The sequence below is a fragment of the Streptomyces sp. NBC_01288 genome, from assembly GCF_035982055.1.
Lineage (GTDB): Bacteria > Actinomycetota > Actinomycetes > Streptomycetales > Streptomycetaceae > Streptomyces.
Genome location: NZ_CP108427.1, coordinates 3732791 through 4192075, shown reverse-complemented (window position 1 = coordinate 4192075; position 459285 = coordinate 3732791). Strand labels below are relative to the sequence as shown.

The following is a 459285-nucleotide window of genomic DNA, read 5'->3' as shown; positions in this document are numbered from 1 at the left end:
GGTTCCCTGGAGCAGTTTCCAGTGGGCGGCATACGGGCTTCGTCCCCGGCCATTGTCGTCCCCAGCTGCACGATCGCTTCAGTGATGCCATGTGTCAGCACCCATCCACTGAAGAAGAAGGCTGCGAAGTGCGTACGTACAGCCCCAAGCCCGGCGATGTGACTCGCCAGTGGCACGTCATCGACGCCCAGGACATCGTCCTCGGCCGTCTGGCTACCACTGCTGCGAACCTCCTCCGCGGCAAGCACAAGCCGACCTATGCCCCGCACATGGACATGGGCGACTTCGTCATCATCATCAACGCCGACAAGGTTCACCTGTCCGGCAACAAGAAGACCCAGAAGCTGGCGTACCGCCACTCCGGTTACCCGGGTGGTCTGCGCTCCGTCCGTTACGACGAGCTGCTGGCGAAGAACCCCGAGAAGGCCGTCGAGAAGGCCATCAAGGGCATGATCCCCAAGAACACCCTGGGTCGTCAGATGATCAGCAAGCTGAAGGTCTACTCGGGCGACCAGCACCCGCACGCTGCCCAGCAGCCGGTGCCGTTCGAGATCACCCAGGTCGCGCAGTAGTTCCGGCCACACACCCCCTAAGACAGAAAAGAATCTGAGGAGAACCGTGGCCGAGACCACCGTTGAGCAGCCGGTCGAAGAGACCGAGACCGAGCTCGTCGACATCGAGAGCTACACCACCGAGTCCGACGTCCCCGTCGAGGGTGAGTACACGTCGGAGTCGCTCGCCGGCCGCTTCGGCGACCCGCAGCCCGCCGCCGGCCTGGGCCGCCGCAAGAACGCCATCGCGCGCGTTCGCATCGTGCCCGGCACCGGCAAGTGGAAGGTCAACGGGCGCACGCTTGAGGACTACTTCCCGAACAAGGTCCACCAGCAGGAAGTCAACGAGCCCTTCAAGGTGCTCGAACTCGACGGCCGCTACGACGTCATCGCCCGCATCTCGGGTGGCGGCGTCTCCGGTCAGGCCGGTGCCCTGCGCCTCGGCGTGGCCCGCGCGCTGAACGAGGCCGACGTGGACAACAACCGCGCCGCGCTCAAGAAGGCCGGTTACCTCCGTCGCGACGACCGTGCGGTCGAGCGCAAGAAGGCCGGTCTCAAGAAGGCCCGCAAGGCCCCGCAGTACAGCAAGCGCTAAATCGCGCCTGCGGTCTGTACTCCGAACGCCCCGGCGGCACGCCACTCGTGCCGCCGGGGCGTTCGTTTATCACAGCCGGGGGCGTATAACGGCACAAGACGCTCAAAGGCTTGTGTGATCGGATGATCAGGCATCGTATGCCTGGAATCCAGGACTTCAGCTTTGCAGGACTTCAGTTTCGTAGGACCTCAGTTTCGTAGGACCTCAGCTTTGCAGGACTTCGGCCTTGCAGGACTTTCGCCTTCCTCAGGAGGACAAGTGGGACGACTCTTCGGCACGGACGGCGTGCGCGGTGTCGCCAACGTGGATCTGACGGCCGAGATGGCCCTCGGGCTCTCCGTCGCGGCGGCGCACGTACTGGCCGAGGCGGGCACCTTCGCGGGCCACCGGGCGACGGCCGTGGTCGGACGGGACCCGCGCGCGTCCGGGGAGTTCCTGGAGGCCGCGGTGGTCGCGGGCCTCGCCAGCTCGGGAGTGGACGTACTGCTCGTCGGTGTGCTGCCCACCCCCGCGGTGGCGTATCTCACCGGCGTGCTGGGCGCCGACCTCGGAGTGATGCTCTCCGCGAGCCACAACGCGATGCCCGACAACGGACTGAAGTTCCTCGCGCGCGGCGGGCACAAGCTCGACGACGAGCTGGAGGACCGGATCGAGAAGGTCTACGACGAGCACCGCACCGGCGCCCCCTGGGACCGCCCGACCGGCTCGGGCGTCGGCCGGGTCCGGCACTACAGCGAGGGCTTCGACCAGTACGTCGCCCACCTCATGGGCGTGCTCCCGAACCGGCTCGACGGGCTGAAGATCGTCCTCGACGAGGCGCACGGCGCCGCCGCGCGGGTCTCCCCGGAGGCGTTCTCGCGGGCCGGCGCCGAGGTCATCACGATCGGCACGGATCCCAACGGGCTGAACATCAACGACGGTTGCGGCTCGACCCACCTGGGGTTGCTCAAGGCCGCCGTCGTCGAGCACGGCGCCGACTTCGGCATCGCGCACGACGGTGACGCCGACCGCTGCCTGGCCGTGGACCACACCGGTGAAGAGGTCGACGGGGACCAGATCATGGCCGTGATCGCGCTGGCGATGCGGGAGCGTTCCGCACTGCGCTCCGACACCGTCGTCGCGACCGTCATGTCGAACCTGGGCTTCAAACTGGCCATGGAGCGTGAGGGCCTGACGCTCGTCCAGACCGCGGTCGGCGACCGCTACGTCCTGGAGGAGATGAAGGAGCACGGCTACGCGCTGGGCGGCGAGCAGTCCGGCCACGTCATCATCCTGGACCACGCGACCACCGGCGACGGCACGCTGACCGGCCTGATGCTGGCGGCCCGGGTCGCCGACACGGGCCGCACGCTCAAGGACCTCGCGTCCGTGATGACGCGGCTGCCGCAGGTGCTCATCAATGTGCCGGACGTGGACCGCACGCGGGTCGGCACGTCTGCCGACCTGGCGGCCGCGGTCGCCGAGGCGGAGCGTGAACTCGGTTCCACGGGGCGGGTGTTGCTGCGTCCGTCGGGTACCGAGCCGCTGGTGCGCGTGATGGTCGAGGCCGCCGACATCGACCAGGCTCGGTCGGTGGCGGGGCGGTTGGCGGATGCGGTGAAGTCGGCGCTGGGGTAGGTGGCTTGGGCGGGTGCCGTCGGGGTGACGTCCGGTTCAGTGGGTTGAGCTGGTGCCGTGAAGCCGGTGTCCGGGCGGGTGAGCTGAGCCGGTGCCGCTGAGGTGGCGACCGGTTGGGTGAGCTGAGCCGAGTCGATGTTGTGGAGTCGGTGCTCGGCTGGGTGAGTTGTGTCGGTGCCGTGGGATCGGTGCTCGGTCGGGTGAAGTGAGCGGACGTCGTCAAGTGGCCGTCCGGCTGGGTGGGTTGGCTGGGCGGATGCCGCCGAGGTGGTGTCCGGCTCAGTTGGTTGAGCGGGGGCCGTTGGGCCGGTGCTCGGTTGAGTCGGCTGGGCGGATGCCGTGAAGCCTGGCATCCAGTTCGGTGAGTTGAGTGGATGCCGCCGTGAAGTCGGCGCCTGGCTAGGTGAGTTGGGTGGTGCGCTCGCGCTGCCAGGTCCAGAAGGTTTTCTGGGCCAGCAGTGTGAGCGTGCCGGCCAGCACGATGCCGCCCAGGTTGGCCAGGAGTTGCCAAGTGGAGCCCCACGTCTGGGAGTAGTCGCGGTAGCTGAAGGCGACGGCGGCGTTCGCGGCGGCCGGGACGGTCGTCACCGAGATCGCCACGCCGATCAGGGCACCGGACTTGGCGGACGTCAGGGACAGGGTGCCCGCGATGCCGGCCAGGAAGGCCACGACGAAGGACATCCAGTCGGGCTTCCAGATGAAGGCGGTGTTGGGCCGCGCGGCCTCCACCATGGACTTCTCGAACAGCCCGAGGGTGTCCAGCAGCCAACTGAAGCCCACCGTAAGGACCATGGCCGCCGCGAACCCGGCGAGCAGCGCCCACAGCGACCGCCACACCAACTGCGGAGCCTTCCGCACCAGCGCCGTCGAGATCCCGGCGAGCGGCCCGAACTCCGGTCCTACGGCCATCGCGCCCACGATCAGGATCGCGTTGTCCAGCATCACACCGCAGGCCGCGAGCATGGTGGCGACGGTGAGGAACGCGACGTAGGTGACGGTGAGCGTCGACTCCTCGTGCGTCGCGTCGGCGAGGTGCTCCCACAGCACGGCGTCGGCACCCTCGCCGGGCGCCTCGTCCTCGGCCCGGTCGGCCCGCTCCGACAGCGACAGGTCGATGTTGTCGACGGCGATGGAGCCGGTCCGGTCCAGCTCCAACTCCCGTAGCGCGCCGATGAGTTCGTCACCGGCCTCGCGGGCGACATCGCACATGACGACGTCGCCGGTCGGGTTGCGGGCGGCGCCGGTCATGACGACGAGGTGTGCGGTGCCGACGGTCGTCTCGATGAGCCGGACCACGTCGTCGGTCTTGTCGGCGGGGGTGATGAGGCGCAGGTGCAGCATGACGCCTTTTTAACAGGCGGCGCGGGTGGGGCTGTACGGCTGCCGGGTTACAGCTTGCGCAGGCTGAGGCGTTGGACCTTGTGGTCGGTGCCCTTGCGGATGACGAGGGCGGCGCGGCCCCGGGTGGGGGCGATGTTCTCCACCAGGTTGGGCTTGTTGATGGTGCGCCAGAGCATGCGGGCGTAGTCGACGGCCTCGTCCTCGGAGACCTGGGTGTACTTGCGGAAGTACGAGTCCGGGTTCTGGAACGCGGTGGCGCGCAGCTTGCGGAACCGGTTCAGATACCAGCGCTCGATGTCCTCGGCGCTCGCGTCGACGTACACACTGAAGTCGAAGTAGTCGGCGAGCCCGACGCGGGTCCGGCCGTCCTTGCCCGGGAGCGCGGGCTGGAGCACGTTGAGCCCCTCGACGATGAGGATGTCGGGGCGGCGGACGGTGAGCCGCTGGTCAGGGACGATGTCGTAGATGAGGTGGGAGTAGACGGGCGCGGTGACCTCGTCCTTGCCCGCCTTGATGTCGGCGACGAAGCGGGTGAGCGCGCGACGGTCGTACGACTCGGGGAAGCCCTTGCGCGACATGAGCCCGCGCGCCTCCAGCTCCCGGGTGGGCAGCAGGAACCCGTCGGTGGTGACCAGCTCGACGCGGGGGTGCTCGGGCCAGCGGGAGAGCAGCGCCTGGAGGAGGCGCGCGACGGTCGACTTCCCTACGGCCACCGACCCCGCGACGCCTATGACGAACGGCGTGCCGGACTGGGAGCCCTGTTCGCCCAGGAAGGTGTTCAGCGCGTTTCTCAGGCCGTCCGTGGCGCCGACGTAGAGGTTGAGGAGTCTGGACAGCGGGAGGTAGATGTCACGCACCTCGTCGAGGTCGATGACATCGCCCAGGCCGCGCAGCTTCTCGACCTCCTCGGCGGTGAGCGGCAGCGGCGTCTTGTCGCGCAGCGCGCTCCACTCGGCTCGGGTGAGGTCGACGTAGGGAGTCGCCTCCGGCTTGTGCCGGTGGGCGCTCCGGGGCATCGGGGAGACCGGAGAGATCACAGTCCATTGTTAACGGAGTTTGAACGGGGTGGTGGGTGGGGTGCGTCACGTGGGGAGGGTCGGGGTGTTCGACGGCGTCCGGTACATGGTCCGCGCCGTAGCCGAACTGCTCGCCGAGGACCCGGTAACCGGCGTACCGGGTCATGGTGAGCGGTACGGACAGCACGTTGAGCAGGCGGAGGAACAGGCGGTAACCGAGGTCGGGGTCGGCGTAGGCGACGACCTCCCTCAGGGCGTCGACCGCGGCCGCGCCCGGGATGCCCAACCGGTGGGCGCTGACGGTGCGGGTCGCCAGATCCGGGGTCGCCTCGCCGATCGCCGCCAGCACCGGCTGGGTGAGCGCGGTCCGGACCGGTCCTACGGCGGGTGTGTAGGAGGGGGCGACGTCCCTCAGCCGCTCCTCGCTCACCTCCGCGACCAGCCTGAGCCAGTCCCGCCCGTCGATGCCGAGCTGGTCGATGTCGAGGCCCCGGCCCGACACGGTCAGCCAGAGGGTGCTGAGGGTGTCCGCGCTCAGCGGGGAGTTCAGGAGGCGGGAGGCGTCCTCGAACAGCATCGCCGCCGCTGTGCCCGGGGTCTCCGCGGAGTCGTCGGCCGCCGCGCCGCACGCCAGGCCCTCCCGTGCCGTGGGCTCCCCCCGGTAGCCGGAGAAGCGCTCCGCCAGTGCCGAGAAGCCGAAGTCTCCCGAGCGGTCGGGCCGGGTCGGGTCGATGGGCGGCCACTGGATGTCGAGGCCGTCGTAGACCAGTGGTCCTGGATAGTCGAGTTTCGTGTCGAGCTCCATGAGGCGGTCGTACTGCTCCTTCGCGACCGGTACGGTCCACGCCTTCAGGATGCGGAGGAGGAGGCGGAAACCGAGGTCCCCGTCGGCTTCCCTGGCGATGTCCTCCAGGGCCTCCGGAACCGTAGCCGGCAGAGAGGTGGCGACCCGTATCTCCGTGATGACGGCTTCGCGCACCTCTTCTTCCGCGAGTGCGGGGTGAGGGCGCTCGGGCCAGTACACCTGGCGCCTCTTCCGGCGCCGGGCCGGGTACAGGTCCGCGAGCCGGGTCAGCCAGGTCCGGAGGTCCATCCCGAAGTCCGCCGGGTCGAAGCGCTCGTGCGTGGCCGCCGGCCAGGCCGCGCGGAGTGTCCCGTCCGGCAGGCCGGAGTCCAGCAGACAGCGGATGTCCGTGCCGAGTTCCACGGCGCCTTCGCCCTCGCAGTCGGCGGCCATCTCCGCGGCGCACTCCAGTGCCCGTACGACGTCGGGCGCGGTGGCCGAGGCCGGCCTCCCGGTGAGCGCGCTGAGCCCGAAGTCGTCCTCGTAGAGCTCGAAGTACCGCTCGCGCTGTCTTGTCATGCAGGGTGCCCTGTCGCTGTCGCTGTCGCTGTCGCTGTCTCTGCGTCTGTTTCTGTCTGCCGGCCGTGGCTGTTCGTCCAGGGAAGGGTATGGGTTCCGTACTTCGCGGTCACGGCTGTCGATCATGGCCGTAATTTCCGAAATCGGGCACGAAGTGCCGTGTTCAGACGGGGTCCGGCGCCTAGGCTGCGGCGCATGTGCGGAATCGTGGGATACGTGGGGTCGCAGTCGGCGCTCGATGTGGTGATGGCCGGGCTGAAGCGGCTGGAGTACCGGGGGTACGACTCGTCGGGTGTCGCCGTGCTCGCGGACGGCGGGCTGGCGGCGGCCAAGAAGGCGGGGAAGCTCGTCAATCTGGAGAAGGAGCTGGTCGATCATCCGCTGCCGGCGGGGTCGACGGGCATCGGGCACACGCGCTGGGCCACGCACGGCGGGCCGACGGACGCGAACGCCCACCCGCATCTCGACAACGCGGGGCGGGTCGCGGTCGTCCACAACGGCATCATCGAGAACTTCGCCTGTCTGCGGGCCGAGTTGGCGGAGCGCGGGCACGATCTCGCCTCCGACACGGACACCGAGGTGGTCGCGCATCTGCTGGCCGAGGAGTTCTCGGGGTGCGCGGATCTGGCGGAGGCGATGCGGCAGGTGTGCCGGCGCCTGGAGGGCGCGTTCACGCTGGTCGCCGTGCACGCGGACGAGCCGGATGTGGTCGTGGGCGCGCGTCGTAATTCGCCGCTCGTGGTCGGGGTGGGGGAAGGGGAGGCCTTTCTCGCCTCCGACGTCGCCGCGTTCATCGCCCACACGCGCTCCGCGATCGAGCTGGGGCAGGACCAGGTCGTCGAGCTGCGCCGGGACGGGGTGACCGTCACCGGGTTCGACGGGGCTCCGGCCGAGGTGCGTTCGTACCACGTCGACTGGGACGCGTCCGCCGCGGAGAAGGGCGGCTACGACTACTTCATGCTCAAGGAGATCGCCGAGCAGCCGAAGGCGGTCGCCGACACGCTGCTGGGCCGCATCGACGCGTCCGGCCTGCTGTCTCTGGACGAAGTCCGCATCCCCGTCCATGAGTTGAGGGAGATCGACAAGGTCGTCATCGTCGCGTGCGGTACGGCCTTCCACGCCGGGATGATCGCCAAGTACGCCATCGAGCACTGGACGCGGATCCCGTGCGAGGTGGAGCTGGCGAGCGAGTTCCGGTACCGGGATCCGATCCTGGGCGCGCGGTCCCTGGTCATCGCCATCTCCCAGTCCGGGGAGACGATGGACACGCTGATGGCGCTACGGCACGCGAGGGAGCAGGGCTCGAAAGTCCTGGCCATCTGCAACACCAACGGGTCGACGATTCCCCGTGAGTCGGACGCGGTGCTGTACACGCATGCCGGGCCCGAGGTCGCCGTGGCGTCGACGAAGGCGTTCCTGACGCAGCTGGTGGCGTGTTATCTGGTCGCGCTGTATCTCGGCCAGGTCCGCGGCACCAAGTGGGGCGACGAGATCCAGGCCGTCATCCGGGACCTGTCGCAGATCTCCGGTGAGGTCGAGCGGGTGCTGGAAACGATGGAGCCTGTACGGGAGTTGGCGCGGTCGGTGGCGTCGAAGAACACCGTGCTGTTCCTGGGCCGGCATGTCGGTTATCCCGTTGCTCTCGAAGGCGCCCTGAAACTGAAGGAGTTGGCGTACATGCACGCCGAGGGCTTCGCGGCGGGGGAGTTGAAGCACGGGCCGATCGCGCTGATCGAGGAGGGGATGCCGGTGGTGGTGGTCGTGCCGTCGTCCCGTGGGCGGTCGGTTCTGCACGACAAGATCGTGTCCAACATCCAGGAGATCCGGGCGCGGGGTGCGATGACGATCGTGATCGCGGAGGAGGGGGACGAGACGGTCGTCCCGTACGCCGACCACTTGATCCGGATCCCGGCCACGCCCACGTTGCTGCAACCGCTGGTGGCGACCGTGCCGTTGCAGGTGTTCGCCTGTGAGCTGGCCACGGCTCGGGGGAACGAAGTGGATCAGCCCCGGAACCTGGCGAAGTCGGTGACGGTGGAGTAGGGCTCGCTCTTCAGGGCTTCCCTGAAGCTTCAGAGCTTCCCCGAAGAGGGTGAAGGCTCCGGTCGGGAACGTGAGGGTGGCCCTGGCCGGGGTCTTGGAGTCGCGGATGCGAGGGCATCGGCAAGGCTTACGGCCGGGCGGCCCAACATCCCTGTCAGCACGCGACGTTGACGTTGCGTCAGGCCGCCCACGAAGACCGCCGCGTCGGCTGCCTCGACCTCGACTGGCAGGGCCGGCGCGTGGTGTTGGGCCGTTCCCGCTCCCGTGCGACGAGCGGGACGCCGGTCGCCGGTCGCGCCTTCGGGCCTGATGCATGGGCTTCAGGCTGGTTGCGCTCCGCTGAAAGCGCGCTGAGGGCGTCGTGAAACCGGGTGGGCGCAGGCTCTGTTCCAGAAGGAAGCCGATGCGGAACTGACGAACACAGGAGCACATCACCATGGGTATCAACCTCACCGACCAGGACAAGCTCACCCTCCGTACCGCCGCGTACGGTGCCATCACCCTCATGGCCGCCGCCGGTGCCACCACCGGCTCGCCGCACCGGATCGCCACCCAGGGCAGCCTCGCCCTGGCCTCGGCGACCGGTCCGGTCGGGTACGTGCTCGCCGAGAACTCCAAGATCCCGAACCTGAACGGCAAGTCAGTGGCCGAGATCGCCGACCAGGTGCTGCCGGCCCTCACCACCGCCATGAGCCTGCTCAAGAAGCAGGACCCGGCCGAGGCCGACAACTTCCGCGGCACCGTCCTCGTCGCCCTCGAAGCGGCCGTCCGGCCCAAGAAGGGCGAGCCCGGCCCCGTCATGGTGGAGATGGTCCGCAAGATCACCGAAGCTCTCGACGCCGCCTGACCTTGCTGCACCGTGTTGTGCCCGGGTGCACCCGGGCACCCAGGACCCCCTCGGATTTTCAGCAGCCGGCCCCGTCCCGACGATGGCCCGAAACCCCGCCCCGGCGACGAGCCCCGACTGATGGGATGGGCTCGCGCCGTGCGGCATATGACGGGCCGCCGGGACGGGGACGGGGACGGAGACGGGGACGGGGGGAGCCGGGGTGCGGGACTGGGCTGGGCGTTGGCCGTTGGTGGGGCGTGGGGCGGAGTTGGAGTACTTCGCCGCCGCGCTGGAGGACCGGGGATGTCGTGGATTCGTCGTCGGCGGAGCGGCGGGCGTGGGCAAGTCGCGGCTGGCGGAGGAGTGTCTGGAGCGAGCGGCGACCGCGGGGTTCCGGGTGGGGCGGGCCACTGCCAGTGTCGCGGCGGGCGCCGTGCCGCTGGGGGCGATCGCCCATCTGCTGCCCGTCGGGGTCGACTTGACCGACCCCGTCGCCGGATTCGCCGCTGTCGCACGGGAGTTGGCCTCCGGGCCCGGGCGGCAGTGGGTGCTGTTCGTCGACGACATGCATCTGCTGGATGCCGCGTCGGCCGTACTGCTGCGGCAGTTGATGGACACCGGCGCGCTGCTGCTGATCGGCACCGTGCGCACCGGTGAGCCGTACGGGGAGGCCGTCGCCGCGCTGCGGGGCGTGGACTCGGTGTACCGGGTCGATCTGACCGTGCTGAGTCCCGAGCAGGTCGAAGTGTTGTTGCAGGCCGCGCTCGGGCGGCCCGTCGCCCGAAGAACCCTGCACGAGCTGTCGGCCGCCAGCGGTGGCAACGTGCTCTACCTGCGCGAACTCGTTCTCGGTGCCCTCGCCGCCGGGAACCTGACCGAGGACGGGGAGATCTGGCACCTGGTCGAGGACCGGTTGCCGGGTACCGCGCGGCTCACCGAGATGATCGGCGCACGGCTGGCCGCCGCCGACCCCGCGGGGCGCCCCGTGCTCGAACTCCTGGCGCTGTGCGAGCCGTTGCCCCTGGCGTACGCCGAAGCCCTCGCCCCGCCGCAGGTGACGGTGGCCCTGGAACAGGCGGGGCTGATCCGCGTCACGCAGGACCGACGGCGTACGACGGTGTCTCTGGCCCACCCCCTGTACGGCGAAGTGCTGCGCGCCGGGCTGCCGTTGCTGCGCCGCCGTGCCCTGCTCCTGGACCAGGCCGCCCGTGTCCAGGCGCGCGGCGCCCGTCGTCGCGGCGACCTGCTGCACATCGCGACCTGGCGGCTGGCCGCGACCGGCACCGCCGACCCGGCCCTCCTCACCCAGGCCGCCGTACTCGCCCGCCACGCCCACGACTTGCCCGGGACCGTCGCCCTGCTGGAAGCCGTGCCGGAGAGGCACCGGACCACCGCCACCGAACTGCGGCTCGGCGAGGCCCTGTTCGAGCTGGGCCGTTGGCACCGGGCCGAGACGACGCTCGCCGGGGCCGACGCCCTCGCCGCCGACGAGGAGGAAAGGCTCGCGGTCGCCCTCGTCCGGACGACGAACCTGTTGTGGAGCAACGCGCCCGTCGCCGAAGCACTCGCCGTCAACGACGCGGCCCGCGAACGGATCAGTAGCCCGGCCGACCGCCGCAAGCTCACCATCAACGAGGGATTCCTACGGATCGTCGGTGGCCGGCCCGCCGAGGGGCTGGCCCTGCTGGAGGATCTGGAGACCGACGTCGGCGCCGCCCCCGACGTCAACGCCTGGCTGCGCGGCGCCTGGATGAAGCCCGCCGCGCTGGCCCTGGTGGGCCGTACCGCCGAGGCCACCACCTGGGCCCGGCGCGCCCACGACGCGCACCGGCGGGTCGAGGAACGCGCCCTCGCCTCCCATCCCGCCTTCCAGCGCATCCCGCTCGTCCTCGCCCTCACCGAAGCCGGTGTCCCGGCCGCCGAGGTCTGCCGGGTGGGCGAGCCCGCCTACGCCGAACTCACCGCGGCCGGTTCCAGGGTGCGGATCTGGCTGGCGGTCCTCCTCGGCCGTACGCACTGGCTGGCCGGCCACCCCGCGACCGCCCGCCGCTGGTGGGCCGAGGCCGCCACCGTGTCCCGCTCCATCGACCACGCGATGGCCCTACGGCCGGTGCTCGGCGGGCTCGCCGCGTGTGCGGCCGTACTGGGGGATCTGGACGCGGCCGAGGCGACGCTCGCGGAGCATCGCGCGCTACCGCCCGTGGAACCGGGGCTGCTGTCCGCCGGGGAGGAACTCCTGGGCGAGGCCTGGCTGTTGGCCGCTCGGGGGCAGTTGGCACGGGCACGGTCCGTGCTCACCGCCGCGGCCGCCTCCGCCCGCCGCACCGGCCATGTCACCGGCGAGGCAATGCTGTTGACCGATGTCGCGCGGCTCGGCGGAGCCGAGGAGGTCGGCGGTCGGCTGGCCGAGCTCGCCTGGTGCTGCGACGGTGAACTCGCCCCCGCCCGGGCCCAGTTGGCGGCAGCGCTGGTCGCCGACGACCCGGACCGGCTGCTCCGGGCCGCCGACGCGTGCCAGGCCGTCGGCGCGGACCTGCTCGCCGCCGAGGCAGCGGCCGCCGCCGCGGCCGCCTGGCGCAGGGCGGACCGGTCCCGCCGCGCCGTCGCGGCCACCCGGCGCGCCGTCGCGGCCCGGGCCCGCTGCGAGGGCGCGCGTACTCCCCTGCTGGACACCGCCCAGGTCACCGCGCAACTCACGGCCCGTGAACGCGAGATCGCCCTGCTGGCCGCCGCCGGCAGCACCAGCAAGGACATGGCCCACACGCTGGCCCTGTCGGTACGCACCGTCGACAACCACCTCCAGCACGCCTACGCCAAGCTCGGCGTCACCACCCGACTCGAACTCGCCCGTGCTCTCGGGGTGGCTGAGTAACGGTTACTCATGCCCTGGCCCGGCGGCGCGGGCACGCTGTCCCACGGCGGCAGCGTTGTCGCCGGAACGCCCAGTTCTAGTCATCGGGGGACTACCCAATGGGCATGATCAGCACAACTGTGAGACTTCCGGGCCGTGTTGCCATCGCTCAGCCGCGGGCGGTGACCTACTGATGAGGCCGGCGCGAAGAACCGTCCTCACTGTCGTGGTGGCGGTGCTGTGCGCGTTGGTGAGTCCCGCGGTCGGTTGGGCGGACTCGGGCGGTGGGTCGCGTGCCGTGGTGGCGGCGTCGTCCGCCGTGGCGAAACGCCCGGCCTGGCAGGTGACGAGCGGGGTGCCGAGTCCGGGGCTTCCCGCACAACGGCGTGTGGCACCGTTGGCCTGTGACACGCACGCCGTGGGCAACTGGAGTTACACGGACCAGGCCGGTGCGCGGCACAACGGGATGAACATCCAGGTACAGGTGCGGGATCACCTCACCGGCGCGCTGGTCGCCGGGCTCACGAACTCCGCGGGCAACTTCGACATCTGTTTCGGCGCCGCGCAGTTCACGCAGCTGTACATCACGGTCAGGGCCGCGAACGCCGCGTGGCAGGTGCAGAACGGCACGGACGTCTACAACTGGAGTTCGCCGATCCGTGCCAATCCGGTGCCGGGCAGCACGGTGAACTTCGGCGGCACGGCCCCCGGCGACGCGGCGGGCAACCGAGCCGCCCACGTATTCGACGTGGGCAACGACGCGTGGCTGGGGATTCCGCATTCCAACGGCTGCTGGGATCCGAAGGACACCGTGTGTCGGCAGGTGCGGATCGACTGGGCGAACGACCGAACCAGCGGGATGGACCACTACGACCAGGTGGGCAACTTCGTGTCGCTGCTCTCCGCGACTCCGGACGCCCCGATGGAGGTCATGCACGAGATCGGCCATGCGCTGATGGACGACCTCTACAACGAGGCGTTTCCGTCGACCGTGGGTTGCCCCGCCATCCATCCGCCCAACAGGGCCACCACCGCCGTATGCGCATGGATCGAGGGATGGGCGACCTACTTCTCCCTGGCCATGAACCACACCTCGGTTTTTCTGTTCGGCAACGGCACGTCGATCGACTACGAGTTCGGTACCTGGGACGTCGACGGTCTCGACAACGGGGACGTGACGGAGCGGCGGGTCATCGGTGCACTGGTGGACCTCACCGACCCGGCCATCGCCAGCAGCGAGATCTGGGACGAGCACAATGACGTCTTCGGAATCATCTTCGCCACGCTCGCGCATCACGTCGACAACACGTTCGCGTCCTTCTGGAACAGTCGTGGTGCGGACGGGTTCGACGTGTCCGACTCCTCGCTGGGGTCGCTCTACCAGAACACGATCGACTACGGGTACCGCAGGCCATTGCTCGACGGCCGGGGCCAATCGCTCCCGCACTCCGCCCCGACGGACAATTTCGGGTTCAACACCGCGGTCGACGCGTGGTACGTGGTCGCGCTGCGGCCGTTGGGGCAGACCAACTACGACCTCAGGGTGTACGACGACCGGGCGCAGACCTCGCCGAACCTCCTCGCGAGCAGCGTTCTGGCCAAGCAGTCGGTCGATTTCGTCGCGATCGATTCGAACCTGCGGCCGGTGGGCGACTACTACCCACAGGTGGTCGAGGCCCAGGGGACCCATCAGTCCTACTACGTCGAGTACACGGCGGGCTTCCATACGTTGCAGCCGGCGTCCTCCAGCACGTTCCACCTCGACGACTCGCAGCCCGCCGCCGTGGAGGAAACGGTGCTGACCGCGGGTGTGCCGGTGACCATCAGCCTGACCGAGGCAAGCGCGATCTCGACCGCCAGCCTGTTCATCATGGGCGACGACCCGAGCACACCGTCGACGTTCGTCCAGGGCCGCGGCTCCGCGGTGGCGTCCGCTGTCGCGGACCCCATATTCGGCGGCCCGGTCTCCGTGACCTTCACACCGACACGGACCGGCCGCTACGGCGTCGTCGTCACGGGGGACAACGGCGGCGGCGACTACAAGCTGACACGCAGCTGAACCACAACCCGGGGGGATGGGGTGGCACGTGGCCTCGGCCACGTGCCACCCCCTTCGGCGTATCCGCGCCGTCATAGGGTGATCGGCATGAGCATCATCGGGGTTGGTATCGACGTGGCCGAGATCGCCCGGTTCGCGGCGTCCCTGGAACGTACGCCCGGTATGGCCCAACGCCTGTTCCTGGACAGCGAGTTGCTGCTGCCGAGCGGTGAACGCCGTGGGCCCGCCTCCCTCGCCGCCCGCTTCGCCGCGAAGGAGGCCCTCGCGAAGGCGCTGGGCGCGCCGGCCGGGCTCCACTGGACGGACGCCGAGGTGTATGTCGAGGACAGCGGGCAGCCCAGGCTCCGGGTGACAGGAACCGTCGCGGCGCGCGCGGCCGAGCTGGGGGTGCGGTCGTGGCATCTCTCGTTGAGCCATGACGCGGGGGTCGCCTCCGCCGTGGTCGTGGCCGAGGGCTGACGCCCCCCGGGTGCGGGTGCGGACGCGGTCGCATCCGGGGCAGACTCGAACGTATGCGTACTGCGTACAGCGTGGAGACGGTAAGGGCCGCCGAGCGACGGCTGATGGCGCGGGTTCCGGAGGGTGCGCTCATGCAGCGGGCCGCCGCTGGACTGGCCGTTGTCTGTGCTCAGTTGTCGGGGCGGGTCTACGGCAGTCGGGTCGTACTGCTGGTGGGGAGCGGGGACAACGGGGGCGATGCCCTGTACGCGGGGGCTCGGCTCGCGCGGCGGGGGGCCGGGGTGGTGGCCGTGCTGCTCGCGCCCGAGCGGGCTCATGCGGGTGGGCTCGCGGCGTTGCTGCGGGCGGGTGGGCGGACCGTCGCACCCGGTGATGCCGAGGAACTGCTCCTCCGTGCCGATCTTGTCCTTGACGGGATCGTCGGGATCGGAGGGCGGGGTGGGTTGCGGCCCGATGCCGCGCGGCTGGCGGGGCTTGCCTCGGAGGCTCGGGGGATTGTCGTCGCCGTCGATCTGCCCAGTGGGGTCGATGCGGACAGCGGTGAGGTGCGGGGGGCCGCCGTGCGGGCCGATGTCACCGTCACCTTTGGGACGCACAAGCCTGGGTTGTTGATCGATCCCGCGCGGGAGTACGCCGGCGCCGTGCGGCTTGTTGATATCGGGCTGGGGGGTGAACTGCCTGACGAGCCCGAGTTGGAGGCTCTGCAACATGCGGATGTGGCGCGGTTGTTGCCCGTGCCGGGGGCGGAGAGTGACAAGTACCGGCGGGGGGTCGTGGGGATCGCCGCCGGGTCCGGGCGGTATCCGGGGGCTGCCGTGCTCGCTGTTGCGGGGGCCTTGCGGGGTGGGGCGGGGGCCGTGCGGTATGTCGGGCCGGCTTCTGATGCGGTGATCGCTCGGTTTCCTGAGGTGTTGGTGTCGGAGGGTGGGCCGCTCAAGGCCGGGCGGGTGCAGGCCTGGGTGGTGGGGCCCGGGGGTGGTGATGACGCCTCGACTGTGACTGATGTGGTGACCGCTGATGTGCCTGTGCTCATTGATGCGGACGGGCTGCGGTTGGTCGATGCGGGTGCTGTGCGGGGGCGTCGGGCGCCGACGTTGATGACTCCTCATGCGGGCGAGGCGGCTGCGTTGCTGGGGGTTCCTCGGGGAGAGGTCGAGGGGGCTCGGCTGGAATCCGTGCGGGAGTTGGCCGGGCGGTATGGGGCGACCGTGTTGCTCAAGGGGTCGACCACGCTTGTCGCCGACTCGGGGGGTGGGGCTGTGCGGGTCAATTCGACGGGGACGGGGTGGCTGGCTACGGCGGGGAGCGGGGACGTGTTGTCGGGGCTCTGCGGGTCGTTGCTGGCGGCGGGGTTGTCGGCGTTCGACGCGGGGAGCGTGGGGGCGTATCTGCATGGGTTGGCGGGGAGGCTGGCTGCGGACGGGGCGCCGGTGGGGGCGCATGATGTGGCCGAGGCGGTTCGGGTTGCCTGGCGGGATGTGCGGGACTGATTTCTCTCGCCCCCGCCGCCCCTACCCGTCCCATCCCCAGAGGCTGCCGCCCCTTCCGCCCCGTCTGGGGGCTGCGCCCCCAGACCCCGCTTCGGCCTGAACGGCCTCGTCCTCAAACGCCGGACGGGCTGACAGTGAACGCTCGTCAATCCGGACGGGCTGGTAGTGAGCGCTCGGCAATAAGGGTGACCCCTCCGCGCGGCACCCGTCTCCCGTCGTACCGCCACGTTTCTCTGATCGCATGATCAGTACACGAATCGCGCACAGAAGTATCGCGGTGCTGCTCACCGCGGTGATCGCTCTCCCCGTCGGGGCCGGTAGTGCCTGGGCGGACGGGCCGGTGCCGCCGGCGGCGGGGCCGGGGGAGACCGAGTTGGTGCCGGGGGTGCCGCCGGGGCCGTATCAGCCGTGGCAGATCGATACGCCGGATCAGGCGCTTCCGCCGAAGGTGTACACGCCTACCGCCGAAGAAGACCGGGTCGAGCCGCGGGACGCTGCCGTGGGAACCTACGCGCTCGTCGAGTACGTGCCGATCGAGGACGCCGTCGCCAAGGTGAGCTGTAGCAAGCAGACCGGGCCGTACCAGCGGGGCGTCGAACGGTGGCTGAAGCTCAAGGTGGACGGGAAGCAGTCGGGCGGCGACTGCAAGGCCATCCGGGCCTTTCAGAAGAAGCAGGGCATCAAGCCCGCCATCGGGTTTGCCGGGCCTGTGACGTGGGCTCGTATGCAGCTCATCGGCGCCAAGAAGAATCCGAACGCCGCCCGGAAATGCCCCGTCCGCTCCTACCGCGTCGCCTGTGTCGATCTCGATCGGCAGCTCACCTGGGTGCAGAAGGGGAAGAAGGTCGTCTTCGGGCCTGTGCCCATGCGCAGTGGGCGGACCGGGCATGTGACCCGGGGCGGTTGGCACAAGATCTACTGGAAGCACAAGAACCACTGGTCGACGCTCTACAACAGCCCTATGCCGTATGCCCAGTTCTTCGACGGCGGCATCGCCTTCCACGCCGTCTACGGGAGCATCTACACCACCGTCGGCTCCTGGGGCTGCGTCAATCTGCGGCTGGCCGACGCACGCAAGCTCTGGGGTGTCCTCAAGAAGGGCGACCGTGTCTATGTGTGGGGGCACCGGCCCGCGAACTAGGGAACGAGGAGGGCTCAGAGGGGGTGTCAGTCCCCTCTGAGACACTGGGGGTGCCATGAATGAGACAGCGACACAGCCCACCGCACCGTTGCGCGCCCGCGCCGAGATCGATCTGGGCGCCCTGCGGGCCAATGTGCGGACCCTGCGCGCCCTCGCGCCGGGCGCGGCCCTCATGGCCGTGGTGAAGTCCGACGCCTACGGCCATGGGGCGGTGCCGTGTGCGCGTGCCGCTGTGGAAGCGGGAGCCGCCTGGCTCGGTACCGCCACGCCCGAGGAAGCGCTTGACCTGCGGGCTCGCGCCGGGCTGCCCGACGGCGTGCGGATCATGTGCTGGCTGTGGACCCCGGGCGGGCCCTGGCGGGAGGCCATCGAGGCCGACCTCGATGTGTCGGTGAGCGGGATGTGGGCCCTGGAGGAGGTCGTCGCGGCCGCTCGTGCTGTCGGGCTTCCCGCGCGCGTGCAGCTCAAGGCCGATACGGGGCTGGGTCGTAATGGGTGTCAGCCTGGCGATGACTGGGCCGAGCTCGTCGGGGGTGCTCTCCGCGCGGAGGCCGACGGGCTTCTCCGTATCACCGGGCTCTGGTCCCATCTCGCCTGCGCCGACGAACCGGGGCATCCCTCCATCGATGCCCAACTCGCCCTCTTCCGCGAGATGGTGGCGTACGCGGAGGAGCGTGGGGTGCGGGCTGAAGTGCGGCACATCGCCAACTCGCCTGCCACGCTCACCCGTTCCGACGCGCACTTCGATCTCGTCCGGACCGGCATCGCCGTCTACGGCATCTCGCCCAGCCCCGAGATGGGGTCCTCGGCCGACTTCGGGCTGCGGCCGGTGATGTCCCTGAAGGCGTCCGTCGCGCTCGTGAAGCAGGTGCCCGGTGGGCACGGGATCAGTTATGGACATCACTACGTCACCCCGGGCGTGACCACCCTCGGACTCATCCCCGTCGGGTACGCGGACGGCATCCCGCGGCACGCCTCCGGTACGGGTCCCGTGCTCGTCGGCGGGAAGTGGCGGACGGTCGCGGGACGGGTCGCCATGGACCAGTTCGTCGTGGACCTGGGCGGGGACGAGCTGGAGGCCGGGGCGGAGGCGATCCTGTTCGGTGCCGGTGACCATGGTGAGCCCACCGCCGAGGACTGGGCGCAGGCCGCCGGAACCATCGCGTACGAGATCGTGACCCGCATCGGAACACGCGTTCCCCGCGTCTACGTCAATGAGGTCGTCGGTGAGGGCGGTTCCGGGGGTGGCCCCAAGGTCGTCCCCGAGGTCATTCCCGGGTATGAGGGAGACGACGTAGCGCAGGGTCTTGACGTGAAGAGGAGCGGCACGTGAGCGAGAGCAGTGCGGAGGCGGTTGCCGCGGTCGCCTCCGCCGCCGCGGGGGCGGGCGGGAACTGGCGGAAGGTCACCGGAATCGCGGGCGCCGCGATAGGTGTGATCGCCGCCGGGGCCGCGGCCGGTGTCGCCATAGAGCGGATGACCGTCGGGCGTGGGATGCGCGAGCGGGCCCGGCTGGCGCTCGACTCCACCGGGCCGTACGGCTCGCTGCGCGGCACCCCGGGCACGGCACAGGCCGACGACGGCACCGAGCTGTACTACGAGGTCGACGACATCGAGCCGGAGGTCTCCGTCACGCCCAAGCGGCGACGGCTCTTCGGACGGAAGGCACCGGCCCCCGTCACCGTCGTCTTCAGTCACGGGTACTGCCTGAACCAGGACTCCTGGCACTTCCAGCGGGCCGCCCTGCGCGGGGTCGTGCGGACCGTCCACTGGGACCAGCGCAGCCACGGGCGTTCCGCGCGCGGGGTGGCGCAGCTGGAGGACGACATGCCGCTCACCATCGACCAGTTGGGGCGCGACCTGAAGGCCGTGATCGACGCGGCCGTGCCCGAGGGGCCGATCGTGCTCGTCGGGCACTCCATGGGCGGCATGACGGTGATGGCGCTCGCCGACCAGTACCCCGACCTGATCCGCGACCGGGTCGTCGCCACGGCCTTCGTTGGTACGTCCTCCGGGCGGCTCGGCGAGGTCAACTTCGGGCTGCCCGTCGCCGGGGTCAACGCCGTGCGGCGGGTGCTGCCCGGCGTGCTGAAGGCGCTCGGGCAGCAGGCCGCGCTGGTGGAGCGCGGGCGGCGGGCCACCGCCGATCTGTTCGCCGGGATCATCAAGCGGTACTCGTTCGCTTCGCGGGACGTCGATCCGGCGGTCGCGCGGTTCGCCGAGCGGATGATCGAGGGCACGCCCATCGATGTCGTAGCCGAGTTCTATCCGGCCTTCACCGATCACGACAAGACGGCCGCCCTCACCCACTTCAAGGACATGCCGGTGCTCGTGCTCGCCGGGATCGGCGATCTCGTCACACCCAGTGAGCACAGCGAGGCCATCGCCGACCTGCTGCCGGACGCCGAGCTGGTGCTCGTGCCGGACGCCGGGCACCTGGTCATGCTGGAGCACCCGGAGGTCGTCACCGACCGCCTCGCCGACCTGCTCACCCGCGCGGGTGCCGTGCCGGCAGGGGCTACCGTAAGCGGCTATGGAAGCACCAGCAGCACCGCACAACGCGGCTGAGCCCCTGTCCGTCTCCCTCACCGTCAACTCCCCCGAGCAGATGCGGGAGTTGGGGCTTCGCCTCGCCAAACTGCTGCGCGCGGGCGACCTCGTGATGCTCACGGGTGAGCTGGGCGCCGGCAAGACGACACTCACCCGGGGGCTGGGGGAGGGGCTCGGGGTGCGGGGGGCGGTCACCTCGCCGACCTTCGTGATCGCCCGTGTGCATCCCTCGCTCGGCGACGGGCCGCCGCTTGTCCACGTCGACGCGTATCGCCTGGGCGGCGGGCTCGACGACATGGAGGACCTCGACCTCGATGTGTCGTTGCCCGAGTCCGTGATCGTCGTGGAGTGGGGTGAGGGGAAGGTCGAGGAGTTGACCGACGACCGGTTGTCGCTCGTGATCCACCGGGCCGTCGGGGATACGACCGACGAGGTACGGCATGTGACCGTCACCGGGCTCGGTGCGCGGTGGGCCGCGGTTGAACTGGGCGTGCTCGGGGGCTGACCGGGGGGTGCGGGGGGTGTGGGTTCCGACAAGGTGTCGGCAAGATGTTGCGTTCCGGGTCTCGCGCGTGGTCACATGGTATCCAGTTCGTAGTTAGGTCTACCTAACTACGCCTGCCCCCGGCTCCCAGGAGGCGTCCGTGTCGGCTTCAGAGAACCAGTGCGAGTGGGCGCGGCCGTATGCGGTTGGCGGGGTGTCCATGCGGGAGTTGTTGGCGGCGGGGGCTGCGGCGAAGGTGATTTCCACGCCACCTCCGGCGCCGGAGCCGGTGGACGTGCCGGGCGAGCAGCGTCAGCGTAAAGCGGCGTAGTCGTTCGGCTGCCGGTCGGTGGGGGCTGGGCGCGCCCCGCGGCGGAGCCGCATATCGATACAGCCCCGCGCCCCTAGGGGGTTGCGCTGCCCCAGTTGAATTGCCTAGCGGATTACCACGATCGACTGCCCGATCGTCGCGAACTCCCACATGGCCGCGCCGTCCTCGGACGACTCGCGGATGCCGCCCGACTTGGTCGTGGGGTCGGGGGCGTCCGTCGCGCCGCTGACCGCCGCGCTGAAGCCGATGGCGACGTTGTCCGCGTTGGTGAAGCGGACCACGTGCTGGATGGGGGTGCCGTCGGTGCCGGTGATGGCGTTCGAGCGGGAGGTGACCGGATAGGTGCCCGTGGGCGGGTCCACCGTGCCGGGGGTGACCTTGAACGTGCGGTTGACCTTGTTGTTCTCGGCCACCAGCCACACCCGGTCGTCGTCCACCGAGTACACGACCCGCTCGCCCTTGCCGGACCCGGCGGGCAGCGCGGCGGGGTTCTTCTTGTCGCGCGGGGCCTTCGAGGTGGCGACCGCCGCGGGTGAGGCGCTCGCGCGGGCCTTGTCCGCCAGCCCGGGCGGGACGGTCGCCGATGCCTGATAGGCGAGGAAACCGACCGTGGCGACGGCCGCCACGGTGAGCCCGGCCACGATTCCCGAGCTGCTGCCGGCCATCGGCGCCCACCTCCGCGTCTCTACGTCTACGTCCTGTGACGGTGCCCCGTACGGACCCGTACGTCCCGTAAGTCCGGTGACCCTAGGTGACCGTAGCAGCCGGGGCCGGGCCGACCGGGGCGGCCGTGCTCGCGGCGCCGGAGCCGTAGGCTGTTTGCGTGCTCTTGCTCGCTCTGGATACCGCCACCCCCGCCGTCACCGTCGCCCTGCACGACGGCGAGGCCGTCATCGCCTCGTCGAGTCAGGTGGACGCGCGCCGCCACGGTGAGCTGCTGCTCCCGGCCGTCGACCACGTGCTCGCCGACGCGGGGCTCACGCTCGACGCCGTCACGGGAATCGTCGTGGGCATCGGCCCCGGCCCCTACACCGGGCTGCGCGTCGGCCTGATGACCGCCGACACCTTCGGGCTCGCCCTAGGCGTGCCCGTGCACGGTGTGTGCACGCTGGACGGCCTCGCCTACGCCGCCGACCTCGACGGCCCCTTCGTCGTCGCCACGGACGCGCGGCGCAAGGAGGTGTACTGGGCGCGCTACTCCGACTCTCGTACGAGGGTGACCGACCCGGCCGTGGACCGGCCCGCCGACATCGCCGACCAGGTGGCCGGACTGCCCGCCGTCGGCGCCGGTGCGCTGCTCTACCCGGACACCTTCCCGTCCGCCCACGAGCCGGAGCACGTGTCCGCCGCCGCGCTCGCCTCGCTGGCCGTGGAGAGACTCGCGGCGGGCGTCGAACTGCCCGCGCCCCGGCCGCTGTACCTGCGCCGTCCCGACGCCCAGGTGCCCAAGAACTACAAGGTGGTCACCCCCAAGTGACCGAATCCCTGAGCCCTCGGCTGCGCGAGATGCGCTGGTGGGACATCGATCCCGTGCTGGAACTGGAGAAGGACCTCTTCCCCGAGGACGCCTGGTCCCGGGGCATGTTCTGGTCCGAACTGGCCCATGCGCGGGGCGCCGAGGCGACCCGGCGGTACCTGGTGGCCGAGGTGGACGGTGCGGAGACCGAGAGCGGCGTGCGGGTCATCGGCTACGCGGGTCTCGCCACCGCCGGCACCGCGTCCGACAGCGACTCCGCCGTGGGGGCCGACATCCAGACCATCGCCGTCGCCCGCGACCACTGGGGCACCGGCCTCGGCTCCACCCTCCTGACCGAACTCCTCACCGCGGCAAGCGAGTTCGAGTGCGCCGAGGTCATGCTCGAATGCCGCGTCGACAACGTCCGCGCGCAGAAGCTGTACGAGCGCTTCGGCTTCGCCCCGATCGGTTTCCGGCGCGGTTACTACCAGCCGGGCAATGTCGACGCCCTGGTGATGCGCCTGACCACAGATCCCGACAGCAGCTCCGCTGCGGGGTCAACTTCCGTACAAGGAACCGAGATCCATGACTGACTCACGCGACGAGCCCCTCGTCCTGGGCATCGAGACCTCCTGCGACGAGACCGGCGTCGGCATCGTCCGCGGCACCACCCTGCTGGCGGACGCGGTCGCGTCCAGCGTCGACGAGCACGCCCGCTTCGGCGGGGTCGTACCGGAGGTGGCGTCCCGCGCCCACCTGGAGGCGATGGTCCCGACGATCCAGCGCGCGCTGAAGGACGCGGGCGTGAGCGCCCGTGACCTCGACGGCATCGCGGTCACTGCGGGCCCCGGCCTGGCCGGCGCCCTGCTGGTCGGCGTCTCGGCGGCCAAGGCGTACGCCTACGCGCTCGGCAAGCCGCTCTACGGCGTGAACCACCTCGCCTCCCACATCTGCGTGGACCAGCTGGAGCACGGCCCGTTGCCGGAACCGACGATGGCGCTGCTGGTGTCCGGCGGCCACTCCTCCCTGCTCCTCTCCTCGGACATCACCTCGGACGTACGGCCGCTGGGCGCGACGATCGACGACGCGGCGGGCGAGGCCTTCGACAAGATCGCCCGCGTCCTGAACCTCGGCTTCCCGGGCGGGCCGGTCATCGACCGGTACGCCAAGGAGGGCGACCCCACGGCGATCACGTTCCCGCGCGGCCTGACCGGCCCGCGCGACCCGGCGTACGACTTCTCCTTCTCCGGGCTGAAGACCTCGGTGGCCCGCTGGATCGAGGCGAAGAGGGCGGCGGGGGAGGACGTGCCGGTGCGCGATGTCTCGGCGTCCTTCCAGGAGGCCGTCGTCGACGTCCTCACCCGCAAGGCCGTACGCGCCTGCAAGGACGAGGGCGTCGACCACCTGATGATCGGCGGCGGCGTCGCCGCCAACTCCCGCCTGCGCGCGCTGGCGGCGGAACGCTGCGAGGCCGCCGGCATCCGCCTCCGCGTCCCGCGCCCGAAGCTGTGCACGGACAACGGGGCGATGGTCGCCGCACTGGGTGCGGAGATGGTCGCGCGGAACCGGGTCCCCTCGGACTGGGACCTGTCCGCGGACTCCTCCCTCCCGGTGACGGACCCGCATGTCCCCGGCCACTCCCATGATCACGACCACGTGCACGAGGTCAGCAAGGAGAACCTGTACTCGTGACGACGGTCGCGTTGATGTGGGAGGCCCGGGCGGTCCCGGGCCGGGGCGAGGAACTCCTCGCCTGGGCCCGGGAGCAGCGGCTTCCGGCCGAGCCCCTGCGCCGGGAGTTCCTGCGCGCGCCCCAGGACCGGGTGCTCGTCATCACGTGGTGGGACGCGGAGTACGATACGGAGTTGCCCGAACTGCCCGAGCCTGAGGGGGAGTTGGCCATGCGGGCGGTGCATCGCTGGCGGTTCGAGTCGGTGGGCGGGTAACAAGGGTTCCGCCCCCAGCGCCTCCGTCGCGCATCACCCAACAGGCCGTCGGGAGGCTCTTCTTGAAGCGTGTGGTCCTGTCCTTCGGTTTCGTGGCCCTGGCCATGACGGTCACGTCCCTCATCACCGAGCACACGCTGCCGCCGTTGTTGGAGGTCGTGACGTTCCTGGTCGTGGCGTTCGCGGCGCTCGGCGTGGGGACCCTGATACAGGCAGGCCGACGCAAGGCCGGCAGATAGCGCCTGAGGACGGCCGGCGGCGTCACTCACCGAGGCCGACCTCGCACCGCAGCCGCCGCTCCGCCCCCACCACCCGCACGGGACCCGTCAGCGTCAGCCGCGTCGTGTGCCGCACCTCCGCGCTGGAAACCCCCAACCTCAGCTCCAGTACGCCCGGTTCGACCACCCGGCGGCCCGAGCGGTCCGTGAACGCGGACAGGTCGGCGTGGAAGTGGAAGGTCACGCGCGTCGCCTCGCCGGGGGCCAACTCCAGTCGTTGGTAAGCGATCAGGCGGACATCCGGGCGGGTCACCGAGGCGACCGGGTCGTGGAGGTAGAGCTGGACGATCTCCGTGCCGGTGCGGTCGCCGGTGTTGCGGACGGTGAGGGGCAGGTCGTAGGAGCCGTCCGTGTCGATCTCCACCTCCCTCTTCAACTCCCTTTCCAACTCCCTTGATTCGGCGGGCTCCCACGCGAACGTCGTGTACGAGCGGCCGTGGCCGAAGGGGTACAGCGGGGTCGGGTCCAGGCTGCTGACCTCGTCGGCCAGGCCCAGCGGAGGCTGGAGGTACGTCCACGGCTGGCCGCCCGGTGCGTGCGGGACACTCACCGGGAGGCGGCCGGACGGGTTGACGCGGCCCGACAGCACTCCCGCCACTGCCGGGCCGCCTTCCTCCCCAGGGAAGAACGCCTGGACCACCGCGCCCAGTCGGCCGTGCCAGCGGCCCAGGGCGTAGGGGCGGCCGGTCAGCAGGACCAGGACGACCGGGACGCCCGTCGATACCAGTGCGTCCAGCAAGTCGGCTTGTATGCCGGGTAGTCGGAGGTCCCCCACATCGCAGCCCTCGCCCGACGTGCCCCGTCCGAACAGGCCCGCGCGGTCGCCGAGCACCGCCACGCACACGTCCGCCTCCGCCGTCCGCGCCACCGCCTCCTCGAAACCGGAGGTGTCCGGGCCGGAGACGTCACACCCCTCGGCGAACGTCACCTTGGAGTCCGGGAGTTCGGCCCGCAGCGAGTCCAGCACCGTGGGGATGTCGATGCCCATCGGCACCTCGGGGTGGTGCGTACCCACGTGGGACGGGAAGGAGTAGCACCCGAGCATGGCGAGAGCGTCCGCCGCCCGCGGGCCGACCACGGCGATGCGCGCGTCCGCCACCAGCGGCAGCAGACCGTCCGGGTTGTCCAGCAACACCACTGACTCTTCGGCCAGTTGGCGGGCCAGGGCGCGGTTCGCCGGTGAGTCCAGGTCGATCCGCCCGGTCGGCTCCGGGGACCAGTCCTCGTCCAAGAGCCCCAACTCGGCCTTCTGCAACAGCACTCGACGCGCCGCCCGGTCCACGAGCGCCTCCGGGATGCCCCCCGCCCGCACCGCCTCGACCAGCGGTTTCCCGTAGCACTTCAACGTCGGGAGTTCTACGTCGATGCCCGCCTCCAGCGCTGCCCGCGCCGCCTGGGCCGGGCTGCCGGCCACCCGGTGGAGCGTCTCCAGGAAGCCGATGCCGAAGTAGTCGGCGACCACCGTTCCCGTGAACCCCCAGTCCTCGCGCAGGAGTTGGGTCAGCAGCGCGGGGTCCGCCGACGCAGGGACGCCGTCGGTCTCGTTGTACGCGGCCATCACCGAGCGCGCCCCGCCCTCCCGCAGCGCCATCTCGAAGGGGGGAAGAGTGACGTCCGCGAACTCCCGTACCCCCGCCCGCACCGGCGCCAGATTCCGCGCCCCCACCGAGGACGCGTACCCGGCGAAGTGCTTCAGCGTCGCGACGACCCCGGCCGACTCCAGCCCCCGCACATACGCCGTACCGATGGTCCCCACCAGGTACGGGTCCTCGCCGATCGTCTCCTCCACCCGGCCCCAGCGCGGATCCCGTACGACGTCCAGGACCGGGGCGAGACCCTGGTGAACGCCGGCCGCGCGCAGGTCCGCGCCGATGTGCCGGGCCATCTCCTCGACCAGCCCCGGGTCGAAGCTCGCGCCCCACGCCAACGGCACCGGGTACGCCGTCGCACCCCACGCGGTGAACCCCGCCAGGCACTCCTCATGGGCGACCGCCGGGATGCCGAAACGCCCCGCCGCCGCGATCCGGCGCTGCGCGCGGGCCAGCGCCTGCGCGCCCAACTCCGGGTCCACCGGCGCCGTACCGAAGGAACGGGTGAGCTGGCCGAGACCCCGGGTGATCAGCTCGTCCCAGTCGTAGTCCGAGGTCATCTCCCGCTGGAGCGGGGCGACTCCGTCGCCGTCGGTGGCGGCGCCGACCCAGACGCCGTAGAGCTGGGCGGTCTTCTCCTCCAGGGTCATCCGGGCGAGCAGGTCGTCGACGCGGGCGGCGGCGGGCAGGGCGGGGTCGCGCCAGGGGGCGGTGGTCATGAAACTCCTGTCAGAGAAAGGGGGTTACTTTCCGCCCACGCCCATCAGGCCGCCGACCAGGGCGCGCCGGGCCACCAGGTAGACGGCGAAGATCGGGATGCCGGAGAGGACGACCGAGGCGAGCAGGGCGGGGATGTTCACGCCGAACTGGCTGACGTAGTTGAAGAGTCCGAGCGTGAGGACCCTCGGTCCGTCGGACTGGGTGAAGATCAGCGGGAAGAGGAAACCGTTCCAGGCCTGGAGCGCCGCGTAGATGACGACCGTGCTGATCCCGCCCTTGGTCATCGGGATGACCAGCTGGAACAGCATCCGCGTCGCCGACGCGCCGTCGAGCGCCATCGCCTCGTACAGGTCCTCCGAGATGTCCCGCAGCGTGCCGGTCAGGATCAGCGTGGAGACCGGCATCGCGAAGGCCGCCGTAGGGAGGATCACCGCCAACAGGCTGTCGTACAGGTCGAGTTTGGCGATCATCAGGTACAGGGGGACCACGACTGCCTGTGCCGGGATCGCGACTCCCATCAGGAACAGGCGGAAGGCCCCGGTCGACCAGACCGTCCTCGTGCGTACGGCCACGTAGGCGAGCGGCACGCACAGCACGAGCACGATGCCTACGACCGCAGCCGCGACCAGTGCCGTGTTCGCGAGGAAGTGGCCGAAGCCGTTGTGCAGAACGGTGTTGTAGTTGGCGAAGGTCGGATCGGTGGGCGGTTTCAGGGCGTTGTTGCCCAGCGCCTTGTCCTGGCGGGTGAGGGACGCCGAGATCATCGCGTAGATCGGGATGATGACGACCGCGAGCCAGAGGAGGGAGCCGAGGCCGGCGACGGGGTTGGGGCGCTTGGTCCAGTGCCGGCGTCGTCGAGTTCGCGCGGGTTCCACCGGTTCCTCCGCCGTCTTCACCGGACGCGGCAACGTGTCGTGTGACACTCCGTCACATCCCTTCGCGGGTACTGCGCATGGCGCCGAAGCCGGTGAGCCTGACCAGGACGAGGGACAGCGCGGTGGCGATGACGACCAGGAAGGTCGCGATCGCGCTCGCGTAGCCGAAGTCGTAGCTCTTGAAGCCGGCTTCGTACATCAGGTACGGCAGGATCGCCGTGTCCGTGCCGGGGCCGCCCTGGGTGAGGATCAGGACGGTCTCGAAGTAGGTGAGCGAGCCGACGATCATCAGCACGCTGGAGGTCGTCGCCGTGTTCCGGAGCTGAGGCAACGTGATCGAGAAGAACTGCCGGTAGCGCCCGGCGCCGTCAATTGCCGCCGCCTGATAGAGCACTTCGGGAATCTGCCGGGCCCCACCCTGATAGATCAACGTGTGGAAGGGGATGAACTGCCACCCCCCGACAAACACGATCGCGAGAAACGCACCGCTCGTCGACCCGAGCGTGTCCTGGTGGATCACGCCGAAGTTGGGGTCGAGGAGCGCGTAGAAGAGCAACGCGATGGCGGTGGAGGACAGCAGGAACGGCACGAAGAAGATCGCGGAGAGGATCGCCCGGTTGCGCTGCCGCCCGGCCGCCCAGACACCGAGGAGGAGAGACACGACGGTTTGGAAGGCCCAGCTCGTCACGGTCAACAGCACGGTGACGGTGAGGGATTGGGTCAGCCGATCGTCACGCAGCAACTTGTCCCAGTTGGCAAGCCCGACGGGCTTAGGGTCGCCCAGCCCGTTCCACGTGGTGAAGGAGAGATACACGGCGAGAACCATGGGCGCGACGGCGAAGAACACGAAGAACAAAACCCCGGGCACAGCCCAAACGGCATGGGGCGCAGCGCCCCCATAGGGGCGCGGGGAACTGCGCGACCAGCCACGACGCGCCGGCACCCGACGAACCACCCCACCCGCGGAGCGCTCGCTCACTTCAACCCCTTGAGCGCCGACACGAACTCCGCCGGCGAACTCTTCCCCACAAACAGCTTGTTGATCTCGGTGAGCATCGGCGTGGACACATCCGGATCCACCGCCTGGTCCCAGCTCAACGTGAACGCGGGTGCCTGCTGCACCATCTGGTACTGGAACTTCGCGAACTCCGGGTTGGGCGAGGAGTCCAGCAACTTCTCCGCGTTGGAGGTGGTCGGAATATCCCCGTTGGCGACCAGTTCCTTCGCGTACGCCTCCGACGCACAGTCACGGAGGAACGCGATCGCCGCATCCTTGTTACCCGTACGGGCGTTCACGGACCAGTAGTTGGTGGGGTTCCCGACCACGTTACGGATATCACCGGCGCCGCCCTCGTACTTCGGGAACGCGAACCACCCCAGGTTGTTCTTCGCGAAGTCGGGAAACTTCCCGAGTTGCGTCGAGTACTCCCACGACCCCATCAGATGCATCGCCGCCTTGCCCTTGGCGAACACCGCGGGCGCACCCCCGTTGACGTACGACACAGAGCTGAACCCCTTGCCGAACGCCCCGTCGTCGATGAGCTGCTTGACCGTCTCGGCGGCCTTGAGGACGGCCGGGTCGCCCCAACCGGACGCGTCACCGTTCTTGATCTTGTCGAAGACCTCGGGCCCGCCGATCCGGTCGACCAGGTACTCCAGCCACATCAACTCGGGCCAGATGTCGGCCCCGCCGAGCGCGAACGGCGTGATGTCCGCTGCCTTGAGCTTCTTGTTGATGTCGAGCAACTCGGCCCAGGTGGTGGGCGGTTGGAGCTTGTGCGCGGCGAAGACGGTCTTGTTGTAGAAGAGGATCACCGGCTGCATGCCGCGCATCGGTATGCCGTAGTTCTTGCCCTTGAGCGCACCCGCCGCGAGCACCGACGGCAGGAACCCGTCCTTGAGGACCGGGTCGCTCTTGATGGTGTCGGTGAGGTCGACGAGCTGGTTCGCCTCCTGGTACGCCTTGATCGAGCCGCCGCCCCAGTTGAAGAAGACGTCCGGCGCGTTCGGTGAGCCCATCGCGGTGCGCAGCTTGGCCGGGTAGTCGGTGCCAGGCACCTTCTCCAGCTTGATCTTGCCCTTGGCCTTCTTCGCCGCCGCCGACGCGTTGAACCGGGTGACGGCCTTGACCTGCACTTTCGCCGCGTCGTCGCCGTAGGTGAAGGCGGTGACCGTGCTGCTGTCGCCGGTGCTGTCACTGGAGCCGCAGGCCGTGAGCCCGGTGGTGAGCAGGGTGGTGGCACCGGCGCCGAGCACCCAGCGCCTGCTGAACGTACGCCCGCCGTTGGACGTGTTGGGCTCCATGGACAGCACCTCTCGTGCGAATGTTTCGAGCCGTTCTACGAATGTTCCGGGAACGTAAGGCGCGCTGGGGGGTTCGTCAAGAGGTCGCGCAGGGATACGATCGCCGCCATGACAGCCCCGGATTCCGCCGAAACCCAGACAGCGGGTCGGTCGACGCAGACCGCCACGCTCGCCGAGATCGCCCGCGAGGCCGGAGTGTCGGCTCCGACTGTTTCGAAGGTCCTCAACGGCCGCGCCGACGTCGCCCCCGCGACCCGCACCCGCGTCGAGGACCTGCTCCGCGTCTACGGCTACCGGCGCCGCCGCGCCGAGGCGACCCGCTCCCCGCTGATCGACCTGGTCTTCCACGAGCTGGAGAGCGCCTGGGCGATGGAGGTCATCCGGGGCGTGGAGAACGTGGCGCGGGACTCCGGGCTGAGCGTGGTGCTGAGCGAGAGCGCGGGGCGGCTGACACCCGGCCGGACCTGGGCCGATCAGGTCGCGGCCCGCCGCCCGCACGGCGTGATCCTCGTCCTCTCCGGGCTCGACGAGTCCCAGCGGGCGCTGCTCACCAGCCGTTCCATCCCGTTCGTGGTGATGGACCCGGCCGGTGACCCGGGCGCGGACGTGCCGTCGATCGGCGCGACGAACTGGCAGGGCGGACTCGCCGCCACCCGGCACCTGGTCGAACTCGGCCACACCCGGATCGGCGCGATCAGCGGACCGTCCCGGATGATGTGCAGCCGCGCTCGGGTGGACGGATACCGGGCCGCGCTGGAGACGGCCGGGCTGCCGGTCGACCCCTCGCTGATCACCACCGGCGACTTCCACCACGAGGCCGGCTACCGGCTGGGCCTTGAGCTGCTGCGCCGCCCGGACCGGCCCACCGCCGTCTTCGCCGGCAACGACCTCCAGGCCCTCGGTCTCTACGAGGCCGCGCGCGAACTCGGGTTGCGCATCCCGGAGGACCTGAGCGTGGTCGGCTTCGACGATCTGCCGGTGGCGCGCTGGGTCGGCCCGCCGCTGACGACCGTACGACAGCCCCTCACCGAGATGGCCGAGGCGGCGGCCAAGCTGGTGCTCGACCTCGGGCGCGAGCAGGAGACCTCGGCGGCACGGCGGGTGGAACTGGCGACGAGCCTGGTGGTGCGGAGCAGTACGGCACCGCCCACCACGTGACGCCGGTGGCCGGAAGGTGACGTATTGACGAGTGGGGTCGGCCGCCCCACACTCCTCCGAAGCCAATCGGTTGCACAACCGAAACTTTCGGAGGCACCCGCAATGAGATCTCTGAGAACCGGCTTGTCCCTGGCGGCCCTGTTCACCGGCGCCGTCATGCTCTTCGCGGCCCCCGCCGCACACGCCGCCGACACCCCGCTGCGCGACCTCGCCGCCGCGAAGGGCAAAGTCATCGGCACCGCGGTCACCGGCTCCAAGCTCACCGGCACGTACGGCGACATCGCGGGCGGTCAGTTCAGCTCGCTCACCCCCGGCAACGCCATGAAGTGGGAGACGGTCGAGCCGACGCGGGGCAGCTTCAACTGGTCGGAGGCGGACCAGATCGTCGCCTTCGCGCAGGCCCACAACCAGCAGGTGCGCGGCCACACCCTGGTCTGGCACAGTCAGAACCCGAGCTGGCTGACCAACGGCACCTGGACGTCGGCCCAGTTGAGCAGCCTGCTCCAGAACCACATCAGTACCGAAGTCGGCCGCTACAAGGGCGAGATCACCGCCTGGGACGTGGTGAACGAACCCTTCAACGAGGACGGCACCTACCGCTCGACCCTCTGGTACAACGGCCTCGGCGCCAACTACATCGCGCAGGCGCTGACTTGGGCCCACGCGGCGGACCCGGCGGCCAAGCTCTACATCAACGACTACAACGTCGAGGGCGTCAACGCGAAGTCCACCGCCCTCTACAACCTGGTCAAGTCCCTGAAGACGGCGGGCGTTCCGATCGACGGGGTCGGCCTCCAGGCCCACCTCATCCTCGGCCAGGTCCCGAGCACGCTCCAGCAGAACATCCAGCGCTTCGCCGACCTGGGCGTGGACGTGGCGATCACCGAGCTGGACGTACGGATGGCGCTTCCCGCGGACGCCACCAAACTCGCCCAGCAGAAGGCCGACTTCAAGAGCGTCATGGCCGCCTGCGTGGCGGTGACACGCTGCGTGAACGTCACCGTCTGGGGCTTCACCGACTCCGACTCCTGGGTCGACAGCACGTTCCCCGGCTACGGGGCGGCGACACCGTACGACGCCAACTATGCGCCGAAACCGGCGTACTACGGCCTCTCTGAGGCGCTCGGCGGTACGACCACGACCCCGCCGCCGACCGGTGCGTGCTCGGCGACGTACAGCGTGGGCAGTCAGTGGAACACCGGGTTCACCGGGCAGGTGACGATCGCCTGTTCCGGGGCCTCGCTGTCGTCCTGGAAGGCGACCTGGACGTACGGCGCGGGCCAGCAGATCACGCAGGCCTGGAACGCGACCTGTACCCAGTCGGGCACGGCGGTGAGTTGTGCGAACGCGAGCTACAACGGGACTGTCCCGGACGGCGGTTCGGTGACGTTCGGCTTCAACGCGTCGTGGAGCGGGAGCAATCCGGTGCCGGTGGTGACCCTGGGCTGAGGGAGGCGGGGGAGGCGCACGGGGGGCTTCGGGGGAGTGAAGCGGGGCTGAGAACCGTGAGATTTTCCGTAGAAAACCGTCTCGGGACGTCTCCCCTAACTTTCTCCTAATAATTCGGACTTACGTTCCTCACCGTGACGGACACAGAGAACGTTGACGAGGACAGACGCGTGGGCCGGCGATCGAGAGTGCTGAAGATCGCCGGCCTCACTCTGGCCGGCGCCCTCGTCCTGGGTGTCGCCACGGCCGGCTGGGCCTACTGGCACCTCAACAGCAACATCAAGAGCGTCGACATCGACAGCGCGCTCGGCACCGACCGCCCCGCGAAGGCGGTGACCACACCGTCCGCCGCGGCATCCGCGTCCGCCGTCCCCGTGCCGACCGGCTCCCTGAACATCCTGGTCCTCGGCTCCGACTCGCGCAGCGGCAAGGAGAACAAGGCACTCGGCGGCGGCGACAGCTCCGGCGCCCGCTCCGACACGGCGATGGTCGTGCACATCGACGCGGGCCGTAAGAAGGCCACGATCGTCAGCATCCCGCGCGACACGCTCGTCACCCGGCCGTCGTGCCCGCTGTCGTCGGGCGGTTCCACGTCGGTGGCGTACAACGCGATGTTCAACACCGCGTACTCGGTGGGCGGGCCGGTGTGCGCGGTCAAGACGGTCGAGTCGATCACCGGCGTCCGCATGGACCACTACATAGAGATCGACTTCGCGGGCTTCGCGAAGCTGGTCAACGCGCTCGGCGGCGTCACGGTCACCACGACGCAGGACATCGACGACGACGACAGCCACCTGCACCTCAAGAAGGGCACCCATCACCTCAACGGCAAGCAGGCCCTGGCCCTCGCCCGAACCCGGCACGGCATAGGCGACGGCAGCGACCTCGGCCGAATAGGCCTCCAACAGATGCTGGTGAAGGCCCTGTTGACCCAGATCTCCACCCACGACCTCCTCACCGACCCCACCAAGCTCTACGAGGTCACCGACGCGGTCACCGACAGCCTCACCACCGACACCGGCCTCGACTCCCTCAGCGAACTGATCAGCCTCGGCCAGAGCCTGAAGAGCCTGTCGGCGGACGCGGTGACCACCGTGACGATGCCGAACGTCACGGCACCGTCCGACCCGAACCGAGTGGTGGCGAAGGAGCCGGCGGCGAGCGATCTGTGGGAGTCGCTGCGCTGACCTGCGGAGACAGGTGGGCGGAAAAAATCTTCGAGGTTTTCCGGCGAGTGTGTCGATCCGCTCGCCCCTCGTTCGACGCATGGTTGAAAGGCCGGGAAGAGCCCGGTCGGACAACGTCAGAGAACGTCAGCGAAACACCCGAGGAGTCACCATGCCCCGCTACCTCTCCCTCGTGCAGATCGACGAGAAGACCACCCCCGCCGAGGGCCCCAGCCCCGAGCTGATGCAGCGCATGGGCGAGCTGATCGAGGAGATCACCAAGGCCGGCGTCATGCTCGACACCGCCGGCCTCACCCCGACCGCGCAGGGCGCCCGCGTGCACTGGGAGGGCGGCAAGATCTCCGTGACCGACGGCCCGTTCACGGAGTCCAAGGAGGTCGTCGGCGGCTACGCGCTCATGCAGTGCAAGGACATGGCCGAGGCGATCGAGTGGACGAAGCGGTTCCTCAAGGTGCACGAGGAGTTCTGGACCGTGACGTGCGAGGTGCGGGAGATCGCGGAGGGCTGAGCCTTCCTTGGCTTGAGGGCACCAGAGGTGTTCGATGGTGGGTTGTGGAACAGGAAGCACAACCCACCTCGCCCGCGACAGCTCCGGAAACCGCTCTGGAGACCGTCTTCCGCATCGAGTCCCCCCGCATCATCGCCGCCGTCGCCCGCCTGGTCCGCGACGTCGGCATCGCCGAGGAACTCGCGCAGGACGCGCTGGTCGCCGCCCTGGAGCAGTGGCCGAGGGACGGCGTGCCCGACAACCCGGGCGCCTGGCTCATGGCCACCGCCAGACACCGCGCCGTCGACCTGATCCGGCGCCGGGAGAACTACGCCCGCAAGCTCCAGGAGATCGGCCGCACCCTGGAGACGACGGCCCCGCCCGAGGAACCCGCGGCCCCCGACGACATCGACGACGACCTCCTGCGCCTGGTCTTCACCACCTGCCACCCGGTCCTGTCCCCGGAGGCCCGCACCGCCCTCACCCTGCGCCTCCTCGGCGGCCTGACCACCCCCGAGATCGCCCGCGCCTTCCTCGCCCCCGAGCCGACGATCGCCCAGCGCATCGTCCGCGCCAAACGCACCCTGGCCACCAAGAACGTCGCCTTCGAGGTCCCCTACGGCCCCGACCGAGAGGCCCGCCTGGGCTCGGTCCTGGACGTCATCTACCTGATCTTCAACGAGGGTTACGCGGCGACGGCGGGCGACGACTGGCTCCGCCCCAGCCTCTGCGAGGACGCGCTCCGCCTGGCCCGCCTCCTCGCCGGCCTGATGCCGAAGGAACCCGAAGTGCACGCCCTGGCCTCCCTGTTGGAGTTCCAGGCCTCCCGCGCGGCCGCCCGCACCGCCCCGAACGGCGACCCCGTCCTCCTCAAGGACCAGAACCGCCGCCGCTGGAACCGCCTCCTCATCGCCCGCGGCATCACCGCCCTCGGCCGCGCGGACGCCGTCTCCACGGGAGCCCCCGGCCCCTACGCCCTCCAGGCCGCCATCGCCGCCTGCCACGCCCACGCGTACACCTACGACGAGACCGACTGGCCGACGATCGCGACCCTGTACGCCCTCCTCGCCGCCCGATCCCCTTCGCCGGTGGTCGAGTTGAACCGCGCGGTGGCTGTCTCGATGGCCGAGGGCCCGGCTCCGGCGTTGGAGATCGTCGACACCCTCGCCTCCGAACCCGCCCTGCGCGACTACCACTTGCTGCCCAGTGTCCGTGGCGACCTGCTCCTCCGCCTCGGCCGTACGACGGAGGCGAAGGCGGAGTTCACACGAGCGGCTTCGCTGGCGCGCAACGAACGCGAACGCCAACTCCTGCTGCGCCGGGCGGCGGAGGCGTCCTAGACGGGGCGCCCGATCAACATCGCCGGCGCCCCCGCCACCCGAGTGAGGAACACGGTCACGGAGTTGGGCCCCTGAGGCTTCACCTTCCGCCGCAGCTCCTCCGGTTCGACGGCCGACCCCCGCTTCTTCACGGTGAGGACGCCCACCTCGCGCTCCCGCAGCAAGGCCTTCAACTTCTTGACACCGAAGGGGAGTTGATCGGTGATCTCGTAGGCGGAGGCATACGCGGTCGGCCGTAGCTCATCCGCTGTCACATACGCGATGGTCTCGTCGACGAGCCCGCCCTCGACCTCCTCCGCGACCTCGGCGACGAGGTGGGCGCGGATGACGGCGCCGTCGGGCTCGTACAAGTACCGCCCCACGGAACGGACTTCAGGGTCGGGCAGCCCGCGTCCGTGCAGAACTCGCGGACCGGGCAGGAGAGTTGCCCGTACCGCCCCCGGCCGCGCTCCCGCCCCGAACCACAGCACAGCCTCCTTCACGTCACCCCCGTCCGAGATCCACTCCGCCTCGGCCGCCGCCGGGATCGCCTCGTGCGGCACGCCGGGGGCGATCTTCAGCGCGGCGAGGGGGGCCGTCGTAGCCGCGCCGATGGCCCAGGACAACGGCGGCGAGTACGCCTCGGGATCGAAGATGCGGCCGCGGCCGCCCCGCCGTGCGGGGTCGACGAACACGGCGTCGTACGCGGACGTGTCGACGTCGGTGACATCCGCCTCGCGCACCTCGATCAGGTCGGCCAGCCCCAGGGCCTCCGCGTTGGCCCGCGCCACGGCCACCGTCAGCGGATCGCGGTCCACGGCCAGGACCCGTACCCCCGCCCGTGCCAGTGCGATCGCGTCGCCGCCGATTCCGCAGCAGAGGTCGGCGACGGAGGTCACGCCGAGGTCCAGGAGGCGGGTGGCGCGGTAGGTGGCGACGCTGGTCCGGGTGGACTGTTCGAAGCCGTTCGGGGTGAAGAACATCCGGTCGGCGTCCTCGGGCGTGAACTTCGCCGCTGCCGCGCGTTGGCGCAGCCGGGCCTGGCCGAGGGCCGCCGAGACGAGGTCGGCGGGGTGGTCGCGGCGCAGCCGGGTGGCGACGGCGAGTTCCTTGGCCGGGTCGGTGCCGCGGACCTCGTCGAGGAGGGCGCGGCCCTCGGGGGTGAGCAGGGCGGCGAAGGCGAGTACGGGGTCGTTCACCGGGACATTGTGGGCCAGTCGGTGGACGGTGTGCCTCCGGTGGCGGTGTGTTGGCGGTGTCGCCGCGGGATCGGGGCCGGGTCCTGAAAAGATCCGACCCCATGCGAGTAGTCGTACAAAATGACATCAATCGGGCGCGCGGGGACCGAGGAGATCGGGAAACCCGGGGCGACCGGGGTCGGATGACGGGAGGCGCCCGTGGCGCGCTCGCCGCCCTCGCGCTCGCCGCTCTCGTCTCCGGCTGCGGCCAGCCCGGCTCGGGCGCGGCCGTCCACCCGGCGCAGGGCGCGCAGCCGCTGCACGCGCCCCCGGCGCGCGCGCTGGACTCCTACGCGACCAAGTTGCGCGCCGCGTACGCCGCGCGGGTTGCCGCGGCCAAGCGCTGGGGGCTGGCGAAGGTGCCGCTCACGGCCCCGCCGGCCCCGGCGCACAAGCCGGAGATCACCGCGCGCAAGGGCTTCGAGGTGGACGACCAGGAGGAGTTGAACCTCCCGCCGGTGTTCACCACGATCCCGACCAAGCAGAAGATCGTCTTCCTCACCATCGACGACGGCGAGAACAAGGACCCCGCGTTCCTGCGGATGATGAGCGACCTGAAGATCCCGTACACGGCCTTCCTCAGCAACTACCTGGTGAAGGACGACTACGGCTACTTCCGGAAGATGCAGGCCCAGGGCCACACGATCAACAACCACACCCTCACGCACCCGTACCTGCCGGGCCTGTCCTACGCCGAGCAGAAGCGCGAGATCTGCGGCATGCAGGACATCATGAAGAAGCAGTTCGGCAAGGCCCCGACGGTCTTCCGGCCGCCGTACGGGAACTACAACCACGACACCCTCGTCGCCGCGAAGTCCTGCGGCATCAAGTACGCCCCGATCTGGGACGAGGAGGTGTTCGTCGACCACTGGGAGTACCGCGAGGACGACCGGTCCCTGCACCCCGGCGACATCGTCCTGACGCACTTCCGGGGCCGCGAGGACTGGAAGGGCACGATGGTCGACGACATGCGCCGCTTCCTGGGCAAGGTCACGGCCGAGGGCTACGCGGTGGCCCGCCTGGAGGACTACCTGTGAGGCGGGCGGGCCGTCTGCGGGTACCGGTGGCCGTCGCGTCGGCGGCCGCTCTGCTGTTCCTCACCGGTTGCGCCCAGTCCGTCGACCCCATCGAACGGCTCGGCAAGAAGGCCGCCCAACGCGTCCACCCGCACGGCCCGTCCCGCGAACAGCCGTACCGCCACTGGGGTTTGACGGCCCCCCTGGCCCCCGCCCCCAAACCGTCCCCCCACCCCGCCGCCCGCTCGGCGGGCCCGGGCCTCCCACCGGTCGTGGACCACGTCCGCACCCGTGACAAGGTCGTCTTCCTGACCTACGACCACGCCGCGAGCGCCCGCCGGGACCCGAGCTTCACCGACCTGGTCCGCGAACTGCGCCTCCCGGTCACGGAGTTCCGCACACCCCCGAAGCCCGCCCGCTTCACCGGCCTGCCCTACGCCACCCAGCGCACCGAGATCTGCGGCCACCGCCCCCACCCCGGCTCCCGCCTGCTCCGGCCCCCCGAGGGCACGTACGACACGACGACCCGCCGCGCCGCGGCCGACTGCGGCATCTCCGCCCTGGTCCTCTGGCGGGCCTCCACGACGACCGGCACCCTGACCTACGCCCGGGGCGACCACCGGCTCACCCCTGGAGACATCGTCCGGATCACCCCGACCGGCACGACGGCCCGCCTCCTCCGGGGCATCCAGGAGCGGGGTCTGACGGTGGGGCGCCTGGAGGACTACCTCTGAGCAGATGGAGCGAGGGCCGGCCAATCCGGCCAATCCAGCCCGTCCGGCGTTTGAGGACGAGGCCGAAGGCCGACAGGGGGGTTTGGGGGCACAGCCCCCAAGACGGCGACACCAGCACAGGCCCGCCAGACAGCTCAGGGTGACGGAGAAATTCCGCTCAAGCGCCGCGGGCATTGGCACTCCGCTTGACCGAGTGCTAATCGCGGTCATAGTCTCAGACCTGGCACTCCCCCCTGGAGAGTGCCAATAGCGACGGGCAGGTCCGGCACCCGCGACGACGGATCGACCTGGTCGCCACCTCAGACAGTTAACCCCGTGAGATCTCCGAAGGGGGAGGTCGGATCGTGACGACCGCCAGCTCCAAGGTTGCCATCAAGCCGCTTGAGGACCGCATTGTGGTCCAGGCGCTCGAAGCCGAGCAGACCACGGCCTCTGGCCTGGTCATTCCGGACACCGCGAAGGAGAAGCCCCAGGAGGGCGTCGTCCTCGCCGTTGGCCCGGGTCGCTTCGAGAACGGCGAGCGCCTGCCGCTCGACGTCCAGACCGGTGACATCGTGCTGTACAGCAAGTACGGCGGCACCGAAGTGAAGTACCAGGGTGAGGAATACCTCGTCCTCTCGGCCCGCGACGTGCTCGCGGTCATCGAGAAGTAGCTCACCCGGTACCGCCGGTACCACCCGGATGTACCGAGCTACACCCAGTTTTGCAGTGAGCTGCGCCCCTGGCCCCCGCGACCTTATGAAGCCGGGCGTCAGGGGCGCGGTTCGTTTCACCCACGTTTTCCGAGAGGGCTGAACCGCTCCCATGGCGAAGATCCTGAAGTTCGACGAGGACGCCCGTCGCGCCCTCGAGCGCGGCGTCAACAAGCTTGCCGACACGGTCAAGGTGACGATCGGCCCCAAGGGCCGCAACGTCGTCATCGACAAGAAGTTCGGCGCTCCCACCATCACCAACGACGGCGTCACCATCGCCCGCGAGGTCGAGCTCGACGACCCGTACGAGAACCTCGGTGCCCAGCTGGTGAAGGAGGTGGCGACCAAGACCAACGACATCGCGGGTGACGGCACCACCACCGCCACCGTGCTCGCCCAGGCGCTCGTCCGCGAGGGCCTGCGCAACGTCGCCGCGGGTGCCTCCCCGGCCGCCCTGAAGAAGGGCATCGACGCCGCCGTCAAGGCCGTCTCCGACGAGCTGCTCGCCACCGCGCGGCCGATCGAGGACAAGGCCGACATCGCCGCCGTGGCCGGTCTGTCCGCGCAGGACAGCCAGGTCGGCGAGCTCATCGCCGAGGCGATGGACAAGGTCGGCAAGGACGGTGTCATCACCGTCGAGGAGTCCAACACCTTCGGTCTGGAGCTGGACTTCACCGAGGGCATGGCCTTCGACAAGGGCTACCTGTCGCCGTACTTCGTGACGGACCAGGAGCGCATGGAAGCGGTCCTCGAAGACCCGTACATCCTGATCCACCAGGGCAAGATCAGCTCCATCCAGGACCTGCTGCCGCTGCTGGAGAAGGTCATCCAGGCCAACGCCTCCAAGCCGCTGCTGATCATCGCCGAGGACGTCGAGGGCGAGGCCCTGTCGACCCTGGTCGTGAACAAGATCCGCGGCACGTTCAACGCGGTCGCGGTCAAGGCCCCCGGCTTCGGCGACCGCCGCAAGGCGATGCTCGGCGACCTCGCCACCCTCACCGGCGGTCAGGTCATCGCCGAGGAGGTCGGCCTCAAGCTCGACCAGGTCGGCCTGGACGTGCTGGGCTCCGCCCGCCGCGTGACGGTCACCAAGGACGACACGACCGTCGTCGACGGTGCCGGCGACTCCTCCGAGGTCGCGGGCCGCGTCAACCAGATCAAGGCCGAGATCGAGAACACGGACTCCGACTGGGACCGCGAGAAGCTCCAGGAGCGCCTCGCGAAGCTGGCCGGCGGCGTGTGCGTGATCAAGGTCGGCGCCGCCACCGAGGTGGAGCTCAAGGAGAAGAAGCACCGTCTGGAGGACGCCATCTCCGCGACCCGCGCCGCGGTCGAGGAGGGCATCGTCTCCGGTGGTGGCTCCGCCCTGGTGCACGCCGCCAAGGTCCTTGAGGGCAACCTCGACAAGACCGGCGACGAGGCCACCGGTGTCGCGGTCGTCCGCCGCGCGGTCGTCGAGCCGCTGCGCTGGATCGCCGAGAACGCGGGCCTTGAGGGCTACGTCATCACCGCCAAGGTCGCCGACCTGGAGCCCGGCCAGGGCTTCAACGCCGCGACCGGCGAGTACGGCGACCTGGTCAAGGCCGGCGTCATCGACCCGGTCAAGGTCACCCGCTCCGCCCTGGAGAACGCCGCCTCCATCGCCTCCCTGCTCCTCACGACCGAGACCCTGGTCGTCGAGAAGAAGGAAGAAGAGGAGCCGGCCGGCGCTGGTCACAGCCACGGCCACTCCCACTGACGCGAGTCGGTGAACCCGTAGGACGTGTACGTCGAAGGCCCGGCGCCCCCTCAGGGGGAGCCGGGCCTTCGCGTTCCACCGGAACCTTCGTCACCGGGCCCGCCCCCACCGAGGCGGCCGCCGTCACTGCGGCCCGTACTTCCGCCCGGTCTTCGAGGTGACCCCGCCCAGCACCGCCTGCGGAGTGATCTTCACCAGGCCCATCAGCGCCTTGTAGCGCGGGTCCGGGATCGACAGCGTCTTGCCGCGTGCCAGATCCGAGAGCGCCGCCGCGACCAACTTGTCCGCGTCCAGCCACATCCAGTTCGGGATGTTGTCCGTGCCCATCCCGGCCCGCTCGTGGAACTCGGTCCGCACGAACCCGGGCGCCAGCGCCATCAGCCGTACGCCACTGCCGGCCAGGTCCTTGGCCGCGCCCTGCGTGAACTGCACGACCCACGCCTTCGAGGCGCCGTACGTCCCGCGCGGTACGAAGGCGGCGACCGACGCCACGTTGACGACCCCGCCGCGCCCGCGCTCCCGCATCGCCTCGGTCGCCGCGCTGGTCAGCCGCAGCACCGCCTCGCAGTGCACCTTGAGCATCTTCAGCTCGTCGGCCATCGATACGTCGAGGTAGCGGCCCTTGTTGCCGAAGCCCGCGTTGTTGACCAGCAGGTCGACGGGGTTCTTGCGGTCGGCGAGGCGGGCGGCCACCGTGTCGATGCCCTTGTCCGTGGCCAGGTCGGCGGTGAGCACCTCCGCCTCGATGCCGTGCCGGTCGTGCAGTTCGGTCGCCTGCTCCCCGAGCCGCTCGGTGTTCCGCGCCACCAGCACGAGGTTGTGCCCGTCCGCCGCGAGCCGCCGCGCGAACGCGGCACCGATCCCCGCGGTCGATCCCGTAATCAATGCCGTTGTCATGGCGCAAGATTAGTGACCCGGAGCAAGCCGGTCCGATCTCTGCACAGCCCCTCCAGATCCGTGACGAACACGTGTCGAACGCCGTGTCGAACGGGTCGCGGCACCAGGTCAGCCCGGGTGTTCCGCGACATATTTCCGGGCCTGCGCGAGGGATTCCGGATGCAGCGCCTCGCCCGCGGGAAGCAGCCGCGGCAGCAGCTCCCGCTCGGTCGTCACGGCCCGGAACTGCAGGGCCACCGTCACGTCGTGGTCGGGCCGGCGCACGATCTCGATCGCGTCCCCCGCCCGGATCTCACCGGGTTCGATCACCCGCAGATAGGCCCCCGGCGCACCCTTCACGGTGAACCGTTTCACCCACCCGCGTTCGCCCAGATGGTCCTGGAAGGTACGGCACGGGATCCGCCCGCAGGTGACCTCAAGGACCACCTCGGGACCGATCCGCCAGCGCTCACCGATCCGCGCCCCGGACACGTCGAGCCCCAGTGTCGTCAGGTTCTCCCCGAAGGAACCGCTGGCCAGCGGGCGCCCCAACTCCCGCTCCCAGTCGTCGAGATCCTCGCGCGCGACCGCGTACACCGCCTGGTCGTCGCCCCCGTGGTGGCGCCGGTGACACACCGCGTCCCCGGCGAGCCCGCTCCCGGCGACGCCCTTGGGCCCGGGCGCGCTCACCCGCACCGGCGCGTCGGTCGGCCGCTTGTCGATGCCGGTCACGCCCTCGGGCTGGTCCGTGTACGGCACGGCCGCGGCCCGGCCCAGATTCAGCGAGAGAAGCTTCATGACGGCACGGTAGACGAGAGCACCCCAAAGGTGCGGCGCATTATTCGCCGCCGTACCCAAGAAGCACTTATGCTCGGGGCGTGATCGAGGCCCGACATCTCCGCGTGCTGCGCGCCGTCGCCGCCACCGGCTCCTTCTCGGCGGCCGGGCGTGAACTGGGCTGCACCCAGCCGGCCGTCAGCCAGCAGATGAAGGCCCTGGAGACCTCGGTCGGCACTCCGCTGCTGATCCGCACCGGCCGCGAGATGCGGCTGACCCAGGCGGGCGAGGCTCTCGTCCGGCACGGCGCGGGCATCCTCGCCGGTCTGACGGCGGCCGAGGAGGAGGTCGCCGCGATCGCGGGCCTGCGCGCCGGCCGGGTCCGCCTGGTCTCCTTCCCCAGCGGCAGCTCGACGCTCGTCCCGACCGCACTGGCCGCCCTGCGCGCCGCGCACCCCGGCACTCGCGTCTCCCTGGAGGAGGCCGAGCCGCCGAACTCCGTCGACCTCCTCCGGGAGGGCGACTGCGACATCGCCCTCGCCTTCCGCTACGAGGCGGCGACGGGCGCGGAGGACTGGTCCGACCTGGTCGTACGACCCCTGCTCAGCGACCGCCTGGTCGCCCTGGTCCCGGAGAAACACCGGCACGCGCGTGTGCGGTCGCTCGCCATCGGCGAACTCGCCGACGACCCCTGGATCGCCGGCTGCCCGCGCTGCCGGGGCCAGTTGGTCGAGGTGTGCGAGGCCGCCGGCTTCACCCCGCGCATCGACTTCGCGACCGACGACTATCCGGCGGTCGTCGGCCTGGTGAGCGCGGGGCTGGGCGTCGCCGTCCTGCCCCAGCTCGCCATCGAGTCCGTACGGCCCCGGGGCGCGCGGACGGTGACGCTGGAACCGGCGGTGCGGCGGGAGATCGTCGCGCTGACCCTGCCCGACCTGGCGCGGGTGCCGGCGGTGGCGGCGACCCTCGACCAGCTGGCGCGCGCGGCCCGCGACAAACGGGCCCGCGAAAAATAGCGGGGCACGCGTGCGCGTACCCCTGGTGGAGAGCTGAGCGTGCCCTCTGGTGGAGGGCTGAGTGGGCCCTGGTGGAGGGCTAGTTGGAGAAACGTTCCTTCAGTTGTTCGAAGCCATGTCCCCGGCGGCCGAAGCCGACACCAGCCGGTTGCGGGCACGCCCCATGAGCTCTTCGCGCTCGTCCTCGGTCAGGCCGCCCCAGACGCCGTACGGCTCGCGCACCGCCAGCGCGTGCGCCGCGCACTGTGCGCGGACCGGGCACCTCATGCAGACCTCTTTGGCCGAGTTCTCACGAGCGCTTCGTGCCGCACCGCGCTCGCCCTCGGGATGAAAGAAGAGCGAGCTGTCGACCCCTCGGCAGGCAGCCAGGAGCTGCCAGTCCCACAGGTCCGCGTTCGGTCCGGGAAGGCGGGAGAAATCTGCCATTGCGTGACCCCTTGTAGCCGTTATGGGCGGATACGGTGTCCACGACCGTACAACTACGATCTAAGGAGATGAAAATATGACTCATTGCGAATCTAGCCTCAGACACCAGCAAAAGGGAAGAAATAGGGCTGAATGGGGCACCGGTTGTGGTGAAAGCTTGTGGGTCGGCCGCGCACCTCTCCACCGTGTCCGCACCCTCACGTAGAGTGCCGAAGATGGCACACGGCCCCGTAACTCTTTCGAGTGACCGTCGTTGAGAGTGCGAGGCGGTTGAAAACACAAGTGCTCGGGCAGGCGTCCGAGACGGTCGACCGCACAGGTGACGATTTCGTACCAGCCTGGAGGCTCAAGGTGACGCGCATCAGTTGCGGAGGGCGGCCATGACATCCGTCCTCGTCTGTGACGACTCCCCGCTTGCCCGAGAGGCGCTCCGCCGCGCGGTCGCGACCGTGCCCGGTGTCGAGCGCGTGACGACGGCGGCCAACGGCGAGGAAGTCCTCCGCCGCTGGGGTGCCGACCGCTCGGACCTCATCCTGATGGACGTACGCATGCCCGGACTCGGCGGTGTCGAGACCGTGCGGCGACTGCTGTCCGCCGACCCGGGCGCACGCATCATCATGCTCACCGTCGCCGAAGACCTGGACGGCGTGGCCCTCGCGGTCGCGGCCGGCGCCCGCGGCTATCTGCACAAGGACGCCTCGCGCGCCGAACTGCGGGCCACGGTCACCCAGGCCCTCGCCGACCCGACCTGGCGACTGGCCCCGCGCCGGCTGCGGTCCGCCGAGATGGGCGCCGCACCGACGCTCACCGCGCGCGAGATCCAGGTCCTCGAAGGGATGAGCCACGGCCGCTCCAACGCGGAGATCGGCCGTGAGCTGTTCCTCTCCGAGGACACCGTCAAAACACACGCACGGCGCCTCTTCAAGAAACTCGGCGCCTCCGACCGGGCACACGCCGTGGCGCTCGGTTTCCGGTGGGGTCTGGTCCGTTAGGACCAGGTCAGTGGGTCGTAGCGGGGATACGAGAATCCCCGCCCGCCACCGGGTGGGCGGGGACGGCGAAGGGGCCCGCCGGGCACCCGCTGCTCGTTTCGCCGCGGATGCCGCATCCTTGAGGTGTGGAGTTCCTCGGGGACGAGTCGGTCGAGCGGGAGGGGAGGGCGCAGGAGATGACTTCCGGCGCACCTGCTCATAACGCTTCGGTGCACAACAACGGACGCGGTGCCACGGACCCTTCGGCCGCAAGGCACCATGGACCGATGCGTGACGACGAGGCGGCCAGAGCCCCAGGGGCGATTGGTGGACTCGTCCTTCGCGCGGTCGACGGAGACGAGCAGGCGACCCACGATCTGCTCGCCCACGTCCACCCACTGGCCCTGCGCTACTGCCGCACCCGGCTGTCCCGACTCCCGGGCGACGCGCGGCACTTCGTGGAGGACCTCGCCCAGGAGGTCTGCGTCGCCGTCCTCCTCGCACTGCCCCGCTACAAGGACACCGGCCGTCCCTTCGAAGCCTTCGTCTTCGCCATCGCCGCCCACAAGGTCGCCGACCTCCAGCGCGCCGCGATGCGCCACCCCGGCTCCACGGCCGTCCCCTCCGACGAGATGCCGGAGCGCCCGGACGACTCCCTCGGCCCCGAAGAGCGCGCCTTGCTCAGCAGCGACGCCGAATGGGCCAAGAAACTCCTGGCCAACCTCCCGGACAACCAGCGCGAACTGCTCCTGCTGCGCATCGCCGTCGGCCTCACCGCCGAGGAGACCGGCCAGATGTTGGGAATGTCACCCGGCGCGGTCCGGGTCGCCCAGCACCGCGCGCTGAGCCGGCTGCGGGCCCTGGCCGAGCAGTAACTCCCGTACGGGCACTGCCCTCGACGGCGGAGCCCTGCGCCGCGACGCCTTCCGTGAACAGCCGGGCGACGGCGTACGTACGAACATACGAAGCCCGGAGCGGGCCGTAGCCGTGGAATCGTGGAATGAGGTGACCGCGCTTCCCGTTAGCATGGACATCCGCACCGATCAAGGCCATTTGGGGAAGGTGTCATGACTGCCAACGTCGACGGAGTGCCCGCCAAATTCGCGACACTAGGGCTGACCTACGACGACGTGCTGCTGCTGCCGGGCGCGTCCGACGTGCTCCCGAACGCGGTCGACACCTCGTCCCGCATCTCGCGCAACGTCCGGGTCAACATCCCGCTCCTCTCCGCGGCGATGGACAAGGTGACCGAGTCCCGGATGGCGATCGCGATGGCCCGCCAGGGCGGTGTCGGTGTCCTGCACCGCAACCTCTCGGTCGAGGACCAGGTCAACCAGGTCGACCTCGTGAAGCGTTCCGAGTCCGGCATGGTCACCGACCCGATCACCGTGCACCCGGACGCCACGCTCGGCGAGGCCGACGCGCTGTGTGCCAAGTTCCGCATCAGCGGCGTCCCGGTGACCGACGGCAACGGCAAGCTGCTGGGCATCGTCACCAACCGCGACATGGCCTTCGAGACCGACCGCTCCCGTCAGGTGCGCGAGGTCATGACCCCGATGCCCCTGGTCACCGGCAAGGTCGGCATCACCGGCGCCGACGCCATGCAGCTGCTGCGCCGCCACAAGATCGAGAAGCTGCCCCTCGTCGACGAGGCCGGCATCCTCAAGGGCCTCATCACGGTCAAGGACTTCGTCAAGGCCGAGCAGTACCCGAACGCCGCCAAGGACGCCGAGGGCCGCCTCATCGTCGGCGCCGCCGTCGGCGCCAGCCCCGAGGCCCTTGAGCGCGCCCAGGCCCTCGCCGAGGCCGGCGTGGACTTCCTGGTCGTCGACACCTCGCACGGCCACAACAGCAACGCCCTCAACTGGATGGCGAAGATCAAGTCGAGCGTCGGCGTCGACGTGATCGGCGGCAACGTCGCCACCCGCGACGGCGCCCAGGCCCTGGTCGACGCCGGTGTCGACGGCATCAAGGTCGGCGTGGGCCCCGGCTCGATCTGTACGACCCGCGTCGTCGCCGGCATCGGCGTCCCGCAGGTCACCGCGATCTACGAAGCCTCCCTCGCCGCCCGCGCGGCCGGCGTCCCGCTCATCGGCGACGGCGGCCTCCAGTACTCCGGCGACATCGGCAAGGCGCTCGCCGCCGGCGCCGACACGGTGATGCTCGGCAGCCTGCTCGCGGGCTGCGAGGAGTCCCCGGGCGAGCTCCAGTTCATCAACGGCAAGCAGTTCAAGTCGTACCGCGGCATGGGCTCGCTCGGCGCGATGCAGTCCCGCGGCCAGGGCCGGTCGTACTCGAAGGACCGCTACTTCCAGGCCGAGGTCGCCTCCGACGACAAGCTCGTGCCCGAGGGCATCGAGGGCCAGGTGCCCTACCGCGGCCCGCTGGCCAACGTGCTGCACCAGCTCGTCGGCGGTCTGCGCCAGACCATGGGCTACGTGGGCGCGGCCACCATCGAGGAGATGGAGACCAAGGGCCGCTTCGTCCGGATCACCTCGGCGGGCCTCAAGGAGAGCCACCCGCACGACATCCAGATGACGGTCGAGGCACCGAACTACAGCCGCAGCAAGTAGTCGGCAGGCTTCCTCAAGGGCGGCTCCGGACACACCGGGGCCGCCCTTGTCGTACCCGTCGGCGATACTGGAAGACGCTGAGACGCAAGAAGGAAAGGCCACACACGTGACTGAGATCGAGATCGGGCGCGGCAAGCGCGGCCGCCGGGCGTACGCCTTCGACGACATCGCCGTCGTCCCCAGCCGCCGTACGCGGGACCCGAAGGAGGTCTCGATCGCCTGGCAGATCGACGCCTACCGCTTCGAACTGCCCTTCCTGGCCGCCCCCATGGACTCGGTCGTCTCCCCGGCCACCGCGATCCGCATCGGCGAGCTCGGCGGCCTCGGCGTGCTGAACCTCGAAGGCCTCTGGACGCGCTACGAGGACCCGCAGCCGCTCCTCGACGAGATCACCGGGTTGGACGTGGACACCGCGACCCGCCGCCTCCAGGAGATCTACGCCGCTCCCATCAAGGAGGAGCTGATCGGGCAGCGCATCAAGGAGGTGCGCGACTCGGGCGTGGTCACCGCCGCCGCGCTCTCCCCGCAGCGCACGGCCCAGTTCTCCAAGGCCGTGGTCGACGCGGGCGTGGACATCTTCGTCATCCGCGGTACGACGGTCTCGGCGGAGCACGTGTCGGGCTCGCACGAGCCGCTGAACCTGAAGCAGTTCATCTACGAGCTGGACGTCCCGGTGATCGTCGGCGGCTGCGCCACGTACACGGCGGCCCTGCACCTGATGCGCACCGGCGCGGCGGGCGTCCTCGTCGGCTTCGGCGGCGGCGCGGCGCACACCACGCGCAACGTCCTGGGCATCCAGGTCCCGATGGCCACGGCGGTCGCCGACGTGGCCGCCGCCCGCCGCGACTACATGGACGAGTCCGGCGGCCGGTACGTGCACGTCATCGCCGACGGCGGCGTCGGCTGGTCCGGCGACCTCCCCAAGGCGATCGCCTGCGGCGCGGACGCGGTCATGATGGGTTCCCCGCTCGCCCGCGCCACGGACGCGCCGGGCAAGGGCCACCACTGGGGCATGGAAGCGGTCAACGAGGAACTCCCGCGCGGCAAGAAGGTCGACCTCGGCACGGTCGGCACGATCGAGGAGATCCTCGCCGGCCCGTCCCACATCCCCGACGGCTCGATGAACATCTTCGGGGCGCTGCGGCGGGCGATGGCGACGACCGGGTACAGCGAGCTGAAGGAGTTCCAGCGGGTCGAGGTCACGGTGGCGGACTCGCAGCACAAGCGGTAGGTGGTAGGCGGTTCTACGACGCCTCGAAGGGCCCGGACCTGGGTGGTCCGGGCCCTTTCGCGTGCCCAAGTGGGGCTGGTGGGGCGCGTGTTGGGACTGGGGGGCGCACGGTTGCGTTCGGGGTGATTGTGAGCCGTTTGGCCGTGTCGGGCGGCTAGTGTCCTTGATCGGCGGCCCAGTTCTTTTGGGTCGCCCCCTTCCACGGAAATCGTTCCGGACCCGGGCTCTCGGGGCCCGGCCCGAATTCCAGACGAACCGCCTACCGGGCTAATGGGCGGCCTCGTGGAAGGGGGCGCCCATGGGTCGCCACCGCAAGCCCACCCGCTGGGACCGGATCCGTCTTCGGATGGTGAAGCAACGGAGGAGGTGGATCTTGTGGATTCACGGCGGAAAGTGAGCGGCCACCCCTATATGAACTAGGGGTGGACACTCCGTTCACTTTTCAGGAGCTCACCGCAGGGCCTACTGCGGTGGGCTCCACCTGTTTCTCACGGTACCGGCGGCGCGCGCCGCACGCCACCAGCCCCCGACGCACACCCCGCCCCAAGCGCCCCCCTGCACACCCCGCGCGCCGGGGTCAGAGCGCCGCCTTCTTGGCGCCCGAGAACGCGGCGAACGCGGCGATGGCGAAGAAGACGAAGGTGAGCGGGTCGGCGTCGGCCTTCCAGGCGTCCTGGACCACGTCGAAGTGGTCGAAGAACACCTTGCTGAAGTTCACGCCGAGTTCGTCCGCGCCGATCATCGCTTCGCCGATCAGCTGGCCGAGATAGACCGCGCCCAGGGCCAGGACCGCGCTGAACACGGGAAGGACGGGGTTGCGCCCGCCGAGCTTGCCCGCAGCCAGGCCGATCACGAAGCCGACGCCGACCGCCGCCCAGCCGATCTCGTGCTTGGTGGTGCCGATGACGACGCCGTAGATGCCGGCGGCGACCAGGGCCGCGGCGACGGCGGTCAGCAGGCCGAGCACCATGGTGTTCCGTTGGGGCGCGGGCGTGGCGTACGGGGCCGGGGGCGCCGGCGGTACGGCGCCGGGCTGCTGGGCGTACGGGTTGCCGTCGACCGGCTGCGGCTGCGCGGGCGCCTGCGGCTGGGCCTCGGGCTGTGGCTGCGGAGGCGTGGCTGACTGGCTCATGACAGAAATCCCCCCACGGGATGTGAAGACAGGAAAGGTGAAGCGGAGTCGCCTGCACGCGGATATGCGACAACTGTGCGACGGGTGTGGGGAGATTAGCAGGTCGACGTGACCCTGTGACCAGTCGTTTTCGTGCTCAGAGCCGGTGTGCCGCGCCCGTCGGTGTGGCCCCGCGCGTGTCCAGCAGCAACTGCGCCTTCACCGACAGGCCTTGGAGGTCGTACGTCCGGTGCTGCTGGAGCAGGATCGTCAGGTCGGCGTCGGCCGCCGCCTCGTAGAGGGAGTCCGCGCGGGGGACCGGGCGGTCCAGGACGCTCCAGGACGGGATGTGGGGGTCGTGGTAGCTGACGGAGGCGCCGAGTTCCATCAGGCGGATCGCGATCTCCTGGGCGGGGGTGCCCTGTTGGTCGGCGAGGTCGGCCTTGTAGGTGACGCCGAGCAGCAGGACGCGGGCCCCGCGCGCGGACTTGCCGTGCTCGTTGAGGAGCGTGGCGGCGCGCTGGATGACGTAGCGGGGCATCTGGTTGTTGACCTGCTGGGCGAGTTCGACCATGCGCAGGGGGCGGGGGCCGTGGCCGGTGAGGTCCTGGGGGACGGCGTGGCCGCCGACGCCGGGGCCGGGGCGGAAGGCCTGGTAGCCGAACGGCTTGGTCTCCGCGCAGCGGATGACGTCCCAGAGGTCGACGCCCAAGTCGTGGCACAGGACGGCCATTTCGTTGACGAGGGCGATGTTGACGTGCCGGAAATTGGTCTCCAGTAGCTGCACGGTCTCCGCTTCGCGCAGGCCACGCGCGCGTACCACCTTGTCGGTGAGGCGACCGTAGAAGGCGGCGGCCGACTCGGTGCAGGCCGGGGTGAGGCCGCCGATCACCTTGGGGGTGTTGGCCGGGGTGAAGTCGCGGTTGCCGGGGTCGACGCGGCTGGGGGAGTAGGCGAGGTGGAAGTCGCGGCCCGCGCGGAGGCCCGATCCCTCTTCGAGGAGGGGGCGGAGGAAGTTCTCGGTGGTGCCGGGGTGCACCGACGACTCCAGGATCACCGTGGTGTGCGGCCGCAGGTGCGCGGCGAGGGCGCGGGCGGCCGTCTCCACCTGGCTGAGGTCGAGGTTGCCGTCCGCGTCCGGGGGAGTCGGCGCGCAGATCACGGCGGTGCGTACGCGGCCGAGCTCGGCGGGGTCGGTGGCCGGCCGGAAGCCCCCCGAGAGCATCCGGCGCAGTTCGGCGGGGCTGAGGGAACCGACCTCGGGGCCGGTCTTGAAGCCGGCCGTGGCGATTCCGGCGGCGACAGCGGCCTGGGCCAGGGGCAGGCCGAGAGGACCGAGTCCGATGACGGCGAGATCTGCGGGCATGGCGTGGGCCGTCCTTCCCAATAACCGAAGTGGGACAGATACCGAAGCGGGACAGATAACCGAAGTGGGACAGGTGCGCAAGCCCTGTGGACAGAACGAGCGAGCGCAATGTCAGACTAGGAGTAAATATGACCGTTATGCGGGATTGGACGGCTGTGTTTTTCGGCAGTCCTGTGATTGTTGTCCACAGGCTGGGGGCGAGTGGTGGCTGAAGTCGGGCAACCCGGTCAGAATTTGGGCAGGAGGGATACGAACCGGGCTTCGCCGAACGGGTGCGGCCGGCGCTACCGATAGCGGGAGGCAGCGGTGAGGACAGCGACACTGGGTCCGGCGCAGCGAGCCGAGGCACTGGCGGGAATGGCCGAGCGCGAACTGGATGTGCTCGTGGTGGGCGCGGGCGTGGTCGGCGCGGGCACCGCCCTGGACGCCGTGACACGCGGCCTGTCCACGGGACTGGTCGAGGCGCGCGACTGGGCGTCCGGCACATCGAGCAGGTCGAGCAAGCTCATCCACGGAGGTCTGCGCTATCTGGAGATGCTCGACTTCGCCCTCGTCCGCGAGGCCCTCAAGGAACGCGGACTGCTCCTGGAGCGCCTCGCCCCGCACCTGGTGAAGCCGGTGCCGTTCCTGTACCCGCTCCAGCACAAGGGCTGGGAGCGTCTCTACGCCGGCTCGGGCGTCGCGCTCTACGACGCGATGTCCATGGCCCGCGCGCATGGGCGGGGTCTGCCCACCCACCGTCACCTGAGCCGCCGTCACGCCCTGCGCGTGGCGCCCGCGTTGAAGAAGGACGCGCTGGTCGGCGCCCTTCAGTACTACGACGCGCAGATGGACGACGCCCGCTATGTGGCCACCCTGGTGCGCACGGCTTCCTCCTACGGCGCGAAAGTCGCCAACCGCGCGCGGGTGACCGGTTTCCTGCGCGAGGGCGAGCGCGTGGTCGGCGCCCGGGTGCAGGACGTCGAGGCGGGCGGCGAGTACGAGATCCGCGCCAAGCAGATCGTGAACGCCACGGGCGTGTGGACCGACGACACCCAGGCGATGGTCGGCGAGCGCGGCCAGTTCCACGTCAGGGCCTCCAAGGGCATCCACCTGGTCGTCCCCAAGGACCGCATCAACTCCACCAGCGGGCTGATCCTGCGCACCGAGAAGTCCGTGCTGTTCGTCATCCCCTGGGGCCGGCACTGGATCGTCGGCACCACCGACACCGACTGGGACCTCGACAAGGCCCACCCGGCCGCGTCCAGCGCCGACATCGACTACCTGCTGGAGCACGTGAACTCGGTGCTCGCGGTGCCGCTGACCAGAGACGACGTCCAGGGTGTGTACGCGGGGCTGCGCCCGCTGCTGGCCGGTGAGTCGGACGCCACCAGCAAGCTGTCGCGCGAGCACACCGTCGCGCATCCGGTGCCGGGGCTCGTCGTCGTGGCGGGCGGCAAGTACACGACGTACCGGGTGATGGCCAAGGACGCCGTGGACGAGGCGGTGCACGGGCTCGACATGCGGGTCGCCGAGTGCGTCACCGAGGACGTGCCGCTGCTCGGCGCTGAGGGGTACCGGGCGCTGTGGAACGCGCGGGCACGGATCGCCTCGAAGACCGGCATCCATGTGGTGCGGGTGGAGCACCTGCTGAACCGTTTCGGGTCGATGGCGGAGGAGGTCCTCGACCTCATCGCCAAGGACCCCGCGCTCGGCGAACCCCTCCAGTTCGCCGACGACTATCTGCGCGCCGAGGTCGTCTACGCCGCCTCGCACGAGGGCGCACGGCACCTGGACGACGTCCTCACCCGCCGCACCCGCATCTCGATCGAGACCTTCGACCGGGGCACGCGCAGCGCCCGTGAGGCGGCCGAGCTGATGGCACCGGTGCTCGGCTGGGACAAGGACCAGATCGAGCGCGAGGTCGAGCACTACGAGAAGCGGGTGGAGGCCGAGCGGGAGTCGCAACGCCAGCCCGACGACCTGACGGCGGACGCGGCGAGGTTGGGGGCGCCAGACATCGCGCCGCTGTAGCCGGGTCGCGGATCGGCCCGCTTCACTCGAACGAGTGTCGTGAACCGGGATCTTTGTCCGGAGCCCGGCCGTTCTACGAGGTGCGGGGGCAGAACTCGGCGGCGAGCAGGGCCGGTTCGAGACCGGGGTCGGCCATCTCGCTCGTGTTCACCCGGAAGGTGAGGACATGACGGCCGTCGACGGTGGCTGCGGTGCGCACGTAGCTGCCGGAGATCCGGCCGTTGTGCCCCCACACCGTGGTGCCGCACGGGAGCTTCACCGGAAACAGACCCATGCCGTACGAGCCGCGTGCGGTACGGGTGTCGAGCATCTCGCGCAGCCAACGCGGGGGCAGGAGTTCGCCGCCGAGCAGGGCCGAGTAGAAGCGGTCCAGGTCGGTGAGCGTGGTCACCAGCTCGCCCGCGGCCCCGGCCACCCGCGGGTCGAGATCGGTGACGTCGGAGCCGTCGGTCGCGTAGGCGCGGCCGTGCGGCGAGGGAAGAGTGGTGCGGGAGCCCGGGAAGGAGGTGCCCGTCAGACGCAGCGGAGCGATGATGCGGCGCTCGGCCTCGGTGGCGTACGAGTTGCCGGTGACCTTCTCGATCACCAGGCCGAGCAGCACGTAGTTGGTGTTCGAGTAGGAGAAGCGGCCGCGATCGGCCGGTGGGTGGGTGACTGCCATACGGACGGCCTGAGTTGGGGAGACGGGGACCGTGCCCCCGGTGACCGCGGTGAAGTCGTACAGACCGCTGGTGTGGGTGAGCAGGGAACGGAGGGTCAGCGCGCGCCCGTCGTTGCCCGCTCCGTGTACCAGACCGGGCAGGTGTCGCTCCACCGTGTCGGACAGGGACAACCGGTGTTCGGCCGCCAGTTGGAGGATCACGGTCGCGATGAAGGTCTTCGTGATGCTGCCGGCGCGGAAGTGGTCGGCACGGCTGATGCCTTTTCCCGCCTGTGTGTACTCCGTCGTGCCGAGTGCGTAGTCCGACTCGGCCCGCGCGTGGTCCGTCCCGGCCGGGGCGATGCCAACGCCCGTGCTGTCGTGGGCCAGTAGCGCCGCGGCGGGGGCTCTGCCCCGGATGACCAGCAGTCTGACCAGGGCGTTCGTGTCCGGTGCCGAGTGGGCCTGGGAGGCGGCCGCGGACAGACAGAGGAGAGCCAGGGACACCGGAAGGGCGAGGAGTGTCCGAGGAGTGGGCATCGTGGTCCTCCGTTCTCACCGGTCATCCTGCCCGGCTTGGCTGTGTGACCTGCGGCGGATAGGGGACCGGATGCGCCGTCGGTGCGCGGGGAGGGGCCCCCTGGGCGTTGGGCACTTGTTCGGTGGGGGACAATGGAGGCTCTGTCAGGGCGGGTTGCATGAGGGGACGCATGTCGGAGGCGGAGCGGGCGGGGACATCCCGTCAGGACAAGAGCGAACGTCTCCTCGCCGGGCGGTACCGGTTGGGAGCAGTGCTCGGCCGCGGAGGCATGGGCACGGTGTGGCGTGCCGAGGACGAGACCCTGGGCCGGACGGTCGCCGTCAAGGAGCTGCGGTTCCCGACCAGCATCGACGAGGACGAGAAACGCCGGCTGATCACGCGGACGTTGCGCGAGGCCAAGGCCATCGCGCGGATCCGCAACACCAGCGCGGTGACGGTCTACGACGTCGTCGACGAGGACGACCGGCCGTGGATCGTCATGGAGTTGGTCGAGGGCAAGTCGCTCGCCGAGGCCATCCGGGAGGACGGCCTGCTGGAGCCGCGGCGCGCCGCGGAGGTCGGGCTCGCGATACTCGACGTCCTGCGGTCCGCGCACCGCGAGGGCATCCTGCACCGCGACGTGAAGCCGTCGAACGTGCTGATCGCCGAGGACGGCCGGGTCGTGCTCACCGACTTCGGTATCGCGCAGGTCGAGGGCGACCCGTCGATCACCTCCACCGGCATGCTCGTCGGCGCGCCCTCCTACATCTCTCCGGAGCGGGCCCGCGGGCACAAGCCCGGTCCGGCGGCCGACCTGTGGTCGCTCGGCGGGTTGTTGTATGCGGCGGTCGAGGGCGCACCGCCGTACGACAAGGGTTCCGCGATCGCCACGCTCACCGCGGTGATGACGGAGCCGTTGGAGGAGCCGAAGAACGCCGGGCCGTTGAAGGACGTCATCTACGGCCTGCTGAACAAGGACCCGGCCCAGCGTCTCGACGACGCGGGTGCCCGGGCGATGCTCAACGCGGTGATCCACGCGCCCGAGCCGAAGGCTGAGCCGGAGCCGGCGGCGGACGCGACGAGGGTGGTGCCGTTGCCGGCGCAGCCGGGGCCCGCGGAGTCCGGTGGCAGGAAGACCGGCGCCAAGAAGAGCGGTGGCGGGAGCGGGAGTTCGGGTCCTTCGGCGGGGGCCGAGCGGTTGCGTGGGGCGCTGCGGTCCATGCGGAAGGCGGCGGGGGGTTCGGCGGGGGCCGGGGCTGCCGCGTCTTCGGCGGCTGCGGGTTCGGCTACGAGTTCTGGTGCGGCTGCGGGTTCTGCTACGGGTCCGGGTGCCGGGTCGGGTTCCGGTGGGGCTTCAACTCCCGTTGCCGGTAAGCCGGGTGGCTCGGGCGCGGGTGTTGGAGCTGGTGCGGCTGCCGCCGGGGCTGGTTCGGCCGGTGTTGCCGGTACTTCGGGCAGGAGTGGCTCCGGTGCTGCCGGGACCGCCGGCCCTGGTGGAGTGAAGAGCGGTGCTGCCGGCGGGAGTTCGAAGCCTGTTGTCGACGGGCCTCGGACGCCCGGGGTGCCTTCGGCTCGGTCGGCGGGTGCTTCTGGTCCGGCGACCCGTTCCGGGACGTCGGCCGGTGCGGGAACTGCGTCGGGTGCCGGCGCTTCGGCTGGTTCCGGGAGTGCGGCCGGTTCCGGTGCTGCGGCCGGCTCGGCGGCGCAGGCCGGTGCGGCGGACTCGGGGACGCGTGACTCGGCGGGTGCACGTGACTCGGCGGGTACCCGTGACCCCGGTACGCGTGATCCGGGTGTGCAGGCGTCCGGGCTGCGGGAGACGGGACTGGGGGACTCCGGTACCCGGGACCTGGGGGGCGCGACGCACGAGTCGAGTACTCGGTCGGCCACCTCGGGTTCGGGTGGGCGGAGTTCCGGGTGGCCCGTGATGACGCCGCCGGATCTGCCGCCGCGGCCGGTGCCGAGGGCGCCGATCACCGACGTGGTGCCGAAGCGGACGCTGGTGATCATCGCGGTCGTCATCGCGCTCGCGGTGATCAGTGTCGTGCTGGCGCTCACGCTCGGTGGCGATGACGACGACTCCAAGGGGTCGAAGCACACCGGCGGCGCCAAGGCGGACAGCAGTGTCAGCGCGAGCGCGAGTGCGAGCACCGACACCAAGAAGGACAGCGGCGACACCGGGAGCACGGGCGGTTCGAAGAGCGACTCCAAGGCGACGGCAACGGCCTCGGGGAGCACGGCGGGTTCGGGTACGAACGCGTCCGGCGGGAGCGGTGACGAGACGGACGGTTCCTCGGGCGGCGCCGCGGTCGTGAAGACGTACAAGGGGAGCCAGGGCTTCTCGATAGGCCTGCCCGCCGGGTGGTCGTACCAGTCGACCGACTCGGCCGGGGTCCGGCTGACCGGGCCCGATGGGCAGAAGCTGCTGATCGCCTGGACCAGTACGCCGAAGGGCGACGCGGTGGCGGACTGGAAGAACCAGGAGCAGTACATGACGCGCTCCGGGTACCACCGGATCCGAATAGAGAAGGTGGACTACCGGGGCTGGAACACGGCCGACTGGGAGTTCACCTATGAGGACGGCGGGACGAAGTACCGCACCATCGACCGCGGGTTCGTCGTCAACAGTCATCTCGGATATGCCCTCATGTACACCGCGAAAGACGCCAATTGGGGCAGCGAGCTCCGCAAGGACACCTGGACGACCCTGACGAAGACGTTCGAACCGAAGTCGTGAGGCGGGTGGGTCCGGGTTTGGCGCGCCAGATCCGTCAACCCCTCTTTGTGGGTTGCCTCCGGCACGTATCGTGAGTGGTTGCGGACCGTACGCATCCAGGTATTGAGGCGGAACGGGGCGCAAGGCGAACGGAATTGACCAACCGGGCGGCCGGGGGAGGCAACGTGGACGACTATGCGGGTCGGGTGCTCGCCGACCGCTACCGCCTGCCGCTGCCGCCCTCCGACGAGTACGAACTCACCGAGACCCGGGCCTTCGACACCTACAGCGGGCAGGAAGTCCTGGTCCGCCAGGTGCCGTTGCCGGAGGTCGTCGAGGCGGAGGTGCTCGGCGAGGACGGGCTGCCCGACGGGTTCACGGCGCGTGATCGCGGGGCGCGGCGGCCGGCCGCGGCGCGGACCGCGACGCGGCGGCCTTCCGATCCGGCGGTGCGGCGCGCGGTCGAGGCCGCGCAGGCCGCGGCGCGGATTCCCGACCATCCCCGGCTGGACCAGGTCTTCGACGTGTTCGCCGAGGGCGGTTCGCTGTGGATAGTGAGCGAACTGGTCTCCGCCCAGCCGTTGTCCGCACTGCTCGTCGAGAAGCCGTTGTCGCCGTACCGGGCGGCCGAGGTCGCCTCCGACGTGCTGATGGCGCTGCGGGTCCTGCACGCGCACGGCTGGGTCCACCGGAACATCACCGCCCGCACGGTGCTCGTCTGCGACGACGGCCGCGTCATGCTGACCGGCCTCGCGGTCGGCGCGGCGGAGGAGGCACTGTGCGGCTACGACCCGGTGCCGCCCCAGGACGGCGACGAGGACGGACGCGGGCAGCAAGGACAGCACGGCGGCGGTGCGGCGGTACCCGCGAGTCTCAGGGCTCAGGCCGGCGGCGCTGTACCGCGTGCGGGTTCTACGGCCCCGCGCGGTTCCGTATCTCCTTCCGGCTCGACGACTCCGCCCGGTCCCAGGGCTCCCGGCGGTTCTACGCTCCCTGCGGTCCCCGGTAACTCTCGTGGCGGTGGCGCGATCGGCTTCGGCGGCGCGGGCGGCGGAACCGCCACAGGTGCAACTGCCGCTGCCGTAGGCCCCGGCGCTGTGGACCCCGAGGCCGCCCGGCGGGCCGCGATCGAGGCGAGGGCCGCCGGAGGGCTGCCCGGAGTCGGTGCGGAGAGCGGTGGCGCAAGCGCGTCCTCCGCGGCGCTGGCCCGCAGGGAAGCGGAGGTCGGCGGTGACGCCAGGGCCGCGCGGGCCGGTGCGATCGCCGCGTACCGGGCAGGCGCGCGAGCCGCCGCCCGGGTCCAGGAGACCCAGCAGCCGGCGCTCCCCGGTGCCCGGCCCCCGGCCGAGGGCGAGCGCGGCACCGCCCAGGCCAACGGTTCGGCCCAACTGCCGTACTCCGGCGGCAACGGCGTGGAGCAGCACCCGCCCGGCACCACACCCCCGGGCCAGATAGCCGACCCCTACGGCGTCCGCAACACCGCCTGGCACGGTGCGACACCGCGGCCCGGCACCGGTGGACAGGCTCCGGCAGTACAGGGTGACCGGCCGTTCCCTCAGCAGGAGGGCGGCGGCACCGGTGCACTGTCCCCGGGCGGAACAGGCACGTTCCCCGGCGCGAACACCCCGGCCCCCGGCGGTACCCCCCGCCCTCACGGCGCGGACCCTTCTGCTTACGGCGCGAACACCCCGGCCCCTGGCGGCGCCCCCCGCCCTCATGGCGCGGACCCTTCTGCCTACGGCGCGGACCCCTCGGCCTACGGCGGAGGAGCCCGCCCCTACGGCCCGGGCACCCCGGCCCACGGCGCCGACCCTCACGGCGCGGACCCCGCCGCCCAGAGCCCCGACCCCTCCACCTACGGCGCCCTGACCCCCGCCACCGGTCACCCCGCCCCGCCCTCCACCGGCGCTCCCCGCCTCCCCGGCCTGGACGGACCCGTTCCTCCAGGTCAGGCCGCCGTCCCCGGCTCCGGCAACTCCCCTCGCCCTCCCGCCCGTTGGGACGAGCTGGCCGCCGCCGGTGTGCCCGCTCGCCGGGGCCCCGCCACCGCACTGGCCGCCGAGCGCGCGCGGCAGGTGCGGATGACGGTCGTGGGGCCGGTGACCGAGCGGTGGGCGCCCGAGCAGGCCGTACCGGTGCATGAGAACTGGCAGTTGGCCGCGCCGATCGGGCCCGCGACCGACCTGTGGGCGCTCGGGGCGTTGCTCTTCCGGGCCGTGCAAGGGCATGCGCCTTACCCGGAGGAGGCGACTGCCGAGCTGGTGCAACTCGTGTGTGCGGAGCCGCCTGCCTTCGCCGAGGAGTGCGGGCCGCTGAGGCCGGTCGTGGAGTCGCTGTTGCGGCAGGACCCGACCGAGCGGCTCGACTTCGAGGAACTGCGGGGCTGGCTGCGGTCGTTGGTGCGTTCGGCGCCCGAGCCCGAGGCCGGTACGTATGTCGTCGCCACCCCGCCGACCGATCCCCGGCGGCTGCCGATCGTGCGCAGGCGGGGCGAGTTGGTGCGCAGGCGGCGGGCCGGGCTGCCCGCGACCAGTCCGCACGGGCGGCACAAGCGGGCCAAGGAGGAGGTCGGCGGGTCGCCGCGCAGACTTGGCCGGACCCTGTTGATTCTCATCTTCCTGTTGCTGGCCGGCGCCGTCGCGTACGCCATGCTCTTCATGCCCAAGTCCGGGGAGAACTCCGGTGCAGGGGACGGGGATCGGACCGGGGCCGCAGGGGAGGTCAGTACCGCGCCCAGTCTGTCCTCGGCCGGGGCCGGCAGTCAGCCGCAGCCCGATCAGACCTCGCCCAGTGCCCACAACAGCCCCTCGAACTCCGCCAGTTCGACCGAGACGCAGACGGACCCGAACGTCGCCGACGGGTTCGTGCTGCGCAAGGACCCCGAAGGGTTCCGGGTCGCGGTGGCGAAGGGCTGGACCCGGACGCCCAAGAACGGGAGCGGTCAAGTCGTCTACTCCCACGGCGACTTCGAGCTGATCGTCGTAGCGGGGCGGGACAGTGCCACGACGGACGGCAGCGACCCGATGGTCTATCAGCGGGACAAGGAGGCCGAGTTGCAGCCGTACCGCAACTCCAGCTGGGCCACCGCGACCGGGCTGCGGACCATCACGGTGGGCGGAAAGACCATGGCCGAGGGGCAGTTCACCTGGACGGACAGTCAGGGCGGCGCCCTGTTCGTGCGCAACATGGCGTTCCTCATCAACGGCCGCTACCACATCGTGCAGGTACGCGGCCCGGAGGCTCAACGGGACGAAGTGACACGGCTGTACGAGCAGGCGTCGTCCACCTATCAGTACACCGGGTGACCTGCGGAGGCGGCGCGCCGAGGCCCGGCGGTTCCCGTTCGGGCGCAGAAGCGACAACCGTCACAGTGCGGTCTCCGTGGTACCCCGCTGGTTCCCTGGACGAGGCCCTGTCCTTACGCTGAGCCTGTCAAGAGCATTGCGGGGAAACGTGAATCAGATGCAGGGCCTGCTCCTCGCGGGGCGCTATCGGCTGGCCGAATCGATCGGCAGCGGCGGTATGGGCCGGGTGTGGCGGGCGCACGACGAGGTGTTGCACCGGGCCGTCGCCATCAAGGAGTTGACGGCCGCGCTCTATGTGTCCGAGAGCGACCAGCCGAGACTGCTGGCGCGCACCCGCGCCGAGGCGCGCGCCGCCGCGCGGATCAACCACTCCGCCGTCGTCACCGTGCACGACGTACTCGAACACGACGGCCGCCCATGGATCGTCATGGAGCTGGTCGAGGGCAACTCCCTTGCCGACGAGGTCAAGGAGAAGGGCCGGATCGAGCCTGCCGAGGCCGCGCGCATCGGTGTATGGGTGCTGCGCGCGCTGCGCGCCGCGCACGCCGCCGGTGTCCTGCACCGTGACGTCAAGCCCGGCAACGTGCTGCTCGGGCAGGACGGGCGGGTGCTGCTCACCGACTTCGGCATCGCGCAGATCGAGGGCGACAGCACCATCACGCGCACGGGAGAGGTCGTGGGCTCCGTCGACTACCTCGCCCCCGAGCGCGTCCGCGGCGCCGACCCCGGACCGTCCTCCGACCTGTGGGCGCTGGGCGCCACGCTCTTCACGGCCGTTGAGGGCCGTTCGCCGTTCCGCCGCACCTCGCCGCTGTCCACCATGCAGGCCGTCGTCGAGGAGGACGCCGGCGAACCGCGGTACGCCGGTGCGCTCGCGCCCGTCATCGCCGCGCTGCTGAACAAGGACCCCGCGCTACGGCCCGACGCGGACCAGACCGAGCAGATGCTCGCGGAGGCGGCCGAGGGGCGGCGCCCGCGCGCGGCGGAGGAGTGGCTGCCGACCCAGCGAGTGGGCTCCCGGCAGGGCGGGTTGGCGGAGGACTTCGGTTCGGGCTCGGGTGCGACGCCGTACCCGTCGGCGACCGGGGGCGCGGCGCCGTACGCGTCGGCGACCGGGGCCACGTACCAGCACACACCGCCCGTCTCCCTCGCGCCCCCCGGGGCGATCGCTCCGCCGAAGCGCCGCCGGCTGCGCTCGGTGGTCCTCGTGGTCGTCGCCGCCGCGCTCGTCGGCGGCGGTACGGCGCTGGGGCTTCAGAAGTGGCATCAGGACCAGGACCAGGGCGGCACCCCGGGCGCATCGGCCTCACAGAGCGCCACGCCGACCCCGCACAGTTCGGGTCCCGCCAACTGGCAGGTCTACCACGACCCTTGGGGCTTCGACATATCCCTCCCCAAGGGCTGGGCGCGGAAGGTCTACGGCGACTCCGGCGGCATCAAGCAGGTCGACTACACGCCCGACAACGGCAAGCACTTCGTCCGCATAGCGATCGACACCTCCCCGGACTTCCCCACCGCGAACGCCCACCAACTCGACCTGGAAGTTCAGCTCCAGCGGCTGGTCGACTACAACCGGGTGACCCTGGAGGCGAACACCTACCGCGACCGTCCCGGCTCCCTGTGGGACTACACCTGGACCGCGCAGCCGAAGGACACGCCCTACCCGGGACCCCGGCGCGCCATCGAGGAGACGTACATGTCCCGCGACGGCGTCGAGTTCGCGATCTACATGTCCGCGCCGGCCGCGGACTGGGCGACGACCAGCGCGCAGTTCAAGACGGTCCTACAGAGCTGGAGTCCCGACTCGGGCTGACCGCTTCCGGTTGCGTCATGATGGTGCGCATGGGGACCGAGGGGGACAACGCCCGGATGATCGCCGGGCGTTACCGACTGGAGAAGCGGCTCGGGCGCGGTGGCATGGGCGTCGTGTGGCGGGCGACCGACCAACTCCTGGGCCGGCAGGTCGCGGTGAAGGAGATCGCCCAGGACGACTCGCTCTCCGAGGAGGAGGCCCGCCAGCAGCGCGACCGCACTCTGCGCGAGGCGCGGGCGGTGGCGCAGCTGCGGCACCCGCACATCATCGTCGTGCACGATGTCGTCGAGCAGGACGAACGGCCGTACATCGTCATGGAGTTGATCGACGGCGGTTCGCTCGCCGAGCGGATCTCCGGCCGTGGCCCGGTCGACGCCGCCGAGGCCGCGCGGATCGGGATCGCCCTCCTCGGCGCGCTGCGCACGGCCCACGCGGCGGGCGTCCTGCACCGGGACATCAAACCGGCCAACGTCCTGTTGCAGACCGCAGCCGACGAGGCCGACTCCGAGCGGGTCGTGCTGACCGACTTCGGTATCGCGCAGGTCGCGGGCGCCACGACCCTCACCGAGAGCGGCGCGTTCGTCGGCTCGCCCGAGTACACCGCGCCGGAGCGGATGTCGGGCGTGCGGACCGGTCCCGCGTCCGACCTGTGGTCGCTGGGCGTGCTGCTGTGCACGGTGCTGAGCGGTGAATCGCCGTTCCACCGCGACTCGCTGGGCGGCATCCTGCACGCGGTCGTCATCGACGAGATCCGCCCGCCGGAGCAGGCCCGGCCGCTGCTGCCCGTCGTACGGGGACTGCTCGAACGCGATCCGGAACGGCGGCTGGAGGCGGCGGAGGCCGAGCGGCTGCTGCGGGCCTTTCTCGACACCGGTCGGACACCGAAGGCGACATCCGGCCAGACGGGTAAGCGGACACCCGGGTACACACCGACCCAACGGGACGTTCCACGACGGGAGTTGGTGCCACCGCCGTCGCCGTCGGCCCCCGAGCCGTCACCGACACCCGCCTCCACGGCCGAGCAGACCCCCCGGCGCACCACCCGCGGTGTGCTCGTCACCGCGCTGCTGGTCGCGGCGATGGCGGGGGCCGGGGTGTCGGCGGCGGCTCTCTTGATGCGAGGGGACGGAGACGGGGGCGTCGCCGCGCCGGTGAGTTCGGCGCCGTTGACCTCCACGAGTGCCGGTACACGGTCACCGTCGCCCACCCCCTCGGTGAGCACCGGGACGCCCAACACCCCCACCGCGCCCTCCGGTTACCGCGTCGCCCACGACCCCGACGGCTTCTCCCTCGCCGTACCGGAGGACTTCGTGCGCGTGCCGCAGGGCGAGCGCATCTTCTACATGTCGCCGGGGGAGACCTTCCGGCTCGGCATCAAGATGTCCGACCCCGAACAGGGCGGCCCGCTCGCGGTGATGAAGAGCGCGGCGGCCAAGGGAGCGGCCACGAACCCCGGTTACCACGACGGCAGGGTCACCGACACCACGCACTACGGACACCCCGCCGCGCTCTGGGAGTTCAGCTGGAACGGCTTCAGCACGGCGGAGGGACCCCGGCACACGTACGACATGTGCTGGGAGGAGAACGGCCGGATGTACGACGTGTGGGTGTCGGCGCCGGTCGGGAAGGTGCGGGAGGCGAAGGAGTACTTCGACGTCGCGCTGGACACCTTCGCCCGCACGTGAGGCTTCGCGTGAACCCGTAAGCACGTAACGGGAGATAAGCCGCGCCCTCGGTCACGGGTCTGTGACCGGAAAGCACCAGAGGTGGATACGGCGGCGGTTGGCGCGATATGGATGGACGCATGAGCAGCAACGGGGGAGCCAGACACGGAGCCGACGAGCCGACGAGTTTCGCCCTGCAACCGCCGAACCCGCGCATGGCCGTCCCGGCGCAGGTGCCGCACCCGAACAACCCGTACGCGACGCCGAGTTCATCGCCCGAGCCGACGCCGGACCCCGGCACCGGACGTCTCATAGCCGGGCGGTACCGGTTGCTCGGCAAGCTCGGGCACGGCGGTATGGGCACGGTGTGGCGGGCCAAGGACGAGACGGTGGACCGCGAGGTGGCCGTAAAAGAACCACGTGTCCCGGACCATCTTCCCGAACGCGAACGCGCCAACGCCTTCGAGCGGATGCGCCGCGAGGCGCGCGCGGCGGCACGGCTCGACCACCCGGCTGTCGTGAACGTGCATGATGTGGCCGTGGTCGACGGTCAGCCGTGGATCGTGATGGAGCTGGTGACCGGCCGCTCGCTGGGCGACGCGTTGCAGGAGGGCACCCTCGACGCACGCGACGCGGCCCGGATCGGCCTCCAGGTGCTGGGCGCGCTGGAGGCGGCACACGCGGCGGGCGTCCTGCACCGTGACGTCAAGCCGGACAACGTCCTGCTGGGCCGCCACGACCGGGTCGTCCTGACCGACTTCGGTATCGCGCAGATCGAGGGCGAGACGAACCTGACCGACACCGGCGGGTTCGTCGGCTCACCCGAATACATCGCGCCGGAACGGGTGTTGGGCCAGCGTCCCGGCCCCGCCTCCGACCTGTGGTCCCTCGGCGTGGTCCTGTACGCGGCGACGGAGGGCGTCTCCCCGTTCCGCCGCAGCAACACCCCCGCCACCCTCCAGTCGGTCCTCAACTCCGCGCCCGCTCCGCCGACTTCGGCCCCGGGTCCGCTCGCCGACCTCATCACCGCCCTCCTCGCCAAGGGCGCCGCGAGCCGCCCGAACGCGGCCCAGGTGCGCGCCGTACTGGAGTCGGTGGCCAACCCGCCGGCGCCGGTGCCCACGCAGGAGGTGCGGTACGTCGAACGCCCCGGAACCGGAAGCGGATTCCGCCCGGGCCGCAGGACGTGGTTCGGCCTCGTCGCGGCGGCGGTGACGGCGTATCTGCTGATCGCGAACCCGTTCGCCGGATCGCGGACACTCCCGCAGGGCTGGAAGAAGCACCACGAGACGGACGTGGCGGCGACGCTCGCGACCCCCGCCAAGTACGAGCCCGTCCTGCCCGACCGCCGGACGGACAAGGGCCACTGGATCACGTACACCGACCCGAGCGGGAGCATCTCGATCGGCCTGGCCCTCGTCAAGAAGTCCGAGGACACCCTCGGCGAGATCAAGGACTCGGCCGCGGCCCAGATGTACGACGACAACGGCGACTTCAAGCAGAGCGGCAGCTCCAGCCTCGACATGCCGGAGAACCCGGACACGGACACGAAGCCGACCGGCACCTACCGGGGCAGGCCCGCCGCCATGAACACGGTCACCTACAAGACCGACGACAGCCAGTACCCCCGCCCCCGGGAGGTGCAGATCTTCTACTACAAGACCACCTCCGGCAACATGTACCGACTCACCATCGGCTACCCGGGCGACGGCGATTTCACGGCCCGCGGCCGCGAGGTGGCCAAGGCGGCGATCGCGAACCTGGACGTCGACACGCTCTGAGCGAGGGTGCGACGGCGCGCAAATGCGTTGTCAGCGGCGGCAGTTAAGGTCATTCTCCTCTTTACCGGATCTTGGGAGGGGTTTGATCATGAGGACGTCCAACTGGAGACGCACCGGGGTGACCTGTGCCGCCGTGGCACTGACCGCGGCCGCCATGACCGGAGTCGCGACCGCGGCCGACGACACCGAGGCACCGCAGGCGCCGGTCGTCTCGTCGCAGGAGTATCCGGACGACTCGAACGAGCATGACGGGACCGGCAGTTACGGCACGTTCGTCATCGACTCGGCGTCCGACGACGTGGTGTCGTACCGCTATGAGTGGATGGGCGGCTCCCAGCAGACCCTCACGGCGGCCGAGCCCGGCGCCGCGGTCTCCCTCCGCTGGCTGCCGCAGACGCGCGGAGTCACGTATCTCTCCGCCCAGGCGCTCGACGCCGCAGGGAACGTCAGCGCCAGTACGACCTACTTCGTCCGGGTCAAGGCGGGCCGGGCGGCGGTCTCCCACTGGGACCCGCAGAGCAACTCAGGCTCAGGCACGGACACCGGCACCGGCGTCACCCTCGACGCACAGGGCCCCACCGGGACGGACATCACCTCCGCCGCCCGCTTCGACGGCACGGACGAGGCGTACGTGACGCTCGACTCCGCGGTGGACACGGCGAAGATCTTCTCGGTCGGCGCGTGGGTCCGGCCGGACGCGCTCGACAGCGACATGACCGCCGTGAGCCAGGCGGGCTTCTCCCTGGGCGCGGCGACGAACTCGACGACCGGCGCCCCCACTTGGTCCTTCGCACTGCCCACTGAGGGCGGCGGCACCGCACGCGTCACCGGCGGTTCGCCGGAAGTGGGCGAGTGGGCCCACCTCGTCGGCGTGTACGACGCCGAGCAGCACACGGCCCGGTTCTACGTCGACGGAGACCTCGTCGGCACCGCCGAGAACACGGTCGCGACCGGCGGCACGGGCACCCTGCGGCTCGGCGCGGGCAGCGACACCACCACCGCGCACTGGCACGGCCTCCTCACCCAAGTGAACGTCTGGGACCGGGTGTTCGTCCCGGACGAGATCACGGCCGCCGCCACCCGCACCCCGCAGCGCCAGGGCTACTGGGACCTGGAGACGGCGCCCGGCGGCAGGAGCCCCGAGTTCGCGGGCGGCGACCCGCTCACGCTGGTCGGCGACGCGTCGATCTACACGGGCACCGACGACTGCGACGTGAACCCCGACTGCACCCCGGCGCTGTACCCGATGGTGGGCTCCGGCAACCTGCTCCTGGACGGTGACGGCGACTACGCCACGACACCGGACGCGGTACGCCCGTCCGACGCGGGCTTCTCGGTGACGGCCCACGTGCGCCTCGACGAGGACACGGCCACGCACGACATGACGGTCCTGTCCCAACCCGGCGAGCACACCGACCTGTTCACCCTGCGCTACGTCGCCGCGTCCAGGTCCTGGGAGGCCGTGGTCGCCCACGCGGACAGCGCCGGCGCGCCGACCACGACGGTCAGCGCGCCCGTCGCGCCGTTCGGGTGGGGGCAGGACGAGTTCCTCGCGGTGGTCTACGACGAGCGGGCCGACCAGCTGCGGCTCTACGTGGACTACGACTACGCCGCGGACACGGCGAGTGTCACCGGCAAGGACACCTGGACGCCCACCGGCGACCTCCAGGTCGGCCGGAGCGTCACGGCGGACGGGGGCACGGACTACCTGGCCGGTGAGATCGACGAGGTCCACACCTACGCCGGAGTGCTGGACCAGACGCGGCTCGCGATGTTGAGAGCGGGCGGCACGGACGTCTGACCGGGCGCCGGAAGCGGGGAGGTGGCGGTGCGGTCGCAGCAGGAGAACACGACGGGGCAGGACGACCTGGCGCTCGCGAGCATGCGCGCGCTCGGTGACCGTGGTCTGCCGCAGGACGTGATCGACGTGCGCGCGGCCTGCCGCCACCACTCCGTGATCGAGCTGGAGCAGTCGGCACTCGGGGCCGACGGCCCGGACTTCGATCTCTTCGGCCTGCGCGACCGGCTGGAGAGTGTCGTGTGGGTGAGCGACGAGGAGTTCGCGGCGCACGGGCTCGACGCGGCGGAGACCGCGGAGTTGAGGCGCTGGGCCCTGGAGTGGGAGTCCGATCTCGGGCTGCGGCTCGCGGAGGAGTACGACGACGGCCCGGACGGCGAGAACGGGTAGCTACGAACTCCCCGCCGATACCCGGTACTTGCCGGGCGTCACCCCGAACTCCCGGCTGAACGCGTGCGACAGCGCATACGGGCTGCCGTACCCCGCATCCCGCGCCACCGCCGCCAACGAGGCGTCCGTGTCCCGCAGTCGCGTCGCCGCCAACGTCAGCCGCCACCACGTCAGATACGCCATCGGCGCCCGCCCCACCAGCGCGGTGAACCGGCGGGCCAGCGTCGCCCGGGACACGCCCGCCGCGGCGGCCAGCCGGTCGTTGGTCCAGGGGGCGGCGGGGTCCGAGTGCAGGGCCCGGAGCGCGGCCGTGGTCACCGGGTCGCTCAGCACGGACGGCCAACTGCCCGTCTCCGCCTCGGACATCCACGCCCGCACCATGTAGATGAGCAGCAGATCGAGCAGACTCGGCAGCGCCAGGCAGGCCCCCGGCCGTCGTTCGTCGAGTTCGTTCGCCAACAGGTCGACGGCAGACCGGAGTTCGGGATAACGGCCGACCCGGTTCGGCAGATGGACCACCTCCGGCAGCTCCGCCATCAGTGGATGCGTCCGGCTCCGGTCCAGCCGGTACTTCCCGCACAGCAACTCGACCTCGCGCCCGTCCCCGGCGTCCCCGTCCGGCCGCCGCATCTCCTCGAACGGCACCGCACGCGCCGTGTCCCCGGGCGAGTCCGCCAGCACGTGTCCCGCACCGTGCGGCAGCAGTACGACGTCCCCCGCGCCCAGCGTCACCGGTTCACCGCCCGTGTCGGGCACCAGCCAGCAGCCGCCCGCCAGCACGACATGGAACCCGGCACCCTCGTACGGCGCGAGCCGCGTGCACCAACCGCCGCTCACGCGCAGGCGGTTGGAGGAGGGCCGCCCGGTCCGTACGGCGGAGATCGCGTCGCTCACCACGTCCATGCGGCCAGGTTACGCGAAAGGGGCGCCGGTGAGCCGTATGCGTATCCGAACGAGCAATTCACGCATTGAGACACTCGCACTGCCCTTCCTAGGCTTGGTTCCATGACCGAGGACAACGCACAGACCCAACTGAACGACACACAGACCCAGCTGAACGACGCGCAGACCTTCCCCATCGGCGACGTCGAAGTGATCCGCGTCGTCGAGTGGGCGCGGCCCTACGCCCCCGCCCGCACCCTCGTCCCGGACCTGCCGCCCGGCGTCTGGCAGGAGCACCGCGAGACGCTCGCCCCCGACCACTGGGACCCCGAGACCGACCGCGCGGTCGTGGCGCTCCAGACCTGGGTGGTGCGCAGCGCCGGACGGACCGTGCTCGTGGACACCGGGGTCGGCAACGGGCGGGAACGGCCCGGCAATCCGCTGTTCCACATGAGCCAGGGCGACCTGCCGGGGCGGCTGGCGCGGGCCGGTGTGCGGCCGGAGGAGGTCGACGTCGTCGTCAACACGCACATCCACGGCGACCACGTCGGCTGGAACACCCATGACGTGGACGGGAGTTGGGTGCCACTGTTCCCCAACGCGCGCTACCTCCTCCCCGCCGCCGACGACTTCCACTTCGGGCCCGAGAACAACTACGGCGGTGCGGTACGGCCCGACGACCGCCTGACCTACGAGGACAGCGTCGCGCCCGTGCACCGCGCCGGGTTGGCGACCCTGTGGGACGGCACGTACCGCGTCGACGAGCAGCTGACGTTGGAGTCGGCGCCGGGGCACACGCCCGGTTCGTCCGTGCTCCGGGTCGCCTCCGGTGGTGAACGGGCCGTGTTCGTCGGGGACTTGCTGCACAGCCCCGTCCAGATTCCGCATCCGGAGTGCAGCAGCTGCTTCTGCCTCGATCCCCGGCAGGCCGCGGACAGCCGTCGGCGTGTGCTCGAACGGGCCGCTGACGAGCGGGAGTTGGTGATCCCGGCGCACTTCGGCGGTACCGGTGTCGCGGAGGTGCGGCGGGTGGGCGACACGCTGGTGCTCGGGAAGTAGGACGCGCGTCGACAAGGCCGTACCGGGCACGGTACTGATGGGGCATGAGCGAAGTCGGCGAACAGGTGCGCGACGGACGTCTGGTCGGCGGTCGCTACCGGCTGCTCGAACGGATCGGCTCCGGCGGCATGGGCACCGTATGGCGGGCCTTCGACGAACTCGTGGACCGCGAAGTCGCCGTCAAACAACCGCGGTTGCCCGGCGACCCGGAGGACGAGGAGTTCCAGCGCGCCGCCCACCGGCTCTACCGCGAGGCCCGCGCCGCCGCCCGGGTCGACCATCCCTCCGCCGTCGCCATCCACGATGTCGTCATCGAGGACGAACTCCCGTGGATCGTCATGGAGTTGGTGCGCGGCGAGTCCCTGCACGAACTGCTCAGACGCGGCCCCCTCACCCCCGCCGACGCCGCCCGCATCGGCCGCGCCGTCCTCGGCGCCCTGTGCGCCGCGCACGCCGTGGGGATCGTGCACCGGGACGTGAAACCGGCCAACGTCCTGCTCGGCCCGCACGACCGCGTCGTCCTCACCGACTTCGGCATCGCCCACATCCAGGGCGAGGAATCCCTCACCGCCAGCGGGGAGTTCGTGGGCTCGCTCGAATTCATCGCCCCCGAGCGCATGTCGGGCACCGGCGCGGGACCGGCCTCCGACCTCTGGTCCCTGGGTGTCCTCCTGTACGCGGCCGTCGAAGGGGCATCTCCCTTCCGGCGTACGACCGTTGAGTCCACCCTCGGCGCGATCCTCGCCGGCGAGCCACCCGAGCCGACCCGCGCGGGACCTCTCGGGCCGCTGCTCGTACGGATGTTGGCGCGGGACCCGGAGGAACGGCCCGGGGCGGAGGAGGTCGGCGCGGTACTGGACGCGGTGGCCGAGGGGAAGGACGTACCGGAGCCGACGGTCATCGCGGTCCCGCGCGATGCGGTGCGCGAGGCGGAGCCCAGGGAGGTGCCCGAGGCGGAGCCCGGGGAGGTGCCTGAGGGTGCCGCGTCCGTCCCCGAGGCCGTACCGGAACCGAGAACGGAGCCCACGTCCCGCCCCCGGCGCCCCAGGCCTCGCCGTGCCCTTCTCATCGCGGCCGGGGCGCTCCTGGCGGCGGGCCTGGTCTTCGGCACGGTCGTCGGCAACCTCATGGACACCGGCAGCTCCTGGACCGCGCACCGGGAGAAGGCGTCGTCCGCCGTCCTCTCCCTCCCGCCGCACTACAAGCGGCTCGACGCGCGGACGGCGGCCGGCGGCCGGATCGTCGTCTACGGCACCGGCACCCTCCGCGTCCGCCTCACCGAATGGGACGGGGCCACCGGCTCACCCCTCAACGAGGCCAAGACCCTGAGCGTCGGCACGTCCCGCCCCCAGTACACCCGGACCAGCTTCCGCGGGAACAAGGACGCCGTCCTCCTCGACACCACCTACCAACAGTCCGGCGTCCCCACCCGCATCATGGCCCTGATCATCCGCACCGCGGACGGCCGTATGTACGAACTGCGCGTGGACATGCCCAAGGGCACCCCGGACGAGAAGAAGGGCACCGCGCTCTTCAAGGGCGCCCGCGCCCGGCTCGCGCTCACGGAAAAGTGATCCGGCGGCGGTCCGGTGGCGATCCGATGGTGATCATCCCCGTACAACGCCCTGATCAGGGCGTTCGTTGCCAGTGATCGCTGGCGTGATGTGAGTACTGGGTGAATCCCGATTACCGACGGGTACCCAAACCTCCCCTCGCGGCATACCCTGCCGCACATGACGGACTCGCAGGCCCCGGAAAAGACCGGTACGGAAACGACGACCGGCACGAACCCCCTCGCGCCGGCCCCCACAGGCGCCCGTACCGCCGCCGATGTGGTCACCCCGGAGCTGGTCGCCCAGCTCACGAAGGGTGTGGTCGGCTCCGGCCGGACCGCCAACCACTCGCCGTTCACCGGTGAGAAGTTGGCGGATCTGCCCGAGTCCACCCCCGAGGACGTGGCGAAGGCCTTCGACGCGGCCCGCGCCGCGCAGGCCCTGTGGGCGCGGACGCCGGTACGGCAGCGCGCGGCCGTCCTGCTCCGCTTCCACGATCTCGTCCTCGCCCGCCAGGCCGAGGTCCTCGACCTGATCCAGCTGGAGACCGGCAAGGCGCGGCTGCACGCGCACGAGGAGGTGCAGGCCGTCGCGGTCGCGGCCCGCCACTACGGCCGCAAGGCCCCCGCCTACCTCAAGCCGAAGCGGCACACCGGCGCCGTCCCGACCCTCACCAAGGTCACCGAACTCCGGCACCCGCGCGGGGTAGTTGGGCAGATCGCCCCCTGGAACTACCCGTTCGAACTCTCCGTCGGCGACGCGCTCCCGGCCTTCGCCGCGGGCAACGCCGTCGTGATGAAGCCGGACACCGAGACCTGCCTCACCGCCCTGTGGGCCCGCGACCTCCTCATCGAGGCCGGCCTGCCCGCCGACGTCTTCCAGGTCGTCCTCGGCGAGGGCCCGGTCGTCGGCCCCGAGGTCGTCAAGCACGCCGACTACGTCTCCTTCACCGGCTCCACCCGCACAGGGCGCGAGGTCGCGCAGGCCGCCGCCGCCCGCCTCATCGGCGTCTCCCTCGAACTCGGCGGCAAGAACGCCATGGTGGTCCTGGAGGACGCCGACATCGAGAAGGCGGCGGCGGGCGCGGTCCGCGCCTGCTTCTCCTCCGCCGGCCAACTCTGCGTCTCCATCGAGCGGTTGTACGTCCACGAGTCGATCGCCGACACCTTCCTGGAGCGCTTCGCCGCCCGCACCAAGGCGATGCGCCTCGGCACGTCCCTCGCGTACGGCGCGGACATGGGATCGCTGGCAGGGGAACGCCAGTTGGAGTCGGTCACCCGCCACGTGGACGAGGCGGTCGCCAAGGGCGCGAAGGTGCTGGCCGGTGGCGTCGCCCGCCCGGACATCGGCCCGTACTTCTTCGAGCCCACCATCCTCGACGGCGTCGAGGCCCCCATGGCCGTCTGCGCCGAGGAGACCTTCGGCCCGGTCGTCTCCGTCTACCGCTTCAAAACGGAGGACGAGGTGGTGGCGGAGGTCAACTCCACCCCGTACGGCCTCAATTCCTCGGTCTGGACGAAGAGCGGCAGCCGGGGCCGCGCCATCGCCGCCCGCCTCAGCACCGGCACGGTCAACGTCAACGAGGGCTACGCCTCCGCCTACGGCAGCGTCCAGTCCCCGATGGGCGGCATGAAGGACTCCGGCCTCGGCCGCCGCCACGGCTCCGAGGGCATCCTCAAGTACACAGAGGCCCAGACGATCGCCCAGCAGCGGTTGTTGCCGATGGCGCCTTCACTGGGAATGACCGACGAGGCGTACGCGCAGTTCATGAGCCGCAGTCTCCGGGCAATGAAGGCATTCAGGCTCAGGTGAGTGTCTTTTAGGGGCGCGGGACTGTATCGATATGCGGCTCCGCCGCGTGGGCGCGCCCAGCCACACACGACCCGCAGCGAATCTCAATGAGGAGAACACGTTGTCGCAAGATGCCTACGACTATGACGTCCTCGTCGTCGGCTCCGGCTTCGGTGGTTCAGTAACCGCCCTCCGCCTGACCGAAAAGGGCTACAGCGTCGGCGTGTTGGAAGCAGGCCGCCGCTTCACCCCGTCGACGCTCCCCAAGAACTCCTGGGACCTCAAGAACTACCTCTGGGCCCCCAAGCTCAACATGTACGGCATCCAGCGCATCCACCTGCTGGGCAACGTCATGGTCCTCGCCGGCGCAGGCGTGGGCGGCGGCTCCCTCAACTACGCCAACACCCTCTACGTCCCCCCGAAGCCGTTCTTCGAGGACCCCCAGTGGCGCGAAATCACCGACTGGGAAGAGGAGTTGACCCCGTACTACGACCAGGCCCGCCGCATGCTCGGCGTACGCCTGAACCCGACGATGACCCCGTCGGACGTCCACCTGAAGGCCGCGGCCCAGCGAATGGGCGTGGGCGACACCTTCCACATGGCCCCCGTCGGCGTCTTCTTCGGCGACGGCAAGGACGCCGAGGGGACAGCGAAGGCGCGCCCCGGCGAACAGGCCGCCGACCCGTACTTCGGCGGCGCGGGCCCGGACCGCAAGGCCTGCACCGAGTGCGGCGAGTGCATGACGGGCTGCCGGCACGGCGCCAAGAACACCCTGAACGAGAACTACCTCTACCTCGCCGAGAAGGCGGGCGCGAAGGTCCACCCGATGACGACGGTCGTGTCGGTCACGGACGACTCGCAGGGCGGCTACGCGATAGCCACCCTGCCCACGGACGCGAGGAAGTCGTCGAAGGGCCACACCTTCAAGGCCCGCCAAGTCGTCCTCGCCGCCGGCACCTACGGCACTCAGACCCTCCTGCACCGCATGAAGGCGGGCGGTCAACTGCCGTACCTCTCCGAGAAGTTGGGTGAGCTGACCCGCACCAACTCGGAGGCGTTGGTCGGCGCCCAGACGAACAACCGCCGTTACCGCAAGGCGACCGGCACCCGGCAGGTCGACTTCACGCGCGGGGTCGCCATCACGTCCTCGATCCACCCCGACGAGAACACCCACATCGAACCGGTCCGCTACGGCAAGGGCTCCAACTCGATGGGCGGCCTCTCCATCCTCCAAGTCCCGTACGCGGAGGGCTCGTCGAGGGCACTGGGCTGGCTGGCGAACGCGGCGAAGCACCCTCTCCTGGTCCTGCGTTCGCTCTCCAACCGGCATTGGTCGGAGCGGACCATCATCGGCCTGGTGATGCAGTCGCTGGACAACTCCCTGACGACGTACCTGAAACCGGACGGCGTCGGCAAGGGGCTGTTGACGGCCCGTCAGGGACACGGCGCCCCCAACCCCAAGCAGATCAGGGCGGCTTCGGAGGGCGCGGCGGCGATCGCCGCCGAGATCAACGGCTTCGCGGGCTCCAACGTCGGCGAGTTGATGGGCACCCCGCTCACCGCCCACTTCCTCGGCGGCTGCCCCATCGGCGCCTCCCGCGAGACCGGCGTGATCGACCCGTACCACCGCCTCTACGGCCACGCCGGCATCTCGGTCGTCGACGGCTCGGCGGTCTCCGCGAACCTCGGCGTCAACCCGTCCCTCACCATCACGGCACAGGCCGAGCGCGCGATGTCGTACTGGCCCAACAGGGGCGAGCCGGACCGGCGCCCGGAGCAGGGGCTGTCGTACGAACGCCTGACGCCGGTGGAGCCGCGTCAACCCGCGGTCCCCGAGGGCGCGTTCGGCGCGCTGAAGCTGCCGTTCTTGGGGATACCGACGGTGCCGCCCAAGTCGTAGCCGATCAGCGGTACTTGAACGGTCGGCACAAGCAGAAGGACCTGCGCCCCCCTCCGAGCGCAGGTCCTTCTGCTTGTGCGGCGAGCCGCGTGTTACGCGCTCGCCCCGCTCTTGCGTCGACGCACCATGACCACCGCGGCGGCACCCGCGACGACGGCGGCGCCGCCGACGAGGCCGATCACCGGGAGCGCGGAACTGGAGCCGGTCTCGGCGAGGTTGCCGGTCGGGAGGTCGGAGACCTCGCCCTGCGGCTTCTTCACCGAGGTGTCCTTGTCACCGGTGCTCGGGGTGGCGGTGCCCGGGTCGGTGTTGGTGGAGCCGGCCTTCAGGACCTCGAAGTCGTACTGGGCCCAGCCCTCGGCGATGCAGTCCTGGCCCTTGACGTTGTCGAGGTAGGCGCCGGAGCCGAAGGAGTAGGCGTCGCCGGCCGGGGCCTTCGCGCTGATGCTGACGCGCAGGTCGACGGTCTCGCTCTTCCCGGACTTCAGGGCGTTGATGTAGAAGAAGTAGTCGCCGGCCCACTCGTCGTTGCCGATGCGGTCCCACTTGCCGGACTCGGGGTTCTTGAACTCCAGGTCCACGTACGGGCTCAGGAACTTCGACTCGTCGAGCTCGTAGTTCTCGACCTCTGCGTAGAAGGCGACGCCGTCGACCGTGGTCTTCGACTTGTTCGTGACGGTCAGCTTGAAGCTGTGGAAGCCGTCGCCCGCGACGATCTTGCCCGGCAGGCCCTTGATGTCCGCGGACACCTTGGCGTCGGAGAAGTCCTCGTCCAGGTCCTCGCAGAACGGCACGTCCGGGTCGGTCGGCTCCTCACTCGGCTCGGCCGAGGTGGACGGCGTGGCCGACGTGGAGGCGCTGTCGCTCGCCGAGGGCGAGGTCGAGCCGCTCGGCAGGGTGCTGCCGGACGGCGACGCGGAGTCGGAGCCGGACGGCGTCGGGGAGACCGAGTCGGACGGCGAAGCGGAGACGGACTCGCTCGCGCTGTCGCTCGGGGTCGGCGACGCCGAGTCCTCCGCGAACGCGGCGGGCGCGGAGAGCAGGGCGAGCGGAGCGATGACGGCCGTCGCGGCCGCCGCGGCCATGGCACGGCGCAGCTTCATGAAGTCCTCGGGAAGTCCGGTGTGCTGCGGCAGCGCAGCACGCTGGGCGGAGGGCTCCGCGTGTGGGGCGCGGGTGTGGCCCTTGGGTATGCAGGTGAGACCCGGGAAACCTGCGAACGGTTGTGCCCACTCTCACCGGATTCTTATGTGGGCTGTGTCACACCCAAGTTCTTCTTGTGAACAGGCTTTCGGAACGTCTAGAACTTGGGGACGTGTCTGACAAGCCTTCAGAGGAACCTTCCTCGACCCCGGAGATCCCCGACGATGTCTGGGAACAGTTCGCCCGCGACACGGAGCGCGACATCCGTGCCTCCGCCCCCAAGGAACCGTCCGCCCGCGCCCGTGAGGTGACCGAGCGGCTGAAGCAGGACGAGAGCAAGAAGAAGGGGAAGGCCAAGCGCCAGGAGCCCGAGGGGTGGCGGACCGGTCCAGCCTGGCAGGAGATGAACGGGCGGGCCCGGCGCAGGCGCCGCGCGTGGGCCGTGATCGGCGTGCCGCTCGCGATCGCCGTCGCCGTGGTCGCGATGAGGCCGTCGCTCATACCCGGCGACCCGTTCGGCAAGAGCGACGGCGGCAAGGACGGCCCGGACGCCGCCGCGGCCTCCCCGCTCGCGCCGGAAACGGCCGCCCCGACCGCCGCGCCCTCCGCCGTGGACCCCGAAACCCCCACCCTGGACCGGCCGTTCGCCGGTTCACCCGCGCTGAACTGGGCGGACGGCGCTGCCGGTATCGTCCTGCCGCAGGCGAAGGCCGTGGGTGTCTTCTCGAAGGGTCAGGTCCAACTCGCCCTGAAGCAGGCCGAGAAGCTCCTCGTCGACGCCAACCTCCGCCCGAAGACGATCGCCGGCGCCCGCCCGACCGCCGCGCTCGCGGTGCTGGACCCGAAACAACCCGGCCTGATCGCCGAGTTGAACACATCCCTGAGCACCCCGACCAAGGCCCACGACCCACTGATGATGTTCAGCCGCTTCGCCCCCAAGGACGTACGGCTCGTCGGTGACGTCGTGAAGACCCGCGGCCGGATCACGTTCAAGAAGGGCGAGCACTCCGGCGTCCTGATCCACGCCGACTACACCTTCGTCTACCCGGTCGTCCGCACCGACGGCTCCACCGAGGTCACCCGCACCATCGTCCGCCGCGTGCTCGACCTCCAACTCCTCGACCCCGCCCGCTACCAGGTCACCTCCGGCCGGCTCAGCGTCCTCACCTATAACGCGGACTTCGGCAACAGCGCCTGCGACGTCTACGACGGCTACTTCCACCCGGGCTTCTCCTCGCCCTCCTCGGCGGAACCCACGGGAGCCGCGCCGTCCGGCCCGACGACGGACCCGTACGACCGGAGCAAGGGGATCGGCGAGGGCGAGGGCGAGAACGAGACATGCGGGACGGTGAGCCGAACTTAGGGACAGGGAGCCCGACTTGACGCCGTTGCGGTGATGGGCGGTTGAGGGCAAGCGAAGGGCCCCGCGGGACGGAGCCGCGGGGCCCTTCTCCGTCAGCACCGACGTCAGGGCAGCGCCGGTGCCTGGGAGCGGCGCCGGGGGGTTGCGCCGCTTGTCTCAAGTGCCCTGGGTCGGCGCCCCGGCGCACACGGGGCGCGCGCTTGGTCTCGACCTTTGGCGGGGGTCCGGCAGAGGGACAGTGCACTGCAATGCGGTTGTCTGCATGGGGACTTGGGGCTCGGGGAAGCCTCAGGGTCCTCTACGCATCGTGCTGGATGGACGCGGCCTCCGCAACCGTTCGATCCGGCTTTGTGCATTTTTGCAGTTTCCGCCGGGCGGCCCCGGGCGTCCCCGGAGCCGACCGTTCTCTTGGGTGACCGGGCCGCTGTCCCCTGCCGTCCGGTCACGACCCTGGAGCGAGGTCCCACGACGCACGGCACGATCCGTACGTCTCATCGCCCCAGCCGAGCCACGCGTGGTTCTTTCGGGCCCGCCCCTGGCTGGCGCGGACACCACCCCCAACGAAACGGTTCGCCAGGCGGTCACGCGCCGTACGGGTGAGAGCGGCACCGAATTCAGATACGACCGGCCTCAGATACGACCCCGGGACAGTTCGAGCAACGTCATGGCCAGCGAGGTACCGGGCTTGCCGAGCGCCGCACTGTAGTGGCTGAGGATCTCGTTCTCCCGGGTAAGGCTCACCCGCCGCCCACCCGACGCGATCCGCGCCTCCTGGACGACGGCGGACACGGCGACCCGTTCCTGGATGAGACCGATGATCCGGTCGTCCAGGGCGTCGATGCGCTCCCGGGCATCGGCGATGGTCTGCTCGGGCGTGGTGGTGGTCATAAGGATCTCCTCGTCGCGGAACGGCCACCCCCGACCGACAACCCCCGGAAAACGACAGGCGCCCCGGGCCTTGTCGGCCCGGGGCGCCTGGAAAGTCGCTCGTCAGTAACTCAAGCAGCTCGACCATGGCAGCCGGCGGGCCGGTTGCCATAGGTAAAGAGGGAGGTCGGGTGCGTGAGCATGGGGCGAGTATGGCACAGGCCCGGGGCGGAGCCCTCGGGGACGACCAGGTGACCCACCCGAGCCTCGTCACACAGGCACGACCAGGTGCCCCACCCGAGCCCCGTTAGAATCGATGACCAGAACCCCGCCCAACCGCCGGAAGGCCCCCGTGTCAGCAGCGACCCCCGCCCCCGACACCGTCCTGGTCGTCGACTTCGGCGCGCAGTACGCCCAGCTCATCGCCCGCCGCGTCCGCGAGGCCCGGGTCTACAGCGAGATCGTGCCGAGCACCATGCCGGTCGCCGAGATGCTCGCCAAGAACCCGGCGGCGATCATCCTCTCCGGCGGCCCCTCGTCGGTGTACGCGGAGGGCGCCCCCCGCCTGGACCGCGAACTCTTCGACGCCGGCGTCCCCGTCTTCGGCATGTGCTACGGCTTCCAGCTGATGGCCACGACCCTCGGCGGCACCGTCGACAACACGGGCGCCCGCGAGTACGGCCGTACGGAACTGCACGTCTCCAAGTCGTCCTCCACCCTCTTCGAAGGCACCCCGGACGAGCAGTCGGTGTGGATGTCGCACGGCGACGCCTGCTCCGCCGCCCCCGAGGGCTTCACGGTCAGCGCGTCCACGGACGTCGTCCCGGTCGCCGCCTTCGAGAACGACGAGAAGAAGCTCTACGGCGTCCAGTACCACCCCGAGGTCATGCACTCCACGCACGGCCAGCAGGTCCTGGAGCACTTCCTGTACCGGGGCGCGGGCCTCACCCCGAACTGGACCACCGGCAACGTCATCGACGAGCAGGTCGCCGCGATCCGCGAGCAGGTCGGCGACAAGCGCGCGATCTGCGGTCTGTCCGGCGGTGTCGACTCCGCCGTGGCCGCCGCCCTCGTCCAGAAGGCGATCGGTTCCCAGCTGACCTGCGTGTACGTCGACCACGGTCTGATGCGCAAGGGCGAGACCGAGCAGGTCGAGAAGGACTTCGTGGCCGCGACCGGCGTACAGCTGAAGGTCGTGGACGCGGAGGAGCGCTTCCTCACCGCGCTCGCCGGGGTCTCCGACCCGGAGCAGAAGCGGAAGATCATCGGCCGCGAGTTCATCCGCGTCTTCGAGCAGGCGCAGGCCGAGATCATCGCGGACGAGGGCCCCGAGGTCGCGTTCCTGGTGCAGGGCACGCTCTACCCGGACGTCGTCGAGTCCGGCGGCGGCACCGGCACGGCCAACATCAAGTCCCACCACAACGTGGGCGGCCTCCCCGAAGACCTCGAATTCCAGCTCATCGAACCGCTCCGCAAGCTGTTCAAGGACGAGGTCCGGATGGTCGGCCAGGAGCTGGGCCTCCCGGACGAGATCGTCCAGCGCCAGCCCTTCCCGGGTCCCGGTCTCGGCATCCGCATCGTCGGCGAGGTCACCAAGGACCGCCTCGACCTCCTCCGTGAGGCCGACGCGATCGCCCGCGAGGAACTGACCGCGGCCGGCCTCGACCGCGACATCTGGCAGTGCCCGGTGGTCCTCCTCGCCGACGTCCGCAGCGTCGGCGTCCAGGGCGACGGCCGCACCTACGGCCACCCGATCGTCCTGCGCCCGGTCTCCTCCGAGGACGCGATGACCGCCGACTGGTCGCGTCTGCCGTACGACGTCCTCGCGAAGATCTCCACCCGCATCACGAACGAGGTCGCCGACGTCAACCGGGTCGTCCTCGACATCACGTCGAAGCCGCCGGGCACGATCGAGTGGGAGTAGGCCTTTCTTGAGGCTCAGGTCCGCTTGAGCGTGCGCACCGGTTTTCCGGGGTGCCAGACCTGAGTGACGAGATACGTCTCGTCCTCGACAAAGGTCCGCACGACCTCCGTCAGCTCGGTGCGGAAGAGGTGGAACGGCTCCGGCGGTTCCACCTCTTCCCTGTACGCCCCCTTCACCCCGGCATCCGTCACCTCCACCGCCCGCCCGCCGACCCGCACATCCCCGCCGCCCATCTCCGTACCCACCCCCGGATTGGCCTGGAGGGCGAACCGCGGATCGCGCCGCAGATCCAGCGCCTTGAGCGAGTCGGGCATCATCCCGAACCACAACTCCCCGTCCAGGAACCGCACTTCGATCCCGCTCGTCCGCGGCGACCCGTCCTTGCGCAGCGTCGCGAGGACGTGATGTGTGAGGGCCCCGAAGCGCTCCTCCACGGTCGCGGCGAGTTCGGGTTCCGCGGCGACGAATACCGCCCAGTTCGCAGTCATAGGACCACTGTCCCGCCGATACCCGACACCCACTGTCCGGATTCGCAAAGGACTGCGGGACGGACTCAGGACGGACTCGGTCGGGACTCGGTCGGGACTCGGGACGGCCCCAGAAAGCACTCGGAAGGCACCCGGCCCCGCTTGGTGCCGCATCTTTACAGAACACCACTGCCCTTTTCGCCTCACCGACGGTAACTTCCGCCGGTAACAGGAACCCAGTGCTGGAGGACCGATGCACGGGCCGACACCGCCCTCCCCCCTGCCCACCGACCGGCTGCGGTTCGCCATGCCGCCGATGCACGAGTCGGTCGAGGACGAACGCCGGCACCGCAAGGAACGGCTCGCGGGCGCCCTGCGCCTGTTCGGCCGGTACGGCTTCGAGGACGGGGTCTCGGGGCACATCACCGCCCGCGACCCCGAGTTCACCGACTGCTTCTGGGTCAACCCCTTCGGGATGCCCTTCCGGCACGTCACCGTGACCGATCTGGTGCTGGCCAACTCGGACGGCCAGGTGCTCCAGGGCCGCCACCATGTCAACCAGGCCGCGTTCACCGTGCACTCGCAGGTCCACGCCGCCCGCCCGGACGTCGTCGCGGTCGCCCACTGCCACTCCGTGCACGGCCGCGCGCTCTCCGCCCTCGGCGACTTCCTCGACCCGATCAGCCAGGAGAGCTGCGCCTTCTACGAGGACCACGCGCTCTACGACGCCTACAGCGGGGTCTCCGTCGACGCCGAGGAGGGCAAGCGGATCGCCGCAGGGCTCGGCTCGCGCAAGGCGCTCGTGCTGCGCAACCACGGACTGCTCACCGTGGGCGACTCGGTGGACGCGGCGGCCTGGTGGTTCCTGTCCATGGAACGCTCCTGCCAGGTCCAGCTCCTCGCGAAAGCGGCCGGCCGTCCTCTCCTCATCGACCACAAACTCGCCGTCGCCACCCGCGAACAGACCGGCGGTGACCTCGTCGCGTGGATCAACTACCAGCCCCTGTGGCAGGACATCAGCCGCTGCGAACCGGACCTCCTCAGCTGAGGCCCCTACCGGAAACCCCGCAGCACCGCCGCCTTGGTCATCGTGAACTCCTCGTCGGTGAGCACCCCTTCCCGGTGCAGCTCCCCCAACTCCCGCAGCCTGCGCAGGAGTACGTCGTGATGGTCGGCCGGCGGCGGGACGAGGGCCGCCCGTCGGGGCCGGTCCGCGAACTCGCCCTCGTCGCGTTCGTGTTCCCGGGCCGATGGATGCGGCAGCCGCGCGGTCACCGCCGTCGCGACCAGTGCCGTGAGCAGGTCCCGGCGGGTGCTGCCCCACAGATCGAGGGCGTACGGGTCCTTCTCCGGCGGCAGTTTGGAGAACACCGTCTCGCGGGTCACGAACCGCATGAACCCATCCTCGTAACCGCAGTTGGGCAGCCACTCCACCTGGACGAGGTCGCCCACGGCGACTATGCGCGGCCCGGTGGCCCGCTTGACGCGCTCCGAGGTGTCGGACCAGTCGATGCGCACCTGGGCGCCGTCGAACGACACCGTGCCGTCGGACGAGCGCACCGAGACCGGCACCGGCGGGCCCGGCAGGAGATACGCCTTGGTGGGGTCCTTGGGGATCTGGTCGAGGAGCAGCCCGTGCCGGATCTCCTCCGCCACGTACTCGGCCACCCCGGACCGGTCGATGTCCACGATCAGCCGGTACGGATCCGCCGCGTCCGGCAGCCGGCCGCCGGTCGCCTGGAGCAGCGGGTCGGCGCCCTCGCGCAGCCTCAGCCGCAGTCGGCCACGCTTGCGTTCGGGTTCGTAGACGACGCCCGCGACGGCTTCGAGGGGCACGGCGATCTCCCCGTACGTCTGCCGGAACAGTGGCACGGAGCGGTGAAGTCCCGGCGTGATACGGACCGTTGTGCCGTCGAAGGCCCAGGTCCCGTCGCGCTGGATGATCTCGGCCATAGGGAAATTCTCGCAGCCGGGTCAACACGGCGGCCGTCACTTCACCCGCGCTGACCAGACCTGCCGGACGCGGGCCGTGTCCCGTAGGGCACAATCCGCTGTTGTCGTGCGGGAGTTGCAAGGCGGTGGCCAAAGGCTTCGGAGCCGGCCGCCGAACGTGAGGGTCCGGGGTCGCGGGCCGAGGGGCATGGGGAAGGCAGGCGTCGGGCGTGGCGGTGCAGGAGGCGAGACAGGGCGGCGAGCACGTCGGTGCCCACGGAGGCGGCTGCACCTGCGGGGACTGCCCGCACGGAGCACGCGAGGGGCATCGGCGCGCGGTCGCCGCGTTCCTCGTCAAGCGGGACGGCTTCGCGGCCGGCGAGGGCCTGCCCGCGGCGGTGGCGCACTCGGTGTCCGCCTCCCGGCAGTGGGTCTCGGACGAACTGACCCAGTCAGCCGACGTCGTCGCCGAACGCGGCCGCGCCGAGGGCGGCGCCTGGCTGGCCCGCCTGTGGCACCGCACGGCCTTCGCGGTGTGGAGCGCCTTCGTCGTGCTGCTCCTGGTGCAGGCGCTCACCGCGATCGGCGCCGGCTGGACGGCGGCTCGCACGGCCGGACTGCTCGCCGCGCTCGTGGTCGCCGGTGCGCTGACGGCGGCCTCCTGGTTCCACCGAGCCCGTGGCGGTGCGCTGGCCCCGGTCATCGGTGAGGACAACCGGCTGTCGACCTCCCGTGCCGTGGCCGTCTCCTGGGTTCTGTTCGTGGCGTACGCGGTGCTGGTCCTGGCCGGCCGCCTCGCCGCCGCCTCCGACCACGCCGAACGCGACGCCCTCATCTCCGGCCTCGAACTCGCCCGCGGCGCCGGTGTGGTGACCGTCCTCGCCGTGGTCTGCGCGATCGCCGTGCTCGTCCGCCGGGTCGTCGGCCTGCGCGTGCTGGGCCAGCGGCTCCAGAAACTCCCCGCCGACCGCCCCCGCGCCGCCGACCTCCTCACCGACGACGCGGGCCGCGGCACCTTCGCCGACATCCAGTACGTCGCGATCAGCGCCGTGGCCCTCGTCTTCGTGGCCGTACGCCTGGCCCGCCGCCCCGACCAACTGCCCGACCTGCCCTGGGGATTGGCGGTCGTGGTGCTGATCTCGGCCGCGACATACCTGGCCGGCAAGTACGCGGAGGGCGGCCGCCCGGTCATCCTCTCCGTGGTGCGTTCCCGTGAGGCGGGCGACCTCGACGCCCCCATCCGCACCGGCGACGACATCGAGATCCGCGGCGCGGGCTTCGTACCCCCGGGCGCCCAGACCGCCGACCGGCTCTCCCGGATGGTCGTCCGGATCGGCCCGGTCAACGTCCACGTCCCGCTGGTCCCGGTCACCGGCGGCTTCTCCAACCCGACGGACACCCTCCTGACCGTCCCGGTCCCGGTCGACGTCGAACCCGGACGCGTGGAGGTACAGGTCGTGACCGCGGCGGGCGTGGAGACCAACGCCTGCGTCGTCGACGTCATGGACTGACGCCCTCGACGGGCCGCCCACCGAATGAGCCGTGCCAAGGTCGCGAAAACTGGTTGAAGAATCATTGAGCGGGTCCCCCTATTCGTACGTATGGTCTGTTGAGGGGTCACGGCACAGCAGGCGAGAGGCGGCCACGGGCGATGACTCACGGCACTCGAATGGATACGCAAACCCCATACCTAGACGGCGACCGGGGCTGGCGGGACACCGCCACCCGATACGCCCTGCTCCCATTGCGCGTCTTCCTCGGCGTCACCTTCATCTATGCAGGCCTGGACAAACTCACCGACAGTGCCTTCATGAAGTCCTCCGGCGCCGGTTCGATCGGCGAGACGATGCGCGCGGTCCGCGACTCGGCGGCGATCCCGGCCCTGGTGGACCTGTCCCTGAAGAACCCCGTCGGCTTCGGCTACGCCATCGCCTTCGGTGAACTCGCCGTCGGCATCGGCACGTTGATCGGCCTGCTGGCCCGCCTCGCCGCACTCGGCGGCGCGCTTATCTCGCTCAGCCTGTGGCTGACCATCAGCTGGGCCAACGACCCGTACTACTACGGCAACGACCTCGCCTACCTGATGGCCTGGCTGCCCCTAGTCCTCGCCGGCGCCTCGATGTTCTCCTTCGACGCGGTGATCCGCGGAAGGCGAAGGCAACGGACGGGCGGCTACCGGTAGCTCCCGAGGAGGGAGCCGCCGGCGGTGAATCCGCCGGGCTCCTTCCGGGCGGGCTGTCCGTACCGTTCGTAGACGATCTTCAGCCGGATATGTCCGGACCGGGGTCGGCCGTGTTCCTGCGGCCGGCCCCTCGGCGTCTGCGGACCGCGCCGTTGACGCCCGCCACCACACCGGCCAGGACCAGGCCGACCGTGACCAGCGGGATCACCGCGAACCACTCGGTCACCCACAGTCCGCCCGCGTCCCCGGCGTAGAGGACGCCCGCGGCGGCGAGGAAGAGACCGGCGACCAGCTTTCCGGGCTGGAACTCATGACGCAGCACGGCTGACCTCCGCCTGTCCGACGCCGACTTGGAGGTCCAGGTCCAGCGTGCCGATGCTCTTGACGCCCGTCGCCGGGGTCAGGGTGACCTGCTTGTGCTTGCCCGGCTCCACGTCCACGTCCTTCTTGTCGTCACCGGGCAACTGGATGTCCCCGACGCGTACGTCCACACTCAGCCGCACCGTCACGTTCGGCGGCACGATCACCTTCAGCTGCCCGACGCCCACCTCCGCGTCCGTCGCGACCGTCTGCCCCTTGGCCGGCCGCAGCCGGGTCAGGTCGAGCGTGCCCACACCGTTCCCGAGGTCGTACTTCTTCTGTACGTCCGCCACCGTCGCGGGCTGCCAGGTGAGGCGGTCCCAGTGCGTGGTGAGGTCCTTGGGCAGGGCCGCCGAGGCGGCGAGCAGGCCGGCCGTGACGATCGCGAGGAACACCGAGCCCGCCCCCGTACGCCCGAGGAACGCGCTGACCGCGATGCCCAGGCCGAAGACGACGAGCGCACAGGCCAGGCCCGCCTGGAGGCTGGTGCCGAGCGCCTGGTCGTCCCACTTCGCGGCGGTGCCGAGGGCCCCCGCGAGCAACGCGAGCAGGAACACCCAGCCGCCGATCCAGCGCGGGCCGCGCGTTTTCGGGGGCGCCGGGCGAGGGGCCCGCTGATCCGCGGGCCAGTGCGGGTAGGAGGGGGCGAGCCTGACGTCGATCACGTCCGCGATGTCACGGTCGCGGGAGTCGCCCGGGCCCCACAGATAACCGGTGCCACCGACGTGTGTGCCGTCCTTGACGATCGGATCACGCCACCAGGAGGGGTAGGTGGTGGCCACCGGCGGCGCCTGGGCCTCCGGCGGGGCGTCGGCGACGGCCTGCGCGGCGAGCGGGTCGGGGTCGGGGGCGCCGCGCTGCTGCGACCAGTACCCCGCGCCCGCCAGCAGGAGGGAGAGGACGACGGCGAAGGTGAGCACGCTGGCGTTGTTCAGCATCGACAGGAACACACCGCAGCCGACCAGCGCGAACAGCACGGCGGCCAGGGCCTGGCCGTCCACGCGGCCGGTGAAGAGCTTGCGGACCTCGTTCTCCTCCTCGTCGTCGTACGGGACGAAGAGCCATGCGAAGCCGTAGAAGATGAGGCCGATGCCGCCCGTCGCCGAGAGCACGGCGAGCGTGATCCGGAAGATCACCGGGTCCATGTCGCACTGCCGCCCGAGCCCCGCGCACACCCCCGCGAGCACCTTGGACCGCCGGTCCCGGCGGAACCGGTGCGGAGCCGCGGCCGCGGTGCCGCCGCCGGGCACGGCACCCGGCGCAGAGGCGGCACCCGCGCCGGGCACGGCGTCCTGCGGCCCGCCGCCCGCTTGCGGACGTGGGCCGGAGCCGGGTCCCTGACCCGTCGCGGCGCGCTCGTGATCTGTCATGCGTCCATGCTGCCCGCCGCGAGCCGCCGATGGCAGTCGGGACGACCCTGGCCGAACCCTGAAATCCGCCCTGACCCGGACCGGGGGAGTGTTCGAGGGCCTGTGGTGTGTGCGGGCGGGCTGCGCCGCGAGCTGTTCGCCGGGCGGGCGCGGTCGCCGCGGGCGGCCGGGTGCCCGCCGGGCTTCCTGTGCCACGGCGACTGACATCACGACCGGCACCACCACCGGCTCGTGTGCCGGTGGCGCTCGGGATCTCCGGCAGCCGTCGGCGACCCACGGATCGCGGCGGCGGATTGCCTGCCGGGCTCCCGTGCCATGGCGCCTGGCACCGCGGCTGGCTCGTGTGCCGGTGGCGCTCGGGATCTCCGGCAGCCGTCGGCGACCCACGGATCGCGGCGGCGGGTTGCCCGCCGGGCTCCCGTGCCACGGCGACCGGCACCGCGACCGGCCCGTGTGCCGGTGGTGCTCAGATCCCCCGCAGCCGCAGCCGCAGCCGCAGCCGCAGCCGCAGCCGCAGCCGCAGCCGCAGCCGCAGCCGCAGCCGCAGCCGCAGCCGCAGCCGCAGCCGCCGACGACCCACAGACCGCAGCGCCGGGTTGCCATCCGGGCTCGCGTGCCACGGCGACCGGCACCGCGGCTGGCTCGTGTGCCGGTGGTGCTCAGATCCCCCGCAGCCGCAGCCGCAGCCGCAGCCGCAGCCGCAGCCGCAGCCGCAGCCGCCGACGGCCCACAGACCGCAGCGCCGGGTTGCCATCCGGGCTCGCGTGCCACGGCGACCGGCACCGCGACCGGCCCGCGTGCTGGTGACGCCCAGATCCCCCGCAGCCGCAGCCGACCCATGGACCGAGGACGCCCGCCTCATCTTCCGGCAACCCGTCAGAACCCCCGCCGCACGCCGTTTTCGCGGACCGAGCGCGCCGGATTCGAAGATCAGGGGAGTCTCGGGGGTCGACCCTGATGCCTCGGGCGGCGGGGCGTGTGAACATCGGTGGCATGCCGGAAGCCGCAGCATTGCCCGTCGAGGACCCGCGGCCGCCGCGCAAGCTCTACCGCAGCAGTGACGGACGCTGGCTCGGTGGTGTGGCGCGGGGGCTCGCCGGGCATCTCGGGCTGCCGGTGATCTGGGTGCGGCTGGTGTTCGTGGGGCTGTTCCTCGCGGACGGACTCGGCGCGTTGCTGTACGCCTCGTTCTGGTTCTTCGTGCCGCTCGGCGTCGGCGGGGTCGCCGGCCAGCGGCCCCCGTCGCTCGTCTCCACCGAGACCTCGCCGGACGGCCGCCGCAGACTCGTCGCCCGCAAGCCGGACAAGGGCCAGATCGTCGCCCTGCTCCTCATGGTCGTCGTCGCGCTGGTCTTCGTCGGCAATGTGAACCTGGGCAATGGCGCCAAGGCCTATCTCTTCCCGACCGTCCTCGTCGGCGCGGGCGTCGCTCTCGTCTGGCGCCAGGCGGACAACGCCCGCCGCGCACGCTGGGCCGAGGTCGGCAGCCGCCGCCGTACGCTCAGCCTGCTGCGCGCGGGCGGCGGGGTCCTGCTCGTCACCGCCGGTGCCACCGCGATCTTCGTGCTCCAGGGCTCCGCCGACCATCTCGGCTCAGTCCTCCAGGCCGCTCTCGCGGTCCTCGTCGGTATCACGCTGCTCGCCGGCCCGTACCTCGTGCGGATGACCCAGGACCTCTCCGAGGAGCGTCTGATGCGCATCCGCGCCCAGGAGCGCGCCGAGGTCGCCGCCCATGTCCACGACTCCGTGCTGCACACCCTGACCCTGATCCAGCGCAACGCGGAGAGCCCCAACGAAGTGCGCCGCCTGGCCCGGGCCCAGGAGCGCGACCTGCGCGCCTGGCTCTACAAACCGGAGGGCACCGGCAAGGACGAGGCCGACGAACCCGACACCCTCGCCGAGGCGGTGCGCCGCAGCGCGGCCGAGGTCGAGGACAAGCACGGCGTCCCCATCGAGGTCGTCATCGTCGGCGACTGCCCGCTCGACGAGAGAATCGGCGCCCAGATGCAGGCCGCGCGCGAAGCGATGGTGAACGCGGCCAAGTACGGTGGCGAGGGCGGCGCCGTACAGGTCTACGCCGAGGTGGAGGGGAAGACGGTCTTCGTGTCCGTCCGTGACCGCGGACCGGGCTTCGATCTCGACTCGATACCCGCCGACCGCATGGGTGTCAGAGAATCGATCATCGGCCGTATGGAGCGCCACGGCGGTACGGCACGACTGCGCGCGGTGCCGGACGGCGGTACCGAGGTCGAGCTGGAGATGGAGAGGGTGGAGAAGACGTCATGAGCGACGCGACCGAGACGAACGAACCGGCGGAGCCGACCGGCGGGAGCGCGGGCGGGCGTCACGTGCGCGTGGTCCTCGTCGACGACCACCGCATGTTCCGTACGGGGGTACAGGCCGAGATCGGCCGCACCGAGGAGACCGGAGTCGAGGTGGTCGGCGAGGCCGCTGACGTCGACCAGGCGGTCACGGTCATCACCGCGACCCGCCCTGAGGTGGTCCTCCTCGACGTCCACCTCCCGGGCGGCGGCGGGGTCGAAGTCCTGCGCCGCTGCGCCCCGTTGATGAGCGACGCCGAACAGCCCGTCCGCTTCCTCGCCCTGTCCGTGTCGGACGCGGCGGAGGACGTGATCGGGGTGATCCGCGGCGGTGCGCGCGGCTACGTCACCAAGACGATCACCGGCACGGACCTCGTCAACTCCATCTTCCGGGTCCAGGAGGGCGACGCGGTCTTCTCGCCCCGCCTGGCCGGCTTCGTCCTCGACGCCTTCGCGTCGACCGACGCCCCGCCGGTCGACGAGGACCTCGACCGCCTCACCCAGCGCGAGCGCGAGGTGCTCCGCCTCATCGCGCGCGGCTACGCCTACAAGGAGATCGCCAAGCAGCTGTTCATCTCGGTGAAGACGGTCGAGTCCCATGTCTCGGCGGTACTGAGGAAGCTCCAGCTGTCCAACCGGCACGAGCTGACGCGCTGGGCGACGGCACGTCGACTGGTGTGACCCGTAAGGGAGTTCACCCGGGGCCCCTGAGGGATACCCCGGGGATTCACACCACCCGGGTCGCCCCCGCGAACGGCATCTCGTCGATCGGCGCCAGTCGCACCGGCGCCGTCGGGTTCGGGGCGTGGATCATCTGGCCGTCGCCGACGTAGATGCCGACGTGACTGATGCCCGAGTAGAAGAACACCAGGTCGCCGGGGCGCAGTTCGGACCGGGAGACCCGTTGGCCGGCGTTGATCTGGGCGTAGGTCGTGCGGGGCAGGGAGACCCCGGCGGAGCTGTACGCGGCCTGCACGAGGCCCGAGCAGTCGAAGGCGTTGGGGCCGGTCGCCCCCCAGACGTAGGGGCTGCCGAGCTTCTGGTAGGCGTAGGAAACGGCCGCTGCCGCACGGGAGTTGGGGGCGTCGGCCCTGGCGGCGGAGGAACCGGGCGCGGCCAGCGCGCCCCGGGCCGTGGTCGACGACCGTGACGCGCGGCCGGTACCACCCGCGTCGCCGACCTGCGCCCGCTGCTGCGGGGTCAGGCCGGACAGCAGCCGGCGTGCCTGGTCCAGCTTGCCGTTGATGGTTTTCTTCTGCTTCCCCAGCTCCGCCTGCCGCGACTTCAGCGAGGTCAGCTCGATGTGGGCGGCGCCGCGCAACTGCTCGATCTCCCGCAGCTGTTGCCGTACGAGCTCGACGGCCGCCGTCTGCCGATGGCCCATGCGGTCGGCGAACTCGGTGCCGTCCAGATACCGTTCGGGGTTGCTGGAGAGCATGAGCTGCACCGCGGGGTCGATCCCGCCGCCGCGGTACTGCGCGGCGGCGACATAACCCAGCGAGTCCCGGGCCGAGTTGAGCTTCTCCGTCTTGCGTGCCGCCTCGTCCCGCAGGGTGTTCAGCTGCTTCTCGGCCGCGTCCGCCTTCTCCTTCGCGCCGTCGTACTTCTCGGTCGCGACCTCCGCCTCCTGGTACAGCTTGTCCACCTTGGTCTTGACCTGCGTCGGTGTCAGCTGTGGCTCGGCGTGCGAGGTCCCGTCGAAGCCGGTCGCCGTCGCCGCGCCCGCGAGGGCGATCGTCGCCGCCGTACGGGCTGTATTGCCGCTGAGCGAGCGCTGTCGGGGCTTGCGGTGCGCTGCCACGTGGACTGCACGTCCTTTCGTACGACCGCCGGGGGAGCGGGCGATTGCGCGTCCGGCGGCGGCCCGCACAGGGGGAGCGGGCCGCCGCCGGACATTCTTCGGCGGTGGTGGCCGACTGCCGCCCCTGGTCCGGGCGGCGGTGGGGAGCCGGTCACCTGATGGAGGACGCTAAACCTGATGGTGACGGCCCGGTAACGCATGTGCACAACTGACATGAGGTGATCGGCGATTGACCGCAAGTGACGTTGATCGCGGTCCGGGGCCGCCGCCTTCGCGCGGAGCGCTGACCGAAGCGGCGGTTCCGACGCGGGGCGGGAGGGCGCGGTGCTATGGGCCGCATATATGCAACGGCCGGGGAGTGGTAGGGAGGGGCGGTGTCGGTCGGTCCCGGAGCCCCTGATTAGGCTCCGACCCCATGGACGTACTCATCCATCTCTTCGTCGGCCTGCACATCATCGGCATCGCCGCGCTGCTCGGCGGTTTCCTCACCCAGATGAAGGCGATGGGCCAGGGCACGGCCCGCTTCGTCCCCGGCATGCTGCACGGCGCGCTGACCATGCTGGTCACCGGCGCGATCCTGGTCGGCCTCAACCAGGCCGACGATCAGCACGTCAACAACATCAAGATCGGCATCAAGCTCGCGCTGCTGATCGTGATCCTCGGCCTCGTCTATGTGAAGCGGGACGAGGAGACGGTCGACAAGAGCCAGTTCGCGCTGGTGGGCGGGCTCACCATGGTGAACATCTTCATCGCGGTCCTGTGGACGTGACCCCCGACGTGGCGGCCAGGTAGAAGCGGACCGTCCCCGCGGCGACCACCAGCCAGGCCGCCACCGCGATCCACAGCACCACCTCCCCGGGCGTCCGCAGCCACGACACGTCCACGGCGGTCCCCACGGACAACATGGTCGCCGCCGTCATCCCCAGCGGGAACACCGTCGACCAGCGACGCACGTCGAAGCGCAGCCGCGGCCAGGCGATCTCGGCGCCCACCAGGACGACACACCAGGCCACGTCGAGCACCAGCAGGGCCACGGTCACGGCCCGCAGGACGCCCCGATCGTCGGAGTTCCACAGATACAGGCGCGCGCTGTCGGCGGCGATCAGCTTCGACCCCGCCAGCGCAGAGACGGCCAGCGCGCCGCCGACGATCCAGTGGTCCCCGACCCCGGTGATCACCTGCCGCCACTCGAAACGGGCCAGCGCGAACCCGTACAGGATCAGCCCGAACCAGAACAGCACCAGCGCCGTGTGCGCGAGCCAGGCCACCGACTCGGCCCCGGCGATCGTCGCCCCCAGCACGGCCAGCGACTGCGTGGCCACACACCCGAGGAAAACGGTTCCGGGCATCCGCCCCTGCCAGTTCCGTAGGACCCGCACGAGCAGCCAGGGCCACAGCACCGCGGCGAGCGCCAGCAGAGCCTCGGCCACCGTCTGCCAGCCGGCGATCGAGAACCGCGTCCCCAGTACGGCGGTCGCGGCCGTGGCGGTCAGCGCGCCGGGCGTCCCCGCCTCCGTGAGCCACCGCCGCCGGTCCCACAGCAGCCGTACGACGAAGTCCGCGGCCAGCCCCAGCCAGAAGGCGCAGGCCACCGCGAAGGCGATACGGGACAGCACCTCGTACCCCGTGACGTGCAGGCCGACCGACATGATCGCGGTAGCCATCACGACGGCTCCGGCCGCCGGCGGACGCTGTGCCCACCAGGCGCGGAAGCGGGAGATACCGGTATCGGGCATGGCCCGATGCTAGGGAGCGGCCCCAATGCCGACGACGGGCCACGCGCGCGTGGATGTCAAAAACACCTGCACGCGTGCGTGGCGCTCGAAAACACCCGCACGCGCGCGTGCGCACTCCGCTCAGGCAGGCCGCACCAGGCTGTGGACGGTCGCCGTGTCGTCGTAGTGGATCGACTCCTCGCGCACGTAGGCGCCGGGCTTCGGGGCGTGGATCATCGTGCCGTCGCCTACGTAGACGCCGACGTGGCTGCTGTCGTCGTGGAAGAAGACCAGGTCGCCGGGTTGCGCGTCGGCCAGGGAGACCGTCGTGCCGGCGTTCGCCTGGTCGGTGATGAGGCGCGGGAGGGTCACTTCGGCGGCCTTCCAGGCGGCCTGGACGAGGCCTGAGGAGTCGTACGAGCCGGGGCCTGCGGCGCCCCAGACGTACGGTTTGCCGACCTGGGCGCGGGCGAAGGCGATGGCCTTGGCGGCCTTGGTGGCGTAGAAGGAGCTGGCGGGCGAGGAGCCGGAAGGGGTGCTCCGCGTCGCCTCGGTCCGCTGGTTCCGCGCGGTCGGTCGCGCCAACAGCTCGCGCGCGGTGGAGAGCTTCTTCTGGACGGTGGCCTTGGCCGTCCTGAGGTCGCTCTGCGTGTCGTCGGGGGTCCGGAGGCTCTCGGTCGTCTCGTGCCGGACCGCGTTCTTCTGGCGGCTGGTCAGCCGGCTCATCAGCTGGGCCTGCTCGAAGTAGTCCTGCGGGGTGTCCGGGAGCAGGAACGCCGAGGCGTCCGGGGCGGAGGCCCCGGTGCGGTACTGCGCTGCGGTGAACGAACCCAGCCGCTGCCGCGCGGAGTTGAGCTTCCGCGCCGGCTTGGGCACGTCCTCCGGGCCGGTGTCGACGCGCCCGCGCTGCCTGGCCGCCCTCTCCCTGGTCGCGTTGTACGTCTCGGTCCCCGACTCCGCCTGCCGGTAGAGGTCGTCGACCTTCCGCTCGACCTCGTCGACGCTCCGGTCGCCGTCGTCGGCGGGGGCCCATATGCCTGCGATGCGCGAGCCCGCGGAACGCGGCTTGCGGTGCGACGACGCCAAAGGAGGCGACTCCTTCCAGATGGTGCCCTGCGGGCCGTTGCTGTCCTACGGGCCGTTGTTGCCTACGGTCCGTGCCCGAAAAGGGAGTTGGGCCGACGCACCCCAGGTCCGTGGGGTCGTACGGCCTGATCGAACGTTAACCAACTCGTGTGGTTTGTGTGAAGGTTGATGTTCGATATGCCTGATATGCGGTCGTGACCTTGGCCATGCGCGAGGCCGGTCATCGCTGATCGTGACGGACCGGTTCTGGTCCGTGAATTTCCCCGAGTTCCCGGGGTGGCAGTCGGTTGTCAGTGGGGCGCCCTAAACTCGGAAGGCGATGAGCAGCCTCTTTGACGACAGCTTCCTGGCGGATCTCCAGGGCCCTCGGGCCCACGAGGGAGAGCCCCCGCCCCCGCCCGAGGACGAGCACGGACCGGAGCCCATTCCGGACGACCTGTTCGGCGGGAAGTTCGACGTGCCCGCGAGCAGAGACGCCCACTACCGGGACGGCGCCCCACGCCCCGTGGCCGACCCGGCCGCACTCCTGGACGGGCTGAACGAGAACCAGCGCGCGGCCGTCGTCCACTCCGACACCCCGCTGCTCATCGTGGCCGGCGCCGGCTCAGGCAAGACCCGCGTGCTCACCCACCGCATCGCCTACCTCCTGGGCGAGCGCAACGTGCACCCCGGGCAGATCCTCGCGATCACCTTCACCAACAAGGCCGCGGGCGAGATGAAGGAGCGCGTCGAGCAGCTCGTCGGCCCGCGCGCCAACGCGATGTGGGTGATGACCTTCCACAGCGCGTGCGTCCGCATCCTGCGCCGCGAGTCGAAGAAGCTCGGCTTCACGTCCTCGTTCTCGATCTACGACGCCGCCGACTCCAAGCGGCTCATGGCCCTGGTCTGCCGCGACCTGGACCTCGACCCGAAGCGCTTCCCCCCGAAGTCCTTCAGCGCCAAGATCTCGAACCTGAAGAACGAGCTGATCGACGAGGAGGACTTCGCCGCCCAGGCCGCCGACGGTTTCGAGAAGACCGTCGCCCAGGCCTACGCGATGTACCAGTCGCGGCTGCGCGAGGCCAACGCCCTCGACTTCGACGACCTGATCATGACGACGGTCAACCTGCTGCGAGCCTTCCCGGACGTCGCCGAGCACTACCGCCGCCGCTTCCGGCACGTCATGGTCGACGAGTACCAGGACACCAACCACGCCCAGTACGCGCTCGTGCGCGAGCTGGTCGGCACCTCCGAGCACCCGGTCGACGTCCCGCCCAGTGAACACGACCTGCCGCCCGCCGAGTTGTGCGTCGTGGGCGACGCCGACCAGTCGATCTACGCCTTCCGGGGCGCGACGATCCGCAACATCCTCCAGTTCGAGGAGGACTACCCGAACGCGACGACGATCCTCCTGGAGCAGAACTACCGCTCCACACAGACGATCCTGAGCGCCGCCAACGCGGTCATCGAGCGCAACGAGTCCCGCCGCCCCAAGAACCTGTGGACCAACGCGGGCGCGGGCGCGCGGATCACCGGCTATGTCGCGGACACGGAGCACGACGAGGCGCAGTTCGTCGCCGAGGAGATAGACCGTCTCACCGACGCGGGCGACGCGAAGGCGGGAGACGTCGCCGTCTTCTACCGGACGAACGCGCAGTCCCGTGTCTTCGAGGAGATCTTCATCCGCGTCGGCCTGCCCTACAAGGTCGTCGGCGGTGTCCGCTTCTACGAGCGCAAGGAGGTCCGGGACGTCCTGGCCTACCTGCGTGTGCTGGCCAACCCGGAGGACGCGGTCCCGCTGCGCCGCATCCTCAACGTCCCCAAGCGCGGCATCGGCGAGCGCGCCGAGGCGATGATCGACGCCCTCTCGCAGCGCGAGAAGATCAGCTTCCCGCAGGCGTTGAGGCGCGTCGACGAGGCCTACGGCATGGCCGCGCGGTCGACGAACGCGGTCAAGAAGTTCAACACGCTGATGGAGGACCTCCGTACGATCGTCGACTCCGGCGCGGGCCCGGCGACGGTCCTGGAGGCGATCTTCGAACGCACCGGCTATCTCGCCGAGTTGCAGGCCTCCACCGACCCGCAGGACGAGACCCGCATCGAGAACCTCCAGGAACTGGCCGCCGTGGCCCTGGAGTTTGAGCAGGAGAACAGTTCAGGTGAGGGGGAGAGCGAGACGCCGGTCGGGCTCGCCGCCTTCCTGGAGCGGGTGGCGCTCGTCGCCGACTCCGACCAGATCCCCGACGAGGACGAGGACGGCTCCGGAGTCATCACGCTGATGACCCTGCACACCGCCAAGGGACTTGAGTTCCCGGTCGTCTTCCTCACCGGCATGGAGGACGGCGTCTTCCCGCACATGCGCGCCCTCGGCCAGGCCAAGGAGCTGGAGGAGGAGCGGCGCCTCGCGTACGTGGGCATCACGCGCGCGCGTGAACGCCTCTACCTGACCCGCTCGTCGCTGCGCAGCGCCTGGGGACAGCCGTCGTACAACCCGCCCTCCCGCTTCCTGGAGGAGATCCCGGCGGCGCACGTGGAATGGAAGCGGACCGGCGCGATGGCGGCTCCGCCGTCGACGGGTCCGGCCTCGGGCCTCGCGGCCTCGCTGTCCTCGTCCCGCTCGCGCTCGTCGGCGTCGGGCGCCTCGGGTTTCGCCACGCGCCGCACCTCGGAGAAGCCGGTCGTGGCGCTGGCCGTCGGGGACCGGGTCACGCACGACCAGTTCGGGCTCGGCACGGTGGTCGGCGTGAACGGCACGGGGGCGAACGCGGAGGCGACGGTCGACTTCGGGGAACCGAAGCCGAAGCGGCTGCTGCTGCGGTACGCGCCGGTGGAAAAGCTGTAGCCCGTAAGGGAGTTGGGGCGGCTTAGGTCGGGTCGAGCCCGTGGCTGCGGAGCCACGGGAGCGGGTCGATCGCCGCCCCGCCCGCCGGGCGCACCTCGAAGTGCAGGTGCGGGCCGGTGGAGTTGCCCGAGTTCCCGGAGTACGCGATCGGGTCGCCGGCCTTCACCGTCGTACCGGAGGCGACCCGGTAGGTGGAGAGGTGGCAGTACCAGGTCTGCGTGCCGTCCTTCTCTGTGAGGATCAGCATGTTGCCGTAGGCGCTGTTCCACTTCGTGGAGACGACGCCGTCGGTCGCGGCCATCACCGTCGTGCCGTACGAGACGGGGAAGTCGATGCCCGTGTGCACGGACATCCAGTTGACGCCGGCCTGGCCGAAGTAGGCGCTGAGGCCCCGCTGCGTCACCGGCAGCACGTACTTGGGGCGCAGCCGCTCCTTGCGGGCCGCCTCCGCAGCCGCCTTCTTCTTGTCGGCCTCCTGCTGGGCCTTGAGGTCGATACGTTCCTGCGTACGGCTGGCCCGGTCGGCGAAGTCGTCGGCACCGGCCGACAGGCTCTTGATCTGGGCGTCCAGCTTGTTGTTCGCGACGGACGGCTTGACCGAGGTCGCGTCCGAGGCGGAGGCCGTCGTGTCGCTGCCGCCGGTCAGCGTGCCGACGGACGCGGCGGCGATCCCGGCGACACCCATCACACACGCGGACGGCACGGCGATGGTCATCAGCGCGGACCGCTTCGGGGGCGTACGGCGCCGGGAACGGCTCCCGTTGCGGGCCGCGGCACGCGAGCCGGCCGGGGCCGGGCTCGGGGTGAACTCCTCCTGGTCGTCGAGGAGTTCGGGGTGGGTCTGGTGCCCGTCCTGCTGTTCCGGCTCGGCCTCGTCGGGGGCGGGCATCTCGCCGGTGGCGGTCAACTCGCCGGTCAACTCGCGGTCTTCCGGGGCGGGTTCGTCGTACGTGCCCTCGTGCGTCCCGTCGTACGACGCCTGTTCAAAGGTGGTGGTCGCGTCGGCGGCGGTGCCGTCGGCGTTCCACTGCGTGGCGTCGTACGTGCCGGTGTCGAAGGTCTGCGTGCCCCATTCCCACTGCTGGGTCTGGTCGGCGGGGGCGGCGGCATGCGCCGAAGTGTCCGACTGGAGCCAGGCGTTCGCGTCCCACTGGCCGCTGACGTCGGGGGCTCCGGTCTGCGGCGGGATGGCGGACAGCTGCTGGTAGTCGGCCGACCAGGCGGTGGTCTCGTAGGCGCCCGTGTCGTACGTGGCGTGGTGCTGGGCCGCGTACGGGTCGTAGTTCAGGGTGTGTTGGGCACCCGTGGACCAGGCCGAGGAGTCGTAGGCGCCGGTGGCGTGCGACCCGGTGTCATGGGCGTGGCCCTGGCCGTTGCCCGGCATGTCGCCGAAGAGCGGGTCGGTGGCGAAGCTCGCGGTGGCCTGCGCGCCCGGGTGGAAATCCGTGGCGGTGTGGTCGCCGTACGTGGTGAAGTCACCGTACTGGGCGTCCTGCCCGCCGTACGACGCGTAGTGCGCCGAGGTGGCATCGGAAGCCGGAGCCGGGGTGGTCATGGTCCCCGACGGGTGACGATCGTTCACCAACTTCTCTATTCGCCTCGACAACAGGGGCTGCCAGAGCAGTGCGGTGGACTGTACCCGGCAGTATGCGGGCACGACAATCTTCGTCAGGTTTCGCGTCAGCAGGAAACGGGCATTCGGCCGTGTTTCGGGGGACGGCGGGCACGGGTTTGGCCGTGGGTTCGAATAGCGTTCGATCTTCAGGAGGCTGTGCGCCCGCTGTCGGTGTCCGATCAGGCCACTGTCAGACCCCCGGTGCGGGTATTGGTGCGGGTCGCGGCCGGGGTTTCCGGCAGCGGGGTGTCGAGGGCCTGGCGGATGCCGGTCGCGACGGCCGGGTGGACCGGCAGGGCGAGGTGGCCGATGCCGCTGACCTGGACGTTCTCGGCGATCAGGTCGGGGTGGTCGACGCAGGCCGTCTCCAGTGGCTCCATCAGGTGGTCGAGGTCGCTCCAGAAACTGACGAAGTGCGTACGGCAGCCGGGCGCGGGCCGGGTCAGTTCCTCGATCACCGGCGAGCCGGGCCGCATCTGCCGGACGATCGGGTGGGCGTTGGCCAGCGGGACGACGGCCGTGCCGGAGTGCGGGGTGCCGAGCGTCACCAGCGTGCGGACCCGCAGATCGCCGCCGAGCCGCTGTACGTAGTACCGCGCGATCAGGCCACCGAGGCTGTGCCCGACGATGTCGACCTCCCGGCTGCCCGTGCGCTCGCAGATCTCCTCGATGTGCCGGCCGAGCAACTCGGCGGCGGTGCGGATGTCGCAGGTCAGCGGCGAGTAGTTGAGGGACTCGACCTGTCGGCGGCCGTGCTGGGCCAGGGAACGGCGCAGCAGCACGAAGACCGAGCGGTTGTCGATGAACCCGTGCAGCAGCACCACCGGCGGTTTCGCCTCGGTCGGCAACTGTGTCGCGTACTCCGGTGCGGGCGGCTCGGGGAGGGGTTCCCGGCGTTCCTGGGCGATGCCGGAGGGATAGAGGAGAAGGTGGCCCGCGAGGATCACGATCTCCAGGGCGGTCGCTTTCAGGAGGGTCATCGAGAGGCCCGCCAGCCTGCTGGGCAGGAGGCGCTGACATAGAGGGAGAAAGGGCGCTGCGACCCCGGTGACCTTCATGGCCGACCTCCTGTCGGCACACGGAACGACAGCTCCGTCCCCCGTGTGCCCTCGTGGGAGGCCACGGCGAGGGTCACCGACGGTGCGCGAGGGGTGAGCGCCGGGTGAGCGCGGCGCACGGCGTGACCGACGCCGTTGACGTACCGAGGAGCCTTGTCGGTCTGGCGACGAGGCTTCCCGCTGTCGTGCCGTACCTGCCCTGCGTGCCCTTCGTGCCTGCGCCGATGCGCCGTACCACCGCGCCGCGCGGCCTGCTGCGCGGCGGTACGGCGACCTCGTTGCGGCTCCCGGTGCGCTTGTTCCCGCTGGAACGCTGCGCGGCGAACGTGTCCCATCGTGTGATTTCCCCCTCGGTATCCGCCGCGAAACTGCCGGTTGCGGGATGCTGGAGATAACGTTCGTTCACTTCCCGCACTGAAGCGGGTACCGCGGTACCCGTGGGTAGGGATGAACGCAGTCGCTTCATGGAGGCAGTGATGGGTGTGGCAGCCGGTCCGATCCGCGTGGTGGTGGCCAAGCCGGGGCTCGACGGCCACGATCGCGGGGCAAAGGTGATCGCGCGGGCGCTGCGCGACGCCGGTATGGAGGTCATCTACACCGGCCTCCACCAGACCCCCGAGCAGATCGTCGACACCGCGATCCAGGAGGACGCCGACGCGATCGGCCTCTCCATCCTCTCCGGCGCCCACAACACCCTCTTCGCCGCGGTCATCGACCTCCTCCGCCGGCGCGAGGCGGAGGACATCCTCGTCTTCGGCGGCGGCATCATCCCCGAGGCGGACATCGCCCCCCTCAAGGAGAAGGGCGTCGCGGAGATCTTCACGCCCGGGGCGACGACGCAGGCGATCGTGGACTGGGTGCGGGAGAACGTGAGGCAGCCGGCGGGGGCGTAGGCCTGCGGCGGACGGGGCTTGGCTTCTTGGAACCGGTGACTCTTCGGCTTGGTCTTCGGCGAGTAGGGCTTCGCTTCTCGGCGCGGACCGGCATCATCCAGCCTGTCTGGGGTTCGCTTTTTCAGCGCAGGCCGACCTTCTCAGCCCGTCCGGCGTTTGAGGACGAGGCCGTTCAGGCCGAAGGGGGGTTTGGGGGCGCAGCCCCCATGCCTCTACGGCGCCCCCAACTCCTCCGCCATCGCCGCGCGCAACCGCAACGTAGTCACCAGCCGCTGGAACGCCTCCGCCCAATAACCCCCCGCCCCCGGCGCCGCATCCTCCGTCTCGTCCGGCACCGCCAGCAACCCGTCCAGCCGACTCGCCTCGGCCGGATCGAGACACCGCTCTGCCAGCCCCATCACCCCACTGAAACTCCACGGATAACTCCCCGCGTCCCGCGCGATGTTGAGCGCGTCCACGACAGCCCGCCCAAGCGGCGCAGCCCACGGCACCGCACACACACCGAGCAGCTGGAACGCCTCGGACAGCCCCTGCGACGCGATGAACCCGGCGACCCAGTCGGCCCGTTCACCCCCGCCCAGCGTGCTCAGCAGCTTGGCGCGCTCGGCCAGGGAGACGGCCCCCGGCCCGCCCGCCTCCGGTGCGGACGGCGTCCCCAGCAGCGCCCGGGACCAGTCGGCGTTCCGCTGCCGCACCGCCGCCCGGCACCACGCGGCGTGCAGCTCGCTCCGCCAGTCGTCCGCCACCGGGAGCGCCACGATCTCCTTGGGCGTACGTCCGCCGAGCCGCCGCTCCCAGGTCGCGAGCGGAGTCGCCTCCACCAACTGGCCGAGCCACCACGAGCGTTCACCGCGTCCCGCCGGAGCCTTGGCGACCACACCGTCCCGCTCCATGCCCGAGTCGCACTCGTGCGGTGCCTCGACCACCAAGCCCGGTTCCTCGCGCGTACGGTCCACGGCCACGCAGGCCGACGCCCGGATCGCCATCCGCGCGGCGAGCGCCGAGTCGGGGAGCGCCGACAGCAACTCCGCCGCCGTGGCACGGACGTTGCGGCTCCGGTCGGCCAACGCCTGCTCCAGGAACGGCTCGTCCTCGGCTGTAAGACCCATCCGCAGCGAGTCGAGGAACATCAGCCGGTCCTCCGCCCGCTCCGTCGCCCAGGTCGTGACCAGCAACTCGCGCGCGGAGGAGGGCCGTTGGGCGCGTATCGCCGCGAGCAGAGCCACCCGCTCGGCGAACAGGCCCTCCTGCCAGAGCAGTTGGACCTGGTCCGGGGCGTCCAGGTCCGGCAGGGCCGTGCCGCCGCCCGGTGTCGCGCGCAGGGCGAACCGCCAGTCCGGGTTCAGCCGGGCCAGCCACAACGCGCGCGGGCCCGCGAACTCCAGCGCCGCCGGCCGCAGATCCGTACGACCCCGGGCCGCGTCCAACAGCGCGGGCAAGGCCTGGACGGGCGCGGCGAAACCGCGCGCGTTGGCCGCCGTCAGCCACTGGGGCAGCAACTCCATGAGATCCGGCGAGGTGCCCCTACGGCCCCCACCGCCCGTACCCGGACGGTCGGTCAGCAGCATCGCCAGCCTGCGCGCCGCCGCGACGGGCAGCGCCGGACGCGTGTCGGGCGCGGCGGGCTCCGGACGTTGTGCCGCCCGGGCCGGACACAGTCCCGCCCGCCGCCGTACGGTCTCCACGGCCGCCGCGTCCAACAGCGCCACGGGTGCGTCCTGGCCCGGCGCGTGCCCCGGAGGCGTACGGCGGTCCGTGCCGAGCAGTGCGCTGGTGACGAGCTCTTCCCAGTCGGCCGCCGGGGGCGCCGGTGCGGGGGTGGTGTTCATGCGGTGCCTTCCGTCGAGTCGGTGAGTGGGCTCAGCACAGGGACACCGGCTCTCCCGCCCCCTCCGGCCAGGCCGTCAGCGGGGTGAAGCCGCGGTGGCCCAGTTCGCCGAAGACCTTCACCGGGGCGCCGCCGGAGAGGGCGACGAGTCGCCACAGGCCGGGGCGGGAACGGGCGGTGGACGTGAGGGGGAGCGCCGAGTCCGCATCGGTGTCCGCCAGTTGCCAGGAGTCGCCGTCCGGGGTGGGGACGACCCGGTCCAGCGTCACCGGGACCGAGTCCAGCCAGGGGTCGTGCCGTAGGGCCTCCCCGTAGTGGACGGCGGCCTGAGCTGTCGTCACCCCCTGCGGTCGGGCCGTCGTGGGCGAAGGTGCCGCGAACTGCTCACCCAGGGCGGCCCGGAGCTGTCCGGCACCCGGGAACGCGGACACCTCCGCGTCCAGGGCCAGCCCCATCGGCAGCGCCAACTCGGGGGCGCGGCCCGCGGCGCCGTAGGAGAGGAGGAGGGACGTGCGGCCCGAGTCCGTGCCGTACAGCCATATTCTTCGGGTCGTCAGTTTCGGGTCGGTCGTGTCGTACTGGGCGAGGACCAGCCACAGGTCGCGGAGCGGTGGGCCGTCCGGTGAGGCGGGCAGGCCGATGCGGGAACGGACCGTCGCCGCCAGGTCGTCGGGCAGGCGCTCGCGGCGCAGCCAGGCCTGGTCGAGGAGGTGGAGCAGCGCGCACTCCTCCAGCAGTCGCACCGGCCAGCCGGGACCCGAGGACGGGATCGCCCCCAACTCCCTTGCGCGTGCGGCCAGTCCGGGGGCCTGGGCGTCGACCATGCGGGCCGCGGTCTCCTCCCACAACCCGTACCCCGCCTGCTCCGCCGAGGCCAGGCCGGTGCGCAGCAGGTCCGTCAGCCGCTGCTCCAACTCGCCCGCGCCCGCGGTGATCCGCTCGGCCCGCCGCTCCGCCCGCCGCCGCGCCGCCTCCGGATCAGCGGCTGTCGGGGAACCGGACGCCCCCGCCGCACGCTTCTCCTCCGTCCGCTTCCGCCGCCCCGCCAGCCACTCCTCGGCCCAGCCCGGCGCCTGCCCCGACGGCACCGCGCCGTCCTCGCTCGCCCACAACAGCAGCAGCCCCAGCGCGTGCTTGCACGGGAACTTGCGGCTCGGACAACTGCACTTGTACGCCGGCCCCGCGGTGTCCGCGATGTCGACGACCGTCTGATACGGCTTGCTGCCACTGCCCTTGCACAGCCCCCACACCGTCCCCTCGTCAGAACTGCCCGCCTCGGACCACGGCCCCGCCGCCCCGAGCTTGCTTCCCGCTTTGCGTGACGCTGCGTCAGGCGCCAGTGCCAGCACCTGATCAGCCGTCCAGCGCACCCCCTGCTGAGTCATGTCATCGAAGGTAGATCCCAGCACTGACAATCGGTCCGCGAGCGGGTGGCGGGTGGGGTGGAGGGCGGCGACGGCGCGGGGGTCGGGGGCGCGTTTCCGCAGGTCGGATCGCGTTGTCAGTGGGGTCGTGCAAGGTGGACACCAGATCCGAACCGGCCGAGCTGGAGGGGGCCTCAGCCATGACTGTGTCTGTAGAAACCACGCCTGGGCAAGCGCACGAGAAGGCGTCGGACGAGGTGTTGCGGCCGCACGCCGAGGACGCCTTCGCCGACGAACTCGCCGCGCTGGCCGCGCAGGACGACCGGCCGCGTCCGGTCCGCTGGAAGATGTCGCCGTGGGCGGTCGCCACCTATCTGCTCGGCGGCACGCTGCCGGACGGCACGGTGATCACGCCGAAGTACGTCGGCCCGCGCCGCATCGTCGAGGTCGCCGTCACCACCCTCGCCACCGACCGCGCCCTGCTCCTGCTCGGCGTGCCCGGCACCGCCAAGACCTGGGTGTCCGAGCACCTCGCGGCGGCGGTCAGCGGCGACTCGACCCTGATCGTGCAGGGCACCGCGGGCACCCCGGAGGAGGCGATCCGCTACGGCTGGAACTACGCGCAGCTGCTCGCCAACGGCCCGAGCCGCGACGCCCTCGTGCCCAGCCCCGTCATGCGGGCCATGGCCGAGGGGATGACCGCGCGCGTCGAGGAGCTGACCCGTATTCCGGCCGACGTACAGGACTCGCTCATCACGATCCTGTCGGAAAAGACGCTGCCGATACCGGAGTTGGGGCAGGAGGTGCAGGCGGTCCGTGGCTTCAACCTGATCGCCACGGCCAACGACCGCGACCGCGGGGTCAACGACCTCTCCAGCGCGCTGCGCCGCCGTTTCAACACGGTGGTGCTGCCGTTGCCGGAGAGCGCGGACGCCGAGGTCGAGATCGTCGCCCGCCGCGTCGACCAGATCGGCCGCTCCCTCGACCTGCCCGCCGTGCCCGAGGGCGTCGACGAGATCCGCCGGGTGGTGACCGTCTTCCGCGAACTGCGCGACGGGATCACGGCGGACGGCCGGACGAAGCTCAAGTCGCCCAGCGGCACGCTGTCGACGGCCGAGGCGATCTCCGTCGTCACCAACGGGCTTGCTTTGGCAGCCCACTTCGGCGACGGACTGCTGCGGCCCAGCGATGTCGCCGCGGGCATCCTCGGCGCCGTCGTCCGCGACCCGGCGGCCGACCGGGTCATCTGGCAGGAGTACCTGGAGGCGGTCGTCCGTGAGCGCGACGGCTGGAAGGACTTCTACCGCGCCTGCCGTGAGGTGAGCGCGTGAGCGAATCCAGGGAGCAGGTCGACGACGGCTCCGCGTGGAGTCCGACCCGGAGGGGGAGGGGAGCGTAGTGACGGGTACTGAGGGGGGCCGGGGCGCCGGGCCGCTGTTGCTCGGGGTGCGGCATCACGGGCCCGGTTCGGCGCGGGCCGTGCGGGCGGCGTTGGACGCGGCCCAACCGCGGGTCGTCCTGATCGAAGGGCCGCCCGAGGCCGACGCGTTGATCCCGCTGGCCGCCGACGAGGACATGCGGCCGCCGGTCGCGCTCCTCGGCCACGCCGTGGACGAGCCGGGCCGCTCGGCCTTCTGGCCGCTGGCCGAGTTCTCCCCGGAATGGGTCGCGATCCGCTGGGCCCTGGACCACGAGGTCCCGGCCCGTTTCATCGACCTCCCGGCCACGCACACGCTGGCGTGGGGGAAGGACGACGCCGAGGGCGAGTTGACGGGAGAGGAGCAGCCGCCGGACCCGACTGCCGAGACCCCGACCGCCGGGACTCCGTCCGGCGAGTCCCCTTCCGACCCGGACCCTTCCGATCCGGACCCCTCTGTCCCGGACATCCGCGTCGATCCCCTCGCCGTCCTCGCCGAGGCCGCCGGCTACGACGATCCCGAGCGCTGGTGGGAGGACGTCGTCGAGCACCGGGGTGCGGGGGAGCGGGACGCGTTCGCGCCGTTCACCGCGCTGGAGGAGGCGATGGGGGCGCTGCGCGAGACGTACGGGTTCGGCGGGCACGAGCGGGATCTTGTGCGGGAGGCCTATATGCGGCTCCAAGTGCGGGCGGCACAGCGGGAGTTCGAGGACGACGTGGCCGTGGTGTGCGGGGCCTGGCATGTGCCCGCGCTGCGCCAGAAGACGGCCGTCGCCGCGGACCGTGCGCTGCTGAAGGGGCTGCCCAAGGTCAAGGTCGATCTGACCTGGGTGCCGTGGACGCACCGCAGGCTGTCGCGGGCCAGCGGTTATGGCGCGGGTATCGACTCGCCGGGCTGGTACGGCCATCTGTTCGGCGCCCCGGACCGGCCGGTCGAGCGGTGGATGACCAAGGTGGCGGGACTGTTCCGGGAGGAGGACCGGATCGTCTCCCCGGCCCATGTCATCGAGGCCGTACGGCTGGCGGAGACCCTCGCGGTGATGCGCGGCCGTCCGTTGCCGGGGCTCGGGGAAGCCACCGACGCGGTGCGCGCGGTGATGTGCGAGGGCTCGGACGTCCCGCTGGCGCTGGTGCACGACCGGCTCGTCGTCGGGGATGTGCTGGGCGAGGTACCGCCGGGGGCGCCCGCCGTGCCGTTGCAGCGCGACCTCGACCGGTCGCAGCGCAGGCTGCGGATCAAACCGGAGGCGCTGGAGCGGGAGTTGGAGCTCGACCTGCGCAAGGAGACCGACGCCGGGCGCAGCAGGCTGCTGCACCGACTGCGGCTGCTGGGTATCGAGTGGGGCGAGCCGGCCGCGTCGCGGGGGAGCACGGGGACGTTCCGGGAGACCTGGCGGCTGCGCTGGGAACCGGAGTTGGCGGTACGGGTCGCCGAGGCGGGGGTATGGGGGACCACCGTGCTCGCGGCGGCGACCGCGAAGGCGGAGGCGGACGCGGTCGGGGCGCAGAGCCTCGCCGACGTCACCGCACTCGCCGAGCACTGCCTGCTGGCCGAACTGCCGGACGCGCTCCCGGTGGTGATGAAGGTCCTCGCCGACCGCGCGGCCCTCGACACGGATGTCGGCCATCTCGCCCAGGCACTGCCCGCGTTGGTCCGTTCACTGCGCTACGGCGACGTGCGCGGCACCGACACCGGCGCGCTGACCGAGGTCGCGGCGGGCCTCGCCGAGCGCGTCTTCGTCGGGCTGCCTCCGGCCTGCGCGGCCCTCGACGCGGATGCCGCGGAGGAGATGCGGCGGCACGTGGACGCGGTGCACGGGGCGGTGGCGCTGTTGGGCGACGCCTCCGGAACCGGCCACGGTGACACCTCCGCACCTGGGCAGAGCGACGGACCTGGCCCCGGACCCGGGCACGGTGACCTGCGGGTCCGTTGGCGCGCGGTGCTGCGGACGCTCTCCGCGCGGGACACCATTCCCGGTGTCATTCGCGGGCGGGCCGTACGACTCCTCCTGGACGAAGGGGAGTTGGGGCCGGACGAGGCGGCCCGGTTGATGGGGCTCGTGCTCTCGCCGGGGACACCTCCGGCGGACGCGGCCGCGTGGATCGAGGGGTTCGTCGGTGGCGGGGGCGGGCTGCTCCTCGTCCACGACGAGCGGTTGCTCGGGCTGGTGGACGCGTGGCTGACCGGGGTGCCGGCGGAGGCGTTCACGGACGTACTGCCTTTGCTGAGGCGAACGTTCTCGTCGTACGAGCCCGGAGTGCGCCGAACACTCGGGGAGTTGGTGCGGCGCGGTCCGGGGAAGCAGGTGGGTACGGCGGCGACGGCGGCCGGGATACCCGGGTTCGGGACGGAGTTGGACGCCGGGCGCGCGGACGCGGTCGTGCCGGTGCTGCGGCTGCTGTTGGGGCTGGACGACGTACTGAACAACGGCGACAACGAGCTTGTGGGGGTGGCGGGATGACGAACGGCGACGGCAGGCAGGGCACGAGAAGGCCGGGCGAGAGAGTCCAACTGGCGCGTGCCGGCAGGGGCGTGGACCGCCCGGCGACGGCTGTACGGGTCGTACCGCTGTGGGAAGGGCTGCGTACGGGGGTGCGCGGATGACAGCCGAGGCCGTCGCCGTCAGCGGGGTCGCGGATCCCGGGCAGCCCGGCCAGGAGCGGTTGCGGCGGTGGCGGCTGGTGCTCGGGGGCGACGCGGCCGACGGCACCGGGTGCGAGCTGTCCGGGCAGGACGCCGCGATGGACGGGGCGCTCGCCGCGCTGTACGGCAGGCAGGACAAGGGGCGGGCGGCGAAGGACCGTTCGGCGGGGCTCGGGGCGTCGGCGCCGTCCGTCGCGCGCTGGCTCGGGGACATCCGGACGTACTTCCCGTCCTCCGTCGTCCAGGTCATGCAGCGCGACGCCATCGACCGGCTCGGGCTGTCCGCGCTGCTCCTCGAACCGGAGATGCTGGAGGCGGTCGAGGCCGACGTGCATCTCGTCGGCACGCTGCTCTCCCTCAACAAGGCGATGCCGGAGACCACGAAGGAGACGGCGCGGGCGGTGGTGCGCAAGGTCGTCCAGGACCTGGAGAAGCGGCTCGCCTCCCGTACCCGGGCCACCCTCACCGGCGCGCTCGACCGCAGCGCCCGTGTCAACCGGCCGCGCCACCACGACATCGACTGGAACCGCACGATCGCGGCCAACCTCAAGCACTACCTGCCCGAGTACCGGACGATCGTGCCGGAGCGGCTGATCGGATACGGGCGCGCGTCCCAGTCCGTGAAGAAGGAGGTCATCCTCTGCATCGACCAGTCCGGGTCGATGGCGGCGTCCGTCGTCTACGCCTCCGTGTTCGGGGCGGTGCTGGCGTCCATGCGGTCGATCAACACCCGGCTCGTCGTCTTCGACACGGCGGTCGTCGACCTCACCGACCAGCTCGACGACCCGGTGGACGTGCTCTTCGGAACACAGCTCGGCGGCGGTACGGACATCAACAGGGCGCTCGCGTACTGCCAGTCGCAGATCACCCGGCCCGCCGAGACGGTGGTCGTGCTGATCAGCGACCTCTACGAAGGCGGCATCCGCAACGAGATGCTGAAGCGGGTCGCGGCGATGAAGGCGTCGGGGGTGCAGTTCGTGACCCTGCTCGCGCTCTCCGACGAGGGCACGCCCGCCTACGACCGCGAACACGCCTCCGCGCTGGCCGCGTTGGGCGCGCCGGCCTTCGCCTGTACGCCCGACCTGTTCCCGGAGGTGATGGCGGCGGCGATCGAGAAGCGGCCGCTGCCGATACCGGACACCGCGTGACGAACTGGCTTGTGGGACAGGGGGGGTGCGCGTCCTGGGACGGACCGTGCAAGGATCGTCGCCTCATGAACCGGCCCGCCGCACTGCCCGGTGCCGCCCTGCGCGTGACGCGTACGGCGGTTGGGCGGCGTGTGTGTCAACGGGTGCTTCAAGTCGCCCTGCTGGTAGGCGGGTTGTTCGTGCTCGGCGTTGTCTTCGGGGGACAGGCGCAGGCGGCGGAGGGCGGTCCGGTCCCGGCGAAGCCGGTGAATCTGGGCAAGCCTGGGATTCCGGTGGTGGCTTCGGTCGTGAAGTCGGTTCCGGTTCTGGTTCTGGTTCCGGAGACCACGGCCCAGGTCGTACAGCCGGTCGCCGATGTCGTGAAGACGGTGACCGAGGTGTTGGCCAAGGCGCAGGTGCCGCCGCTTTCGTCGCTGCCGGCTCTGCCCTCGTTGCCCGCCGAGCCGACTCTTCCGGTGCGGACGCTTCCGGCACAGTCGACACCCGTGCCGGTCCCCGCCACCCCACAGCCCTCGCACGGCAGCGGAAGCAAAGTGGGCGTGGTCACGGCTCACAGGCACGCCTCGGAACCCGCGGCGGTCTCCACCCACGTGGCCGTAAGCGTCACGTACGGGCCGAGCGTCGGCGCCGTAGGCCGTGCAGTCGTCGTACGTCACGCCCCGTCCTCCTTCGCCGGACGCACCCCCACTCGGCACCAGGCGCCTGCCGGTGACCCCGACGGCGCGCAGCGCAATCAGTCGGGTGTGGACAACGGCGGCTCGCGGCACTGTGACGCGTGCGCCGTGACCTTGGGCTTCCGCGTGTCCGTGCGGATCGTGCCCGGTGTCGTCGCGGGCGCGGACGCGGCAGAGACCCGGGACAGGTACCGGGACGTTCCCGTTTTCCCAGGCTAGGCAGGCCCTTTCCGGCAGTTGACCTGCCCGGAATGTCGCCATGTCTCCATTTCTGGAACGCCTGAGGAACCGACGTACGCATGAGCAGCAATACGAGCACGAACAGCGACATCACCCCGGCCGAATTCCGACGACGCCTCGTCGATGCCGTGGTCTCCGTCCCGAGAGGGTCCCGGGTCAGGGCCGCCGCGGCCATCCAGGGTGCACGGGCCGCACGCAATGTCTGCGCCCGGACCGTTCGGCACCGGGAGTGACCGACTCCGTGAGGCAGTGACCCCGGACGGCCGAATGCCGTCGGTCTGTCCGGAGCGCGTCTCGCGGTATGGGGCCCCGCCGGGCCAACCCCAACCCGGCGGGGCCCCGCCCGAACCACCCACCACCCAACCCACCACGCGCCCGGACACCCACCCGAACGACCTGCCCGAACGTCCCGTCCGCGGCACTCCGTGTCACGAAAACCGGCATCATGTGACAGGTATCACCGCTCAGGTGTGACCCTCGATTTAGGGGCCCCCTGCAAGCAGCGATAACCTGCGAGACGGACATGCCGCGCGCTCGGTCACCGTGTGCGCCTCCCTTGTGACAGCGGACGTCACGTTGCCCTTCGCGGCACGCCCACGCATCCAACGAACCGCGAATATCACTGAGGACGGAAGCGCGTGGACCTGTTCGAGTATCAGGCGAGGGACCTCTTCGCCAAGCACGATGTACCGGTGCTGGCCGGTGAAGTCATCGACACGCCTGAGGCGGCCCGCGCAGCCACCGAGCGGCTCGGTGGCAAGTCCGTCGTCAAGGCCCAGGTGAAGGTCGGCGGCCGTGGCAAGGCCGGTGGCGTGAAGCTCGCCGCCACCCCGGACGAGGCCGTCGCGCGTGCGACGGACATCCTCGGCATGGACATCAAGGGCCACACGGTCCACAAGGTGATGATCGCCGAGACCGCGCCCGAGATCGTCGAGGAGTACTACGTCTCGTACCTCCTCGACCGCACCAACCGCACCTTCCTCGCCATGGCGTCCGTCCAGGGCGGCGTGGAGATCGAGGTCGTCGCGGAGGAGAACCCCGAGGCCCTCGCGAAGGTCCCGGTCGACGCCAACGAAGGTGTCTCGATCGAGAAGGCCCGTGAGATCGTCGCCCAGGCGAAGTTCCCGGCCGACGTCGCCGAGCAGGTCGCCGAGATCCTGGTGACCCTGTGGGACACCTTCATCAAGGAGGACGCTCTCCTCGTCGAGGTCAACCCCCTCGCCAAGGTCGCCTCCGGCAAGGTCATCGCCCTCGACGGCAAGGTGTCGCTGGACGAGAACGCCGAGTTCCGCCAGCCGGACCACGCGGCGCTTGAGGACAAGGACTCGGCGAACCCCCTTGAGGCGGCCGCCAAGGAGAAGAACCTCAACTACGTCAAGCTCGACGGCGAGGTCGGCATCATCGGCAACGGCGCGGGTCTCGTCATGAGCACCCTCGACGTCGTCGCGTACGCCGGTGAGAACCACGGTGGCGTGAAGCCGGCCAACTTCCTCGACATCGGCGGCGGCGCGTCCGCGGCCGTGATGGCGAACGGCCTGGAGATCATCCTCGGCGACCCGGACGTCAAGTCCGTGTTCGTCAACGTCTTCGGCGGCATCACCGCGTGCGACGAGGTCGCCAACGGCATCGTCCAGGCGCTTCAGCTGCTCGCGGACAAGGGCGAGGAAGTCACCAAGCCCCTCGTCGTCCGTCTCGACGGCAACAACGCCGAGCTGGGTCGCAAGATCCTCTCCGACGCCAACCACCCGCTGGTCCAGCGCGTGGACACCATGGACGGCGCGGCCGACAAGGCCGCCGAGCTCGCGGCTGCGAAGTAAGGGAAGAGGGACAGACACAGCCATGGCTATCTTCCTCACCAAGGACAGCAAGGTCATCGTCCAGGGCATGACCGGCTCCACGGGCATGAAGCACACCAAGCTCATGCTGGCCGACGGCACCAACATCGTCGGTGGCGTCAACCCCCGTAAGGCCGGCACGTCCGTCGACGTCGACGGCACCGAGATCCCGGTCTTCGGCACGGTCGCCGAGGCGATCGAGAAGACGGGCGCGAACGTGTCCGTCCTCTTCGTACCGCCGGCCTTCTCGAAGGCCGCGGTCGTCGAGGCGATCGACGCCGAGATTCCGCTCGCGGTCGTCATCACCGAGGGCATCGCCGTCCACGACTCGGCCGCGTTCTACGCGTACGCGGTCGCGAAGGGCAACAAGACGCGCATCATCGGTCCGAACTGCCCGGGTCTGATCACCCCCGGTCAGTCGAACGCCGGCATCATCCCGGGCGACATCACGAAGCCGGGCCGTATCGGCCTGGTCTCGAAGTCCGGCACGCTGACGTACCAGATGATGTACGAGCTGCGTGACCTCGGCTTCTCGTCGGCCGTCGGTATCGGTGGCGACCCGGTCATCGGTACGACGCACATCGACGCGCTCGCCGCGTTCGAGGCCGACCCCGACACCGACCTGATCGTGATGATCGGTGAGATCGGTGGCGACGCGGAGGAGCGGGCGGCGGACTTCATCGCGAAGAACGTGACGAAGCCGGTCGTCGGTTACGTCGCGGGCTTCACCGCGCCCGAGGGCAAGACGATGGGCCACGCCGGTGCCATCGTCTCCGGTTCCTCCGGTACGGCCGCCGCGAAGAAGGAGGCCCTTGAGGCCGCCGGCGTCAAGGTCGGCAAGACCCCGACCGAGACGGCGAAGCTGGCCCGCGAGATCCTGGCCGGCTGATTTACCTAGCTGAACGTTGATGGGCCCGTTCCCTGTGTGGGGGCGGGCCCATCGATGCGTTGTCGGTCGGCTGCGACCAGCCCCCACCGGGCTGCGGTCGACGAACTACCGACTCAGCGGTGCCAGCCTCTCCGGGCCGCTCGTCATCCCGTTCCGGAGGCGGTCCCGGAGAGCGACCTCCTCCTCGGACAAGGAACCCTGCACCACCCGCGCAGGCACCCCCTCCACCCGTTCCCCCAACGGTACCGGCGGCTCGTAACGCGTGGGCGCAACCCGCAGCGTGAACGTCGTCGCCCCGATGATCGCGACGGTGAACGCGATCGCCGCCCGGGTCCAGAACACGGCCCGGCGTTCGCCCACGAAACGAACCGTCGGCGGCTTGGCCGCGTGCAGCCGCCCGGTGGAGGCGAGTTCGGTCATCCGCCGGTGCAACTCGGCCGGGTCGGACAGATCCGGGAGCTGCACGACGAGCGCCTCGCGCGCGTGCAGCAGCCGGTTGGCCGCCGCCGGCGTACTCGCCTCCGTCTCCGCCGCGGTCTCCGCGAGACCGAGCCCGACCCCGTCGTAGAGGAGAAGCGTGCGGCGGTACGACGGCGGGAGCTTGAGGAGGGCGGTCAGCAGGGCGCGGTCGGCGGCGTCCGGGGGCGGGGGCTCCGGGTGGCGGTATCTGGGGCGGAACCGGTGCCAGGGGGAGAGGGCGTGCTCGTAGGCCACCGAGCGCACCCAGCCGGCCGGGTCGCGGTCGACCGCCACCTCGGGCCAGCGCTGCCAGGCGACCTGGAAGGCCCGCTCGACGGACTCCCGCGCCAGTTCGCGCCGCCCGGTCAGCAGATACGCCTGCCGTACGAGGGCGGGCGCGCAGAACGCGTAGAGCGCGTCGAAGGCCTGAGCGGGCGTCAGGGGTGCGCGGGGCGGTTCCTCGATCGGTACGGGGACGGGGGCGGGGACGAGGACGGGTTCGAGTACGGCGGTGTCGTCCACCACATCGACCTCCACCACCTCCACCTTCACCTCCGCCACCTCAACCTCAGCCGTCTCGACCGCCGGAGGCTCCGTCACGGTCTCTTCTTCACCCAGGCTGGTCAGCAATTTCGCGTACGCCTCCCGTTTCCGGCCACGTGGTGTCGTACGGCCGGTCTCCCACGAGCGCACCGTCTCGCGGCTGACGCCCACCCGCTCGGCGACCTGAGCCTGCGTCAGGGATCCCGCCTCGCGCAGGCGTCGGCGTTCCTTGGGCGGAGGGAGCGGGGTTGCAGGGCTCTGCGTCACCGGACGCCCCTTCGTACGAAAAAGTACATAAACGTATATTGAGCGACACTTCCGAGGTTCGCCTGTTACGACGAGAAAGCGCGTGTCGTTGGGAGCATGGCGGGCGTGATGCCGATGACCCACCGCCGAGCGCTGTTGTCGCCCCTGCTCACCCGGATGCGCGACCGATCCCCCGGACTGGCCGCCAGCCTCTTGGGTGGCGCGGTCGCGGCGGGGCTCGGGCTCGGCTCGTTCGCGGTGCTCGTGATGGTGCTGTGGATCAGTTCGCCGTACCCCGACAGCGGACCCGGCGGCGCCCTGCACATGGCCGCCGCCCTGTGGCTCCTCGCCCACGGCGTCGAACTGGTCCGCGCCGACACCCTCTCCGGAGTCCCCGCCCCCGTGGGCGTCACCCCGCTCCTCCTCCTCGCCCTGCCGTTGTGGCTGCTGCACCGGGCCGCCCGGCACGCGGTGCTGGGCGGGGAGACCGGCGAGGACGACGCCGAGGCCCCGCCCCTGATCGCCGCCCGCACCGCCTGGACCGGCGTCGCCCTCGGCTACCTCGCAGTGGGCACCGCAGCCGCCCTCTACGCGTCCGGCGGCGAACTCTCCCCCTCCTGGAGCTGGACCGCGGTCTGCCTGCCGCTGCTCGCCGCGGGCGCGGCCGGTTCCGGTGTGTGGACGGCGTACGGGCGCCCGCGCGAGCCCGTGCTGAGCGTGCTGATCCTGCTGCCGGCCGGGCTGCGACGGCTCGTCCTCGGCCCGGAGGCCCGTGAGTCGAGGGCTCGTATCGGCACCGCGGTACGCGCCGCGGGACTCGGCACGGCGGTCCTCGTCGGGGGCGGCGCGCTGCTGCTCGGGGCGTCGCTGATCTGGCACGGCGGTGCCGCCCGGATGTCCTTCCTCCAGCTGACGGAAGGGCTGTCGGGCCGGTTCGCCGTCCTGCTGCTCTGCCTCGCCCTGATCCCGAACGCGGCGGTGTGGTCCGCGTCCTACGGCCTCGGCCCCGGCTTCGCGCTCGGCGTCCACCACACGGTCGCGCCGCTCTCCTCGGCCCCGGCCCCCCTCCTCCCGCCGTTCCCGCTCCTCGCGGCGGTCCCGGACGCGGGCGCCGGAACCCCGCTGAACTGGCTCGCCGGGTTGGTGCCGGTGGCGGCCGGGGTGATGGTGGGGTGGTTCGTGGCACGGGTCGCGGTGAGCGGCACGGCTGGTCAACGGGCCGACGGCGCGGGCGAGTTGACGGAGGAGCGGAAGCGGAAGGCGGCCGGTGCCGGGCTCCGCCAACAGCCGCCGCACGTCCTCTCCGCGCGTGGTCCTTCCGCGCACACTCCCTCGGCACAGGCCCCCTGGGCGCAAGGCCGCACCGCCGCCACCGCCCTGCTCGCCGCCGCGCTCTGTGCCGTAGTCCTGGGTCTGCTCGCGGAGTTGTCCGGCGGGCCGCTCGGGAGTGCGGCACTCGCGCGGTTCGGGCCGGTGTGGTGGGAGACCGGGGGCGCCGCGCTGGCGTGGATCGCGGCGGTGGCGGTGCCTACGGCGCTCGGGTTGCGGGCGTGGCGGCTGCGGGAGCGCAGGGTGCCTGCGCCGACGACCGGGCAGTCGACGATCGGGAAGCCGCGCGAGGGCGAGAACGCTCCCACCGACATCCCCACTGCTATCCCCACCACCATTCCCACCCCCGTCACAGGCGACTCGGAACGCTGGTTCCGGAGGCCGTTCGCAGTCGTTCGGGGCTGGTGGTTCGCGCGCAAGCCGAAGAAGGCGGAGCAGCCGCTCCCGGTACCCGTACCGGCGCAGGCTCCCGTCGACCAGCCGTACATCGCCTACGACCACGACCCCACGTTCGACCCGTACGACTTCCTGCCCGTCGACGTGCCGTCGGAGCCGACGCCCACCCCCTGGTACGACGACGCCTCCCGCGAGGCCCGCTGGGCGGCCTTGCGGGAGGCGTCCACGCCACCTGAGCCCGAGCCGTCGGACCATGCGGACCAGCCGGAACCGCCCGATATGAAGGGGCCGAACTGACCGGTGCCGTCTGTCAGTTGGCGGTTCCCAGGAACCCCCGCAGCTCCTTGGGCAGCAACTGGTTGCAGGACTGCTTCGCCTCGTTCGTGAGGGCGTCGTTGGCGCAGGTGTAGTAGTCCTTGTAGGCCAGCTGCGCGACGAACATCGCGGCGACCAGGGCGATGGCGAGGGACGCGGTGACCAGGCCGCTGATCGCCGCCGTCGTCTGCGGGCGGGTCTGCGTCTCGGGCACCGCCGGGGTGTCCGGGTCGGGCGTGGGGGGCTTGGCGCGCAGGGCGCTGCCGCCCCAGTAGAGGGCGAGTGCGCCGAGCAGCAGGGCCACGTACGGCCAGCTGAAGAGGGCGAAGAAGAAGGCCCACATGCCGCTCAGCAGGGCGTAACGGGCGCGGCGCTGGGCCGGGTCCGTCGGGTCCCAGCGCATGCCGCCCTGGCCGGGGCCGCCGTTGCCCGGGCCCTCGGGGCCGCCCTGTCCGGTGGGCCCGCCGGGCCGGTCGCCGAAGTTGCCCGACGAACGCCCAGGCTGCCGGTCGCTCCACTGACTGCCCCACGGCGAGTGACCGCCGTCACCCTGCGGGGCGTCGCCGTCCTCGCCACTCTCGGGGCGCCGCGGCTGCCACGGCCGGTCCGGGGTGCCCTCGGGCGGCGGCGCGAAGGGATTGTCGTCCTGCCCCGCACCGCTCTTCCCGTCCGAGGGCGCGTCGGGCGGCGACGAGGGCCGCTCCCGGAGCAGCACCGACTGCGGCGGGAACGTGAGAAGTCGCAGACTGCGGTCCGGCATCAAATGAGCGTCTTCCCCTTGTGGATGTGCTTGGTGGATACGTCTCTCCGACACGAGCCGGCAGTACGTGAACGCCTCGCACGACAACGGCGTTCCCGGACCCGCTCTCCCCAGACGCTACCTTCCGGCCACGCCCCCGTCCCGTGGGGGCTGTCCGGTGTGCCGGTATCGTTGCTGACGGTCGGCCGCTTCGTAGACTTCCCCGTATCCCGGGGCGCGAAGCATTCGTATGAACGCACGAGCCGGCCGTGTTGAAGACGCTCCCCCGAGAAAGGGCCCCGCCGTGGCCGCCAAGCCCGTGGCCAAGCGCCTCGTCGTGCTGGTCTCCGGATCCGGTACGAACTTGCAGGCGCTCCTCGACGCCATCGAGACCGTCGGCAGCGAGGCGTACGGAGCCGAGATCGTGGCCGTCGGCGCGGACCGCGAGGGCATCGAGGGGCTCGCCCGCGCCGAGCGCGCCGGGCTGCCCACTTACGTGTGCAAGGTCAAGGACTTCGGGACGCGTGAGGAGTGGGACGCGGCCCTCGCCGAGGCCACCGCCGCGTACGAACCCGACCTGATCGTGTCGGCCGGGTTCATGAAGATCGTGGGCAAGGAGTTCCTGGCCCGTTTCGGCGGCCGGGTCGTGAACACGCACCCCGCCCTGCTGCCCAGTTTTCCGGGAGCCCACGGCGTACGGGACGCGCTCGCGTACGGCGCCCGGGTCACCGGCTGCACCGTCCACTTCGTCGACGACGGCGTCGACACCGGGCCGATCATCGCTCAGGGCGTGGTCGAGATCCTGGACGAGGACGACGAGAGCGCTCTGCACGAGCGCATCAAGGAAGTCGAGCGCACGCTGCTCGTCGATGTCGTGGGGCGGCTCGCCCGCAACGGCTATCGCATTGAGGGACGAAAGGTAGTTATCCAGTGACCGCCGAGAACATCGAGAGCGGCAAGCGGGCCATCCGTCGCGCGCTCGTCAGCGTCTACGACAAGACCGGCCTGGAGGAGCTGGCCCGCGGCCTGCACGAGGCGGGCGTGGAGCTCGTCTCCACGGGCTCCACCGCCGCCCGTATCGCCGCCGCCGGTGTCCCCGTCACCAAGGTCGAGGAGCTGACCGGCTTCCCCGAGTGCCTGGACGGCCGGGTCAAGACCCTGCACCCCAAGGTGCACGCCGGCATCCTCGCCGACCTGCGCCTGGAGAGCCACCGGCAGCAGCTCGACGAGCTGGGCGTGGCCCCCTTCGACCTCGTGGTCGTCAACCTCTACCCGTTCCGGGAGACCGTCGCCTCGGGCGCGTCCCCGGACGAGTGCGTCGAGCAGATCGACATCGGCGGCCCGTCGATGGTCCGCGCCGCCGCCAAGAACCACCCGTCGGTCGCGGTCGTCACCAGCCCCGCGCGCTACGCCGACGTCCTGAACGCCGTACAGAACGGCGGTTTCGACCTCTCCACCCGCAAGCGGCTCGCGGCGGAGGCCTTCCAGCACACGGCGTCGTACGACATCGCCGTCGCCGGCTGGTTCGCGAGCTCTTACGCGCCCGTGGACGACTCGCTGTTCCCGGACTTCCTGGGCGCCACCCTGGAGCGCAGGAGCACGCTCCGGTACGGCGAGAACCCGCACCAGCCCGCGGCCCTCTACGTCGACGGCACGGGCACGGGCCTCGCCGAGGCCGAGCAGCTGCACGGGAAAGAGATGTCGTTCAACAACTACACGGACACGGACGCCGCCCGCCGTGCCGCGTACGACCACGACGAGCCCTGTGTCGCGATCATCAAGCACGCCAACCCCTGCGGTATCGCGGTCGGTTCGGACGTCGCCGAGGCGCACCGCAAGGCGCACGCGTGTGACCCGCTGTCGGCGTTCGGCGGTGTGATCGCCGTCAACCGGCCGGTCAGCAAGGAGCTGGCGGAGCAGGTCGCCGAGATCTTCACCGAGGTCATCGTCGCGCCGGACTACGAGGACGGCGCCCTCGAAACCCTCGCCAGGAAGAAGAACATCCGGGTTCTGAAGACCCCGGCCGCACCCTCCCACCCGGCCGAGGTCAAGCCCATCGACGGTGGCGCCCTGCTCCAGGTCACCGACCGCCTCCAGGCCGACGGCGACAACCCGGTCAACTGGACGCTGGCGACGGGCGAGGCGCTCTCCGCGTCCGACCTCGCCGACCTCGCGTTCGCGTGGAAGGCCTGCCGCGCGGTGAAGTCCAACGCGATCCTGCTGGCCAAGGACGGTGCCTCGGTCGGCGTCGGCATGGGCCAGGTCAACCGCGTCGACTCCGCGAAGCTGGCCGTCGAGCGGGCGGGCGAGGAGCGGGCGCGGGGTTCGTTCGCGGCCTCGGACGCGTTCTTCCCGTTCCCGGACGGGCTGGAGATCCTGACCGCGGCCGGCGTCAAGGCCGTTGTCCAGCCGGGCGGTTCGGTCCGCGACGAGCTGGTGGTCGAGGCCGCGAAGAAGGCGGGCGTCACGATGTACTTCACGGGGACGCGGCACTTCTTCCACTGACGGGTCGCGCACGCGCCAGGAGTACGGGGCTCCCGCACAGGTCGACCTGTGCGGGAGCCCCGTCGGTCGTTCGGTGGATCAGGTGAGCCAGACCGAGCAGGAGGCGGACGTCACCCACCTGTGGGAGCGGATGTTGTTGTCCACGACGAAGCCGTTGCTGAAGTAGTTGTCGGTCAGGTTGTCCGCGAAGTACTCGTTCGGGGACAGGCAGGTGTAACCGCCGCCGTAGCCGGCCAGGTACCAGAACTGGACGACGTCGTTGCCGCCGGTGTAGCCGGCGTTCATGACGGACGACGCCCGGTCCCAGACACCGGCGAAGCCGCCGCCGGCCGCGTTCCAGTCGCTGTCGCTGCCGGCCGTCACTCCCAGGAGCGTGCCCTGGCAGTCCAGGCCGTCCCAGGCGTAGACGTCGCCGTTGCGGCCCGGCCACTTGTTGTTGCAGCCGGTGGCCTGGACGCCGGTGTCGGACGCCTGGGCGGCCGTGGCGGGCACGCCGAGCCCCAGGGCGGTCAGGCCGATGACGGCCGCCGCGATCGCGAGCTTGCGCATGGTGGATCCCCCTTGTTTCCGTTGTTTCCGTGTGGGTGGTACGGGTCTGCGGATGGATGTCGTGCGAGTCCGCGTCAGGCGCGTTGCGGCACGATCCGCACCGCGCGGTCGTACGCCTGCCGCTCAAGGCGCCGGTAGGTGTCGAGCGCCTCGCCGTAGCGGCCGGGCAGCCGGTCGACGTAGTACGTCTCCCGGGCCGTGGCCACGGTCTTCAGGGAGGTCGCGCGGGCGCACGTGGCGTCGGCGGCCGCGGTCCTCCGTTCGGTCGCGAACGCCTTGTCCGCGTCGTCGGTGCCCAGGCGGGCGGTGTTCTCCCGCACCGCGTCCCGGGCGGCCTGGGGGTCGGGATAGGACAGCCCGGCCCGTTTCACGCACCGCGACCAGGCGCTTACGGCGGTGGTCAACTGCCGGTCGCGGAGCAGGTTTTGGTCGTACAGGGCGGGCAGGCCGGTCGCGGTCTTCGAGGCGCGGAACCAGTCGGCCGGGTCGCCGTAGAGCGCCTTCTCGGCAACCTTCGTGCAGCCGCCGAGGCGGGTGCGGACCTCCTGGCCGCCGCCGGGCAGCCGGGCCGAGAGGACCTGGACGTCGCCGCCGCCGTCGAGTGCCTTGTCGAAGGCGGTCCGGCGCGTGGCGGACAGGCTCTGGCGGTAGGCCGCGATGGGGTTGTGCAGGCGCAGCCGGTCCTGTCGCGCCTCGATGCGGCCGCCGTAGCCGTACTCGCGGGCCCACCCCACGTCGTCCTGTACGTACCGCACCGGCAGGCTCTCGCGCAGGGTCAGCGTGCGGTCCTCCCAGTACGCGAACCCGTGGCTGTTCATGCACCGCCTGGTCAGGCGCTGTTGGGCGTCGCCGATCCGGAGTTCCTGCTGCCAGGTCAGCGGCCGCGGACCGGACTGGTCGGCCGCCGTGCCGGCCGGCCCCGGGGTGCCGGAGTCCGGGCCGTGACCGCATCCGGTCACGACGGCCCCCGTCACCGCCAGGGCCGCGCACAGCGAAGCGAACGCACGCTTCATGAAACGCCCCCGTTTCCCCCTGCCACCCCGTCCAGGGCGGCACTCACACCGTGGGGCACGCAGGCCGCGCGGGGTACCTGGGAACTCTGAGGGTCACGGTCCGCCGAGAGGCGTGTACTCCGTGAGGTAGTGCGCGACGCGGTCGGCGTAGGCGCGGTTCTTCGGGGGAACGCCGCCCGTGTCGTTCACTTTCTTGTACGACGTCCGGTAGGCGGCGGCGATCAGCACGCGGCGGTCTCCGGGCAGCGAGGCCTTCAGTCCGCTGTCGATGAAGCACAGGTAGCGGCCCATGGCCGGGATCGACTGGGCCGGGGTCAGGGGCGGGGCCGGGGTCGCGGAGGCCGGGGCGCCGTCGGCGCGGATCCACCAGCGCAGGACGGCCGGTGTCCAGCGGGCGATGCCGTACTCGCCGCCGCCCGGCACCGACGGGTCCGAGAGGTCCGGGTCGAAGTTGCTCTCCGTCTTCAGCATCGCCGCGACGAGGGCCGGGGTGACCTCCGGCAGGGCGCACTGGTGGGCGGAGTCGACGATCAGCTCGCGGTACCGGACCGGGACGCCCTTGTCGGTGCGGAGTTCGGCGGCACCGTACGCGGCGGGCGAGCCCGTGGCGTCCGGGGTCGTGGTCGTGCCCGATCCGGCCCAGGTGCTGATGCCGTAGCCGGCGGCGGCGACGGCCACCGTGGCGATCACCGAGCCGACGGTCACGGCGGTCCGGCGGCGCTGCGGCACCGGGCCGCGCGACAGCCGGGGCGAGGTGCCCGTGCCGGCCGCCGACTCGACGCGGCGCAGCAGGGCGGCCGTGGCGATGCGGTCGGCGTGGGTGCGGGTGAGGCAGTCGCGGACGATCTCCCGCCAGGCGTCGGGGAGTTCGGGGGAGAGCCGTAACTCGTCGGTGCCGGTGGCGTAGGAGGCCGCCGCGTCCCGGCGGGCCGCCGGGGTGGTGCCGGGGAGGGGGAAGGAGTCGGCGAGGACGAGGTGGGACAGGACGCCGAAGGCCCAGACGTCCGCGGAGGGGCGGATACGGCGGCCGCGTTCGTCGACCTCCGACCAGAGGACTTCGGGGGGTGTGTAGTCCGGGGTGGAGAACGCCGGGGTGTACGCGTGCGTGCCCTCCAGTTCCGCCGCCATGTTGAAGTCCGCCAGCCGTGCCGAACCGTCCTTCATCAGCAGGACGTTGGCCGGTTTCAGGTCACCGTGCACCCAGCCGGCGCGGTGCAGCTGGGCCAGCCCCTCGCAGATCTGCGCGAGGAGGACGGGTCCGGCGGCGGGGCGCGGGGTGCCGGACAGCAGGGACGCCAGCGATCTCTCCGCCTTCTCCAGGACGAGCACGGTGGCGCCGTCGAGGGCGGGGCGGGACGGGTCGTCGACGGTGAGGGTGTCGTACATCCGGATGAGCCGGGGTCTCTTCAGGCGCCGGTGCAACTCGACCTCGCGCTCGACGAGTTCGCGCAGATGGGCGAGTTGGCGCGGGGTGCCCGTGCCGGTCGGCAGGAACTTCAGGGCGGCGGTGCGGGGGAGTTCCTGGCCCTGGTCCGGGGGGAGGTTCTGGTCCCGGCCCTCGCCGGGTGCGTCGGCGGTGCGCCGGGCCTCGTAGACGCTGCCGAACGCGCCCGTGGCGATCGGTGCCCGCACCTCCCACACGCCGACGCGGTAGCCCCGGGGGACCTCGACGGCGTACGGCTCGGTCACCGGGCCGACCGGCCCGTCGGCGCGGCGGCGAGGACGAGCAGGTCGTCCTCCCGGACGAGGTCGAAGCGGAGAGCCAGCGACACCAGGGACTCCTTCTTGCCGTTGAGGCGCGGGCCCTGGTCCGCCTCGTCCGGGCCGGGCTTCAGGCGCAGCTTCACGGCCAGGTAGTCGATGTTCCACTGGACCGAAGTACGGGACGCGGCGGGCCAGTTGGGGCGCAGCCGGTCGACGACCTGGTCGACCGTGGGCAGCGGGGCGTGCGGTTCGCCGCGCAGGCGGGGTTCGCACAGGGCGGCGAGGACCGCGAAGTAGCGCTTGGTGCGGTCGACGGAGAACGCGGGCGCGGTGGTCCCGCCGACAGCGTTGTCGCCGCCGGCCTCCGCGTGCAGGTAGTCGTGGCGGGGCGCCCACACCTCGATGGGGAGCAGGTCACCGGCCGCGGGCAGCACGATCCGCGAGAACTCGAAGGGGACGGGTGCGTCCAGCCGCCCCGGTCCGACCTTGATGTGCTCGCCCGCGCCCTCCGGGTTCTCGACGACGTACGTCTGCTCCCGGCTGAGGTTGCTGAGCGTCCAGAACGCGCCCTGGGCGCCGATCTCACCCGCCCGGCGCGAGACGCCCTCGTGCGCGATCGGCAGGTCGGCGCCGCACCCGGCACGTCCGAAGGTGAGCCGCTCGCCGGGGGCGAGCCGGTGCTGGGTGCGGTTTCGCTCGTCCTCCGAGGTGGGCGGAGGTACCACGACGATGCTGTACAAGGTGCGTCTCCCCGTGCCCGACAGCTACCGGTGTCAGGGTAGGGCGACGTACCGGGCCGGTGTCCCCCTTGTGCGGCCGAGACCCGGGCGCTGGCGCTTATTGGCGCGAACTGTTCAGTGGGGCGGGGCGGGCTCCGGAGCTGAAGTCGGCCTCGGGCGGGGGGAGTTCGCACCACACCGTCTTGCCCTCGGGCCCCTGTTCCACGCCCCACCGCGTAGCGAGCGCGTCGAGCAGCACGAGCCCGCGGCCGTTCTCGTCGCCGGGCCCGGCCGCGCGTACGACGAGCCAGGCGTACGGTTCCGGGTCCGTGACGGCGACTCGGGTACGGCCGTCGGTGTGGGTCACTCTCAGGGTCACCGGGGTGCCCTCGCCGATGTGCCGGATCACGTTGGTCAGCAACTCGCTGACACAGAGCTGGACTTCGGGACACGGGACGCCGAGATGCGCGCGTACGGCACGGCGGGCCTCCGGCACCACCATGGGTACGGCGAGGAGTTCCAGGACGAGCGGAGTCACCGGCCGGCCGCCTTGAGGAGGGCGGCGGTGAGGGCCCTGGCGGTGTCGAGGTTGCAGTTCCCGAGTTCGACGAGCGGGGGGCCGTAGGTCTGGACGACGGAGGGGAGGTCGAGGCCGAGGGACGGCAGGATGATCCCGTTGGCTTTCAACGCGGCCTGGAGTTCGGCCACTTCGCTGTTGGCCTCGTGGGAGAAGTGGCTAGTCATGCCCCTACGCCTTTCTCTGCGCGCGTCGTGCGCTCCGTGACGAATCCCTCACACAATGGCGTCAAATCTCGTACCGTGACAGTGGTTTGGATTGCACACGGGAACTGGGAAATGACGGTGGTGATTCGTGCCGGTACGCAAAGAGCCCGACGCGTCGGCGGACGTTCCCTCTTTTTACGGCGCCGAGTTGCGCTTCAAGAGGGAAGAAGCGGGGCTCACGCTCAAGGAGTTGGTGGAGGGAAACTACCGGGGCATCTCGCTCCTGAGTCAGGTCGAGCGCGGTGAGCGGCGGATGCCGCTGGATCTGGCCCGGCACGTCGACAAGGTGCTGGAGACCGACGGTTTTTTCGAGCGGCGTTGTGAAGACGTACAGAAGGCGAAGCAGTCGGGGCACGCGGAGTACTTCGCGGATGCCGCGGCGATCGAGAGGCACGCGGCCTCGATCGAGGACTGGGGGCCGATGCTGCTTCCGGGGCTGTTGCAGACGGAGGCGTTCGCCCGGAAGGTCGTGACGATCGGTAGCCCCTGGCTGCGGCCCGAAGCCGTCGAGAAGCAGGTCAAGGCTCGCATGGACCGGGCCAAGGTCTGGCGAGCGGAGGACCGGCCGGAGATCTGGACGATCGTGCACGAGAGCCTGATCCGCAGGCCGCTGCTGCCGTCGGAGGAGATGGCCGTCCAGTTGGAGCACGTCGCACACGTGATCCGCTCCACGCGGGGCGTTCTGCAGATCCTCCTGGAAACGCTGGCGGCCCATCCGTTCATGATGGGCATGGTCAAGGTGATGACCTTCCCGGACGCACCGCCCGTGGTGTACACAGAGGGCCTCCACACCGGCCAACTGATCGACTGCCCGAGCCTGGTGACGGACTACCGCCGGTCGTACGACCTGCTCCGGGCCGTGGCCCTACCTCCGGAGACGTCCTTGGACATGGTCGAACAAGCGGCGGACGACCACCGGAACGGCAAGCTCAGGGCCTGACGTCCGCGACGACCTCCCCGGCCTCGTCCCCGTCCGGGACTCCAAGGTCCCCCATGGCCCCGCGCTCCTCATCCCCGCCCCCGCCTGGACCCCCTTCGTCGACGGGCTCAAGTAGCGGAGCTCAAACGCCCCGGGGCCGGGTCACCACCTGGTGACCCGGCCCCGGGGGCGAACACGCGAACAGGCGGACTACTGCGTGCGGATCACGATCGAACCGCAGACCTTGTCCGCGAACGTCTGACGCTTCGCGTCCCACGCCGGCCACAGCCAGCCGAGGTAGCACGCGAGGCTGTCGAGGAAGTGGGCGAGGCGGCGGACGAACGCCATGCCGACACCGAGCGGCTGGCCGTCGCTCTCGCGGACCAGGCGGATGCCCAGCGCCTGCTTGCCGACGGTCTGGCCGGTGCGGCCCTCGCGGATCAGCTGCCAGATGGCGAGGGCGACAAGAGCGAGGCCACCGATGGCCAGCAGCACCCCCTTGCCCTGGCTGACGATGACCAGGATGTACGGCACGATGAAGACGAGGATGTCGACCAGGGTGCCGAGGAAGCGCTGGCCCCAGTTCGCGTACGGCGGGGTCGCGCCGTAACCGGCCTGCTGGTAACCGGGGTACGCCGGCTGCTGCGGGTAGCCGTAGCCCTGCTGCGGCGGGACACCCTGGGGCGCGCCCTGCGGGTAGCCGTAGCCCGGCTGGCCCTGGGGCTGCTGCGGCTGGCCGTAGCCCTGCTGGGGGTTCTGCTGCGGCTGTCCGTAGGGGTTGTTCGGGTCGTAACTCATGACGGGTTTTCCTCCGTTGGCAATGCGGGGACGATGCGGATCGCGCGGAGGAATGTCACAAGATGAGCGGCTTGCCCCCCAACACCTACCGCAGTACTGCGGCGTTCATCGTTCTAGTCGAGGCTGGAATTTGTCCAGCGGCATTCCATAGGTGTTGTGTAAGTGCAACATCAGTGATCATGGCGATACACCCGGGGTGTACCCGGATTGGAACCCGGAGGGCGTCATCCGCGAGGATGGGTCCATGACCGCCCAGATTCTCGATGGCAAGGCCACCGCAGCCGCGATCAAGTCCGATCTGACCGCCCGCGTGGCGGCGCTGAAGGAGAAGGGCGTCACGCCCGGCCTCGGCACGATCCTGGTCGGGGACGACCCCGGCAGCCAGAAGTACGTCGCCGGCAAGCACCGGGACTGCGCCCAGGTGGGCATCGCGTCCATCCAGCGCCAGCTGCCCGCCACCGCCTCGCAGGAGGAGATCGAGGCGGTGGTGAAGGAGCTGAACGAGGACCCCACCTGCACCGGGTACATCGTCCAACTCCCGCTCCCCAAGGGCATCGACGAGAACCGCATCCTCGAACTCATGGACCCGGACAAGGACGCCGACGGCCTCCACCCGATGAACCTCGGCCGCCTCGTCCTCAACGAGCCCGCCCCGCTGCCCTGCACCCCGAACGGCGTCCTCACCCTCCTGCGCCGCTACGGCGTGGAGATCAAGGGCGCCGAGGTCGTGGTCGTCGGACGTGGTGTCACCATCGGCCGCCCGATGCCGCTCCTCCTGACCCGGCGCAGCGAGAACGCCACCGTGACCCAGTGCCACACGGGCACCCGCGACCTCTCCTCGCACCTCAAGCGCGCCGACATCATCGTCGCCGCCGCCGGTTCCGCCCACCTGATCCGCCCCGAGGACGTGAAGCCGGGCGCCGCCGTCCTCGACGTGGGCGTCTCCCGCAACGCCGACGGCAAGATCGTGGGGGACGTCCACCCGGGCGTCGCCGAGGTCGCCGGCTTCATCTCCCCGAACCCCGGCGGAGTCGGCCCGATGACCCGCGCCCAGCTGCTCGTCAACGTGGTCGAGGCGGCCGAGCGCAGTGTCGCCTGAAAGCTCTGGAAGCCCTGAGAACCCTGAAAACTCTGAAGGCCCTGCGAGCAAGGACCCCGGTCCCAGTAAGGGTGTGGACGCCGTGGAAGACACCGAGGTGACGGACCCCGCCACGAGCGCGGACGCCGTGGCCACCGTAGCTCCCGGGGACGACGACATCGAGGTCACGGACCCGGTCAGCGCGCCCGACGCCGACGGCAGGCCGCGCCGCGCCACCCGCCGCTTCCCCCTCTTCACCCGGGACACCGCCCGCCCCGAGGGCGGCGGCCGGGCCGCCCCGCGCGACGCCCCGGCCCCGGCCCGCCAGTGGCCGATCCTCGCCATCCTCGGCACGGTCGGCCTCGGCCTCCTCCTGACCGCCTTCGACGTCTTCCGCTACGGCATCCTGCTGATCGGCGCAGCGCTACTGGCCGGCGCCGTCCTGCGCTGGGTCATGCCGGACGTCGGCATGCTCGCCGTACGCTCCCGCTTCACCGACATCGTCACCTACGGCGTGCTCGGCCTCGCGATCGTCCTGCTGGCGCTGATGGCGCAGCCGAAGCCGTGGCTGACGCTCCCGTATCTGAAGGACACCCTGCACTACACCGTCAACAGCAACTAGCTCGCCGCTCCTGGAAGTTCGCGACACACGACGGCGGCCCGTCCTCTCCCCCGAGCAAGGACGCGCCGCCGTCTGCATTCACCGTGGCGCCCGGTGGGGGTCCCGCTCAATACCTGTCAGCGCGCTGTGGCAGGGAGGTGACCGTTTCGCTACGCGCTCCGCACCGCCCGGCGACGAGGGAACCGTTCCCCTTCCGGTGTCGTCATTTCGCTCGGAACGGGCAAGTGGGGCGGGCGCGGGCGATGGAGGTGCGATGGGCGGCTGGCAGCCGCTGCCGGACGAACTCCCGGCGGAGGTGCGGCACTTCGTGGAACAGCTGCGCCTCCTCAAGGACCGCACCGGGCTGAGCCTGGTGGCCCTCGGGGCGCGCACCGCGTACAGCAAGTCCTCCTGGCACCGGTATCTCAACGCCACCCAGCCCCCGCCCCGGCAGGCCGTTCTCGCCCTGTGCCGGGTGGCCGGCGCCGACCCCGAACGCATCGGCGTGCGCTGGGAGTTGGCGGTCCAGGCCTGGCCCCGCCCGGAGACGGTTCCGGTGCAGGGGGAGGGAGCCGGGCAGGCTGGGGACGAGTACCGGGACGACCCGACCCTGCCGTGGTGGGACACCCCGCCGGAGACGTCGGAGAACGGGCACGGGCAACCCGGTGGACGGCTGCTCCGGTATGCGTTGTTGCTGTTGCTTTTCATGCTTCTTACGGCTGTTGTGGGAGTGGCAGCCCTTGTGTCGATGTATTGACAAGTTTGCGGATGTGCAACGAACTCGACCAACAACCGCGTTAGCGTGGGCGATTCAGGGCAGAGGGGGGAAGCAATGCCTCGTTGGAGGGCCTTGCCGGATGAACTCGATCCGCAGGTCAGAGAGTTCGCGAGCCAGTTGCGCAGACTGGTGGACCGCAGCGGCCTGAGCATCGCGGCGGTGGCCGACCGCACGGGCTACAGCAAGACGTCCTGGGACCGCTACCTCAACGGCCGGCTCCTCGCACCGAAGGGCGCGATCATCGCCCTGGCCGAGGTCACCGGCACCAATCCCGTACATCTGACCACGATGTGGGAGCTCGCCGAGCGTTCTTGGAGTCGCTCGGAGATGCGGCACGACATGACCATGGAGGCGATCCGGGTCTCCCAGGCGCGCGCCGCGCTGGGGGAGTTCGGGGCGCCCCCGGCACCAGCGGCACCCGCGAAGGGCGGCAAGCCGGCCCGTAAGGGTGGCGGCGGTGCCACCGCGAGCCCGGGGATCGCGGGCCCGGCGGGAGTGTCCCCGACGGTGCCGCCGCAGCCGGCGGCGCCCGACAGTGACGTAGGGGAAGGTGCTTCGAAGGACGTGCGGGAAGGTCCCTCCAAGGTCGCCAACTCGTGGGGGATAGCCGGGTATTCGAGGCCGAGGCCGTCCGGTGCGGAGGCGGCTGCCGAGACGGCCGCCGTGAAGCCCGAGGTGCCCGAGACGCCGGTCCCGTACGGCGAACCCTCGCAGCCGTCCCGTCCCGCGCCGCCCAATGGGGTGGGTGGTGCCAAGCGGCGGGCACTGATGTTCGGCGCCGGGGTCCTCGGGGTGCTGGTCGTGATCGGGGCGGTGTTCCTCTTCACCAACAACGGCGGCGGCGGGGGCAAGAAGGCCGGTGCCGCGCACACCTCGGCCTCGGCGCCCGCCAGTACGAACGCCGATCTGCCGGCCGGAGTGAAGTGCGTGGGCGCGGGCTGCACCGGCAAGGACGCCGAGGCGATGGGCTGCACCACGGACGCGGGCGCGGTGACCACCGCCAAGACCGCGACCGTCGGGACGACCGTCGTCGAGGTCCGCTACAGCAAGACGTGCGGCGCCGCCTGGGGCCGGATCACCACAGGTGTCGCGGGGGACTCCGTGCAGGTCAGCGCGGGGACCGCCAAGGAGATCGACAGCATCACGGCGTCCGGCGACGCCATCGCCTACACCCCGATGGTGGCCGTGAAGGACGCCGGAGAGGCGAAGGCCTGCGTGACGCTGGCGTCGGGGCAGAAGGGGTGCACCATGTAGTCCGCGTGTGTGGGGATTCTGTGTACGTGCGGAATGCCCACCCGGTATCCGGGGCAGGCGGAAAATACCCCCACGGGATTCCGGACCCCCGGTTCCCCCCACGGCGGTCGTCCGGTGTTCCTCTCCCGAGCCGGACGGCCGCCGCATGTGTGCGTGGACCCTGTTTCTCCGGGGTTCTGTGGGGTGGGCCACACGGACCCGGGAGTCCGGGATCGCGGATGCGCGATAGCCTGACCGGTGGATCTCTTGATGCCAAGAGATCGATCATTTGTACGTCCCGCACCCCGGGGCAGTGCCGCCCCACCGCCAGCTGTCATAACGGAGAACGCCATGACCCGCACTCCCGTGAACGTCACCGTCACCGGCGCGGCCGGCCAGATCGGTTACGCCCTGCTCTTCCGCATCGCCTCCGGCCAGCTGCTCGGCGCGGACGTGCCGGTCAAGCTGCGTCTCCTGGAGATCACCCCGGCGCTCAAGGCCGCCGAGGGCACGGCGATGGAGCTCGACGACTCCGCCTTCCCGCTCCTCCAGGGCATCGACATCACGGACGACCCGAACGTCGCCTTCGCCGGCGCGAACGTCGCCCTCCTCGTCGGCGCCCGTCCCCGCACCAAGGGCATGGAGCGCGGCGACCTGCTCTCCGCGAACGGCGGCATCTTCAAGCCGCAGGGCAAGGCCATCAACGACAACGCGGCGGACGACATCAAGGTCCTCGTCGTCGGCAACCCGGCCAACACGAACGCGCTCATCGCGCAGGCCGCCGCCCCGGACGTACCGGCCGACCGCTTCACCGCGATGACCCGCCTCGACCACAACCGCGCGCTGACCCAGCTCGCGAAGAAGACGGGCACCACGGTCGCCGACATCAAGCGCCTGACCATCTGGGGCAACCACTCCGCCACCCAGTACCCCGACATCTTCCACGCCACGGTCGCCGGCAAGAACGCCGCCGAGACCGTGAACGACGAGAAGTGGCTGGCCGAGGACTTCATCCCGACCGTCGCCAAGCGCGGCGCCGCGATCATCGAGGCCCGCGGCGCGTCCTCGGCGGCCTCCGCCGCGAACGCCGCGATCGACCACGTCCACACCTGGGTCAACGGCACGGCGGACGGCGACTGGACCTCCATGGGCATCCCGTCGGACGGTTCCTACGGCGTCCCCGAGGGCCTCATCTCCTCCTTCCCGGTCACTACGAAGGACGGCGTCTACGAGATCGTCCAGGGCCTGGACATCAACGAGTTCTCCCGCGCCCGCATCGACGCGTCGGTGAAGGAGCTGGGGGAGGAGCGCGACGCGGTCCGCTCCCTCGGCCTCATCTAGTCGTCAGCGGGGAGTCACCCGCGGGGCCGTTCTCGACGGCTCTGTCACGGACTTGCGCGGGCCCTGTTCCGGTTACGGCCGGAGCGGGGCCCGTTTCCGTTTTCGTCGCTACGGTCTGAAGCAGTACGTGGTGGGGTGATTCGGGGGGTTCGTGATGGCTGGTTGGGATGGCTCCGGCTACGGGGGCTTCGGTGCCGAGCGCGGGCCGAGCGAGGAGCGGGGGCAGGCGGCCTGGTCGGTGTGGTCGACGGCGGAGACACAGACTTCGCTGACCCCGCCGGCGTGGGTGTCGCCGTCCGTTCCGACGCGGACTCCGGTTCCTGCGCCCGCTTCCGGCCGTCGTGCCTGGTGGTTGGTCCTCGCGGTGGCTCTCGCGGTAGTGGTGGGCGCGGGTGCCGGTGGCGGGGTCTGGTACGTCACCCACGATCGCGGCACGCACAAGCACGTGGAGATGAGCGCGGGCGCGGCCGGGTCCGGATCGTCGTACCGCACCGCCAAGGACCCCACCGGCTACACCGTTGACATCCCACGAGGCTGGACCCGCGCCCAACGGCAGGGCGCGAAGGCGCCGGTGGTCACTTACGACTCCCCGGACGGCACCCGCCGACTCCAGATCTTCCGGATCACCGAGAACTCCCCGGCCGAGTCCCTCGACCTCGCGGAGAACGACCCCGGCTACGGCTTCGTCCGCCAGCCCGGTTACCAGGTCATCGACCGTGCCACTGGCTCCAGTTGGGCCGAACTCACCTATCGCTACGACGACCGGGACAAGGGCGCCCGTCGGGTGATCGACCATCGCTTCGAGGCGGCGGACGGTTCGCTCTACGCGGTCCGGTCCAGTGGCCCCGAGTCCCTCGATCCCGCGCTGGTCCGCGCACCGCTCACCGCGGCGGTGGACTCCTTCTGCCCGGCGGGTGCGAACTGCCGTTAGGCGAGGGCGGGTTCCTACTCCATCCCCTTCTTCCCCGGCGCCCAGAACGGCTTCGTGAGGACGGAACGCCGGTCCCAGCCCAACTCCCGTACGAGCACCTGCCGGACCTGCTGCACGGTACGGGCCTCCCCGGCGACGTACGCGATGCCGCCCGGCTCGGGAGCGAGCTGTTGTACCGCGTCCGGGAGGGAAGTCCCGCCCCTGGTGAGCCAGTTGAGGCGCTCGGAGTGGGCCAGCGGCAGCCGGTCCCCGTCCGACTCCGTCTCCACGGCGCCGGAGATCCGCGCCCCCTCGGGCAGCGCGGCCAGCATCGCGCCGAAGGCGACCGAGGCCGTCTCCTCGCCGACGAAGACGTGGTGGGAGGCGTCGGGGCGGAGCGTGAAGGTGCCCTCGGGCTTCCGCAGGCGCACCTGCTCGCCGGTGCCGACGCTCTTCCCCCAGCGGGTCCCGGGTCCGTCCTCGGAGTGGTCCAGCACGCACAACTCGACGGCGCCGGACGGGTCGTAGTGCCACACGGAGTACGTGCGCAGGGTCAGGCCGGTGACCAGGACGCGGACCTGCTGGCCGGGGTGGACGTCGAGTCCGGCGAGGGCGTCGCTCTCGATGCGCAGGCGGCGCATGCGGGCGGTGATCGGTTCGGCCGCGGTGACGGTGGCTCGGAGGGTGACCAGGTCGAGGACGGGGTTCAGGAGGGCGGACGGCACAGAGGGCTCCTCAACTGGGCGGCGCGTGTGGGGAGTTGGCGATCAGGAGTGGCGGGCTGGACGCGATAGTACGCGTTCCTCGTCAGACACGATAGTGCGTGTGGTGGTCTTGCGGTCGCGATGGCCGATGATCACGAGTGCGGTGGCCGCGAGGACGATCAGGGCGACCGTGCGCAGGGCCGGGGCCATGCCGTGGGCGAGGTCGGGGTGGGCGGCGAGGATCGTGCCGGTGACCGCCACGCCCAGGGCCGCGCCGAGTTCGCGGGCCGAGGTGCCGAGACCGGAGCCGAGGCCCGTCCGGTGAGGCGGGAGCGAGGTGACGACGCCGACCGTGAGCGCGGGCATGGAGAGCCCGGTGCCCGCAGAGATCACGAGCAGCCAGCAGGCGTACGTCCAGTACGGGGTGCCCGCGTCGGCGGTGGACGCGCCCAGCAGGCCCAGGCCGATGAGGGCGAGACCGGTGCCGATGACCGGGCGGGGGCGGTGCGACCAGCGGACGGCGAGCTTCGGGACGAGGGCCATGCCGATCGTCAGCGGCACGATCGCGACGCCGGTGACGGCGGCGCCGTAGCCCTTGATTCCTTGCAGGTACTGGGAGTTGACGTAGAAGAGGGAGAACAGGCCGAAGAAGCCGGTGGCCGTGCCGAGGGTGGCCGCGCGGAGGGTGGGGGAGGCGAAGACGCGCGGGTCGAGGAGTGGGGTGCGGGAGCGCAGGGCGTGGACGGTGAACGTGGCGATCAGTGCGGCGCCCGCCGCGAAGGCCGTGATGATGCGCGGGGAGGTCCAGCCGTAGGTCGGGCCCTCGATGATGCCGAAGAGGACGGCGACCAGGCCGGTGGTCAGGAGGGCGGTGCCGGTGGGGTCGAGGTTGCTGTGCGCGGACCGTTCCGTGCGGGGTGTGGTGAGGGCGACCGCGAGGGCGAGCAGGGCGGCCAGCGGGACCATCGCCCCGAACAGGGCACGCCAGGACAGGAATTGACCGACCAGGCCGCCGCCGAGGTTGCCGGCGAGTCCGCCGAGGCCGAGCGCGAGGGTCCAACTGCCCATGGCGCGGGCCCTGTTCTCCGGGGCGGACAGGTGCACCAGGATCGACATCGTCGCGGGCGTGATGAGCGCCGCGCCCGCGCCGGACAGGCCGCGGCCCGCGATCAGCGTCGCCGGGTTCTGGGCGAGCGCGCTGGTGGCGGCGCCCGCCGCGAACAGGGCGAGACCGGCGAGCAGCGCGCCCTTGCGGCCGTGCCGGTCACCGAGTGCGCCGGCCGGGATGAGGAGTCCGGCGAAGACGATGACGTAGGCGTCGACCATCCACAGCAGTTCGCTGTGCGAGGGGTGCAGGGAGGACGAACTCAGCTGCGGGATGAGGAGGTTGATGGCGGCGACCATGCTCTGCGCGACGAGGACGCAGGCGCAGAGGGTCAACAAGGTGGACCGTTTCAGGACGTGTGAGGGCACGGCTCCTCCAGGGAGTCCGGTGTGGTGGTGGGTGCCCTGTCACCGTAGGCTCGGGAGTGACCTGCTTTCCAGTGCAGCCTTTGCAAGGGGCGAATGCGTGTGACGCAATCCGTGAGTTCTGTGAATTCCGGCGGTCCGGGGAGCCTGGACCTCAATCTGCTGGTCGCCCTCGACGTGCTGCTGGAGGAGCAGAGCGTGCAGGGTGCCGCGCACCGGCTGCATCTCTCCGAACCGGCGATGAGCCGCACCCTGGGCCGGATCCGAAAGGCGCTCGGTGATCCCGTACTGGTCCGCGCCGGGCGGAAGATGGTGCCCACGCCGCGCGCGCTCGCCGTACGGGCGGAGGTGAGCGCGGTGGTGGAGCGGGCCCGCGCGCTCTTCGCGCCCGGCCGGGACACCGATCTCAGGACCGTCAGCCGTACGCTCACGATCATCGGCCACGACTCGTTCCCCGCGCTCCACGGCGCCCGGCTGCTCGCCCGCGCCGCCGCCGAGGCGCCCGGCATCCGGGTCCGCTTCCTCGCCGAGAGTCATGTGGACACGCCGTTTCTGCGGCAGGGCACCGCCGACCTGGAGGTCGGTGTCGTCGACTCGACGGCGCCCGAGGTGCATGTCGAGATGCTGCACGAGGACCGGATGGTCGGTGTCGTGCGGGCCGGACACCCGTTGCTGGAAGGGGAGTTGACGCCCGAACGCTTCGCCGTCGAGGCCGACCACCTGATCGTCTCGCGGCGGGGCAAACTGCACGGCCCCGTCGACACCCGCCTCGCCGAACTGGGCCTGAAACGACGGGTGGTGGGCACGGTGGGCACCTTCCCCGCCTCGCTCTTCGTGGTGCGCGACACGGACCTGGTCGGCATGATCAGCCTCTGGAGCGTGTCCATCGCCCACTCCCTGGGCCTGGTCACCTTCGACGTACCGCTCCAACTCCCCGTCCTGGAGGTCGGCCTGGCCTGGCACCCACGCCACGACGCCGACCCGGCCCACGCCTGGCTGCGCGACTGCGTGAGGACGTTGCTGGCGGAGGAGATGTCAGCGGGCTCCGGTTAGCCCCTTGTCGAACCGGCTAGCCGCTTCTCGAACCGGCTAACCCCTTCTCGAACCAGCCAGCCGCTTCTCGAACCAGTGGTCCGCGTAGACATGGTCGACGTACGCCGGAATCTCCGCGTACCCGCACGCCCGGTACATCGCCTGCGCCTCCGTGAGCGCCGCGTGCGTGTCCAGTCGTACGACGGTGAAGTCGTGTTCTACGGCGGCCAGTTCGAGCTCCGCGAGGATGCGGCGGGCGAGGCCGAGGCGGCGGGCGTCGGGGTGCACCCAGACGTGCCGGATCTCGCCGACGCCCGGCTCCAGGGTGCGCAGCGCCCCGCAGGCCACGGGCCGCCCCTCCTCGTACGCGACGAAGAACGCGCCCGCGTCCCCGGTGACCTCCTCCGGCCGTACGAGATCCGTCTTGTCGAAGCCCTCCGGGAAACGGGCGTCGATGTCGGCGGCGTAGGCGTCGAGGCAGGAGCGGGCGTCCTCGGCGGCGCCGTCGACGAGGGCGACCGTGATCCCGGCGAGACGGAGGAGGCGTCGGGTGGTCGCCAACGCGTCGGTGAGTTCGGTGCGTTGGGGTGGGGTGAGGGTGGTGAGGAGGCCGGCGGCGAGTGCGTCGGCGCGGCGCTGCTGCTCCTCGACCTCGACGCGGCCGACGTCGGTCAGCTCGATCAGGCGCAGGCGGGTGTCGTGCGGGGGCACGGTCAGCCGGACCAGCCCCTCTGCCTCCAGCGACTTCGCCATCCGGCTCAAGTAGCCCGCGTCCAGGGCGAGTCGGCCGCGCAGTTCGCGCAGCGAGACGCCGTCCCCGATCTCGAAGAGCAGCCGGGCCTCGCCGAGGGGGCGGTCCTGGCCGAGGTAGTGGTCGTCGAGCGCGCCGATACGGCGGGTGAAGTAGCGGTTGAAGTGCCGGAAGGCCGCGACGTCCGCGGGCGACACCGGTTCCATGGCTGGTTTCCCAACGGGCCTCATATTTCTTTGACTTTAGTCAAAGGAGTCGATGGAGTCCATCGTGGCGCAGTGCGGGTCTATGCTGACTCTCTGTCAGTAACTGCTGAGGTGTGATGTTCAGCAGGCAAGTTCCGCGCATCGGGGGAGTCGCGTGAGTACCGCTTTCGTGCCGCAACAGCCACAACCACAGCCGCCTCCCACGCCGCCGCACGCCAGTGAGGCCACCCGGCTGCTGTGTGCGGGCACCTATCTGGACGCCGGGTACCGCGACCGAGTCATCGACGAACTGCACCTCAACGAGCAACGCATCGTGGCCCCTTCGCTCGGCTTCGACGCGGCCCGCGTCCTCGCGCACGCGCTGCGCGCCCGCCGCCAGGAGGTGCAGTGGGCCGGGGCGATCCTCGGTCTGTGGGTGGTGGGCTCGGTGCTCACCGGCTGGTTGCTGACCCTGTTCCTGTTCCCCAGCCTCTACCTCGCGATCGGCGGCTGGATCAGGGGCCGGGCGGCGCATCCGCCGCTGTACCGGCTGGTGGGCGCCTTCCTGTTCCGCTGGTGGGGCCGCCTCATGTTCGCGTTCCTGCTGTTCTTCACGGTGGTCCTGGCCTTCGGCGGCGGCTCGGACGACTCGTCGTCCTACGGTTCGACCTCCGGGTCCTACGGGTCGTACGACTCGTTCGGTTCCTCGGGCTCGTCCGGTCTCTACGGCGACGGCTCCTCCGGCGCCACCGATCTGCTGGTCCCCAGCACCGACGACTTCGACAGCCTGATCAAGCCCTGGCAGGCCTGGCTCACTCTCGCCCTGTTCGCGCTGATCGCGTTCTGCCTGGCGGCCCAACGCGGGCAGTTCGCCCGGGTGTTGGCCGCCGAACTGTCCCCGCAGCGCTTCCCGGACGCCGCGAGCGACCCCGCCGAGCGGGGCGAGGGCCAGCGCTTCCAGCGGCTCAGGAACCGGGTGCGGATCGAACAGCACGCGCCGCTGGTCATGTACCACGAGGCCCGCCCGTTCTGCGGGGCCGGAGTGCCGTACGAGACCTGGGTGCTCGCGGTCGAGATGCGGCCCGACCCCGAGAAGGAACAGCGGCCGATCAGCAACCGCACGGTCCTGGAGACGATCCGCCCCCTGCTCGCCCAACTCCGGCTGCCCGCCGACCACGCCGTCCACCTGGGGCGCGACCGGCTGCGCCGGCTGGAGATCGACGAGTGCGTGTTCCTGCCCGCGGAGGGGCTGTCGCGGCGCGAGGAGGCGCCGTACTACCCGCAGGCCTTCGAGGACCACCGGGCGCGCGCGGTCGAGGAGGGCGCCGAGAAGCGGCGGCACTTCCTGCGCATCCGCGTCGGCGGCTGGGAGGAGGAGCTGGTCGTCACGGTGTTCGTGCGCGTCCACACCCAGGGGCGCATGCTCACCCTGGAGATCGCCCCGCACGTCCTGCTGCCGATCCGCGAGGACTTCAAGAACGCGGACCGTACGGCCCACCGCTTCCGCCACAACAACGCGCTCGGCAAGGCCGCTTGGGCCGTCGCCCGGGTACCCCGCTCCGCGGTCGGCTCCGTCGTCGTCCTCGGTCGTGGCCTGAGCTACGCCTGGCGGCTGCTGACCGGCGGCTACGCGGGCGCGCTGCCCGACGGACCGGCCCTGTCCGTACGGGAGTTGGGCTCGGCGCCGGCCGGGTCCACGTTCCAGGAGATGGACGTCCAGCGGTATCTGCGCAACATGCAGGACCGGGTCGCCAACGGGGTGCGCGACGCGCTCGCCGAAGCCGGCTGTCTGACGGGCGAGTTCGTCAGCAAGGTCACGAACATCAGCAACAACACCGTGCACGCGCACAAGGTGGAGGGCAGCACGTTCGTGGTCGGCGATCACGGGTCCGCGTCCTCCACCCGCACGACGAACTCCACGAACTCCACGGCCTGATGAGCCGCGCGACCCTATGAACCCCGCGACCTGATGAATCTCACGACCTCATGAAGGGACCCTCGACCGATGGCAACGGATGAGCCGAACGTCAGCTTCGGAGACGTCTCCCACAGCACCTTCGCCGTCGGCAGCCACGCGCAGGCCGTCAGTCACCACGGCACGGCACCGCAGCGCGACGAGGCGGCCGAGGAACTCCTGAAGGCAGTACGGGAGTTGCGCGCCGATCTCACCCGGGTGCGCGGCACGGACCGGACGGCGGCGCTGGACGCGGCGCTCGCCGACACGGAGGACGAGATCACCCGCACCGGCGAGGCGGCCCCGACGCGCCGCGAACGCCTCCGGGAACTGCTCGCCGACTCGCAGGCCCTGCTCGGCGTGCTCGCGTCGGCGGGTGCCGTGGCCGGGTTGGTCGGGCTGTGAGTCGGGGCGGGAGAGGGACGCCATGAGCGGGGGACCGGGGCCGCGGTACTGGAACGAGGAGACCCAGCGGTGGGAGGACGGCGACGGTACGGGGACGGGCTCGGGGGAGGGCTTGGGCTCGGGGGCGGGCTTGGGCTCGGGTGCGGCGACGGGCTCGGGTTCCGGTGCGGCGACGGGCCTGGGCTCGGGTTCGGGGGACGTGGCGGGTGCCGGGGCCGTTGGCCCGGAGGCGCCGACAGCTTCGGTGACCCCGCCTCCGGCCCCGCCCTCGCCCTTGCCTCCGCCCTCGCTCCTGCCTCCGCCCCGACCGGACTCCATGCCGGAGTGGTGGGCGGCGGCGGACGCGCCGAGTGAGGCCCGTACGCCGCCCACCCTGCCGCCGGGGCCGGTGCCGGTGCCCTGGCCGGCCGAGGCGGGCACGTGGCACGGGCCGAGCGGCATGGGCGCGGGCAGCGACGCCGGAGCGGGAACCGGCGCCGGCGCCGACCCTGGGCCCGGCTTCTGGCCCTCGCCCGAGCCGCTGACCGGCGTCGGAGCGCCGGTCCCCGGGTGGCCTCGCCCCGGGTTCAGCCGCCGGCTCGTCTGGTCCGTGGTCGTCGGTGCCGCCGTGGTCGGTGTGGCCGTGAGCCTGGTGCTCACCCTCGTGGTCGAGTCGGGGGACGACGACGGCAAGGGCGGTCACACGGTCGCCGCGTCGTCGCCGACGCCCGGCACCTCGGAACCGACGGACGTGTCCCCGTCCCCTTCGACCGACACCGCGTCCCCTTCCGCCTCCACCCCGGAACTCCCCGCCGGCTACCAGTCGCACGAGGACCCCGAGGGCTTCCGGATCGCCTACCCGGACGGCTGGACCCGCTCCACGGTGGCGTCCTCGTACGGCATCGACGTGGTCAACTACCGCAGCGGGGACGGCGAACACCGGCTTCAGGTGTACCAGGTGGCAGAGCCCTCCCCGGCCGCGTCGTTCGAGCTCTACCTCTCCGACGAGACACCCAAGCCGGACGGCTTCCACAAGCTCGGCCTTCAGACCCTCGATGACGGCACCTTCACGGGTTCACGACTGGAGTACACGGCCGGCTCCCTCAAGGGCGAGCCCGACATCGGCACCTGGCATGTCTACGACGAACGCTTCGTCGCCTCCGACGGCACCATCTACGCCGTCGCCGCCTACGGCCCCGACGCGGACGGCCGCGAGGACGAGCTCCAGCTGCTCGCCACGGCGGTGACCTGGTTCTGCCCGCAGGCAGGGACCTGCGACGACGCCTCCGTTAACTGACCCGGGGCCGCACCGTCGCCTTCGTGGCCCGTGCCATCGGCGAGCCTACGTTTCGCCCCATATGTCCACATGTTCAGTGACGCGGCCCACTTTCGGCCATGGATTACGCATGCATACGGACGTCCCGGGCAGGCGCTCGCAGTCCCCGAGAGTGACAGTTAGGTGACGCTGGGGCGCTGAACAGGAACGGAAGGCAATACCGATCATGGCCGACAACACGGAACAGCAGGCGGGGAAGACCATTCACGCGGGCGGGGAGTGGCTCGAAGCGGTCTCCGGCGCCACCCGCGAGATCATCGACCCCGCGGACGCGCTGCCGTTCGCCGTGGTCGCGGAGGGCGACGAGAAGGACACGGACATAGCCGTGGCCGCCGCCCGTGCCGCCTTCGACGGCGGCCAGGGAGCCTGGCCGCTCACCCCCGTCACCGAGCGCGCCGCCCTGCTGCGCCGCGTCGCCGACCTCCTCGTGCGCGACCGCGAACAGCTCGGGCTGCTGGAGAGCCGGGACGCGGGCAAGACCGTAGAAGAAGGTCGTGTCGACATCGACTGTGTCGCCGACGCCTTCCGCTACTTCGCCGACCTCGTCGCGGGTGAGGCCCCCGGCCGGGTCGTCGACGCGGGCACGCCCGAGGTGCACAGCGTCGTCGTGCACGAGTCCGTCGGTGTCTGCGCGCTGATCACCCCCTGGAACTACCCGCTGCTCCAGGCGAGTTGGAAGATCGCGCCCGCCCTCGCGGCCGGCAACACCTTCGTCGTCAAGCCCAGCGAGATCACCCCGCTGACGACGGTCGCCCTGATCGACCTGCTCGTCGAGGCCGGTCTGCCCGCCGGTGTCGCCAACATCGTCACCGGCCCCGGCCACTCGGTCGGCGCCCGGCTCGCCGAGCACCCCGACGTCGACCTCGTCTCCTTCACCGGCGGCCTCATCAGCGGCACGAAGGTCGCCCAGGCCGCCGCCGTGACCGTCAAGAAGGTCGCCCTCGAACTCGGCGGCAAGAACCCCAATGTCGTCTTCGCCGACGCCTGCGCCACCGAGGAGGGCTTCGACACCGCCGTCGACCAGGCTCTCAACGCGGCCTTCATCCACAGCGGCCAGGTCTGCTCCGCGGGCGCCCGCCTCATCGTCGAGGAGTCCGTCCGCGAGCGCTTCGTCGCCGAACTCGCCCGCCGCGCCGAGAAGATCCGCCTCGGCCGCGGCACCGAGGACGGCGTCGAGTGCGGCCCCCTCGTCTCCGAACAGCAGCGCGCCAAGACCGAGTCGTACGTCGCCTCCGCCCTGGCCGAGGGCGCGGTGCTGCGCTCCGGCGGCAAGCGCCCCGAGCCCACCGCGACCCGGCCCGCCACCGGCTACTTCTACGAGCCGACCGTCCTCGACCAGTGCCACCGCGAGATGACCGTCGTACGCGAGGAGGTCTTCGGACCGGTCCTCACCGTCGAGACCTTCCGCACCGAGGACGAGGCGGTCGCGCTCGCCAACGACACCGAGTACGGCCTCGCGGGCGCCGTCTGGACCGCCGACGCGGGCCGCGCGCGCCGCGTCGCCGGACGGCTGCGGCACGGCACCGTCTGGATCAACGACTTCCACCCCTACCTCCCGCAGGCGGAGTGGGGCGGCTTCGGAAAGAGCGGTGTGGGCCGCGAACTCGGCCCCGCCGGACTCGCCGAGTACCGCGAGGCCAAGCACGTCTACCAGAACCTGGCGCCGAAGCCGGTGCGCTGGTTCGCGGGCTGATCCCCCGGTCCCGGCTCCCGGCTCCCGGCTGCCTCGCGGGCTGAGCCCCGCCTCGATCTTTTCCGACTGGAGTGAGTACCCCCATGCCCGAGAACGAGTACATGTACGACTATGTCGTCATCGGCGGCGGCACCGCAGGCTCCGTCATCGCCTCCCGCCTCACCGAGAACCCCGACGTCACCGTCGCCGTCATCGAAGGCGGCCCCAGCGACGTCGGCCGCGAGGACGTACTGACCCTGCGCCGCTGGATGGGCCTCCTCGGCGGCGACCTGGACTACGACTACCCGACCACCGAGCAGCCGCGCGGCAACTCCCACATCCGGCACAGCCGCGCCCGCGTGCTCGGCGGCTGCTCCTCGCACAACACCCTCATCGCCTTCAAGCCGCTGCCGTCCGACTGGGACGAGTGGGAGGCGGCCGGCGCCAAGGGCTGGGGCTCGATATCGATGGAGGCGTACTACGCCCGCCTCCTCAACAACATCGTCCCCGTCGACGAGAAGGACCGGAACGCCATCGCCCGCGACTTCGTCGAGGCGGCCCAGGAAGCACTCGACGTCCCGCGCGTCGAGGGCTTCAACAAGGCGCCGTTCACGGACGGCGTCGGCTTCTTCGACCTCGCATACCACCCGGAGAACAACAAGCGGTCCAGCGCGTCCGTCGCGTATCTCCACCCGGTGATGGACGAGCGCCCCAACCTCACCCTCTTCCTTGAGACCTGGGCGCACCGGCTGGAGCTGAACGGCACCCGCGCGGAAGGCGTGCACGTCCGCACCGAGGACGGCGAGGAACTCCTCGTCCGCGCCCGCCGCGAGGTCGTCCTGTGCGCCGGCGCCGTCGACTCCCCGCGGCTGCTCCTGCACTCGGGCATCGGCCCCCGCAAGGATCTCGAAGCGCTCGGCATCCCGGTCGCCGTAGACCTCCCGGGCGTCGGCGAGAACCTCCTCGACCACCCCGAGTCGGTGATCGTCTGGGAGACGAACGGGCCGATCCCGGAGAACTCCGCGATGGACTCCGACGCGGGCCTGTTCGTGCGCCGCGACCCCCAACTCCCGGGCCCGGACCTGATGTTCCACTTCTACCAGGTCCCCTTCACGGACAATCCCGAGCGCCTCGGCTACGAACGCCCGGAGTTCGGCGTCTCCATGACCCCGAACATCCCCAAGCCGAAGAGCCGCGGGCGCCTGTACCTGGAGAGCGCCGACCCGGCCGTCAAACCCGCCCTGGACTTCCGGTACTTCACCGACGAGGACGACTACGACGGCCGCACCCTCGTCGACGGCATCCGCATCGCCCGCGAGATCGCGAAGACCGAACCACTCGCCCGCTGGCTCAAGCGCGAGGTGTGCCCCGGCCCGGAGATCCTCGGCGACGCGGAACTGAGCGAGTACGCCCGCAAGGTCGCCCACACCGTCTACCACCCGGCCGGCACCTGCCGCATGGGCGACGACACCGACGAACTGGCCGTGGTCGACCCCGAGTTGAGGGTCCGCGGCCTGGACGGCATCCGCATCGCCGATGCCTCCGTCTTCCCGACCATGCCCGCCGTGAACCCGATGATCGGGGTGCTCATGGTCGGCGAGAGGGCTGTCGACCTGATCGGAGATGGTGCGTGATGAGTACCGCGACGACGAGTACCTCCAGTACCCCCAGCGTCTCCGGCAACCCCGTGTTCTCGGTGGACGGCCTCTGGAAGGTCTTCGGCCCGAAGGCCGACCAGGTCCCCGCCGACCCCGAACTCACCGCCCTCGACGCCGCCGACCTGCGCACCCGCACCGGCTGCACCGCCGCCGTCCGCGACGTCTCCTTCGACGTCCGCAAGGGCGAGGTCTTCGTGGTGATGGGCCTGTCCGGCTCCGGCAAGTCCACCCTGGTCCGCTGCCTCACCCGCCTCATCGAACCCACCGCCGGCACCATCGCCATCGACGGCGAGGACGTCCGCGCGATGGACAGGTCCCGGCTGCGCGAACTCCGCCGCCACCGCGCCGCGATGGTCTTCCAGCACTTCGGCCTCCTCCCGCACCGCACGGTCCTCGACAACGTCGCCTACGGCCTGGAGATCCAGGGCGTCGGCAAGGCCGAGCGCCGCCGCCGCGCCGCCGAGGTCGTCACCAAGGTCGGCCTGGAAGGCATGGAGCAGCGCCGCCCCGGCCAGCTCTCCGGCGGCCAGCGCCAACGCGTCGGCCTGGCCCGGGCGTTGGCGGTCGACCCCCAAGTCCTGCTGTTCGACGAGCCGTTCAGCGCGCTCGACCCGCTGATCCGGCGCGACATGCAGGAGGAGGTCGTCCGGCTGCACCAGGAAGAGGGCCGCACGATGGTCTTCATCACCCACGACCTGAACGAGGCGCTGAAACTCGGCGACCGCATCGCCCTGATGCGCGACGGCCGCATCGTCCAGCTCGGCACCCCCGAGGAGATCGTCGGCTCACCCGCCGACGACTACGTCCGCGAGTTCGTGCGCGACGTCCCGCGCGCGGACGTCATGACGGTCCGTACGGCGATGCGGCCCGGGGACTGCGGAGACCGGGAGCACCCCGGCGCCCTCGCGGCCGACGCGGTCGTCGCCGAGGCCATCAAGGTCGTGTCCCGCAGCGGAAAGCCCGCCTGCGTCGTCGAGGACGGCCACTGCCTGGGCGTGGTCGACCATGCCCGGCTGCTGGACGTCGTGGCCGGGGCGGAGCTCGCCGGCACCGGCAAGGAGGCGGTCTGATGGCAACGGCCACCGCACCCGCCCCCCGTCTCGCCCTCCCCGGCGTCCTCCGGCACCGGGCCGCGCACAAGCTCCTGCTGCTCGCGCTCGCCGCCGCGATCCTCGTACCGCTCGCCAACGCGCACTGGGCCAGCGGGAGTTGGCCGCACGACCTCACCGTCGACCTGTCCGGTCCGCTGGGCCGGGCCAACGACTGGATCATCGACAACCGCGACAGCTCCCCGGTGTTCCTCTACTTCTTCGGCTACATCAGCAACGCCGTCGTCCTCTCCGTACGCGCCGTCTACCTGGTGCTGCTCGCCGCGGGCTGGGCGGGCGTCACCGCGTTCGGCGCCCTCGTCGCCTGGCGGGTGGCGGGCGTACGGCTCGCGGTCGGAACCGGCGTCGCCTTCCTCGCCTGCGGACTGCTCGGCATGTGGGTCCCGACCATGCAGACCCTCGCGCTGATGGTGGTCGCGGTGCTCACCTCGGTCGTCGTGGGCGCCCTGCTCGGCCTGGCCGGCGGCCTCTCCGAGCGCACGGACCGCGCACTGCGCCCGGTCCTGGACACCATGCAGGTGCTCCCGGCCTTCGCCTACCTCCTCCCCGTCGTCCTGGTCTTCGGCATCGGCGTCCCCGCCGCCGTCCTCGCCACCGTCGTCTACGCCGCCCCGCCCATGGCCCGCCTCACCGCGCTCGGCCTGCGCAACGCCGACCCGGAGGTCCTGGAAGCCGTCGAGTCCCTGGGCGCCACCGGACGCCAACGCCTGTTGACGGCACGGCTCCCGCTGGCCCGCAAGCAACTCCTCCTCGGCCTCAACCAGACGATCATGATGGCCCTCTCCATGGCCGTCATCGCCTCCGTCATCGGCGCCGGAGGCCTCGGCGACCGCGTCTACCAGGCACTCGCCTCCGTGGACGTCGGCGCGGCCCTGGCCGCCGGCATCCCGATCGTGCTCCTGGCCGTCGTACTGGACCGAGTGACCGCGGCGGCGGGCGAACAGACCGACGAGTCCGCGGGCGAACCGGGGTCGACTCTCCGCCCGTGGCTGTACGCGCTCGGCGCCACCGTGGCCGTAGCGGTGGTGGCCCGGCTCGCCGGCGCCCTGGACTGGCCCTCCGGCTGGACCCTGAACATCGCCGAACCGGTGAACCGCGTCGTCGACTGGATGACCGCCCACCTCTACTCCGGCGTCCCCTACCTCGGCGGCACCGCCGACTGGGCCGGCCACTTCACCACCTGGGTCCTGGACCCCGTACGCGACGGCCTCCAGTGGCTGCCGTGGTGGTCGGTGCTGCTGATCGTCGCCGCCCTCGCCTGGGTGATCGGCACCTGGCGCACCGCGCTCACCGCCGTCCTCGCCATGGCCGCGATCGGCGTGCTCGGCGTGTGGAAGCCGTCCCTCGACACCCTGTCGCAGGTACTCGCAGCCGTGGCCGTCACCCTCGTCCTCGGCTTCGCGACCGGCATCGCCGCCGCCCGCAGCGACCGCTTCGAACGCGCCCTGCGCCCCGTCCTCGACGTCTGCCAGACGATGCCGCAGTTCGTGTACCTGATCCCGGTCGTCGCCCTCTTCGGCGTCGGCCGCGCCCCGGCCGTCGCGGCGGCGGTCGTCTACGCCCTCCCCGCCGTCGTCCGCATCACCACCCAGGGCCTGCGCCAGGTCGACCCGGCCGCCCTGGAATCGGCCCGCTCACTCGGCGCGACCAGCGCCCAGCAGCTGCGGCAGATCCAACTCCCGCTCGCCCGCCCGGCGTTGCTCCTCGCCGTCAACCAGGGTGTGGTCCTCGTCCTCGCCGTCGTCATCATCGGCGGCCTGGTCGGCGGCGGCGCGCTCGGCTACGACGCCGTGTTCGGCCTGGCACAGGGCGACCTGGCGACCGGACTGGTGGCGGGCGCCGCGATCGTCTGCCTCGGCCTGATGCTCGACCGAGTGACCCAGCCGACGGAACGCCGCACCAAGAAGGGAGCGTGACATGCGAGTTCGTACGGCTTACTCAGTGGCCGCGGTGACGTCCCTCGCCCTGCTCTCGGGCTGTGGCGCCGCCGACATGACCAAGCAGGCCTCGCCCTTCGCCAACGCGCAGGGCTCCAAGACCGTGACCCTCTCCGTCCAGTCCTGGGTGGGCGCACAGGCCAACGTGGCTGTCGCGCAGTACCTGTTGGAGCACAAGCTCGACTACCGCGTCGACACCGTCCAGGTCGACGAGGTCCCCGCGTGGGACGCGCTCAGCCAGGGCCGGGTCGACGCGATCCTGGAGGACTGGGGCCACCCCGACCAGGAGAAGCGCTACGTCGACGACAAGAAGACGATCACCCGCGCGGGCGGCCTCGGCGTCACCGGGCACATCGGCTGGTACGTCCCGACCTACCTGGTCAAGCAGCACCCGGACATCATCGACTGGAAGAACCTCAACAAGTACTCCTCGATGTTCCGCACCGCCGAGAGCGGCAGCAAGGGCCAGTTGATGGACGGCTCGCCCTCCTACGTCACCAACGACAAGGCCCTGGTGACGAACCTGAAGCTCAACTACCAAGTGGTGTTCGCCGGTTCGGAGGCCGCGCAGATCACCCAGATGAAGCAGTTCGCCAAGGAGAAGAAGCCCTTCCTCACCTACTGGTACGCACCCCAGTGGCTCTTCAAGAAGGTCCCCATGACGGAGGTGAAACTCCCCGCCTACAAGGAGGGTTGCGACGCCGACGCCACCAAGGTCGCCTGCGCCTACCCCCACACCCCGCTGGAGAAGTACCTCAACACGGACTTCGCCAAGAAGGGTGGCAAGGCGGCGGCCTTCCTGAAGAAGTTCAAGTGGACGACCGAGGACCAGAACGAGGTCTCCCTGATGATCGCCGACCAGAAACTCTCCCCGGCCGACGCCGCGAAGAAGTGGGTGGACAGCCACCCCTCCACCTGGAAGGCCTGGCTGTCCTGACCCCGGTCACCCCTTCAGCTCTACGGCCCGCTCCTTGAGCGCGAGTGCCGCCCAGCGCTGGAGCCCCGGCCCGAACGTGATGCGCGTGGCCCCGAGTTCACCCAGTTCGGTGGGCGAGGGGCTCTCGCCGTCCAGCCGCGCGAGCGCGTTCACCGGCCCCTGGATACCGGACCGCAGGAACGGCAGCACCTCGGCCGGAGCCATGATCGGATAGACACAGTCGGCCCCTGCCGCGACGTACAACGCGGCCCGCTCGATGGCCCGTTCGGGGTTGCCGTCACCGTGCAGGAAGGTGTCGACCCGCGCGTTGACGAACAACCGCTCCGCCGCCACCGCCCGCACCTCGGCCAGCCAATCAGCGTGCTGACGCGGATCCTTGAGCACCCCACCCTCGGAGTCCTCAAGGTTGCACCCCACCGCCCCCGCCTCCAGCAGCCGCTCCACCAGCTCCTTCGGCGCGAGCCCGTACCCGCTCTCGACATCCGCCGACACCGGCACGTCCACGGCCCGCACGATCCGCGCGACCGCCGCGAACATCTCGTCCGCCGGCACCGCCCCGTCCTCGCACCCGAGCGAGGCGGCGACCCCGGCACTGGGTGTGGCGAGCGCCGTGAACCCGGCCTCCACGAACACCCGCGCACTGACCGCGTCCCAGGGCCCGGGCAGCACCAGCGGATCACCGGGCAGCCGCCGCCGATGCAGACTCCGGAACAGCTCCACCTCGCTCACGGCCGACGCCCCCGCACCACTCGGTCCAACACCCGTGCGGGCGACGTCACTTGAACTGTCCCGCCTTGTAGTGCCCCGGCACCATCCGCGTGCTCACCCCGAACCGGTTCCACGCGTTGATCACCGTGATCGCGGCGATCAGCTGCGCCAGCTCGGCCTCCTCGAACTGCTCGGCCGCCCGCGCGTAGACCTCGTCCGGCACAAAGCCGTCCGTGATCACGGTGACCGCTTCGGTCAGCTCGATCGCCGCCAGCTCCTTCTCGGTGTAGAAGTGCCGCGACTCCTCCCACGCGCCGAGCTGGATGATCCGCTCCACGCTCTCGCCCGCCGCGAGCGCGTCCTTGGTGTGCATGTCGAGGCAGTACGCGCAGTGGTTGAGCTGCGAGGTGCGGATCTTCACCAGTTCCAGCAGCTTCGGGTCGAGGCCTCGCCGGGCGGCGATGTCGAGACGGACCATCGCCTTGTAGACCTCGGGCGCGTGCTGGGCCCAGTCCAGGCGGGGGCTGTGCTCGTGGGCGTAAGGAGTTTCCTGTGTCGTGGTCATGTCTCGACTCTAGAAGCCAGGCAGCCCAGGAGTATGGTCCATTTCCATGGCGAAATCATGGGCCACTTTCGGCGTCGACCTGCATCTCGATCCGACCGCCACCAGCACCGGCGTCCGCCGCGGCCTCACGGACGCGCTGCGCGACGCCGTCCGCACCGGCCGCCTCGCCCCCGGCACCCGACTGCCCTCCTCCCGCTCCCTCGCCGCCGACCTGGGCATCGCCCGCAACACGGTCGCCGACGCCTACGCCGACCTCGTCGCCGAGGGCTGGCTCACCGCCCGCCAGGGCTCCGGCACCCGCGTCGGCATGGGGGCACCTCCCACGCCCTTAAGGCAGTGGGGGAGTGCTGTCGTCCCGCCCACGCACCCCACCCCACCCCGCCGCCTCAGCAGCCGCCCCACCTACGACCTCGTCCCCGGCACCCCCGACCTCGCCGCCTTCCCCCGCACCGAGTGGCTCAAGGCCGCCCGCCGCGCCCTCACCAACGCCCCGTACCAGGCCCTCGGCTACGGCGACCCGCGCGGCCGCGTCGAACTCCGCACCGCCCTCGCCGCCTACCTCTCCCGCGCCCGCGGCGTACGCGCCGACCCCGAGCACATCCTGATCAGCGCGGGCATCTCCGGCGGCCTGCGCCTCCTCGGCGCCGTCCTGCGGGCCCGCGGCGCCCACACGATCGCGGTGGAGTCCTACGGCCTCGCCGTCCACTGGCAGATCCTGGACGAGGCCGGCCTGCGCACCCGCCCGCTCCCCTTCGACGAACTGGGCGCGAACCCAGGCCAGTTGACGGACGAACCGGGGGTCCTCCTGACCCCTGCCCACCAGTTCCCCATGGGCGTCCCCCTCCACCACGACCGCCGCTCCGCCGTCGTCGACTGGGCCCGACGCACCGGCGGCCTGGTCCTGGAGGACGACTACGACGGCGAGTTCCGCTACGACCGCCAGCCCATCGGCGCCCTACAGGGCCTCGACCCGAACCACGTCGTCTACCTCGGCACCGCCAGCAAGTCCCTCGCCCCCGGCCTCCGCCTCGCCTGGATGGTCCTGCCCCCCTCCCTCATGGAGGAGGTCGCGAAGGCCAAGGGCGGCACCGACACCTGCGGCGTCCTGGACCAGCTGACCCTCGCCGAGTTCATCACCTCCGGCGCCTACGACCGCCACGTTCGCGCCGCCCGCCTGCGCTACCGCCGCCGCCGCGACACCCTGGTCGAGGCCCTCGCCCAGCGCGCCCCCGACGTCCACGTCACCGGCATCGCGGCCGGCTTCCACGCCGTCCTCAGCCTCCCGCCCGGCACCGAACAGTCCGTGGTCCAAGCCGCCGCCTGGCAGGGCCTCGCCCTCCACGCCCTGTCCTTCTACCGCCACGAACACGCCCTCGTCGATCCGCTGGACGCCCTGGTCGTGGGCTACGGCACACCGCCGGACCATGCGTGGGCGGGGGCGGTGGAGGCGTTGTGCAGGGTGTTGCCGTGACCTAGGCCGCCGTTTTCGTGCGGCCTGGCCTACGCCGTTTCCACGGGAGCTTCGTCGGCTGCTTCCGCCGGCGCCTCACCAAAACGCGCCAACGCCAACGCCCCCGCCACCGCCACCAGGAACCCCAACACCGCCAGCCACTCCAACCCGTCCCGCGTACGGTCCCCGAGCCACACCACCCCCACCGCCGCCGGCCCGAGCGTCTCCCCGATCACCAACCCCGCCGTCGCCGTCGTCACAGACCCCCGCTGCAACGCTGTCGTCAGCAACAAGAACGCCGCACCCCCACCGACCAGCAGTGCGTACGTCGCCGGATTGCCGACCAGCGTCGAGGGCTTCAACGAGTCGATCAACCGAACCGCCACCTCGACCACCCCGAACCCGAAGCCCGCCCCCAGCCCCAGCGTCAACGCCCGCCCCCGCTCCGGCAGTCGCCCCCCGACCAGCCCGAGCAACAGCACCGCCACCGACGTCCCCAACATCGCCCACTTCAACGCCATGGACCCGGCCCGGTGCCCCTCCGCCCCGGACGCCAGCCCCAGCATCGCCAGCCCCGCGCACACCACGCCGACGGCCGCCCACTCCACCCCGCTGAGCCGAACTCCCAGCAGCCGGGCGGCCACCACGGCCGTCACCGCGAGGCTCGACGCCAGCGCCGCCCCGACCGCGTAGATGGGCAGCGACCGCAGCGCCACGATCTGGAACACGAACCCCAGACAGTCCAGCCCCAGCCCCGCCAGATACCGCCACTGACGCAGCGCCCGCAGCAACAGCGCCGCGTCCCCGCCCCCACCGGTCGTGGCCGCCCGCGCGGCGACCGCCTGCAACACCGTCGCCGTACCGAAGCAGACCGCCGCGCCGAGCGCGCACACCATTCCAAAGAGCACAAAGTGACTCTAGGGGAGGGGAGATCGCCACGGGCCTCCCGTGTGGGCCCTCTCACCGATCTCTGGAGATTCCCCGGACCGGCAACGGCCCTAGACCCCCAGCACCGCGCGGAGTTGGGCCAGCCCCCAGTCCAGATCCTCCCGGCTGATCATCAGCGGCGGCGCGATCCGGATCGTCGACCCGTGAGTGTCCTTCACGAGGACGCCCCGGTCCATCAACCTCTCCGAGATCTCCCGGCCCGTCCCGACCGCCGGCGTGATGTCGACCCCCGCCCACAGCCCCCGCCCACGCACCGCCGTCACCCGCCCGGTGTCCGTCAACTGCCGCAATTCCCGGTGCAGATGCTCCCCCAGCTCCGCGGCCCGCGCCTGGTACTCGCCCGACCGCAGCATCGCGATCACCTCCAGTGCCACCGCACACGCCAGCGGATTCCCGCCGAACGTCGACCCGTGCTCCCCGGGCCGGAACACGCCCAGCACCTCCGCACTCGACACCACCGCCGACACCGGCACCACCCCACCGCCCAGCGCCTTCCCGAGCACATACATGTCGGGCACCACCCCCTCGTGCTCACACGCGAACGTCCGCCCCGTCCGCCCGAGCCCCGACTGGATCTCGTCGGCGATGAGGAGCACGTTCCGCTCCCGCGTCAACTCCCGTACCCCCGCCAGATATCCGGCCGGCGGCACCAGCACCCCCGCCTCCCCCTGGATCGGCTCCAGCAACACGGCCACCGTGTTCTCACTGACCGCCGTCCGCATCGCGGTGAGATCCCCGTACGGCACGACCCCGAAGCCCGGCGTGTACGGCCCGAAGTCCGCCCGCGCCTCCGGGTCGGTCGAGAAGCTGACGATCGTCGTCGTACGGCCGTGGAAGTTGTTGCCCGCCACCACGATCTTCGCTCTTCCTTCGGGCACGCCCTTGACCCGGTACCCCCACTTCCGCGCGGTCTTCACCGCGGTCTCGACCGCTTCCGCGCCCGTGTTCATCGGCAGCACCAGCTCCATGCCGCACAGCTCCGCCAACTGCTCGCAGAACGCGGCGAACCGGTCGTGGTGGAACGCCCGCGACGTCAGCGTCACCCGCTCCAACTGCGCCTTCGCCGCCGCGATCAACCGCGGATTGCCGTGCCCGAAGTTCAGCGCCGAGTACCCGGCGAGCAGGTCCAGATACCGCCGCCCCCGCACGTCCGTCATCCACGCCCCGTCGGCGGTGGCGACGACCACCGGCAGCGGGTGGTAGTTGTGCGGGGTGTGCGCCTCGCCGGCGGCGACGAGGGCTTCCGTACTGTCTTCGCTACTGGCTTCCGTACTGGTCACGGCGTCTCCCGGGGGTGAGGGTGCCCCTTTCCTATCCTCGCCCGCATGGTGGACGCGGGAGCCGCACCGTCCGGCCCGCCCGGTAGGCTGACCGGCGGGCCGTGACTGGCGCGCTGGGATGGGACCGACCATCGGGGAGCGGCCCGAGCTGGAATGTGTGCCGTGCGCCTGGGCCGTACCGAGAACGCCGAACGCCACGTCCGGAGGTCCCCATGCCCGACAATTCCGCGCCCCTTTCCAACGAGTCCACCGCCTTCCGCGCCGCCCTCGACGTGATCCGTGCCGTCGAGCCCCGCGTCGCCGACGCCATCGGCCAGGAAGTCGCCGACCAGCGCGAGATGCTCAAGCTGATCGCCTCCGAGAACTACGCCTCCCCGGCCGCCCTCCTGGCCATGGGCAACTGGTTCAGCGACAAGTACGCCGAGGGCACCATCGGCCGCCGCTTCTACGCCGGCTGCCGCAACGTCGACACCGTCGAGTCCCTTGCCGCCGAGCACGCCCGCGAACTCTTCGGCGCCCGCCACGCCTACGTCCAGCCGCACTCCGGCATCGACGCCAACCTCGTCGCCTTCTGGTCGATCCTCGCCGACCGCGTCGAGGTCCCGGCCCTCGCGAAGGCGGGCGTCCGCCAGGTCAACGACCTCTCCGACGCCGACTGGGCCGAACTCCGCCAGGCCTTCGGCAACCAGCGCATGCTCGGCATGTCCCTGGACGCCGGCGGCCACCTCACCCACGGCTTCCGCCCCAACATCTCCGGCAAGATGTTCGACCAGCGCTCCTACGGCACCGACCCCGTCACCGGCCTCATCGACTACGAGGCCCTGCGCGCCTCCGCCCGTGAGTTCAAGCCGCTGATCATCGTCGGCGGCTACTCCGCCTACCCGCGCCTGGTGAACTTCCGCATCATGCGCGAGATCGCCGACGAGGTCGGGGCGACCCTGATGGTCGACATGGCGCACTTCGCCGGCCTGGTCGCGGGCAAGGTGCTGACCGGCGACTTCGACCCGGTCCCGCACGCCCAGATCGTCACCACCACCACCCACAAGTCGCTGCGCGGGCCGCGTGGCGGCATGGTCCTGTGCGACGACTCCCTCAAGGACCAGGTCGACCGCGGCTGCCCGATGGTCCTCGGCGGCCCGCTCCCGCACGTCATGGCCGCCAAGGCCGTCGCCCTCGCCGAGGCCCGGCAGCCCTCCTTCCAGGACTACGCCCAGCGCATCGTCGACAACTCCCGTGCGCTGGCGGACGGTCTGATGCGCCGGGGCGCCACCCTCGTCACCGGCGGCACCGACAACCACCTCAACCTGATCGACGTCGCCTCCTCCTACGGCCTCACCGGCCGCCAGGCCGAGGCCGCCCTCCTCGACTCGGGCATCGTCACCAACCGCAACGCCATCCCCGCCGACCCCAACGGCGCCTGGTACACCTCCGGCATCCGCATCGGCACGCCCGCCCTGACCACCCGTGGCCTGGGCACCGCCGAGATGGACGAGGTCGCCGGTCTCATCGACCGCGTCCTCACCACCACGGAGCCCGGCACCACCAGCAAGGGCGCGCCGTCCAAGGCCAAGCACATCCTCGACCCGAAGATCGCGGACGAGATCTCCCACCGCGCCACCGACCTCGTCGCCGGCTTCCCGCTGTACCCGGAGATCGACCTCGGCTGACAGCTGACACACGCTCTCTCTTGAGTTGTCAAAGATCGGCGACTCTCACAGATCGATGAGTTCCTGTCGAGGTTCCTCGCGCGGCGGTCCGGTCTCACGCCGGGCCGCCGCGCGGCGTATCAGCAGCGTGCCGCCGACTCCGACAGCCACCCCCGCGGCCGCCCACCAGACAGGTCCGGCAAGCCCTTCCGATCCAGCTCCGCCCCCAACTGCCGTGCTGCCGGTACCGGTTGAGCCGAGCACCCCCGCCCGCTCCATCTGCGCGAAGACCGCGCGCGGCGCCCGATGCCAGCGGATGTCGTCGTCCGCCACCTCCGGAGCCGGATCCGTCCGCACCCACGGTGTGCCGTCCGCGGCCACGAACAACTGGTCCTCCCGCTCCACCGCCACGTCACCACCCGGAGCCCGACTCGTCCGAGGCCACCCCCCGACCCCGGTCAGCCCCCACACCACGGTGATCCGCACCGCCGGATACCGGCCCGCCTCCCACTCCTGCGACACCCGCTCCGTCCCCGCGTACGTCGGCCGCAACAGCGTCCACAGGCGGGCGAACGACGACTCCCCGGAACGCCATGTCTCCGTCCGGCCCGAGTCACCGGCCACGACCAGCGCCAGATCCGGGATGTCCCGCAGCGGGTCCTGAGCTCGCGTCTGCGCCTGATTCACGACTCCGGTCCACATCTGATCCGTCCCGACAGCCTGAGCCTGAGCAGACCCGGCCAGAACCGTCAACACCGGCCCAGCCACGAGACACAGGCCCCGCAACCTCGCCCGCCCCGTCGCCCGTCCCCTCCCGCGTTCCATCCGTCCCCCCTCTCCATCTCTCCTCGTCCCCTCCGCCCCTCACACGTCCCGCAACTCCTGTCTGGGCCCCGGCTCCCGCCGTCTCGTCCGCCACCGGTCCAACGGCAGCCGCGCGACGAACGGCCGCAGAACCAGGGCCAGTACCGCTCCGGCCGCCGCACCCGGTATCGCCCACCACCAGTCGGTGCCGTGCCCCTTGTCCGGCAGGGAGACCTGCACCGTGGTGGTCCCCGTCCCCGTCCCCGTGTCGGTGTCAGGCGCGGCGGTGGCGGGCTCGGTCGACTGCCACGGCGCCGGGAAGATGCCGGAGTAGCCATCACCGGTGCCCTTGCCCATCACGCCCAACTTCTTCAAGAGGGCGCGCAGTTGGGCGGGCTGCCCCGCCCGGTGCCAATAGCCGTTCAGGTTCGTGTTCTCCGACGCGTCGGCCGCCGTGTGGATCCAGACCGCCTGCGGTCGGGACTCGACCGGAAAGACCCGGTCGATCCGCCAGGGTGATATGTCGTGCGCCAGCCAGGTGACGTTGATCTGCCGGGCGTGGGCCAGATCGGCCTCGGGCGGCTTGTCGCGGGTGCCCTTACCCTCCGGTCCGAGCAACTGCTGGAGTTTTCCGTACTGTTCGTCCGAGTAGTACAGCGCTTTGGCCTGCCCGCTTGCCGGCGAGGTCACGAGCACGCTCGTGGGTCCACCCGCCGCAGCGTCCGACGCACCCCACACCATCAGGGCCAGCGTCATCGCCAACGCCCCGCTCAGTGCAGTCAGTTCACGAACCCCGCCCGAACGCCTCCCGGGCCTGCCCGTGACCCTGACCCCGCCTGCCCCGCCCGTACTTCCGCCTCCGGACATCCGAACCCCCAACCAGCCGATCCCCGTACGGCCCGCCCGCGAGCCGCCTGTCACTTCTGGTACACCGCTCGACCCGCCGAGGTTCCCACTCCGCCCGCACTGCTTGAACTGCTCGCACCCCTCACACGACTTGCGCCACCCACACCCGTCGCTCAACGCGTCCTACCCCCGCCCGTCGAGCGACCGCGCGATCTCCAAGGCCCGCCGCTTCGATCCCACGCCCTCCAGACGGAACGTCAGATCCCCGCCCGGAACCCCCCTCACCGCATGGGTCCACAACAGCGTCGGCCTCGCCGTCCGCTCCTCCCGCGTATAGCGGTCCCCGTCCGCGTCCACCAGCCAGAAGCTCAGCAGATGCGGTCGCGCGAACCACAGCGCCGGGTCCTGTATGCCCTCCGGAGGGACGGTCCCGTCCAGCGACAGCCACTCCGGCGGCTCGCGCACCGTCTTGGCGAAACCGATGTCCAGCCGCGCCGGATACTCGTCGACCCGGACCGTGTGCCCGCCCTCCCGCCAGCACAGGCTCACCAGAAAGCGCCCCCGCGGCTCACCGGTCACCGTCACCGCGTCCGGCACACCCAGCGCGTCCGGCACCACCGGCTCGAACCCCGCGCGCCGACCGGCCTGCGCCAGCGTCACCGACCGCCCGCACCCCGGCACCTCGGCCCCGGCCGAGGGCACCGCCGACGGGTCGTACCGCACCTCGACTCCGCCGAAGCCGAACCAGTCGAAGACCGCCGCCCGCACCGGAGGCGTGAGCACGAGCACCGTCAGCACACCGCACAGGGCCGCCACCAGCGCCCGCCGCCGCAGCCGCATCCAGCGCCGGACCGCCTGCATCCGCGCCCGGACTCCGGTCGGCCCGGGCACAGGCACGGGGACCGGGATCTGCTCGGCCAGTATCTGCGCCAGCACCCGCTCGACCATCGTCTCGGACCCGGCGGCCTCGCCCTCGCCTCCACCACCGCCCCGCGCGTCCAGCGAGCGCCCCAACGCCCGCAGCTCCGCGGGCAACCGGGAGGCACCCGCGTGCCCATCGCGCCCCGCCCGCCGACGTCCGGAGCCCTCACCGGCACCGGCGCCCTCACCGTCGTACGACTCCCGTCCGTCACTCACACTCATCACCCCCTTCCCGAGGTCGGAAATCCGGCAGCAACCGCCCGAGTTTCCGCAACGCGCGGTTCAGCCGGGACTTCACCGTGCCGCGCGGCCAGCCCAGGGCCTGGGCCGTCTCCGGTTCGTCCATCTCCAGGAGATAGCGGTAGGTCACGACCAGGCGGTGCTCCTCGCTCAGCTGCTCCAGGGCGGTGAGCAGGGCCGCGCGGCGCTCCGTCTCCAGCGTGGCGACCGCAGGGTCCGCCGATTCCGGTATCAGCGGCTCGGCCTCCGCGAACGCCGCCTCCCGGCCGGCGAGCGTGCGCTGACGCGCCGCCGTACGCACTGTGTTCCTCGTCTCATTGGCGACGATCGACAGCAGCCACGGCTTGAACGCCGCGCCGTCCCGGAACCTGCCCAGCGCGCAGTACGCCTTGACGAAGGCCTGCTGCACCACGTCCTCCGCGTCCGCTCCCGCCCCGAGTGCCGCGGCCGCCCTGAGTGCGATGCCCGTGTGGGCCCGCACCAACTCCGCGTACGCCTCCGGCTCTCCGGCGCGTACGCGTGCGATCACCGCTGCCTCATCGACGATGCGGCCCCCCTCCCGCGTCTCCACACATTTGGTACACCGCCCGAGCCGGATCGGTTCCCACCCGTGTCGCATCTCTTCCGAACGGGTTCCGAACGAGTTCCGAACCCGGCTCCGGGCCTGTTTCTGACCGGCCCCCAAGACCTGAGAGAATGGTGAACATGGCCTCAGACCGACCCCGCGTGCTCTCCGGAATCCAGCCCACCGCAGGCTCGTTCCACCTCGGCAACTACCTCGGCGCCGTCCGCCAGTGGGTGGCCCTCCAGGAGTCCCACGACGCGTTCTACATGGTCGTCGACCTGCACGCGATCACGGTCCCGCAGGACCCGGCGGACCTGCGCGCCAACACCCGGCTCGCCACCGCACAGCTGCTGGCCGCCGGGCTCGACCCGGAGCGCTGCACGCTCTTCGTCCAGAGCCATGTCCCCGAGCACGCCCAGCTCGCCTGGGTCATGAACTGCCTGACCGGCTTCGGTGAGGCGGCCCGCATGACCCAGTTCAAGGACAAGTCCGCCAAGCAGGGAGCCGACCGTGCCAGCGTCGGCCTGTTCACGTACCCGATCCTCCAGGTCGCCGACATCCTGCTGTACCAGGCGCACGAGGTGCCGGTCGGCGAGGACCAGCGCCAGCACATCGAGCTGACCCGCGACCTCGCCGAGCGCTTCAACGGCCGCTTCGGCGAGACCTTCACGATCCCGAAGCCGTACATCCTCAAGGAGACGGCGAAGATCTACGACCTTCAGGACCCGTCGATCAAGATGAGCAAGTCGGCGTCGACTCCGAAGGGCCTCATCAACCTCCTCGACGACCCGAAGGCGACCGCCAAGAAGGTCAAGAGCGCGGTCACCGACACGGACACCGTGATCCGCTACGACGCGGAGCACAAGCCGGGCGTCAGCAACCTGCTCACCATCTACTCGACCCTCACCGGCACCGGAATCCCGGAACTGGAGCAGAGGTACGAGGGCAAGGGCTACGGTGCGCTCAAGACGGACCTGGCCGAGGTCATGGTCGAGTTCGTGACGCCCTTCAGGGAGCGCACCGAGCAATATCTGGACGACCCGGAGACGCTCGACTCGATCCTGGCCAAGGGCGCGGAGAAGGCGCGAGCCGTCGCGGCCGAGACCCTCGCCCAGACGTACGACCGGGTCGGCTTCCTGCCCGCCAAGCACTGAGGCGTGCGACCGCACCGTAGTACCGACTGACGTACCACTGGACAGAGCGCTGCACATCACTACGGTTGCGCCTGCCCACAACTCAGGTGTGGCCGTACAGTCGATAGCCGGGTGGCCGCGCGCGTGGCCGCCCCCGCTCACTATGAAGACCGCCATCAGGACCACCGACAGGACGACAGGAGACGACGTGGGGACCGTAACGATCGGTGTGTCGATCGCGGTCCCGGAGCCTCACGGCAGCCTGCTCCAGGAGCGGCGCGCGGGCTTCGGCGACGCCGCGGCTCACGGCATTCCCACGCACGTCACGCTGGTGCCGCCGACCGAGGTGGACGCCTCGCAACTGCCCGCGATCGAGGCACACCTGGTCGATGTCGCCGCCGCCGGGCGCCCGTTCCCGATGCGTCTGTCCGGCACCGGGACCTTCCGGCCGCTGTCCCCGGTCGTCTACGTCCAGGTCGTCGAGGGCGCTTCCGCCTGCACCTGGCTCCAGAAGCAGATCCGCGACGCCTCCGGGCCCGTGGCACGCGACCTGCACTTCCCGTACCACCCGCACGTCACCGTGGCGCACGGCATCGACGACGAGCTGATGGACCGCGCCTTCGAAGCGCTCGCCGACTACCGCGCGGAGTGGTCGTGCACCGCCTTCGCGCTCTACGAGCAGGGCCCCGACGGCGTCTGGCGCAAGCTCCGCGAGTTCGCCTTCGGAGGAGCCGTCGTACCGCCCCAGGCGGCCCACACCGAACGCGGCACGATCCCCAGCCACTAGGCCGGACACGACAGCCACTGGGCCGGACACGACCTGGGCGCGCGGGGTCAGACCGTCAGTCGCCGGAACAGCGCCCGCGGCGTGTGCCGCAGCGCCGACATCACCACGCGCAGCGTCCCGGGCACCCAGACGGCCTCCGAGCCTCGGCGCAGGCCCAGTTCGATGGCCGTGGCGACGGCTTCCGGAGTCGTCGCGAAGGGCGCCTTCTCCGGACCGGCCGTCTTCTTCGACCGTACGAACCCCGGGCGTACGACCATGACGTGCACGCCCGTGCCGTGCAGCGCGTCGCCCAGCCCCTGGGTGAACGTGTCCAGGCCGGCCTTGCTGGAGCCGTAGATGAAGTCCGCGCGGCGGGCCCGTTCGCCGGCGACCGAGGAGAGCACCACCAGGGAGCCGTGCTCCTGGGTCTGAAGCGCCCGCGCGCTGACCAGGCCGGCCGAGACGGCACCGATGTAGTTGGTCCGCGCGACCCGCACCGCGGCGGCCGGTTCGCGCTCGTCCCGCGCCTGGTCGCCGAGGATGCCGAAGGCGAGCAGGACCATGTCGACGTCGCCCTCCGCGAAGACCTTGCCGAGCACGGTCTCGTGGGAATCGGGGTCGAGTGCGTCGAAGGCGACGGTGTGGACGTCGGCCCCCAGGACACGCAGTTCCGAAGCGGCACTCTCCAGGGCGGGCGACGGACGGCCCGCCAGCCACACCGTGCGGGTGCGCCGCGCGATCATCCGGCGGGCGGTGGCCAACGCGATCTCTGAGGTACCGCCGAGGACAAGGAGGGACTGTGGAGGACGCATGCGGGTGACCGTATCGTCCCGCTATGGGCGTTCAGTTGTGCGGCATCGACCCCCTCCCTGAAATGGGCGATTAATCGGATGCCGCCGACGATGACGGCACGCGCGCGTGTTTGTGGGGTACCCGCACATCGGTCTCCCCGGAGGAGGGCAGAATCGGATCATGGACTGGCTGAAGAAGCTCCCCGTCATCGGGCCGCTGGTGGCGCGCGTGATGCTCACGCACGCGTGGCGGTCGTACGAGCGGCTGGACCGGGTGAAGTGGTCGCAGCTGGCCGCCGCGATGACGTTCATCAGCTTCATCGCGCTGTTCCCGCTGCTGACCGTGGCTGCCGCGATCGCCGCCGCCACTCTCAGCACCGACCAGCAGCACCAGCTTCAGGACAAGATCGCCGAGCAGGTCCCCGGCATCTCCGAGCAGCTCAACATCGGTTCCCTGGTGGACAACGCGGGCACCATCGGTCTCATCGCCGGTGCCGTCCTGCTGTTCACCGGCATCGGCTGGGTCGGCTCGATGCGGGAGTGCCTGCGCGCGGTGTGGGAGCTGCCCGACCGCGACGAGAACCCCCTGCTGCGCAAACTCATCGACACCGGAGTGCTGATCGGCCTGGGCGGCGCCGTCCTCGCCACGATCGCCATCTCCACGGTCGCCTCCGCCCTGGTCGACTGGATCAGCCGCGAACTGGGCCTGGTGCAGGGCGGCTGGGGCGGGATCCTGCTGCGCGTCGCCGCGTTCGGCGTCGCCGTGTTCGTCGACTTCCTGCTTCTGCTGTACGTCCTGACGCTGCTGCCCGGCGTCGAACCCCCGCGCCGCCGGCTCCTGGTGGCCGCGCTGATCGGCGCCGTCGGCTTCGAACTGCTGAAGCTGCTGCTCAGCGGCTACATCCAGGGCGTCGCCGCGAAGAGCATGTACGGCGCGTTCGGCGTCCCCGTGGCGCTGCTGCTGTGGATGAACTTCACCTCGAAGCTGGTCCTGTTCTGCGCCGCCTGGACGGCGACGCCGAGCAAGGGGGACCCCGAGGACGACGCGTACGACCCGGCCGACGAGACCGAGAACCCCAAGGTCAGGGACGACGGCGCCGGACCAGATCCGGCAGCGGCCAGCGCCGGTTGACGAGGAAGACCCCGGCCGCGAGCAGCACGAGCAGCCCGCCGGTGACCGCGAGCGCGATCCCGACCCCGCTCGAACTGTCCTCCTCCGCGGCCGACGCCGAGGCCGAACCGCCGGCGCTCGGCTTCGTGGACGTGTCGCCGCCCGCTTCCCCGGTGGCCGTCGCACCCGGCTGTGCGCTCGCCTGCGGGACGTTCTTGGGCGCGACCAGCTCACCCACCGGCTGCACCTTCCCGTCCGCCTGGAAGCCCCAGTCGAGGATTTTCGCGGCCTCCTTGTAGACCTCGTTGTGCTCGGCCTTCTCCGGGTTCATGACCGTCACCAGCAGCACCTTGCCGTTGCGCTCGGCGACGCCGGTGAAGGTCGCGCCCGCGTTGGTGGTGTTGCCGTTCTTGACGCCCGCGATGCCCGGGTACACCGAGACGTCCGAGTCGCCGCTCAGCAGCCGGTTGGTGTTCTGGATGTCGAAGGTCCCGCGGACCGACTTGCCCTTCTTCTTCGTCGTCTCGCCCGGGAACTTCGCGCTCACCGTCGAGCAGTACTCCCGGAAGTCCTTCTTCTGAAGCCCGGAGCGCGCGAACAGCGTCAGGTCGTACGCCGACGAGACCTGCCCCGGCTCGTCGTAGCCGTCCGGCGTCACCACGCGCGTGTCCAGCGCCTGGAGGTCCTGGGCGTGCGCGTTCATGTCGGAGACGGTCTTGGCGACGCCCCCGTTCATGTGGGACAGGACGTGCACCGCGTCGTTGCCGGAGCGCAGGAAGACACCGAGCCACAGATCGTGCACCGTGTAGCTCTCGCCCTCCTTTATCCCGACCAGGCTCGAACCGGTGCCCATGCCGGCCAGGTCGGACGCGACGACCTTGTGCTCGGTCGTCTTCGGGAACTTCGGCAGCACGGTGTCCGCGAACAGCATCTTCAGGGTGCTCGCCGGAGGCAGCCGCCAGTGCGCGTTGTGCGAGGCGAGCACCGCGCCCGACTCGGCGTCGCTCACGATCCACGACCGTGCGGTGACGTCCTTCGGCAGCACCGGGACCCCGGACGTCAGATTGACCTGCGTCCCCGCTTGGCCGAGCCGGGTGCCGCCCACCGACGACATGTTCGCCGGGGGAGTGGCCGCAGGAGTCGCCGACGAACCGGCCGACGAACTCGCCGACGAACTCGGAGTCGCGGTCGGGGTGGGCGTCGGACTCGGGGCCGCGAGGGCGACGGGCGCGGTGAGCGCGAGGGACGACAGGGCGGCGGAAAGCACCAGCAGGGGTCGCCTGATGGTCTGCAGTGGAGCGGGCACGGACGAGAACGTACATGCCGGGGGACCCGAAGTCCCGTCACCGGCCCCACCCCGGACACGGGCCCCCGGGGACGACGGCGATACTGGACTCATGAAGCTCAGCCGCCCCGTCTCCTGGTTCCTGCTCGCCTTCGGGGTGTGGAGCTGGGTCATCTGGGTCACTTTCGTCAAAAACCTCGTAGCGGACAGCAGCGGACTGGCCTTCGACGACGGCCACCCGACGGCGTACTTCTGGGTGCACCTGACCCTCGCCATCGTCTCCTTCGTATTGGGGACGGTCATCGGGGGCCTCGGGTTGCGTGGACTGCGCGCACTGCGCGAGACGTCATAGAGAAGTGGCCGTCGTCGTCATCGCTCTCGTCGCCCTGGTCGCGGTCGCCGTCCTCGGCGGCGGGCACTGGTACGTCTGGCGCCGCCTCGTCCGCGACACCACGCGCGCGTGGGGTCCCGCCCGCGTCACCGGCACGGCCGTGCTCGTCGCCGGCCCGGTCCTGATGATCGCGGCCCTGGCCGCCGAACGGGGCGGCGCGCCCTTCTGGCTCCAACAGGCCCTGGGCTGGCCCGGCTTCCTGTGGATGGCCCTCGCGATCTACCTCCTGCTGGCCGTCCTCGCGGGCGAGGTCCTACGGCCGCTGCTGCGCCGGCTCCTCGAACGGCGCGGGCGGCCCGGGACGGCCGTGGAGGAGCGTGAGGCCCCGGTCTCCGCCACAGCCCCGGAAGAAGCCTCTGAAACGGCCCCTGAAGAGCCGCAGGGCAGTGGTCCGCTCTCCGTCCCCTCCCGTCGGCTCTTCGTCTCCCGTGTCGTCGGAGGCGCGGCCGCCGCCGCGGCCGTCGGGACCGTCGGATACGGCACCTACGGTGTGCTGCGCGGGCCGAGCGTCAAGCGGGTCACCGTGCCGTTGGCCAAGCTGCCGCGGTCCGCGCACGGGTTCAGGATCGCGGTGGTCAGTGACATTCACCTGGGGCCGCTCCTGGGGCGCGGCTTCGCGCAGAAGGTCGTCGACACGATCAACGCGACGCAGCCCGACCTCATCGCGGTCGTCGGCGACCTGGTCGACGGGAGCGTCAAGAACCTGGGGCCCGCCGCGGCTCCCTTGGCTCAACTGCGGGCGCGGCACGGGTCGTTCTTCGTCACTGGCAATCACGAGTACTTCTCCGGCGCCCAACAGTGGCTGGAAGAGGTCCGCACGCTCGGGATCCACCCCCTGGAGAACGCCCGTACCGAACTGGCCGGGTTCGACCTCGCCGGGGTCAACGACCTCCAGGGCGAGAGCGAGGGACAGGGGCCCGACTTCGGGAAGGCGCTCGGCGACCGTGACACCACGCGCGCGTGCGTGCTGCTCGCGCATCAGCCCGTGCAGATCCACGAGGCCGTGAAGCACGACGTCGACCTCCAGCTCTCCGGGCACACCCACGGCGGCCAGTTGTGGCCCGGCAACTTCGTCGCCGCGGCGGCCAATCCGACGGTCGCGGGCCTGGAGCGGTACGGCGACATCGAGTTGTACGTCAGCAGGGGCGCGGGCGCCTGGGGACCGCCCACGCGCGTGGGGGCGCCTTCGGACATCACGGTCGTCGAACTGGCCTCGAAACAGGCTTAGTTGCCCATGCGGGCGCGCACTTGCGAACTGGCTGAGAACCGGCTGTGAAACAGGCGATTAACACCCGTCGGTAAGTTCTTTCTCATCTCGGCAGAACCCTCTTCCCCCGGATGAAACTCCTGTGGTTAGGTGATCCGCGCCACTAGGGGAGTGGCATGTGAGGGGCCCGGGAGGGCCCTTGGGAGGGCACACCGATGCGGTCGGTTCGCATACGGATTCTCGCGACGCTGCTGGTTCTGGCGGCCGTGGGAGTCGGGGGCTGGCAGTTGCTGCCCTCGGACGGGAGCAAGGACAAGACGATCACGGTCGGGACGACGGACGCTGTCACGTCCCTCGACCCGGCAGCCGCCTACGACGCCGGTTCCTGGGCGCTCTACAGCAACGTCTTCCAGTCGCTCATGACGTTCGACTCGGGCGGTACGACACCCGTGCCGGACGCGGCCAAGAGCTGCGCGTTCGTGGGCGGCGGGCTGACGACGTACCGCTGTGTGGTGCGCGACGGGCTCACCTTCCCGAGCGGGCGCGCGATGACCGCCGAGGACGTGAAGTTCTCCTTCGACCGGGTCAAGAAGATCAACTCCGATGTGGGTCCGTCGTCGCTGCTCTCCACGCTCGGCTCGGTCGACGCCTCCGGGATGAAGGTCACCTTCCATCTGTCGTCCCCGGACGCCACGTTCCCGTTCAAGGTGGCCACCGGCGCCGGTGCGATCGTCGACAGCACCAAGTACCCGAAGGGCGCCCCGCGCAACGGCTACCGGGTCGACGGCACCGGGCCGTACACCCTGTCCACGTATACGAAGGACAAGAAGGCGGTCCTTTCGCCGAACAGCCACTACAAGGGTGCCGTCAAGAACACCGGGAGCCCGATCGAGCTGCGCTACTACGCCGACTCGGACGCGCTTCAGAAGGCGTACCAGGCGAAGCAGGTCCAGGTCGCCACCCGTCAGTTGCCGCCGAAGATGCTCTCCGGGCTCTCGGCGAGCGACCCGAACCAGCGCGTGTCGGAGGCGGACAGCTCCGAGACCCGCAACCTGTACCTCAACACCCGTAAGGGCACGCCCCTGCACGACGTCCTCGTGCGGCGGGCCATGGCCTGGCTGATCAACCGCGAACAGCTGGCCGCCACGGTGTACGACGACACGGTCGACCCGCTGTACTCGCTGATCCCCACCGGCATCGTCGGCCACACGACGTCCTTCTTCGACGACTACCCCTCCCAGAACGTCGAAAAGGCGAAGGCACTCCTCGAAGAGGCCGACGTTTCCGTCCCGGTGCACTTCACCTACGGCTACGGCATCGGGCACGGCGCCGGCAAGGAGGAGGCCGCCGAGCTGAAGAAGCAGCTGGAGGCGGGTGGCCTCTTCAAGGTGGACGTCAAGGGCTACGAGTGGACCGACTTCCAGAAGCGCTGGGCGACCGGCAAGCTCGACGCGTACGCGGTGGGCTGGGTCGCCGACTACCCCGACCCGGACACCTTCGGCTCCCCGCTCGTCGGCTCCGGCTCCACCATGAACACCGGCTACAGCAACAAGATCGTCGACCAACTGATCCTCGGCAGCCAGAAGTTCGCCGACCGCAGCCGCGTCGACGACGACTTCCGCGACCTCCAGTCGGACGTGGCCGCGGACGTGCCGCTGATCCCGCTGTGGCAGCGCAAGGAGTACGTCGTGAGCAGCGAGGACGTCGGCGGCATCTCCTACCTCACGGACGGCACCGGCGTGTTCCGGCTGTGGGCGCTGGACTGGATCTGAGGCGATCCCGCGGCATCGGACGTGATGCCGCGGGGCTGACCTTTGTTCGATCTTTTGTCCGAGTGACGCCGGTGGGCCATCGCACGCAGCACCATGTGACGGAGGTGTGTGGGTGAGGAGCCGACGTGGTCAGACGCAACGCATTCCGGCTGCCCCGGCACCCGGCTTCGGTGGGTCTCGCCCGGCGCCGGGTCCGGGACCATCTGGCCGACTGGGGACACCGGAGTGACGATCCGGCGCTCCAGGACGCCGTACTGCTGGTGTCCGAGCTGGCGACCAACGTCGTACGCCACGGGCCGCTCCTGGAGCGGGAGTTCGAGGTGGCGGTGACGGCCCTCGCGGACGGCTCCTGCCTCATAGAGGTGTCGGACGAGGGCCGCCTGGAACCCCGTCTGCGGGTCGTGACGGCCCTGGAGGAGGCCGGCCGCGGTCTCCACCTCGTGGAGGGCATCGCGGCCGCCTGGGGCGTCTGGAGCCGCGGCCCACACGGCAAGACGGTCTGGGCCCTGGTCCAGGCCGACACCCCCTGACACCCCTGTTCTTCTACGACGGCACGGGCGTCCGCGTCGGCAGGGTCACCGTCACCGCGAGCCCCTCGCCCGGCGCCGTCCGCACCGCCACGTCGCCGCCGTGCGCCTTGACGACGCCCTGCACGATCGCCAGCCCCAGACCGCTGCCCGCGCCGCCGCCCGCCCGGAAGAAGCGGTCGAAGATGCGCGCCGCGTCGTCCTCGCAGAGCCCCGGACCCTGGTCCGCGACACACAGCCGTACGACCCCGTCCTCGCGCTCCACACCGAGCCGTACGGGCACGTCCGCCGGCGTGTGGGTGCGGACGTTGGTCACCAGGTTGCCGAGTATCTGGCGCAGCCCCGACTCGTCGGCGCGCACCAGGAGGGAGCCGTCGGCGCCGACCGTGACGGGCCGCTCCGGCTGCTGCACCCGCAGGTCCTCGGCGGCGTCGCGCACCAGGCGGCTCAGATCGACGCTGCGGAAGCGCAGTTCGGGCTGCTGGTCCAGGCGGGCCAGCATGAGGAGTTCGTCGACGAGACGGCCCATACGGTCCGCCTCCGCGTTCATCCGGTCCCAGGCCCGCTTGCGCTCGTCGGGCTCGGTCAGCATGCCCTTGTCGTACAGCTGGAGGTAGCCGCGTATCGCCGACAGCGGGGTGCGCAGCTCGTGCGAGGCGTCGGCGACGAAGCGGCGCAGCTGGGCCGCCGTACGCTCGCGCGTGCGGTACGCCGACTCCACCTGGTGGAGCATGGAGTTGAGGGCGACCCGCAGTTGCTCGACCTCCTGCGTCGGATGGTGGCTGGAGGGCACGCGCCGGGTCAGGTCGCCCTCGGCGATGGCCGTGGAGGTCTCGACCATGTCTTCCAGGGGCAGCATCCGCCGTCGCACACTCATCATGGTCAGCGCGGCGAGCAGTACGAGCAGCAGGCTGCCGAAGGCGAGGTCCAGCTTGAGGGCCTTGGCCATGCCGTGGTGCAAGCCGTCGGTGGAGGCGGCGATCAGGATGTACGTGCCGTCGGCGAGCCGGGTCCCGGTGGCGCGGTACGGGTCGCCGCGCAGCGTGATGTCGCGCGGTGTGCCGTTGGCGGTCAGCGTGGCCGGGTCGTGGAAGTCGGCGGCGAGTGCCCGCTGGGCGGCGGTCGGCTCGAAGCCGGCGACGGTGAGGACCCGGCCCTGTGCGCCGACCGCCGCGAACACGGTGTCCGGGTTCGGCGAGTCGCCCATCTGCTTCGGGATCAGGTGGTCGCCGATGCCGGCCAGCGTGCTCAGCGTGTTGAGCTGCTCCATGGTGAGCTGCGAACCGCTCAGCGAGTCACGGGACTTGGTCAGCTCGGCGTCGACCTGGGCGAGCAGGTAGTGCCGCATGCCCATCAGGCTGACGGCGGTGGCCATGACGATGCCGAGCGCGAGCAGTGCCACGTTCGCCAGGGTCAGCTTGGCGCGCAGGGAGTGGGCCCCGCGCTCGCAGTTCGGGAGGTGGAACTTCCTCATGCGAGCCCGTATCCGACGCCCCGCCGCGTGGTGATCACGGGCGGTCCCAGGGTCTCCAGCTTGCGCCGCAGATAGCTGATGTAGGTCTCGACGACGGTCGACTCCGGCGGGGTGTGCTCGTACTGCCAGACGTGGCGCAGGAGTTGCTCCTTGGGCACGACCCGGCCGCCGTTGCGCACCAGGAAGCGCAGCAGGGCGTACTCGGTGGGGGTCAGCTCGACCGAGTTGCCCGCGCGGTGCACCGAGTACGTCGTCTCGTCCAGCTCCAGGTCGCCGTAGCGCAGGGGCGGGCGCTGGGGGAGGACGTCGGCGGGGCGGGTGCGGCGCAGGACGGCGGTGATGCGGGCGACGACCACGTCGATGTCGAACGGCTTGGTGATGTAGTCGTCGCCGAAGCCGAGGGCGCCGACGATCTCGGCCGGCGCGTCCCGCGCGGTGAGGAAGACGACCGCCAGGTCCGGCCTGCGGGCGCGCAGTTCCTGCCCCAGGGCGCGGCCGTCGCCGTCCGGGAGCATCACGTCGAGCAGCGCGCAGTCCGGGCGGGTGCGCTCGGCGAGGGCGAGCGCCTCGCGCACGGTGCCCGCGACCATCACCTCGAAGCGGTGGTAGCGCAGCGCGATGGCGAGGACGTCCGCGATGCTCGGTTCGTCCTCGACCACCAGCACGGTTCCTGGAGCCGTCATGCCCCCAGTATCGGCCGGGGCACTGACAGTCGGGCCGGTTCGGTCTTTGGAGTTCCTTGAGAGTCATGGCCAGAACATGTCCACGCGTGCGTGCCGCCGCCAATTCTGTAGGCCAGGACCTGGGGGACCAACCGACCGATCGACCGAGTCAACTCGGTTTCGAATAAGGAGCGTTGAGCGTGGCGGCATTGGCACGGTGGTGCTATCGGCACCGGCTGGTGGTCCTGTTGCTGTGGGTGGGGGCGTTGTTCGGCCTGGGCCTGTCGGCCTCGACGGCCGGGACGGACTACGCGAACGTCTTCTCCCTCCCGGACACGGACTCCAAGAGCGCGTACGACCAGATGGCGAAGGCCTTCCCGAACACCTCGGGCGACACCGACACGGTGGTCTGGAAGGTCGACTCGGGTTCGGTGAAGGACCCGTCCGTACGGTCCCGGATCCAGCCCGCGCTCGACAAGATCGCCGGCATGAAGGGCGTCGGCGGGGTCACCGGCCCCTACTCGGGCGCCCGGGGCGCGGCGCAGATCAGCTCCGACGGGACGATCGCGTACGCGCAGATCACCTTCGCCGAGCAGGCGAACGCCGTCCCCAAGGACCTCGTCCAGAAGGTCGTCGACACCGCGCGGGACGCCGGACGCAAGGGCCTCCAGGTAGAGCTGGGCGGGCAGGCCGTCCAACGCGTGGAGGAACCCCCGGGCGGCATCGCCGAAGGCGTCGGCATCCTCGCGGCGGCGATCGTCCTGTTCCTGGCCTTCGGCTCGTTCTACGCGGCCCTGCTCCCGATCGGCATCGCCGTCTTCGGCGTCGGCACGGGCCTGTTCTCCACCCAGCTCCTGAGCCACACCACCGACATCCCCGACCTGGCCCCGCTGCTGGCCACCCTGATCGGCCTCGGCGTCGGCATCGACTACGCCCTGTTCATCGTCACCCGGCACCGACGCGGCGTCCAACGCGGCCTGGATCCCGAGGAGTCGGCGGTCATCGCCCTCAACACCTCGGGCCGGGCGGTGCTGTTCGCGGGCGGCACGGTGTGCATCGCGCTCGCCGGGATGCTGGTGACGAACCTGCGCTTCCTGGACGGCGTGGTCATCGGCACCTCGCTCACCGTGGTCCTGAGCGTGCTCGCGGCCACGACGCTGCTGCCCGCCCTGCTCGGCTTCCTGGGCGTGCGGGTGCTCAGCCGCAAGCAGCGCCGCAAGCTGGCCGCGACCGGTTCCGAGCCGGAGCGCACCGACAATCTCGCGGCCCGCTGGTCGGCCGCCGTGCAGAAGCGCCCGCGCCGGATCGCCGTGTTCGCCCTCGTCGTCATGGCCCTCCTCGCCTTCCCCATCCTGTCGTTGCGCCTCGGCGCCACCGACCAGGGCAACGACGACACGTCGACGACCACCAGGCAGGCGTACGACCTCCTTGCCGACGGTTTCGGTCCCGGCTTCAACGGCCCTCTCCAGGTGGTCACTTCGGGCGGCGACACCGCCACCCTGGTCGAGAACATCCGGGCGACGAAGGACGTGGCCCAGGTGGCCGCGCTGCCGCCCGCGCACGGTGTGACGGTGATCCAGGTCGTCCCGAAGACCTCACCGCAGTCCGTGCGGACGGACGACCTGATCGACACCCTGCGCGACAAGGTGATACCCGAGGCCGGCGTGACCGGCCACGTCGGCGGCGTGACAGCGATCTCCAAGGACTTCGCGACCGTCACGGGCGACCGCCTGCCGCTCTTCGTCGCGACGATCATCGGCCTGAGCTTCCTGCTCCTGCTGCTGGCCTTCCGCTCGCTCGTGGTGCCGCTGACGGCCGCCCTGATGAACCTCATCGCGGCGGCGGCCTCCTTCGGTGTCCTGGTGGCGATCTTCCAGTGGGGCTGGGGCCTGGACATGCTCGGCCTCGGCAAGGAGGGCCCGATCAACGCCTTCCTGCCGGTCATCATGCTGTCCCTGCTGTTCGGCCTCTCCATGGACTACCAGGTGTTCCTGGTGAGCCGTATGCACGAGGAGTGGGTCCACACCAAGGACAACGCCCGCGCGGTCCGCGTCGGCCTCGCGGAGACCAGCCGCGTCATCAACAGCGCGGCCCTGATCATGGTCTGCGTCTTCCTGGCCTTCGTCCTCAGCGGCAACTCCGGCGCGGCGACGGCGGGCGTCGGCCTGGCCGCCGCGGTCGCTCTGGACGCCTTCATCCTGCGTACGGCCCTGGTGCCGGCCGCGATGCACCTCCTGGGCAAGTCCAACTGGTGGCTGCCCGGCTGGCTGGACAAGGCGCTGCCGCACCTCGCGGTGGAGCCCGCCGAGGAGCCCGCACCGGCCGCCGTGGAGGGCCCGTCCTCGGCCGTCCACGGTTTCGTCCGTACGACCGAGGGTGAGCCCCTGGAGGGCGTGTCAGTGACGCTGCTGTCGGCCGGGGGACGCCAACTGGACCGCGTCGAGACCCTGGCGGACGGCTCGTACATCGTGTCGGTGCCGGGCCCGGGGACCTACCTCCTGGCGACGACGGCGACCTCGTACGGCTCGATCGCCCGCCACGTGGCGGTGACGGACGGTCCGCTGGTCCACGACGTCGAGCTCGCGGAGGGCGAGGTGGACGCCGTCAACTGACGCCGTCCACCGGCCTGATTGCTCAGGGGCGTTCGTCGTCGGCAGGCACGTCGGCGGGCGCCCCGCGCTTCTCCTGCTTCTTCTTGGCCTTCGCCGGGTCGGGCAGCGCGTGGGTCATGCCCGGCAGGAAGTCCGTGAACAGCTCGTGCACCTCCAGGACGAGCGGCCGCAGCACCCTGAAGCGCGCCAGGGACACCCCGCGCGCGGTGAGGCGGGCACCGCGCTCCGCGAGCCGGTAGCTCCGCTCGCGGCCCTCGGTCCGGTCGAACACCCAATAGAGCACGAGCCCCATCTGGGAGAGCCACATCAACTCCGGGAGCACGTCCCGCAGTTCCGGCGCGACCTTGGTCTTCGCGCCGAACAGCACCTCCTTGTGGACGTCGATGGCCTGCACGCGCGCGTGCTCGCTCTCCGCGGAGAACGGGCTGAGCGGGCTGTCCGGGTCGGCGGCGTTCTTGAAGAACTGCACCGCGAACTGGTGGTACGGCTTCGCGATGTCCAGCCACACCCGCAGCACGCCCGCGAGCCGCGACTCCAGATCGGTCTCCCGGTCCAGCACCTCGCGGACCGCGATCCGGTGCTCCTCGGCGAGCCGGTCGTAGAAGCCCTGGATCAGGTGCTCCTTGCCGGCGAAGTAGTAGTACGCGTTGCCGACCGAGACGCCCGCCTCCTTGGCGATCGCCCGCATCGTCGTCTTGTCGTAGCCGTGCTCCTGGAACAGCCGCATGGCCGTCTCCAGGATGAGCGCACGGGTCTGCTCGGACTTCGCGGACCTGGCGGGCGTACCGCCGTCCTCTTCGGGGCTGTCGTTCTTCGCTGGCACGGAAAGAGAGCCTATCCAGTGGGGCAGGAACCGTCGGCGCAGCCCGGCGCGGTGTACGACCACCCCTTGCGCGGGTCGTACGTCCACCCGTCCCGCTGCCGGTACACACCGCCGCCCCAGCGTCCGGAGCCCCACTGCGCCCCGCGCCACTTGGCGGCGGCGAGCACGGCGCCCTTGGCGATCCTGGCCCCGGCCGGGGTGCTCAACCGGTGGGCCAGCGGCCGGTGTTCGCGCAGCGCCCACAGGGTGACGATCCAGGCGGCGGCGCCCTGGTAGACCTGCCCGGAGTCGCCGACGACGGTGATCTCGTCGAGGGTGGCGCGATGGTCGAGCCCGGGAAAGCGCCGCCGGGCCTCTTCGGAGGACGCTGGTACCAGCTCCAGGGGCACCAGCTGCGACTGCCGTACGAGCCAGTCGCGCAGGAAGGCGCACAGGGAGCAGTCGGCGTCGTAGAGGACGGTGAGCCCGTGAACCGGGACGCGCTGGGCGTCCCGGTCCTGGGTCCCGCCGAGGACCGGGGCCACCCCCGTCACGCCCCGGCCGTCGGCGGAACCCAGCTCTGCGGCCCGACCGGCGGCACCTGCTCGTGCTCCAGCACACCGCGCCGGCGGATCTTGTTCAGCACGAACACGTTCCCCAGGTGCATCACCCCGAGCACCAGCAGCACCACGCCCACCTTCTTCGACAGGGCCTCGAAGATGCCCCGGGTGTCGTCGATGGTGCCGTCGCCGCTCAGGTACAGGGCGACGAACCCGAGGTTGACGAGATAGAAACCGACCACCAGGAGGTGGTTCACGGCCTCCGCGAGTTTTTCGTTCCCCCGTAGGACGTCGGCGAGGAAGATCCGCCCGTTGTGGCTGAGCGTGCGGGCCACCCAGACGGTGAGTCCGATGCTGACGATCAGATAGATGACGTAGGCGATGACCGTGCGGTCCATGCGCCTCCCCCTTCTTGAACACGTTCAAAAATGCTGACAGGAAGAACTGTAGGAGCATTTTTGAACGTGTTCAACTCGCTTGCGCTGGGACCTGTGTCACACGCGCCGCGCCAACTCGGGCCGCTTCGAGTAGTCCGTGAATCCGATGACGTTGCCCCAGGGATCGGCGATCTCGACGGTCCACCCGGTGGCCACGGAGAAGGGTGGGTCGAGGAGGGGGATGCCGGCGGCGGTGAGGTGCTGCGCCGCCTTCCGCGCGTCCGGGACCTCCAGCCACACGCGGGGCGAGGGCCATGGCGGCGGCCGGTGCCCCAGCCCTTCCTCGTGGCGCAGCAGCACCCCGGGTGTCTCGCCGCCGACCTTCAGGATCGCGATCCCGGCCTCGTCGAGGCGGAACCCGACGGTGAACCCGGCGCGCTCGTAGAAGGGGACGGCCTCGGTGAGGTCCCCTACGGGGAGGAGGAGGTTGTCGAAGCCGAGCAGTTCGTACGACTCTTCGTCTGACATTCCGTCAGATTAGGTCGATGATCGGCGCAGGCCCGGGATTGCCCGACGATCCTGAGCCGGTGGTGAGCCGGGCGGCGAGGTCAGTCGCTCTTGGGCTGCCCCGCCTTGAGGATCTCCGCGACGTCGAGGGTGACCTTGGCGCCGAGGGTGTCGGGGAGGGTGACGAGTTCGCCGGGGGCGTGGACGCGGTGGTTGGTGTATTCGCCTGTGGCCGGGTCCGTCAGGACGTGGAGGCGCTGGTGTTTGCGGTCGACGATGACGTAGACGGGCACAGCGGCACCGGCATAGGCGGCGACCTTGGTGCGCAGGTCGGTCTGGTAGTTGCTCGACGTCACTTCCAGGACGAGGCGGAACGGCGCCGGGTCGTAGCAGTTGTTCTCGACGTAGTGGTCTTCGATGTCGGTGTCGACGACGGCCAGGTCAGGGATGGCGTAATCCTCTGTCCCCGTGGGCAGCCACAGCCCGGTGCCCTGAAGCACCTTTGACTCGATCCCGTGCAGCCCGGCCGTAAGGAAGGGGACCGTGAGGTCGGTCAGCGCGCGGGCGTGAGGTACGTCCGGGGGCGGGCTCACGATGATCTGGCCTCCGATGATCTCGACGCGGTAGCCCGGGAGGCGATCCATGATCCGGTTCGCCTCCGCGATCAACGGACGGTCCTCATGCGGCCGCTCGACGGATGCTGCGGACATCGCGTGCCTCCTGCTGGGCTGGTGTCGAGAGCATCATCGTAGGCCGGGCATCCCTCAGGAGCCCTGAAAGAGGCGCTTCACCCGATCGTGGCCCCGCACGCCCGAAGGCCCCGTTCCCAGAACAGGAACGGGGCCCTCACAGCCGTACGGAAAACAACCTCAGAAGCGCCGCGTGATCAGTGCTCGCTTCACTTCCTGGATCGCCTTCGTGACCTCGATGCCTCGCGGGCACGCGTCCGTGCAGTTGAAGGTCGTGCGGCAACGCCACACGCCGTCGCGGTCGTTGAGGATCTCCAGGCGTTGTTCGCCCGCCTCGTCACGGCTGTCGAAGATGAAGCGGTGGGCGTTGACGATGGCGGCCGGGCCGAAGTACTGGCCGTCGTTCCAGAAGACCGGGCACGAGGACGTGCAGGCGGCGCAGAGGATGCACTTCGTGGTGTCGTCGAAGCGCTCGCGGTCCTCGGCCGTCTGGAGACGCTCGCGCGTCGGCTCGTTCGTGTCCTTGGTGATCAGGAACGGCATCACGTCGCGGTACGCCTGGAAGAACGGGTCCATGTCGACGACCAGGTCCTTCAGGACCGTCAGACCCTTGATCGGCTCGACCGTGATCGGCTTCTCGGGGTTGAGGTCCTTGATCAGGGTCTTGCAGGCGAGACGGTTCTTGCCGTTGATCCGCATCGCGTCCGAGCCGCAGATGCCGTGGGCGCAGGAACGGCGGAAGGTGAGGGTGCCGTCCAGCTCCCACTTGATCTTGTGGAGGCCGTCGAGGACGCGCTCCTTGGGGTCGATCTCCAGCTGGAAGTCTTCCCAGACCGCTTCCGCCGAGACCTCGGAGTTGAAGCGGCGGATGCGGAAGGTGACCGTGATGTACGGGGAGTCGGCGAAGCCGGGCTCGGGCTGGCCGGCCGCTTCCGCCTTGTCCAGAACAGGGGTAGCCATCAGTACTTACGCTCCATCGGCTGGTAGCGGGTCTGGACGACCGGCTTGTAGTCGAGACGGATGGACTCGGTGCCGTCGTCGCCGACCTCGCGGTACGCCATGGTGTGGCGCATGAAGTTGATGTCGTCGCGGTTGGGGTAGTCCTCGCGGTAGTGACCGCCGCGGGACTCCTTGCGGGCGAGGGCGGAGACCGCCATGACCTCGGCGAGGTCCAGGAGGTTGCCGAGCTCGATCGCTTCCAGCAGGTCCGTGTTGAAACGGCGGCCCTTGTCCTGGATCGAGACGTTGCGGTAGCGCTCGCGCAGCTCCGCGATCTTCTCGACCGCCGTCTTGATCGTCTGCTCGGTGCGGAACACCATGACGTTCGCGTCCATGGTCTCCTGCAGCTCGCGGCGGATGACCGCCACGCGCTCGGTGCCCGTGGAGTCGCGCAGGTGCTCGACCTGGTCGATGACCTGCTGTGCCGGGTCCTCGGGCAGCTCGACGTAGGACGCCTTCTGGCTGTACTCCGCCGCCGCGATGCCCGCCCGGCGCCCGAACACGTTGATGTCCAGGAGGGAGTTGGTGCCGAGGCGGTTCGCGCCGTGCACCGACACGCAGGCGACCTCGCCGGCCGCGTACAGGCCCGGGACGACCGTGGTGTTGTCGGTGAGGACCTCACCCTGGACGTTCGTCGGGATGCCGCCCATCGCGTAGTGCGCGGTGGGCTGGATCGGGATCGGGTCCGTGTACGGCTCGATACCGAGGTAGGTGCGCGCGAACTCCGTGATGTCGGGCAGCTTGGCGTCCAGCTGCTCCGGCGGGAGGTGCGTCAGGTCGAGGTACACGTGGTCGCCCTCGGGACCGCAGCCGCGGCCCTCCCGGATCTCCGTGTAGATGGAGCGGGAGACGACGTCACGGGACGCGAGGTCCTTCATGACCGGCGCGTACTTCTCCATGAAGCGCTCGCCGTCCTTGTTGCGGAGGATGCCGCCCTCACCGCGGGCGCCCTCCGTCAGCAGGATGCCCATGCGCCAGATGCCGGTCGGGTGGAACTGGAAGAACTCCATGTCCTCCAGCGGCAGCCCGCGCCGGTACACGGCCGCCTGGCCGTCGCCGGTCAGGGTGTGCGCGTTCGACGTCACCTTGAAGAACTTGCCGCAGCCGCCGGACGCGTAGATCACGGCCTTCGCCTGGAAGACGTGGATCTCGCCGGTCGCCAGCTCGTACGCGACGACGCCCACCGACGTCTTCACGCCGTCGACATCGGCGATCAGCTGGTCGAGGACGTAGAACTCGTTGAAGAACTCCACGCCCTCCTTCACGCAGTTCTGGTACAGCGTCTGGAGGATCATGTGGCCGGTGCGGTCGGCCGCGTAGCAGGACCGGCGGACGGGCGCTTCACCGTGATTACGGGAGTGGCCACCAAAACGCCGCTGGTCGATCGTGCCGTCCGGCGTGCGGTTGAACGGCAGGCCCATCTTCTCCAGGTCGAGGACCGAGTCGATGGCCTCCTTCGCCAGGATCTCGGCGGCGTCCTGGTCGACCAGGTAGTCGCCGCCCTTGATCGTGTCGAAGGTGTGCCACTCCCAGTTGTCCTCCTCCACGTTGGCGAGCGCGGCGGCCATACCGCCCTGCGCGGCGCCCGTGTGGGAGCGGGTGGGGTAGAGCTTCGTCAGTACCGCGGTGCGGCTGCGCTTCGTCGACTCGATCGCGGCGCGCATACCGGCGCCGCCGGCGCCGACGATGACGGTGTCGTATTTGTGGATCTTCATCAGAATTCCTCAGTCCCTCAGCCCGATGGCCTAGCGGATGTTCGGGTCGAAGGTGAAGATCACCAGCGTGCCCAGCAGGATGGTGAACACCGTGGCGGTGTAGAGCAGGCCCTTGAGCCACAGCCGGGTGTTCGCGCGCTCCGCGTAGTCGTTGATGACCGTGCGCAGGCCGTTGGCGCCGTGCAGCATCGCCAGCCAGAGCATCAGCAGGTCCCAGACCTGCCAGAACGGCGAGGCCCAGCGGCCCGCCACGAAGGCGAAGCCGATCTTGGAGACACCGCCGTCCAGCACGAGCTGGATCAGCAGGTGGCCGAGGACCAGGACGACCAGCACGACACCGGACAGGCGCATGAAGAGCCAGCCGTACATCTCGAAGTTGCCCCGGGTCGACTTCGGGGTCTTCTTGGTGCGCTTGCGGGGGGCCTCGATGAGGGGCGCCGGGTTGTCCACGTTGTAGAGGGACTCGCCCTCGACCGGGCCGATGCCGGAAGCGGTGGATTCGGTGGTGGCCATGGGTCAGCTCCCGAACAGTTCACGAGCGGCGTGGCCGAGTACGGGGTAGATCGCCCCGATCATCAGCACGACCCACAGGCCGACCACGGACCAGAGCATCTGCTTCTGGTAGCGCGGGCCCTTCGACCAGAAGTCGACGGCGATGACGCGCAGGCCGTTGAGGGCGTGGAACAGGATGGCGGCGACGAGGCCGTACTCCAGCAGGCCCACGATCGGCGTCTTGTAGGTGGCTACGACCTTGTCGTAGTCCTCGGGGGAGACACGCACGAGAGCGGTGTCCAGCACGTGTACGAACAGGAAGAAGAAGATGAGGACGCCGGTGACTCGATGAGCCACCCAGGACCACATTCCTTCCCGGCCGCGGTACAGCGTTCCAGCCGGCACGGAAGAACCCTCCGGGAGCGGGGATTTAGGGCCGCGCCGGCTTCTCTGTCGGTCGGGCCCGGCCGGGTACGGTCCTCCGGCCCTCAGCATCGTATCCAGCCGTTGACGTGGGTCTTACGGCGGGCCTGCTGGTGTGATCAAAATGGCACCCAAAGGGGTACGGACGGGCTAGTTTCGGGCGGCTAGTGGGGTGGGGGATTGTGTTGAATGCCGAGTGCGGGTCGGTTGTGGCTGGTCGCCCCCCGCGGCGGAGCCGCAAATGTCACAGCCCCGCGCCCCTGAGGGTACCCAGCAAACGTCCTCTTGCCAGGCGGCGGAGTTCCTCTGCCACCACTACCCGTTCCTCCTCGGGATCGTTCGTCAGGCGGGATCGGATGCCTGCCAGGACGTGGTCGAGGACCTCGTCCGGGGCAATGCCGTCCGGGCAGATGACGAACACGTGGCCGAAGCGGGCCTCGTATGCCGCGTGGGCCGCGTCCAGGGCCATGTGGGCCGCCTCGTACGTGTCGTCCGGGAGGACCGGAAGTGACTCGCCCGCCAGCGCCTCCGCCAGGTCGCCCGGCGTCAGGTCGTACGCCGCCTCGTCGAATGCGGCGAGTAGGGAGTCGAGGTCGGGGTAGGGGCGGTGGTCGGTGAGGCGGCGGGACCAGTGGAGGCTGTGGAGGCAGGTGAGGAGGGTGTGGCGGGCGTCGTCGGGGGACGCGGCGTTGAACCCCGCCAGCGAATTCGGGGACCTTGAGGTCCGGGACTGCTCGGGCAGCGCCGGTATGGCCACTCGGCCGGGGAGGTGGGGGAGGCGGTGCGCAGGCAGGGTGGATCCTCGCGTCACGGACGGTGCGGCAGGGGATGCGGTGCTGAAGAGTGAGAAGTGCGTCACCACGTTATCGGGAGTGGTCATGAGGTGTCCGACAGATGCCCGAATTTCACCCGGACGGGAGGGTTTCGGAACGCGTGGTGGACACCCGCGATCCACCCGGGGCCGTAGGTTGGCGCCGTGAGCCAGCACAGGCGCCGCTCGTCGGCGAAGCAGGTGAAGCCGTCGAAGCCGTCGAGGCAGCGGCGGGGGCTGATCGCGGTCGCCGCGGCCACGGTGGTGGTCGGCGGCGGGGTGGGCCTCGGTCTGTGGGCCGCGTCCGGCGACGAGGGTGGTTCCGGGGGTACGGCGGTCGGGTCCGCCGACGAGACCTCCGCCGCCTCGCGCGGCGCGGCCTCGCGTTCCGCGTCCCCGACGCCGAGCCCGACCCGCTCGTATCCGCTGTCGCAGACACCCCGCACCATTCCCGCCGTGCGTTCCCACACCCCCGCGCGCGGTCCCGGCTGGCGGCCGGCCAAGGGGAACCGGGTCGTCGTCGAGGACGCCGATCTCGTCGACGAGGGGCGGCTGATCGCCGGGGAGCTGGGGCTGACGTACGGCGGCGAGTCGAGTGACGTGCGCGCCGGGGACGTACGACTGGCGCTGAACGACGACGAGGGCGCGAACCCGGAGTCGTACGCGATGACCGTGCGCGGGGGGAGGGTCAATATCAGTGGACCTTCGGACGCCGGGGTGTTCTACGGCACCCGGACGCTCAAGCAGGAAGTGCACGGTGGCGGTACGGCGCCGGAGGGCGTCGTGCACGACCAACCGGCCAAGCCGCGGCGCGGGTTCATGCTCGACATCGCGCGCAAGCCGTTCACCGCGGCCTGGATCGAGGACCGGGTACGGGAGTTGGGCGACCTCAAGTTCAACGAACTCGGGCTGCACTTCTCCGACGACCAGGGCTTCCGGATCGAGTCCACCAGCCATCCCGAGATCGTGTCGAAGGACCACCTGACCAAGGCGCAGGTGAAGCAGATCGTCGACCTCGCTGCCGGCCGGCACATCACCGTCGTGCCCGAGATCGACTCCCCGGGACACCTGGGCGCTGTGCTCGCCGCGCATCCGGATCTACAGCTGCGGAACGTGTCGGGCGTCGCCACGCGCGGTGCGATCGACATCTCCAAGGACGCGTCCGCCGCGATCGTCGACGAACTCCTCGACGAGTACGCCGGGTTGTTCCCCGGCGACCAGTGGCACCTCGGCGGCGACGAGTACCAGGCGCTCACCGTCGCCAACCCCCAGGCGTCTTTCCCGCAGTTGGCGGCCGAGGCCACGAAGGCCTACGGCTCCGGCGGCACCGTCGCCGACCTCACCACCGGCTGGCTCAACGACCGCGCCGACACCGTCCGCAACCACGACCGGACGATGCGGGTGTGGAACGACGGCTTCCTCGCGAACACGTCCGTGCGGGCCGCCAAGGATCTCCAGGTCGCGTACTGGACGGGCAAGGAGATCGGCGCCCGGCAGCCCGTCGCGTACCTGAGCGCGGGGCGCAAGGTCCTCAACTACAACGACGAATACCTGTATTACGTCCTCGGTGAGCCGCAGACCTTCGTCTATCCGACGGGGCGGCGGATCTACGAACAGTGGACGCCGCGCGTGCTGCGCGGCACGACGGCGGTCCCCGCCAAGTACGACAGCCAGATCCTCGGCGGGTCCTTCGCGGTCTGGTGCGACCTCGCCAACTCCCAGACGCAGAACCAGGTCGCGGCCGGTATCCGTATGCCGCTGCGCGCCACGGTCCAGAAACTGTGGGACCCGGGGACGCCCGCGTTGACCTGGACGCAGTTCAAGTCGCTTGCGGACAAGGTGGGTTGAGCGGGGCGCTCGGCGTGGCTGGACGGGCAGGGGGCGGGGAACGTATGTTCCCCTCTCTTCTGTTCGCACTCGGGGGGTTTCACCATGTCCGTTCCCACGCCCAGACCGGTGTCCCGTCTCCGCTCGCCGGTCGGTCCGGGCCGGGCCGCCGCCGCGCTGCTCGGGCTCGTCATCGCCGCCGATCTGTTCGCCGTCTACGCCGGTCTCGCCCTGTACGACGTGACGGGCGACCTCATGAACGGCGCGACCGGCGGTGCGGTCCTGCGGCGGACCGACGCAGCGGTGTCGCTCGACTCGCCGGCCCTGAAAGTCCACTCGGGCTCGCTACTCGTGTGCGTCATCGTCTACGTGTCGTGGTTCGTGCTGGTGCGGGGGAACGCCGAGGTCTTTGATCCGGCCGAGCAGAGCATGAAGTCCTCGTGGGCGGTCGTCGGGTGGTTCGTCCCGGGGCTGAACCTCTGGTACCCGCGCCGGATCACCCTGGAGATCTGGGACGCCAGCAGCCCCGCGGGCACCCGCAGGTCGCATCTGCTGGTCAACGTCTGGTGGACGCTGTGGCTCCTCTCGCTCCTCGCCGACTGGATGGGCGACCTGCACTACGAGGAGAGGTTCGGGCCCGACGGGAACCACGCCGTCGTCGAATTGTCGCTGATCGCCAACGTGGTCGAGATCGCGGCCGCCGCGCTCGCGATCCTCGTCGTCCTGCGCCTGACCCGGATGCAGCACGAGAAGGCCCTGGCGAGGGCGGGCGTTCCGGTCGAGGCCTGAGGGATCCCGTTCAGTTGGCCGAAAACCTCTTCTTCCCTTTTTCCGCCTGCTCGGGGGTGTCCCGTGTGACACTCCCGGGGTGGGGCGCGCCGTCAGGGGAAATGCGGGCTCCATAGGGGAGGGGCCCCGCTGAGGGAGGTCTGGATGAGTCTGGTGGAACTGATCGCGCAGGCCGACGAACGCGCGCTGACTGCCAGTGGACTGGCTTGTTTGGATCGGTGCGTGCCGCTGCTGGGCGGCGACGACGAGGTGCTGCGTCCGCTGTGGACCAGCCTCGCCGACCCGGCCGTGGGGGAGACATGGGGCGAGTGCCTGGAGCGGGCCCGCGCCAAACTGCCCGCGCACTTCGAGGAAGCCGGAGAGGGAGCCGGTGAGGAATCCGGTGACGACCGCGCCGTGCGGCTCGCCCGGCAGATGCTCGCGACCGCACCGGCCGAACCGGTCGGCGCTCCGGTACGGGAGTGGGCCGATGCCTGCTCGGTCGCCTCGCTGCGGATCCACCGGCTCCTGGAGGTCATGGCCCCCGCCGACGACGCGGACGGCGCCGACGACATCGACTCCCGCCGGGAAGGTCGTACGGAGGGAATGTCACCCCTCGTCGCCGCCGAGCTGCGCCGGCAGATCACCGTCCTCGAACTCCTCGCCGGAACCGGCTCGGGCGGACTGCGCCAAGTGCTCGCGGTGTCGACGGAGGGGCGCCGGGTGCTGCGCGCGGTGGTCTCGCGCCGGGCGCGCGGGCGGAGTTGAGCGGGAGTCGGGAGCGAGGTCTGTGACCGTCGTGCGGCGGGGGTGGGTCGGTCCTGCGCCGGTCCGGGGAAATGCCCGGATCGGGGTGCCGGGAACCACCGTGACTAGGGTTTTCTCGGTGCGATGACACACGTGATGACAGCGCGGGAGCACAGGCCCTCCGCCGCCACCCGGCCCGTGCGGTGGGCGGCGGACGCGGTGGCGACGATGCGCGAGGGGGCCCGGGTCCGTCTCGACTACTCGGCGCAGAGCCTGTGGCGGGTCGACCGGATGATCGAGGAGATACGGCGGGACGGGGCGCCGTACGCCGCGATCGAGAGCGAGTTGCGCGGGTTCGGGGCGTACGCCGGTGAGGTGATCGCGCGACAGACCGGTGGCGAGTGGTGGGCATCCGGGGGTGAGTACTGGCTGCGTACTCCGGAGGGGCGGTTGTGGGACCCCATCGACGAGGCGCGGCGGTGTTTCGGCGGGCACGGGTCGCTGCGGCTGCTGTGCCGGGACGCGGTGAACGGCGCGCACCGGTAGGGGAGTTCGGCACCCGGAACGCAGCGGGGCCCGGTCGGCAAAATCGGCGCAATAAGAGACGCTGGCGTTCCCAAGGGCCGGGTGCGGGAGGACGATGAGGGCGATCGCCGGACCCGGGGAGGATCCATGGCCGAGAACCGTCGTTGGTGGGCGCTGGTCGTCATCGCGCTCGCGCAGTTGATGGTCGTCCTCGACATGACCATCGTCAACATCGCACTCCCGTCCGCCCAGACCGACCTCGGCATGTCGGACGGGAACCGGCAGTGGGTCATCACCGCCTACACCCTCGCGTTCGGCGGGCTGTTGCTGCTCGGTGGCCGGATCGCCGACCTCGCCGGGCGCAAGAACACGTTCATGATCGGGCTGATCGGCTTCGCCGCGGCGTCCGCGCTCGGCGGTGCCGCCGCCAACCAGGGCATGCTGTTCGGCGCCCGCGCGCTGCAAGGAGTCTTCGCCGCCCTGCTGGCCCCCTCCGCGCTGTCGCTCCTCACGACGACGTTCACCGACCCCAAGGACCGCAGCAAGGCCTTCGGAGTGTTCGGCGCGATTGTCGGCGCGGGCGCGGCAGTCGGGCTGTTGGCGGGCGGCTTCCTCACCCAGTACCTGGACTGGCGCTGGTGCCTCTACGTCAACGTCCCCATCGCGCTGGTCGCGTTCGCCGGCGCCTGGGTCCTGCTCAGCGACAGCTCCCGGCACCCGGACGCCCACCTCGACATCCCCGGCGCGCTCCTCGGCTCCATCGGCATGCTGACGCTGGTGTACGGCTTCTCCGAGGCGGAGTCGAGGAGTTGGGGCGACGGACTGGTCCTGACCCTGCTCGCCGCCGGGGTCGTCCTGCTCGGCGCCTTCGGGTTCTGGCAGACGCGGGCGAAGGTTCCACTGCTGCCGATGTCAGTGGTGAAGGACCGTCAGCGGGTCGGCGCGTTCCTGACCATCCTGTTCGTCACCATCGGCATGTTCGGCGTGTTCCTCTTCCTCACCTACTACATGCAGCGCGTCCTCGGATACTCGCCGGTCAAGACGGGCGTCGCCTATCTCCCCATCACCGTCGGCATGATCACCGGCTCGACGCAGATCGCGGCCCGGCTGCTGCACCGGGTCCCGCCGCGCACCCTGATGGTCCCGGGCCTGCTGTGCGCGGCGGGCGCGCTCGCGCTGATCGCGCAGGTCGGGGTGGAGCCCGCGTACGCCACGTACATCCTGCCCGGCATGCTGATGCTCGGCCTCGGCATGGGTACGGCGATGATGACCTCGGTGTCCCTGGCCACCGGAGGTGTCGCACCCCGCGACTCCGGCGCGGCCTCCGCCACCTTCAACACGGCCCAGCAGGTGGGCGGTTCGATCGGTACGGCCCTCCTCAACACCATCGCCGCCACCGTCACCACCCGCTACGCCACCGCCCACGCGGGCCCCGGCGTGAACCGGAAACTCCTTGAGGCGAAGGCCGCCGTGCACGGCTTCAACGTCGCCACCTGGTGGGCCATGGCCTCGATCCTGCTCGCCGCGCTCATCGCCGGCGTCCTGGTGAACGCGGACCGGGTGCCCACACCGGGCGCGGTGGCGAAGGAGACCCCGCAGCAGCCGGTGGAGACCTCCATCTAGGCCCACGCCTCCAACTGGTCCTACGAAGCCCGCACTTGACCCCGCTCGAAGTAGGCGACGAGTTCCGGATCGAGGGGCGGCACCTCGCGCGGGCTGCCGCCGTCCCGCAGTGACTCGGTGGCCCCGGACCCGGCGGCCACGGCCATCCGCGCGGCGACGGGCGAGGTGTCCGTGCGGCCGCCGTGCCGTACGAAGCGCAGGAACTCGTCGATCAACAGCGGGTCGGCGCCGCCGTGTTCGCCGTTCTGCCCGGTGTCCGGGACCCGGTGCTCGGCGTCGGCGTGCTCCCGGTATTCCGAACGGCGACTGTTCCACACCTTCACCACCGCGCCCGGACCGTCGCCGAAGTTCTCCAGTCTCCCCGCGTCGCCGATGACGGTGTAGTTGCGCCAGTAGTCGGGGGTGAAGTGGCACTGCTGGTAGGCGGCCAACACCCCGTTGTCCAGGCGCATGTTGACCAACGACACGTCCTCGACGTCGATGACCGGGTTGAGCGCCCGCTGGGTGTGCGGCGGCCAGTGTCCGTCCTCGGTGTACCAGTCGGCGGTCTTCGGCTCGCCGGGCGCACGCCGGTGCGGGAGGCCGCCGTAGACCAACAGGTCGCCGAACGCCTGGACTTGGCGGGTGTATCCGCCGGCCAGCCAGTGCACCACGTCGAGGTCGTGCGCGGCCTTCTGGAGCAACAGGCCTGTGCTGTAACGGCGTTCGGCGTGCCAGTCCTTGAAGTACCAGTCACCGCCGTAGCCGACGAAGTGCCGTACCCACACCGTCTTCACGGTGCCGATCGCACCGCCCTCGACGAGGTCGCGCAGCAGGCGGATCACCGGCATGTGGCGCATGTTGTGGCCGACGTAGAGGCGGGTGCCGGTCTCGTGGGCGGTGCGCAGGACGCGGTCGCAGCGTTCGACGGTGATGTCGAGCGGCTTCTCGACGAGGACCGGCCTGCCCGCGCGCAGCGCCTCGCAGGCGAGGTCGGCGTGGGTGTGGTCGGGGGTGAGGACGAGGACCGCGTCGACGTGAGGGGACGTGACGACTTCCCGATGGGCGGCGGTTGTCGAGACACCCGGGAAGTCCGCTGTCGCCTGTCGGCGGGCCGCCGGGTCGGGGTCCGCGAGGGCGGTGACGCGGGAGCCCGCGCCGGGGCGGTGGGCGACGCGGGCGAGGCTGCCGCGCAGGCCGTAGCCCAGGACACCGATACGGAGGTCGGACATGGGTCTCCTTCGTTCGCGGGGACGCCACGGGCGGACGTACACCGGGGCCAGAGGGACCGTGCCCCGCCGACGGGCCGGAGATGTGCCGGACGGGCCGCGGGCTGTGACGTTTCTGTGAGGGGCGGCGCTGATGGCGATGAGGGGTGCGGGGGATCGCTGCACGGGGGTGCGGGGGTGCGTCGCGCCGGCACGGACGGCGGGGAACCGCCGCCCCGATACGGATACTTCGCGCACTCGGTACGGACGAGGACAGTCCTTGGGCAAGACAGGCGAGCCCCGGCGCGGGCACGCGCACGACGGGGAACTGGGCGCGGCCGTCGCGCGGGCCCAGGAGGGCGACGACGGCGCTTTCGCGGTCGCGTACCGGATCGTGCAGCCCGGGCTGCTCGGGTATCTGCGCGGGCTCGTCGGCGACGACGCCGAGGACGTGGCGTCCGACGCGTGGCTGGAGATCGCCCGCGACCTGGGCCGGTTCCGGGGCGACGGGGCGGGCTTCCGCGGCTGGACGGCGACCATCGCCCGGCACCGGGCGCTCGACCATCTACGGCGGCTGAGGGTGCGTCCGAGACCGGCGACGCTCGAACAGGACGTACTCGAACTGCCCGGCCCGCACAGCACCCACGACCAGGCGCTGGAGTCCCTCTCCACGGAGTACGCGCTCGGGCTGGTCCGGGGGTTGCCGCAGGACCAGGCCGAGGCCGTGCTGCTGCGGGTGGTCGTGGGGCTCGACGGGCCCGCCGCCGCACGGGTGTTGGGCAAGCGGCCGGGTGCGGTGCGTACGGCTGCCTACCGGGGGTTGAGGCGGCTCGCGCGCGAACTGGGCGTGACGGACGGTGTGGGGGAGAGGGACGGAGACGGACATGGCTGACCACGACACGGGCCTGCCCGGCCTCCCTGACCCCTCCGGTCTCCCGGGCCTGCTGGGCGCGGCTCTCCGCGAGGGTGACGTGGACGGCGAGGCGGAGCGGCGGGCGGTGGCCGCGTTCAGGGCGGCGCGGGACGCGGGGGTTCAGGCGGCGCCGACGCGCAGCCAGGACGACTGGCGGCCGAGGGGCGGCGGGGCGCTGTAGGGATGTCGCGCCAGGAGCGGACAGGTCGCCGGCGGCCTGCGGGCCGAGGTCGGTACGGGGGCTCCAACCTGGCGTGTCGCACGGCCTGTTGACGCGCCGGCCGGAGGTGTCTGAGGCCCTGACCGGGATCGAACTCACCGCCTGGCGCGTCCTGCACGCGGACCGCAGGTCGGGGAAGGCCGCGCCCGAGGTTGCGCCGACCCCGGATCCACTTCAACGGGCCAGGGCCGCCCAGCCGTTGCCGGGTGGCCCTGATCCTGTGCTCTGCAAGTCCTGTCGACGCCCTGCCCCCTCGGGCAGGGGTGCGAGGTCAGGCCGGGCTGATGTTTTCGGCCTGGGGGCCCTTCTGGCCCTGGGTGACGTCGAACGTCACGACCTGGCCCTCCTGGAGCTCACGGAAGCCCGACGAGTTGATCGCGGAGTAGTGCGCGAAGACATCCGGGCCGCCGCCGTCCTGGGCGATGAAGCCGAAGCCCTTCTCCGCGTTGAACCACTTCACAGTTCCCGTAGCCATGTCTCATGCCTTCCAGTCGATGAACGCCTCCCACTCCCTGTGGACGGCGGAGGTGATCGCCCTGGTCCCTGCGGCACAGCACAGCAAAACGCCCACGCCAAGAGCGTGGGCTGTAGGGAATTCCGAACCACGACAGCTGACACAGACGCTACATGCCCACACCCCGCGTCACCAGGGAAAGCGATCACTCGGGACACCGGGACCGGGAGTGCGGTGCCCGCCGTTGCCGACGGGCTCAGCTGTCTCAGGCCGTGCTCGTCGGGTCCGCCGCTTCCGCGGTGCGGCGGTATTCGGCGTTGATGCGCTGGGCTTCTTCGAGCTGGTCTTCGAGGATGATGATGCGGCAGGCGGCCTCGACGGACGTGCCGTGGTCGACGAGTTCCCGGGCGCGGGCGGCGATGCGCAGCTGGTAGCGGGAGTAGCGGCGGTGTCCGCCTTCGGAGCGGAGCGGGGTGATGAGGCGGGCTTCGCCGATGGCGCGGAGGAAGCCCTGGGTGGTGCCGAGCAGTTCGGCGGCTCCGCCCATCGTGTAGGCGGGGTAGTCGTCGTCGTCGATACGGCTGAACGAGTCGTCTGCTGTCATTCGCACCTCTCTGTGGAACGCGTCGAGGGGCCTTGGTGCCGTACGGCACCAAGGCCCCGAAGGAACTGCTACACCATCTGCCGACCCTGACGAGGCGTCGGCCCTCTGTTTCCGCTGCCCTGACCTGAATGCCGTCGGGGCCGCTGGGATCGCGGTTGCTTGACCGGAGACCACCTCACTATCGATGTCCTGCGGTACCCGGGTTCAAGATGTCGGCCCGGGCGATCCTGATGGCGCTCGGCTCCTCCGTTCTTCCCTCTGGGGTCAACTGCTTACAAGTGGGGTACTGCGTACTGCCGGGTCCTGCTCATGGCGGCCCCTGATCACTGCGGGCCACCCGGTCCGGTCGTCAGTCCCGTCGCCGTCCTGCAACCGCTCTGGCTTCGGAACTCCACCACCGCACCGTCCTGCGAACTGCACCTGCGGGTACTGCTCCGCCCGGCAGTTCGTGTCTGCCGGGCCCTGCTGTTTCTCTGGGCTACGAGAGAACCATAATCACGCCCACGCTCCAATGTCTACTCCAACAAACATAGATTTCCGCGTGTTCGACAGCCAGGCAATCCGCCTCGAACAGCGGCGGGCGCAGGAGCGAGGGCTGTCCCCGCCTGATTGGCGAGCCACAGGCCGGGGCACAAGACCCGCCAGGCAGAACCGGACAACGATCCAGAGACCGGGGAGACCTGATGAGCACCATGAGCACCATGAGCGTCGACGTCGCGACCGTCGGCTCCGCGACCTCCGTCGCCGGCGCACGCGACAGCGCCCGGGCCTTCCTCGGAGGCCTCGACCGCCCGATCGCAGCCGAGGCCGCCGACACCGTGGTCCTGGTCGTCTCGGAACTCGTCACCAACGCCCTGCGTCACGGCGGCGGTACCTGCACCCTGAACCTGACCGCGTACCCGGACGGCGTCGAGGTGGCCGTGCACGACCGCAGCCCCCAGATGCCACGCATGCGTACCCCCGACCTGAACGGCGGCACGGGAGGCTTCGGCTGGCCCATGGTCGACCGCCTCGCCCAGACCACCGCCGTGACCCGTCGGGCGGCCGGCGGCAAGACCGTGAGCGCCCTCCTCGCCCGGTGACGCTGGGACCCGGAAACGGCACGGGTCACGGGAGTGAAGATCGCTCCACAGGGCACGTGAAGGGGGCAAGCGTGGCCGCTGGTACCGCTGGTAGGCGGACACCCATCACGTTCTGGCGCGGCACTCCGATTTCTGAAGTTGTGAAGAGACGTCACTGAATTCGACAACGCCGGTACGACTCCGCGGTTCGACTGCGGGAATGACAAAGAATCTCGATGAGGGAGCCGTTTTCATGAGTGACAACATCTGGGGCTACCAGCCGACCACCGGCCACATCACGGGCACCGACCTGATCGGCTACAAGGTCGAGGCCATCGACGGCGGCATCGGCAAGGTCGACAAGCACTCGGACGACGTCGCCTCCGCGTATCTCGTCGTCGACACCGGCGTGTGGATCTTCGGCCAGCACGTCCTGCTGCCCGCCGGAACCGTGAAGACGGTCGACCAGGCCGAGGGCAAGATCTACGTCGGCCTCACGCGGGACCAGATCAGGGAGTCCCCCGAGTTCGACAAGGACAAGCACGTCGGCGACGCCGGCTACCACGCGCAGGTCGCCGAGTACTACCAGACCCAGCGATGCGTCTGATGTCAGCATCAGCCCGGACGCGGGGCCGGCCGGAGACACTCCGGCCGGCCCCGCTCCGAAATCACCTGGCATGCATTCCGCGAACCCGGGTAGGCCGATCATTGTCGGCGGACAAGGAACCGGCGGCACGGAGTCCGGACAACGCGGGAGGGGCCTGACATGACGGTGACGAAGACGGCGGACGCACAGACCCGGGTACTGCCGGAGATCGCGGACCCCTCACAGGTCGCCCCCAAGGACGCCCGTCAGCTGACCCGGCTGTTCCTCGACCAGCTGGCCCTCCTCGAAGAGGGCACGCACGAGTACCAGTACGCGCGCGACACCCTCATCGAAATGAACATCACGCTCGTCCGGTACGCGGCTTCGCGGTTCCGCAGCCGCGGCCAGGACGAGATGGAGGACATCGTCCAGGTCGGCACGATCGGGCTGATCAAGGCCATCGACCGGTTCGAACTCACCCGCGAAGTCGAGTTCACCTCCTTCGCCGTCCCCTACATCACCGGCGAGATCAAGCGCTTCTTCCGCGACACCTCCTGGGCCGTCCACGTCCCCCGCCGCCTCCAGGAAGCCCGTGTCCAGCTCGCGAAAGCCAACGAAGAGCTCCGCAGCCGGCTCGGCCGTACGCCCACCACCAAGGAACTCTCCCAGCTGATGTGCCTCAGCGAGGAAGAGGTCAACGAGGCACGGCTCGCCTCCAACGGCTACAACTCCGCCTCCCTCGACGCCGCCATCAACTCCGGCGACGACGGCGAAGCCGCGCTGGCCGACTTCATCGGCCTCGACGACAACGCCCTCGAACTCGTCGAGGACTTCAACGCCCTGGCCCCCCTGATCGCCGAACTCGGCGACCGCGAACGGCGCATCATCCACATGCGGTTCGTCGACGAACTCACCCAGGCCCAGATCGGCGAACACCTCGGCGTCTCCCAGATGCACATCTCCCGCCTGCTCAACCGCACCCTCGCCAAGCTCCGCGCAGGCATGCTCACCACCAACTAGGCCGCGCGGATCCGCAACACACCGGCTGCTCCCCGTCTCCCTTGTGAGGTGGGGAGCAGCCGGTGTGCTGCGGCTCCGCTCGACTCCGACGCGTAGCAAACGGTGTCCACGGCTCACATGGGTGTGCCGGTGCCGGCGATCCCGACGGCGATGCACAGTCCCTCGTCGGTGATGTCCACCGCGCGTTCCTGACAAGGCGTCGGCGGCGCGGGCCACGGCACCGTCGACGTGTGACGGGGTGCCGCAACCGCAACCGCAACCGCGCCGTCGGGTCAGACGTCGCGCCAGCGTGCGTTGGCCCAGGAGAAGACCCCGAAGGCCATGAGGCCGACCGCTATCAGCGCCAGCAGCCAGGGTCCCGCAGGGGTGCCGGCGAAGGTACGCAGGGTGTCGTCCATGCCCTTGGCCTCGCCGGGCTTGTGCCGGACCGCCGCGGCGATGGCGAAGCCGCCCGCCGTGGCGAAGACGATGCCCCGGGCCGTACCGCCGAACACACCGAAGGAGACGACGACTTGACGCGTCGTCCGGGACATCTCCGCCGTCTTCAGATGCTTCTCGAACTTGCGCAGGAGCGCACGGACAGCGATCCACACGCCGGCAGCGGTCACCGCGGCACCGGCGATGCCGACGATCCACTGCCCGCCGGGCCAGTCCAGCGCCTTCGCCGTGACGTCCTGGGAGTTCTTGTCGGAACTGCCGCTGCCACTGCCCTTGTCCCCGCCCGCGTAGGAGAGCACGGAGTACGCGACGAAGCCGTAGAAGACGGAACGGCCCGCCGCCATCGCCCTCTTGCCCGGCTTGTCGCCGTCGGGGCCCGCCTGCCCGAAGGCGGCCTCGGACAGCCGCCACAGGGACATCCCGGCCAGCGCGATCCCCAGCAGCCACAACAGCACTGTGCCGAAGGGCTTCTGGGCGATCTCCGCGATCGCGCCACCCCGGTCGGCCTGCTTACCGCCGCCGAAGAAGGCGATCCGCAGGGAGAGGACGCCGATCAGTACGTAGATGACCCCGCGGGCCACGAAGCCCGTACGGGCCGCCGCCGCGACCGCCTTGCTGTTCGCCGCACGGCGGGCCTGTCCCTGCCCGCGTGCCGTTGCCGATCCAGTAGCCATGCCGTTCCGGATGCCCTCGAAGGACGAGGTCATCCGGGTTTTGTCCTCCGGCTCGATGTCCAGGAAGGTGCAGCCATGCCAAACACGCAGAACGCAGCCGCCGCAACGGCGGGAACCGTCAGGTCCGAGGAGCCTGGCGGCGCGGAGGACGTCGGGAGCGTCCTCGACGACCGGGCCCGGCGCACCAGACGCGGGCTGGAACGGCTCATAGGGATCGCGGCCACGGAAGGCAACGCGCTGCTCCCGTTGCGCAACGGGGACGAGATCTTCGGCGCCATGCTGGGCCGGATCCGTTCCGCCCACCACACCGTGGACATGATGACGTTCGTGTACTGGAAGGGCGAGATCGCCCGGCAGTTCGCCGACGCGCTCGCGGAACGGGCGCGCGAAGGAGTGCGGGTACGGCTACTGTTGGACGGCTTCGGGAGCCGGCTCATCGAGAAGGACCAGCTGGAGGCGATGGAGCGGGCGGGCGTGCAACTGGCCTGGTTCCGCAAGCCGTTGTACCTCTCCCCGCTGAAACAGAACCACCGCTGTCACCGCAAGGTCCTCGTCGTCGACGAGGAGACGGCCTTCACCGGCGGCGTCGGCATCGCCGAGGAATGGTGCGGCGCCGCGCGCACCCCGGACGAGTGGCGCGACACCCACGTCCAGGTGAGCGGACCCGCGGTGGCCGGACTGGCCGCCGCCTTCGCCCAGAACTGGGCCGAGTGCCATGACGAACTCTTCGACGACCGCGACCGGTTCACCGACCACACCCCGCAGGGCGATGCCGTGGTGCAGGTCGTCCGGGGCTCGGCCAGCTTCGGCTGTATTTTCCAGGCCGTCAGCTGCGGGAGTTGGAGCCCCTGGTGGAAAGCCCGGTCGTAGCCATATCCCCTTCCTGGCCGACTGGTTGAACGAGTCATGGGGAAGGGGAACGGTCCTCCGTGGATGGTCCCCCGGATGACCTGTGGGGGCGGATCGCGCCGTTACTGCCGGTCAGGCAGCGGCGTACCGTTTCGACCCCGACGAAATCCGTTGGCTCCGCGTCATCACCGTCGCGGGCGGCACCCCGCTCGACATCACCCTGAACGGTGGCAACCGCCACGACATCATCCAGCTGCTGCCCCTGCTCGACGCGATCCCGCGATCCCGTGGATCCGCCGAGTGCCCGGTCGCCCTCGCCACCGGCCGCGTCACGTCGGTCGCGAATGTCCTGCACCGTCGCAAGTCAGAGCCGTGCACCGCGGAGACGGCCGGGGCCGCCACCCCCCACAGGAGAGGCCCCGGCCGTCGCGCTGTACGGGCCGCGCGGCGGCCCGTACTTTTTACAGCGCCGGGAGTGCGTTTTCTGTCACACCGGGGGCCCGAACCAAGTAGTTGCGTCTTGTACGGACATGGACGAGGAACAGTTTCAGGTCGTAACGTGCCTTTCGCGCCGGAGTGCGGACGCGACCAACACCATTCGAGGGACCACGTGCTGGGGGACGACGCGGAGCTGACCGCCGCGGTGCTTGCGGCACAGGACGGGGACGAGACCGCGTTCCGGACTGTGTACCGCACGGTGCACCCACGGTTGCTCGGATACGTACGGACGCTGGTCGGCGATCCGGACGCCGAGGATGTCGCGTCCGAGGCCTGGCTCCAGATAGCCCGGGACCTGGACCGGTTCAGTGGGGACGCGGACCGGTTCCGGGGGTGGGCCGCCCGGATCGCCCGCAACCGCGCCCTGGACCACATACGGATGCGCGGCCGCCGCCCCGCGATAGGCGGCGACGAGACCGAACTCACCGGCCGCGCCGCCGAGTCCGACACCGCCGGCGAGGCCATCGAGGCCCTGGCCACCGACAACACCCTCTCCCTCATCGCCCAACTCCCGCAGGACCAGGCCGAGGCCGTCGTCCTGCGGGTGGTCATGGGCCTCGACGCCAAGACCGCCGCGGAGACCCTCGGCAAGCGGCCCGGCGCCGTCCGCACGGCCGCGCACCGCGGGCTGAAACGGCTGGCGGAGCTGCTCGGCGGCGACCCGGAATCGGCCGCGGCCCTCGACGCCCTGCCGCCCCAGCGAGACCCGCGCGACCGCGCGGTGACGTCCGCCACTGTGACGCATACGCGCGCGCGGACGCAGAAGGACATGTGATGGCCGACGAGCGCTCTGCTTTTCCGGGGGACACCCCTCGGACCCCCGGCCGATGGCTGGACCGTGAGACCGCCGAACTGCTGCTGCGCGGCGAGTCCCCGGAAGCCGTCGACCCGGCCGCCCGCGCCCAGGCCGAGCGGCTCGCCAGAACCCTCGGCGCGCTGTCCGTGGAACCCTCGCAGACCAAGGTCGAACTCCCGGGCGAGGAAGCCGCGTTGGCCGCCTTCAGGGCCGCGCGCACCGGCAACGATGTCGAGCGGTCCGTCCTCGGCCGGCGCGGCCGCGGTGCGTCCTCCGACGCCGGTCTCGTCCGGCTCGGACGGCCCGCCGCGACCGTCCCGGGGCCACGCTGGGGAAGACCCGTACGGGTCGGCCTGACCGCCGCGCTCGCCGTCGGCATGCTCGGCGGCGTCGCGGCCGCGGTCGGCACGGGAGCCCTGCCGACGCCGTTCCACGACGACCCGACACCCGCCTCCTCCATCTCCGCCGCCGTGACACCGCCCGACCGCACGCTCGTCTCGCCCTCGCCGAGCGGCACCGGCGGCCCGGGCACGCCCACGACGGGCGGCGGTTCCGACGACTCCTCCGGCGAGGCGGCCGGCAGCGGCACGAACCCCACGCCCTCCGCCGGTACCGGTGACGACAAGTCCTTCGGCTCCGGCGGCTGGTGGAAGGGCGTCACCTCGTCCTGCCGTGCCGTGCGCGACGGCAAGCCCCTGGCCCCCGGCCGCAAGCGGACCCTGGAGGGCGCGGCGGGCGGCACGTCCCATGTGTGGACGTACTGCAAGGGTCTCCTCCAGCACACCGGCACCGGAACCGACACGGACGACAAGAACGCCGGCGGCAAGGGTGGCGGCAACGGCAGTGGCAGCGGTAACAGCAACGGGCAGAACGCCGGCGGTCAGGGCGGCGACCAGAACGGTTCGGACGAGCAGGCCGGCGGTCAGGTCGGCGGCAGCGGCGGGAACATCGCCCCGGTCGCCCCGGGCGGCGGCAATGGCGGCAGCGGTGGCGGTAACGGCGGTGGCGGCGGTTACCAGAACAACGGCGCCTCCACCTCCGGCCCCACGGTCTTCACCCCGCTCGCCCGGCACCAGTCGCCGTCCACCCCGGTCCCGTCGCACACCACCGACACCCGGCAGACCCCGGCGCCGAGCCCGACGTACAGCGTGCTCTGACGTACGGCGTGCTCTGAACCGATCGCACGCCGCTGACCTGCGCTTTCGTGGCTCGTGGAAATTTCTTCGCGGCAGGTGTGACATTTCCGGCCGTCGTGGCGCAGTACTGAGTGAGCCGACTGGTCATCGGCCAACGCACAGAGCCGGGGTTCCCCCCGTACCTACGGCTCGTGCACACGGCGCGGGTGGGACACGTTCCCCCGGTCCCGCCCGCGCCTCATACACCTACTGGTAGACGACGACCTTGTCGCCGGTCCGTACCTGCGCGAAGAGACTCGCGATCGCCGCCTCGTCCCGTACGTTGACGCAGCCGTGCGAGCCGCCCGCGTAACCCCGCATCGAGAAGTCGTACGAGTAGTGCACCGCCTGGCCGCCGCTGAAGAACATCGCGTACGGCATGGGGGAGTGGTAGAGCGTGGACACCCAGTTCCGGGCCTTCCAGTAGACCTGGAACACACCGTCGCGGGTCGGGGTGTACTGCGCGCCGAACCGCACCGACATCGTCGACACCGTCCGCCCGTCGATCATCCAGCGCAGGGTCCGGCTCGTCTTGTCGATGCACAGCACCCGGCCGGTGAGACAGCGCGGGTCGGGGGCGCCGGCCGGCTGGCCGCCCATCAGGTACAGGTCCCACTTGCCCGGCTCGTGCGTCATCTTCAGCAGCCGCTGCCAGGTGACGCTGTCGGTCTCGCCCGTCCTCGGCAGCCCGCGCTTGCCCTGGAAACCCGCGACGGCCTGCTCGGTGAGGTCGTCGTAGGTCCCGGTCGGCCCGTCGAAGAGCCAGTCGACCTGCCGTAGCCGCGCCTGTAGTTCGCGCACGTCCCCGCCGCTGTCCCCGCGCGACCAGAGGACGTTCGCGGCGCGGCCGGTGCTCGGGGAGGCGGAGGATTTCCCGTCACCGCTGCCACCGGTGCCGCTACTGCCACTGCTGCCGGGAAGCTTGATGCGGACGGGCAGATGGTGCCCGCCGTCCGCGTCGGTGCCCTGCACCGTGCAGCCGCACACCGCCACCAGTGCCGACAGGGCCACCGCGGCGGCGATCGCTTTCGCCCTGCCCGTAGTACGCCTCCCCATACCCGTAGTACGCATCGCGGACCCCCGTCGTCTCACCGGCCTCGTACCTCGGACACGTACCCCCGGAAAAGGGGCCGCGAACGGCGTCCGGCGCATGCGACACTCGTTCTCATGCTCGGTGTCATAGACCTCCCCACCTACCTCGCCGGCCTGGTCCTGATCGTCCTGCTGCCCGGGCCCAACTCGCTGTACGTCCTCTCGGTCGCCGCCCGGCGCGGCACCCGGGCCGGGTACACGGCCGCCGCCGGTGTCTGGTGCGGGGACACCGTGCTGATGACGCTCTCCGCGGCCGGGGTCGCCTCGCTGTTGCAGGCCAACGCCGTGCTGTTCGGGATCGTGAAGTACGCGGGGGCCGGGTATCTGACCTGGCTGGCGTTCGGGATGCTGCGGGCCGCGTGGGCGATGTGGCGCAGCCGCAAGGAGCGGGCGGCGATGGAACCGGCGCCCGTCGCGGAGGCGGCGGAGGAGCGGCCGTACCGCCGTGCCTTCGTCGTGAGCCTCTTCAACCCGAAGGCGATCCTGTTCTTCGTCGCCTTCTTCGTGCAGTTCGTCGACCCGGGGTACGCCTATCCCGCCCTGTCGTTCGTCGTGCTCGGCGCCTTCGCGCAGCTGGCGAGCTTCCTGTACCTCAGTGCCCTGATCTTCAGCGGGACCCGGCTGGCGACGGCCTTCCGCCGCCGCAGGCGGCTCGCGGCGGGGGCCACCTCGGCGGCGGGGGCGCTGTTCCTGGGCTTCGCGCTGAAGCTGTCACTGGCCAGCTCGGTCTAACTGCCGTTCGGCAGGCCGAGGTTGAAGCGTTCTGCGTACTTGGCCAGGCCCTCGTCCGTGTCGCCCGCCCAGCCGACGTAGCCGTCGGGGCGGACCAGGAAGAGGCCCGTTCCGTACGTCTCGGCAGCCGGGCCCTCCACGACGCGTACGGCGTCGCTGTCACCGGTCGCCGCGCTCGCCGGTGCCTTCGTGCCCAGCGCGAGGAGGGTCCAGTGCGGGCCCCGGAAGGCGTCGAGGAGGCGTACGCCCGCGACGGTCCGGGTTGGGGCGCGGTCACCGGCGCGGATCCCTTCTCCCGCTGCCCGGGTCTCCGTCGTGAGGCTCGACTCCCGGTAGTCGATGCCCAGTTGGCGGGTCGCCTCGCCGCGGCGGACCTCGCCCCGGTGGACCTTGGTGGACAGGCCGAGCATCTCGGCGGCGTTGGGGAGCCGCTCCTCCTCGTAGGTGTCGAGCAGGCTCGCGGGCGCCTCGCCGCGCAGCACCGCGCCCAGCTTCCAGCCCAGGTTGTAGGCGTCCTGGACGCTGGTGTTGAGGCCCTGGCCGCCGGCCGGTGAGTGGACGTGCGCCGCGTCCCCGGCGAGGAAGACCCGGCCCTGCCGGAAGCGGTCGGCGAGGGCCGCCCGGGGGCGGAAGTCCGAGGCCCAGCGGAGTTCGGTCACGTCCTCGGGGGCGAGGTGGGTGCGGCCGGCCACGGTCTTGCGGATGCCGTCGAGCGAGAGGTCGACGTCGGTGCCCTCCGGGAACTGGGCGATGACCTGGAAGTCCTCGGTGCCGGCCAGCGGGAAGACCGCGAGGAAGCCGTCGTCGCCGCGCGGCGGGAAGACGTGCACGTTGTCGCGGTCCAGGCCGGTGATCCGGGTGTCCGCCACCAGCAGCGGGTTCGGATCGACCGTCTCGCCGGTCATGCCGATCCCCAGGGTCCGGCGTACGACCGAGCGACCGCCGTCGGCGGCCACGACGTACCGGGCGCGGACGGCCGTACCGGAGGCGAACTCGACGCTCACCCCCGTCTCGTCCTGGACGAAGCCGGTGACCTCGCGTCCGAAGGCCACCGTCCCGCCCAACTCCGTCAGCCGGGCGAGAAGGATCTCCTGGGTGCGCCACTGCGGCACCATCCACGTGGTGCCGTACGGGGTGTCGGGGTCCGTCTCGGACGGGTCGAACATCTGGTGCTCGCCGACCTTCCGGCCGTCCTGCCAGACCGCACCGACCGGGTAGGCGCCGCCCTGCGCGAGGATCGCGTCGATCACGCCGAGGTCGTCGAAGACCTCCATCGTGCGCGACTGGATGCCCTTGCCGCGCGAGCCGGGGAACAGCACGTCCGCCTTCTCCACGACCAGCGCGTCCACGCCACGCCGGGCGAGGTCGATGCCGAGGGTGAGGCCGGTCGGGCCCGCGCCGACGATCAGTACGTCCACCTGTTCCGCCATGATCCCAGTCTCCTTAACGCTGTTAAGTGGCTACGGCCATCAGGGTGCCCTTAACGCTGTTAAGCTGTCAAGCGTGAGTACGGAACGACGCACCCCCCTCGACCGCAAGCGCGTCGCGGACACGGCCCTGAAGCTGCTGAACGAGGTCGGCCTCGACGGGCTGTCCCTGCGTGCCATCGCCAAGGAGCTGGACGTCAAGGCGCCCGCGCTGTACTGGCACTTCAAGGACAAACAGGCGCTGCTCGACGAGATGGCGACGGAGATGTACCGGCGGATGGTGGCCGACGCCCGGCTCGCCCCCGAGGACACCTGGCAGGAGCGGCTGCTGAAGTCCAACCGAGGACTCCGCGACGCGCTGCTCGGCTATCGCGACGGCGCCAAGGTCTTCAGCGGCTCCCGTTTCACCGGCACGCTGCACGCCGTGGAGATGGAGAACACCCTGCGCCTGTTCACCGAGGCGGGCTTCACCCTCGCCCAGGCGGTCCGCGCGACCTCGACGTCGTACCTCTTCACGATCGGTTTCGTCAGCGAGGAACAGGGCGTCAAGCCGCTGCCGGACGAGCGCCGCGAGGGGTACGACGTAGACGAACGCGCCCGCCTGATGGCCGACTTCCCTCTGTCGGCCGCGGCGGGCGCGGAGATCTTCGAGGACTACGGCCGGCACTTCGAGGAGGGGCTGGCCGTAGTCGTGGCGGGGGTGGAGGTGTGGTCCGGGGTCAGGTGAGGGTCAGTTGTGGGTGCCGTACCAGACGTAGTAGGAGGAGGGAATCGTCGACTGGTTGTTGTCGGTGGCGTAGACCGCGTCCTTGACGGTGCTCGTCCTCAGGTATCCCTCGCCGGCCGAGCCGAGATCGTCGAAGAAGTGCCCGCTGTCGCCCTGGTACCACCACCACTGGCCGGTGGCGCCGTTGCAGGTGCTCATCCAGACGGCGTTGACGGTCGTCTTGTTGTCGGTCGTCAGACAGGTGCCGGTCTCACGGTTCCTGACCTGCGCGAAGGTGCCGGAAGCGCCGACGAAGTCCCACTGCTGGCGATTGCTCCCGACGCACGACGTGGCGAACGCCGTCCCGGTGTCCCCGGCCGTCAGGCAGGTCCCGAACCCGGCGTTCTGGAACTGCCAGTACGTGGGCGCGGCTTGGGCCGTGGCCGGGAACATCAGCCCGGCGCTCGCGGCGAGGGCGCCCACGGCGCCGACTGCGGCAAGACGGAGTTTCTTCACTGCAACCTCTTTCGGAGAGTTGGAAGTGGAGCGGTCGTCCTGATCAACAGCCTCCCCGGAAGGGGCAGTTGGGGCGTTGGCGCACAGAGCACACTCATGTGGCAATGCGTCCACAGGAACCGTGGGAGTGCTTGCGGAAGTCGCCCGGCGGAATCCCGTACGCGGCGCGGAAGGCGCGCGCGAAGTCGGTGGCGCGGGCGAAGCCCCAGCGGGCCGCGACGGCGTGCACGGGGGTGCCGGCCTGGGCCGGGTCGGCGAGGTCGAAGCGGGCGCGCTCCAGGCGCCTGCGGCGGATGAACGCGGCGACGGTCTCGCTCTCGTCCTCGAAGAGCCGGTGCAGATAGCTGAGCGAGATGCTGTGCGCGGCAGCGACGCTCTGCGGGGTCAACTCCGGTTCCTCCAGGCGCTGTTGGATGAACGCCATGATGAGCGGGGTCAGCGGCGCCCGGGGTCCCAGCGGCGGACAGGGGTCGGGTTCGGCGGCGCGGGCCAGCAGGGCGGCGACCAGGCTGCTCAGGACCGTGGCCAGCCGGGGTCCGTCGGCGGGGCGGTAGGTGCCGGTGTGTTCCATGACCTGGGTGAGGAAGCGGGCGAGCAGCGGGGCCATGAGGTCGCGGCCCGGGATGCGGTGGCCGAGCATCCGGTGGGCGTTGTCCCGGGGCAGCGGCAGCAGCGCCTCCGGGACGACGGCGCCGACGGCCCTGATCGGGCCGGTGCGGATCTCGTGCGGTCGTAGGCCGTCGTCGCAGTAGAAGTCGCCCGCGCGCAGGGGCGTTTCGCGTCGGCCGCAGGTGATGACCGCCTCCCCCTCAAGGAGGAGCGCGAGGCGATAGTGGTCCACGCCGGTCTTCCGGGTGGAGCGGGCGGCCCGGCGTAGTTCCAGCGGCTGGAAGGCCGCCGACCACACCGGCATCGCACCTAGTCTGACGAGTCGTCCGGTCATGAACTCCCCCTGGGTGTGCGGTCATTCGGTACGGGTCTCGCGGTACTCCCGCGGCGCTACGCCGTAGGCCGTGCGGAACGCCCGGGTGAAGGCGGAGTGGTCCCGGAAGCCCCAGCGGGCGGCGATGCGGTGCACCGGGGTCTCCCGCAGGCGCCGGTCGGCGAGGTCGCGGCGGGCCCGTTCCAGACGGCCGTGGCGGATCAGCGCGGTGACCGTGGTGTCGCGGGTCCGGAAGAGGCGGTGCAGATAGCTGACGGAGATGTGGTGGGCGGCGGCCACGGTGCGCGGGGTCAGCTCGGGGTCGGCGACGTGCTCCAGGACGTAGGACGCGATCCGCGCGGGCAGCTCGGGCTCGGGAGGTTCGGGCGGGCCGTCGAGGTGGTGGATGAGGGTCGCCGCCAGCAGGTCCAGGGCGACCGCGCTCACCCGGGTCTCGTCGGCCGCCGGGTAGGCGCACGTCTCGGCGGCCAGGTCGGTGAGGAAGTGGGTGAGCAGGGCGCCCAGTCCCTCCTGGGCGGGTAATCGGGTGCCGAGCAGGCGGTCGGCGCGGCGGGCCGGGAGCGGCAGCAGGGTCCAGGGGACGTGGACCCGCAGCAGGGTCGCGGGTTCCGGGCTCGTGATCCGCAGGCGGAGGGGGCGGGAGCTGTCGTAGAAGGTGAAGTCCTGGCCGTGCAGGAGGGCCTCGTGGCCCGCCTGGGAGACCGTGAGGGTGCCCCGTAGGGGGAAGACCACCGCGCACACGGCGGGGTCGGAGCGGTGGATCAGGCGGGTGGTGCGGCGGATGACGGCCGGGGAGCAGGTCAGCTCCAGGATGCGGACCGGGCCGAGGTCGCGGGTGCGGGCCGTGGCCCGGAACCGGTGCGGTGGCGTGCTCGTCACGCGCATCGGGGGGTCGCAGGTGTGCAGGAATGTGTCGAAGGCGGCCAGTCGGTCGGCCGGTGGCAGGTCCTCGCTCCGAAATACCGTTCTGATCACGTACCCCCCGGATCGATCAGTCGTTCCTTTCGAACGTTGGATCGTCGAGCGGGTGTTCGGGATGTGCTTTTGAGCGGCAATTTGTAAATGGAGGGCGGCCCGTAACTTCACGTTCACCTGCTGGCCCCGGCAGGGTTGATATCCGGGCTCGAACATCTCCTACGGTCACAAGAATCCGCCCCGGAGAGAGCCCAGGTGTACGCGTGACCAACCGCCCCCCGACACTGTCCGTGATCGTCCCTTGCTACAACATCGAGGCCTATGTCCCGGAAACGGTGACCAGCCTGATCAACAACGCGCGGGACGAGTTCGAGTTCCTGTTCGTCGAGGACCGCTCGACCAAGGACAAGACCTACGAGGCTCTCCTGGAGCTGACGAAGCGGCTCCCGAACAGCAGGGTGATCCGGCACGAGAAGAACGGCGGCCTGGCCACCGCCCGCAACACCGGGATCGACGAGGCCGCAGGCCGCTACCTCACGTTCCTCGACGGCGACGACTGGCTCGCGCCCGGCTATCTCGCCGACCTGGTCGACGTCATCCAGCGCTTCGACGTCGACTTCGTGCGCACCGACCACGTCACCGTCACCGGCGTCGAGCGCGCCATCCAGCGCTCCCCGGAGGGCCGCCGGCACACCCCGCTCGACCCGCGCAGCTCGATCCTCCCCGTCGACGACACGACGATGGTCGACTACCCGTACGCCTGGGCCGGCGTCTACCACCGCCGCCTCCTCGACCGCGGCCTGCTGCGCTTCCACGACGGCCTGCGCACCGCCGAGGACCGCCCCTGGATCTGGGAACTGCACCGCAAGGCCGAGTCCTACGTCGCCGCCAGCCTGCGCGGGGTCTTCTACCGCCGGGGCCTGGCCGGTTCGCTGACCCAGATCGGCGACGTCCGCCAGCTGGACTTCTTCCGCTCCTTCGACCTGGTCCTCGCCGAACTCGCCGACGACCCGGAAGCTGCGAAACTGAGGAAGAAGGCGCTGCGCAACTACTGCGTCGTCATCGCCCACCAGCTCCTGGACCGGGGCCGGTTCGAGCGCAGCGTGCACGCCAAACTGCGGCAGATGGCCGCCGAGGCGCTCGGCCGGATGACGGAGACCGAACTCAACGAAGCACTCGTCGGCATGGGCGAGGAACGCGTCCACACGCTGCGGCGCATCCGCGGCGGCATGAAGGGAGTCGCGGCATGAGCGGCACGACACAGATCTTCTTCTCGGCCACGCAGTACGCCGCCGCGACCGTCACCGCCGCGATCCGCGCCGGCTTCTTCGGCCCGCGCACGGCCCACCGCCGCATCCTGGTCGTCAGCAACACCGCCGCCGTGCCCGAGGTCGGCACCCCGCTGGACCGGATGCCCGGCTTCGAGAAGCTGCGCCCCGAGTTCGACGAGGTCCGCTCGTGGAACGAGTTCATCTCCCCCTTCCACCCGGCCGGTTGGTCCCCGCGCGCCCAGGACACCGCCCTGTGGGAGAAGGCCGTACGCCTCGCCTGGAACCTCGGTGACGAGGACGTGGAGATCGCCTGCGAGTCCATCCAGGCCAACCCCTCCCGCGCGGTCGCCGACATCTTCGCCGACAGCAAGGTGCACGTGTACGCGGACGGCCTGATGAGCTACGGCCCCACCCGCAACCGCATCCCGCACAACCTCAACAGCCGCATCGCGCGCGTCCTGCACCTCGACCTGATACCCGGACTGCGGCCGATGCTGCTCTCCGAGTACGGCGTCGAGCCGCAGCCCATCCCGAACGAGGCGATCGTCGACGTCCTCGCCCAGATCGGCGAGGAGGGCGCCTCGATCCTCGCCGACCGGCTGCCCGAGACGAACAGGCCGACGGCCGTGATGCTCGGCCAGTACCTCTCCGCCATCGACCTGATCACCCAGGACGAGGAGGAGCACCTGCACGTCCGCATGCTGCGCGCCGCCGCGAAGGCGGGCCACCAGGACGTCCTGTTCAAGCCCCACCCCAGCGCACCCGCCGTCTACAGCACGTCACTTGAGCAGACCGCCGACCAACTAGGCGTCCGCCTCACGGTGTTGCGCGAGCCGGTCCTCGCCGAGACCGTCTTCGCCCACCTCCGCCCGCAGTTGGTCATCGGCTGCTTCTCCACGGCCCTGATGACGGCCGCCGCCCTCTACGACATCCCCGTCGCCCGCGTCGGCACCGGACTGCTCCTCGAACGCATCACGCCGTACGAGAACAGCAACCGCATCCCGCTCACCGTGATCGACGCGATCCTGCCGGACGCGGAGCGGGACAAGGTCGGGCAGCCGCTCGAACTGGGCGCCCTGGCCGAGCAGTTGGCGCCGCTGGTGCGGGCCGTCGGCTACTGCATGCAGGCACTCAAGCACCACGGGATGCGCGACGAGGTGACCGCCTGGCTCGCCGTCCACCTCGACGAGTACCCGCAGTACTTCAAGCGGCGCCGCCTGACCAGCCTCCGCCTGCCCGGCGGCAGCGCGGTCCGCGCGGAGTCGCTGCGCCGCAACCCGACCGTACGGCGCGTGGTGCGCCGTATCCGGGCCGCGCAGGCCTGAACGGACAACAGGTGCCCCCCGGCCATGTCGGGGGGCACCTGAGGCGTTTCAGGGACGGGCTACTTCCCGAGCCTCGCCGCCAGCTGCTTCGACTGGAGCGACATCGTGCGCTTCAGCCGTGGCCCGAACGGCTTCTCGACGAAGCGGTGCATCAGATACGCCAGGCACAGCAGCCCCGGCACGGTCAGCGCCAGCGTCTCGTACGGGCCGAGCCCGAAGCCCCGGTGCAGGACGCGGATCGCGAACCAGCCCAGGTGCTCGTGGATCAGATAGAACGGGTACGTCAGCGCGCCCGCCAGCGTCAGCCAGCTCCAGTTCGCCCAGCTCGTCCAGCCCAGCGCCACCGCCGCGACCGCCGCGAAGGCGACGAGGACGATCGCCTGGATGACATGCGGGTTGCGGTGGAAGTCGCCGGTCATGCCCGGGTGCCACAGCGCCGTCACCGAGTAGCGCTGACCCAGCAGGAAGGACATCCCCACGATGCCCCACAGCAACAGGTCGCTGCCGTAGCGGTAGATCAGGTAGAAGGCGAGGCCGCCGATGAAGTACGGGGCGTGGTCGCGCATCACCAGCTCGGTCGTCAGCGGGTTGTCGGCGACCCGGGCGAAGCAGCCGGCCATCGTCCACAGGATGCAGAAGGTCACCACCCGGCGGTAGGTGACGCCCTTCCAGATCACGAACAGCGCGAAGAACAGGTAGAACCGCATCTCCACCCAGAGCGTCCAGTCCACGCCGATGACCCTCGGCACGCCCATCGGCTGCTGGAGCATCGTGAAGTTGACCAGGAACTCGTCCGAGCGCAGCGGCTTGACGACCACCGGCATCAGCACCGACGCGGTGCCCACCAGGATCAGGGCCACCCAGTACGCCGGGTACAGGCGGGCGATGCGGGAGCGGAAGAACTCGCCCATCGACTTGCCCCAGCTGCTCATGCAGATCACGAAGCCGCTGATGAGGAAGAAGAACTGCACCCCGAGCGAGCCGTAGGTCCCCGCCTCGGACAGGGTCGGGAACATCTTCCCGGGGGACTGGTGCCAGGAGGAGGCCACCTCACCGTTCTTGCCGGTGAAGTGGTATAGGCACACCATCAGCGCGGCCAGCAGCCGCAGCCCGTCCAGGGCCCGCAGCCGGTTCTCCCGGGGCGGGCGGGACGGGGCGACGGATGGCTGCTCCGGTTCCTGCCCAGGGTCCTGGCCCCGCAGGGTGGGTGCCAGGGCCTGGTCAACCGCGTTCATCCTGGGCCTTTCTCGCCGACGTCGAATGGCTGTTCCGCAGGGGAACGATGTGACGCTACGAACGTTCGACGGATGAAAGGCGATTCACCGGCGACACACAGGGGTCCCCCACATGTCGCCCGGATGAACAATTTGAATGGACGCTAACGGCCGGAGAAAGCACGGGCGCGACGTGCGATGCGCCGGACCGTCTGATTGCGCGGAATGAAGGACAGTTGTGCCGGTACGGCGCCGGGCAGTGCCAGCGCGGTCAGGCGGCGGCGTTTGAAGTAGCGCCAGGTGTGCGGGTTCAGGTGGGCCGAGAGATAGCGCTCGGCGTCCTCGCGCAGCCGCGGGTAGATCCTGGGCTGCATCGCGAAGCCGACCGCCTTGAGGAGTCCGGCCAGTTCGGCCACGCGCTCCGGCGACGGCATCCGCCACTCCGTCACCGCCTGCTTGTCGGCGAGGTCGGGCAGCACGTCGTCCACGATGGTCAGCGGCACCCGGTTGCTGTTCTGGTAGGGCGCGAGCCGGGCCAGCAGGGTGTCCGTGCCGACCCGTGCGACCGGGATGTCGTACAGGCCGGCCGCGGTGAACAGCGCGGTGGAGAAGCAGCCGACGACCAGGGCGGGGCGCATCCGCTGGAAGGCGACCTCGGCGAGCACCGGGCGGTCCAGCAGGGTGAGTTGGGCCCCCAGCTTGGTCGCCTCGTCCTCCAGGAGGCGCGACCAGCGGGAGGGTGCCACGGGGTGCGGTTTGAACACCAGCTCGCGGTGGCCGAGTGCCACCGCGCCGCGCACCATGCGCAGGTGCAGCTCCTCCTCCTGCTGGTCGGTGAGGATGCCGAGCGCGGCGAGGTACTGGCCGAGGAGCAGGGCGGGTTGGCCCGTCACGGCCGGCAACTCCTCCTCGGACTCGGCGAGTTCGCCAAGTACCTTGAGGAAGGCCTCCGTTGGTACCAGCTCGGGCGGGACGCCGAACTCGGTGAGGAGCAGCGGGGTGAGGCCCGGGACGAGATCGAGGTGCAGCAGCCGCTCGATGCGGGTGCCGACCAGCGGGTCGATCTTGTCGCGCGTGGGGCCGTAGCTTATGAGGCCGTCCGCGTAGACGTCGACCGGGGCGCCGGTGAACAGCTGGCACAGCGCGAGCGACGGATTGACCTGGACGGACTCCACGGCGAGCCGGATCTCGTCGTCGCCGAGCCGCCACAGCAGCCGTACGTACCGCTCCCACATCGGGACGTCGTCGCCCCGGGGGCTCCAACCGCTCGGGTGGAAGGGGGAGATGGTCTCGTTCCACGACAGCACGTCGTCGAAGCGGTCCCGGAGCCGGTCGAAGCCCGGCATGGTGTCGACCGACGGGGTGGTCTCCGGGTTCGCCGCGTTGTTGGTGATCAGCAGCAGCCTGCGGTCGGCCTCGCCGAGGAGCCCGGCGTCCAGGGCGGCGGCCAGCGTCGCGGCGCCGTACAGGGTCGACGCGCACAGGATCTGGGTGGTGCGGGGCATCAGGCGGCCACCGTCCGCGCCGAGGTGGGACGGCGGCGCAGACGCCGCAGCCGGCTCGCGCGCTGGGGGTCCATCGAGTCCATTACCTCCGCCAGAACATCCTGGGGCATGCGCTTCAGCGCGGCGGAACTCAGTGAACGCAGTTTTCGAGCCACGGCGGGTTCGAACCTCTCGATCGATCCGAGATGATGAGCCATGATCGCGCAATAGGTGCGCACCGCTTTCGGCAGCAGTTTATCGGCGTCGCGGTCAGCCGCCGTTTCCTCGATTACCTGGTCGAACGCACGAATGAAATCGAGCTGCCGGACGTCCCCGATCTGGGTCAGCGACGAGGCGACCCCGCGCCGGTAGAACACCCCGAGCAGCCCCACCGTGGCGAAGGACTCCGCCTCCCGGTGCAGCTTCCAGATCCACGGCCGGTCCTCGGCCGTGCGCAGCCCGTCGGTGAAGTGCAGCAGGCCCCGGTCGACGAGTCTGCGGTGGTAGATGCCCGCCCAGGCGTAGGCGTAGTCCACGGACGTGGAGCGGTCGGCGGGCAGGATCGCGTCCCGCGGGTTCAGCACCACACCACGCCGGCCCTGCGGGACCCGGGCGATCGAGCGGGCCTTCGCCGTGCACACCACGTGGTCGGTGCGCACGAAGTCGCAGCCGAGTTCCTCGATGGCGGCCAGCAGTCGCGGGAAGTAGTCCGGGGCGAGCCAGTCGTCGCCGTCCAGAAACGTCAGATACTCGCCACGTGCCGCGTCGATGCCGGTGTTGCGGGCGGTCGCCAGCCCTCCGTTCTTCTGGTGTCTGACATGCACGACGCCTGGCAACTCCCGCTCCGCGCGCGAGAGAATGTCAGGTGTCTCGTCGGTCGAACAGTCGTCGACGAAGATGAATTCGAAGTCCTCCCGTGTGTTCGCACGCAGGCTCTTCAGGGTGTCGGGCGCGTATTGCTGCACGTTGTAGAACGGCACGATGACGGAGAGCTTGACCACCCGCATGACGTTAGAGGGCGCTCCGGCATCGGTCTTTACCATTGGTTTGATGTCGGGTGAACGCCACGTGGCGAACCTGTGAACCAGGAATTTTTACACCCCCACCACGCCCTGATTCGCCATTCAGCGGTGTGCTGTTAACCGTTTGTTGCCTTCGGGTTGGGCCGATCAACGGAATGGCTTCCTAGCGTCTTCGGTGTGCCAGCAAGTGCAACGCAGACCCTGCGAGTCGCCGTTCTCGCGGATTCCGACACCCGGTGGAAATGGGGTTCGCTCACCGCGAACCGTATTGCTCCGCCGAATTCGGACATCTCTCTGGACGGGTACCTCCTGCGGGGTCGTGCCACCCCAACAGCCCGCCAGCTGAAGGAAGTCGGCGTCACCGCCGACTCCCTCCGCGAGGTGACCGCCGTCGAGTTCCTGCGTGCCATGGAGAGAGGCCCCGAAGACCAGTACGACATCCTCGTGCTCTCCCTCGTCGGCGGCGGGGTCCAGGCGATGCTGCACGGACTGGCCCGCGCCTGGCACGGACGCGCCAAGCGCCCTGTGGTCGTCACCGGTTACGTCGGTGTCGTCTACGAGAAGCTCACCGACGGCCTCCTGCTGCGGCACGGCGCGGACCTCGTCCTCGCCAACTCCCGCCAGGACGCGGACCGTTTCACGGCGGTCTACGACGGGGTCGGCGCCGACTCCTCGGCGGTGACCGAGGTGGCCCTGCCGTTCCTCGGCGGGGACGCCTACACCGGTGAACACGACCCGTACACGGTCGTCTTCGCGGTGCAGCCCTCGGTGCCCGACAACCGCCGGGACCGCGACTACCTGCTCAACAGGGCGATCCAGCACGCCCGTTTCCACCCGAACCGCGAGGTGCTGCTCAAGCTCCGCTCCAAGCCGGGCGAACACACCACGCACATCGAGGAGTTGCCCTACCAGAAGCTGGTCCAGGGCAAGGACCTCCCCGCCAACTTCAGCCTGGTGTACGGGCACATGGGCGACGTGCTCGACCGCACCGACCTCCTGGTGACCATCAGCTCGACCGCCGCCCTGGAGTCCCTGCACCGCCGTATCCCCACCGTCGTGCTGACCGACCTCGGCATCCGTGAGGGGCTCGGCAACCACCACTTCGTTGGCTCCGGGTGCCTCGCCTCCTGGGACCAGCTCGACGCCGGGTACAAGCCGGTGCCGGACGCCGAGTGGGTGGCCCGGCAGGGGGTCGCCGCCGAGGGGTCGTACGAGACGGCCTTCGACGCGGCCAGGGAGCGCATCGCCAAGCTGCTGGCCGGTGACGGGATGCCCGCGCTGACCCCGTACTACACGCCCGAGACCGCCCCCGGCTATCTGCCCGGCATCCTCGCCCGGCACCACCTCGGCCCGGACGGCACCCCGTTGCCCGGCGCCCCGGCCGCGGACAAGGCGCCCGGTCCCGTCCGGCAGATCGTCCGCCGGGCCGCGCGCGGCGCCTACCGCCACGGAGTGCAGCGCGTGGCGCCCGTCATCCGCCGGATGGGGGAGCTGTGAACGCCAGAGCCGCGAACGCCAAGACCTCCGCTCAAGGAGCACATCCCATGGGAGTAGAGCCCATGTCCAACTCGCAAGCAGGGCAAGGCGCTTCGGTGCGTCGGGTGCTCGCGGTGATCCCCGCGCGCGGCGGCTCCAAGGGCGTCCCCGCCAAGAACCTCGCCCCCGTCGGCGGAGTACCGCTGGTGGCCCGCGCTGTACGTGAGTGCCGGGCCAGCCGACTGGTGACGGACGTGGTCGTCTCCACCGACGACCAGGCCATCGCCGCCGCCGCCCGCCAGGCCGGCGCCGAGGTAGTACTGCGCCCCGCCGCGATCGCCGGTGACACCGCGACCTCCGAGGCCGCCGTCCTGCACGCCATGGACGCCCACGAGGCGCTGCACGGCTCCGCGGTCGACGTCGTCCTCCTCGTCCAGTGCACCAGCCCCTTCATCGTCCGCGAGGACGTCGACGGCATCGTGAACGCGATCGTCGTGAACGGCGCCGACACCGCGCACACCGTCGCCCCCTTCCACGGCTTCGTGTGGCGCGACGCCGACGACGAGGCCACGACGGTCGTCGAGCCGACCCGCACCGGTGAGGTCGGCGGCGCCACCAAGGTCGTCACCCCGCCTGTCACCAGCGGCGGTTACGGCGTCAACCACGACAAGTCGTTCCGCCCGCGCCGCCAGGACCGCCCCCAGGACTTCCTGGAGACCGGCGCGGTCTACGGCATGGACGCGGCCGGGTTCCGCAAGGTCGGCCACCGCTTCTTCGGCCGTACGGAGCTCGTCCGGACCGACCCCGCAAGGGTGTTGGAGATCGACGACCCCCATGAGCTGGCCAGGGCAAGGGCGTTGGCGCCCCTCTTCGACGCCGACCGCCCCGGTTCGCTCCCGACCGCCGACGACATCGACGCGGTCGTACTCGACTTCGACGGCACCCAGACCGACGACAGGGTGCTGATCGATTCCGACGGACGGGAGTTCGTCTCCGTGCACCGCGGAGACGGCCTCGGCATCGCGGCCCTGCGCAGGACCGGGCTCAAGATGCTGATCCTGTCCTCGGAGCAGAACCCGGTCGTCGCCGCCCGGGCCCGGAAGCTCCAACTCCCGGTCCTGCACGGCATCGACCGGAAGGACCTCGCACTCAAGCAGTGGTGCGAGGAGCAGGGCATCGCGCCGGAGCGCGTGCTCTACGTCGGCAACGACGTCAACGACCTCCCGTGCTTCGCCCTCGTGGGCTGGCCCGTGGCGGTCGCGAGCGCCCACGACGTCGTACGCGGCGCCGCACGCGCGGTCACCACCGTGCCCGGTGGCGACGGCGCAGTCCGAGAGATCGCCAGCTGGATCCTCGGCCCCTCTCTCGATTCCCTCACCAAGTAAGGAAACCCGCTGTCATGAGCAACAACTCCCGTCTGCGCCAGTTCGGTTCGAAGACCGCAGGCCCCGGCCACCCCGTCTACGTCGTCGGCGAGATCGGCATCAACCACAACGGTGAGCTGGAGAACGCCTTCAAGCTGATCGACGCCGCCGCCGAGGCCGGCTGCGACGCCGTCAAGTTCCAGAAGCGCACCCCGGAGATCTGCACCCCGCGCGACCAGTGGGACATCGAGCGCGACACCCCCTGGGGCCGCATGACCTACATCGACTACCGCCACCGCGTGGAGTTCGGCGAGGACGAGTACCGCCAGATCGACGACTACGCCAAGTCGAAGAACATCGACTGGTTCGCCTCCCCGTGGGACACCGAGGCCGTCGCCTTCCTGGAGAAGTTCGACGTCCCGGCCCACAAGGTCGCCTCCGCGTCCCTCACGGACGACGAGCTGCTCCGCTCCCTCCGCGCGACCGGCCGTACGGTCATCCTCTCCACCGGCATGTCGACGCCGAAGCAGATCCGCCACGCGGTCGAGGTCCTCGGCAGCGACAACATCCTGATGTGCCACGCCACTTCGACCTACCCGGCGGTGGCCGAGGAACTCAACCTCCGCGTCATCAACACCCTCCAGGCCGAGTACCCGAACGTCCCGATCGGCTACTCCGGTCACGAGACGGGCCTCCAGACCACCCTCGCCGCGGTCGCGCTCGGCGCCGCCTTCGTCGAGCGTCACATCACCCTTGACCGCGCCATGTGGGGCTCGGACCAGGCCGCCTCCGTCGAGCCGCAGGGCCTGACCCGCCTCGTCCGCGACATCCGCACCATCGAGGCCTCCCTCGGCGACGGCGTCAAGAAGGTCTACGAGTCGGAGCTCGGCCCGATGAAGAAGCTGCGTCGCGTCAACGGCGTGGTGGCTGAGGCGGAGATCGCCGCGGCCGCGGGCGAGCCGGTCGCGGTCTGAGTCCGAGCGGTCCGAGCAGTCCGAGTCCGCACCATCAAGCGCCAGCGCCAGCGTCACTTACGGTCACGGGACGGTCGTACGACAATGAGCCCCCACGCCGGCACCGCCGGCCTCACCCCCCACACTCTCGCGTTCGTGGAGAGTCCGGTACAGCTTCTGAACGTGCTGGAGTGGGCGCACCTGCGTGCGCCCAGGGCCGAGGAGGCATCCGGCGGGGGGCTCACCCTCGTGGTCCTGTCGCCGACCGACCCGATGACCCGCGGCCAGCTGCGCCGCATGGCCGACCTCGCCCGCGACGAGGGTCACACCGTGCGCTGGGAGGAGGCGCGGGGCGGACCCCTGGCCCCCTTCCAGACCATCGGCGGCCTCACCCGGCTCCTCCGCCGGGCGGACCGGATCGTCATGGGAGACCCGTTCTCCCGCTACGTACAACTCCTCCTGACCATCACCAAGGCACGCGAGCTGGTGGTGGTCGACGACGGCACCGCGACGATGGAGTTCGTCGCCCAGCTCGCCAGCGGCGAACGCCTGGTGCGCTGGCACCGCAAGGGCGGCCGCCCGGGCCCCCGCGACCTGATCTTCGCCCCGGTCTCCTCGGCGGCCCGCCGCCGCCTGACCCCCGGCGCCCGCCGCAAGGTGGAGATCTTCTCGTCGATGCCGATCGAGACGACCCCCGAGGGCGTCACGATCACGGCCAACGCCTTCGCCTGGACCCGCGCCACCTTCGGCCCGCCCCGCATCACCAAGGGCGCGGACCTGGTCGGCACGTCCCTGGTGGAAACCGGCGTGGTCGACAACGACCGCTACCTGGAGGCGGTGGCCACCCTCGCCAAGACCCACGGCGCCACCCGCTACTTCGCCCACCGCCGCGAAAGCACGGAGAAACTCCACCGGTTGGCGGTGGAGACAGACCTGGAGATCGTCCGCCCGGACCTCCCCCTGGAACTGATCGCCCGCCGCGGCCCCATCGGCCGTACGATCCTGAGCTTCCCGTCGACGGTGGTGCATACGTTGCCGCTGGCGCTGGTGGGCACGGAGGTGCGGGTCGCGGTGTGCGACATCGACCCCGCGTGGCTGACGGAGAACGCCTCGCCCAGGGCGCAGGGGTTCCTGTCGGGGGTCACGGGGACGGCTCGGGATGTGCATCGGTTGTCGGCGGTCACGGCGGCGTAGGGCGGTTGAGGAGGGAAGGCCCCTTTGCCACGGATACGTCGGCCCCGAGGGTCACCGCTCTCGGCGATAAGGGTCCGCGTACGGCTCCAAGGACTGGCGGACCTCGTTCCGGACGGGGTTCATGAGCGGGCCGGGGGCGTAGTGGCGGCCACGGGCCTTGCCGTGGGGGACGAGCCAGCCACGAGCGACGAGTTCGCGGATGTCGCGGATGGCTTGCTGATCGCTGAGGTCGGCGTCCTGCTGGTAGACGGTGCGACGGACCCTGGCATCGGAGAAAGCGGGCAGGAGGGCGTAGACGACGCGCTCGTCCAGACCGGTCGCTTCGACGGCCTCGACCAGATGGGTCCAGGCACGGGACATCACGTCGAAGCGCCGCTGAGCCTGCTGGGCCTGGCGGTGGTGAGCGGTCAGACAGAACCGGATCCAGGGGCGGGTGTCCCGTTCGGGGCTCCAGCGCGGACCGCCCACCTCCTCCAGGATCTGGTAGTAGGCGTAGGTGTTCTGGCCTCGGCCGAGCCACTCTTCGATCGAGGAGAACTCCGGTGGCATCAGCGCCTCGCGGGAGAAGACCAGGGTGGACAGGGCGCGGGACATACGTCCGTTGCCGTCCTTCCACGGATGGATCTTGACGAGGTTGAGGTGGGCCATGGAAGCGCGCACATGGACCGGTGCGTCGAGGTCCCCTTCGTTGAGCCACGCGATGAACTCCCGCATGAGCACGGGGACTTCCTCGTGTTCGGGCGCGGTATAGGTGGGTACCAGGGGATCGTCGGGGCTCGTGACGTAGACGGGGCCGTCGCGCCGGCGGCCGGGACGCTTGTCGAGGTGGTGACCCTGGAGCATGAAGTGCAGACCGTTGAGCAGCCCGGCGTCGTACCGGAAGTCGTCACCGGCGTCGGCGAGGGCCTGGATGTACGTCATGCCCCGCTGGTAGCCCTCAAGCTCTGCGCGGGTCCGTTCCCCGGTCTCCAGGGGTTCCTCGCCGGACATGAGGGCTTCCACGTCGTCGACTGTCGCGGCGTACCCCTCGATGGTGTTCGAGCCGGCGATCGCGCGGGCGGTGAGGTTGCGCCGCAGCTGCCGTGTCCAGCGGGGAGTGGCCCGAAGCAGATGTCGGAGGGCGCGGCGCATGGTCTCGATCTCGTCGAGGGCGCGCAGGTCGTCGTCGTCCAGGGAGGGGGTCACGTACAGCATGACACAATGACACTATGATTGTGTCATGCGGTCAAGCTCGACGCCGCAGCCTTGTGAGCCAGCGCGAAGGCCCGCCCCCACTTCTGCTGCCCCTGCGGCTCGATGCGGGCCTGCGCGTAAAGGCTCAGGCCCGCCTCCGTGAGGTGCGTGGTGATCTCGGCCGGGGTGCGGAAGTAGTAGTCGAGGGAGATGTCCTGGCCGTAGCGCTCGGTCATGTGGATGTGTTCGCCCTCCGAGGCCTGGAACGCGAGCAGGACGTAGCCGCCCGGCCGTAGGACCCGGTGGAACTCCGCGAGGACGCCGGGCAGGTCGGCGTCCGGGATGTGGATCGTGGAGTAGAGGGCGATCAGGCCGCCGAGGGTCGCGTCCGGTACGTCCAGGGACGTCATCGAGCCGACCTGGAACCGGAGTTGGGGATGCGCCTCGCGGGCCAGCGCCACCATGTGCGGCGAGATGTCGATGCCGAAGGCCTGGAGGCCGAGGGCGTTCAGGCGTGCGGTCACATAGCCGGGGCCGCTGCCGATATCGGCCACCTGCGCCTCGCCCGCCGCCGCCGTACGGACGAGTTCGGCGAAGGCGGTCAGCAGGCCCGTCTCGACGGGGCCCTCGCCCAGGCCGTCGGGGTGTTCGGCGCTGTACGCGGGGGCGATCGCGTCGTAGGAGGAGCGGGTGGCCTCTATGAAGTCCGCGGTCGGAGCCGCGTTCGGGTCGGTCACGTCGGCGGACCCTACCAAGGGACACGTTGCGTGGCCGTGGCCGTGTCCGTGATGCGGACGGGGCGCGCCGTGCTGGGGTGAGGCGTGGTATCCCAGAAGGAGCGAGGAGCTTACCCATCTCCACAAGCGGCTATGCGGTCGGCGGTCAGATTTTCTTCGACTAACGGGTTGAACTTTTGTTGATCGAGGGTCAGTTGACCACCCGGGCGCCCTACCCTTCAGAGGGTGAAGCAATTGATGTCACCAGAGTCCGAGGCAGAGTCCGAGGTCGAATCCGTCGGGAATGTGCTTTTGGGCACCCTGCCGGAGGACCTGCGTGCCGAACTCGTCGCGTTCCGGCGGGACTTGCACATGCACCCCGAGCTGGGCAACCAGGAGTTCCGGACCACCGCCGCGATCAAGGCGCGGCTTGAACTGGCCGGTCTCGAACCCCGGGTCCTCGCGATGGGCACCGGGCTCGTCTGTGACATCGGACCCCGCGACACCGCCGTACCCATGCTCGCGCTGCGCGCCGACATCGACGCCCTGCCCATCCCGGACACGAAGAGTGAGTGCGCGTACCGCTCCACCGTGCCCGACCGCGCCCACGCCTGCGGCCACGACATCCACGCCACCGTGGTGCTCGGCGCCGGTCTCGTGCTGGCCCGGCTGCACGAGCAGGGACTCCTGCCGCGTGCCGTACGGCTGCTCTTCCAGCCCGCCGAGGAGGTCCTGCCCGGCGGTGCCACCGACGCCATCGAGTGCGGGGTGCTGGACGGGGTCGGCCGGATCATCGCCGTGCACTGCGACCCCAAGGTCGACAGCGGGCGGATCGGACTGCGCATCGGCCCCATCACCTCCGCCTGCGACCGGCTGGAGGTCTCCCTGGACGGCCCCGGCGGCCACACCGCCCGGCCGCACCTCACCACCGACCTGGTGACCGCCGCCGCCCGCGTCGCCACCGACGTGCCCGCGATCGTCTCCCGCAGGATGGACGCGCGGAGCGGGGTCTCCGTGACGTGGGGGCGCATCGAGTCCGGCCACGCGCCCAACGTCATCCCGCAGCACGCCGAGCTGTCCGGCACCGTACGGTGTCTCGATCTCGACGCCTGGCGGCAGGCGCCCGACATCGTGCACGCGGCGATCGACGAGGTCGCCGGGCTGCACCGGGCCAAGTCCGCGATCACCTATGTGCGCGGGGTGCCGCCCGTCGTCAACGACGCGCTCGTCACCGAGCTGCTGCGGGACGCGATGACCGCGCGCCGCGGCCCGCTCTCCGTCGAGGACACCGAACAGAGCCTGGGCGGCGAGGACTTCTCCTGGTACCTGGAGCACGTGCCCGGCGCCATGGCCCGGCTCGGCGTCCGGACCCCGGGGGAGCGGACCGTGCGGGACCTCCACCAGGGCGACTTCGACGCCGACGAGTCCGCGATCACGGTCGGCGTGGAGCTGTTCACCGCCGCCGCGCTGATCGACGGCGCGATCTGAGCGGAACGCCTCGGCTCAGGTGGACGTAGGGGCGCCCGTTCGGTACCCCTACGTCCCCTTGTGTCACCCGGGTGTAACCACCGGCGGGTGAACGTAACGCGGCGGCGGCACGATCCGGTAACGGCACGGAGAAACACCGTTCCCCTCCTCGTCTACGCGCGTTACTGTGCGCGGAAATCGCCACAGAGGCGGCGGCTTGGGGAAGCGGTCCGGTGACGGTGCCGTGAGGACGAAGGAGTGCTTGCTGTGCGTCAGACAACTCGGAGGACGAAGTTCTCCCAAGCAGCGGTGGCCGTCACGGTCATCGCCCTCGCGGCCACCGCCTGCGGTAGCTCCAGCAAGGACGCCGACAAGGCGAGCGACACCTCGTCGTCCTCGTCCGGCAAGTACACCGGCAAGGGCATCGGCCTCGCCTACGACGTCGGCGGCAAGGGCGACCAGTCCTTCAACGACGCCGCGTACGCCGGTTTCCAGAAGGCCGAGAAGGAGTTCAAGATCTCCGGCCGCGACATCGAGCCGCAGGACAACGAGTCCGACGCGGACAAGGTGCAGCGCCTGGAGAGCCTGGCCACGGCCGGCTACAACCCGGTGATCGGTGTCGGCTTCGCCTACGCGCCGGCCGTCAAGGAGGCCGCGGCGAAGTTCCCGAACATCACCTTCGGCATCATCGACGACGAGCAGGACAAGGCCTCCAACGTGGCCGACCTGGTCTTCCACGAGGAGCAGTCCTCGTACCTGGCGGGCGTCGCCGCGGCCAAGGCGACCAAGAAGAACCACATCGGCTTCGTCGGCGGCGTGGACGTCCCCCTCATCCACAAGTTCGAAGCCGGCTTCGACCAGGGCGCCAAGTCCGTCAACCCGAGCATCAAGATCGAGTCGCAGTACCTGACGCAGACCGCGGCGCAGGGCGGCTTCTCCAGCCCCGACAAGGGCAAGGACGCGGCGAGCGGCCAGATCGACGCGGGCGCGGACGTCATCTACGCCGCCGCCGGTCTCTCCGGCCAGGGCGTCATCTCCGAGGCCTCGGCCAAGGGCATCTGGGCCATCGGCGTGGACTCCGACCAGTACGAGCAGGCGGCGCTCGCCAAGTACAAGGACGCCATCCTCGGCTCGGCGCTCAAGAACGTCGGCGGCGCGGTCTACGACCTGGTGAAGTCGGTCTACGAGGGCAAGCCCAAGACCGGCGTGGTCCGCTACGGCCTCGACAACGACGGCGTCGGCTTCTCCGACACCAACCCGAAGTACAAGGCCATGACCGCCGCCGTGGCGGCCGTGGACAAGGCCAAGCAGGACATCATCGACGGCAAGATCACCGTCAACACGAAGTAGGCCGCCGTTCTGTTACGGCCCGCAGGAACGCCGTAGAACTACGCCCTTAGTGCATCGTTGCAGCCAGGCGCCCCGAGGCCCGGGGCGCCGAACTCCCGCCTGCCGTGCGGCGTCTGGCACGCACGCTCGCCGCGTTGCCGGACCGCCCACGTGGCTCCGCCACGAGGACGCTCCGGCGCCTTGCGATCGCACGCACCAGACGCCGCACGGCCCGCCCTACGGGCGGACGACGGGAGTTCGGCGCCCCGGGCCTTGCCTCCCGCAAGGGGCGCCTGGCTGTCCGTACGCTGGCCACCATCTGTGGCCACAGCTCTATAACGGACCGGACAGATGGGGTTTTCCGTCTGGTCTACGCGCGTTACGCTGCGGCGGAACCAGCGCCTGGTTTGGGCGCTTGCACGAAGGAGTCTCGTTCCATGCGCCGGGTGTCCCGAATCGCGGTTGCAGGCGTTGCAACCGCAGCTCTTGCAGTAACCGTCTCCGCCTGCGGTAGCTCGTCCAGCGAGTCCAGCTCCAGCAGCAGCAGTTCCGGCACGTCCAAGGGTATTGGTCTTGCCTACGACGTCGGCGGCAAGGGTGACCAGTCCTTCAACGACGCCGCCTACGCGGGTCTGGTGAAGGCCGAGAAGGAGTTCGGCGTCAGCGGCCGTGACGTCGAGCCGCAGGACAACGAGTCCGACGCGGACAAGACGCAGCGCCTGGAGACCCTCGCCAGGTCCGGCTACAACCCGGTGATCGGTGTCGGCTTCGCCTACGCCCCCGCCGTCAAGGAAGCCGCCGCGAAGTTCCCGAAGATCACCTTCGGCATCATCGACGACGAGCAGATCAAGGCCTCCAACGTCGCCGACATGGTCTTCCACGAGGAGCAGTCCTCGTACCTGGCCGGCGTCACCGCCGCGCTGACCACGAAGTCGAACACGGTCGGCTTCGTCGGCGGCGTGGACGTCCCGCTGATCCACAAGTTCGCGGCGGGCTTCGAGCAGGGCGTCAAGGACACCAAGAAGGGTGTCACGGTCAAGACGCAGTACCTGACCCAGACCGCCGCGCAGGGTGGCTTCTCCAGCCCCGACAAGGGCGAGGCCGCCGCCGACGGTCAGATCGAGGCCGGTGCGGACGTGGTCTTCGCCGCCGCCGGTCTCTCCGGCCAGGGCGTCATCAAGTCCGCCGCCGCGCACAAGGTCTGGGCGATCGGTGTCGACTCCGACCAGTACAACCAGGCGGCGCTGGCCAAGTACAAGCCGTACATCCTCACCTCGGCCCTGAAGAACGTCGCGGGCGCGGTCTACGACCTCTCCAAGTCCGTCATCAAAGACAAGAAGCCCCTGAGCGGCGAGATCCGCGGCTCCCTGAGCAACGGCGCGGTCGGCCTGGCCGACTCGAACCCGACCTTCAAGAACAACGCCACCCTCCAGGCCGCCCTCGCGAAGGCCGAGGCGGGCATCAAGGACGGCTCCATCAAGGTCAAGACCTCCTGAACGGTCGGTTCTAGGCCAGTCACGACCATGGCCAAAAGAGCGCTGTAATGACAGCGTTACGGCCACGGAACGGGGTGTGGGGAGGATGTCTCTCCACGCGCCCCTGCCGTCGATCTCCCGCCTGCCGCCCTCCGGGCGGACGACGGGAGATCGACGGCAGGGACGCGCCCCGTTCGCGCGGCAGAATGCTCGGAACGGATCGGATGCCAGACAGAAGACGATCAGGTCCGGGCACTATTTAAAGCAGGGGCGCTACGCGCGTAGAGAGGCCCCTTTCCACGAGGAGAGTTCGCCATCGACGCGTCCAGCAACCCTCCACTCGGCGATCAGTCGACGATCGCGGTCGAGCTGGTGGGGATCACCAAGCGGTTCCCGGGTGTCGTCGCCAACAGCGACATCCGCTTCAGTGTCCGAAAAGGCACCGTGCACGCCCTCGTCGGCGAGAACGGCGCCGGCAAGTCGACCCTGATGAAGATCCTCTACGGCATGCAGAAGCCGGACGAGGGCACCATCGCCGTCGACGGCGAGCTCGTCACCTTCTCGTCCCCCGCCGACGCCATCGCCCGCGGCATCGGCATGGTCCACCAGCACTTCATGCTCGCCGACAACCTCACCGTCCTGGAGAACGTCGTCCTGGGCAGCGAGAAGCTGCACGGCATCGGCGGCGGCGCCCGCAAGAAGATCAAGGAGATCTCCGACCGCTACGGCCTGAACGTCCGCCCGGACGTCCTCGTCGAGAGCCTCGGTGTCGCCGAGCGCCAGCGCGTGGAGATCCTCAAGGTCCTCTACCGCGGTGCCCGCACCCTGATCCTGGACGAGCCCACCGCCGTCCTGGTGCCGCAGGAGGTCGACGCCCTCTTCAGCAACCTGCGCGAGCTGAAGTCCGAGGGCCTCGCGGTCATCTTCATCTCGCACAAGCTCGGCGAGGTCCTCTCCGTCGCCGACGAGATCACCGTCATCCGGCGCGGCACCACCGTCGGCACGGCCGTCCCCTCCGCGACGACCCCCCGCCAGCTCGCCGAGATGATGGTCGGCAGCGAACTTCCCACCCCCGAGACGGCGGAGTCCACGGTCACGGACACCCCCGTCATCGAGGTCAAGGGCCTCACCGTCTACGCCGCCGGCGGCGCCTCCCTCGGCGCCGAGTCCGAGCCCACCGCAGGCGGCCTGCTCGGCGACCTCGCCCCCGCGACCGGCACCGCCAAGCGCGTCCTGGACGACGTCACCTTCACCATCCACGCCGGTGAGGTCATGGGCATCGCCGGCGTCGAGGGCAACGGCCAGACCGAACTGATCGACGCGCTGATCGGCCTGAAGAACGCCGACTCCGGCACCATCGGCTTCCTCGGCGACGACATCACGCCCTGGGCCACCCGCAAGCGCCGCGAACAGGGCATCGGTTACATCCCCGAGGACCGCCACCGCCACGGCCTCCTCCTGGAAGCCCCGCTCTGGGAGAACCGCATCCTCGGCCACGTCACCGAGAAGCCCAACTCGCGCGGTCGCCGGGGCCTCTGGCTCGACATCAAGGGCGCGCAGGCCGACACCCGCCGGATCGTCGAGGAGTACGACGTCCGCACCCCCGGCATCGACGTCACCGCCGCCTCCCTCTCCGGCGGCAACCAGCAGAAGCTGATCGTCGGCCGCGAGATGAGCCACAAGCCGAAGTTCCTGATCGCCGCCCACCCCACCCGCGGGGTGGACGTCGGCGCGCAGGCCGCGATCTGGGACCAGATCCGCGAGGCCCGCCGCGAGGGCCTGGCCGTGCTGCTCATCTCCGCCGACCTGGACGAACTGATCGGCCTGTCGGACACCCTGCGCGTGATCTACGACGGCAGGCTGGTCGCCGATGCCGACCCGGCCACCGTCACACCGGAGGAGCTCGGCTCGGCCATGACCGGCGCCGCGACCGGTCACCTCGAACACGTCGAGGAAGCAGCGGACGGCGCGGACAGCACCGTAGAAAACGCGGACGACACCGCCGCCCCGGAGGACGAGGCCCGATGAAGAAGTTCGACAAGGAGCGCGTGCTCCTCGCCGTGGCCGGCCCGGTCATGGCGCTGGTCGCCGCGATCCTGCTGACCTCGGTCGTGCTGCTCGCCTCGGGCAAGAACCCGATCGAGCCGTACAACCTGATGCTCCAGCAGATCGGGTACTCCGACGTCCAGGTGCTGATCATCAACCAGGCGTCGATGTACTACATCGCCGCCCTGGCGGTCGCCCTCGGCTTCCGGATGAACCTGTTCAACATCGGCGTCGACGGCCAGTACCGCCTCGGCGCCGTGATGACCGCGGTCGTCGGCGCGCACGTAGCCCTGCCGGCCGTGCTCCAGGTGCCGCTGCTGCTCCTGGTCGCCGTCCTCACCGGCGCCTTCTGGGCCGGCATCGCGGGTGTCCTCAAGGTCACCCGCGGGGTCAGCGAGGTCGTCGCCACGATCATGCTGAACGCGATCGCGACCAGCCTGATCCTCTACCTCACGCAGACCAACACCTGGGGCGTGCAGGTCGGCAACAACATGACGACCGGCATCATGAAGAAGTCCGGCTGGATCCCGGGCATCGACCTGGGCTCGGACGTCGGCGAGATCTACGGCCTGGTCTTCCTCGCCGTGATCATGGGCGTCCTGTACTGGCTCGTCCTCAACCGCACCCGCTTCGGCTTCGACCTGCGCGCCACCGGCGAGTCCGAGTCCGCCGCCGCGGCCTCCGGCGTCGACGCCAAGCGCATGACGCTCACCGCGATGCTGATCTCCGGCGGTGTCGCCGGCCTCGCCGGACTGCCGCTGCTCCTCGGCGACAGCCACACCTACAGCCTCACCTTCCCCGAGGGCCTCGGCTTCACCGCCATCGGCATCGCCCTGCTGGGCCGCAACAACCCCGGCGGCATCGCGCTGGCCGCCCTCCTCTGGGCCTTCCTCGACAAGGCGTCCCCCGCCCTGGACTACGCGACCCCGGTCGCGTACCAGAAGGAGATCGCCACGATCATGCAGGGCCTGATCGTCTTCGCGGTCGTCATCTCGTACGAGGTCGTCCGCACCTGGGGCCTGCGCCGCCAGCAGAAGCGCGTCGGCGAGGAACTCGCCGCGGCCGCCCGCAACAACTCCGAGAAGAAGGAGGTGGCGGCCCGATGAGTACCGCGACCATCGCCAAGCCGCAGGCGCAGCAGCCCGGCAAGGGCGGCCGCCGTTTCTCGCTCCCCGTGCTCCTGCTGATCATCGCGGGCGCCCTGATCCTCACCTCGCTGGTCCGCGTGATCACCGGCGCGGACGGCATCACCTCCACCGGCCAGATGTCCACGGCCCTGCGCGCGGCGGTGCCGATCGGCCTCGCCGGTCTCGGCGGCCTGTGGGCCGAGCGCGCGGGCGTCGTCAACATCGGCCTCGAAGGCATGATGATCCTCGGCACCTGGTTCGGCGCCTGGGCGGGCTACCAGTGGGGCCCGTGGGTCGGCATCGTCTTCGGCATCATCGGCGGCTGCCTCGGCGCGCTGCTGCACGCCATCGCCACAGTGACGTTCAACGTCAACCACATCGTCTCCGGTGTCGCCATCAACATCCTGGCGCTGGGCACCACCCGCTACCTCTCGAAGTTCACCTTCGCCAACACCGAGCAGGGCTCCGCCAAGCAGTCCCCGCCGATCGACTCCCTCGGCACCTTCGACATCCCCGGCCTCTCCACCTGGCTGGACAAGCTCAACGAGAAGCACTGGTTCCTGCTCTCGGACATCGCGGGCCTCATCGGCGGTCTGATCACCGACCTCTCCCCGCTCACCGTCATCGCGGTGGCTCTGGTCCCGGCCACCTGGTGGGTCCTGTGGCGCACGGCCTTCGGCCTGCGCCTGCGCTCCTGCGGTGAGAACCCGGTGGCCGCCGAGTCCCTCGGCGTCAACGTCTACAAGTACAAGTACATCGCCGTGATCATCTCCGGTGGCTTCGCCGGCCTCGGCGGCGCCTTCCTGTCGATCGTCGCGTCCAACGTCTACCTCGACGGCCAGACCGGCGGCCGCGGCTACATCGGCCTCGCCTCGATGATCTTCGGCAACTGGATGCCGGGCGGACTCGCCCTCGGCGCGGGCCTGTTCGGCTACACCGACAGCCTCAACCTGCGCGGCGGCTCCACCAACGTCCACGCCCTGATCCTGCTGATCGGCTTCCTGCTGGTCGCCGGCTGCGCGTACATGGTCTGGAAGAAGCGCTACGTCCCCGCCGTCGTCACGGCTGTCATCGCGGCCCTGATGTTCGTCTGGTACGCCACCACCGACGACGTCCCGACCCAACTGGTCGGCGCCAGCCCCTACATCGTCACCCTGCTGGTGCTCTCGCTCTCCGCGCAGCACCTGCGGATGCCGAAGGCGGACGGCCTGCCGTACCGGAAGGGGCAGGGCAAGTGACCTCGCCCGCCGCCGAGTTGGCCGTCGACTGGGACGAACTGCGCACCGAGGCGCGGGAGGCGATGTCCCACGCGTACGCGCCGTACTCGGGCTATCCCGTAGGGGTCGCCGCCCGGGTCGACGACGGCCGCACGGTCTCCGGCTGCAACGTGGAGAACGCGTCGTACGGCCTCGGCCTGTGCGCCGAGTGCGGGCTGGTCTCCAACCTCCAGCGCACCGGCGGCGGCCGGCTGACGCACTTCACGTGCGTCGACGGCAAGGGCGACATCCTCGTCCCGTGCGGCCGCTGCCGTCAGCTGCTGTACGAGTTCGGCGGCCCCGGCCTGCTGGTGGAGACACCGGCGGGCATCCTGCCGCTCTCGGAGATGCTCCCGCAGGCCTTCGGGCCGGACCATCTCACCAGGTAACTCCCGTACGGCCCCGCCGAGTTGGTCCATTCCCCTCGGCGGGGCCGCACATTTTCTGAACGTTCGGAAGGAAAGCCAAGCCATGGCGCAAGTCTCGATGGACGCCATCTCCGTCATCCGCACCAAGCGGGACCGCGGTGAACTGAGCGACGAGCAGATCGACTGGGTCATCGACGCGTACACCCGCGGAGATGTGGCCGACTACCAGATGGCCGCCCTCAACATGGCGATCCTCCTCAACGGCATGAACCGCCGCGAGATCGCCACCTGGACCGCCGCGATGATCGCCTCCGGCGAGCGCATGGACTTCTCGTCCCTCTCCCGCCCGACGGCAGACAAGCACTCGACGGGCGGCGTCGGCGACAAGATCACGCTCCCCCTGGCCCCGCTGGTCGCGGCCTGCGGCGCGGCCGTCCCCCAGCTCTCCGGCCGAGGCCTCGGCCACACCGGCGGTACCCTCGACAAGCTGGAGTCGATCCCCGGCTGGCGCGCCCTGCTCTCCAACGAGGAGATGCTGTCGGTCCTGGAGACCACGGGCGCGGTGATCTGCGCGGCGGGCGACGGCCTGGCCCCGGCGGACAAGAAGCTGTACGCACTCCGGGACGTGACGGGCACGGTGGAGGCGATCCCCCTCATCGCCTCCTCGATCATGTCGAAGAAGATCGCCGAGGGCACGGGCTCCCTGGTCCTGGACGTGAAGGTCGGCACGGGCGCGTTCATGAAGACGATCGAGGACGCGCGTGAACTGGCGTCCACGATGGTGGGGTTGGGCACGGACCACGGCGTTCGGACGGTAGCGCTCCTGACGGACATGTCGACCCCGCTGGGTCTGACGGCCGGCAACGCCCTCGAAGTACGGGAATCCGTCGAGGTGTTGGCGGGCGGCGGTCCCTCGGACGTGGTCGAGCTGACCATCGCGCTGGCCCGGGAGATGCTCGACGCGGCCGGAGTGAAGGACGCCGACCCGGCTAAGGCCCTGGCCGACGGTTCCGCGATGGACGTCTGGCGCCGGATGATCGCGGCACAGGGCGGCGACCCGGACGCGGAGCTGCCGGTGGCGCGTGAGCAGCATGTGGTGACGGCTTCGACGTCGGGAGTCCTGACCCGCCTCGACGCCTACGACATCGGCATCGCCGCGTGGCGCCTCGGCGCGGGCCGCGCCCGCAAGGAGGACCCGGTGCAGGCGGGCGCGGGAGTGGAGATGCACGCCAAGCCGGGAGACGTGGTGACAGCGGGTCAGCCCCTGCTGACCCTGCACACGGACACGCCCGAGCGCTTCGAATACGCCCTGGAGGCGGTGAAGGGTTCCTACGACATCGGCGCGGCGGGGGCTACGTTCACGGCTTCGCCGGTGGTGCTGGAGCGCATCGCCTGATCGGTGATTGGCGGTTCGTCACGGTGGAGGGGCTGGGACTTCGAGGGTTCCGGCCCCTTTCGCTCTGCCTGGGGGGAAGGGGGTCGGGGCTTGCAAGTCCCAGTCCCCTTACGGCTTTTCAGGGGCGCGCGGAAGGGGCTGAGCTTTCGGATCCCGGTCCCTTCCGGTTTCTGGGGCGCGGGGGCGGGCTGGTCTTTGGGACTCCGGTCACCTGGTTCTTTTAGGGGCGCGGGGAACTGCGCGACCAGCCACAGCGCACCCGCGGACAAACAACAACCGCACCTACCCGAGCAGCGCGGCAATCCCCACCAACACCGGCACCGACAACACCGTCGACAGCAGGATCGAGTCCCGAGCCAACCCCTCACCCACCCGATACCGGCTCGCGTACGTGTACAGGTTCTGCGCGGCAGGCAGCGCCGAGGTCACCACCACGTCGAGCAACGCAGCCCCGTGAATGCCGAACACCCCCACCGCCAACGCCCACGCAATCACCGGCTGCCCCACGACCTTCAACCCGACCGACAACAACACCGGTTGACGATCCGCTCCCCGCCCCGGCATCTTGCTGCCCCGCAACGAAATCCCGAACCCGATCAGAACCGCCGGCACAGCCATGTTCCCGATCAGCGTGAGAGGTTCCATCACCGGGTCCGGCACATGAACCCGGCTCGCCGCAACCGCAACCCCCGCAAGCGACCCCACCGCAACCGGATTCCGCAGCGGCGTGAGCAGCCGTAGCCACAACGGCCCCTTCTCACCCGCCCCCGACAGATCGAGGACCGTCAACGCGAGCGGGCTCACCACCACGAGCTGGAACAACATCACCGGCGCCACCAGCGACGCATTGCCGAGGACGTACACCGAGATCGGAATCCCGAGGTTGCCGGAGTTGACGTAGCTCGAACACAGAGCCCCGATCGTCGTACGGCCGACACCCCAGCCCCGTACGACCCCCGCCACCACGAACACCCCCGCCACCGCCGCCGTGCTCAGCACCGTCACGAGCAGCCCGCTGGAGAAGATCACCGACAGGTCGGCCCGCGCGAGGGTCGTGAACAGCAGTGCCGGGGACGCGATGTTGAAGGCCAGCTTGGTCAGGACGTCCCGCCCGTGTTCGCCGAGGGAACCGCGCAGGCCGATCAGATAGCCGACCGCGATGACCACACCGATCACCGCGAACCCGGTCAGCACCCCCTGCACGACACCCCCTCGGCACCGACGCCGGCGCGCGGGAGGGCGTCGGGTATCCAGGGCGGGGCTGATCCGTGGGGCATACAGCAAATCTAGGCGGTCGCCCCCGATGAGTTACGACCGCCCACCCGGTCTACCGATCGTGGACGCCAAGACACCCGCTGTACTCGTGCCGGCCCGCCCCGTCACCCGTGACGAGGTGGCGGGGCTGTGCGCCGAGCTACGGGCACTGCTGGAGGCGACGGCCGGTACCGGAGCGGTCCTGGTCGAGATCGAGGTCGTGGGACCAGGACCGCCGGGGCTCAGTACCGTCGACCTCCTGGCCCGCCTCGCACTGACCGCCCGCCGGGCCGGTGGCCGGATCAGACTCCGCGACCCCGCCCCCGCCCTACGCGCCCTCCTCGACCTCGTCGGACTCCGCGTCGAGATGGAGGGGCAGGTCGAACAGCGGGAACCAGCGCTTCGTGTCCAGGAAGAAGTGGAACCCGGTGAGCCCGCCGTCTGAGATCTCCAGGATCTGGACCGCCCAGGGCGCGTAACCACCCGTCTCGGGGTCCGGCTTGTACTGGGCGAAGCCCGGCAGACCGTTCACCTGGACCGGGATCAGGCGTGAGCCCTCGCAGGCGGAACCGATCGTCGTCATGAAGCCCGTGATGTCGTCGTGGCCGGTGAGCCACAGGTCGAACGGCGGCATCGTCATGATGGCGTCCTCGTGCAGCAGCGCGGTGAGCGCGGCCATGTCGTAGCCCTCGAAGGCGGCGACGTACCGCTCAAGAAGCTTGCGCTGCTCCTCGTCCAGCGGGTCCGACACGGCGGCGTCGGCCGCTTTGTCGTCCCGCTCGGCGAGGGTCGCCCGGGCCCGCTGCAACGCGCTGTTGACCGACGCGACCGAGGTGTCGAGCAGCTCGGCCACCTCGTTCGCACGCCAGGCGAGCACCTCGCGCAGGATCAGCACCGCCCGTTGTTTGGGCGGGAGTTGCTGTAGGGCGGCCATGAACGCGAGCCGTACGGACTCCTTGGCCACGGCAGCCTCCGCGGGGTCTGCGACGGCCGGCAGCACGCGCGCGTCCGGCATCGGCTCCAGCCAGGTGTTGTCCGCGCGGGGCGACAGCGCGGCCTGCGCGAGGGGGGTGGAGTCGCTGAGATCGACGGGCCGTGCCCGCTTGTTGCCGGCGGACAGCATGTCCAGGCAGACGTTGGTCGCGATCCGGTACAACCAGGACCGCAGACTCGACCGCCCCTCGAACTTCTCGTAGTTCCGCCAGGCGCGGACCATCGTGTCCTGCACGGCGTCCTCGGCCTCGAAGGAGGAGCCGAGCATCCGATAGCAGTACCCGGTCAGCTCGACGCGGTGCTTCTCCAGCCTGACATCGAGGTCGTCCGTCGTAGTCACAACGCTGTCACTCATGGTCTCGTCCACCCACCCCTGTGGCCGTTCTTCCCTTACCCCGAAACGTAGCGCAGCCCACTGACAATGGCGCGAGGAGTGAACGAACGTGCAGGTCAACGCGATTACAGGTCACCCGGTATTGATGCGGGCGTCCCTGGGGGCTACGCCCCCAGACCCCCATCGGCCCCGAAAGGGCCTCGTCCTCAAACGCCGGACGGGCTGAATTTCCGCACCCTGTACTGGATTGCCGACCTGCGCTGGATCTCGCCGCCCGTACTGGGCGGCCGCCCTGCGCTGGCTGCCGACGCCTGTACCGGGTAGCCGCCGTGGGCTGGTACTGGTCGCCCGTATTGGGTCGCCGCCCGGCGTTGGATGTTGACGGCCTGCATCGGCCAGCCGACCGGCGCTGGATGTCGGTGCCTGCACTTGGTAGCCGCCGGGTGCTAGACCTCGGCGCCCGTCTGCAAGCTGGCCCGCGCTGGCCCTGGCTGCCCGTACTGGATCGCCGCCCTGCGCTGGATCTCGCTGCCCGCACTCGAACCCCGAACTGGAAAGCGCCCCGATACGACAGCCCCCAAGCCCCCGCCTCCCGCCCTCCCGGGCCAAGCCCCCACCCCCAGCCCTCCCGGGCCAAGCCCCGCCTCGGCCCCTCCAGGCCAGGCCGCTGTCTCCAGCCCTCTCGGGCCAAGCCCCCGCCCCCCAGCCCTCCAGGCCAGGCCCCGCCTCGGCCCCTCCAGGCCAGGCCGCCGTCTCCAGCCCTCTCGGGTCAGGCCCGCGCCCCCAGCCGCCGTGGGCCAAGCCCTCGCCTCCCGCCCTCTCCGACCGGGCCCCTGCTCCCAGCCGCCTCGGACCGGGCCCCTGCTCCCAGCCGCCTCGGACCGGGCCCCTGCTCCCAGCCGCCTCCGACCAGGCCCCTGCCCCCAGCCCCCTCGGGCCAGACACCGCCTCAGCCCCTCCAGGCCAGCCCCTTCAGTTCAGGCCCCGCCTCAACCACCCTCATGCAGCCGCCGCCCCAACCCCCCGCCGCTCCACCCGAGCCGCCCGCGACCCCAACACCGTGATCGTCACAACCCCGGCCACCGCCAGCACCCCGACCCCCACCGTCCCGGCCCAACCCCCCGCGTGGAACGCCATCGCGCCGACCGTGCTGCCGGTGCTGGAACCGATGTAGTAGGCGGACTGGTAAAGGGCCGACGCCTGCGCGCGCCCGGTCGTGGCCGTTTTGCTGACCGCCGAGGAGGCGACCGCGTGCCCCGCGAAGAAGCCGGCCGTGATGAGGACCAGGCCGAGCAGTACGAGGGGGAGTGAGTCGGCGAGGGAGACCAGCAGACCCGTCGCTGTCGTACCGCCCGCCAGGTACAAGGCACCCCGGCGCCCCAGCCGACCCACCAACCGGCCTGCCGTGGACGCCGATACCGTCCCCACCAGGTACACGAGGAAGATCGAGCCGATGAGGCCCTGGGGGAGGGAGAAGGGGGCCTCGGTGAGGCGGTAGCCGATGACCGTGTAGACGCCGCCGAAGACCGTCATGAACAGGGCGCCGATCGCGTACAGCCGGCACAGCAGCGGGTTCGCGAGGTGGTCGCGGACCGTGCGGGCCAGCACGCGCGGGCGCAACGAACCCGGCGTGAAGTGCTGAGGGGCGGGGAGCAGGAGGCGGAAGGCGACCGCGCAGCCGACCGCGATCACACCGATCACCGCCACCGCGACCCGCCAGCCCCACTCCTGCGCGACCCACCCGGTGATGACCCGGCCGCTCATCCCGCCGACACTGTTGCCCGCTACGAACAGGCCGATCGCCGTGACCAGCGCCTTCGGCCGGACCTCCTCCGCCAGATACGCCGTCGCCGACGCGGGCAGCCCGGCCAGCGCGGCCCCCTGGAGGAACCGCAACGCCACCAGCGCGCCCAGCGACGGCGCGAACGGCACCAGCACCCCGAGGCTCACCGCGACCACCAACGACGCCGTCATGACCGTACGACGTCCAAAACGTTCCGACAGCGCGCTCATCGGCAGGACGAACAACGCGAGCCCGCCCGTCGCCGCCGCCACCGTCCAGCTCGCCGCGCTCGCCGACACCGAGAAACCCGAGGAGATCAGCGGCAGCAGCGCTTGCGTGGAGTAGAGGAGCGCGAAGGTCGCCACGCCCGCGAGGAACAGCGCGAAGCTCATCCGGCGATAGCCGGGACCACCCGGCGTCAGCCGTGAGTCGGAGTCGGAGTCGGAGGTGGGGACAGGGCTCGCGGCGGCCACGATCGTGGACGCCCCGGTATCGGCGGAAGGCATGCTTCGAAGTTACGTAGACGCCCGCTGATCCGTCCAATGCACGGAAACGCCATAATCGTTCCCATGGTGCATCAGTACAGCTCACAGGCTCGCCTGTCACCGTCCGGTGACACAGAAGACATCGTCGCGCTGCTCGCGCCCCGCCTCGCGTACTTCGCCGGCGTGGCCCGCACCGAACACGTCACCCGGGCCGCGCAGGAGATGCGGGTCCCGCAGTCCACCCTGTCGCGGGCGATGGTCCGCCTCGAACAGGACCTGGGCGTCGACCTGTTCGCCCGCAGAGGCCGCACGGTGTCGTTGACCCCCGCCGGCCGCACCTTCCTCACCTCCGTCGAGCGTGCCCTCGCCGAGATCGAGAAGGCCGCCGACGAGGTCCGCGCCGACGCCGACCCCGCCACCGGCAAGGTCGCCTTCGGCTTCCTCCACACCCTCGGTTCCGAAACCGTCCCCGGCCTCATCCGCGCCTTCCGCGCCGACCACCCCCGCGTCCGCTTCAGCCTCGTCCAGAACTACGGCGAGGCCATGCTGGAACGGCTACGCGCCGGCGAACTGGACCTCTGCCTCCTGACCTCCCCGACCCTCGACGCCCCCGACGTCGTGGCCCACCGCCTCGACGTACAGAAACTCCGCCTCGTCGTCCCGGCCGACCACCGCCTGGCCACCCGCAAGCGCATCCGCCTCGCAGAAGCAGCGGACGAGACCTTCGTGACCCTGGAACCCGGCTACGGCCTCCGCAGCATCACCGACGCCGTCTGCAAGGAGGCCGGCTTCCGCCCGAAGATCGCCTTCGAGGGGGAGGAGGCCGAGACCCTACGGGGCCTGGTGGCGGCGGGCCTAGGGGTCGCCCTCCTGCCTCCACCAGCCGTACCCCGCCCAGGAGTTGCCGAGCTGACGGTCACAGCTCCGAGGGCGGTGAGGGAAATCGGCGTGGCGTGGTTGGACGGCCACCCAGACACCCCACCGGTGGCAGCTTTTAAGCAGTTCCTGTTGTCAAGAAGGGGCAACTTGCTACCGACGTAAGGCTGTTCCACCTAAGGGGCGCGGGGCTGTGTCAATTTGCGGCTCCGCCGCGCGGGCGCGACCAGCCACACACAACCCGCACACCGCAACGAAAGATCAGCCCCTGCGAAGCGACCGCCCAAACCCCGCAGCCAACGGCATCCGCAACCCCAACGGCGGCGGAGCCTGAAGCGCATCCTCAACAGGCCGAGAAACCGCCCGCCCGAACAACGCCCCCATCACGAAGTCCTGCGTCAGCGCATGCACTTCCTGCCGATGCTGATGCAACCCGTGCCCATCGGAATGCACTTCGAACCGACAGATGTCCCGGTTCGCCTTCTTCGCCCGAGCCGCCAACCGGAACGACAACTCGGGATCGGTCCGTTCGTCGTTCGTGCCGTGCACGATCAACACCCGCCGCCCCGCAAGCTGCTTCACCGGTTCGGGTGGCGCGGCGACATCCTGTTCCGGCAGCCAAGGAGCCAGCGCGACAACGGAGTTCACCGCCTCGTGCCCCGCGGAGCGCAACGCCGCGCGGGCGCCCATGTCGATCCCGGTGAGACACACGGGCACGTCCCCGTACCGCCGTACGACCTCCTCCACCGCCCACGCCGCGTCGTGCGCGAGAGACGCCTCGCTGCCGTTCCAGCCGCGACAGCGGTAGTGGACGACATGCGCGGCGAGCCCGTCACCGGTGCCCGCGCGGGCCAGTCGGCGGCCCAACGTCCGTACGGAGGCCGTCGCCAACATGGGTGAGGGTCTGCGGCTGGACACCTCCTCGCCGCCGGGGAGCAGCAGCACCACGCCGCTCACCGAGGTCGGTTCGGGACCGAGCGCTCTCCCCAGCCGGGCCGTCCTGACCGGCGTCGCTTGCTGTGCCATGACAGAACAGTGTCAGAAGCGAGCGTGTACGCCATCCTTCCGCGCGGTCACCGTTACGTATCGACGGATTCGTACAGCGGGCGATCTACGCGCGTAGGAGTTAGAGTGCGGAAATGACGAGCCAGAGCACCCCGAACACCCCGACGCCGGACCAGATCCGCCGGGCGCCGAAGGTTCTGCTGCACGACCACCTCGACGGCGGTCTCCGCCCGGGGACGATCGTCGAACTCGCGCGGGACGCCGGGTACACCGGACTCCCCGAGACCGACCCCGACAAGCTCGGCGTGTGGTTCGCCGAGGCCGCCGACTCCGGTTCGCTGGAGCGGTACTTGGAGACGTTCTCGCACACGGTCGCCGTGATGCAGACCCGGGACGCGCTGATCCGGGTGGCCCGCGAGTGCGCCGAGGATCTCGCCGAGGACGGGGTCGTCTACGCGGAGGTGCGGTACGCGCCCGAGCAGCACCTCGACGGCGGGCTCAGCCTCGAAGAGGTCGTCGAGGCCGTCAACGAGGGCTTCCGGCAAGGGGAGTCGCTCGCGCGGGAGAGCGGTCGGCGGATCCGGGTCGGGGCGCTGCTCACCGCGATGCGGCATGCGGCCCGTTCGCTGGAGATCGCCGAACTCGCCAACCGTTACCGCGACTTGGGCGTCGTCGGCTTCGACATCGCGGGCGCGGAGGCCGGGTTCCCGCCCACCCGGCACCTGGACGCCTTCGAGTATCTGAAGCGCGAGAACAACCACTTCACGATCCACGCCGGTGAGGCCTTCGGGCTGCCGTCGATCTGGCAGGCGTTGCAGTGGTGCGGCGCCGACCGGCTCGGGCACGGGGTGCGCATCATCGACGACATCCAGGTGAAGGAGGACGGTTCGGTCGAGCTGGGCCGCCTCGCGTCGTACGTGCGCGACAAGCGCATCCCGCTGGAGCTGTGCCCCAGCTCCAACCTCCAGACCGGCGCCGCCGACTCCTACGCCGAGCACCCCATCGGGCTGCTGCGCAAGCTGCATTTTCGCGCCACGGTCAATACGGACAACAGGTTGATGTCCCACACCAGCATGAGCAACGAATTCGAGCACCTTGTCGAGGCGTTCGGTTATTCGCTCGACGACATGCAGTGGTTCTCCGTCAATGCTATGAAGTCAGCATTCATTCCTTTCGATGAACGACTCGCCATGATCAATGACGTGATCAAGCCCGGATATGCCGAGCTGAAATCCGAATGGCTGTTCCGGCAGACCGCTTCCACCAGCGGTTCTACGGTTGAAGAGGGCTGAACGGGGCTGAGGGGTGGGACCGGAATGCGGGCGGGTGTTCACAATCCGTCCGCATTTCGATGTTTGCGGCGGGTGCCTTCGCGTGTTTACGGTCTTGGACCGCTCACATCTCCCGTCTTCCCATTCAAGGACGCATTCACCATGAAGCAGTCTGCTGCCAAGACCCTCGGTGTCGCCGCCCTCGGTGCCGCCTTCGCCGCCGTAGGCGCGGGTGCCGCGAGCGCGGCTCCGGCGCTTCCGGACGCCACCCAGGCGCTGGGCACCGTGACCCACACGCTGCCCGCGGAGAACGTCGCCAAGGCGCTGCCGGGTGCCGGCCAGGCCCTGAGCCAGGCGCAGCCCGCGCTCGCCGGTGGTCTGTCCGCCGTGCAGCCGGCCGCCGAGAAGGTGCTGTCCGACGGCCCGACCGCGCCCGTCGCCGGGCTGCTGGGCGGCCTGCCCCTGTCGCAGACGGGCCTGCCCACCCACGGCGTCCCGCTGAACGGCATCCCGCTGGGCTGAGCCCCCGCCCCCGAACGCGCCGATGGGGCGCACCCCGGACGAGGGTGCGCCCCATCGGCGTACGCGCGCCGGGGTCCTACCAGGCCTCGGTGCGCACCTTGTCCTCGGCCGGGAACAGGATCCACAGCGCGATGTAGAGCAGGAACTGCGGGCCGGGCAGCAGGCAGGAGACCAGGAAGATCACCCGCATCGTGGTCGCGGAGGTACCGAAGCGCCGCGCCAGCGCTGCGCACACTCCGCCGATCATGCGGCCTTGGGTGGGGCGGGCAATGGCGGTCATGGTTGGCTCCTTCGCGAGCGGCTGTCCGAGGCTCCCCGTGTGGTCGCCCCGTCTGCCTTCAACCGTACGGAGCCGCCGCCCGCCCGGCGTCGCTCTACGGTGCGATGCCGACCCTGGGAATCGTCGGGGTCCGTCCCTGAGCCGGTTCCTCCTGGAGGACGGTCAGGGGCGGCCGGCTCTCGGCCCTGCGGCGGAGCCAGGAGCGGGCCGCCGGGACGATCGCGGCGTGCGCGAGGGCCACGCCCACCGTGTTCATCAGCAGCGAGTCGATGTCGACGACCTGGCCGGGCACCCCGGTCTGGAGCAGCTCGATGCCCAGGGAGATCAGGGCGCCCGCCGCGACCGTACGGATGAAGGACGCGAGCGGGGAGACATGGAGCCTGCCGCTCACCATCGGGAGCAGGACACCCAGCGGGGCCAGCAGCGCGAGGCCCTCGCCGATCCGCTTCGACGCCTCCGGCCAGCCCATGCCGAGATCGGCCCGGATACTGGCCAGTGGGTGCAGATTCGGGGGCATCACCCAGGGGACGTCCCTTGGGCGCAGCGTGACCCAGGCGACGAGCACGAGATGTGCGACGAGGAGGACACCTCCCGCCACACGGATGCGAATCGCGGCGCTGCCGCCGATGGAGCCTTGACGCTGCACGCCCCACAAGACGCCCTCTCCGGCACGATCGGTTCCGGGTAGGCACCGAGCACCAGGGTGAGGCCTGCGCCACACGCCCCTTTTCGCGCCTCGTTCACCCCCGGGGCGCACGCGGCTTCAGCCGCCCGTCACCTCGCTGGACGGTGGCGCCTTGGTGCCCGGGTCGGAGCGGACGTCGTCCGTGCACTCGTAACGGCGCAGCGGCGAGCCGTCCGGGCCGCCGAGGATGACGGAGCCGTCGCCCTCGGCCGCGGCCGAGTCGGAGAACGTACAGACGATCTGGGCGAGCGCGTACGACGTCAGGTCGGCCGGTGAATTGCTCAGCCGCAGCGCGTCCTTGGGATCCTTGGCACGCGGCCCGCTCACCGTCATGCCGCCGCGCACGTCGGTCGTGTACCCGGCGTCCTTCTCGCCCGACGACGGCGACTCCGCGAGCTGGTCCAGCAGCCCCTGGGCGACGATGACGCGCCGCAGCACGTCCGCCGTGCCGTCCGGCACCTGTACGGCCCGGTCGACGGTCACCAGCGACGACCCGCACAGCAGGAACACCTGCACGGGCACCCCGCGCGCGGCCTGCGGCGACACGTCCGGCTCGGTGAGCGTGCACGGTACCCGGGACGGCGCCGCCCCGAAGTCGGTCGGCACCTCCGTGGCCCGGATCCCGCACCCGGCGAGCAGCAGGCCGAGCAGGGGCAGCGCGAGCAACGGCCGTACCGCCAGGGCGCGTTCCCGGGGCCGGGTCATCAACTGTCGTACGGTCATGACGCGTTCCCCTCGGAGCCGACCGAGCCGACCGGGCCGTCGCCCTCGCCCTTGTCGGTCTCCTCCGTGAGCGTGGAGGCGTCCCTGGGCAGCCGCAGGGTGAACACCGCGCCGCCGTCGGGGGAGTTGGCGGCGGTGATCCCGCCGCCGTGGAATCGGGCGTTCTCCAGGGCGATGGAGAGGCCCAGGCCGCTGCCCTCGGAGCGCGGCCGGGAAGCGCTCGCCTTGTAGAAGCGGTCGAAGACGTGCGGCAGGACGTCCTCGGGGATGCCGGGGCCGTGGTCCCGTACCGCGATGACGAGTTCGTCGTCCTCCAGCCGCACCGCCACCCTGACCGGCGAGCCGCCGTGCTTGAGGGCGTTGCCGATGAGGTTGGCGAGGATGACGTCGAGGCGGCGCGGGTCGAGCCGGGAGTGGATGCCGCGTTCGGCGTCCAGGTCCACGGCGTCCAGCCAGGCGCGGGCGTCGAGGCACGCGGTGATCTGGTCGGCGAGGTCGACGTCGTCGAGGACGAGCCGGGCGGTGCCCGCGTCGAAGCGGGTGACCTCCATCAGGTTCTCGACGAGGTCGCCGAGCCGCTTGGTCTCGCTGACGACGAGGCGTACGGCGGGCTCGATCATCGGGTCCACGCTGCCGGTCTCGGCGTCGAGTTCCTCTTCGAGCACCTCCACCACCGCCGTGATCGCGGTCAGCGGGGTGCGCAGTTCGTGGGACATGTCGGCGACGAACCGGCGCGAGGCGTCGTCCCGGGCGGCCATGTCGGCGACCCGCTTCTCCAGCGCCTCGGCGGTCTGGTTGAACGTCCGTGACAGTTCGGCGAGTTCATCGGTCCCGGAGACCCGCAGCCGGGTGTCGAGCTTGCCCTCGCCGAGCCGGCGCGCGGCGATGCCGAGCCGGTGCACGGGCTTGAGGACGGTCGTCGCGGCGGCCTGCGCGAGTAGCGCGGAACCGATCAGCGCGAGCCCGGTGGCGATACCCAGCGACCAGGCGAGGGAGTTGAGGTCCTTCGCCTCCGGCTCAAGGGACTTGAGCATGTAGCCGGTCGAGCCGCCGCCGATCATCCGGGTCCCGGCCACGAGATACGGCGTGCCGTGCTCGGTGACCCGCTGCCAGTACAGGTGGTACGGCTCCTTGTTGCCGTCGGACACCGACTGTTGCTTGTTCACCGCCGTCCGCAGCGACTTGGGCACGTCCTCCAGCGAAAAGCCGTTCAGGCCGCCCGAGTTGCCGTAGACCGTCTTGTCGTTGGCGTCCTCGCCGACGAGCAGGACGCTGAAGCGCTGGCTGCTGTTGGCCATCTGGCCCGCGGTGCGCATCAGTTCGTCCTGCGTGGGGTGCACCGGCAGCGCGCCGGCGCGGTTCTGCATCTCCTGGCGGAAGTCGCGCAGGACGGCGTCCTGGGCGCGGGTGAGGACGGCCTCGCGGTTGAGCCAGTACGCGATGCCGGACGCGGACACGGCGGCGGTCAGCGCGACCAGGCCGAAGACCACGACCAGCCTGAGGCGCAGGCTGGTGAACCGCAGCCGCCACAGAACTCCCTTACGACCCGGGCGCCAGCCGCGGATCCCCCCTGGTGCGTCGGTCACTGAGGCGAGTCCAGGCGGTAGCCGACGCCGCGCACGGTACGGATGAGGGTCGGGGACGACGGGATGTCCTCGACCTTGGCGCGCAGCCGCTGGACACAGGCGTCCACCAGGCGCGAGTCGCCGAGGTAGTCGTGCTCCCACACCAGGCGCAGCAACTGCTGCCGGGACAGGGCCTGTCCGGGCCGCCGGCTCAGCTCCAGCAGCAACCGCAGCTCGGTGGGCGTGAGTTGGAGGTCCTCGCCGTTCTTCGTGACGGTCATCGCGGCCCGGTCGATGACGAGCGAACCGAACGACGCCGCGTCGTTCGCCTCCCGCTCGCCGCGCCGCAGCACGGCCCGGATACGGGCGTCCAGCACGCGCCCCTGCACGGGTTTGACCACGTAGTCGTCGGCACCGGACTCCAGTCCGACGACGATGTCGATGTCGTCGCTGCGCGCGGTGAGCAGAATGATCGGCAGCGTGTCCGTGCGCCGGATACGGCGGCACACCTCGAAACCGTCGATGCCGGGCAGCATCACATCCAGCACGATCAGGTCCGGCCGCTGCTCACGCAACAGCTTCAGACCGTCCTCGCCGCTGGCAGCGGTGGCTACCCGGTGTCCCTGGCGCGTCAGCGAGAGCTCCAGGGCCGTCCGGATGGCGTCGTCGTCCTCGATCAGCAACAGGGAAGGCACGGGGCTCATTCTGGCCCATGTGGGGGTGGGGTTTCGACACCTGTACGTGTACGTAGCCCTTGTAGGTACGTGTGCGCACCCGTAGCGCCCTTTTCTGTGACCGGACTGTCCGTTTTCTGAGGGCGGCCGCAGAGACAGGGCCCTGTGACAGGTCTGTGACAGTCGGGGGACACGTCCATGAAGTGACCCCGGCAGGATTTTCGGCACAGGCAAGGAACCACGAGGAACCGAGCCGGAACATCCGAACACCGGGCAAGTCCACTACGGGGGGCGCGAGATGAACACGCTGCACAGCACCAGCAACAACGCAGTCATCACGCGTCTGCACGACGTCACCCGGGGTTCCGAGAAGTCCGGCGCTGTGAACGGGCGGGGGTGCGCTCGCAGCGTCGGGCGTCAGCACACCGGTTACATGACGGTGGTTGACGCGCACACGGGGGAAGCGCATGGGGGAAGCGCGTACAGGGAGGACACGGGGGAGCGGCACTCGCTGTCGGAGGCGGAGTTCACCGCCTACGTCCAGGAGCGCCGCGCCTCCCTGTACGCCACCGCGTACCACCTGACCGGCGATCGCTTCGAGGCCGAGGACCTGCTCCAGAGCGCGCTGTTCTCGACGTACAAGGCGTGGGACCGGATCAGCGACAAGGCCGCGGTCGGGGGCTACCTCCGCCGCACCATGACGAACCTGCACATCAGCGCGTGGCGCCGCCGCAAGCTGAACGAGTACCCGACCGAGGAACTGCCGGAGACGCCCGGCGACACGGACGCGATGCGCGGCACGGAACTGCGCGCGGTCCTGTGGCAGGCGCTGTCCCGGCTGCCGGAACTCCAGCGCACCATGCTGGTCCTCCGCTACTACGAGGGCCGCACGGACCCGGAGATCGCGGAGATCCTCGACATCAGTGTCGGCACGGTGAAGTCCAGCATCTGGCGGTCGCTCCGCCGTATGCGCGAGGACGAGGTCCTCAGCTTCGGCCGTGACGAGGAGGACGCCTTCGGGGAGCTTGTCGCCTGAGGGTTGGGGGGGAGTAGGTAACGGGGGAAGGTCCGGGGGGACCGCGGGGGATCGGTACCGGGGGGTGCCGACGGGGTCACGGGGACCATGGGGGGAACACGGGGGAAGTACCACGGGGGAACAGGGAGAGCGGGACTGGAGGGCCGGGGGGTCCGTCCAGTCCCGCTTTTTGCGCCTAAACCGGCGCCGCTCTCGCGGACCTGGTTGCTCGCCGTCGTGGTGCCTCAATTGATGGTTGCGGTCCTATGACGGAGAAGACGCCGGACTGATTCGCGCCGGGCGCCGGCCCACCGCCGCCGCGGCCAGCCGTCCCAGCGCCTCGTCCTTGTCGCAGGCGTACGCGCCGAGTCCGGTCTGCCGGGCCACGATCGAGCGCTCCAGCCGCATCAGCCGCCAGCCGCGGCGCAACAGGAACGGCACGGACTTACGGCCCTCCCTCAGATCCCGCAGGAAGCGGCGCCGGAAAGTGCGCATCGGACCGCGGCTCAGGCACAGCGCGTCCGCGAGGACGCCCAGCTCCTGGCACCGGGTGATGACCTCGGCGGCGAAGATGCCCTCCGCTATGAACAACGGGGTCCGGCCCACGTCGACCACCTCCGTGCCCGTGCGCGCGCTCAGCGAGATGTCGTAGACCGGTACGTCCGTACGGCCCGTGCGGCACAGCTCGACGATCGCGGCGACCGCCACGTCCGCGTCCCAGGAGTCCGGGTGGTCCCAGTCGATGTCCGAACTCCCCGCCACCTGCGGCAGCGTCGGGTCGTCGCCCTCTTTGTAGAAGTCGTCGAGCCGCAGCACGGGCAGGCCGGACCGGGCGGAGACGAGGGACTTGCCGGAACCCGAGGGGCCGCACAGCAGCACGACACGGGCCGGTGACGGGGAAATGATGCTCACGGGACACCAGTTTGACGCATTCCGTACGTCCTGCCGACCCCGCGGGTCGCCAGTGGAACGCGCATCACACGTCAACTACCCTTCGTGCTGACCTGATTACCCTGCGCACCAGAAGGTGGCACCAGCAATGGCACGACACACGTCCCCCCAGCATCCGACCGCCCAGCGCGCCCTGGTCGCCCTCGCGACCGCCGGAGTCGCCCTCGGTGCGGGGGCGGCGTCGGCCGCCGCGGACACCGCGCCGGTCGTCGACGTGATGCGGACGCGGCCCACGTCTCTGGGCAAGATCGACCCCGCGGCGGGGCTCGGTGCGCTCACCGGCACGGTCGGGTATGTCACCGGGCCTGTCGCCGGGCTCAAGCCCAACCCGCTTGCGGGGACGGGTGTCGACCCGCTCGACAACGGGGTTGCGACCCAGCTCGCGGACTTTCAACCGTTGGCCTCGCAGGCGTTGACGGGGCCGGTGGCCGAGGCTCAGTCGATCGGGAGTATGCCGGTGGTGGGGCAGGTGACGGGGCTGTTGGGGGGTTGAGGGATTGCGGGGGAGGGGTGGGGAGCTGCGGTCTCGTTGCCGGGTGACGGCCCGTTGTGGCTGGTCGCGCAGTTCCCCGCGCCCCTGGAAAAGCGGCCTGCGGCCGCTTGATACGACACGCCCCCCGGTTAGTACGAGGAGCCGCCTGCTCCCAGTGAACCTGTGGGGTGCCAGACCGTCTTTGTCTCCAGGAAGGCTGTCAGGCGGTCGATGCCGGGAGTCTCCGTGTAGTCCACAGGGTGTGGACGGAGAACTCGCTTGAGGTTGTCGGCCGCTGCGATCTCCAGGTCCTTCGCCAGTACGTCGTCTGCGCCCGCCAAGTCGATCGCGTTGACGTCCTGGTGGGCGGCGAGGGGGGCCGCGATCTCCGCCGTGTTGCCGGAGAGGATGTTGACGACTCCGCCGGGGAGGTCGGAGGTGGCCAGGACCTCGCCCAACGAGAGGGCGGGGAGCGGGGAGTTCTCGCTCGCGATGACGATGACCGTGTTGCCGGTCGCGATCACCGGGGCGATGACCGAGATCAGGCCGAGGAGCGATGATTCCTGGGGGGCCAGGACGGTGACCACGCCCGTCGGCTCGGGCGAGGAGAGGTTGAAGTACGGGCCCGCTACCGGGTTCGCGCCCCCGACCACCTGCGCGATCTTGTCCGTCCAGCCCGCGTACCAGACCCAGCGGTCGATCGCCGCGTCGACGACCGCGGCCGCCTTGGTCTTCGACAGGCCCTCCGCGTCCGCGACTTCACGCGCGAACTGGTCCTTGCGGGCCTCCAGCATCTCGGCGATGCGGTAGAGGATCTGGCCGCGGTTGTACGCCGTCGCGCCGGACCAGCCGCCGAACGCCTTGCGGGCCGCTACGACCGCGTCGCGGGCGTCCTTGCGGGAGGACCGGGGCGCGTTCGCCAGCCACTTGCCCTTTGAGTCGGTCACCTCGTACACCCGGCCGCTCTCGGAACGCGGGAACTTCCCGCCGACGTACAGCTTGTAGGTCTTGAAGACGGACAGTCGTGCGTCAGACATCGAGGTACGCCTCCAGGCCGTGGCGACCGCCCTCGCGGCCGTAGCCCGACTCCTTGTAGCCGCCGAACGGCGAGGTCGGGTCGAACTTGTTGAACGTGTTGGACCAGATGACACCCGCGCGCAGCTTGCTCGCGACCGCGAGGATGCGGGAGCCCTTCTCCGTCCAGATGCCCGCCGAGAGGCCGTACTGCGTGTTGTTGGCCTTCGCGACCGCCTCCTCGGGCGTACGGAAGGTCAGCACCGACAGCACCGGGCCGAAGATCTCGTCGCGGGCGACGGTGTGCGCCTGGGTGACGTTCGTGAAGAGCGTCGGGGCGAACCAGTAGCCGGAGGACGGGAGTTCACAGGACGGGGACCAGCGCTCGGCACCCTCCGCCTCGCCCTGTTCCACGAGGGTGGTGATGCGGGAGAGCTGCTCGGCGGAGTTGATCGCGCCGATATCCGTGTTCTTGTCGAGCGGGTCGCCGAGGCGGAGGGTGGAGAGCCTGCGCTTCAGGGAGTCCAACAGCTCGTCCTGGATGGACTCTTGGACGAGGAGGCGCGATCCCGCGCAGCAGATCTGGCCCTGGTTGAAGAAGATGCCCGTGACGATCCCCTCCACCGCCTGGTCGACGGGGGCGTCGTCGAAGACGATGTTCGCGCCCTTGCCGCCGAGTTCGAGGGTGACCTTCTTGGTCGTGCCGGCCACCTGGCGCGCGATCGCCTTGCCGACCGCCGTGGAACCGGTGAAGGCGACCTTGTTCACGTCCGGGTGCGCTACGAGCGCGGCGCCCGAATCGCCGTAGCCCGGAAGGATGTTGACGACACCCTTGGGGAGGCCGGCCTGGCGGCAGATGTCCGCGAAGAACAACGCCGAGAGGGGGGTGGTCTCCGCGGGCTTCAGGACGACCGTGTTGCCGGTCGCCAGTGCCGGGGCGATCTTCCACGCGAGCATCAGGAGCGGGAAGTTCCAGGGGATGACCTGGCCCGCGACGCCCAGGGGCTGCGGGTTCGCCCCGAAGCCGGCATGGTCCAACTTGTCGGCCCAGCCCGCGTAGTAGAAGAAGTGCGCAGCGACCAGGGGGAGGTCGGCGTCCCTCGTCTCCTTGATGGGCTTGCCGTTGTCCAGGGTTTCCAGGACGGCCAGTTCGCGGCTGCGCTCCTGGATGATCCGGGCGATGCGGAACAGGTACTTGGCGCGCTCGGAGCCGGGCAGCGCCGACCACTTCTCGAAGGCCTTGCGGGCGGCCCTCACCGCGCGGTCGACGTCCGCCTCGCCGGCCTGGGCGATCTCGGAGAGGACCTCTTCGGTGGAGGGGGAGACGGTCTTGAAGACCTTGCCGTCCGCCGATTCCGTGAACTCGCCGTCGATGAACAGGCCGTAGGAGGGCGCGATGTCGACGACCGAGCGGGACTCGGGGGCGGGTGCGTAGTCGAAAGTAGCCATGATGGTCAGTCCACCGTCACGTAGTCGGGGCCGGAGTAGCGGCCGGTGGCCAGCTTCTGACGCTGCATCAGCAGGTCGTTCAGGAGCGAGGACGCGCCGAAGCGGAACCAGTGGTTGTCCAGCCAGTCCTCGCCCGCCGTCTCGTTGACGATGACCAGGAACTTGATCGCGTCCTTGGAGGTGCGGATACCGCCCGCGGGCTTCACGCCGACCTGGATACCGGTCTGGGCGCGGAAGTCGCGGACCGCCTCCAGCATCAACAGGGTGTTCGCGGGCGTCGCGTTGACGGCGACCTTGCCCGTCGACGTCTTGATGAAGTCCGCGCCGGCCAGCATGCCGAGCCAGCTCGCACGGCGGATGTTGTCGTACGTCGAGAGTTCGCCGGTCTCGAAGATGACCTTCAGGCGGGCGGCGCCCGAGGCCTCCTTCACGGCGACGATCTCGTCGTACACCTTCATGTAGTTGCCCGCGAGGAACGCCCCGCGGTCGATGACCATGTCGATCTCGTCGGCGCCCGCGGCGACCGCGTCCCGCACGTCGGCCAGCTTCACGTCGAGCGCGGCGCGGCCGGCCGGGAAGGCGGTGGCGACGGAGGCGACCTTCACGGAGGAACCGGCGACGGCCTCCTTCGCGGTGGCCACCATGTCCGGATAGACACAGACGGCCGCGGTCGAGGGGCTCGTGCGGTCGGTCGGGTCGGGGCGGACCGCCTTGGCGCCGAGCGCCCGGACCTTGCCCGGGGTGTCCGCGCCTTCCAGCGTCGTCAGGTCGACCATCGAGATGGCGAGGTCGATGGCGTACGCCTTCGCGGTGGTCTTGATGGAACGGGTCCCGAGCGAGGCGGCACGCGCCTCCAGGCCGACCGCGTCGACGCCGGGCAGCCCGTGAAGGAAACGGCGCAGCGTGCTGTCGGAAGCCGTTACCTCGCCGAGTGCGTGTGCAGCAGCAGGTGCAGTGATGGGCATGGTCACCACACGAGCATATCTACGCGCGTAGCAGCTGTACACCCCGGGCAAGTGGTCCCACCCAAGGGGCGCGGGGCTGTATCTATGTGCGGCTCCGCCGCGTGGGCGCGACCAGCCACAGCGCACCCGCAGTCGCGAACGCACACAACCCGAACGGCGACCAGGCGCACCTCTGAGGCAGAATTCGCATCATGACGACCCCGCACCCCGAGCCCAAAGACCGGATCTACCGCTCACCCGCGGGCCTCATCGGCGGTGTCCTGCTGCTGGCCATCGCCTGCTGGCTCGGCATCGACGCCCTCGTGTCCGGCCACGGCCGCACCCCGTGGCTCGCGCTGGCCGGCCTGATCCTCGTCGTCCCGGCGATCGCCGCGTTCACGCTCCGCCCGGCCGTGTACGCGGGCCCGGACCGGCTGCGCGTCCGCAACCCGTTCCGGGTCGTCGTACTGCCGTGGGGCGAGATCGCCAGCCTGCGGTCCGGGTTCTCGAACGAGGTCGTCACGAAGGCGGGCGCCAAGTTCCAGCTGTGGTCGGTCCCGGTCTCGCTGCGCGGCCGCAAGAAGGCGGCACGGCGCGAGGCGAAGGCCGCGGCGGAGGCGGCGGGAGCGCGGCGCGGCGGCAGGTCCGGCGCCCTGGGCTTCGGCGGCGGCATCGGCGGGTTCGGCGGCGGCATGGGCGCGGGCAGCGGCATGCGGGGCGGCGCCGTGCAGGCCGGGCCCACGCGCGCGGAGTCCGACCAGATCATGGCCGACCTGCGCGAGCTGCTGGAGGCCAGGGAGCAGGCGGAGTCGGCGCAGGGCGAGGTCACCGTGCGGTGGGCGTACGAGGTGATCGGGCCGGTGGTCGCCGGTGCGGTACTCCTGGCGATCCTGCTGGCGACGGGCTGACCGGACGGGCACACCCCCCGCACACACCTCCCCACCCCTACCTCTCTGGGATGTCATGACCGCGAACGTCCGGGAGTCGTCGCCGCTGCCCACCACCGCGATACCCGACGGGTGCGTGGACTGGAACGGCGAGCACGCGCGCGTGTGGGCCGGTGCGGTCGTGCCGTGGTGGGTGCCGGTCCGGCCGCGGCGCTGGGCCCTCGAACTGGCCGTCTGGTGCGCCCTGTTCGCCGCCTTCGGCCTGCTGGCGACGACGGACCTGCCCCCGGATCTGGTCGCGCTGCTGCCGCTCCAGGTCGTCTGGTGGCTGTGGCGCCCCGAGGCCGTACGGTTCTCCGCCCCCGTGCTGATCGTGCTGGTGGCGGTCCGGGCGACCGGGCTGCCCTGGCCGGTCCTGGTCTGCGCCGCCCTGCTGGTCCTCGCCTCCGTGACGGCCACCGAACTACGGGCACGCGCGCGTACCCGCCAGCGGCAGCGCGCCCTGGCCGCGGCCGGCGGGGTCACGGCCGTGCCGCCGGACGCGGACGGACCGGTGCGGCGGGGCCGGCTTCTCCTCAGGTTCGGGGCGGGCATGGCCGTACCCGGAGTCGTACTGCTCGCCACCTCCGGCCTGTGGCACTCGGCGGGCGACCGCCAACTGGCCGTCGCGGAGGGCCTGTTCGTGGTGGGCCTGGCACTCACCCTGCTCCTCTCCGGAGCCCTCGGCCGACGCAGGGCGATCGTCCTGCGCGCGACCCCCGCACCCGTACTGCGCGTCCTCGTCGGCAAGGACGAGCACGAGGACGCCGTGATCTACGCGACGGACGACACGGAGGCGCTACGGCCGCTCTTCACGGTCGCGACGAGGGCAGCGGGCGACGACAAGGGGAAGGGCGACGACAAGGGCGACGAGCTGGAGCCGGAGGAGCTGGAGGAACTCCTCGACGCGCACGCGGCCGCCGCTCCCGCTCCCCTGCGCGAGGCCGTCCTGTACGGCACCCCCTACGACGGCGCCGAGATCCTGCTGATCGGTGCGGCGGAGGAGCCCGGCGAGCCTCCGGTGGCGGAGTGGTCGACCGGGCCCGTACGACCGTTGCCGGAGGGCGCGGCGCGGCGGCGGCTCGACCGGGCGAAGCGGGCGAAGGTCCGGGCGGCCCGGGACGAGGAACTGGCCGCGACTCTGCGCGCGGGGACCACCGTGGTGCCGGTACGGCGCTGGCGGGCGGGGCCGGTGGACTGGCTGGCGGGCTTCCTGACCGTGCAGTGGTGTCTGGGGTACTTCCTGCTGGGGATCGACGACAGCCTCTGGTTCCGGGGTCTGCTCCTCCTCCTCGGCCTGATGTGCGCCGTCCGCGTCCCCGTGAAACTGCGCTGGCGCATCACCGCCGACCACACCGGCATCTGGCTGAACCGGCTGCGCGCCCCGCGCCACATCCCCTGGGACGACCTCCGCGCGGCCCGCCGGGAGTCCTTCGAACTCCAGCTGCGCGTGCGCGACGGCGACGACTGGTCGATGGCCGCACCTCGCTGGCCCTGGCTGCAACGCCGACGCGGACTGACCCACCCCTACGACGCCCTCGCCGCCGAACTCTCCGCGATGATCGCCGACCCCGCCCTGCGCCCCACCGGCGAGAGCGAAGTGGGCGAGCGGGGACGCCGGTTGTGGCCGTTCGCCGTGCTTCTCGCGCTGGCCTGGACGGTGCTGCTCGTCACGCGCTGGCTGTCCTGACCGCAGCACGGGACGCGGACGGGGTGCCCCCGGACAGGGACACCCCGTGTGTTCCGCTACGGCTCAGATACCGGCCGCCGCCGACAGGTCCCGCTTGATCGTCGCGAGGGTCTCGGTCGCCTGCGCGCGGGCCGCTGGGAGATCGGCGTGCGTGGCGACGGGCACCACGACCTCCAGGTAGCACTTCAGTTTGGGCTCGGTGCCGCTGGGCCGGACGATGACCCGGGCGCCGTCGAGCGTGTAGCGCAGGCCGTCCGTGGGCGGGAGCTTCTCCGTGCCCTCGGTCAGGTCCTCGGCCTTGGTGACGGCCAGCCCCGCGAGCGCGGTCGGCGGCTGCTCGCGCAGCCGCCGCATGGCGTCCGCGATGACGGTCAAGTCCTCGACGCGGACGGAGAGTTGATCGGTGGCGTGCAGGCCGTGCTCGACGGCGAGATCGTCGAGGAGGTCGAGCAGATCGCGCCCCTCGGCCTTCAGCTCGGAGGCCAGCTCGGTGATGAGGAGGGCGGCCGTGATGCCGTCCTTGTCGCGCACGCCGTCCGGGTCCACGCAGTAACCGAGGGCTTCCTCATAGCCGTAGCGAAGGCCCTCCACCCGGGCGATCCACTTGAAGCCGGTGAGGGTCTCCTCGTAGGGCAGACCCGCCTTCTCGGCGATACGGCCGAGGAGGGACGAGGACACGATCGACTCGGCGAAGGTGCCCCGGGCGCCGCGTCGCACGAGGTGTGCGGCGAGGAGTGAACCGACCTCGTCGCCGCGCAGCATCCGCCACTTCCCGTCCGCCTTCACGGCTGCGGCGCAGCGGTCGGCGTCGGGGTCGTTGGCGATGATCAGGTCGGGGTCGCTGGCACGGGCCTGCGCGAAGGCGAGGTCCATCGCGCCGGGCTCCTCCGGGTTGGGGAACGCGACGGTCGGGAAGTCCGGGTCGGGCTCGGCCTGTTCGGCGACGAGCACGGGTTCCGGGAACCCGGCCCGGGCGAACGCGGCCAGCAGTACGTCCTTGCCGACGCCGTGCATCGCGGTGTAGACGGTGCGGGCGGTGCGGGGGGAGTCGGGGGCGAGGACGGCGTCGGTGCGGGCGAGGTAGGCGTCGAGGACGGCGTCGTCGAGGATCTCCCAGCCGGTGTCCGGACGGGCCACGTCGTGCAGTGAGCCGATCGCCTCGATCTCGGCGGCGATCTCCGCGTCGGCCGGGGGCACGATCTGGGAGCCGTCGCCGAGGTAGACCTTGTAACCGTTGTCCCGTGGCGGGTTGTGGCTGGCGGTGACCTCCACGCCCGCGATCGCGCCCAAGTGCCGTATGGCGAAGGCGAGTACGGGGGTGGGGAGGGGGCGGGGGAGTACGGCCGCCTTGAGTCCCGCGCCGACCATCACCGCGGCGGTGTCGCGGGCGAAGTCCGCCGACTTGTGGCGGGCGTCGTAGCCGATGACGACGGTTCCGGTGCCGTCGGTGTGGCCGGTCTTCCTGAGGTACGCGGCGAGTCCGGCGGCGGCCCGGATGACGACCGCACGGTTCATCCGCATGGGCCCGGCGCCCAGTTCGCCCCGGAGGCCGGCGGTGCCGAACTGGAGGGTGCCGCTGAAGCGCTCCGCGAGCTCGGCGACGTCCCCCGCGTCGATGAGCTTGGCGAGCTCGTCACGGGTGTCCGCGTCGGGGTCCTCGGCGAGCCAGGTCCTGGCCTGCGCGATGAGATCGGCGTGCACGGTCGGTCAACCTCTCGTTGTCTCTTGGTGCGGGTACCTGGGGGCTGCGCCCCCAGACCCCCCTTCGGCCCTGAAGGGGCCTCGTCCTCAATCGCCGGACGGGCTGGACGATGCCGGCCCGCGCCTACAAGTGCGCCTACAACCGCCCGAGCACCTGGGCCAACAGTGACCCCATCTGCGAAGCGGAATCCCGGCCGGCCTGGAGGACCTCCTCGTGGTTCAGCGGTTCGCCGGTCATACCCGCGGCGAGGTTCGTCACCAGGGAGATGCCCAGCACCTCCGCACCCGCCTCGCGCGCCGCGATGGCTTCCAGCACCGTCGACATGCCCACCAGGTCCGCCCCGATCACCCGAGCCATGCGGATCTCGGCCGGAGTCTCGTAGTGCGGCCCGGGGAACTGGGCGTAGACACCCTCCTCCAGAGCCGGGTCGATCTCCTTGCACAGGGCGCGCAGCCGGGGGGAGTACAGGTCGGTCAGGTCGACGAAGTTCGCGCCGACGATGGGGGACGTGGCCGTGAGGTTGATGTGGTCGCTGATCAGGACCGGCTGGCCGGGTCGCATGCCTTCGCGCAGGCCACCGCAGCCGTTGGTCAGGACGATGGTCTTGCAGCCGGCGGCGACGGCGGTACGGACGCCGTGCGCGACGGCGGCGACCCCGCGGCCCTCGTAGTAGTGGGTACGGCCGAGGAAGACCAGCGCGCGCTTGTCGCCGATCTTGTACGAGCGGACCCGGCCCCCGTGTCCCTCGACGGCCGGCGGCGGGAAACCGGGCAGCTCGGTGACGGGGAAGTCGGCCTCGGAAACGCCGAGCGCGTCGACGGCCGGTCCCCAGCCGGAGCCCATCACAAGGGCGACGTCGTGGGTCTCGGCGCCCGTCAGTTCGCGCAGGCGCGTGGCGGCGGCGTCAGCGGCGGCATGGGGGTCGCCCTGGATGTCGTCCGGAAGAAGAGATGCGTTCACGCGGATGAGCGTAGCTGGTCTGGGCCTACGCGCGTAGATGACAGAGCGCACGGGATGGCGATCGTTGTCTTGTCGTTTCCAACGAGACCTGTGACGGGCGTTATGTGTGGGAAACCCTCAGCGGAATCGCGGGGAACCCTCGGCAGAGCCGTGAGGAAACCCTCAGCAGGGACGCTTCCGCAGCTCCATCACATAGTCGTGCGGCGCGCCCGCGGACTCGGCGGCGTCGGCGAGTTCACCGAGATACCGCGCCGACGGGAGCCCGCCCTCGTACCCGTTGAGGACGTACAGCCAGACGGGTTCCTCGCCCTCCAGGGTGTGCACCCGGACCCGCATGCGGCGGTAGACGTCGAGGCCGACGCCCTCCCACCGGTCCATGGAGTCCTCGTCGGGCGGCGCGATCTCGTACAGCGCGACGAAGACCTGGGAGCGCGGGGCCTCCACGATCGTCGCGAGCGCGCCCTCCCAGCCCATGTGCTCGCCGCCGAAAGTCAGCCGCCACCCGTTCAGCCAGCCCGTGGCGCGCAACGGCGAGTGCGGGGCGCGGCGGGTCATCAGCCGCGCGTCGAGATTGCCGGCGTACGCGGCGTAGAGCGACATGCTTCGAGAGTACGGCAGCGGAACCACCCGCCACTCCCGTAACCGTGGGTACCGGTGCCACTGGCACGGGCGCCGCCCGCCGCCCCCGTGTGCCCTCCGCGAGCTGGGTCTTTTTCTAACCGGTCACTCGGGGTCACAGTGGTTAGTTTTGCCCCCAGCTTTCAGTGGCCCACCGCAGCCCCGCACTGGACACCCTCCCCGCGACCCCCCTTCGCCCGGCAGGGCCTCGCCCCCCCGGGCGGAAGCACCTTGAAGCGTGCGGGACAATGGGGTACGTGACTCGGATCGTGATCATCGGTGGCGGACCCGGCGGCTATGAAGCGGCGCTGGTGGCAGCGCAGCTCGGCGCGGAGGTGACCGTCGTCGACTGCGACGGTCTGGGCGGGGCGTCGGTGCTGACCGACTGCGTCCCGTCGAAGACCCTTATCGCGACGGCCGAGGTGATGACCACCTTCGACTCGTCGTACGAGGAACTCGGCATCATCGTCGCCGACGACACCCCACCCATGGAACAGGCGGCCCGGGTCGTCGGCGTGGACCTCGGCAAGGTCAACCGCCGTGTGAAGCGCCTCGCGCTCGCCCAGTCGCACGACATCACCGCGTCCGTGACCCGGGCCGGCGCCCGTGTCATGCGCGGCCGGGGCCGGCTCGACGGCATGCAGGCCATCGACGGCTCCCGCAAGGTCATCGTGAAGGCGGCCGACGGCACCGAGGAGACCCTCGTCGCCGACGCCGTCCTCATCGCGACCGGCGGCCACCCCCGCGAGCTGGACGACGCCCGCCCGGACGGCGAGCGCATCCTGAACTGGACCCAGGTCTACGACCTCACCGAACTCCCCGAAGAGCTGATCGTGGTCGGCTCCGGTGTCACCGGCGCCGAGTTCGCAGGCGCCTACCAGGCCCTCGGCTCCAAGGTCACCCTCGTCTCCTCCCGCGACCGCGTCCTGCCCGGCGAGGACCCGGACGCCGCCGCCGTACTCGAAGACGTCTTCCGGCGCCGCGGCATGAACGTCATGGCCCGCTCCCGCGCCCAGTCCGCCAAGCGCGTCGGCGACAAGGTCGAGGTCGTCCTCGCCGACGGTCGCGTCATCACCGGCTCGCACTGCCTCATGGCCGTCGGCGCGATCCCGAACTCCGCGGGCATGGGCCTGGAGGAGGCGGGCGTCAGGCTGCGCGACTCGGGCCACATCTGGACCGACAAGGTCTCCCGTACGACGGCTCCGGGTGTGTACGCCGCCGGTGACGTGACCGGGATCTTCGCGCTCGCCTCGGTGGCCGCGATGCAGGGCCGTATCGCGATGTACCACTTCCTGGGCGACGCGGTGGCCCCGCTCAACCTGAAGACCGTCTCCTCGAACGTCTTCACCGACCCCGAGATCGCGACCGTCGGCTACAGCCAGGCCGACGTCGACGGCGGCAAGATCGACGCCCGCGTCGTCAAGCTCCCCCTCCTCCGCAACCCGCGCGCGAAGATGCAGGGCATCCGGGACGGCTTCGTCAAGATCTTCTGCCGTCCGGGCACCGGCATCATCGTCGGCGGTGTGGTCGTCGCGCCCCGTGCCTCGGAACTGATCCACCCCATCTCGATCGCCGTCGACAACAACCTGACGGTCGAACAGATCGCGAACGCCTTCACCGTCTACCCGTCTCTTTCGGGCTCGATCGCCGAGGTGGCCCGGCAGCTCCACACGCGGAAGGCGACGGGCGAAGTCTGAGCCGAAACGGACTCCCCGCTGGTCACGGGGAGTTGTCGACCATTCGGGCGGCATAGGCGGCGAGACTAGGCCCTATACCACTTCCGGTCCTGCTGTACGAACAACTTCCGTTATTCGGCGCAAACACCTGAAAGCAGACGGTCGTTGGGGTTACTGTCAGTTTCGTGTTCGCTGCAGAACGTCGCCAATTGATCCTCGAAATGGTGCGAGCGAATGGGGCCGTATCGCTCCGTGAGCTCGCCCGCGTCGTCCAGACCTCCGAAGTGACCGTACGGCGGGACGTGCGCGCACTGGAGGCAGAAGGACTCCTCGACCGCCGGCACGGCGGTGCGGTATTGCCGGGCGGGTTCACGCGAGAATCCGGCTTTCCGCAGAAATCGCATCTCGCGACCGCCGAGAAGACGGCCATCGCCGATCTCGCCGCCAGCTTCGTCGAAGAGGGCGAGGCGATCGTGGTGGGGGCGGGTACCACGACCCAGGAGCTGGCCCGCCGGCTCGCCCGGGTGCCCGGACTGACCGTGGTCACCAACTCCCTGCTGGTGGCCCAGGCGTTGGCCCATGCCAACCGCGTGGAGGTCGTCATGACCGGCGGCACCCTGCGCGGCTCCAACTACGCGCTGGTGGGCAGCGGGGCGGAGCAGTCCCTCCAGGGCCTGCGCGTGTCCCGGGCCTTCCTCTCCGGGAGCGGACTGACCGCCGAGCGCGGCCTGTCCACGTCCAACATGCTGTCGGCGTCCGTCGACCGGGCCCTCGTCCAGGCGGCCGCCGAGGTCGTCGTCCTGGCCGACCACACCAAGCTCGGCACGGACACCATGTTCCAGACCGTGCCCACGGACGTCATCACCCGCCTCGTCACCGACGAGCCCCCGGGCCATGACGACCGCGCGGCCACGGAGTTGCAGGCGCTGGCCGACCAGGGGGTGCAGATCGCTGTCGCGGGCGGTTCGGGAGCACAGGGGGGTGATCAGGCCCCGACGCGGGACCAACGCCGCCGGGATGTCCCCCTCCCGGCACCGCGACGGGGTCAAGTACCGGGCGGTGGACCGGGGTTGAGGGCAGCGGGCGTACTCGCCGGGGAGTCTCCCGAGCGGGAGCGCGCGGCGAGGGTGGCGGACCTGCGGAGGCGTTGACCGGTTCGTTTTCGGCTTGCAGGCCGGTGGGGGCTGGTCGCGCAGTTCCCCGCGCCCCTTAAAAGCAGGTCGGCTGAACGGGGCCATCTTTTAGGGGCGCGGGGAACTGCGCCCCTTGAAAACGCGGGTCGGCCCATGTCTTTTAGGGGCGCGGGGAACTGCGCGACCAGCCACGACGGCGCCGCACCCGAAAACCGAACCACCGCTACGGCTTCAGTCCCCGCAACGTCAACGTCAGCAATCTGTCCGCCAGTTCGGGATCCCCCGGGTTGCCCTCAGCCGCGAGAGCGATCGCATGGGTCAGCTGAAGCAGGTCGCCGATCTCGACATCACCGCGCACGTCACCGGCGTCCTGCGCTCGGCAGAGCAACGCACCCCCCGCCTCCCGGATCGGGTCACTGCACCGGGCCAGCGCGGACGTCCCGTCATGGGCGACCGCCATCAGCGCCCGGGAAAGCCCCCGGTACTCACTCGCGTGCGTCACCATCTCCCGCAGCCAGCTCACCAGGGCAGCACACGGCTGCGGCGCGTCCCGCAACTCCCGGGAACGCGCGAGGAGTTGACCCACCGCGTCCTCGAAGACCGCGCTCATCAGGGACTGCCGGTTGGGGAAGTGGCGGTACAGCGTGCCGATACCGACACCCGCCCGCCGCGCCACGTCCTCCAGGGACGCGTCCGTACCGTGCGCGGCGAAGGACACCCGGGCCTCGGCGAGCAGCCGCTCGTAGTTGCGGCGGGCGTCGGCGCGCAGCCCCGCCGGCGGCCTGACTGTGTCGGCCATGGGTCCCACCTGCCCTCCTAGGCACTGTGCCGTCACATTACAGAGGTGCCCGGCGGACAGGCTGTTCCTGTCGGCCGGGCACCTCTGGACGTACCGCCGGATCAGTCCTTGATCTCGCAGATCGCCGCGCCGGACGTGATGGACGCCCCGACCTCCGCGCCAAGTCCCTTGATCGTGCCGGACTTGTGCGCGTTCAGCGGCTGTTCCATCTTCATGGCTTCGAGGACGACGATGAGGTCGCCCTCCTTGACCTCCTGGCCCTCCTCGACCGCGACCTTGACGATCGTGCCCTGCATCGGCGAGGCGAGGGTGTCGCCGGAGGCGACGGGGCCGGACTTCTTGGCCGCACGGCGCTTGGGCTTGGCCCCGGCGGCGAGTCCGGTGCGGGCCAGGGACATGCCGAGCGAGACGGGGAGGGAGACTTCCAGGCGTTTGCCGCCGACCTCGACGACGATCGTCTCGCGGTCGGTGTCCTCGTCCGCCTCGGCGTCCGTGGGGGCCGCGAAGGGCTTGATCTCGTTGACGAACTCGGTCTCGATCCACCGGGTGTGGACCGTGAACGGGTCGGCGGAGCCGGTGAGTTCGGGGGCGAACGCCGGGTCCCTGACGACCGCGCGGTGGAACGGGATGGCCGTGGCCATGCCCTCGACCTGGAACTCGTTCAGCGCACGGGCGGCACGCTGGAGCGCCTGCTCGCGGGTCGCGCCGGTGACGATCAGCTTGGCCAGCAGTGAGTCCCATGCCGGGCCGATGACCGACCCGGACTCGACACCGGCGTCCAGGCGCACGCCCGGCCCTGACGGTGCCGCGAACGTGGTGACGGTGCCGGGGGCGGGCAGGAAGCCGCGGCCGGGGTCCTCGCCGTTGATGCGGAACTCGAAGGAGTGGCCGCGCAGTTCGGGGTCGCCGTAGCCGAGTTCCTCGCCGTCGGCGATGCGGAACATCTCGCGCACCAGGTCGATGCCGGCGACCTCCTCGGTGACCGGGTGTTCCACCTGGAGGCGGGTGTTGACCTCCAGGAAGGAGATCGTGCCGTCCTGGCCGACGAGGAACTCCACCGTGCCGGCGCCGACGTAGCCGGCCTCCTTGAGGATGGCCTTCGAGGAGGCGTACAGCTCGGCGACCTGAGCCTCGGAGAGGAACGGCGCGGGGGCTTCCTCGACGAGCTTCTGGTGGCGGCGCTGGAGGGAGCAGTCACGCGTCGACACGACGACCACGTTGCCGTGGGAGTCGGCCAGGCACTGGGTCTCCACGTGCCGCGGCTTGTCCAGGTAGCGCTCGACGAAGCACTCGCCACGGCCGAAGGCGGCGACGGCCTCGCGGACCGCGGAGTCGTACAGCTCGGGAACCTCTTCGAGCGTGCGGGCCACCTTCAGACCGCGGCCGCCGCCACCGAAGGCGGCCTTGATGGCGATGGGCAGCCCGTGCTGCTCGGCGAACGCGACGACCTCGTCCGACCCGGAGACGGGGTCGGGGGTGCCGGCCACCAGCGGGGCGCCGGCGCGCTGGGCGATGTGCCGGGCGGCGACCTTGTCACCGAGGTCGCGGATGGCCTGCGGGGGCGGGCCGATCCAGATCAGGTCGGCGTCGAGGACGGCCTGGGCGAACTCGGCGTTCTCCGACAGGAATCCGTAGCCGGGGTGGATGGCGTCGGCACCGGACTCGCGGGCCGCGGTGAGGACCTTGGTGATGTCCAGGTAGCTGCTCGCCGGTGTGTCACCGCCCAGGGCGAACGCCTCATCCGCGGCGCGGACATGCAGAGCGTCCCGGTCCGGGTCGGCGTATACGGCCACGCTCGCGATCCCGGCGTCCCGGCAGGCCCGGGCTACGCGGACAGCGATTTCGCCACGATTGGCGATGAGCACCTTGCGCACGATTGAGGCTCCCTCCTTGAAACAAGCCGAGTTTAGGGACTGCCGACACGGCGCATCGACCCGCCCCCAGTGGTGAGCTTGCCCACACGGAGCGTGATGCGAGGCTTGCTCGACCCGCGAAATCCCTTGTCGCACCTCGGTACGCAGGACTCCTCGTGGAAACCCTAGCTCTCCGGTGTGGGCAAGGTCTCTGTGAGAGCGTGCCGCGTGCCACGCCGTTTCTTTGTGGAGTCCCTACGAATGGCCCAATGATTCTTTGCCCCTGCTACAACCCTTGTCCCGCGGTTTACCCGTTAGTAGCGTTCACTGTGCCTCGAACGTACTTGGGGTAACGCAAGCTTTGGTCGAGTGGTTGTCGAGAGTGGGTGGGGGCCGGTGGTACGCAGGCCGGTGGCATGGATCTTGGCGCTCGTCCTCTTCGTGGAGGCGCTCGGAGTGGCCGCGCTGAACTGGTTCCTGGGGATAGTCGTCGACCGCCAGGACATGTCCCTGGCCGGCCTCGACCCGGACGCGATGTCCATCTCCTCGAAGGTCGGCGGCATAGTCTTCGGCCTCTACTTCGCCCTGTGCGGAGTGGTCGTCCTGCTCGTCGCCTTGCGCGACCGGGCCCCGGCCGGGTTCGGCCGCATCCTGCTGATCAGCGTGGCCGTGGTGCACGGCCTGCTGGGCGCGTTCGCGTGGGGCCTGGTGGGCCCGGGAGCGTTCGTGTCCATGGTGGTGGTGCTCGCCCTCGTCGTTCTGCTCCTGATGACGTACGACCGCCGGGAGGCCCCCTCCGAGGGAAGCCCTGGGCAGGGCGCGGGCAAGAACGAGGGCCCGGGGCCGATCGCCCCGCCGGCCGCCCCCAACCCCTCCTGATCGAACCCCTCCTGACCGAACTTCGCCCGGCCGGCGGCTACTTCTCCCGCGGGGTCCACAACTCCGTGATGCCTACGCCCAGTTCGGCCAGCAGGCGTCGAACCAGCGGCAGGCTGATGCCGATCACGTTCCCGTGGTCGCCGTCGATGCCCTCGACGAACGGTGCCGACAGACCGTCGAGGGTGAACGCCCCCGCGACGTGAAGGGGTTCGCCCGAGGCGACGTACGCGGCGATCTCGGCGTCGGTCGGTTCGCCGAAGCGGACGACGGTGGACGCGGTCGCCGAGACGTACCGGCCGCTCGTCGTGTCGTAGACGCAGTGGCCGGTCTGGAGCGTCCCGGCCCGGCCGCGCATCGACTTCCAGCGGGCGGTGGCCTCCTCGGCGTCGGCGGGCTTGCCGAGGGCCTCGCCGTCGAGGTCGAGCACGGAGTCGCAGCCGATCACCAGGGCGCCCTTGACCTCGGGCTTCGCGGCGACGACGGAGGCCTTGGCCTCGGCGAGCGCGAGGGCGAGTTCGGCCGGGGTGGGGGCGCTGACGGCGTCCTCGTCGACCCCGCTCACGATCACCTCGGGGTCCAGTCCGGCCTGGCGCAGCAGGCCCAGCCGGGCGGGGGACTGGGAGGCGAGCACGAGTCGGCGGCGCGGCTGATCTGTCATGCGTCCAGGGTATCGGCGCGGTCCGGGGCGCTCATGTCAGCCCGAGCACGATCATCGCCAGCACCATCGCGAGCGCCATGAGGATCCCGAGCCGCCGCAACATGACCTGCGTCTCCCGCAGTTCCTCGGGAGGCTCGTTGTCGGGGTCGGACCACAGCATGTCACCAGCGTGCGGCTCGACCGGGGTGGGCGCCTGAGTACGGGTACTCAACTCTTACAAAGGGGTCTATGGTTCCGTTAGAGTAATGGGGCTGTGGTTCCTTTTGGAGAGGTGTGTCATGTTCACTGCTGCCTGGACCGCGTCGCCCCAGCTGCCCAGCGAGGGCTTCACGCCGAACTGGTCCCGCGAGGGATTCTGGCGTCAGTCGTTGCGGCAGGTCGTGCGGTTGACGGCGGGTGGGGAGAGGGTGCGGGTGCGCTTCTCGAACGCGTACGGGAACTCGCCGGTGAGGGTCGCGGCGGGTGCCGTGGCCGCTGGAGGGTCTGCGGTGCGCTTGACCTTCGGCGGTGCGGCGGCGGGGGAGATGCCCGCGCGGGGGGAGTTGGTGAGTGACGTGGTCCAACTCGCCGTAGGGGCGGGGGAGCCGGTGGCTGTCACGCTGTATTTCGACTCGGCTACTGGACCGGCCACCTTCCACGCGCAGGCGTTCGCGGCCGGCTTCCGAGGCGCGGGGTGTCTGCTGGACGAGGGCGGGGACGAGGACGAGGACGAGGGCGGGGACGGGTTCACCGAGTCCAGTGAGTCCTGGTACTTCCTGTCCGCGGTGGAGACCGACTCCGGGCGTAGGGACGGGATCGCCCTCTTCGGTGACTCCATCACCGACGGGTTCGGGTCCACGCCGGGGGCCGATCGACGGTGGTCGGACGCGTTGGCCTCGCGGACGGGGCGGCCCGTGTTGAACGCCGGGATCGGGGGGAATCTGCTGCTCAACGACTCCGCGTGGTACGGGGAGCGGGGTGTGGGCCGGTTCGGGCGCGATGTGCTTCAACTGGCCGGGGTGGACACGGTCGTTGTGTTGTTGGGGCTGAACGACATCGGGTTCAGCGAGACGGATGCGCAGCCTACGTACAAGCCGGCGCCGGTGGTTTCCGCGGGGGAAGTCATCGCCGGGTACCGGGAGTTGATACGCCAGGCCCATGAACTCACCGTGATCGGGGCGACCTTGTTGCCGTTCGGGGGGTCGGATCACTGGGGGGAGCGGGCGGCGAAGGTCAGTCACGAGGTCAACGAGTGGGTTCGTTGTTCGGGGGAGTTCGATCGGGTTGTTGATCTGAATCGGGTGATGGCCGACCCGGTTGATTCGGATCGGCTGCACCCTGCCTACGACTTCGGTGATCATCTGCACCCCAATGACGAGGGGTACGGGGTGATGGCTGACGCTGTGGTGCGTTGTCTGTAGCCTGCGGGGCGGCGGGGGCCGGTCGCGCCCACGCGGCGGAGCCGCAAGTTGCTCGGGCGGGGGGTCCGTCACGACGTGTCCGGCCGCGGCCCGCGGACATCGCCCGCGCGAGGTGGCCGGGCCGGCTGAAGGCCGTACGGATGATGGTGCGGCAGTCGGGCAGCGCACTCCGAAGGTCCGCGGCGAGGGTCAGGCCGGCCCGGCCCGGCACCTGTGCGGCGAGCAGCGCGATGTCGGGCGCGGGTTCCTGCGCCGTTCTCTGGCGTCCGGAGTACCTGCGGGCAGGAGTGCGGTCGACCCGACGGTGCCCTCGCCTCCGTCCGGAACCAGTGCAGCGACACGTGGCGCGAGCACGAGGACGTGCTCGATCACCGCACATGCGAGGGGCGGCTCTCCCTAGCCGGGCCAGAAAGCGCGGGTCCACGCGCTCGGCCCGGGGTGGGGGAGCCTGGCGCCCGCGATGCGCGACGGGTCGGACCAGGCGTCCCGGGGCCTCGGGGTGCCCGGCGGTGTGGAGGTCGCCGCGGCTGCGCGGGCCCTGACCACCGCCAACGCGGCGGCCAGTTCCTCCGGGGTCGGGTTGCCCCGTACGACTTTGATGTTCATGGGGGCTGCTCCTCCTACAGGGGGATGTTGCCGTGCTTCTTCGGGGGCAGGGACTCGCGCTTGGTGCGGAGTTGGCGCAGGCCGCGGACCACGTGGCGGCGGGTGTCCGACGGGAGGATCACTGCGTCGATGTAGCCGCGCTCGGCCGCGATGTAGGGGTTGAGGAGGGCGTCCTCGTACTCCTGGATCAGGCGGGCCCGGGTCGCCTCGACGTCACCGGCCGCCTCCGCCTCGGCGATCGTGCGGCGGTGCAGGATGTTGACCGCGCCCTGGGCGCCCATGACGGCGATCTGGGCGGTCGGCCAGGCGAGGTTGAGGTCGGCGCCGAGGTGCTTGGAGCCCATGACGTCGTAGGCGCCGCCGAAGGCCTTGCGGGTGATCACCGTGATGAGCGGGACCGTTGCCTCCGCGTAGGCGTAGATCAGTTTCGCGCCCCTGCGGATGATGCCGTAGTGCTCCTGGTCCACGCCCGGGAGGAAGCCGGGGACGTCCACGAAGGTGATGACCGGGACGTTGAACGCGTCGCAGGTCCGGACGAAGCGCGCCGCCTTCTCCGACGCGTCGATGTCCAGGCAGCCCGCGAACTGCATCGGCTGGTTCGCCACGATGCCCACCGGGCGGCCCTCGACCCGGCCGAAACCAGTGAGGATGTTCGGCGCGAAGAGTGGCTGGGTCTCGAAGAACTCCGCGTCGTCCAGGACGTGTTCGATCACCGTGTGCATGTCGTACGGCTGGTTCGCGCTGTCCGGGACCAGCGTGTCCAGCTCGCGGTCCTCGTCCGTGACGGTGAGGTCCGCCTCCTCGGGGAACGCCGGGGGCTCGCTGAGGTTGTTGGACGGCAAGTACGACAGCAACTGCTTGACGTACTCGATCGCGTCCTTCTCGTCGCCCGCCATGTGATGGGCCACGCCCGAGACCGAGTTGTGGGTGCGCGCCCCGCCCAACTCCTCGAAGCCGACGTCCTCGCCGGTGACCGTCTTGATGACGTCCGGGCCGGTGATGAACATGTGCGAGGTCTGGTCGACCATCACCGTGAAGTCGGTGATCGCGGGGGAGTACACCGCTCCGCCCGCGCACGGGCCAACGACCAGGCTGATCTGCGGGATCACACCGCTCGCGTGCGTGTTGCGGCGGAAGATCTCGCCGTACGCGCCGAGCGAGGCCACGCCTTCCTGGATGCGGGCGCCGCCGGAGTCGTTGATGCCGATGACCGGACAGCCCGTCTTCAGCGCGAAGTCCATCACCTTGACGATCTTCTGGCCGTAGACCTCGCCCAGGGCGCCGCCGAAGACCGTGAAGTCCTGGGAGAACACGGCGATGGGGCGGCCGTCGACCGTGCCGTACCCGGAGACGACTCCGTCGCCGTAGGGGCGGTTCTTCTCCAGGCCGAAGTCCGTGGAACGGTGCCGGGTGAACTCGTCGAACTCGACGAAGGAGTCCTCGTCGAGGAGCAGGTCGATCCGCTCACGGGCCGTCAACTTGCCCTTGGCGTGCTGTTTTTCGACGGCACGTTCCGAGCCGGCGTGCGTCGCTTCCTGGACACGGCGCTGAAGATCCGCGATCTTCCCGGCGGTGGTGTGGATGTCGATCTCTTGAGGCGCTTCCGGCTCGGACATCGGGATTGCGGCTCCCTGCCTGCTCAAAAGGGGGACGGGTTACTCATCCGTAGAGTAGTGGCGGGCCTACCGATCGGCAGTGCGGCGTACAACACACCTTGGGTGGCTTGCACGACACACACCTAGGGTGGATTGCATGACGCCGCGAGATGCCTCAGACGAGAACAACAGTCGTTGGTCCGACCTGGACCGTCCGCCGCTCAACGGTGCGGCGCTGCGCAAGGGCCTGGTGCGGGACGGCGGCCACGGGGGCCTTTACTGCGACATTGAGGTCGTGCAGCGCACCGGATCCACCAACGCCGACCTCATGGCCCTGGCACTCGCGGGGAACGCCGAAGAAGGTGCGGTGCTCGTCGCCGAGGAGCAGACCTCCGGGCGCGGGCGGCTCGACCGGCAGTGGACGGCACCGGCCCGCTCCGGTCTCTTCTTCTCCGTGCTCCTGGAGCCGAGCGACGTCCCCGTGGCCCGCTGGGGCTGGCTCCCGCTGCTCACCGGTGTCGCCGTCGCGACGGGCCTGTCCCGGTCGGCCGGCGTCGACACGGCACTCAAGTGGCCCAACGACCTCCTGGTGACTGTCGGCGGCGAAGAACGCAAGGCCGGCGGCATCCTCGCCGAGCGCGCGGGCGACGACGCCGTGATCGTCGGCGTCGGCATCAACGTCACCCTGCGCGAGGACGAGCTGCCCGTGCCGCAGGCGGCCTCCCTGGCCCTGGCCGGGGCGGTCACCACGGACCGCGATCCCCTGCTGCGGGCGGTTCTACGGTCCCTGGAGCACTGGTACGACAAGTGGCGCGCGGCGGGCGGCGACCCGGCCTCCAGCGGCCTCCAGGAGACCTACGCGGCCGGCTGCTCGACGCTCGGCCGGGCCGTCCGGGCCGAACTGCCCGGGGACCGTTCCATCACCGGGGAGGCCGTCGCGATCGACGGCGACGGGCGGCTCGTGCTGGCCACGGAGGACGGCGTGCAGGAGCCCGTGGGGGCGGGCGACATCGTCCACCTGCGCCCCGCGTGACCCCGACCGCCCTTGTGGCGGCTCTTCCCGTGTGACTCACGGAGTGAGCTGGCCCACACCTGCCGTAGCATTGGGCCCGGTCGATACCTGACCGTGGCAGATCGGAAGGGCAGCAGGCGTGACCGTCGACGACACGGGCTCCGGCGCGGACGCGGACGGCCGGGTGGCCCCCGATGCCGCCGAACCCGGCGAGGACCCGCTCGCGCTGCGCCTCGAAGGGCTCATCCTGGGCGCCGAGCGCCGCTACACCCCCTTCCAGGCGGCCCGCACCGCCGGCGTCTCCATGGAGCTGGCCACGCGGTTCTGGCGGGCCATGGGCTTCGCCGACGTCGGCCAGGCCAAGGCGTTCACGGAGGCGGACGTCCTCGCGCTGCGGCGCCTGGCCGGTCTCGTCGAGGCGGGGCTGCTGAGCGAGGCGATGGCGGTGCAGGTGGCCCGCTCCACCGGGCAGACCACCGCGCGGCTGGCCGGCTGGCAGATGGACTCGTTCCTGGAGGGCCTGACCGAACCCCCGGAGCCGGGCATGTCCCGCACCGAGGTGACGTACCCGATCATCGAGCTGCTGCTGCCCGAACTGGAGGAGTTCCTCGTCTACGTCTGGCGCCGCCAGCTCGCCGCGTCGGCCGGCCGGGTCGTCCAGGCCGGTGACGACGAGGAGATGGTCGACCGGCGCCTGGCCGTCGGCTTCGCGGACCTGGTGGGCTTCACGCGCCTGACCCGCCGCATGGAGGAGGAGGAACTCGGCGAACTGGTCGAGGCCTTCGAGACCACCGCCGCCGACCTGGTGGCCGCGCGCGGCGGACGCCTCATCAAGACCCTGGGCGACGAGGTCCTCTACTCCGCGGATGACGCCGGAGTCGCCGCCGAGATCGCCCTGCTGCTGATCGAGACCATGGCGAACGACGAGACCATGCCCGAACTCCGCGTCGGCATGGCCTTCGGCACGGTGACGACCCGCATGGGCGATGTCTTCGGCACGACGGTCAACCTCGCCTCCCGCCTCACGTCGATAGCTCCTCGCGACGCCGTCCTCGTCGACAGCGCCTTCGCCGAGGAACTCATCCGCAGCGGCGAGGCTCCCGCCTCCGAGGCGGAGGCGGCGGAAGCCGCGGCCACCGCCGAGAAGGAGGGCGAGGAGCCCCCGACGTACCGCTTCGGGCTCCAGCCGATGTGGCAACGCCCCGTACGCGGCCTGGGAGTTGTCGAACCCTGGCTCCTCACACGCCGGGACTCGTCACCGGCGTAGCGCCTCAGCCGCGATGGACCAGTGGGTCCACGCAGAGCCCGATGATCGGCACGCACAGACTGGGCCGACTCGGTGCGGGGGCAGGGGAGTTGGTGGTCCGGCTCGGGGTCGGCGTGGGTGTCGAGGTGGGGCGCGGAGCCGGTGCCTGAGGTGGCGGGGTGGTGGCCGTCGTCGTCTCGGGGACGGTCGTAGGGTCCGCGTCTCCTGAGGTCGTCGGCGGCGCGGTCGCGTACGGAGTCGGTACGACCGCGGAGGTCGTCGTGGCGGTCGGGGTAGGGGTCGCGCTCGCACCGCCCATCACCGAGGTGGCGGAGGGGATCGCGGTCGGGTCGGCGCTGATGGTCGCGGCGGCGTTGGCGGGCCGGTCGGTGCCGTCGGTGGCGCCGGTGCCGGGGTCCGGGCGGGGCTCCGCTTCCGCCGTACCCAGGCCGCCGACCCCCGACTCGGGCGCCAGTCGTACGAGGCTCAGCACACCGGCGGCCACGGCGAGCCCTCCTACGGCGAGCATGACCTTGCGGGGGCGGGGGCGGCGGTGCCGGCCGCGAGGGAGAGGTAGCGGCGGTTCTGTCTCCGCGGTGTCCTCTGTCCGCTCCGCCTTCGTGGTCGTCGTCACGATCCCTCCCCTGTGGTGTGGCGGACGCACGTTATGCGCTTCTACGGGCGGTGCGGCGGGAGTTGGGTGGGATGTCACCCGAACGGGGAAGGGCCGTGCGATGATCGGGGCGAGGTCTGTTAACCCACGTTAACCAGGAGGCGGTCATGAGCGAGGAGCGGTTCGGGGAGTTCGTGCTGGTGCGGCGGCACGGGTATGTCGCGGAACTGGTCCTGGACCGGCCCAAGGCCATGAACGCGGTCTCTACGGCGATGGCGCGCTCGATCGCCGAGGCCTGCGCGGCGCTGGCGGCGGACCGGGACGTGCGCGTGACCGTGGTGACCTCGTCGCACGAGCGGGCGTTCTGCGTCGGCGCGGACCTCAAGGAGCGCAACTCGTTCAGCGACGCGGATCTCGTACGGCAGCGCCCGGTCGCGCGCGGCGCGTACACCGGCGTCCTGGAGCTCCCCATGCCGACGATCGCCGCCGTGCACGGCTTCGCCCTCGGTGGCGGCTTCGAACTCGCCCTGTCCTGCGACCTGATCGTGGCGGACGGTACGGCTGTGGTGGGGCTGCCGGAGGTGTCGGTGGGGGTGATTCCGGGGGGCGGCGGTACGCAGTTGCTGCCTCGGCGGGTGGGTGCGGCTCGGGCGGCCGAACTGATCTTCACCGCGCGGAGGTTGGCTGCGGTGGAGGCGGCAGGGCTGGGGCTGGTGGATGTTCTGGTGGAGGCGGGCCAGGACCGCGAGGAGGCACTTGCTCTGGGTGCGCGCATCGCCGCGAATTCGCCTGTTGGGCTGCGGGCGGCCAAGCGGGCGTTGCGGTTGGGGCATGGGTTGGATCTGCGGGCCGGTCTTGAGGTCGAGGATGCGGCGTGGCGGTCGGTGGCGTTTTCGGGGGACCGGGCGGAGGGGGTCGCGGCGTTCAATGAGAAGCGGACGCCGGAGTGGCCGGGGGAGTAGCGGGGGAGGAAGAGGGGGCTTGTGTGCGTTGCCGGGTGCGGGTGCGTTGTGGCTGGTCGCGCCCGCGCGGCGGAGCCGCATATCGATACAGCCCCGCGTCCCTGGGGAGTTGCGGCTGGCCGTGTTGATGAGATGCGCCCGTTCACCCCTCGAACCGGCCCTGCTCATCCCTCGAACCAGCCCCGTTCACCCCTCGAACAACCCCGGCCCGCCCCCACCCCGCCCCGGCGTCGTCACGTGATAGCGCCCGCAGGTCATCGACCAGTCCACGTTGCCCCGGATCCATGCCCCCATCCCGCGGACGTACCGGGTCAGTCTCGTGTCGCCCTCTGCCAGGAGGGAGCGGGACAGGTGGTCGTACAGGGTGATCTGGCGCTCGTACATGCGGACGGCTCTGTCCAGCGCGTCCTGGAGGGGGCAGCGGGAGTGCTGTGCCAGGACGGTGATCAGGTTGGTGTGGTTCGGCCAGTGCAGTTCGCGTACGCCCGAGATGATGTCGTTGGTGTACGCGACGGCGCGTGCGGCGGCCTGTTCGCAGGCGCGGACGTCGGGGCGGGCCCAGAGGGGGCCCGGCAGGTAGCAGTCCTCGGCGAGTTCGATGACGACGAAGCACATGCCCCGCATCAGGATCGTGGACTCGCGCAGGCGTAGGTACTGGTCCAGGTCCGGCACGATGCCCTTGGTGCGGTAGATCGCCTCCGCCGCCGCGGCGCCCAGGTAGCGGTTGAAGCCGTCGGCGATCCGCTCGACCTGTTCGTGGTGGGCTGCCATACGGGTCAGCCTGGTGCGCAGGTCCATCAAGGCTTCCAGGTAGGGCTCCGGTACCGGGTCCCGCGCGCCCTGCAACACCCGCTGCGACCACAGGATGTGGTCGGCCAGGTCTTCCATCCGGCCCTGCGCGGGGGCCTGTTCGGCGAAGCGGTCGTCCTGGAGGAAGAGCCACACCATCAGCTGCGCCGCGAGAACGGCGCCCTCCAGGCTGCCGTGCGGATGGGTCAGCGCCCCGAGTTCGCCGAACTGCACGGCGCGCGCGGCGACTTCGTCGGCGGGGGTGGTGATGTAGCCGTAGCGGCGCATCCAGGCGATCGTCCGCTCGGTGATCTCCGTTTCCTCGGGGTGCCGGGCCGGGGGTACGGGACACCACAACTCCGGTACGGCGAGCCGGTGTTCAGTCGGCCGCGGGTTCGCCGGCTTCATCAACGGGCTCCTCCTGCGGGCTGGTCGGCACCCTCAACCTCAACTCCTGCCGGTTCTCCGCCTGTTCGGCCGCCGTGGCCCTCGTGGCGCGCGGCTCCACCGTCAGGTTCAGCGGGACCGGGGACAGCGTCATCCGCAGCATCGGCCGCGGACCGTGGGTGCCGGGGACCTTGGCCAGGCGCACCCTGGACAGGATGTGCGCGGCGGCCAGGGTCGCCTCGGCCATGCCGTACGCGTCGCCGATGCACTTGCGGGTGCCCGCCCCGAACGGGATGAACGCCTCGCGCTGTTCGCGGCCGACCCTGCCGGGCAGCCAGCGGTCCGGGTCGAAGCGTTCCGGGTCGGGGAAACGCTCCGCGTCCCGGTGCAGGCAGTACGGGCTGAACATGACCTCGTCCCCGGAGTGCAGCCGGGTGCCGCCGAGGTCGACGTCCCCGGTGACCCTGCGGCTGAGGACCGAGACCGACGGGTACAGGCGCAGGGTCTCGGTCAGGGTCCGGCCCAGCAGGGGCAGGGCGGGGATGTCGTCGTGGACGGGAGCGCGGCCCGGCAGCACGGTGTCGACCTCGTCGTGCAGGCTCTGCTCCAGTGCCCTGTCCCCGGACAGGACGGCGAACGTCCAGGAGAGCAGGTCGGCGGTGGCGGGGATGCCGCCGATCATGAGGGTGGCGATCTGGTCGCACACCTCCTCGTCGGTGAAGGCCCGCCCCTGGTCGTCCCGGGCGGCCATGATCAGGGACAGCCCGTCGCTCAGGTCCGCGCCGCGGGCACGGTACGCCGCGACCATCCGCGCGATCAGGGACCGGGCGGTGACCCGGGCCCGCTCGAAGCGGCGGTTGGCCGGCAGCGGAACGCGGTGCACCAGCCCGAAGGGGATCACCATCTGCCACCACATGCCGGGCATCAGGACGGTGTACGCCTCCTCGATCTCGGCGGTGAGCCGCAGTTGGGCCGGGTCCGAGAACAGGGTGCGGGTCAGGGCCCGGCAGGCCAGGCGGCGCATCTCCCGGCACACGTCCACGATCTGGCCCGGCGCCCACGAGGCGACCGTCTCGCGGGCGCAGTCGACCATCGCGGCCGTATAGCCGGTGACGCGGGCCGGACGGAACGCCTGGTTCATCAGCGGGCGTTGGTGGCGGTGGTCGGCGGCGGAGCAGGTGCCCAGGCCGTCGCCGATCAGGGTGCGGGCGGCGTCCACGAACGGGCCGCCCTTGTCGAAGCGTTGGGGTTCGGTGACCAGCGCCCTGCGCACCAGATCGGGATCGGTGAGGAGGTGGACGGGTTTGGGGCCGAGACGTAGTCGCACCACGGGCGCTCGGGTGTGCTGGCGCAGCAGGAACGGCATGGGGTCGCGCCACATCGGCAGCGCGTGCCCCAGGATCGGCAGCGCCTCAGTGGCGGACGGCGGCGGGGTGACGGGGGCCGGTGCGGACATGCGGCGCTCCTCGGCTCGGAGGTCCGGTCGGAGAGGTCCGGGCGGATCCGACGGCCACCATGGTCGGCCGCCGAGAGGGCGGCCCGTAAGGGCGCGTGCGGGAGCACGACAGGGGCGCTGGGCTGGGCAGTTGGCGCCCTGTCCGGCCGGCCGGACGACGAGGACACTGCTGTCGGTACGAGGTCGGGGCACCCGGACCACGGGGTGAGCACCGTCCGCGACCGAAGGGGGCTGCCCTGTGCCGACCGTCGACGACGTACCCACCGCACCGGGCGCCCTGCCCGGCATCGGGCATCTGCACCACCTCGTCGGCGACCGGCTGGGGTTCCTCGAATCGCTGCGGCGGGAGGGGCCGTTGGTCCGGGTCCGGCTGGGAACCGCGCCGGTCTACGTCGTGACCGACCCCGCGCTGGTGCACCAGGTGCAGTCCTCCAAGGGGCGCAGCTTCGGGCGGGGCAGGCAGTTCCAGCGGCTGGCGACCCTGCTGGGCAACGGCCTGATCACCTCGGACGGGGAGCTGTACCACCGGCAGCGCAGGACCGTGCGGAAGGCGTTCACGGTGGCGCACATCGAGCGGTACCTGACGGCGATCCACCGGCAGGCCGAGCGGACGTGCGCCGGCTGGGAGGAAGGGCGCCCGGTGGACGTGCTGCACGAGATGAAGGCCCTGTCCGTGGCGGTGATGGCCGAGACGGTCTTCTCCGGGCGTATGACCGACCGGGTCCTCGACCAGGTGGTCCGGGTCCTGCCGGTGATCGAGAAGGCGGCCGTCGAACGCCCGATGATGCCCGAGGTGGTGGATCGGCTGCCGCTGCCCTTCGTGCGGCGCGGGGACGAGGCGATGGCCCGGATGCGGGCCGTGGTGGGCGAGGCGCTGGAGGCCTGCCGCGACCGGGAGCCGGTGGACGGGGCCGCGGGTGACGTGGTGGCGTGTCTGCTGGCGGCGCGCGATCCGGACACCGGTCGGCCGCTCGACCACGACCTGGTGTGCGACGAGATCATCGCCCTGCTGGTCGGCGGCGCGGCCAACGTGCCGACCATGCTGGCCTGGACGTGGTTCCGGCTGGCGCTGCGGCCGGGGGCGGAGGAGCGGGTGCTCGCCGAGATCGCCGCCCTGGACCGGGCCCCGACCCTGGCGGACCTGGACGGCGCGATGCCGTACACGCGGGCGGTGATGTTCGAGGCGATGCGGCTGCACTCGGTGCAACTGGTGACCCAACGCACCGTGGCGGCAGTGGAGTTGGGCGGGGTGATGCTGCCGAGCGGCACCGACACCGCGTACAGCATGCACTCCCTGCACACCGATCCGCGGCTCTTCCCGCATCCGAAGGTGTTCTCCCCGGAGCGGTGGCTGCCGGACAGCGGGTGGGAGCCGGTGCGGCACGCGTTCGTGCCGTTCGGCGGCGGCCGGTTCAAGTGCGTCGGCGACAACTTCGCCTGCGCCGCGATCCTGGCCACGATGGCGGCGGTCGGCGCCCGCTGGCGGCTCGGGATTCCGCCCGGCCTGAGGGTCGGTGTGTCGGTCAGGGAACCGATCCCCGGCCCGAAGGGTCTACGGCTCGTCCCGCACCCGGTGAGGTCTGCCGCCGGAGGTACCCGTTCGCCGCATTGACATCCCTTTATGTCCCTGATGTCCCTAGCCTGGAGTGATGGGTGAGGACAGGCGGTTGGCGGCCGTGGTGGAGCTGGCGCAGGGGATGGCGGCGGCACACACCCCTCGTGAGTCCTGGCGGGCGGCGGCGGCCGGGGCGTGCCGGGCGCTGGACGGGAGTTTCGCCGCGCTGTCGGTGTGGGAGCGGGAGCTGGGGCGGCTGCGGGTCCTGGTGAACGTGGGGGAGCGGGCCGAGGGCGAGGAGGAGTTCCCGGACGGGGAGACCTATCCGGTGCACCAGTTCCCCGAGATCACCGAGTTCCTGCACGAACGCTGGGCCGGTGGCGGCGAGCCCAACGCCTGGGTCGAGACCGCCGAGGGCCCGGCCGCGGGCAGCCCCGGCTACTGCCACCAGCGGGTGGCCGCCCTACGGCGTCGTAGGCGCGGATGCTGTGTCGTCGCCCCGATCGTCCTGCACGGGCGGGCGTGGGGCGAGCTGTATGTGGCGCGGCCTGTCGGTGCGCCGGTCTTCGACCGGGGTGACGCCGACTTCGCCACGGTCCTGGCCTCCGTCGTCGCGGCCGGGATCGCGCAGACCGAGCGGCTGGAGGAGGCCCGGCGGCTCGCCTTCACGGACGCGCTCACGGGTCTCGCCAACCGCCGTGCCGTCGACGTGCGACTGGACGAGGCGATCGAACGGCACCGGCGTGACGGGGTCGTGGTCAGCCTCGTCGTCTGCGACCTCAACGGGCTCAAGCGTGTCAACGACACCCGGGGGCATGCCGTGGGGGACCGGCTGCTTGAGCGCTTCGGTTCGGTGCTGTCGCTGTGCGGGGCGATGCTGCCGGGCGCGCTCGCGGCGCGGCTCGGCGGCGACGAGTTCTGTCTGCTCGCGGTCGGGCCGCCCGCCGATGAAGTGGTCGACGCGGCGGTCGAACTGTGCCGCAGGGCGGCCGAGTTGGAGCTGGGTGAAGGTGTCGCGTGCGGGGTGGCGTCGACCGAGGATCCGATCGGGGCGGTCCGTTCCGGTCGGCGGTTGTTCCGGCTGGCGGACGCGGCCCAGTACCGCGCGAAGGCCCTCCGCGCCGACAAGCCGGTGGTCGCCGGGCGGGACGGCCCCGACGATCCGGTGGTACGGCTCGCGGACTCGCCGACGCCGGAGATGCCGGCGGAGCGGCGGCGGTTCCGGGGCCGTAGGGCGTGACCTACCTGTAAGGGTCTAAGTGGCTACCCGGTAGTGACACCGCTGCATTCAATGCGTACGCTCCTGAATATGGATATGCACACTGTGGTGGTGGGGACGTCCGGGGTCACCGCGTCCGACGTTCTCGCCGTGGCGCGTGGGGGCGCCCGGATCGAGCTTTCCGGTGAGGCCGTCGCGGCGCTCGCCGCGGCGCGGGAGATCGTGGACGCGCTGGCCGCCAAGCCGGAGCCCGTGTACGGGGTGAGCACCGGGTTCGGGGCGCTGGCGTCCCGGCACATCAGCCCGGAACTGCGGGCACAGTTGCAGCGCAACATCGTTCGTTCGCACGCCGCCGGGATGGGGCCGCGGGTGGAGCGGGAGGTCGTGCGCGCGCTGATGTTCCTGCGGCTCAAGACCGTCTGCTCGGGGCACACCGGTGTGCGGCCCGAGGTCGCGCAGACCATGGCCGACGTGCTGAACGCCGGGATCACCCCCGTCGTCCACGAGTACGGCTCCCTCGGCTGCTCCGGCGACCTCGCGCCGCTCTCCCACTGCGCGTTGACCCTCATGGGCGAGGGCGACGCCGAGGGCCCGGACGGGGTCGTACGGCCCGCCGGTGAGCTGCTCGCGGAAGCGGGGATCGCGCCGGTCGAACTGCGAGAGAAGGAGGGCCTCGCCCTTCTCAACGGCACCGACGGCATGCTCGGCATGCTGGTCATGGCCCTCGCCGACCTCGACATGCTGTACAAGTCCGCCGACGTCACGGCAGCCCTCTCCCTGGAGGCGCTGCTCGGCACCGACAAGGTGCTCGCGCCCGAGCTGCACGCCATCCGCCCGCACCCCGGGCAGGGCGCCAGCGCCGCCAACATGCTTGCCGTGCTTGCCGGTTCGGAGCTGACCGGGCACCACCAGGACGGCGCACCCCGAGTCCAGGACGCCTACTCGGTGCGGTGCGCTCCGCAGGTCGCCGGCGCCGGACGCGACACGATCGCGCACGCACGGCTCGTCGCCGAGCGGGAGTTGGCGTCGGCCGTCGACAACCCCGTTGTGCTGCCCGACGGTCGGGTCGAGTCCAACGGCAACTTCCATGGCGCGCCCGTGGCTTACGTCCTCGACTTCCTCGCCATCGCCATCGCCGACCTCGGTTCGATCGCCGAGCGCCGTACCGACCGGCTGCTCGACAAGAACCGCTCGCACGGGCTGCCGCCGTTCCTCGCGGACGACGCCGGTGTCGACTCCGGGCTGATGATCGCCCAGTACACGCAGGCCGCGCTGGTCAGCGAGATGAAGCGGCTCGCCGTACCGGCGTCCGCCGACTCGATCCCGTCCTCCGCGATGCAGGAGGACCACGTCTCCATGGGCTGGTCGGCCGCGCGCAAGCTGCGCACCGCCGTCGACAACCTCACCCGGATCATCGCCGTCGAGCTGTACGCCGCGACGCGCGCCGTCGAGCTGCGCGAGGGCCTTGCCCCGGCGCCGGCCTCGCAGGCGGTCATCGACGCCGTACGGGCGGCGGGAGTCGAGGGTCCGGGGCCGGACCGGTTCCTGTCTCCCGACCTGGCCGCGGCGGACGCGTTCGTGCGGGGCGGGCACGTGGTCGAGGCCGTGGAGAAGGTCACCGGGCCGTTGAGGTAAGGCAGTTGGGGCCCAGCCATGGCAACGGCCGGGCCCCGTACGTCACTTCAGCTTGGCGGACTGGGCGTCGATCACGGCGGACGGCACGGTGTAGGCCTTGTTCGCGATCAGGGCACCGATGTTGACCGTGTAGTACGTGACGAGGCTGTTGCCGTGGCGTACCACCTCGGTGTGCACGGTGCCCTTCTGGCCGCCGGTGTCCTCCATGACGCTGCTCGCGCCGAACGCCACCGATTCGTCACCGCTGTCGGAGGCCTTCTCGGCGACGACCCCGGTGTACTTCTGGGTGTCCTTGCCCACGGTGAGGGCGAAGCCGCCGGAGCAGCTCTTCACCCCGTCGGAGACGGACTTGAAGGCTTTCTCCGCGCCGTCGCCGTCGTACGAGGACAGTCCGATGAGGGTGACCGGGTGGTCCAGCGAGGCGTTGAACGCGTCCTCCATCTCCTTCTCGGTCATGTCCTCCACGGACTTGGAGGGAGAGGCGGAGGCCTTCTTCGTCTCGGTGGCCGTCTCGTTGGTGGCCGAGGCGGCGTCACCCGGCGCCTGCGCGGACATGGCCCAAGCCAGCGGCTCGCACTGCTGCTTGTCGACGGTGACAGCGGTCTTGGCGGCCGGGACCGACTTGTCGACCGGCGCGATCTCGTAGCCGGCGAGATCACTCTTCGCGAGGATCAGCTTCTTCAACTCGGCGGCGGTGAGCGCCTTGGCGGTGTTCTTCCCGGAACCCTGCGCGGCGTTCTCGGTGTTGCTCTCGGCCTTGTCCGAACCGCCGTCGGAGCAGCCGGTGATGAGGGCCAGCGACAGTGCGCCCACCGCGACGGTGACGCACAGCCGTATGCCCGATGATCTCTTCATGAGCGGACTATGAAGCTTGGGTCAAAGAGTCGTCAAGCAAGTTAAAAGCCGAGGCGTTCCCGTCGTACCGAATAGGCCACGAAACCGGCGCCGAGGCCGAGGAACACCGTGCCGCCGACGATGTACGGCGTGGTGTTCGGGCTGCCGGTGTCGGCGAGTTGGGTGTCGTGGGCGGTGGCGGTGACGGCCGTCGAGGTGACCCGGGCCTGCTGGGTGACCTGGGAAGTCGGGGTCGCCGAAGTCTCCACTCTGGCCTGGTCGGTCACCGTCGCGTTGGCGGAGGGGACGAACCAGAGGGCGCCCAGCAGGGTGCCCGCGGCGGTGGCGGTCAGCATCGTTCGGCGAGCGGTTGACACGGAATATCGATCCCCTTGTGGCGCTGGCGAATTGGCCGTGTGGAGCGATGCTAATGAACTGTGCGGGTCGCGGGAAAGTCACGGGAGCTGTGGGCCGTACGCTCCCGGCATGAGCACCCCAGAGACATCACGTTTTGTACGCCTTCGTGTCGAACTCGTTCTTGAAGTGGAGAACGAGGACGCCGTGACCAAGGCCGCGCTGGCCAAGATCGCCGAGGATCCCGAGCTGCCCGGCGACGAGCGCGGGCACGCCGAGACCGCTGTGACGGAAGACACCGCCGAGGCGCTCGCCTATCTCGTGGACCCGTTCGACCTGGTCAGTGAGATGCCCGGGGTCGAGCTGGCCCAGGCCTCGTGGAGCAGTGAGGAGATCGACTACGACCCGGATTCGCCGGATTGGGACATCGACGAGGATGATGTCGACGGCGATGAGGAAGCGGACGAGGCGGCAGTGGTCGGCTGAGCTGTGCGCGGGAGAATGTGACCCCGGGCGGCAACCGCTGCCCGGGGTTTCTTCGTCTCATACGGTTCCGAGGGCCACGGTGGACGTGGTGTGCCCCACATGTGGGCGACAAGCGGAACGGGACGCACCAGTCGTAGCGTTGGTTTCTTAAGAAACTGGTTAACGGGGCGCTCGGGGTTTTCGGGGATTCGGCAACGATGGAGAAACGTGTGATGACGGACAGTAAGCGGCGCAAGGGTCTTGTGGCCGCGTCCGCACTGCTCGGCGGTGTGCTCGTGCTCACGGCGTGTTCCGGCAGCGACGACAAGTCGTCCGGGAGCGATTCGAGCCAGAGCTCGCAGTCCAAGGCCGACGAGGCGGCCGCGAAGAAGTCCTCCGAGGCGCAGATCAAGATCACGCCGGCGGACGGCTCGGACAACGCCTCCATCAACAACTCGGCCACGGTGAAGGTCAGCAAGGGCACGCTCACGGCCGTGACGATGACGACCGCGGACGGCAAGGCCGTCGCGGGCACCATCGCCGCCGACAAGCTCAGCTGGAAGCCCAGCGCGCAGCTGGACCGCTCGACCACGTACAAGGTCGCGGCCACCGCGAAGGACTCCGCCGGGCTCGCCGCCCACGAGAACGCCTCCTTCACCACGGTCTCCCCGGCCAACAGCTTCATAGGGAACTTCACGCCCGAGGACGGTTCGACGGTCGGCGTCGGCATGCCGGTGTCGATCAACTTCAACAAGGCGATCACCAACAAGGCCGCCGTCCAGAAGGGCATCACGGTCACCTCCACCGGCGGCCAGGAAGTCGTCTGCCACTGGTTCAACACCCAGCGCATGGACTGCCGCCCGGACGAGTACTGGAAGGAGAACTCCACCGTCACGCTGAAGCTCGCGCTCGACGGCGTGGAGGGCGCCTCCGGGGTCTACGGCGTGCAGCAGAAGACGGTCACCTTCCACATCGGCCGCAACCAGGTCTCGTACGTCGACGCGAAGACCAAGCAGATGAAGGTCGAGCAGGACGGCAAGGTCGTCAAGACGATCCCGATCTCGGCCGGGTCCCCCGAACACACCACGTACAACGGCCAGATGGTCATGTCCGAGAAGTTCACGCAGACCCGTATGAACGGCGCGACGGTCGGTTTCACGGACGACGACGGCAAGGGCGAGTACGACATCAAGGACGTCCCCCACGCCATCCGCCTGACCAGCTCCGGCACGTTCATCCACGGCAACTACTGGGGCTCGCCCTCGGTGTTCGGCAGCGTCAACACCAGCCACGGTTGCGTGGGCCTCCAGGACGTGAAGGGCGCGGGCGACAAGAACATGCCGGCGGCCTGGTTCTACAACAACTCGATGGTCGGCGACGTGGTCGTCATCTCCAACACGGGTGACAAGACGGTGTCTCCGGACAACGGCCTCAACGGCTGGAACATGGACTGGGCGCAGTGGAAGGCGGGGTCGGCGGTCTGACCTGACCCGACCCGACCTGTTGACTCCGGTCAACTCCGTTACGCGTGAAGGCGGTTGCCCCTGACTGGGGGTGACCGCCTTTTCGTTGCCGGGCTCAAGTGGTCCACGGCATATGCGAGTTGCCGGTAATATCCGTCATATGACGCGCCCTCGGGTGCGCCTCCCTTGTTCCGGGTCCCGTCCCCTCGGGGCCCGGCCCGAAGCGGGGCGGTTCCGGGTACGAAAAAAGGCCGCCTCCCTGAGAAAAGGGAGGCGTACCCATGGGACGTCATGCCAAGCCAAGGCTGACTCTTGTGTGTCGGCTCACCCGGCGGTTGCCGGAATCGTGGGCCAAGCACGTGAGGAGGTGTTGGCTCTGGTGGATCACCAGGTAGCCGGAGGCCCCCAGCAATATTAGGGGCCTCCGAAGGCTCCTGAGTGAGCCTGAGCCCCTGTCACGGATTCCGGCCGTGGCGGGGGCTCGTTCCTCTTCACGGACGACGATACCGGCTACGGCGCCCGCAGCAACCCCGACTCGTCAACAGGCGTCTTGAGCGCGGCCGAAGGCGGGCTCGGCGCTCTGACCTTCGAAGCCGAGGGGGAGGGGCCCGCTTTGGGAAAGTGTGACACTTTGGCGCTTGGTGTCACACTTCTGCGGGGGGCTTCCGGAGGGGTGGGCGGCTGATTGTCAGCGGCGGGTCTTCAGGGCGGCGACGAAGGGCGCCCAGGCGGAGGCGGCGAGGATCAGGGCGGGGCCGTGGGGGACCGCCTTGGAGTCGCGGACGGGGACGAGGCCGGGGAGGTTGTGGGCAACCTCGACGCAGTTACCGCCGCTTTCGTTGCTGTAGCTCGACTTGCGCCAGAGGGCGGCGCCGGGGAAGTCGCTGGCGATCTCTACGCAGTGGCCGCCGTCGCCATTGCTGTAGCTGCTCTTGAACCAGAGCCCGTCACTCAAGTCGATCCGAGTGTTTGCCATTTCGGTAGTCCTCTGCTGCTTGCTCGATGAGCTTCAGGGATGCCTCGGGTGGGAGCGCGGCGGCCCTGAGTCGACCGTACGCCTTCGAGTACTGGCTCACGAGCGCCGGATCATCGATCAACTGGCCGCTGTACATCCCCTCCGTGTACATGATCGGCGGGGCGTCAGCAAAGGTCAGGAACCTGGTCGTGCCCATCATGAAGGGGTGCGCTCCTGAGTTCCGCAGAAGGATCTGCGGAATGGACCGGCGGTGCTTACGTGCCACCTCTGCGATATGGGCGAGTTGTTCGGCCATATCGCCGGGTGGGAGGATCGGGTTCCTGAGGATCTCCTCGTGGAGCACGAGCCAGCTCTCGGGTGCATCCTGATCCTCGAAGAGCCAAGCCCGCTTGCGCCGCGCCTCGATCTTCTCCTTCACCGCCTCGTCGGAGTACGTCGGGTGCGACGCCAGGACAACGGCTCTGACATATGTCGGCAGTTGGAGAGGGCCCGGAATCAGGGACGGGTCCCACTCCTCGACCTCTCTCGCGTGCCCCTCCAACTCCAGGACATCGGCGAAGTACTCGGCGTTGGCACCCTTCCGCGCCTTCCGCACATCCTCGCAATGCCGCTCGAAGAACCCGTCCGTCCCCAACACCCGATCCGCATGCTGAGCCAGATCAAGCGGCATCCTTCGCTCACCGTGCTCGATGTCGCTGAGGTACGTCTTGCTGTAGTAGATGCCCTTCAGGAACGCCTCCAACGACAGCCCCGCCTCCTCCCGCTTCCACCTCAACTCCTTGCCGTAGAAGGTCGGAACGCTCATCGACCCGTCGATGTCCTTGCCCCGTGCCACCACTTGCCCTCCTCCGCAGCCCCGGTCGCGAACGCGAAACCTCTTTTACGGTAGCCAGCGGAACGCCAGTCTGTGAGGAGTTCGTCACAGAGCGCACAGGAGGCACCCGTTCATGTCCACCCCCTACGACACAACCCTCTGCGTGGAGGAACTCCGCGACGCCCTCGCCCTGCACGACATCACGCTCCCCTCCCTCGGCGTGGACATCCTGTACGCCGGCCTCGTCGCGCTCGGGAACTGCAACACCGCTACCGCCCGCGAACTCGCCGCCGCACTGCGGAAGGCGGCGGAACGGTGACCCTCGAACTCCGCCTGCTCGCCACCCCGAAGGCCGTACCGGAACTGCGCCATCACCTCCGCAACCACCCCTACGACGTCCGCCTCTGCGCCACGGAGTTGGTGACGAACGTGATCGACCACGTCGGCGAGGGAACTCCGGTGACCGTCAGAGTCCTGGGCACGGATGACGGCCGCACGCGCATCGAGGTCACCGACCCGGATTCGAGGGCGTTGCCACTGCTGCTCCGGGCGGCCTCGACGGACGAACACGGTCGGGGGATGGCGTTGCTTGACGCGTTGGCGCGGAGGTGGGGTGTGGAGCAGGGGGCGGATCGCAAGACGGTGTGGTGCGAGGTGGAGGGACTCAACAGCCTTGCCGAACGGGGTTGTTGACCTGATCCGCGCTCAGGCCAGTTGCCGGGCCACGGCCTCGCGGGCGGCGGGGGAGAGCAGGGTGCCCGCGCGGGTGAGGAGGGCGTGCAGGGCTGGGCCGTAGCGCTCGGTCAGTTCCGGGTTGTGTGCCAGTACGTCGAGTTCGTTGGCGGCGGTGATTTCCAGGAACGCTCGCAACTGGTCGGCGGGTGGGCTGAGTTCCCGGCCGGTGAAGCGGTCCCGGAACGCGAACTCCGTGGTGCCGTCGACGCGAGGGTAGACCGCGCCGCGGTCGCAGCCGGCGTAGAGATAGACCAACGCCTCCGCCCGTTCACCGACCAGCGCGACGAGCGTGGCCCGCTCGGAGAGGGGCAGCAGCGCCGGTGCGAAGCCGTCCGTACCGTACGTCGCGTGACACAGCCCCGCGGTCTGGACGACGGCATCCGCTCCCCAGCCCGCCAACAGACCCTCAACACGCTCCAGATGGGCCAGCAACGTGCCACCGGGATGGGGCATCCCATCGGCACCCCGGTCGCACAGAAACGCCTTGATCGCCGCGCGTCCCTTGCCCGTCAGGTGGTGCTGCTCGGCTGGTGCCATGGCTGGAGGTCCTCCTGTGCGGGTGCAGGGCTGGGTTGCCTTTGATCGGCCTTGTCCGGACGGCTCAGACGGAATATGGGTAGACGTCGATGTGAGGGACCGAGAGTTCGATGCGGTTGCCGATCGAGGGCCTGTCGGGCGGCCTGTCCTGTTCGTCTGGATGCCCGGCGGTCGCGAACTCCACGAGAAGGATGTCCGTACCCAGTCGGATCGACACCACAGCGTCCTCGGCGGCAGCGACGACGGCCCCCTTGATCCGTACCGGTGCCTCCGCGGCTTCCGCCAGCAGTGCGTCCGGCCCCTCTGCGGGGACCCAGTGCACGACATCGTCCGGGATATCGATCTCGACATCTACGGCGTCGCCGCCCCTTGGCGTCCCCGACCCACACCAGCGGGCCCAGGCCTGTCCGAGCGGGCTACGGAAGGCGATGCGGGGTCCTTGGGGCTCTTCCGCGTTGTCAAGAACGTCCAGAATCTCAATGCGCATGATCGAGCAGTCGCCGAAGACGCCTGACCTCTTCGACGAGTTGGGGAACTGCTTCTCTGGCCATGGCGATGAACGCCGCGTTCTCGTCCCAGCGCCCGTCGGCGCAGTCCACGTAGCGTGGTTGCTGTACCAACGTCGCCGCGATCAATTCGCCTTGGTCGAACTTGGGCAACCTCTCGCCCTGTCCGGTGTCCTCGGCAGTACTGACCGCCACCAGATTCATGGCGTGATCGTCATCGAGGTTCCTGACGAACCAGGGACCTGGCGTAGCGGCCGAGCACATCTCCTCAATCTCGTCGAGGTCGAGTGGATTCATTCCATCGGCCGACATGCTCTTATCTCCGGGACTTACAGTTCGGTGACATCACTCATTCTCTCGGTTCCTGCTCCAGGGTAAGTAGGATCTGCATCAGATCCTCTTCGGCAAGGGCGCAAAAGTCCTGATCATGCTCTGTGATGGAGAGTGCTGCCTCATTGAAGTTCTCTCCCGTGGGGCCGGCCTCGGTCAAAAGGCGAGCTGGCGCGATCGTCCAGTTTCGTGCGACCTTGAACTGCCATGCAAGGTGGACGGAAGTGCTGTGAATCAATGAATCAAAACTCTCCTTTACGAGATCCGACGGCGCATTGTAACGCCATGAAACGAAGGAGACCTGGCGGTATCCGTAGATCGGATGACGCTCTACGGGTGAACGCATCCATACGACCGTTCCGAATTTTTCGAGCGCACGCTTAAGCCTCTCGCGTCGACCGGAACCACCCGTCTGGGCGCCTGTAAGATTCATTATCTACGTCCCCATGGTGGAGGCGTTTTATAGTCTCCGTTATTTCGAATAACTTTCTCCCCTTCATTCGTGAGTCTCAAGGCCCTCTCGTAGTCGCCTAGAGGTACGGGGTCGAGGCTCAATGTTGGGTCATATGCGTATCGGCCGTCAGTGTACACCTCGTGGAAAGTGTATTGTTCCACAATTCGCCCGCCCTGCTCGGGAATCATGATGTCTCCGCCTGAGTGGGTCGTGTAATGGACTATTCTTCCCTCGCCTCCGGAGCGATTTGAAATGAATGAAGCGATGTCTGAACAGTCGATTTCAGATCCTCGCGGAGCTGCGCGCATGGCGTCTGTCAGTGTTTCGCTGGGAGGGTGCGCCGGGTTTGGGGATCGGAAATCGAAGGGGTCTCGGCTGTCTGTACATGCGTCCGGCGCCAACCCGAGAGCATCTGTCAGGACGTGAGGGTTGCGGATGTAGGTTCCCGGGTTCGGTGCAGGTGCAAGACCGAGGGGGTCCGGGGTGAGGTAGCGAGCGGTCTCGGGGTCGTAGTGCCGGAAGTAGTTGTAGTGCAGCCCCGTCTCGGGGTCGTAGTACTGGCCCGGGAAGCGGAGCGGTGTGTACGTGGTGCTGTCTGCTGCCCAGGCTGTTGTGCCCCAGAGGGTGGTGCGGGTGTGCCAGGCGATGTCGCCCTGTTCGTCGATGAGCTCTGTGGGGGTGCCGACCAGGTCGTGGTCCCGCCCGTCGGGGTCGTACGGCCGGTGCGACGGCCGAACTCGTCATAGCTGTACGTCAGTTCGCGGCCGTCGACCGTCTCCGAGCGGACCCTGCCGTGGCGGTCGCGCAGGATCGTCAGGGTGGTGCCTGGGCCGGTTGCCTGTGCGAGGCCGTCAGTCATGTCGTAGGCGTAGATGGTGACTTGGCCGGCCGCGTTCTTGCGGGTCACCTGGCCCAGTGCGTTGCGCTCGAACTCGATCGTCTCGCCGAGGGTGTTCGTGCGGCTGGTCAGGTGGCCCGTCGCGTCGAGGGCATAGGTGAGGGTGCGGTCGTCGAAGTCCGTCTCGGTGATCAGGCGGCCGGCCGCGTCGTAGTCGTAACTCCAGGTCAGGCCTTGTGGGTTGGTGACCCGGATGAGGTTCAGTTCGGTGTCGTGGGTGAACTCGTGGCGCACTCCGTCCGGGCCCGTGCGGGACGTCAACAGGTCGAAGTGCGTGTACACGAAGTGGGAGATGCCGCCCAACGGGTCTGTGTGGCTTGTGCAGTTGCCCTCTCCGTCGTACGACCAGGACTCGGTCGTGCCGTCCGGTGCCGTGCGGCGGGACAGGTGGCCCTCGGGCGTCCACTCCAGGCGCGTCGTAGCACCCAGGGCATCTGAAAGTGTGGCAGTTCTGCCGAAACTGTCACGTTCGTAGCGGGTGACCCCGCCGAGCGGGTCGGTGATCTCCAGCGGGAGGCCGGTGCGGTCACAGTGGACGGTGGTGGTCTGGCCGAGTGGGTCCGTCACCGATGTGAGGTGGCCCGCCTCGTCGTACGTGAAGTGGGTGGTGTGGCCCTGGGAGTCCGTCGCCGAGGTGCGGTTGCCGCGGGAGTCGTACGTCTGGCGGACCACCGTGCCGTCCGGGTTGAAATCATCACACCAGCACATCGCGTACGGCAACGCGGATACCCGCAACGGGTCGTCGCCGACGCCGTAAACGCCGTAGAACGGTATATAGCGCAACCCCATTGACAGCCCCGCGCGGGCTCATTCTTTGGCCACGGACAGCCTTCTCATCGTTCTCTTATGTCGGCCTTATGGCATCATCACGCGCCGTACCTAGCTTGCGGGCCATGTTCTTCACCTACCTGAGGCGCGAGTTGCGCCGCCGCAGAAAAGCGGCCCTCGTCGTCGCCTCCGGCCTCGCACTGGGCATTGCGCTGGTCATCGTGGTCAACTCCGTGTCCTCCGGCATGGGGAAGGCCCAGGACAAGGTCCTCCAGTCGCTGTACGGACTCGGTACGGACATGACCGTCACCAAGGCGGCCACGCCCACCGCGAGCGGCTCGCAGCAGCCGCGGTTCCAGTTCGACGCCAACAACAACGGCGACAGCAAGACGCAGAGCAGCGACCGCGTCATGGTCCAGGGCTTCACCACCCTGGCCTCCACCACCGTCACCAAGGTGGCGGGGCAGAAGGGTGTCTCCGACGCCGTCGGCGGGCTCAGCCTCAACGTCGTCAAGGTCGACGGGCAGTTCACCCGCGGCCAGTTCCAGCAGAACCAGGGGAGCGGTACCGGGGGCGGCAACCGCGGTGGCGGCACCGGCGCACCCCAGGGCTCGGTCACCGGTGGTGGCGCCAACTTCAACATCAACTCGTACTCGGTCTACGGCACGGACGTCACCAAGCCCGCGCTCGGCCCGCTGACCTCCTCGAAGATCACCAGCGGCCGTACCTTCACCACCGCCGAGGCCAACTCCAAGGTCGTCGTCGCCGACTCGGCGTACGCCAAGACGAAGAAGCTCAAGGTCGGTTCGACCGTCACCATCAAGAGCGTCAAGTACAAGGTCATCGGTATCGCCACCGCGACCAGCGGTGACGCGGCGGCCAACCTGTACATCCCGCTGACGCAGGCGCAGACCCTGAGCGGTGACAAGAACAAGGTCACCACGATCTACGTCAAGGCGTCCGACTCCAAGCAGATCTCGGCCGTCAAGAAGACCATTCAGGGCAATGTCTCGGGTACGACGGTCACCACGTCCGCCGACTTGGCCGACACCGTCTCCGGGTCCCTGTCCACCGCCTCCTCCCTCGCCACCAGCGTCGGCAAGTGGCTGTCGATCGCGGTCCTGATCGCCGCGTTCCTGGTCGCCGGGCTGCTCACCTCCTCCGCGGTCTCGCGCCGGGTGCGCGAGTTCGGCACGCTGAAGGCGCTCGGCTGGAAGTCCGGCCGGGTGACCCGGCAGGTGGTCGGCGAGGCCGTCGTCAACGGTCTGGTCGGCGGTGTCCTCGGTATCGCGCTCGGCCTGGCGGGCGCGTACGTCGTGACCGCGATCAGCCCGACCCTGTCGGCGTCCCTCGGCAGCACGGGCGGCGGCGGTGGCGGTGGAGCGGGTGGCCCCGGCGGCGGTGGCGGCGGTGGCTTCGGCGGCGGCGGCCGACAGGCCGCGGCCAAGACCCTCGACGTCGCGCTCACCGCGCCCGTCAACGCCACCACCATCGCCCTCGCGGTAGGCCTCGCCGTGGCCGGCGGCCTGATCGCCGGCGCCTTCGGCGGCTGGCGAGCGTCCCGACTCCGCCCGGCGGACGCCCTGCGCAGAGTCGAGTAGCCAACACCGGTACGGGTCCGTCGTGGTGGTCAGCGGTGCAGCGCCCTGAAGGGGCGCGAGGCTGCGTCAATTTGCGGCTCCGCCGCGCGGGCGCGACCAGCCACGACGGCGCCGCAGACGACCGACGGCGAAACGGGGCCCGTCCCACGGCGGGCCCCAACCCCCTTTACTTCCCCAGGAGTTGCACTATGTACGAACTAAGAGGCGTCACCAAGCTCTACTCACGAGGCAAGGAAACCGTCCACGCCCTGGACGGCATCGACCTCACCATCGGCGACGGCGACCGCCTGGTCATCCAAGGCCCGACCGGCGGCGGCAAGTCCACCCTGCTCCAGATGATCGGCGCCCTGGACCGCCCCACCGCAGGCGAAATCGTCCTGGACGGCATCGACTTGGCGAAACTCTCCGAGGCCAAGCTCACCAAGGTCCGCAGCGAGAACATCGGCTTCGTGTTCCAGTCCTTCAACCTGATCCCGACGCTCACCGCCCAGGAGAACGTCGAGACCGCCCTCGTACCGCTCGGAATGAAGGCGAAGATCCGCCGCGAACGGGCCGCCGAGGCACTGGTCTCGGTCGGCCTGGGCGAGCGGGCCAACCACCTCCCCGGCGAGATGTCCGGAGGACAGCAGCAGCGCGTCGCCATCGCCCGCGCGCTCGTCAAGCAGCCCAAGGTGCTGCTCGCCGACGAGCCCACCGGAAACCTCGACGAGTCGATGCGCGACGAGATCATGGACGTACTGGAGCGCATGTGGAAGGAGCACGGGCTGACCTTCATCATGGTCACCCACGACTCCGCCATCGCGAAGAAGGCGCCGCGACTCGCCACCATCCGCAAGGGCAAGATCACGGTGAAGGAGAACGCCGGGTCGAAGTAACTCGGCCTCCACGCAAGGGAGTTCGGCGCTCAGATGAGTGACTCGGCGGCCCCCTACCGGAGTTCGCGCACGCTTCACCCGTCAACTGCGTAACGGAGTCCGGGCGACGGCGTAACAGTTCACGGATGCGCTTTCTTACCCGCCTCTCATCTCTTGAGCGGGTGATCACCCCTCGGCATACTGCGTATTCCGGGGGGTGTCACGCACAGGCGTGCGGGCTTTCCCCCGGTCGGGTGAACGGGGAATTCGCCCGGTACCTCAGCTCCAGGGGGAGCCTTGCGCAGACACGTGAAGAGAGCGTGCGCGGCCACCGTCGCCGCGTCCGCCGCCGTAGCCCTCGCCGCCGGAATGACCAGCCCGGCGTCGGCGAAGCCCGAACAGCGTGCGACCGGTGCCGCGCAACTCGGGGCCGCGCAGGCCCGGTTGAAGGGCGACCACCGCATCACCCTGATCACCGGCGACCGCGTCACCGTCGACGCGAAGGGCCGGGTCGCCGGTCTGGAGCCGGCAAAGGGCCGTGAACACATACCCGTTCAGGTCCGCAAGCTCGACGGGCACACGCTCGTCATACCCGTCGACGCGGACCGGCTGATCGCGTCCGGCAAGCTCGACCAGCGGCTCTTCGACGTCACCGAGCTGAACAAGTCGGCGGAGCGCGCCTCTCAGAAGGCCGGCCTGAAGGTCATCGTCGGCTACCAGGGCGCCGCCACCGCCACCAAGGCCGACGTCCGGGACGCGGGCAGGCTGCGCCAGTCCCTGAAGACCCTGAACGCCGACGCCGTGCAGACCCCGCGGCAGGACACCGCCGAGCTGTGGAAGGCCGTCACCAACGGCGACCAGTCGGCCGCCGGCATCGCGCACGTCTGGCTCGACGGCGTCCGCAAGGCCAGCCTCGACAAGTCCGTGCCGCAGATCGGCGCCCCGAAGGCGTGGGCGGCCGGCTACACCGGCAAGGGCGTCAAGATCGCCGTACTGGACACCGGAGTCGACGCCGACCACCCGGACCTGAAGACCCAGGTCATCGAGTCCAAGAACTTCTCCACCGCCGCCGACGCGAACGACCACTTCGGGCACGGCACGCACGTCGCGTCCATCGCCGCGGGCACCGGCGCGAAGTCGAACGGCAAGTACAAAGGTGTCGCGCCCGACGCGAAGATCCTCAACGGCAAGGTCCTCGACGACACCGGCTCCGGTGACGACTCCGGCATCCTCGCCGGCATGGAGTGGGCGGCCCAACAGGGCGCCGACATCGTCAACTTGAGCCTCGGCGGCCAGGACACCCCGGGCATCGACCCGTTGGAGGCGGAGGTCAACAAGCTCTCCACCGAGAAGGGGATCCTCTTCGCGATCGCCGCGGGCAACGAGGGCCCGCAGTCGATCGGTTCGCCCGGCAGCGCGGACGCGGCCATCACGGTCGGCGCGGTCGACGGCAACGACAAGCTCGCCGACTTCTCCTCCACCGGCCCGCGCGTCGGCGACGGCGCCATCAAGCCGGACGTCACCGCGCCGGGCGTCGACATCACCGCCGCCGCGGCCCCGGGCAGCGTCATCGACAAGGAGGTCGGCGAGAACCCGCCCGGCTACCTGACCATTTCGGGTACGTCGATGGCGACCCCGCATGTCGCCGGTGCCGCCGCCATCCTCAAGCAGGAGCACCCCACTTGGGGCTACGCCGAGCTGAAGGGCGCGCTCACCGGCTCCGCGAAGGGCGGCAACTACACGCCGTTCCAGCAGGGTTCGGGCCGTATCGCCGTCGACAAGGCCATCAAGCAGAGCGTCATCGCCGACCCGGTGTCGGAGAGCTTCGGCGTCCAGCAGTGGCCCCACACCGACGACACCCCGGTCACCAAGCAGGTCACCTACCGCAACCTCGGCACCACGGCCGTCACCCTCAAGCTCGCTGTGGCCGCCACCAACCCCAAGGGCCAGACGGCTCCTTCGGGCTTCTTCAAGCTCGCCAAGACCTCGGTGACCGTACCGGCCGGCGGCACCGCCTCGGTCGGCCTGACCGTCAACACCAAGCTGGGCGGCACGCTCGACGGCGCCTACTCCGCGTATGTGACGGCGACGGGCGGCGGGCAGAGCGTCCGTACGGCCGCGGCCGTGGTGCGCGAAGTCCAGTCCTACGACCTCACGTTGAAGTTCATCAACCGTGACGGCAGCCCCGCGAAGTACTACACGGCCACGGTGGCGGGCCTGTCCGGCCTCGGCGCCGGCGGCTACTTCTCCCCCTACGACGAGTCGGGCACCGTCAAGGTCCGTGTCCCCAAGGGCGGTTACGTCCTCGACACCGGGATCTTCGTGGACCCGGAGGACTTCACCAAGGGCGCCGACTGGATCGCCCAGCCCAAGCTGGACATCGCCAAGAACACCTCGGTCACGATCGACGCCCGCACCGCCAAGCCGGTCGACATCACGGTGCCGGACACCGGCGCCAAGTCGGCGTTCGCATCACCGGGTTACACGCTCATGACGGCGGACAGCGGCGCCTCCTTCGGCTGGTTCCTGGACACGTACGCCAACTTCCGCTCCGCGCACCTCGGTCCGCAGATCACCGACGGTTCGCTGTCCGAGCAGTGGGACGCGCACTTCACCAAGGGCACCGACGAGCAGTACGACACCACGACCGGCGGCAAGGTCAAGCAGCTCGCCACCGGCTTCACCAAGCACTACAAGGCGACTGAACTCGCCACGGTGAAGGCCCGCATGGGCGCCGCGGCGAGCGGCAAGACCGGCCTGCTCCTCGCCTTCGGCTATCTGCCCGACGTCTTCAGCTCCTCCGCCACCACCACCGCGCAGCCGCTGCCCGGCACCCGTGTGCTGCACGTCTCCACCACCGGCGGGGTGCAGTGGGAGCTGGACTTCGAGCAGGACGGCGCGCGCGGCCCGGACGGCTTCCCGGTCTCCGAGTCCTCCTACGTCTCGAACGACCTGGAGACCTTCAAGGCCGGCCGGACGTACACCCGGACCTTCAACACGGCGGTCTTCGGCCCGCACCTCGACGACGTCTACGGCGTGTACCGCGACGGCAACGAGATCTCCGGGATCGTGCCGCTGTTCGCCGACTCCGCGCAGCACGCGGGCTCGTCGCTGTTCACCTCGGTCAACACGACCCTGTACCGCAACGGCACGAAGGTGGGCTCCAACCAGGACCCGCTGCTCGGCCAGGAGGTGTTCAAGGTCCCGGCCGCCAACGCCTCGTACAAGCTGACCACTTCGGTGATCCGCAGCGTCAAGGTCGCCGCAGCCTCCACCCGGATCGACGCGAGCTGGACGTTCTCCTCGAAGAAGCCGTCCGGTGCCGACGTGGCCCAACTCCCCGTCTCCACGGCCCGCTTCAACGCGACGACGGGCCTGGACAGTCGCGTCGCGGCCGGCAAGAAGGCGACGATCCCGGTCACCGTCGAGGGCGCGGCAGCCGGCCGCAACCTCAAGTCCCTGGGCGTGTGGGTGTCGTACGACTACGGCCAGACCTGGAAGAAGGTCAACGTCGTCAACGGCAAGATCACCGTCACCAACCCGGCCAAGGGCAAGGCCATTTCGTTCCACGCGAAGATCGCCGACAAGAAGGGCAACAAGTCGACGATCTCGATCTACAACGCGTACTACGGCAAGTGAGCTGCGGCGCTAGCTGAGTCGAGTGCACGTACGGCCCGGCGGAAGTTCACCTTCCGGCGGGCCGTCCGTGTTCTGCTGACCCCATGACCGCCGCCGTCACCGCCATGATCACCGCCGTCGTCGGCGTACTCGGCACCCTCTTCGCCCCCGTCCTCAGCCAGCGCCTCACCGCCCGGCAGCGCGCCGAGGAGGCCCAAGTCGCCGAGCGGACACGGCGGTTCGAGGAGCCGCGGGACGCCTATACGGCGATGAACCGGGCCTCACGCCAGTTCCACACGCTGCTCAAGGACGCCCTGCACCGCATCCGCGACGGTGTCTACACCGAGCTGGAGCGCGACCAGTTGGAGGAGGCGCGGCGGGACTACCGGGACCGTTACGCCGAGGCGCAGATGGTCGTGCCCGAGCGGATCCTGGACGCCTCCCGCTCGGTGAACCAGGTGCTCGCGGGCGTCGACGCCGTCGTGAAGCGACTGGATCGGGGCCTCACCCGGGACGGCGAGAGCGCCGAGGAATCCCTGCTGGATCTCAAGGAGGCCGAGCCCCGGCTGGCCGCGATGCGGCGGCTGATGCGGGCCGATCTGGGTGTCACGGAGTGAGGTCGGGGCGCTGGGCCGACGCCCCCGCCCGGGTCGCGTCCGTGCCCCAGCTCGCCAGCAGGCGCAGGGCGTCGGCCGATGGAGAGCCCGGCTCCGCGTGGTAGGTGATCAGGGTCTGCTCGGAGCTGTCGCTGAGGCGGAAGCCCTCGAAGTGGAGGGTGAGGTCGCCGACCAGGGGGTGGTGGAGGCGCTTGACGCCGTAGGTCTTCTCCTTGACGTCGTGGGTCGCCCACAGGCGCCTGAACTCCTCGCTCTTGACGGAGAGTTCGCCGACCAGCGCGGACAGACGCGGGTCGTCCGGATGGCAGCCCGCGTCCATGCGGAGCATGCTGACGATGTCCGTGGCCTTCTGCTCCCAGTCCACGTACAGCTCGCGGTACTCGGGGCGCAGGAACACCAGCCGCGCCCAGTTCCGCTCCTGCGGCGGCAGCTCCGACCAGTCGCCGAAGACGGCCGCGGCCATCCGGTTCCAGACGAGGATGTCCGAGCGGCGGCCCGAGATGTACGCCGGCACCGTGTCGATCGCGTCGAGCAGCTGCCGTAGCGGAGGCCGCACGTGCTGGGTGGGGGTCGGCTGCTTCTTCTTGTGCTGCTTCGGCTTCGCGAGGTGGGTGAGGTGCGAGGACTCGGCGTCGGAGAGGCGCAGGGCGCGGGCGATCGCATCGAGGACCTCGGCCGACACGTTCCGGCCGTTGCCCTGCTCCAGGCGGGTGTAGTACGCCACCGAGACCCCGGCCAGCTGCGCCAGCTCCTCGCGGCGCAGCCCGGGGACCCTGCGGTGCCGCCCGAAGTCCGGCAGCCCGACGTCCTCCGGCTTCAGCCGGGCCCGCCGGGTGCGCAGGAACTCGCTCAGCTCGGCACGTCGGTCCAGGTGCCGGCCGGGGTCCAGGGGCGCGGGGGCGGATTCGGGCTGTTCGTCCATACGGCCCAGTATTCCCGGTCGTACGTCCAGGAGCCTGATCCCGCTGGTGGTAGGCACAGCGGACGTACGCAGAAGCGTGGCCTGGGTAGCCCCGTGACTTTCGGGCAGGCTTGGCAGCGTGCCCGACCGGAAGGCAGCCGGGCGCACATCCCCCCGCTAGGAGACTCTCGGCATGACCACAGTCGCCGCATACGCAGCCCCCGCCGCCAAGGCTCCCCTGGAGCGCACCACCATCGAGCGCCGGGCCGTACGTGAGTTCGACGTCCTGATCGACATCAAGTTCGCCGGTATCTGCCACTCGGACATCCACCAGGCCCGCGAGGGCTGGGGCAAGGCCACCTTCCCGATGGTCCCGGGCCACGAGATCGCCGGCATCGTCTCCGAGGTGGGACCCGGCGTCACCAAGTTCCAGGTCGGCGACCGCGTCGGCGTCGGCTGCATGGTCGACTCCTGCCGCGAGTGCGACAACTGCAAGGCGGGCCTGGAGCAGTACTGCACCGGCGGCAACGTCGGCACGTACAACTCCGTCGGCAAGGACGGCGAGCCCACCTACGGCGGCTACTCCGAGAAGGTCGTCGTCGACGAGAACTTCGTCCTCGGCATCCCCGAGGGCATCTCCCTCGACGAGGCCGCGCCCCTGCTCTGCGCCGGCATCACCACGTACTCGCCCCTCAAGCACTGGAACGCCGGCCCCGGCAAGAAGGTCGCGATCGTCGGCATGGGCGGCCTCGGCCACATGGGCGTCAAGCTCGCGCACGCGCTCGGCGCGGAGGTCACCGTCCTCTCGCAGTCCCTGCGCAAGCAGGACGACGGCCTGAAGCTCGGCGCCGACCACTACTACGCGACCAGCGACCCGAAGACCTTCGAGGAGCTGCGCGGCACCCTCGACCTGATCATCTCCACGGTGTCGGCCCCGCTGGACCTCGGCGCGTACCTGTCGCTGCTGAAGACGGACGGCGCGCTGGTGAACGTCGGCGCCCCCGAGGAGCCCGTCTCCCTCAACCTGTTCTCGGTGATCGGCGGCCGCAAGACCCTCGCCGGTTCCGGCATCGGCGGCATCCCGGAGACCCAGGAGATGCTGAACTTCTGCGCCGAGCACGGCTTCGGCGCCGAGATCGAGCTGATCTCCGCGGACCAGATCAACGAGGCGTACGAGCGGGTGCTGGCGAGCGACGTCCGCTACCGTTTCGTGATCGACGTGGCCACGATCTGACGGCGCCGCTTCACCCCGGGTCCCGGAGCAGTGCGGCTCCGGGGCCCGGTGCGTTGTCGAGTGCGGGCCCGCGGGGGCTGGTCGCGCAGTTCCCCGCGCCCCTGAGATGTGGGTTGTTGGCTGCGGGTGCGTTGTGGCTGGTCGCGCCCACGCGGCGGAGCCGCACATCGATACAGCCTCGCGCCCCTGAGGGGAGGCGGTGGTTTGGTGGCTGCTGCGCCGTCGTGGTTGCTCGCGCAGTTCCCCGCGCCCCTAAAAGGCGCCTGGCGTTGCCCTACCCAGGGGCGCGGGGAACTGCGCGGCCAGCCCCCACCGGCCCGCAGCCGCCGACGAACCTCAGCTCCTCGCCCTGTTCCGCCCCAACAGCCACAGCAGATACGGCCCACCGACCAACGAGGTGAGCGCCCCCACCGGAACCTCCAGTGGGGGCAGCACCGTGCGGGCAGCGAGATCGGCGGCCACGAGAATCACCGCACCGGTCAACGCCGAGCACACCAACGGCAGTTGAGGCGTCCGGGTGAGCCGCCGGGCCAACTGCGGCGCGGTCAGCGCCACGAACCCGATCGGCCCCGCCGCCCCCGTCGCCGTCGCCGCCAGCACCACCCCGAGCACGGTCACCGCGAGCCGCGCCCGGTCCACCCGCACCCCGAGCGAGGCCGCGGTGTCGGCGTCGAGCCCGAGCGGCCGCACGGCCCGGCTCGCCCACACCAACGCGGGCAGGCACAGCAGCAGTACGACGGCCAACGGCCCCGCCTGCTCCCAGCCCCGCCCGTTGAGGGAACCGGTCAGCCACAGCTTGACCTGCTCCGCGGCCTGCAACTCGCTGTCCGCGAGATACAGCTGCACCACGGCCGACAACGCGACCCCGATGCCAACTCCCGTCAGCACGAACCGACTTGGCTGCATCCCGTGCCGCCACGCCAGCACATACACGAGGGCCGCGGCCGCGAGCCCGCCGAGGACGGAGACGGCGGGCATGGCGCTGGGCGAGTTCACCATCCCGGCGGACAACGCGAGCACGGTCGCGGCGGCGGCACCGTGCCCGACCCCGATCACGTCCGGACTGGCGAGCGGATTCCGGGTGACGGTCTGCACAAGCGCTCCGGCGAGGCCGAGGGCGACCCCGACCAGCGCCCCGAGCACGATCCGGGGAACCCGCAACTCGTTGACGACGAGGTCGTACTGCCCGGAGCCGGTCCGCAGGGTGTGCCACACCTCGCCGGGCGAGATATAGGTCTGCCCGCAGCAGGCGGCAGCGGTCATCGCAACGGCCAGCGCGAGCACGAGAGTTGCCGCCACGAGGGCCGAACGGCGGTGCAGCACAAGGGAGATGGAGGGGTGCGGGCGCAGGACGCTGACACCGGTGGCGCTCATACGGCCGTCCCCTTCCGCCGTACCAGCACGACCAGTACCGGCACCCCGACCAACGCCGTCATCACCCCGGCCGGCACCTCGGCCGGAGAGCGCACGACCCGCCCCGCCACATCCGCGCCGACCAGCAGCGCGGCGCCGAGCAGCGCGGACAGCGGGAGCAGGGCGCGGTGCCCGCCGGAGGTGAGGCGCCGGGCCAGGTGCGGTACGGCGAGGCCGACGAACGCGATCGGACCGGCGGCGGCCACCGCGGACGCCACCAGCAGAGTCGCGCCGAGCGCCGCACACACCCGCACGACCCCCACCCGATGCCCCAGCGCCCGTGCCGTCTCGTCCCCGAGGGCCAGCGCGTCGAGCCCGCGCGCACAGGCGAGCACCAGCAGCGCCCCGGCCACCAGGAACGGCAGCATCTCCACGACGGTGTCGGCGTCCCGGCCGCTCAGCGAGCCGACCTGCCAGAACCGGAACTGGTCCAGCGTCGCCGAACTCGACGTCAGGACGACGGTCGTACCACCGGCGGTCATCGCCGACAACGCCGTACCGGCGAGGGCGAGTTTGACCGGTGAGGCCCCGCCCCGGCCGCGCGCGGCGATGCCGTAGACGAGGCAGGCGGCGAGGACGGCGCCGGCGAAGGCGTACCAGACGTAGCCGCCGAAACCGCTCGCGAGGCCGGTCGCGATGGCGAGGACGACGCCGGCCGCCGCGCCCTGGCTCAGGCCGAGGATGCCGGGGTCGGCGAGCGGGTTGCGGGTGACGGCCTGGAGCGCGGCGCCCGCGACGCCGAGTGCGGCACCGGCCGTCAGCCCGATCTCGGTGCGGGGCAGCCGTAGCGATCGTACGACCAACGCGTCCGGTGAACTCCCGCCGTGGAAAAGGGCGTTGAGCACCTCGGACGGGGGGATCGGGCGGGTGCCGACGGCGAGGCTGAGCAGCACGGCGGCGGCCACCGCGAGGGTGGCCGCCGGCCAGGCGAGACGTTTGACGCTCACTGCGTACTCTCTGCTGTTCCGCTACTTGCTGATGTCCTCGGCGAGTTGGAGGACGACGAGGCGGGCGGCGGTCGGGCCCGCGTTGAGGTACCAGGGGTCGTCGTCGACCTTGACGGCGTGGCCCGCCTTTACCGCCGACATCGACTTCCACAGGGGTCCGGCGAGCACGCTCGCGGCATCCGTCTTGGAGGCGTCGCCCTGCACGGAGTAGAAGATCCAGTCGCCGTCGGCCTTGTCGATGCTCTCGGCGCCGATGTCCTCCGAAATGGCCTTGAACTGCTGGGACTTGGGCCGGTCGAGGCCCATGTCGACGGCGATGGAACCGGTGAAGGAGGAGACCCCGAACATGCGGGTCCGGCCGGGTGTGAACCGCAGCATCGACACGGAGGTCTTCGACAGGGCCTCGCCCTTCTCGCCCGCGTCCTCGACGATCCCGTCGAGCAGCTTCCGCGCCTGCTGGCCCTTGCCGATCGCGTCGCCGACGAGGAGGAGGTCGCGCTTCCAGTTGATGCCGTTGCCGGCGGTGATGACGGTGGGCGCGATCTTCGAGAGCTTGGGATAGAGGTCGCCGAGCGAGTCGTTGGCGAGGATCAGGTCGGGCTTGGCGGCGGCGAGCGTCTCCAGGTTGGGCGCCTGGCGCGTGCCCGCGTCGGTCATCGCGGCGAGCTTCGACTTGTCGGCCGGGAAGGCGTCCGCGAGGTAGTCGGGGACGAGGCCTGCGTTGTCGGCGCGGGTGGTGGCCGTCGGGACGGTACCGAGGGAGAGCAGGTCGTCGAGCTGTCCCGTGCTGAGCACGGCGATCTTCGTGGGCTTCGACTTGATCGTCGTCTTTCCCTCGAAGTGCGTGACGGTGCGGGGGAAGGTGCCGTCGGTGTCGTTGTCCGAGCCCATGCCGGTCGCGAGGGTGCTGGGCGCGGCGGCGGGGCCCGCGGAGGCGCCGATCACCTTGTTCTGCGAGCCGTCGCCGGTCTTCTCGGCATCGTTGTCGGCGGAGGACGACGCACACCCGGCCAGCAACCCCCCGACGGCGGACACGGCGACCATCGCCGTGACAGCCTTCCTCTTGAACGCACGCACTATCACTGTCTCTCCGATCACATCCGGCCAGGTAAGGCTTACCTTAACTTGCCGTCGGAGTGGCTCGGGCATGAGGAGGCCCACACGATGACCGTGCAGCTGAACCACACCATCGTCGCCGCGCACGACAAACACACGTCGGCCCGTTTCCTCGCCGACCTCCTGGGCCTCCAAGTGAGCCCGCAGTACGGCCCGTTCGTCCCGGTGGCGATCCCGAACGGGGTGACCCTCGACTACATGGACCAGCCCGGTTCGGGCTTCGCCGAGATCACACCGCAGCACTACGCGTTCCTGGTCTCGGAGGACGACTTCGACGCGATCTTCGGCCGGATCAGGGAGGCGGGCCTGACGTACTGGGCGGACCCGGCGCATCGCCGCGAGGCCGAGATCAACACGAACGACGGCGGCCGTGGGGTCTATTTCGACGACCCGAATGGCCACGTCCTGGAGATCCTGACGCGGCCGTACGGGAGCCGGGGCTGATTCAGGCGGCGGGGAAGGACTCGCCCGCGCCGTAGGACCGTACGAGCACGCCGTCGTCCGCCGACGGCCGTACCGAGTGCGCGCGCCCCAGTCCGGAGACATGGGCGCGGCCGTCCGGCGCCACCTCGACCAGCGTGTTCTCGTCGACGGCGACGCCGTGGGGGAGCCGGTGCCGGGCGACGGCGGCGATGAGCCGAGGCAGCGTCCCCCACTGCGCCGCATGCGCGTCCACGGCGAAGGACACCAGCCCGAGCCCGTCCCGTACGGCGATCTCGGCCAGGTCCTCGGCGGTGTCCTCCGGGCACACCGGAACGCCGTCGAGCAGCCACCCCCCGACGACGGCCGACCGCGCGGCGAGGGCGGCCCCGGCGGAGAACCCGGCGTACGGGACACCCCGCTCGGCGAGCAGCCGCGGCAACCGGTCGAGGCAGTCCGCGAAGGCGTCCTGATAGGCGGGGGTCAACCCGCCGCACACGAGCAGCCCGTCCACGTCGCGGGCCGCCTCGACGTCGAAGCGGTGGCCGATCGGCACGAGCACGGGTACGGGTGTGCAGTCCCCGGCACTCCTCAACGTGCCCTCGTAGCGCGCGAATTGACGCTCCCCGTCGCCCTCGCCCTCGTCGACGATCACGCAGGCGATGCGGGGCGCGGACCCGGCGGTCTTGCCCGCGGCGCGGAGGAAAGGTTCGTAGACGACGGGGGTGGCCCAGCCGCCGCCGACCAGGAAGGTGCTGGGTCCGAGCGGACCCGGCTCACTCGGGTCGCTCGGGTCGCTCGGGTCGCTCGGGTCACTGGGCTTGCTCGGCTCGTTCACGGACGCATCAAATCCCGGCCCGGCGTGCCTGTCACACCCTTTTGCCGCCCGGGTCGCCGGTCGCTGTTAACCGTTAGCTGTTCGCCGTTCGCCGTTCGCCGTTTGTCATTCGTCGAGGTAGCGAAGGCGGCCGTCGGCGGGGCCGATGTGCACCCGGCCGTCGCGGATCTGCCACTCGCTCATCCCGTCGATCTCGTGGCTGGCGTGGAACAGCCCGGTCACGTGGTCGTTGTCGTCGTCGGAGGGCGGGATGCGGGCGATGGTCCGCAGCAGATCCAGCATCGCCTCGACCGAGTTCGCGTGGATGTCGGCGCCGTAGAAGACGTAGTGGATCCAGTTGTAGTGGCGGCCGGGCAGGGCCCACGCCTCGTTGTACGGGTAGTCGGCCTCGGGTGACCTGATGATCCGTTCGAGCTGGGCCAACTGCGGCTCGTCGCACTGGAGGAAGCCCCGGACACCGACGAAGACAGCCATGCTCAACTCTCCCTCTCCACCACGCTGTTCACGATCACGCGCCTGCCGTCCCACCCCGCAGCCGTAGCGCATCCTGCCCCGGCGGCCTGCCGAAGGCACGGCGGTATTCGCGGCTGAACTGGGACGCGCTGTCGTAACCGACCGCGAAACCGACGTCCGAGACGTCCCCCGCGCTGCTCATCAGCAGCAACCGGGCCTCCTGGAGGCGGATTCGCTTCTGGTACTGGATCGGGGTCAGGGCGGTCACCGCGCGGAAGTGGCGGTGGAAGGGCGAGGCGCTCATCCCGGCGAGCCGGGCCAGGTCGTCGATGCGGAGGGTCTCCGTGTGGTGGTCGCGGATCCAGCGAATGGCCCTGCCGATATGGGTGAGTTGACTGTCCGCGAGCCCGATCTGCCGTACGAGAGCGCCCTGTTCGCCGGTGATCAGCCGCCAGAGGATCTCCTTCTCGATCAACGGCGCGAGCACCGGCGCGTCGTCGGGACGATCGCACAGCCGCAGCAGACGCACTGCCGCGTCGAGGAGTTCGGCCGGTGCGTCGCACACGGCGAGACCGTGCGGGGTGGTCGTCCCGCGGGGGAGCGGGGTGGCTCCCGTGTCGAGCAGCAGGGAGGCGATCTTCGCCGGTTCGAGGGCCAACCCGCAGGCGAGGAAGGGCACTTCGGGGGTGGCCTGCGTGTAGTGACCGGCGACCGGGAGATCGACCGAGACGACAAGGTACTGCCCGGCGCCGTAGTCGTGGACGCGGTCGCCCAGGGTGAGCCGTTTCGAGCCCTGCGCGACGATCGCCAGGACGGGACGGGCGACGCTCACGGTCGGCGCCTCCGGCTTGTCGGCCCTGGTCAGCAACAGGCCGTCGACGGCGAGGGGCGCACGGTCGGCGTGCCGGTCGATCAGGGCGCGCAGTTCCTTCAGGAGCGCGGGTGGGTGCACGCCTCGATCCAAGCACCGGGAGGGGCCGTCGGCAACTGTCCGCCCGACCGGCAGATAGACAGGATCGTGCAAGCGGGCGGTGGGATCGCCCTAACGATTCCCCTGGTCACGGTGGTGTCCTTGAGGAGCCGGTTTCCCGGCCACTTCCCAAAGGAGCACTTCATGACACTCGACTCGTACGTCGGTCTCGGCCGTTCCGGACTCAAGGTGAGCCCCTTCTGTCTCGGGGCGATGAACTTCGGCGAGGACGCCGGCTTCGGCTGCGGCGTGGAGGAGTCGGAGAAGATCATCCAGGCCTACCTCGACCACGGCGGCAACTTCGTCGACACCGCGAACTTCTACACGAACGGCCACTCGGAAGCGATCCTCGGCGACTTCCTCGCCGCCCGCCCCGGCCTGCGCGACCGCCTGGTCCTGGCCACCAAGTTCTACGGCAACCTCCACCTCGGCGACCCCAACGGCGGCGGCGCCGGCCGCAAGGCGATCATCGGCCAGCTGGACGACTCGCTGCGCCGCCTCCGCACCGACTACATCGACCTGTACTGGCTGCACAACCACGACCGTTCGACACCGGTCGAGGAGACCCTGCGCACCCTGGACGACCTGGTCACGGCGGGCAAGATCCGCTACGTCGGCTTCTCAGACACCCCGGCCTGGTTCACCGCGAAGGCCCACACGACGGCCCTGCTGCGCGACTGGACCCCGGTCACCGCACTCCAGTTGGAGTACTCCCTCCTGGAACGCACCATCGAGGGCGAGTTGATCCCCCTGGCCCAGGACGCGGGGATGGGCGTACTGCCGTGGGGCCCCCTCAAGAGCGGCTATCTGTCCGGGAAGTACACCCGGGACCGGTCAACTCCCGCCGACACGAAGCGTTCCGCGATCCTCGGCTCCCCGACTCCCGCCCAGTTCACGGTGATCGACGCGGTCGCCGAGGTCGCGAAGGAGACGGGCGCGACCTCCGCCGCCGTAGCCCTGTCCTGGGTCCAGAACCGTCCCGGCAGCACGTCCACCCTCATCGGCCCGCGCACCCTGGCCCACCTGGAAGCCAACCTCGCGGCCCTGGACCTCCACCTCACCCCGGCCCAGACGGCGACCCTGGACGAGGTGTCCACGCCCACCCTCAACTTCCCCCACGACCTCAACCGGCAGGTCGGCGACATGCTCAAGTACGCGGGGGCGACGGTGGACGGGGTGCCGAGCGCGGTGTATCCGCCGTTGGCGGCGAGCGGGGCGCGGTACTGAGCGGCGGCGCCGGTTCCCCAGGTCGACGCGTCAACTCCGTTGCGTGAAGCGGCATTTCGTGGCTCCTCGGCATGGTCGCTACGGTCGGATCCATGGAGCCGAATCTGCCGAATTTCCCGACGGCCGAGGAACTCGCCGCCGCGCTGCGCGCCGGTGACGTGTCCTCGGCGGAACTGACCGACGAGGCGATCAGCCGTATCGAGCGGCACGACAAGGCGGTCAACGCGATCTGCGTCCCGGACTTCGACCGTGCCCGGGCCGCGGCACGCGCGGCCGACGAGGCCCGCGCCCGGGGCGAAGACCGGCCGCTGCTCGGCATCCCGGTGACGGTCAAGGAGTCGTACGACATCGCCGGACTGCCCACGACCTGGGGCATGCCGCAGCACCGGAGCCAGCTGCCGGCCGAGGACGCGGTGCAGGTCTCACGGCTCAAGGGCGCGGGCGCGGTGGTGCTCGGCAAGACCAACGTGCCCTTCGGGCTCCAGGACATACAGAGCTTCAACGAGATCTACGGCACCACCAACAACCCCTGGGATCACGGCCGTACGTCGGGTGGCTCGTCCGGCGGGTCGGCGGCGGCCCTGGCGTCCGGGTTCGGGGCGCTGTCCATCGGGTCCGACCTCGCGGGTTCCCTGCGCACCCCCGCGCACTTCTGCGGTGTCTACGCGCACAAGCCGACGCTCGGGCTGGCGGCGACCCGCGGCATGGTCCCGCCGGACACGCCCGTACTGCCGGTCGCACTCGACCTCGCCGTCGTCGGCCCGATGGCACGCACCGCCCGCGACCTCGCCCTCCTGCTCGACGTCATGGCCGGACCGGACCCGCTGACGCTCGGTGTGGCGTACGACGTGACGCTGCCACCCGCGCGCCACGAGCGGCTCGGCGACTTCCGGGTCCTGGTCCTCGACGAGCATCCGCTCATCCCGACCGGGTCCGCGGTACGGGCGGGCGTGAACCGGGTCGCCGACGCGCTAGCCGACGCCGGTGCCCGCGTCGAACGGCACAGTCCGCTGCTGCCCGACCTGGCCGAAGCCGCCCTGCTCTACACGCAGTTGCTGTTCTCGGACTCCGTCGCGCGTTTCCCCGTCGAGGGGTACGAGGAGCTGCGCACCCGTGCCGCCGGACTGAGCGCGGACGATCACAGTCTCGACGCGGCTCGGCTGCGCGGCATGGTGTTCAGTCACCGGGACTGGATGGAGGCGAACAACCGCCGCGAGCTGCACCGGCACGGCTGGCGGCGGCTCTTCGGCGCGTTCGACGCCGTGGTGTGTCCCGTGACGCCCACGCCCGCGTTCCCGCACGACCACAACCCCGATCCGCTGGCACGCCGGCTTGACATCGACGGCGTAGCGCATCCGTACTTCGACCAGCTCGTGTGGGCGGGCGTGCCCACCATGCCCGGGCTGCCCGCCACGGCCGTACCGGCGGGGCGGTCGCCGGAGGGGCTGCCCGTGGGGGTGCAGATCGTCGGGCCGATGTTCGAGGACCGGACCCCGCTGCGGCTGGCGGAACTGCTGGAGGAGAGGATCGGCGGCTTCCAGGCGCCGGGCCTGGTTTGGACGGGCGCGGAATCGCGCGGACCCCTCGTGCGTTGAGCACACTGGGTAAAGGATGCCGGTTACGTACGAGCCGAGTGACCGAACCGCCCGAGTGATCGAGCTGACGGAAATTGGAGGGTCGCGATGGCTGCGCAGACGCAGAGGGCCGTGCTGGCGGGCGGATGCTTCTGGGGAATGGAGGAGCTGGTCCGCCGGCTCCCGGGCGTGACGGCGACCCGGGTCGGCTACACCGGGGGAGACGTGCCGAACGCGACGTACCGTAACCACGGCACGCACGCGGAGGCCATCGAGATCCTCTACGACCCGGAGCAGACCGACTACCGCGCGCTCCTGGAGTTCTTCTTCCAGATCCACGACCCGAGCACCAAGAACCGCCAGGGCAACGACATCGGCCTCAGCTACCGCTCGGCGATCTACTACGTCGACGACGAGCAGAAGCGTGTCGCCGAGGACACGATCGCCGACGTGGACGCGTCGGGCCTGTGGCCGGGCAAGGTCGTCACCGAGGTGGAGCCGGTCGGCCCCTTCTGGGAGGCCGAGCCGGAGCACCAGGACTACCTCCAGCGGTACCCGGACGGCTACACCTGCCACTTCCCGCGGCCGGGGTGGCGACTGCCGGCCCGCGCGGACGGCTGACGCGGACGGCTGGTGCGGATGGCTGACGCTGACGACGAGGCGCGAGCGGTAGATCATCCGGAGGCGTGCGCCCCCTTTCTTCGGCGAAAGGGGGCGCACGCGCTGTCCGGCGGGTGGTGCTGTTCTGCCTAGCGGGTGGTGCCGTTCTGTCTAGCGGGTGGTGCCGCTCGTGCCGTTCTTGGCGAACGTCCAGACCGCGTGGCTGCCGGGGCCGACGGTGAGGGTCGAGTTGCCGATCCGCTCCACGTGCCGGTCCTTCACGGGCCGGTTGAGTGACATGTCGACCTGCTGGTATCCCGTCTGTTCGCGCGGGGCGACGTCGAGCCGGATCGTGGTGCCGCCGCCCTCCGCGACGACGCCCCCGCCCGTCACGGTCCGGACGGTGAACCCGCCGGCCCGCAGCAGCGGCACGGTGTCGGCGAGGTCGCCCGGGGTGATCGCGATCCGGACGGCGGTCACGTCCCGCATGAGGTGGGTGCGGTAGTCGTCGGAGAGGTAGCGCTCCCGGCCGACGTCACCGGGGAAACTCGGCGGCTCGGTGTTGCTGCGCGGGTCGGCGAAGTACTCCGGCCGGTACTCCATCCCCCAGGCGTCGAAGGCGTCGTACTGGGTGTCGGTGAGCACCGCGTCGAACCACGGCACGGGCACACCGTCACCGAAGTCCTTGGTCTGGAGGAAGTCGACGGGTTCGGCGACCCCCTCGTCCTTCAGCCGTTCCCTGACCGTCGCCAGGTCGCCCGCGTGCTCGACCGAGAGGCCGAGTCCGGCGGAGCCGAGGGTGCCGTCCTGGCCCGGGACGTCACCGATCCCGAGCAGTTCCAGGTAGGTCTCGCGGCCCATCAGATAGCGGCCGGTCCAGGTCTGGCCGCCGGTACCGGTCGTGGTGCGGACCTGGAAGTTGGCGAACTCCCGCAGGTAGTCGGAGTGCTCGATGGCGTCGGCGGTGACCCGGTCGAAGACGCCGAAGGAGTGGTTGTAGAACAGCAACTGCCGATCGTACGAGCCGCCCGGGCCCCGGGTCCCCTCGGCCTGTGCCGTCCCCACCCCACCCCCGATCGCTCCGGCGAGAGCCACAGCGAGCACGATGATCATCCGTAGTGTGCGACGAATCAGCATGTGCCGGATCGTAGGGCGGGGAGGGCGCGGCCACCGTTCATTCTGAACGGGGTCGAAATGCTTGACACGTGGCGTTGGTCCCGGACAGTCCAGCCCGCGCCCTCTCACGACGCCCGCCGAGCCCTCGGCGTACGTCTGGCAGGCGGTGTTCGTGGTGAGCGGCGGACGAGCAACGGTCAGGCCCTGTGCGGGAGGGCAGCCGCGCCGACCCAACGGCGATAGGCGTCCCCGTCGACGTTGCTGCCACACACGATGGTGACCACATGCCGGCCCGCGAAACGGTCACGGTCTTCCAGAATCGCCGCGATGCCAAGTGCGGCCGACGGTTCGACGACGAGGCCGGCGTGGTCGAGGAGCATCCGCATACCGGCGACGATCGACGCCTCCTGGACGAGGACGGCGTCGTCGGCGACCAGGAGGAGATCGTCCAGGACGGCCGGGATGGGGCGGCGGCCGGCGACGCCGTCGGCGATGGTGTCGGTCGAGTCGGTGGTGACGACACGGCGCCCGCGCCACGAGCGCGTCATCGCCGGCGCGCCCAGCGGCTGGACGCAGATCACCTCGACGCCGGGCGCCAGGGCTTTCAGCACATGCCCCACGCCGGTGGCCAGCGCCCCACCGCCGAGAGCGATCAGGACGGCGTCGAACGGCGGCGCGGTGCCCGCCGGTTCGGCCGGTTCGGCCACTTCTGCCAGTCCTGCTGGTCCCGTCTGTTTCGCCTGTTCCGCCTGTTCACGTGCCTCCACCAGTTCCAGGCCGATGGTCGCCGCACCCTCGCACGTCTCGATGTCCAGGCTGTCCTCGACCAGCCGGATGCCCTCGTACCGAGCGATCTCCGCCGCCCGCTCGCGCGCCAACTCGTGGTCCCCGTCCACCAGTTCCAGCCCGGCACCCAACGCACGGATGCGGTCCAGCTTGGCCGCCGTAGCAAAACGGGACGCTACGACGGTCACGTCGAGCCCCCGGCCACGACCGGACCAGGCGAGGGCCTGGCCGAGGTTGCCCGCACTGGCGCACACCACGGCCCGCGGACCGTGCTCGGCGAGCAGACTCGCGACCACCTCGGTGCCGCGGCCCTTGAAACTGCGCACCGGGTTCGCCGTTTCGAGCTTGATACTCACCGCACACCCGAGCCCGGGCTCCAACGCCTCGCAGCGATACAGCGGAGTGCCGAGAAACACCGGGTCGATCACCCGCCGAGCGGCCCGGATCCGATCGGTGTCGAGACGCGTCTGCTGCACGAAAGGGGAGCGTAGCGGCACCGGGGCTGTCACCGGTTGTCCCGTCAGAGGCCGGACGGTTGGCTGGACAGCCAGTCGGTGTGCTTGGCGCGAAGGTGGTCGCGTTCTGCGGCTGTGGTGAGAATGACGTCGGCGCCACCGTCGTACGGGTGGTGGATGCGCTGAAGGCCGGTGTCGGTGACGAACACTTCGGCGAGTGTGTCGTCGGCGACGGCGCGCAGCAGTTCGTCGACGCAGCCGTGCTGCCACGGGCGCCGGTCGGTGTAGAGACGGGTGTGGGTGTGGAACTCCGGGTCGGGGTCGTCCTCGTTCGACTCGGTCCACCAGTGGACGCCACTGGGGTGGAGTGTCCGGCGCGGTTCCGGGTAGTGGGCGGGCCCGGCCGGGGTGTCCGACCAGTCCACGGTCACCACGAACACCTCTGTGCCGGCGAACAACTCGTCGAGGACGGTGTTGTACCGGTGCAGCACGATCGCGTACTCGTCCTCGAATTCCGGATACCGCTTCGAACCGGGCAGGCTGTGGAACCGCACCCAGCGGTCCGCGTACGTACTGCGGAACGTGTGGGCGACCGGCGGACCCGACGGCCGCCGTTCCCGCCACAGCGCCGCGAGCGGTGTCGATACGTCGTCGTCGGTGCTCATCCGTCATCCCCGCAGGTGGGCAAGGGCTCCGTCCAGTCCGACTCCCAGCGGGTACGGGCGTTCCCGGGGCAGCAGCCGGGCGGCGGAGTCCAGGTCACCTCCGCTGACGAGCGCCCGGATCTCGTGCGCGAGCGGTGTCACGTCCCGGATGGCGACCGTCCACTCGTCCGCGTAGCGCCGCACGGCCTCACCGGACAGACCGAGTTGCAGCGCACGGTAGGGCAGCGGTCGCAGGCGCAGATCCCGCTCGGGGTCCCACTGCACGCGAGCGGCCGCACGCCTCAACTGCCGCTGCCACGCGGCCCGGTCGGGATGCGTCCCACTGACGTAACTCGACAGACACGCGTGCCGCAGCGCCCACTCGAAGCCGTCACGGCTGATCTCGACAGCCAGGACGGTCTCCTGGCCTGCCTTCGTACCCCAGCCGCAGCGGTACATCATCCACAGGAACGACGGCTTGATCCACGTCATCCGGTCGCGCTTCCACGCGGCAGGGAAACGCCCCTCGCGGGCGGCGGGCAGGCCGATCTCCGGGGGATACGCCTGGTAGACGGTGATCGTGGACTCCGAGTGGACCGCACGGATTCCGCGCTGCGGTTCTTCCATGGCGTACAGGGTGGGGGCCGAGCAGTCCACGGAGCCACCGGTTTTCGACCGGCCGCAGCACCGCTCGTGTGTCAGCTCAGTAACTCAGTTGTTCAGCAACCCAGCAGCTCCCTGGCTCAGCAGTCCAGCAGCCCCGCACTCACGAACGCCGCCGCTCCCGAATCGCAGGCAACGCGTACTCCGTCACCGCGCTGATGACCCCGCGGGCGACCGGCTCCGGGTCGGTCGTGGCGGAGATGGTCCACCAGGTGTCGCGGTTCGCGGGGAGGAGCCCGCCTATGCGGCTGTGCCAGGCGGCGGGGCCGTAGACGGTGTTGGGGCTGGGGCGGGCGGGCAGGTGTGGCTCGCGTCTGCGGGCCTGGGCCCAGCCCAGTTTGTCGGCCACGGTGACGTTGAGGGTGAACTCGACCTGCCCCGCCGTGTTGTGCGCGGCCTTCTGGAAGCCGATGAGCGCCCAGGTTTCGAGGTGGGGCAGTTCGTACGTCTGCCCCGAACCCTTGAAGCCGAGCGCGCGCAGCCCGGGAGCGATCCGTGCGCGCATCAGTGAAGCGAACGCCTGCTGCGCGGTGGGCGCGGAGCCGTCAGCCATCGGACGGCGCCACGCCGATCGGGCAGGACACTCCGGTCCCGCCGATCCCGCAGTAGCCCGCCGGATTCTTGTCGAGGTACTGCTGGTGGTACCCCTCGGCCGGATAGAACACCCGCCCCTGCGCCGGGAGTATCTCCGTGCTGATCGTGCCGTAGCGCGACCTCGTGAGGACCTGCTGGTAGGCCACCCGCGACGCTTCCGCCGCAGCCGCCTGCTCGGGAGTGTGGGTGTAGATCGCCGAGCGGTACTGCGTACCCACATCGCCGCCCTGGCGGAAGCCCTGGGTCGGGTTGTGCGACTCCCAGAACGTCTTCAGCAGCCTCTCGTACGAGATCAGCTTCGGGTCGTAGACCACACGGACCACCTCCGTGTGCCCGGTCAGGCCCGAACAGACCTCCTCGTACGCGGGGTTCTCCGTGTAACCACCCTGGTAACCGACCAACGTGGTCCACACGCCGACCGGAAGCTGCCAGAACGTGCGCTCCGCACCCCAGAAGCAGCCCATTCCGAAGTCGGCGACCTGCAAGTGCTCGGGGTACGGAACGAGCAGGGGGCTGCCGAGAACGCTGTGCCGATCGGGGACCGTGAACATCGGCTCCGGCCGGCCCTGCAAAGCCTGTTCGGGGGTTGGCAGTTGGGGCGTACGGCTGTGCAGGAACATACGATCTCCAATCGGGCCACAACGAGGGTCCGCACCCCTTGAACGGGCGAACCCCGTCGAGAATTCCGCCTTCCTGTCGAGTACGACCCGTTTCGTGTACGACCGCCCCGGCACTCAGCGCTCACCCCAGTGCTCGGCACCCGGCACCCGGCACTCAGTGCGGCAAGCTCGCCGGACTCCCGCCGTTCGCCTCGTACCCGGCCACCGCCAGCGCGCGATAGACCGCGAACTCCGCCGCCGGGTCCGGGGACAGGGTCCAGGGAAGGGCCCCGACGTGGCCGTCGATGTGTATGAGCTGGTTCATCGCCTCGGACCAACGCTCCGCGCGGACCAGGAAGAAGACCAGGAGATGGCGGACGTGCGCCAGCATCGGGTCGTCGGGCCGGGCCGCGTGGATGGCGAAGAGCGCGCCGTGGATCGCCTTCTCCACGACCTCGCTCTGGTAGAAGCTGTTCACCAGGTTCACCTCGGGGAGGTGCTCGAAGACCGCGAAGAGCGGCATCGCGGCGAGCAGGGAACCCTGCGGGGCGCGCGCGGCGGCCGCCTCCGCGAACGAGTTCGCCAGCTCGCGCGAACCGTGCCACTTCTCGCACCAGTAGTGCAGCGCCGTCAGATGTGCCCCCATGTGCGCCGGCGCGCGGTCCAGGATCTTCAGCCACAGCTGCTCGAACTCCGGCTGCGGATACGTCAGTCCGCGGGCCACCGACAGCTCGACGATGTACGGCACCGGGTCACCGGGGGAGAGGAGCGCAGCCTGCCCGCAGGCGTCCCGCGCCTCCTCCATGATGATCCGGAACTCGTCCGTCCCCCGCGTCGACGTACGCCACGCCTGCTGCACCAGGAACTCCGCGTGCACGGCCGCGCCGCCCGCGTCCTTCGGGTGCTCCAGCCGCCACACCCGCAGCCACTGCCCGCCCGGCGTCTCACTGACCCCGCCGGGCCGCTGCTGCAACTCCAGCGACGCGGCGCCCGCGAAGGCCTGCACGCGCTGCCAGCGCAGCTCACCCGTGATGTCGGTGCCGGCCAGCAGCTGCATCGCCGCGCGGTAGTCCTGCGTGCGCTGCACCAGGTCGAGGACGTCCAGCAGGTCCTGGTCGGGGCCGGGCATGCGGATGTCCAGCTCCTCCTCGCGCACGAAGCCGTAGGTCGCCGGGTCCGCGGCGTCCGGGTGGCCCGGCGAGACCTGCTCGATCGCCCCGCGCCTGCGCCGCAGGAACGGGACCAGCACGAAGCCCAGCATGACCAGCGCCATCAGGACCCAGAGAATCTCCATGCCACAAGCGAACCAGACGCGTCCGACAATTGGCCAACCCGGTCCGCCGCCCTGTGGAAAACTCCCCCCACCCCGCCCCCGCGGCCCTGTGGAAAACCTCCGGATCGTCGTCCACCCCGCAGGCGCACTACGCTCGGGGCTCATGAGCGACAGGCACATCAGTCAGCACTTCGAGACCCTCGCGATCCACGCGGGCAACACCGCCGATCCCCTGACCGGCGCGGTCGTCCCGCCGATCTACCAGGTCTCGACCTACAAGCAGGACGGCGTCGGCGGTCTGCGCGGCGGCTACGAGTACAGCCGTAGCGCCAACCCCACCAGGACCGCCCTGGAAGAGAACCTCGCCGCCCTGGAGGGCGGCCGCCGCGGCCTCGCGTTCGCGTCCGGACTGGCGGCCGAGGACTGCCTGTTGCGTACGCTGCTCAGCCCCGGCGACCACGTAGTCATCCCGAACGACGCGTACGGCGGCACGTTCCGGCTGTTCGCGAAGGTCGTCTCCCGGTGGGGCGTCGAGTGGTCGGTCGCCGACACCAGCGACCCGGCGTCGGTACGGGCGGCCATCACCCCGAAGACCAAGGTGGTCTGGGTGGAGACCCCCTCGAACCCGCTGCTCGGCATCACCGACATCGCGGTCGTCGCGCAGATCGCCCGGGACGCGGGCGCGAAGCTCGTCGTCGACAACACCTTCGCGACGCCGTACCTCCAGCAGCCGCTGGCCCTCGGCGCGGACGTCGTCGTGCACTCCCTGACGAAGTACATGGGCGGTCACTCGGACGTGGTCGGCGGCGCGCTGATCGCGGCCGACGAGGCGCTCGGCGAGGAGCTGGCGTATCACCAGAACGCGATGGGCGCGGTCGCCGGGCCCTTCGACTCCTGGCTGGTGCTGCGCGGCGCCAAGACGCTGTCGGTGCGCATGGACCGGCACAGCGAGAACGCCACCAAGATCGCCGACATGCTCACCCGGCACGCACGCGTGATGCGCGTTCTCTACCCGGGCCTCCCGGATCACCCCGGTCACGAGGTCGCCGCCAAGCAGATGCGGGCCTTCGGCGGCATGATCTCCTTCCAGGTCGAGGGCGGCGAGGAAGCGGCCGTCGAGGTCTGCAACCGCGCCAAGGTGTTCACGCTCGGCGAGTCCCTGGGCGGTGTCGAGTCCCTGATCGAACACCCGGGACGCATGACGCACGCGTCCGTGGTCGGCTCGGCCCTGGAGGTCCCCGGCGACCTCGTGCGCCTCTCCGTGGGCATCGAGAACGTGCAGGACCTCCTGGAGGACCTCCAGCAGGCCCTGGGCTAGAAGGGCAGCCGGTCTCACCAACCCGTCAGCGGTGGAGTCGTCTCCGACGGCGGCTCCACCCAGGGATGGACCATCAGCGCCCATACGGTGAACGCCACGACCGCCGTCCACAGCAGCACCCACATCAGCCGCCGGGCGGCCCTGCGGCGGCGCAGCATCCGGCCGCCGCGCCGCACGACGTCCGCGTACAGCTCAGGCGGCACCTGCGGCGGAGTCCGATCCATGATCCGCCGTACGGCCGCCTCCCGCTCGGGCCTGTTCACGCGCGCGTACCCCCGCTCCACGACCTTCCGGACCTCATGACGGCACCACCTTGGCCCCGCCCACCTTCGGTGCCGGACCGCGCGGCGGATGCAGCAACGTCGCCGTCGCCCGCTCGCAGATCGTCCGGACCCGTTCCGTGGGGAGGCCGAGCAGCGCGGCGGCCTGCTCCTCCGCGACCCCCTCGTACAGCCTGAGGACGAGGATCAGCCGCTCCTGGGGCACGAGCGCGCCCAGCGGGCTGTCGGGGTGGGGGCGGCCCCGGCCGAGGCCGCCGTACTGGTGCCAGGCGGCACGGGCGAAACGGGCGGCCAGATACTGGCGGGCGCGGTCGTACGGGTCCTCGCCGCGCAGCCGGTCCCAGCACGCGTACGTGTGTGCCAGGGACAGCGTCAGCAGGCGCCGCGCGCGCGGGTTGTCGTCCGGGGCCTCCGCGGTCAGCAGCGTGGCGGCATGCAGCAGCCGCCCTGCCGCGCCCGCGACGAACGCCTCGAACTCCCGGGCCCGGCGGGCACCTTGGGACGCCTGCCGTTCTCGCACCGCGCAGCCTCACCCCCTGAAGGACCCGGTCTCATATGAGGCCAGGGCCGACGCGAGGTCAAGAGTTCGGTACGAAAGGCGGAGAGCCGGGCATCACGCGCGTGTACCCCGGCCCCGCACTCTTCAGGAACCCGCGTCCTTCAGGAAGCCGACGACGTCTCGGTGCCCGGAACCGCCATCCGCGCGGAGAGGGCGCTGTTGAAGCGTGTGAGGAGCGCGCAGAACACCTCGCGCTCCTCCGGCGCCCAGTCGTGTGTCAGCTCGTCCATCAACTGACGCCTGGACGACCGCACTTCCTCCAGCCGCGACTGCCCACGCGGGGACAGCTGAAGCACCACCGCGCGGCCGTCCTCGGGGTGCGAGGTGCGCTTGACGAGTCCGGTGTCGACGAGCGGCGCCACCTGCCGGGTGACCGTCGAGGAGTCGATCCCCATGCTCGCGGCGAGCGCCTTGACGCCCATCGGGCCTTCCTTGTCCAGGCGGTTGAGCAGCAGATACGCGGCGCGGTCCATGGAGTTGCGCACCTGTCCGACTCCGCCGAGCCGGGTCTGTTCGGCACGGCGCGCGAACACCGCCACCTCGTGCTGGAGAGTGTCGAGGAGACCGGGTTCACCGACGGTCGTCATGTCCATCGACATTTCAGGTGTTGTGGGCATGGCCGGGGGCTCGCTTCATGAAGGGGGTGCTGGGTTGGGGGACAGGGTACGCGGATGGAAGGCGGCCCGTACCGGCGCTGCGCAAACCAGTCTCGGAGGTTGGTCACAGCCGTGGCGCGCGGCTGTGAACTGCGATGCTTGAGTCATGAGCTACAGCACGGCTGACTCCTTGCGACCCGTCACCCTCGACGATGTGCGCGGCGCCCAGAAGATGCTCACGGGCGTGGCGCGGGTGACCGCGATGGAAGGCAGCAGGCACCTTACCCAGCTCGTCGGCTCGCCGGTGCACTTCAAGTGCGAGAACCTCCAGCGGACCGGCTCCTTCAAACTCCGCGGCGCCTACGTCCGTATCGCCGGACTGCTCCCCGAGGAGCGCGCCGCCGGTGTCGTCGCCGCGAGCGCCGGCAACCACGCCCAGGGCGTCGCCCTCGCCTCCGCACTCCTGGGCGTGCGCTCCACGGTGTTCATGCCCAAGGGAGCGCCCCTGCCGAAGATCAGCGCCACCAAGGAGTACGGCGCCGAGGTGCGCCTGCACGGCCATGTGGTCGACGAGACACTGGCCGCCGCGCAGGAGTACGCCCATGAGACGGGCGCGGTGTTCATCCACCCCTTCGACCACCCCGACATCATCGCGGGCCAGGGCACGGTCGGCCTGGAGATCCTCGATCAGTGCCCCGAGGTGCGCACGATCGTCGTCGGCATCGGCGGCGGGGGACTCGCGGCCGGTGTCGCGGTCGCCGTGAAGGCGCTGCGGCCCGACGTGCGGATCGTGGGCGTCCAGGCGGCGGGCGCGGCCGCGTTCCCGCCCTCGCTGGCGGCCGGGCGCCCGGTGGCGATCAAGAACCCGGCGACGATGGCCGACGGCATCAAGGTCGGCTGCCCCGGCGAGGTGCCGTTCGGGATCGTCGCCGACCTGGTGGACGAGGTCCGCACGGTCAGCGAGGACGAGCTGTCCGCCGCGCTGCTGCTGTGCCTGGAGCGGGCCAAGCTGGTCGTCGAACCGGCCGGCGCCAGCCCGGTCGCGGCGCTGCTGAGCGATCCGCAGGGCTTCGAGGGACCGGTCGTCGCGCTGCTGTCCGGCGGGAACGTCGACCCGCTGCTGCTCAACCGCATCCTGCGGCACGGCATGTCCGCGCAGGGCCGCTACCTGGCCGTGACGCTGCGGCTGACGGACCGGCCGGGGGCCCTCGCGACGCTTCTCGGGGTGTTGTCAGTGGTCGACGCTAACGTCCTCGATGTGAGCCACGTCCGGACCGATCCGCGGCTCGGGCTCACGGAGGCGGAGGTCGAGCTGCATCTGGAGACGAAGGGTCCGGTCCACTGCGCCGAGGTCGGCCACGCCCTGCGCGACGCGGGCTACACGGTCATCGACTGAGGTCGGAGCCCGTTCCCCACCCGTCCCCTCACCCGTCCCGTCACTCGTTCGAGAAAATCCGTTGAGACTCGCGATACATCGCGTTATGGTGTGTCTCGTGTCGCCCGCAGGCAGCAGCATGCCGCTCCCACGGGCAGAACAAAAGACACATACCTAGGCTTTTCAAAGAATCCCCGACGACGTGGAGACTGATATGCCAGGCGCCATCTATGCCGAAGGCCTGGTGAAAACCTTCGGCGATGTGAAAGCTCTGGACGGCGTCGACCTCGATGTCCCCGAGGGCACCGTGCTGGGCCTGCTCGGGCCCAACGGCGCGGGCAAGACGACCGCCGTCCGCTGCCTGACCACCCTGCTGCGCCCCGACAGCGGCAAACTGGTCGTCGCCGGCCTCGACGTGCTGAAGCAGCCCAACGAGGTGCGGCGCTCCATCGGCCTCTCCGGCCAGTTCGCCGCGGTCGACGAGTACCTGACCGGCCGGGAGAACCTTCAAATGGTCGGCCAGCTCTACCAGATGAAGGCCAAGGCCGCGAAGGCCCGGGCCGACCAGCTGCTCGACCAGTTCAACCTCGCGGACGCGGCCGACCGCACGGCCAAGACCTACTCCGGAGGCATGCGCCGCCGACTCGACCTGGCGGCGGCGCTCGTCGTCTCCCCGCCCGTGATGTTCATGGACGAGCCGACCACCGGCCTCGACCCGCGCAACCGTCAGATGCTGTGGGAGGTCATCAAACAGCTCGTCTCCGGCGGTACGACACTCCTGCTGACCACCCAGTACCTGGAGGAGGCCGACCACCTCGCGCACGACATCGCGGTGGTCGACCACGGCCGCGTCATCGCCCGCGGCACCTCAGACCAGCTCAAGGCCCGCACCGGCGGCGAGCGCGTCGAGGTCGTCGTGCACGAGCGCGACCACATCGCGATCGCCTCCGAGGTCCTTCTCGGCTTCGGCAAGGGCGACACCACGGTCGAGGAGCACACCCGCAAGCTCACCGTCCCCGTCACCGGCGGCGCGAAGCTCCTGGCCGAGGTGATCCGCGAGCTCGACTCCCGCGGCATCGAGATCGACGACATCGGCCTCCGCCGCCCCACCCTCGACGATGTGTTCCTGTCCCTGACAGGCCACGTGGCAGAGGAGAAGGCCGAGGAGAACGGCACGGACGAGAACCAGACCCCCAAGGACCGCAAGCAGAAGAAGGAGGCCGCGAAGTGAGTGCCGTCACCGATGCCGCGCCGGTCGCGGCGCCGAGCAGCGCGCTGGGCCAGTCCGTGCACGACTCACTGGTCGTCGCCAAGCGCAACCTGATCCGCATGAGCCGGATTCCCGAGATGGTCATCTTCGGACTGATCCAACCCATCATGTTCGTGGTGCTGTTCACCTACGTCTTCGGCGGTTCCATGCAGATCGGCGGCAGCACCAGCGCCACCGACTACAAGAACTTCCTGATGGCCGGCATCTTCGCGCAGACCGTCACCTTCGCCACCGCCAGTTCCGGGGCGGGCATCGCCGACGACATGCACAAGGGCCTCATCGACCGGTTCCGTTCGCTGCCCATGGCGCGCGGCGCGGTGCTGACCGGGCGGACGCTCGCGGACCTCGTGCAGACCGCGCTGACCCTGCTGGTCCTCGCGATAGTCGCCCTGCTGGTCGGCTGGCGGGTCGGGTCGGACGGGGGCACCAACGCCGGCAAGGTGCTCGGCGCCTTCGGGCTGCTGCTTCTGCTCGGGTACGCGTTCACCTGGATCGGCGCCCTGATCGGGCTCAGCGTCCGTACGCCCGAGGCGGCCACCTCCGGCGGACTGATCTGGCTCTTCCCGGTCACGTTCATCTCGAACGCGTTCGTGGACACCAGCAACATGACGCCCTGGCTGCGCCACATCGCCGAGTGGAACCCCTTCAGCGCCACCGTGCAGGCCTGCCGGGTGCTCTTCGCCAACCCGGGACAGTCGCCCTCGGACGCCTGGCCCATGGTGCACCCGGTGTGGGCCTCACTGATCTACTCGCTGCTGATCATCCTCGTATTCCGGACGCTGGCGGTACGGAAGTACCGCTCGGCGACGGCCTGAGGACGCACGACGAAGCCCCCGGCGCCGCAAGGTCGCCGGGGGCTCGCCGAAGGGCGGGGGTCCTGAGGGTCAGCCGTTGTACGGCACGGCCTTGAGGATCGTCACCGAGGCCTTCTTGCCGTTGGGCAGCTCGTACTGCGCCACCTCGCCGACCTTGTGGCCGAGCACGCCGGAGCCCAGCGGGGACTGCGGCGAGTAGGTCTCGATGTCGGCGCTCGCGTACTCGCGCGAGGCGAGCAGGAAGGTCGTCGTGTCGCTCTCGTCGCCGTCGAAGGCGATCGTGACGACCATGCCGGGCGCGACCGCGCCGTCCGACGACGCCGGAGCCTCGCCGACCTTGGCCTTCTCCAGAAGCTGGGTCAGCTGGCGGATACGGAGCTCCTGCTTGCCCTGCTCCTCCTTGGCCGCGTGGTACCCGCCGTTCTCGCGCAGGTCGCCCTCCTCGCGAGCGGCCGCGATCTTCACGGTGATCTCGGCGCGCGCGGGACCAGACAGGTACTCCAGCTCGTCCTTGAGCTTGGTGTACGCCTCCTGCGTGAGCCAGGTGACGTCTTCGCTGGTCTGGGTCACAGGTGCTCCTCGTAGGTACTGGGAATACAAAGCATCGCCCTACCCAGAAGAATGTTCCTTCATGGAAGGGCGAAACCACGAGCCTAACAATTCAATGGCGTCAGGGGGAGGACATAAGCCGTCAGATATACGTCAACGCTGGTCAGCGCCTACGTAACAAGGGTGACGTCAGTCGGAGTGGCAGCCCAGCAGCTCGGCCGTGGTGCCCCTGGCCGTGGTGCGCAGGGTGACGACCCGGTCGATGCGGGTCGCGGAGCCGCCGAAGTGGAAGTCGGCGCGGCCCACCTCGGACTGGTCGGCGGCCTGGGAGCGCAGGGTGCAGTAGCCGGTGGTCCCGGAGTCCTTGTGGACCTCCAGATGCACCTTGACCTCGTTGCCCGAGGCCTGGAAGGTGATCACCTCGGCGCTGATCTTGGCCTCGACGACGTAGTGGTAGGCGAAGTACCCGACGAGGGCGAGCAGCATCGCCGCGAGGACGGCGCCGGCGATCCTGAGCTTGTGGTCGGCACGCTCGTCCGACGAGCGGCCGTAACGGCCCTCGGGCAGTCGCGTACTCGCCGTACTCATGATCGTCCTCTCGGCAAGGGGCCGTGGAAGCGGGCCCCCGGAATTATTCGCCTCCCGATTCGGTCACTATAGAAGCCGCCGATCGCACCCCAATACACCGGGGCGCCGACCTACTGAGGATTGAGTCTTGACTGACCAGCTGCGACTGATGGCCGTCCACGCGCACCCCGACGACGAGTCGAGCAAGGGCGCGGCCACCATGGCGAAGTACGTGTCCGAGGGGGTGGACGTGCTGGTCGTGACCTGCACGGGCGGGGAGCGCGGCTCCATCCTCAACCCGAAGCTCCAGGGCGACACGTACATCGAGGAGCACATCCACGAGGTGCGCAAGAAGGAGATGGACGAGGCCCGCGAGATCCTCGGCATCAAGCAGGAGTGGCTCGGCTTCGTCGACTCGGGGCTGCCCGAGGGCGACCCGCTGCCGCCGCTGCCCGAGGGCTGCTTCGCGCTGGAGGACGTCGACAAGGCGGCCGGCGAGCTGGTGAAGCAGATCCGTTCGTTCCGTCCGCAGGTGATCACCACCTATGACGAGAACGGCGGTTACCCGCACCCCGACCACATCATGACCCACAAGATCTCGATGGTGGCGTTCGAGGGCGCGACGGACACCGAGAAGTACCCGGAGTCGGAGTACGGCCCGGCGTACCGGCCGCAGAAGCTGTACTACAACCAGGGCTTCAACCGGCAGCGCACCGAGGCCCTGCACAACGCGCTGCTGGCGCGCGGCCTGGAGTCGCCGTACGAGGAGTGGCTCAAGCGCTGGAACGACTCGGGGCACACCGAGCGCACGCTCACCACTCACATTCCGTGCGCCGAGTTCTTCGAGATCCGCGACAAGGCGCTGCTCGCGCACGCCACGCAGATCGACCCCGACGGCGGCTGGTTCCGGGTGCCGATGGAGATCCAGAAGGAGGTCTGGCCGACCGAGGAGTACGAGCTCGCGAAGTCCCTCGTCGATACCTCCCTCCCCGAGGACGATCTGTTTGCGGGCATCCGCGACAATGCCTGACATGAGCTCAAGCGCAGCCCTGGCAATGACGCACCTGGTCCCCCTCGCCGAGGTCGACGAGAACAAGGTCACCCCCGGCGTCCTCGGCTTCATCGTGTTCGCGGTGATGGCCCTGGCCGTCTGGGGCCTGATGAAGTCCATGAGCAAGCAGATGAACAAGGTCGACTTCAAGGAGGGCGCGGACCCGAAGGCCGAGTCGACCGCGGAGTCGAAGGCCGAGTCCGGGGCCGCCCCGGCCGAACCCAAGGCCAAGCAGGGCTGAGGCGGCCGGTCCGGCGGCTCGCACGAACGGTGCTCAGGGGGTGCCGGACACCGCCACCCCCATCACCTCCCGTGCATGCCGGCTCGGCACCATGCCCAGCCGCCACGCCTGCCAGCCCGCCTCCAGGTTCACGCCCCGCTCCAGCAGCAGCTGGTACGCCTCCACGTAGTCGTCGAGTTTCTCGTCGCGGAACGGGTGGCGGGCGCGGGACAGCTGGGCCAGTTCCTCCTGGGCGACCGCCGTGCCGACCACGACCCCGCCGGGGGCCGCGTACGGCAGCAGCGTGGAGCGCAGGAAGTGGGCCCAGTCCTCGCCGCGGTGGTCGCCGTACGAGGTGAACAGGCCTACGGCCTCGTCGCACAGCGTCAACGCCTGTTGGGTACGGGCGTTGCCCGCGTCGACGACCGCGAGCTCCAGGCAGGTCCAGGCCTCGCCGTGGGCTACGCCGATGCGCTGGAAGTCGGCGCGGGCGTCGACCAGGAGCTGGCGGGCGAACCCGGAGTTGCGCAGCGAACCGGTCTGGGCCGCGCGCTGGTCGCGGGTGACGCGTGCCGAGTGGTGCCGGGCGCAGGCGAGGCCGTAGACGTCGCGCATGCGGGAGAACATCGTGCGGGAGCGTTCCAGTTCGCGCACCGCGAGGTCGAGGTTGCCGGTCTCCTCCAGGGCCTGGCCGAGGTAGTAGACGGTCCAGGCCTCGCCGCGGGCGTCCTCGTTGTCGCGGTGCCGGGCGGCCGCCTGGCGCAGGCCGTCGATCGCGGGGGACGGGTCGCCGGCGACGAGTCGGGCGCGGGCCAGCTGGGTCAGCGCCCAGGCCTCGCCGCGGGCGTCGCGGGTGCGGCCGTAGAGGCCGAGGGCGGTGGTGAGTTCGGACTCGGCGCGCGGGATGTCGCCCATGCGCAGGCCGAGTTGGCCGAGCTGGAAGTGGGCCCAGGCCTCGCCGTGGACGGACTCGCCGGCGCGGTGCAGGACGAGGGAGTCGGTCAACAGCCGCATGGCTTCCGGGAGTCGGCCGCGATCCCGCTCTACGGCGGCCAGGGCGTGCATCGTCCAGGCGCGGTCCGTGGCGAGTTCGGGCGGAGCTTGCAGGTCGAGGGCCTCGCGGAGTTTCGCCGCCGCCTCGGTGAGGTTGCCCTGGTGGTGGAGGGTGATGCCGAGGGAGCAGAGGGCGCGTGCGGCGCCCGCGTCGTGATGGGCCTCCATGTAGAGGTCGACGACGGAGGTGAGGGTGGTGCGCGCCTTGTCGAGTTCGCCGAGCTGCCGGGCCGCGATACCGGTGCGCCACTGCACCGAGCGGACAAGCAGCCCCTGGTCGACGGCCTGCGCCAACTCGCTGATCTCACCGAGCCGGTAGAGGTCGCCGCGCAGCAGGCAGTAGTCGCACAGCGCGCCCAGCAGATTCAGTACGGCGCCCTGGTCGACGCCCTCCGCGTGCCGCAGCGTCGAGGTGATGAAGCTCGACTCGTCGTCCAGCCAGCGCAGCGCCTCGTCGAGCGAGGTGAAGCCGTGCGGGCCGAACCGGTCCGAGCGCGTCGACATGTTGCCGTCGACCAACCGCAGGACGGAGTCGGCGAGTTCGCCGTAGTTCACGATCAACCGCTCCTGCGCGGCGGTACGTTCGGCCGGCTCCTCCTCGTCGAGGAGGCGGGCCTGGGCGAAGGCGCGGACCAGGTCGTGCAGGCGGTAGCGGGTGCCGCGGACGTGGTCGATGAGGCCCGCCCGGGACAGGGCCTCCAGTTGGCGGGTGGCCTCCGTGTCGTCGGTGGCCAGCAGGGCCGCCGCGGCCGCCGCGCCCAGTGAGGCCCGGCCGGCCAGCGCGAGCCGCCGCAGCAGGGTGCGGGCCTGGTCCGACTGGTCGGTGTAGCGCAGCCACAGCGCCCGTTCGACCGGTTCCACGGGTCCGTACGCGCCGAGATCCGTGGCCAGTCGACCCGGTGAGCGCGGGCCGAGGGACGAGCCCGCGATCCGCAGCGCCAGCGGCAGCCCGCCGCACAACTCCCTGATGCGGTCGGCGGATTCGGCGTCGTACGGCTCCGAACCGTCCTGCGCCGCCGCGCCCAGCAGCTCCTCCGCGCCCGCCGAGTCCAGCGACTCCACCGGCAACTGGTGCACCCAGGCGGCGAGTTCGGCGGGCAGGTCGAGAGGCTTGCGGGCGGTGACCACCACCAGGCTGTCCGAGCGCTCGGGCACCAGCGTCGCCACCTGCGCGATATCGGAGGCGTCGTCCAGGACGATCGTCACCGGCAGTCCGGTCAGGTGCTGGTGGTACAACTCGCCCAGCCGCTTGACCTGTTGGTCGGGTGAGGAGCGCTCACGGAACAGCAGCTGCTCGCGCGGCGCGCCGAGCCGGTTCAGCAGATGCAGCAGGGCGTCACGGGTGGGCAACGGCGGCTCACCCGGGCTGTCGCCGCGCAGGTCCACCACGCAGGCACCGCGGAACTGGTCCCGCAGATCGTGCGCGGCCCGCACCGCGAGAGTGGTACGCCCCGAACCGGGAGCACCGTGCAGCACGACCACGGTCGGCCGGGTCTCCGTACTCGCGCGCCCCGCCTGCACCAGTTGCCGAATCCGGGCCAGCTCCACCCGCCGCCCGGCGAACGCCCCCACAGCATCCGGGAGTTGACCGAAGGACTGCTCCAGCACACTCCTTCTCCGCGCCGCCGCACTCTTGTCCGCACCACGCAACTGCGGCCCCGGCTTCCGCGTCGGCCCGGTGGACGCGGCGAGCACCCGCTGCTGGTCCAGGAACGGCCGAATGCCCCGCACCTCCAGCGCCGTCAGCCACTGCAACCGCAACTGCTCCGGACCGCCGGGCTGACTCACGGCACCCGCGCGGTGATGCGCGGCGGGCAGATGCGAGGCGGTCACCTTCACGACGGTCGCCGCCGCACCCACGACCCCGACGGCCACCCCGGCGCCGAACGCCGTACCGGTCCCGGCCCCGAGGGCGAGGTCGGCCACCACAGCGGCGACCGCGCCAACACCCGCCACCAGCAGGGGAGTTCCGCCACCCTCCTTGGCATACCGCTGCCCGAAGGTGAGCTGCCCCGCCGACGCCTCGTCGAGAGCCCTCGTATAGGCCTCGTACTCCTCGGCCGCCGTCTGGGCCATGGCGTCCAGAGCGGCCCGGGACCGCGCCAGCAGCACCTGCCCGTCCGTGCGCCCGCCGGAGCGCCGCACCTCCTCCTCCACGGCCCGAACCAACAGCCGCTCGGCATCGGTCCGATGGCTGTCCCGCATGTGTCGTCCCCCTCCGGCGGCAACTCCCTGGCCTATGAGTGTCCTTCGGCGAGGGCGGGAGCGCGAGAGGGCGACGATCACCGGCTCGGCACGGGTGACCTTGAGGGCGATCGCTCGTTCTTGTGGCAGTAGAGCAAATTATCGAATGGAGGAGCTGTGAACCTCAGTGCCGCGAGCGAGCCGAGCGCATCGATACCGGTTGTGTCCTACGCCCGTACGTCGGAGGATTTCCGGCAACGCGATGGTCATGGTGTGCGCTATCAGATGCGGATCAATGAGCGGACCGCACATGAGCACGGTTGCACGGTGGTTGCCGCATACGGCGACAGCGGCCGCAGCGCGTCCAGAGCGGGAGCGACCAGACCCGGCTTCGACCGCCTGGTCGTGGACCTGCGGCGCGGGCACACCGAGGACGGGCAGCGCGTCCAAGGAGTTGTCTGTGTCGCCGATGACCGGCTGTATCGACGTGCGGAGGACCTGGCCCGGTTCGTCGCCGCGTTGACCAGTTCGCCCGGGAGGATCTACGTCGATCCGCGGGGCGTCCGAGATCCGTACTCGGAGGAGGGGCTGTTTCAGGCGATGCGATCGCTGGACGCGGCGGTCACGGAGACACGGATCAGAAGTCGACGACTGGCGGACTGGCACTGGGCCCGTGCCGTGGAGGGGGTGCCGCACAGCGGGCCGCGGCCCTTCGGTTGGCGGGAAGACCGGCTCTCTCTCCACCCGTACGAGGCCAAAATCGTCGAGCAGGCGATCACCGACCGTATCGGAGGCAAGTCCATCCGGGCCGTCGCACGTGAATGGCGTGATCTCGGTGTCACGGGCACCCGTGGCGGCACACCGAATGCGCAGACGGTCACCCAGATCATCACTGCACCGAGAGTGTGCGGGTATCGGGCGAACCGAGGTGAACTGCTGGTGGTTCCGCAGACAGGCCAACCGGTGGTCGGTCGTTGGGAACCCGTCGTGGCGCCCGAACAGTGGCGCGCGGTGTGCAGCACGTTCTCACCCGGAAGCCTGTTCATGCATCGGGGCAGCGGCGCTCCAAGACTGACAGGGAGTCGGAACCCAGCCCCCAGCCATCTCGGTACCGGCTTTCTCCGGTGTGGGGCTCGGTGCGCGGACGGCACGATCTGTCTCGGCGCCATGTGTGCTGAGAAAGGGAGGAGCAGGAGAAGTCCCTACGTCTACGCATGCCGTAGTTGCAGGCGGTGCAGCATCAGTGGGCCGCTCGCGGACTTGGCCCTTGAACAGCTGCTCTTCGCCGAGACACATGCAGATGTGAGTGTGCCCGACGGAGTCCAGCAGCGCCGGCAGTCCGACGGGATGGGACTTGAGGAGAAGCGGGCTCTCGTGGCGTCCGCCTTCGTCCACTGTCTCGTACGGCCCGGTGTGAAAGGCGATCACTCCTGGGACTTCTCACGGCTGGAACCCGTATGGCGTTGAACGGACCCGGGTGGAGCGGCATGCCTGGGCGGCAGGCCGTCCCGCGGCCTCCGGCTCCTGTCAGGCACGATGGGTACATGCCGAACCGACTGGCCCATGAGACGTCCCCCTACCTGCTCCAGCACGCCGACAACCCGGTCGACTGGTGGCCCTGGTCGGAGGAGGCATTCGCCGAGGCGCGGCGGCGAGGCGTGCCGGTGCTGCTCAGCGTCGGCTATTCAAGCTGCCATTGGTGCCATGTCCTCGCTCGGGAAAGCTTCGAGGACGAAGCGGTCGCCGCCTACATGAACGAGCACTTCGTCAGCATCAAGGTCGACCGCGAGGAACGCCCCGACGTCGACGCCGTCTACATGGAGGCCGTCCAGGCGGCCACCGGTCAGGGCGGCTGGCCCATGACCGTGTTTCTCACGCCGGATGCCGAGCCCTTCTACTTCGGGACGTACTTCCCGCCCGCGCCCCGCCACGGCATGCCCTCCTTCCGGCAGGTGCTGGAGGGGGTGCGCAGCGCGTGGACCGACCGGCGGGACGAGGTCGCCGAGGTCGCAGGGAAGATCACGCGGGACCTGTCCCGGCGCGAGATCGACTACGGCGGCACCGAGGCCCCCGGCGAGGAGGAGCTGTCCGGGGCGCTGCTCGGGCTGACGCGGGAGTACGACCCGCAGCGCGGCGGATTCGGCGGCGCGCCCAAGTTCCCGCCGTCCATGGCGCTGGAGTTCCTGCTGCGGCATCATGCCCGCACCGGTTCCGAGGGCGCTCTGGAGATGGCCCGGGACACCTGCGAGCGGATGGCGCGCGGGGGGATCTACGACCAGCTCGCGGGCGGGTTCGCGCGCTACTCCGTCGACCGCGAGTGGGTCGTCCCGCACTTCGAGAAGATGCTCTACGACAACGCCCTGCTCTGCCGGGTCTACGCCCACCTGTGGCGCAGCACCGGTTCGGAGCTGGCCCGGCGCGTGGCCGTCGAGACCGCCGACTTCATCGTGCGTGAACTCCGCACGAACGAGGGCGGGTTCGCCTCCGCCCTCGACGCCGACAGCGACGACGGCACCGGCAAGCACGTCGAAGGTGCCTACTACGTCTGGACGCCCGCGCAGCTCACCGAGGTTCTGGGAGAGGACGCCGAACTCGCCGCCCAGTACTTCGGCGTGACCGACGACGGGACCTTCGAAGAGGGGCAGTCCGTTCTTCAACTGCCGCAGAGCGAAGGGGTCTTCGACGCCGAGAAGGTCGAGTCGGTCAAGAGCCGTCTCCTGGACGCCCGTTCACAGCGCCCCGCTCCCGGCCGCGACGACAAGGTGGTCGCCGCCTGGAACGGCCTCGCGATCGCCGCGCTCGCCGAGACCGGCGCCTACTTCGACCGCCCCGACCTGGTCGAGGCCGCCGTCTCCGCCGCCGATCTCCTCGTACGCCTGCATCTGGACGAGCACGCCAAGCTGGCCCGCACCAGCAAGGACGGCCAAGTCGGGGCGAACGCCGGGGTGTTGGAGGACTACGCCGATGTGGCCGAGGGCTTCCTCGCGCTCGCCTCGGTCACGGGGGAGGGGGTCTGGCTGGAGTTCGCCGGGTTCCTGCTCGACCACGTGCTCGCCGGGTTCGTCGATGAGTCGGGGGCGCTCTACGACACCGCCGTCGACGCCGAGCAGCTGATCCGGCGGCCGCAGGATCCGACCGACAACGCCACCCCGTCCGGGTGGACCGCCGCCGCCGGTGCGCTGCTCAGCTATGCCGCCCAGACCGGCGCCGAGCCCCATCGCACCGCCGCCGAGCGGGCGTTGGGGGTCGTGAAGGCGCTCGGGCCGCGCGTGCCGCGGTTCATCGGGTGGGGGCTCGCCGTCGCCGAGGCGTATCTCGACGGGCCGCGCGAGGTGGCCGTCGTAGGGTCCTCGCTCGGTGACGAAGGTGCGAAAACCTTGCACCGTACGGCACTTCTGGGGACCGCGCCCGGGGCCGTGGTCGCCTTCGGGGTGGCGGAGAGTGACGAGCTGCCGTTGCTCGCCGACCGGCCCTTGGTCGACGGTGGACCGGCCGCGTACGTTTGCCGTAACTTTACCTGCGACGCGCCGACGACCGACCCCGAGCGACTGCGCACCGCGCTGAGCAGGTGAAATGTCATAGTCGTAACCGTCTCAAACGAGACCAGTGCGAGAAATGCTCATGTGGGAGCCTCAATGTGACGAAACACGCTCTTCACTGAAATCGCCTGTTCGATTCACAGATCACCCATAGTCTCTGCCTCGTGACGCGACGGCTGTAACTCACCGTCGCGCCGGGGGGTATTGGGATCCTGGGGGGATCTGTTGTGCTGACGTCTGTCTTCATCGCTGTCGTTTCGCTGGCCCTGTTCTGGATGGCCGCCTTCACCCTGTGGTGGCAGATGCACGCGTGGCGTACGCCCGAAGTGCTCGCCTCCACCCGATTCAGCAGCCCGGACGGGGACGAGCACGTCTCGTTCTCGTTGCTGCTGCCGGCCCGGCACGAACAGGCCGTGCTCGACCACACCATCCAGCGGCTGCTGGAGTCCACGCACACCGACTTCGAGATCATCGTGATCGTGGGGCACGACGACCCCGAGACCGCGGCGGTGGCGAACAGCGCCGCCGAACGCGACCCGCGCGTCCGTGTCGTCGTCGACACACACGAGAAGAAGAACAAACCGAAGGCCATGAACACGGCGCTGCCGCACTGCCGCGGCGATGTCGTCGGGGTCTTCGACGCCGAGGACCAGGTCCATCCGGCGCTGCTCGCCCACGTCGACCACGCGTTCCGGACGACGGGAGCGGACGTCGTCCAAGGGGGCGTCCAGCTCATCAACTTCCACTCCAGCTGGTACAGCCTGCGCAACTGCCTGGAGTACTTCTTCTGGTTCCGCTCCCGACTGCACCTGCACGCGCAGAAGGGGTTCATCCCGCTGGGCGGCAACACCGTCTTCGTGCGGACCGACGTCCTGCGCGAGGCCGACGGCTGGGACCCCAACTGCCTCGCCGAGGACTGCGACTTGGGCGTCCGCCTGTCCAGCGTCGGCAAGAAGGTCGTCGTCGCCTACGACTCCGACATGGTGACCCGGGAGGAGACCCCCGGCTCGCTGATGTCGTTGCTGAAGCAGCGAACTCGCTGGAACCAGGGCTTCCTTCAGGTCTACCGCAAGAAGGACTGGAAGCAACTCCCGGGATTCGGGCAGCGGTTGCTCGCCCGCTACACGCTGATGACGCCGTTCCTCCAGGCCTTCTCCGGGGTGATCATCCCGCTCAACGCGGCGGTCGCGCTCTTCCTGGACGTGCCGGTGGGCATCGCCTTCCTCACCTTCCTGCCGCTGGTCACCGCCGCCGTCACCTTCGTGTTCGAGGTCGTCGGCCTGCACGACTTCGGCAAGCAGTACGGACTCCGCGTCCGCGCCGTCCACTATCTGAAGCTCGTCGTGGGCGGCCCCTTCTACCAGGTGCTCCTGGCCGGAGCCGCGATTCGCGCAGTGTGGCGTGAGCAACGCGGGCGAAACGACTGGGAGTTGACGTCCCACGTCGGCGCGCACCTCACCGAAACCGCAGTGATCCGAGAGGACGTTCCTGCGTGACTTCCACCCTTCCCGCGGTGACCACCACGGTCCCCGCGCAGCGGCAGCCTGCGCCTGAAACCAGTTCGGCCGGTCGAACAGCGCCACCTTCGCGGCTCCGTTCCTCCCGGTCCGACCTCCTCCTCTGCGGTCTCCTCCTCGTCGCGATCCTCGTCGTGCAGGGCTGGAACATCGCCGACTACCCGACGCTCAGCGACGACGAGGGCACCTACCTCGCCCAGGCCTGGGCCGTCCAACAGGGCACGGGCCTGGCCCACTACACCTACTGGTACGACCACCCGCCCCTCGGCTGGATCCAGATCGCCCTGCTCACCTGGATCCCCGCGCACTTCAGCCCCGACTCGATGACCGTCGGCACCATGCGCCTCGCGATGCTGGTCATCAGCGCTATCAGCGCGATCCTCGTCTACGTCCTCGCCCGACGGCTCTCGCTCCCGCGCTGGGCGGCCGGGCTCGGCATGGTGCTCTTCGGGCTCTCCCCGCTGTCCGTGATCCTCCAGCGGGAGATCTTCCTCGACAACATCGCCGTGATGTGGATGCTGCTCGCGTTCTGCCTGGCCGCGTCCCCAAGTCGCCATCTCTGGCACCACTTCGGCGCGGGTCTCGCAGGCGCGGCCTCGGTCCTCACCAAGGAGACGATGCTCATCGTCCTGCCCGCGCTGCTGCTCACCATGTGGCGCCACGGACACCGCGACACCCGCAAGTTCGCGCTCACCGGCGCCATCACCGCCTGCGTCCTGATCGGCTTCTCGTATCCCCTCTTCGCCCTGCTCAAGGGCGAGTTGCTGCCGGGCAGCGGCCACGTCTCCCTGTGGGACGGCCTCAAGTACCAGATGACCAGACCGGGTTCGGGCTTCATCCTCGACCAGGGCACCGGCTCCTACGGCGTCCTCCACTCCTGGCTGTACTACGACCGTGTCCTGCCGCTGGGCGGTCTCGCCGGGGCGCTGCTCCTGCTGGTCACCTGGCGCTGGTCGGTCACCGCCCGCTCCCTCGCCGGACCGGCCATGACCGTGGCGATCCTCGCCCTGGTCTCGATGCGGCCCAACGGCTACCTGCCGGCGATGTACATCATCGGCGCGCTGCCCTTCCTCGCGCTCGTGCTGGCCGGGGGCACCGCCTCCGTCGCCCACGCGGTACTGCGCAGATGGCGCGCCGAGGGGGAGAAACGGTACGTCACCGGGGGCCGGTACGCGCTCGCCGTGGTCCTCGCGATCGCGGCCGGCGCCTATGTCGTACCGAAGTGGTACGACGGCGACCGCACCGCCATGACCACCGACGCCAACGCCCCCTACCGGGCCGCCTCCCAGTGGCTCTCCACCGAGGTCGCCGACCCGAAGGACACCCGCGTCCTCGTCGACGACGCGCTCTGGCTGGACCTGGTGCACGCCGGGTACCGGCCCGGGCTCGGGGTCATCTGGTTCTACAAGGCCGACCTCGACCCCGCCGTCACCAAGACGATGCCGCACGGCTGGAAGGACATCGACTACGTGGTGGCCTCCCCGACGGTACGGCGCGACGCGGTCGACCTGCCCAACGTCAAGGCGGCGATCGAGCACTCCACCCCGGTCGCCACCTTCGGCACCGGCGACGACCGCATCGAGATCCGGCAGATCCAGTCCGAGACCGTGGGAGCCCAGTGATGAGCCAAGAGTCCACAGTCCCCGGGGAGTTGGGCGATCCGGCCGTACGCGGTGCGGAGTTGGCCGAACCCGGTGCCGTCACCATCGTCGTACCGACCTTCAACGAGTCCGCGAACGTACGGGAGTTGCTGCACCGGATCACCGAATCGGTGCCCACCCGCCTGCCCTGCGAGGTCGTCTTCGTGGACGACTCCACCGACGACACCCCCGAGGTGATCTCCGAGGCGGCGAAGGACTGCCCGTTCCCGGTGACCGTGCTGCACCGGGAGGAGCCGGTCGGCGGGCTCGGCGGCGCTGTCGTCGAGGGGATCAAGGCGGCGACGTCCGACTGGATCGTCGTCATGGACGGCGACCTCCAGCATCCGCCGTCCCTGGTACCGGAGTTGGTCGGCACCGGCGAGCGATCGAACGCCGGGCTCGTGGTCGCCTCCCGATACATCAAGGGCGGCAGCCGCGAGGGACTGGCGGGCGGATACCGCATCGCCGTTTCCCGCGGGGCGACTTGGCTCACCAAGACGTTCTTCCCGCGCAAACTCCGCGGTATCAGCGACCCGATGAGCGGCTTCTTCGCGATCCGGCGCAGCGCGGTGACGGCGGAGGCGCTCAAGCCGCTCGGCTACAAGATCCTGCTCGAACTCGCCGTACGCAGCCGTCCGCGCCAGGTCACCGAGGTGCCGTTCGTCTTCCAGGACCGGTTCGCGGGGGAGTCCAAGTCGACCGCGCAGGAGGGTTTTCGCTTCCTGCGCCACCTCCTCGGCCTGCGTACCGCCTCGCCGGTCGCGCGCATGGTGGTCTTCGGTCTGATCGGAGCGACCGGCTTCCTTCCGAACCTGGTCGGTCTGTGGGCGCTCACCAAGACGGGCATGCACTACGTCCCCGCCGAGATCCTCGCCAACCAGCTCGGCGTGGCCTGGAACTTCCTGCTCATCGAGCACCTGCTGTTCCGCGACCGGCGCCGGCACCGCAGCTGGTGGGACCGGGCGGGCCGGTTCGCGCTGCTCGCCAACGCCGACCTGGTGCTGCGGATCCCGCTGATCGCCCTGTTCGTCCACAAGTTCGGCATGGGCGCCGTGTCGGCGACCGCGCTCGCGCTGGTCATGACCTTCGTTCTGCGCTTCGTGGGCACAGAGGCGTTGGTCTACCTCCCGCGTCGCAAAGGGAGCCGCAAGGAGAGTCGTACAGCACCAAGGAGAGCCGCGTGAACAAGTACCGCAGAAGAACCGCCTTCGCCGGGGTGGGCGCCCTGACCGTCGGACTGCTGCTCACCTCGCCGCAGTCGGCCGAGGCCGCGAACCTCGTCGTCAACCCGGGCTTCGAGACGGGGGGCGGTGACGGGATGCCGTACTGCTGGGAGAAGTCCGGCTGGGGCGACAACGACTTTGATTTCACTACGACTTCGGACGCGCACTCCGGTTCGAAGGCCATGAAGGTCACCGTGACGCGGCGGGTGGACGGTGACCGCAAGGCGCTGATCACCGAGTCGACGGCCTGCGCGCCGGTGGTGACGGCGGGCAAGCAGTACGACCTCGGGCTCTGGTACAAGACGACGACGCCGGACGCGAACATCACGCTGTTCCGGCACGACGCGACGGCCGGGTGGCAGTACTGGACCGACCTCAAGACCCTGGAGATGCAGGGCAGTTGGACCCAGGCCACGGTCCGTACGCCTGAAGTCCCGGCCGGTACCGACCGGATCACCTGGGGGGTCTCGGTCTACGGCACCGGGTCCGCGACCACCGACGACTACACGATGGACCAGGTCCCGGACACGCTCCCGCCCGCGACCTGTACGGCGACCACCGAGGAGTGTGCGAACGGCCGTTGGGACGTGCTCCCGACCCAGAACCCGGTGCGCTCGATGCACTCCGTCGTGCTCAACAACGGCAAGGTGCTGCTGATCGCGGGCTCCGGGAACAGCCAGGAGCAGTTCGACGCGGGGACGTTCACGAGCGCGGTGTACGACCCGGTGGCCGGGACGTACAAAGTGATCCCGACGCCGAAGGACATGTTCTGCTCGGGGCACATCCAGTTGCAGGACGGCCGGGTGCTGGTGCTGAGCGGCAACAAGGCGTTCCCGGCGGCGGACGGTTCGCACGGGTACGAGGGGTACAAGGACTCGTACATCTTCGACCCGGCGACCGAGACGTACAGCAGGACGAACGACCTCAACGACGGTCACTGGTACCCGTCGGCGACCGAGCTGGGCAACGGTGACGTCATCTCCTTCGGCGGGCTGCGCGAGGACTCGACGGGGTCGGTGACCGCCGAGTACTGGTCGGACGCCCAGCAGAAGTGGCTGCCGTTGTCGCAGGTCAACCAGACCTGGTCGTACTGGGGGCTGTACCCGTCGATGGTCCTGATGCAGGACGGCCGGCTCTTCTACACGGGCAGCCATGTCTTCGGGAACAACATCCCGGGGACGGGCAGCGCGATCTACGACTACAACGCGAACACGATCACGTCGGTCTCGGGGCTCCAGAACAAGGACCAACGCGACCAGTCGGCAAGCGTGTTGCTGCCTCCGGCGCAGGACCAGAAGGTGCTCACCGTCGGCGGCGGCAACATCGACTCCAACCCGGACGCGAACCGGCTGACCGACATCATCGACCTCAAGGCCGCGAACCCGACGTACACGGTCGGCCCCCAAATTCCGCAGGGGACCGTCGACTTGGGGAACGGTCCGGTGGCCGAGACCGGCGCCCAGGGCAAGATGTACGTGTCCACCGTGATCCTGCCGGACGGCACGGTCCTGGAGACGGGCGGCGGGCTGCACAACCGCGCGAACCCGGTGTACGAGGCGTCGATCTTCGACCCGGCGACCACGACGTTCGACCCGGTGGCCGCCGACCCGGAGGCCCGGGGCTACCACTCCTCCTCGTTCCTGCTGCCGGACGGCCGGGTGATGTCGACCGGTGACAACCCGGGCAACGGCACCTGGAACCACAACGTGTCGATCTACACCCCGCCGTATCTCCTCAAGGGCACGCGGCCGACGATCACTTCGGTCATCGACAACGAGTGGGAGTACGGCGACACCCAGACGGTCACCGTCGACCGGCCCATCGCCAAGGCCGAGTTGATCCGCCCGGCCGCGGTCACGCACTCCTCGGACCCGAACCAGCGGTTCGTGGACCTGCCGCTGTCGGTGAACGGCAACACGGTCGACCTGAACGTCACGAGCAACCCCAACCTGGCCCCGCCCGGCTGGTACATGCTCTTCGCGGTCGACGCCAACGGGGTCCCGTCGGTGGCCAAGTGGGTCCACCTGCAAGGCCCTTCGGCACTCACTACAGACACCGCCTCCGCCCACGTCCACTCCTTCGCGGACTCCCTGAAGGGCAAGGTCACCGAGCCAGGCAAGAAGCGCACCTCCCAGAAGGTCAGCCCGACCATCTCCGGCTGCGACCGCCACTACGGCACGATCAACGTCTGCGTCCCGACCGTCTTCCCGAAGGAGGTCAAGTCGACTACTGCGGCCCGCTGTTCATGGCTCCAGCAGAACGACTACGGCCGCCTGAAGGTCAACGGCAAGGACGACCCGCTGCGACTCGACCCGAACAGGGACGGGGTGGCGTGCGGGAAGGGTGACGTCAAGACCGTAAAGAAGAAGGGGTAGTTGTCGCTGGAGCGCGGGCTCAGTCAGTGAGCCCGTGCTCCAGTACATCCATCGCCCGCTCCACCAGGTCCGAGAGCTCCCCCTGGTGGCCGCTCTCCGCCCAGTACAGGGACGCCTCCATCAGGCCGCCGACGATGGACATCGCGTAGACCCGGACCTCCAGGCTCTCCGCGTCCCGGCCGGTGCGTTCGGCGATGGCGTGGCAGAGCATGTTGCCGGTGACCGACATGCTCTCCATCATCCGTGAGCGCACCGCCGGGACCTGGACCATGAGGTGGGAGCGGAGGCGGGAGATCTCCTGGTCCTCCTTGAGGCCGAACTGGATGGCCTTGCGCATCACGTACCGCAGGGTGACCATCCACGGTTCGTCGGCGGGGCGAGCCCGGAGCTCCTCCATGATGATCGGGTCGAACTCGTCCGTGATGACGATGTCTTCCTTGGTGGGGAAGTAGCGGAAGACGGTCGACGGCGACACCTCGGCGCGCTCGGCGATCTGCTCGATCGTGGTCGCGTCGTAGCCCTGTTCCTTGACCAGTGCGTACGTCGCGGTGCGGATCGCCTCGCGGGTCTTGATCTTCTTGCGCTCGCGGAGGCCCAGTTGGGGGCGGTCGGCGGGGCTGAAGGGGGAGGGCGTTGCCGTCATGGTGCTCATTGTCCGGCATCCGCCAGAGCGATGGCCACGGCTGTGGCCGGGTCTTCCTCGGCCTCCTCCTTCTTGGTGGGCGCGGCCGGCGTGTTCGGCAGGAACGCCGCCGACAGCAGGGCGGTGACGAGGGCCGCGACGCCGCACACCAGCAGGACCAGGCCCATGCCGTGGACGTACGCGCTGTTCGCGGAGGAGATGAGGTCCGCCGAGCCTGCCTTCCGCGCGACCATGTGCGCCGCTACGACGGACTCCCCGGCCGTGTCGGCCGCCTTCGCGGGCAGGCCGGTGACGTCGAGGCGGTCGCGGAAGCTGCTCGCGAGGAGGCTGCCCAGCAGGGCGATGCCGATCGCGGCGCCGACCTGGCGCATGGTCATCAGGAGCCCGGCACCGCTGCCGGCCCGGTCCCGGGGCAGCGCGCCCAGCGCACCGTCCATCGCGGGGACGATCGAGAAGCCGAAGCCGAACCCGGTGATGGACAGCCACAGCGCGGTGAAGCCGTAGCCGGAGTCCACCGTCGTACGGCTGCCGAGCAGCGCGGCGAAGGCCAGCACCACCAGGCCCGCGCAGACCACGGCACGGGAGCCGAACTTGTTGACGAGCGGTTGTGCGGCCCGGGCCGCGATGATCAGGCCGCCCATCATGGGCAGCAGCCGGACGCCGGTGCCGAGCGCGTCGTTGCCGAGCACCGCCTGGAGGTACTGCGGCAGCACGAACAGCAGGCCGGACAGGACGAACATGACCAGGGTCGCCGCGATCGAGCTGAACAGGAAGCCGCGGTGGCTGAGCAGGGTCATGTCGAGCATGGGGCGTTCCATGCGCCGCTCACGCAGCACGAGCGCGGCCAACAGAATCGCGGATCCGACGAGCATGCCCACGATCAGCGGGTCGCCCCAACCGCGGCTGGGCGCCTCGATGATCGCGTAGATCAGGGCGCCGAGGCCGGCCGCCGTGAACGCGGTGGAGAGGGCGTCGACCCTGGGGGATGCGGGGTCCTTGGTCTCGGGCAGCAGGAAGACGCAGGCGGCGATGCCGATCGCGGCCATCGGGATGTTGACCAGGAAGACCGAGCCCCACCAGAAGTGGTTGAGCAGCCAGCCGCCGATGATCGGGCCGAGCGGCAGCCCGAGCGACGAGGCCGCGGAGATGACGCCGACGGCCTTGGTGCGCTCGTCGGGGCCGAAGAGTGAAGGCAGTACGGACAGGGCGAGCGGGGTGACCAGGGCCGCGCCGACGCCCATCACCGTGCGGGCCGCGATGACCCAGTTGACGTCACCGGCCAGGGCGCCGGCCACGGAACCGGCGAGGAAGATGCCGAGCCCCGCGATCAGCATCCGGCGCCGTCCGAAGCGGTCGCCGAGCAGGCCCGCCGGGAGCATCAGGGCCGCGAAGACGATGACGTAGGAGTCCGCCATCCACTGCTGCTGGCCGGTGGTGGCGCCCAGCTCACCGGCCATCGTGGGCAGGGCCACGTTGAGGATCGTCGTGTCGAAGCCGAGCGTGAGCATGCTCGCGACCAGGGCCCCGAGGGCCCACCAGCGACGCGGGTCGCGTCGCACGTCGTTGGATTGAGTGACAGTAGCCATGAAATGAGAGTAGCTCTCAAAAGATGGTGGATGCCAACAGGGATCTGCTGTCAGGAAGTGGAACGGGACATGAGAAATGGCCACGGCTCGAAAGCCGTGGCCATGAAGAGGAGGTGTCCCGGGTGGGTGCCTCAGGTGCTACCCGTGCTGGTACGCCACCAGGGAGATCCCCACGTAGTGCACCAGGAACGCCGCCACCGTGAGGGAGTGGAAGACCTCGTGGAAACCGAACCAGCGCGGTGACGGATTTGGCCGCTTGATGCCGTAGATCACGCCGCCCGCGCTGTAGAGCAGACCGCCGACGACCACCAGGACCAGGACGGCGATGCCGCCCGTGCGCATGAAGTCGGGCAGGAAGAAGACGGCCGCCCAGCCCATCGCGATGTAGCAGGGGGTGTAGAGCCAGCGCGGCGCGCCGACCCAGAAGACGCGGAAGGCGATGCCGGCCGCCGCCGCGCCCCAGATGCTCCACAGCAGCCATTGGCCCTTGGCGCCCGGCAGCAGCAGCATCGTCAGGGGCGTGTACGTGCCCGCGATGATCAGGAAGATGTTGGCGTGGTCGAGTCTGCGCAGGACGCCGTCCATGCGCGGACTCCAGTCGCCCCGGTGGTACAGCGCGCTGACCCCGAAGAGCAGGCAGGCCGTCAGGGCGAAGATCCCGCAGGCGATGCGGGCCCGGGGTGTGTCGGCGAGAGCGGTGAGCACCAGGCCCGAGACGAGGACGGCCGGGAACATGCCTAGGTGCAGCCAGCCGCGCAACTTCGGTTTGACGTGGTCGGGGAGAGAGAGCGCGGAGGGACCGTGGCCGTCTGTCGGCGTGTCCGTGGGCGCGTCGGGGACGGACGCAGTCATGCGCTCAATCGTACCTACGGAACCGTAAGTTACGTGTCAGTGCGGCGAGATGAGGGGTCAGAAGTGGCCACTCTCTCATGCGTGGCCGAGACCCGGGTACCCGGGGTGAAGCGATGGTGACGCACGGAAAACATGTCGGCGAGTTCCGGATGAGTGGCGATCCTCACGTCGCTCGTATGTGAGGCCCTCTGGACATATGGGCGGACGCGTCGGATGATCAAATGAGTGCGGTCGGCACCGGATGAGCGCCAAGATCGACCATCGTGAAGCATCCGGGTCGCGGCCCCCACGGGGCAACAAGGACAAAATCCCTCATCATAGGAGCAATCGTGGCGCGCGACATCGCGGCTCCCCCCGTCATTCCAACCGAGCACAAAGAACTGGTCTCGTGGGTGAACGAGATCGCAGAACTGACCCAGCCGGACAGCGTGGTCTGGTGTGACGGATCAGAAGCGGAGTACGAGCGGCTCAGCGAGGAGCTCGTCCAAAAGGGCACCTTCAAGAAGCTCGACCCGATCAAGCGCCCGAACTCGTACTACGCCGCCTCCGACCCGACCGATGTCGCCCGGGTCGAGGACAGGACGTTCATCTGCTCCGAGCAGGAGCAGGACGCGGGACCCACCAACCACTGGAAGGCTCCCGCGGAAATGCGGGACATCTTCGCGGGAGACAAGGGCATCTTCCGCGGCTCCATGAAGGGCCGGACGATGTACGTCGTCCCGTTCTGCATGGGCCCCCTCGGTTCGGACCTCTCCGCGATCGGCGTCGAGATCACCGACTCCGCCTACGTCGCCGTCTCCATGCGCACCATGACCCGCATGGGACAGCCCGTCCTCGACGAACTCGGTACCGACGGATTCTTCGTGCGTGCTGTGCACACGCTCGGAGCACCGCTGGCCGAGGGCGAGACGGACGTGCCGTGGCCGTGCAACTCCACCAAGTACATCTCGCACTTCCCCGAGAGCCGCGAGATCTGGTCCTACGGCTCCGGCTACGGCGGCAACGCCCTGCTCGGCAAGAAGTGCTACGCCCTGCGCATCGCCTCCGTGATGGCGCGGGACGAGGGCTGGCTCGCCGAGCACATGCTCATCCTGAAGCTGACCCCGCCGCAGGGGGAGTCCAAGTACGTGGCGGCGGCCTTCCCTTCGGCCTGCGGCAAGACCAACCTCGCGATGCTGGAGCCCACCATCTCCGGCTGGACCGTCGAGACGATCGGTGACGACATCGCCTGGATGCGGTTCGGGGAGGACGGCCGGCTCTACGCGATCAACCCCGAGGCCGGTTTCTTCGGCGTCGCACCCGGCACCGGCGAGCACACCAACGCCAACGCGATGAAGACGCTGTGGGGCAACTCCGTCTTCACCAACGTGGCGTTGACCGACGACAACGACATCTGGTGGGAGGGCATGACGGAGGAGACTCCGGCCCACCTCACGGACTGGAAGGGCAACTCCTGGACGCCGGAGTCCAGTTCGCCCGCCGCGCACCCCAACGCCCGCTTCACCGTGCCCGCTGCGCAGTGCCCGATCATCGCGCCCGAGTGGGAGGACCCCAAGGGCGTGCCGATCTCGGCGATCCTGTTCGGCGGCCGGCGCGCCTCGGCCGTACCGCTGGTGACGGAGTCCTTCGACTGGAACCACGGCGTCTTCCTCGGCGCCAACGTGGCCTCCGAGAAGACCGCCGCCGCCGAGGGCAAGGTCGGCGAACTGCGCCGCGACCCCTTCGCCATGCTGCCGTTCTGCGGCTACAACATGGGTGACTACATGGGCCATTGGGTCGATGTGGCCAAGGGCCGGGACCAGGCGACGCTGCCGAAGATCTACTACGTGAACTGGTTCCGCAAGAACGACGCGGGCAAGTTCGTGTGGCCCGGCTTCGGTGAGAACAGCCGGGTCCTGAAGTGGATCGTGGACCGCCTCGACGGCCGCGCCGAGGGCGTCGAGACCCCGATCGGCGTGCTGCCGGCCAAGGGTGCCCTCGACACCAAGGGGCTCGACCTGTCCGAGTCCGACCTGGACTTCCTGCTCACCGTCGACAAGGACGTGTGGCGCGAGGAGGCCGCCCTGGTCCCCGACCACCTCAACACCTTCGGCGACCACACGCCGAAGGAACTGTGGGACGAGTACCGCGCGCTGGTGGAGCGCCTCGGCTGAACCTCGTGGCACCCGTCCCGTCCCGTCCCGTCCCGTCCCCTCGCGGGCCGGGGGGAGGGGTAGGTAGTTGAAAAAGTGTGACACTTTTGCGAGAAGTGTCACACTTTTTCAACTGGGGTGTCCCGCCCGCGCCGGATGCGCGCCCTGGCCGCCATTTCGCTCATCTCCCCGCCCGAGAAGGGATTTCGGGGGACACTCGGGACAACCTGTCACGAACCCCGAAGTGAGGTGAGCGGGGTGCGCACACCGGTCAGCGATCCCCTGAGTGTGGGGCCGTACCGGATCACCGGGCGGCTCGGCTCCGGCGGGATGGGCTGGGTGTATCTCGGCCGTTCGCCGGCCGGGCGTGAGGTGGCGGTGAAGGTCGTACGGCCCGAACTGGCTGCGGAGTCCGAGTTCCGCGAGCGCTTCGCCCGCGAGGTCGCCGCCGCCCGGCTGGTCAGCGGCGCCTACACCGCGGCCGTCGTCGACGCCGACACCGAGGCCGAACTCCCTTGGCTGGCAACGATGTACGTGCCCGGGCCCTCCCTCGCCGAGGCTGTCAGGTCGGACGGCCCGCTGCCCGAGGCGCAGGTCCGCAGGCTCGGCGCGTTCCTCGTCGAGGCGTTGCAGGCCATCCACGCGGCCAACCTGGTCCACCGCGACCTCAAGCCGGCCAACGTGCTGCTCGCCTCGGACGGCCCCCGCGTCATCGACTTCGGCATCTCCCGCGTCGAGGGCGCCCCGAGCCTCACCCAGGCCGGGATCGTGGTGGGCACCCCGCCGTTCATGTCGCCGGAGCAGATGACGGCGGGTCAGATCGGGCCGCCCAGCGACGTGTTCTCCCTCGGCGGCGTCCTGGTGTTCGCGCTGACCGGCCGCCCGCCGTTCGGCGCGGGCGAGGCGGTGAGCCTGCGGGTCGTACACCGCCCACCCGAACTGGACGGCGTACCACCGGGGATACGGCCGTTGCTCGCGCGGTGTCTTGCGAAGCGGCCCGCGGATCGTCCCCAACTGGACGTGCTGCTGGGCGAGTTGCTGGCGCAGCCGCGCCCCGCGACCTGGCCGCCGCCCGCCGTGGCCCGCACGATCGAGGTCCGCCGCAGTGAGTTGGCGGCCCGGCGCGGGGGCGGTACCAGTCTGCCGGTGCCGTCGTGTCTGCTGCTGCACGCGCAGGCCCTGCTGGACGCGGGACTCACCGACGACATGGTCACGCGGGCGGTGGTCCGTGGCGACGCCTGAGGCCTCCCTCCCGCCCGGCCGGGACTACGACATCGGCTCGTCCTGGCGGCAGTTGACGCACACCTGGGGTGCCCGCCGGAATTACCACGTCGAGAGCGAGGTCGATTCCCTCTCCCTGCAATTCGATCTAGAAGCGCCCGGACGTACGCTCACCGTGCGTTTCATGACCACGAAAAGACTCCTTGTCGCCTTTGTCACCGACGGTCATTCTCTGCGCAAGGATCAATTGGCGATCGCCGCCGCCGCGTCGAACGCGTGGAACACCGAACAGCTGAATCCCATGCTCTCGGTATGGGACGTGCGCGGACCGAGACCGTGCCTCGCCGGTGTCTGCGACCTGCCGCTGACCTGCCGGATCTCCCAGGCCGATTTCGATGTTCTGGCCAGTGATTGGGTGGAACGGGCGCGACAGATGTTCACCCGTTGTCATCAGGTTTTCCAGCTGTAGAAGTGAATTGAGCATTCTCAGTCAACCCCTTTCGGCCACCCGCCTGTTGCCTCCACTATGGGCGCCAACGGGGGGTCGTCATGAGACGTACGTTGTTCGCTGCTCTGCTGTTCGGCCTGTTGATCGCGGTGATTCCGGCGGGGCCGGCTGCCGCGGCGCGTGCGGACTGCGGCAAGAACTTTCCGACGCGGCTGGGCTGTTGGCAGGACGCGCTGGACGACGGGGCCGTGGTTACGGTCACGCTGAACAAGCCGCTGGGCTTCGACGCCGGCCAGAAAGGTGGTCAGGCCGCCGTCCGCCGGGACCTCAAGAACCTTCGGGTGCAGGTACCGGCCGGTGTCCACACCGGGCAGGGCGGCAGCGCGCTGCTGATCCTGGCCGGCCGCGCACTCGTCGACCGGGACGCCCGGATCGACCGGCTGGACGACAAGACGCTGCGCGAACTCCCCGCCTGCGTCGACGACTTGTGCAAGGCGCTCAAGAAGTCCTCGCTCACCGGCGGCCAACTGATCGACAAGAAGGTGGGCGTCGCCGAACTCGGCGGACACAGGTCCACGGACCACACACGAGTCCTGCTCATCGCCCTGACCGCCGTACTCCTCCTCCTGCTCCTGGCCCTCCTCCTCGCCGTCCGCCGCTCCCGCACGCCGGCTGTAGCGGGCGCGACGGAGACCACCACCGAGACCACCGCCCGACTGCGCCCCGTCCCACCCGCACCGGCCCCCGCCTCCTACGGCCGTCAGGTCGGCCCCCGCCCCGACCCGTCCCGAACGGCCGTCGTCCGTACGGCACTTCACCCGCAGGGATACGTCGAACTCGACCACGTCCTGTACCGCGCGGTGTGGGCCGAACCGGACCGGACGCCGCCCGTGCCCGGCGCGTACGTCGAGGTCACCGACGCCCACGAACCCGACTCCGACGTCCTGTACGCCTTCCCGCCCGTCGCCCGGCATCACGCCCGCGGCAGTTCCTGACCCCCGTACCGCCCGTGCCACCAGGAGAGACCCATGCACAGCGAATATCCGCCCACGATGCCGGCGGAGTACGCCGACATCGAGTTCGAGAACAACGCGCAGCGGCTGCCGCTCGTGCTGTGCCTCGACACGTCAAGTTCCATGGCGGGCGCGCCGATTCAGTCGCTGAACGACGCGCTCGCCGAGTGGACCCGCGAACTCCACGACGACGTCGCCCTCAGCTACAGCGTCGAGGTCGCCGTCATCACCTTCGGCGGCCGGGGTGTGGGTGCCTGGCGCGGACCCCAACTGCTGGACCCACGCGCCCCGTTGAACCCCTTCGTGCCCGCGCATGCCTTCCAGGCACCCCGGTTCACCGCGTCCGGGGTCACCCTGATGACGGAGGCGCTGGAGCTGGCCATGCATGTCGTCGCGGCCCGCAAGGCGGAGCTGCGCGCCTCCGGACTCCAGTACTACCGCCCGCAGATCTGCCTGGTCACCGACGGCCTCCCCACCGACACCACCGGCCATATGACCGACTCCTGGCACCGGCTGCTGCCCGTCCTCGCCGACGAGCAACAGGCTCGCCGCTTCCGGCTCTACGCGATCGGCGTCGGCGGCATCACGGACCGCGGCGAGCAGGTGCTCCAGGCGTTCGCGCCGAAGTTCAACGCGCGCATCCAGGGCTTCCCGTTCCGCGAGCTGCTCCAGATGATGTCGGCCAGCGCGAACGCCGAGCAGAAGGGCGCGGGCGACGAGGTCTTCGAGAAGATCTTCAGCCAGTTCAAGACGCAGCGCCCGGCCTGGGAGAGCTGAGCGGTGGCCGGATCACCCTGGCGCATCCACGGCCTGAGCGTCGAGGGCTACCGGCACCGCCGTACCGGCACGCCCTGCCAGGACGCCTGCACCTACACGTCCTCCGCGTCCGTGTCCGTCCTCGCCGTCGCGGACGGCGCGGGCAGCCGCCCGCACTCCGACCAAGGGGCCCTGCACGCCGTCGAGTTGGCGGCCGAGCACTTCCGGCGCCGGGCGGCCGCCGCGTCCGGCTGCCCGCCGGGCGAGGAGGTCCACAGGCTGCTCGCGGAGGCCTTCGACGACGTCAGCAAGATCTTCCTGGACACCTACGGCAGCACGGCCCCCGACTACGCGACGACCCTCACCGTCGTGGTCCTCACGCCCGGCTGGCTGGGCCATCTCAGCGTCGGCGACGGCTTCGTCGTGGTCCGTGCCGGAACGGAGGACGGGGAACGGCAGTTCCACCTCCTCCCGCAGCCGCCCGCCGTCAGCGAGTACAGCAACGAGACCGTCTTCCTCACCTCGCCCGACGCACCCCGCCGACTGCGAACCGACTGCGTGGCGGACCCGCGCGTCGACGGCGTCCTGCTCTCCACCGACGGCCTCACGCAGGCCGCCCTGTCCCTCTCCGGCGGCGGCCCGCCACAGCCCAACACCTCGTTCGTGGAAGCCGTGTTGGGCTCCCTCGACACCCCGGGACCGGTCACCGACAAAGCGCACGAGGGCCTCGCCGCCCTCCTCAGGTCGGACCGGCTCACCAGCCTCAACGCCGACGACAAGACCCTCCTGCGGGCCGTGCGCGCGGTGACGCCATGACCGGCCGCACGGTCCACCTCGACGGCAAGCCCGTCACCCTCGCCGAACTCCCGCTCAAGGGCGGGGGACAGGCGGCCGTCTTCCCGGTCGAGGGCGACGACACGATCGTCGTCAAGCTCTACCGCGACCGCCCCGGGCCCGACTTGGAGCGCCGCCTGGCCCGCATGCTCACCATGTCCCCCCTGGCCGCCCGCCCCACCGACGCCAACCAGCCCCCCGAACTCGCCTGGCCCACCGCCATGGCCCGCAGCCCCGAGGGCGAGTTCCTCGGCTACGCCATGCGCCGCTTCGGCGAACCCCAACACGTCCAGCTGGTAGGCCTGTTCACCCGCGCCCAGCGCCTCCGCCTCTTCGGCGACCGCGCGGACTGGCGCTTCCTGCTCGGCGTCGCCTGGAACCTCGCCTTCATGACGGCCCGCATGCACTACGACCACCTCGTCATCGGCGACTTCTCCAGCAGCAACGTCGTCGTCGACGCCAACGGCTTCGTCACCTTCCTCGACTGCGACTCCATCGCCTTCACCGACCCGGTCACCGCCGAGCCCTTCCCCTGCCTGATGCACACCACCGACTACTCCTCACCGGAACGCCAGTCGGGCGCCGCGGCCACCGAGGAGAGCGACAACTTCGCGCTGGCGGTGCTCATTTACCAGCTCCTCACCGCCGGCAACCACCCCTTCGGCGGCGTCCCGCACGACAGCACCCCCGAGTCCACGGTCAAGGACAACATCGCCGCGAGCGTCTCCTACGTCGTCCGCCCCGAGGCCGTCGTCATCCCACGCGGCACCGTCGACCCCTCGGTCCTCCCGCCAAGCCTCCTCACCCTGGCCCACACGGCGTTCGGCGCGGGCGTCCACGCCCCGTCCGCCCGCCCCACCCCGGAAGTCTGGCTACGCGCCCTGGACCAGGAGCGCTCCAGGGTCCAGCTCTGCCGGGCCCGCCCCCTGCACTCCTACGGCTCCCACCTCCCGACCTGCCCGTGGTGCACGCGGGCCGCGGTGACGGGCCACGACGTGTTCAACCTGCCGGTACGGCCCACGATCCCGGCGCCTCCCGCGGCCGCACCGGTGCGGGAGCACCGCTTCGGCCTCCTGAAAGTGCTCGGCGTACTGCTCCTGGTCGTCCTGGTCCTGATCGTGCTGGGTCACCTGTCCTGAGAGCGCCCGCGCTCCTCCAGGAACCGGGTGTGCGTCTCCTGCCGCCGCTCCTCGGCCTCGCGAAGTCCCCTCGCCAACCCCCGCGCCTCCTCCTGAAGCACCGTCAACTGCCGTTCCAGATGCCGCTCAGGGGGTTCGGCACCGGGGGCCAACCGCGTCCACCACCGCGCCCGTACGAACGTGTCGACCGCCTCCGGCACGTCCTGCCGGACCGCCCGCGACAGGATGTGCACGCCCTCCGGATCCTGCGCGAGATCATGCGTGACCTGCGGATCGAGGAGCCCGGCGAGAAGCTGGGTCAGCTCGGTGAGCCGACCGGCTGCGGCGGGCGGCAGTTCGACGTCCGCCAGATAACCGCCGAGCTTCTCGAAGTCGTCCCGCAGTTCCTCCAGTTGGGCCGACGGGTCCGGGAAGTCGGGCAGCGGCGGCCGCTCCGGCGGGGCGATCAGCGCACCCGCGCCGTACAGACCGACGACCACGACCGGCCAGTACGGTCCCGCCACACCCACGAACGTCAGCACCAGCCCGACGAGTCCGCACGCGCTGCCGGCGAGGTTCTTGCGGGACTCCAGATAGCCCAGAAACCTACTGGTAGCCACGGATCTCCTCGAAGGCGCCGTCCAGCGAGCCCTGTCGGGCGTCGAAGAGCCGGCCGCCGGTCAGATCGGCGATGTGCTGGAGCTCCGCCTTGTCCGAATCGCCGAAGAGGATGGGGAAGACGGGTATCTCCCGCTGGGTGGCGGGGAATTGCCGGTAGAAGCCGTCGAACTCCTTCGCCTTGGCGCCGGTCGTGTTCTCGCCGTCGGTCATCAGCACGATCGAGGTGAACGTGTCGCCGCCGGTGCCGAGATGCTCGTACGCCTTCTCCAGCGAGGTGTAGATCGCGGTGTTGCCGGAGGCGCTGAGCGCCTTCGTGTCCGCGCGGATGGCGTCGAGCCCGGCCTGCGGATCGCTCGGGCTCACCACATGCGTCCGCACACTCTTCACGGCCGACCCGAAGGGCATCAGCGTGACCTCCTCGCGCTGCCGGAAGTCCCCGGTCAGATCGGTGAGGGCCTTCTTCAGCCGGGACAGCCGGTCGCCGTCCATCGAGCCCGAGGTGTCGAGGACGTATACGGTCCGCGAGGGCCGGCGCAGCTTGTTCTCGTACGAGTCGAGGAGCCCGTCGGCGACCGACCGGCTGCCGGGGAACGGGAGTTCACGCCGTCGGCTGGTGTCCAGGCCGGACGCGGGCGGTACGGAGGGGACGACCGGGCGGCGGTGCGTGCGGGTCGTGATGAGCCGCTGGAGGGCGTCCGCGCGCAGGTCCGCCGTGACGCGCCGGACGTTCTCGCGGGTCGTGGCGTCCGTCGAGGCGAGGGAGGTCAACGGGTAGTCGGCGGTGACGACTCCGTCGCTCGGGCGGATCACCGTCAGGCCCGGGATGCCCTTGAGGACGGACTCGTAGTTGAGCAACGCGTCGACGTTTCCCCGGCGTTGGTAGGCCGTGGCCAGCCAGCCCGAGGAACCCGACGTCAGCTTCTGCCCCTTGAAGAACTCCTTCAGCCGGGGAGTCGCCTTGGTGACGTCCGCGTCGGTGAGCGCCGACTGGGCGCCGGAGAGGGCGGAGGCGACGGAGATGAGGGTCGAGAAACCGGAGTTGGAGCGCGCCGGGTCCGTCATGCCGTAGGTCAACTTGCCGTCCTGGACGGCCTGTTCGACCTGCGACCAGGTCACCTTGCCGGGCGTCCAGCCCAGGGCCGTGACGGTGGCCGTCTTCACACCGATCGCGACCGGGCTCGACATGATCGGGGTCTCCGACACGACCTTCTTCGCCGCGTCGGGCCGTAGCCGCAGATAGTCGTTCGACGACAGCCACAGGGCGTCGTACCGCCCGTCGACCTCGCCCTTCGCCAGCAGGTTCACCGCGTCGAGGGTGCCCATGTAGGTGGGACGGATGGTGATGCCGGTGTCCTTGCGGACCTGGTCGAACACCGGGGTCATGTCGCTGAGTTCGCTGGAGGCGAGGACGCGGAGGGTGCCGGGCTTGGGGGCGTTGTCGGTCGCGGGTTGCCTGGGCTGCGAGGTGCACGCGGTCAACAGGGCGGCTGTGCCGAGCGCGAGGGCGAGAAGGCGTCTCATCCGAGCCCACCCTCCATCGCACTCTGCGACCGGCTCCGCTCCAAGTACGTGCCGGCGTTCTGGAGTTCGGACGTCAGGGACTCCACGGTCGCCGCCATCACCTCGGTCGCCTGGACCTTGTAGGTGTCGATGGCGTCGAGCGTGCGGTAGATCTGCTGGAAGGCGGTACGGAGCGTCTCCGCGCCCACCGCCGGGTCGGCCGCGATGCGCTGGATCTCGCCGCTCTGCGTGGAGAGCATCTCGGCGTTGCCCCGGATGAGGTCCTCGGTCGTGCCGCGCAGGGCGTTGACCTGGTCGACGACCTTGCGCTGGTTGTCGAGCGCGGAGGCGAGCATGACCGAGATGCGGAGGGCGGAGACGGTGGTCGTGGCCGCCCGGTCCACACCCTTGATCAGCTCGTCGTTGTTGCGCCGTACGACGTCCATCGCCAAGTAGCCCTGCGCGCACACCGCGAGCTGGGTCAGCAGGTCCTGGTGCTTCTGCCGGACCGGGAAGAGGACGTCCGCGCGGAGGGTGTCGGCCTGGCTCGGATCGGCGGCCTCGACGCCGGTGATGTGCTGCTCGACGGCCGTGTCGAGAGCCTGGGTCAGGACGACGTACTCCTGGAGCTTGCCCATGGTCTCCCAGAGGCGGACCCGCTCGGTCTGCAATGCCGCGTTGTCACGCCGGAGTTCGTCCTGGCCACCGCGGAGAGAGCCCACGATCTTGTTCAACGTCCCCTGCGCGGAGGCGTACTTGGCGACGTGGTCGCGCAGCTTGTTGCCGCCGGGAAGCCGGGACAGGAACTTCCTTCCCTTGGAGGCGGACAGATCACGCGGGTCCAAGTCCTCGACCACACGCCGGAGTTCGACGAGCGAGCCCGCCACCTGCGACTGGGCGTCCCCGCCCTTCGACGGCAGGCTGCGCACGGTCCGCTCCAGCATCCGGTTGGACTGCGCGGTGGCGGTGCGCATCTCACCGGCGCCGAGCGCGCTGATCTCCCCGACCTTGCCCGCGAATTCGGGCGAGCGGGCATCGAGGGAGGCGAGCCCGTCGACATAGGCGGCGGCCTTCTGGGCCATGTCCGCACGGACACTCTCGTCCACGGGCACGAGCCCGCCGGCCCTCTCCTTCGGCACCGGCACGACGGCCTCCGGTGGGGTGAGGGTGAAGACGTCGTCCCCGCTCTGAGTGTGCTGACTGCTGTTCTGGCTGGTGTTGAAACTGCCGCTCATGTGGTTCCCCCCGTTCAACCGCGCGCCCGGCGCGCCATGTCGTGCAGCACCGTCGAGGTGGGCACGGGCGCCTGCCGGACGCCGGTCAGCGTCTGGTTGAGATAGCTGGAGTGGGCGGCGGTGGCCGCGACGAACTCGGCGGTGTCACCCTGCGGCCGGAACCCGTGCCGTACGGCGAGCCTGCGCAACGCCGGGTCGCTGCTGAGGAGTTGACCGAGTGCGCGGCCCTCCGGAGTGAGCGGTACGACGGTGTGGTCGCTGTTGGCCGTGGTGTCCGGGTAGAGCACGACGAGGTCGCCGACCGGCTGCTTGTCGAGGAGCAGCGAGGCCACCTGCGACTCGTACACGAGGACCAGCGGATTGCCGGCGCCGCTGATGAAATCCCTGAACGGCGCGTCCGAGCTGGACTGTTGGGCCCCTTGCACGCTGATCAACTTGTGCATCAGAGGCGCGGTGCGATCCACATCGGCGCTACTGGCGGCCACCCGCCCGCCGTTGGCGACGTAGGAGGCGGCGGCGAGGTACAGAGCACCCGAGTTGGAGGTCTCCGGGTCGGTGGTGGCGATGTAGAGGGTGCCGGTCAACTCCCCATGTCTGTCGGCCCCCTTGAGCTGCTGCCAGGTCAGATCCCGCTGGGCGGCATCGAGATAGGCGCCCATCTTCAGGGTGCCGCGGTCCTGGCTCTTGTCCAGCGTGGCGAGCCCGTTGTCCGCGAGGACCTGGGCGGCGCTGCGGTGGGCCACGACGACGAGCGGCGAGTAGAAGGGCCGAGGCAAGGGCTGCCGCACCTCGTACTTGGCGGCGAGCGCGTCGGCCGGCGCCTGACTGGAGGGGAAGGCGAAGTCGTACCCCTTGAGGTTGAGCCCCTCCATGGCCCAGGACCCGGAGGTCTCCGTCCGCACGGTGAAGCCCTTGGCGGCGAGGGCCTTCACCACATCGGGATCGGCGAAGAAGTCCGCCTTCTCCGAACCGATCACACCACGCACGGTCTTCGTTGCCGTGCCCTTGTCCCCGTTGTCCCGGCCCGCTACGACGGCTGCCACCACGCCACCGATCAGCAACACCGCGAGGACGATTCCCGCGATACGTCTCACGAGGGGCAGCGTGCTCGCGGAACCCAACATTCCCCGAGGAAAGGGATGAACGGGAGGTGTCACCCGGGTCCCGGATCAACACGGTTCAGAGGAGCGCCCCTTTAGGGGCGCGGGGAACTGCGCGACAAGCCACGACGGGCGCGCACCCGCAACAAAACAGAACCCCTACGGCGAATAGGCAGCGCAGCTCAGGCGACCACAGTCACCGCATGCGCATCCATCCGCTCGGCAGACAGAATCGCCGCCGCAGTATCCGCACGGGAAGCCGCAACAACCAACGCCCGCCCGGCAAGCGCATGAGCCTTCAGGTGCAGCGCATCCAAACGGGACGTAGAAGCGGCCGCAGACGACGCCCGGCTGGGCGAGGCCCCACGCAACCGCGTCAACTGCCCGGCAAGCCTCTCCGCAGCCACGTCCAACTCGTCGGAAGGCTCCAGCGCCCGCAGTTCATCGGTCACCGCAAGCAGCGCGGCGAGATGCCCCGCAAGCTGAATGTCCAGTTCCTCCTCGCGCGACCGATGCGGAATGTCGGAGGAAGGTGTGCGGGCCACCGTGCTGTGGACCGACTTCGTGCGGATCGGCTCGTACATGGCATGGTCTCCTGTGCTCAGACAGGAAACCATCCTAGCTTAGATCTCGTCTAAAGTTGTGCTGGCCGAAAAATTGGCCGGAAGAACCCTGATCGAGGATGTTTACGGCTGGCTGTACCCGTCCAGGAAGTTCCCGATCCGCGTCACCGCGTCCCGCAGATCCCCGACCGACGGCAGCGTCACGACCCGGAAGTGATCGGGCTCGGACCAGTTGAACCCGGTGCCGTGGACGACCATGATCTTCTCCTGGCGGAGCAGGTCGAGCACCATCTGCCGGTCGTCCTTGACCTTGAACACCTGCGGATCGAGCCGAGGGAACAGGTACAGCGCCCCCTTCGGCTTCACGCAGGTCACACCCGGAATCTGGGTCAGCAGCTCGTACGCCACATCCCGCTGCTCCTTCAACCGACCGCCCGGCAGCACCAGATCGTTGATGGTCTGCCGCCCACTGAGCGCGGCGACGACCCCGTGCTGCCCGGGCATGTTCGCGCAGAGCCGCATATTGGCCAGGATCGTCAGACCCTCGATATAGGAGTCGGCGTGCGCGCGCGGCCCCGAGATCGACATCCACCCGACGCGGTATCCGGCCACCCGGTACGCCTTCGACATGCCGTTGAAGGTGAGGGTGAGCAGATCCGGGGCGACCTTCGCGGTCGGGGTGTGCGTGGCGCCGTCGTAGAGGATCTTGTCGTAGATCTCGTCGGAGCAGACGAGCAGGTTGTGGCGGCGGGCGATGTCGGTGAGGCCCTTGATCATCTCCTCGTCGTACACCGCGCCGGTCGGGTTGTTCGGGTTGATGATGACGATCGCCTTGGTGCGGTCGCTGACCTTGCGCTCGACGTCGGCGAGGTCGGGCATCCAGTCGGACTGCTCGTCGCAGCGGTAGTGCACGGCGGTGCCGCCGGAGAGCGAGACGGCGGCGGTCCACAGCGGGTAGTCCGGCGACGGTACGAGGACCTCGTCGCCGTCGTCGAGCAGTCCCTGCATCGCCATGACGATCAGTTCGGAGACGCCGTTGCCGATGAAGACGTGTTCTACGTCCGTCTCGATGCCCAGGGTCTGGTTGTGCATGACGACCGCGCGGCGGGCCGCCAGCAGCCCCTTCGCGTCGCCGTACCCGTGCGCCGACGACACGTTCCGGAGGATGTCCTCCAGGATCTCGGGCGGGCACTCGAACCCGAAGGCCGCCGGATTCCCGGTGTTCAGCTTCAGGATGCGGTGGCCTGCCGCCTCCAGACGCATCGCCTCTTCGAGAACCGGGCCCCGGATCTCGTAACAGACGTTGGAGAGCTTGGTCGACTGGATCACCTGCATGTCGGTGAGCTTACGGCGCGGTAACGAGACTTGGCTCGTGCTTTCCGCCACATGAGACGCGCCGCGAACGGCCGGAAACCGATCCTTGCCCCCTCCCCTCTCAACGATCACAATGCCCATGACAAAAAGACGGCGGCCGGAAGATCTCCGGTCGTCTCGTCATAAGAGGGGACCCCCACATGAACAAGCCTCTCCTTGCCGCGCTCTCCACCCTGGCCATCGCCGGGGCGGGCGTGGCACCCGCGGTCGCCGCACCCCAGGTGGCACCGAAGGCCGCCGCGGTGACCGTCGACTTCGCCGGCATCGTCTCGCTCAGCAACTGCTCCGGCTCGGTCATCCGCTTCCCGAACTCGACCGACACCGCTCCGGCGCTGGTCATGACCAACGGGCACTGCCTGGAGACCGGCTTCCCGGAGCCCGGTGAGGTCATCACAGGCCAGTCCTCCAGCCGTACCTTCGGGCTGCTGAACTCGGCCGGCACCAAGGTCGCCACGCTCCGCGCCAACCAGGTCGTCTACTCGACGATGACCGACACGGACGTGACGATCTACCGCACCACCACGACGTACGCGGCGATCAAGAGCGCGTACGGCATCAGCCCGCTCACCGTGAGCGCCACGCACCCGACCGCCGGTACCGCGATCAAGGTCGTCTCCGGGTACTGGAAGACGATCTACAGCTGCAGCATCGACGGGTTCGTGTACCGGCTGAAGGAGGGTGACTGGACCTGGAAGGACTCGGTCCGTTACACCTCCGCGTGCAACACGATCGGGGGTACGTCGGGGTCCCCGGTGATCGACACCAGCACCGGGCAGGTCGTCGCCGTGAACAACACGGGCAACGAGGACGGCGAGACCTGCACCGAGAACAACCCGTGCGAGGTCTCCGAGAACGGCACGGTGACGGTCCGCGAGGGCATCAACTACGCCGAGGAGACCTACAACATCCCGGCCTGCTTCACCTCGGCCAACGTGCTTGCCCTCAGCACGTCCACCTGCACGCTGCCCAAGCCGTAAGTCAAGAGCGGGAGTTGGCGTTCCGTCGCACGGGACTGCGACGGACCGACCGCCCCGCCAGTACGTCCGTCCGCCGGCCGTCCTCGATCACGAAGCGGCCGTCGATCAGTACGTGGGGGATGCCGGTCGGTAGCTTGCGCGGGTCCTCGAAGGTCGAACCTGCCGCCACCGTCAGCGGGTTGAACAACACCAGGTCCGCGCGGTAGCCCTCCTTGACCAGGCCCCGGTCCGGCAGGCGCAGGCGGGCTGCCGGGCGGGACGTCAGGTGGGCCACGCACTCCTCCAGGGACAGGAGTCCCAACTCCCTTACGTAATGGCCGAGATAGCGCGGGAACGTGCCGTACGCCCGTGGATGCGGCTTCGCGCCCTGGAGGATGCCGTCCGAGCCGCCGGTGTGGACGCGGTGCCGCATGATCTGGCGGACGTTCTCCTCGTGGCCCACGTGCTGGAGGATCGACGGGGCGAGTCGGTCGGAGAGGAGCAGGTGACGGGCCGTTGTCCAACTGTCGAGGCGGCGGCCTACGTAGTCCGCCAGTTCGGGATTCTCGACCCCCGCGATCTCGATCGTGTCCCACTCCATCGGCACCCCGTGGCAGCCGTCCGAGCCGATCACCTCCAGGTGGTGGCGGATACGGTCGGAGGTGTCGTCGTCCGCCAGGCGTCTCAGGATCTCGTCCGGGCCGCCCTCGCTCGCCCAACTCGGCAGCATGGCCACGAGAGTTGTGCAGCCGGGGGTGTAGGGGTAGGTGTCGAGGCTGATGTCCGCGCCGTTCGCCAGGGCCTCGTCCAGGAGGGACAGGAGCTCCGGTGCCCGGCCCTCGTTCACGCCGAAGTTCATGGTGGCGTGAGCCAGATGGAGGGAGCAGCCCGCCTCGTGGCTCAGCTCCACCATCTCCGCGTAGGCCTCCAGTGCGCCCGCGCCGTACGAGCGGTGGTGGGGGCAGTAGTAGCCGTCGTAGGACGCCACCACCCGGCACAGTTCGGTGAGTTCGGCGTCCTTGGCGTACATGCCGGGGGTGTAGGTGAGCCCGGACGACATGCCGACCGCGCCCTGTTCCATGCCCTCGGCGACCAACTGCCGCATCCGGTCCAGCTCTTGGGGTGTCGCCTCCCGGTCCTCCCAGCCGACGGCGAGCATCCGGACCGTGCCCTGCGGGATCAAGTAGGCCGCGTTGACCGCCACTCCGCGATCCAACCGGTCCAAGTACTCGCCCACCGAACGCCAGTCGAAGTCGATGTCGTCGCCGTAGCCGTTCCACCCGGTGATCGCCCGGCGCACCTCGGCCAGCGTGCGGTCGTCGACGGGGGCGTACGACAGCCCGTCCTGGCCGATGACTTCGAGGGTCACCCCCTGCGCGGCCTTGGCGCTGTGGTCCGGGTCGCGGAGCAGGGCCAGGTCGCTGTGGGCGTGCATGTCGATGAAGCCGGGGGAGAGGGTCAGGCCCTCCGCGTCCAACTCCCGGCGTGCCTTGGGGCGTTGGCAGCCCGCCGCCGCGGCCTCCTGCACGATCGAGACGATCCGGCCGCCGTCGATCACGACATCTGCGCGGTACGACGGGCCGCCACTGCCGTCGACGACGTCCGCGTCCCGGATGACCAGTTCTTCCATGCCCATGCCTCCAGCGGGGTCCGACGCGGCCTCTAGAAGAACGTACGGATGTAGTCGACGACCGTCCCGTCCGCCTCCGTCACCGGGATCAGCTGCCACTTGTCGAAGGACGTGCAGGGGTGGGACAGGCCCAGGCCGATCCAGTCACCCACCTCAAGGTCCGCATCCGGGGCCGTCCGCAGCCAGGCGTGCTGGTCGGACAGGCCCGTCACCTCGACGCCGGTCGCCGGGCGCTCGGTGCCGTCGCGGCGGACGACCTGGGCGGCGGGGAGGTCGAGGTCGTAGGCCGCGTCCCGCTTGCCCGCGTTGGCGAAGGCCTGCTCGGGGGAGGGGCGGGAGACGATCTGCGCCCAGAGCCGGAACGCGGGTTCCAGGGCGCCCTCTTCGGGGATGCGGGTGAAGGGGGTGATCTCGCGGTAGTGGCCGTCGTCGTGCGAGACGTAGGCACCCGAGCGCAGCAACTTCAGTGCGGGGAGCGAGAGTTCGGGCTGCTCGGCGAAGACGTCGGCCACCGCGTCGAACCACGCGCTGCCACCCGCGCTGACCACGATCTCGTCGAGCCCGGATCCCGAGAAGCGTCCGTCCTTGTCGAAGTCCACGGCGAGAGCGGTCAGTTGACGCAGCCACGCGTGCACCCGCTCCGGATCGGCCTGCGGCACCTCGCCCTCATAGCCGGCGACCCCGACCAGCCGCAGCGTCCCTACGGCGGCCACCGCGTCCGCGACCGCCGCGCACTCCGCCTCCGTGCGCACGCCGGTGCGGGCACCCTCGCCGGCGGCCAGTTCGACGACGACGTCCAGCGGGCGGGCGGCGTCGCGCAGGGCCGCGTCCATCAACTCGACGCCGCGCACCGAGTCGACGTAGCAGATGAAGCGGAAGTCGTCGTCCGCGTCCAGTTCGGAGGAGATCCACTTCAGGGCGGACGGGTCGACCACTTCGTTCGCGAGGAAGATGCTGCCGATCCCGAACTGCCGTGCCACGCGGACCTGGTGGGGGACCGCGAGGGTGATGCCCCAGGCGCCGTGGGCCAGTTGGCGGTGGAAGAGCTGGGGGGCCATGGAGGTCTTGCCGTGTGGCGCGAAGGCGAGGCCGTGGCGGGTCGCGTACGTCTCCATGAGGCGGAGGTTGTGGTCCAGGCGCTCGGCGGAGAGGGCGAGGACGGGGGTGGTGAAGCCGTCGGTGAAGAGGTTGCGGCGCTGGGCCGCCAGTTCGGTGAGCGTGAGGCCGTCCGCGTCCGGGGGGAGGCCCTTGAAACGGTGGTCGACGCGTTCCCCGGCGAGCCGGGTGAGCGCTTCGGTACCGGAGTCGCGGACCATGGGGCCTCCCTGAGCTGGAGTGTTGCAATCCCTGCAACATTCATTGCGTATATCGCTTACCGCTGTCTAACATCTCGCCCAACACCGGGTCAACGGAGCCGCCGCCACCCCGGCGCACCGACGAGGAGCCATCACCATCGTGACCGCCGACGGACTGTCCACCGCCGCCCGTGACGTCGTGGACGTCGTAGCGCTGGGCGAGTCCATGGTCACGTTCCTACCCAGCCGGCCCGGCCGCCTCGCCGATGTGCCGTCCTTCGATCGTGCCATCGGCGGCGCGGAGTCGAATGTGGCGTGCGTGCTGGCCGCCGCCGGGCACACCGTCCGGTGGGTCAGCCGGGTGGGGGCGGACGGCTTCGGTGATCATCTCGTCGAGACCATCGGCGGGTACGGGGTGGACGTGTCCGCGGTACGGCGTGATCCCGCGCGGCCGACCGGGATCTACTTCCGTACCGCCGGGGACCGGGCCACCGACGCGCACGAGGTGGCGTACTACCGGGCCGGGTCCGCCGCCTCCGCGATGGCCGTCGGGAACGTCGACCTGGACGCCGTGCGGGCCGGGCGGGTGCTGCATCTGTCGGGGATCACCCCGATGCTTTCCGACGGCTGTCTCGGGCTGGTGCGTGAGCTGACCGCGATGCGCGCCGGCCGGCCCTTGATCTCCTTCGATGTGAACCACCGCCCCGCGCTGGGACGTTGGGCCGACGGGCCGAGCGTGCTGCTGGAGCTGGGGCGGGGTGCCGACCTCGTGTTCGTCGGGGAGGACGAGGCCGCCGAGGTCTGGGGGCTGGTCGGGGCCGATGCCGTACGGGGCGCGTTCCCCGACCCCGAGACCCTCGTCGTCAAGCAGGGCGGACGCGGGGCCACCGTCTTCCACCGGGGCGACGCCACCTTCGTGCCCGCGCCGCACGTCGACGTCGTGGCCGCGGTCGGTGCCGGGGACGCCTTCGCCGCCGGGTTCCTCTCCGCGACCCTGCGGGGACTTCCCGTACGGGACCGGCTCCGGCACGGGCATCTCACGGCCGCCGCCGCCCTCACCGTCCCCGGCGACCTCGCCGCCCCGCCGGTCCGCGACCACGCCGACCGGCTGGTCGCCCTGGACGAGCGGGCGTGGGGGAGACTTCGACTCGGCCCCGGCTGGACCGACGCCGCCGACTGGGCCGACGAGGAGGTATGCACGCCATGAGTCAGACCGTCGACCGCGCACTGAGCATCCTGCCGCTGCTCGCCGAGGGCCCCGCCGACCTCGGCCAGGTCGCCGAGCGCCTCGACGTCCACAAGTCGACGGCCCTGCGCCTCCTGCGCACCCTGCACGAACACGGCCTGGTCTACCGCCAGTCCGACCAGCGCTACCGCCTCGGCGCCCGCCTCATCGCCCTCGCCCAGGAGGCGATGGAGAACCTCGACATCCGCGAGATCGCCCACCCCCATCTCGCCCGGCTGAACGAGCAGTGCGGTCATACCGTCCACCTGGCGGTGTACGAGGAGAACGAGGTCCTCTACATCGACAAGGTGGAGAGCCGCTACCCGGTGCGCATGTACTCGCGGATCGGCAAGCCCGTCGCCATCACCGTCGCGGGCGTGGCCAAGCTGCTGCTGGCCGACCTGCCGGAGGGTGAACGCCGGGTGCTCGCCGACAAACTCGAATACCCCATGTACACCGCCCGTTCCACCCCCAACGCCCCCGCCTTCCTGCGGGAGTTGGAGAAGGTCCGGGAACAGGGCTGGGCCACCGACCTCGGCGGCCACGAAGAGTCCATCAACTGCGTCGCCGCGCCGATCCGGGGCGCCGACGGACGGGTGGCCGCCGCGATGTCGGTCTCCGCGCCCAACGTCGTCGTCACCGCCGACGAACTCCTCACCCTGCTCCCGCTGGTCCGTCGTACGGCGGACGCCATCAGTGGTGAGTACTCCGGCAGAACAACAACCAGGGATACCGAATGACCGACAAGATCGCGCTCACCCCCAAGACCCACACCGCCCCGCCCGCGAAGTTCTCGCACGGCGTCCGCAAGGGGAACATCCTCCAGGTCGCGGGGCAGGTCGGCTTCCTCCCCGCCGAGGAGGGCAAGCCGCCGACACCGGCCGGGCCGACCCTGCGCGAGCAGACCCTCCAGACCCTCGCCAACGTCCAGGCCATCCTGGAGGAGGGCGGCGCGAGCTGGGAGGACGCGATGATGATCCGCGTCTATCTGACGGACGTGGACCACTTCGCCGAGATGAACGCGATCTACAACGAGTTCTTCGAGGGCCGCGTCGAGATCCCCGCCGCGCGCACGACGGTCTACGTCGGCCTGCCCGCCGGCCTGCTCATCGAGATCGACGCGCTGGCCGTTCTGAGCTAGCACCGGGTTAGTACCGGGTTAGTACCGCTCCAACTCCCGCACACCGTACGACGGTTCGGCACCCCCGATGGGTGCCGCGCCGCGATCCCCCCTGCCCGGCTGTGCCCTCTGGGGGACATCCCCCAGACCCTCGGACCCATGCTCTTACGACGACAACGAGGACCCCCACCATGTCCCTACCGCTCGCCGCCACCGCCCCCGCGACACCACCCCACACCGGAGGCCTGCTCCTCCTACTGGACGGCACAGCAGGCCTGTTGACGGTCGCCGCCCTCGGGATCGCGCTCCTCCTCTTCCTGATCATCAAGGTCAGACTCCAGCCCTTCGTGGCCCTCCTCGCCGTCTCCATAACCGTCGGCCTGCTCTCCGGCCTCTCGGTCACCGAGCTCTTCGGCACGGTCCAGCGCTCCGACGCCGTCTCCACCATCGAGTCCGGCATGGGCGGCATCCTCGGCCATGTCGCGATCATCATCGGCCTGGGCACGATGCTCGGCGCGATCCTCGAAGTCAGCGGCGGGGCCGAGGTGTTGGCGTCCCGGCTGCTGAATCTGTTCGGCGAGAAGCGGGCCCCGCTCGCCATGGGCCTCACCGGCCTGATCTTCGGCATCCCGGTCTTCTTCGACGTCGGCATCTTCGTCCTCGCGCCGATCGTGTACGCCGCCGCCAAGCGCGGCGGCAAGTCGATCCTGCTGTACTGCCTGCCGCTGCTCGCGGGCCTGTCGATGACCCACGCGTTCCTGCCGCCGCACCCCGGCCCGGTGGCCGCGGCCGGCCTGCTCCACGTCCAGCTCGGCTGGGTCATCCTCATGGGCATCGTCTGCGGCATCCCCGCCGTGCTCGCCGCGTGGGCCTACGCCGCCTGGGTCGGCAAGCGGATCTTCGTCGCCGTACCGCAGGACATGGTCGAGGCGGCGGCCGAGGCGAAGCAGGCGGTCATCGACGAACAGCGTGAGTCCGGCGTCGTACCGCAGGAGAAGCCGGTGTCGCTGGGCACGGTCCTCGCGATCATCGGTACGCCCCTGGTGCTCATCCTCGCGGCCACCTTCTCGTCGATCGCCTTCGACCCGTCCACCGGCCGCTCGGTCCTGGAGTTCTTCGGCAGCCCGTTCGTCGCCCTGACGATCGCCCTCCTCCTCGCGTACTACCTCCTGGGTCTGCGGCGCGGCTGGTCCCGCAAGTCCCTGGAGACCGTCTCCACCGCGTCCCTCAAGCCGGTCGGCAACATCATCCTGGTCGTCGGCGCGGGCGGGGTCTTCGGAGCCGTCCTGAAGGCGAGCGGGGTCGCGCAGGCCCTCTCGGACACGTTCCACGACGTAGGCCTGCCGGTGCTCGTGCTGTCGTACCTGATCTCGCTGGTACTACGGGTCGCACAGGGTTCGGCGACGGTCGCGATCGTGACGACGGCGGGCATCGTGGCGCCGCTGCTGGCCGAGGGCGACCACTCGCAGGCGTTCGTCGCGCTGGTCATCATGGCCATCTCGGCGGGGTCGATCTTCGCCTCGCACGTCAACGACGGCGGCTTCTGGATGGTGGCGAAGTACTTCGGGATCAGTGAGCGGGACACGCTGAAGACCTGGACCGTGCTGGAGTCCGTGCTGTCGGTCGCGGGGTTCGCTGTGGCCGCTGTGCTCAGTGTGTTCGTGTAAGCCGCTTGTAGGCGTCTGATAACAAAGTTGGGGCTGGCTGTGCCCGACACAGGATCGTCGACCATACTTCGCGCTGTGGAGCAGCGCATAGGTTCGAGCAGCCAGCCCCTGGAGGGCGCCGGATTCGACCCGGCCTTCGTCCCCGGGCTCACCGCACCCGCCGTGTCCTCCGACCAGCCGGAGGACAAGAAGCCGCGGGACGCGGAGCCGGAGGACGCGAAGGCCGAGAAGCCGGCGGCACCGGAGGAACCGAACGAGTCGGAAGGATCGGAAGCGTCCGACGGCGAGGAGCCGCCGGTCGCGAAGGTCGACGTCACGAAGGCCGACGCGGACAAGGCCGTTGCCGAGGACGACGACGGTGACGCCGACGCGGACGAGGACGGCGAGGAGTCGTCCTCGGACGGTCCGGTCTTCGAGGCGTCCGACCGTCGTGCGGAGATCGTCGCGGACGAGAAGGGCGTACGACTGCGCCTGGACGACCAGAACTGCGAGTTCCGCTGGGACGAGATCGGCGCCATAGAGACCGAGTCCCCGCGCTTCGGCAAGCGGTTCACCATCACGGTGCACACCCCTGACCGCCGCTGGTACCCGATCGAGATCGAGGCGTCGGCCAGGAGCAGGTTCGCCGAGTGGGAGACGCAGCTGGACGCGGTTCTCGACGCGTACTTCGACGACGGTGACGAGGACGAGGCCGACGGCTCCGACGAGGTGGACGAGGCGGCGCTCGCCGCGGCGGAGGCAGAGGTCCGCGAGGACTGAGTTCTGCGCGAGGGCTGAGTTCCGAGTGCCGTGTTCTGTGTTCTGTCCGGCGTCGGACCGAATGCCGTTCTGATCAGAGCCAGTTCGGGCTGAGGGCGATCGTCCGGAGCTGGTTCATGGTCAGGGCCGGGGTCGTGCGGGTCGCGGGGGTGTCCTGGGCGCCGGAGTTGAAGGCGCTGATCACCACCCGCCGCCCGTCGGTCCTGATGGTGTCGACGGTCCACATCACGACACCGGAACCGCCCTTCTCGCCGGGGCCCTGGTGCTCGGCGACCTTCGTGCCGTCGGACAGGACCTCGGCGTCGGAGCCGAACAACTCGCCCTCGACATCAGACATGTCGGCCTGGACGTTGACCTGTACGAAGGTCTTGCCCTTGCCGTCGTCGACGACGAGATAACCGAACCCGGCGTCGTCGGTGTCGCCGGCCTCGGACACGGTGAGGCCCTTCGGCAGCAGGGTCCGGAGCGTCGAGGTGACGGACAGGGTGGCGCCCGTGTCGCTCGGACTCGGCGGCGTGACCGGTGAGTTGGGGTCCACCGGCATCGCGTCGACCGCGTCCCGCCAGGACGTGGCGGCGGCCACCTTCCTCAACTGGGCCGGGGACAGCGGCGGTTGAGGCCTGGTGATCGGCGAGTCCTTCTCGGCGGCGGCGTTCCACTCACTGATGCTGACGTGCTGCCCCTGCGGGGTGACGAGTTCGGCGCTCCACAGCTTGGTGTCCACCCGGCGGTCGGGATACTCGTACCCCTGAAGGACCATGACCACCGACCCGTCCGCCAGCCGGCTCGTGCCGCACGCGTCGTAGTGCGCGAGCGCCTTCCCCGGGCACTGGGTCGTCTGCCGTGCCTGGTCGCTCCCCGGCTGCACCCGTCCCAGGCCGACCTCTATGGCCGACGCGCCCTTGCCGTCGTCGTAGACGACATGGACGTACGGCGCCGGTTCCTCGTCCGTGCCGCGGGCCTCGATCTTCGAGAACGTGCCCTCCGGGATCAGCTTTTCGAGCGTCTTGATGAGCGCGGCCCCGGAGACCGGGGTGGGCGTGGACGTGGCCGTGGGTGTCGCGGCGGTGGCGTGCGCGGCCTGTGCCTCGGCGGGGTTTCCGCTGGGCAGGAGCAGTGCGCCGCCCACGCCGACGAGGGCGATGCCGGCCGCGCCGCTCATGACGGCGGCGTTGCGGCGGCGCAGCAGGCGCCGGCGGCCCTTGAGGGCGCCGGCGGTGGCGAGGGCGGCCCGGTCGGTCTCGAAGGCGTTGCCCGCGTCGTGCAGGCCTGCGGTGAGCCGTTCCTCGAAGGGGTCGAGGGGTTCGCTGTGCTGGGTGTCGGGCATGGCGGACCACCGTTTCGCGTGAGCGGATGTAAAGGATGTATGGGGTGCTGAAGGCAAGGCTTAAGGGGTGTGACGGGTTTGCGGGAGAAGGGAGTTGAAGGCGGGGTGCGGGTGTTCAGGGGCGGGCGTATTCGTCGAGGTTCTCGCCGAGGAGTTCGCGCAGCCGGCCGAGTGCGCGGACGCAGCGGGTGCGTACGGCGGCCGAGCTGACGTGCATCACGTCGGCGGTCTCCTCGACGGAGCGGTCCTCCCAGTACCGCAGGACGACCACGGCGCGGTCCTTGGCGGGCAGCCGGGAGAGGGCCTGGAGGAGGGTCAGCCGGAGCGGTGTGTCGGAGCCCGGGGTGCCGGGGTCGGGCAGGTCGGGGAGGACGTCGGTGGCGCGTTCGGTGCTGCTGCGGCGCCGCTGGTGGGCGAGGTAGGTACGGGTGAGGACGGTCTGGGCGTACCCGGCGGGGTTGCCGACCCGGGACAGCCGCCCCCAGCCGACGTACAGCTTGCCGAGGGTCTCCTGGACCAGGTCCTCGGCGAGATGGGTGTCCCCGGCGGTCAGCAGACAGGCGGACCGATAGAGATGCCCGGCGCGCGCGGAGGCGAACTCCGCGTACTCGTCGGCACGTTCGTGTCGTCTCATGCCTGATCCCCCTGTTTCGCGGGCTGTTGCCGGCGCCGCCCTCACTTGTACTGATGCGGTGGGCCCACAGAAATGTTTCAGGTCCGGGGGGATCGGTGGGTGCGACAGGTGCGGGGAAGGCGGGCCCAGCAGGCAGGGCGTGTTCCGCAGGAGCTGAAGTACGGCCGTCATCCGCGGGATTGCGGCGCCCGGCGGGCCTGATCGCCGTCGTACCGATGGCGGTGGCCGGCCTGATCGTGGCGGCGGTCTTCACGCTGGTCGCTACCGGGGTCGGCGAGGGCGCTGATCTGAACCAGCCGCCAGGGCGCGGTAGTCGCGGTTCCGGGGTCTCGGGGCCGGCGGGAGTGCCCGGCTCGTTGTCAGTGGCGGCTGGTACGAATGTCGGCATGACCGAGGACGAGATCATCCACGCGATCCGGGAGCGGTATCCGGCAGGGGAACGGCCGCCGACCGCGCCGCCGGAGGCCGTGGCCGAGCTGGAGGCGGCGGTCGGGTATCCGATGCCGCCGCTCCTCAAGCGGATCTATCTGGAGGTCGCCGACGGCGGGTTCGGCCGCTGGGGCGAGGGGCTGTCCCTCACCGACACGGACTACAGGTTCAGTGAGGCCGATCCACTGCTGGCGGAGTACTTGAGCTGGCGCCGGAGACCCGGCTACCCGCCCTCCGTCGTACCGCTGTTGACGTGGGGCTGTGCGATCTGGTCCCTCGTCGACTTCAGCACCCCGGAGGGGCGGATGTGGGGCTGGGACCCCAACGCCCGGTGTCCTTGGCACGGAGAGGCGCTGTTTCCCGAGGAGTTCACCCTGGCCGAGCGGCTTCGTGGGTGGCTGGACGGGGTTCATGTCTTTCCGGCGGCGCCCATCGGGTCGTACTGCACGGAAGGCTGACGCGACACCTGTGCGCCCCGAACACGCCCCGCCCCGCGCCTCCGTCCGCCGGGGCATCCGCGCCGGGGCCACCTTGTCCTCCGGGGCCCGTCGTGACGACCATGTCCCTGACCGCGTAAGTCCGTTGCAGCGAGGGGGAACTGTCGTGTTCGACAACCTGGGTGACCTGGGGAAGCTCAAGGACAAGGCCGAGGAGATCGCCGAGGACCACGGTGACAAGATCGCCGACGGGCTGGAGAAGGCCGGCGATCTCGTCGACGAGAAGACGGACGGCAAGCACAGCGAGCAGATCGACACCGCGGTCGACAAGGCGCAGGACCTGGTGGCGAGGCTCGCCGCGCAGGCCGCGGACGGTGAGAAGAAGGACTGACGGGACTGGCGGGAGGGGGCGAACTCTCAGGCCACGGGGTCGAGTTCGTCGCTGCCTGTCGGGAGCGTGCGCATCGTGCGCAGCGGTGACAGGAAGTTCGGGAGGACGCTCGCCGTCATGCCCGCCGCGCCGATCCACAGCGTCGCCGTAGCCCCGAAGACCGAGCCCGACGTCCCGCCCAGCAGTCCGCCCAGCGGGATTCCGCCCCAGGACACGAACCGGGCCGTCGCGCTCACGCGGCCCAGGAGCCGGTCCGGGGTGAGGGTCTGTTGGAAGCTGGACTGGGCCACGACGCGGACGACTCCGCCGAAGGAGAGCGAGGCGAGGCCGGCCGCCGCCACGCACACGCTCCAGCCCGGGTGGGCCAACGGCATCAAGACCGTCAGCGGGCACGTGACCAGGGACGCGAGCCAGATGACCCGGCCCTGGCCGACCCACCGCGCGACCCGGGTCGCCGACAGCGCGCCCAGCAGCGCACCGCAGCCCATCCCGGAGAGGACGAGGCCGATACCGGAGGAGTCGAGCCCCAACTCCCGTTCCAGGAAGACCAGGAGCATGGTCTGGTACATCACCAGGAAGAGGTTGAAGATCGCGTCGCTCAGCATGATCGCGCGCAGGGCGGGGTACTTGAGGACGAACCTCAGGCCCTCCTTGATGTCGCGGCCCAGCCGAGACCGCTCGCTCGGCCCCGACTCCCGTTCCGGCGGCGCCTCTTGCTTGCGGATGGTGATCGCCAGCAGCCCTGACATCGCCATCCCGGCCGCGCTCACCAACAGCGTCGCGGGCGCGCCCACCCACCCGACCAGCGGCCCGGCGATCCCCGGCCCGCTGATACTCGTCACCGAGCGGATCGCCGAGAGCTTCGCGTTCCCCTCGACGAGGTTCTCGCGCCCCACCAGATGCGGCAGACAACTGACGTACGCCACATCGAAGAAGACCGTCAGCACCCCGTGGACCAACGCGACCGCGTACAGCCACCACACGGTCAGCAGGCCCGCCCACCACGCCACCGGCACCGTCACGAGGACCAGCGCCCGCGCGAGGTCGGTGCTGATCATCACCGACCGTTTTCGCATCCGGTCCACCCACGCGCCCGCCGGCAGCCCGACCAGCAGCGAACCCGCCGTCGTCATCGCGGTCAGCAGCCCGACCTGGAACTCGTCCGCGTCCAGCGCCACGATGGCGACGAGAGGCAGGGCGAGAAAGATGATCCGGTCGCCCAACTGCCCGAGCGCGGTGGCGGCGAAGAGCCGTCCGAAGTCCGGTTCGCGGAGGAGTCCGAGCCGTGCGGGTAAGGGCATGGGAGGCACCTGCCGGGAGGTCGACGTCAGGGATGATCACGTCAACCTAACCGAGAGGTGGGGAGCGCGACCCGACAGCGGCCGCACTCCCCACCCGCCCTGCCTACCGAGCGCTACGGCAACGCGTGCACATGCGCCCCCACCGAGTTCGACCACGAACTACCCGCGGCCGCGTCCCAGTTGGTGGACCATGTCATCGCGCCCCGCAGGTCGGGGTACGTCTTCGACGGCTTGAAGGTGCCGCAGTTGGTGCCGGCGGTCAGGCAGTCGAGGGCGTTGTTCACGATGGTGGGGGAGACGTAGCCGCTGCCGGCCGCGCTCGTGGAGGCCGGGAGGCCCAGGCCCACCTGGGACGGGGCGAGGCCGCCCTGGAGCTGGATGCAGGCCAGCGCCGTCAGGAAGTCGACCGTGCCCTGGCCGTAGACCTTGCCGTCGCAGCCCAGCATCGTGCCGCTGTTGTAGTACTGCATGTTGACGACCGTGAGGATGTCCTTGATGTTCAGGGCCGTCTGGAAGTACGCGTTCGACGTCGACTGCATGTCGATCGTCTGCGGGGCCATCGTGATGACGAGGGACGAGCCCGCTTTTGCGGAGAGGGACCTCAACGCCTGTGTCATGTAGGTGGCGTTGATGCCGTTCTCCAGGTCGATGTCGACGCCGTCGAAGCCGTACGTCTGCATCAGGGAGTAGACCGAGTTGGCGAAGTTCGTCGCGGACGTCGAGTCGCTCACCGAGATCGTGCCGTTCTGGCCGCCGATCGAGATGACGACCTTCTTGCCGGCCGCGTGCTTGGCCGCGATGTCCGCCTTGAACTGGTCGACCGTGTAGCCGCCGAGGCCCGCCGAGTCGAGCGTGAAGGAGACCGCGCCCGGGGTCGAGGTCGCGTCCGCGAAGGCCACCGCGATGATGTCGTACTGGGAGGAGACCGCCGAGAGCTTCTGGACGGTCGCGCCGTTGTTGAAGTTCTGCCAGTAGCCGGTCACCGCGTGCTTCGGCAGACCCGTACCGCCGTTGCCGCCCGTCGCCGTCGTCGTGCCCGTCACCGCCGTCGACTTGCCCGACTCACCGGCCGAGTTGGTCGCCGTGACCTGGAAGGAGTACGCGGTGGAGGCGGTAAGTCCCGTGATGGTGGCGGACGTTCCCGTCACCGCCGTGATCTTCGTGCCGCTGCGGTAGACGTTGTAGCCCGTCGCTCCCGACACCGCGCTCCACGCGAGGGAGACCGAGGAAGAGGTCGTCGAGGAGACCGTCAGACCCGTCGGTGTCGCCGGGACCGTCGGGGCCGGGTCGCTGCCGCCGCCGCCGTCCGGGCCGTAGACCGAGATGTCGTCCGCGTAGTACGCGGCCTGGCCGTACCAGCCGTGCGTGTACACCGAGACGGACGTGGTGGAGGCGCCCGTCGTGAACGTCGTCGAGAGCTGCTTCCAGGCGGCTGTGTCGGGCGTCCACGTCGACACGTCCGTCGTGCCCGTGCCCGTCACACCCAGGTAGGAGTAGCCGCCCTGCACCCACGCGCTCAGCGTGTACGTCGAGTTGGGCTTCACCGCCACCGACTCGCTGCACTGGGCGTTGTCCTGGCCGGTCGGGGTGCCCTTCAGGGCCGCCGCGCCGCTGTGCACCGGGGACGAGACGGTCGTGCCGCTGCCCGCCGTACAGGTCCAGTTGGTCAGGCCCGACTCGAAGCCGGCGTTCTTGGCGTTGTTGATGTCGGCGGCGGACGCCTGGCCGGTGCCCGCGAAGGAGAGGGCGAGGGCGGCCATGGCGACCCCGGCCCACAGACGTCTTTTCCTGAGGACGGGCATGCCTGGTGCGCGGTCCACTGATGCCTCCGGTGGGGGAGTTTGGAGGGGATGTGACTGTGACTGTGCCGACGGTGGCCACCGCTGGGAGTCCCAGAGTTGGTCCAGACCAATCTGATGTCAAGAGGTCCAGACCAACTTCGCCCGCACCGGTTTCGGTGCCCCGGCCGCGATCGGATGCTCGACCTGCCCCGATTTGGCGTGTTGTGTGCGATGACAGTTGCCGCACAGCTACAGAAACGCTGTTCTCCGGTCACAGGGGCGTGGTTACAGTGCTGAGGTAGTCACGCAGTGAAGTCGACTCGGTGTGCCGGAGTAATGCCGGTGGACCGACAGGCGTGAGACGGGGAGCTGCGCGTGCCAACTGCCATTGCCGTGACCAGCGCCGACATGGCGCTGCCACCACAGGACGAACGGACCCTGCCCGCCGTCGTCCTGCGGGACCTCGATCAACGACCGCTGGACCAGGCGCTGTCGGAGATGCAGGCCCTGATCGACCAGCACGGGCATGTCGTCGTCGTGTCCTCGCAGGCCGTGTCCGAGGGTGTCGACCGGCGGCTGCACACGATCCGGTCCATCCTGGAGACCGACCGGATCGCCCTGTTCCGTCCGAATCTGCCCCCGCTCGGACTCGCCGTCCTGGCCCGGCAGTTGAGGCAGCTGGCGTCCTGCGACCTCAGTCCCGGCGTCCTCGCCTCGGCCGGCCGACTGCTCACCCACTACATCCACGCCGGCGCGCTCCTCGGTTCGGTCACCAAGCTGGACCGGGTCCCCGTCGGCCTCAAGTCGCACGCCAAGTCCTGGGTGCCCGGCAGTCAGTTCGCGGTGATCGCCCACCCCGAGCCGCAGTTGGTCAGGGTCGGCCCCGGAGTCGCCCTGGAGGGGCCGGAGTTCGGCACCTGGATGCTGGTCGCCAAGGGACAGTTGCAGTCCGACTGGATCGGCACCACCCTCGCCCCGGCGTGGAACGCGATGGGGCTGCGCGAGGCCACCCTGCCCGCCGAGTCGGTGACTTGGTGGGGTACGAACAAGCTGATCGAGTTCTGTACCTATCTGCCCGACCTGTCGGTGCTGTACCAACTGGTCACCTCGGTGCGGCAGTCCGTGTGCCACTGGTGCGGTATCGACGTCATCGGCGACCGTTGTGTCTTCTGCTCCGCCACACCGCCCGTTCACGAGAACCAAACATCGAGCGGATAAGTCCTCAACTCACAGGACACGCTTACAGCACACGATTCGCTCGACCCGGTTCGATCTCTCTCGATCTCGTTTCGATCCGGTCAGATCCCGCTCGATCCGCTCATTTCCGCTCGACCGATATCCCCAATGAGGTTGTACGGTTCATGAACTCCCGTCAGCGCCGCGGCGTGATACTCCTGCTCCTGTCGGTGATCTGCGCCCTCGGCGCGTTCGTCGGCGTCCTCTCCGTCATCCGTGACGTGAAGTCCAAGGTCGGTCCCGAGGTCGCGGCGTACCAGGTCAAGGGCGACGTGGCGCCGTACACGGCTCTCACCGCCGCCCAGTTCAAGAAGATCGAGATGCCCAAGCGGTGGCTGTCGGACAACGCCGTGACCGATCTGCGGCAGATCACGGGCAAGATCGCGGTGACCACGCTGCGCCAGGGCTCCCTGTTGCAGACCGACATGATCGTGGACCAGCCGGCCCTCCAGCCCGGGCAGCAGGAGGTCGCCATCATGATCGACGCGGCGACCGGTGTCGCCGGCAAGATCACGCCGGGCTCCACGGTCAACGTGTACGCCACCTTCGCGGGCCAGAAGGAGGGTGACCCGGACCAGTCCAAGATCATCGTGACCAACGCGAAGGTCATCGACGTCGGGCACATCACCGCTCTCGACCCCGGCAGCAACAGCGACAAGAACCAGCAGACGTCCACCGACGGCGTGCCGATCACCTTCGCGCTCTCCACGCTCGACGCCCAACGGATCACCTACGCCGAGTCGTTCGCCGAGCGGGTGCGCCTCGCACTCGTGGCACCCGGCACCGATACGACCGTCCCCGACAAGGACCGGACGTACGAACTCGCGAAGGACAAGTGAGAGGCCCGCATGCCCACCAGGATTCTTCCGGCGGTCGGAGACGCGGACGCCATCCGCGCCATCACGACCCTGCTCAGCCAGCTCCCGGACGCCGACCCGGTGGCCCCGGTGGCCGACTCGACGCAGCTCATCGACACCCTGGCCCGGCTCGCCGCCGAGTCCGTCGACGAGCTGCCCGAGGTCGTGGTGGTGCATGAACGCATCGGTCCCGTCCCCGCGTTGGAGCTGGTCCGCGAGGTCGCGCTGCGCTTCCCCGCGGTGGGCGTCATCCTCGTCACCACCGACGCCAGCCCCGGCCTCTTCCAGGCCGCCATGGACTCCGGCGCCCGCGGCCTGATCGCCCTCCCGCTGAGCTACGAGGAGTTGGCCAACCGCGTCCAGGCCGTCGCCGCCTGGTCGGTGGGCGTACGGCGCCATCTCGGCCACGGCGGCGACGTGTTCACCGGCGTCGGCGGCACCGTCGTCACGGTCAGCGGTTCCAAGGGCGGGGTCGGCGCCACTCTCGCCGCGATCCAACTCGCCCTCGCCGCGCAGGTGTCGGGCCGTACCGTCGCGCTCGTCGACATGGACCTCCAGACCGGCGACATCGCCTCCTACCTGGACGTCCAGTTCCGCCGCTCGGTCGTCGACCTCGCCGCGATCACCGACATCTCGCCGCGCGTCCTGGCCGACGCCGTGTTCCGGCACGACACCGGGATGGCGCTGCTGCTGGCCCCCGGCGAGGGCGAACGCGGCGAGGAGGTCACCGACCGGGCCGCCCGGCAGATCGTCAGCGCCCTGCGCTCCCGCTATGAGGTCGTCGTCATCGACTGCGGCGCCCAGATGAGCGGCGCGAGCGCGGCGGCCGTCGAAATGGCCGACACGGCACTGCTGTTCACCACCCCGGACGTGGTCGCCGTACGCGCCGCGAAGCGCACCGTCCGCATGTGGGACCGGCTACAGATCCGCAAGGCCGAGGAGACGACCATCGTCGTCAACCGCTACACGCGCGGCACCGAGATCCAGCCGGCGCTCATCCAGCGCATCACCGGCACGACGGTCGCCGCCACCGCGATCCCCGCCAACTTCAAGGAACTCCAGGGCGCGGTGGACGCGGGCCGGCTGCACGAACTCGACAACAAGAGCGTGGTGAAACAGGCCCTTTGGGGTCTCGCGGGCGAACTCGGACTGGTCAAGGTCCCCGAAGCCGCCCAGAAGACCGGGCGGTCGCGGGGCGGCGGCGACCGCGGCTCGGTGAGCTTCCGGCGCCGGAGAGAGTGAACGGGGATGTGGATGTCTTTGATCTCTGCGCACGGGCGGGACAGGGGCCGGGACCGGGGCCAGGTCACCATCGAGTTCCTCGGCATGACCCCGCTGATCATCCTGACGCTGGTGCTGATGTGGCAGTTCGTGCTGGTGGGGTACACCTTCACGCTGGCGGGGAATGCTGCGGACGAGGCGGTGCGGGCGGGGACGGCCGCGGCCCCGGGGGATCGGGAGGCCGCCTGCGAACAGGCGGGCCTCGACAAGCTGGACGGCGCGTGGAAGGGGGACGCCACGGTGACCTGCGGAGGCACGGGGTTCGTCACGGCCGACGTCGACCTCAGGGTGCCCGTCCTCTTCCCGGGCGCGATCGGCTTCCCCTTCACGGTGCACGGCCACGCGGGCGCCGTAGAGGAGGCGAAGGACTGAGATGCGGAAGGACAGGAGGGAGAAGGGGAGGCGGGACCGTGGCCAAGTCGCCATCGAGTACCTCGGGTTCATCCCGGTCCTGATCCTCGTCGCCATGGCGGGAGTGCAGCTCGGGCTGATCGCGTACACCGCGATCCAGGCCGGTACGGCGGCCAGGACCGGGGCGCGCAGTGCCTCGCTGGAGCAGAACTACGCACAGGACTGCAAGGACGCGGTCAGCGGATTCCTGGCGGGCGGCACCAGTTGCAGCCGGTCCGACCTGGGCAGGTCCGTCCAGGTCACCTCCACCGTGAACATCCCGTCGATCGTGCCCGGTTGGGACTTCGGCACGGCCAGCAAGACCGCCACCATGCCGCTCGACCACTGAACGCGGAGCAAGGAGCACAGCACTCATGGGCCTGCGGGAACGAGTCAACCATCCCGAGGAGAACGGCCATCGGGGCGAGGACGGCCACATGGTCTCCTCGTACCGCGCCAAACTCCTGGAGGAGATCGACCTCGCGGAGATGAGCGCGCTGGCCGCCGCCGAGCGACGGGCCCGCCTGGAGCGGGTGCTCGGGCACATCATCAGCCGTGAGGGACCGGTCCTCTCGACCGTCGAGCGTTCGCAGCTGATCCGCAGGGTCGTCGACGAGGCGCTCGGCCTCGGCATACTCGAACCGCTCCTCGAAGACGCGTCGATCACCGAGATCATGGTGAACGGCCCGGACGCGATCTTCGTCGAACGCGGCGGCCGGGTCGAGCAGTTGCCGCTCCGCTTCCCCTCGCACGACCAGCTGATGCAGACGATCGAGCGGATCGTGTCGACGGTCAACCGCCGCGTGGACGAGTCGAATCCGATGGTCGACGCACGACTGCCGTCCGGCGAGCGCGTCAACGTGATCATCCCGCCGCTGTCGTTGACCGGCGCGACGCTCACCATCCGCCGCTTCCCGCGCTCCTTCACGCTCCAGGAGATGGTCGGCTTCGGCTCGTTGGACGAGCAGATGCTGTACCTCCTCGCGGGCCTGGTGCACGCGAAGTTCAACATCATCGTGTCCGGCGCGACCGGCACCGGGAAGACCACACTCCTCAACGCGCTCTCCGGCCTCATCCCGGAGACCGAGCGCATCATCACCATCGAGGACTCCGCCGAACTCCAGCTCCAGCAGTCGCACGTGATCCGCCTGGAGGCCCGCCCGCCGAACGTGGAGGGCAAGGGCCAGGTCACGATCCGCGACCTGGTGCGCAACTCGCTCCGCATGCGCCCCGACCGGATCGTCGTAGGAGAGGTCCGAGGCGGCGAATCGCTGGACATGCTCCAGGCGATGTCGACGGGCCACGACGGCTCCCTCGCCACGGTCCACGCCAACAGCGCGGAGGACGCGCTGATGCGCCTGAAGACGCTGGCGTCCATGTCCGAGGTCGAGATCCCCTTCGAGGCGCTGCACGACCAGATCAACAGCGCCATCGACGTCATCATCCAGCTCACCCGCTTCGCCGACGGCGCCCGCCGCATCACCGAGATCGCCCTCCTCGACAGCCACGGCAGCGAGCCGTACCGGCTGGCGACGGTGGCCCGCTTCAGCCCGCAGCCCATCTCCGCCGACGGCCGGGTCTACGGCACCTTCGAGTACTTCCCGCTCTCCCGCCGCACCGCCGACCGGCTCTACATGGCGAGCCAGCCCCTGCCGCAGGCCTTCGGCGTCGCCCACACCGCGGAACAGCTCGCCCTCAGAGAAGCCAGTAGGTAGGGACCGACCCCATGGATCTCCAGACGATCGTCACGCTCACCACCGGCGTCACCCTGCTGACCTGTGTCCTGGGCGTCGCCGGCGTGCACGCCTACGCCACGGGCAAGGCGCAGCGCGCGGCCCTGGTCGACCGCCTCACCTCGACCGGCCAGATCCAGGTGGGCCGCGTCCGCCGCTTCCGCGACCTGGACCGCAGACTGCGCCGTACGCGGCTCGGCCGACAGCTCGAACTGCGGCTCGCGGCAACGGGGTTGGACATGACGCCGGGCGAGTTCTTCGTCTACATGCTGGCCACGGTGGCGGCGCTCTGGCTGATCGGGCAGGCGTCCCTGGCCCCCTTCTTCGGGCCGATAGCAGGTCTGTTGGGCATCGGGGTGGCGATCCAGTTCCTCAACTGGCAGCGCCAGAAGCGCATCGAGAAGTTCATCAACCAACTCCCCGAACTGGCCCGCATCATGGCCAACGCCACCCACGCCGGGCTCGCGCTGCGCACCGCGATCAGCATGGCGGCGGAGGAGCTGGAGGCACCGGCCGGGGAGGAACTCGCCAAGGTGGCCAACCAGTTGGCGGTCGGCGCCTCCATGGACGACGCGCTGAGCGAGCTGGCGGACCGCCTGCCGTCCCGCGAACTGGTCGTACTGGTAACGACGTTGGTGCTCTCCAACCGTGCGGGCGGCCAGGTGGTGAGCGCCCTGCGCAACCTCACGGAGACCCTGGAGGAACGCAAGGAGACCCGCCGCGAGGTCCGCACCCAGCTCTCCCAGGTCAACATGACGTCGTACGCCGTTCCGGTGATGGGCGTGGGCGCCCTCTTCCTGATGAACGGCGTCAAACCCGGGGCCCTGGACCGGATGACGGGCTCCCCGATCGGCCAGGCCTGCGTGATCATCGCCTTCGGGCTGTACGCGGTCGGCTTCATCCTCATCCGCCGCCTGTCCCGCATCGACGTCTGAGAGGAGGAGAACAGACATGGTGGCACTCGTCCTCGGACTGGTCATGGGCCTCAGCGTGTGGGGCGTCTTCGCGGGCATCCGCATGTACCGGGCGGACGCGAAACTCCCCACCGACCTCGTCCTGGCCCTGGAGGTCGGCTCGACCCGCACCGGCGCGGTCGACTCCCTCATCGACCGCATGGGCATGCGCTACGCCCCGATGGTCCTCCGGCTGATGGGCCCCCGGCTGGTCGCCAAGTACCGCCGCAAGATAGACCTCGCGGGCAACCCCGGCGGCCTGACCATCGACCGCTACGCGGCCCGCCGGGCGGTCTACGGCTTCCTCGGCGGCTTCGGCGGCCTGCTGATGCTGCTCGAAGGGCACTACATCGTCGCCGTCATCCTGTTCGCCTTCGGCGCGTTCTGGACGGAGGTCGGCATCTGGTCGGCGATCCGCATCCGCAAGGACGTCATCGAACGGACCCTGCCGGACTTCCTCGACGTGCTCGCGGTGGTGGTGAGCGCGGGCCTCGGCTTCCGCCAGGCCCTGGACCGCGTCGCCTCGAAGTACGAGGGCCCATGGGCGGACGAACTCCGCATCACCCTCCGCCAGATGGACCTCGGCATGAGCCGCCGCGCCGCCTTCGCGGAACTCCGGCGACGCAACGACAGCGAGCAAGTAGCCATGTTCGTCACGGCGTTGCAGCAGGGCGAGGAACTGGGCGCGCCGATCGTCGACACGCTGGTGTCGCTGGCGAAGGACATGCGCCGCACGGACGCGCAGAACGCCCGCCGGAAGGCGGCCCGCGCGGTCCCCAAGGCCACCATGATGATCACCACGTTCATGGTCCCGGCGACGATGCTGCTCCTCGGCGCGGGGTTGTTGCTCGGCTCCGGCACGGACTTCAGCACGATCACGGGCAAGTAGGGACGGACGGGGGCGACGGGGGCCATGGCGACGACGGACGAGAACGGACGTACGGGACTGCTGCGGCGGCGTCCCAAACCGGCGGAGATCACCACTCCGCCGGCCGGGACGGTGCTGCCGGACCACGTGCGGTCGGGAGCGACGGACATACCGGTCACGTCGGTCACGCCGGCGCTGCCGGCGGGCTGGACGCCGGTGCGGGCGAGGCTGTCGGGGGTACCGGCACCGCCGGCGCAGCCGGGCGTGGAACGGTTGGCCGCCGATGGCGGGGAAGCCCCACAGGGGCCACCCGCACCCGACGACGATGGCCGCACGGGCGGTGCGGGTGGGAGTCACTTCCCGGCCGAAGGCCGGGAAGTCGCCCTCCCCATCCAGATCAGCGCCCTACAGGCAATGTGCAGGCAGGTCTTCGGCTTCCGCCTCGCGATGATCGCCCTGGCCGCCCCCTCCGCCCTGGTCAACGCCACCCCCGGCGTAGCCACCCGCCTCGTCGGCGCAGCCGTAGTGGTCACGTTCATGGCGTCCTACGTCCTCTTCCGCGACTGGGAACGCTTCGGCCCCCTGCTCCTCCGCCACCCCTCCCTCCTGGCCGTGGACACCCTCTTCGGCTCCCTCCTCCTGATCTCGGCAGGGCCCACCAGCACACTCGCCTACGTCAGCGTCTGCACCCCCCTTCTGGCCGGCATCGTCTACGGCTGGCGAGGCGCCGGCTGCTTCGCGAGCCTCCAGGCGCTGATCCTGGTGCTGGCGCAGACCGCCGCGGCGGACGCCCACCGGGTCGTGGCGCAGAGTTTCCTGCTCCCGGGCCTGTGCGTGATCGCCGGCGCGGTCGGAGTGACCCTGCGCAACCTGATGCTCCGCTTCGGCGAAGCCACGACCGCGCTGACGACGGTGCAGGCCCGTCTTGCCGTGACGGAGGCGGTAGGAGCGGAACGGGCGCGCCTGGCACGGGAGTTGCACGACTCGGTGGCGAAGACCCTGCACGGCGTCGCCCTCGCGGCGGACGGCCTGGCGGGCTCGGCGGGCGCGGACCACATGAACCCGACCCTGATCCGGCAACAGGCGGAACTGGTGGCCCGCTCGGCGCGCAGGGCGGCGGCGGAATCCCGCGAACTCCTGGCGGACCTACGGCGGGAGTCGAACCCGGACGAGGGCACGGACGTACTCGTCGAACTGGCCGCCCGCACAAGGGACTTCAGCACCAGGACCGGCCTGCCCACGACCTACCGCCCGACCGGCGAACACGGCGTACCGCCGGTCCCGCCCGCCGTGGCACGCCAACTCCTCACCATCGCGACGGAAGCGATGGAGAACGCCCACCGCCACGGCACCCCCACCAAGGTCGACGTGGAGGCCGGGGTCCACGACAGCCTCCTCCGCATCAGCGTCTACGACGACGGCCGCGGCCTGCCGCCCGGCACCACCCTCGAACAGCTGCGCAGGGCAGGCCACTTCGGCCTGGTCGGCATGGTCGAACGGGCCGCGTCGGTCGGCGCCCGCATCCGCATCGGCCGGGGCGGCCACGACGCGGGCACGGAGGTCCGCCTGGAACTCCCGCTGGGAGCCCTGACGACCTGACGACGTAGACCCATCCCCCCACCCGTACAGACGACTTGAGAGACCTGAGAGGAGGCAGCCATGCCGGACCAGACGACACCCCACCCCGGCGCTCCCCAGCCGCCACCGAACCCGTTCCACAACTTCCCGCGACCGGCCGCGACTTCGCCCCTCCGGGTCGTGGTGGTCGACGACAACCCGGTGGTCCGGGCGGGCCTGACGGCCCTCTTGTCGGGCCGCGCGGACATCACGGTCGTGGCGGAGGCGGCGGACGGCCGCGAGGCGTACGAGGCGGCCCACTTCCACCGCCCCGACGTGGTCCTCCTGGACGTCCGTATGCCGGGTGTGGACGGCATCTCGGCGCTCCCGTACCTGGTGCGGATCGCGCCGGTCGTGATGCTCACGTACAGCAGTGAGTCGGAGATCGTCCAGGAGGCGCTGCGGCGCGGGGCGGGCGGCTATCTGGTCCACGGCGAGTTCACGGCGGACGAACTGGTCGCCGCCGTAAGGGACATCAGGCAGGGCAGGGCTCATTTCACGCCATCGGCGGCGGGGGCACTGCTGGCGCAGCTGCGGCAGGAACAGGCGGCCCGTACGACCCCGTCCCTGCCCGAGGGCCTGGGCTCCTACGACTCTCAACTAGGTGCACCTGCAAACGGACTGACCCCTTCGATGCCCAGTCCCCAACCGAATTCGTCACACAGGCTTTCGCAACTGCAACCAACTGTGAGACAGTCATCCTCGGACAGGTCACGATTCCAACTGAGCGCGAGGGAGGCGGAGATCATGGACCACATCGCGTCCGGCATGACCAACCAGCAGATCGCCGCCACCTGCTTCATCTCCGAGAAGACCGTCAAGAACCACATCAACCGCATCTTCGCCAAGCTCCACAGCACCAGCCGTTCCGAGGCCGCGGCCAAGTGGCTTGGTACGGCGCCGGGTTCGGCCCGAGGGCTGGGGTGACCGGTGACGCGGCGACGGGGGACCCAACTGCCGGGCCTGTGGGCCCGGTTCGGCGACGGGCGGGCCCAGTGCGAAGGCCGGGACTCCGATTGGGCCCGATTTTGGGCCCTGGGGCCCTCTGGCGTACCTGTGGTTCGGGCATACCGTTCTCATGTCGAAAGCGGCACCGGCGACGAGGAAGCCGGGATCGAGTCTCTCGGAGGGGAACACCATGAGCAACTGGATCAACACCACCGTGACGTACCTTCAGGCCCGCGCCGCCCGCAGCGACAAGGGGCAGACCGCGGTGGAGTACCTGGGCATCATCGCGGTGGTGGTCGCGATCGTGCTGGCGATCACGGGTACGAGCATCGGTTCGACGATTCTCGACGCGATCACCAACAAGATTTCCGAGGTCACCGGCGGCTGATGCCGCCCCGTAGGTACAGCGACGCAGGGCAGGCCTTCCCCATCTACATCACGGTGGTGGCGGGTCTGCTCTTTCTCGCGTTCGCCTACCTCGCGGTCGGCCAGGCCGCGGTGAACCGGGGTGGCGCCCAGACGGCCGCCGACGCGGCGGCGCTCGCGGCGGCCCAGGACACCCGGGACCAACTTGCGGGCGTGTGGAAGCTGGACGTACTCGACCCGACCAAGTGGCAGGACATCTTCCACGGCATCGCAGACGGGCTCACCCCTTCGTGCGGTCGTGCCGACGAACTCGCGGGGCAGAACGAGGCCGGTGTGGACAGCTGCACACAGACGGAGCCCCTGAGCTTCACGGTCGCGGTCAAGACCGACAAGCCGGTCGGAGATTCGATCGTCCCCGGCACGGAGGACAAGTACTCGACAGCCCACGCCACCGCCGTGATCGAGTCGCTCTGCACGTTCCAACTCCCCGGCGCGGGCGCCGGGGACGACGTGCTGCCGAAGCTCACCTGCAAGGACGGCAAGGACTGGGATCTGGACCCGCTCCATCTCACCGATCTGGATCTACCGGGACCCGAGGACCTCTTCGACGTCCATCTGGCCGACTGACAAGCGAACGACGAGTGATGAAGGAAGCAGAGTCATGAGCATTCGGTTCACTTCGACGGTCCGCAGGGGGACGGTCGCGCTGGCTGTCGCGGCCGGTCTGGCCCTCGGTGTGGCCGGCTGCGGGAGTGGCGGCGACGACAACAAGAAGCCGGACACCCCGGCCTCGGCCTCCAAGAGCAGCGGATCCGATCCGAGTGCTCAGGAGGGCCAGTCGGAGACGCCTCTGGCCGAACTCACGGGGACCGACGGACTGCTTCTCCAAATCACCTCCGCCGACAGGGACTCGGGCGGGTTCGTCACCGTGAACGGAGTCTTCAAGAACGACGGTGACAAGTTGCTCGTGATTCCGTCGGCCCTGCGCGGCGACGAGACGGAGATCCTTCAGCACGGTACGTCGCTCGGCGGGGCCACCCTCGTGGACTCCAAGGGCAAGAAGCGCTACTACGTGCTGCGGGACACGGACGGCCGACCGCTCACCACGACGGGCCTCACGACGATCAAGGCAGGCGGCACGGTGGCCGTCTTCATGCAGTTCCCCGCGCCCCCGTCGACCACCACCGAAGTCTCCTTCGAACTACCGACGTTCCCCGTCGGCACGATCAAGATCTCCGGATGAGGCGGCCGTGACCACCACTCCCCGTCTCGCCCTGGTCGTGACCGCCGCCACGATCATGGTCGCTGCGAACATCGTCGGCGCGGTGGCGGCGCACGCCGACGACACCCCGAGTCCGAGCGTTCCACCGGGCACCGAGGCGTCGGCCAGTGCCCCGGTGCAGGTCGACCCGAACGACCCGGACCTGAAACTCCCCGAGGGCGCGACGCTCGCCGCCTCCAAGGTCCTGGACATCAAGTCGGTCGTGGAGGACCAGGGCGGTGAGGAACGCCGTGAGGACACCAACTCGGACGTGACCTTCGCCCTCCAGGCCGAGGTCCTCTTCAGCAAGGACAGTTCCAAGCTGAGCGCCGAGGCGAAGTCACGTATCGACGCGATCGCCGAGGAGATCAAGAAGCAGAACGCGTCCACGGTCCGCGTCTTCGGCTTCACGGACAACCTCGGCTCGTCCGCACACGGCGACATCCTCTCCAAGCAGCGCGCCGACGCCGTACAGGCAGTCCTGGACTCGGACTTGAACAACCCGAACATCACCTTCGAGGTACGCGGCTACGGCGAGCAGTACCCGATCGCCGACAACTCGACGGAGGCCGGCCGCAAGAAGAACCGCAGGGTCGAGGTGACGTTCCCGCGCACGGAGAGCTGAGGCCCACCCAGGACTTGGGTGTCGATTTGGGTCCACGGGCCCATCTCGGGCGTCCGTCCTGTCCCTAACCTCTGGAAGCTCCAGTGGTGTTGAGCGATTTCGGGGGACGGGGGAAACATGGCCTGGATCGGGGGAGTCGGCGGGAGCGGTGGGTCGGGCGGGCGTCACGAGATGCCGGTGCCTCTCGCCACCGCACTGGTGCTGGCCCACGCGCTGTTCGCGGTCACCGTCGTCGGCGGGCTCGGGCTGCTGATGACCGCCGGGGCGTACGACGCCCTCGACGGTCAGGTCATCGCCCTCGTCGCGTACGCCGCCGCACCCGGTGTCCTCGGCTGGTGGCTCGCCCGGCGGAGTTGGGAGGGCGGGGTCCGGATCCGGCGTGGACTCCTCGCCGTTCAGGGCTGGTTGATCCTCGGCGGTGTCGTCAACCTCGTCTCCGGGTCCGCCCGCGGAGGCCTGCAACTCCTCCTCCCGATCCTCATCCTGTTCTTCCTGTACCGCCCCGAGAGCCGTCAGTGGTACGGGCTCGCCGAACCGGACCGCGTGGAGCGCCGCCCGTTCTCCCTGTCCCGGCTGATCCGTTGGCGCCGGGACGAGGGGCAGACGGCGGTCGAGTACGCCGGGTTCATCGCCATCGTCGCCGCGATCATCACCGCGCTGCTGGTCAGCGGCCTCGGTACCCAGATCTTCACCGGCATCCAGTCGGAGGTCTGCAAGGTCACCGGCATGGCCTGCCCCGCCTCGACGGGCGGTGACACGGACACAGCCGTCGGCGACAACAACGCTGGCAAGAACAACGGCAACAACAACGGCAATGGCAACGGCGGGACTTCAGGCGGCACCGGCACCACAGGCGGCACCGGCACCGGCACGACCACCACCGACCCGGACCAGACCGACGACCAGCAGCCCGCCCCCGCCCCCGCCCCCGCCCCCGCCGACGACAAGAAAGACGACGACGGCTGCTTCTCCGGTGTCGGCGCCTTCTTCGGCTGTGCCGGCAACCAGGTCAAGCAAGTCGGCCAAGGCCTCTTCGTCGACGGCGTCTGGGGCGACCTCACCGGCATCTACGACATGGTCCGGCACCCGATGGACACCCTGAAGGGCATCGGCGACTACGGCAAACAGCTGGGCGACGACTGGTCGCAGAACTCCAAGGACGCCGGCAAGAAGTGGTCCGACGGCGACTACGGCGGCGCCCTCTGGGACTGGGCCGGTGCTTCCGTCAAGACCGGCGGCACGGTCCTCTACGACGTGTTCATCGGCGACGACGTCGCCAAGGACTGGAACAACGGCGACAAGACCCGCGCCGTCTCCCACGTCCTCTGGAACGTCGGCTCCCTCTTCATCCCGGGCTACGACGGCGCCAAGGTCGTGGAGAAACTCGGCGACCTCGGCAAGATCGGCAAGCTGGGGAAGCTCGGCAAGTTCGCGGAGGAAGCAAGCAAGGCGGCTGAGGACGCCAAGAAGGCGGCCAAGGCGGGCGACGTCGAGGGCGCCGAGAAGGCGGCGAAAGAAGCCGACGACGCGGCGGACGCGGCCGAGAAGAAGGCCCGCGAGTCCGGCTGCACCATCGGCGCCCCGGCACGCCGGATCCCGTACGGCGGCAGCGGCGGTCCCGCACTCGGCGGCACCGGTACCGGCACCACCGTCCTGGCTGCGGGCGCGTTCTCCCCGTACGTCTTCCTCGCCGAGGACGGCTGCGACGAGGACGCCAAGAAGGAGGCCGAGGAGGCCCGCAAGGAGGAGCGGGAGGCCTACCTGGCCAAGAAGCGGGCAGAGGAGCCGGGACGCGCGGCGAAGGCCGCGGCGGCCAAGAAGGAGTACCCGGACCCCAAGCACGACGACACCTCGGACCCGCGCAACTACAACCCGCCGGACTGGGCCGCGGACCTGAAGAACCACCCGCTCGGCTCCGCCGACAACAGCGACGGCTTCTGGGCGAGCCGGGACCGCAACCCTGCGCCCAACTGGAAGAACGAGTCGTGGCTCCGCTACCAGGAGCAGGTCACCGGCACGGTCCGTGGCGAGGAGTACGTGGTCCCGTACCCCAAGAAGGGCGTGCCCGACGTCGAGTACGACGGCTGGGACGCGGGCAGGCAGACGTATCTGGAGGCCAAGAACGGCTACGAGGGCTATCTCTCCAAGTCCAGCAAGGGGGAGCTGACCCCGTCCGCGAAGGCCGAGTTCGCCGCCGAGGCGCGGCGACAGGTGGCGGCGGCGGGCGGCAAGGCCGTCGAATGGCACTTCTCCAACCCCGACGTGGCCAAGGCGGCCAGGCGGGCGTTCCGGGACGAGGGCCTCGACATCAAGGTCGTCTACGAGAAGCAGAAGCCGGTCGGCGGAGCACGGAAGCCGGGTGCGTTCGGCTAGCCCGACTAGGGTGACGGCGGACGGCAGCCGGACCTGCCACGACCCCCGCACCCGCACACGCACGAGTGACCAGGGACCACGTACGACGGAGACGGAGACGGAGAATGCGACGTCTGGTGAGGGGCTTCTGGGGCCCCAGGGAGGAATCGGTCGAGGAACTGGCCGGCCGTTGGAAGGCGACACTCGACCAGGTCGCCCGGCTCCTTCCGCACGCCACCCTGCCCGCGGAATGGACCGTGGTCCGCGCGCCGGGCACTGCCTCCCCGGCCGCGCCCGTCCCGTCGGACGAGGGCGGCCTGCGCGCCGCTCTCCAGGAGGCCCGGGCCGCGGACGACTGGGCGAAGGGGACCGGCACCGCTCTCCGGCTCACCGCCACGGGCGCACCGGGCTGGACGGTCGAGGTGAGCGGACTGGCCGGTGGCGACTCCGAGTTCCTGCTCCAGTCGCTGGTGATCGGCATCCGCTCACCAGCGGACACCGAGCTGCCCGGCGCCCAACTCCTCGCCGCCGTGGCAGAGTTCTGGCACCCCGACTTCGGCGACGTGACCGACGACGACGTACTGGACGCGCTGGAGGACGAGGCGGAGTACCGCGTCGGCGAACCGTGCGTGGGCCGGGCTGGCTATCTCTGCCCGACACGCGCCGAGTTGGTACCGGACGACCTGACCGCGCCCCGAACAGCCGTCCCCGGCGCGGGAGTTGTGCTCGACATCGGGACGGAGGGCGACGTGGACACAGTGGTGCGAGCCTTCGAACGACTGCGGGAGGCCGGAGCGCTACGGCCCCTGCCGCGTCCCATGGACCGGGCCACGCTGTGACCGCACCCGGCCGGGAACTCCCGGACCTCGACACGCTGCTCATCGGGGCCGTCCCGGCGACCGGGCCGACCGTGAGCGAGGGCGATCCGGCGACGGGGGAGTGGACCGGAACCCGGGGCGAGGGCTTCGTGATCGCCCCGCTGCGGGTGAGTAGGCCGCTCACCGGTGTGTACGCACCCGAGTGGAACGCGGCGGAAGAGGCGGCCGAGGCCCAACTGGCTGGCCTCGTCCGCCAGTTGGACGACCGATACGGACCGCACCGCCAAGTGGCCATGCACGTGCCGCTCTTCCGCAAGATCGCGGGAGACCCGATGCCCGCACTCTTCCAGGCACTGTGCGACGAGGACCTGCTGGGCGACCTGACGGTCTGGGGACCGGTATCGACCGGCCGCCCGGGAGCCCCCACGCGCCAACTGGCCGTCTCCCTCAGCCAGTCCGACGGCGACGCCCCCATGATCCTGTGCGCCGTCGTCTCCGACCGCCCGATCATCGAGCTCCGGGAAGACGGGTGAGTCGTCGTGCCGCACGGCGACCCGTGGCACGATCTCACCCCGGACGGCCGGCGGAGACGCGAACGGCTGCCCCACACCGAGGCGAACGAGCGGGTGGCTCTGGACGCGGTGGCACGCGCCTCGGCCGACCCGACGCTCTCGAACTCGGCCCCTGACCTGCTGCGCTGGCTCCGGCAGCGGCCGTACGACGAGATAGGTGTCGCGGCGACGGCCGAGCGGTGCGCCGTGCGCGGCCTCGCCACCCATGAGGCGGTGAGTCTCCTACGACACCTGGGCCCGCCCCACGGCGAACGGGCCCTGCTTCGGCTCGTACGGGACGACCGGGTGGACGAGGGCAGCCGCGCCCGGGCAAGGAACTGTCTGACGCTGCTGCGCCGCCCCGGCTACGAGGTCCGTGCACAGCAACCGGCCCAGGGAGAGCACCCGCTGCTCCCTCCCGCCCTGCGCGACCTCCCCTACAGCTGGGCCACCGGCTTCCAATGGCCCGCCCAACTCCCGGAAACCGCCGACAACATCACCCGCGCCCGCGCGATCCTTGAGGCCTGCGTACCGACAGCCCCCGAACCCGACCCGGTCCCGGCTCCCTCCTGGCACAGCTACGAGGACGAGGACGAGGAACCGCCCGCATGGCTCGAAGTCCGCACGGTGCTGCGGGACTTCATGCCGTACGCGCACCTCGTCACCGAGGAACGGATGACCGAGGCGACACGCGAGTGCGCGCTGCTCAACATCTCTGGCGTACCCGGAGACCCGGACAGCGAGGAGGCCGCGCACTTCGCCCGACGATGGGTCACGTGGATCAGCGGCTGGATCGTCGGCGAGGTCTTCACCTGGCTCGGCATGTACGTCGACGACGACACCCTCGTCACCCCGTGGGCGATGGAACTCGCCGAGCGGTACGCCCGGTTCGGGTTCGTCCCCGACCGGGCCGTGGCGATGCTGAACGGGCACGACACCGTACCCCGCAGCCGCGAGGCCCTCGCCCGGCTGGCCGCCGAGGGGAAGCTGCCGCCGGAGGACCGATGACCCCTCGGACCGGGAACACGGGAAGCCGGGAACGCGAGACCCGGGAACGCAGGAAGCCGCCAATCCCGCCTACTCCGTCTCCACCGACACCCGAACCCCCGCCTCCACCCCCCACCCCGCCATGACCCCCGCCCCCGCCTCCAGCACATGCCGGGACCGAAGCCGCGGCAACCCCAGCCGCCCCGGCTTCATCGTGTGGACGGCGACGACTGTCAAGTGCCGGTCCAGGTACGCCACATCGATAGGGAACCGCATCCGGAACGTGTGCACACTGCTCGCCGGTGAGAGCAGCATCGCCCCGTCGATCGCGTCCCGCCCGAGCAGCCCCTTGGTCCGCGCCCGGTACGAGGTCGCCAGCTCCAGTGGGACGGCGACCGCCCCCGCGGCGCCCCGTACGATCAGCTTCCCGCGCCCGTCACTCCAGCGTCGTCCCATGTCAGGTCACCTTCCTGCGCCACTTCGGAACCGGTGTGAACCGAGTCAACCGACCGTATCCATCCGGGAGTAGGCCCCACATGGGCCCACGGACCCATGCCCCGACCACCGCCCACTCGATATCGTCCCCGCGTGCGCCTGATTCTGATCGTCGTGGGTGCCCTGTGGGGCGCGTGGTCGGGCCTCCTGCTGCCCCGCGCCGCCCACCGCCTCTCCGTGGACCCCGAGGAACCCTGGAGGGGGCAGTGCCCCGACGGCCACCCGATCACGGGCCCGTTCGACGGCTGGCTCGGCCGGGCCCACTGCACCACCGACACCACGACCGACACCACCAACGCGCACTGCGGCCCCTACGGCCCCCGCACCCTCGCCGTCTCCGCCGTGACCGCCCTCGTCTGCGCGGCCCTCGCCGCGGCCACCGGCCCCCGTCCCGAACTCGTCGTCTGGCTGCTCGCCGCCCCCGTCGCCGTCCTCCTCGCGCTGGTCGACCTCCGGGTCCACCGCCTCCCCGACGTCCTCACCCTCCCGCTCGCCGCGGCCACTCTCGCCCTCCTCGGCATCGCGGCCGCGCTCCCCGCCGACGCCGGTTCCTGGCTCACCGCCCTCTACGGCGGTCTCGCCCTCGGGGCCACCTACGAGGCCCTGTACCTCATCAACCCCTCCGGTATGGGCTTCGGTGACGTGAAACTCGCCCTCGGCCTCGGCACCGCCCTCGGCTGGTACGGCTGGCCGGTGCTCGTCACGGGCGCCTTCGCGGGGGTGCTGTACGGCGCGGTGTACGGCCTCGGCATGGTCGCCCTGCGCCGGGCGGGCCGTAAGACGGCGATTCCGTTGGGGCCGTTCATGCTCGGGGGAGCGTTCACCGGTTTGCTGCTGGGGGCGTTCGCGGTCGCGTGAGACGGTGGTGGACCCGGCGCCGAGCGGGGCCGGCCACGAACGAGGCGGAGGCGGTGCGCCCATGCGCAAAATCAGCCTGATGATGACCGTGTCCCTCGACGGCTACATGGAGGGCCCCGACCGCGACATCGACTGGCACATGGTCGACGAGGAACTCCACCAGCACATGAACGACACCCTCAAACACATGGGTGCCTTCGTCGACGGCCGCGTCACCCACGAACTCATGGCCGACTACTGGCCCACCGCCGACGCGGACCCCGACGCCCCCGCCGTCATCGCCGAGTTCGCCCGTATCTGGCGGGACATGCCGAAGATCGTGTACTCGCGGACCCTGCCCAGCGGCCCCGCCGACTGGAACACGACCATCGTGCCCGAGGTCGTCCCCGAAGAGGTGCTGGCCCTCAAGCGGCAGCCCGGCGGCGACCTGGGCCTCGGCGGCGCCGACCTCGCCGCGACCTTCCTCCGCCTCGGCCTCGTCGACGAGATCAAGGTGTACGTCAACCCGATCGTCCTCGGCCGCGGCAAACCGATGTTCCCGGTCTCCGACACCCGCACCCCCCTCCGCCTCACCGAGTCCCACACCTTCGGCAACGGAGTTGTCCTCCTGCGCTACGAGCGCGCCAACGCCGACCCCAACTCCAGCCACCCGTAAAGCTGTTGTCCACGACACTCTCCCCAGGTAGGAAGAACCCATGACCGGACTCGGCGCTGTATTCCGTCCCCAACTACCCCCCGAGCGACTGCGAGCCGTAGTCCAGCTCGCCGACACCGCCGGGCTCGAAGAGCTCTGGCTGTGGGAGGACTGCTTCCGGGAGGGCGGGATCTCGGCCGCCGCTGCCGCCCTCGCGTGGAGCGAGCAAGTGCGGGTCGGGGTGGGCCTGTTGCCGGTGCCGTTGCGGAACGTCGCCATCACCGCGATGGAAGTCGCCACACTGGACCGGCTGTTCCCGGGGCGTGCGATCCTCGGCGTCGGGCACGGCGTACAGGACTGGATGGGGCAGGTCGGGGCCCGTGTCGAGTCCCCGGTGACCCTGCTGCGCGAGCATCTCGACGCGCTGCGCGCCCTGTTGCGCGGGGAGCGCCTCACGACCGACGGGCGGTACGTCAAGCTCGACGACGTCGCCCTCGACTGGCCGCCGGCCGGCCCCGTCGAGATCCTCGCCGGTGCCACCGGACCGCGCACCCTCCGCCTCTCCGGTGCGTCAGCGGACGGCACGATCCTCACCGCGAGCACCCCACCGGACGGCGTCCGCCGGGCCCGTCAACTCATCGACGAGGGACGGGAGTCGGCCGGCCGCACCGAGCCGCACAAGGTCGTCGTCTATCTCCTCACCGCCACCGGACCCGACGCCACCGCCCGCCTGCGCGCCGAACTCGCCGACGAGGGCGTGGAGTCGGTCCCCGACCTCGGTGTCGCCGGTGACGCGGCCACCGTAGCGAAGGCCGTCCAGCGCCTCGCGGAGGCCGGCGCCGACACGGTGATCCTCCAGCCCACCGGCGACGAACCCGACCCGGAGGGCTTCGTACGCTTCGCGGCCGAGGAGGTCAGGACACTCATCCCCTGACGCCCTCCCCGCACACTCAAAAGCGCCGCTGACACCCACCCCCCAGGGGCGCGGGGAACTGCGCGACCAGCCCCCACCGGCCCGCAGACCCGCCAACCACGCCGACCCGCCAACCACGACGCCCCGGCCCGCTACCCCGGCCGGTGATCCCCCGCCGCCCCGTCGATCAACTCCCGCACGATGTCCATGTGCCCCGCGTGTCTCGCCGTCTCCTCGATCAGGTCGACCAGCACCCAGCGCAGCGACACGGAGTGCTTGCGCCACGGCGGCCGGCCGACCGCGTCCAGCGGCAGCTCCGCGATCGTGCGGTCGGCGGCGGCGCGGGCACGGCCGTAGAAGGCGACGATCTGTTCGGTCGTCTCGTCCGGGCCCGCGGCCATGTCCTCGCCCTGGTACGCGTCGAACCACAGCGGCTCCACCTCGCGGCCGTAGCTCTCCACGAAGTAGCCGTACTCCACCGACGCCAGATGCTTCACCAGCCCGAGCAGGCTCGTGCCCGAGGGTGTCATCGGGCGTCTGGCCTGCTCCTCGTCCAGTCCGTCCAGCTTCCACAGCACCGCGTCCCGGACCCGGTCCAGGCTCGCGTGCAGCATCGCCTTCTCGTCGCCGTGGTACGGCAGCCCCGTATCCCCGTTGCCCGTACCCGTGTTGGTGCCATCGCTCGCCATGCTTCGGAAATTAGCAGCGCCCACTGACAACGCCCTGCGACCATCGCCCCATGGACAACAGCGGGAGCGGTACGGGCAGCTTCGAGGACCTCGTCGCGGAAGGCGTCGCCGTCCCCACCGAGGGCTGGGACTTCTCCTGGTTCGAGGGCCGGGCCACCGAGGCGCGGCCCTCGTGGGGGTACGCGCGTTCCGCAGGGGACCGGCTCTCGCGCGCGACCACCGCCCTGGACGTCCAGACCGGGGGCGGGGAGGTCTTCGACTTCGCCCTGAGCCGGGCCGCCGCGCAGCCCCCGATGCTCGTCGCCGCCACCGAGGGCTGGCCGCCGAACGTCGCCAAGGCCACCGAACTGCTCCGCTCGCGCGGTGTCGTGGTGGTCGCCGCGGCCGAGGACGCCCCGCTGCCCTTCGCCGACGCCGCGTTCGACCTCGTCCTGAGCCGCCACCCGGTCCGCGCCAACTGGCCGGAGATCGCCCGCGTCCTGCGCCCCGGCGGCACGTACTTCGCCCAACACGTCGGCCCCCACAGCGCCTTCGAACTCGTCGAGCACTTCCTCGGCCCCCAGCCGGAGGCCGTCAGCGGCGCCCGCGACCCCGAACGCGAGCGGGCCGGCGCCGAGGCGGCGGGGCTTGAGATCGTCGAACTCCGCGCCGAGCGGCTGCGCATGGAGTTCCACGACATCGCGGCCGTCGTCCACTTCCTGCGCAAGGTGATCTGGATGGTGCCCGACTTCACGGTCGAGGCCCACGAGCCCCAACTCCGCGCCCTGCACGAGCGGATCGAGACCACGGGCCCGTTCGTGGCGCACAGCACCCGCCACCTCTTCGACATCCGCAAGCCGCACGCGTGACGCCGGGGTGACCCGGGTGCGCGGTCCCGGCCGGAGTGTCCGGGAATCGCCGTTCGAGCCGCCGGACGCCCGGCCGGGACCACGTCCACCGCATGCCCCCCATACGTACACGGGTTTTCCACATCGTTATCGGGATCGACTCGCATCCCGCCCGCCACCTCACGTAAGTTCAGACCAAGGTAATTCGCGCGAGCAAAGCCGCGCGGTCGGCACCGTGCGGTGGAGGGGGCCGTGCGGTGCCCTGCCCCGTCAAGCGGACGTTCGCTGACGGCGTCACCCCTGAGAGCGACACGCCAGGGGGTCGGCGGAAAACCTCCACGTTCTCCTTGGAATCCGCTGTGAATCGGCCATGATCAGGGCCGGAATCGAGGGTTCCGCACCCCCTGACGCGTCGTCGGACGGTTTCGGAGAGTAGTTGTGGCACGCCGATGCACGCAGCATCACTTACGAAGGGTTATGGTGGAAACCCCCCCTCGGGCCGGTCCGTATCCCCCCCACGGACCGGCCCGATTTTTTGTGCCGTGCGGCGACCGTCCGCACATCGGTCGGGTCCGACCTTCGTGCCGAACCGGGATGAGCCCAGACACCCCTTGGGGGAACAGGGCTCCGGCGGGGGTAGGCTTCGACGCCGGGGACTGCCATCCACGGAGGGGCTGACAACACGTGAACCTGCGCGACACCCTGCGCCGCCTGCTGGTCAGGTTCTACGCACGCAGGGTGGGAGGCCATCTCGACCACGCTCAGGTGCCCAAGCACGTCGGCGTCATCATGGACGGCAACCGGCGCTGGGCGAAGGCGGCCGGCTCCACCACCGTCCAGGGGCACCAGGCCGGCGGCGACAAGATCGAGGAGTTCCTCGGCTGGTGCAGCGAGACGGACGTCGAGGTCGTGACGCTCTGGCTGCTCTCGACGGACAACTTCGACCGCCCCCAGGAAGAACTCGGCCCGCTGCTGGGCATCATCGAGAACGTCGTCAGCTCCCTCGCCGCGGACGGCCGCTGGCGCGTCCACCACGTCGGCACCCTCGACCTGCTGCCGCCCGGGATGCAGTCCGCCCTCAAGGAGGCGGAGGAGTCCACCGCGCACGTCGACGGGATACTCGTCAACTGCGCCATCGGCTACGGCGGCCGCCAGGAGATCGCCGACGCGGTCCGCTCGATGATCCTGGACGCCGCCGACAAGGGCACCTCCATGGAGGAGCTCGCCGAGCACGTGGACGTCGACCTCATCGGCAAGCACCTCTATACGGGTGCCCAGCCCGACCCCGATCTGGTGATCCGGACGAGCGGCGAACAGAGGCTGTCGGGATTCATGCTCTGGCAGACGGCCCACGCCGAGTACTACTTCTGTGAGGTCTTCTGGCCGGCCTTCCGCAAGGTCGACTTCCTGCGCGCGATGCGTGACTACGCGGCGCGACACCGGCGTTACGGCGGATGAAGAGGCCGCTACGGCGCGTGACGGGTCGTAGCGGAGAAGGATCGGGCCGCTACGGCGAATGACGGACAGCACCCCGGTACCACCCCCCTTGGGACGTAAGTAACAAGGAGTTCACCAGGGCGCCGTCATATGCCGTGGCATGGCGGCGCATGTTCGAGGGCATAAGCCAAGCAGGTCGACGCCCGAACCACGGGTGTCGTATCTCAGCGGACGGCACGGGGCCGTCCGCCCGGGAGGCCCTTTGCACCAGTTCGACCGTGCGGTCAGTACGGGCGAGACGGAGGGCCGGTTCTCGGCCCGCGCATCGCGGCCTGGACCGGTCCAGCTCCTCTCCGTCGCTCCCCGACCTCTTCCGAGGGGGTACGTCCTTCCGTGGTGACCAGCACAAAGCGCCGCATGCCTGACCGGCGCACCTATGTTCTCGACACCAGCGTTCTGCTGGCCGACCCGAACGCACTGAACCGCTTCGACGAGCACGAAGTCGTGCTGCCGATCGTCGTGGTCACAGAGCTGGAGGCCAAGCGGCACCATCCCGAACTCGGCTACTTCGCCCGGCAGGCCCTGCGCATGCTGGACGAGTTCCGCGTCCGGCACGGTCGCCTCGACGCCCCCATCCCGATCGGGGAACTCGGCGGCACCGTCAGGGTCGAGCTCAACCACTCGGACCCCAGCGTGCTGCCCAGCGGCTATCGCCTGGGGGACAACGACTCCCGCATCCTCGCGGTCGCCCGCAACCTGCAGGCCGAGGGGTACGACGTCACCGTCGTGTCGAAGGACCTTCCGCTCAGGATCAAGGCATCCTCCGTCGGACTCCTCGCCGAGGAGTACCGCGCGGAACTCGCCATCACGGGCTCCTCCGGCTGGACCGGAATGTCCGAACTGACCCTGCCGGGCGAACAGGTGGACATCCTCTTCGAGGAAGGCCACATCTACGTCCCGGAAGCCGCGGATCTTCCCGTGCACACCGGTCTCATGATCCAGTCCGAGCGCGGCAAGGCGCTGGGCCGGGTCACGGCCGAGGGCAACGTCCGCCTCGTACGGGGCGACCGGGAGGCGTTCGGCATCAAGGGCCGCAGCGCGGAGCAGCGCATCGCGCTGGATCTGCTGCTCGACCCGGACATCGGGATCCTGTCCATGGGTGGCCGGGCCGGCACCGGCAAGTCCGCGCTCGCGCTCTGCGCGGGCCTGGAGGCCGTACTGGAGCGCGGCCAGCACAAGAAGGTGATGGTCTTCCGGCCGCTGTACGCGGTGGGCGGACAGGAGTTGGGCTACCTGCCCGGCTCCGAGGCCGACAAGATGGGCCCCTGGGCCCAGGCGGTCTTCGACACGCTGTCCGCGGTCACCAGCCGCGAGGTCATCGAGGAGGTCACCGCCCGCGGGATGCTGGAGGTCCTGCCGCTCACCCACATCCGCGGCCGCTCGCTGCACGACGCGTTCGTGATCGTGGACGAGGCGCAGTCCCTGGAGCGGAACGTCCTGCTGACCGTCCTGTCCCGGATCGGCGCCAACTCGCGGGTGGTCCTCACCCACGACGTCGCCCAGCGGGACAACCTCAGGGTCGGTCGCTACGACGGTGTCGTCGCCGTGGTGGAGAAGCTGAAGGGTCATCCGCTCTTCGCGCATGTGACCCTCACGAGGTCCGAGAGGTCCCAGATCGCGGCGCTTGTGACCGAAATGCTGGAGGACGGCCAAATCTGAGGTAGTACAGGCCAGTTGGCGCCGCTCCGTAAAGCCGATGAGCTTAGCGGGGCGGCGCTTCGGCGTCTTGCTGTTTCTCCAAATCCCGTGGGGCAAACGGGATGTGAGCTTTCACACGCAACTCAGAATTGCCACCCGGCGTCCGGTTACGGCAGAGTCTCATTCCTGTCAGGCCCCGCATACGACACACGTGTACCCCTGGGGGTACCCCCGCACTTTAGGTAGTGGGGGAGGTACGCACCCTTGAGCATCACAGCCAACTCCACAGCGAAGTCGTATGCCGCCCGCTCTCCACGCGGCGCTCCCCGAGCGGGAGTTGCCCACCGGGCCCGTGCCTCCCGTGACCCCGTAGTTGGGAGGCCAGCGTTCAGGGGCACGATTGCGTCCGCCAGGGTCACCGAAGCGGACGATGCTGGAAGGACACCGTGTGAGCCGGATTTCGGTCCGGGGATTCGCAGTGGCTTCGGCCACCGCGGTCACCGCCGTCGGAAGCGTCGTAGGCGTTGCCTCGGGCAGCGTCGCACAGGCGCAGAACAATGACGCCGAGACGACGGCAGCCGACACCACGCTCTTGGCGGACATCCCCACGGGCCAGCAGGCCCAGGTACAGACCGCCTCCTTGACGCAGCAGGCCGACGCCCAGGCGATCCAGGCCGACGCCAGCGCCAAGAAGGACGCGGAGGAGTCGGCCCGCCTGGCCGCCGCCAAGACCGCCGTCGCCAAGAAGGCGGCCGCGGAGAAGGCGGAGAAGGCAGCCAAGGAGAAGGCCGAGGCGAAGGCCGCGTCCGCCAAGGCAAGCAGCTCTTCGTCGAGCTTCCCCGTGCAGAGCTCCTACACGGTCGCGCAGATCCAGTCGATGGCCGCCTCCATGGTGCCCAGCGGCCAGTACCAGTGCTTCAGCAACATCGTGGACCACGAGTCCAGCTGGAACTACCGCGCGGTCAACGCCTCTTCCGGCGCCTACGGCCTCTTCCAGGCCCTGCCCGGTTCCAAGATGTCCTCGGTCGGTTCGGACTGGCAGACGAACCCGGCCACCCAGATCAAGTGGGGCCTCAACTACATGGACAGCCGCTACGGCAGCCCGTGCGAGGCCTGGTCCTTCTGGCAGGCGAACAGCTGGTACTAGAGCAGGCGCGGGACCGGAGTCGTTCCGGTCCGCTCAACCTCACGAGGCCCCTCCCCGTCATAGGGGGAGGGGCCTTCGCCCTGTACGGTCGGACACGCAGCGACTCCAGGGGGGAGTAGTGGGGCAAGACGGGGGAAGAGGACGAATCATGTCGCGAGTACCAGGATGGCTCGGCAAGGTCGGCGCCGGACTGAGCGAGATGGGGGAGCGGTTGGACGAGCGCCGCGCCGAGGTGGCGAAGGAAGACGCCGAGACCGCGCCCGAACCGCCCGCGGACCACCCCGAACACCCCCAACCCCGGGAACCCGTACCGGTCACCATCGCCCGCGACCGCCCCGACCCCGCGCTCGCCGTGCCCTGGGGCGTGCGCGTCGCCGCCGAGGCGGGCTGGCGGCTGCTGATCCTGGCCGGCACGGTCTGGATCCTGATGCGCGTCATCAGCGCCGTCCAACTGGTGGTCCTGGCCTTCGTGGCGGCCCTCCTCATCACGGCCCTGCTCCAGCCGACGGTCACCCGCCTCATCCGCTACGGCCTTCCGCGCGGCGTCGCCACCGCCCTCACCGCGATCCTCGGCTTCGTCGTGATGGGGCTGATCGGCTGGTTCGTGACCTGGCAGGTCATGGCGAACATCGACAACCTCTCCGACCAGGTCCAGAACGGCGTCGACGACCTGCGCAACTGGCTGCTCAAGGGCCCGTTCCACGTCACCGAGAAGCAGATCAACCAGATCGCGAAGAACCTCCGCGAGGCCATCGGCGCGAACACCGACCAGATCACCTCGGCGGGCCTGGAGGGCGTCCAGGTCATCGTGGAAGCGTTGACCGGCATCCTGTTGACGGTCTTCTCAACCTTGTTCCTTCTCTACGACGGTCCGCGCATCTGGCAGTGGTCGCTGAAGCTGGTGCCCGCGGCGGCGCGGCCGGCGATGGCGGGCGCGGGTCCTCGCGCGTGGCGCACGCTGACGGCCTACGTCCGGGGCACGGTGATAGTCGCCCTCATCGACGCCGTCTGCATCGGCGTCGGCATCTACTTCCTCGGCGTACCCATGGCGGTACCGCTGGCCGTGTTCATCTTCCTGTTCTCGTTCATCCCGCTGGTCGGCGCGGTCGCCTCCGGCGCGCTGGCGGTGGTCGTCGCGCTGGTCACCCAGGGCGTGTTCACCGCGACCCTGACCCTGGCCGTGGTCCTCGCGGTCCAGCAGATCGAGGGCCACATCCTCCAGCCCTTCATCCTGGGCCGCGCGGTCCGGGTGCACCCCCTCGCGGTGGTCCTCTCGGTCGCGGCCGGCGGAATGATCGCGGGGATCGGCGGAGCGGTGGTGGCGGTGCCGCTGGTGGCGGTGCTGAACACGGTGGTGAGTTACCTGAAGTCGTACTCCCAGGAACCGGCATCGAGCCTGTCCCCGAAGCCGCGGGGAGCTACGGCGGTGTCATCGACGCCGGAGGACGAGGCCCCGTAGAACCCCTGGGGGCTCCGCCCCCAGACCTCCGGGCCTTTGCCCACCCACCACCCGTTTACGGGCGCTTTTAGGTGCACCTTCAAACGCCAGTAAACGGGTGGGTGGGTGGGAAACGGGGGTCCGGGGGCGAAGCCCCCGGCGAGACGGACGGAAAGCCGCACTCACTCAGCGGCGAGAACCGCCTCCGCCTCCAACGTGACCCCGACCGCCTCCACAACCGCCGCGATCTTGAACGCCTCCTGGATCACCGCGCGCTCGACACCCGCCTTGCGCAACACCTGTTCGTGCGAGTCGAGACACATCCCGCACCCGTTGATCGCGGACACGGCGAACGACCACAACTCGAAGTCGACCTTGTCGACCCCGGGGTTGCCGATGACGTTCATCCGCAACCCCGCGCGCAGGGTGCCGTACTCGTGGTCGGACAGGAGATGCCGCGTCCGGTAGAAGACGTTGTTCATCGCCATGATCGCGGCCGCGGACTTGGCGGCCGTGTACGCCTCCGGCGACAGCACGGCCTTCGCCTCGGGCGCCAACTCCCGCAGTACGAAGGGGGATCGGGAGGCGATCGCCGTGGCGAGGACCGTGCCCCACAACTGCTGCGCCGGCAGGTCGGAGTTGCCGATGACCGAACCGAGGTTGAGCTTCAGGTCCTTGGCGTAGTCCGGTATGGCGGACTTCAGGGTGTCCAGTGACATCTCAGGTCACTCCCCGGCCAGCAGCGCGCCCGCGTCGAGCGTGTCGTCGCCCTTGGTCCAGTTGCACGGGCAGAGCTCGTCCGTCTGGAGCGCGTCGAGGACCCGGAGGACCTCCTTCGGGTTACGGCCGACCGAGCCCGCGGTCACCATGGAGAACTGGATCTCGTTGTTCTGGTCCACGATGAACACCGCGCGCTTGGCGAAGCCGTCCTCGCCCTCGATGCCGAGGTCGCGCATCAGCTCGTGCTTGGAGTCGGCCAGCATCGGGAACGGCAGGTCGCGCAGGTCGTCGTGGTCCTTGCGCCAGGCGTGGTGGACGAACTCCGAGTCGCCGGAGAAGCCGAGCACCTGGGCGTCACGGTCGGCGAACTCGTCGTTCAGCTTCCCGAAGGCGGCGATCTCGGTGGGGCACACGAAGGTGAAGTCCTTGGGCCACGCGAAGACGATCTTCCACTTGCCCTCGTAGGTCTTGTGGTCGATCTGCTGGAACTCCTGGCCCTTCTCCAGCGAGACACAGGCGGTCAGATCGAACGACGGGAACTTGTCACCGACAGTGAGCACACGCACTCCTTGCAGCGGAGAAGCACCCAAGCGGAATGGGTGCTTCTCGTGGGTTGGTCGGCCCTGATCCTGGCACAACGTGCATTGATTGTGGAAATAGCTACACTGGGTCGTGTTGATCGGAGGCGGTTATCAGTGACCGTTAGTAATACGAGCAAGAGGCGCCAACCCAGCCTCGCGCAGCTGCGCGCCTTCTCCGCGGTCGCCGAGCACCTTCACTTCAGGGACGCCGCGGCTGCGATCGGCATGAGCCAGCCCGCCCTGTCCGGTGCCGTCGCCGCGCTGGAGGAGACCCTCGGCGTCACGCTCCTGGAGCGCACCACCCGCAAGGTGCTCCTCTCGCCCGCCGGCGAGCGGCTCGCCGTACGGGCGAAGGCGGTGCTGGAGGAGGTCGTGGCGCTGCTGGAGGAGGCGGAGGCGGTGCGGGCGCCGTTCACCGGGGCGCTGCGGCTCGGGGTCATCCCGACCGTCGCGCCGTATCTGCTGCCGACCGTGCTGCGGCTGGTGCACGACCGGTACCCGGACCTCGATCTCCAGGTGCACGAGGAGCAGACCGCGAACCTGTTGGAAGGGCTGACGACCGGGCGCCTCGACCTGCTGCTGCTCGCCGTGCCGCTCGGAGTGCCCGGAGTGGTCGAACTCCCGCTGTTCGACGAGGACTTCGTGCTCGTCACCCCGCTCGGCCATCCCCTCGGCGGCCGGTCCGGCATCCCGCGCGATGCGCTGCGCGAGCTGAACCTGCTGCTGCTCGACGAGGGGCACTGCCTGCGGGACCAGGCGCTCGACATCTGCCGGGAGGCGGGGCGGGCGGACGCCCCGGTGACCACGACAGCCGCCGGACTGTCCACGCTGGTGCAGCTGGTCGCCGGCGGGCTCGGGGTGACCCTCCTGCCGCGTACCGCCGTGCGCGTCGAGACCACCCGCAGCGACCAACTCCTCACCGGCTACTTCACCGAGCCCGCCCCGACCCGCCGGATCGCCCTCGCGATGCGCACCGGCGCGGCCCGCCGCGCCGAGTACCAGGAACTGGCCGCCGCCCTTCGCGAGGCGCTACGGCCGTTGCCCGTAAGGGTGTTGGGCGGTAGCTCCTGACCCGCCCCCGTTCGGTCAAATGAGCGTCGGACAAAGGAAATCGAACGGCGGGAGTTCTCAACTTCCGTCACCCGCAGGCAGGTAGGAAGAACCCGTCCGGAATATGCGCGCGGACTGATACACCTTCACCCCTCAGCGCTACACGTCAGTTGCGTGTACGAAAAGCCTAGGGGAGTGATGTCGGGCATTCGGGATTCCCTCGGCCGGGTCGGTCACGACCTGCTCGCGCGGGCTCTCGCGACCTGTGGGCGCGAGGAGTTCACCGGGGGACTGCGGGTGTCCGGCAGACCCGGCGGCACCTTCCATCTGCGTCGCGGACTCGTCGTCGCCGTGGAGAGTCCCGGTGCTCCGGGGCCCGAGGCGCTGCTGCTGCGCTCCGGCCGGGTCGGCGGCGAGCAATGGGCCGATCTGGTACGGGAGTCGGGCGGTACGCGCTGGCCGCTGGACGGGCTGGTCGCCCACGGGTACGCGGGCGCCGCCGAGTTGCGGATCGTGTGTGTGCTGGCTCTCCACGACGCGGCCTTCGCGGTCGTCGCCGGAGACATCGACGACTGCGAACTCGCCCCGGACGAGCGGCCGTTCGCCCCCGTCGCGCTCGGCGAGCCCTCGTCCCGGCTGCTCCAGGACGCGGCCCGGAAAGCCGCCGCGATCGCCGCGCTGCCGTACCCCGTACGGCCCGACCGGGAGCGCCCGCGGCCCCCGGCGCACGTCCTCGACGAGGCCGGACTCGGGCTGCTGCAACGGGAGTTGCTCGTCCATGTGGACGGACGTCGTACCGCTCGCGATCTCGCGTTCCGTAGCGGGCGCGGGGTCTACCCGGTCACCGCCGAGGTCGCGCGGATGCTCGCCGAGGGGCTGCTGGAGTGCGTGGACACCCCCGTGCCGATCCCGGTACGGGTGGCGGCCGAGGCGCCCGTCGTACGCCGTCGTGAGCAACCGGCGCTCCCCGCACCGCAGTTCACCGCGCCCGCCGAGCTGCCCCGGCGCAATCCGGGTGCCAGCGGTATCACCGAGACTCTCGTCCCCGAAAAGAGCGGGGCGGGTTGGAAAGGGTTCTTCCGCCTACGGAACGGAACCTGGAAATGACCCCGATGCACAAATGCGATCAGTTTTAGGGGAGTTGAGTAAGTGGATCACAAAGCCCTGACTTTGGAAATGCGCGAACTGCGGGAAAAGGTGACCGGTATCACCGACACCGCGCTCACGGCGGCCGACGGACTGCTCATCGCGGCCGACACCGCCGACACGATCGACCCGGAGGGCCTCGCCGCGCTGGCCGCGGCCGGCCTGGGCCTGGCCCGGCGCACCGCCGAGGCCACCGGCCGCGGCACGCTGCGCCAGACGGTGACGTACGGCAGTCACGGCTGCGCCGCGACCTACGCCGTCGGCGACACCGCGCTGATGGTGGTGCTCGGCGACGAGGGGATGGACGTCGACCGGCTGCACCTCGCGGCCCGGCCGACGCTCGACCGGATCGAGTCGATCCTCACGGAGAAGGCGTCAGAAGGAGTGTGAAGGGATGGCGACAAAACGTATGACCCCAGGATTCTCCGACCAGGTGATGGGCCTGGTCAAAACCCTCCGTACCGATGCCCCCGACTGTGTGGCCTCGGGTGTGGTCGACATGTCCACCGGCATGCTGCTGTCGTACGAGACCATCGACAACCACCCGCCAGAGGTCCTCGACCTGCTGGCGGGTGCGACCCTCGACCTGTTCCAGGGCCGGACGGTCGCGATGATCGAGGACGTCTTCAAAGAGCGTCGCGGGATCACCAGTGACCACCACTACTTCCAGGAGATCCTCGTCAACAGCGAGAACCTCACCCATCTGTTCGTGCGGATGACCGAGCAACAGGACGTCGTCGCCGTGGTCGTCTGCCGCAAGTCCGTCAACGTGGGCATGCTCTTCGCCCAGGTCCGGCGCGTGGTGCGGGAGTACGGACTCTGACACCGGGCGGGCGGACGGGTCGCGGACGGGCCGGGGACAGGCCCTACTCCGTGCGCAGCCCGTCCGGCCGCATCATCCGCAGCAGCGGCGGCAGGCTCAGCAGGGTCACCGCCAGGACCACCCCCGCGCCGATGCCGGTCATGGCCAGCACGCTGGACCAGTCGATCCGGATCGCCGTGGCGCTCATCTTCAGCAGCACCGCGCCCAGGGTCAGCCCCACCACCGTGGCCAGCACCAGACCGAGGCCGATCGGGATCGCCGTCTGCCACAGCACCGACAGGCTCAGCGTGCGCCGCCGGGTGCCGAAGGCGACCAGCGCCGACAGCAGCTTCCTGCGCTCCCGCAACTGCTCCAGCTGCGAGACCAGCAGGCTCGCGCCGATGAGGAGCAGCACACAGCCGGCCCCGATGAACAGCCCGGTGCGGATCGAACGGAACTGCGGCGACTCCGTGTTGAGCGCCAGCGTGAACACGTCCGCCAGCGGGTCCATCCTCGCGGTGGTGTTCCGTACGTGGTCGGTCGCGTCCGGCACCGACGGGTCGAGCGTGACGAACACCTTCTGGCTCAGGCCCTTCGCCGCGTTCGCGGGCAGCGCCCCCGAGGTGATCAGCAGCCCGTCACGGGCGTAGCCGGTCGGGTCCTCGCGTTGGGTCGCCGTCTTCAGCCCGGCCGGTACTTTCCAGGCACCCGGAGTGGTCGGTGCCCCGTCGAACGTAGGGTCGAAGTACACCGTGTTGCCGGCCGTGGCCAGCTTTTTCGTCTGCGCGGCGGAGTCGCCCTCGCCGCCGGTGATGCGGAAGATGTCACCGTCGCGGCAGGCGGTCAGGTGGGCCACCTCGCGCAGTTCGGCGCAGCTGCCGGCGGTCACCTGCACCTCGCCGTCGGGGTTGTTCGCCCGGTCGCCGACCGAGGTCTGCGAGACGGCCGACGTACCGCGCACGCCCTTGGTCCCCGCGAGCTGTCGGTCGGCCTCGGCCAGCGAGGTGCCGCTGCCGATGGTGACCTCTATCTGGGCCCGGTGCAGGTCGCTGCCGGTCGCCTTGGTGTAGTCGCCCTGGACGCCGGAGAACAGCATCTGCAGGGCGATCGCCCCGGCCACCGCGACCGCGATGCCGTTGACCATCCGGGCGGCCGTACCACTGCTCAACTGGAGCCTGCGGACGGCGAGTTGCCAGGACACCGAGCCGGAGTTCAGCCGTGCCACGGTGGCCTCGACGACCCAGGGCAGCAGGGCGGTGACGCCGACGAGCAGCAGGACCGTGCCGCCGATCACCAGCCACTGGTTGAAGTTGCCGTTGGAGTCGCCCTTGCCGGTCATCGGGTAGAGCATCGCGAGACCGGCCAGCGGCAGCAGCAGCCGCCACCACAGCCGGCGCCGCGGCGGCTTCGCCTTGCGGACCACACCGAGGGGCTCGATGACGACCCCGCGCAGCGCGAGCAGCGTCACCAGCACGGCCGCGGCCGGTACGGCGACGGCGACGAGCAGGGCGAGCGCGGGCGACGGGTTGAGGTCGCTGGGGTACAGGCTGATGTCCCGCACGTCCACCAGGGACGCCAACTGCCGCCCGGTCAGGAAGAATCCGGTGCCGAAGACGAGCCCGAGGAGCGCCCCCGCGAGCGCCTCGCCGCCCGCGATCCGGCGTGCCATCCGCCCGTCCGCGCCCACCAGCCGCAGGGCCGCGAGCCGCCGGTCCCGGCGTTCGCCGCCGAAGCGCACGGCGGCCGCGATGAACACGGCGACCGGCAGCAGCAGCACGATGAACACGATCAGGATCAGCAGGAGCAGCACCGGGTCCAGCTCGTCCGGCTGGCTGCCGGGGGAGGGCCCGTAGTAGTTGATGCGCTCGACGGTGCCCCCGGCCTGACGGTTTTCGAGTCCCGTCCCGCCCGCGTAGTAGGCGAGTTCGGCGGGCCCGATGAGTCCCTGGTCCGCGATGGTGCCGGTGATCCGGTAGGGCAGCCGCTCGCGCAGCAGCTTCCCGGAGTCCGACTTCAGCAGCTTCTCCAGCGCGGGGGAGACGACCATGTCGCCCACCGCGGGGAACTTCGCGACCCCCGGCGGCATCGGCGCCTTGGTGCCCTCGGGCTCCAGCAGCCGGCCGCGGACGTCCTTGGCGCGGAACGTGGTGTCCGTGTCGGCGACGACGACGGTGTTGTCCGCCTTGGCCAGCAGCTTCCCGCTGTACGTGAAGTCCATCCGGGCGTTGCCGCGCGCGTCCCGCTCGGACAGCGCGTTCGGCAGTGCCGTGGTGAGCAGCAGCAGCGCCACCCCGAGCCCGACGCCGACGGCCGTCAGCAGGGCGCGTACCCAGCCCTCACGCCCGCCGCCGAAGGCGAACCGTACCCCCATGGCCAGATCGGCCGACCACTGACGCACGTTCATACGACGCGCTCCATGTCCCTGGACTTGCCGTCCCGTACGACGATCTCGCGGTCCGAGTACGCGGCCACCCGCGCCTCGTGCGTGACCAGCACGACGGCCGCGTTCGTGGACCGGGCCGCCTCGGTCAGCAGCTCCATCACGCGCTCGCCGTTGAGCGAGTCGAGCGCGCCGGTCGGCTCGTCGGCGAACAGCACCCGGGGGCTGGTGACCAGCGAGCGGGCGACGGCGACGCGCTGCCCCTGCCCGCCGGAGACCTCGCCGGGCCGCTTCTTGGCGAGGTCGTCGACCTCAAGCCGCTCCATCCAGCTCAGCGCGGCGCGCTCGGCCTCCTTGCGGTGCGTGCCGTTCAGCCGCAGCGGCAGGGCGACGTTCTCGACGCAGGTCAGCTCCGGCACCAACTGGCCGAACTGGAACACGAACCCGAACTCCGAGCGGCGCAGCGCACTGCGCTGGGCGTCGCTCATGGTCGCCATCTCCTGCCCGTTGTACGTGATCGAGCCCGAGTCGGGCGGCACGATCCCGGCGAGACAGTGCAGCAGCGTCGACTTCCCCGACCCGGAGGGCCCCATCACGGCGACGACCTCGCCGGGATGGATGGAGAACTCCGCGCCGTCCAGCGCGGTCGTCGGCCCGTAGGCCTTGCGCAGCTCCTGGGCCGCGAGCAGGGAACCGGCGGGATGTGTCGTCACTTGGCCACCACCTCGGCGAGTTTGTCGAGGCGCGCGGCGGTGAGCTCCAGCCACCGCAGGTCGGCCTCCAGATGGAAGAGGGCGTGATCGCAGATCAGCTGGTCCGCGAGATCGCCCTTGCGCTTGCGGTCCGTCAGGATCCGCATGCTGCGCAGATGCTCGGAGCGCTGCACGTCGAGGATCTCGGCCGCGTCCCGGTGGGTCAGCAGCGCGAGGACGACCTTGGTGTAGAGGGCCGACTGCAGATACGGCTCGGGCTTCTCCGGCGTCGCGAGCCACTTCTGTACGTCGGTGATCCCGGCGTCGGTGATCGCGTACCGCTTGCGCTCGGGACCGCCGCCCGCCTCGATGCCGTCGACCTCGACGAGACCGTTCTTCAGCAGGCGGGACATCGTCGAGTAGACCTGGCCGTAGTGCAGCGGCCGGTCGTGACCGAACTTCTCGTCGAAGGCCCGCTTCAGGTCGTAACCGTGACGCGGGCCGGACTCCAGGAGCCCCAGAAGGGTGTGACCGATGGACATGAGGAGCACTCTACACACGGGGTATACGCGGTGTGTATACGCGCTGTGTGTAGATCATGGCGGGCGGTACTGCCGTGCAGGTGGGAGCCGATTGTCACGGTTCTGTCATTGAGGTGGCACGGGTGGCCGCCCCCGGCGGGGCAGCGGCCCGGCCTCACCGGGCAACCGTCCCGCCTCCGCCAACGCCCGCCGCAGCAGGAACTCGATCTGCGCGTTGGCGGACCGCAGTTCGTCCCCGGCCCACCGGGCAACGGCCTCGTACACGGACGGGTCCAGCCGCAGCAGCACCTGCTTGCGCTGCTGCGGCCGGCGCTTCGCCTCGGAGGCCTCGGAAGGTTCGGTCACTGGTACAGGGTGCCCGTGTTCAGCACCGGCTGCGGTGCCCGGTCCCCGCAGAGCACCACCAGGAGGTTGGAGACCATGGCCGCCTTCCGTTCGTTGTCCAGCTCCACGATGTCCTGCTCGGTGATCCGGGCCAGTGCCGCCTCGACCATGCCCACCGCGCCGTCGACGATCTGCCGCCGGGCCGCGACGACCGCCCCGGCCTGCTGCCGCTGGAGCATCGCCGAGGCGATCTCGGGCGCGTACGCGAGATGTGTGAAGCGGGACTCGATGATCTGGACGCCGGCCGCCTCGACCCGGGCGCTGAGTTCGACGGCGAGCTTCTCGGTGATCTCCTCGGCGTTCCCGCGCAGCGAGAGCCCGCCCTCGTCGTGGGCGTCGTAGGGATACTCGATGGCGATGTGCCGTACGGCCGTCTCGGTCTGGGTGGCGACGAACTCGGTGTAGTCGTCGACCTCGAACGTGGCCTGCGCGGTGTCGCGGACCTTCCAGACGATGACCGCGGCGAGCTCGATCGGGTTGCCGTAGGCGTCGTTGACCTTGAGGGTCGGGGTCTCGTGGTTGCGGACGCGGGTCGAGATCTTCGTGCGCGAGGTGAACGGGTTCACCCAGCGCAGCCCGTCCCGCCGGATCGTCCCCTGGTACCGCCCGAAGAGCTGCACGACCCGCGCCTCGCCCGGCGCCACCGTGTTCAGCCCGCTCATCGCGGTCACGGAGGCGAGGAAGAGGAGGATGCCGCCGATGATCAGCGCGGCCTTGCCGCCGGCTCCGTCGACCGCGGTGGCGGTGATGATCAGGCCGACGGAGACCAGCACTCCGGCCAGCCCGAGAATCAGCGCGAGCCCGCCGCCGATGCTGTGCGCGGTGAACTCCCGAACGCTCGGGGCGGGCATGTCGGGCACGTCCGCGGGTACTTCGGTGGTCATGGTGTTCCCCCGTAGCTTGGTTGAATCAAAGTGATATCACTTTACCCGGGTACGGCAACCCTCAACCCCTCTCGTACGTCGGTTCCATAAGGACGGGTGCTGATTGTCACGTCCGTAATGGACCGGATCGACAGCCCTTTGTCACAACTCCTGGTGTTAGCTTTCTGAGCTGACTTGACGGGCGAACCTGTGTGACACCAGATCACAAGAGAGCGAAGCGGAGCGGAACGGACTCATGGGACGAGCGGAAGAGAGACGAGCGCGCCAACGCGGTGGCCACCGCGCGGCGCCCAAGACCCGCCGCTCGTCGGGGGCGGACGGCACGAGCGCGAAGGAAGGCTCGGGCGCCAAGGACGGCAAGAGCTTCATACGCAGGCTCTTCACCTGGAAGAAGATCCTCGGTACGTTCCTCGGCCTCTGCCTGCTGGGCATCGGTGCGTTCATCGTGCTCTACATGATGATCAGCATCCCCGCGGGCAACGCCGACGCGAAGCTGCAGAGCAACGTCTACAAGTACAGCGACGGCAAGGTCCTGACCCGCCAGGGCGATGTGAACCGCGAGAACGTCGACCTCTCGCAGGTCCCGAAGGACGTCCAGAAGACGTTCGTCGCCGCCGAGAACAAGACGTTCTACAGCGACGCCGGCGTCGACCTCAAGGGCACCGCCCGCGGTCTGCTCAACACGCTGTCCGGCAAGGGCGCGCAGGGCGGTTCGACGATCACCCAGCAGTACGTCAAGAACTTCTACCTGACGCAGGACCAGACCGTCACGCGCAAGCTGAAGGAAATGGTCATCTCGCTGAAGCTGGACCGCGAGAAGTCCAAGGACTACATCCTCGCCGGGTACATCAACACCAGCTACTACGGCCGCGGCGCCTACGGCATCCAGGCCGCCGCCCAGGCCTACTACGGGATCGACGCCAAGGACCTCGACGTCCCGCAGGGCGCCTACCTCGCCGCGCTCCTCCAGGCGCCGAGCCAGTACGACTGGCAGGCCGCGACGGACACCGGCCGCAAGCTGGTGCAGGCGCGCTGGAACTACGTCCTGGACAACATGGTCGAGCAGGACTGGCTGACGTCCACCAAGCGCGAGGCCATGAAGTTCCCGGTCCCCAAGGCGCCCAAGGCCGAGCCCGGCATGGAGGGCCAGACCGGCTACATGGTGTACGCCGCCGACCAGGCCCTGGAGAAGCAGCTGATCGCCTCGGGGCAGGCCGCCAACGCCAAGGACGCCGAGACGCTGGTCAACGCGGGCGGCTGGACGATCACGCTCAACATCGACAAGAAGAAGCAGGCCCAGCTGGAGAAGTCGGTCAAGTCCCAGCTGACCAGCAAGCTCGACAAGAAGAAGCGCAAGGTCGACGGCAACGTCCAGCCCGGCGCGGTGTCCGTGGACCCCAAGACGGGCGCGGTCCTGGCGATGTACGGCGGCTCGGGCTACACCGAGCACTACACGAACAACGCGACCCGCACCGACTACCAGCCCGCCTCCACCTTCAAGCCGGTGATCCTGGCCGCGGCCCTGGCCGACGAGGCCAAGACGCAGTCCGGCAAGCAGATCACGACGGACACGCTCTACGAAGGCACCAGCAAGCGCCCGGTCGTGGGCAGCGACATCGCGTTCGCGCCGGAGAACGAGGACGACCAGAGCTACGGCAAGGTCACCGTCCAGACGGCGATGAACAAGTCGATCAACTCGGTCTTCGCGCAGCTCGGTGTCGACGTCGGCATGGACAAGGTCATGAAGACCGCGGGCGAACTGGGCATGGACACCGGCGACCTGAAGGCCGTGCCCGCGCAGACCCTCGGCACCATGGGCGCGAGCCCGATGGAGATGGCCGGTGTCTACGCCACCTTCGACAACCACGGCAAGAAGGTCACCCCGGCGATCGTCAAGTCGGTCGCGCACAACACGCGCACGGTCACCATGCCGAACCCGATCGGCGCTCAGGTCATCCCGCGCGAGGCCGCCGACACGGTGTCCTCGGTGCTGACCGGTGTGGTCGACGACGGTACGGCGAAGGTGTCGGTGGCCGAGAACAGCAAGCGCGACGGGCAGCAGGTCGCGGGCAAGACCGGTACGTCCGACAACAACAAGTCGGCCTGGTTCACCGGCTACACGCCCGACCTGGTCACCTCGGTGGGTCTGTTCGGTGAGGACGCCAAGTCCCACGCCCAGGTGCCGCTGACCGGCGCGACCGGCCTGATCACCGCGGGCGGCGGCCGTATCAACGGTGGTGGTTACCCGGCGCAGATCTGGGCGACGTACATGTTCGGAGTGACCAAGGCGAACGGCAAGTTCGACCTGGACACCGACCAGGGCGCGGCCGTCGAGCCGGACTTCACGCCGACGGCGACCCCGACCCTGTCGGCGACGCCGTCCCCGACCCCGACGACCAAGTCGCCGTCGCCGACCCCGACGACGGAGTCACCGACGCCGACCCCGACACCGACGCCGACCCCGACACCCACCCCGACGCCGACGATCAGTCCGCCGGTGACACCGACCGGCGACAACACGGACAATCCGTTCGACCAGCTCGACCAATAGGCAGGTCACACGGAGAGAGGGCGCCCGGCGCAATGCCGGGCGCCCTCTCGTGTACCGCTGGGTGAACTCGCCTACCGCTAGGCGAAGTTCGCGGCGATCCGGTCGCCGAGTTCCTTGTCCACGTTCTGCCAGTAGCGCAGCGCGCGGTCGAGGACCGAGCGGGACACGTCGGCCTTCAGATGGCCGCTGACGTTCGCCACGAGCCGGTCGCGGGCGGCATCGTCGAGGACCTCGCGGACCATCGTGCCCGCCTGCCCGAAGTCGTCGTCCTCGCGGTGCAACTTCGTTGCCTCGCGGACCAGTTCACCGGCGGTCTGCCAGCTCGCCGGGTCGCCGAACTGCCCGTAGTCGGCCGCGGGGCCGCCGTAGGAGTTCGGGGCGTACGGCCGCGCCGCGTTGGACGCCTCGTACCGCATCGGGCCGTCCTTGGCATAGGAGTTGACCGGGGAGTGCGGCCGATTCGGCGGCAGCTGGGCGTAGTTGGGGCCGATCCGGTACCGGTGGGTGTCCGGGTACGAGAACAGCCGGCCCAGCAGCATCTTGTCCGGCGAGGGGCCGATGCCCGGCACCAGGTTCGAGGGCTCGAAGGCGGCCTGCTCGATGTGGACGAAGTAGTCGTCCGGGTTCCGGTTCAGGGTCATGCGGCCGACGTCGATCAGCGGGTAGTCCCCGTGCGGCCAGACCTTCGTCAGGTCGAAGGGGTTGAAGCGGTAGTCCGCCGCGTCCTCGAACGGCATGATCTGGACCTTCAGGGACCAGCTCGGCGCGTTCCCGGACTCGATCGACTCGTGCAGGTCACGGCGGTGCTTGTCGCCGTCGGACCCGGCCAGCTCGTCGGCCTCTGCCTGCGTGAGGTACTCGACGCCCTGGTCGGTCTTGAAGTGGTACTTCACCCAGAACCGCTCACCGGCGCCGTTGATCCACATATAGGTGTGGGAGCTGTAGCCGTTCATGTGGCGGTACGTCTTCGGGATGCCCCGGTCGCCCATCAGCCAGGTCACCTGGTGCGCCGACTCGGGGGAGAGGGTCCAGAAGTCCCACTGCATGTCGTTGCTGCGCAGCCCGGTCGCCGGGTGCCGCTTCTGCGAGCGGATGAAGTCCTGGAACTTGATCGTGTCACGGACGAAGAAGACCGGGGTGTTGTTGCCCACCATGTCGTAATTGCCGTGCTCTGTATAGAACTTGAGGGCGAAGCCGCGGGGGTCGCGCCAGGTGTCGGGCGAGCCCTGCTCACCGGCGACGGTGGAGAACCGTGCCAGCATCTCGGTGCGTTTGCCCGGCTGGAAGAGGTCGGCCCGGGTGAACTGGCTGACGTCGTTGGTGACTTCGAAGAAGCCGTACGCTCCGCTGCCCTTGGCGTGCACCACCCGCTCGGGGACCCGTTCCCGGTTGAACTGGGCCATCTTCTCGATGAGGTAGTGGTCCTGGAGCAGGATCGGGCCGTCGGCTCCGACGGTGAGCGAGTGTTCGTCGCTCTCCACCGGGATGCCGACGTTGTTCGTCGTGTACGGAGTGTGCTGGGGTGCCTGCGTCACGAGCGTCCTCCTGTTCGGAAGAAAGTAGGTCGCTTTCGCTTCGCGTACCCCAGCAGTCAACTCCGACGCCGGTATGTCGGCAACTTTTGGACGAGGTCTAATTCCGGTTCAGTTCGAACCAGACCACCTTCCCGGTGCTCAGCCGTGTGGCTCCCCACCGACGGGCCAGTCTGTTGACCAGATACAGCCCACGTCCGCCCTCGTCCGTGGCCCGCGCCTGCCGCAGCCGAGGCAGCTGGGGCACGTCGTCCCCGACCTCGCAGCGCAGCACGTCGGTCCGCAGCAAACGCAGAGTGACCGGGCGCGAGGCGTACCGCACGGCGTTGGTCACGACCTCGCTGACCAGCAGCTCGACGGAGTCGGTCATGTCCTCCATGCCCCAGCGGGCCAGCGCGCGCCGGGCCAGCCGGCGGGCCTGACCGGGGGCCGAGTCCTCCGGGTCGAGGAACCAGTACGCCACATCGCTGGGCGCGATCCCGTCGAAACGGGCGGCGAGCAGCGCGATGTCGTCGTCCCGGTCACCCGGGCCGAGCATGTCGAGCACCTCGTCGCACAGGGCTTCCAGGGGCGGCGGATGATCGGGTCCGGTGAGCTGCGCGACCGCGGCGAGCTTCTCGCGCAGCTGCTCTATCCCGGTCCAGACATCCCGGAGCCGCGACTCGACCAGCCCGTCCGTGTAGAGGAGCAGCGTCGCTCCCGCGGGGGCGTCCAGCTCCACGGCCTCGAAGTCGACGCCGCCGACACCGATCGGGGCGCCGGGCGGCACCCGCAGCACCTCGGCCCGGCCGCCCAGGTGCAGCAGCACCGGCGGCGGGTGTCCCGCGTTGGCGATGGTGATGCGGTGCGAGACCGGGTCGTAGACCGCGTAGAGGCAGGTCGCCATGCGGTCGGTGCCCAGCCGCTGGGCCTGTTCGTCGAGGTGGTGCAGGACCTCCTGCGGGGGCAGGTCGAGGCCCGCCAACGTCTGTGCGGTGGTGCGGAGTTGGCCCATGATCGCGGCCGAGGTCATGGAGTGGCCCATGACGTCGCCGACGACCAGGGCGACCCGGCTGCCGGGCAGCGGGATCGCGTCGTACCAGTCGCCGCCGACGCGTGCCGTCTCGGCGGCGGGCAGGTACCTGGACGCCAGCCGGACGCCGGTGGGGCGCGGCAGGGTCTCCGGGAGCATGGTGCGCTGGAGCTCGTCGGCGATGTACGCCTCACGGCCGTAGAGCACCGCCTTGTCGATGCCCAGCGCGCTGTGCGTGGCGAGTTGGGCGGCGACCAGGAGGTCGTCGGCCTCGAACGCCATGCGCTCGGGGCGGCGCAGGAAGAGCGCGGCGCCGATCACCCGGCGCCGGCCGCGCAGCGGCGCGAGGATCGCCCGCTGGCCGGCCGGGACGATCAACTCGCCGCCCTCACCGAGGAGTTCCGGCAACGCGGCGCGAGCGGCGGGCGAGTCGGCGAAGACGGGACGTACGCCCCGCAGCACCTCGTTGAGCGCGCCGCCGGGCCGTACCTCGCACAACTCGGCGGTGACCGCGGACAGTTCGGAGGGCTGCTCCGGCTGTATCGCGGGCATGAAGCCGTTCTCCGTGTCCCGCTCCTCCGGGATGCGGTCGGTACGGCGCAGCCGCAGCACGACGGGCCCGGTGGGCCGCTCGTCACCGACCGGCAGCGGATCACGCAGATAGACCAGGATCGCGTCCGAGAACGTCGGCACGGTCGCCCGGCACAGCCCCATGACGATCTCGTCGAGGTCGATGCCGCGGGCGATCCGCCGGGTCGCGGCGCCCACGAAGCGCAGCCGGTCCCCGTCCCGCCGCATCGGCATGGGACCGGCGGGCGGCAGCCCCTGTCCTGTACGGCGCTCCTTGGCGGCGGCGTCGGAGACCTCGCCGACGCCCGGCTGGGCCGGGATGCCGTCGGGCGCGGGGCGCGGGCGGTGGGCGTCGGGTTCGGCGGCCGAGGGCTGGGAGTGCTCGGAGCCACCTGCGGTGTCGGGCTTCACAGGGGTACCTGCCGGGTCCTTCCCCTTGGCGCGGGACGTGCTCGTACCCGGCGCCGACGACGGCTCACCGGTGCGTGCCTGTGCCGGTAAGCCGGCTCCACCGGACGGCCTGGACGGCGTCGAGGTGTGCAGGAGCGCCCCGCGGGGGTCTGCGGGGTCGGCGCCGCTCGGGCGCTCGAACGAGGTGGGATGCTCCGTCACGCGTGTCGAATCCGTCCGTCCGGGACCGCACGGGTTGCGTGCGGATCGTCCCGCTGAAATGCCGATACCCGGAATACGTGCCCCAGGAACGGAATTCCCGCGTGGTCAGAGGCTGTTCCTGTGCCACCGGCGGACCGGTGGCCCGGTCCCGTGGTGCCCTGATACCCCTCGCTCACGTCCTGCCGCCCCTCGGTGACGTCTGGTCAGTCCCGGTACATGCCCCGGGAGTTGTGCGGTGCCCTTGCGGAGGACGATCCTACGGTTGCGCACCGGGGGCGCATCAAGGGTCTCATGTGGACATGTGCGCGGGGGTGCGGTCCCAGTCCTCCGGAAGTGAAGGTACAGCCCAGGACGGATCCGGGCGCCAGTGCTGCCAGCCGTCCGCGAACGGAGACCCCCACGCGCGGATCGTCTCGATCGCCGACCAGCCCGCTTCCCTTACCCGCTCGGCGAGTTGGGGATCCATCAGACCGTCCCGCTGGGCCTGCGCGAACTCGTCCTCGTCGAGCCAGCGCCAACTGCGGTCCGGGTGGACGGAGATGTCCAGGAAGTGATCCACGGAGTCGACCCCGCCGTCCCAACGGACCTGCGGTTCCTCAAGGTTCACGTACCAGTTCTTGAACTGCCATCCGGGTTCCCAGAAAAGCCACACCGACCAGGGCTCACCGGGCCGCGCCAGCTTCAGCACACCGGTCCCGAACCAGTGGTCGCGCCGGACCGTACGCGGCTTCGTGTACCGGGTCTCCAACGGCTCCCCGTGCACCGACGTACCGTCCGCGAGCACCGGTCTCACACACTCGGTGCCGGGCGCCATCCAGACCGCGAGCAACTCCTCGTCGTCCCGGACGACCGTGACGGGGCGGGCGATGTGGAAGCGCGGTCCGGCGTTCTCCCGGTAGCGCCACAGGATCTGATCCCCGGGCGCCCAGAAGGCCGTAGACGTACCCGCTTCCACCGCTCGTACCGCTCCACCGTCTGTCATGAAGAGATATTAGGTGCCCCGGGCATACGACGCTGCGGTGCGCGTCACGGTTCACGCCAGGGCGACCATTGGTTACGGACGCGTCATCCGCAGGACATCGAGGGCCTCGTCGAGCTGCGCGACGGTCAGGTCACCGCGCTCGACATAGCCGTTCTCCAGCACGACCTGGCGGATCGTCTTCCGTTCCGCCAGTGCCTTCTTGGCGACCTTGGCGGCCTCCTCGTACCCGATGTACTTGTTGAGCGGAGTGACCACGGACGGCGAGGACTCGGCGTATTCACGCGCCCGTTCCCGGTGCGCGACGATCCCCTCGACGGTCCGGTCGGCGAGCAGCCGGGAGACGTTGGCGAGCAGCCGGATCGACTCCAGGACATTCTTGGCGATCACCGGCAGCATCACATTGAGCTCGAAGTTGCCCGCGGCCCCGGCGGTGGCGACGGTCGCGTCATTGCCGACGACCTGCGCGGCGACCATCAGCACGGCCTCCGGAATCACCGGGTTGACCTTGCCGGGCATGATCGAGGACCCCGGTTGCAGATCGGGCAGCGAGATCTCCGAGAGCCCGGTGCGCGGCCCGGACGCCATCCACCGCAGATCGTTCGCGATCTTCGTCAGCCCTACGGCGATGGTCCGCAACTGCCCGCTGGTCTCGACGATCCCGTCCCGCGCGCCCTGCGCCTCGAAGTGGTCCCGCGCCTCGGTCAACGGCAGCCCGGTGACCAGCGCGACCTCGGCGATCACGGCGGCGGAGAACCCGGGCGGGGTGTTGATCCCGGTCCCGACGGCGGTCCCGCCCAGCGGCAGCTCGGCGAGCCGCGGCAGCGAGGCCTCCAGCCGCTCGACGCCGTAGCGCACCTGCGCCGAGTACCCGCCGAACTCCTGCCCCAGCGTCACCGGCGTGGCGTCCATCAGGTGGGTCCGCCCGGACTTCACCACACCGGCGAACTCGACGGACTTGCGCGACAGCGCCCCCGCGAGATGCTCAAGGGCGGGGATCAGGTCATGGATCACGGCACCGGTGGCCGCGATGTGGATGGAGGACGGGAAGACGTCGTTGGACGACTGCGAGGCGTTGACATGGTCGTTGGGGTGCACATCGCGCCCGAGCCGCTCGGTCGCGAGGGTGGCGAGCACCTCGTTGGTGTTCATGTTGGACGAGGTCCCGGACCCGGTCTGGAACACGTCGATCGGGAAGTGCTCGTCCCACTTCCCGCCGGCCACCTCACGGGCGGCCTCCTGGATCGCCTCCGCGATGTCCTTGTCGAGTACGCCGAGTTCGGCGTTCACCTTCGCGGCGGCACCCTTGATCCGGGCGAGCGCCTCGATGTGGGCACGCTCGATGGGCTGCCCCGAGATCGGGAAGTTCTCCACCGCCCGCTGGGTCTGCGCCCGCCACTTCGCGTCGACCGGGACCCGCACCTCCCCCATCGAATCGTGCTCGATACGGAACGGACCCACTGTCTGACCATCGGCCATCGCCGATCACCTCCTGTGGGGGACAGCATCGCGGACACGTCCCGTGTTCCCACCACAGCGGAAGGAAACGGAGTGTCCCGGCCGAGGCCGTGTCCGCGAAGTCCCTCCCCCCTTCCCTTCAGGGCGTGGGAGGTGCCCCCACTCGCCGCACCGGGCGAGAGCCCAAGTACGTCCAGTACGAGGGCTTCCGCCCGGCAGTCCCGCCACCCTCCGGCCGGGGGAACCCCAGAGCAGGCACCGGACGCCGCAGGGCCCGCCCTTCGGGCGGACGACGGGACTTCGCGGACACGACCTGGCGCTCAGTGACCGGGCCCGGTGCACACCGGCCGGCCGGCCACCTCGGCGCAGGCCTGTGCCCCGCGCGGGTCGGCGGCGGCCAGCATCGGGCTGCTGTAGCCGTCCGAGCGGTGGCCCGGGTACTCGGCGGACAGTTCGTCCTGCCCCGCCCTGATGGAGATCTCCCGCGACCCGGCGACCCGGGTGCGCACTTCCGACCAGACGGTGGCGCAGGACGGCGAGTACCGCAGCAGTACGACCTGACGGGCCCGGGTCACGACGCTCTCCGTACGGGCGTCCCGCGCGCAGGTCTCGGAGGACGGCAGCGCCCCCTGGCAGCCACTGCCCCGGCAGGAGGCGACCGTGTGGTCGAGGACGCCGGCGGCACCGGCGGTGACCGCGACCGTGGTGGCCATCGCTGCGAGGGCGACGAGCGCGCGGGTCGGGGGCCGGAGGCGGAGCCGGCGGGACCGTACGGACGGGGCGGGGGCCGGGGCCGGAGCCTGCGGCGGGGGAGGCGAGGGCCGGGACTGCTCCCGGGCCGCCGCGTCCCACAGGGAGAGCAGTGCCTCGGGTTCGGCGTGCGCGAGCCGGGCGAGGGCCTCGACGGCTGCCCGGGGCGGGAGTTGGCCGCTGTTGAGGTAGCGGTGCCAGGTCGACTTGCTGAACGGGGTGACGGAGGCCAGCGCGGCCAGGCTCAGCCCGGTCCGCCGCTTGAGGAGCCGGAGCCGTTCTGTGAGGAGCGGCCCCGCGTCGTCGTAAGGGCCGGACAGAGACCGCTGCTGCTCGACCGTCACGTGGCTTTCCATCCTGCTCCTCGCCGTACCGGGGTGAACGCCGTGATCCGTTCCCGGGGCCGGCCGCGTGCCACACCCCGATCACCGGAATATGAAGGGGTGTTGACCTGGCGCCACCCGACGGGACGCATGGGGCTGTCCCGTCGGGTGGCGCCGCGGGTCAGTCGAGGGTCAGCACCAGCGGACGGCGCTGTGGTTGTGGACGTAGTGCGCGGAGACGTAGCCCTCGTGGTGCGGGAGCTTGTACCAGCGGTGGTTGCCGAAGACGTCCGACCCGCGCGTCTTGCAGACGATGGGCAGCGCCCGCCCGACCGGCCGCGTACCGACGACCCGGTAGCCGGTGCCGGGGCCGGAGCGGACGTTCAGGTGCCGGTAGTGGTGGGTCGTGACCCGGCCCCAGGCATGGGCGGTGACGTGGTGCCGGGCGGGGTTCGTCGGGTGGGCGGCCGGGGCGGCGACGGCTGTCACGGGGAAGACGGCGACGGCTGCGATCGCGGCGACGAGACCGTTGCGCAGAGTGCGTCGGATCATGGGGGGTTCCTCCGAGTCGACCGAGGACCACGGGGTGTGGTCCAGTCGGTTCGGAGCTTTTCCGGCAAACCGGGCGAAGATGCCGTCCCGGGTGTCCCTGGGACGAAATGGGACGGTGGAGGAGGTGAGGGAGGCGGGGCGGGCGGGTCTTGCGCGTCCCGGGACGGCATCGATCAGCCCGTCCGGCGGTTGAGGACGAGGCCCCTTCAGGGCCGATGGGGGTCCAGGGGGCGGAGCCCCCTGGCGGGGTGGAAGGGGCAGCGCCCCTGGTGATGGGACGGGTAGGGGCGGCGGGGGCGAGCCGCATCCATCAGCGGCTCCGCCGCGGGCCCTACGCCAGCCCGGGCCCCCGCACCGGAATATGCGTGAACGTAGGCTCCGGCGCCGGGTTCTGGAAGAAGTCGTTGCCCTTGTCGTCGACCACGACGAACGCCGGGAAGTCCTCCACCTCGATCCTCCAGACCGCCTCCATGCCGAGCTCCTCGTACTCGACGACCTCGACCTTCTTGATGCAGTCCTGGGCGAGCCGAGCGGCCGGCCCGCCGATCGACCCGAGGTAGAAGCCACCGTGCGCGTCACACGCGTCGGTGACCTGTTTGCTCCGGTTCCCCTTGGCCAGCATCACCTTGGAACCGCCCGCCGCCTGGAACTGCTCGACGTACGAGTCCATGCGCCCGGCGGTCGTAGGCCCGAAGGACCCGGACGCGTACCCCTCGGGAGTCTTCGCGGGCCCCGCGTAGTACACCGGGTGGTCCTTCAGGTACTGCGGCATCTCCTCGCCCGCGTCCAGCCGCTCCTTGATCTTGGCGTGCGCGATGTCACGCGCCACGACGAGCGGCCCGGAGAGCGAGAGCCGGGTCTTCACCGGGTACTTGGTCAGCTCGGCGAGGATGTCGTCCATGGGCTGGTTGAGGTCGATCCGCACCACGTCCTCCTCGCCGGAGTCGAGATGCTCGTCGGTCGTCTCCGGCAGGAACCGCGCCGGGTCGGTCTCCAGCTGCTCCAGGAACACGCCCTCGGCGGTGATCTTCGCGACGGCCTGCCGGTCGGCGGAACAGGACACGGCGATGGCGACGGGGCACGAGGCGCCGTGTCGGGGCAGCCGCACCACCCGCACGTCGTGGCAGAAGTACTTGCCGCCGAACTGCGCCCCGATCCCGATCCGCTGCGTCAGCTCGAAGACCTTCTGCTCCAGGTCCTTGTCACGGAACCCGTGCCCCAACTCCGAACCCTCGGCCGGGATCTCGTCCAAGTAGTGCGCGGAGGCGTACTTCGCGGTCTTCAGCGCGTACTCGGCGCTCGTACCGCCGACCACGATCGCCAGGTGGTACGGCGGGCAGGCGGCCGTCCCCAGCGAACGGATCTTCTCCTCAAGGAACTTCATCATGGAGCCCTCGTTGAGGACCGCCTTCGTCTCCTGGTAGAGGAACGACTTGTTGGCCGAGCCGCCGCCCTTCGCCATGAACAGGAACTTGTAGGCGCCGCCGTCGGTCGCGTACAGCTCGACCTGGGCGGGCAGGTTCGACCCGGTGTTCTTCTCGTCCCACATGGTCAGCGGGGCCATCTGCGAGTACCGCAGATTGAGGTTGAGGTAGGCGTCGTAGATGCCGCGCGACAGGGCGGACTCGTCCTCACCTTCGGTGAGGACGTTCTGTCCCCGCTTCCCCATGACGATCGCGGTACCGGTGTCCTGGCACATGGGCAGCACACCGGCGGCGGCGATGTTCGCGTTCTTCAGCAGATCCAGCGCCACGAACTTGTCGTTGTTCGACGCCTCGGGGTCGTCGATGATCCGGCGCAGCTGCGCGAGGTGGGCGGGCCGCAGGTAGTGCTGGATGTCGTGGATCGCCTCGGCGGCGAGCTTGCGCAGCGCCCCGGGCTCGACCTTGAGGAACGTCCGCCCGTCGGCCTCGAAGGTGGAGACACCCTCGGAGGTCACCAGCCGGTACGGGGTGGTGTCCTCTCCCATGGGGAGCAGATCGGTGTACGCGAACTCAGGCATTGTCGCCCATTCCTCACTCGACAGACAGCACGGCCGGCCGCCATTGGCAGGCGTCACCAGCGTAGAACCTGCCACTGACAGCGAGCTTGTGAGGTAAGGCTCAGTTGCTCCGGGCGTTCGCCGCCACGCCAACGTTGTCCACACCCCTAGTCGCGATCTATCGCGTTTCGGTACGCTGCTGCCGTGGACCTTCAGAAGCAGCCCGCATCCGCGCCCACGGCCCCGCAGCCCGCGCCCGCCGCGACCCAGCTGCGCGCCTCGGACGCCGACCGTGACCGCATCGCCGACATCCTGCGCGAGGCCCTGGCCGAGGGGCGCCTGGACGCGGACGAGCACGCCGAGCGGGTCGAGGGGGTGCTGAGCGCCAAGACGGTCGGCGAGCTGGAGGTCTTCATCCAGGATCTGCCGGTCGCGCACGGGCGCCGGGCGACGACCCCGTCGTACAGCCCCGCTCCGAACCGTCCGACGGAGGGCGCGATCCCGGCCGAGGCCGACGAGCACGTGGTGGCGGTGTTCAGCGCCGCGATGCGCAAGGGCCGCTGGCGCGCGGGCCGCCGCATGCACGCGTACGCCGTGTTCGGCAGCATCGAGATCGACCTCAGCGAGGCGATCTTCGAGTACCAGCAGGTCGTCATCAAGGCGGTCTCGGTCTTCGGCAACGTCGAGATCCGCGTCCCGGAGAACGTGTCGCTGCGCGGCACCGGCGGCGGCGTCCTCGGCAACTTCGAGGTGGACACGCTGGATTCACTGGAGCCGGACGCGCCCGTGGTCTTCGTCGACGGGTGGGCCGTACTCGGAAACATCGAGGCAAAACCCAAGCGGGGCAAGCTCGTTGCGGACATTCTCGATCGGGTTCAGCGCAAGGTCGACAAGAATTTGCGCAAACACCTGGACCGTTGACGGTTGTGAATCGGGACACATGTGGAGCTGATCGGTCCACGCCCGTACGGCCCTGACATCGCGCAGAAGCGCCCGAAAACCAGCGGTTCGGAACTCAGTGCATAGGCGCGCGCACAGCGGGTAGGCCTTGCTGCATCGTCTCTCGCTCGCGAAGCCGTCGTCAGGAGTAGACCGTGCTGCAACCGCCGCATTCGTCCCTGCAGGTAGCTGCTGTTCCGGCTCAGCGGGTGCCTGCGCGAGACAGGGACCAAGACGCTCCCTGGCACACCGAAGCGGTGTGCCGGCGCGACGAGGCAGGCCTGTTCTTCGCACCCTCCAAGGAACCCACCGCCGCCCGACTCTCCCGCGAGGACGCTGCGAAGCGCGTCTGCGCCCGCTGTCCGGTCATGGTCGAGTGCCGGGAGCACGCACTCCTGCAACCCGAGCCCTACGGCGTCTGGGGCGGCCTCACCGCCGCCGAACGCCGCGTGGTCCTGGCCAGGCGCCGCCGCCGCGACCTGGAACTCCAGAAGGCGCGAGCGGCAGGCCGCATAGCAGCGGCAGGCTGACCGACCGACGTAGAAAGGGGCGCCCCCACCGCACCGGGGGCGCCCCTTTCACGTACGACCGTGTGGTCGTGGCTTCGTTGCCGCTACGTCGTGGCTACTTGGCCCGATCAAAGTCAATCGCGCTGTACGCCCGCAGCTTGCTCAACCGGTGCTCCGAATCGATTCGCCTGACGGTCCCGGACTTCGACCGCATCACGATCGAGTCGGTCGTCGCGGTCTCCGCCCGATACCGAACACCCCGCAGCAGCTCCCCGTCCGTGATCCCGGTGGCGACGAAGAACACGTTCTCCCCCGACACCAGGTCATCGGTGGTGAGCACCCGGTCCAGATCGTGCCCCGCGTCCAGCGCCCGCTGCCGCTCGGCATCGTCCTTCGGCCACAACTTGCCCTGGATCACACCCCCCAGGCACTTCACGGCACAGGCGGAGATGATGCCCTCCGGGGTGCCACCGATACCGAGCAGCAGATCCACGCCGGTGCCTTCGCGCAGCGCCAGGATCGACCCCGCGACATCCCCGTCGGAGATCAGCTTGATCCGCGCACCGGTCTCCCGGATCTCCTTGATGATGCCGTCGTGCCGCGGCCGGTCCAGGACGACGACGGTGACGTCCTCGGGCGTGACCCGCTTGGCCTTGGCGACCCGGCGGACGTTTACCGAGATCGGGGCCTCGATGTCGACGAACTCGGCCGCCTCGGGCCCGGCGACGAGCTTGTCCATGTAGAACACGGCGGACGGGTCGAACATCGAACCCCGGTCCGCGGCGGCCAGCACCGCGATCGCGTTGGGCATGCCCTTGGCGTTGAGCGTGGTCCCGTCGATCGGGTCGACGGCGATGTCGCACTCCGGCCCGGTGCCGTCACCGACGCGCTCGCCGTTGAAGAGCATCGGCGCCTCGTCCTTCTCGCCCTCGCCGATGACGACGACGCCGTTCATCGAGACGGTGGAGACGAGGGTCCGCATGGCACGCACGGCGGCACCGTCGGCGCCGTTCTTGTCACCGCGCCCGACCCAGCGGCCCGCGGCCATCGCGGCGGCTTCGGTCACCCGGACGAGTTCCAGGGCGAGGTTGCGGTCGGGGGCCTCGGAGGGGACTTCGAGTTCGGACGGCAGATGATGATGCTCGGTCATCGGAGCGCACCTTTCTGATACGACGACGGCCGGATGAGGGTATGGCCCCGACTCTATCGCCAGGCAGACAAAATGAGCAGGGGGGCCCACGGATGAGCGGACCAGGGCACCTGCGACGATAGGGACGTGGCAGGTTCGAACGGCAAGCAGAAGACGGTCCGGGACATGATTCTCTCCCTGGGCCTGATCGGGATCGCGGCGGCGATCGTCTACATCTTCATCCCGCACAGCGACCACGCTCCCGACATCAAGCGGGTCGACTACCGCGTGGAGCTGCTCACGGCCCGCCGCGCGGCGCCGTACCCGGTGGCGGCCCCGGAGGGCCTGTCGAAGACCTGGAAGGCGACCTCGGTCAGCTACGACGGCGCCGCGTTCGACGCCTGGCACCTCGGATTCAGTGCCCCTGGCGGACAGTACGTGCAGATAGAACAGTCGACTCAGAAGCCGGCCGACTTCGTCGACACCGCCAGCCAGGGCGGCGCCGCGACGAAGACGACCCAGAACATCGACGGCCGCACGTGGACCCGCTACACCGGCGGCCGCTACGACGCGCTCGTGCTCGCGGGCAAGGGGTCGACGACGGTGGTGGCGGGCACGGGGTCGTTCGCGCAGCTGACGGATATGGCGAAGGCGCTGCGGACGAAGTAGACGGACGGGATCGATACGTACGGGACGTACGGGACGTACGAGGAAGGCCCCCGGCACATCTTTGGTGCCGGGGGCCTTCGTCATGTCATCAGGGGGTCATCCGTCTCAGACGGTGGTGACGACCTCGTCGTAGGCCAGGCGCGGGGAGCGCGGGAACCAGGCGTCCGGGCCCGGCTTGCCGATGTTGATGACGACGAACGGGGTGTGGTCGCCGTCCAGGAACTCCTTCTGGACGCCCGCGAAGTCGAGACCGGTCATCGGGCCGGCGGCGAGGCCGGCGGCGCGGATGCCGATGATGAAGTACGCGGCCTGGAGGGCGGCGTTCAGCGCGGCGTTGCCCTCGCGGACCGAGCGCTCGCCGAAGACGGCGTCCTTGGCCTGCGGGAAGTGCGGGAACAGGTTCGGGAGCTCCTCGTGGAACTCGTTGTCCGCGGAGAGGATCGCGACCAGCGGGGCGGCGGCGGTCTTCTTCTGGTTGCCCTCGGCGAGGTGCTGCACCAGGCGCTCGCGGGCCTCGGGGGAACGGACCAGGGTGATGCGCAGCGGCGACTGGTTCATGGAGGTCGGGCCGTACTTGACCAGGTCGTAGATCGCCTGCACCTGCTCGTCCGTCACCGGCTCGTCGGTGAACGTGTTCGCGGTGCGGGCCTCGCGGAACAGCAGGTCCTGGGCAGCGGGGTCAAGAACGAGAGACATACGAGAACTTCCTCGGATAGCCGGAAACCGGAACCGGACCGTGGTCCGGATAGGCTGACGAGACCGACCGTACGCGATGCGAGGTTCAACGTTCAACCAAAACTGGGGCAGGGTGATCCGCATCACAGGGAAACGCAGCGGGGGCGTCTTGCAGGGGGCGGCTGTTTCCGGTGAGTGGTCGGCAGCGGGCGGCGCCAGGCATCGGCCGCCCGCCGTCACTGACGGTGGTCTGCGGACGCGGCTGGCTGTTCCCCGCCGACTGCCGTAACTCGCCGTCCGCCGCCAGTAGTTGCCGACTGATCGCCGACGCTGCCAACCACCGGCCGCCGCGACTCGCTGGCCGCTGCCGACGTGCGCTGTTCGCCGTCCGCAGCGGGTTGTCGGCTGTCGATACTCGCCATCGGCTGCCAGCCGTCGCCAACTGTCCGCCGACGCTGACAGCTGTCGGCTGCTGTGACTCGCTGTCGGCTGCGAGTCGGCGCTACGTGCCGTCCGCTGCCGACTGTCGGCTGCTTTGGCCCGCTGGCCGCTGGCCCGCTGGCCGCTGGCCCGCTGGCCGCTGGCCCGCTGGCCGCTGGCCCGCTGGCCGCTGGCCCGCTGGCCGCTGGCCCGCTGGCCGCTGGCCCGCTGGCCGCTGGCCCGCTGGCCGCTGGCCCGCTGGCCGCTGGCCCGCTGGCCGCTGGCCCGCTGGCCGCTGGCCGTTCGGCGTCGCTGACGGCTGTCGGCCGCTGCTACTCGCTGTCGTCCGCAGGCGGGTGCTGCCTGTCGTCCGCTGCGGGTGTCGGCTGTTGTCGCTCGCCGTCCGCTGGCAGTCCTCGGCCGCCGGGCGCTGCTGGCTCCGCGCTGGCGCTGCCCATTGGCGGCCGCCGCGGCTTGCCGTCTGCTGCCAGCGGGCGCTACGTGCGGTCCTCGCTGACTGTCGGCTGTTGCGGCTCGCCATCGGCTGCCAGCCCTCGGCTGCCGGCCGCTGCCGGCGCGGCGCCGTCGCTGACAGTTGGTGGCAGCTGCTACTCGCTGTCAGTAGGCGCTACTCGCCGTCCGCCGTGGGTTGTTGGCGGTTGTTTTCGCCATCCCCTGACAGTCGTCGGCTGCCGGCCGTTGCCGACCGTTCGCCGTCGCTGGGCCGGCTGGCGGCCGCTGCGGCTTGCTGTCCGGTGTCCGCTGCCAGCTGCCGCTACGTGCGATCCGCTGCCCGTCAGCCGTCAGCCGTCAGCCGCTGCCCGTCAGCCGTCAGCCGCTACCCGCCAGTCGCGCGAGCCGCCCGCCGCAAGGCGTCCGCTCTCGCTACTCGCCGTCCGCTTCCCCGGCCGCGCCCTCGTCCTCTTCCTCCGCCAACGCCGCGTCCAGCCGGGCCCTCGCCCCGTCCAGCCAGCGGCGGCAGACCTTGGACAGTTCCTCGCCGCGCTCCCAGAGCGCGAGGGACTCCTCCAGGGTCGTGCCGCCCGCCTCCAGGCGCCGTACGACCTCGATCAGTTCGTCGCGTGCCTGCTCGTACCCGAGCGACTCTTCCGTCACCTTGCTGGTCATCCGCCCACCCTATGCATCAACAGGAACTACGCCGCGAACAGGAACTACGCCTCGACCCGAACCGTGAACTCGCCCTCGGCGACCCGCGCGCGGAGCACCTCGTCCGCCGTTGCCTCCTCAGGGTCCCGGATGACATGGCCGTCGGCCCGTTGCAGCACCGCGTATCCCCGCTTCAGGGTGGCCGCGGGGGAGAGGGCGACCACGCGCGCGTGCGTGTGGGTCAGTTCCGAGTCGGCGCGGTCCAGGAGGTGGCCGAGGGTGCGCCGGCCGCGGTCGAGGAGGGCGGCGACATGATCCGCGCGTTCGTCGATCATCCGGTGCGGATCCTGTATCGACGGCCGGGACAAGGCCTGCGCCAGCCCGCGTTCCTCCCGGTCCACGAACGCCACGACACACCGCCGGGCCCGGTCGCGCAGTTGCCGTACGCGCTCGTACTCCTCGCCGACGTCCGGTACGACCTTCTTCGCGGCGTCGGTGGGGGTGGAGGCGCGCAGGTCGGCGACGTAGTCCAGGAGGGGGTTGTCGGGTTCGTGCCCGATCGCGGACACCACGGGCGTACGACAGGCCGACACGGCCCGTACGAGCTGCTCGTCGGAGAACGGCAGCAGGTCCTCCACACTGCCGCCGCCCCGCGCCACGATGATCACGTCCACACCGTCGAGCGCGTCCAGCTCCTTCACCGCCTGCACGACCTGCGGCACGGCGTGCACGCCCTGCACGGGCACGTTGCGCACCTCGAAACGGACCGCGGGCCAGCGATGCCGCGCGTTCTCCAGGACGTCCCGCTCGGCCGCCGAGGCCCGCCCGCAGACCAGCCCGATCAGCTGCGGCAGGAACGGCAACGGCTTCTTCCGGTCCGCCGCGAACAGCCCCTCAGCGGCCAGCGACTTCTTCAACTGCTCAAGCCGCGCGAGGAGTTCACCCACCCCCACCGGCCTTATCTCGGTGGCCCGCAACGACAACTGCCCCCGCGGCGCGTACCACTCGGGCTTCGCCAGTACGACCACCCGCGCGCCCTCGCTGACGACATCGGCGACCTCGTCGAACACCTGCCGGAAGCACGTCACGCTCACCGAGATGTCGTACGACGGGTCACGCAACGTCAGAAACACGACACCGGCACCGGGCCGCCGCGACAACTGGGTGATCTGCCCCTCGACCCACACCGCACCGAGCCGGTCGATCCACCCGCCGATCAGCCGGGAGACCTCACCGACGGGGAGTGGCGCGTCCGGAGCGTTGTTGAGAGCCATGCGCCCGAGAGTAACGGCCACCTGTGACAACGGGGTCGAGGTGCGGGAGCCCAGCCCCTTGTAGACGCCCGCCCCCCCACTCACGCCCGGTGTCTACCGCCGGATCGCCGCGCGCGACTGCACCGCGAGCACCGCCAACCCCACCGCCAGCCAGATCGCGCCCACCACCTGCGCGGTCCCGGAGGCCTCCACGATCACCGCGATCGTGATCGCGGCCCCCAGCACCGGCACCAGCACGTGCCGCCACCACACCACGGGGCCGCCCCGTCGCCGTACCGCGAACCAGCCCACCACGCTCGCGTGCAGCAGCGTGAAGGCGGTGAGGGCGCCGATGTCGACGACCGAGACGAGGTGGTCGAGGCCGTCGTCGCGGCGGGCCGCCCAGACCGCGGCGATCAGGGTGATGACCGCCGTGGAGAGCAGGGCGACCCGCGGTACACCGTCGTCGGTCTTCGAGAGGGCGCGGGGCAGGCGTCGGTCGCGGGCCATCGCGAACACCAGGCGGCCCGCTGCCGCCTGGCCGGCCAGGGCCGCGAACGCCGCGCCGATCGCCTTGCTGACGGCGACCAGGTTGTGCAGCCAGTTGCCGACGGAGACGTCGACGGCGTCGTAGAACGCCGATCCCTGCTTTCCGGCGTCCGCGGCCAGCTGTGCGGATGTCGTCGGCTCCAGGAGGGCGACCAGGTACGTCTGGGCGATGAACAGCACGCCGGCCAGGGCGAGGCAGAACAGCAGTGCCCTGGCGACCTTCTCGGAGCCGCCGGTGACCTCCTCCGCGAAGGTGGCCACCGCGTCGAAGCCCAGGTACGACAGGACGGCCACCGAGACCGCGCCGATCACCGCCGACAGCGCGAACGCGCCCTGCGTGCCGTCCCCGGACAGTGGCGAAAGCCAGCCCCGTTCGGCGCCGTCGCGCGCGAGGACGACGATCGCCGACACGATGAAGATGACGAGGACGACGATCTCCATCGCGAGGACGAGGAAGCCCACGCGGGCCGCCGCACGCACACCCCAGAGGTTGAGGCAGGTCGTGATGACGACCGCCAGCGCGGTCCACACCCAGCGGGAGACGTCCGGGACCAGCGCGTTCATGGCGATCCCGGAGAAGAGGTAGGCGACGGCGGGGATCAGGATGTAGTCCAGCATCGCCATCCAGCCGGCGATGAACCCGGCCTCCCTGCCGAGCCCCACGCGCGCGTAGGCGAACACCGAGCCCGCCTGAGGGACGACCCGCACCATCTGCGCGTAGCTGAACGCCGTGAACGCCATCGCGACCGTGGCCACGATGTAGACCAGCGCGACGGCACCGTGCGACTTGGCGTCCAGGGTGCCGAACACGCCGACCGGCGCCATGGGGGCGATGAACAGCAGCCCGTAGACGACGAGATCCCGGAAACCGAGGCTGCGCCGCAGCTGGGGCCCGTCGCCGGCCGCGGACTCCGAGTCCGTGGCCGTACCGCTGTCCCTGTCCGCCATCTCGCGTCTCCCGTACGTCGTGCCCGGCCCCCACCCCTCCCACTCCACGGCCAGTCTCCCCAAGGACGCGATCTTTGACCCGTCGAGCGCGGCCTTACGATGGGACGCATGACTGCTTCGTCTGGCCGCCGTGTCCTGCTCGCCGCCCCCCGGGGCTACTGCGCGGGTGTGGACCGCGCCGTGATCGCCGTCGAGAAAGCCCTTGAGCAGTACGGGGCTCCGATCTATGTCCGGCACGAGATCGTGCACAACAAGTACGTCGTCCAGACCCTGGAGAAGAAGGGCGCCGTCTTCGTCGAGCGGACCGAGGAGGTCCCCGAGGGGAACATCGTGATGTTCTCCGCGCACGGCGTCGCGCCCGTCGTCCACGACGAGGCCAAGCAGGGCCGCCTCGCCACCATCGACGCGACCTGCCCCCTGGTGACCAAGGTCCACAAGGAAGCCGTCCGTTTCGCGAACGACGACTTCGACATCCTGCTCATCGGCCACGAGGGCCACGAGGAGGTCATCGGCACCTCCGGAGAGGCCCCCGACCACATCACCCTGGTCGACGGCCCGTCCGACGTCTCCAAGGTCGAGGTGCGGGACCCGTCCAGGGTCGTATGGCTGTCCCAGACCACCCTCTCGGTCGACGAGACCATGGAGACGGTCGACGCCCTGAAGGAGAAGTTCCCGCAGCTCATCTCCCCGCCCAGCGACGACATCTGCTACGCCACCCAGAACCGCCAGCTCGCCGTGAAGCAGATGGGCGAGGAGGCCGAGCTGGTGATCGTGGTCGGCTCGAAGAACTCCTCCAACTCCGTACGGCTCGTCGAGGTCGCCAAGCTGGCCGGCGCCCGCGCCGCCTACCTGGTGGACTTCGCCGACGAGATCGAGGAGGCCTGGCTGGAGGGCGTGACCACGGTCGGCGTCACCTCGGGCGCCTCTGTACCGGAGGTCCTGGTCGAACAGGTGTTGGAGTGGCTGTCCGGGCGCGGCTTCGAGGACGTCGAACTGGTCAAGGCGGCCGAGGAGTCCATCACGTTCTCGCTGCCCAAGGAACTCCGCCGTGACCTGCGCGAAGAGGCGGCCGCACTGGTCGCCGAGCGCACGGGTTCCGACCGTACGGCACCCTCCGGGCAGTGACTGTCAGTCGTTCGTCGTAGCGTGGATCCATGCAGATCTTCGGCGTGGACATCGGTGGATCCGGGATCAAGGGCGCCCCTGTGGACCTGGACAAGGGCGAACTGACGGAAGAGCGGTGCAAGGTGCTGACCCCGCACCCGGCGACACCGGACGGAGTGGCCGACGGCGTGAAGGAAGTCGTCGACCACTTCGGCTGGACGGGACCGGTCGGGCTCACGTTTCCAGGTGTGGTCACCGGCGGGGCCACGATCCGTACGGCGGCGAACGTCGACAAGAGCTGGATCGACACGGACGCGGGCGCGCTGTTCAGCGACAGGCTGGGCGGCCTCCCGGTGACCGTCGTCAACGACGCGGACGCGGCGGGCGTCGCCGAGATGCACTTCGGCGCCGGCCAGGGCCGCAAGGGCACGGTCATCCTGCTGACCTTCGGCACGGGCATCGGCAGCGCCCTCTTCGTCAACGGCGTCCTGGTCCCGAACACAGAGCTGGGCCACCTCGAACTGAACGGCCACGACGCCGAGAAGAAGGCCTCCAGCAAGGCCAAGGAGGACGGCGAGCTGACGTGGGAGCACTGGGCCCACCGCGTCCAGAAGTACCTCGCCCATGTCGAGATGCTGTTCTCGCCCGAGCTGTTCATCATCGGCGGCGGAGTCAGCCGCAAGGCCGACAAGTTCCTGCACTTCATCGAGGACATCAAGGCCGAGATCGTCCCGGCGCAGTTGCAGAACAACGCGGGGATCGTGGGGGCGGCGATGCATGCGGCGGGGGATGACTAGGGGTGGCCAGCGGTCAGTAGGGCTGGCTTTCGGCGGAGCTGGTCGGCGTCGGTGGAGCTGGTGGCTCGGCGGCGGCTGATCGGTGCGGGGGCGCGGGTCTCGGTGGGCGTCGGCCGCGAGGCGGGGGCCTGAGACAGGTGACAGGTGACTATGGAGGAAGTCCGCCGCGCCCTGTGCGAAGGGGCGGCGGCGCCGGTCGCCGAGCGCGCGGGTTCGGACGGGCTTGTACGGGCCCGGCGGACGGCTCGGTCGACGGGGAATGCTCCGCGGCTGCGTCTCCGGCCCCGGAACCGACCCTGCGACCGGCTCAAGGTCCGGTGGCTTCAGGACTGGTCCTGGGCCGACCTTGACCTCGGTCCCCGACCTGGCCCGACTTCGATTCCGGCCCTGGTCCCGGTCCCGGTCCCGGCCCCGGCCCCGACCCCGGCCCCGACCCCGGCCCCGACCCTGGCCCCGACCCTGGCCCTGGCCCCGGTCCTGGCCCCGACCCCGGCCCTGGCCCCGACCCTGGCCCTGGCCCCGGTCCTGGCCCCGACCCCGGCCCCTGATCTGGCCCCTGGGACAGGACCCGGATTCGCCCCGGGGTCAGTTTTGCGGCCGCCCGTGCCCGGGGGAGTCACGCCCGTCGGCGACGTCTCAGCAGCCGAACCCTGCGGACGGTCGCGATGAGCCCCGCGACGAGCGTCCCCCCGTACAGCCAGCCGGCCTGCGTGGCGAGTCCGGTGAACAGGCCCATCAGGCGGTTGCCGAGGCCGCCGCTGCCGTCGGCCACCGGGAAGAGGCCGACGGCGAAGGCGATCGGTACGACGACCGGCGCGGTCAGCAGGTCGCCGCGCCGGATCCAGACCGCGGTGAGCACGCACACCGGCACGAACAGCACGCCGTACACGGTCAGCGAGGCCCCGAACAGGAACTGGTCGATACACCCGAGCACGAACATCACGGCCGCGCAGAACAGCCCGCCGCCGAGCCCGGTGAGCCGGGGATTGGGCAACTGACGTACCGTCTCGGCCGCCGCGGGACCCGGGCGTCGTACGGCGGCCGGACGGCGCTGTGCGGTGCCGCGTGCCTGCGGGCCCGGGCGGGTCGTGCGGGCCGGGCCGCCGTTCGGGCCCCGGCCCGCCTGCGGGGGCAGGGGCGGGGCCCCGCGTCTTGCGCCGGGCTGTGGGGGTCGTGTCCTGTGTTGCTCCACTGGACCAACTTAGGTCGGTTTATGTGCCGAATAGGTCCTCAGACACGCCGATGAGCAGAGCTTGGCCACGTGTTCGACGCGAAGCCGGGAGGGCGCGGCTCACGCCGTAGACTGGTGGATCGGCCCCGGGGCCCGGTCTCCGCAGCCTCAGCCGGTCCCCTCCACTGCTCTCACGCCACTCACGTACGGGAAGTCGCAACGTGTCGCTCACGATCGGAATCGTCGGTCTGCCGAATGTCGGCAAGTCGACCCTGTTCAACGCCCTGACCAAGAACGACGTGCTGGCGGCCAACTACCCGTTCGCCACGATCGAGCCGAACGTCGGCGTGGTCGGCGTCCCCGACGCGCGCCTGACGAAACTGGCCGAGATCTTCTCCTCCCAGAAGATCCTCCCGGCGACGGTCGACTTCGTCGACATCGCGGGCATCGTGAAGGGCGCGTCGGAGGGTGAGGGGCTGGGCAACAAGTTCCTCGCGAACATCCGTGAGTCCGACGCGATCTGCCAGGTCATCCGCGCCTTCAAGGACGAGAACGTCGTCCACGTCGACGGCAAGGTCTCGCCGAAGGACGACATCGAGACCATCAACACCGAGCTGATCCTCGCCGACCTGCAGACCATCGAGAAGGTCCTCCCGCGCCTCCAGCGCGAGTCGCGCATCAAGAAGGACATCGGCCCGAAGGTCGCGGCGGTCGAGGCGGCGCAGGAGATCCTGGAGAAGGGCGACACCCTCTTCTCGCAGGGCATCGTCCAGGGCTCCGGCAACGAGGAACTCCTCCACGACCTGCACCTGCTGACGACCAAGCCCTTCCTCTACGTCTTCAACGTCGACGAGGACGAGCTGGTGGACGAGGACTTCAAGACCGAACAGCGCGCCCTGGTCGCCCCCGCCGAGGCGATCTTCCTCAACGCCAAGCTGGAGGCGGACCTCGCCGAGCTCGACGAGGAGGAGGCGATGGAGCTCCTGGAGTCGGTCGGCGTCGAGGAGCCCGGCATGACGACCCTGGCCCGCGTCGGCTTCGACACCCTCGGCCTCCAGACCTACCTCACGGCTGGCCCCAAGGAATCCCGCGCCTGGACCATCAAGAAGGGCGCCACCGCCCCCGAGGCCGCAGGCGTCATCCACACCGACTTCCAGAAGGGCTTCATCAAGGCGGAGGTCATCTCCTTCGCCGACCTGGTGGAGACGGGGTCGGTCGCGGAGGCACGGGCCAAGGGGAAGGCGCGTATGGAGGGCAAGGACTACGTGATGCAGGACGGGGATGTCGTGGAGTTCCGCTTCAACGTGTGATCGTTCGTTCTCTGCATGTGAGCCATTGGGTCAAGCGTGCGCTTCGGAAAGGGCCGGGCTCTGTCGAGCCCGGCCCGCTGCTGGACGGAGACGAGAGCACCTCCGCCGTGCCGGCGCGGTCGGCGCGGTGGCACCGTGCCTCGGTCACGTCAGCCGGGTGATTCCGCGGAGGCCGTCCCTCGACGATCGAACCAGAGCGCTATTTCGGCCACGGTGGTCACGATCAGCAGCGCCAGGCAGCATACGAAGCCGATCAGCCCGGCCTCCAGCCAGTAGATCCCACGCCAGTCCATGCACTCCAGGGCCGGTGAGCAGCCGACGGTTCCGGGGCTGATCTGCGGTCCCTTCTCGTGGTACCCGATGAGGAGGCAGGCCACCGATATGACGGTCGCGGCGGACAGCAGGCACCACCGGATCCGCCGAGTTCCCCACCACGACAGAATCCAGCCGACGATGGTCACCGTCGGCAGGATCCACACGTATCCACTGACTATTGCCACACGGCATCGGTCCGTGACATCGAGTTCCGGCCGGTTTGCCGTTGGGTGACGTGGTTGCCCGTGTCGATCAGCCCTATCAAGGGGTGCTTGATGGTCGGCAGATCGCCCGCCGGCTTCCGTGTCGTCACCTCCAGGCTCAGATCGAGCCGGTCACCGGACTTGAGCTTCACCGTTGTGCTCCACTTGGTTTCGAACAGCGACCTGGTCCGGGTACGCGAAAGGAGTCGTACACCGGCGTCGTGCGCTGTGTGATTGAGCCGGGCGTCGGCGACTTTGACGTCGCTCACGATCTGGGGATCCAGCGCCACGGAGAAGGACGCGGTTGCGGGAGCGGGGCCCGGTCCGACGCTTTGCACCGTGACCTGCACCGGATAGTAGTACCACCGCTTTCCGTTCCCCCACTCGTGGCGGCCCCAGACACCGCTGACCTCAAGGCCCCATGGTGTGGCGACGCCGCCGAACGTGCTCGGCCGGTGTGGCTGGAGGCTCCGCCGACCGCTCGCCTTCGCGTTCTTCCGGCTCACGGCGGCGGTCGAGTCCGCGGGCCCGACGACGAGATCGCGCGGATAGAGCACGGGGTAGGCGGTTCCCACGACAACCACCGGATCACTGCCCGCGGCGACGGTTTCGGCCAGGGTGACCGTGCAGGTCGCCAGCGTCGTCCTGGGGTCGGTGGTGATCGTGCTCGTCGTGCGCAGCCGGCGGTCGTCGACGGTGGCCACCGCGGCGGCCAGCGGGGAGTAGAGCCGAGGGTCGTAGGTGACGGTCACTTCGGTCCCGGCCGGAAGATTCGTCCCCGCGTGCTGGACCTGTACGGCCAACTGTCTGGGGAACGCCGCCGGTTGGACACCGACGCCGGGAAGGACCGCGACCGGGCTCGCGCCGACCGGCACCAGCACTACGTCCGAGGCCGCGGAATCGGCCCACGCCGGTCCGCCCAGACCGGCGACGGCGATGGTGGCGACGCCCAGTGTCAGACCTCCAAGGGCCAGGACCTGCCGACGGGTGACCTTCGGATCGTTCATGTCACGTCCTCGATTCGTCATGAGCAGTACTGGAGGATGGCGTCGCGGAATGCCGTCGCCACACCACCGATCGCGTCGGCGGACATGAATTCAGGAGAGGGGCAGGTCACCGATCCGAACTGGTCGTACCAGAAGCCTCCGCGGATGACGGCCATCTCGTCGGTGCCGCGGACCATCGCGTTCACGGCCGCCGTTCCCAAGGTGTCGGACGAACTGCCGAACCGGAGCGCGTAGAACGCCTTGCGTCGTGCGACGGAAGCGGCCGACGACGCGTAGTTCGCCTTGAACGCCGCGGACAGCGTCTGGCTTGAGTCCTGCAAGGCGCCGTGGCCCAGGATCCACGCGTCGATGCCCGACTTCGGGATTCTCGGGCAACCGTATGCCGAGCCCCTCCGGTCCAGCATCGGCGTTAATCGCAGGCGTGAATGGATCATTCTTTCCGCCTTGATGACGCGACCCAACGCATTTATTTCCACGAATGCGCTCATCGACGCGATGTGGGATACCGGCCCGCCGCGGACGGCACGCGAGCAGGTGATGAACTGCCTTGGCTCCATTCGGCGGGCGATCACGGCATCGGGCGCCGCCGACATGGGTCTCGACCGGGTCCGGGACGGGTGCGTGTTCGGCATCGACGCCGAACGGATCGACCACGTCGTGTTCTCCCGGCTCCATGTAGAGGCGGAGTCGGCGAAGGCGCTCGGGCGGGTCGAGTCCAGCCTCGGCCTGTACGAGCGCGCGCTGGCGCTGTGGCGTGGCGGTGTGTACGACGGGCTCGATGTACCGAGTCTCGCCTCGCACACGGCGGCGCTGGAGGAGCAGCAGGCGATCGTGGCCGAGGAGTACTTCGCCCTGTCGATCGCGACCGGTCGCGGCAGCGGGGTGATTCCGCGCCTTCTGCGGCACGTCGGGGAGCATCCGCTCCGGGAGCGCGGAGTCGCCCTTCTGATGTCGGCGTTGCACGGCGAGGGCCGAACCCATGACGCTTACGCGGTGTACGCGAGCCTTGCCCGTCGGTTGGGGGAGGGACTCGCGGTCGGGCCGGGCCGCGAGGTTCGCCAGGCGCTGGACGCGATCCTCAACGGCACGGTTCAGCTCCCCGCTCCCAGGACTGACGCGTTTTCGGATGCCGAGATGAGCGCTCCGTCCTGAGATGGTGGTCCTTGGGTGTTTGCTTCGATGGGCACCGGGGCGCGACTCCACATGGTCGGGGTTGCCGGGACCGAAGAGCACGAGATGAGGCCGCAGCCGGGGTTGATCCACCTGATCGGTGTCCTGCACGCCACCGGGGGTGTGCCGACCGGCCGTGCCCGTCGGCCGACCTGCCGGAGGCTTCCTCGCACCGCGCCGGCGCGGCTGGACGTGCTGGATGCGCTGGACCAGTCCCCACGGTGCTGGATCGGTGCTGGATGCGATCACTCGAAGGAACGTTTCCGCAGGTGGGAGCTCTGCACTACGGAGTCCGGTTCAACGTGTAGCGGGTGGCATGCCACCATGTCGCTGATCTGGCGAATATGCAGGTCAGGGAGGGTCCGGCTCTTCGGAGTCGGGCCCTTGGTTTTTTCCCGTGCCGGGATGGTGCCGGGATGGTGCTGGGATACCGCCCGTCTGCCTCCTCACGGGCGCCGCCCCTTTTTGCGGGCGGTCGGCCGGGGGCCTGCGGGGCGTCCGCCTCGATCCGCAGCCGGACCGCGTCGCTGTGCGAGACGCGCTGGACCACGCGAGTGAAGCTCAGGTCCGGCGACCGGCTCGACCTCGGCCTGGCGGTGAGGACCCGGAAGCCGACGGGTGACCTGCCGACCGTCAAGCACCCCACCGTAGGGTTGATCGCCATGGGCAACCACATCACCCAGCGGCAGACCGGCCACACCTCGATGTCCTCGATGTCGCGGAGCGATTCACAGTGGACGTAGTCCCCGGTTACGTGTTCATCCTGCCGGCGGTGATCGTCGTGGGATGGGTCCTGTCGTGGTGGGGCGCCCGGCGGGTCCGGTGGGTCCTGCTGGCCGCCGCGGCCGTCGTCTCCGTGCTCTGCGTCGTCATCGGCTGGGTCGCGATGGGGCCGCCGGCGAATCCGGGGACCGTCAACTGCTCGTCCAGCTGGGCGTGTACGGACCCGGGTTCGCTCTACGTGGTCGCGGCGGGGCTGATCGGTTTCGGATGCTGTGCGGTGCTGGTGATCCTCGCGCTCGTGGGCGAGGCGATTCTGGTCTGGAGGGGACGCCGGGTCTCCGGCTGACGGCCCGGCGGTGACCGTCGTCGGCTGGATCCTCACATGCCACCGGTGACAGACGAGGCCGGAGCCAGGACATGGTTCCGGCCTCGTGGTTTTATCGTAAAAGTGATTAATTCCGTATTTGTTTTCCTGTGAGGGTTTCCTCCGCCTGCCCCGTAAACAAGGGTGAAGGGTGGAGGGCACATGGATGCGAAAAACAGATTCGAGACGAGAACCACCTTCCTGCTGCTGCGCCTGGAATGGCTGGGCGGCCTGGTCGTCTGTGCCGTGCTCGCCGTGCGGCATTTATCGGAGATCCGGTGGGGGGTGTTCATCGCCCTCTTCGTCGTCATCGACGTCATCGGTTATCTTCCCGGCGCGCTGGCCTTCCGGAGGAGCCGGGGCGGGTGTGTCTCGCGGTGGTACTTCGTGGCGTACAACACCATGCACAGCCTGGTGACCGCCGGTGTCGTCGCCGTGGTGTGGGCGGTGCTGGTGGAGCCGGAATGGGCGTTGCTCGCTCTTCCGCTGCATCTGCTGGGGGACCGTGCCCTGTTCGGGAATTCGCTCAAACCGTTCGGGGTGCTTTTCGAGCCGCATCCGCATCCGGCCTATGTCGATTTCGAGCGGGCGTACTCGAATTCGGCCGTAAATGATTCCGATGAGTCCCCGAGGGGTGCGGATGCCGTCCGTCTTTGAGACCCTGGTCCGGCACAGTGACAATCCGAGCTCTTTCCTTGCCCTCAATCAGGGCAATGAATACTTCCGGGATCCACGTTTCGACGGCACCTGCGTCTATCGGCGGTCGGGGCGTCACCTGTTGCAGTTCGCGGGTCCCTTCGCTGCGGAGGAGCAGCGTGCGGGACTGCTGGACGCCTTCGCGGCGCAGGCCCGGCCGCGGCGGCTGGTGGCCGTACAACTACAGCGGGCGGACGCCGAGTTGTACGGCGCGCACGGGTTCACGGTGAACCAGCTCGGGGCGTCGTACGCGGTCGACCTGGCCCGGTTCACGCTGCGCGGATCGGCCTTCGTACGGCTGCGGAACAAGATATCCAGGGCCCGTCGCGCCGGTCTTGAGGTGGTCGAGGCTCCCTCCGTGGCCGACGAGGAGGTGCAGAGCGAGCTGGATCTGATCGACCGGGCCTGGCTGCGGGGCAAGGGCGGTGCGAAGGAACTGCGCTTTCTGGTGGGGGAGCGGACCGGGCTGGCCCAGCGGCACCGGCGGTTGTTCGTGGGGCGGATCGGCGGGGCGGCCGTCGGGTACATCAGTTACTCCCCGGTGTTCGGCAGCCGGCAGGGCTGGCTGCACGACCTCAGCCGGCGTTCCCCGGACGCTCCGCCCGGGGTGATGGAGGCGCTGAACGCGACCGCGATGGAGCGGATGTCGGCCGACGGCGCGGGCTGGCTGCACTTCGGCTTCACGCCCTTCACCGGTCTCTCCGACGAGCACGAACTGCCGTGTGCGAGCCGTACTTTCACGCGCTGCGTGCGGTTGCTCGCCCAGCACGGCGAGCGGATCTATCCGGCTGCCGCGCAGCTTGAGTACAAGCGGAAATGGGCGCCGCATGTGGTGCTGCCCGAGTACATCGCCTTTCAGGGGCGGCCCGGGCTTGCTGCGGTGTGGCAGTTGTTGCGGGCCACGCGGGCGCTGTAGGGCGGGGCCGGGTGCTGTAGGGCAGACCCCGGGTGCTGTGGGGCGGGCCCGGGCGACCAGTTCCGTCGGCTGGCCGGTGCCGTGTGTCCTAGCGGTTCAGCCCGGTCCGTGGTTCCGGTCCCGCCTATCCGATCCGTCCTGTCAGTCCTGCCCGTCCCGCCTGTCCGACCGGTCCCGCCGTCCGGCCCGTTCTGTCGGTCCCGCTGGTCTCGCCGGTCCTGCCAGTCCGCCGTCCCGTCATTTCCGCCACCCGTCATTCCCGTCCGCCGGACGGGGTTCAGCGCGACCGGGTCGTCCCGGAGCAGGGGAGCACATGAGGTTTCTGGAGCGCGAACGCGCTGTACTGACGAAGTTGTTGCCGGGGCTCGACGAGAGTCTGCGGGCGGTGCCGCTCATGGAGTTGGAGAGTCCGCGCAGCCCCGGTATCGGGCTCTTCCGTGACAGCGGTGGTCCGGGGCTTGTGGTGCCGGTCTCCTGCAAGGGGAAGGGCGCCGGCGCGCTGGACGCCTTGCGGGTGCAGCGTGCGCTGGGCAGCAGGTCGCCGTCCCTTGCCGTGGCTACCACGATGCACCACTTCTCCATGGCCACCCTGGTTGGGCTGGTCACCGACGGCGAGGGCCTGGAGTGGATGCTCGTCGAAGGGGTGGCCTCCGGCAACCGCCTGGTGGCCTCCGGCTTCGCCGAGGGGCGGCCGGGCGCCGGCATCCTCTCGCCGTCGATGACCGCCACGGTGGGACCCGACGGGGTGCGGATCAGCGGGGTGAAGCGGCCGTGCAGTCTCGCCCGGTCCATGGATCTGCTCACGGCCAGTGTCCTGGTACCCGGTGAGCGGGGGGCGCGTGACGAGCTGGCGGTGGCGCTGGTGCCCGCCGAGAGCGAGGGCGTGAGCGTCAGCGGTTTCTGGTCCAGTTCCTTTTTGTCGGGGGCGGAGAGCGATCAAGTCACCCTCACGGATGTGCTCGTACCGCCGGAACTGCTGCTGCGGACCTCGGGCTCGGAGGGGCGCCTGGACGAACTACAGACCGCGGGCCTGGTCTGGTTCGAGCTGCTGATGACGGGGAGCTATCTCGGGGTCGCCAGTGCGCTGGTGGAGCGGGTGTTGCTCAACGAGCGGGTGCCCGAGTCCGAGCGGATCCGGCTGCTGGTGGAGGCCGAGGGCGCGATGGCCGCAGCGGAGGGCGTCGCCCGCCGGCTCGACGAGGGCTGCCCGGACGAGTCGACGCTCGCCGACTCGCTGTACGTGCGGTACTGCGTCCAGGACGCCCTTGCTCGCATCGTCCCCCGGGCGGTGGAGCTGCTCGGCGGCCTCAACTTCATGAGCTCGGACGAGGTCGGACACCTCGCGGCCTGCGCCAACGGGCTCTCCCTGCACCCGCCGGCACGGTCCAGGATGACCGGGCCGCTGGCGGCGTACCTGGCGGATGGCCCGCTGACTGTTGCCTGATCCGGTGCCGGTGCCGGTGCCGGTGCCGGTGCGGGTGTGGGTGCCGGTCCGGGTCTCGGTGCCGACCTCGATCCCGGTCCTGCCCCTGATCCCGATCCCGATCCCGACCGCGACCGCGACCGCGACCGTGACCCCGATCCTGGTCCAGACCCCGGTCCCGACCTCGACTCCGATCCAGACCCCGTTCCCGTTCCCGACTCCGGTCCCGGTCCTGATCCCGACCCCGGTCGGGACCGCACCCCCGGGCGGTCGGGACTCTGATCCAGACCCCGGTCCCGACCGCGACCGCGACCTCGGTCCCGGTCCCGGTCCGACTCCTCACGTCTCCACGACCGCCTCCCGCCCCACCCCAACACCCCCCACCCGATGGGAGTTTCCGAACCATGCCGCCAGAACCCACCGGTCCGTCCCGTCAGTCCCGTCCGTCCCGCCACCGGAACCAACGCCCCACCCTGCTGCTCACCGGCGCCGCGGGCGTACTCGGCCAAGCCCTGATCGACGAGCTCTGCGACGACTACGACCTGATCTGCCTGCGCCACCGTGCACCGCTGGACGACCCCCGGGTACGGGAGGTGACGGCGGACCTGAGAGCGCTCGGTCTGGGGCTCTCCGCGGCCCAGCGGCTGGACCTCGCCGCCGAGGTGGACGTGGTGGTGCACTCCGCCGCGGCCACCAACTGGCGGCTGGCCCCGGCCGACATCTGGCGCACCAACCTGGACGGCACCCGGTCGATGCTCGACCTGGCGGCCCGCGCCGACGCGCCCTTCTTCTACATGAGCACCGCCTTCGTGGCGAACCCGCTCGCGCCCGAGGAGCAGGAGCGCTTTCCCGGAGCGGCGGCGTACCTCGCCTCCAAGACGGCGGCCGAGGAGGCCGTACGGTCGGCCGAGGTTCCCGGGGTCATCCTGCGGCCGTCCCTGGTCATGGGTGACTCGTCGACCGGCCGGATCGCCCGGGTGCAAGGCCTGACCCGGGCGCTGGGAGGGATCGTCAAGGGCCAGGTCCCGGTGCTGCCCGGCTCGCCCGGGACACGGATCGACATGGTGCCGCAGGACGTGGTGGCCCGTGCGGTGGGCGACCTGGTCAGGTCGGGTGTCGCCGAGGGCGAGTACTGGCTGACCGCCGGGCGCGAGGCCATCCTTCAGCGGGAGGTCGTCGACATCTGCCTGGAGTTCGCCGGACACCACGGTGAACGCCCGCACCCGCCGCGGCTGATCCCCGTGGAAGCGGTGCACCGGCTGTTGCTTCCGCTGCTGGAGGGGCCGTCCTTCCCCGCGCTGGTGCGGCGCCGGCTCCAGGACTACGCGGAGCTGCTGCTGGTCTTCCAACGGGAGTTGCCCTTCGCGTCCGACCTGGGAACACCGCACTGCGGTACGGCCCCCACACGCGCCGCGATCCGGTCGGCGCTGGCACGCAACGTGGAGTGCTGGGCCACCGGCCGAGGGGGCCTGCTCCGCTCGCGGACAGCACAGACACCGACGGCTCAGGCCCCGACCGAGCTGGCGTCATGAGCGCCGTGGAGGCGGCGGCTCACGCCACCGTAGGAGTGGTTGCTCCTACCGCCGTGGAGGTGGCTGTTCACGCGCCCGCAGGGGTAACCGCTCCCGCCCCCGCTGAGATGGCCGCTCCTGCTCCCGCAGGGGTGGCCGCTCCCGCCGCCGTAGAGACGGCTGCTCATGTCCCCGCAGGGGTGGTGGCTTCTGCCCCCACAGGAGTGGCTGCTCTTGCCCCCGCAGAGGCGGTCGCTTCCGCCCCCGTAGGGGTGGCGGCTCCAGCCACCGTAAAGACGTCCGCTCCAGCCACCGTTGAGATGGCCGCTCCAACCCTTGCAAAGCCGGCCGCTCCCCCCACCGCAGAGACCCCCACCCCCACACCCCCCGACACCGCCGAGCTATACCGCCGTCACCTCGGCACCGGCCGTGCCGTCATGGGTACCGTGCTCGGCGGTATGGCCGAGGTCCGATCCCAGGGTGTCTGGGTGTACACCGATGACGGGCGTCGTTATCTGGACTTCGGGGGCTACGGCGTCTTCATCCTGGGGCATCGGCACCCGGCCGTACTCGACGCGGTGCAGCGGCAGTTGGACGTACATCCGCTGGCCACCCGGGTGTTTCTGGAGCCCGTTGCCGCGCGAGCCGCTGCCGCGCTGGCCGCACGTACGCCGGCGGGGCTCGATCACGTGCACTTCGTCAACTCCGGTGCCGAGGCCACCGAAGCGGGTCTGAAGCTGGCCCGTGCCCATGGGCGCAACGCGCTGGTGACCACCGTGTCCGGGTACCACGGCAAGACCCTGGGGGCGTTGAGCGTCACCGCCAACTCCCTTTACCAGCAGGCCTTTGAGCCGTTGTTGCCGGACACCACGCAGGTCGCCTACGGGGACCTGGACGAGCTGGAGGCGGCACTCCGTGAGCGTCGCGACCGGGCCTGCGTGATCCTCGAACCGGTACAGGGCGAGGGCGGGGTGCGTATCCCGCCGCCCGGGTATCTCGCGGAGGCGGCCGGGCTGTGCCGGGCCTACGGCGCCTTCCTGATCGTGGACGAGGTGCAGACCGGGCTGGGGCGGCTCGGTAGTTGGTGGGGTGTGGACGCTGAAGGTGTCGTGCCCGATGTTCTCCTCGTCGGGAAGGGGCTGAGCGGCGGTGTCGTACCGGTGGCCGCGATGGTGGCGACCAAAGACGCTTACCGTCCGTTCTCCCGCGATCCCTACCTCCACACCTCCACCTTCGGCGCCTCGCCGATCGCCTGTGCCGCGGCGCTGGCGGCGGTGGAGACGATCGATCGTGAGGACATCGTGGGCCGGGCCGCCGCGCTCGGCCGGCACCTGCTCGGGGGAGTTGCGGAGGCCTGTGCCCCCTACCGGGAACGCCTCGTGCACGAGGTCCGCGGCAGGGGACTGCTGATCGGGATCGAGTTCGCCCGGGCACAGGCCGTCGGCGAGACGCTGCTGGAGTTGGTGAGCCGGGGCGTCCTGGTGAACCACTCGCTCAACTCCACCCGCGTGCTCCGGCTGACGCCCCCGGCGATCGCCGACGCCGACGAGACCCAGCTCTTCCTGGACGCCCTGGCCGAAGCCCTGCGGGCCGTGCACACCCGCCTCGCCTGACCGGTCAGGACAGCACCACCCCACGACATCGGCACGACAGCACCCCCCCGTCAGTGAGGACGAACCCCATGCGCCATGTGACAGTCCGGATGACAGCCCAGGGCATCGACCCCGAGCACGCCTACCGGAGGATCAGCGACTTCAGCCGGTATCCCGAACTCACCACCACGGTCCGCGCGGTGGAGGTGCAGCCGCCGCGACCCGACGGTTCCGTGGTCTCCGCGTGGACGGTCGCCTTCCGCAACGGGCTGATGCGCTGGACGGAACGCGACACCTTCTCGCCGGCCACCCGCTCCATCGCGTTCGAGCAGCTCAGCGGCGACTTCGAGACCTTTGAAGGCAGTTGGGCCTGCGCGGCGCACCCGGACGGCACCACCGTCACCTTCCGGGCCTCGTTCGACCTGGGGATCCCCACGCTGGCCGAGATCCTCGACCCGGTGGCCGAGTCGACGTTACGCACCAACATCGAGAAGATCCTCCAGGGTCTGCTCGGCACGGTGTCACCGGCCGGTCTCGCGGACGCCGCGCATGGCTGACCTCGCCCTGAACCTCGCCCTGGCCCGGCCGCCGGACCCGGGCGAGCAGTTGCGGGACGAGCCCGGCCCGGACACCGAGCACTGCCTGCGCCTGTACGCGAAACTCGCCTCCGGCGTCACCGTGGTCACCACCCAGGGCGGGGACGGGCGGCCGGCAGGGATGACCGTCTCCGCCCTCACGTCGTTGTCGGCCCGGCCGCCCCTCCTGCTCGCCTGTCTGCGCAACGGCTCCCACACCCTGTCGGCGATCGGCGGTCAGGGCGTCTTCGCGGTCAACCTGCTCCGGGACAACCAGCGTTCGCGGGCCGCCCGCTTCGCGGATCCGGCCGTCTCACCGACCGAGCGGTTCCGCGAGGTCCCGCTCCGCCCGGTCCTGGGAGCACCCGTCTTCGGCGACGCGCTCGGCTGGTCGGTCTGCCTGGTCGAGGACATCCGCCGCTACGGCGACCACAGCGCGGTGGTGGGAAGGGTGGCGGTGGTGCAGGTGGCGTCGGGGCGGCCGTTGCTCTGGCACGACCGGAGGTTCGGGTCGCTGGCCGGGGCCGGGGAAGGGGCGTCCCGGTGACCCTGTTCGCGCCGGGCACGCCCTGCTGGGAGCCCGGGGACCCGGACGGCACCGACCCGCCGTCCACCGTGCGCGGCTCGATCGGTGCCGATGTCGCGGTGGTGGGCGCGGGACTCGTAGGACTGTCCACCGCCTATCACCTGGCGGAACGTCAACCCTCCCTGGACATCGTGGTGGTGGACGCGCGGCGGCCGGCGGCCGGTGCCAGTGGGCGGGGCACCGGGCTGCTGGGGCCGCGGGTCGGGCCGCCGGTCGACCGGGCGGTGCGGCGGTACGGTCCCGCCGTCGCCCGCCGGATGCACCGGGCCAGCGTCGAGGCCGTACGACACGTCGTGGAGCTGTGCGACCGGCTCGGCGTGCCCTGTGCGGACGGGGAGCAGATCGTCGCGGCGCGCTCGCGCACCGGGCTTGCGTCCCTGGCGCGGCAGGCCGCCGTCTATCGCGCCCTGGACCTGGAGGTGCCCGTCCTCTGCGCCGCCGACATCCGGCGCCGGGTCGACGTGCCGTACCACGCGGGTCTGCTCCACCGGCACACCGCCACCCTCGACCCGGCCGCGCTGACAGCGGCGCTGGCCCGGGCTTGCGTGGCCAAGGGAGTACGGCTCTACGGCGGCAGCCTGCTGCGGGAGGTGCGCGGCGGGGACGGGCAGCGGCCCGAACTGGTCTTCCCGCAGGGCACGTTGCGGGCGCCGAAGTCGGTGCTGGCGGTGAACGCCGGGGTGGCCGGGCTCGGGCTGCCGGTGGGCACGGTGCTCGGGCTTGAGGTGCACGCGGTGGCGACCGAGCCGCTGGGCCACGAGGCGCGTGCGCTCCTCGGGCACGGTGGGCTGGCGGTGATCGACGCGGTGCCGCTGGCCCCGTACTTCCGCCTCACCGCGGACGGACGGTTGGTGGTCGGGGGCGGGACCGCCCTGTGTCCGGACGGGATCGGGCCCCGCCGCAGGGCTGTGCTGCGGGTGTTCGCGTTCCATCGGCTGGAGCAGTGGCTGCGGGCGCTGCACCCGGCGCTGGCCGGGGTGGAGGTCACGCACCGTTGGGCGGGCGGGATCGGGGTGACTGCGGACGGTCTGCCCGTGGTGGGGCCGGTCCGGGGGCGGCCCGGTGTCTGGTACGCGGGTGGCTGCAACGGGCACGGTCTCGCGATGTCGGTGGTGCACGGCTCCTACCTCGCCGCGGCCCTGCTCGGCGATGGGGACACGTGCGAGCCGCTGCCCTGGCACCGCTCCCGGGCACCCCGGCTGCCGGTGTCGGGCCCGGCCCGGCCGCTCCTGCGGGCCCACCTGGCCGCGATGGACCGCACCGCCCGCCGTGCGGCGGGGCCCGCGCTCGGGCCCCGGGGGTGAGGAGCCGCCGTAGACCATCCGTGGCGTGGACCATCCGTCCGGCTTCTCCCGAGACTGCCGCACCACCACACGGACCGCCGGCCGCTCCTGCGGGCCCACCTGGCCGCGATGGACCGCACCGCCCGCCGTGCGGCGGGGCCCGCGCTCGGGCCCCGGGGGTGAGGAGCCGCCGTGGACCATCCGGGCCGTAGACCTTCCGTGCCGCGGACCATCCGCGCCGTAGACCATCCGTCCGACTTCCCTTCGACCGCCGCACCACGACACGGACGTCGACCGCGGCACCACACGGACGTCGACCGCCGCACCACCACACGGACGCCGGGCTCACCGGGAAAGGAAATGTCGATGATCGGCACATTGCTGGCAAGGCCGTTGGAGCTCATGGAGGACAACTTCCGCAGGCCGACCGGGCGGGCCGGGCGGTTCTTCGGGAACCTGATGGCGGTGCAGCACCGGAGTCTCACCGCGTGGACGATCGAGCACATGGACGTGCGCGGCCGTCAGCGGGTGCTGGACGTCGGGTGCGGCGGGGGCATGGCGGTGAAGCTGCTGTCGGGGCGGGCCGCTCAGGGGTTCGTCGCCGGGGTGGACTACTCGATGGAGATGGTCGAGCAGGCGGTACGGCGCAATCTGCCGGCCGTCGCGCGCGGCCGGGTCGAGATCCGGCACGGGGACTGCTCCCAACTGCCTTACGAGGACGCCTCGTTCGACCAGGTCTGCGCGATCGAGACCTTCTACTTCTGGCCGGATCCCCTGGGCGGTCTCGCCGAGGCGTACCGGGTGCTCAAACCGGGCGGACAGGTGGCCGTCACGCTGGAGATGAGCCGGGAGGCCGCCGACGATCCGTCACTGACCCAGCGGTTCTTCGGCCGACGCTTCACGGAGCGCTCGCAGCGGGCGGGGCTGCACATCCTCTCCGGGGACGACCTGGTGGAACGGCTCACCAAGGCCGGGTTCCAGGACGCCCGGTTCGTGTCGGAACCGCGCCGCTCGCTGGGCTGGGTCTGCGCGCTGGCACGGAAGTGAGGGCGACGGCGATGGCGAGGGCGATGAGCGACGTACGCGATGGTGTGGTGGCGGGTGCCCCTAGGGCGGCCGGGCTGCCGTTGCTCGGCAGTGTGCTGGACTTCCGGCGGGACATCCTCCAGGCCATGCACCGGGGGCGCACCGCCCACGGCGACCTGGTGCAGTACCGGCTCGGGCCGGTCGCGGTGCACGGGGTGTCCAGCCCGGAGCTGGCCGCCGAGGTGCTGACCGACAGCGAACGGTTCGGCAAGCTCGGGCCGGACAACCCGCTGCGGCTCGTCCTCGGTGAGGGGCTGCTGACCAGCGACGACCACAAGAGCTGGCTGCGCAACCGGCGGATGATGCAGCCGATCTACACCAAGCAGGCCCTCGCGGGCATGTTCGCGACGATGGGCGTCTCGGCGGCCGAGCAGATCGCGCACATGGGGGACCGCTACCGGACGGGTGCGGTGGTGGACCTGCACACGGAGATGATGCGGGTCACCCTCGACATCGTCAGCCGCTGCATGTTCAGCACCGACGTGAGCCGCACCCTGGCCGGGCTCGGACCGGACGCGGTGGACGTCGCGATCAACTACGCCTTCGACCGGCTACAGAACCCGCTGAGCCCGCCGACGTCCTGGCCGACCCCCCGCAACCGGCGCTTCCACGAGGTCATGCGGGGACTCGACGACCTCATCTACCGGATCATCGCGGAACGCCGGCGGCCGGACGCGGACGCCCCCACCGGCGGTGGGGACCTGCTGGACATGCTGCTGGCCGCCCGCGACGCCGACACCGGGCAGGGGATGACCGACCGGGAGCTGCGCGACGAGGTCATCACCACCTTCGCCGCCGGCCACGAGACCACCGCGATCACCCTCACCTGGGCCTTCTACCTGCTCTCCCGGCACCGCGAGGTGCTGGAGCGGGTCCAGCGCGAGGTGGACGGCGTCCTGGGGAAGGAAGAACTGCCCACCCCGGACGACCTGGCCGCGATGCCCTACACCCTGCGGGTCTTCGAAGAGGCCCTGCGGCTCTATCCGTCGGCGCCGATCCTGCCCCGGCTGGTGCAGCGGGACACCGAACTGGGCGGCTATCGGGTGCCGGCCGGGTCACGCGTCCTGGTGAACCTGTACGACATCCACCGGCACCCGCGGCACTGGCCGGACCCCGAGCGCTTCGACCCGGACCGCTTCCTGCCGGAGGCCGGAAAGGGGCGCCATCGCTTCGCGTATCTGCCGTTCGGCGCGGGGCCGCACCTCTGCATCGGGAAGCACTTCGCGCTCATGGAGGCCCATCTGCTGCTGTGCGCCCTGGTGCGCCGCTGGGAGTTCCGCCATGTTCCCTCTCACCGGGTGGTGAACCACGCCACCATCACGCTGCGGCCGCGGTACGGAATGCTGATGACGATGCATCAGCGGACGCCCTCGGCCGCCCGACCCGCCCATGTCGCCGGAGAACGGACCTCATGAACGCCGACGCCTCGCTCCTCGACCCCGAGCACATCAACCGGACCCGCTACCGGCCGGGCCAGCGGGCCGGCCACTACGAGAGCTTCTACCAGCGGGGCAACCACCCCACGGAACCCCGCGCGTTCTGGATCCGCTACACCGTGTTCAGCCCCGCGGACATGCCGGAGGCGGCCATCGGCGAGCTGTGGGCGATCTGGTTCGACGGGGTGACCGGTCGGCATGTGGTGGCCAAGGAGGAACACCCCATCGCCGACTGCCACTTCAGCACCGACTCGTTCGGCGCCCGGGTCGGCGACCGCGTGCTGGAACCCGGCGGCCTCAAGGGCGAGGCGCGGGGACCGGACGGCCGGATCGGCTGGGACCTGACGTACACGGGGGACCGGCCGCCGCTGTTCCTGCTGCCGCCGAGGATGTACACGGGCGGCTTCCCCAAGGCCAAGAGCCTGGTCGGCACGCCGCTCGCCCGGTACAGCGGCAGCCTCGACGTCAACGGCGAGGAGATCGACATCGACGGCTGGACGGGCAGCCAGAACCACAACTGGGGCAGCCGGCACACCGACCACTACGCCTTCGGGCAGGTCGCGGGCTTCGACGGGGAGCCCGACAGCTTCCTGGAGGTCGTCACGGCCCGCGCCAAACTTGGCCCGGTGCACATCCCGCAGGTCACCTTCCTCGTCCTGCGCCACGACGACCGCGAGTACTCGCTCGTGTCACTGCGTCAGGCGCTCACCGCGAAGGCGGACTTCGGCTACTTCTACTGGGACTTCGCCACGTCCGACGGCACCGTCGACATCCGCGGCCGGATGACCGCCCCCAAGGAACGGTTCGTAGGCCTCAACTACTACAACCCGCCCGGCGGGATCAAACACTGCCTCAACACGAAGATCGGCTCCTGCACGGTCGAGATCGCCAACCGGGTCACCGGCAAGCGCACCGCGCTCAAGACCGACAGCCGCGCCCTGATGGAGATCCTCACGGACGACCGTGAGCACGGCATCACCATCCGCGCGTGAGCGGCCGTCCGCGCGTGCGAGGCCCGGTCCCGCTCAGCGAGCGCGTCACGGTCCGGGTGCCGCCCGACATCGCGTACGCCGCCGTAGCCGACGTGACACGGATGGGGCAGTGGAGTCCGGAGGTCCGGGGCGCCCGCGTGCTGGGCGGCCCGGGGCCCGTACGCGTGGGCACCCGCTTCGTGGGGCTCAACCGCGCCTCGTGGCTGCCCTGGGCCACCCTCTGCACCGTGGTCTCCGCCCGGCCGGGAAGCTGCTTCGCCTTCAAGGTCAGCTTCCTGGGGGTCGCCCTGTCCCAATGGACGTACCGCTTCACGGAGGTGCCCGGGGGATGCGAGGTCACGGAGGAGTGGCTGGACCTGCGGTCGGCGGTCGCCGGACGGCTGCTCACCGCCGTCAGCCCGGCGGTCACCGGCGTGGTCCGGCGCCGCGAGCGCAACCGAGCGACGATGCGGGCGACACTGGCCGCCCTCCGGACAGCTCTGGAGGGCGGCTGAGGGGACTGAGGGGGGAGCTTGGGCGGCGGGTTTCTGGCGGGCGGCTGAGGCAGGGGCCTGGGGGATGCCTGAGGCGGGTTGCTGTCGGGTGGTGGAGGCGGGAGCCAGGGGGATGCCTGAGGTGGGGGTCCGGCGGGTGGGCGTGGTGGGAGCCCGGGGGATGTCCGAGGCGGGTTCCTGTCGGGCGGGCGGGGCGGGAGCCTGGAGGTTGCCTGAGGCGGGAGCCCGGCGCGTGGGCGGGGCGGGAGCCCGGAGGGCGTCCGAGGCGGGTTCCTGTCGGGTGGTCGTGGATGGGTGTGCGGCGGGAGCCGGACGCCTCAGCGGGACCTGCGGCGGTGGTCCAGCAGCAGGGCCATGGCGCCCAGGGCGATCAACCCGGCGTAGGAGGAGCCGCGTTCGCCTCCCAGGGCGGCCGGTGTCCTCGGGTGGTGGACCTGGAGCGCGAACCGCCGGTTGGACGCGTCGGCCAGCAGTCCGCGCAGCTGCTCGGGGCTGGTGGTGGCCGTGACCATCAGGTCCATGGCCGTACGGCCCAGCTGCTCCAGCGAGATGAACTCGCCCAGCAGGGACATCACGATGCCGCGGACCTCGCCCTTGAAGATCTCCGCCAGCGACAGCTCGGGCGCCAGGCAGCGCACCGAGCCTTCGAGGTTGGCGAAGGACTTTCCCAGCAGCGAGATCGAGGGCGCGGAGCCGATGCCCCGCTTGGTGGCCTTCTCCAGCACCGTGGTGAGCGAGACGCCGAAGTTCAGCTCGCCCAGCGAGGCGCTGGAGATCTTGGGGACCAGCGCCGCCATGTCGGCGGCGAACGCCGGCAGGTTCGCCCAGGCGGTGAGCTTCCCCATGTCGGCCCAGGCGCGGGCCAGCCCGTGTCCGTCGTTCTGCGCCAACGCCATGAGCAGGGGCAGCAGTTGGAGGCTGGTCCGCTTGTCCAGGCGCCCCACCATGCCCCAGTCGATCAGCGTCGCGGGACCCCCGGGCAGCGCGAAGACGTTCCCCGCGTGCGGATCCGCGTGGAACGTCCGCTGCACGAAGTAGCCGCGGTACATGAACCGCAGCAGGTCCTTGCCGATGTCGGTGCGCTCGCTGTCGCTGAACGACCTGGGGTCCAGATGCCGTACGGACATGCCTGGAGCCATCGACTGCACCAGCACCCGGGGTGTGGCCGAGAGGACCTCGGGGACGGCCAGGGTGCGGAAGTCGCGGGCCGCCTCCCGGCCCTCCTCCATGTTGCGGGCCTCGCCGGTGAAGTCCAGTTCGGGTTCCATGGCGTCGAAGATCGAGCCCAGCATCGCCTCGACGTCGATGACCTCGTTGAACCGCGGTGCCGCCCGGGCCACGATGCGGGAGGCCCGGCGCAGCAGGGCCATGTCGGCCCGGACCGCCTCGCGGATCTCCGGCCGCTGGATCTTCACCACGGCCTCCCGGCCCCCGGGCAGGGTCACCCGGTAGACCTGGGCCAGCGACGCCGCGCCCAGCGGCTTGGTGGTGTCGATGTCGTCGAACCTGAGCTTCCAGTCGGGGCCGAGATCCTTCTCCAGGACCGGCTCGAACAGGGAGAACGGCTGCACGTCGACCTGGTCGTGCAGGTTCTGGAACTCGGCGATCATCGAGGGCGGCACCATGTCCGGCCGGGTGGAGAGGATCTGGCCGAGCTTCACATAGAAAGGGCCGAGGCTCTCCAGGGCCTTCCGTACGGCGCGGGCACGCCGTTGAGCGTCCCCGGCGGCGGATTCCTCATCCTCCGCCGAGGACCGGCCGTTCCCCTTGGATCTGCCGCGTTCCCGCGCCGTGTGACCGACCTCGTCGGCGATCAGACTGCCCAGCACCTTCACGACCAGCCGGAGCCGGTCGCCGATCAAGGTCCTCACGACGCGGGTTCCCTCCTGAGGGTTCTGCGGAAGCCGGCCCGGCGCACCGGGCACGGACCGCGGGTCAACGGCCTTGTGTCAGGGCGGCGTCGGTCATCCCTTCTTGGCCGCCGGACGGACTCCGGCACTCGCCGCGACATCACTGATCGCGTCGAGGGAGCTGACCAGCGTGGAGAGCAGGTCGGTCAGCCTGGCGATCTGCTGGGGCAGGGTCGCCAGCGATTCGGCCAGCCCGCCGAGACCGCCCACGGCACCGGGCAGACCCGCCGCCGCACCGGCGAGTTGTCCTACGGCCGCGAGCGGATTGGCGGAGTTGGACGAGCCGGCCAGCCCGGCGAGGGCCGCCGCCGCCGGATTCGCGCCCGCCAGGACGGCGAGCGGGTTGGCGTTCGCGAGTGCGGCCAGGGGGTTCACCGGACCGGAGCCCCGGTCCGAGGAGGCGCCCGCCAGGAGGGCGAGCGGGTTGGCGCCGGCGAGTGCGGCCACGGGGTTCATGCCGCCGCCGAGCGCCGCCATCGCCTGGAGTGCCCCGAGGGGCGTCCCGGCCAGGGCCGCCATCGGATTGCCGGAGCCGAACCAGTCCGGGTAGTCGGACTTCCTGGACTTGTTCGGCGGGTCGAGGAAATCGTTGAAGGCCTTGTTGGAACTGTCGGCGATGTCGCCGAGTAAGTTCTTGATGGTGTCCTGGGTGCTCGGTTTGTCAGCCACTTTTTCGGGTGTCCTTCCCTAGGGGCATCATGGAATTCACCAGGATGCCCAACCTTTTTTCGGTCATCCGCAGGATTCGCCCAGAGACTGGGTGCACATGTGCCGGAGCCTGGCTCTGCCACGTGTGAAAGCACCCTCGGCGGCCTTTACGGAGATCTGGTTGATGCGGGCGAACTCGACGATGGAGATCCCGTCGGCCCGCGCGAGCATCACCTGCCGCTCCCGGCCGCGGAGCTGGCCGGCCTGCCGGAGCAGCCAGCGACCGAATTCCTGGTCGCAGACGGCTTCCTCCAGCATCTCCGGCTCCCCGTCGGTGATGCGCAGCAACAGCCGTTGCCAGCGCTCCCGTTCCCGGTAGCTGTCGATGCACAGCCGCATGGCGACCGTGGTCAGGAACGCCCCGAGCCGGTCGCGGTCCAGGTCGCGGTGGGTGGCCGCCCGCAGCATGGCCTCCTGGACGCAGTCCTCGGCGTCATGCGGATTGGGCAGCCGGCGGCGCACCAGACGCAGGAGGCGCTCGCGATGCTGAAGGACTTCAGTCCAGAAGGAATCGCGGCATAAGTGCATGCGCATCACCAATGATCGAACGAAAGAAATGCTCCCGGCGATTGGGTTCACGCACACCCTCATGCGACGAAAATCCCCTCCACTCTTTCCACCCCCTCGCCCTTCCTTTTCATTCTTCGCTGGAAACAACGGCTTTCTGCCCTGGGGGGAGGTGGTTAACCCGCACATCACACCCTTCCTTCGTTTGAATGAGAAAATGAGAAGGGATAACAGTATCTTCGGCTTGGTCGATCCCGGGGGCAGTGGTCGGTGGGGCGAGTCCGCGGGGGCCTGGATTCCGCTCCGGTTGACGATTTCGGCCACGACCGTCGGCCCCGACCGCCACCGGATCGCCCGTCAGCTCCGCGCACTGGCCCCCTCAAGGCCGTGACCGGCAACGCGTGAGTAGCTGACGAACCCCCAAGTGACCGGCAGCCAAAAGGCGCGAGGAGTCGACCGACCCCCTCGCGCCCAAAGCGACCCACCGTCAGAAACCGTGCCGCGCCCCGCCGTCCACCGACACCATCACCCCGGTGACGTAGGAAGCCGCCGGCGACAGCACGAAGGCCCCCACGCGCCCGAACTCCTCCGGCGCCCCGTACCGCCCCAGCGGAATCGCCGACTCGTTGCCGGCCCGCCTGGCGCCGGGGTCGGGGGCGAGGCCGTCCAGTTCGCGCATGCGGTCCGTCGCGATCCGGCCCGGGAGCAGGCCTACGACGCGGATTCCGCGGGGGCCCAGCTCGTTCGCCAGTGACTTGGCGAAGCCGGCCAGGCCGGGGCGCAGGCCGTTGGAGATGGCCATGCCGGGGGCCGGTTCGTGGGTGGTGCCGGACAGGACGAAGCCGATCGCACCCCCGGCCGTCAGTTCCGTCGCCGCCGCTCGGGCCAGTCGTACCGCGCCCAGGAACACCGACTCGAAGGCCGCCTGCCACTGCGCGTCGGTGGTGGCCGCCACGTCGCCCGCCGGCGGACCGCCGACGCTGACGAGGATGCCGTCGAAGCCGCCGAACAACTCCCGTGCGGTGGCGATCAGTTGGTGCGGTGCTCGTGGGTCGGAGTTGTCCACGGCGACTCCGGCCGCGTTCGGGCCCAACTCGGCCGCCGCCTCCGCCGCGCGCTTCTCGTCGCGGCCGGTGACCAGCACCTTGGCGCCGTCGGCGACCAGTTCGCGGGCGACGGCGTAGCCCAGTCCGCGGGTGCCGCCGGTGACGACGTACACCCTGTTCTTCAGTCCGAGGTCCATGAGTCCGGTCCCTTCTGGAGGTATAGGGGTCCTAGCGGCCGAGGGCCGTGGTGACGACCGAGTCCACCTGCTCCGCCAGCTTCGTGTCGTCCTCCTCCGTCCACGCCCACGTGACGTGTCCGTCGGGGCGGATCAGGGCGGCGCGTACGTCCGCCCACGCGGGCCGGGTCCGGTCGGGCGCACCGGCGTGGACCGTGATCCGCTCCTGGGCGCGGTCCGCCAGCGCGCCCTGCGCCGTCAGGTCGAGCAGGACGTACGAGTCCGCCCGCAGCGCGCCGAACAGGGTGCTGTCGGTGCTGGGGAGGGCGACGTCGGGGGCGCGGGTGCCGGTCACCGGGTGGGCCGCGGGGTCGGGGCTCGGGTAGGCGACGTCGAGGGCGGTGAGGCGGCCGGCCAGTACGTCGCTGAACTCCCGTGACTCGGGGACCATCCGGCTCAGCAGGTCGCGCAGGGCGAGGCCCTCGGGCGTGAAGGCGTGGAACAGGTAGGTCTGCGCGCGGCTGTGCTCCATCAGCTGCTCGCCGACCGGGTATCGGTCGGTGTGGTAGCTGTCCAGCAGGCCGTCCGAGGCCCAGCCGTCGATCGTCGCGGCCAGCTTCCAGCCGAGGTTGAAGGCGTCCTGGAAACCGACGTTCATGCCGACGCCGCCGGTCGGGTAGTGCTGGTGCGCGGCGTCGCCCGCGAGGACGACGCGGCCACGCCGGTAGTGGGAGGCGAGGCGGGTGGCGTTGCCGTAGCGGGAGAGCCAGGACGGGTCGCGCATGCCGAAGTCGTCACCGGCGATGTGGACGACCTTCTGCCGCAGTTCGTCCATCGTGAGGTCGCCGGGCCATTCGCCGGTCTCGCTGTCGGGGCTGGTGCCGGCGATGCGCCAGCGGTTGTCGGGCAACGGCACGATCATCAGGCCGCCGCGCTCGGTGAAGCGGTTGAAGCCGGGCGCCGGCGGGTTGTCGAACAGGACGTCACCGAGCCAGCCGAGATAGCGCGACTCCGTGCCGGGGAACTCGATCCCGGCCGCCTCGCGCACGGTGCTCCGCGTGCCGTCGCAGCCCGCGATGTACTCCGCCTCGATCTCGTACGGCCCCTCCGACCCCTCGACCCGGACGGTCACCGAGTCCGCGTGCTCGGTGAAGCCGGTGACGCGATGCCCGCGCCGGATCGTCGCGCCGAGCCCGCGGGCGTACTCCTCGAAGAGCGCCTCCGTGCGGGCCTGGGGGATGAAGAGGGTGTACGGGAACGGGGTGTCCATGACGGAGAAGTCGAGCCGGTTGGACAGGTTGGCGAAGTGCCCCGTGGAGATCTTCAGGCTCTCGTCGAGGAAACGCTGGTGGATACCGCGCGAGGCCAGCACCTCGACGCCGCGCGGGTGCACGGTGAGCGCCTTGGAGCGGTTGTCGATCTCCGTGCGGAGTTCCAGGACGGTGACGGAGATGCCGTTCAGCCGGAGTTCGGCGGCCAGCCAGAGGCCGACGGGGCCGCCTCCGGAGATGACGACCTGCGCTGTCTCCGCCCGCTGTGCTCCCGCCCGCTCCGTCTTCACCTGCTGCGCTGTCATGAGATCACCCATTTCTTGGTCGCTGACCTAGAGTCTTCGGGTGAAGTAAACTAGGTCAGTGACCAACAAGCAACAGAGCGACCGACTGGATCCGGCCACGGTGATCCGCGCAGGGCTCGACCTCCTGGACGAGAAGGGCCTGGACGCGGTGTCCACGCGCGCGGTCGCCGACCGGCTCGGCGTGCGGATCAACACCGTGCAGTGGCATGTGAAGACCAAGGCCCGGATGCTGGACCTGATGGCGGACGCCGTACTTGGCGAGATTCCGCTCACCGATCTCCCGGACGTCCCCGCCGAACGGGCCCGCGAACTCGCCCGCCGGTTCCGCCGCGCCCTGCTCTCCCATCGCGACGGCGCGGCGCTCGTCGTCGGCACCTACGCCGCCGAGCCCATGACCCTGGCCTTCGCGGAGGCCCTGGTCGAGGCGCTCCTCGCGTGCGGCCTGGGCGACCGCGAGGCCGCGTGGACCTCGTGGGCCGTCGTCTACTTCGCCCTCGGACTCACCCAGGAGGAACAGGCCGTGGATCACCGGCCGTTGGGCGACATCCTGGCGCACGCGATCTCCGAGACGACCCATCCCGCGCTCCACCGGGTGGCCGGGCATCTCGCCCCGGCGTCGTTCGAGGAGCGGTACGAGTTCGGGGTGACGGCACTGCTTGCCGGGCGGCGGTGAGCGGGGGCCTCCGGGCTCGGATGCGGGTATGGGTGCGGGGCGGGTACGAGCACAGGCACGGTTGCGGGTCCGGCGCGCGTTCAGCGGGGAGACTTCAGCGCGCTCTCGGCCGCGGCCAGAACCGTACGTGCCTGGTGTTCCACCTGATGGCGGACCGGCACCCAGCGCACCCGTAGGGCTTCTTCGGCGTCCGTGCACCATGCCGTGAAGAGTCCGTCGAGTTCGCGGTACAACGCCGGGGCCGCCTTGTCGTCCGACGCCTTGAGCAGCCGTAGCAACAGGCCTGCGGCGCGGACGGGTTGGCGGCGGGCGACGATGTTCAGGGCCGCGACCTGGGCCGTCGTCAGGCGTCGCGGATCGTCGTCGGCCGACGCGGCGGCTGCCTGACGGACCAGTGGTTCCCAGGAGTTGGCGACCATGTCGTAGAGGCCGTCGGCCATCCACTCCACCACCCGTCCGAGCGGGTCGTGTTGGGGCGACGGCAGGAAGGCGCGTGCCTTTTCGAGTACGGCCGTCACCTGGCGGCCGCCGTCCAGGACCAGGTCGGCCAGGTCGCGGAGGGTTTGCTCGGCGTCCGGGTACGGGGACTGGTCCTCGGCCAAGTCGCTTGCCCACATGGGGACTTCGACGATCGCGGTGACACCGCCGTACCGCAGGGGTGCGCACCAGGTGGACGCCCCGATGTTCTCCCAACCGGCCGCCAGGCGCGCGGTGCTGTCCGGTGGGGGCAGGACGTAGACCGCGGGGCTGGGGTTCTCCCAGTACAGGGCGTCGTACGTGCCGTGCTGGAGCGGGATGCCGAGTTCCGCGGCGGATGCGTGGAAGGGCGCGGCCAGTTCGGGGAGGTCGCGGGTCAACTGGAGCCAGGTGCCGCCCACATCGGTGCTGTGGAGCGAGCACTGGAGGAACGGTCGTAGCTCGTCGATGACCTCGAACAGCGCCTGGGTCTCCGGGAGTCGGCGGGATTCGATCGGCGCCCATTCCGGTTGCTCGGCGGCGATCGGGCGGTAGGTGGTGCGGTAGTAGTTCCGCAGGGTGGGTGCGAGTGCGCTCGTAGTCGTTGCACCCTCCGTTCCGGCCTCGCTCACGGCCGCGCCGTCCGGGTCGAGGCACAGGACGATGTCCCAGGTGACGACGGCGGGGTCGGTCGCCGCGAACAGCCGTTCTCCGCAAGCCACTTGCTCCGCCAGTACGAGCGCGGTCGCGCCGCCGACCGGCTCGTCGGGGTGCGGGCCGGCGACCACGAGGACGTGGTGCGGCCCGTGTCCCACGGACAGCATCAGGATCGGACGGCCCGCGCGGGACCTCCCGATCCGGCGCAGTCGGCAGGCTTCGGGATACCGGGAGATCAACTGCCGTGCGGACTCGGTGACTTCGGCGACCGTGGGATAGCGGTTCGCATGATCGGAGAATTCCTCGAAACATTCGGTCGAAAACATTCGACGGTCGGATCTTGATTCCTGGCGATCCACGAGAGACCTCCTGTGGTGAATCGTTCAATTGCGCTTATGGACTGGGGAATTGGGCAAAGCGTCACGCGTCGGCGAGCTTCGAATATTTCGTATCCAGAACCGAAACTATTGACAGTTGACAGGGGCAGGCCAACACTGACGCCGCATGGACAACACACCCGCACGCACGACGAACCACGGACATGGCGGACACGGCCGCTTAAGGCTGTCCGTCAGCGGCGCCTGCGCCCTGCTGCTGGCCCTGTTGGCGATGATGACCCTGCCCGGCACCGCCAGTGCCGACACGGTCGTCACCACGAACCAGACCGGCACCGACAACGGCTACTACTACTCGTTCTGGACCGACTCGCAGGGGTCCGTGTCCATGAACCTCGGCTCCGGCGGCAACTACAGCACCACGTGGAGCAACACCGGCAACTTCGTCGCGGGCAAGGGCTGGAGCACCGGCGGTCGCCGGAGCGTGACGTACTCGGGGACCTTCAACCCGTCCGGCAACGGCTATCTGTCGCTGTACGGCTGGACGTCGAACCCGCTCGTCGAGTACTACATCGTCGACAACTGGGGCACCTACCGGCCCACGGGCACGTACATGGGCACCGTCACCAGCGACGGCGGCACGTACGACATCTACAAGACCACGCGCTACAACGCCCCTTCGGTGGAGGGCACGAAGACCTTCGACCAGTACTGGAGCGTCCGGCAGACGAAGCGCACCGGCGGCACCATCACCACCGGCAACCACTTCGACGCCTGGGCCCGCGCCGGGATGCCGCTCGGCAGCTTCAGCTACTACATGATCCTCGCGACCGAGGGCTACCAGAGCAGCGGGAACTCCAACATCACGGTGGGCGGCACGAGTTCGGGCGGCGGCAGCAGCGGCTGCACGGCGACCCTGTCGGCGGGCCGGCAGTGGAGCGACCGCTACAACCTCGACGTCGCGGTGACCGGCTCCAGCAACTGGACCGTGACGATGAACGTCCCGTCGCCCGCGAAGGTCCTCTCCACCTGGAACATCGCGGCCACGTACCCCAGTTCGCAGGTGCTGACCGCCAAACCCAACGGCACCGGCAACAGTTGGGGCGCCACCATCCAGCCCAACGGCAACTGGACCTGGCCCACGGTCTCCTGCACGGCGAGCTGACCGCCCCCCCAACTCCCAAGGCTGGAGGACCACTTCACATGAACTCCGCACCGCACCGCTTCTCGTTGCGTTCCCTGCGCCCCCTGGTCGCCACGCCGGCCGTCATCGCCCTGGCCGCCGCGGGCAGCCTCGCCGCCGGCGTCAACATCCCCGCTCAGGCCGCCACTTGCGGCGGATACGTCGGCCTCACCTTCGACGACGGCCCGTCCGGCAACACGCCCACCCTGCTCAACGCCCTGAAGCAGAACGGCCTCCGGGCCACGACGTTCAACGAGGGCCAGTACGCGGCCGCGTATCCGGCGCAGGTCAGGGCGGAGGTCGCCGCCGGTATGTGGGTCGGCAACCACAGCTACACCCACCTGCACCTGACCCAGCAGACCCAGGCGACGGTCGACTCGGAGATCTCCCGGACCCAGCAGGCCGTCGCGGCCGCGGGCGGCGGCACCCCCAGGCTGTTCCGCCCGCCGTACGGCGAGACCAACGCGACGGTGAAGGCCGTAGAGGCCAAGTACGGTCTGAAAGAGATCATTTGGGACGTCGACTCCCAGGACTGGAACGGCGCGAGCACCGACGCGATCGTCGCGGCGGCCGCCCGGCTCACCAACGGCCAGATCATCCTCATGCACGACTGGCCCGCCAACACGGTCGCGGCGATCCCGCGGATCGCGCAGGGGCTGGCCGCCCGCGGTCTGTGCGCCGGGATGATCTCGCCGACGACGGGTCGCGCCGTCGCTCCCGGATAGGGTCCGCGGCGGCGTCGGCGCGGTCCCTCAGGAACACCGTCCACGCGGCGCGGCGGCCCTCGCTGTCGCGCCGCGTGTAGCACTCGACACACGCTCCTGACCAGCGCGTTGGCCGCCGCTTTCAGGTTGTGTTCAGGCTCGGAGGGGCCTCGGGCAACTCATGCACCAGAAGCCCAAAAGCTCTGGCAAAGGGGTCTGGGGCAACCCTCGGACAGCGTGTCATGGTGCCTGCCATGACGACTGATCACCTCACTCACGACCGGCCCTCGCGCCGCATCCGGCACGCGGCGAGCAAGGTGCCGGAGGTGACCGTCTACTTCTGGATCATCAAGGTGCTGACGACGGGCATGGGGGAGACGGCCTCCGACTTCCTGGCCCACGCGTTCGGCCCGATCCCCGCCGTCGGCCTCGGCGGCATAGCCCTGGTGGCCGCCCTGACGGTGCAGTTCGCCGTGCGGCGGTACGTGGCCTGGGTCTACTGGACGGCGATCGTCATGGTGAGCGTGTTCGGCACGATGGCCGCCGACGTCCTGCACGTCGGCCTCGGTGTGCCGTACGCGCTCTCCACACCGTTCTTCATGGTCGTCCTGGCCGCCGTCTTCGCCCTCTGGTACCGCGGTGAGGGCACGCTGTCGATCCACAGCATCCACACCCGGCGCCGCGAGGCCTTCTACTGGGCCGCCGTGCTCGCCACCTTCGCGCTGGGCACGGCCTGCGGGGACCTCACCGCCACGATCGGCCTCGGGTATCTGGGCTCCGCCGTGCTGTACGGCGTGGCGATCGCGGTTCCGGCACTCGCGCACCGGTGGGGCAGGCTGAACGCGGTGGCCGCGTTCTGGGCGGCGTACGTCCTCACCCGCCCGCTCGGTGCGTCTGTCGCCGACTGGATGGCCGTCAGCCACCAACGGGGCGGTCTCGCCTGGGGACTCGGTCCGGTCACCCTGTCCTGGACGGTGGCCATTCTCGGCTTCGTCGGCTACCTCGCCGTCTCCCGCAAGGACATCCGGAACGACGCCGTGGCGTGAGCGCGGGGCACGGTCATCCGGCGGGCAGATCGACCACGAACCGCGCGCCGGGGGCGTGCCCGGCGTCGTACGTCACCTCGCCGCCCACGGAGCGGGCCAGGCGACGCGCCAACGGCAGCCCGAGTCCCGCACCGCCGTGGCCGTCGCCGGGATCCGCGCGACGTCCGGGCTCGAAGAGCTGTCCGGCGAACGGGGGCGGTACGCCGGGGCCGTCGTCCACGATGTCGACGCGTACGCCGTCCGGTGCGCCGTCGGGGGCGCGGTACGCGCGGACGGTGACGACGGACGCGGCATAGCGGCAGGCGTTGCCGAGGAGCGGACTGACGATGCGTTCGAGGAGGGCGGGCGGTACTCCGGCCACGAGGTGCGGTCCGACCACCGTGATCGTCAAGTGGCTGGGTGCATACGGGACTTCAGCCAGTCTGCCCAATACCGGCAGGACCTCGGCCGTGCCCGGCGCGGTGAGGGTGCCGTCGCGGGCGTCGTCCAGGAGGGTGTCGCAGATGGCGCGCATCGACTCGGCGGCATCCGCGATGACCTGGTGGGTGGCACGGGTCTGACCGGCCGTGCGGGGGCGGGCCCGCCACCAGTCGAGCTCGGCGATGATCCGGCTCAACGGTGTGCGCAGCTCGTGCGAGAGCTCGCCGGTGAGCCGGCGTTCGTGGCGCAGAAGCGTGCGGATACGGTCCAGCAGGGCGTCCAACGACCCGCCGAGACGGGCGAGTTCGGCCGGATGCCGCATGCTGTCGAACCGTTCCTCGGAGGCGGTCGCGCTCCACTGGGTGGCCTGGTCGGTCATCGTGCGGACGGGGCACAGCGCGCGGCCGACGGCCAGCCGGGTCAGGGCGTAGGTGCAGGCGAGCATGACGACGTCCAGCGCGAGCGAACCCAGGAGCAGGGTGTCGGCCGAACTCCGGTACGGGGAGAGGTCCAGCGCGGTGACCACCGTGGCCCGGCCGCCCGCTCCGGGTACGGGGTGGGAGCACAGGCGGAGCGGGCGACGGACCGTGGTCGTCACGCAGTGCCGCCCGCCCCGCACGGCGAGCGCGCCGGCGACGCGGGTCAACGGGCCCGCGGCCGGGGGCTGTTCGAGCAGGCGCCGCCCGGAGTAGATCCACACGTTGGCGTCGAGGAGGTCGTCGTGGGACGTCTCCAGCACCCGCACCGTCGCGCCACTGGTGTCGACGGTCGTCGCGACGGCGGCGGCACGGGAACGCAGCTCGTCGTCCGCCTGATGCCCGAGCCGGTGCCCGGCAACGGAGTTGAACGCCACGGTGAGCACCAGCATCAGCAACGCGGCCGTGAACAGCGCCACGAGGGAGAGCCGGCCGCGGAGGGTGCGGGGTGGGAGGCGGCGGAGGGCGGCGGTGACGGTGGCTTGGAGCCGGTGCGGGGGGTTGCTCATGACGGGTGGTTGCCGGTGCTGCGGGGTGCCGGGTGGTGGAGGGCGGTCGCGGGGCGCGGGGGGTGGGTGTCGGGGGTGCTCATGGTGGGTGGATGCCGATCGTGTGGGGCTGGCGGGCTGTTGGGGGATTCAGGCTGTGCCGGGCATGCGGGGCTGGCAGGGCAGGCAGGCTGTGCGGAGCATGCGATGTGTGTGGGGCGGCAGGTGGTGGAGGGCGTCGGCTGTCATGGAGTCCGCTGCCGGTGTCGGGCCCCGCTTCTGACGGCGCCGCCGATGCCGCTCGCCGCGTGAGAAACCGAGCCATCCTGGACGGCGTTGCCGGGAGCTGGGAGCTGGGAGCTGGGAGCTGGGAGCCGGGAGCCGGGAGCCGGGAGCCCGGACCCGGAGCCCGTACGCCGCGAGCCCGGCGCCCGGAGCCCGTACGCCGCGAGCCGAGATGCCGTAGGTCATTCAGGCCCCCGCGCCGCAGCCGGCCAGTCTGCACCCGTGGCCCGACGCCGGCACGCCCGCGAGCCGAATCGCCGTAGGCCACTCGGGCCCTCGGGCCCGGGATCTCCGCGCGGCAGCCAGCCTGCCCCCGCAAGCCCGCAGCCCGCAGCCCGTGTCGAACCAACCCCGTTCATGACAGCCGGTGTCCGACCCCGCGGGCCGTGCCGATTGTTCGGGTGCTGCCTGCCTCGCGGAGTTTGCGGCGCAGGCGGGTCAGGTACTGGTCGAGGGTGTTGTCGTGGACCCGGGCGCCTTCGGGCCAGCCCGCGCGGACCAGTTCGCGGCGGCTGACGATGCCGCCGGAGGCCGCCATGAGCGTGGCCAGGAGCCGGAACTCGGTCGGGGTCAGGTCGACCCGGGTGTCCCGGACGTCGACCGTGTGCCGGACGGCGTCCAGCACCAGGTCTCCCGCCGTGGCGGCCGGCGCCGGCGCCGCCCGCTTGAGGGCCGCCCGCAGCCGGGCCGCGAGTTCCGCGAGGTGGAACGGCTTGGGCAGATAGTCGTCGCCCCCGGCCGAGAACGCGGACAGCCGGTCGGGCAGCCGGTGATGCGCGCTGAGGAAGATGACCGGGGAGAGGAACCCGTTCGCCCGCATCGCCTGGCACACGTCCCGCCCGTCGGCGTCGGGCAGCCCGATGTCGAGCACGGCGGCGGAGACACCGGCGGTGGCCAGCCGCAGGGCGGTGGCGCCGTCCGGCGCGGGGACGGTGTCGTAGTCCTCGTCGCGCAGCCCGCGCATCAGCACGTCCCGCAGGGCGTGATCGTCCTCGACGACCAGGATCGTCCGGCGCATGGTCCTCCCTGACTACAATCCTGTAGACGGTCTACGGCACTGTAGACGATCCCGGGGTGCGAGCGCGCCGCTCGGCGGTCAGGAAGCGTTCAGGTGTCCGATGACACGGTCGGGCCTCATGACGTACGAGACATCCGAGACATCCGAGACCTCTACGACCGGCACGACCGGCGTCACGCATCCGTCGCGCTGGAACAAGGTGCCCGAGGTCACCGCCTACTTCTGGATCATCAAGGTGCTGTGCACGACCGTCGGCGAGACCGCGGCCGATCTGCTGAACGAGAAGGCCGGCCTGGGCCTGACCGGTGTGTCGCTGCTGATGAGCGGGTTGCTGGCGGTGGTACTGGTGGTCCAGTTCCGTACGACCGCCTACCGCGCCGGTGTCTACTGGCTCGCCGTGGCGCTGATCAGCGTCGTGGGGACGCTCATCAGCGACAACCTGACCGACAACATGGGCGTGCCGCTGGAGACGAGCACCGCGGTGTTCGCCGTCGCCCTCGTGGCCGTGTTCGTGGTCTGGTACCGGCGCGAGGGGACGCTGTCCATCCACAGCATCGACACCACCGGCCGTGAGGCCTACTACTGGCTCGCCGTGCTGTTCACCTTCGCCCTGGGCACCGCCGCCGGCGACCTGGTCTCCGAGCGCATGAACCTCGGCTACTGGCTCTCCGCGATCCTGTTCGCCCTGGCCATCGGGGCGGTCGCGGTCGCCCACTTCGCCCTCGGCCTGGACGCGGTGCGCGGCTTCTGGATCGCCTACGTCCTCACCCGCCCGCTGGGCGCCTCGATCGGCGACTACCTCTCCCAGCCGACCGGCGACGGCGGCCTCGGCTTCGGCACCGTCGTCACGAGCGTGCTGTTCCTGGCGGTCATCCTCGGCCTGGTGGTGTACCTCGCGGTGACCCGCCGGGACGTCATCGACCGCGGGGGTGTCACGCGACGGACGGCCTGAGCACCGCCGCGATCGCCGGGGTCACGGGGTGTCCGGCGAGCACATGGCGGACGGCGTCGAGGGGCACGGGGTGCTCGTAGTAGTCCTCGAAGTGGGCCTGGACGGTCTCCGGGGAGCGGTCGGTGAGGAGAGGGAAGAGGAAGCCGGAGCCGTCCGGGTCCCCCTTGCCCGTGGGGAAGTCGATGGCCGAGCCGGTGCGCCACGCGGTGTCACCGGTCTCGCGCCACAGGCAGGCGGTGACGCGAGTGAAGTCGAGGCCTTCGTCGCGGAAGGCGGGGTCGTCCAGCAACGGACGTAGCGCGGCGGGTACTTCGTCGACGACACCGGGCCAGACCTCCTCGTCGTCCGTCCCGTACGGGCTCATCGCCGACTCGTGGTCGAAGCCGCGGATGAGCACGCCGGCCGGGGCGAAGAGGACGGAGAAGTCGTCCCCCGAGCCGTTGTCCATCAGGGCCGCCTCCTCGCCCGGGCCCCAGTCGGCGTCGAAGGCGTACACGCAGAACTGTGGATCGTCGCCGATCGTCGAGTCCAGGACCGCCAACGCCCGCAGGTGGACGCGGAGTTCGGCGGGATCGGGAAGGAGGGCGGCGGCCTCGTACACGGTGCTCATGACCTCATGGAAGCAGCCGCCACTGACAATCCCGGCGCGCTGACCGGCAACCCCGGCGCGCTACTCGGCGAGCCAGGGCAACGAGATCCCCGCCTCGGCCAGCAACCCCCGCTCCCCAGCCGTGAACGTAGGCCCGTCCAGCTGCGGCCGCAACGGCCCGACTACCGCCGCCGCAAGGACACTTGGCCGGAGCAGCGCCGTGCCCGGGGACTGGAGGGTCAGTACTTCGGTCATCGCGGTCGCCACGCGGTACGAGCCCGTCGCGGTGTGGGACAGTCGGCTGACGTAGCGCTGGAGGAGGCGGTCGAGGGTGCCCGCGTTCCGGCCCTTCGTCGTCTCGTAGTGGATGTCCTGGCCCACGGCGAGACTCCAGGCGAGTTCGACGGGTCTCGCGATGGCCCGTTGCGCCGTGCGGGAGAGGCCGTCGGCGAGGCCCACGGACGCCAGTCGGGTGCGGAGCGCCACGGCGCCGAGGGCCGCCACCGACATGCCGTGGCCGTAGATCGGGTTGAACGCGGCGACCGAGTCACCCAGGGCGACCAGGCCTTCCGGCCAGGACTTCAGACGCTCGTAGTAGTAGCGGCGGTTGACCGTGCTGTGGGTCAGGGCGACGTCGGTGAGCGGCTCGGCGTGGGACAGGAGGTCGGCGACGACCGGGTGGCGGAGCGTGCGGGCGTACGGCTCGAACTCGGCGGCCTCGCGGGTGGGTTGGGCGCCCGGGGTGCCGATCAGGCTGACGTGCCAGCGGCCGTCCTCGATGGGGACGATGCCGCCGGTCCGGCCGGGTTCGCCCCGCCGAGGGTCGGCCTGGACGCTGATCACGGGCCAGTTGAGGGTGGAGACCGGGGCGCGGTAGATACGGCTGGCGTACGCGATGCCGGAGTCGATGCTGTCCCGGGCCGGGCCAGGGATGCCCAACTCGCCCAGCCAGCGAGGGGTTTGGGATCCCCTTCCGGAGGCATCGACGACCAGGTCCGCGGTCAGGTCGGTCTCGGTGCCGTCCGCCGCGCGCAGCCGTACGCCGGTGACGCGCTGCGAACTCCCCAGCAGGGCGGTGACTTTGGTGTGCGGGCGCACGCTGACGCGCGGGTCCTTCAGCACCTGTCCGCGGACGACGGAATCGGTGAGGTCGCGGCTCGCGGTGATCAGATAGTGGCTGTCACGCTGCCAACGGCGGTACCAGCCCTCGGGCGAGTGGATCAGCATGTTCGTCGTCATGGGCACCCGGTTGGCGCCCGCGGACAGCAACTCCTTGAGCGTGCCCGGCAGCAGGTCCTCGATCGCGTCGGCCCCACCGGACAACAGGACGTGGAAATGGGCCGCTTGGGGAACGCCCGGGCGTGACTCCGGCCCCTCGGGCAGGTCGTGCGCCTCGATGATCTCGACAGCGTCGACGTGGTCCCGGACGGCGGCAGCGGCGAGCATGCCGGCGAGGCTGCCTCCGACGACGACGGCACGGGTGGACAACCGGGTTGTCCTGTGCGGCGATTCGCTCATGGGGGCTGCTTTCTCCAGACGGGCACCGTTCGTGCGTGGCGGAGGTACCGGCGAACCAGATCACACCAAGAGGCCTCGCAGAATATGCCAATCGCAAGGGGACCGAAACGGGGCCGTCGCCCTCACGCGCCGTCGAGCAGCGAGGCGAGCCCCCGGTCGAGGGACGGTTCCAGGGCCTCCCGGCCCGGCTCGGTCACCCGGTACGTGCGGCGCAGGAAGTGGTGCAGTGCGACCGTGTCGAAGCGGATCATCGCGATGCCCTCCGCCGAGTGGAACTCAACGGCCGTATGGGCGGGGCCGTACGGCCGGATGTGCACGTTGCCCATCCCGGCGGGGGCGGCGAGACCTTCCTCGAGCAGCACCCGCGCGAAGGTCCACGTCACCTTCTTGCCGTCGAGCGATATCCAGGCGGGGAACAGGAGTTGGACGGCGAAGGGGTCGCCGGAGGAGTAGCGGAGGGTGACCGTGACGGCCAACTCCTGGTCGTCGTCGGCGATCAGACGGGCGCTGGTGGGCTGTTCCAGGGTGACGTGGCGCATGGGCGGTCTCCGATTCGGGTGGGACGGCGGCCGGTTGTGCCGACTCACCTCCTTGAGCGCGCGGAGGGGCGCTTGATTACGCCGTTACGGAAGATGGTTGATGTGATCTGGGTCACCTTCCGTTATTGCTGCAACTTTAGTTGAAAGTTTCGCCATCTAGGCTTACAAATCCTTCCCCACCCCCCTTGGCAACTGGAGCGTTGCTGCCATGAACGACGGTCCCACCGCCGAGTACGCCCGGATCTACGAGGAGCAGCAGCCGCGCCTCGTCGCCTACGCCCGCTCGCTCACCCGGAACACCTGGGTCGCCGAAGACCTCGTCGCCGAGGCGCACTTCAGGGTGTGGCGCAGGCTGTCCGCCGGCCATGAGATCGACAACGTACCGGCGTACCTCATGACGACCGTGAAGCACCTCGCCACGGCCGCGGGCAGCGCCGCACGCGAGACACCGCGCGACCCGCAGGCCGACGAGCGGGCGGACGCGAGCCACGCGCACGTCCACGGGGGCGACCCGGCCGAGCAGGTGTCGTCAACCGACTTGCTGGTACGGGTACTTGAGCAACTGCCCGAACGCTGGGTGAAGGCGCTGTGGCTGGCCGAGGCGGAGGGCCTCCCGCTGGCCGCGATCGGCCCCCAGCTCGGCACCAAGCAGGGCGCGACGGCCGTACTGCTGCACCGTGCGCGCGAGGGCATGCGGCAGGCGTTCCTGCGCGAGCAGACCGGCACTCCGGACGATCCCGCGTGCCAGGTGCACTGGGCCCGGATGCCCGCGTACGTGCGCGGAGGCGCCACCGAGCGGCAGTCCGAACGCCTCCTCGGCCACGTCGACGCGTGCGACGACTGCCGAGCCCGCCTCGCGGCCCTGATGCGCGCCAACGACCGCCTGCCCGCACTCGTCGCACCCGCCCTGCTCGTGTTCGTCCTCGGCGGCACGGGCAAGTTCCTGCTCGCCGCGTTCGGCGCGGGCTCCGCGGGCGCGGCCACGGCGGCGGGCGGTCATGGCGCCGGACTGCTGCACGGCATACGGCACGTGGCGGTCGGTGCCTCCAAGACACAGATGGCGGCCGCCGTCGGCACGGCCGTGGCGGGCGCCGTCGCGGTCTGCGTCCTCCTCGGCGGCACCGACACCACCGAAGTCCCGGTCGCGAAGGGCCCGGTGGCCGAAGTCCCGGTCTCCCAGGCGCCGGTGGCGTCCGAGCCGCGCACGGGGAAGCCCTCGAAGACGCCGGGCGACCGCGGTGGTTCTACGGCGCCCGCGGCGGACGGGCCCATAAGTGCCGTGTCTCCGGCCGCACTTGGCGGCACCGGGGGTGGGTCGGTCGTAGTGCCGGTGGGGGACGGTGGAGCAACTCCGGTTCCTACGGCGCCTGTTGAGCCGCCGCCGGTGACTACTGAGCCGACTCCGACTCCGACTCCGACTCCGACCCCACCTCCGACTCCCGCTCCACCGGTGACCACGAAGCCGGAACCCGAGCCGACTCCCACACCGCCGGTGGTCACGGAACCGAAGCCGGACCCGACTCCGACGGAACCGAAGCCGGACCCGACGCCGACGGACCCGACTCCCACGCCTCCGAAGGGCGAGGAGCCGACGCCGGAGCCGAGCACTCCCGTGAAGGAGACTCCGGATCCCGTCACCACCCCGGAGCCCACGACCCCTTCCGAGCCCTCGACGTCACCCACGCCGTCCGAACCGTCCGACCCGGCCGGAGACCAGCCCTGTTCGGACGGGGGCGGATCAGCCGATGGCGTAGGCGCGGTAGACGGTCTCCACTGACGTGCCGCCGGTGGAGTCGGTCACCTGGGAGCGCAGGGCGACCGCGCCGGAGGCCGGGTTGTGTACGGACGCCTTCCAGGAGGACCCGGAGCGGGTCACGGAGACGGCCTTCCAGGTCGTGCCGCCGTCCGAAGAGGCCCACACCTTCAGGGACTTGACCGTCGACTTGGTGAACTTGATGTCGGGGCCCTGAGATCCACGGCCCGCGCTGACCGTGACCGAGGTGGTGCCGCTCGCCTTGGCCCGGTTGCGGCTGTCGAGGCCGGCGGGCAGGAAGCGGGTCATGAAGACGGGGGCGACCACCGACTTGGCCGGGTCGGCCTTGAACCGCCAGTCGAGGGTGACGCGCGACGACAGCATGCCGGACGGGAAGGTGATGCCCGGGTGGTAGCGGTGGGCGTCCACGGTCAGCCGGTAGGTGCCGGCCGAGTGGATCGTGGCGGCGAAGTCGGCGTCGGAGGAACCCCAGTTGGTCAGGGTCTTCTTCTTGACGGTGGTGCTCCCCTTGGACAGGACCACCGTCTCCTTCGTCGGATCGGCCCCGCTCGCGCCCACGTCGGGGTCGCCGATCAGCGCGTCCGGGATGAAGTTCACGGACTTCTGCCAGACCGTCGGCAGGTAGTGCATCGGACTCCACACGGCCCGCCCGAACGACTGGGTGAAGCTCTGCCCCGCCTTCAGCGTCCGCACCGCCGGGAAACCGCCCCCGACGTCGTCACCGTTGCTCGCGAAGATGTCGTCGCGCGGCTGCCAACTCCCGGGCGTCACATGGGCGGTGGCGCTGTACGGCGCGCTGCCGCCGTTGACGTTGGCGTACAGATCGGTCGTGCAGTCGTCGACCTTCGGGGCGGCCTGGAGCGCTACGTCGTGCTCGTTCGCCATCTGTGTCCCGCCGCGCACGGAGAAGCGCATCGTCGCCAGCTTGGACCGCTTGAACGACCCGCCGGGCGCGGCCGGGATGCCGGTCGTGTTCTTGACCGCGACATAGCTGTCATTGCCGGACCACTGCGCCAGGTACCCGAACTGAAGCCGCTTGGAGGAGTTGGGGATGGCGTAGAGCGAGCCCGCGCGGTTCCCGCCGCTCACGGCGACGGCGGAGGGCATGTCGGCGTCGGCGGAGCACACCCGCGCGCCGATCGTGGCGGGCTCGGTGACATCGGCCGGGGTGTCGAGCGACACCTTCACCGCCTTGCCCTTGCGGGCGTCCAGCGTCGTGGACCTGGCCCCCGACACGGACACGACCTGCGCGCCGAGGGTGTCGGTGCCCAGACCGTCCGTGGTGCTCTCGTAGATGTCGGCCATCGCGAGATACGTGCCCGCCGGCAGGCTGAGCCGCTTGCCCGACCTGACGGTACGGGTCTCACCGGACGACGCGTTGACGACGGTCACCGTCGTCGCCACCTTCGCACCGTGCCGCCCCAACGTCGTGACGGTCAACGAGCCCGCCGCCGCCTGCGCGGACGCGGCGGGAACGAGCAACGGCCCCGCGAGCGCGGCCACCCCGACGAACGCGAGCGATCCGATCGGCGTGCGTCTTGTCCGTCGTACGGACACGCTTCCCCCTGTGGACATGATTCCCCTCGAACCCCGAACCCCGCACCCCGGCCCCCGAAAACGGCTCATCGTAACCGTGTCGCGGACACGTTCGATCAGCGCCCCGCCCCCAGGCGACAGGCCTCCGCGTACGCCCTCACCAGCGGCCGCCCGCCGTCCTCCCGCCGCCACGCCAGGGCATAGCGGCTCGGCGAAATACCGTGCACCGGACGGGTGATGACCCCGCCGAGGGTGATCAGATGGGCGTTGCCCGTGGCCACCAGGCAGACGCCGAGACCGGCGACCAGCGCCTCGTACGTCTCCTCCGTGCTCGCGATCTCCGCCCCGATGCGCGGGAGTCGGCCGCCGCGTTCGTCGAGGGCGAGCCAATGGTCGCGCAAGGGGCCCGCGTTGGACGGCAGAGCGAGGAACGGTTCGTCGACGAGATCCGCGAAGTCGACCTCGGCGCGCGCGGCCAGAGGATGGCTCTCCGGGAGCGCGACCAGGCGGGGTTCCTCCGCTACGACCGTCCAGCCGTAGCGTTCCGCGTCGGGCAGCGGCAGCCAGACGAACGCCACGTCCGCGTCGCCGTCCGCGAGCCCGGCCGTCGGATCGTCCCAACTCACCTGCCGCAGCCGTACGTTCGCCTCCGGACGCGCGGCCGTGAAGCGGGAGCGGATCGCGGGCAGCAGGCCGCCCCGGCCCGGGCTGGTGCTCATCCCGACCACCAGCGTGCTGCGTTCGGCCGCGCTCACCTCCGCCAGCGCGGACGCGCCCTCCGCCCAGACCGCCAACACCCGCTCGGCGTACGGCAGTAGAGCCGCACCGGCGGCGGTGAGCGCCACGCCCTGCCGGTCACGCCGGAACAGTTCGGCGCCCAACTGCCGTTCCAGCGCCCGGATCTGCTTGCTCAGGGCGGGCTGCGAGACGTACAGCTTCTCGGCCGCGCGCGTGAAGTGGAGCTCCTCGGCGACCGCGACGAAATAGCGCAGGTCCCGTACGTGGACGTCCGTCGTCATAGCCATCGGTTATCAGCGTAGGTCTTGGACGGGGGATCGGGGGCGGGAGCACGCTGGTCGGCAGTTGGGCAACAGGGATCAGGGATCTCAAGGGGAGACGTCATGAACAAGGTGTGGCTGGTCACCGGTGCGAGCAGCGGGTTCGGGCGGGCGATCGTCGAGGCGGCGCTCGCGGCCGGTGACGTGGTCGTCGGTGCGGCGCGGCGGACCGAGGGTCTGGACGATCTCGTCGCCGCCCGTCCCGACCAGCTGGAGGCGCTGCGTCTCGACGTCACCGACACGGGGGCGGCGGAGGCGGCCGTGCGGGACGTGGTGGCGCGGCACGGGCGGATCGACGTGCTCGTCAACAACGCGGGCCGTACGCACGTCGGGGCCTTCGAGGAGACCACCGAGCAGGAGCTGCGGGACCTGTTCGACCTGCATGTCTTCGGGCCCGCGGCCCTCACGCGCGCGGTGCTGCCGTCCATGCGGGAGCGGCGCTCCGGGGCGATCGTGCAGATGAGCAGCATGGGCGGGCAGATGTCCTTCGCGGGCTTCTCGGCGTACAGCGGAACGAAGTTCGCCCTGGAGGGGCTCTCCGAGGGGCTCGCGGACGAGGTCGCCGAGTTCGGCATCAAGGTGCTGATCGTCGAGCCGGGCGCCTTCCGGACCGCGCTGTTCGACACGAGCCGGGCCGGGGTCAGCGCCGACAGCGGGGTGTACGCGCGCGTGAGCGAGACCCGCGGCGCCGTCGACAGCAGCGGCGGCGTCCAGCCCGGCGACCCCGCGAAGGCGGCGGCCCTCATCCTCGCCGCCCTCGACGCCGAGGAGACCCCGCTGCACCTGCCGCTCGGCGAGGACGCGATCGGCGCTGTGCTCGGGCACCTGGACCAGGTGCGCGGCGATGTCGAGGCGTGGGAGAAGCGGACCCGGGCGACGGCGTTCGACGCCTGACGGAGGGCCGACGGCCGGCTGAGAACCCCCATCCGCCTGCTCCCGCTCCCGTTGTCAGTGCCGCGTGCCACGATGGGTGCACAGCGAGACGCATGGGGAGCGGGGGGTGACATGGAGGGCGAGTTTCCACGGGCCGGACGGCGGGCCAGGGAGCTGTGCACGCGAGGCACGCGGCTCTACGACGTGGCGCGCGCCCTGCGTGAGGACCACACCCGCGCCCTCGCCACCGTCCGCTCCGCGCTGGAGCCACTGCGAGCCGAACTCGTCGCGCAGGAGCTGGAGTCCATCCCGGTCGCCCGCCTGAAGGACGTCACCGAGGGGCGGTTGCGGTTCGGGGCCGTGGAGGCGGCGGGGCTCACCTCCGTGCGCGCGGTGCACGAGGCCAGCCGGTACCAGCTGCGGCAACTGCCCGGCGTAGGACAGCAGACCGCCGACCGGGCCCTCGCCGCCGCCCGGCAGATCGCGCGGGCCGTCGCGGAGACCGTGTCCGTCCGCATCGACGTCGACCACCCCGAGCCGCGCACCACGGCCCTGGTCATCGCCCTGCAACGGCTCGTCGAGGCCGGACCCGAACTGCGCCGCGCCCTGGACGCCGCCACCAGGCTCGACGAGCGGCTCGGCGCGCTGCTGCCCGTGGCCCGGCCCGCCAGCAGCAGGCTGTTGCTGGCGCTCGCCGGTCGCAAACGGCGGGAGAGCGCGCTCGCCGCGGTCGCCGAACTCCACGAACTGGTCGCCGACCCGGCCGCCAAGGACGTACGGCTGCTGATCGCGCAGGCCTCCACCGACCTGCTGCGCCCGCCGGTCTCCGACATCGAGGCGTGGGTCGACTTCGAGCTGCGGTCCGCCGAGTACTACAGTCAGCTCGCAGAGGTCGACGGGCAGCAGCCGGACCTCGCGGCGAGCGAGGGCTTCCTGCCGGCGGAGCTGGCCGAGCGCGTACACGCCCAGCCGTTGGACGACACCCATCGCCGGGTCTCCCTGCGCGGATACCAGTCCTTCGGCGCCCGCTTCGCCCTGGCGCAACGGCGGGTCGTCCTCGGGGATGAGATGGGGCTCGGCAAGACCGTCCAGGCCATCGCCGCGCTGGCCCATCTCGCGGCCGAGGGGCACAACCACTTCCTGGTGGTCTGCCCGGCCAGCGTGCTGATCAACTGGACCCGCGAGATCGGCGCCCGCAGCACCCTGCGCGCGCTGCCGGTGCACGGCCCGGACCGGCACGAGGCCTATGCGGAGTGGGGCGAGCGGGGTGGGGTCGCGATCACGACGTTCGACACGCTGCACACCTTGCCCGCGCCGGAGGCCAAAGCTCGGACGGGTAGGGCGAAGGCCGACAAGAACGAGGCACCGACCGGCCCCACCCCGGGCATGCTCGTCGTGGACGAGGCCCACTACGTGAAGAACCCGGACACCCGCCGCACCAAATCGGTCGCCCTGTGGACCGAGCGCTGCGACCGCGTCCTGTTCCTCACCGGCACGCCCATGGAGAACCACGTCGAGGAGTTCCGCACCCTCGTCCGCCATCTCCGCCCCGACCTGCTGCCGACTGTCCGCAACGGCACCGCGGCGGCCGGACCGCACGCCTTCCGCAAGTCCGTAGCCCCCGCCTACCTCCGCCGCAACCAGGAGGACGTGCTCACCGAACTGCCCGCCCTGGTCCAGGTCGACGAGTGGGTCGAGCTCGGCGTCGCCGACCGCGAGGCGTACGACCGCGCGGTCGGCGACGGCAACTTCATGGCGATGCGCCGGGCCGCCTACGCCGACACCGAGAAGTCCGCGAAGCTGCAACGCCTACGGGAGCTGGTCGCCGAGGCCGCGGGCAACGGCGTGAAGGTGGTGATCTTCTCCTACTTCCGGGACGTGCTCACGGCGGTGGAGCAGGCACTCGAACGGCCCCTGAAGAAGGGGGTGTTCGGGCCCATCTCCGGAAGCGTCCCGGCCGCCCGCCGACAGCAGTTCGTCGACGACTTCACCCAGGCCCCCGGCCACGCCGTCCTGCTCTCCCAGATCGAGGCGGGTGGGGTCGGCCTCAACCTCCAGGCCGCCTCCCTGGTCATCCTCTGCGAACCCCAGGTCAAGCCGACGGTGGAGCACCAGGCCGTGGCCCGCGTCCACCGTATGGGCCAGATACGCACGGTCCAGGTGCACCGCATGCTCGCCACCGACAGCGTGGACGACCGGCTCCTGACCATCCTCAAGAACAAGGACCGCCTCTTCGACGCCTTCGCCCGGCGCAGCGCCCTCGCGGACGCCACCCCGGACGCGATCGACATCTCCGACGCCACGCTGGCCCGCCGCATCGTGGAGGAGGAGCAGCGGAGACTGGCGGCGGAGGCCACCAACTGACGCTGTCCTCAGGGGTGTTCGGCCGTCACGAGCGCACGTCGAGTTCGGAGAGAGCGGCACCCTTGCCGCCGCTCCGTACGGTGACGCGGACGTACCGGGCGGGCGTCCCGTCGGGCGTGTGCCAGGTACGGCGGTCGGTCGAGACGTCGACGGCGTACGACCCCGGCTGCTTGGTCCACGTGGGGTGAACGGCCCCGACGCGCACCGTCCGCCCCAGGTCGACCGTCAGGGTCGCGCGGTCGGCGTCCGGGGACCAGGCGGTCGCGGGGCTGCCGTCCACGGCGGCCTCCGGGTAGAGGCCGGAGACGGAGGAAGTGGCCGTCGCCGGTCGGCAGCGGGCCAGGTCGGTGGTGGGGGTGAGGTCAGGGCGCCGGGTCTTCAGGGTGACCGTGCCGGAGAGGGTGCGGCGCCCCTCGGGAGTCTCCAGAGAGAAGGGCGCGCC

421 protein-coding genes, 3 pseudogenes and 1 riboswitch (1 of these 425 running past the window's edge) are annotated in these 459285 nt (G+C 70.3%); of the genes and pseudogenes, 238 read left to right on the top strand and 186 right to left on the bottom strand.

The annotated features are described in order from the left end of the window. The first annotated feature begins 128 nt into the window (after positions 1-128). The 3 genes from rplM (at position 129) to glmM (ending at position 2763) form a co-directional block, all read left to right on the top strand. The gene (gene rplM, locus OG194_RS18220) at positions 129-572 is read left to right on the top strand and encodes a 50S ribosomal protein L13 (RefSeq protein ID WP_013001400.1); all 444 of its coding nucleotides are present in this window, start codon (positions 129-131) and stop codon (positions 570-572) included. Between the two features lie 46 nt (positions 573-618). Beyond that, positions 619-1146: a 30S ribosomal protein S9 gene (gene rpsI / locus OG194_RS18215; protein ID WP_019055538.1), complete on the top strand. Its 528-nt coding sequence runs from the start codon at positions 619-621 to the stop codon at positions 1144-1146. Between the two features lie 258 nt (positions 1147-1404). Further along, complete coding sequence (gene glmM / locus OG194_RS18210; protein WP_327401906.1) at positions 1405-2763, top strand: phosphoglucosamine mutase; 1359 nt, start codon at positions 1405-1407, stop codon at positions 2761-2763. A 399-nt stretch (positions 2764-3162) separates the two neighbouring features. On the opposite strand, the gene OG194_RS18205 is transcribed toward glmM, so the two are convergent. From OG194_RS18205 to OG194_RS18195, 3 genes are read right to left on the bottom strand one after another with little or no spacing between them, the layout of a single operon-like run. After that, complete coding sequence (locus OG194_RS18205) at positions 3163-4104, bottom strand: DUF389 domain-containing protein (RefSeq protein ID WP_327401905.1); 942 nt, start codon at positions 4102-4104, stop codon at positions 3163-3165. 47 nt (positions 4105-4151) lie between these two features. Next, on the bottom strand, positions 4152-5027 hold the full coding sequence (gene coaA, locus OG194_RS18200; protein ID WP_327407124.1) for a type I pantothenate kinase: 876 nt from the start codon (positions 5025-5027) through the stop codon (positions 4152-4154). Next, positions 4954-6483 carry a hypothetical protein gene (locus OG194_RS18195; protein WP_327401904.1) on the bottom strand — a complete coding sequence of 510 codons (1530 nt, stop codon included), beginning with the start codon at positions 6481-6483 and terminating at the stop codon, positions 4954-4956. Before OG194_RS18195 ends, coaA begins: the two co-directional genes overlap by 74 nt. A gap of 195 nt (positions 6484-6678) precedes the next feature. On the opposite strand from OG194_RS18195, the gene glmS reads away from it, so the two are divergent. The 10 genes from glmS (at position 6679) to tsaE (ending at position 20410) form a co-directional block, all read left to right on the top strand. Next, entirely contained in the window at positions 6679-8526 is a 1848-nt protein-coding gene (gene glmS / locus OG194_RS18190; protein ID WP_327401903.1) for a glutamine--fructose-6-phosphate transaminase (isomerizing), read from the top strand. Between the two features lie 436 nt (positions 8527-8962). Further along, the gene (locus tag OG194_RS18185) at positions 8963-9373 is read left to right on the top strand and encodes a hypothetical protein (protein WP_327401902.1); all 411 of its coding nucleotides are present in this window, start codon (positions 8963-8965) and stop codon (positions 9371-9373) included. Between the two features lie 202 nt (positions 9374-9575). Continuing rightward, on the top strand, positions 9576-12227 hold the full coding sequence (locus tag OG194_RS18180; protein ID WP_327401901.1) for a LuxR C-terminal-related transcriptional regulator: 2652 nt from the start codon (positions 9576-9578) through the stop codon (positions 12225-12227). A gap of 172 nt (positions 12228-12399) precedes the next feature. Continuing rightward, positions 12400-14265 (top strand): hypothetical protein, encoded by a 1866-nt coding sequence (locus OG194_RS18175; protein WP_327401900.1) that lies wholly within the window; start codon positions 12400-12402, stop codon positions 14263-14265. 87 nt (positions 14266-14352) lie between these two features. Then, on the top strand, positions 14353-14724 hold the full coding sequence (locus tag OG194_RS18170; protein WP_327401899.1) for a holo-ACP synthase: 372 nt from the start codon (positions 14353-14355) through the stop codon (positions 14722-14724). A 53-nt stretch (positions 14725-14777) separates the two neighbouring features. Continuing rightward, positions 14778-16214, top strand: coding sequence for an NAD(P)H-hydrate dehydratase (locus tag OG194_RS18165; RefSeq protein WP_327401898.1), 1437 nt, complete (start codon positions 14778-14780; stop codon positions 16212-16214). Between the two features lie 241 nt (positions 16215-16455). Next, positions 16456-17355 (top strand): L,D-transpeptidase family protein, encoded by a 900-nt coding sequence (locus OG194_RS18160; protein WP_327401897.1) that lies wholly within the window; start codon positions 16456-16458, stop codon positions 17353-17355. Between the two features lie 55 nt (positions 17356-17410). Next, positions 17411-18688, top strand: a complete 1278-nt coding sequence (alr, locus tag OG194_RS18155; protein WP_327401896.1) for an alanine racemase — start codon at positions 17411-17413, stop codon at positions 18686-18688. Beyond that, on the top strand, positions 18685-19923 hold the full coding sequence (locus tag OG194_RS18150) for an alpha/beta fold hydrolase (protein WP_327401895.1): 1239 nt from the start codon (positions 18685-18687) through the stop codon (positions 19921-19923). Before alr ends, OG194_RS18150 begins: the two co-directional genes overlap by 4 nt. Continuing rightward, positions 19889-20410 carry a tRNA (adenosine(37)-N6)-threonylcarbamoyltransferase complex ATPase subunit type 1 TsaE gene (gene tsaE / locus OG194_RS18145; RefSeq protein ID WP_327401894.1) on the top strand — a complete coding sequence of 174 codons (522 nt, stop codon included), beginning with the start codon at positions 19889-19891 and terminating at the stop codon, positions 20408-20410. Before OG194_RS18150 ends, tsaE begins: the two co-directional genes overlap by 35 nt. Positions 20411-20824: 414 nt before the next feature. On the opposite strand, the gene OG194_RS18140 is transcribed toward tsaE, so the two are convergent. Then, complete coding sequence (locus OG194_RS18140) at positions 20825-21385, bottom strand: hypothetical protein (protein ID WP_327401893.1); 561 nt, start codon at positions 21383-21385, stop codon at positions 20825-20827. A gap of 158 nt (positions 21386-21543) precedes the next feature. On the opposite strand from OG194_RS18140, the gene tsaB reads away from it, so the two are divergent. The 5 genes from tsaB to OG194_RS18115 all read left to right on the top strand — a co-directional run bounded on the left by tsaB (position 21544) and on the right by OG194_RS18115 (position 24361). Further along, positions 21544-22197 carry a tRNA (adenosine(37)-N6)-threonylcarbamoyltransferase complex dimerization subunit type 1 TsaB gene (gene tsaB, locus OG194_RS18135; protein ID WP_327401892.1) on the top strand — a complete coding sequence of 218 codons (654 nt, stop codon included), beginning with the start codon at positions 21544-21546 and terminating at the stop codon, positions 22195-22197. 29 nt (positions 22198-22226) lie between these two features. After that, positions 22227-22769 (top strand): ribosomal protein S18-alanine N-acetyltransferase, encoded by a 543-nt coding sequence (gene rimI, locus OG194_RS18130; RefSeq protein ID WP_442811796.1) that lies wholly within the window; start codon positions 22227-22229, stop codon positions 22767-22769. Then, a complete protein-coding gene (gene tsaD / locus OG194_RS18125; protein ID WP_327401890.1) occupies positions 22762-23868 on the top strand; it encodes a tRNA (adenosine(37)-N6)-threonylcarbamoyltransferase complex transferase subunit TsaD in 1107 nt (368 codons plus the stop codon). The genes rimI and tsaD overlap by 8 nt, the downstream gene beginning before the upstream one ends. A gap of 14 nt (positions 23869-23882) precedes the next feature. Further along, positions 23883-24122 carry a hypothetical protein gene (locus tag OG194_RS18120; protein ID WP_327407123.1) on the top strand — a complete coding sequence of 80 codons (240 nt, stop codon included), beginning with the start codon at positions 23883-23885 and terminating at the stop codon, positions 24120-24122. Between the two features lie 62 nt (positions 24123-24184). Beyond that, positions 24185-24361: a hypothetical protein gene (locus tag OG194_RS18115; protein WP_327401889.1), complete on the top strand. Its 177-nt coding sequence runs from the start codon at positions 24185-24187 to the stop codon at positions 24359-24361. Between the two features lie 22 nt (positions 24362-24383). Here the strand turns inward: OG194_RS18115 and OG194_RS18110 are convergent, their stop codons facing one another. From OG194_RS18110 to OG194_RS18095, 4 genes are read right to left on the bottom strand one after another with little or no spacing between them, the layout of a single operon-like run. After that, positions 24384-26708 (bottom strand): glycoside hydrolase family 3 N-terminal domain-containing protein, encoded by a 2325-nt coding sequence (locus OG194_RS18110; RefSeq protein ID WP_327401888.1) that lies wholly within the window; start codon positions 26706-26708, stop codon positions 24384-24386. A gap of 24 nt (positions 26709-26732) precedes the next feature. Beyond that, positions 26733-27632 carry a carbohydrate ABC transporter permease gene (locus OG194_RS18105; RefSeq protein WP_442811585.1) on the bottom strand — a complete coding sequence of 300 codons (900 nt, stop codon included), beginning with the start codon at positions 27630-27632 and terminating at the stop codon, positions 26733-26735. A gap of 4 nt (positions 27633-27636) precedes the next feature. Beyond that, positions 27637-28527: a carbohydrate ABC transporter permease gene (locus tag OG194_RS18100; protein ID WP_442811795.1), complete on the bottom strand. Its 891-nt coding sequence runs from the start codon at positions 28525-28527 to the stop codon at positions 27637-27639. A 32-nt stretch (positions 28528-28559) separates the two neighbouring features. Continuing rightward, positions 28560-29888 (bottom strand): ABC transporter substrate-binding protein, encoded by a 1329-nt coding sequence (locus OG194_RS18095; protein ID WP_327401886.1) that lies wholly within the window; start codon positions 29886-29888, stop codon positions 28560-28562. 108 nt (positions 29889-29996) lie between these two features. On the opposite strand from OG194_RS18095, the gene OG194_RS18090 reads away from it, so the two are divergent. The 5 genes from OG194_RS18090 to OG194_RS18070 all read left to right on the top strand — a co-directional run bounded on the left by OG194_RS18090 (position 29997) and on the right by OG194_RS18070 (position 35509). Further along, complete coding sequence (locus tag OG194_RS18090) at positions 29997-31046, top strand: LacI family DNA-binding transcriptional regulator (protein ID WP_327401885.1); 1050 nt, start codon at positions 29997-29999, stop codon at positions 31044-31046. A gap of 102 nt (positions 31047-31148) precedes the next feature. Continuing rightward, entirely contained in the window at positions 31149-32495 is a 1347-nt protein-coding gene (locus OG194_RS18085; RefSeq protein ID WP_327401884.1) for an endo-1,4-beta-xylanase, read from the top strand. A 134-nt stretch (positions 32496-32629) separates the two neighbouring features. Beyond that, positions 32630-33682 carry an LCP family protein gene (locus OG194_RS18080; protein WP_327401883.1) on the top strand — a complete coding sequence of 351 codons (1053 nt, stop codon included), beginning with the start codon at positions 32630-32632 and terminating at the stop codon, positions 33680-33682. 151 nt (positions 33683-33833) lie between these two features. Beyond that, positions 33834-34190: a YciI family protein gene (locus OG194_RS18075; RefSeq protein WP_327401882.1), complete on the top strand. Its 357-nt coding sequence runs from the start codon at positions 33834-33836 to the stop codon at positions 34188-34190. Positions 34191-34234: 44 nt separating this feature from the next. Beyond that, positions 34235-35509 (top strand): RNA polymerase sigma factor, encoded by a 1275-nt coding sequence (locus OG194_RS18070; RefSeq protein ID WP_327401881.1) that lies wholly within the window; start codon positions 34235-34237, stop codon positions 35507-35509. On the opposite strand, the gene OG194_RS18065 is transcribed toward OG194_RS18070, so the two are convergent. Then, entirely contained in the window at positions 35506-36687 is a 1182-nt protein-coding gene (locus tag OG194_RS18065) for a class I SAM-dependent methyltransferase (RefSeq protein WP_327401880.1), read from the bottom strand. The two genes, OG194_RS18070 and OG194_RS18065, sit on opposite strands and share 4 nt — an antisense overlap. Before the next feature lie 182 nt (positions 36688-36869). Here OG194_RS18065 and OG194_RS18060 point away from each other — a divergent pair, with 182 nt between their 5' ends. The 4 genes from OG194_RS18060 to groL all read left to right on the top strand — a co-directional run bounded on the left by OG194_RS18060 (position 36870) and on the right by groL (position 40906). Then, positions 36870-37763: a polysaccharide deacetylase family protein gene (locus tag OG194_RS18060; RefSeq protein WP_327401879.1), complete on the top strand. Its 894-nt coding sequence runs from the start codon at positions 36870-36872 to the stop codon at positions 37761-37763. Further along, positions 37760-38476 carry a hypothetical protein gene (locus tag OG194_RS18055; protein ID WP_327401878.1) on the top strand — a complete coding sequence of 239 codons (717 nt, stop codon included), beginning with the start codon at positions 37760-37762 and terminating at the stop codon, positions 38474-38476. Before OG194_RS18060 ends, OG194_RS18055 begins: the two co-directional genes overlap by 4 nt. A 344-nt stretch (positions 38477-38820) precedes the next feature. Next, positions 38821-39129, top strand: a complete 309-nt coding sequence (gene groES, locus OG194_RS18050) for a co-chaperone GroES (RefSeq protein WP_019055579.1) — start codon at positions 38821-38823, stop codon at positions 39127-39129. Positions 39130-39280: 151 nt separating this feature from the next. Beyond that, entirely contained in the window at positions 39281-40906 is a 1626-nt protein-coding gene (groL, locus tag OG194_RS18045; RefSeq protein ID WP_327401877.1) for a chaperonin GroEL, read from the top strand. A 123-nt stretch (positions 40907-41029) separates the two neighbouring features. Here the strand turns inward: groL and OG194_RS18040 are convergent, their stop codons facing one another. Next, complete coding sequence (locus OG194_RS18040) at positions 41030-41803, bottom strand: SDR family NAD(P)-dependent oxidoreductase (RefSeq protein ID WP_327401876.1); 774 nt, start codon at positions 41801-41803, stop codon at positions 41030-41032. Between the two features lie 108 nt (positions 41804-41911). Beyond that, a complete protein-coding gene (locus tag OG194_RS18035) occupies positions 41912-42580 on the bottom strand; it encodes an MOSC domain-containing protein (RefSeq protein ID WP_327401875.1) in 669 nt (222 codons plus the stop codon). 80 nt (positions 42581-42660) lie between these two features. On the opposite strand from OG194_RS18035, the gene OG194_RS18030 reads away from it, so the two are divergent. Continuing rightward, positions 42661-43575 (top strand): LysR family transcriptional regulator, encoded by a 915-nt coding sequence (locus tag OG194_RS18030; RefSeq protein WP_327401874.1) that lies wholly within the window; start codon positions 42661-42663, stop codon positions 43573-43575. A gap of 99 nt (positions 43576-43674) precedes the next feature. On the opposite strand, the gene OG194_RS18025 is transcribed toward OG194_RS18030, so the two are convergent. Continuing rightward, a complete protein-coding gene (locus OG194_RS18025) occupies positions 43675-44001 on the bottom strand; it encodes a WhiB family transcriptional regulator (RefSeq protein ID WP_019055584.1) in 327 nt (108 codons plus the stop codon). 380 nt (positions 44002-44381) lie between these two features. Between OG194_RS18025 and OG194_RS18020 the strand changes: the two genes are divergently transcribed. The 4 genes from OG194_RS18020 (at position 44382) to OG194_RS18005 (ending at position 48776) form a co-directional block, all read left to right on the top strand. Next, positions 44382-44993, top strand: a complete 612-nt coding sequence (locus OG194_RS18020; protein ID WP_003948568.1) for a response regulator transcription factor — start codon at positions 44382-44384, stop codon at positions 44991-44993. A gap of 266 nt (positions 44994-45259) precedes the next feature. Next, entirely contained in the window at positions 45260-45847 is a 588-nt protein-coding gene (locus OG194_RS18015; protein ID WP_327401873.1) for a sigma-70 family RNA polymerase sigma factor, read from the top strand. 192 nt (positions 45848-46039) lie between these two features. Continuing rightward, positions 46040-47545, top strand: coding sequence for an IMP dehydrogenase (gene guaB / locus OG194_RS18010; RefSeq protein WP_318018272.1), 1506 nt, complete (start codon positions 46040-46042; stop codon positions 47543-47545). A gap of 106 nt (positions 47546-47651) precedes the next feature. Beyond that, positions 47652-48776 (top strand): GuaB3 family IMP dehydrogenase-related protein, encoded by a 1125-nt coding sequence (locus tag OG194_RS18005; protein WP_327401872.1) that lies wholly within the window; start codon positions 47652-47654, stop codon positions 48774-48776. Between the two features lie 577 nt (positions 48777-49353). Here the strand turns inward: OG194_RS18005 and OG194_RS18000 are convergent. Next, on the bottom strand, positions 49354-49908 hold the full coding sequence (locus tag OG194_RS18000) for a hypothetical protein (RefSeq protein WP_327401871.1): 555 nt from the start codon (positions 49906-49908) through the stop codon (positions 49354-49356). A gap of 136 nt (positions 49909-50044) precedes the next feature. Further along, the gene (locus OG194_RS17995; RefSeq protein WP_327401870.1) at positions 50045-51253 is read right to left on the bottom strand and encodes a nucleotide sugar dehydrogenase; all 1209 of its coding nucleotides are present in this window, start codon (positions 51251-51253) and stop codon (positions 50045-50047) included. 306 nt (positions 51254-51559) lie between these two features. Between OG194_RS17995 and OG194_RS17990 the strand changes: the two genes are divergently transcribed. Next, entirely contained in the window at positions 51560-53266 is a 1707-nt protein-coding gene (locus tag OG194_RS17990) for a glycerol-3-phosphate dehydrogenase/oxidase (protein ID WP_327401869.1), read from the top strand. Positions 53267-53339: 73 nt separating this feature from the next. Here the strand turns inward: OG194_RS17990 and OG194_RS17985 are convergent, their stop codons facing one another. Next, on the bottom strand, positions 53340-54446 hold the full coding sequence (locus OG194_RS17985; RefSeq protein ID WP_327401868.1) for a serine hydrolase domain-containing protein: 1107 nt from the start codon (positions 54444-54446) through the stop codon (positions 53340-53342). A 170-nt stretch (positions 54447-54616) separates the two neighbouring features. On the opposite strand from OG194_RS17985, the gene OG194_RS17980 reads away from it, so the two are divergent. The 7 genes from OG194_RS17980 to OG194_RS17950 all read left to right on the top strand — a co-directional run bounded on the left by OG194_RS17980 (position 54617) and on the right by OG194_RS17950 (position 67893). Further along, the gene (locus OG194_RS17980) at positions 54617-57163 is read left to right on the top strand and encodes a serine/threonine-protein kinase (RefSeq protein WP_327407121.1); all 2547 of its coding nucleotides are present in this window, start codon (positions 54617-54619) and stop codon (positions 57161-57163) included. A 164-nt stretch (positions 57164-57327) separates the two neighbouring features. Further along, entirely contained in the window at positions 57328-60447 is a 3120-nt protein-coding gene (locus OG194_RS17975) for a protein kinase (RefSeq protein WP_327401867.1), read from the top strand. 157 nt (positions 60448-60604) lie between these two features. After that, positions 60605-62260 (top strand): serine/threonine-protein kinase, encoded by a 1656-nt coding sequence (locus tag OG194_RS17970; RefSeq protein ID WP_327407120.1) that lies wholly within the window; start codon positions 60605-60607, stop codon positions 62258-62260. Between the two features lie 29 nt (positions 62261-62289). Beyond that, positions 62290-63945, top strand: a complete 1656-nt coding sequence (locus OG194_RS17965; protein WP_327401866.1) for a serine/threonine-protein kinase — start codon at positions 62290-62292, stop codon at positions 63943-63945. Between the two features lie 119 nt (positions 63946-64064). Beyond that, complete coding sequence (locus OG194_RS17960; RefSeq protein ID WP_327401865.1) at positions 64065-65705, top strand: serine/threonine-protein kinase; 1641 nt, start codon at positions 64065-64067, stop codon at positions 65703-65705. 88 nt (positions 65706-65793) lie between these two features. Then, positions 65794-67506 (top strand): LamG domain-containing protein, encoded by a 1713-nt coding sequence (locus OG194_RS17955; RefSeq protein ID WP_327401864.1) that lies wholly within the window; start codon positions 65794-65796, stop codon positions 67504-67506. Between the two features lie 27 nt (positions 67507-67533). Further along, entirely contained in the window at positions 67534-67893 is a 360-nt protein-coding gene (locus OG194_RS17950) for a hypothetical protein (RefSeq protein ID WP_327401863.1), read from the top strand. Here OG194_RS17950 and OG194_RS17945 read toward each other — a convergent pair whose 3' ends face one another. Next, the gene (locus tag OG194_RS17945; protein WP_327401862.1) at positions 67894-68796 is read right to left on the bottom strand and encodes an AraC family transcriptional regulator; all 903 of its coding nucleotides are present in this window, start codon (positions 68794-68796) and stop codon (positions 67894-67896) included. Positions 68797-68898: 102 nt separating this feature from the next. Here OG194_RS17945 and OG194_RS17940 point away from each other — a divergent pair, with 102 nt between their 5' ends. The 4 genes from OG194_RS17940 (at position 68899) to OG194_RS17925 (ending at position 75078) form a co-directional block, all read left to right on the top strand. Then, a complete protein-coding gene (locus OG194_RS17940; protein WP_327401861.1) occupies positions 68899-69834 on the top strand; it encodes an MBL fold metallo-hydrolase in 936 nt (311 codons plus the stop codon). Between the two features lie 44 nt (positions 69835-69878). Continuing rightward, positions 69879-71408: a serine/threonine-protein kinase gene (locus OG194_RS17935; protein ID WP_327401860.1), complete on the top strand. Its 1530-nt coding sequence runs from the start codon at positions 69879-69881 to the stop codon at positions 71406-71408. A 159-nt stretch (positions 71409-71567) separates the two neighbouring features. Next, positions 71568-73199 carry a succinic semialdehyde dehydrogenase gene (locus OG194_RS17930; RefSeq protein ID WP_327401859.1) on the top strand — a complete coding sequence of 544 codons (1632 nt, stop codon included), beginning with the start codon at positions 71568-71570 and terminating at the stop codon, positions 73197-73199. 100 nt (positions 73200-73299) lie between these two features. Continuing rightward, the gene (locus OG194_RS17925) at positions 73300-75078 is read left to right on the top strand and encodes a GMC family oxidoreductase (RefSeq protein WP_327401858.1); all 1779 of its coding nucleotides are present in this window, start codon (positions 73300-73302) and stop codon (positions 75076-75078) included. 92 nt (positions 75079-75170) lie between these two features. Here OG194_RS17925 and OG194_RS17920 read toward each other — a convergent pair whose 3' ends face one another. Further along, positions 75171-76181: an LAETG motif-containing sortase-dependent surface protein gene (locus OG194_RS17920; protein WP_327401857.1), complete on the bottom strand. Its 1011-nt coding sequence runs from the start codon at positions 76179-76181 to the stop codon at positions 75171-75173. A 212-nt stretch (positions 76182-76393) separates the two neighbouring features. Between OG194_RS17920 and OG194_RS17915 the strand changes: the two genes are divergently transcribed. After that, entirely contained in the window at positions 76394-77584 is a 1191-nt protein-coding gene (locus tag OG194_RS17915; RefSeq protein WP_327401856.1) for a hypothetical protein, read from the top strand. 630 nt (positions 77585-78214) lie between these two features. Here the strand turns inward: OG194_RS17915 and OG194_RS17910 are convergent. Then, entirely contained in the window at positions 78215-78472 is a 258-nt protein-coding gene (locus OG194_RS17910; protein WP_327401855.1) for a chorismate mutase, read from the bottom strand. Positions 78473-78803: 331 nt separating this feature from the next. Between OG194_RS17910 and guaA the strand changes: the two genes are divergently transcribed. Beyond that, the gene (gene guaA / locus OG194_RS17905) at positions 78804-80375 is read left to right on the top strand and encodes a glutamine-hydrolyzing GMP synthase (protein WP_327401854.1); all 1572 of its coding nucleotides are present in this window, start codon (positions 78804-78806) and stop codon (positions 80373-80375) included. 14 nt (positions 80376-80389) lie between these two features. Here guaA and OG194_RS17900 read toward each other — a convergent pair whose 3' ends face one another. Further along, positions 80390-80863 (bottom strand): pyridoxamine 5'-phosphate oxidase family protein, encoded by a 474-nt coding sequence (locus tag OG194_RS17900; protein WP_327401853.1) that lies wholly within the window; start codon positions 80861-80863, stop codon positions 80390-80392. A 232-nt stretch (positions 80864-81095) separates the two neighbouring features. Between OG194_RS17900 and OG194_RS17895 the strand changes: the two genes are divergently transcribed. Then, entirely contained in the window at positions 81096-81890 is a 795-nt protein-coding gene (locus tag OG194_RS17895; protein ID WP_327401852.1) for a class II aldolase/adducin family protein, read from the top strand. A 5-nt stretch (positions 81891-81895) separates the two neighbouring features. On the opposite strand, the gene OG194_RS17890 is transcribed toward OG194_RS17895, so the two are convergent. Then, positions 81896-82795 (bottom strand): DUF4429 domain-containing protein, encoded by a 900-nt coding sequence (locus tag OG194_RS17890; RefSeq protein ID WP_327401851.1) that lies wholly within the window; start codon positions 82793-82795, stop codon positions 81896-81898. A 209-nt stretch (positions 82796-83004) separates the two neighbouring features. Between OG194_RS17890 and OG194_RS17885 the strand changes: the two genes are divergently transcribed. Further along, complete coding sequence (locus OG194_RS17885; protein WP_327401850.1) at positions 83005-84285, top strand: hypothetical protein; 1281 nt, start codon at positions 83005-83007, stop codon at positions 84283-84285. A 140-nt stretch (positions 84286-84425) separates the two neighbouring features. Beyond that, entirely contained in the window at positions 84426-84956 is a 531-nt protein-coding gene (locus OG194_RS17880; protein ID WP_327401849.1) for a DoxX family protein, read from the top strand. Between the two features lie 79 nt (positions 84957-85035). Here the strand turns inward: OG194_RS17880 and OG194_RS17875 are convergent, their stop codons facing one another. Together OG194_RS17875 and OG194_RS17870 are read right to left on the bottom strand one after the other, a co-directional pair. Next, the gene (locus OG194_RS17875) at positions 85036-85278 is read right to left on the bottom strand and encodes a hypothetical protein (RefSeq protein ID WP_327401848.1); all 243 of its coding nucleotides are present in this window, start codon (positions 85276-85278) and stop codon (positions 85036-85038) included. Further along, complete coding sequence (locus OG194_RS17870; RefSeq protein ID WP_327401847.1) at positions 85265-86686, bottom strand: PspC domain-containing protein; 1422 nt, start codon at positions 86684-86686, stop codon at positions 85265-85267. Before OG194_RS17870 ends, OG194_RS17875 begins: the two co-directional genes overlap by 14 nt. A gap of 957 nt (positions 86687-87643) precedes the next feature. Between OG194_RS17870 and OG194_RS17865 the strand changes: the two genes are divergently transcribed. After that, the gene (locus tag OG194_RS17865; protein ID WP_327401846.1) at positions 87644-88972 is read left to right on the top strand and encodes an ATP-binding protein; all 1329 of its coding nucleotides are present in this window, start codon (positions 87644-87646) and stop codon (positions 88970-88972) included. Then, entirely contained in the window at positions 88969-89688 is a 720-nt protein-coding gene (locus tag OG194_RS17860) for a response regulator transcription factor (RefSeq protein ID WP_327401845.1), read from the top strand. Before OG194_RS17865 ends, OG194_RS17860 begins: the two co-directional genes overlap by 4 nt. 46 nt (positions 89689-89734) lie before the next feature. Here OG194_RS17860 and OG194_RS17855 read toward each other — a convergent pair whose 3' ends face one another. Further along, positions 89735-90808 (bottom strand): C40 family peptidase, encoded by a 1074-nt coding sequence (locus OG194_RS17855; RefSeq protein WP_327401844.1) that lies wholly within the window; start codon positions 90806-90808, stop codon positions 89735-89737. A gap of 415 nt (positions 90809-91223) precedes the next feature. Between OG194_RS17855 and OG194_RS17850 the strand changes: the two genes are divergently transcribed. Then, entirely contained in the window at positions 91224-91577 is a 354-nt protein-coding gene (locus OG194_RS17850; protein WP_019055618.1) for a hypothetical protein, read from the top strand. Here the strand turns inward: OG194_RS17850 and OG194_RS17845 are convergent. Beyond that, a complete protein-coding gene (locus OG194_RS17845) occupies positions 91555-92544 on the bottom strand; it encodes a tellurite resistance/C4-dicarboxylate transporter family protein (protein WP_327401843.1) in 990 nt (329 codons plus the stop codon). The genes OG194_RS17850 and OG194_RS17845 overlap by 23 nt on opposite strands. Before the next feature lie 120 nt (positions 92545-92664). Next, the gene (locus tag OG194_RS17840; RefSeq protein WP_327401842.1) at positions 92665-93609 is read right to left on the bottom strand and encodes a C40 family peptidase; all 945 of its coding nucleotides are present in this window, start codon (positions 93607-93609) and stop codon (positions 92665-92667) included. Between the two features lie 319 nt (positions 93610-93928). On the opposite strand from OG194_RS17840, the gene pcrA reads away from it, so the two are divergent. Continuing rightward, positions 93929-96430: a DNA helicase PcrA gene (gene pcrA, locus OG194_RS17835; protein WP_327401841.1), complete on the top strand. Its 2502-nt coding sequence runs from the start codon at positions 93929-93931 to the stop codon at positions 96428-96430. 22 nt (positions 96431-96452) lie between these two features. Here the strand turns inward: pcrA and OG194_RS17830 are convergent, their stop codons facing one another. From OG194_RS17830 to OG194_RS17820, 3 genes are all read right to left on the bottom strand, one after another. Further along, positions 96453-97985 (bottom strand): M23 family metallopeptidase, encoded by a 1533-nt coding sequence (locus OG194_RS17830; protein WP_327407119.1) that lies wholly within the window; start codon positions 97983-97985, stop codon positions 96453-96455. Positions 97986-98224: 239 nt separating this feature from the next. Further along, positions 98225-99103, bottom strand: a complete 879-nt coding sequence (locus OG194_RS17825) for a lipase family alpha/beta hydrolase (protein ID WP_327401840.1) — start codon at positions 99101-99103, stop codon at positions 98225-98227. Between the two features lie 73 nt (positions 99104-99176). After that, positions 99177-99509 carry a hypothetical protein gene (locus OG194_RS17820; RefSeq protein ID WP_327401839.1) on the bottom strand — a complete coding sequence of 111 codons (333 nt, stop codon included), beginning with the start codon at positions 99507-99509 and terminating at the stop codon, positions 99177-99179. 70 nt (positions 99510-99579) lie between these two features. On the opposite strand from OG194_RS17820, the gene OG194_RS17815 reads away from it, so the two are divergent. Then, positions 99580-99996, top strand: coding sequence for a cobalamin B12-binding domain-containing protein (locus OG194_RS17815; protein WP_327401838.1), 417 nt, complete (start codon positions 99580-99582; stop codon positions 99994-99996). 212 nt (positions 99997-100208) lie between these two features. Here OG194_RS17815 and OG194_RS17810 read toward each other — a convergent pair whose 3' ends face one another. Beyond that, positions 100209-101825: a DUF5691 domain-containing protein gene (locus tag OG194_RS17810; protein ID WP_327401837.1), complete on the bottom strand. Its 1617-nt coding sequence runs from the start codon at positions 101823-101825 to the stop codon at positions 100209-100211. A gap of 31 nt (positions 101826-101856) precedes the next feature. Further along, positions 101857-103209, bottom strand: coding sequence for an SWIM zinc finger family protein (locus OG194_RS17805; RefSeq protein ID WP_327401836.1), 1353 nt, complete (start codon positions 103207-103209; stop codon positions 101857-101859). Between the two features lie 179 nt (positions 103210-103388). Between OG194_RS17805 and OG194_RS17800 the strand changes: the two genes are divergently transcribed. The 6 genes from OG194_RS17800 to sucD all read left to right on the top strand — a co-directional run bounded on the left by OG194_RS17800 (position 103389) and on the right by sucD (position 112035). Beyond that, entirely contained in the window at positions 103389-104519 is a 1131-nt protein-coding gene (locus tag OG194_RS17800) for an ATP-binding protein (RefSeq protein WP_327401835.1), read from the top strand. A 67-nt stretch (positions 104520-104586) separates the two neighbouring features. Then, positions 104587-107067, top strand: coding sequence for a DUF5682 family protein (locus OG194_RS17795; protein ID WP_327401834.1), 2481 nt, complete (start codon positions 104587-104589; stop codon positions 107065-107067). A gap of 139 nt (positions 107068-107206) precedes the next feature. Further along, complete coding sequence (locus OG194_RS17790) at positions 107207-108397, top strand: vWA domain-containing protein (protein ID WP_327401833.1); 1191 nt, start codon at positions 107207-107209, stop codon at positions 108395-108397. A gap of 65 nt (positions 108398-108462) precedes the next feature. After that, complete coding sequence (locus OG194_RS17785) at positions 108463-109290, top strand: hypothetical protein (RefSeq protein WP_327401832.1); 828 nt, start codon at positions 108463-108465, stop codon at positions 109288-109290. 659 nt (positions 109291-109949) lie between these two features. After that, entirely contained in the window at positions 109950-111128 is a 1179-nt protein-coding gene (gene sucC, locus OG194_RS17780; RefSeq protein ID WP_019055632.1) for an ADP-forming succinate--CoA ligase subunit beta, read from the top strand. A 22-nt stretch (positions 111129-111150) separates the two neighbouring features. Next, positions 111151-112035 carry a succinate--CoA ligase subunit alpha gene (gene sucD / locus OG194_RS17775; protein WP_019055633.1) on the top strand — a complete coding sequence of 295 codons (885 nt, stop codon included), beginning with the start codon at positions 111151-111153 and terminating at the stop codon, positions 112033-112035. 105 nt (positions 112036-112140) lie between these two features. Here sucD and OG194_RS17770 read toward each other — a convergent pair whose 3' ends face one another. Continuing rightward, positions 112141-113304, bottom strand: a complete 1164-nt coding sequence (locus OG194_RS17770) for a sigma factor-like helix-turn-helix DNA-binding protein (RefSeq protein ID WP_327401831.1) — start codon at positions 113302-113304, stop codon at positions 112141-112143. Between the two features lie 96 nt (positions 113305-113400). On the opposite strand from OG194_RS17770, the gene OG194_RS17765 reads away from it, so the two are divergent. Next, positions 113401-115305: a cell division protein PerM gene (locus tag OG194_RS17765; RefSeq protein ID WP_327401830.1), complete on the top strand. Its 1905-nt coding sequence runs from the start codon at positions 113401-113403 to the stop codon at positions 115303-115305. Positions 115306-115318: 13 nt separating this feature from the next. Here the strand turns inward: OG194_RS17765 and OG194_RS17760 are convergent, their stop codons facing one another. Beyond that, positions 115319-116083: a hypothetical protein gene (locus OG194_RS17760; RefSeq protein ID WP_327401829.1), complete on the bottom strand. Its 765-nt coding sequence runs from the start codon at positions 116081-116083 to the stop codon at positions 115319-115321. A gap of 283 nt (positions 116084-116366) precedes the next feature. On the opposite strand from OG194_RS17760, the gene purN reads away from it, so the two are divergent. Next, entirely contained in the window at positions 116367-116996 is a 630-nt protein-coding gene (gene purN / locus OG194_RS17755) for a phosphoribosylglycinamide formyltransferase (protein WP_327401828.1), read from the top strand. Then, positions 116993-118567, top strand: coding sequence for a bifunctional phosphoribosylaminoimidazolecarboxamide formyltransferase/IMP cyclohydrolase (purH, locus tag OG194_RS17750; RefSeq protein WP_327401827.1), 1575 nt, complete (start codon positions 116993-116995; stop codon positions 118565-118567). The genes purN and purH overlap by 4 nt, the downstream gene beginning before the upstream one ends. Before the next feature lie 78 nt (positions 118568-118645). Here purH and OG194_RS17745 read toward each other — a convergent pair whose 3' ends face one another. The 6 genes from OG194_RS17745 to OG194_RS17720 form a co-directional block, all read right to left on the bottom strand. Beyond that, positions 118646-119116, bottom strand: coding sequence for a hypothetical protein (locus OG194_RS17745; protein WP_327401826.1), 471 nt, complete (start codon positions 119114-119116; stop codon positions 118646-118648). A 74-nt stretch (positions 119117-119190) separates the two neighbouring features. Beyond that, complete coding sequence (locus OG194_RS17740; RefSeq protein ID WP_327401825.1) at positions 119191-120129, bottom strand: hypothetical protein; 939 nt, start codon at positions 120127-120129, stop codon at positions 119191-119193. A gap of 93 nt (positions 120130-120222) precedes the next feature. Continuing rightward, entirely contained in the window at positions 120223-121818 is a 1596-nt protein-coding gene (locus OG194_RS17735) for a protein kinase domain-containing protein (protein ID WP_327401824.1), read from the bottom strand. Beyond that, positions 121815-122573 (bottom strand): FHA domain-containing protein, encoded by a 759-nt coding sequence (locus OG194_RS17730; protein WP_327401823.1) that lies wholly within the window; start codon positions 122571-122573, stop codon positions 121815-121817. Before OG194_RS17730 ends, OG194_RS17735 begins: the two co-directional genes overlap by 4 nt. A 97-nt stretch (positions 122574-122670) precedes the next feature. Then, positions 122671-123090, bottom strand: coding sequence for an ATP-binding protein (locus OG194_RS17725; protein ID WP_327401822.1), 420 nt, complete (start codon positions 123088-123090; stop codon positions 122671-122673). Continuing rightward, a complete protein-coding gene (locus OG194_RS17720) occupies positions 123087-123296 on the bottom strand; it encodes a hypothetical protein (RefSeq protein WP_327401821.1) in 210 nt (69 codons plus the stop codon). Before OG194_RS17720 ends, OG194_RS17725 begins: the two co-directional genes overlap by 4 nt. Before the next feature lie 127 nt (positions 123297-123423). Here OG194_RS17720 and OG194_RS17715 point away from each other — a divergent pair, with 127 nt between their 5' ends. After that, the gene (locus tag OG194_RS17715; RefSeq protein WP_327401820.1) at positions 123424-124275 is read left to right on the top strand and encodes a helix-turn-helix domain-containing protein; all 852 of its coding nucleotides are present in this window, start codon (positions 123424-123426) and stop codon (positions 124273-124275) included. A 19-nt stretch (positions 124276-124294) separates the two neighbouring features. Next, positions 124295-124390, top strand: a pseudogene (locus OG194_RS17710) (DUF397 domain-containing protein); the annotation flags it as partial. Positions 124391-124464: 74 nt separating this feature from the next. Here the strand turns inward: OG194_RS17710 and OG194_RS17705 are convergent. Next, positions 124465-125052, bottom strand: coding sequence for an RDD family protein (locus OG194_RS17705; protein WP_327401819.1), 588 nt, complete (start codon positions 125050-125052; stop codon positions 124465-124467). A 244-nt stretch (positions 125053-125296) separates the two neighbouring features. Between OG194_RS17705 and OG194_RS17700 the strand changes: the two genes are divergently transcribed. The 6 genes from OG194_RS17700 (at position 125297) to OG194_RS17675 (ending at position 131014) form a co-directional block, all read left to right on the top strand. Then, entirely contained in the window at positions 125297-126151 is an 855-nt protein-coding gene (locus OG194_RS17700) for a bifunctional methylenetetrahydrofolate dehydrogenase/methenyltetrahydrofolate cyclohydrolase (RefSeq protein WP_327401817.1), read from the top strand. 127 nt (positions 126152-126278) lie between these two features. After that, positions 126279-126752 (top strand): DUF3017 domain-containing protein, encoded by a 474-nt coding sequence (locus OG194_RS17695; RefSeq protein WP_327407118.1) that lies wholly within the window; start codon positions 126279-126281, stop codon positions 126750-126752. Positions 126753-127005: 253 nt separating this feature from the next. Beyond that, a complete protein-coding gene (locus OG194_RS17690) occupies positions 127006-127488 on the top strand; it encodes a helix-turn-helix domain-containing protein (protein ID WP_327401816.1) in 483 nt (160 codons plus the stop codon). 93 nt (positions 127489-127581) lie between these two features. Beyond that, positions 127582-128763: a helix-turn-helix domain-containing protein gene (locus OG194_RS17685; RefSeq protein WP_327401815.1), complete on the top strand. Its 1182-nt coding sequence runs from the start codon at positions 127582-127584 to the stop codon at positions 128761-128763. Positions 128764-129093: 330 nt separating this feature from the next. Next, on the top strand, positions 129094-130083 hold the full coding sequence (locus OG194_RS17680) for a malate dehydrogenase (RefSeq protein ID WP_327401814.1): 990 nt from the start codon (positions 129094-129096) through the stop codon (positions 130081-130083). Between the two features lie 154 nt (positions 130084-130237). Then, complete coding sequence (locus tag OG194_RS17675) at positions 130238-131014, top strand: hypothetical protein (RefSeq protein WP_327401813.1); 777 nt, start codon at positions 130238-130240, stop codon at positions 131012-131014. 14 nt (positions 131015-131028) lie between these two features. On the opposite strand, the gene OG194_RS17670 is transcribed toward OG194_RS17675, so the two are convergent. Beyond that, on the bottom strand, positions 131029-131718 hold the full coding sequence (locus tag OG194_RS17670; protein WP_327401812.1) for a siderophore-interacting protein: 690 nt from the start codon (positions 131716-131718) through the stop codon (positions 131029-131031). A 42-nt stretch (positions 131719-131760) separates the two neighbouring features. Beyond that, positions 131761-133170 carry an MFS transporter gene (locus OG194_RS17665; RefSeq protein WP_327401811.1) on the bottom strand — a complete coding sequence of 470 codons (1410 nt, stop codon included), beginning with the start codon at positions 133168-133170 and terminating at the stop codon, positions 131761-131763. A gap of 93 nt (positions 133171-133263) precedes the next feature. Between OG194_RS17665 and OG194_RS17660 the strand changes: the two genes are divergently transcribed. Continuing rightward, positions 133264-134220 (top strand): LysR family transcriptional regulator, encoded by a 957-nt coding sequence (locus OG194_RS17660; protein ID WP_327401810.1) that lies wholly within the window; start codon positions 133264-133266, stop codon positions 134218-134220. Between the two features lie 36 nt (positions 134221-134256). Here the strand turns inward: OG194_RS17660 and OG194_RS17655 are convergent, their stop codons facing one another. Next, a complete protein-coding gene (locus tag OG194_RS17655; RefSeq protein ID WP_327401809.1) occupies positions 134257-135156 on the bottom strand; it encodes a bifunctional helix-turn-helix transcriptional regulator/GNAT family N-acetyltransferase in 900 nt (299 codons plus the stop codon). A 154-nt stretch (positions 135157-135310) separates the two neighbouring features. Here OG194_RS17655 and OG194_RS17650 point away from each other — a divergent pair, with 154 nt between their 5' ends. The 8 genes from OG194_RS17650 to OG194_RS17615 all read left to right on the top strand — a co-directional run bounded on the left by OG194_RS17650 (position 135311) and on the right by OG194_RS17615 (position 146122). Beyond that, positions 135311-137071 carry a hypothetical protein gene (locus OG194_RS17650; protein ID WP_327401808.1) on the top strand — a complete coding sequence of 587 codons (1761 nt, stop codon included), beginning with the start codon at positions 135311-135313 and terminating at the stop codon, positions 137069-137071. 69 nt (positions 137072-137140) lie between these two features. Further along, positions 137141-137494 (top strand): hypothetical protein, encoded by a 354-nt coding sequence (locus OG194_RS17645; protein ID WP_327401807.1) that lies wholly within the window; start codon positions 137141-137143, stop codon positions 137492-137494. Positions 137495-137516: 22 nt separating this feature from the next. Then, entirely contained in the window at positions 137517-138770 is a 1254-nt protein-coding gene (locus tag OG194_RS17640; protein ID WP_327401806.1) for a hypothetical protein, read from the top strand. Between the two features lie 205 nt (positions 138771-138975). Next, on the top strand, positions 138976-140502 hold the full coding sequence (locus OG194_RS17635) for an aldehyde dehydrogenase family protein (RefSeq protein ID WP_327401805.1): 1527 nt from the start codon (positions 138976-138978) through the stop codon (positions 140500-140502). 83 nt (positions 140503-140585) lie between these two features. Next, complete coding sequence (locus tag OG194_RS17630; RefSeq protein ID WP_327401804.1) at positions 140586-142115, top strand: GMC family oxidoreductase; 1530 nt, start codon at positions 140586-140588, stop codon at positions 142113-142115. Beyond that, positions 142115-143209, top strand: coding sequence for a quaternary amine ABC transporter ATP-binding protein (locus tag OG194_RS17625; RefSeq protein WP_327401803.1), 1095 nt, complete (start codon positions 142115-142117; stop codon positions 143207-143209). Before OG194_RS17630 ends, OG194_RS17625 begins: the two co-directional genes overlap by 1 nt. Further along, positions 143209-145164, top strand: coding sequence for an ABC transporter permease (locus tag OG194_RS17620; protein ID WP_327401802.1), 1956 nt, complete (start codon positions 143209-143211; stop codon positions 145162-145164). The genes OG194_RS17625 and OG194_RS17620 overlap by 1 nt, the downstream gene beginning before the upstream one ends. Position 145165: 1 nt before the next feature. Then, a complete protein-coding gene (locus OG194_RS17615) occupies positions 145166-146122 on the top strand; it encodes an ABC transporter substrate-binding protein (RefSeq protein WP_327401801.1) in 957 nt (318 codons plus the stop codon). Positions 146123-146128: 6 nt separating this feature from the next. On the opposite strand, the gene OG194_RS17610 is transcribed toward OG194_RS17615, so the two are convergent. Together OG194_RS17610 and OG194_RS17605 are read right to left on the bottom strand one after the other, a co-directional pair. Next, on the bottom strand, positions 146129-146851 hold the full coding sequence (locus tag OG194_RS17610; RefSeq protein ID WP_327401800.1) for an isocitrate lyase/PEP mutase family protein: 723 nt from the start codon (positions 146849-146851) through the stop codon (positions 146129-146131). 46 nt (positions 146852-146897) lie between these two features. Continuing rightward, on the bottom strand, positions 146898-147395 hold the full coding sequence (locus tag OG194_RS17605) for a carboxymuconolactone decarboxylase family protein (protein WP_327401799.1): 498 nt from the start codon (positions 147393-147395) through the stop codon (positions 146898-146900). Positions 147396-147441: 46 nt separating this feature from the next. Between OG194_RS17605 and pdxR the strand changes: the two genes are divergently transcribed. Beyond that, on the top strand, positions 147442-148866 hold the full coding sequence (gene pdxR, locus OG194_RS17600; RefSeq protein WP_327401798.1) for a MocR-like pyridoxine biosynthesis transcription factor PdxR: 1425 nt from the start codon (positions 147442-147444) through the stop codon (positions 148864-148866). 29 nt (positions 148867-148895) lie between these two features. Here pdxR and OG194_RS17595 read toward each other — a convergent pair whose 3' ends face one another. Beyond that, positions 148896-149741 carry a hypothetical protein gene (locus OG194_RS17595; RefSeq protein ID WP_327407117.1) on the bottom strand — a complete coding sequence of 282 codons (846 nt, stop codon included), beginning with the start codon at positions 149739-149741 and terminating at the stop codon, positions 148896-148898. A 102-nt stretch (positions 149742-149843) separates the two neighbouring features. Next, positions 149844-151073, bottom strand: a complete 1230-nt coding sequence (rocD, locus tag OG194_RS17590; protein ID WP_327401797.1) for an ornithine--oxo-acid transaminase — start codon at positions 151071-151073, stop codon at positions 149844-149846. Between the two features lie 91 nt (positions 151074-151164). Beyond that, a riboswitch (ZMP/ZTP riboswitch) is annotated at positions 151165-151254 on the top strand. Positions 151255-151285: 31 nt separating this feature from the next. Between rocD and OG194_RS17585 the strand changes: the two genes are divergently transcribed. Then, positions 151286-152740, top strand: coding sequence for a glycine hydroxymethyltransferase (locus OG194_RS17585; protein ID WP_327401796.1), 1455 nt, complete (start codon positions 151286-151288; stop codon positions 152738-152740). A gap of 45 nt (positions 152741-152785) precedes the next feature. On the opposite strand, the gene OG194_RS17580 is transcribed toward OG194_RS17585, so the two are convergent. The 4 genes from OG194_RS17580 to OG194_RS17565 form a co-directional block, all read right to left on the bottom strand. Beyond that, positions 152786-153544, bottom strand: coding sequence for a hypothetical protein (locus OG194_RS17580; RefSeq protein ID WP_442811582.1), 759 nt, complete (start codon positions 153542-153544; stop codon positions 152786-152788). Between the two features lie 39 nt (positions 153545-153583). Continuing rightward, complete coding sequence (locus tag OG194_RS17575; RefSeq protein ID WP_327401794.1) at positions 153584-154279, bottom strand: hypothetical protein; 696 nt, start codon at positions 154277-154279, stop codon at positions 153584-153586. 273 nt (positions 154280-154552) lie between these two features. Continuing rightward, positions 154553-155512 (bottom strand): hypothetical protein, encoded by a 960-nt coding sequence (locus tag OG194_RS17570; RefSeq protein ID WP_327401793.1) that lies wholly within the window; start codon positions 155510-155512, stop codon positions 154553-154555. Then, positions 155499-156059, bottom strand: coding sequence for an RNA polymerase sigma factor (locus tag OG194_RS17565; protein WP_327401792.1), 561 nt, complete (start codon positions 156057-156059; stop codon positions 155499-155501). The genes OG194_RS17570 and OG194_RS17565 overlap by 14 nt, the downstream gene beginning before the upstream one ends. A gap of 176 nt (positions 156060-156235) precedes the next feature. Between OG194_RS17565 and trpS the strand changes: the two genes are divergently transcribed. Beyond that, entirely contained in the window at positions 156236-157249 is a 1014-nt protein-coding gene (gene trpS, locus OG194_RS17560) for a tryptophan--tRNA ligase (RefSeq protein ID WP_327401791.1), read from the top strand. 187 nt (positions 157250-157436) lie between these two features. After that, a complete protein-coding gene (locus OG194_RS17555; protein ID WP_327401790.1) occupies positions 157437-158015 on the top strand; it encodes a 2'-5' RNA ligase family protein in 579 nt (192 codons plus the stop codon). A 47-nt stretch (positions 158016-158062) separates the two neighbouring features. Here OG194_RS17555 and OG194_RS17550 read toward each other — a convergent pair whose 3' ends face one another. After that, positions 158063-158806: a decaprenylphospho-beta-D-erythro-pentofuranosid-2-ulose 2-reductase gene (locus OG194_RS17550; RefSeq protein ID WP_327401789.1), complete on the bottom strand. Its 744-nt coding sequence runs from the start codon at positions 158804-158806 to the stop codon at positions 158063-158065. Between the two features lie 160 nt (positions 158807-158966). Between OG194_RS17550 and OG194_RS17545 the strand changes: the two genes are divergently transcribed. Beyond that, positions 158967-159917 carry a YihY/virulence factor BrkB family protein gene (locus OG194_RS17545; RefSeq protein ID WP_327401788.1) on the top strand — a complete coding sequence of 317 codons (951 nt, stop codon included), beginning with the start codon at positions 158967-158969 and terminating at the stop codon, positions 159915-159917. Here the strand turns inward: OG194_RS17545 and OG194_RS17540 are convergent. Further along, a complete protein-coding gene (locus OG194_RS17540; RefSeq protein WP_327401787.1) occupies positions 159868-161202 on the bottom strand; it encodes a D-alanyl-D-alanine carboxypeptidase family protein in 1335 nt (444 codons plus the stop codon). The genes OG194_RS17545 and OG194_RS17540 overlap by 50 nt on opposite strands. A 91-nt stretch (positions 161203-161293) precedes the next feature. Between OG194_RS17540 and OG194_RS17535 the strand changes: the two genes are divergently transcribed. The 4 genes from OG194_RS17535 to OG194_RS17520 all read left to right on the top strand — a co-directional run bounded on the left by OG194_RS17535 (position 161294) and on the right by OG194_RS17520 (position 165081). Then, complete coding sequence (locus tag OG194_RS17535) at positions 161294-161533, top strand: SCO4848 family membrane protein (protein ID WP_327401786.1); 240 nt, start codon at positions 161294-161296, stop codon at positions 161531-161533. A 4-nt stretch (positions 161534-161537) separates the two neighbouring features. Further along, positions 161538-162800: a metallophosphoesterase gene (locus tag OG194_RS17530; RefSeq protein WP_327401785.1), complete on the top strand. Its 1263-nt coding sequence runs from the start codon at positions 161538-161540 to the stop codon at positions 162798-162800. Positions 162801-162994: 194 nt separating this feature from the next. Further along, on the top strand, positions 162995-164551 hold the full coding sequence (locus OG194_RS17525; protein ID WP_327401784.1) for an ABC transporter substrate-binding protein: 1557 nt from the start codon (positions 162995-162997) through the stop codon (positions 164549-164551). Between the two features lie 125 nt (positions 164552-164676). Further along, positions 164677-165081 carry an ATP-binding protein gene (locus OG194_RS17520; RefSeq protein ID WP_327401783.1) on the top strand — a complete coding sequence of 135 codons (405 nt, stop codon included), beginning with the start codon at positions 164677-164679 and terminating at the stop codon, positions 165079-165081. A gap of 13 nt (positions 165082-165094) precedes the next feature. On the opposite strand, the gene OG194_RS17515 is transcribed toward OG194_RS17520, so the two are convergent. Then, the gene (locus tag OG194_RS17515) at positions 165095-166552 is read right to left on the bottom strand and encodes a sensor histidine kinase (protein WP_327401782.1); all 1458 of its coding nucleotides are present in this window, start codon (positions 166550-166552) and stop codon (positions 165095-165097) included. Beyond that, positions 166549-167235 carry a response regulator transcription factor gene (locus OG194_RS17510; protein ID WP_033280148.1) on the bottom strand — a complete coding sequence of 229 codons (687 nt, stop codon included), beginning with the start codon at positions 167233-167235 and terminating at the stop codon, positions 166549-166551. Before OG194_RS17510 ends, OG194_RS17515 begins: the two co-directional genes overlap by 4 nt. Positions 167236-167423: 188 nt before the next feature. Here OG194_RS17510 and OG194_RS17505 point away from each other — a divergent pair, with 188 nt between their 5' ends. Continuing rightward, positions 167424-169826, top strand: a complete 2403-nt coding sequence (locus OG194_RS17505; RefSeq protein WP_327407116.1) for an MMPL family transporter — start codon at positions 167424-167426, stop codon at positions 169824-169826. 22 nt (positions 169827-169848) lie between these two features. On the opposite strand, the gene OG194_RS17500 is transcribed toward OG194_RS17505, so the two are convergent. From OG194_RS17500 to OG194_RS17455, 10 genes are all read right to left on the bottom strand, one after another. After that, positions 169849-170649, bottom strand: coding sequence for a TetR family transcriptional regulator (locus tag OG194_RS17500; RefSeq protein WP_327401781.1), 801 nt, complete (start codon positions 170647-170649; stop codon positions 169849-169851). 11 nt (positions 170650-170660) lie between these two features. Next, positions 170661-171182 carry a thiol-disulfide oxidoreductase DCC family protein gene (locus OG194_RS17495; protein WP_442811581.1) on the bottom strand — a complete coding sequence of 174 codons (522 nt, stop codon included), beginning with the start codon at positions 171180-171182 and terminating at the stop codon, positions 170661-170663. After that, a complete protein-coding gene (locus tag OG194_RS17490; RefSeq protein WP_327401780.1) occupies positions 171179-171586 on the bottom strand; it encodes a hypothetical protein in 408 nt (135 codons plus the stop codon). The genes OG194_RS17495 and OG194_RS17490 overlap by 4 nt, the downstream gene beginning before the upstream one ends. A 96-nt stretch (positions 171587-171682) precedes the next feature. Beyond that, positions 171683-172093: a VOC family protein gene (locus OG194_RS17485; protein WP_327401779.1), complete on the bottom strand. Its 411-nt coding sequence runs from the start codon at positions 172091-172093 to the stop codon at positions 171683-171685. An 80-nt stretch (positions 172094-172173) separates the two neighbouring features. Then, the gene (locus OG194_RS17480) at positions 172174-172782 is read right to left on the bottom strand and encodes a Uma2 family endonuclease (protein ID WP_327401778.1); all 609 of its coding nucleotides are present in this window, start codon (positions 172780-172782) and stop codon (positions 172174-172176) included. 159 nt (positions 172783-172941) lie between these two features. Further along, a complete protein-coding gene (locus OG194_RS17475; RefSeq protein ID WP_327401777.1) occupies positions 172942-173721 on the bottom strand; it encodes a succinate dehydrogenase iron-sulfur subunit in 780 nt (259 codons plus the stop codon). Next, positions 173721-175475 carry a succinate dehydrogenase flavoprotein subunit gene (gene sdhA / locus OG194_RS17470; protein WP_327401776.1) on the bottom strand — a complete coding sequence of 585 codons (1755 nt, stop codon included), beginning with the start codon at positions 175473-175475 and terminating at the stop codon, positions 173721-173723. Before sdhA ends, OG194_RS17475 begins: the two co-directional genes overlap by 1 nt. 30 nt (positions 175476-175505) lie before the next feature. Beyond that, a complete protein-coding gene (locus OG194_RS17465) occupies positions 175506-175988 on the bottom strand; it encodes a succinate dehydrogenase hydrophobic membrane anchor subunit (RefSeq protein ID WP_327401775.1) in 483 nt (160 codons plus the stop codon). A 3-nt stretch (positions 175989-175991) separates the two neighbouring features. Further along, positions 175992-176372, bottom strand: coding sequence for a succinate dehydrogenase, cytochrome b556 subunit (gene sdhC / locus OG194_RS17460; protein ID WP_262056083.1), 381 nt, complete (start codon positions 176370-176372; stop codon positions 175992-175994). Between the two features lie 262 nt (positions 176373-176634). After that, positions 176635-177270 carry a 2-oxo-4-hydroxy-4-carboxy-5-ureidoimidazoline decarboxylase gene (locus OG194_RS17455; RefSeq protein WP_327401774.1) on the bottom strand — a complete coding sequence of 212 codons (636 nt, stop codon included), beginning with the start codon at positions 177268-177270 and terminating at the stop codon, positions 176635-176637. A 168-nt stretch (positions 177271-177438) separates the two neighbouring features. On the opposite strand from OG194_RS17455, the gene OG194_RS17450 reads away from it, so the two are divergent. From OG194_RS17450 to OG194_RS17430, 5 genes are all read left to right on the top strand, one after another. After that, entirely contained in the window at positions 177439-179049 is a 1611-nt protein-coding gene (locus tag OG194_RS17450; RefSeq protein ID WP_327407114.1) for a beta-N-acetylhexosaminidase, read from the top strand. A gap of 84 nt (positions 179050-179133) precedes the next feature. Next, positions 179134-179817: a DUF4328 domain-containing protein gene (locus OG194_RS17445; RefSeq protein ID WP_327401773.1), complete on the top strand. Its 684-nt coding sequence runs from the start codon at positions 179134-179136 to the stop codon at positions 179815-179817. A gap of 144 nt (positions 179818-179961) precedes the next feature. Beyond that, a complete protein-coding gene (locus OG194_RS17440; RefSeq protein WP_327401772.1) occupies positions 179962-180564 on the top strand; it encodes a hypothetical protein in 603 nt (200 codons plus the stop codon). 123 nt (positions 180565-180687) lie between these two features. Then, entirely contained in the window at positions 180688-181089 is a 402-nt protein-coding gene (locus OG194_RS17435; RefSeq protein WP_327401771.1) for a hypothetical protein, read from the top strand. A 126-nt stretch (positions 181090-181215) separates the two neighbouring features. Further along, positions 181216-182691, top strand: coding sequence for an MFS transporter (locus OG194_RS17430; RefSeq protein WP_327401770.1), 1476 nt, complete (start codon positions 181216-181218; stop codon positions 182689-182691). A 20-nt stretch (positions 182692-182711) separates the two neighbouring features. On the opposite strand, the gene OG194_RS17425 is transcribed toward OG194_RS17430, so the two are convergent. Further along, positions 182712-183902, bottom strand: a complete 1191-nt coding sequence (locus tag OG194_RS17425; RefSeq protein ID WP_327401769.1) for a Gfo/Idh/MocA family protein — start codon at positions 183900-183902, stop codon at positions 182712-182714. A 256-nt stretch (positions 183903-184158) separates the two neighbouring features. On the opposite strand from OG194_RS17425, the gene OG194_RS17420 reads away from it, so the two are divergent. Together OG194_RS17420 and OG194_RS17415 are read left to right on the top strand one after the other, a co-directional pair. Continuing rightward, positions 184159-184770 carry an RNA polymerase sigma factor gene (locus OG194_RS17420; protein WP_327401768.1) on the top strand — a complete coding sequence of 204 codons (612 nt, stop codon included), beginning with the start codon at positions 184159-184161 and terminating at the stop codon, positions 184768-184770. Further along, positions 184763-184972 carry a hypothetical protein gene (locus OG194_RS17415; protein ID WP_327401767.1) on the top strand — a complete coding sequence of 70 codons (210 nt, stop codon included), beginning with the start codon at positions 184763-184765 and terminating at the stop codon, positions 184970-184972. The genes OG194_RS17420 and OG194_RS17415 overlap by 8 nt, the downstream gene beginning before the upstream one ends. Before the next feature lie 310 nt (positions 184973-185282). Here OG194_RS17415 and OG194_RS17410 read toward each other — a convergent pair whose 3' ends face one another. Both OG194_RS17410 and OG194_RS17405 read right to left on the bottom strand, forming a co-directional pair. Beyond that, positions 185283-185486, bottom strand: coding sequence for a cold-shock protein (locus tag OG194_RS17410; protein WP_266771059.1), 204 nt, complete (start codon positions 185484-185486; stop codon positions 185283-185285). 244 nt (positions 185487-185730) lie between these two features. Then, a complete protein-coding gene (locus OG194_RS17405; protein WP_327401766.1) occupies positions 185731-186069 on the bottom strand; it encodes a MerR family transcriptional regulator in 339 nt (112 codons plus the stop codon). Between the two features lie 692 nt (positions 186070-186761). Between OG194_RS17405 and OG194_RS17400 the strand changes: the two genes are divergently transcribed. The 3 genes from OG194_RS17400 to OG194_RS17390 all read left to right on the top strand — a co-directional run bounded on the left by OG194_RS17400 (position 186762) and on the right by OG194_RS17390 (position 188736). Next, on the top strand, positions 186762-187151 hold the full coding sequence (locus OG194_RS17400) for an ATP-binding protein (protein ID WP_327407113.1): 390 nt from the start codon (positions 186762-186764) through the stop codon (positions 187149-187151). Positions 187152-187383: 232 nt separating this feature from the next. Further along, complete coding sequence (locus tag OG194_RS17395) at positions 187384-187737, top strand: PRC-barrel domain containing protein (RefSeq protein ID WP_327401765.1); 354 nt, start codon at positions 187384-187386, stop codon at positions 187735-187737. 159 nt (positions 187738-187896) lie between these two features. Next, positions 187897-188736 carry an RNA polymerase sigma factor SigF gene (locus tag OG194_RS17390; protein WP_327401764.1) on the top strand — a complete coding sequence of 280 codons (840 nt, stop codon included), beginning with the start codon at positions 187897-187899 and terminating at the stop codon, positions 188734-188736. A 272-nt stretch (positions 188737-189008) separates the two neighbouring features. Here the strand turns inward: OG194_RS17390 and OG194_RS17385 are convergent, their stop codons facing one another. After that, complete coding sequence (locus OG194_RS17385) at positions 189009-189848, bottom strand: DUF1206 domain-containing protein (protein ID WP_327407112.1); 840 nt, start codon at positions 189846-189848, stop codon at positions 189009-189011. A gap of 75 nt (positions 189849-189923) precedes the next feature. On the opposite strand from OG194_RS17385, the pseudogene OG194_RS17380 reads away from it, so the two are divergent. The 3 genes and pseudogenes from OG194_RS17380 to OG194_RS17365 form a co-directional block, all read left to right on the top strand. Further along, positions 189924-190658 (top strand): annotated as a pseudogene (locus tag OG194_RS17380) (phospholipase D-like domain-containing protein); the annotation flags it as partial. Between the two features lie 649 nt (positions 190659-191307). After that, positions 191308-191970, top strand: a complete 663-nt coding sequence (locus OG194_RS17370; RefSeq protein WP_327407111.1) for an RNA polymerase sigma factor — start codon at positions 191308-191310, stop codon at positions 191968-191970. Beyond that, the gene (locus OG194_RS17365; RefSeq protein WP_327401763.1) at positions 191970-193148 is read left to right on the top strand and encodes a hypothetical protein; all 1179 of its coding nucleotides are present in this window, start codon (positions 191970-191972) and stop codon (positions 193146-193148) included. The genes OG194_RS17370 and OG194_RS17365 overlap by 1 nt, the downstream gene beginning before the upstream one ends. 225 nt (positions 193149-193373) lie before the next feature. On the opposite strand, the gene OG194_RS17360 is transcribed toward OG194_RS17365, so the two are convergent. Continuing rightward, the gene (locus tag OG194_RS17360) at positions 193374-194222 is read right to left on the bottom strand and encodes a L,D-transpeptidase family protein (protein WP_442811579.1); all 849 of its coding nucleotides are present in this window, start codon (positions 194220-194222) and stop codon (positions 193374-193376) included. Between the two features lie 111 nt (positions 194223-194333). Between OG194_RS17360 and leuE the strand changes: the two genes are divergently transcribed. After that, positions 194334-194990 carry a leucine efflux protein LeuE gene (gene leuE, locus OG194_RS17355; protein ID WP_327401761.1) on the top strand — a complete coding sequence of 219 codons (657 nt, stop codon included), beginning with the start codon at positions 194334-194336 and terminating at the stop codon, positions 194988-194990. On the opposite strand, the gene OG194_RS17350 is transcribed toward leuE, so the two are convergent. After that, the gene (locus OG194_RS17350) at positions 194987-196420 is read right to left on the bottom strand and encodes an FAD-dependent oxidoreductase (RefSeq protein WP_327401760.1); all 1434 of its coding nucleotides are present in this window, start codon (positions 196418-196420) and stop codon (positions 194987-194989) included. The two genes, leuE and OG194_RS17350, sit on opposite strands and share 4 nt — an antisense overlap. Before the next feature lie 73 nt (positions 196421-196493). Between OG194_RS17350 and OG194_RS17345 the strand changes: the two genes are divergently transcribed. Then, complete coding sequence (locus OG194_RS17345; RefSeq protein WP_327401759.1) at positions 196494-197144, top strand: TetR/AcrR family transcriptional regulator C-terminal domain-containing protein; 651 nt, start codon at positions 196494-196496, stop codon at positions 197142-197144. A gap of 3 nt (positions 197145-197147) precedes the next feature. Here the strand turns inward: OG194_RS17345 and OG194_RS17340 are convergent, their stop codons facing one another. The 3 genes from OG194_RS17340 to OG194_RS17330 all read right to left on the bottom strand — a co-directional run bounded on the left by OG194_RS17340 (position 197148) and on the right by OG194_RS17330 (position 199557). Beyond that, complete coding sequence (locus OG194_RS17340; RefSeq protein WP_327401758.1) at positions 197148-197639, bottom strand: RICIN domain-containing protein; 492 nt, start codon at positions 197637-197639, stop codon at positions 197148-197150. Positions 197640-197733: 94 nt separating this feature from the next. Continuing rightward, a complete protein-coding gene (locus OG194_RS17335; protein WP_327401757.1) occupies positions 197734-198582 on the bottom strand; it encodes a helix-turn-helix domain-containing protein in 849 nt (282 codons plus the stop codon). Between the two features lie 21 nt (positions 198583-198603). Then, positions 198604-199557: a helix-turn-helix domain-containing protein gene (locus OG194_RS17330; RefSeq protein ID WP_327401756.1), complete on the bottom strand. Its 954-nt coding sequence runs from the start codon at positions 199555-199557 to the stop codon at positions 198604-198606. Between the two features lie 203 nt (positions 199558-199760). Here OG194_RS17330 and OG194_RS17325 point away from each other — a divergent pair, with 203 nt between their 5' ends. Then, entirely contained in the window at positions 199761-200747 is a 987-nt protein-coding gene (locus OG194_RS17325) for a glycosyltransferase family 2 protein (protein WP_327401755.1), read from the top strand. Continuing rightward, the gene (locus tag OG194_RS17320) at positions 200744-202093 is read left to right on the top strand and encodes a polysialyltransferase family glycosyltransferase (RefSeq protein ID WP_327401754.1); all 1350 of its coding nucleotides are present in this window, start codon (positions 200744-200746) and stop codon (positions 202091-202093) included. Before OG194_RS17325 ends, OG194_RS17320 begins: the two co-directional genes overlap by 4 nt. Positions 202094-202152: 59 nt before the next feature. Here the strand turns inward: OG194_RS17320 and OG194_RS17315 are convergent, their stop codons facing one another. From OG194_RS17315 to OG194_RS17305, 3 genes are all read right to left on the bottom strand, one after another. Beyond that, positions 202153-203328, bottom strand: coding sequence for an acyltransferase family protein (locus OG194_RS17315; RefSeq protein WP_327401753.1), 1176 nt, complete (start codon positions 203326-203328; stop codon positions 202153-202155). A 143-nt stretch (positions 203329-203471) separates the two neighbouring features. Beyond that, positions 203472-204812, bottom strand: a complete 1341-nt coding sequence (locus OG194_RS17310; RefSeq protein WP_327401752.1) for a polysialyltransferase family glycosyltransferase — start codon at positions 204810-204812, stop codon at positions 203472-203474. After that, positions 204812-205792 (bottom strand): glycosyltransferase family 2 protein, encoded by a 981-nt coding sequence (locus tag OG194_RS17305; protein ID WP_327401751.1) that lies wholly within the window; start codon positions 205790-205792, stop codon positions 204812-204814. Before OG194_RS17305 ends, OG194_RS17310 begins: the two co-directional genes overlap by 1 nt. Positions 205793-205990: 198 nt before the next feature. On the opposite strand from OG194_RS17305, the gene OG194_RS17300 reads away from it, so the two are divergent. From OG194_RS17300 to OG194_RS17285, 4 genes are all read left to right on the top strand, one after another. Continuing rightward, the gene (locus OG194_RS17300; RefSeq protein WP_327401750.1) at positions 205991-207310 is read left to right on the top strand and encodes a DUF6716 putative glycosyltransferase; all 1320 of its coding nucleotides are present in this window, start codon (positions 205991-205993) and stop codon (positions 207308-207310) included. A 62-nt stretch (positions 207311-207372) separates the two neighbouring features. After that, positions 207373-208674, top strand: a complete 1302-nt coding sequence (locus tag OG194_RS17295; RefSeq protein WP_327407110.1) for an N-acylneuraminate cytidylyltransferase — start codon at positions 207373-207375, stop codon at positions 208672-208674. A gap of 14 nt (positions 208675-208688) precedes the next feature. After that, positions 208689-209627: an N-acetylneuraminate synthase family protein gene (locus tag OG194_RS17290; RefSeq protein ID WP_327401749.1), complete on the top strand. Its 939-nt coding sequence runs from the start codon at positions 208689-208691 to the stop codon at positions 209625-209627. An 84-nt stretch (positions 209628-209711) separates the two neighbouring features. Beyond that, positions 209712-210800 carry a hypothetical protein gene (locus OG194_RS17285; RefSeq protein ID WP_327401748.1) on the top strand — a complete coding sequence of 363 codons (1089 nt, stop codon included), beginning with the start codon at positions 209712-209714 and terminating at the stop codon, positions 210798-210800. A gap of 51 nt (positions 210801-210851) precedes the next feature. Here the strand turns inward: OG194_RS17285 and OG194_RS17280 are convergent, their stop codons facing one another. Next, positions 210852-211994 carry a Fic family protein gene (locus OG194_RS17280; protein ID WP_327401747.1) on the bottom strand — a complete coding sequence of 381 codons (1143 nt, stop codon included), beginning with the start codon at positions 211992-211994 and terminating at the stop codon, positions 210852-210854. Between the two features lie 23 nt (positions 211995-212017). Then, positions 212018-212710 (bottom strand): class I SAM-dependent methyltransferase, encoded by a 693-nt coding sequence (locus OG194_RS17275; RefSeq protein ID WP_327401746.1) that lies wholly within the window; start codon positions 212708-212710, stop codon positions 212018-212020. 237 nt (positions 212711-212947) lie between these two features. On the opposite strand from OG194_RS17275, the gene OG194_RS17270 reads away from it, so the two are divergent. From OG194_RS17270 to OG194_RS17235, 8 genes are all read left to right on the top strand, one after another. Further along, positions 212948-214177: an amidohydrolase gene (locus OG194_RS17270; RefSeq protein WP_327401745.1), complete on the top strand. Its 1230-nt coding sequence runs from the start codon at positions 212948-212950 to the stop codon at positions 214175-214177. Between the two features lie 288 nt (positions 214178-214465). After that, entirely contained in the window at positions 214466-215506 is a 1041-nt protein-coding gene (locus OG194_RS17265; protein ID WP_327407109.1) for a BMP family lipoprotein, read from the top strand. Positions 215507-215922: 416 nt separating this feature from the next. Continuing rightward, positions 215923-216981 (top strand): BMP family lipoprotein, encoded by a 1059-nt coding sequence (locus tag OG194_RS17260; protein WP_327401744.1) that lies wholly within the window; start codon positions 215923-215925, stop codon positions 216979-216981. A 336-nt stretch (positions 216982-217317) separates the two neighbouring features. After that, positions 217318-218988, top strand: coding sequence for an ABC transporter ATP-binding protein (locus OG194_RS17255; protein WP_327407108.1), 1671 nt, complete (start codon positions 217318-217320; stop codon positions 218986-218988). Further along, the gene (locus OG194_RS17250) at positions 218985-220112 is read left to right on the top strand and encodes an ABC transporter permease (protein ID WP_327401743.1); all 1128 of its coding nucleotides are present in this window, start codon (positions 218985-218987) and stop codon (positions 220110-220112) included. The genes OG194_RS17255 and OG194_RS17250 overlap by 4 nt, the downstream gene beginning before the upstream one ends. After that, on the top strand, positions 220109-221371 hold the full coding sequence (locus OG194_RS17245) for an ABC transporter permease (protein WP_327401742.1): 1263 nt from the start codon (positions 220109-220111) through the stop codon (positions 221369-221371). The genes OG194_RS17250 and OG194_RS17245 overlap by 4 nt, the downstream gene beginning before the upstream one ends. Then, positions 221368-221778: a cytidine deaminase gene (locus OG194_RS17240; RefSeq protein ID WP_327401741.1), complete on the top strand. Its 411-nt coding sequence runs from the start codon at positions 221368-221370 to the stop codon at positions 221776-221778. The genes OG194_RS17245 and OG194_RS17240 overlap by 4 nt, the downstream gene beginning before the upstream one ends. Positions 221779-221860: 82 nt before the next feature. After that, positions 221861-223153, top strand: a complete 1293-nt coding sequence (locus tag OG194_RS17235; protein WP_327401740.1) for a thymidine phosphorylase — start codon at positions 221861-221863, stop codon at positions 223151-223153. Between the two features lie 282 nt (positions 223154-223435). On the opposite strand, the gene OG194_RS17230 is transcribed toward OG194_RS17235, so the two are convergent. Beyond that, positions 223436-224356 (bottom strand): AEC family transporter, encoded by a 921-nt coding sequence (locus OG194_RS17230; protein WP_327401739.1) that lies wholly within the window; start codon positions 224354-224356, stop codon positions 223436-223438. A gap of 100 nt (positions 224357-224456) precedes the next feature. On the opposite strand from OG194_RS17230, the gene OG194_RS17225 reads away from it, so the two are divergent. Next, positions 224457-224852 carry an STAS domain-containing protein gene (locus OG194_RS17225; RefSeq protein ID WP_327401738.1) on the top strand — a complete coding sequence of 132 codons (396 nt, stop codon included), beginning with the start codon at positions 224457-224459 and terminating at the stop codon, positions 224850-224852. Here the strand turns inward: OG194_RS17225 and OG194_RS17220 are convergent. Next, entirely contained in the window at positions 224736-225755 is a 1020-nt protein-coding gene (locus OG194_RS17220) for a sigma-70 family RNA polymerase sigma factor (protein ID WP_327401737.1), read from the bottom strand. The genes OG194_RS17225 and OG194_RS17220 overlap by 117 nt on opposite strands. A gap of 978 nt (positions 225756-226733) precedes the next feature. Beyond that, entirely contained in the window at positions 226734-228023 is a 1290-nt protein-coding gene (locus OG194_RS17215; protein WP_327401736.1) for an MFS transporter, read from the bottom strand. 63 nt (positions 228024-228086) lie between these two features. Here OG194_RS17215 and OG194_RS17210 point away from each other — a divergent pair, with 63 nt between their 5' ends. Then, positions 228087-229043 (top strand): LysR family transcriptional regulator, encoded by a 957-nt coding sequence (locus OG194_RS17210; protein ID WP_327401735.1) that lies wholly within the window; start codon positions 228087-228089, stop codon positions 229041-229043. 96 nt (positions 229044-229139) lie between these two features. Here OG194_RS17210 and OG194_RS17205 read toward each other — a convergent pair whose 3' ends face one another. Then, a complete protein-coding gene (locus OG194_RS17205; protein ID WP_327401734.1) occupies positions 229140-229904 on the bottom strand; it encodes a prolyl oligopeptidase family serine peptidase in 765 nt (254 codons plus the stop codon). A gap of 113 nt (positions 229905-230017) precedes the next feature. Here OG194_RS17205 and OG194_RS17200 point away from each other — a divergent pair, with 113 nt between their 5' ends. Further along, entirely contained in the window at positions 230018-231175 is a 1158-nt protein-coding gene (locus OG194_RS17200; RefSeq protein WP_327401733.1) for an adenosine deaminase, read from the top strand. A 141-nt stretch (positions 231176-231316) separates the two neighbouring features. Beyond that, entirely contained in the window at positions 231317-231676 is a 360-nt protein-coding gene (locus OG194_RS17195) for an ATP-binding protein (RefSeq protein ID WP_327401732.1), read from the top strand. Between the two features lie 76 nt (positions 231677-231752). Here the strand turns inward: OG194_RS17195 and OG194_RS17190 are convergent, their stop codons facing one another. From OG194_RS17190 to afsQ1, 5 genes are all read right to left on the bottom strand, one after another. After that, positions 231753-231956 (bottom strand): PspC domain-containing protein, encoded by a 204-nt coding sequence (locus OG194_RS17190; RefSeq protein ID WP_033280213.1) that lies wholly within the window; start codon positions 231954-231956, stop codon positions 231753-231755. Between the two features lie 94 nt (positions 231957-232050). Next, positions 232051-232602 (bottom strand): VanZ family protein, encoded by a 552-nt coding sequence (locus OG194_RS17185; protein WP_327401731.1) that lies wholly within the window; start codon positions 232600-232602, stop codon positions 232051-232053. Positions 232603-232719: 117 nt separating this feature from the next. Continuing rightward, positions 232720-233364: a hypothetical protein gene (locus tag OG194_RS17180; protein WP_327401730.1), complete on the bottom strand. Its 645-nt coding sequence runs from the start codon at positions 233362-233364 to the stop codon at positions 232720-232722. Beyond that, on the bottom strand, positions 233361-234950 hold the full coding sequence (locus OG194_RS17175) for an ATP-binding protein (RefSeq protein ID WP_442811573.1): 1590 nt from the start codon (positions 234948-234950) through the stop codon (positions 233361-233363). The genes OG194_RS17180 and OG194_RS17175 overlap by 4 nt, the downstream gene beginning before the upstream one ends. Beyond that, positions 234947-235624 (bottom strand): two-component system response regulator AfsQ1, encoded by a 678-nt coding sequence (afsQ1, locus tag OG194_RS17170; RefSeq protein WP_327401729.1) that lies wholly within the window; start codon positions 235622-235624, stop codon positions 234947-234949. The genes OG194_RS17175 and afsQ1 overlap by 4 nt, the downstream gene beginning before the upstream one ends. 277 nt (positions 235625-235901) lie before the next feature. Here afsQ1 and OG194_RS17165 point away from each other — a divergent pair, with 277 nt between their 5' ends. After that, positions 235902-236639 carry a SigE family RNA polymerase sigma factor gene (locus OG194_RS17165; protein WP_327401728.1) on the top strand — a complete coding sequence of 246 codons (738 nt, stop codon included), beginning with the start codon at positions 235902-235904 and terminating at the stop codon, positions 236637-236639. 243 nt (positions 236640-236882) lie between these two features. Here OG194_RS17165 and OG194_RS17160 read toward each other — a convergent pair whose 3' ends face one another. Next, positions 236883-237530, bottom strand: coding sequence for a uridine kinase family protein (locus tag OG194_RS17160; RefSeq protein WP_327401727.1), 648 nt, complete (start codon positions 237528-237530; stop codon positions 236883-236885). 127 nt (positions 237531-237657) lie between these two features. Here OG194_RS17160 and OG194_RS17155 point away from each other — a divergent pair, with 127 nt between their 5' ends. Continuing rightward, positions 237658-238062: a hypothetical protein gene (locus OG194_RS17155; protein ID WP_019055774.1), complete on the top strand. Its 405-nt coding sequence runs from the start codon at positions 237658-237660 to the stop codon at positions 238060-238062. A 128-nt stretch (positions 238063-238190) separates the two neighbouring features. Here OG194_RS17155 and OG194_RS17150 read toward each other — a convergent pair whose 3' ends face one another. From OG194_RS17150 to deoC, 3 genes are read right to left on the bottom strand one after another with little or no spacing between them, the layout of a single operon-like run. Next, positions 238191-239078, bottom strand: coding sequence for an aldehyde dehydrogenase family protein (locus OG194_RS17150; protein WP_327401726.1), 888 nt, complete (start codon positions 239076-239078; stop codon positions 238191-238193). After that, positions 239071-240504, bottom strand: coding sequence for an aldehyde dehydrogenase family protein (locus OG194_RS17145; protein WP_442811572.1), 1434 nt, complete (start codon positions 240502-240504; stop codon positions 239071-239073). Before OG194_RS17145 ends, OG194_RS17150 begins: the two co-directional genes overlap by 8 nt. A 5-nt stretch (positions 240505-240509) precedes the next feature. Beyond that, positions 240510-241469 carry a deoxyribose-phosphate aldolase gene (deoC, locus tag OG194_RS17140; protein WP_327407105.1) on the bottom strand — a complete coding sequence of 320 codons (960 nt, stop codon included), beginning with the start codon at positions 241467-241469 and terminating at the stop codon, positions 240510-240512. Between the two features lie 191 nt (positions 241470-241660). Between deoC and OG194_RS17135 the strand changes: the two genes are divergently transcribed. Beyond that, on the top strand, positions 241661-242356 hold the full coding sequence (locus OG194_RS17135; protein ID WP_327401725.1) for a PH domain-containing protein: 696 nt from the start codon (positions 241661-241663) through the stop codon (positions 242354-242356). 55 nt (positions 242357-242411) lie between these two features. Continuing rightward, positions 242412-244064, top strand: coding sequence for a hypothetical protein (locus OG194_RS17130; RefSeq protein ID WP_327401724.1), 1653 nt, complete (start codon positions 242412-242414; stop codon positions 244062-244064). 63 nt (positions 244065-244127) lie between these two features. Here OG194_RS17130 and OG194_RS17125 read toward each other — a convergent pair whose 3' ends face one another. The 3 genes from OG194_RS17125 to OG194_RS17115 all read right to left on the bottom strand — a co-directional run bounded on the left by OG194_RS17125 (position 244128) and on the right by OG194_RS17115 (position 247326). Then, positions 244128-245765 carry a phospho-sugar mutase gene (locus tag OG194_RS17125; RefSeq protein ID WP_327401723.1) on the bottom strand — a complete coding sequence of 546 codons (1638 nt, stop codon included), beginning with the start codon at positions 245763-245765 and terminating at the stop codon, positions 244128-244130. A gap of 136 nt (positions 245766-245901) precedes the next feature. Next, positions 245902-246726 carry a purine-nucleoside phosphorylase gene (locus tag OG194_RS17120; RefSeq protein ID WP_327401722.1) on the bottom strand — a complete coding sequence of 275 codons (825 nt, stop codon included), beginning with the start codon at positions 246724-246726 and terminating at the stop codon, positions 245902-245904. Between the two features lie 162 nt (positions 246727-246888). After that, positions 246889-247326, bottom strand: coding sequence for a gamma-glutamylcyclotransferase (locus OG194_RS17115; protein WP_327401721.1), 438 nt, complete (start codon positions 247324-247326; stop codon positions 246889-246891). 266 nt (positions 247327-247592) lie between these two features. On the opposite strand from OG194_RS17115, the gene OG194_RS17110 reads away from it, so the two are divergent. Continuing rightward, positions 247593-249041 carry an NAD(P)H-quinone dehydrogenase gene (locus OG194_RS17110; RefSeq protein ID WP_327401720.1) on the top strand — a complete coding sequence of 483 codons (1449 nt, stop codon included), beginning with the start codon at positions 247593-247595 and terminating at the stop codon, positions 249039-249041. Positions 249042-249205: 164 nt separating this feature from the next. Next, a complete protein-coding gene (locus OG194_RS17105; RefSeq protein ID WP_327401719.1) occupies positions 249206-250171 on the top strand; it encodes a DeoR/GlpR family DNA-binding transcription regulator in 966 nt (321 codons plus the stop codon). A 205-nt stretch (positions 250172-250376) separates the two neighbouring features. Here OG194_RS17105 and OG194_RS17100 read toward each other — a convergent pair whose 3' ends face one another. Then, positions 250377-250952 (bottom strand): TetR/AcrR family transcriptional regulator, encoded by a 576-nt coding sequence (locus OG194_RS17100; RefSeq protein ID WP_327401718.1) that lies wholly within the window; start codon positions 250950-250952, stop codon positions 250377-250379. A gap of 101 nt (positions 250953-251053) precedes the next feature. After that, positions 251054-252826 (bottom strand): acetyl/propionyl/methylcrotonyl-CoA carboxylase subunit alpha, encoded by a 1773-nt coding sequence (locus OG194_RS17095; protein ID WP_327401717.1) that lies wholly within the window; start codon positions 252824-252826, stop codon positions 251054-251056. Positions 252827-253216: 390 nt separating this feature from the next. On the opposite strand from OG194_RS17095, the gene OG194_RS17090 reads away from it, so the two are divergent. Continuing rightward, complete coding sequence (locus OG194_RS17090) at positions 253217-253684, top strand: hypothetical protein (RefSeq protein WP_327401716.1); 468 nt, start codon at positions 253217-253219, stop codon at positions 253682-253684. 37 nt (positions 253685-253721) lie between these two features. Here OG194_RS17090 and OG194_RS17085 read toward each other — a convergent pair whose 3' ends face one another. Together OG194_RS17085 and mmpB are read right to left on the bottom strand one after the other, a co-directional pair. Continuing rightward, positions 253722-254342 carry a Maf family protein gene (locus tag OG194_RS17085; RefSeq protein ID WP_327401715.1) on the bottom strand — a complete coding sequence of 207 codons (621 nt, stop codon included), beginning with the start codon at positions 254340-254342 and terminating at the stop codon, positions 253722-253724. 31 nt (positions 254343-254373) lie between these two features. After that, positions 254374-254502 (bottom strand): morphogenic membrane protein MmpB, encoded by a 129-nt coding sequence (gene mmpB / locus OG194_RS17080; RefSeq protein ID WP_327401714.1) that lies wholly within the window; start codon positions 254500-254502, stop codon positions 254374-254376. Between the two features lie 118 nt (positions 254503-254620). Between mmpB and OG194_RS17075 the strand changes: the two genes are divergently transcribed. After that, a complete protein-coding gene (locus OG194_RS17075; protein WP_327401713.1) occupies positions 254621-255742 on the top strand; it encodes an SGNH/GDSL hydrolase family protein in 1122 nt (373 codons plus the stop codon). Between the two features lie 396 nt (positions 255743-256138). Here the strand turns inward: OG194_RS17075 and OG194_RS17065 are convergent, their stop codons facing one another. Next, positions 256139-256348 (bottom strand): acyl-CoA carboxylase subunit epsilon, encoded by a 210-nt coding sequence (locus OG194_RS17065; protein ID WP_327401712.1) that lies wholly within the window; start codon positions 256346-256348, stop codon positions 256139-256141. 14 nt (positions 256349-256362) lie between these two features. Then, positions 256363-257964, bottom strand: a complete 1602-nt coding sequence (locus tag OG194_RS17060) for an acyl-CoA carboxylase subunit beta (RefSeq protein WP_327401711.1) — start codon at positions 257962-257964, stop codon at positions 256363-256365. A 136-nt stretch (positions 257965-258100) separates the two neighbouring features. Between OG194_RS17060 and OG194_RS17055 the strand changes: the two genes are divergently transcribed. Both OG194_RS17055 and OG194_RS17050 read left to right on the top strand, forming a co-directional pair. Then, the gene (locus OG194_RS17055) at positions 258101-258976 is read left to right on the top strand and encodes a biotin--[acetyl-CoA-carboxylase] ligase (RefSeq protein WP_327401710.1); all 876 of its coding nucleotides are present in this window, start codon (positions 258101-258103) and stop codon (positions 258974-258976) included. A 118-nt stretch (positions 258977-259094) separates the two neighbouring features. After that, positions 259095-260222 carry an adenylate/guanylate cyclase domain-containing protein gene (locus tag OG194_RS17050; RefSeq protein WP_327401709.1) on the top strand — a complete coding sequence of 376 codons (1128 nt, stop codon included), beginning with the start codon at positions 259095-259097 and terminating at the stop codon, positions 260220-260222. Positions 260223-260226: 4 nt separating this feature from the next. Here the strand turns inward: OG194_RS17050 and OG194_RS17045 are convergent, their stop codons facing one another. Next, positions 260227-260835: a hypothetical protein gene (locus tag OG194_RS17045; protein ID WP_327401708.1), complete on the bottom strand. Its 609-nt coding sequence runs from the start codon at positions 260833-260835 to the stop codon at positions 260227-260229. A gap of 146 nt (positions 260836-260981) precedes the next feature. On the opposite strand from OG194_RS17045, the gene OG194_RS17040 reads away from it, so the two are divergent. Next, positions 260982-261776, top strand: coding sequence for an enoyl-CoA hydratase/isomerase family protein (locus OG194_RS17040; protein WP_327401707.1), 795 nt, complete (start codon positions 260982-260984; stop codon positions 261774-261776). 186 nt (positions 261777-261962) lie between these two features. Here OG194_RS17040 and OG194_RS17035 read toward each other — a convergent pair whose 3' ends face one another. Together OG194_RS17035 and OG194_RS17030 are read right to left on the bottom strand one after the other, a co-directional pair. Then, a complete protein-coding gene (locus OG194_RS17035) occupies positions 261963-262973 on the bottom strand; it encodes a terpene synthase family protein (protein ID WP_327401706.1) in 1011 nt (336 codons plus the stop codon). After that, complete coding sequence (locus OG194_RS17030) at positions 262945-264408, bottom strand: cytochrome P450 (protein ID WP_327401705.1); 1464 nt, start codon at positions 264406-264408, stop codon at positions 262945-262947. The genes OG194_RS17035 and OG194_RS17030 overlap by 29 nt, the downstream gene beginning before the upstream one ends. 238 nt (positions 264409-264646) lie before the next feature. Between OG194_RS17030 and OG194_RS17025 the strand changes: the two genes are divergently transcribed. From OG194_RS17025 to hutH, 3 genes are all read left to right on the top strand, one after another. Beyond that, a complete protein-coding gene (locus tag OG194_RS17025) occupies positions 264647-266020 on the top strand; it encodes a cytochrome P450 (RefSeq protein WP_327401704.1) in 1374 nt (457 codons plus the stop codon). 37 nt (positions 266021-266057) lie between these two features. After that, a complete protein-coding gene (locus OG194_RS17020) occupies positions 266058-267203 on the top strand; it encodes a GGDEF domain-containing protein (RefSeq protein ID WP_327401703.1) in 1146 nt (381 codons plus the stop codon). A gap of 75 nt (positions 267204-267278) precedes the next feature. Beyond that, a complete protein-coding gene (hutH, locus tag OG194_RS17015; RefSeq protein ID WP_327407104.1) occupies positions 267279-268817 on the top strand; it encodes a histidine ammonia-lyase in 1539 nt (512 codons plus the stop codon). A 42-nt stretch (positions 268818-268859) separates the two neighbouring features. Here the strand turns inward: hutH and OG194_RS17010 are convergent, their stop codons facing one another. Both OG194_RS17010 and OG194_RS17005 read right to left on the bottom strand, forming a co-directional pair. Continuing rightward, positions 268860-269672, bottom strand: a complete 813-nt coding sequence (locus OG194_RS17010; RefSeq protein WP_327401702.1) for a hypothetical protein — start codon at positions 269670-269672, stop codon at positions 268860-268862. A gap of 41 nt (positions 269673-269713) precedes the next feature. Further along, positions 269714-270007 (bottom strand): LAETG motif-containing sortase-dependent surface protein, encoded by a 294-nt coding sequence (locus OG194_RS17005; RefSeq protein WP_327407103.1) that lies wholly within the window; start codon positions 270005-270007, stop codon positions 269714-269716. Positions 270008-270137: 130 nt separating this feature from the next. On the opposite strand from OG194_RS17005, the gene OG194_RS17000 reads away from it, so the two are divergent. Further along, positions 270138-270491 carry a hypothetical protein gene (locus OG194_RS17000; RefSeq protein WP_327401701.1) on the top strand — a complete coding sequence of 118 codons (354 nt, stop codon included), beginning with the start codon at positions 270138-270140 and terminating at the stop codon, positions 270489-270491. 212 nt (positions 270492-270703) lie between these two features. After that, entirely contained in the window at positions 270704-271954 is a 1251-nt protein-coding gene (locus tag OG194_RS16995) for a L,D-transpeptidase (RefSeq protein ID WP_327401700.1), read from the top strand. A gap of 667 nt (positions 271955-272621) precedes the next feature. On the opposite strand, the gene OG194_RS16990 is transcribed toward OG194_RS16995, so the two are convergent. Next, complete coding sequence (locus OG194_RS16990) at positions 272622-272909, bottom strand: DUF397 domain-containing protein (protein ID WP_327401699.1); 288 nt, start codon at positions 272907-272909, stop codon at positions 272622-272624. Further along, entirely contained in the window at positions 272881-273744 is an 864-nt protein-coding gene (locus tag OG194_RS16985) for a helix-turn-helix domain-containing protein (protein WP_327401698.1), read from the bottom strand. Before OG194_RS16985 ends, OG194_RS16990 begins: the two co-directional genes overlap by 29 nt. A 112-nt stretch (positions 273745-273856) precedes the next feature. On the opposite strand from OG194_RS16985, the gene OG194_RS16980 reads away from it, so the two are divergent. Beyond that, entirely contained in the window at positions 273857-274042 is a 186-nt protein-coding gene (locus OG194_RS16980; protein ID WP_033280244.1) for a hypothetical protein, read from the top strand. Further along, positions 274039-274416 (top strand): ATP-binding protein, encoded by a 378-nt coding sequence (locus OG194_RS16975; RefSeq protein ID WP_327401696.1) that lies wholly within the window; start codon positions 274039-274041, stop codon positions 274414-274416. The genes OG194_RS16980 and OG194_RS16975 overlap by 4 nt, the downstream gene beginning before the upstream one ends. Before the next feature lie 12 nt (positions 274417-274428). Here OG194_RS16975 and OG194_RS16970 read toward each other — a convergent pair whose 3' ends face one another. The 5 genes and pseudogenes from OG194_RS16970 to OG194_RS16950 form a co-directional block, all read right to left on the bottom strand. After that, a complete protein-coding gene (locus OG194_RS16970) occupies positions 274429-274995 on the bottom strand; it encodes a DUF6817 domain-containing protein (RefSeq protein ID WP_327401695.1) in 567 nt (188 codons plus the stop codon). A gap of 64 nt (positions 274996-275059) precedes the next feature. Beyond that, the gene (locus OG194_RS16965) at positions 275060-275482 is read right to left on the bottom strand and encodes a hypothetical protein (RefSeq protein ID WP_327401694.1); all 423 of its coding nucleotides are present in this window, start codon (positions 275480-275482) and stop codon (positions 275060-275062) included. Continuing rightward, positions 275472-275813 (bottom strand): hypothetical protein, encoded by a 342-nt coding sequence (locus OG194_RS16960; protein ID WP_327401693.1) that lies wholly within the window; start codon positions 275811-275813, stop codon positions 275472-275474. The genes OG194_RS16965 and OG194_RS16960 overlap by 11 nt, the downstream gene beginning before the upstream one ends. A 37-nt stretch (positions 275814-275850) precedes the next feature. Beyond that, complete coding sequence (locus tag OG194_RS16955; protein WP_327401692.1) at positions 275851-276177, bottom strand: hypothetical protein; 327 nt, start codon at positions 276175-276177, stop codon at positions 275851-275853. Between the two features lie 500 nt (positions 276178-276677). Beyond that, positions 276678-277867, bottom strand: a pseudogene (locus OG194_RS16950) (RHS repeat-associated core domain-containing protein); the annotation flags it as partial. Positions 277868-278076: 209 nt separating this feature from the next. Between OG194_RS16950 and OG194_RS16945 the strand changes: the two are divergent. The 4 genes from OG194_RS16945 (at position 278077) to OG194_RS16930 (ending at position 284641) form a co-directional block, all read left to right on the top strand. Next, positions 278077-279552, top strand: coding sequence for an ABC transporter permease (locus OG194_RS16945; protein ID WP_327401691.1), 1476 nt, complete (start codon positions 278077-278079; stop codon positions 279550-279552). Between the two features lie 188 nt (positions 279553-279740). After that, entirely contained in the window at positions 279741-280427 is a 687-nt protein-coding gene (locus OG194_RS16940; RefSeq protein ID WP_327401690.1) for an ABC transporter ATP-binding protein, read from the top strand. Between the two features lie 288 nt (positions 280428-280715). After that, positions 280716-284045, top strand: a complete 3330-nt coding sequence (locus OG194_RS16935; protein WP_327401689.1) for a S8 family peptidase — start codon at positions 280716-280718, stop codon at positions 284043-284045. Between the two features lie 83 nt (positions 284046-284128). Continuing rightward, a complete protein-coding gene (locus OG194_RS16930) occupies positions 284129-284641 on the top strand; it encodes a hypothetical protein (protein WP_327401688.1) in 513 nt (170 codons plus the stop codon). Here OG194_RS16930 and OG194_RS16925 read toward each other — a convergent pair. After that, positions 284631-285563, bottom strand: coding sequence for a helix-turn-helix domain-containing protein (locus OG194_RS16925; RefSeq protein ID WP_327401687.1), 933 nt, complete (start codon positions 285561-285563; stop codon positions 284631-284633). The genes OG194_RS16930 and OG194_RS16925 overlap by 11 nt on opposite strands. Positions 285564-285735: 172 nt before the next feature. Between OG194_RS16925 and OG194_RS16920 the strand changes: the two genes are divergently transcribed. Next, on the top strand, positions 285736-286776 hold the full coding sequence (locus OG194_RS16920) for an NAD(P)-dependent alcohol dehydrogenase (RefSeq protein ID WP_327401686.1): 1041 nt from the start codon (positions 285736-285738) through the stop codon (positions 286774-286776). A gap of 336 nt (positions 286777-287112) precedes the next feature. On the opposite strand, the gene OG194_RS16915 is transcribed toward OG194_RS16920, so the two are convergent. Genes OG194_RS16915 through OG194_RS16905 form a run of 3 tightly spaced genes read right to left on the bottom strand, consistent with a single transcriptional unit; the run spans position 287113 to position 290180 of the window. After that, positions 287113-288150, bottom strand: a complete 1038-nt coding sequence (locus OG194_RS16915; RefSeq protein WP_327401685.1) for a FecCD family ABC transporter permease — start codon at positions 288148-288150, stop codon at positions 287113-287115. After that, positions 288147-289136, bottom strand: coding sequence for a FecCD family ABC transporter permease (locus OG194_RS16910; RefSeq protein ID WP_327401684.1), 990 nt, complete (start codon positions 289134-289136; stop codon positions 288147-288149). The genes OG194_RS16915 and OG194_RS16910 overlap by 4 nt, the downstream gene beginning before the upstream one ends. A 21-nt stretch (positions 289137-289157) precedes the next feature. Further along, the gene (locus OG194_RS16905; protein ID WP_327401683.1) at positions 289158-290180 is read right to left on the bottom strand and encodes an iron-siderophore ABC transporter substrate-binding protein; all 1023 of its coding nucleotides are present in this window, start codon (positions 290178-290180) and stop codon (positions 289158-289160) included. Positions 290181-290300: 120 nt separating this feature from the next. Between OG194_RS16905 and OG194_RS16900 the strand changes: the two genes are divergently transcribed. After that, positions 290301-290696: a VOC family protein gene (locus OG194_RS16900; protein WP_327401682.1), complete on the top strand. Its 396-nt coding sequence runs from the start codon at positions 290301-290303 to the stop codon at positions 290694-290696. Position 290697: 1 nt separating this feature from the next. Here OG194_RS16900 and OG194_RS16895 read toward each other — a convergent pair whose 3' ends face one another. From OG194_RS16895 to OG194_RS16885, 3 genes are all read right to left on the bottom strand, one after another. Continuing rightward, complete coding sequence (locus OG194_RS16895) at positions 290698-291510, bottom strand: hypothetical protein (protein ID WP_327401681.1); 813 nt, start codon at positions 291508-291510, stop codon at positions 290698-290700. Positions 291511-291615: 105 nt separating this feature from the next. After that, complete coding sequence (locus OG194_RS16890; RefSeq protein ID WP_327401680.1) at positions 291616-291984, bottom strand: hypothetical protein; 369 nt, start codon at positions 291982-291984, stop codon at positions 291616-291618. A 34-nt stretch (positions 291985-292018) separates the two neighbouring features. Continuing rightward, the gene (locus tag OG194_RS16885) at positions 292019-292915 is read right to left on the bottom strand and encodes an AraC family transcriptional regulator (RefSeq protein WP_327401679.1); all 897 of its coding nucleotides are present in this window, start codon (positions 292913-292915) and stop codon (positions 292019-292021) included. A gap of 162 nt (positions 292916-293077) precedes the next feature. On the opposite strand from OG194_RS16885, the gene OG194_RS16880 reads away from it, so the two are divergent. From OG194_RS16880 to msrA (OG194_RS16870), 3 genes are all read left to right on the top strand, one after another. Next, positions 293078-294160, top strand: a complete 1083-nt coding sequence (locus OG194_RS16880) for an aldo/keto reductase (protein ID WP_327401678.1) — start codon at positions 293078-293080, stop codon at positions 294158-294160. Between the two features lie 92 nt (positions 294161-294252). Further along, positions 294253-295755, top strand: a complete 1503-nt coding sequence (locus tag OG194_RS16875; RefSeq protein ID WP_327401677.1) for an amidase — start codon at positions 294253-294255, stop codon at positions 295753-295755. Positions 295756-295842: 87 nt separating this feature from the next. Then, the gene (gene msrA / locus OG194_RS16870) at positions 295843-296355 is read left to right on the top strand and encodes a peptide-methionine (S)-S-oxide reductase MsrA (RefSeq protein WP_327401676.1); all 513 of its coding nucleotides are present in this window, start codon (positions 295843-295845) and stop codon (positions 296353-296355) included. A gap of 150 nt (positions 296356-296505) precedes the next feature. On the opposite strand, the gene OG194_RS16865 is transcribed toward msrA (OG194_RS16870), so the two are convergent. From OG194_RS16865 to OG194_RS16835, 7 genes are all read right to left on the bottom strand, one after another. Next, positions 296506-297447 carry a DUF5829 family protein gene (locus OG194_RS16865; RefSeq protein ID WP_327407102.1) on the bottom strand — a complete coding sequence of 314 codons (942 nt, stop codon included), beginning with the start codon at positions 297445-297447 and terminating at the stop codon, positions 296506-296508. A gap of 200 nt (positions 297448-297647) precedes the next feature. Further along, complete coding sequence (locus tag OG194_RS16860; RefSeq protein ID WP_327401675.1) at positions 297648-298712, bottom strand: threonine ammonia-lyase; 1065 nt, start codon at positions 298710-298712, stop codon at positions 297648-297650. A gap of 44 nt (positions 298713-298756) precedes the next feature. Continuing rightward, positions 298757-299356, bottom strand: a complete 600-nt coding sequence (locus OG194_RS16855) for a DUF3885 domain-containing protein (RefSeq protein WP_327401674.1) — start codon at positions 299354-299356, stop codon at positions 298757-298759. Positions 299357-299359: 3 nt separating this feature from the next. Next, complete coding sequence (locus OG194_RS16850) at positions 299360-299962, bottom strand: DUF4291 domain-containing protein (RefSeq protein WP_327401673.1); 603 nt, start codon at positions 299960-299962, stop codon at positions 299360-299362. Positions 299963-300101: 139 nt separating this feature from the next. Beyond that, a complete protein-coding gene (locus OG194_RS16845; RefSeq protein WP_327401672.1) occupies positions 300102-300551 on the bottom strand; it encodes a DUF4304 domain-containing protein in 450 nt (149 codons plus the stop codon). Continuing rightward, entirely contained in the window at positions 300544-301212 is a 669-nt protein-coding gene (msrA, locus tag OG194_RS16840; RefSeq protein WP_327401671.1) for a peptide-methionine (S)-S-oxide reductase MsrA, read from the bottom strand. Before msrA (OG194_RS16840) ends, OG194_RS16845 begins: the two co-directional genes overlap by 8 nt. 154 nt (positions 301213-301366) lie before the next feature. Next, positions 301367-302485, bottom strand: a complete 1119-nt coding sequence (locus tag OG194_RS16835; RefSeq protein ID WP_327401670.1) for a hypothetical protein — start codon at positions 302483-302485, stop codon at positions 301367-301369. Between the two features lie 142 nt (positions 302486-302627). Between OG194_RS16835 and OG194_RS16830 the strand changes: the two genes are divergently transcribed. After that, a complete protein-coding gene (locus OG194_RS16830) occupies positions 302628-303782 on the top strand; it encodes a cystathionine gamma-synthase (RefSeq protein ID WP_327401669.1) in 1155 nt (384 codons plus the stop codon). Positions 303783-303796: 14 nt separating this feature from the next. Here the strand turns inward: OG194_RS16830 and OG194_RS16825 are convergent, their stop codons facing one another. From OG194_RS16825 to OG194_RS16815, 3 genes are all read right to left on the bottom strand, one after another. Continuing rightward, positions 303797-304045, bottom strand: a complete 249-nt coding sequence (locus tag OG194_RS16825; protein WP_327401668.1) for a hypothetical protein — start codon at positions 304043-304045, stop codon at positions 303797-303799. Positions 304046-304079: 34 nt separating this feature from the next. Then, positions 304080-304583: a sigma factor-like helix-turn-helix DNA-binding protein gene (locus tag OG194_RS16820; protein ID WP_327401667.1), complete on the bottom strand. Its 504-nt coding sequence runs from the start codon at positions 304581-304583 to the stop codon at positions 304080-304082. Between the two features lie 140 nt (positions 304584-304723). Continuing rightward, a complete protein-coding gene (locus OG194_RS16815) occupies positions 304724-305221 on the bottom strand; it encodes a MarR family winged helix-turn-helix transcriptional regulator (protein ID WP_327401666.1) in 498 nt (165 codons plus the stop codon). Between the two features lie 163 nt (positions 305222-305384). Between OG194_RS16815 and ilvA the strand changes: the two genes are divergently transcribed. The 3 genes from ilvA to OG194_RS16800 all read left to right on the top strand — a co-directional run bounded on the left by ilvA (position 305385) and on the right by OG194_RS16800 (position 308678). Beyond that, a complete protein-coding gene (gene ilvA / locus OG194_RS16810; protein ID WP_327401665.1) occupies positions 305385-306614 on the top strand; it encodes a threonine ammonia-lyase in 1230 nt (409 codons plus the stop codon). Positions 306615-306807: 193 nt separating this feature from the next. Next, positions 306808-307824, top strand: a complete 1017-nt coding sequence (locus tag OG194_RS16805) for an ATP-binding cassette domain-containing protein (RefSeq protein WP_327401664.1) — start codon at positions 306808-306810, stop codon at positions 307822-307824. Further along, positions 307821-308678, top strand: a complete 858-nt coding sequence (locus OG194_RS16800; RefSeq protein WP_327401663.1) for an ABC transporter permease — start codon at positions 307821-307823, stop codon at positions 308676-308678. The genes OG194_RS16805 and OG194_RS16800 overlap by 4 nt, the downstream gene beginning before the upstream one ends. Before the next feature lie 69 nt (positions 308679-308747). On the opposite strand, the gene greA is transcribed toward OG194_RS16800, so the two are convergent. Together greA and OG194_RS16790 are read right to left on the bottom strand one after the other, a co-directional pair. Next, positions 308748-309248, bottom strand: coding sequence for a transcription elongation factor GreA (gene greA / locus OG194_RS16795; protein ID WP_327401662.1), 501 nt, complete (start codon positions 309246-309248; stop codon positions 308748-308750). A gap of 168 nt (positions 309249-309416) precedes the next feature. Beyond that, a complete protein-coding gene (locus tag OG194_RS16790) occupies positions 309417-309815 on the bottom strand; it encodes a DUF4307 domain-containing protein (protein WP_327401661.1) in 399 nt (132 codons plus the stop codon). 148 nt (positions 309816-309963) lie between these two features. Here OG194_RS16790 and mca point away from each other — a divergent pair, with 148 nt between their 5' ends. Then, positions 309964-310824 (top strand): mycothiol conjugate amidase Mca, encoded by an 861-nt coding sequence (mca, locus tag OG194_RS16785; protein ID WP_327407101.1) that lies wholly within the window; start codon positions 309964-309966, stop codon positions 310822-310824. Further along, entirely contained in the window at positions 310817-311086 is a 270-nt protein-coding gene (locus OG194_RS16780; RefSeq protein ID WP_327401660.1) for a hypothetical protein, read from the top strand. The genes mca and OG194_RS16780 overlap by 8 nt, the downstream gene beginning before the upstream one ends. Before the next feature lie 33 nt (positions 311087-311119). On the opposite strand, the gene OG194_RS16775 is transcribed toward OG194_RS16780, so the two are convergent. Then, positions 311120-314323, bottom strand: coding sequence for a tetratricopeptide repeat protein (locus OG194_RS16775; RefSeq protein ID WP_327401659.1), 3204 nt, complete (start codon positions 314321-314323; stop codon positions 311120-311122). 156 nt (positions 314324-314479) lie between these two features. Between OG194_RS16775 and OG194_RS16770 the strand changes: the two genes are divergently transcribed. From OG194_RS16770 to OG194_RS16745, 6 genes are all read left to right on the top strand, one after another. Beyond that, entirely contained in the window at positions 314480-315769 is a 1290-nt protein-coding gene (locus tag OG194_RS16770; RefSeq protein WP_327401658.1) for a recombinase family protein, read from the top strand. 77 nt (positions 315770-315846) lie between these two features. Beyond that, positions 315847-317874: a thioredoxin domain-containing protein gene (locus OG194_RS16765; RefSeq protein WP_327401657.1), complete on the top strand. Its 2028-nt coding sequence runs from the start codon at positions 315847-315849 to the stop codon at positions 317872-317874. A 194-nt stretch (positions 317875-318068) separates the two neighbouring features. Then, positions 318069-319337: a glycosyltransferase gene (locus tag OG194_RS16760; protein ID WP_327401656.1), complete on the top strand. Its 1269-nt coding sequence runs from the start codon at positions 318069-318071 to the stop codon at positions 319335-319337. Then, a complete protein-coding gene (locus OG194_RS16755; protein WP_327401655.1) occupies positions 319334-320980 on the top strand; it encodes an ArnT family glycosyltransferase in 1647 nt (548 codons plus the stop codon). The genes OG194_RS16760 and OG194_RS16755 overlap by 4 nt, the downstream gene beginning before the upstream one ends. After that, a complete protein-coding gene (locus OG194_RS16750) occupies positions 320980-322182 on the top strand; it encodes a glycosyltransferase family 2 protein (protein ID WP_327401654.1) in 1203 nt (400 codons plus the stop codon). The genes OG194_RS16755 and OG194_RS16750 overlap by 1 nt, the downstream gene beginning before the upstream one ends. Continuing rightward, on the top strand, positions 322179-324596 hold the full coding sequence (locus tag OG194_RS16745) for a galactose oxidase-like domain-containing protein (protein ID WP_327401653.1): 2418 nt from the start codon (positions 322179-322181) through the stop codon (positions 324594-324596). Before OG194_RS16750 ends, OG194_RS16745 begins: the two co-directional genes overlap by 4 nt. Positions 324597-324615: 19 nt before the next feature. On the opposite strand, the gene OG194_RS16740 is transcribed toward OG194_RS16745, so the two are convergent. The 3 genes from OG194_RS16740 to trhA all read right to left on the bottom strand — a co-directional run bounded on the left by OG194_RS16740 (position 324616) and on the right by trhA (position 327677). Then, complete coding sequence (locus tag OG194_RS16740) at positions 324616-325248, bottom strand: TetR/AcrR family transcriptional regulator (RefSeq protein WP_327401652.1); 633 nt, start codon at positions 325246-325248, stop codon at positions 324616-324618. Next, positions 325245-326825, bottom strand: a complete 1581-nt coding sequence (locus OG194_RS16735; protein WP_327401651.1) for a DHA2 family efflux MFS transporter permease subunit — start codon at positions 326823-326825, stop codon at positions 325245-325247. The genes OG194_RS16740 and OG194_RS16735 overlap by 4 nt, the downstream gene beginning before the upstream one ends. 138 nt (positions 326826-326963) lie before the next feature. Beyond that, positions 326964-327677 (bottom strand): PAQR family membrane homeostasis protein TrhA, encoded by a 714-nt coding sequence (gene trhA, locus OG194_RS16730; protein WP_327401650.1) that lies wholly within the window; start codon positions 327675-327677, stop codon positions 326964-326966. A gap of 329 nt (positions 327678-328006) precedes the next feature. Between trhA and OG194_RS16725 the strand changes: the two genes are divergently transcribed. From OG194_RS16725 to OG194_RS16695, 7 genes are all read left to right on the top strand, one after another. Continuing rightward, positions 328007-329830 (top strand): phosphoenolpyruvate carboxykinase (GTP), encoded by a 1824-nt coding sequence (locus OG194_RS16725; protein ID WP_327401649.1) that lies wholly within the window; start codon positions 328007-328009, stop codon positions 329828-329830. 237 nt (positions 329831-330067) lie between these two features. Continuing rightward, positions 330068-331051, top strand: coding sequence for a serine/threonine-protein kinase (locus OG194_RS16720; RefSeq protein ID WP_327401648.1), 984 nt, complete (start codon positions 330068-330070; stop codon positions 331049-331051). Next, complete coding sequence (locus OG194_RS16715; RefSeq protein ID WP_327401647.1) at positions 331038-331499, top strand: hypothetical protein; 462 nt, start codon at positions 331038-331040, stop codon at positions 331497-331499. Before OG194_RS16720 ends, OG194_RS16715 begins: the two co-directional genes overlap by 14 nt. Before the next feature lie 80 nt (positions 331500-331579). Next, the gene (locus OG194_RS16710; RefSeq protein WP_327401646.1) at positions 331580-332473 is read left to right on the top strand and encodes a hypothetical protein; all 894 of its coding nucleotides are present in this window, start codon (positions 331580-331582) and stop codon (positions 332471-332473) included. 33 nt (positions 332474-332506) lie between these two features. Continuing rightward, positions 332507-333268 carry a vWA domain-containing protein gene (locus OG194_RS16705; protein WP_327401645.1) on the top strand — a complete coding sequence of 254 codons (762 nt, stop codon included), beginning with the start codon at positions 332507-332509 and terminating at the stop codon, positions 333266-333268. A 3-nt stretch (positions 333269-333271) separates the two neighbouring features. Further along, positions 333272-334063, top strand: a complete 792-nt coding sequence (locus tag OG194_RS16700) for a PP2C family serine/threonine-protein phosphatase (protein WP_327401644.1) — start codon at positions 333272-333274, stop codon at positions 334061-334063. Continuing rightward, positions 334060-335220: a hypothetical protein gene (locus OG194_RS16695; RefSeq protein ID WP_327401643.1), complete on the top strand. Its 1161-nt coding sequence runs from the start codon at positions 334060-334062 to the stop codon at positions 335218-335220. The genes OG194_RS16700 and OG194_RS16695 overlap by 4 nt, the downstream gene beginning before the upstream one ends. Here OG194_RS16695 and OG194_RS16690 read toward each other — a convergent pair. The 6 genes from OG194_RS16690 to OG194_RS16665 all read right to left on the bottom strand — a co-directional run bounded on the left by OG194_RS16690 (position 335208) and on the right by OG194_RS16665 (position 341553). Further along, entirely contained in the window at positions 335208-335819 is a 612-nt protein-coding gene (locus OG194_RS16690) for a hypothetical protein (protein ID WP_327401642.1), read from the bottom strand. The two genes, OG194_RS16695 and OG194_RS16690, sit on opposite strands and share 13 nt — an antisense overlap. Next, the gene (locus tag OG194_RS16685; protein WP_327401641.1) at positions 335806-337341 is read right to left on the bottom strand and encodes a vWA domain-containing protein; all 1536 of its coding nucleotides are present in this window, start codon (positions 337339-337341) and stop codon (positions 335806-335808) included. Before OG194_RS16685 ends, OG194_RS16690 begins: the two co-directional genes overlap by 14 nt. Further along, positions 337338-338555: a toxic anion resistance protein gene (locus OG194_RS16680; protein WP_327401640.1), complete on the bottom strand. Its 1218-nt coding sequence runs from the start codon at positions 338553-338555 to the stop codon at positions 337338-337340. The genes OG194_RS16685 and OG194_RS16680 overlap by 4 nt, the downstream gene beginning before the upstream one ends. 14 nt (positions 338556-338569) lie before the next feature. Further along, positions 338570-339649 carry a substrate-binding domain-containing protein gene (locus OG194_RS16675; RefSeq protein WP_327401639.1) on the bottom strand — a complete coding sequence of 360 codons (1080 nt, stop codon included), beginning with the start codon at positions 339647-339649 and terminating at the stop codon, positions 338570-338572. 188 nt (positions 339650-339837) lie between these two features. After that, entirely contained in the window at positions 339838-340239 is a 402-nt protein-coding gene (locus OG194_RS16670) for an SCO4983 family protein (RefSeq protein ID WP_327401638.1), read from the bottom strand. A gap of 102 nt (positions 340240-340341) precedes the next feature. After that, positions 340342-341553, bottom strand: coding sequence for a pyridoxal phosphate-dependent aminotransferase (locus OG194_RS16665; RefSeq protein WP_327401637.1), 1212 nt, complete (start codon positions 341551-341553; stop codon positions 340342-340344). A 179-nt stretch (positions 341554-341732) separates the two neighbouring features. Between OG194_RS16665 and OG194_RS16660 the strand changes: the two genes are divergently transcribed. Continuing rightward, positions 341733-342569 (top strand): trypsin-like serine peptidase, encoded by an 837-nt coding sequence (locus OG194_RS16660; RefSeq protein ID WP_327401636.1) that lies wholly within the window; start codon positions 341733-341735, stop codon positions 342567-342569. A gap of 1 nt (position 342570) precedes the next feature. Here the strand turns inward: OG194_RS16660 and OG194_RS16655 are convergent, their stop codons facing one another. Further along, complete coding sequence (locus tag OG194_RS16655; protein ID WP_327401635.1) at positions 342571-344178, bottom strand: N-acyl-D-amino-acid deacylase family protein; 1608 nt, start codon at positions 344176-344178, stop codon at positions 342571-342573. A 32-nt stretch (positions 344179-344210) separates the two neighbouring features. After that, on the bottom strand, positions 344211-345494 hold the full coding sequence (locus tag OG194_RS16650) for an amino acid deaminase (protein WP_327401634.1): 1284 nt from the start codon (positions 345492-345494) through the stop codon (positions 344211-344213). Between the two features lie 139 nt (positions 345495-345633). On the opposite strand from OG194_RS16650, the gene OG194_RS16645 reads away from it, so the two are divergent. The 5 genes from OG194_RS16645 (at position 345634) to OG194_RS16625 (ending at position 350244) form a co-directional block, all read left to right on the top strand. Next, positions 345634-346680 carry a sugar kinase gene (locus OG194_RS16645; RefSeq protein WP_327401633.1) on the top strand — a complete coding sequence of 349 codons (1047 nt, stop codon included), beginning with the start codon at positions 345634-345636 and terminating at the stop codon, positions 346678-346680. After that, complete coding sequence (locus OG194_RS16640; protein ID WP_327401632.1) at positions 346677-347438, top strand: IclR family transcriptional regulator; 762 nt, start codon at positions 346677-346679, stop codon at positions 347436-347438. Before OG194_RS16645 ends, OG194_RS16640 begins: the two co-directional genes overlap by 4 nt. Beyond that, entirely contained in the window at positions 347435-347839 is a 405-nt protein-coding gene (locus tag OG194_RS16635) for a RidA family protein (RefSeq protein ID WP_327401631.1), read from the top strand. The genes OG194_RS16640 and OG194_RS16635 overlap by 4 nt, the downstream gene beginning before the upstream one ends. Before the next feature lie 170 nt (positions 347840-348009). Beyond that, positions 348010-349485, top strand: a complete 1476-nt coding sequence (locus OG194_RS16630; RefSeq protein WP_327401630.1) for a GntP family permease — start codon at positions 348010-348012, stop codon at positions 349483-349485. A 75-nt stretch (positions 349486-349560) separates the two neighbouring features. Further along, a complete protein-coding gene (locus tag OG194_RS16625; RefSeq protein ID WP_327401629.1) occupies positions 349561-350244 on the top strand; it encodes a hypothetical protein in 684 nt (227 codons plus the stop codon). A 73-nt stretch (positions 350245-350317) separates the two neighbouring features. Here the strand turns inward: OG194_RS16625 and OG194_RS16620 are convergent, their stop codons facing one another. Together OG194_RS16620 and OG194_RS16615 are read right to left on the bottom strand one after the other, a co-directional pair. After that, complete coding sequence (locus OG194_RS16620) at positions 350318-351571, bottom strand: hypothetical protein (RefSeq protein ID WP_327401628.1); 1254 nt, start codon at positions 351569-351571, stop codon at positions 350318-350320. Between the two features lie 115 nt (positions 351572-351686). Beyond that, positions 351687-352205, bottom strand: a complete 519-nt coding sequence (locus OG194_RS16615) for a SigE family RNA polymerase sigma factor (RefSeq protein WP_327401627.1) — start codon at positions 352203-352205, stop codon at positions 351687-351689. Between the two features lie 386 nt (positions 352206-352591). Between OG194_RS16615 and OG194_RS16610 the strand changes: the two genes are divergently transcribed. Beyond that, a complete protein-coding gene (locus OG194_RS16610) occupies positions 352592-353092 on the top strand; it encodes an SMI1/KNR4 family protein (protein WP_327401626.1) in 501 nt (166 codons plus the stop codon). A gap of 145 nt (positions 353093-353237) precedes the next feature. Further along, on the top strand, positions 353238-353462 hold the full coding sequence (locus OG194_RS16605; protein ID WP_327401625.1) for an antitoxin: 225 nt from the start codon (positions 353238-353240) through the stop codon (positions 353460-353462). 26 nt (positions 353463-353488) lie between these two features. Here OG194_RS16605 and OG194_RS16600 read toward each other — a convergent pair whose 3' ends face one another. Together OG194_RS16600 and OG194_RS16595 are read right to left on the bottom strand one after the other, a co-directional pair. Continuing rightward, positions 353489-354763 (bottom strand): MFS transporter, encoded by a 1275-nt coding sequence (locus OG194_RS16600; protein ID WP_327401624.1) that lies wholly within the window; start codon positions 354761-354763, stop codon positions 353489-353491. Positions 354764-354876: 113 nt separating this feature from the next. Next, positions 354877-356565 carry a chitinase gene (locus OG194_RS16595; RefSeq protein ID WP_327407100.1) on the bottom strand — a complete coding sequence of 563 codons (1689 nt, stop codon included), beginning with the start codon at positions 356563-356565 and terminating at the stop codon, positions 354877-354879. A gap of 387 nt (positions 356566-356952) precedes the next feature. On the opposite strand from OG194_RS16595, the gene OG194_RS16590 reads away from it, so the two are divergent. The 18 genes from OG194_RS16590 (at position 356953) to OG194_RS16505 (ending at position 373408) form a co-directional block, all read left to right on the top strand. Beyond that, positions 356953-357762 carry a hypothetical protein gene (locus OG194_RS16590; RefSeq protein WP_327407099.1) on the top strand — a complete coding sequence of 270 codons (810 nt, stop codon included), beginning with the start codon at positions 356953-356955 and terminating at the stop codon, positions 357760-357762. Between the two features lie 143 nt (positions 357763-357905). Continuing rightward, on the top strand, positions 357906-358619 hold the full coding sequence (gene cpaB / locus OG194_RS16585; protein WP_327401623.1) for a Flp pilus assembly protein CpaB: 714 nt from the start codon (positions 357906-357908) through the stop codon (positions 358617-358619). Between the two features lie 9 nt (positions 358620-358628). After that, positions 358629-359879, top strand: coding sequence for an AAA family ATPase (locus tag OG194_RS16580; RefSeq protein WP_327401622.1), 1251 nt, complete (start codon positions 358629-358631; stop codon positions 359877-359879). Positions 359880-359891: 12 nt separating this feature from the next. Continuing rightward, the gene (locus tag OG194_RS16575) at positions 359892-360290 is read left to right on the top strand and encodes a TadE/TadG family type IV pilus assembly protein (RefSeq protein ID WP_327401621.1); all 399 of its coding nucleotides are present in this window, start codon (positions 359892-359894) and stop codon (positions 360288-360290) included. 1 nt (position 360291) lies between these two features. Further along, positions 360292-360657, top strand: a complete 366-nt coding sequence (locus tag OG194_RS16570; protein ID WP_327401620.1) for a TadE/TadG family type IV pilus assembly protein — start codon at positions 360292-360294, stop codon at positions 360655-360657. A gap of 25 nt (positions 360658-360682) precedes the next feature. Further along, complete coding sequence (locus tag OG194_RS16565) at positions 360683-362023, top strand: CpaF family protein (protein WP_327401619.1); 1341 nt, start codon at positions 360683-360685, stop codon at positions 362021-362023. Between the two features lie 11 nt (positions 362024-362034). Further along, positions 362035-362976, top strand: a complete 942-nt coding sequence (locus OG194_RS16560) for a type II secretion system F family protein (protein ID WP_327401618.1) — start codon at positions 362035-362037, stop codon at positions 362974-362976. A 16-nt stretch (positions 362977-362992) separates the two neighbouring features. After that, positions 362993-363883: a DUF5936 domain-containing protein gene (locus OG194_RS16555; RefSeq protein WP_327401617.1), complete on the top strand. Its 891-nt coding sequence runs from the start codon at positions 362993-362995 to the stop codon at positions 363881-363883. A gap of 24 nt (positions 363884-363907) precedes the next feature. Next, the gene (locus tag OG194_RS16550; protein ID WP_327401616.1) at positions 363908-365461 is read left to right on the top strand and encodes a histidine kinase; all 1554 of its coding nucleotides are present in this window, start codon (positions 363908-363910) and stop codon (positions 365459-365461) included. Positions 365462-365521: 60 nt separating this feature from the next. Further along, positions 365522-366406 (top strand): response regulator transcription factor, encoded by an 885-nt coding sequence (locus OG194_RS16545; RefSeq protein ID WP_327401615.1) that lies wholly within the window; start codon positions 365522-365524, stop codon positions 366404-366406. Positions 366407-366617: 211 nt separating this feature from the next. Then, positions 366618-366815 (top strand): Flp family type IVb pilin, encoded by a 198-nt coding sequence (locus tag OG194_RS16540; RefSeq protein ID WP_327401614.1) that lies wholly within the window; start codon positions 366618-366620, stop codon positions 366813-366815. After that, positions 366815-367420 carry a pilus assembly protein TadG-related protein gene (locus OG194_RS16535; protein ID WP_327401613.1) on the top strand — a complete coding sequence of 202 codons (606 nt, stop codon included), beginning with the start codon at positions 366815-366817 and terminating at the stop codon, positions 367418-367420. The genes OG194_RS16540 and OG194_RS16535 overlap by 1 nt, the downstream gene beginning before the upstream one ends. 34 nt (positions 367421-367454) lie before the next feature. After that, the gene (locus tag OG194_RS16530) at positions 367455-368036 is read left to right on the top strand and encodes a hypothetical protein (RefSeq protein ID WP_327401612.1); all 582 of its coding nucleotides are present in this window, start codon (positions 367455-367457) and stop codon (positions 368034-368036) included. Between the two features lie 55 nt (positions 368037-368091). Beyond that, a complete protein-coding gene (locus tag OG194_RS16525) occupies positions 368092-368679 on the top strand; it encodes an OmpA family protein (RefSeq protein WP_442811794.1) in 588 nt (195 codons plus the stop codon). A gap of 117 nt (positions 368680-368796) precedes the next feature. Then, on the top strand, positions 368797-371052 hold the full coding sequence (locus OG194_RS16520) for a Tox-REase-5 domain-containing protein (RefSeq protein WP_327401610.1): 2256 nt from the start codon (positions 368797-368799) through the stop codon (positions 371050-371052). A gap of 104 nt (positions 371053-371156) precedes the next feature. After that, positions 371157-371870: a hypothetical protein gene (locus OG194_RS16515; RefSeq protein ID WP_327401609.1), complete on the top strand. Its 714-nt coding sequence runs from the start codon at positions 371157-371159 to the stop codon at positions 371868-371870. Beyond that, positions 371867-372382, top strand: coding sequence for a hypothetical protein (locus tag OG194_RS16510; protein ID WP_327401608.1), 516 nt, complete (start codon positions 371867-371869; stop codon positions 372380-372382). Before OG194_RS16515 ends, OG194_RS16510 begins: the two co-directional genes overlap by 4 nt. Positions 372383-372388: 6 nt before the next feature. After that, a complete protein-coding gene (locus OG194_RS16505) occupies positions 372389-373408 on the top strand; it encodes a hypothetical protein (RefSeq protein ID WP_327401607.1) in 1020 nt (339 codons plus the stop codon). A gap of 69 nt (positions 373409-373477) precedes the next feature. On the opposite strand, the gene OG194_RS16500 is transcribed toward OG194_RS16505, so the two are convergent. Further along, on the bottom strand, positions 373478-373843 hold the full coding sequence (locus tag OG194_RS16500; protein ID WP_327401606.1) for a DUF192 domain-containing protein: 366 nt from the start codon (positions 373841-373843) through the stop codon (positions 373478-373480). Between the two features lie 132 nt (positions 373844-373975). Here OG194_RS16500 and OG194_RS16495 point away from each other — a divergent pair, with 132 nt between their 5' ends. The 3 genes from OG194_RS16495 to OG194_RS16485 all read left to right on the top strand — a co-directional run bounded on the left by OG194_RS16495 (position 373976) and on the right by OG194_RS16485 (position 376308). Then, complete coding sequence (locus tag OG194_RS16495) at positions 373976-374740, top strand: A24 family peptidase (protein ID WP_327401605.1); 765 nt, start codon at positions 373976-373978, stop codon at positions 374738-374740. 61 nt (positions 374741-374801) lie between these two features. After that, entirely contained in the window at positions 374802-375395 is a 594-nt protein-coding gene (locus OG194_RS16490; protein ID WP_327401604.1) for a dihydrofolate reductase family protein, read from the top strand. Positions 375396-375435: 40 nt separating this feature from the next. Next, positions 375436-376308 (top strand): LLM class flavin-dependent oxidoreductase, encoded by an 873-nt coding sequence (locus OG194_RS16485; protein WP_327401603.1) that lies wholly within the window; start codon positions 375436-375438, stop codon positions 376306-376308. Between the two features lie 131 nt (positions 376309-376439). Here OG194_RS16485 and OG194_RS16480 read toward each other — a convergent pair whose 3' ends face one another. Next, a complete protein-coding gene (locus tag OG194_RS16480) occupies positions 376440-376976 on the bottom strand; it encodes a DinB family protein (protein ID WP_327401602.1) in 537 nt (178 codons plus the stop codon). A gap of 50 nt (positions 376977-377026) precedes the next feature. Between OG194_RS16480 and OG194_RS16475 the strand changes: the two genes are divergently transcribed. The 5 genes from OG194_RS16475 (at position 377027) to OG194_RS16455 (ending at position 383544) form a co-directional block, all read left to right on the top strand. Next, positions 377027-377824 (top strand): class I SAM-dependent methyltransferase, encoded by a 798-nt coding sequence (locus tag OG194_RS16475; protein WP_327401601.1) that lies wholly within the window; start codon positions 377027-377029, stop codon positions 377822-377824. Between the two features lie 663 nt (positions 377825-378487). Further along, the gene (locus OG194_RS16470; protein WP_327401600.1) at positions 378488-379261 is read left to right on the top strand and encodes an isoprenyl transferase; all 774 of its coding nucleotides are present in this window, start codon (positions 378488-378490) and stop codon (positions 379259-379261) included. Between the two features lie 372 nt (positions 379262-379633). Then, the gene (locus OG194_RS16465; protein ID WP_327401599.1) at positions 379634-380959 is read left to right on the top strand and encodes a PhoH family protein; all 1326 of its coding nucleotides are present in this window, start codon (positions 379634-379636) and stop codon (positions 380957-380959) included. Positions 380960-381368: 409 nt separating this feature from the next. Further along, positions 381369-382085 carry a lytic transglycosylase domain-containing protein gene (locus OG194_RS16460; RefSeq protein ID WP_327401598.1) on the top strand — a complete coding sequence of 239 codons (717 nt, stop codon included), beginning with the start codon at positions 381369-381371 and terminating at the stop codon, positions 382083-382085. 148 nt (positions 382086-382233) lie between these two features. After that, positions 382234-383544 (top strand): AI-2E family transporter, encoded by a 1311-nt coding sequence (locus tag OG194_RS16455; RefSeq protein WP_327401597.1) that lies wholly within the window; start codon positions 382234-382236, stop codon positions 383542-383544. A 161-nt stretch (positions 383545-383705) separates the two neighbouring features. Here the strand turns inward: OG194_RS16455 and OG194_RS16450 are convergent, their stop codons facing one another. Together OG194_RS16450 and OG194_RS16445 are read right to left on the bottom strand one after the other, a co-directional pair. Then, positions 383706-384242, bottom strand: coding sequence for an alkyl hydroperoxide reductase (locus tag OG194_RS16450; protein ID WP_327401596.1), 537 nt, complete (start codon positions 384240-384242; stop codon positions 383706-383708). Between the two features lie 6 nt (positions 384243-384248). Beyond that, complete coding sequence (locus OG194_RS16445; RefSeq protein ID WP_327401595.1) at positions 384249-384803, bottom strand: peroxiredoxin; 555 nt, start codon at positions 384801-384803, stop codon at positions 384249-384251. Positions 384804-384938: 135 nt separating this feature from the next. On the opposite strand from OG194_RS16445, the gene OG194_RS16440 reads away from it, so the two are divergent. The 4 genes from OG194_RS16440 (at position 384939) to OG194_RS16425 (ending at position 387843) form a co-directional block, all read left to right on the top strand. After that, the gene (locus OG194_RS16440; RefSeq protein WP_327401594.1) at positions 384939-385895 is read left to right on the top strand and encodes a LysR substrate-binding domain-containing protein; all 957 of its coding nucleotides are present in this window, start codon (positions 384939-384941) and stop codon (positions 385893-385895) included. Positions 385896-386072: 177 nt separating this feature from the next. Beyond that, positions 386073-386981, top strand: coding sequence for a MarR family transcriptional regulator (locus OG194_RS16435; RefSeq protein WP_327401593.1), 909 nt, complete (start codon positions 386073-386075; stop codon positions 386979-386981). A gap of 69 nt (positions 386982-387050) precedes the next feature. Further along, the gene (locus OG194_RS16430) at positions 387051-387410 is read left to right on the top strand and encodes a roadblock/LC7 domain-containing protein (RefSeq protein ID WP_327407098.1); all 360 of its coding nucleotides are present in this window, start codon (positions 387051-387053) and stop codon (positions 387408-387410) included. A 4-nt stretch (positions 387411-387414) separates the two neighbouring features. After that, positions 387415-387843: a hypothetical protein gene (locus tag OG194_RS16425; protein ID WP_026150674.1), complete on the top strand. Its 429-nt coding sequence runs from the start codon at positions 387415-387417 to the stop codon at positions 387841-387843. A 43-nt stretch (positions 387844-387886) separates the two neighbouring features. Here the strand turns inward: OG194_RS16425 and OG194_RS16420 are convergent, their stop codons facing one another. From OG194_RS16420 to OG194_RS16400, 5 genes are all read right to left on the bottom strand, one after another. Then, entirely contained in the window at positions 387887-390226 is a 2340-nt protein-coding gene (locus tag OG194_RS16420) for an ABC transporter permease (RefSeq protein ID WP_327401592.1), read from the bottom strand. Then, positions 390223-390915, bottom strand: coding sequence for an ABC transporter ATP-binding protein (locus OG194_RS16415; RefSeq protein ID WP_327401591.1), 693 nt, complete (start codon positions 390913-390915; stop codon positions 390223-390225). The genes OG194_RS16420 and OG194_RS16415 overlap by 4 nt, the downstream gene beginning before the upstream one ends. Next, on the bottom strand, positions 390912-391436 hold the full coding sequence (locus tag OG194_RS16410; RefSeq protein ID WP_327401590.1) for a PadR family transcriptional regulator: 525 nt from the start codon (positions 391434-391436) through the stop codon (positions 390912-390914). The genes OG194_RS16415 and OG194_RS16410 overlap by 4 nt, the downstream gene beginning before the upstream one ends. 105 nt (positions 391437-391541) lie before the next feature. Further along, positions 391542-391781 (bottom strand): hypothetical protein, encoded by a 240-nt coding sequence (locus tag OG194_RS16405; protein ID WP_327401589.1) that lies wholly within the window; start codon positions 391779-391781, stop codon positions 391542-391544. Beyond that, a complete protein-coding gene (locus tag OG194_RS16400; RefSeq protein WP_327401588.1) occupies positions 391778-392704 on the bottom strand; it encodes an SPFH domain-containing protein in 927 nt (308 codons plus the stop codon). The genes OG194_RS16405 and OG194_RS16400 overlap by 4 nt, the downstream gene beginning before the upstream one ends. Before the next feature lie 235 nt (positions 392705-392939). On the opposite strand from OG194_RS16400, the gene OG194_RS16395 reads away from it, so the two are divergent. Beyond that, entirely contained in the window at positions 392940-395255 is a 2316-nt protein-coding gene (locus tag OG194_RS16395) for a transglycosylase domain-containing protein (RefSeq protein WP_327401587.1), read from the top strand. A gap of 77 nt (positions 395256-395332) precedes the next feature. Here OG194_RS16395 and OG194_RS16390 read toward each other — a convergent pair whose 3' ends face one another. From OG194_RS16390 to OG194_RS16360, 7 genes are all read right to left on the bottom strand, one after another. Further along, positions 395333-396790 (bottom strand): catalase, encoded by a 1458-nt coding sequence (locus OG194_RS16390; protein ID WP_327401586.1) that lies wholly within the window; start codon positions 396788-396790, stop codon positions 395333-395335. Between the two features lie 97 nt (positions 396791-396887). After that, positions 396888-398981 carry a SpoIIE family protein phosphatase gene (locus tag OG194_RS16385; protein ID WP_327401585.1) on the bottom strand — a complete coding sequence of 698 codons (2094 nt, stop codon included), beginning with the start codon at positions 398979-398981 and terminating at the stop codon, positions 396888-396890. Between the two features lie 289 nt (positions 398982-399270). Beyond that, complete coding sequence (gene fomD, locus OG194_RS16380) at positions 399271-399963, bottom strand: cytidylyl-2-hydroxypropylphosphonate hydrolase (RefSeq protein WP_327401584.1); 693 nt, start codon at positions 399961-399963, stop codon at positions 399271-399273. Between the two features lie 72 nt (positions 399964-400035). Continuing rightward, entirely contained in the window at positions 400036-401439 is a 1404-nt protein-coding gene (locus OG194_RS16375; RefSeq protein WP_327401583.1) for a class II fumarate hydratase, read from the bottom strand. Between the two features lie 299 nt (positions 401440-401738). Continuing rightward, positions 401739-402524: a helix-turn-helix domain-containing protein gene (locus OG194_RS16370; RefSeq protein ID WP_327401582.1), complete on the bottom strand. Its 786-nt coding sequence runs from the start codon at positions 402522-402524 to the stop codon at positions 401739-401741. Positions 402525-402683: 159 nt separating this feature from the next. Continuing rightward, the gene (locus OG194_RS16365) at positions 402684-403043 is read right to left on the bottom strand and encodes an SH3 domain-containing protein (RefSeq protein ID WP_327401581.1); all 360 of its coding nucleotides are present in this window, start codon (positions 403041-403043) and stop codon (positions 402684-402686) included. A gap of 331 nt (positions 403044-403374) precedes the next feature. Beyond that, a complete protein-coding gene (locus OG194_RS16360) occupies positions 403375-405045 on the bottom strand; it encodes a fumarate hydratase (RefSeq protein WP_327401580.1) in 1671 nt (556 codons plus the stop codon). Between the two features lie 183 nt (positions 405046-405228). Here OG194_RS16360 and OG194_RS16355 point away from each other — a divergent pair, with 183 nt between their 5' ends. Together OG194_RS16355 and OG194_RS16350 are read left to right on the top strand one after the other, a co-directional pair. Then, the gene (locus OG194_RS16355; RefSeq protein WP_327401579.1) at positions 405229-405945 is read left to right on the top strand and encodes a DUF1707 SHOCT-like domain-containing protein; all 717 of its coding nucleotides are present in this window, start codon (positions 405229-405231) and stop codon (positions 405943-405945) included. 173 nt (positions 405946-406118) lie between these two features. Beyond that, complete coding sequence (locus OG194_RS16350) at positions 406119-406493, top strand: WhiB family transcriptional regulator (RefSeq protein ID WP_026150672.1); 375 nt, start codon at positions 406119-406121, stop codon at positions 406491-406493. 94 nt (positions 406494-406587) lie between these two features. Here the strand turns inward: OG194_RS16350 and glpX are convergent, their stop codons facing one another. Then, the gene (gene glpX / locus OG194_RS16345) at positions 406588-407622 is read right to left on the bottom strand and encodes a class II fructose-bisphosphatase (RefSeq protein ID WP_033286599.1); all 1035 of its coding nucleotides are present in this window, start codon (positions 407620-407622) and stop codon (positions 406588-406590) included. A 126-nt stretch (positions 407623-407748) separates the two neighbouring features. On the opposite strand from glpX, the gene OG194_RS16340 reads away from it, so the two are divergent. Beyond that, a complete protein-coding gene (locus OG194_RS16340; protein WP_327401578.1) occupies positions 407749-408270 on the top strand; it encodes a DUF4245 domain-containing protein in 522 nt (173 codons plus the stop codon). A gap of 105 nt (positions 408271-408375) precedes the next feature. Here OG194_RS16340 and OG194_RS16335 read toward each other — a convergent pair whose 3' ends face one another. Next, positions 408376-408966: a malonic semialdehyde reductase gene (locus tag OG194_RS16335; RefSeq protein WP_327401577.1), complete on the bottom strand. Its 591-nt coding sequence runs from the start codon at positions 408964-408966 to the stop codon at positions 408376-408378. A gap of 514 nt (positions 408967-409480) precedes the next feature. On the opposite strand from OG194_RS16335, the gene OG194_RS16330 reads away from it, so the two are divergent. After that, the gene (locus OG194_RS16330) at positions 409481-409681 is read left to right on the top strand and encodes a hypothetical protein (RefSeq protein WP_327401576.1); all 201 of its coding nucleotides are present in this window, start codon (positions 409481-409483) and stop codon (positions 409679-409681) included. Between the two features lie 569 nt (positions 409682-410250). On the opposite strand, the gene OG194_RS16325 is transcribed toward OG194_RS16330, so the two are convergent. The 3 genes from OG194_RS16325 to OG194_RS16315 all read right to left on the bottom strand — a co-directional run bounded on the left by OG194_RS16325 (position 410251) and on the right by OG194_RS16315 (position 413222). Next, positions 410251-410493, bottom strand: coding sequence for an exodeoxyribonuclease VII small subunit (locus OG194_RS16325; protein ID WP_327401575.1), 243 nt, complete (start codon positions 410491-410493; stop codon positions 410251-410253). A gap of 44 nt (positions 410494-410537) precedes the next feature. Further along, the gene (gene xseA, locus OG194_RS16320; RefSeq protein ID WP_327401574.1) at positions 410538-411746 is read right to left on the bottom strand and encodes an exodeoxyribonuclease VII large subunit; all 1209 of its coding nucleotides are present in this window, start codon (positions 411744-411746) and stop codon (positions 410538-410540) included. Between the two features lie 93 nt (positions 411747-411839). After that, entirely contained in the window at positions 411840-413222 is a 1383-nt protein-coding gene (locus OG194_RS16315; protein WP_327401573.1) for an APC family permease, read from the bottom strand. Positions 413223-413321: 99 nt separating this feature from the next. Here OG194_RS16315 and OG194_RS16310 point away from each other — a divergent pair, with 99 nt between their 5' ends. Together OG194_RS16310 and ppgK are read left to right on the top strand one after the other, a co-directional pair. After that, positions 413322-414347, top strand: a complete 1026-nt coding sequence (locus tag OG194_RS16310) for a 4-hydroxy-3-methylbut-2-enyl diphosphate reductase (protein WP_327401572.1) — start codon at positions 413322-413324, stop codon at positions 414345-414347. A gap of 29 nt (positions 414348-414376) precedes the next feature. Then, positions 414377-415123 carry a polyphosphate--glucose phosphotransferase gene (gene ppgK, locus OG194_RS16305; protein ID WP_327401571.1) on the top strand — a complete coding sequence of 249 codons (747 nt, stop codon included), beginning with the start codon at positions 414377-414379 and terminating at the stop codon, positions 415121-415123. A gap of 616 nt (positions 415124-415739) precedes the next feature. On the opposite strand, the gene OG194_RS16300 is transcribed toward ppgK, so the two are convergent. Continuing rightward, positions 415740-416315 carry a DUF6542 domain-containing protein gene (locus OG194_RS16300; protein ID WP_327401570.1) on the bottom strand — a complete coding sequence of 192 codons (576 nt, stop codon included), beginning with the start codon at positions 416313-416315 and terminating at the stop codon, positions 415740-415742. Between the two features lie 200 nt (positions 416316-416515). On the opposite strand from OG194_RS16300, the gene ychF reads away from it, so the two are divergent. Then, positions 416516-417604 carry a redox-regulated ATPase YchF gene (ychF, locus tag OG194_RS16295; RefSeq protein WP_327401569.1) on the top strand — a complete coding sequence of 363 codons (1089 nt, stop codon included), beginning with the start codon at positions 416516-416518 and terminating at the stop codon, positions 417602-417604. A gap of 149 nt (positions 417605-417753) precedes the next feature. Here the strand turns inward: ychF and OG194_RS16290 are convergent, their stop codons facing one another. From OG194_RS16290 to OG194_RS16280, 3 genes are read right to left on the bottom strand one after another with little or no spacing between them, the layout of a single operon-like run. Continuing rightward, positions 417754-418104, bottom strand: a complete 351-nt coding sequence (locus OG194_RS16290) for a hypothetical protein (protein ID WP_327401568.1) — start codon at positions 418102-418104, stop codon at positions 417754-417756. Next, the gene (locus tag OG194_RS16285) at positions 418095-419129 is read right to left on the bottom strand and encodes a hypothetical protein (protein ID WP_327401567.1); all 1035 of its coding nucleotides are present in this window, start codon (positions 419127-419129) and stop codon (positions 418095-418097) included. Before OG194_RS16285 ends, OG194_RS16290 begins: the two co-directional genes overlap by 10 nt. Positions 419130-419146: 17 nt before the next feature. Next, a complete protein-coding gene (locus OG194_RS16280) occupies positions 419147-419449 on the bottom strand; it encodes a hypothetical protein (RefSeq protein WP_327401566.1) in 303 nt (100 codons plus the stop codon). 28 nt (positions 419450-419477) lie between these two features. Between OG194_RS16280 and OG194_RS16275 the strand changes: the two genes are divergently transcribed. The 15 genes from OG194_RS16275 (at position 419478) to OG194_RS16205 (ending at position 433976) form a co-directional block, all read left to right on the top strand. Beyond that, complete coding sequence (locus tag OG194_RS16275; protein ID WP_327401565.1) at positions 419478-420281, top strand: AfsR/SARP family transcriptional regulator; 804 nt, start codon at positions 419478-419480, stop codon at positions 420279-420281. Positions 420282-420853: 572 nt separating this feature from the next. After that, positions 420854-421042 (top strand): hypothetical protein, encoded by a 189-nt coding sequence (locus tag OG194_RS16270; RefSeq protein ID WP_327401564.1) that lies wholly within the window; start codon positions 420854-420856, stop codon positions 421040-421042. Further along, the gene (locus OG194_RS16265; protein WP_327401563.1) at positions 421033-421368 is read left to right on the top strand and encodes a hypothetical protein; all 336 of its coding nucleotides are present in this window, start codon (positions 421033-421035) and stop codon (positions 421366-421368) included. The genes OG194_RS16270 and OG194_RS16265 overlap by 10 nt, the downstream gene beginning before the upstream one ends. Before the next feature lie 180 nt (positions 421369-421548). After that, positions 421549-422043 carry a hypothetical protein gene (locus tag OG194_RS16260; RefSeq protein ID WP_327401562.1) on the top strand — a complete coding sequence of 165 codons (495 nt, stop codon included), beginning with the start codon at positions 421549-421551 and terminating at the stop codon, positions 422041-422043. Beyond that, positions 422027-422998: a bifunctional lysylphosphatidylglycerol flippase/synthetase MprF gene (locus tag OG194_RS16255; RefSeq protein ID WP_327401561.1), complete on the top strand. Its 972-nt coding sequence runs from the start codon at positions 422027-422029 to the stop codon at positions 422996-422998. Before OG194_RS16260 ends, OG194_RS16255 begins: the two co-directional genes overlap by 17 nt. A 313-nt stretch (positions 422999-423311) precedes the next feature. Beyond that, positions 423312-424442, top strand: coding sequence for an acyl-CoA dehydrogenase family protein (locus tag OG194_RS16250; protein ID WP_327401560.1), 1131 nt, complete (start codon positions 423312-423314; stop codon positions 424440-424442). A gap of 383 nt (positions 424443-424825) precedes the next feature. After that, positions 424826-425953, top strand: coding sequence for an SDR family oxidoreductase (locus OG194_RS16245; RefSeq protein ID WP_327401559.1), 1128 nt, complete (start codon positions 424826-424828; stop codon positions 425951-425953). 299 nt (positions 425954-426252) lie between these two features. Further along, positions 426253-427545 (top strand): aspartate aminotransferase family protein, encoded by a 1293-nt coding sequence (locus OG194_RS16240; protein ID WP_327401558.1) that lies wholly within the window; start codon positions 426253-426255, stop codon positions 427543-427545. Between the two features lie 68 nt (positions 427546-427613). Then, complete coding sequence (locus OG194_RS16235) at positions 427614-428081, top strand: type II toxin-antitoxin system RatA family toxin (RefSeq protein ID WP_327401557.1); 468 nt, start codon at positions 427614-427616, stop codon at positions 428079-428081. Continuing rightward, positions 428074-428646: a flavin reductase family protein gene (locus OG194_RS16230; RefSeq protein ID WP_327401556.1), complete on the top strand. Its 573-nt coding sequence runs from the start codon at positions 428074-428076 to the stop codon at positions 428644-428646. The genes OG194_RS16235 and OG194_RS16230 overlap by 8 nt, the downstream gene beginning before the upstream one ends. Beyond that, entirely contained in the window at positions 428643-429989 is a 1347-nt protein-coding gene (locus OG194_RS16225; protein WP_327401555.1) for an NAD(P)/FAD-dependent oxidoreductase, read from the top strand. The genes OG194_RS16230 and OG194_RS16225 overlap by 4 nt, the downstream gene beginning before the upstream one ends. A 345-nt stretch (positions 429990-430334) precedes the next feature. Continuing rightward, positions 430335-431015 (top strand): class I SAM-dependent methyltransferase, encoded by a 681-nt coding sequence (locus tag OG194_RS16220; RefSeq protein WP_327401554.1) that lies wholly within the window; start codon positions 430335-430337, stop codon positions 431013-431015. Positions 431016-431038: 23 nt separating this feature from the next. Next, on the top strand, positions 431039-432469 hold the full coding sequence (locus OG194_RS16215; protein ID WP_327401553.1) for a cytochrome P450: 1431 nt from the start codon (positions 431039-431041) through the stop codon (positions 432467-432469). Further along, on the top strand, positions 432466-433482 hold the full coding sequence (locus OG194_RS16210; RefSeq protein ID WP_327401552.1) for a hypothetical protein: 1017 nt from the start codon (positions 432466-432468) through the stop codon (positions 433480-433482). Before OG194_RS16215 ends, OG194_RS16210 begins: the two co-directional genes overlap by 4 nt. Continuing rightward, positions 433479-433976: an SRPBCC family protein gene (locus tag OG194_RS16205; RefSeq protein ID WP_327401551.1), complete on the top strand. Its 498-nt coding sequence runs from the start codon at positions 433479-433481 to the stop codon at positions 433974-433976. The genes OG194_RS16210 and OG194_RS16205 overlap by 4 nt, the downstream gene beginning before the upstream one ends. 317 nt (positions 433977-434293) lie before the next feature. Here OG194_RS16205 and OG194_RS16200 read toward each other — a convergent pair whose 3' ends face one another. The 5 genes from OG194_RS16200 to OG194_RS16180 all read right to left on the bottom strand — a co-directional run bounded on the left by OG194_RS16200 (position 434294) and on the right by OG194_RS16180 (position 439899). Then, positions 434294-435847 (bottom strand): ABC1 kinase family protein, encoded by a 1554-nt coding sequence (locus tag OG194_RS16200; protein ID WP_327401550.1) that lies wholly within the window; start codon positions 435845-435847, stop codon positions 434294-434296. Positions 435848-435940: 93 nt separating this feature from the next. Beyond that, positions 435941-436555 (bottom strand): hypothetical protein, encoded by a 615-nt coding sequence (locus OG194_RS16195; RefSeq protein ID WP_327401549.1) that lies wholly within the window; start codon positions 436553-436555, stop codon positions 435941-435943. Between the two features lie 63 nt (positions 436556-436618). Beyond that, the gene (locus OG194_RS16190) at positions 436619-437122 is read right to left on the bottom strand and encodes an RNA polymerase sigma factor (RefSeq protein WP_327407097.1); all 504 of its coding nucleotides are present in this window, start codon (positions 437120-437122) and stop codon (positions 436619-436621) included. A gap of 466 nt (positions 437123-437588) precedes the next feature. After that, positions 437589-438344, bottom strand: coding sequence for an SDR family oxidoreductase (locus OG194_RS16185; RefSeq protein WP_327401548.1), 756 nt, complete (start codon positions 438342-438344; stop codon positions 437589-437591). Positions 438345-438375: 31 nt separating this feature from the next. Then, the gene (locus OG194_RS16180; protein WP_327401547.1) at positions 438376-439899 is read right to left on the bottom strand and encodes an FAD-dependent monooxygenase; all 1524 of its coding nucleotides are present in this window, start codon (positions 439897-439899) and stop codon (positions 438376-438378) included. Positions 439900-439957: 58 nt separating this feature from the next. On the opposite strand from OG194_RS16180, the gene OG194_RS16175 reads away from it, so the two are divergent. Beyond that, on the top strand, positions 439958-440572 hold the full coding sequence (locus OG194_RS16175) for a TetR/AcrR family transcriptional regulator C-terminal domain-containing protein (RefSeq protein ID WP_327401546.1): 615 nt from the start codon (positions 439958-439960) through the stop codon (positions 440570-440572). 80 nt (positions 440573-440652) lie between these two features. On the opposite strand, the gene OG194_RS16170 is transcribed toward OG194_RS16175, so the two are convergent. Beyond that, on the bottom strand, positions 440653-442011 hold the full coding sequence (locus OG194_RS16170; RefSeq protein ID WP_327401545.1) for a M14 family zinc carboxypeptidase: 1359 nt from the start codon (positions 442009-442011) through the stop codon (positions 440653-440655). A 178-nt stretch (positions 442012-442189) separates the two neighbouring features. On the opposite strand from OG194_RS16170, the gene OG194_RS16165 reads away from it, so the two are divergent. From OG194_RS16165 to OG194_RS16155, 3 genes are all read left to right on the top strand, one after another. Next, positions 442190-443185: a glycoside hydrolase family 11 protein gene (locus tag OG194_RS16165; protein WP_442811569.1), complete on the top strand. Its 996-nt coding sequence runs from the start codon at positions 442190-442192 to the stop codon at positions 443183-443185. A 38-nt stretch (positions 443186-443223) separates the two neighbouring features. Then, positions 443224-443928, top strand: a complete 705-nt coding sequence (locus OG194_RS16160) for a polysaccharide deacetylase family protein (RefSeq protein WP_327401544.1) — start codon at positions 443224-443226, stop codon at positions 443926-443928. A 233-nt stretch (positions 443929-444161) separates the two neighbouring features. Beyond that, positions 444162-444953, top strand: coding sequence for a COG4705 family protein (locus OG194_RS16155; protein ID WP_327401543.1), 792 nt, complete (start codon positions 444162-444164; stop codon positions 444951-444953). 13 nt (positions 444954-444966) lie between these two features. On the opposite strand, the gene OG194_RS16150 is transcribed toward OG194_RS16155, so the two are convergent. After that, positions 444967-446358 carry an ATP-binding protein gene (locus tag OG194_RS16150; protein WP_327401542.1) on the bottom strand — a complete coding sequence of 464 codons (1392 nt, stop codon included), beginning with the start codon at positions 446356-446358 and terminating at the stop codon, positions 444967-444969. Positions 446359-446977: 619 nt separating this feature from the next. Beyond that, positions 446978-447640: a response regulator transcription factor gene (locus OG194_RS16145; RefSeq protein ID WP_327401541.1), complete on the bottom strand. Its 663-nt coding sequence runs from the start codon at positions 447638-447640 to the stop codon at positions 446978-446980. A gap of 118 nt (positions 447641-447758) precedes the next feature. Here OG194_RS16145 and OG194_RS16140 point away from each other — a divergent pair, with 118 nt between their 5' ends. Beyond that, a complete protein-coding gene (locus OG194_RS16140; RefSeq protein ID WP_327401540.1) occupies positions 447759-448592 on the top strand; it encodes a COG4705 family protein in 834 nt (277 codons plus the stop codon). Here the strand turns inward: OG194_RS16140 and OG194_RS16135 are convergent. The 3 genes from OG194_RS16135 to OG194_RS16125 form a co-directional block, all read right to left on the bottom strand. After that, on the bottom strand, positions 448573-449202 hold the full coding sequence (locus OG194_RS16135; RefSeq protein ID WP_327401539.1) for a hypothetical protein: 630 nt from the start codon (positions 449200-449202) through the stop codon (positions 448573-448575). The two genes, OG194_RS16140 and OG194_RS16135, sit on opposite strands and share 20 nt — an antisense overlap. Positions 449203-449262: 60 nt before the next feature. After that, positions 449263-450699 (bottom strand): NAD(P)/FAD-dependent oxidoreductase, encoded by a 1437-nt coding sequence (locus OG194_RS16130; protein ID WP_327401538.1) that lies wholly within the window; start codon positions 450697-450699, stop codon positions 449263-449265. 122 nt (positions 450700-450821) lie between these two features. Beyond that, positions 450822-451238 carry an SsgA family sporulation/cell division regulator gene (locus OG194_RS16125; protein WP_327401537.1) on the bottom strand — a complete coding sequence of 139 codons (417 nt, stop codon included), beginning with the start codon at positions 451236-451238 and terminating at the stop codon, positions 450822-450824. A 208-nt stretch (positions 451239-451446) separates the two neighbouring features. Here OG194_RS16125 and OG194_RS16120 point away from each other — a divergent pair, with 208 nt between their 5' ends. Next, positions 451447-453015, top strand: coding sequence for a sigma-70 family RNA polymerase sigma factor (locus tag OG194_RS16120; RefSeq protein WP_327401536.1), 1569 nt, complete (start codon positions 451447-451449; stop codon positions 453013-453015). Here the strand turns inward: OG194_RS16120 and OG194_RS16115 are convergent. Together OG194_RS16115 and OG194_RS16110 are read right to left on the bottom strand one after the other, a co-directional pair. Then, positions 452977-454587 carry a hypothetical protein gene (locus tag OG194_RS16115; RefSeq protein ID WP_327401535.1) on the bottom strand — a complete coding sequence of 537 codons (1611 nt, stop codon included), beginning with the start codon at positions 454585-454587 and terminating at the stop codon, positions 452977-452979. The genes OG194_RS16120 and OG194_RS16115 overlap by 39 nt on opposite strands. 77 nt (positions 454588-454664) lie before the next feature. Next, positions 454665-455573, bottom strand: coding sequence for a LysR family transcriptional regulator (locus OG194_RS16110; RefSeq protein WP_327401534.1), 909 nt, complete (start codon positions 455571-455573; stop codon positions 454665-454667). Between the two features lie 96 nt (positions 455574-455669). Between OG194_RS16110 and OG194_RS16105 the strand changes: the two genes are divergently transcribed. After that, positions 455670-456500, top strand: a complete 831-nt coding sequence (locus OG194_RS16105; protein WP_327401533.1) for an oxidoreductase — start codon at positions 455670-455672, stop codon at positions 456498-456500. A 111-nt stretch (positions 456501-456611) separates the two neighbouring features. Further along, positions 456612-458843 carry a DEAD/DEAH box helicase gene (locus OG194_RS16100; protein ID WP_327401532.1) on the top strand — a complete coding sequence of 744 codons (2232 nt, stop codon included), beginning with the start codon at positions 456612-456614 and terminating at the stop codon, positions 458841-458843. Between the two features lie 25 nt (positions 458844-458868). Here the strand turns inward: OG194_RS16100 and OG194_RS16095 are convergent, their stop codons facing one another. After that, on the bottom strand, positions 458869-459285 hold the end of the coding sequence (locus OG194_RS16095; protein ID WP_327401531.1) for a discoidin domain-containing protein. Its footprint extends 2220 nt past the window's final position; only the last 417 of its 2637 coding nucleotides appear in the window; its start codon lies beyond the right edge, outside the window; the stop codon is at positions 458869-458871.

Bases quoted from the DNA above. Each gene is read 5' to 3' on its own strand.
- OG194_RS16400 (WP_327401588.1), bottom strand. From the start codon at position 392,704: ATGACCACCGAAGTACCCGCGGACGTGCCCGACATGCCCGCCCCGAGC.
- OG194_RS16780 (WP_327401660.1), top strand. From the start codon at position 310,817: ATGCCTGACATGAGCTCAAGCGCAGCCCTGGCAATGACGCACCTGGTC.
- OG194_RS16945 (WP_327401691.1), top strand. From the start codon at position 278,077: ATGTTCTTCACCTACCTGAGGCGCGAGTTGCGCCGCCGCAGAAAAGCG.
- OG194_RS17675 (WP_327401813.1), top strand. From the start codon at position 130,238: ATGGCTGGTTGGGATGGCTCCGGCTACGGGGGCTTCGGTGCCGAGCGC.
- OG194_RS17435 (WP_327401771.1), top strand. From the start codon at position 180,688: ATGACACACGTGATGACAGCGCGGGAGCACAGGCCCTCCGCCGCCACC.
- OG194_RS17260 (WP_327401744.1), top strand. From the start codon at position 215,923: ATGCGCCGGGTGTCCCGAATCGCGGTTGCAGGCGTTGCAACCGCAGCT.
- OG194_RS17000 (WP_327401701.1), top strand. From the start codon at position 270,138: ATGAGCACCCCAGAGACATCACGTTTTGTACGCCTTCGTGTCGAACTC.
- OG194_RS17280 (WP_327401747.1), bottom strand. From the start codon at position 211,994: ATGCTGTACGTGACCCCCTCCCTGGACGACGACGACCTGCGCGCCCTC.
- OG194_RS17215 (WP_327401736.1), bottom strand. From the start codon at position 228,023: ATGCCTTCCGCCGATACCGGGGCGTCCACGATCGTGGCCGCCGCGAGC.
- OG194_RS16430 (WP_327407098.1), top strand. From the start codon at position 387,051: ATGCGCGAACTGCGGGAAAAGGTGACCGGTATCACCGACACCGCGCTC.
- OG194_RS16965 (WP_327401694.1), bottom strand. From the start codon at position 275,482: ATGCGCATTGAGATTCTGGACGTTCTTGACAACGCGGAAGAGCCCCAA.
- OG194_RS16515 (WP_327401609.1), top strand. From the start codon at position 371,157: ATGCGACGTCTGGTGAGGGGCTTCTGGGGCCCCAGGGAGGAATCGGTC.
- OG194_RS17430 (WP_327401770.1), top strand. From the start codon at position 181,216: ATGGCCGAGAACCGTCGTTGGTGGGCGCTGGTCGTCATCGCGCTCGCG.
- OG194_RS16285 (WP_327401567.1), bottom strand. From the start codon at position 419,129: ATGAACGATCCGAAGGTCACCCGTCGGCAGGTCCTGGCCCTTGGAGGT.
- OG194_RS17635 (WP_327401805.1), top strand. From the start codon at position 138,976: ATGGCCGACAACACGGAACAGCAGGCGGGGAAGACCATTCACGCGGGC.
- OG194_RS16145 (WP_327401541.1), bottom strand. From the start codon at position 447,640: ATGCGCCGGACGATCCTGGTCGTCGAGGACGATCACGCCCTGCGGGAC.
- OG194_RS17490 (WP_327401780.1), bottom strand. From the start codon at position 171,586: ATGGACCGCACGGTCATCGCCTACGTCATCTATCTGATCGTCAGCATC.
- OG194_RS17545 (WP_327401788.1), top strand. From the start codon at position 158,967: ATGGACTGGCTGAAGAAGCTCCCCGTCATCGGGCCGCTGGTGGCGCGC.
- OG194_RS16565 (WP_327401619.1), top strand. From the start codon at position 360,683: ATGGGCCTGCGGGAACGAGTCAACCATCCCGAGGAGAACGGCCATCGG.
- OG194_RS17335 (WP_327401757.1), bottom strand. From the start codon at position 198,582: ATGACCGGACGACTCGTCAGACTAGGTGCGATGCCGGTGTGGTCGGCG.
- OG194_RS16375 (WP_327401583.1), bottom strand. From the start codon at position 401,439: ATGGCCGATGGTCAGACAGTGGGTCCGTTCCGTATCGAGCACGATTCG.
- OG194_RS17515 (WP_327401782.1), bottom strand. From the start codon at position 166,552: ATGAGGAAGTTCCACCTCCCGAACTGCGAGCGCGGGGCCCACTCCCTG.
- OG194_RS17165 (WP_327401728.1), top strand. From the start codon at position 235,902: ATGAACACGCTGCACAGCACCAGCAACAACGCAGTCATCACGCGTCTG.
- OG194_RS16135 (WP_327401539.1), bottom strand. From the start codon at position 449,202: ATGAGCACCGTGTACGAGGCCGCCGCCCTCCTTCCCGATCCCGCCGAA.
- OG194_RS16160 (WP_327401544.1), top strand. From the start codon at position 443,224: ATGAACTCCGCACCGCACCGCTTCTCGTTGCGTTCCCTGCGCCCCCTG.
- OG194_RS17410 (WP_266771059.1), bottom strand. From the start codon at position 185,486: ATGGCTACGGGAACTGTGAAGTGGTTCAACGCGGAGAAGGGCTTCGGC.
- OG194_RS16240 (WP_327401558.1), top strand. From the start codon at position 426,253: ATGGCCGCTCCAACCCTTGCAAAGCCGGCCGCTCCCCCCACCGCAGAG.
- OG194_RS16395 (WP_327401587.1), top strand. From the start codon at position 392,940: ATGGGACGAGCGGAAGAGAGACGAGCGCGCCAACGCGGTGGCCACCGC.
- OG194_RS16325 (WP_327401575.1), bottom strand. From the start codon at position 410,493: ATGACCAGCAAGGTGACGGAAGAGTCGCTCGGGTACGAGCAGGCACGC.
- OG194_RS17785 (WP_327401832.1), top strand. From the start codon at position 108,463: ATGAACCGGCCCGCCGCACTGCCCGGTGCCGCCCTGCGCGTGACGCGT.
- OG194_RS17485 (WP_327401779.1), bottom strand. From the start codon at position 172,093: ATGTCAGACGAAGAGTCGTACGAACTGCTCGGCTTCGACAACCTCCTC.
- OG194_RS17030 (WP_327401705.1), bottom strand. From the start codon at position 264,408: ATGTCCGCACCGGCCCCCGTCACCCCGCCGCCGTCCGCCACTGAGGCG.
- glpX (WP_033286599.1), bottom strand. From the start codon at position 407,622: ATGACCGAGCATCATCATCTGCCGTCCGAACTCGAAGTCCCCTCCGAG.
- OG194_RS16960 (WP_327401693.1), bottom strand. From the start codon at position 275,813: ATGTCGGCCGATGGAATGAATCCACTCGACCTCGACGAGATTGAGGAG.
- OG194_RS16685 (WP_327401641.1), bottom strand. From the start codon at position 337,341: ATGAGACGCCTTCTCGCCCTCGCGCTCGGCACAGCCGCCCTGTTGACC.
- OG194_RS17860 (WP_327401845.1), top strand. From the start codon at position 88,969: ATGAGCGACGCGACCGAGACGAACGAACCGGCGGAGCCGACCGGCGGG.
- OG194_RS17655 (WP_327401809.1), bottom strand. From the start codon at position 135,156: ATGGAACCGGTGTCGCCCGCGGACGTCGCGGCCTTCCGGCACTTCAAC.
- OG194_RS16995 (WP_327401700.1), top strand. From the start codon at position 270,704: ATGACGGACAGTAAGCGGCGCAAGGGTCTTGTGGCCGCGTCCGCACTG.
- OG194_RS17085 (WP_327401715.1), bottom strand. From the start codon at position 254,342: ATGACAGATCAGCCGCGCCGCCGACTCGTGCTCGCCTCCCAGTCCCCC.
- OG194_RS17865 (WP_327401846.1), top strand. From the start codon at position 87,644: ATGCCTCGGGCGGCGGGGCGTGTGAACATCGGTGGCATGCCGGAAGCC.
- OG194_RS17945 (WP_327401862.1), bottom strand. From the start codon at position 68,796: ATGGACGTGGTGAGCGACGCGATCTCCGCCGTACGGACCGGGCGGCCC.
- OG194_RS17810 (WP_327401837.1), bottom strand. From the start codon at position 101,825: ATGAACACCACCCCCGCACCGGCGCCCCCGGCGGCCGACTGGGAAGAG.
- OG194_RS16170 (WP_327401545.1), bottom strand. From the start codon at position 442,011: ATGTTTTCGACCGAATGTTTCGAGGAATTCTCCGATCATGCGAACCGC.
- OG194_RS17135 (WP_327401725.1), top strand. From the start codon at position 241,661: ATGACGACCCCGCACCCCGAGCCCAAAGACCGGATCTACCGCTCACCC.
- OG194_RS16970 (WP_327401695.1), bottom strand. From the start codon at position 274,995: ATGGCACCAGCCGAGCAGCACCACCTGACGGGCAAGGGACGCGCGGCG.
- OG194_RS16940 (WP_327401690.1), top strand. From the start codon at position 279,741: ATGTACGAACTAAGAGGCGTCACCAAGCTCTACTCACGAGGCAAGGAA.
- alr (WP_327401896.1), top strand. From the start codon at position 17,411: ATGAATGAGACAGCGACACAGCCCACCGCACCGTTGCGCGCCCGCGCC.
- OG194_RS16370 (WP_327401582.1), bottom strand. From the start codon at position 402,524: ATGGAAAGCCACGTGACGGTCGAGCAGCAGCGGTCTCTGTCCGGCCCT.
- OG194_RS18075 (WP_327401882.1), top strand. From the start codon at position 33,834: ATGCCCCGCTACCTCTCCCTCGTGCAGATCGACGAGAAGACCACCCCC.
- OG194_RS16425 (WP_026150674.1), top strand. From the start codon at position 387,415: ATGGCGACAAAACGTATGACCCCAGGATTCTCCGACCAGGTGATGGGC.
- OG194_RS17550 (WP_327401789.1), bottom strand. From the start codon at position 158,806: ATGCGTCCTCCACAGTCCCTCCTTGTCCTCGGCGGTACCTCAGAGATC.
- OG194_RS16450 (WP_327401596.1), bottom strand. From the start codon at position 384,242: ATGTCACTGGACACCCTGAAGTCCGCCATACCGGACTACGCCAAGGAC.
- OG194_RS18090 (WP_327401885.1), top strand. From the start codon at position 29,997: ATGACAGCCCCGGATTCCGCCGAAACCCAGACAGCGGGTCGGTCGACG.
- tsaE (WP_327401894.1), top strand. From the start codon at position 19,889: ATGGAAGCACCAGCAGCACCGCACAACGCGGCTGAGCCCCTGTCCGTC.
- OG194_RS16815 (WP_327401666.1), bottom strand. From the start codon at position 305,221: ATGTCGATGGACATGACGACCGTCGGTGAACCCGGTCTCCTCGACACT.
- OG194_RS16100 (WP_327401532.1), top strand. From the start codon at position 456,612: ATGGAGGGCGAGTTTCCACGGGCCGGACGGCGGGCCAGGGAGCTGTGC.
- OG194_RS17250 (WP_327401743.1), top strand. From the start codon at position 218,985: ATGAAGAAGTTCGACAAGGAGCGCGTGCTCCTCGCCGTGGCCGGCCCG.
- OG194_RS16115 (WP_327401535.1), bottom strand. From the start codon at position 454,587: ATGTCCACAGGGGGAAGCGTGTCCGTACGACGGACAAGACGCACGCCG.
- OG194_RS16315 (WP_327401573.1), bottom strand. From the start codon at position 413,222: ATGGCGGACAGGGACAGCGGTACGGCCACGGACTCGGAGTCCGCGGCC.
- OG194_RS16540 (WP_327401614.1), top strand. From the start codon at position 366,618: ATGAGCAACTGGATCAACACCACCGTGACGTACCTTCAGGCCCGCGCC.
- mmpB (WP_327401714.1), bottom strand. From the start codon at position 254,502: ATGCTGTGGTCCGACCCCGACAACGAGCCTCCCGAGGAACTGCGGGAG.
- OG194_RS17390 (WP_327401764.1), top strand. From the start codon at position 187,897: ATGACGGTGACGAAGACGGCGGACGCACAGACCCGGGTACTGCCGGAG.
- OG194_RS16130 (WP_327401538.1), bottom strand. From the start codon at position 450,699: ATGAGCGAATCGCCGCACAGGACAACCCGGTTGTCCACCCGTGCCGTC.
- glmS (WP_327401903.1), top strand. From the start codon at position 6,679: ATGTGCGGAATCGTGGGATACGTGGGGTCGCAGTCGGCGCTCGATGTG.
- OG194_RS16235 (WP_327401557.1), top strand. From the start codon at position 427,614: ATGCGCCATGTGACAGTCCGGATGACAGCCCAGGGCATCGACCCCGAG.
- OG194_RS16900 (WP_327401682.1), top strand. From the start codon at position 290,301: ATGACCGTGCAGCTGAACCACACCATCGTCGCCGCGCACGACAAACAC.
- OG194_RS17415 (WP_327401767.1), top strand. From the start codon at position 184,763: ATGGCTGACCACGACACGGGCCTGCCCGGCCTCCCTGACCCCTCCGGT.
- OG194_RS17880 (WP_327401849.1), top strand. From the start codon at position 84,426: ATGACTCACGGCACTCGAATGGATACGCAAACCCCATACCTAGACGGC.
- OG194_RS16790 (WP_327401661.1), bottom strand. From the start codon at position 309,815: ATGAGTACGGCGAGTACGCGACTGCCCGAGGGCCGTTACGGCCGCTCG.
- OG194_RS17765 (WP_327401830.1), top strand. From the start codon at position 113,401: ATGGCGGGCGTGATGCCGATGACCCACCGCCGAGCGCTGTTGTCGCCC.
- rimI (WP_442811796.1), top strand. From the start codon at position 22,227: ATGCGCTGGTGGGACATCGATCCCGTGCTGGAACTGGAGAAGGACCTC.
- OG194_RS16105 (WP_327401533.1), top strand. From the start codon at position 455,670: ATGAACAAGGTGTGGCTGGTCACCGGTGCGAGCAGCGGGTTCGGGCGG.
- OG194_RS16875 (WP_327401677.1), top strand. From the start codon at position 294,253: ATGGAGCCGAATCTGCCGAATTTCCCGACGGCCGAGGAACTCGCCGCC.
- OG194_RS17800 (WP_327401835.1), top strand. From the start codon at position 103,389: ATGACTGTGTCTGTAGAAACCACGCCTGGGCAAGCGCACGAGAAGGCG.
- OG194_RS16520 (WP_327401610.1), top strand. From the start codon at position 368,797: ATGGCCTGGATCGGGGGAGTCGGCGGGAGCGGTGGGTCGGGCGGGCGT.
- OG194_RS17960 (WP_327401865.1), top strand. From the start codon at position 64,065: ATGAGCAGCAACGGGGGAGCCAGACACGGAGCCGACGAGCCGACGAGT.
- OG194_RS18020 (WP_003948568.1), top strand. From the start codon at position 44,382: ATGACATCCGTCCTCGTCTGTGACGACTCCCCGCTTGCCCGAGAGGCG.
- OG194_RS16185 (WP_327401548.1), bottom strand. From the start codon at position 438,344: ATGGACCTCGGACTGAAGAACAGGGTGTACGTCGTCACCGGCGGCACC.
- OG194_RS17690 (WP_327401816.1), top strand. From the start codon at position 127,006: ATGGGCGGCTGGCAGCCGCTGCCGGACGAACTCCCGGCGGAGGTGCGG.
- OG194_RS16215 (WP_327401553.1), top strand. From the start codon at position 431,039: ATGAGCGACGTACGCGATGGTGTGGTGGCGGGTGCCCCTAGGGCGGCC.
- OG194_RS16920 (WP_327401686.1), top strand. From the start codon at position 285,736: ATGACCACAGTCGCCGCATACGCAGCCCCCGCCGCCAAGGCTCCCCTG.
- OG194_RS17995 (WP_327401870.1), bottom strand. From the start codon at position 51,253: ATGCCCGCAGATCTCGCCGTCATCGGACTCGGTCCTCTCGGCCTGCCC.
- OG194_RS18185 (WP_327401902.1), top strand. From the start codon at position 8,963: ATGGGTATCAACCTCACCGACCAGGACAAGCTCACCCTCCGTACCGCC.
- OG194_RS16245 (WP_327401559.1), top strand. From the start codon at position 424,826: ATGCCGCCAGAACCCACCGGTCCGTCCCGTCAGTCCCGTCCGTCCCGC.
- OG194_RS17620 (WP_327401802.1), top strand. From the start codon at position 143,209: ATGGCAACGGCCACCGCACCCGCCCCCCGTCTCGCCCTCCCCGGCGTC.
- OG194_RS17535 (WP_327401786.1), top strand. From the start codon at position 161,294: ATGAAGCTCAGCCGCCCCGTCTCCTGGTTCCTGCTCGCCTTCGGGGTG.
- OG194_RS17850 (WP_019055618.1), top strand. From the start codon at position 91,224: ATGGACGTACTCATCCATCTCTTCGTCGGCCTGCACATCATCGGCATC.
- OG194_RS17760 (WP_327401829.1), bottom strand. From the start codon at position 116,083: ATGCCGGACCGCAGTCTGCGACTTCTCACGTTCCCGCCGCAGTCGGTG.
- OG194_RS16650 (WP_327401634.1), bottom strand. From the start codon at position 345,494: ATGGTCCGCGACTCCGGTACCGAAGCGCTCACCCGGCTCGCCGGGGAA.
- tsaD (WP_327401890.1), top strand. From the start codon at position 22,762: ATGACTGACTCACGCGACGAGCCCCTCGTCCTGGGCATCGAGACCTCC.
- OG194_RS17895 (WP_327401852.1), top strand. From the start codon at position 81,096: ATGCACGGGCCGACACCGCCCTCCCCCCTGCCCACCGACCGGCTGCGG.
- OG194_RS16560 (WP_327401618.1), top strand. From the start codon at position 362,035: ATGGATCTCCAGACGATCGTCACGCTCACCACCGGCGTCACCCTGCTG.
- OG194_RS16655 (WP_327401635.1), bottom strand. From the start codon at position 344,178: ATGGAAGAACTGGTCATCCGGGACGCGGACGTCGTCGACGGCAGTGGC.
- OG194_RS17350 (WP_327401760.1), bottom strand. From the start codon at position 196,420: ATGGCGGAACAGGTGGACGTACTGATCGTCGGCGCGGGCCCGACCGGC.
- OG194_RS16680 (WP_327401640.1), bottom strand. From the start codon at position 338,555: ATGAGCGGCAGTTTCAACACCAGCCAGAACAGCAGTCAGCACACTCAG.
- OG194_RS16570 (WP_327401620.1), top strand. From the start codon at position 360,292: ATGCGGAAGGACAGGAGGGAGAAGGGGAGGCGGGACCGTGGCCAAGTC.
- OG194_RS17965 (WP_327401866.1), top strand. From the start codon at position 62,290: ATGGGGACCGAGGGGGACAACGCCCGGATGATCGCCGGGCGTTACCGA.
- OG194_RS17005 (WP_327407103.1), bottom strand. From the start codon at position 270,007: ATGCTGACCGCCACCGCCGCGGGCACCCTGCTGGGCGCCCTCTGGTTC.
- OG194_RS17205 (WP_327401734.1), bottom strand. From the start codon at position 229,904: ATGGCACAGCAAGCGACGCCGGTCAGGACGGCCCGGCTGGGGAGAGCG.
- OG194_RS17010 (WP_327401702.1), bottom strand. From the start codon at position 269,672: ATGAAGAGATCATCGGGCATACGGCTGTGCGTCACCGTCGCGGTGGGC.
- OG194_RS16535 (WP_327401613.1), top strand. From the start codon at position 366,815: ATGCCGCCCCGTAGGTACAGCGACGCAGGGCAGGCCTTCCCCATCTAC.
- OG194_RS16500 (WP_327401606.1), bottom strand. From the start codon at position 373,843: ATGGGACGACGCTGGAGTGACGGGCGCGGGAAGCTGATCGTACGGGGC.
- OG194_RS17455 (WP_327401774.1), bottom strand. From the start codon at position 177,270: ATGACCACTCCCGATAACGTGGTGACGCACTTCTCACTCTTCAGCACC.
- OG194_RS16360 (WP_327401580.1), bottom strand. From the start codon at position 405,045: ATGCCTGAGTTCGCGTACACCGATCTGCTCCCCATGGGAGAGGACACC.
- OG194_RS16695 (WP_327401643.1), top strand. From the start codon at position 334,060: ATGACCGGCCGCACGGTCCACCTCGACGGCAAGCCCGTCACCCTCGCC.
- OG194_RS16845 (WP_327401672.1), bottom strand. From the start codon at position 300,551: ATGGCTGACGGCTCCGCGCCCACCGCGCAGCAGGCGTTCGCTTCACTG.
- trhA (WP_327401650.1), bottom strand. From the start codon at position 327,677: ATGACTGCGTCCGTCCCCGACGCGCCCACGGACACGCCGACAGACGGC.
- OG194_RS18040 (WP_327401876.1), bottom strand. From the start codon at position 41,803: ATGACAACGGCATTGATTACGGGATCGACCGCGGGGATCGGTGCCGCG.
- sdhA (WP_327401776.1), bottom strand. From the start codon at position 175,475: ATGAAGATCCACAAATACGACACCGTCATCGTCGGCGCCGGCGGCGCC.
- OG194_RS16545 (WP_327401615.1), top strand. From the start codon at position 365,522: ATGCCGGACCAGACGACACCCCACCCCGGCGCTCCCCAGCCGCCACCG.
- OG194_RS18015 (WP_327401873.1), top strand. From the start codon at position 45,260: ATGCGTGACGACGAGGCGGCCAGAGCCCCAGGGGCGATTGGTGGACTC.
- OG194_RS17200 (WP_327401733.1), top strand. From the start codon at position 230,018: ATGACGAGCCAGAGCACCCCGAACACCCCGACGCCGGACCAGATCCGC.
- cpaB (WP_327401623.1), top strand. From the start codon at position 357,906: ATGAACTCCCGTCAGCGCCGCGGCGTGATACTCCTGCTCCTGTCGGTG.
- OG194_RS17845 (WP_327401843.1), bottom strand. From the start codon at position 92,544: ATGCCCGATACCGGTATCTCCCGCTTCCGCGCCTGGTGGGCACAGCGT.
- OG194_RS16460 (WP_327401598.1), top strand. From the start codon at position 381,369: ATGCTGGAAGGACACCGTGTGAGCCGGATTTCGGTCCGGGGATTCGCA.
- OG194_RS18175 (WP_327401900.1), top strand. From the start codon at position 12,400: ATGAGGCCGGCGCGAAGAACCGTCCTCACTGTCGTGGTGGCGGTGCTG.
- OG194_RS17940 (WP_327401861.1), top strand. From the start codon at position 68,899: ATGACCGAGGACAACGCACAGACCCAACTGAACGACACACAGACCCAG.
- mca (WP_327407101.1), top strand. From the start codon at position 309,964: ATGGCCGTCCACGCGCACCCCGACGACGAGTCGAGCAAGGGCGCGGCC.
- OG194_RS17115 (WP_327401721.1), bottom strand. From the start codon at position 247,326: ATGTCGCTCTACGCCGCGTACGCCGGCAATCTCGACGCGCGGCTGATG.
- OG194_RS17155 (WP_019055774.1), top strand. From the start codon at position 237,658: ATGGCACGACACACGTCCCCCCAGCATCCGACCGCCCAGCGCGCCCTG.
- OG194_RS16805 (WP_327401664.1), top strand. From the start codon at position 306,808: ATGCCAGGCGCCATCTATGCCGAAGGCCTGGTGAAAACCTTCGGCGAT.
- OG194_RS18120 (WP_327407123.1), top strand. From the start codon at position 23,883: ATGTGGGAGGCCCGGGCGGTCCCGGGCCGGGGCGAGGAACTCCTCGCC.
- OG194_RS18025 (WP_019055584.1), bottom strand. From the start codon at position 44,001: ATGGCAGATTTCTCCCGCCTTCCCGGACCGAACGCGGACCTGTGGGAC.
- OG194_RS17315 (WP_327401753.1), bottom strand. From the start codon at position 203,328: ATGAACGCGGTTGACCAGGCCCTGGCACCCACCCTGCGGGGCCAGGAC.
- OG194_RS16925 (WP_327401687.1), bottom strand. From the start codon at position 285,563: ATGGACGAACAGCCCGAATCCGCCCCCGCGCCCCTGGACCCCGGCCGG.
- OG194_RS16475 (WP_327401601.1), top strand. From the start codon at position 377,027: ATGGACAACAGCGGGAGCGGTACGGGCAGCTTCGAGGACCTCGTCGCG.
- OG194_RS17825 (WP_327401840.1), bottom strand. From the start codon at position 99,103: ATGAAGGTCACCGGGGTCGCAGCGCCCTTTCTCCCTCTATGTCAGCGC.
- OG194_RS16710 (WP_327401646.1), top strand. From the start codon at position 331,580: ATGAGACGTACGTTGTTCGCTGCTCTGCTGTTCGGCCTGTTGATCGCG.
- OG194_RS17225 (WP_327401738.1), top strand. From the start codon at position 224,457: ATGAGTTACGACCGCCCACCCGGTCTACCGATCGTGGACGCCAAGACA.
- OG194_RS18160 (WP_327401897.1), top strand. From the start codon at position 16,456: ATGATCAGTACACGAATCGCGCACAGAAGTATCGCGGTGCTGCTCACC.
- OG194_RS17595 (WP_327407117.1), bottom strand. From the start codon at position 149,741: ATGGTGTGCGCGCTCGGCGCGGCGGTCTGCTTCGGTACGGCGACGGTG.
- OG194_RS18165 (WP_327401898.1), top strand. From the start codon at position 14,778: ATGCGTACTGCGTACAGCGTGGAGACGGTAAGGGCCGCCGAGCGACGG.
- OG194_RS17645 (WP_327401807.1), top strand. From the start codon at position 137,141: ATGGCAACGGATGAGCCGAACGTCAGCTTCGGAGACGTCTCCCACAGC.
- guaB (WP_318018272.1), top strand. From the start codon at position 46,040: ATGACTGCCAACGTCGACGGAGTGCCCGCCAAATTCGCGACACTAGGG.
- OG194_RS17290 (WP_327401749.1), top strand. From the start codon at position 208,689: ATGAGCAACAACTCCCGTCTGCGCCAGTTCGGTTCGAAGACCGCAGGC.
- OG194_RS16640 (WP_327401632.1), top strand. From the start codon at position 346,677: ATGAGTCAGACCGTCGACCGCGCACTGAGCATCCTGCCGCTGCTCGCC.
- OG194_RS17700 (WP_327401817.1), top strand. From the start codon at position 125,297: ATGACCGCCCAGATTCTCGATGGCAAGGCCACCGCAGCCGCGATCAAG.
- OG194_RS18095 (WP_327401886.1), bottom strand. From the start codon at position 29,888: ATGGAGCCCAACACGTCCAACGGCGGGCGTACGTTCAGCAGGCGCTGG.
- OG194_RS17510 (WP_033280148.1), bottom strand. From the start codon at position 167,235: ATGACGGCTCCAGGAACCGTGCTGGTGGTCGAGGACGAACCGAGCATC.
- OG194_RS17745 (WP_327401826.1), bottom strand. From the start codon at position 119,116: ATGCGCAAGCTCGCGATCGCGGCGGCCGTCATCGGCCTGACCGCCCTG.
- OG194_RS16155 (WP_327401543.1), top strand. From the start codon at position 444,162: ATGACGACTGATCACCTCACTCACGACCGGCCCTCGCGCCGCATCCGG.
- OG194_RS18000 (WP_327401871.1), bottom strand. From the start codon at position 49,908: ATGAGCCAGTCAGCCACGCCTCCGCAGCCACAGCCCGAGGCCCAGCCG.
- OG194_RS16365 (WP_327401581.1), bottom strand. From the start codon at position 403,043: ATGATCCGACGCACTCTGCGCAACGGTCTCGTCGCCGCGATCGCAGCC.
- OG194_RS16455 (WP_327401597.1), top strand. From the start codon at position 382,234: ATGTCGCGAGTACCAGGATGGCTCGGCAAGGTCGGCGCCGGACTGAGC.
- OG194_RS16855 (WP_327401674.1), bottom strand. From the start codon at position 299,356: ATGAGCACCGACGACGACGTATCGACACCGCTCGCGGCGCTGTGGCGG.
- OG194_RS16230 (WP_327401556.1), top strand. From the start codon at position 428,074: ATGGCTGACCTCGCCCTGAACCTCGCCCTGGCCCGGCCGCCGGACCCG.
- OG194_RS18140 (WP_327401893.1), bottom strand. From the start codon at position 21,385: ATGGCCGGCAGCAGCTCGGGAATCGTGGCCGGGCTCACCGTGGCGGCC.
- OG194_RS16110 (WP_327401534.1), bottom strand. From the start codon at position 455,573: ATGGCTATGACGACGGACGTCCACGTACGGGACCTGCGCTATTTCGTC.
- OG194_RS16670 (WP_327401638.1), bottom strand. From the start codon at position 340,239: ATGTACGAGCCGATCCGCACGAAGTCGGTCCACAGCACGGTGGCCCGC.
- OG194_RS17190 (WP_033280213.1), bottom strand. From the start codon at position 231,956: ATGACCGCCATTGCCCGCCCCACCCAAGGCCGCATGATCGGCGGAGTG.
- OG194_RS17110 (WP_327401720.1), top strand. From the start codon at position 247,593: ATGGGGTACGTGACTCGGATCGTGATCATCGGTGGCGGACCCGGCGGC.
- OG194_RS17020 (WP_327401703.1), top strand. From the start codon at position 266,058: ATGGGTGAGGACAGGCGGTTGGCGGCCGTGGTGGAGCTGGCGCAGGGG.
- OG194_RS17660 (WP_327401810.1), top strand. From the start codon at position 133,264: ATGCGTGTGACGCAATCCGTGAGTTCTGTGAATTCCGGCGGTCCGGGG.
- OG194_RS17310 (WP_327401752.1), bottom strand. From the start codon at position 204,812: ATGCCCCGCACCACCCAGATCCTGTGCGCGTCGACCCTGTACGGCGCC.
- OG194_RS16335 (WP_327401577.1), bottom strand. From the start codon at position 408,966: ATGTCTCTCGTTCTTGACCCCGCTGCCCAGGACCTGCTGTTCCGCGAG.
- OG194_RS18060 (WP_327401879.1), top strand. From the start codon at position 36,870: ATGACGGGAGGCGCCCGTGGCGCGCTCGCCGCCCTCGCGCTCGCCGCT.
- OG194_RS17360 (WP_442811579.1), bottom strand. From the start codon at position 194,222: ATGGGGAGGCGTACTACGGGCAGGGCGAAAGCGATCGCCGCCGCGGTG.
- OG194_RS17570 (WP_327401793.1), bottom strand. From the start codon at position 155,512: ATGAGTGTGAGTGACGGACGGGAGTCGTACGACGGTGAGGGCGCCGGT.
- OG194_RS17445 (WP_327401773.1), top strand. From the start codon at position 179,134: ATGTCCGTTCCCACGCCCAGACCGGTGTCCCGTCTCCGCTCGCCGGTC.
- OG194_RS16980 (WP_033280244.1), top strand. From the start codon at position 273,857: ATGTCCACCCCCTACGACACAACCCTCTGCGTGGAGGAACTCCGCGAC.
- ppgK (WP_327401571.1), top strand. From the start codon at position 414,377: ATGCAGATCTTCGGCGTGGACATCGGTGGATCCGGGATCAAGGGCGCC.
- OG194_RS16990 (WP_327401699.1), bottom strand. From the start codon at position 272,909: ATGGCAAACACTCGGATCGACTTGAGTGACGGGCTCTGGTTCAAGAGC.
- OG194_RS17295 (WP_327407110.1), top strand. From the start codon at position 207,373: ATGTCCAACTCGCAAGCAGGGCAAGGCGCTTCGGTGCGTCGGGTGCTC.
- OG194_RS16480 (WP_327401602.1), bottom strand. From the start codon at position 376,976: ATGGCGAGCGATGGCACCAACACGGGTACGGGCAACGGGGATACGGGG.
- OG194_RS17920 (WP_327401857.1), bottom strand. From the start codon at position 76,181: ATGAAGCTGCGCCGTGCCATGGCCGCGGCGGCCGCGACGGCCGTCATC.
- pdxR (WP_327401798.1), top strand. From the start codon at position 147,442: ATGGCGAAATCATGGGCCACTTTCGGCGTCGACCTGCATCTCGATCCG.
- OG194_RS16620 (WP_327401628.1), bottom strand. From the start codon at position 351,571: ATGCCCGACACCCAGCACAGCGAACCCCTCGACCCCTTCGAGGAACGG.
- OG194_RS17285 (WP_327401748.1), top strand. From the start codon at position 209,712: ATGAGCCCCCACGCCGGCACCGCCGGCCTCACCCCCCACACTCTCGCG.
- OG194_RS17245 (WP_327401742.1), top strand. From the start codon at position 220,109: ATGAGTACCGCGACCATCGCCAAGCCGCAGGCGCAGCAGCCCGGCAAG.
- OG194_RS16210 (WP_327401552.1), top strand. From the start codon at position 432,466: ATGAACGCCGACGCCTCGCTCCTCGACCCCGAGCACATCAACCGGACC.
- pcrA (WP_327401841.1), top strand. From the start codon at position 93,929: ATGAGCAGCCTCTTTGACGACAGCTTCCTGGCGGATCTCCAGGGCCCT.
- OG194_RS16665 (WP_327401637.1), bottom strand. From the start codon at position 341,553: ATGCAGGTGATCCAGTCGACCAAGCTCTCCAACGTCTGTTACGAGATC.
- OG194_RS16865 (WP_327407102.1), bottom strand. From the start codon at position 297,447: ATGATCATCGTGCTCGCTGTGGCTCTCGCCGGAGCGATCGGGGGTGGG.
- OG194_RS16165 (WP_442811569.1), top strand. From the start codon at position 442,190: ATGGACAACACACCCGCACGCACGACGAACCACGGACATGGCGGACAC.
- OG194_RS17235 (WP_327401740.1), top strand. From the start codon at position 221,861: ATGGCGCAAGTCTCGATGGACGCCATCTCCGTCATCCGCACCAAGCGG.
- OG194_RS18035 (WP_327401875.1), bottom strand. From the start codon at position 42,580: ATGAAGCTTCTCTCGCTGAATCTGGGCCGGGCCGCGGCCGTGCCGTAC.
- OG194_RS17475 (WP_327401777.1), bottom strand. From the start codon at position 173,721: ATGGCTACCCCTGTTCTGGACAAGGCGGAAGCGGCCGGCCAGCCCGAG.
- OG194_RS16250 (WP_327401560.1), top strand. From the start codon at position 423,312: ATGAGGTTTCTGGAGCGCGAACGCGCTGTACTGACGAAGTTGTTGCCG.
- OG194_RS16575 (WP_327401621.1), top strand. From the start codon at position 359,892: ATGTCTTTGATCTCTGCGCACGGGCGGGACAGGGGCCGGGACCGGGGC.
- OG194_RS16615 (WP_327401627.1), bottom strand. From the start codon at position 352,205: ATGAGACGACACGAACGTGCCGACGAGTACGCGGAGTTCGCCTCCGCG.
- OG194_RS16410 (WP_327401590.1), bottom strand. From the start codon at position 391,436: ATGTCCATCGGTCACACCCTTCTGGGGCTCCTGGAGTCCGGCCCGCGT.
- OG194_RS16220 (WP_327401554.1), top strand. From the start codon at position 430,335: ATGATCGGCACATTGCTGGCAAGGCCGTTGGAGCTCATGGAGGACAAC.
- OG194_RS17580 (WP_442811582.1), bottom strand. From the start codon at position 153,544: ATGGAACGCGGGAGGGGACGGGCGACGGGGCGGGCGAGGTTGCGGGGC.
- OG194_RS16915 (WP_327401685.1), bottom strand. From the start codon at position 288,150: ATGAGCGCCACCGGTGTCAGCGTCCTGCGCCCGCACCCCTCCATCTCC.
- OG194_RS16830 (WP_327401669.1), top strand. From the start codon at position 302,628: ATGAGCGACAGGCACATCAGTCAGCACTTCGAGACCCTCGCGATCCAC.
- OG194_RS16930 (WP_327401688.1), top strand. From the start codon at position 284,129: ATGACCGCCGCCGTCACCGCCATGATCACCGCCGTCGTCGGCGTACTC.
- OG194_RS16525 (WP_442811794.1), top strand. From the start codon at position 368,092: ATGGTCGCTGCGAACATCGTCGGCGCGGTGGCGGCGCACGCCGACGAC.
- OG194_RS16590 (WP_327407099.1), top strand. From the start codon at position 356,953: ATGGCGCTGCCACCACAGGACGAACGGACCCTGCCCGCCGTCGTCCTG.
- OG194_RS17465 (WP_327401775.1), bottom strand. From the start codon at position 175,988: ATGGCCACCACCGAATCCACCGCTTCCGGCATCGGCCCGGTCGAGGGC.
- OG194_RS16735 (WP_327401651.1), bottom strand. From the start codon at position 326,825: ATGGCTACTGTCACTCAATCCAACGACGTGCGACGCGACCCGCGTCGC.
- OG194_RS17480 (WP_327401778.1), bottom strand. From the start codon at position 172,782: ATGTCCGCAGCATCCGTCGAGCGGCCGCATGAGGACCGTCCGTTGATC.
- trpS (WP_327401791.1), top strand. From the start codon at position 156,236: ATGGCCTCAGACCGACCCCGCGTGCTCTCCGGAATCCAGCCCACCGCA.
- OG194_RS16140 (WP_327401540.1), top strand. From the start codon at position 447,759: ATGACGTACGAGACATCCGAGACATCCGAGACCTCTACGACCGGCACG.
- OG194_RS18205 (WP_327401905.1), bottom strand. From the start codon at position 4,104: ATGCTGCACCTGCGCCTCATCACCCCCGCCGACAAGACCGACGACGTG.
- OG194_RS16260 (WP_327401562.1), top strand. From the start codon at position 421,549: ATGGATGCGAAAAACAGATTCGAGACGAGAACCACCTTCCTGCTGCTG.
- OG194_RS16120 (WP_327401536.1), top strand. From the start codon at position 451,447: ATGAACGACGGTCCCACCGCCGAGTACGCCCGGATCTACGAGGAGCAG.
- OG194_RS17615 (WP_327401801.1), top strand. From the start codon at position 145,166: ATGCGAGTTCGTACGGCTTACTCAGTGGCCGCGGTGACGTCCCTCGCC.
- OG194_RS18170 (WP_327401899.1), top strand. From the start codon at position 14,353: ATGAGCATCATCGGGGTTGGTATCGACGTGGCCGAGATCGCCCGGTTC.
- OG194_RS18085 (WP_327401884.1), top strand. From the start codon at position 31,149: ATGAGATCTCTGAGAACCGGCTTGTCCCTGGCGGCCCTGTTCACCGGC.
- OG194_RS17740 (WP_327401825.1), bottom strand. From the start codon at position 120,129: ATGAAGCGTGCGTTCGCTTCGCTGTGCGCGGCCCTGGCGGTGACGGGG.
- OG194_RS16255 (WP_327401561.1), top strand. From the start codon at position 422,027: ATGCCGTCCGTCTTTGAGACCCTGGTCCGGCACAGTGACAATCCGAGC.
- OG194_RS16955 (WP_327401692.1), bottom strand. From the start codon at position 276,177: ATGCGTTCACCCGTAGAGCGTCATCCGATCTACGGATACCGCCAGGTC.
- OG194_RS17815 (WP_327401838.1), top strand. From the start codon at position 99,580: ATGGGTGTGGCAGCCGGTCCGATCCGCGTGGTGGTGGCCAAGCCGGGG.
- OG194_RS16835 (WP_327401670.1), bottom strand. From the start codon at position 302,485: ATGGAGATTCTCTGGGTCCTGATGGCGCTGGTCATGCTGGGCTTCGTG.
- fomD (WP_327401584.1), bottom strand. From the start codon at position 399,963: ATGACAGACGGTGGAGCGGTACGAGCGGTGGAAGCGGGTACGTCTACG.
- OG194_RS17065 (WP_327401712.1), bottom strand. From the start codon at position 256,348: ATGAACATCAAAGTCGTACGGGGCAACCCGACCCCGGAGGAACTGGCC.
- OG194_RS17790 (WP_327401833.1), top strand. From the start codon at position 107,207: ATGACAGCCGAGGCCGTCGCCGTCAGCGGGGTCGCGGATCCCGGGCAG.
- OG194_RS17220 (WP_327401737.1), bottom strand. From the start codon at position 225,755: ATGAGTGACAGCGTTGTGACTACGACGGACGACCTCGATGTCAGGCTG.
- OG194_RS17870 (WP_327401847.1), bottom strand. From the start codon at position 86,686: ATGACAGATCACGAGCGCGCCGCGACGGGTCAGGGACCCGGCTCCGGC.
- OG194_RS16485 (WP_327401603.1), top strand. From the start codon at position 375,436: ATGACCGGACTCGGCGCTGTATTCCGTCCCCAACTACCCCCCGAGCGA.
- OG194_RS16125 (WP_327401537.1), bottom strand. From the start codon at position 451,238: ATGCGCCACGTCACCCTGGAACAGCCCACCAGCGCCCGTCTGATCGCC.
- xseA (WP_327401574.1), bottom strand. From the start codon at position 411,746: ATGGCTCTCAACAACGCTCCGGACGCGCCACTCCCCGTCGGTGAGGTC.
- OG194_RS16490 (WP_327401604.1), top strand. From the start codon at position 374,802: ATGCGCAAAATCAGCCTGATGATGACCGTGTCCCTCGACGGCTACATG.
- OG194_RS16180 (WP_327401547.1), bottom strand. From the start codon at position 439,899: ATGACAGCGCAGCAGGTGAAGACGGAGCGGGCGGGAGCACAGCGGGCG.
- OG194_RS17320 (WP_327401754.1), top strand. From the start codon at position 200,744: ATGAGCGGCACGACACAGATCTTCTTCTCGGCCACGCAGTACGCCGCC.
- OG194_RS17100 (WP_327401718.1), bottom strand. From the start codon at position 250,952: ATGGCCGACACAGTCAGGCCGCCGGCGGGGCTGCGCGCCGACGCCCGC.
- OG194_RS16750 (WP_327401654.1), top strand. From the start codon at position 320,980: ATGAGCCAAGAGTCCACAGTCCCCGGGGAGTTGGGCGATCCGGCCGTA.
- OG194_RS17890 (WP_327401851.1), bottom strand. From the start codon at position 82,795: ATGGCCGAGATCATCCAGCGCGACGGGACCTGGGCCTTCGACGGCACA.
- OG194_RS17180 (WP_327401730.1), bottom strand. From the start codon at position 233,364: ATGACCGTACGACAGTTGATGACCCGGCCCCGGGAACGCGCCCTGGCG.
- OG194_RS16705 (WP_327401645.1), top strand. From the start codon at position 332,507: ATGCACAGCGAATATCCGCCCACGATGCCGGCGGAGTACGCCGACATC.
- OG194_RS17145 (WP_442811572.1), bottom strand. From the start codon at position 240,504: ATGGCTACTTTCGACTACGCACCCGCCCCCGAGTCCCGCTCGGTCGTC.
- OG194_RS16550 (WP_327401616.1), top strand. From the start codon at position 363,908: ATGGCGACGACGGACGAGAACGGACGTACGGGACTGCTGCGGCGGCGT.
- OG194_RS16275 (WP_327401565.1), top strand. From the start codon at position 419,478: ATGCCCGACTTCGGGATTCTCGGGCAACCGTATGCCGAGCCCCTCCGG.
- OG194_RS17035 (WP_327401706.1), bottom strand. From the start codon at position 262,973: ATGAAGCCGGCGAACCCGCGGCCGACTGAACACCGGCTCGCCGTACCG.
- OG194_RS16150 (WP_327401542.1), bottom strand. From the start codon at position 446,358: ATGAGCAACCCCCCGCACCGGCTCCAAGCCACCGTCACCGCCGCCCTC.
- OG194_RS17060 (WP_327401711.1), bottom strand. From the start codon at position 257,964: ATGTCCGAGCCGGAAGCGCCTCAAGAGATCGACATCCACACCACCGCC.
- OG194_RS17405 (WP_327401766.1), bottom strand. From the start codon at position 186,069: ATGACAGCAGACGACTCGTTCAGCCGTATCGACGACGACGACTACCCC.
- sucD (WP_019055633.1), top strand. From the start codon at position 111,151: ATGGCTATCTTCCTCACCAAGGACAGCAAGGTCATCGTCCAGGGCATG.
- OG194_RS16890 (WP_327401680.1), bottom strand. From the start codon at position 291,984: ATGGCTGTCTTCGTCGGTGTCCGGGGCTTCCTCCAGTGCGACGAGCCG.
- OG194_RS17980 (WP_327407121.1), top strand. From the start codon at position 54,617: ATGTCGGAGGCGGAGCGGGCGGGGACATCCCGTCAGGACAAGAGCGAA.
- OG194_RS17365 (WP_327401763.1), top strand. From the start codon at position 191,970: ATGGCCGACGAGCGCTCTGCTTTTCCGGGGGACACCCCTCGGACCCCC.
- OG194_RS16420 (WP_327401592.1), bottom strand. From the start codon at position 390,226: ATGAACGTGCGTCAGTGGTCGGCCGATCTGGCCATGGGGGTACGGTTC.
- OG194_RS16635 (WP_327401631.1), top strand. From the start codon at position 347,435: ATGACCGACAAGATCGCGCTCACCCCCAAGACCCACACCGCCCCGCCC.
- OG194_RS17640 (WP_327401806.1), top strand. From the start codon at position 137,517: ATGAGCGGGGGACCGGGGCCGCGGTACTGGAACGAGGAGACCCAGCGG.
- OG194_RS16850 (WP_327401673.1), bottom strand. From the start codon at position 299,962: ATGGAAGAACCGCAGCGCGGAATCCGTGCGGTCCACTCGGAGTCCACG.
- OG194_RS17075 (WP_327401713.1), top strand. From the start codon at position 254,621: ATGTTCACTGCTGCCTGGACCGCGTCGCCCCAGCTGCCCAGCGAGGGC.
- OG194_RS17055 (WP_327401710.1), top strand. From the start codon at position 258,101: ATGACGCCGCGAGATGCCTCAGACGAGAACAACAGTCGTTGGTCCGAC.
- OG194_RS16580 (WP_327401622.1), top strand. From the start codon at position 358,629: ATGCCCACCAGGATTCTTCCGGCGGTCGGAGACGCGGACGCCATCCGC.
- OG194_RS16740 (WP_327401652.1), bottom strand. From the start codon at position 325,248: ATGAGCACCATGACGGCAACGCCCTCCCCCTTCAGCCCCGCCGACCGC.
- OG194_RS17680 (WP_327401814.1), top strand. From the start codon at position 129,094: ATGACCCGCACTCCCGTGAACGTCACCGTCACCGGCGCGGCCGGCCAG.
- hutH (WP_327407104.1), top strand. From the start codon at position 267,279: ATGCACACTGTGGTGGTGGGGACGTCCGGGGTCACCGCGTCCGACGTT.
- OG194_RS17400 (WP_327407113.1), top strand. From the start codon at position 186,762: ATGAGCACCATGAGCGTCGACGTCGCGACCGTCGGCTCCGCGACCTCC.
- OG194_RS16765 (WP_327401657.1), top strand. From the start codon at position 315,847: ATGCCGAACCGACTGGCCCATGAGACGTCCCCCTACCTGCTCCAGCAC.
- OG194_RS17930 (WP_327401859.1), top strand. From the start codon at position 71,568: ATGACGGACTCGCAGGCCCCGGAAAAGACCGGTACGGAAACGACGACC.
- OG194_RS17910 (WP_327401855.1), bottom strand. From the start codon at position 78,472: ATGACCACCACCACGCCCGAGCAGACCATCGCCGATGCCCGGGAGCGC.
- OG194_RS16610 (WP_327401626.1), top strand. From the start codon at position 352,592: ATGACCGAGGACGAGATCATCCACGCGATCCGGGAGCGGTATCCGGCA.
- OG194_RS17575 (WP_327401794.1), bottom strand. From the start codon at position 154,279: ATGACGCTGGCCCTGATGGTGTGGGGTGCGTCGGACGCTGCGGCGGGT.
- OG194_RS17720 (WP_327401821.1), bottom strand. From the start codon at position 123,296: ATGACTAGCCACTTCTCCCACGAGGCCAACAGCGAAGTGGCCGAACTC.
- OG194_RS17150 (WP_327401726.1), bottom strand. From the start codon at position 239,078: ATGTCTGACGCACGACTGTCCGTCTTCAAGACCTACAAGCTGTACGTC.
- leuE (WP_327401761.1), top strand. From the start codon at position 194,334: ATGCTCGGTGTCATAGACCTCCCCACCTACCTCGCCGGCCTGGTCCTG.
- OG194_RS16555 (WP_327401617.1), top strand. From the start codon at position 362,993: ATGGTGGCACTCGTCCTCGGACTGGTCATGGGCCTCAGCGTGTGGGGC.
- OG194_RS17440 (WP_327401772.1), top strand. From the start codon at position 179,962: ATGAGTCTGGTGGAACTGATCGCGCAGGCCGACGAACGCGCGCTGACT.
- OG194_RS17970 (WP_327407120.1), top strand. From the start codon at position 60,605: ATGCAGGGCCTGCTCCTCGCGGGGCGCTATCGGCTGGCCGAATCGATC.
- OG194_RS16775 (WP_327401659.1), bottom strand. From the start codon at position 314,323: ATGCGGGACAGCCATCGGACCGATGCCGAGCGGCTGTTGGTTCGGGCC.
- OG194_RS17525 (WP_327401784.1), top strand. From the start codon at position 162,995: ATGCGGTCGGTTCGCATACGGATTCTCGCGACGCTGCTGGTTCTGGCG.
- OG194_RS17605 (WP_327401799.1), bottom strand. From the start codon at position 147,395: ATGACCACGACACAGGAAACTCCTTACGCCCACGAGCACAGCCCCCGC.
- OG194_RS17805 (WP_327401836.1), bottom strand. From the start codon at position 103,209: ATGACTCAGCAGGGGGTGCGCTGGACGGCTGATCAGGTGCTGGCACTG.
- OG194_RS17270 (WP_327401745.1), top strand. From the start codon at position 212,948: ATGTCACCAGAGTCCGAGGCAGAGTCCGAGGTCGAATCCGTCGGGAAT.
- OG194_RS17210 (WP_327401735.1), top strand. From the start codon at position 228,087: ATGGTGCATCAGTACAGCTCACAGGCTCGCCTGTCACCGTCCGGTGAC.
- OG194_RS17395 (WP_327401765.1), top strand. From the start codon at position 187,384: ATGAGTGACAACATCTGGGGCTACCAGCCGACCACCGGCCACATCACG.
- msrA (WP_327401671.1), bottom strand. From the start codon at position 301,212: ATGTTCCTGCACAGCCGTACGCCCCAACTGCCAACCCCCGAACAGGCT.
- OG194_RS16310 (WP_327401572.1), top strand. From the start codon at position 413,322: ATGGGACGCATGACTGCTTCGTCTGGCCGCCGTGTCCTGCTCGCCGCC.
- OG194_RS16880 (WP_327401678.1), top strand. From the start codon at position 293,078: ATGACACTCGACTCGTACGTCGGTCTCGGCCGTTCCGGACTCAAGGTG.
- OG194_RS16630 (WP_327401630.1), top strand. From the start codon at position 348,010: ATGTCCCTACCGCTCGCCGCCACCGCCCCCGCGACACCACCCCACACC.
- OG194_RS17625 (WP_327401803.1), top strand. From the start codon at position 142,115: ATGAGTACCGCGACGACGAGTACCTCCAGTACCCCCAGCGTCTCCGGC.
- OG194_RS17935 (WP_327401860.1), top strand. From the start codon at position 69,879: ATGAGCGAAGTCGGCGAACAGGTGCGCGACGGACGTCTGGTCGGCGGT.
- OG194_RS17985 (WP_327401868.1), bottom strand. From the start codon at position 54,446: ATGCCCACTCCTCGGACACTCCTCGCCCTTCCGGTGTCCCTGGCTCTC.
- OG194_RS17830 (WP_327407119.1), bottom strand. From the start codon at position 97,985: ATGACCACCCCGGCTCCGGCTTCCGATGCCACCTCGGCGCACTACGCG.
- OG194_RS17130 (WP_327401724.1), top strand. From the start codon at position 242,412: ATGACCGCGAACGTCCGGGAGTCGTCGCCGCTGCCCACCACCGCGATA.
- OG194_RS18195 (WP_327401904.1), bottom strand. From the start codon at position 6,483: ATGACAAGACAGCGCGAGCGGTACTTCGAGCTCTACGAGGACGACTTC.
- OG194_RS17040 (WP_327401707.1), top strand. From the start codon at position 260,982: ATGAGCGAGGAGCGGTTCGGGGAGTTCGTGCTGGTGCGGCGGCACGGG.
- ilvA (WP_327401665.1), top strand. From the start codon at position 305,385: ATGAGCTACAGCACGGCTGACTCCTTGCGACCCGTCACCCTCGACGAT.
- deoC (WP_327407105.1), bottom strand. From the start codon at position 241,469: ATGCCCATCACTGCACCTGCTGCTGCACACGCACTCGGCGAGGTAACG.
- OG194_RS17900 (WP_327401853.1), bottom strand. From the start codon at position 80,863: ATGACTGCGAACTGGGCGGTATTCGTCGCCGCGGAACCCGAACTCGCC.
- OG194_RS16600 (WP_327401624.1), bottom strand. From the start codon at position 354,763: ATGCCCTTACCCGCACGGCTCGGACTCCTCCGCGAACCGGACTTCGGA.
- OG194_RS17955 (WP_327401864.1), top strand. From the start codon at position 65,794: ATGAGGACGTCCAACTGGAGACGCACCGGGGTGACCTGTGCCGCCGTG.
- msrA (WP_327401676.1), top strand. From the start codon at position 295,843: ATGGCTGCGCAGACGCAGAGGGCCGTGCTGGCGGGCGGATGCTTCTGG.
- OG194_RS17630 (WP_327401804.1), top strand. From the start codon at position 140,586: ATGCCCGAGAACGAGTACATGTACGACTATGTCGTCATCGGCGGCGGC.
- OG194_RS18110 (WP_327401888.1), bottom strand. From the start codon at position 26,708: ATGACCACCGCCCCCTGGCGCGACCCCGCCCTGCCCGCCGCCGCCCGC.
- OG194_RS16595 (WP_327407100.1), bottom strand. From the start codon at position 356,565: ATGCCCGTCCTCAGGAAAAGACGTCTGTGGGCCGGGGTCGCCATGGCC.
- OG194_RS17425 (WP_327401769.1), bottom strand. From the start codon at position 183,902: ATGTCCGACCTCCGTATCGGTGTCCTGGGCTACGGCCTGCGCGGCAGC.
- OG194_RS17705 (WP_327401819.1), bottom strand. From the start codon at position 125,052: ATGAGTTACGACCCGAACAACCCCTACGGACAGCCGCAGCAGAACCCC.
- OG194_RS17195 (WP_327401732.1), top strand. From the start codon at position 231,317: ATGAAGCAGTCTGCTGCCAAGACCCTCGGTGTCGCCGCCCTCGGTGCC.
- OG194_RS16435 (WP_327401593.1), top strand. From the start codon at position 386,073: ATGTCGGGCATTCGGGATTCCCTCGGCCGGGTCGGTCACGACCTGCTC.
- groL (WP_327401877.1), top strand. From the start codon at position 39,281: ATGGCGAAGATCCTGAAGTTCGACGAGGACGCCCGTCGCGCCCTCGAG.
- OG194_RS16190 (WP_327407097.1), bottom strand. From the start codon at position 437,122: ATGCACTTATGCCGCGATTCCTTCTGGACTGAAGTCCTTCAGCATCGC.
- OG194_RS16660 (WP_327401636.1), top strand. From the start codon at position 341,733: ATGAACAAGCCTCTCCTTGCCGCGCTCTCCACCCTGGCCATCGCCGGG.
- OG194_RS16905 (WP_327401683.1), bottom strand. From the start codon at position 290,180: ATGGTCGCCGTGTCCGCCGTCGGGGGGTTGCTGGCCGGGTGTGCGTCG.
- OG194_RS17385 (WP_327407112.1), bottom strand. From the start codon at position 189,848: ATGGCTACTGGATCGGCAACGGCACGCGGGCAGGGACAGGCCCGCCGT.
- OG194_RS16530 (WP_327401612.1), top strand. From the start codon at position 367,455: ATGAGCATTCGGTTCACTTCGACGGTCCGCAGGGGGACGGTCGCGCTG.
- OG194_RS17585 (WP_327401796.1), top strand. From the start codon at position 151,286: ATGCCCGACAATTCCGCGCCCCTTTCCAACGAGTCCACCGCCTTCCGC.